Origin of the sequence: Zobellia russellii (assembly GCF_044597075.1) — a bacterium.
GTDB classification, from domain to species: domain Bacteria; phylum Bacteroidota; class Bacteroidia; order Flavobacteriales; family Flavobacteriaceae; genus Zobellia; species Zobellia russellii.
On the sequence record NZ_CP139000.1, the window covers coordinates 2,467,672 to 2,929,044 of the forward strand.

Here is a 461,373-nt window from a genome sequence, read left to right on the forward strand (position 1 = left end):
CTAAACTATTGGAACAGAAGTTTAAATACGTTTGAAGATTATTCTCTAAAAAGCGAAAATTTTGGCAGTGATGTAGTGCTTTCATTACTCCAGACAAAACCAAACGAGTTATGGGTTGGCACTTGGACCAATGGTATTCTCATCTTTGATACGAAAAGTAAAAAGTACGAAGAATTAAACACCCAGAATTCCTTTTTGAAATCCAATATTGTAGTTAACCTCTTAGAGGATAAAAGTGATCGTATTTGGGTTGTACATTATTTTGCGGGTGTACAGGTTTTTAACCCTAAAACAAACGAACATGAAGACATTACCCTGACCTCTGAAGTAGATGGTACGGAAATAAATTCGTTAAACACCATATTTGAAGATAACCAAGGTAATGTTTGGATAGGCACTCTCAACTCCGGCTTGTTTAAACTATCAGAAAACAATGGTACTTGGACAAACACCCATTATCACATTAAAAATTCGTTAAGCAACAATTTTGTCAACTCTATCATACAGGATACCGAAAATACCATTTGGGTAGGTACCCAAGGAGGACTTAACAAATACATACCTGAAAAGGATTCTTTTGAGATAATCAACAAATCAAACGGACTTAAAAATGATGCTATTAAAGAAATTATAGATGATAAGAATAAACATCTGTGGTTAAGTACGGAGGAAGGTATTATTAGATACCATACAGGAACGGGAAAAACAATGGAATATGGGGTAGTTGATGGTCTCCAGGCCAACCAATTTAACCCAAACGCCTCGTTGGTTACCAGTAAAGGAGAATATGTTTTTGGAGGCGTAAACGGGTTTAACATTTTTACGGCCAAGGATGTTGTTAAGCGAAAAGATAAACTCGCCCTATTTATTTCAGACCTTAAAATTTTCAACAAATCAGTTCTACCCAATGATGAATTTGGAGTTTTAGAGAAGGATATTAGCCAAGTAGATTCCCTTACCCTCAGCCATGACCAATCCGTAATAAATATTGATTTTAAGGCGCTTACCATGAGACACCCAGAAAGTGTTGACTACGCCTTTTATCTAGATGGCTTTGAAAAAGATTGGAATTATGTAGGAAACAATCCCAGTGCCACATATACCAACCTCAACCCGGGAGAATATACGTTACGTATGAAATCTACCAATTCTGATGGTGTTTGGGTAGACAATGAATTAAAGCTACATCTGACTATTACCCCACCCTATTGGCAAATGTGGTGGTTCCGATTGTTATTGGTCGTACTGATTCTACTATTGTTATATCTAGCCTATTACCTCAAAGTCCGAAATATCCGGAAAAATCAAAAAGTATTGATTCAAAAAGTAGCGGAACGTACCCAAGAGTTAAGGCTTCAAAAAAACAAACTAGAGGAAGCCGCAAATAGCTTAAAATCTAAGAATAAAGAGATTCAACAATTTACCTTTGCCGTCTCCCATGACCTAAAAAGTCCGCTTAACAATATTAAAGGAATTGCCGGCCTTATGTCCATGTCTATTGAGACTGCAGATTTTGAGACGGTAGAAGAATATCTAAACTTAATAGATATTTCCTGCGATAATATGAGCGCATTGATTTCGGATATTACCAAAATTGCGGAATTGGGTAAAGTCGAAAATAAAAACGAACTGTTGAACACCAATGATATATTGAGTTTATCCAAAGATTTGATCAAAGGAAAACTAGACAAAGAAAAAGTTGAACTTATTATTGCGAACGATCTACCTCAAATTTATGGTGACCACAAAAGGATAACCCAGATTTTTTGCAACTTCCTGGACAACTCTATCAAATATATGGGTGACCAAAAAAATCCAACAATAGCTATAGATTATATTGATAATGGTGACACAAACAGCTTCTTAGTACGTGATAATGGATTAGGAATGAACGAGCATGCCTTACAAAACCTATTTACACCATTTGAACGCTTTCACAAGAATACAGAAGGCACAGGCTTAGGACTCTATATGGTCCAGAAAATTGCGGTCTCGCATGGGGGAACCATAATTGCCGAGTCTGACGGCGTTGGAAAAGGAACCACCTTTAAGTTAACTTTGCCAAAAGCAGAAATAGCAGTACAAAAAGCAAAAGACAACGGTCAGCCACCTATCAAGTCTTAAAAATAACCCAGAAGAATTTTACCCTTATTTATCTAATATTTTCTAAACCCATAGAACACATTCCTCTTCATCAACAATGGACCGTGAATTATGATTCCTTTGAAGATTAGTCAAGTCTACCCCAAAAGAAAAAAGCCCCACCATAATTAGCGAGGCTTTCTAGTATGTTACTTTAAATACTCTTTTGCCTTGGCCAATGCCTCATCAATTCCTTCGGGTTTCTTGCCTCCTGCGGTAGCAAAGAAAGGCTGGCCACCGCCACCACCTTGAATGAATTTTCCCAGTTCCCTAACAATGGTTCCGGCATTCAAATCCTTTGAAGTCACTAGTTCTTTAGAAATGTAACAAGACAATAATGCTTTTCCGTTTTGCTCCGTTCCAAAAAGAAGGAATAGATTATCTTGGTTCTGACCCATTTCAAAAGAAAGGTCTTTTATTCCTGCGGCATCCAAGTCAATCTTCTTGGCCAAATACTGAACCCCGTTCACATCTTCCAGTTCGTTTTTTAAATCGCCTTTTAGGTTTTTTGCTTTATCTTTCAATAAGGCCTCTACCTCTTTTTTCAATTTGGTATTTTCATCTTGTAAGTTTGAGACAGCTTTTACTGGGTCTTGGGCATTGTTCAACAATGACTTTATATCCAAAAGGACCCTATCATTATCAGCATAAAAATCCTTTACGGCATCAGAGGTAATCGCTTCAATTCGGCGTATTCCCGAAGCCACTGCTCCCTCCGACTTAATTTTGAAGTGCCATATTTCACTCGTATTCTTAACATGGGTACCTCCACACAATTCTATAGACTGACCAAAACGCACCGTTCGCACAGCATCACCATACTTCTCTCCAAAAAGGGCCATAGCCCCTTCTTTCAAGGCGTCTTCCATTGGGATGTTTCTTTGCTCCACAAAAGGCAACTGACCATCTATACGTGCATTTACGAAGTTTTCTACCTCGCGTAGTTCCTCCGGTGTTACTTTTGAAAAGTGAGAAAAATCAAACCGTAAATACTTGGAGTGTACAGCAGAACCTTTCTGCTCTACATGCGTGCCCAATATTTCGCGTAAAGCCTGGTGCAATAAGTGCGTAGCCGTATGGTTTGCTTGCGTACGTTCGCGCTGTTTCCTGTCCACTACCGCTTTAAATGTTCCGCTTGTATCTGACGGAAGATTTTTAGTAAAATGGATAATTTCGTTGTTCTCCTTTTTCGTATCCAGAATGTAGACTACATCGCCATTTGGCATCTCCAAATAGCCCTTGTCCCCTACTTGTCCACCTCCTTCAGGATAAAAAGGAGTTAGGTTAAAAACCAATTGATACTGCTCACCGGCCTTTTTGGAAGTTACTTTTCTGTACTTCACCAATTTTACATTGGCCTCGAGCACATCATACCCAACAAACTCCTGCTCCAAATCTCCTGAAAGCACTTCCCAGTCATCCTTAGAAATCTCCGAAGCCGATTTTGAACGGTTCTTTTGCTCTTGCATAGCCACCTCAAAACCTTTTTCATCCAAGCTCAATCCCTTTTCAGAAAGAATCAGTGCAGTTAAATCTATAGGAAATCCGTAGGTATCGTACAGTTCAAAAGCTTTTCTACCATCTACTTCCTTACCCTTTACATTTGCAATTACTTGATCTAGAAGCACCAACCCTTGTTCCAAGGTTTTCAAGAATGAATGTTCTTCCTCCTTTATAACGTTTTCTATCAATTGACGCTGTTCCTTCAACTCGGGAAAAGCTTCCCCCATATTCTCCGTAAGCACACTTACCAAACGGTACATAAAGGGCTCTTTGGTATTCAAAAACGTAAAACCGTAACGCACGGCACGTCTTAAAATACGGCGGATTACATATCCGGCTCCCGTATTACTTGGCAACTGCCCGTCTGCAATGGAAAAAGACACCGCACGTATGTGATCCGCAATTACACGAATAGCAATATCCGTCTCTTCATCTTTTCCATACTTGCTATTGGTTATGGTCTCAATTTCACGAATAATAGGTTTAAAAACATCTGTATCGTAATTGGATTGCACACCTTGAAGCACCATGCACAGACGCTCAAATCCCATTCCCGTATCTACATGTTTTGCCGGCAACGGCTCCAAAGTACCGTCTGCCTTACGGTTGTATTGCATGAAAACCAAGTTCCATATTTCAACTACCTGTGGGTGATCGGCATTTACCAAAGAGGCTCCTGAAACCTTTGCTTTTTCTTCCGCAGAGCGAATATCCACATGAATCTCGGAACAAGGGCCACAGGGTCCCTGATCACCCATTTCCCAAAAATTGTCCTTCTTATTTCCTAGAATAATCCGGTCTTCCGGCACAATGGCTTTCCATAGATCATAAGCTTCGGTATCCAACGCCAAATTATCGGCATCTTTGCTTCCTTCAAAAACCGAAACATACAAACAATCCTTATCGATTTTCAAAACTTCCGTGAGCAGCTCCCATGCCCAAGAAATCGCTTCTTCCTTAAAATAATCGCCAAAACTCCAATTGCCCAACATTTCAAACATAGTATGGTGGTAGGTGTCCTTGCCCACTTCCTCTAGGTCATTATGCTTACCACTTACCCGCAAACACTTTTGGGTATCTACGGCCCTAGGATTCTTGGCAATACTATTCCCTAAAAAGAACTCCTTAAACTGGTTCATACCCGCATTTGTGAACATTAGCGTGGGGTCATCTTTAATGACCATAGGGGCAGATGGAACTATTTTATGCTCTTTTTCTTTATAAAAATTTAAGAATTGAGATCGGATTTCCTTGGAAGTCATAGAGAATTATAAGGTTTTACAAAAATTAACGTTTTAAAGGAAAGTATTTCTATATTTGTTTATCCCAGTAAAACGTCACAAAAATAGGATAAAATAGATTCATGTCTAAGGTAAAGTACTATTACGATCCGGATACACTTTCATATCGCAAGATAGAACCTAAAAAATCTAGGCGCTATCGTAATATTGCCCTGTTTTTTGTAGGGTCATTTCTATTTGGACTCATGTGCTTGGTATTTTTAATGAATACCAACCTGATCAATACTCCAAGGGAACTTTCGCTAGCGCGTGAAGTGAAAAATTACGAGCTTCAATTTGAGCTTTTGAATAGAAAAATGGGCCAGATAGAAGAGGTTTTGGCCAATATAGAAGAGCGCGACAATAATATTTACCGCTTGTACTTTGAGGCTAACCCTATTCCGGAAGAACAGCGAAGAGCCGGTTTTGGAGGTGTTAACCGTTACAAATCTTTGGAAGGCTTTAATAATTCCGAAATGGTAATCGCCACTACAAAACGACTTGACATCATTAAGAAACAGATGTCTATCCAATCCAAATCATTGGATGAAATCACAAAACTTGCCGAAGAAAAAGAAAAATTTCTAATGGCCATTCCGGCAATTCAGCCGGTTACCAACGAAAGTCTAAAGCGTATGGCTTCCGGTTTTGGCTGGCGTTCGGATCCGTTTACAAAAGCACGTAAACTGCATAGGGGAATGGATTTTTCCGCTCCAAAAGGCACTCCTATTTACGCCCCTGGAGATGGTAAGGTCATTCGTGCCGATAACGGTTCATCCGGTTACGGCAAGCATATTCGTATAGACCACGGCTATGGCTACAAGACGCTTTATGGGCATTTGAGCGAGTACAATGTAAAAAAAGGTCAAAAAGTAAAACGTGGAGACCTTATTGGTTTTGTAGGAAATACAGGCCGTTCGGAAGCTCCCCATTTACATTATGAAGTCTGGAAAGATGAAGAACGCATCAACCCCATAAACTTCTACTATGGTAGTTTGACCGCAGAAGAATTTGAGAATATGCTGAAATACGCAGCACAAGAAAATCAATCCTTGGATTAATGCAAATAGAACTTCCAGAAAAGAGGTATTACGGTATTGGCGAAGTCGCCAAGGCCTTTGGTGTAAACACTTCCCTGATTCGTTTTTGGGAGAAAGAATTTGATGCGCTCAAACCCAAAAAGAACGCAAAGGGAAACCGTAAGTTCACCCCACAGGACATAGACAATCTAAAGCTCATTTACCACTTGGTAAAAGAGCGTGGCTTTACCTTGGAAGGCGCTAAAATCCACTTAAAGGAAAACCGTCAAAAAACGCTCAATAACTTTGATATTATTGATAAATTAGAGCGAATTAAGTCCGAATTGACCAAAATTAAAGAGCAGTTGTAACAATTGCACAACTTTGTGGTCTAATATTCCAAATACACTTTTTGCTTACAGCAACACATTAACTATAACCTAATATTTTTAAAATGAAAAAAGGATTAATTGTTCTTATAGTACTAGGAGTCATTGCTTTTGGTCTTTATAATTGGGCCGTAGGCTTTAACAATACCGCAGTAGAACTAGAAGCCAATGCCAAAACAGCTTGGTCTAATGTTGAAAGTGCCTACCAACGTAGAAACGACCTCATAGGAAACTTGGTAAAAACCGTACAGGGCGCCGCAGATTTTGAACGTGGCACTTTAAAAGATGTAATTGAAGCAAGGGCCAAAGCTACCTCAACCTCTATTGATGCCAATAACCTAACACCAGAAAAAATGGCCGCTTTTCAACAAGCACAAAGCGGACTTACAGGTGCACTTAGTAAATTAATGGTAGTTGTAGAACGCTACCCAGAGCTAAAGGCAAACCAAAACTTTCTTGAACTACAAGCACAGTTAGAAGGTACAGAAAACCGTATAAACGTTGAACGAAACAAGTTTAATGAGACCGTAAACCTTTACGACATACACATCTCTAAATTTCCAGGGTCATTCTTGGCGGGCATTTTCGGGTTTGAAGATATGGCTCGGTACAAAGCAGATGCTGGTTCTGAAAACGCACCGGACGTAGAATTCGACTTCAATTAAGATATGTCCAGAGTAGAAGCATTTTTAACCGCAGAGGAAGAGCAAGAAATTGTTGAGGCCATAATAAAAGCCGAAAAAGACACTTCTGGCGAAATCAGGGTGCATATTGAACCCCATACGCGGCTAGACCCAATGGATAGGGCCAAAGAAGTGTTTCTACTCTTAAAAATGGACAATACCAAAGAAGCCAACGGAGTTTTGATATACGTTGCCGTAAACGATAGAAAGTTCTCTATTTACGGAGATAGCGGCATTCATAAGGTGGTACCGGAAAATTTCTGGAATACTACCAAAGATGTCATTCAAGAGCAATTTAAAAAAGGAAACTTTAAGCAAGGTATCATAGATGGTATCTTAAAAGCCGGAAAAGAACTCCAAGCCCATTTTCCTTGGCAGCGCGGCGATAAAAATGAACTCAGCAATGAAGTATCTAAGGGGTAGCCTACTCATCATTTTACTCTGTTGCTATAGTCTGGTCACGGCTCAATTTCAAATTCCGGACACGCCTAAGTTACAGACCACTGTTTACGACTACATAAATCTATTGAGTAGTGGTCAAAAACAGGCTCTAGAGCAGAAATTAATTCGTTATTCGGACAGTACGTCTACACAAATAGTTATTGCCATTATTAGCTCTACGGAAGGAGAGAACATCAATTTTCTTGGGGCTCAATGGGGTGAGAAATGGGGAATTGGCCAAGATAAAAAGGACAATGGTATTTTTATACTTTTGGCCAGGGACGACCGAAGAATAGCCATTAACACAGGATATGGCGTAGAATCTAGGCTTACCGATGCCCTGTCTCGCCGAATTATTGACCAGGCCATTCTACCCAAGTTCAAACAAAACGATTATTACGGAGGCCTAAACGCGGGATCTGATGCCATTTTTCAAGCTCTTAATGGGGAGTTTGAAGAAGAGCGTTCGTTTGACGATGGCGGTGGCTTTCCTTTGGGACAGTTTTTACCATTTATTATTTTCTTCATAATACTTATCATCCTATCCAACCGAAACAAACGAGGTGGTGGTAGAAACGGAGGCAAACGCGGAAGAGGCTTAGACCTTTGGGATATTATCATCTTGAGCAATATGGGTCGTAGTGGTGGCTCCGGCAGCTTTGGAGGCGGCGGTTTTGGAGGAGGTTCCGGCGGTGGCTTTGGTGGCGGTTTCGGAGGTGGTGGCTTCGGAGGCGGTGGTGCTTCAGGCGGATGGTAATCTTTTAGCTCTATCTCGATTCCCAAACTTTACCTGAAGTTGATGATGAAAAGAGGGTAAATAACCGATATAGTTTGGTTTGAATAAACACCTCATCAATTTACAATTCTGAGCTGGAAAAATATTTAGTCTCTATATACAAAATCCCCACAAACCATTTAGACCAACCAAATTGTTTATGGGGATTATATAAGTCTCTAAAGGAGGATAATTAAATGTCTACACCTATTTCTTTCTCATATAAATAGTAATGGGAACACCGTTAAAATCAAAGTTTTCCCGCAATTTATTCTCCAAGAAACGCTTGTAAGGTTCCCGAACATATTGAGGGAGGTTACAAAAGAACGCAAACTGAGGGTAGTTTGTTGGCAACTGTGTAATGTACTTGATTTTTACATACTTATCCTTGTAAGCAGGTGGTGGTGTGCGTTCAATTATAGGCAACAATACGTCATTAAGCTGACGTGTCTTAATTTTCTTGGAACGATTTTTATACACATCTACGGCCGTCTCAATAGCCTTATAAATACGTTGCTTGGTCAATGCCGAAATAAAGATGATCGGCACATCTACAAAAGGTTCCATGGCCTGTTTAATACGCTGGGTATATTCCTTCATGGTATTAGTTTCCTTATCTTCTACCAAGTCCCATTTATTCACTAAGACCACAATACCTTTGTTATTTCGCTGTGCCAACCAGAAAATATTTTCCACCTGACCATCAAAACCACGTGTGGCATCAAACATTAACAAGCAAACATCGCAATGTTCAATAGCACGAACGGAGCGCATTACGGAATAAAATTCCAAATCTTCCTTTACCTTGGCCTTTCTTCTGATACCTGCAGTATCAATTATATTAAAGTCAAAACCAAAACGGTTGTATTTTGTATCGCTACTATCCCTTGTAGTACCGGCAATATCGGTTACAATGTACCTATCTTCACCGATCAAAGCGTTTATGAACGATGATTTACCGGCATTAGGTCTTCCAACAACGGCAAACCTTGGCAACTCACTTTCTTCTTTTTCACTTTCAGGAAGCACTTCTACCAAAGCATCCAACAAATCTCCCGTACCGCTACCGTTAATGCTGGACAGCGTATAATAATCACCTAAACCTAACGCATAGAACTCTACTGCATCTTCCGCACGTTTGGCATTATCTACTTTGTTCACAGCAAGAAATACGGGCTTTTTAACCCTACGGAGCAAATTGGCTACATCTTCATCCATGCCCGTAATACCACTTTCAACATCTACCATAAAAATTATGGCATCGGCCTCATCAATGGCAAGTTCTACCTGCTTATCTATTTCCTGCTCAAAAATATCGTCGCTACCCTGTACGTAGCCACCTGTATCTATTAATGAAAACTCTTTTCCGTTCCAATCACTTTTTCCATAATGACGGTCACGGGTAACGCCACTTACGGCATCAACAATAGCTTCCCTTCTTTGAATCAAACGGTTAAAAAACGTGGATTTCCCTACATTTGGTCTCCCTACAACGGCTACAATAGCACTCATACTTCCTTAAATTTGCTGCAAAAATAGTATTAATCCCGATGGAATCGCAATTCTAAACCACTAATCGTAAGTAAATTAAAAAGAGAATCCCCAAATCTCAAAATGAAATTAGGGGATTCTGTCTTTATAGTCTGTTGAAACCTACTATTTTATCTCGTAAATAGAAACGGTATTTGATACTTCGTTGGTTATTACCAAAAGGTTTTCACCGTTAGGCGAGTCATCGGAAGGAATTACCAAAAGTCCCTCTGGAGCAACGTCTTGTGTATCGAAAATCCACTTTAAAAACTCAGGAGCCGAAGGCTGGCTAATATCGTACACCATAGCACCACCGGTTCTTTCCAAGCCTACGAACAACAATGTAGATTCACCAATTTTAAGAGTAGTAACAGACTCAGGTTCCGCACCCTTGTCATCACTTCTATCATCTGCTTCACCTTCATCATTATTGAACAATGCAGGTGCAATTTCCAAAGTTCTTCTTCCTATATCATCACCACTATCATAAACCATTTGGCCTTGAGGGCTCCAAATCGTGAACGATCGTGCACCGTAAGAATAGATTTTATCAAAATCGCCATCGCCATCTGTATCGCCATTGGCCGTTGTAGTCTTTAATCTACCTAAATTTTCATCAGCTTGAAGTTGCTCTGCATTTGGAAAAACCGTTGCGTCCAATTCCAGGTCCTTTACTCTTTCCTCTTCTGAATAGCCATCGTAATCACGGGAATCTCCTTCGTTAGCAGAAATGATGTAACCTGCACCTCCAATTTTGGCATAAGTGATAGCATCGGGCATATAAAACCCTAGAACCGGCCATGTTTTAAAGTTTCCAACAATATCATCTTTGTTACTTGCATCCAAAGCATTTTCAGGAAGTGAGTGGTCCTTTACACCCAAACCAAAAACATCGGTCAAGGTCATTGTGGTCAGATCCACCACGGCCATACCATTGTTTTCCTGTAAACTAACATAGGCATATTTACTATCATCGGAAACAGCAACATATTCCGGTTCAATATCTTGGGCAACTGTAGCATCGGGACCAAAAACCCTAAAGTCATTGCCTATAGACTGACCGTTGTAGCTCGTAAAAGCCAATGTATTTACCTTACCGTTTTCTACATCTATTACCGAAATAGAGCCTTCCGGATCAACGGTATAATCATCATTTGGCTCCCCTTCGTTAGCGGAAACAATATACTTACCATTAGGACTAAATGTAACCATATCCGGCAATGCACCAACAGGATAGGAATTTGCCAAAGTCATAGTCTCTGTTTCGTATACCTCTATAGTGCCATCTGCCTGTTTGTTGCTGTTCTCTACGGCTATGGCCAAAAGACCACCGTGAACCGCAACGCTATTAGGTGTTCCGCTTAAGGAAATAGAAGATTGTTTAGATGGAATTGTAGGTTCGGAAATATCCCAAACAGAAACCTCGGTCTCTACAGGGTTTACCACGAATAACTTACCGGTTTTGGAATCATACGCACTAATCTCGGCGAAGCCCTCATCACCGGAGCCATTTACGAATCCTCCAATCTTTGTAAAAGTAAGTTCTGATGTGTTTACGATTGGTTCCTCATCCGGGTGACCAACATAGTCTTCTAATTTCTCACAGGAAAAAGCTGTAAGTGCCACTAGGGCAAGTGAAATACTTCTAAAATTTTTCATCTTCAAGTTTGGTTATTAATCGCCAAAGATGAAATTTCAGAATCACTTTAAGGTTAGCTAAAAAACAACCAATGTTTAAAAGAACGCTACCAAATGGTTAAGAAGTTTTAGTTATTGTAACCGAAACGTTTTAGCTGACGGGCATCACTACGCCAATTTTTATTGACTTTTACGTACAACTCCAAATGTACCTGCTTGCCAAAAAACTGCTCAAGGTCTTTACGTGATTCTACCCCTACCCTTTTTAGGGCAGCACCTTTATGACCGATTATAATACCCTTTTGAGAGTCGCGCTCTACCATAATTACCGCGCGCATTCTAATGATATCCTCATCTTCAAAAAACTCTTCGGTCTCTATTTCTACGGAATAAGGAATTTCCTTTTTATAGTACATCAAGATTTTCTCCCTGATATTCTCGTTAACAAAAAACCGCTCGGGCTTATCCGTCAATTGGTCTTTTGGATAATAAGCGGGCGCCTCTGGAAGCAATTCGATTATACGTTCAAAAATATTTTTAATATTGAAGTTGGACAAGGCCGAAATAGGATGCAACTCTACCGTTGGAAGCATTTCTTGCCAGTACTGCACCTGCTCCTCCAACAACTCTTGCGTTGCGGTATCTACCTTATTCAATAAAAGTAAAACGGGAATCTTACTGTTCTTTATTTTCTCAAAGAAAGCTTCGTCCTTTAATGCCTTTTCGCCAATCTCTACCATGTACAGAAGTACATCTGCATCCTCAAAAGCAGATTTTACAAAATTCATCATGGAAGATTGCAGTTCGTAGGCCGGTTTAATAATTCCCGGCGTATCCGAAAGTATCACCTGAAAATCATCGCCATTAACAATACCCAGAATACGGTGCCTTGTGGTCTGCGCCTTGGAGGTAATTATAGATAGTTTCTCGCCTACAAAGGCATTCATTAAAGTAGATTTCCCCACATTGGGATTACCTATAATATTTACAAATCCGGATTTATGATTTCCCATACTTTATCTTTTAACGCATTTGCGGTTTTGATAGATTCCTATCATACATAACAATACTTCCGGCTACGGCCACATTGAGGCTTTTTACCGATTTAAAACGAACCAAATGGTGCGACTTTTCACAAGCTTGATTGGAAAGTCCGTGGTCCTCAGCACCCAGCAAATATACGCATCGTCTTGGGTGTTCAAAAGTTTCCAAGTCTACCGCATTTTCCTTCATTTCCACGCCTACCAGCATAGCACCCTTGGGCAAATTTTCATAGAATGCTTCAAACGTTTCATAATGAAAATAAGGCATGGCCTTCACCGCATGGTGCGTATCACTTGCCTGTTTGGCATATCTATTACCAATCGTGAAGATATAACTGGCCCCTAGATTTTGTGCCGTTCGCCACAACACCCCTAGATTTTCCGGTGTTTTTCCGTTTTGGATACCGATACCAAAAAACTCATGTTCAAAATTATCCGTGCTCACCTTTTAACCTCTGAAAATATTTTCTTGCCTCTTTGTTCACCTTTGGTGCCAGCAAAAGTACGGCAATCATATTGGGTATGACCATTAAAGCGTAGGAAAGATCTATAAGGTTCTTTACCAAATCCAGAGAAGCTACGGCCGCAAATACAATCATAAGTACAAAATACCAGTTATAAAACTTGCCGATTTTTGCATTGGTCAAGAAAGAAAGACATTTTACACCATAGTACGAATACGTAAACAAGGTAGAAAAGGCGAATGCCGTAACAATTATCATGAGCAAAACATCGCCATAACCGAACAGTGTAGTCTCAAATGCCGAAAGGGTCATTACAATTCCGCTTCCATCCTCCAAATAAGCTCCACTTAAAATGATAACAACGGCGGTAAAGGTACACACCAAAATAGTATCTATAAAAGGGCCGAGCATAGCAACCAATCCTTCTTTAATAGGATTATCCGTTTTAGACTGACCATGGTACATAGGCGCACTACCCAAACCTGCCTCATTGGAAAACATAGCCCTACGAACCCCAATAATAACCAGACCCCAGAATCCTCCGGTTACAACGGTCTTAAAATTCCAGGCTTCCGTGATTATCAACTTTAAGGAAGGTATTATCTGCGAAGCGTTCAAAACCATAACCACAACTACCGCTACTAGATAAACTAATACCATAAATGGAACTATGGCCGATGCTACTTTGGCTATCTTGGTGAGCCCTCCAAAAATGACGAACGATGTTACTACAGCCAGAACCACCCCAATACCCAACTGCCAATTAAAATCGCCAAAATTGGCTATGGTTTCATTGGGCTCCACAACGCTCATAAAAGTTTCCGTAAACTGGTTTGCCGTAAAAACACCTAAAAACCCGAATAGACCACAGACCGCAAAAAATAATGCCAATGGCTTTGCTTTTGGTCCCAAACCTTGTGTAATATAATACATGGGACCACCTTGCAATTTACCATCGGAGTCCGTACTACGGAACATAATGGCCAGACTACAGGAATAAAATTTGATACACATACCGATAAGGGCGGTAACCCATATCCAAAACACTACACCCGGACCACCGTCATGAATGGCAATGGCTACCCCGGAAATGTTTCCCAAACCAACTGTTGCAGCAACAGCGGCCGATAGGGCCTGAAAGGAACTTACATCTCCTTCGGACTTATCATTATCATATTTACCTGCCGTTATGGCAATGGCGTGACCAAAGTACCTGTAGGGTAAAAATTTAGAATAGAAGACCAGAAAAAGTCCACCTCCAATAAGTAAAAGAAACATGGGCCACTCCGTAAAGGGTAGCGCTGCAGAAATAAAATCGTTAATTGTATCCATACGTAGGCTTGCTAGTCCCGAAGGTATGGAATTTGGAGATTTTTTAGGGTATGCAAGAAAAGATTCTGCTCTAAGTTTGGTTTTAAGTAAAAAACAGTTGTATATTTGCAGCCCGTTACAAATAGTAGCGCACCCTTATCTCGTCAGCGTAATGACCTGAAGTTGCAAGACAAGTGAGATAAAAACCCATATCGCGGGGTAGAGCAGTAGGTAGCTCGTCGGGCTCATAACCCGAAGGTCGCTGGTTCGAGTCCAGTCCCCGCTACTAAGTAAAAAGGCTTCTGATTTTTCAGAGGCCTTTTTTTATGCCTTGTATTTCTTTTTTTTATTACGCTATGCGAACAAAAAAAACACCACCTACTAAGCGTTTGTAAAGATATATTATACGTATAATAATTTCTTATTTTCCTATATACATTGGCAGTATCCAAGATTTGAGTAAATTACCGTTAAAATAGACGTATAGCAACTAGTTGCTTTATACAATTGTTGTGTACAATATGCCCCAAACCAAATGACCGACAAAGGAAAATTACGGGAATTAGAAAAAAGAATTGACGAGGTATTATATTATGTATGGGACCCAATTGGAGTATCTGACGAACCCTGTGCAAGGGCTGAATATAGTTCCTACACAATGACAATACTCAAATACGTTTTGAAAGAGGACTTAATAAAAATTATTCGTCATTTAACTACGATTGAAACTGATTCTATGGGTTTAACTGCTAACGAAGAGCGTAATGAAATGGTAGCGCAACGATTGCTGGATTACAAATATGCCGCGGAAGAGGGACTAAAATGACTAATCCATATAAAATTCACCTAAATAATTTCTTTGAAACAATAACCGATTTCAAGCACACCACAAATCGACTGAATAAAGTACTTCTTAAAGATGCTGAGAAATATACAGCTGAGGGCGCGAGCTATTTTTCAGGGACATCGTTAGTTATAGGCGACTGGACTGGACCAACCGACAATGGTTGGAAATTAAATTTTCATACTGGCATCCAAAAATCAACATATAAAGAAAATTATTCAACAGAAATCGAAAAAGTACTCTCACGAGAATTTGGATTTGCTTATGCCCAATGTTACGAAGCATTTGAAACACTACTAAAAGACTTTATCAATATAAAAATACAATCTGACCAAAATTTTAAAGATTCTTTACCCACAAATAAAGAGTATAGTAGAGAGTTTTTAAAAGGAGGCAATGATATTTTCAAACTAATAAAAAAAGCAGGAGGAAAAAGACTAAAAGAGTATTCAAAGCAAAACAATAACAACTTTAAATTTAGCGAAACCTTTAAGATATTTTCGGAAATTAGACATGCAATTACACATTCTCAAGGTATTCTTAACTCATCAAAAATCCCCAAAGACAAATACTATCAGGGACTTTTTGAACACTTACTACCTTTGAATAAATTGGAAGAGGAACTGATTAAACTAAAATTTGATTATAAGACCTGTAACCAACTTTTAATTTACTTGTCTGAATTTGGCTACCAAGTATTCAAAATACTTAGTGAAGAGGATAATTATGAATGGAAACTATAAAATACTGCACACAACAAAACCTATAAACAATACGGGCTTCGGGCTTAATCGAAAGGTTTGTGTATTTTTATGAAGTCCGCAAAATCTTTTGGATTTTGCTCTGGACAATAAAAAATAAATCAAAACAAAAAGATTTCGCTATGTGCGTTGTGGAAAGCAAACGCCAGTTTGCACCCGTACTGTTCATAGCTCAACCGTTGTAAACAGTTATGAAGAAACTGGGAATTTTAGTATTTGGACTACTTCTTTTAACCAATTGTGTTGAGGAAAAAGATACTGTAAATAAAAAATTTAACCCATTCCAAAATAATGATGGACTCAAAAGTCAATTCTTCGGCCTAGACACTATTGGATGGAAGGAGGTAGTTGGAAAAAAAGGGACTATAATTTATTACAATCGGGATTACTTTAATGTTGATTCGACCGACAAAATCACATTGGAATTAAGAGAGTACTACGAGCTTTCAGATTTAATAAAAAGTAATATCCGAACTTTGACAGGCGACAGTGAGTTGCTTGAATCTTTAGGTGTTGTATTTTTGGAATTCAAAAAGAATGGACAAAAAATTAACCTAAAAGACAACAATAACATTAGCATACGATTTCCTCTGGAGTTTTCTGGACAAGACAAAATATTTACTGGCAAAATTGACTCTATTGGACAAATCTCATGGTCTGAAACTAAAAGTTTCTTCACTGTTATGTATTATAATCAAGAATACGGTATAGATATGCCTCGTGAAGTCACAATGGATTCTTTACCACATTATCAGCAACTGTGGCGTAAACAAGATAGTATATATCAAGCAAAATACGGAGCGTACGATAGAATTAAAGAATCGGTGGGCAATTCCGTTTCTATAAACAACTTAGGCTGGTTAAACATAGACAGATATGTGGAAAACCCGTCTAAAATGGATTTTGAAATTAACAATCCAAAAGAGATAGATGGTATTATAATTTATTTTGTTTATGAAGATTATAATTCTTTTGCAAGCTTTGTACCTAACAAAAAGGACCATATAACTTTAAAAAGAATTCCAATTGTTCCAAAGACTTCTATTGTTGTAGTGGGTATTAAAGGCGAACAACTTTTCGCAGAGAAATTATCGACAGAAAAGAAGCAACCTATCAAATTGAAATTAAAAAAAATCAGTAGGTCTGAATTAATGAAATTATTTGAAAAATAACTGTTTACAACAAAAGTGACCGTTGCACAAACCATTGACAAGACAAAAAAACAGATTCATATAAGCCTCTTTACGGGGCTTTTTTTATGTCCGAACATAAACGGAATTCTAATTTTGGATGCTTGGTAGAAGCGCTTAGTAAATATTGATACTAGCTCCTAATATATCCGGCTGGGAGATTACCCTTCTACGATGTGCAGACAGGGCATTTGGTTATTTGTGCGGTTTGAAGGTTTACAGGAAACGGTAGTAAGACATCAGTTTCTATATTTTAAAAACGTATCCCTTATTCAAACTTTCAAAATTCTGTATACCCTAAAAGATTGACCCCCTATAAAAGAACTATATTAGCCTATAGTAAAGAATGTCTGCAAATTACATATTCGTAAATTTGCCTGAACTGTTTATAGGTTATACCATCAAGAAACATGCATACCTCCAATAACCATTGTTTTTTTTGCCTCTATAAACTTGCCATAGCACTGCTTTTTGGGCTACAGTTTTTGCACGCTCAAGAAACCCCACCAATCGTTAAATTTTCAGCTTCGGAATACGGAGCGGAAAACCAGAATTGGGACGTAACCCAGAACCTTCAGGGTTATATTTACGTGGCCAACAATGAAGGATTGTTAGAGTATAACGGCTCTAGATGGACTCTATATCCTTCGTTTAACAATACTGCAATTCGCTCATTATCTTCCTATAAGGACAAAGTTTATTCGGGCAGTTATATGGAGTTCGGTTACTGGACCAAAAACAATAAAGGGGCAATGGACTACCACTCTATCTCCGAGTCTATAAAAGAAAAACTCTTTGAAGACGAAATCATATGGAATATTGAGGGACTCGATAAATACGTGATTTTTCAGTCATATGACCGCCTTTATTTCTACGATACCGATTCAAAGCAACTAAACTTTTCTACGGACAAAGAAAACAACTACAGAATATTCAAGGTTGGTCAGAAAATTTACCTTCAGAAATACGACGGAAGAATTTTCAATCTTGAAAACGGAACAGAAAAATTGATTGCGACCATACCGGAAAACCTCAACGTAAAATTTCTACTTAACATGTTCTCCGTAAATAACGGACTAGTAGTATTAACACGTACCAAAGGGCTGTACAAAATAGAAGACCGCACTCTTAAAAAATGGAGCATTCCCGCCGATACCCTGCTTCAAAATGCCCGCGTATTTAGAGGTATTCAGTTAAAGGACAAAAGTTTTATGCTGGGCACCATCTCAAAAGGCATTATTTCAATGTCCGCTGATGGACAAATTACAGGGGTAATCAATCAAAAAAATGGTTTAAGCAATAACACCGTACTCAATTTGTTTGAAGATGCCGACGCCAATGTCTGGGCAGCCTTGGATAATGGCCTAGATTGTATCAACAGGCAGTCTTACATAAGAGAGTACAATGACCGAGATGGCACTTTTGGTACGACTTACGCCTCCATCACCCACAATGAAAAATTATATATCGGCACCAATCAAGGGCTATTCTATAAAAATTTAGGTTCTGATGAAAGTCTGAAATTTATAAAAGGGACAGAAGGCCAAGTTTGGTCTCTTTATTCCGAAAACGACCAGCTGCTATGCGGACACAATAATGGTGTCTTTAGCATTACTGGGAATATGGCATCATTGGTTGCCCATATTGATGGCGTCTGGAACTTTAAGCCCATACCCAACAGGCCCCACAAACTTCTCATTGGTCATTATTCAGGCTTGGCCATATTGGAAAAAGATAAAGGCTCATGGAAACTAGATCACAAAATTGAAGGATTTGAAATTTCATCGCGTTTTGTTGAAATTCTTGATACACATGAAATATGGGTCAATCACGAAACTAAAGGAATCTATCGCTTAATACTGAACAACGACTTATTGTCTTTTGATTCTGTCACCTTGCTTCCTGACGTTGAAAAAAGTAAAGCTTCTGGAATAGTAAAGGTTAATAATGATTTGCTCTACACAAATCAAAACGGAATTTTCAAGCTTCAGCCACACACAAATAAATTTATAAAAGACTCTATTTTAAACCCACTCATTTCAGATGGGGAATACCTATCAGGAAAATTAGTGTTTGATCAAAGAGAACGGCTATGGAGTTTTAAACAGACCCATATTGGCTATACCCAAAAAGGTCCGTTGAACAATATGGTAGACTTCAATTCCATTCCCATTGGAAATAATTGGAGAAAAATGACTCTTAGCTTTGAAAATATCTCCCAAATAGACAACAACAAATACCTAATAGGCAAAACAAATGGGTACTTATTAATAGACCTTGATAAGGTTCCAAACAAGCCCCATCAATTAATGTTAGACAAAGTTAGTGTTACGAAAAGTGAAAAGGAGACCAAGTATGTCTCTATACTTAAAAAAGGCCAATTTTCTTACAAGGAATCAACACTTGATTTTCATTATAGCGTTCCTCAATACGGTAAGTACACCAATGTTAGCTACCAATATAGATTAGAAGGACTGGATGATTCGTGGAGCGAATGGAGTCCAAAACCATCAGTAACCTTTGAAAAATTGCCTTTTGGAGATTATGAATTTAGGGTCCGATCAAAAATAGGAAACCATGCTTCACTTAATACGGTACAATACAATTTTGTTATCGCCCGGCCACTTTACCTCTCCAACTTAGCCCTGTTGGCATACGCCTTGCTCATATTTGGCCTTGGTTTCATAGTCCACAAGTCATATAAGACCTACTATCGTAGACAGAATAAAAAAAATATGCTCGAAAGTCAACGAGAATTGCAGTTGAAGTACATCAAAAGCGAACAGGAAATGACACGACTTACCAATGAAAAACTTAACCAAGAAATAGAAAGCAAGAACAGAGAACTGGCCATTTCCACCATGAGTTTAGTAAAAAGAAACGAATTACTAAGAAGGGTTAAAAAAGAACTTAAAAAAAGTAACGATCTATTTAATAAGACACATCCGGTAATAAAACTAATAGATAAAAATCTGAACAGTTCAAAAGACCGGAAAATTTTTATGGAAGCCTTTAATAGTACGGATAGGGATTTTTTGACAAGGGCAAAAGAACTGCATTCTAACTTATCTTCCAATGACCTAAAGTTCTGTGCTTATTTACGATTAAACCTTTCATCTAAGGAAATAGCACCGCTTCTTAATATTTCCGTTAAAAGTGTAGAAGTACGACGTTCTAGGCTGCGAAAAAAACTCAATTTAAATAGAGAAACGAAGCTTACAGACTATATTTTATCCATTTAAAAGTTAAAACAAACAAAATTTCACCTCTACATTACCCCTACAAATTACCAAACTCCTTTCTTTTAAACCCTTTTTTCTCTTAATTACCCAAACATATAAATCGCCACGAACACCATAAACAGTAGGACTTCTCAAGTGCAATACAAGTTCGTTTTTATATGTATGTTTTTGTAGTGCCGTATTTCGCTTTTCAAAAGGTAAATCTCTATACATTGGTAACAGCAGAACTCAATGTTCTTGTTTACATAAATATATAACTAGCTAAAATTTCAACTTTTAATCTTGAACAAAACCAACATTCTATGATTATCAAACTATTTAATCCCAGAAAAAAGCTACTGTGGCTTTGGCTCAATGTATTTTCTGCTATGGTCCTATATTCGCAAGACCAGCAAAAAATAACTGGGTCAGTTCTTGACCAGAATGGAATTCCCTTAGCGGGGGCTTCCATCGTTGCCAAAGGAACCACCCAGGGCACATCTACCGATTTTGACGGTAATTTCTCTTTGAACGCACCCCAAGAAGCCACTACCCTGATTGCATCCTACATTGGATACGCTACTACGGAAGTACCCATTTCAAAAGGCTCTATAACAATTACATTACAGGAAGATTCCAGCCAACTGGAAGAAGTTATTGTAGTTGGGTACGGTACGCAAAATAAAAGTGACGTTGTCAATGCAGTTGCCGTAACCGATGTTGAAAAAGCCCTATTAACCCCTACTTCTGATGTAAACGAAATGCTTAGAGGTAGAATAGCCGGACTTCAAGTAAATGTAGGAGGCGGAACCCTAAGACCAGGTGGCACTTCCGATATCATCTTTAGAGGACAAGGTTCCATTGAAGGTAGTGTTAGTGCCATTTACGTTGTTGATGGCATCATTAGGGACGGAGGAATTGAAGATATAGACTCAGATGATATTGAGTCCGTTGAATTCTTAAAAGATGCTTCTGCACAGGCCATTTACGGCTCAAGAGGGGCCAATGGTGTTGTTTTAATTACTACTAAGCGAGGTAAAACCGGAAAAGTAAGCGTAAACTATCATGGTTTTGTAAGCTCAAAAACAATAGAGCGTAATTTTGACGTCTACAACGGACAAGAGTTTGCCCAATTAAGAAGGGAAGCCGCCCGATCTAACATTGCTGATGGCTCCTACCCCAATGAAGAGGATATTTTTTCCGAACTAGAATTGGCCTCTATAGCCATTAACGAATTCATTGATTGGGAAGATGAATTGGTAAAGAACGGTTATGTTAACAGTCATGCCGTGAGCGTTAGTGGCGGTTCAGAATTTACAAAGGTTTTTGGTAGTATAAATTACTTTAAGGAAGAAGGTATTATTCCAACTTCAAGTTATACAAGAAAAACGTTACGATTAAACGTCGATCAAAAAATTAGCAACAAGTTTTCAGTGAATTTTGACTTAAACATTTTGAACGATGATACTGAAAGAGCCGCTAACGTGAACGTAATTACTACTTCCCCACTGGGCAGAGCTTATGACGAAGATGGCAACCTCACCCAGTTTCCAAGCGGTGAGGAATTATCTGCCGTAAACCCCATCTGGAACCTACGGGAACAAGACAATGATGAAAAAGGGAACGACTATGTAATCAACGTCACCCCCATTTGGCAAATCACTAAAGACCTACAGTATCAATTAAAGACCAACCTTACCAGAAGAACTTCGGAGAGAGGACAATACCAATCTTCACTAAGTTCCGCTGGCGACGATGTCAATGGTATCGCCCGAATAGACAACCGTTTGACAGAGTCTTACTTAATAGAAAACATATTGACCTATGATAAGGCCTTTAACGAGAACAACAAGCTTAACCTAACCCTGGTTCAATCTTCCCAAGAAAACAAATACAGTAGAACTTTTACCGAGGGGCAAGGTTTTTCAAATGAAAGTTTGGGCTATGACGGTATATCTAACGCCGTGGGGAACGTTACAGTAGAACGTGACAAAAACCAGCAAAGGCTGGCTTCCTTTATGGCCAGGGCCAGATACAACCTTAATAATAAGTATCTGCTCACTGCAACCGCTAGGGCCGATGGAGCTTCGGTAAACTCGCAAGACAACAAATGGAGCTTTAACCCGGCCGCTTCCGCTGCTTGGAAACTGCATAACGAAAACTTTTTAAGGGATGTCAATGCCATTCAAGAGCTAAAATTCAGGGCTAGTTACGGTTCTTTGGTTAATGATCTTGGCCGTGCCTATACCTCCTTATTTACCGCGGATGGCCAAAACTATACTTTTGACAGGGAATCCTTCTCAGGATACTCGCCATCAGTTATTCTCCCTAACACCGATTTGAAATTTGAACGGATAACGACCCTGAACTTGGGGCTTGATTTTTCTTTGTTCAATAGAGTCTTAACAGGTAACGTCGATTATTACGATGCTCGAACAACCGACCTGTTACTTAGGCGGGGAGTACCCTCCATCACAGGTTACCAATACACCTTTTTTAATGCCGGAGAACTACAAAATACCGGTGTAGAATTAAATCTAACGGCCAATATTATCAATACGGATAATTTTAAATGGTCGGTTTCAACCAATTGGTCAAAGAATAAAAACAAGTTGTTGGAACTTTATAATGATGGCAACGGTAACCCCATCACTGAAGATGACACCTATGGGTACTACGTGGGCCAGCCGGTTGGCGTAATTTACCAGTATGAATTTGACGGCATTTGGCAAGAAGGTGAAGATTTTGCCAACGCCCCACAGGCTAACCCAGAGTCGGCGCTTCCACAAGAAAATTTAAGAGCTGGTGACATCAAAATAAAAGATACCAATGGCGTAGATGAAAATGGCGTCGAAACCGGAATACCGGACGGAAAAATAACCCCCGAAGACCGGGTCTTTAAAAGCCCTAACCCCGACTGGTTCGGTTCATTGTCCACTTCCTTAGCGTACAAAGGCTTTGACCTGTTCGTAGATTTCTATGCGGTTGAAGGTACAGCTAAAGTGAATCCTTTTTTATCCGATTTCAATAACGGCGGAACGCTTTCTGGAAAGCTTAATGGTGTTAAAGTAGATTATTATACTCCCGAAAATCCTTCCACATCGTTTCCTAGACCTGATTTTGATAGTACTCCTCTTTATTTAAATGCCTTGGCAGTAAAAGATGCGTCTTACGTGAGATTAAGAACTGTTAGTTTAGGCTACACATTACCTGATGCTATAACCTCAGATCTAAGTTTAGAACAGATTAGATTTTATGTTACTGGAACAAACCTATTTACCGATACTGACTATATAGGCTATAGTCCCGAAGTGAATATTAGAAGTACCTTTTCTAATGCCGACACCGGCTATCCAGATGCAAGAAGTTTCACTTTTGGTGTAAGGGTTAAATTTTAAAAAAATAAAGAATTATGAATACCGAAAAACTATACCTAAAATTAAAGAAGATATTTGCCCTACTAAGCTTTGTCATAATAGCTGTATCGTGTGATGACTATCTAGAGGAGCAACCAAGTACCTTGATTGATTCGGATTACATATACACTACCGAAGATGGTTTAAAATCTGGAGTAGTAAGCCTATACAAGTTCAATAGGGATAGATATGACAACAGTACCGAAGATTTTATGGGCGGCGTGTTAATGTCTTCACGAAGTGATCTTGCCTTTAGTAGAACTGGCTATACCGGATTAATGGGAAGGTATGAAAGAGGTGTTTCCCCCGTAGACCAAGGTGCCAACTTTGTATCTTCTTTATTCTGGAAACACTTTTACAACATTGCCAATAAGGCCACGGAGATTATTAATGCGGCTGAGGGCTTAGAAGATATTGATGAGGAGGTAAGAAACCAAGTTTTGGCCGAGGCCAAGTTTTTTAGGTCAAACTCTTATTTCTATCTATATCGCATGTTCAACAATATCTATGTCACTACCAATACGGTTACAGTAGACAATGCTTTTGACGTTATCAATGACAAGTCATCGAAAGAAGAGATTTTTGCATTGCTGAACAGCGATTTGGATTTCGCCGTAGAGAATTTGGAATGGAACGATACCTTTGGTCGCGTAACAAAGGGTACAGCAAAGCATTTAAAAGCTAAAGTAGCCATGTGGGAAGGTAATTGGGACGAAGCCAAATACCAAGCCGTTTCCCTTATAGAAGAAGGGCCCCATAGCCTCGTGTCTACAACAGAGGAAGTCTTTTCCGGAGATAAAAACCACGCAGAGGCCTTATTCGTAATACAGTCTCAAGACGATTTATTGGGCGGTGGTGACAATACCATGATCAATGCCAACTATGTTACCCAGTATTTTCAGATTTCTGGAATAGAAGCCAATATAGCACAATCAGGCAGAGGATTCTCAAGAATTCTTCCTAACAAATATTTGCTGGACCTTCTTGCCGAAGACCCCAATGATACCCGGGATGATGATACTTACTTTAGGTTAAAATATTATTACACCTCTGGAGATAGCATAAACCAAGAAATAAAAATCTATAAGCCTATTACAGATTTGAACAACCCTAGTGACACCTATACTTCGTATTACCAAAGGCTTCACCCCTCTTGTATAAAATTTGCAGAAGAAGACGACAACCCCAATTCCTACCTTCAAAGAAGCAATATAATGGTATACAGGTTGGCCGAAACCTACTTGATAGCGGCAGAGGCCATAATGCGCTCTAGTGGAGACCCCCTACCCTATATAAACGCGGTAAGAACAAGGGCTGGAGCCGCTCCTTTGAGCACTGTAAATGAGCAGATCATATTGGACGAACGCGCCCGTGAACTTGCTTTTGAAGGAGAAAGATGGTTTACCTTAAAAAGAATGGGGCAAGAGGTCATTAATAGGCAAATCACGAACTATGCAGGTGATGGCGAATACTTTCCCGCTAACTTGGGAGAAAAAGACCCACGCACAAACTGGAAGCCTTACTACATCAATTTTCCCATAGCACAAATCGACCTTGATTTACTAGGCCCCGGTTACCCACAAAACGACGGATATAATTAAACGTTCCCCCAAATAATTATTAATTGAGTTGAGTAATTTGGGCATAGGTCTTAAGGCCTTTGCCCAAATATTAATGTTTAAAATGCAAAGTATGAGATGTGTTGTTCTATTAATGACAATGATTCTAGTGGGTTCGTGTTCAACCACAAAAAAGACCGTGGATTTTTCACAAAACAAAGTAGTGGCCCACAGAGGAGCATGGAAGGCTAAAAATTTACCGGAAAACTCCATAGCTTCCCTAAAGGAAGCCATCCGAATGCAATATGCAGGTACCGAATTTGATGTACGTATGACAGCAAACGATTCTTTGATAATTACCCATGACCCAGATTACGCAAACCTGGAAATTGAAGAAAGCTCCTATGAAGACCTAAGCAAATTTCCATTGAAGAACGGAGAGATATTGCCCACCCTAAGGCAGTACATTTTGACCGGCCTTGAAAACAATACAAAAACCCGCCTTGTGTGTGAGATCAAACCGTCTAAAGATAAGGAAAGGGGGCTTATAATCGCTGAGAAAGTCTATAATATGATAAACGAACTCAACGCACAACATATGGTGGTGTATATAAGCTTTAGTTACGATATTTTAAAGCGATTGGAAGAACTGAATCCTGAAGTACATACACAGTATCTAGACGGTAGCAAATCTCCAGAAATATTGAAGCGTGACGGTATCGATGGGGCCGATTATTACTTATCCGTGTTTAAAAACCATCCCGAATGGATCATAAGTGCCAAAAAGAATAAAATAGCCCTAAATGCTTGGACCGTAAATGAAGAGGAAGACATGGAATGGTTCTTGAAAAACGATTTTGATTTTATCACCACAAATGAACCCGAGCTCTTACTTAAAAAAACAGCACGACCCTAAAAAAAGATATCTTCCCTAACCAACCTAGTTACAATCATTACCTTTTCCCGAAGTTTCTTATCTTGTATACATAACTAAGACCCCATGCAAAAGTCCCTAATTTCAAAACAGCTGATACCTCTTATTTTTACAGGCCTTATTACCCTTGGCAGCTGTAATGACAACAACAAGAAAACCCACGATACCGAGGCGGAAGACGAATCACCAGCAGGCTATGCATTGGTATGGGCCGATGAATTTGATGGTAAGGGCGAACCAAATCCTGCTAACTGGGCCTATGAAATAGGTTTTATCAGAAATAACGAAGCACAGTACTATACTGATAATCCAAAAAACATTCGAGTTGAGGACGGCTTTCTTATTATAGAAGCCCATAAGGAAAAGGTGGAAAACGAGGCATTCGTTTCCGGAGAAGCCGACAACTGGATGAAAAAGGAGGAGTATGGAAAATATACCTCGGCCAGCATAACCACCAAAGACCTGAACGAATGGAAATATGGCAAAGTGAGCGTTAGGGCCAAATTACCCAAGGGCACCGGAACATGGCCGGCCATTTGGATGCTGGGCAAAAACTGGAAAGAGGTAGGTTGGCCCCAATGCGGTGAAATAGACATCATGGAGCACGTTGGCTATCAAAGCGATTCGATTTTCGGTACGGTACACACCGAAGCTTTCAACCACATCAAAAAAACCGAAGTAGGCAAATCTGTTTTTATTGAAAACCCTTATGACGATTTCCATGAGTATTCCATTGAATGGACTCCCGAAAAAATTGTGTTCCTATTAGACGGCACTGCGTACCACGAGTTTGAAAACCTGCAAAAAACGGATGCCGAATGGCCTTTTGACCAGCCTTTCCATTTAAAATTGAACTTGGCAGTTGGTGGTAGTTGGGGAGGATTAAAAGGCATTGATGACAGTATCTTTCCTCAGAAAATGATAGTTGACTATGCTAGGGTATACCAAAAATAGCACGTTACGAGTTAAGTAAATCCATAAAAAGCCTCCCCCGAAACTTTCCACGAAAAGATTCTGCTTATATTATTTATTAAACCCTATCCCATTTTCACTGTCTACTGGTTTAGGCTAAAGAAAATATATGGGGAACGGGGACTTAGTAAATACTATTTTTCTATAATGATATTATTGCTAATTCTAATTATTTAGATTCTCTAAACTTTCTTTCCCCTGTATGATCTACACCTTGCTCACGTTCTAACTGTATCATTTCTTGAGGCCTAAAATTTAAAATTAAAGCTCGCCGTGGGCCTTTGGTGCTATTGCCTTTGCTAAAGTGAAGGGTAAAACCATCATGAAATGTGCACCCTCCTGCTTTTAAGGGAACAGGTTTACCATTTTTAGGCCTTATAGCTATAGATAGCGCCCCACCCTCTTTACTATGAGTATGTTTGAATAAATGATTGTCATATCTAGGAACAAACCACATACATCCATTTTCTTCATATACGTCATCTAATGCAATCCAACAACTTACAGATCTTTTGTCCGGTAAATCTATCCAGTACGCCGCATCTTGGTGCCAAGGTGTTTCTGTATTTGTAAAGGGTGCCTTGTTTATAAGCATGTCAAAATCCAAAGCCATATCGTCGCCTAACAAACTTTTTGCTAATACTAAGGCCCTTTTATAGGCTTGTTTTTCCAAAAGTTGCGGTTCAATACGGCTGGGAAGCATAATTTGTGTGATTTTCTCAATAGACTCGTCCTGTACGGTATGGCCTGACAAATCACTTCGTAAACCGGCAGTAAGCTTCTTATTTTCTAAAAGCTTATCGTACAGTTTTCTTATATCAAAAACTTCGTCAATAGGCAACAGCTCTTCTAAAAAAGTAAATCCATTATTTACAAAATCCTTTTTCAACATAGCAAGGTTAAATTTTATTTAAGGATACTTCTAAGGAATCACCCTCCTGTATTAAGGAACTCTTAAAGATATGTCCGTCATTTCCAACTACTCTAACGCGAATCTTTTTCCCCTCTCTAAGAACTTTAATATGAAAATCAGCCTTAAAAGCTTTTATATGATTTAGTTCCATCTTATCCCATGTACTAGGTAATCTAGGAGTTAATCTAAAACTTTTTAGACCTATAGGTACAATACCGAACATACCTTCAGTAAAAACACGACAATACAAACCGCTCTCCGCTGATAGGTGCGCCATATTTCCCTCTGGAAAGGCCTCCACTACATAAGGCACTCTGTCTCCTAATAAGCGTTTTTCCGAAAACTCTTTCAATTTTTTCAGTGATTGATCAGTAGCCCCTGCAAGAAAAGTTCCTCTGAGTGCGTATAATGTTCCTCTATCCCAAAAGACTTTGGATATTTCTAAGTTTTTCTCGTTTTTCTCTACATGAACTCCATTATCCGTCCATAACTTTTCAAATAGAGCTTCTATAGTTCCTTCTTTTCTGTCAAAAATTTGCACAACCAACGGAAGACAAATCCAATGTCTTAGGTTTTCATGCTCTTTGTAATATTTGTAAGTTTTCAGACCATCAATAGTTTCCCCAAAATAAGATTCAATGTTCTTTCTTAATTTAACCGCAGCCTTTTTATATTCACGGATTTTACTATTAGATTTTCCTAATGAAAGCCCGAGGTCAACGGCTAGATTTAACGCTCCATAATATAAACTAGATGTAGATAAATTAGCATTACCCGTTTCAATCCTTCCTTCCATTTCATCGGACTCTGAAACTACCACGCCATTTTCATTTAGGTTTCTCCTATTATACTCCAAGCACCATTCTATTAAAGGCCACAGCTTTCGAGCACCCTCTTTATCTCCTGATGCCAAGGCAAACTGTGCGGCACCATAGGCTATCATTGCCGCATCACCACGGTCCAAAGTACTGATAGGGGCATCACCTTCCATTTCAAATGAATATCTTATATTTTGATACTCCGGATTAATTTCCTTCGTATACAGGTTGTACATATTCATTGCCGCCCGATTGCCCAAATCATAACCTAGATACGGAAAAAAAGGATTTACGTATTCTGCTTGATCGTTAGCCCAAAAACCAACATAGTAACGCCCACCTCCCGGAGAATGAACCATGCCTAATTTTGATTCGAATATGCTCTCAGAAGCACGAATTTTAGAAAATTCAAATAATGTATTTAAAGTTGAATCTGGTGTTACAAGCTGCAACGAGCTTTTCATTTTATTCAAAAAATTTATACGCTGCTGATAATATTCATCCTTGTGAATAGTCAATTTTGGTTCGTCATTCATCCTTGCGGATACATATACTGAAAATAGATAGGATTCCCCTCCAGCTATACTGATATTCTCTGTGAGATTGCTTGTGCCATTTATTTCATATTCTCCCTTCACCCCTCTTAAGTAACGAGTGTTTTCGGTGTTCCTCCCAACAAAATGCACCGTTGAATCAGTAGTATTAACAAGCTCCCATTGTTCAACGAATAGACGTTGATTCGTTGATGGAAAAAATGTGCGAACCAAAGCTACTCCCTGTTCGGGCTCATGCTCTATTACCAGTGTTCCGTTAATTCTAACATTTCTGACCGCGCCTGGTGTATAAATTTTTTCTTTCAATATTAATGTAGGTAAAATATCATCAGAAAAAGTATGGGATAAATAAGCCCGGTAATGCTTCCAATCCGGGTCATTGGTTTTAATAAATGTCCTTAGTTGAGGAAAAAATACCTGCCTTGAAACCGACAACTGTTTTTCCTTATCTATACTATAGGAAACTATGGCCGATACACGTTTACCAGACATTTCAATATTATCGTCATACGGTATATTTTTTCCCTCGGAAAGATTTAACTTAATCTCATTCTTATTTTCTATTGTCCAATGTTGAGAAAATTGAGCAAACTGAAATTGAACAACGAGCAGAAAAACCAAGGTCACTAAATTATTATTCATCCTAACTATATTATCTATATTGAATTATTTTATTTCCAGTAACATCCAATTATTATTTACCACCCCATCAAGTACATTTTCAATACATAAATTCCAACTAATAAAACCCACAATATTTCCGTCTTCATCAACATGGTCATCACTTGGAGCTAATGGTTGGCCAGTATCCGCATTATAGTTTTCATGGGTTGTTTTGTACTTTTTAATATCGGTCAATAACAAATTGCCCACCGTTTGTGCCAACCAAGCCACCTCATGGTCATATCCATAATTTTTTAATCCTATTGAATAGATATAATTGGCTATAGGCCATACAGGTCCTTGCCAGTTTGAAAAGGGTACAATAATATTCTTGTTGTTATAATCAGGGTCTTGTGCAGAAAGAGTTCTAAAGCCATACTTCGCCTTCATATGATTCTCATTTAACAAATAAGTCTCTATCATTTTGCTCGCGTTGGGTTTTGAAACAATGTTGGCCACCAATGGCAAAAAAGAGGAAAACGTAACCCTTTTATAGAAATCACCTGTTTCTCTATCTACCGTATAAAAAATTGAATCGTCTTCTGACCATAGGATTTTATTAATGGCCATCTTTAGTTCTGCAGCTTTTTGTTCATACAAAATAGCGTCTTCCTTAATCCCTAGCTTTTTTGCTATTGCAGACTGAGCCAAATATTCTTTGTATTGCCATGTGCTTGCATCCGGAGCCAAAAAAGAACGTTTATCTTCTATGAAATAATTAAGCGCCGGGTTATTGTCCGCTCCACTCTGCATGGCTATATCCCAGAAAAACAAACCGGTAACACTATCTCTCTGTGTTTTCTCTCTATACTCCAAAACCCTTTTAATCTGATTATAGTGAGGTTTTACCCATTCAAAGTTATTCAACTTTTTAGAGGCCAGAAAGACTCCTTGAGACAAAAAAGGTTTCATTGCAAACTTCCCAAATATAGGGCGAGGTCCATTTATTGTTGCGCAGCCGGACACATAACCCTCTTCATCAATTCCCTTTATTAAATTCAACGCCCAAAACTTTAGATATTCAGGTTTATCTTTACTAACAAAATAATTACCCATAAAAAACCCATCCCAATCCCACATTTGTTTATAGAATCCGGCCGGTATCAGGTATGGATACTCTAAATAGCCTTCTGCTGGCTGTATGACCTTATTGCTTAAATGCTTGAAATTTTCATTTAAATGCGAATAGATATTCTTCAGTTCTTGCTCGTTAGAAGCAGATAATGCTATAGTTTCTTTTTGGGCTATATGCTTTTCGGGTTTTTCTCCACAACCATTTAATAGTATTCCAAATACACAAAACATTACAAACAATGTGGAAGCATATATTCTCTGTTTGACCAAATCTGCCTTTCTATAGCGTACACTCATATTTATATCAACTTTATTTTAAAATTCTATCAAAACCTATTTATTACAGCTTCTAAATTTTTCACAACTGCAGGATTTTCATCAGCTATATTTTTTGTTTCCGATACGTCATTATCAAGATTATACAACTCAATACTAGTTGAATCAGTCTTAGAATCTTGGATAGTTACCAGTTTATAACTTCCTGAACGAACTGCATGTCTTGAAATACTTGTCTTAAACTCCCAATACAAAAAAGGATGTTGTTTTTGTTGGTCAACATCACCCAACAAAGTAGGCAAATATGATATTCCATCCGTTGACATGGGTATCTCCTGCCCTGACAGTTCACATGCAGTTGGCAAAAAATCCCAAAAAGTTGTTTCCTGCCCCGTTTCTCCCGCCTTGATCTTTCCTGGCCACCGTGCTATAAACGGCACTCTAATGCCACCTTCGTACAAATCTCTTTTCATCCCCCTTAGTTGCCCATTACTGTCAAAAAAATTCAATCGCCAACCGCCCTCTTGGTGCGGTCCATTATCGGAAGTGAAAACAACAAGTGTATTCTCTTCAAGATTATTTTTCTTCAAGAAATTCAATATTTGTCCCACGTAAGTATCCAACCTGGTTATCATTGCTGCTCCAGCTTTTTTTTCTGATGGCCATGGTTCTTTATCGTAAATTCCAAAATCCGGTACTTCCATACCGTGCTCATCAATTAAAAAACTCTCATTGTTCGCATGGGGTATGGTGTAAGCGAGGTATAGAAAAAAGGGGGTATCCGCATCCTTTTTTATAAAATCCAAAGCCTTTTGAGTAAATAAATCATTAGAATACTCTTTCTTTTCTACAGCGGCATTACCAATACCTACAGCGTAATTGGTACTATCTGAAACATAAATCACCTTATTTTGTAAAGGGAACTTTTGGCCATTCTCCATAAGATAGTCCGGATAGTAGTTATGTGCCCTAATCTGATCATAGTATCCAAACGAGTAGTCAAATCCTTGCGCATTAGCATAGCCAGTTGTACCTACATTGCCCAAACCCCATTTCCCTACTACTCCTGTTCGATAACCTGCATTCTTAAGTACCTCGGCTACGGTAAGATCATCATCTTTTATAGGCTTTTCCATAGATTTTATTGTTGTATTACCCATATGCTGACCAGTCATGAGACTATTTCTAGATGGTGCACATACCGTAGCACCTGCATAATGTTGGGTAAAACGTAATCCTTGAGAAGCCATACGATCAATATTTGGTGTTACTATCGTTTCTTGACCGTAACACCCTAGATCTCCGTATCCCAAATCATCTGCAAGAATGAAGATAATATTAGGCTTTGACCCCTCTACTTGGCCATACACACAACTCGTAGTTTTGCTTGAACAAAGACAAACCATAATCACTATGTATACAATAATTATATTTTTCATACTAATTTTTTAAAGGAGCAACCAATTTTTCAAAAGGCAGAAAATCTTTCATTTTATCGGTTTTATATTTTACGTTCAATTGATTCTGAATCTTTCTATAATAGTATTCTATCTTCACGGTATGTTTACCTTTAGATAGCTTTATCTGAAAATCCTCAGCCACCTTACTTAACTCACTTCCTTTAGCAACAAGGTTATCATCTATGAACATATTGCAAAGACCATCATCTGTGGTAAGTCGCAAGGTGTAATTCTCATTCTCTGGAATATATATTTGTCCTTTAAGTCTTACCGCATAAGGATTGTAAAGTCCATAAAATCTAGTATCTATATGCCCATCTCTTTCTACTTTGGCAAAGAGTTCTCCATTTATTTCATCTAGACGATTACTACTCATAAAGCCTGTGACACCTTCTCTAACCACATTCAATCCCGAAAAATCCGGTACACTTTCCCAACCTTCCTTGGGAATGGGACTAAATACTTCATACGAATAGGCTGGCTCTATTTTTTGAAAGTACTCCTGCTGAGGATGCCCCAGTGGTTCTCCTGAGCTAGTAAAGGCCTGCACGGTAAGAACTCCACTTTCTTTAAGTTCAATGGAATCTTTATATGACTTTGCTTCTCGCATTTTAGGCAGATTCCAAGAGTCCGAATAATGCCATTTGAAATCCACTTTCTCCTTTGACTCAAACTTTATTGTGATTTTTTGGGTAAATCGTTGGTCTTCTTCATTTGCCAGACCACTTACTTTTATTTTTACCGGATTAAAAAGACTAGAGTACAACTGATCTGTATTTTCAAGTGTTTTTAAAAAGTTATTGTAATTCGTATCTATATGCCCGTTCCAAAGATGAGCGGCCAATACTGGCACTCTCTTTCTTAAAACAGGAATAACCTTGAAGTGGTTTTGCTCCCAGAAAGAGATCTGTCCTCCCATAATTCCTTCATCACTATCCACCTCAATATCTTCTATAGAATCATTCCAATGCGACCATTTTTTCAGATTCCAATCATATGCTTTTCTAATCGTTGGGGCAAAGTTCATAGCCCCTACCATATACCATGGCACCCATGTAGAGTTGACAATTTTATAACCGTTGTCCAATAAGTTTTGAGGATGATTATACGTAGTATTCCAAACGATAATCATAATATCCTTATCCACCGTAACATGTTTGGACCCCGTACCATGAAAACCTTCCCAAATAATAGTCTTTTTCCCCGTTGCCTTTACCATATGGTTCATTCGGTTTATAAAGTGGCAAAAAAGTTCGTTTGCATCCCCATTGGCCGCTTCCTTTAAGTTGTGTTTTAAGGTATACTCACCGTATTCCGGGACCTTTTTTAAGTTTTCCAAATACACCTCATCACCACCAACATGTATATATGGACTCGTATAAAACACCTCAGCAACTTCATTAATAATTTCGTTCATAGCCGTGTAAGTGGATTCTTTGGCCATATTAACCACATATAACGGTTTTGCCTCGTTAGTTTGCTCATCTACGCTTCCAAAAACTTCGGGATAAGTACTCCACAAAATACCGGAATGACCAGGAACCTCAATTTCAGGAATAACTGTTACTCCCCTATCCTTTGCATATTCCACTAGATCTTTCAGTTCTTCTTTGATATAGAACTCTCGACTACCATCCGAATTTGTTTTATTTACTTTTGAAAATTTTTCCAAAGGAAATGTAAACCGCTTGTTATCCGTTAAATGAAGACTTAGATACTTTATTTTATAAAGCCAAAGCAAATCTATGGTCTCTTTAATAGTTTCTATAGGATGCCAGAACCTAGCGAGATCTAACATTACAGACCTAAAGTCAGAATTGGGACTATCCGTAATAGAAACTCTTGGTATTACACTTCCACCCTCAGAAACCCTAATCAATTGCACCAAACTGGCAATAGCATTGGCTACCGCTTCATAATTTTGCCCTTCAACTTCAATTTTCCGGCCTATCCTAATCGTATGGGTGTTTTCATTTAGCTTCTTGTTAATGCGAAGAAATATCTTACTACTATTATCCGAGCCCGTTCCCAGTTTCAAGTCCGAATCGGAAATATGATTTACATAATTGACTAATATTTCAGCTAGTGGTTTTAATTCAGATTGATCAGCATGAACTAGAATTGGCCCGCTTAATTTAAAATAGCCCTTTGGTTTGGTAACTTCTTTAGGGCTAGGAACCAAATTCAAAATTCCATTATATGAATTTGTTGTTTGAGCTTCTCCAAAAAGAGTCCCAAAGAGCAAAAAGAATAGACTTAAAAAGAATGTGTTTTTCAGTATCATGTTTTATTTTTTGAACAAGTGAGCATACTCTGTTTGTAACCTACGGGCTACATCTATAGTCTTACCCGTAGGGGCAGTAGGGTATATTTGATGAGAACGAGTCCACTTATAATCCATCTTCCTTACTTCTGCGTCAAAGGCCTTAGAATCAAAATCCACACCCATGGTCAAGGATTTTTTTAAGTGATTAACAAATAGCTCCCATCTAGGTTTATAGTACCCACTAAAAAGACCATTCCACTGTTTACCTGCATAATCCCTTAGTCCACCCTCTGGATAAGGCTGCCAAATTGTAATTATGGTTCTCGCATTCCATTCATAGTATGCTTTCTCTTCAGAGGTAGCACCCCAACTTTTGGCATCTTCCAACCATGTTCCTAGTAAGAAGTTTTCATTAGTTCCGGTAATGGCCTCGAGATCATCCAATAACTTAAACAAGTGCAGAGCACTTTTGTTAAGCCTTTGCAGATCATTTTCTTGATAGGACACACTTAAATCATTGATATATTTATGCGTTAGACTAAATAGCAATTCTCTATATACATTGGTAACATCAAAATTATAAGTTTCAACAGCCTGTAGTTCATCTGCTGCATCAAGCAGAAAATTACCAGCCTTGGCCAATTTATAGACATCAAAATCCCATGCAAATGGGTCTTCTTCAGTTATTTTAAAATCTTTTCGTACATGCCTAATATCTTCTTCACTACCTGCCTCAAAAATCATCAATCTTGGGGTAGTGATCAATGGAGACCACATAGTTCTTGTTCTTCCGTAAACCGACTCTTCCAAAAGTTTCCAGGCCTCTTTTATGGATTGATTTTTTGTCCCATAACGGACTGCAGCATAATTCTCAACCCACTGTTTTACATCAACCCTTTCAGGGTTCCAAGCCTTTTCAAAAATAAAATCCTGTACTATGGGGTTATAGCCCAAACCTTCTGGAATTACTCCAATACCCTTAAGATTATTATCTATTTCCGATGTAAAAGCTACTTGAAACTGTCTCTGCATCTCTTCAAGATCACCGCTCATATTTACTTTCTGATCTTCATTACAAATTACATTCCATATCCAAGGTTGCCCAAAAAAGGAATCGGTTTTGTTCCATGTTGGATTTTTTTCTCCATAAAGATCTAGTACCAAGGCCTTGTTTTTTGGAATTCCGTTTAAAAACGCCTCGCCTCTTTCTTTGGTCCAGAATTGTTGTCTGAAAAAAAAGAACCAACCTTGTAGAACCCATGTTGCTTTGGGGTCAGCTTGGGCCATAGAGCTATAGACACTTTCGCTAACTTGTTTTAAGAATTCAGGATCTTTAGAAGGAGGATCTACCTCTATAAAACAATCTGCATCATACAGATGGTCTGTTCCATAAAATTCAGTCTGTTTCTTTATAAATGCTGTTCCTATTTTTTGAAAAAGTTCATCTGTTGGATCCAAGAAATAGGTTCCCTCCACACCGGCCCAGTCTTCAATTTGAAAAATATTGGCATCAGGATATAGTTCTTTTAGTGCCTGAGGAACGTGACCCGTAAATGCCTGAAGTACAGGTTTCATCCCAAGGGAACGCATTCTTTTCAATATTTTTAACTGCAACTGCTTTCGTTGCTCAATCCAATTTTGAGGTAAAGGCCCTCCCATACCATCAATGTTACCCATCCAACCCCATGGAAGGTGAGCAGGTCCTACAAAAAAATCATCAATTTGGCTTTGCCCCATTCCAAGGTCTTTAAAAACTTCTTGCCAAACCGCTTCTTGCCCAATCATGGCCAAAGGCATATTTACACCCTTAAGAGCCATATAATCGATCATATCTTCCCACTTATCCCAATTCCACCATGGCATGGTATAGCCATAAGTGCAATAATTGAATAAATAGCGATAATCAAAGGGAGTCTCTTTTCTAATTTTAGAGGTCAGCCTTGGAAGTCTTTCCGGTAAATTAAGTTGGTTGTAGTTTAACGAAATTTGGGCATTACAGTAATTTTTCAAATACCAGTCAAGACCAGATGCCATTGCCACTGCACTATTTCCAGAAATAATGATTTTACCACTTGTTCCATTTTCTATTTCAAAAATATCTTTGTTTTCAGATGCAGTTATTTCCTTAAAAGCGAAAGATGTGATATGCTTGGGCAAAATGCGACTTAAAATACCATATGCGGCTTGTTCCGCATCTGAATTTCCAACTTGACCATATGTAGTAACAGTAATTAACAGTAATAGTGCACTAACAAATTTTCTCATAAACTATAAAAACTTTAAAGCTATAGGCTTTGTAATAATGGCAATTTGAATACCCACAAACATTAAATCATTACAAAAGGCTCATTGACAGGGCAACATAATATAAGTTGGGGAACCCCCATGCAACAAGCCTTCTCAACTAACTAAACAAAAACACTAATAACTGAATAGAACAGGACCGCCTTGAATGGTCGGTTCCATTTTTACCGTAGGAGCATTCTTAGCAAACCACAATGGGTCTCCAAATACGTTATCAACTATATTCACTCCCTGAATAGCGGCTTCAAAATTGGCCTGATTGAAGTTTTGCATAGTCTCACGTGGATATCCGATTCGTACAGGGTATCCCTTTTCTTTATTTATTCCTATGTCAAAAAAGTCCAATTTGGGAAACCCCGTCCTTCTAATCATTGAAAAGGTGTTTATACTTTGACCAAACTGAGCTATATATCGTTGGGTAATAATTTGTTCCAAAGCATTGGATGGGTTAAAAATCACATCGGACGAAGTCAAATAGGTGTCAATCATAACTGGATCAATTTCTAGTTGTTCCATATGCGCCTTAATACCATCCTGATATGCCTGAGCTGCCGAAATCCCTGTCTCAATACCTTTACTGGCTGCCTCTGCCTTAATGAAGAGCAACTCAGAATAAGTCATAATAAATCTCTTTTGAGCTGTGGTATAGGTTTGGGATAATTGGCTTACCGAATCCAATGCAACCCTTGTATAACCACTAGGGTTCTCTTCATCAAAAGCGGGAGGAACGCCAGTATATGTCTCACTGTCCGAATAACCCGGTGCCGGATCAAGAAACACCTTAATTCTTGGATCTTGAAGATTTCCCAGAGTATTGACAAAACCGGTAACAGCTATAGGTGAGTTAGCGCTATTCTCGATATATTGAGCAAAAGGGTCTGAATAAGAACCAATAGTTGCCTCCCATGTCATACCAAAATTATCCTCGTTTCCTTCTAATAAAGGGTATTTTTGTGCATTCCCGAAAATGGTCTCCAATTTGGGTTTTGCAAAGCCGCTATCCACATCCGAAATTCTTAAAAGAATTCGAACCTGCAAAGAATTAGCGAATTTCTTCCATTTTAATAAATCGCCGCCAGCATAAGCATCACTTTCTCCGTTTAGGGCTACACTAGCTTCACCGGACAAATCAAAGGTCTGATTTGCTTCTTCTAAAAGACCCAATACCGATTTTAAAATTTCCTCTTGTGTATCAAACTTAGGCTTGTTATACCTTTCTTCCTCCGATATTTCACCGAATTGGGCATCTGAAAAGGGAATAGGGCCCCAAAGTTCGGTCATATTACCATATATCCATGCCTTAAGGGTCAACGCCACTGCCTTATAGTTAGGTTGCGGAGATTCTTCTGTATTATCAAGAATCCTTTCGATTAGAGGTATGGTCTGGGTAACCAAATTTTGGTAGACCCAAAAATCATTAATATCCTCTCTTGGATTAGAAGCTACAAAATCAGTAGGGGCCGTTGTATTGGTGTAATACTGTACCCATTTGGCCGCACCTTTATTATTACTATTAATATTGTCTAACAATTCTCGAGCTGCAAGAATCTGGGCTCCCAATAATAAACTTTCGTTACTACCTACTACTTGTGCATTAGGGTTTGTATTTATTTCCTCGAAATCATCGGTACAGGCCTGCAGCAAAACCATTGTAAGACCGACCATCACTATATACTTTATATATTTCATATCGCTATATTTTAATTCTATTAGAAACTAACGGACAAATTCATTCCAAAACTCTTTGTGTTGGGCAAAGACCCCGTTTCAAAACCAGAGCCGTTATTGAGGCTTCCCATATTGGCAGTTTCAGAATCTATACCGTCTAAATTGTTCTTGATCAACCAAAGGTTTCTACCTATTAGGGAAATATTTACATCGGCCAATCCTAACTTTTTAGTAATCTTACTATCTAACCGGTACCCGATAGAAAGTTCTTTTAACTTAATGTTCGTAGCATCTCTCATTAAAGCCGATGTAGGATAATTAAAGTTGGCATAAAGGTCTTGTGTACTAATTGCCGTGGTATTTGGCTGACCAGTTTCTACATCTATTCCATCAAAAATAAAGCCTCCTCCATCATCTGTACTTTCTCTTACAGCTACACCATTAATGTTATCACCAGCACTATCCGGGTTTAATCCGTTCAAAGACATATACTGGTAAGTAGTAGAAATAATCTTTCCTCCATACCTGAAATCAAAAAGGAAATTAAGGTTGAAGTTTTTGTAATTAAAACTATTCCTGATACCTCCTGTCCAATCTAAAGGAGCCGAAACACCAAGGTCTCTAGTCCCTCTCCACTGGTTGTGCATAGGAAAGCCATTTCGGGTAAGCACTTTACCAGTTCCATAAATATTGTTCTCTGCACTATACCCGAAGTTATTGAAATCATCTGCCATATTGGGAACATTGGCCAAAGCATCCTGGGTATCCCTGAAATATTCAAACCCAACAATATGTCCATAGGGCTTACCATTTGTAGCCCGTATTTCTGGGCCGAACCAAGCGGCTATATGTTTAAAATCAACCAAATCTTCGGGAAAACCTGAAACACTACCCCTGTTTCTTGACCAGTTCATGTTCAAGTCCCACCTAAAATCTTTGGTTTCAAGTGGAGTTATATCCAATTTAACCTCTATACCCTTATTGGTAATAGTTCCTGCATTTATAAATGCGAATCTTGCCCCACGTTCCCATGCATTTTCTACTCGAATAAGCTGATTGCTAGATTCATTATTATAGTAAGCTACATCTAGCTTCACCCTAGAATCAAATAAATACAGTTCTCCTCCCACTTCAAAAGATGTTGATTCCTCCGGAATTAAAGTGGTAGCAGGTATTACATTATCTATACCGGCAACAGGTTGTCCATTAAAGGCATTGGAACTACGAGTAACAAACCTATCTAAAGCATAAGGCTGCGTATCATTACCTACTTTTGCCCAGCTTGCCCGTAATTTACCATAACTAAGAATCTTATTCCTAATATTAAGGGCATCAGTAAAAATAAAACTGGTTGAAGCCGAGGGGTAAAAGAATGACCAATTGTCTTTTGGCAAAGTAGAAGACCAATCATTTCTCCCCGTAAATGTTGCAAACCAATAATCATTAAAATTTAATTCTACTGAACTGAAAACACTATTGACTTCCTTTTCAGATTTTGCATTATTAACCGTAGCAGGTTTGGCCGAATTGCCCAAATTATAAATTTCTCGCACTAATAAGCCCCCATCTGTAGATGCGAATTTACTTTTACTCTTTTCATTTCTGGTGGCGGCCCCCATCATGACATTCACATTCAGGTTCTTTAGTACATCATGGTTTAAGTTTAACCTTAGGTCTGCGTTTACTTCTTTATTAAGGTCAAGTCCTTCTTGATAACTACCATTATTGAAAAGATGTTTTGCTACTATTCTTTCATATTCAGTAGTATTGGTATCCTGAAATACATTGGCCTGAATAGATGCCCAATCAGTAACTGCATAATCCAACCCAACGTTAAAACTGAATCTTGTTCGTGTCAAAGGATTGACATTTTCATACAGGTCCCAATAAGGGTTAGGGCCATTTTGATAGAAACTTTTTTTATTGCCAAATTCATCCTTATAATCCCTTAAATCTCTTATATCAATATTAGTAGGAATAAAAAGAGCCTGCCACATTCCCCCGCTCCCAAAACCATAGTTGGTCCTGTTATCACTGTTCATCGTTGACCCTGTTGCTACAAAATTCAGACTAAGCTTCTCTCCCAATCTAAAGGTTGAATTAAAACTTCCGGTAATACGCTCAAGTCCCGTATTGGGAGTGATGCCCTTTATATCTTGGTGCCCCAAGGAAAGCCTTGCATTAGATGATTCAGTTACATGGGTAAGTGAAAGGTTTTGCTGATAGGTGTGCCCCGTCTCAAAGAAATTATCCAGATTTTTTGCGCCATATGGCAACCAAGGCTTAACAACAGCCCCTCCTGTTTGTGGGTCCCATTGAGAAACAGGCTGACCAAGGTATTCCGGACCCCATAACCGAGTTTCAGATTCATTAATTCCAGCACCGTTTCCGTCAACATACGAATATTCGCCATTGTTACCCTGACCATATCGTAATTGAGGATCGGGTAAAATTAATGCAGATTGAAAGGTAGTTGTAGAACTTATGTTCACTCCCCAGCCCTTTTGACCGGATTTACCCTTTTTGGTTGTAATCATAATAACCCCATTGGCTCCTCTTGCCCCATACAACGCAGTAGCACTTGCCCCTTTTAGAATACTGATATTTTCAATATCACTGGGATTAATATCTGATAACGGGTTTCCTAAATCTGATTGCCCGGTTGAAGATGTAAACAAACTTTCTGACAATGACCTATTGCTCAACAACGGTAATCCATCCAGAACATATAAAGGTTGGTTATCTGAAGAAAGAGAGGTTACCCCCCTAATAAGAACTCTGGGAGATCCATCTACCCCATTAGAAGAACCAGAGACCTGAACCCCTGGTGCCTTAGCGGAAAGATTTAAAAGAACATTTGGTTCTCCTGTAGAGTTTATCTCCTCTGCCGATATTGCATCTACTGCATAACCAATAGCTTTTTTTCCTTTTTAATGCCAAGTGCCGTTACCACCACCTCAGACAACTCACTTGTATCGGGTTCCAAAGACACCGAAAGTTCCGTGCTGTTAGACACCGTTTTTTCAAGGTTGCTGTACCCTACATAGGAAAATACCAGAATCTGACCAGGCTTAACTTGTATAGCATACTTTCCATCCAAATCAGTTAATGTACCAGACTGTGTATTTTTAACATACACATTTACATAAGGCATGGGCATATCAAACTCATCTACTACCACACCTGTAACCTCTAATTTATCTGAGGCTTCTTCCTGCGCAAAAATGTTTTGCACAAAAATCAACTGGCAAAATATCAGTGCCAGCAAAAATTGTTTTTTGGTTTGTTTGTTCTTCATACTTGGTCTTATTTAAGTTATCTGTTAGTCATTTATAACCCGTTAATAAATGTTACCCATGTTTATTTATTGATTGAGCTTTTAGACGATCTGAAATTAAAATGAAGAAGTCTTTTGCACTGATAAACAAGTATCAAATACTGATAAAATCGTATCAAACAGCCTTATTACAAGATATTTACACAATCATTTCGTTAAAACTGTAAAAAAAGAAGAAGGAATTGATGTAGACTAACCGTTTCTATATACCCGAATTGAGAATAAAAACTAAATTAATTTGAAGAAAGAAATAATAAACTGTTTGTAAGCCTATTACCAAAACTAGGTTTGATATTAGAGTAGAATACCCTAAGTAAAAAGGTGACCTAATAACTTTAAGAACAAGAGACAATAGTAATCTTTACTTCTTTATTAGGATTGTAAATATTCCTTAGGGCTGCACCCATAGGTTTCCTTGAAACATCTAGAAAAATAACTGGGTTCTTTAAACCCACAAAGAAATGCAACTTCAGAAATTTGCAATTTGTTTTCTTCCAATAGCTGTACCGCAAATTTTAACCGTATAGATTTAATGAAATTATTAGGTGTTAAACCGGTGAGCGCTTTCATTTTTCTAAAAAGCTGAGCCCTACTCACCCCTATTTCAGTTGCCATGCGTTCTAAAGTAAGATTCTGGTCTTGAATATGCTCTTCTATATACTGTTTTAACTTTAACATAAGAGTTTCATCTACTGAGGTAACGGTAACTCTTGATGGCTCCAGTATCTTTTCATTTTGAAAAACCAACCTTAGCTTTTCCCTGCCTTTAATCAGGTTTGCTATAGTAGCCAGAACAATATCTCGGTTAAACGGTTTGGTAAGATATACATCCGCACCAGATTGTAAACCGCTTACTTTTTGAGAATCAAAAGTTTTAGCGGTGAGCAATATTATTGGAATATGACTCGTGTCAAAATTGTTCTTTACTTGTTTACAAAGTTCTAACCCACCCATTTCCGGCATAACCACATCGCTCAAAACTAAATCCGGTATCTCATCTTTAATCAGCTCAAAACCTTCAATACCATTGGTAGCCGTAAATACATTGTAATGTTGCTCTAAAATATCTTTTAGATACATTCGCAACTCGTCATTATCCTCAACAATTGCGACACTATGTTTCTTATCGTTAACAATTGTATTTTCTGTGTCCCTCAGAATTAATGTACTTGGCTTTTCTAACTCCTTATCTTCACTAGATATAGGTTGATTCCCAACTAAAGAAGTACTGTAAATATCCTCATTTTTAGGCAAAACTATAATGAACGAAGTTCCCTTATGCCGCCTACTTTTAATTAAAATTGTACCTGAGTGTAATTCGGTCAGCTGCTTTACCATATAGAGCCCTATTCCTGTTCCAGAATTTATAGTATTATCCTGGTAGAATCGAGTAAAAATTTCCTCAAGGTTACTTTCCCTTATCCCTGTACCGTTGTCCACTACTTTTATGTATATATGGTTTTGCAATTCTTCCAACTTATCAGTTCCGCATATAACCTTATACCTATTCAACTTTTTTGTTTTCTGAGGATTAAAACATCTTAAAGAAATTCTCACCGTTCCCCCTGCAGGAGTTGCTTTAAAAGCATTAGACAAAATATTGTAAACTATCTTTTCAATTTTATCCTGATCATAATACATTGGCAATTTACTGGATGGCAATTTTACCTTGAACCTTATCTTTTGTTGAACGGAATGAAAAGCAAAAGACGCCGTAATAGATTCGATTGTCTGAACTATATCCGCGCGAACTACCTTAAGTTCCAGTTTTCCATATTCATACTTTCTAAAGTCCATTATTTGATCAATCAATCTTTTTAGCCGATCTACATTGTTGTTCAAGACATTAAAGAGTTCCGGTTTTTTACTATAAATTTCCTTGTGTGACATCAAGGTTTTTATAGGATCCATAATCAAAGACAAAGGTGTTCTAAGTTCGTGTGATAAATTGGTAAAAAACACTAGCTTAGATTCATAAAGATCTTGCAAATTTGCCTGTTCTATTTCTTTAATTTTTAATGCGTTGTTCTTATTATGGTTCTTTATCAAAATACGAGTGAAAGAAGCTATAATAGTCAAAGTTAGCAGCACCCAAAATAACATCATATACCAAGTATTATACCATGCCGGGAGTATCTCTAAATCTATAGTAAGTGGAACTTTGTTCCATACCCCATCATTGTTAGTGGCCATAAGTTGAAAGCTATAAATCCCTTTGGGCAAATTACCATAATTGATTGAACGCTTGTTTTTGAGTTCAATCCAATTATCATCAATCCCTACCAACTTGCATTTATAATGATTACTTAATGGATGTAATAAATGTAAAGACGCAAACTCAAAGCCTACTGTGTTCTGTTTTGAAGATAACGTTAGTGACCTCGTATAGGTGACTTCTTTATCTAAAACGTCATTGGCCACACTGTTATCCAACAATTTTCCGTTTACATATATTTTTGTTAAAACTATGTTAGGCTTAAAACTACTTTTTTCAAAATTTGAAGAAGGGTCGTAAATATTTAAACCATTGGCGCCTCCAAAATAGAGTTTCCCCTCGCTATCTTTATGAATAGCATTACCATTAAATTCTAATGATTGTAAACCATCTTTAATTCCAAAGTTCTCAATTCCTCCAGTATTAAAATCGTATGAGAACAAACCATTATTAGTACTTGCCCACAAATGGTTTTGAGTTCTATTGTAAAGCAAACCATAAACGTAGCTATTGGCAAGATTAGATGGGGCATTGATTCTATTTGCAGAAAAAAGAGGGGCTATTTGTTTTTTTTCTAAATCAATTTTACAAACTCCAAAGTTAGTACCGGCGAGAATGGTACCATCAACAATTTCTGTAAGAGAATAGACCCCATAATTTTCAAAATATTCTTTGTAATCTGACGCTACTGTTATCCTTTGAAAATTTAAAGATTTACCTATATACTCGGAAAACAAGTATGGATTATCATAATCATTTAGGTCCAAAAAAGCAACGGTCCCATTTAATGTTCCCATCCATATCCTTTCATTACTGTCCAATAACATTGAGTATACTATTCTCTTATCTAAGATAGTCTCAATGTTGGTATTAGTGATTTTTCTTAGATTTTGCTCGCCAGTATATATATAAAGACCGCTTGAAGTACTGATCCATACATTACCAACTTTATCCTCCAAAATATGATATACTTCTTCTTCGTGAAGTAGAGAAGGTTTCACTTCATTGAAATATGCCTCAATATCTGAGGTTTTCATATTGTCTCCATCTAAAATATAAACCCCTTCTTGCGTTCCTACCCAAATATTGTCATTGGTATCCTCAATAATGGATCGAATTTGTCCCATCCGGCCATTTTCATCCGGATGAACATTTATGGAAAACTCATTTTCATTTACAAAAAGTCCATTACCTCTTGTCCCTATCCAAAGTCTGCCATTTTTATCTTTAAGTATAGAATGCACATTGGATACATCTTCTTTTTTGTTGGAACAAGTTAAGTTTTCAATCAATTGGAATCTGTTGCTTTCTGCAACTAACGTGTTTACCCCAGCATCGCTTCCAACCAATATCATACCGGATTGATCTTCACAAAGAGTTCTAATAAAATCGTTTTTTAAAACATCTTTTTGACCAATCTCAAACCGATAATTTTGCCATTGAGCAGTTCGCTTAACATAAGAGAACACACCATTGCCCTCTGTTCCCAACCAAACAGTTCCTCTAGAGTCTTCCAAAACCACATTTACCCTATTCGTTGGAGGCCAATTGTTATATAATTCTGCAATAGAACTTACAACAATTTCATGATTACCGTCAATTGATTGTACCTGTATATCTATAAAGAAAAAACCCCGTTTAGTAGATAAAAGAATATGCTTACTCTTGGTTACATATACAGAATATATATCAGTAAGCTCTTGATTTTCATAAGACAAGACTAACTTAACCGCTCGGTTTTCATTTTCCAAAAGCGAAAAAATCCCATATTCGGTGTTCACAATAACTCCTTGGGAAGAGTTGACTATATCGGTCACTCTTATTTTTTCTATTTTTCTCCCCTTTATGAATAAAGGAATTTCTCTAGCTTGAAATAAACTGTCCTTTTCTGTGAATAATAACCCGCCTCCGGTTCCAATCAACAACCTATTGCTGGAGAGTTTTAATAATGACGTAATATCATTACTTAACTCTTTATTTGTATTTGATGGAAAGAGCTGTTGAAATACACCTGTCCTCGTGTTCAAAAAATTAACGCCTCTTTTGGTTCCAATTACCAATTCGTGACCATATCTTATAATATCTGTTACCCATGGATTACTTAGCCCTTTATTATCGCTAGATGATGCTGAATAGACTTCTGCATCATATCCCGAATATCTAAACAAGCCATCCATTTTACCTATCCAAATAAAACCTAAACTGTCTTTACAAATGGATGACACCACATTATCCGTAATGCCGTTTTGATCATTTAAAGTTCCTACTTCATAAACAGGATTTTGACCATATGCAAACAAAGTGAAGAATAAAAAAACCGTAGTTAAACCTGTTTTGATCTTGTGCGAGTACTTTGTATATAGAATAAACCTGACCATTAATTTGCCAACAACATTTTTCAATTCCTTTATAAAAACACCAAAGCGCTATAATTCAAATGAAGAAAATCTACCAGAAGATTATGGTGTTGAAATTACGCTTTAAGTTTAATGTAGCAAAAACTGTCTGCAGAAACTATCTAGTTGATGAAATTTGAAAAACTATTTGACAATTTTCATTTAGAGGCATTTTTATTCCCATTTTCAACAAAAAATGAATCCTATTTTATTGGCATTGAACCCAACAAAATTTTTCGGAATACAAAAAACCAGTTATGATAAACTATAAATGTATAGAATCAAAATCGCCTTCTAGTTTTAGAGGAGGAAACAATTGTTTTAAACGGAGTTATTGTTTACTTTAGACTTGAAGAAAATTTAATATTAATACAGTAAACAGTTCGGTAAACGGTTTTAAAGTATATATCTAAAATAGTGCTAAAATTCGGGCAATTTTTCAAACTCATAACCCGAAAGACGCTGGTTCGAGTCCAGTCCCCGCTACTAAGTAAAAAGGCTTCTGATAAATCAGAGGCCTTTTTTTATACCTTGTATTTCTTTTTTTTATTACGCTATGCGAATAAAAAAACACCACCTACTAAGCGTTTATAAAGGTATATTATACGTATAATAATTTCTTATTTTCCTATATACATTGGCAGTATCCAAGATTTGAGTAAATTACCGTAAAAAGAGATGTATAGCAACTAGTTGCTTTATACAATTGTTGTAGGTAAGCTGGCGAAAGAAATAAAACGAAAATTTGAACTATGAAAAAAGATTCTTTTAGTGGACTTTCTTGGATGACAGAAGAAATGAAAAACGAAATAAGTTTACGAGATAAAATTGTTGAAAAAGAAGATATTGAAAGTTTATTTTCTTTAAATGACAATTCTGATTTTTCAATTGCACTTTATGAAATACTCGTAAAAAGAAACAGAAAAAAACCTGATTCACTAAATGAAATTGAACTGAATTTATTTTTATGTATGCATTTGGAAAATGCAGGTCAAGCAGATAGTATTTTGACTTTTTTACAAGAATGGTTTCCTAAACAAAATGAAAATGTCATTAAATCGCTGAATGAAATTGGAGCGACTAAATCATCTGAAATAATAAAAAAAGCGGTTGAATTACTTCCTGAAAATGGTAGTTGGTTTTTTGAAAGTTCCAACGAAGAATCTGAAAGAATAATGAGTGAATTAGATTCTAATTTTTCTAATTATCCAGATGGTCCAATGAGAAATTTATATCGAAAATATGCCGAAAAACATAGGAATGAACTATAAAAACCTACCTATAACACCGTATAAAAATAATTGCGGTTTAGTGCTTAATCAAATGTCGTTACGTGTTTGTAACTTCTGATTTTCCTGCGGAAAATCCTCGCATACAAACCCGCAACTATTCTTATACATAAACGTTCCAAGCAAGCTGAAAACAAATTCCAACATTAACAAAAAATAGTGAAACGTGAGAAAATTAAAACTTCAAATTCAACTCTCAATTGACGGTTTCATTTCTGGTCTAAACGGAGAAATGGACTGGATGATTTGGAATTGGGACGAAGAATTAAAGAACTTTGTCAAAGAAATAACTGAATCGACCGACACCATTGTATTAGGACGAAAACTTGCTGAAGGATTTATTCCACATTGGAAATCCAACAAAGAATTGGAAGGTGCTGAAAAAATTAATAACTTAAAAAAAATAGTTTTTACAAAAACGCTCGAAAATACTGAATGAGAAAATACCCTTTTAGAAAAAGGAGATTTAGTCGAAAAAATAGAAAAATTAAAGTCTTCAACAGGAAATGACATAATTGCCTATGGAGGTGGCGAATTCGTTTCTTCATTAATAAGAGAAAATTTGATTGACGAGTATTATTTTTTTATAAATCCTTCGATTTTAGGGAACGGAATGCCAATATTTAAAAAAGCTAATTATAAAACTGAATTAAAATTGGAAAGTGCTAAAGCCTATGAATGTGGAATAACAGTTTTGATATATAAAAAGTAAAACCTTGCTTACTACAAAATGTATAGCTCCAAAATGAAGATTGCATATATATTATTTGACGAGATAACTCTTTTAGATTTAATAGGATTTTATGACCCTATTAAGAATATAAAAACCAAAGGGTTTATGGAGAATTTACATTGGGATTTGTGTGCTACTAAAAAATCGATAAAAGATAGTTTTGGACTAGAAATTATTGTCGATAAAATCAAACCCGATTTATCCGATTATGATATGATAGTAGTCCCCGGTGGATATGGAACAAGAAAACTTCAATACGATATAGCGTTCATTGATTGGTTAAAAACCGGAGAAAATGTTGATTTTATTGTTTCTATTTGCACAGGTAGCTTATTAATTGGGGCAGCAGGATTCTTGAAAAACAAAACGGCAACGACCAACTTTAATGAATATAAATCATTAGAAAAGTACTGCAAGAGAGTTGCTCAAGCAAGAATTGTAGATGACAATAATACTATAACTGCTGGAGCGGTAGCTTCTTCATTAGACTTGGGCCTATACTTAGTTGAGAAACTTATTGGGAAAGAGAAAACTGAAGAAATACGAAATGGAATGGACTATCATCCAAATAAGTTTGAAATAATTACCGTCGCTAATAAAAGTAACTGTGAAACAGGCCTTTTATAGGTCAAAAAAACGGATTCACATAAGCCTCTTCAACAGGGCTTTTTTTTATGTCCTACCAAAAACGGAACTCTAATTTTGGATGCTTGATAAATATTGATAGTAACTCCTAATATATCTGGCTGGGAGATTATTCTTCTACGATGTGCACACAGGTATTTGGTTTATCAAAATAACATCTTCCATTTTTACAGTAATTTAAGAATCTTAACCGTTAAAGTTACAGTGTCACTTACAGTTCTACGAGTTCTACGCAATCACAAAAAAACAGATAATTATAAATTGTAATGATGTATTAATAGTTCCGAATGCAAAAAAGTAAGATAAGGTTCTGAACAATAACTAATAATCCATAAACCTTTTGTAGGTGCTAGAAGTTTAATCTACCTAGAATACCACATAAAGACCAAAGCAATTCCTATGCACCAAAAAATATTATTACAATTAAATAATTCTATTCTTAAAAAAATGAAACTATCCAACCAATTACTAGCAGCTATTACCCTTCTATTTACAAGTACAATGTTTGCTCAAGAAGCTCCATATTTTAAGCCTGGAGAGGACCCAAAACAGTCTCAGCAAGAGTGGAAATTAATTGATAACATGTCCGATGAATTTGATGAAAAAAAATAGATGAAAAGAAATGGCAATTGGTGGATGACATAATTAACATAGTGTCTTTAGTAAAGACACTATGTTCTCCAAATTCACTTTAAATACAGCGCACGTTAACCGACCATAACCTTTTGCAATTATATCCAGTTAGCCTTCGTTGCATGCCACTTACTTCGTTTTTCACGAACCCCATTTTCGGTTACTTTAGCCTGTTATGGATGCATGAACTTTTTTATTTTTAAATCAGTAAGTATAGGGTTGGCACCTTCACTTTTTGCAACCATTGCCCCTACGGCACAACCAAAATTTATGGCGTCTTGAGGCTTTTCTTTATTAAAGAGCTTGTAAAGAACAGAATGCCAAGAATGAATCGCCAGAACCTACCGTATCAAGTACCTTAATGCGATAACCACTATTGTAGTAAAACGTACCGGAAATATATAAGACGGCACCATAAGCTCCCTTAGTAACACAAATGGTATCTGTATTTGTTTCTTTGGCTATAAACTCTATGGTCTGCTCTAATGAATTGAACTTAGACCCCATAGTAAGAGCTATTTCAAAAAGTTCATCATCATTAAACTTTATAAAATCCGATGCCAGCATTAAATCTTGCAACAATTCTTGCGTATAATATGGGATTCGAAGATTAACGTCAAAAACTTTATAGGGAGCAAGTTTTAATAGTTCAAAAAGTGTGCTTCTTGATATGGCATCTCTACAGACTAAACTACCAAAAACAAAAAAATCGCTATTAGCCACCACTCCTTTTTGGGATTCTTTATGAACAATTTTATCCCATGCTACCGGATAAGCAATATCATAGGATGCTATACCTTTCTCATTTAATACTACATTAACACAACCGGTCTGGTACTCCTCTTGAACAGTTATGTTTTTAGTATTTACCCCAGACTTTTTAAGATAGCTAATAATTTTTTTACCATTACCATCTTTACCAACACTACTGATTACCGCTACGTTAATACCATAGGATTGAAGCCTTAATGACACATTTAAAGGTGCCCCACCTATTTTTGAATGTTTTGGAAAATTGTCAAATAAAACTTCTCCAAAACAAACTGCATTTATTTCCTTTTCCATTTTTAATCTATATTAAAAAAAGCACAGGAACGAATTCCCATGCCTTTTCAACTAACTCAAACAACTCTTTTCTTTCTTATACTATTAATATCCAGCATTTTGTACGTATACCCCACCCGTAAAATCTATTTCGCGTTGAGGTATAGGATAATATTCATCCCTACCAGCGGTAAACTCTGCATTAGCCAAGAAATCCCTCTTGGTTCTTTCTTCAGCTAAATAGGCATTTAAAACTTCGGCAGCTTCTCCCCATCGTACTAGATCAAAAAATCTTGGACCTTCCATTCCAAATTCCAATCGTCTTTCAAACTTCAAGGCTTTCAAGGCAAATTCTTTACTTGGAAAAGCATCATACGTACCTACATTATAGATATCCGTTGCCCCGGCTTCCATAGGTCTTGCCGTACTAGATGCCGCACGGGTCCTAACTTGATTTATTATAGGTAGGGCTTCATCCCATCTATCCAACTGTATTAAAGCTTCGGCCTTGAACAACAGTACATCTGCATAACGTATAAAATCTACATTTTTTGAGGTTCCTACGAACGGACCTTCTTTTACGTAACATGAACAATCCGGAGCTTGTTGCTCTTTCATATTGCCAAAATAACCATATACACCGGGGTCTCTAGCCCAACTAAAATTGTATACCATATCGCCCGCTTCGTTTACCGTATTTCTGTATTTAAAAGGTCTACCCGGTATTCCTACGGTATGATCTAATCTTGGGTCTATTGTTAGGCCGGCGCTAGGTACGGAAGTACCATCATCTTCAACCGTATTAAAGATATCCTCATCATTAAAGGTGTCCAATAGCGGTAGTCCGGAGGCATCCGTTTTAAAGGCGTTTACCATGTTCTGGCTGGCCAAATGAAAACCGCAACAACCATACAGTCCTGTTCCGTGCGGAGAATTCAGTCCGGTTACAAAACTTACCCTACTTACAATTGTACCGTCATTTATAGAGAATTGTGCGGCCCATATTGATTCGGGACCATTATCAAAACCATCTAAAAAATTATTACCATAATCAGGTTCCAAGCTAGCACTAACATCATCGGCATAACTCACAACTTCTTCTAAAAGGGCTGTATTGATGTTCACTACAGCATGATTTTCATCTTGTTCATAGGCCTGGTACAAACGTAGCTTTGCCAAATATGCCGCAGCTGCATTCTTATCTGCCCTACCCACTTGGTCTTGTGACTCAGGTAAGTTATTATAGGCGAAAAGGAAATCCTCAGCTATTTTCTCCCAAAGTTCATTATTAGGCAAATCGTTTGAAACTTGACCTTTTTCCTCTGGTGTCAATTCCTCGGTGATATATGGGATTTTTTTAAAAAGCTGCTTAAGGATAAAGTGCGAATGCGCCCTTAAAAACCGAAGTTCGGCCTGACGTATAGTTTTATCTGCATAGTCGGCATCTGGAATTTCATTAATTACGGATAAAGCAAAGTTAGCCCTAGAAATAGCCCCATAATAGTTAGTCCAAGTTCTTGGCCCCATCCAATCGGTACCATTATCTGCTTGGGTAAGGTTGTACTGTTCATATTTGTCAACAATATCAACATCACCACGACCACCGCCTCCTTTATAGGCATCATCAGAACGTACACTACCGTATACCCACATCTGGGTTAGCGGACCTACCATGTCATCATTGGCTATTCCCGCGTAGGCGGCCACTACCAAAGACTCTGCATTTTCCGCAGTTGCTACGTTTTCGTTAGACAGTACTCCTTCTGGTTCATACTCTAGAAAGTCATCCGAACAAGAGACAAAGAGTAATGAAACCAACATTCCTAATAAATATATATTTTTATGTTTCATGATTTCAATTTTTTAAAAATTTACGTTAAGTCCCAAAGACAATACCGTTGGTACAGGAATCTTGTTCACATCAGTACGTTCAGGGTCTGACCCGATATAATCGTTAGGAGTGAACCAAGCTAGGTTCTCACCTTGAAAATAGATTCTTAACTTGGTCATACCTCCCCATTTTTCAATAATATCCTCGGGCAGGGAATAACCAATCTGTAAATTCCTGATTTTGAAATAAGAGTTATTTCTAAATAAATAATCGGATGTTCTCAAATCGTTGAAAGCCAATGAAGAGGAAGGAATATCCGTATCGGTATTTGTTGGCGTCCAAGAGTTCAATACGCCAAGACCGGCATTTTCACGACCTTGAACAAAGTTGTTCCACAAAATATAGGGATCTTGACCAATCCTTCCGGCCACACCTGAACCAAACACGGAGAAATCAAAATTCTTGTATCCAACATCAAGACGTACACCATATTCTAAATCCGGCAGGGTGTTCCCAATAAAATCCCTATCGTCACTATCAATAGTACCATCTCCATTTAAGTCTTGAAACTTTAACCCTCCTGGGCGCGCACCAACCTGGGTTGGAGAACTATCAACATCTGCTTGACTTTGAAATAATCCATCTGTTTTGTAACCAAAAATGGAGAATTGGGATTGGCCTACTATGGAATTCTCTGCAGTACCTGGGAAAGCGGCCCTAACTTCTTCCGGTAGAGCGGTAATTTCATCCTTGAACGCTCCGAAATTGGTAGAGATTCCAAAAGAAAGGCCACTATCGTAAGCCTTAGCGTAAGCTAGGGAAAGTTCCCAACCTTTGGTTTCCGTAGAAGCACCGTTAAGCACACGCTGTTGTCCTTCACCTATAACAGAAGCAATAGGCGGTGTAGTTAAAATATCGGTAGTTTCTCTGGTAAAGTAATCAAAAGAACCCACTACGGCATTTTTAAAGAGTCCGAAATCTAAACCTACATTAATTTCTTTGGTGGTTTCCCACTTTAGTGCCGGATTGGCCGCCTGAGTAGATACAAACCCAGAAGGAAGTGTTCCGCCATTATTTCCGTTTAGGTCATAAGCAGTACCTACATTATAAAACGTATTGAAGAAAAAAGTATCTCCTGTAGCAGAGAACTGATTGTCTCCATAACGCGCTTCATATATGCCAAAACGGGCCAAATCACCTATATTCTGGTTACCCACTTCACCATAACCCGCTCTTAATTTTAAATTACTGATTAGGTCGTTATCCTTTAGGAATTCTTCTTGGCTAATTCTCCAACCTAGAGTAAATGCAGGAAAAATACCGTATCTGTTATCCGGTCCAAATCTAGAAGAACCATCACGACGTACTGTAACCGAAGCCAAGTACTTATCCCCATAAGAGTAATTTAACTTACCAAACTGCGATAACAAACGGCTACCGCTAGAACTTCCGTTAGAGGTTCTTACTCCTGTTGCCGCTCCTAGTACGAAATAATTCTCTGTTTCAACTGCAAAGCCGTCTGCTGAAGCATATACTTCATCAAAATCGTTTTTCACAGACTCCGTACCTACCAAGAAACCAAAACGGTGGTCTCCCAATTCCAAATTGTAGTTTAACGTATTGGTAAAGACCACACTGGTGAATTTGTTGGTATCAAGAATTAACCTATTGTTGCCCCGAGTAATAAAACCGTTGCTTACCGTTGGCTCAATATCCTTTCTTTTGAAATCATTATAATCCAATCCTACACTGGTTCTGAACGTAAGGTTCTTAAGAAGATCCAATTCTGCATAAACATTACCGAATATAGAAGTACGTTCCGTGTTATCCCATCTGTTCAAATATTGCATCAGTACCGGATTGTTCCTGTCCGAATACCCCGCTCCTAAAGGACCGGCAAAATCTCCGTTTGCATCTCTAAGCGGTAAGGTTGGAGCCAAGGTAATGGCCAAACTAGGGGTAGGTGCGCTACCTACATCTAAAGAAGCCAAAGTTTCATCAGAAGTAGAAAATTGAGTATTTACGCCAACCCTAAGTTTATTGTTGAAAAAGTTAAAATTAGAGTTCAACTTTGCAGAGTACCTTTCGTAGTTGGTATACTTTAATACCCCTGTGTTTTTTAAGTATCCAATGTTCAATAAATGAAAAGACCTGTCATTTCCACCTGAAATACTAAAATCATTATTATATAAATAACCCGTCTTATAAGTTTCATCTTGCCAATCGGTATCACCCGCAGGCACATTTGGGTCACCACCTACAAAGGGTTGAATTGTAACTCCGTTTAAAACAGGATTGTTAAAATCTCCGTTCCAATCAAAATTATAAATTTCTCCGTAACCCCCGTTTGGGTCTGCACCATCATTTACCGAAGCTCTCCATAAGGCCTCACCCCGCTGTTGGGCGTTCAACATATCATAACGCTGTTTTTTCTCGGACAGCACAGATATATTTGAATTCATTGAAATGCTTAACTTCTCCCCATCAGCTGCTTTGGCCCTGTTTTTAGTAGTAACTATTATTACCCCGTTGCCCGCACGTGCACCATAAATTGAGGATGCTGAAGCATCTTTCAATACTTGAACGGACTCAATAGTACTAGGATTTAAACTTGAAAACACCTCTTGACGAACAGTGGGCACCCCGTCAATAACATATAACGGATCGTTATTTCCAAGTGTGGTAACCCCTCTAATGAGAATACGGTTGCCATTGCCTGTTGGGTCTCCCGATTTTTCTATAAAAAGACCTGGTACCCGCCCTTGAAGTGATTGTACGGCACTACCTGAGCTCATACTCTGGCCCTCTACCGGTCCTAAATCTACTACGGTAACTGCACCTGTCAAGTCTGCCTTTCTTTCCGTGGCATAACCGGTAAGGATTACTTCGTCTAGCTGTTGGGCGTCTGCCTGCATAGCCAAATTAATTGTAGACTGGCCGTTAACGGGAATTTCGGCCTTTAAGAAACCTATATAGCTAAATACCAAAGTGGCATCACTAGGAACCTCTTCTAAAGTATAAATACCGTCAAAATCTGTAGTTGTACCAATAGTTGTACCGCTTACGATTACGGACGCCCCGGGCAAGGGCAGTCCATCATCAGCGGACGTAACCGTACCTGTTATCCGGTCCTGGGCCAAAAGGCCAACAGGAGCAAGAGTTAGTAGTAAGAATAAAAGTTTTAGTTTCATAATAGTTGAGTTTTAGTTAAATTTTAATTCATGTATTTCCAAAGCGTCGAGAGTAAAATTGTCTTGGTCCGAGGTTATCGATAAGGTTTCAAAAGGTGCGTGGGGAAAGAATATTTCGGTCATTACCGTTTGCCCATCATCGTAAAAAAGTTCAATGGATGTTTTATCCAAAATGATTTTTCCTGTCCACTCCTTTGAACGGGCCGTTCGTGGGGCCATTGAGTGTCTGTCCGAAAATTTTGGAGAGAAATCGGTTTTTCCCGAATTATCCCGGTTTATAAAATATTTGTTGATTTTAGCGTCGTACCCAAATGTTAAACTGTCCCCCTGTTTGTTAGAAAGGGAAAAAGTGTACTTCGCCTGAACCAGTTCAGAAATAGAAAAATTAATTTCAGTTTTAGATAGACTAATGGTTTCTGTAGTAGTCAAAACCGCTTTTCCGCGTATTGGAATAGCTCTATCCGCTACTTTTTTTGCACGGTAGTTCTCTAGCTCCTTAACCGGTTTGGAAACCAACCTGTAGGTATTAGTTCCTTTAATAAGGCCTAACTCTCTTGCTACTGTATTGGCACTTCTCCATTTTTCAGTAGGCACTTCATTGGCATATAACCAATTTGACATCCAACCTATAAAAAGTTTACCTCCTTCTGCCGTAGTAACATTGGACCACGTGACGCCTGCATAATTATCACGGCCATGGTCAACCCAGAAACTATGTTCCTTGGCAAGCTCCTTTTGAAAAGTATCATCTATTTTAAAAGTCTTTCCATCAAAATCTCCAACAAAATACTGTGTAGCTGAACCACTATTAGGACCACCAGGGTTTATGCTCACTAGCAAAACCCACTTGGTTTCATCTGTTCCTTTAACCGGAAGAGGAAAAAAATCAGGACATTCCCAAACGCCGTTATGGTTTCCTATACCTTCTCCAAATGTAGATAGCAACTCCCATTGTTTTAAATCTTTGGAGGCATAGAACATAATTTCCTGTCCTGCCGCCAAGACCATAGTCCACTGCCTCCGATCCTCGTCCCAATTTACTTTTGGATCTCTAAAGTCCGGTATGTTCGGATTTGCAATGACTGGATTTCCCTTGAATTTAGTATAAGTTAGACCTTCGTTCAGTGAATAGGCTATTGCCTGAGTTTCATCAATAGTTTTCCCCGCCTTTTCAGCTTCCATATCGTGGTAAGTAAACATGGCCACTACCGGGGTTTTACTATCCTCTGAAAAACCGGAAGTATTATCTACATCTACCACTGCGCTTCCGGAAAATATATAACCCAGCTCATCAGGATAAAGTGCAATAGGCTGCTCTTTCCAGCTAATCATATCGGTACTGATGGCGTGACCCCAATGCATAGGCCCCCAGGTGTTCCCATCTGGATAGTGTTGAAAATAGAGATGATAATAGCCATTATAATAGAACATGCCATTGGGGTCGTTCATCCATCCTTTTTTTGGTGAAAAATGAAAATTAGGCCGATACATTTGTTCTTCCATATCCTTTTTTATTGCCAATGCCATTTCTGAGTCTTGCTTAATTTCTTTAGAACTGGAATTAGCTTCTTTACATGAACTTGTACTGCATAGCATGCCCAAAGCCAATAAAAAACCTAATGGGTTCTCTGTAAGCCGGAGTTTTAAAAGTGTTTTCATTTGGTTGTTTTTAGTTTTATTAAAGTCTTACTGAGTTTCTCTAATGACATCCCCTTTGTTTCCGGCATGACCAAGGCAACAAAAAATAACTGTAGCACCATCATAAAAGCGAAGAATGCAAATACCACTGCCGGGCCTATGCTTGCAAATAACATGGGAATCAACGAAGGAATTACAGCTGCTAAAATCCAATGAACCGAGCTACCAAAACTTTGACCATAACCCCGTAAATGATTAGGGAATATTTCCGAGATAAAAACCCATATAACTGTTCCTTGGCCTATGGCATGCGCAGCGATAAATAGAAAAAGAAAAATAGGAACGGCCAGACCGCTCCACCCAAAGAAAAATGCACAGGCTACCAATGAAAGAGATATTATATAACCCACTGAACCTATATACATAAGCTGTTTTCTCCCCATTTGGTCAATAAGAAAAATTCCCAATAGGGTAAATATCATATTGGTAAGACCAATACCTATACTACTCAATAATGCCGTACTAGCGCCCAGACCGGCCTCCTCCAGAATTCTTGGTGCATAGTATAGAAAAGCGTTTATACCGGATAACTGGTTAAAGAACGCTATGCAAAAGGCAAGAACTAATGGAAACCTATATTTCTTGAGAAAGATGGTCTCCCCAGCAACGACATTTTCATTGTCCGTGTCTATTTCTAACATAAGTTGCTCTACATCTACCCCTGGATTAATAGTACCTAGGACTTCCTTGGCCTCATCTACTTTTAATTTTGATATTAACCATCTTGGGCTTTTAGGAATCGTAAGGGCAAAAATGGTATATAAGGCAGCAGGAAGAGCTTCAACACCCACCATCCAACGCCAATCGTTTTCACCTACACCATTTAATAAATAGTTGGAAAAAAATGCAATCAATATCCCAAAGACAATATTGAACTGATATAGTCCAACCAATTTTCCACGGTCCTTGGGCGGAGCTATCTCAGAAATATATGCCGGTGCGGCAATGGTAGAAGTCCCCACTCCTAAACCTCCTATAAAACGAAAGACTGCAAATGTTATAGGATCATTAGATAAAGCAGAACCAATTGCAGAGACCGTATATAAAGCCCCTATCCATATCAATGTTTTTTTTCTCCCTAGGACATTAGTTGGAATACCTCCTAATAAAGCACCTACAACCGTACCCCATAATGCCATTCCTATAACAACTATACCATGAAATGCATCAGTAGATGCCCATAATGTTTGAAGTTTTTTATCGGCTCCGGATATAACAACCGTATCAAAACCAAAAAGAAATCCTGCTAGTGCCGCCGTAATGGACCAAACCCATATTTTTTTCATAATCGTAATTCTCTATTATCACGACTAAAGTATTCTTAAAATATAGCATCATATTTTACTAATGTTGCAATTTGTTATGGTTTCGTTAAGATATGATTAGAAAAAACCTAAATAACTCATAATCTGGATATTATAAATAACTTTAACATTCAAACTAACCAGAAGATTATAATTATGTTACCTAAAGTATAAAATTGATACCTCAGGTTTATATGAAACCTTATTGAACATATGTTGCGTTACAAAAAGGATTTACGAAAAGAGCCAGGTGAAGTTCCAAAATTGTTTTTGAAAGTCGTAGAAAAGTAATTGGGTGATGAAAATCCGGTTGCATATGCAATTTCAGAAATGCTCAAAGTTGTCGTCTCCAGCATAGATTTTGCTTTCTCCAGACGTATTTTGCCAATATAATCACTAATACTTATTCCCATAATAGCTTTGACCTTTCGGTAAAGCTGTACACGTGAAATATTTAAATTTTCGGCTAAATTTTCTACGGAAAAGTCCGAGTTGCCCAAGTTATCATTAATTAAAGTATTCATTTGGTTCACAAAATGCTGTTCTATATTTCCAAACGAATCGGTCTGCTCTATCTTGTGAATATTACTGGTATAATAAAATCTAAGTTTTTCCCTATTATACAGCAAGGATTTAACTGATTGCACTAAAATGGAATAACTAAACGGTTTTGTAAAATAAAGGTCCGCACCGGATTGAAGGCCCTTTAAATATGATTCTTGATCGCCCAGTGCCGTTAATAGCACTGTGGGTATGTGTGATGTACGCAAATCTCTTTTTAGGATATCACAGATTTCAAAACCATTTTTATCCGGTAGATTAACATCGCATATAATAATGTCCGGGATTATCTCCAAGGCTTTTTCTATAGCGTCCGTTCCATCCGATAAATAGATATCATATTCTAACTTAAGTTTATTTTTGAGAAAAATGGAAAGATCCTTGTTATCTTCAATAATCAATATAGAATATTTCTCTTTACCATTTTCAGGAGCTTGTATTAAATAATTATCATCCACAAGATGCTCGGAAGTAAAATCTATAACACTGGTATCTATCAGATCTTGCTCCGTAATAATTTCATCTTCATTAAAATGGGCTTGACCTTTAAATAGGGTTATTATAAATTCTGTACCGTGAATGGACTTTACGTTTATAGAACCTTTATGCATCTCCACAAATTCCTTACTCAGGTGCAAACCTATTCCCGAGCTATTCTTTCTATTGTTGGAACCTTTGAAAAAAGCTTGAAATACTTGGTTCAATTCTTTTTCGGGTATACCCATTCCTGAATCTTTGAACCGGATATAAACTGTATCTTTATTGGACTCGTCTTCAATGCTCACCTCTATCTTTCCATTATCAGGAGTAAACTTAAAAGCGTTGGACAGTAGATTAAAATATACTTTGTCCATTAAATTTCGGTCTATAAACAACTCCAAATCCTCATTATTGGTAATTAATTTAAAGTTGATATTTCTCTTTTTTGCTTCCCGAACAAAATCATTAACAATGTTTCTAGAAAACTTGAACACATTTGTTTTAGACGCTTTTAATGAAAACTTACGGTCTTCTACCTTCCTAAAATCCAAAAGCTGATTAATAAGCCTTAATAGCCGGTTAGAATTATTGTGAACCAGTTCTAACTCGTTCATCATTCTCGCCCCCTTATCTTTAGTCATTTCCCCCAAAGATTCAACAGCACTCATGATTAGGGTAATTGGTGTCTTAAACTCATGCGAAAGGCCCGTAAAAAAATTGAGCCTTGCCTCATTGCTCAGTTTTACTTCTTCTGCAATTTTCTCTATTTGATTTCGCTGAACCGTGATTTTCCTGTTCGTAAGCTCTAGCTGCCTGTTTTTTTTGCGGATGGCAAAAATAGAATATACACTGTAAAGCGCCAAGGCCAGAATGGTGACCAATAGAGCCATTACTATTTTAAGCAAATTGCTTTGTGCGTAATAACGGTCTTCCAAAGTCTTGATCGCCGTTATTTGGTTTTCTATGTTTTTCTGTTGTTCGTTAATTCTATCAAACTGGTTTTTCATAATATCGGCGTTCACCTCATTTATGATAGTAGTAGATAAAATGTTGTTTTTTGGCACCAATTCTTTGTTCAAAATTTTCAGTGCCAACTTTATGGCTTCGTCTCCGCCGGTTGGGTAAAGTACGGTGGCCTTTAAAATGTTGTCCTTTACCGCTTGGATACCACCATTAGGACCAGATAGTCCGTCTACCCCTATGAAATCCATTTGATGTTCCAGTCCCATGTTGCGTGCTATTTCCCAAGCCCCAACAGCCATTCTATCATTATGTGCAAAAACATAATTAACATTGGGATGCCGTTCTAAAAGAGATTTAAACTTTTGTTGTATGGATTCCTTTTCCCAATTACCTTCTATACGGGCAACAATTTTTGCAATGGGATATTGATTTATTGTCTGGTGGAACCCAATACTTCTTTCTTCTGCAGGAGAGGAACCTGACAGTCCTTTTATTTCTATAATTCTAATGGAATCTTTAGTGCTCGAAGCAATAATTTCTTTGGCTGCATTACGGCCTACTTCAATATTATCCGCACCTAAATAGGCCGTGTATTTCTGATTTTCGGTCTTACGGTCTACCACCAAAACAGGTATACCCAGGTCTAAGGCTTTTTCAACAACAGGAGTTATGGGCTTAGATTTTATGGGAGAAACTATTATAATATCCAGACTATCCGCAATAAGACCTTCTAGTTGTTCTATTTGCTTTTGCACTTCATAATTTGCATCACGAATAGCCAGTTCAATATTGGGATGCAAAGAAGTCTGAAGCAACATAGCATTATTCATTGAACGACGCCAATCATCATTAGTCATCGCTTGGGAGAACCCAATACGAATCTTCTTTTCTGAAGTTCGTTCATTACATGAAGAAATTAGCAGTACAATACATGCTGTACATGCTAATAAAACATTCTTTTTGAAAATCATCTATTAAGTTGGCTTTGGGTAAACTTAATGAAAAATATAGATAGTTTTTCCTCAATAAATAAGATTGTAATATTCTAATATCCATGCATATCTCAAATAAGTCTCTATTGACAATTCAAGAACTACTACTTGACAAAGTATTTTATCGGTCATTTCTAAATCCGGCAAAAGCAAACTCCCCTCTCGATACTTTACAGCTGTTTCTGTTCCATTTTCAGACACTCCCCATGTAGCCCAGAATTGGAAATGAGCGAAAAATTTCAAGGTAATTCTTTTCCCCTACCACCAAAAGCCAACAACCTTTCATTTATCTTGAGTGAAGTCTATATAGTTTTTTCGTTAACTTGTACATAGGGCTCCATGTATAGAAATGAAAGAGATTGAAATACAAAATAACTCTAAAACATTATCAGCAACTTTGTTTGATGATAACAACAGTGAAACCGTTTTAATCATTGCGTCGGCTACGGGGGTAAAGCAGGAGTACTATGGTAAATTCGCCAAGTTCTCCGAAGATAATGGAATTACCGTTGTCACCTTTGATTATACTGGCATAGGTCGTTCTCTAAAAAGACCTATCAAAGAACTAAAAACCAACGCTGCAGATTGGGGTAGCAATGATTTGGAGAGCATAATACAATACGTCATAAATAATTACCCAAAATCAAAGAAAGTAATTCTTGGGCATAGCATTGGAGGGCAACTAATTGGGCTGGCTAAATCAGCTAACAAATTGGACAAAATAGTTTTAGTAGCAGCGCAATCCGGTTACTGGAAATACTGGAAAGGAATTGGAAGAATAAAAATGTGGTTCAATTGGCATGTTCTTTTTCCGTTTCTCATAGCTACTTTTGGCTACCTAAATTCCAAGAAAATTAGCGGAATGGAAAATCTTCCAAAAAACGTTGCCAATCAATGGCGAAATTGGGGAAAGAACCAAGATTACATTTTTAGCGATACATCTATCAATGAAACTTTCTATGAAACAGTAGAGACAAATGTAACCGCTTATAGCATAGATGATGATGATTTTGCACCTAAAGAGGCGGTGGATTGGATGACCATGAAATACAAGAATGCAAGAAGAAAATCAGTACATTTAGATCCAAATGATTTTCAAGTCGATAAAATCGGACATATTGGAATATTTAAAGAACGTTTTAAAAATACAATTTGGACCCAACTTTTGAATGAAATAAAATAACAAGGTCTCAACCAAGTATATAAAATCACAGCTCACATTTGCCCCCTGCGTTTCATATACTAATCGTTCTACAACAGTACAAAATCTAACCACAATTGAACAATTCTATTTCTATACCAATGCAACTACCCAACCTCCTATTAACAATCCTTTCCCTATTTATTACCACCACTGCATTTGCTCAAGAAACCCCTTATTTCAAACCCGGAGAGGACCCAAAACAGTCTCAGCAGGAGTGGAAATTAATTGATAACATGTCCGATGAATTTAATGGGAAAAAGATAGATGAAAAGAAATGGCAGATTTCAGGTCAGGGGTGGATAGGCCGCGCTCCGGGATTCTTCCTGGCTGAGAACATTTCCGTAAAAAACGGAAGCCTGCAGATAACCACAACTATGTTACCGGAACCCATAATGAAAAACAATAAAACCTATACCCACGGCGGCGGTTACGTTGGCTCTAGAAATGGCATGACATACGGCTATTACGAATGCGAAATGAAAGCGAACAAAACCTTTATGTCCTCTACATTTTGGTTGATCAATGAAGGAAAAGACCTAAAAGGCTGTGATAAAAGAACAACGGAATTGGACATTCAGGAGTCCGTTGGACAAATAACGAACGATGCCGAATGGATGAAATACTTTGACCAGACCATGAACTCCAATACCCACAGCAGAAATATCCCTGAAGGGTGTGAATACGAGAAAGGATCAAGCAAAGGCAAAGGAGAGTTAGGCGGAAAAGCTTATGAAGATTTCCATGTTTACGGTGTTTGGTGGAAATCCAAGGATGAGATTATATTTTTCTTGGACGGTAAAATGCAATCCAAAGTAACGCCCCCGGCCGATTTTGATATTGAAATGTACTTACGATTGGTTGTTGAAACCTACGATTGGAATCCGGTACCTAAAGACGGTGGCATGACAGGTTCAAAAAAAGACAGAACCACAACGTACAATTGGGTAAGGTCATGGGAATTGGTGGATGACAAAAATTAGTATCATCTTCACTAATCATACTAAAATTGGTTACAAGGCTAGTGTTATAAACACGCCATCAAAACCTAGGTTTAAAACAGGTTATTTCCATCTCACCAAAGGCCCAATATAATTCTTTCCTCTATATTGCAATAAACAATTGCAATATAGAGGAACAAGGCAATAAATGTCACACGATTTACTTATAAAACATATAGAAAAGAATGCCCAACTTTCTAAGGCGGAACAGGAGGTTTTCTGTAGCTTCTTTCATACTAAATCCATAGAAAGAAAAGAGTTTTTATTGCAACAGGGGCAGGTCTGTAAATTTGAAGGTTTTGTAACGGAAGGTTGTTTTAGGGTTTTTACCTTGGATAAAAAAGGGAATGAGAACACCCTTTATTTTGCGGTAAAAGATTGGTGGCTGATGGATATTGATAGTTTTATGAACCAAATTCCATCCGATCTAAACATAGAGGCCATTGAGGACAGTAAAATACTCTTGATCAATAGACAGGACAAACTTGCTCTTTATAATTCTTTGCCCGTTGCAGAGAAAATTTTTAGGGTCATGTTCCAAAAAGGTTTGGTTTCGTGGCAAAGGAGATTGGTACGCAACCATTGTTTGACCGCCAAAGAACGTTATCTCCATTTTATCCAGACCTATCCTGAGATATCATCCAAACTCACGGACAAGCAAATAGCGGGTTATCTTGGTATTAGACATGAATTCTTGAGTAAAATTAAAAAGAGCGTCAAATAATTTTTTTTGAGTTGAACTAGTTCAACTCTTTTGCCAACTTCATTCAAGATATTTGCCTATCTAAAAATGTAAATAGCCATGGAGACCAAAGCTTTATTACCCAAAGGCATAAAAATTCTAGCCTTTCTCGTTCTTTTCAATACGGGTGTTGCCTCTTCTCAAACATCAACAGATATTTCAAACGAAAATGCCCTACAAGCTGTTTTAGCGGCCAAGGAAAAAGCTGAAGCTTTAGAGGTGCCGGTAAATATTGCCGTAGTAGATGCAGGTGCCAACTTAAAAGCCTTTATCCGTATGGACGATTCATTTCTAGGAAGCATAGATGTAGCGATTAAAAAGGCAAAACGTCCCGTTATTTTAATATCAACACCGGAGACCTAGGTAAGCTTACCCAACCCGGGGGTATTATTTATAATATTGAACTTACAAACAACGGACTCGTTTCGTTTCCGGGCGGAATTCCTATTAAAAACGAACAAGGAAAAATTATAGGTGCCATAGGGGTTAGTGGCGGAACCATTGAACAGGACCATGAAATAGCCTCCGTGGGAGCCAACGCCATACTTGAATAATTTAAAAAACAGCATCATGAGCCGCTTAACACTATGTATAACTATCATCGCACTGTCTCTCTCACAACTGTGTATTTCGCAAAATACAAATGACCTCATGCCCTATCTGCAGGATTTCAAAAGTGTATCTGCGAACAATACGGTAACCATTACGAGCTATGAAAAAAACGGTGCTCAGTTTTTTGTATATGCCGGAGGTTTTGGGGGTATAGACATATTTAGCTTGAACAAAGAGGGTAAGCTTAACCCAATAGGCACTCAAGAACTTTATAAAAAAGAAGGTCCGGCTAGAGGCATGGTGGCGGACAACATTAGCGGTACGGACTTTTTATTTGTAGCAAATAAGTTCGGTAATGCCATTGAGACTTTTAAGATTTTAGATGATGGTTCTTTAGAACGACTTAGCCTGACCATGGATACTGACGAAACGCACCTTGGGATTGCCATTACACTGCAGGTAGTTCATATGAATCAAGGATCTTACCTGTTTATTGGTGGCTTGGAAGAAACACCTGGGTTGAGCAGTTTTAAAATCCATAAAGATGGCAAACTCACCCACGTGCAATCTATGAAAGATGATGAAAAAATTCATACAGACGGAATCATAGGGATGTTCACACACAAATTAAAAGAAAAAACGTTTTTATACACTGGCGGGTTTCAAGACAATGGCGTGAGCAGCTTTAGAGTGTATGAAAACGGTTCTTTTAAAAACATAAATAATATTAGCGATAATACTACAGATAGATACTTAACAGGGGCCTATCCAGTAACCGGGGTAAAACTTGGAGACAATCATTATATCATAGTGGGCCACAGGCACCATAAATACTATAAAAGAAATGGCTTTATTAAAAACCCGGACTTTGTATATCATGGTGATGGGGTAAGTGTTTTTAAAGTGAATAAAAAAGGGGCTTTAGAACCTCACTTTGTTTTAAAAGATGATGAAAACACTAAACTGCAAGGGCAAACAAGAATTGAGGTCGTTTCCGTAGATAACAATGAAGCTATTTTGGCCGTAGGAACTCGGGACGATGCCAGTATTCAACTTTGTAAGTTAACCGAAGACGGGACGCTCACGCCTCTAAATTATCTAGAAAATGGTTTTTCTATTTATTATGGTCTGCGGTCGCATCAAATAGATGATGTTAACTTATTAATAGCCGGCTCCAACAGATTTGACCTAAAGAAGATAGCAACGTATAAGGTTGCTCCTAAGGCAGATAGAGGTGATAAAGTCTTAAGGCACATCGTTAACCTGAAATACAAAAAAGAAGCTACCGAAGTAGAACTTAACGAAGCCGTGAATGCCTTCTTGAATCTTAAAAAAGAAATTCCTGAAATCGAGAACATAGAATGGGGTCTTAATGATAGTAAAGAAGGAGCTAGCAAAGGGTTTACCCATGCCTTTACGTTAACGTTCAAAGATGACCATGCTAGGGAAATATATTTATTTCACGAGGCACATATAACCTTTGTAAATAAAATTGGACCTTTAATTGATGATGTTTTGGTTATGGATTACTGGACAAAACCCTAACTACAGGGTGTTTTCAGGATTGTCCTATTTCTAGGGCGGGCACAGTTCCGGTTTTTTAAAAAAGTTGTTCTGCATTTTTGAGTTCGATAGTTTTAAATCGAAAAAATGATTACTTATGCAAACGGAAATTGAATACCCATTTCCATTACGCGTAGCGTTTAAAACGACTAGACTTTTTGATGCAAAATTTAAAGACCCATTTTCACCCCGAAGTAACAACCCTAGAAAATAAAACGGTTTTCACAAGATTGGCCACTAGAAGTATCGCCATAAAAGAGCAAAACATCCTCTTGCTCTATACAGAGAGATATGAAGATTATAGCCTCCCGGGTGGCGGTTTGGATACGGACGAGGACAAAATTGCAGGAATGATGCGTGAGCTTTCAGAAGAAACCGGTGCTACGGACATACAGAACATTCAACCTTTTGGCATCTACGAGGAGTATAGGCCATGGCACAAATCAGGTTTTGATGTTCAACACATGATTTCCTATTGCTACACTTGTGATATTAGTGAAGAACTAGGTACCCCAAACTTGGAGCACTACGAAACCAAAAACGGTATGAAAGCCGTTTGGATCAATATTCACGACGCGATACGTCACAACAAGCAAACCATGGCCTCCAGTGATAAAAAAGGGATGTCCATTGAACGGGAAACTTTCTTGTTAGAACTAATTGCAAATAAAATTCAATAGCCCCCATACAAACATTATATTCGCTTAGAGTTGCCCACCCAGCTTAAATTCAATTCCATCAAAACATAACGCATATCGGTCAACAATTTGAAATCCGTAGCGGTAATTTTACTCAAAATTGCTCGCGTAGACCCTACGGTAGTTTCAAAAATATGACAGCTAACGAAACCGATAAAAAGTTTAAAATAAAACACTTGCCCAAGTTAATCGTAGACACCTACAAAGCTTGGGAAGCGGACGACCCTTTTAGGTTGAGTGCAATTGTGGCTTATTATGCCGTACTGTCCTTACCGGGACTTTTGGTCATTATCATTAATCTTGTGGGTTCGGTTTGGGGTACGGATATTGTTCAAGGTGAATTAACCCAAGAAATTTCCAGTGCTCTTGGGCGTGATGCCGCCGAAGCCATACAGTCTATGATGATCGAAACGCAAAATGAAGACCGGAGTACCATTGCCAGTATTCTAGGAATTGGCACCCTTATTTTTGGTGCCACAGGGGTTTTTTATCACTTGCAGTTATCCCTTAACCAAATATGGCAAGTGCAGCCCAATCCGGATTCCAGTATTCTAAAAATGCTGATTGACAGGGCCAGAAGTTTCGCCTTTATTCTCGCAATCGGCTTTTTATTGTTAATCAGTTTTTTGGTAACCACCGCCATCTCTGCATTGAACGGATATATACGTAGCATTCTCCCGGATGTTATTGTTTACATCGCCTATTTCCTTGATTTTGCCGTTTCTGTGGGTATTATTACCGTTCTTTTTGCCTTAATTTTCCGTTACCTGCCCGATACTAAAATACGGTGGAAAACGGTATGGATCGGTGCGTTGATCACAGCCACATTGTTCGTTCTGGGCAAGTCGCTCTTAGGTTATTATTTTGGTGAAGCAGATCCAGGTTCTACCTATGGTGCAGCAGGAACGATTGTCCTGATTCTTTTATGGGTATCTTACTCTTGCCTCATTCTCTTTTTTGGAGCGGAATTCACATGGGTGTACGCTAAAAGATACGGACACGGAACACCACTAAAATCTTCAGAAAACCTCATAAAATAGTTAGTTCCAAAGCGAAATCCCTCTTATTCACCTTCCCCTTTTCAAGTAGCAATATGGTTATAGTCAATAATTATTTTGATGTGATTAAACCGTTTTACCAGTTATCCCAACCTTTGTTTCAATTAGAAATTTGATTTAAAAAAGAAATATTATGAACATAAAAGATAAAGTGATTATCATAACGGGAGCATCAAGTGGAATAGGCGAAGCAACGGCGCTTAAACTATCTAAAGAAGGTGCAAAAGTTGTACTTACCGCACGCCGTGAGGACCGCCTGAAAGATTTAAAGGAAAAGATTGAAAACAATGGTGGTGAAGCCTTGATTGTAACGGGAGATGTTACCAGCAAATCGGACTACGAGGAGCTCGTTAACAAAACACTGGAAAAATTCAACACCATAGACGCCCTCATCAACAATGCAGGTTTAATGCCTTTATCCTACGTTGAAAAATTAAAGACCGATGAATGGGAAAAGATGGTAGATGTAAATATAAAAGGGGTACTGAACGGTGTGGCTGCCGTACTTCCTACCATGATCGAAAATAAAGGTGGTAACATTATAAATATCTCTTCTAGTGCCGCACATAATTATTTTCCTGGTGGAGCGGTATACTGTGCTACAAAATCTGCGGTAAAAATGTTTTCCGAGGGACTTAGACAAGAATTAGCACCTAAATATGGTATTAACGTAACATCTATAGAACCTGGTGCTGTCTCCACAGAACTTACCGATACTATTACGGACGAGGATATTAAGGAAACGTTCAAAGAGATGCAAAAGATGACCTTTTTGGAAGCGGAAGACATTGCCGAAGCCATTCATTACGCCTTGGTTCAACCGGCCCGAGCTAATATTAACGATGTCTTTATAATGCCCACGGAACAGCAAAAATAAACCGGTACCCTTAAGAAATGTTGAATCTAAAATTTTACCAAAATGGATATACCAAGTGTAAAGAACGAAGAACAATATGAGGCGTTGCGAGACAAAGGATACAGTAAGGAAAAGTCTGCAAGAATAGCAAATTCTCCCAATTCGGGAAAGAAAGGTGGCAAAGCCAAACCGTATGAAGAGTGGACCAAAAAGGAACTCTACGAGCAGGCTAAAAATGTGGATATTGAAGGAAGGTCAAAAATGACCAAGCAGGAGCTCATCCATGCTCTAAGGAACAACTAGGCTGCCCTTCTTCCCCTACTGAACATCATTTCAATTAAAATCAAATAGCGCCATGAAAACTATACACCCAAAAATTATACGTCAGCTTTTTGTGCTATTGCTAATAGTACTCATAGGAGGACTCATTTTTAAAGAAATGGCCCCGTATTTTTCGGGTGTTCTAGGAGCTATAACATTGTATGTTTTACTGAAAAAGCCAATGGCTAAGTTGGTAAATAAAGGCTGGAAGCCAGATTTGGCTGCCGGCCTTTTAATGTTTGCTTCGGTCATAATTATATTAATTCCGGTTTCCGGAGCGGTATTGATGCTGGGCAACAAAGTAAGCCAAGCCGTAAACAACTCGGAAAAGGTTACCAAAGCCGTAAAGGAACAGCTCCAAAATGTGGAGCAATACGTGGGCTATGACCTATCTTCGGAAATTGACGTTTCCGCGGTTTCGGGCTGGTTATCAGATAGCTTACAAGGTTTTGCGGGAAGTACATTTACTTCGGTAATTGCCATAGGTATTATGTATTTCTTCCTTTATTTTATGCTTACCAATAGGAAAGAATTACGCGAGTCACTCTATGAATATATCCCTATCAGCACAAATAATCTAGAAACTATTGGCAGCAAAATAAGACGTATGGTACGCGCCAATGCCCTTGGCATTCCTTTGGTTGCCATTGCCCAAGGTGTGGTTGCTTTGATCGGTTTTCTCATCTTTGGTATTCAGAATCCTTTTTTCTGGGCCGTAATCGTGGCCATTGGGTCTATGATTCCGTTTGTAGGGAATATGCTGGGCACATTGCCCGTATTTATATTGACCCTCTCGGCAGGAGATACTTTTCAGGCTTGGGGAATCTTAATCTACGGTATAGTCATAGTAGGATCTACGGATAATATCATCAGATTATACATTTTAAGAAAATTAGACGATGTACATCCTTTAATTACCTTGGTTGGTGTTCTCATAGGTATTCCCCTTTTTGGGTTTATAGGGCTTATTTTCGGTCCGTTGTTCGTTAGTCTTTTTCTAATTATCGTACAGATCTACAAACAGGAATATGGCAAACAAGATGGGGAGACCATGTAAACTTCACTGCTCTCCCTAATCCCGAAACTAGGTTTTTCGTACCCAAGACCATCGGTATCCAGCATAATGACACCTCTATTCCATTAGCACTAATAATAGCTGCTTTTGGGTCAAGCCACCTTTAATCATTTGATTAATATCGTGTAAGCTTAGATTCCAATAGCGCCAACGCACCGGAAAAAAAACTTTTTCATCAGGTATCCTTTGATGCTAAAAACGGAACAAGCCATTAAACAGAATATAAATTGATTTTTTCGCTTAGGCGGATATCACATAAAAACACAGTTATGAAAATAGGAATTATAGGAAGTGGAAATATAGGAGGAAACTTAGGAAAGCATTGGGCAAGAGCAGGCCATGATGTATTGTTCAGTTCCCGCCACCCGGAAGAATTACAGAATTTGGTAAACGAATCCGGAGATCATGCCAAGGCCGTTAGCGTAAAAGAGGCTTTTGAAGCCAATGCGGATGTATATCTCTTGGCCATGCCCTTTAAAGCAATAGATGATATTGCCAAAACATACGCTTCGGGCTATAGTAACAAACTAATAATTGATGCTACAAATCCTTATCCCGAAAGAGATGGAGAAATGGCGCAAGAGGTTAGAGATGCCAACTATTCAGCATCTGAATACACCGCTATGAAGTTCAGCACGGCAAAAACGGCCAAGGCCTTTAATTCCATTAAAGCGGAACATCTGCGCGACCGGGCCTTTAGAACTACAGATAAACTGACTATTCCATACGCAGCACAGGATATGGAAAGTAGGTATATAACTAAAAAGCTTATTGAGGATATGGGTTTTGACACGCTGTTTGTTGGCAACCTTGCCGACACCCAGATTATGGACCCTGACCAACCTATTTACGGAAAATCCTTAACGCATGATGAACTCAAAGAACTAGTAGATTCAACAAGGGCTTATTAAATGCCTGATTGCAACTATAAACAGAACCTAAAAAGAAAAGAATATGCAAATCATTTATGAATACCACGATGTAAGCGCAAGTGAACGTCTAGAGGCCATGGCCAAAGAAAAACTGGAAAATCTGAGTAAAAAATACGACTTCGTACATAGGGCCGATGTGTTCTTTAAAACGGAAAATAGAAGTGACGAAGAGAATATGTTTTGTGACATCCGTTTGAGCATGCCCGGACCACGAATTTTTGCTTCATCTAACGCCGAGAACTTTGAAGCGGCACTGAGCGAAACCATCCGTGATTTGGAACATCAGCTTAGAAAAGTAAAAGAAAAGTTGTCGGCTCACTAGCCGTCAACTTTTCAATTTATCAATTTAAAAAAAATCATATGAAACCAACATCAATAATCGGCATTGCGTCAGCATTGGCCGGCAGTAGAAAACTAAAACTTGCCCTTGTAGGTATGCAATTTGCCTATTTAGGGTACAAACTCTTGCAGAACAAGGATTCAGGAAAAGGCAAGAAAAAAAGAAAGAAACTAAAAAGATAACCAATTAGGCAATGTGCATTCATTTAAACACTGCGCCACAGAAACAAAATGACTTGGGAAATAACTTTAATGTTTTGTGTATTACTGGTAACGGTAGTACTCTTTGTATTTGAAGTTTTCCCGGTTGACAAAATTGCCTTTCTAATTATAGTTTCACTAACCCTATTGGGTCTGGTGACACCCGAAGAGGCTATCAGCGGTTTTTCAAACAACGCTACTATTGCGGTGCTCGCCTTGATGATATTGGCCATTGCACTAGAAGAAAACGGGGTCATTAACTGGTTGGCTTCGGGTATGGGCCGGATAAAAGGGCTGCCCCTCTTTATAATGGCGCCTATATTCATGTTCGTAACTGCAGGAATTTCGGCATTTATAAGCACCACAGCGGTAGTTATCGTATTCATCAAAATTATAAATCAGCTATCGGAGCGATACAATATCTCTCAAAGCAAGCTACTACTGCCTATTTCCTTTGCTGGAATATTAGGTGGCTCCTGTACCTTAATGGGCACTTCCACCAATTTAATTGTGAATTCCGTTGCAACGGACTTAGGTGCGGAAAAACTGGGGTTCTTTGAGTTCTCAATTTTAGGGTTGATATTTCTGGGAATTTCAATTGTATACCTAACCCTTACCTTGCGCTGGTTACCTTGGGGCAAGGGAAAAAATCTAGATGAAGATTATAACCTGAACAACTACGTAACCAATGTCCACATTAATTCAGATTCCCAACTGGTAGGCAAAACGGTTCAAGAAAGTTTTCTTTTTGAGAATCCGGATATATCCCTGTTGAAACTTACACGAAATAATAGAATTCATAATTCGCCCGGTAAGTATGTGACATTTAAGGCCAACGACGAGCTTTTATTAATGTGCGATTTAGAAAATCTTACCCGCATTAATGAGTCCGAAAACCTTAGCCTTAACCAAGAAAATTATTTTGCTCCAGCGCAGGAATCAGGATCAAACAAAGACCAAATCACGAAGGAAGAAGGAGACTTGGACAAACGCGTATTTGTAGAATTCCTTATGCTTCCCGGAGCCCAGTTTTTAGGAAAAACACTTGGTAAGCTCCGAAGCTTGGTGATGCAGGACATCGTGCCCATTGCTATTAAAAAACGTAAGACGCTTACTAAATTAAACGACAGGCTAGTGCGCAGTAGCATGAACAAGCTTGTACTTAAGGTGGGAGACCGTCTTCTTTTGGAGACCTCAAAAGAAAACCTGGAAAACCTCAGCAGAATGGAGAACGTACTCTTGCTGCAAGAGTTTGAAAATGTACGTTCCAATTCTAAATACAAACGTTATTTTTCGCTGTCCGTTCTACTGCTAGTGATAGGTTTGGCGGCTTCCGGTTTATTATCAATAATGGTAAGCGCCCTTACCGGTGTTTGCATTCTATTGATCACGAAAAATTTGGACCTCACCACGGTCTACAAGAAAGTAAACTGGCAAATATTTTTTCTACTGGCAGGCATGATTCCTTTGGGAATCGCCATGCACAATACTGGCGCCGATGTTTTTATATCGGAAAAGTTGCTCGGTTTTCTATTTGACCAACCGGGTTTTATTGTCATAGGTACATTGTTCTTTACCACTATGATTTTGAGTGCGGTCATTAGCAACAATGCTACGGCAATTATTATGACGCCTATAGCCATTTCAGTAGCACAGGGCATGCAGTTAGACTTTAAGCCCTTTATTTTGGCGGTAATGTTCGCTGCCAATTTTAGCTTTTTTACTCCGGTAGGGTATCAGACCAACACGTTGATCTATAGCCTTGGAAATTACCGGTTTAGTCACTTTTTAGGAATTGGAGGTCTTTTAAGCCTCATCCTAGCAACGGTGGCCACATTTTTATTAACCAATATGTTGTAACACTATTAATATGGAAAGTAAATTCTCAATAGAAGACGCATTAAGTAAATTATGGAACAAATTAGATGGATGGCTAGATGCTATAATTCTAAAGCTCCCAAACTTAGTTATGGCCATTTTAATTATGGTCCTGTTCTATTTCATTGCCCGTGGTATTCGCAAGCTATTACGAAAATTCTTGCTCAATCGCATTAGCCAGCAATCTATTCAAGATATTATTGCACGGTTTGTATTCTTGGCGGTTATCCTGATCGGGTTCTTTGTTGCCCTAGGGGTTCTTGAACTGGATAAGGTACTTACCAGTATTCTTGCTGGAGCAGGGGTGGTAGGTTTGGCCATTGGTCTTGCCCTACAAGGTACTCTGAGTAACACTTTTGGCGGACTTATCCTCTCCTTCATGCCCAAAATAAATATTGATGATTTTATTGAAAGTGACGGTATTAAAGGATTTGTTTCGGAGATAAGCCTGCGCAATGTAGTTGTGCGCCAACCAGATAACAATTACGTGGTCATACCCAACTCCAAGTTCATAGACGGGCCATTTAAAAATTACTCGATTAGTGATCGAAGCCGTATTGTGGTAAACTGTGGCGTAGGGTATGAAAGTAGCCTACAGCAGGTAGAGGATTTGGTCGTAAAAATAATTGGGGAAAACTTCCCTCAGAAAAAAAGCGAAGAGGTAGAATTTTTCTTTACCGAATTTGGTGATAGCTCCATCAACTTCATGGTTCGTTTTTGGATAGATATGAAAGGCGCCAAACAAGAGCATGCTGCTAGACATGAAGCCGTAAAATTAATTAAGTCTCATTTTGACGAGAAAGACATTAACATTCCTTTCCCGATCCGTACTTTGGATTTTGGAAAGAATACCCTAAATATGAACACTATTAAAGGGGAGTCTTAATCTTTTGCCTACTTAAAACCAACCCTATGAAATCAACCGAAATAGCCAATGGAATCCTAAAAGCGATTGCCGCCGTGTGCGGCTTCGTTTTACTTTTGTATATCATTTATGAGCTGCAATCCATAGTTGCGTACCTGATAATTTCTGCTATTGTAGCGTTAATAGGCAGGCCCATTGTTACATTTTTGAGGAAGAATTTAATGATACCCAACATTCTGGCCGTTGCTATGACCATGCTGGTCATAGCAGCCCTATTTGGTGGTATTATTATGTTGATAGTACCCCTGTTGACCGAACAGGGGAAAAACCTATACCTGTTCGATTTTGGTATAATTCAAAATGAGTTTGACAAATTATATGTTATGCTCTCCGAATATTTTGGCACTACCAAGAAAGTGGTAGAAGATTTGGTGGAAGATGCCACCTTAAATAAAACGGCGGTAAACGGATTGGGAAAAGATTTGGTCCCATCCTTTATAAAATCCATCTTACAAGTACTGGACAATATTGGTATTGGCCTGTTCTCCGTTCTGTTCATTTCATTCTTTTTCCTGAAGGATAGCAATATCATCCAACGGTCTATTCTAACCTCTGTACCGGATAGCCATAGAATGAAAACCATGCGCTCTTTGGCAAAAATAAAGAATCTATTGTCCCGCTATTTCGTGGGGCTTTTGTTCCAAATTTTTATTCTCTTCTCCCTCTATGCCATAACCTTAATTTTAGTGGGTGTAGAGAATGCGGTACTCATAGCGTTTATGTGTGCCCTATTCAACATCATTCCGTATTTAGGCCCTATGATCGGTGCGGTAATCATGGTCATGTTTACTATTACGAGTAATCCTGGTGTAGATTTCAGCACTATTATCCTGCCTAAAGTAGGCTATGTTCTACTGGGTGTAACCATTGGCCAACTTATAGACAACTTTTTCTCGCAACCTATCATCTTCAGTAACAGTGTAAAATCCCATCCGTTGGAAATTTTCTTGGTGATATTGGGTGCAGGCCTGTTATTTGGTATCGTGGGTATGATGTTGGCCGTTCCCGGATATACGGTGTTAAAGGTGATTTTAAAGCAATTTGTTTCTAAAAACAAAATAGTTACAGCCCTAACCAAAGGACTGTAACTATTCAGTTTAATTTTAAAGAATTTTCTTTTTTAGAAAACCACACCGGAAGCGACAAGTGCTACAATCAGAACCACTAAAAAAGCTATAATAATAAAAAATCCTTTTTTAGTAATCCCGCTCTTTTGAAATATGTACTCTTGTTTAGGGTCATGGGATTCCTTAACAAACTCGGTTTCTTCGTTTTTAATTTTTTCGTCTTCTACTGTATTGTTCATAATTGTTTTGTTTTATCTGTTTTATCAAATGACTTCACCACTTTATTTAACTCCAAAAAATTGGAGAATAAAAAGTAGATTTATGTCAATATACACTCATTTTTCACTTATTCATGTCCATTTACCAAAACGGTCAATCTAAAAACCGATAGAGCTCAAACCCATTGCTATATAGGGGATATCTTTAACCTCATCCCTTTTCCACACAAAAAATTCAACTAAAAACAGATGACACAGAAGAACCTTTTAAGTCAGTTATTAAAAGCCCCGGAATTGGCGATAGAAAGTCTAAATCTAGTATATGTGGATAATGGCAAAATGCCTATTTCTAGACACCGAAAAGGAAAAGGTTTTGTGTATACCTACAAACAGAAGCCCCTAAAAGACAAGAACGAATTAGAACGCATTACCAGTTTGGTTTTACCACCCGCCTGGGAAGATGTAAAAATCACCCATTTGCAAAACGGACACCTCCAAGCCGTGGGAAAAGACCTTAAGAACAGAAAACAGTATAGATACCATCCTACTTGGGTAAAGATTAGAAACCAGACCAAGTTTTATAAAATGAGCCTCTTTGGCAAAAAGTTACCTGTTATTAGGGAGCAAGTAGAAAAGGACCTTGCACAAAAGCAATGGTCTAAAAGCAAAGTGGTAGCGCTCATTGTAAAGCTCATGGACGAGACCCATATTCGTATTGGAAACGAGCAATACGCCAAACGCAATAAATCTTACGGACTCTCTACCCTAAGAAAGAAACATGTTGAAATCTTTAAGAACAACATAAAATTTGAGTTCGTAGGCAAAAAAGGAAAGAAACATTCGGTTACGGTACGCAACAAAAAACTCATTCGTCTTATAAGTCGATGCGAGGACATTCCCGGCTGGGAACTATTTCAATATTATGATGAAGATGGTGACAAGCAATCCGTAGACAGTTCTATGGTAAACGAGTACCTGCATGAGATAAGTGGTGAGTTTTTTACCGCCAAGGATTTTAGAACATGGGCGGCATCCGTTGTGTTTTTTGATACGCTTTTAGACCTGGGCACCGCAGATACCCAAAAAGAAACCAAACAAAACTTACTAGAAGGTTTTGATGCTGCAGCGGCCGCTTTGGGGAATACCCGCAACGTTTGTCGCAAATATTATGTACACCCGGTTCTAGTTTCCAAATATGAGGATGGCTCCATAGAAAAGTGGTTTGACAAGGCACAGAAAACCAACTCCGAACAGGAACATTTTTCCACTTCGGAAATGGTCATACTAGACCTTTTTGAGCAATACACACCAAAGTTTTAACACTCTCTTTTGTTTTATTTCACATTGAAAAACAAATAGATACCTTTTAAATCCGAATATTTTGGATTGCATCAATAATTGATTTTTTCAGATAAAGACCAACGCATCTATTGCTCTAATTTTACAAATAGAAAGCAAGATGTTATACGGCAAGCATCAATTTTTACAAAGTTGCCGTTCATTAAAATTTGAATAAAGATGAGCACATATACTGAAGAAGTACAAACTAAATTGAACAATATATTAGAGAAGACGTACGATGCGGAAAAAGGCTTTAAAAAAGCTGCGGAGCACGCCAAAAGCACAGATTTAAAAACATTTTTTAAACGTAAGGCCGATGAGCGTTATAATTTTGGACACGATTTAAAGTCGGAAATTGTACGTTACGGACAGGATTTTGAAAAAGGCGGAAGCGCCACAGGAGCAATGCACCGTGGTTGGATGGACGTTAAAGCGTGGTTTAGCGCAGATAATGATGAGTCTATGCTAGAAGAAGCCATTACCGGTGAAAAAGCAGCTGTGGAAGAGTACAAAGCAGTATTGAACGAGGTTTCATTACCTACCACAACAACTACTTTGCTTACTCAGCAAATGAATAAAATCAGTACCGACCTTAACAGCATCAAAAGATTGGAAGACGTACTATAAGGATAGTAAAGACCAAAAATAAAAGGGATGCATTTGTATCCCTTTTTTACATTTTACTAACTATTTATACCATATAATTATGTTCAACAAATTATCTATTCGGGCAGCAAGAGAGCAGATTGAAGATAGATATGACGCCATCTTTGAATTTCCCGATATATACAGACCTAGAGAAATCATAAACGGACTAGAAGAAAGTACCGTTCCTATCATAACCTCAAAACAGCAAAAAACTATTACTACATCCATTTGGGGTATTCTTCCCAAAAAATTTGAAGGAGATTGGGGTGCGTTTCAAAAACACGTGAATACCTTAACCGTACCTATACAATCCTTAAAAGAACGGCCTTGGTTCATTCAATCTGAAGAAACGGAAAGATGCTTGGTTATTGTAACCGGTTTTTACACCACATTTATTGCGGACGGAGAGTTACTCTTCTTTCATATGACCCAAGAATCAGGTGAACCGTTTGCCCTAGCAGCTATTTGCAATGAGCTAGAAGATGGTTTTATGACCTGCGCGTTAATTACGCAACAGGTCAACAAAACTTTTGCCGAAGTTCATAATGCCGGTAACCAGATGCCGCTTATATTACCTGAACATCAACAACAAGATTGGCTAGATTACAAAATTCCCGTTACCGGAATACATACAGAAAAAACATCAGGCTCTCTGACTGCAGAGGCCATTTCAGAAGATTTTTTTGAAAATAATGTGTCCGATGCCTTTAACGAATTATCCGTTTTGGGTGAGTCTGACTTTCTCCCTACTCCCTTACATGATCTACTGTTCCACAATAGTATAGACCTAAGTAATTCCTAACCTCAACCGGGGTCTCCTATTAAGCAATCTCTTTGAATTTCAAATTGTTTAAAGGCAAAATCAAAATTTTTAGTGTCAATGGAAACGGCACACAATCTTCATCTTTGTAGTATAGAAGTCGGATAAGTACGACACTAAAAATTTACTAATCTAAAACCATATATTATGTTACGCTGGACAGTCACTTTTGTAATACTGGCAATTATTGCCGCAATATTTGGATTTGGTGGAATAGCAGCTGGAGCTGCAAGTATAGCCAAAGTCCTATTTTTCATATTCCTAATTCTTTTCGTGATTTCATTATTCACCGGAAAGAAAGCGGTCTAACACATTATTAATCTATAAAACCTAAATACTATGAAACGCACACTATATGTAATGTTATTTGTCTTAATGACCGCATCCTTTACTACACTTACGAGTTGTAGGGAACAAAATAAAGATACGGGAGACAAGATAGAAGACGCAATTGACGATACAGGCGATGCCATTGAAGAAGGCGCCGAGGATGTTGAAGACGGAATTGAAGACGCTGTAGACGACAATTAAGAGAATAGTTTGGTTGGTTGTTAAAGCGGGAGTTTCCATTAGGAAGCTTCCGCTTTTTTGCTACCTATGGTTTTGGATACATGACACACATTTATATATGCTGAATAACAAATATTTTACACCTAACTTTAATCTAGTTTAACTTTTCTATCGTATCTATTCACAATGCTTTATTTTAAAAATAAAACGCATATCTTTCATCTTAGGAAAATACAGCTCTAAATAGCATATGGTACTCTTTGTAAAATACGATTTTAATAAGGCATGTGAGACGCTTTTAAAAGAACATCTTGATGCTTATGATATCTCGTATACACTGGGCAGTCTGGGCGAAGTTCGTATAAAAGGCAACCTACCTGAAGACCAAAAACAATCTCTTACCAATTCCTTAAGAAGGTATGGAATTGAAATTTTGGATGACCAAAAAATAACCCTTGTTGAGCGCATAAAAAATGCAATAGACGATTTTTTAAAGAACAAAGAATTGAGTTCCTTAAAATTTTCTACCTACTTGTCCGACAGTCTCCACTATTCGTATGCACATTTGTCATCTGTATTTTCGGAGAGCACCTATACATCTATTGAAAACTATATTATTTTACGTAAAGTAGATTTGGCAAAGGAACTTATTTGCAATACGGATATGACGCTTACGGAAATTGCTTTTCAGCTAAATTATAGTAGTGTAGCACATTTGTCCGGGCAATTTAAAAAGACAACCGGACTTACCCCGAGTACTTTCCAGAGAATTATGAAGAAGAAAATCAATCATACCGCTAACCCCAACTAATACTTACCTATGAACACTAAATTGCTGAACATTGCACTTGCAGATGATGATGATGATGACAGAATGCTCTTCAGTGAAGCTATAGAAGAAATCAGCATTAAGACCAAATTATCTCTTTTTAATCATGGCCAAGAACTTATGGACTATCTCTCCGCTCCAGGTGTTGTCTTGCCGGACCTTATTTTTCTGGATTTGAACATGCCCATAAAAAATGGCATGGAGTGCTTAAAAGAAATACGACAAAATTCAAATTTAAAGGACCTTTGTATCGCCATTTATTCTACCTCCTCCTCAGAGAAGGATATAGAAGAAACATTTTTAAATGGAGCAAATATTTATCTTAATAAGCCCAATAACTTTGTTAAATTGCAAAGTTCCGTAGAGCGGATTTTACAATTAAATTGGCAGTATCACACGTCTAACCTTAACAAAGACACCTTTCTATTTCGCATATAGACCTTATGGATTTTAAACGAATATATACCTCTTCCAAGACCTACATAGTTTTATTGTTCGTTGCTTTTGTAATTATCCTATTCACGGCAAGCATGGCGTATTACCAGATTATGCGCATGCAAGATCTAGCCGAAAAAGTAGCCCATACGCTGCAAGTAAACAATGCTATTAGCGAGCTATCTGCGCACTCTACACAAGCAGAATCGGAAGAATTCAGGAACCAACTCCAAAGGTCAGAAGGAAATAACACCATTTTTGACGATTATGTAAAAGAGGGAGAAACTATATTAAAGACGCTTAAGGACCTTACGCGTGATAATACCTCACAGCAAATTCGTTTGGCGCCAATGCAAGCATTATTGGATTCTTTACACGAAGAACTCAAAATTCTTGGAGACCACCCTGATCAGGACTCAATCGTTCTTAATGAATCCGAAAACGAAAAGAAAAGCGATATTAATTTTACGCTCTACCGTATTAGGAACATCAGAAACCAGATGCTGGCGGAAGAGCGCCTATCTATCAAAAAGACCAGGGAAGAATACGAATCCAATAAGTACCTTGCCCCGCTTACGTCTCTACTACTTGCTTTTTTTGCCCTTCTTGTCTTTGTACTTGCCTTTTTAAAGATATACAGGAACAAATTAAGAATTCGTAGTTCAGAAAATTTTCTCAGAAGTGTGCTCGCCACTACGGATAACATTGTAAACTATTACGAACCCATTTACGATAGGAATAAGGCGAAAATTATAGACTTTAAGATTGTATTTGCCAATGAATGTAACCGTGATTATCTAGGGCTAGACCCCGATGAAATAACCGGGCAACCTATATCCAATGTATTTCCATTTTTAATGCTGAACGGAGAATTTGAACAATTGGTAAACTGTTTTGAGCAAAAGGAAAAAATAAGTTTTGACCGACAAATTTCCGTAGAAGGCGAAAAATTATGGTTCAAATCGCTCGTAACGCCTTTAGCAGAAGGAATTATGGTAACCGCACGAAATTCTACGGCAGAAGAAAAAGCCAAAGAAGAACAACTATTCCTTAACCAGCGGCTAGAGGACCAAAACCTTAAATTACTGGACAACCGTGCTTTTTTGAACAACATTTTTAAAAGCATTCCGCATACCATTATGAATTTTGAGACTATTAGGGATAAAAAAGGTAATATCTCAGACTTTAAAATTTTATTCATTAACGATAAGATTACACCCATTACGGGAGACCTTCCAGAGGAAATAATCAACAAAAACGTATCCGAAGTTTTTCCTGTAATTTTTGAAACCGAAATTTTCGGTTATTTAAAAGATGTGGTTCAAACAGGCAAACCCAAATCTTACGAAGTTCCTTATGAAGTAGATGGCATGCCCAAATGGTTCAGTGCCCGAGCCGTAAAATTAGGAGACGGTGTTACACTCACTTCTAGGGAAATAACGGAAGAAAAAGAAAGGACCGAACAACTTGTACAGCTCAATACGCAATTAGAGACTCAGAACTCCATTTTTATTGATGCGGAAAACGTAGCTAACATAGGCAGCTATATTTGGTACTTGGATAATGGCGAAGCTACAATTTCCGATAATTTTTATAGGATTTTGGGGTACGAGCCCAATGCGATTAAAATAACTTTTGAAAGCTACCGCAAATTTGTTCATCCAGAAGATCTAGAAGCTTATGACCTCTTAGGTGCCGAAACAGTTGAATTTGGTAAATCAAAAGTAAACGGATACCGCATTATAACTAAACAAGGAGATGTAAAATATATAGAACTTAATGGGCGCGCGCTTATTCGTAATGGCAGAAGAGCTTCCGTGGGCGTTGTAGTAGACGTTACCGAAGAAAAGCAGAATTCCGATCGCGTTATAGAACTCAATCAAGAACTATCCATACAAAACTCTATTCTTACAGATGCGGAACGATTGGCTAAAATTGGAAGTTTCATCTGGTACGTGGGTACGGATATGATTGAACTTTCAGATAATTTTTATCGCATGTTAGGCTTTGAACCCAAAGGATTTGAATCCTCTTTGAAGAAATTTGGTGAATTTGTTCACCCGGAAGATTTAAAGACCTACCAGCAAAGCATTGAAAAATCTACCCATGAGCTGAGCGTTAATGAACACCGCTACCGTATCATTACCAAAACAGGAGAAGTTAAGCACCTCAAAGTAAATGGTCAGTTTATTCAGAAAGACAATAAACAAATCATGTCCGGGGTGGCACAGGATATCTCATTGAGTATTGCGGCGGAGGAAAAATTACGGGCCAGTAATTTGGAACTACAACAAAGTAACGCAGAACTGGAATCTTTTAACCGGGTGGCCAGTCATGATTTACAGGAACCGCTTAGAAAGACCCAAATGTTCATCTCCCGATTGGAGAGTACGGAGACCGAAAACCTATCGGATAAAGGCCGGGTCTATTTTCAAAAGGTTGTTAATGCCGCCTCCCGTATGCAGGCATTGGTATTGAACCTGCTCACTTATTCTAGAATCGATTCCAAACATGAAGATTTTGAGCTCATAGATTTGAATCAGGTACTATTAAAGGTTAAAGAGGACCTCTCTTCAAGCATTGAGAACACGGGTGCTATTATAAAGAGTGAAGACCTCCCTACACTCCGCGGGGTATCTTACCAGCTAGAGCAACTGTTCAACAACTTAATTGGAAACGCATTAAAGTATAAAGTAGCGGATGCAACACCTTCCGTTACCATTCAAGCAGAAAAGGTACATGGCAAGCAAATTCCCGAAGACTTCTTCAAAACGGCCAATACCTATTATAAGATTACTATTATAGATAATGGCATTGGTTTTTCAACGGAGTACTCCGATAAAATATTTGAGGTATTTCAACGCTTACACCAAAAATCAGAATATTCAGGTACAGGTATAGGTTTAGCTATCTGTAAAAAAATTGTAGAAAACCATCACGGTTTCATTTATGCCACTAGTGAACTGGGCAAAGGTTCTGCCTTCATCTTCTATTTACCAGCTTAATTCAACTTTTAGAAAGACCTTCTTAGAGTTATACAATTTTAGCATACAAAGCTAGAACAAACTTTGTTTTGCTCTATTTCACCCCATTTTAAGGACTTTTTAATCGCTTTTTAGCTCAAAACCCACAATTCTATAACACAAAGCGAAAATTGTGTAAGAGAAAATGAGGGCTTCTCCATGATCTTTGTACCAGAACAAATAATTAATCTGGTATCTATGAAAAATCTAATAGAAAAAGTATCTGAGCAGCTGGCAAGAGTCGGTCGTGTAAGACCTATTAATGAGAGTCCTTCTCATAGTATGAATCCAGAAAGCTTTACAGTAGGAATGGCCCAAAGCGGTCAACAACAGAGAAAAGGATAACCACTTGGTTACATCCTTAGCGTAAAGAAATTAACAACCTTAAAAAGAACACTATGACAACTATTAACTTATCATCTGCAGCAATTAAGAATATGTTTCAACAACTACACCAAAATTTTGGTGGGTCATTGGACGTGAATGTTAAAGAACACATTTTAACTTTAGACAACGAATTAGGTAGAGGACATATTAGAGGAATTTCCTTTAAAGGTGGAATTTCTTATTTGGAATTTGATATGGAATTCGCCAAAGACTTCACCATAAGAACAGGTTGTGAAGAAAGCGCACCTATTTGTTTCGCTTATTGCTCCGGAGGTAGAATTGCACACAGCTTTAATGACGAAACTAAAAAGAACGTTTTAGAAAACTTTCAAACAGGTATCCTTACCAATGAGAGCAATGCAAGCAACGTTCTATATTTTCAAAAAGATGTACGGGTAAAAACATCTCTTATAGTAGTAAGAACAGTAGCAAGTAACGAAACCGCTAAAAAGAACGGTTTAAACTACAGGCTACAGGAGCTAATGTTGAAAGGTAAGCCTGCTCAAAATACGATCTACATAGGTTCTTATAACTTAAAAATCGCTGATCAGATTGCTCAGTTAAAAGCTATCAAGCAAGAAGGTATCGTAAGAAGCCTGTTGATAGAAGGATTGGTACATATGATTTTGGCCTTAGAGGTTCAACAACATACAGACGACCTTAAGAACAGAGAAAATCAGACTGGAAGCCTTAACACAAGAGAAATGGAGGCTGTAAAGGATATTTCGGACTTTGTACACAACTATCCTGAAAGACAATTATCTATCTCTGAACTTTGTCGTAAATCAGGTCTTTCTCCTTGTAAATTACAAGAAGGCTTTAAGTTGATGCATGGTACAACGGTTACGGATTACATCCGTGAGGTACGTATCGCAAAAGCCGAAGAACTTATTAAAAACACAGATTTAAATATATCCGAAGTAGTATATAGCATTGGATTTACAAGCCGTAGCTACTTCTCCAAAATATTCAGAAACAAATACAACTGTAGCCCAAAGCAGTATAAAGATAAGCAGAACGTAATGGCAGCTTCTGCATAATATAACTTACAGGAATAGTTTGGTTGTTGATAAGAAACCGGTATAGTTTATACCGGTTTTTTTATACCCCTAAATGAACTTGGAACATGACGGGTTATATATACGATTAAAACGTACGATTTAATCCTTACACTTTCTGGCAATTATTACAGTACATTAAAAAGCCCAAGCAAATGTTTAAACACTTGCTTGGGCTTTTATTTTTAAACCAACACTGTAACTATGCGTTATCTCCTATGGCCTTTTTGTTCAAACGGGTTTCTGCAAGTTTCTCTAAAGTATTGTCCGCGTCATACTCTTCATTAAGCGTCTCCTGTAAGGTTTTGGCAATATCCCTATATCCAAGTTCTTTGGCAAACCTAACCGCCGTTCCGTAACCGGAAATTTCATAATGTTGTACGCGTTGTATTTCCGCAATAAGACCTACATCCATTAACTCATCACCCTGGGCCTTGTCTATAAAATTCTTGGCTTCGTTAATGAGCCCTTTCATTGCTTGGCAGGTTTCACCGCTAGGTGTAATATTCAATTCGCGGCAGATATTTTCAATTCTACTCTTTTGCTCTTTTGTTTCCTCCAAATGATTCTCAAAAGCCTGTTTTAAACGCTTGTCGTTTGCATGTTCCACAATATCGGGCAAAGCTGCCAATAACTGGGTTTCCGCGCTGTAAAGGTCCCTCAATTGATGTTCGAATAAATCGTTCAACGTCTTCATATTCCTTCTCTTTACAAAGTTTAGTACTCCTTATTTTCTTTTTCCTCACTAAAGTAATCTTCATGGGTGCAGAATGTTGACCCAATACAAAAAAAGAATGTTGTAATTCATCAAATCAACTACCCCATTTTAGCCTTTACCTTTTGGAGCAATTAATAAACTTTTCCGGTCAACCTACTCAGCCGTTCTGGTGTAAATTGCATATGTAATCAAAAAAGAAAAAATTATGGAAGTTCAAGAAGCACAAAAAACCGAGATAGGTATAAAAAAATCAAACCGTGAAGCTGTAGTAAAAATGCTTCGCCAATTATTGGCCGATGAGTTTTTACTTTATACAAAAACGCGTAACGCACACTGGAATGTAGAGGGAATTGATTTTCACACTAAGCACGTATTTTTTGAAGAGGAATATGGCAAATTGGAAAAATTTATTGATGAAGTAGCAGAACGTATCCGTATGCTCGGGTTCTATTCCCCAGGTACTCTAAAAGAGTTTTTAGAGCTGTCCCACTTGGAGGAAAACAACCCGGACCAAACCGATAGCGCAAGCTTTATGACGGTCTTGCTAAAAGACCATGACAAGGTCATCAAATTTATTCGAGAAAGTATTGGCGAAAATGCCGAAGCTCATAATGATGAAGGTACTGCAGATTTTATTACCGGTATCTTACAGGCACACGAACAAATGGCTTGGATGTTAAGAGCATCTCTTAAGCAGTTTGATTAATAGTAAGTTTAAAGACAAAAAAAACGGCGATAATATTATCGCCGTTTTTTTTGTCTTTAATTTAATACCCCCTAGATTTCATCAGGGGGTGCAGTAATGAGCAATTTCATACGCTTCCAGAAAAGAATGGCAGTTTTGTTGGAATGCACCGTTAAATCGGCCAGTAGCAACAAGTTTCTTTTGAACTGTTCGTATTCATTTTTGTTCAGGTCATTCTCATCTATGGGATAGTAGACCATGCCCCAATTGGGAAAATTACGTTCCGACACTTCATTTTCCGATAACTGATATACATTGGTATGCCTAGAATCTTTCTTTATATTCTCAAAAAGTGATTGTACCTTTTCCTTCTCACCTTCTAAAATTTGAATAAATCTTCTTTTATAGAATATAAGGCATCCGGTAAGATTGTTCGCACCGTTAAAATTACGGGCCGTCTCCAAAATGGTCTCGATATCTGCGTTCGTAAGTTCTTTTACCGCTTTTGATTCGTAAGTAAGTGTATACATCAATAGAATGGGGATGATTAGCCTGCCCGTGAGTCCCTCACAACACAATATAAATTCTAAATAATTTTATTCTCAAGCTTACCGTTAAGAATACAGCCTTTTTCAGCTTATGTTAAGATAGCAAAAGTAATTAGAATTTACCACTAATCGCTGATAAAACCCCCAAAACGCAGTCGTAACATAAATCCATTCCTCAGAAAAATGCTTAAAAAGGGTAACCAATAGCAAAATTAAAAATAACATTTCCGCTTCCTCCATCTATGAACGGAGTCCGTATGCGCTCGCCTTCCGGTAAGTACGGCACTTGTAAAGGGGAAGCAAAATCAAACCTTATGACAAAACTTTGAATATCTACGCGAAGTCCAAAACCTACCCCAATACCCAATTCTCTTATCCAATCCGAACCAAACTTGCCTTCTGTAGTTAATTGCCGATTAAAAGCTATACTTTCTTCCGATTCTCCTTCGCCGGCTTCGGCCTCATTCGTCAACCATACATTGCCCGCATCTACAAAAAGTGCTCCTTTAAGATAGGACCATATGGGAAACCTGTATTCTAAATTTGCTTCCAACTTAAGATTTCCGGACTGATCAAAGAAGGAACTGGTGCTATCCTCGTCACTACGGAACGTACCGGGCCCTAAAGACCGTATCTGAAATGCCCTAACACTGTAAGGACCTCCCGAATAGAATTGTTTTACAAAAGGTAAGGTAGATGAATTACCATACGGAATTCCCCAACCGGCATACAATCTGCTGACCACCGCGTTTTCCTTTCCCCACTTTAAATAATACCTAAAATCTATATCCGCTTTGGCGTACTGTGCATATTCCAGACCAAACGCCGTGCTCTTTCCTCCGTTCAACAAACTCAAGGTGTTCCCCGCTACATCCAGCGTTGTGGACGCATAGATGGGGCGGTCCTTATTCTCATCTACCAGCTCGTTATAAGTAAACGTATAATTTAGGCCCGCTATAAATTGCTGTTCAAAACTGCTGCTCAAATACGAATTGTTGGCTAGGATTTCCTCGAATTCCTCAGTGGTATCGGTAAGGTTTACGTAGGTTATACTTATGGGGTTTAGCTCATGATACACAAACTTATTGGCATTCCAAGTGTAGCCAAAAGAACCGTTAAAAGAGGTTAGCGTATAAAGTTTGCTCCGTTTAAGAATATCACCGCCCAAACTTATTTTGGTCTTGGGAACGGCATAGTTAAATCTGCTGGGCGAGAAAGGCACCAATCTTGGCAAGAGCAAATTTGCCTTTAATCCTCCGGCTATACTTGTTAAGCCTGCATTATCACCTCCGGACAGTTGTGTTTCATAAGCAAAATTGCCCGTTAAACTAAAGGTTTCTCCCCCATTAAAGACATTCCGGTTGTTATAGGTTACCGCTATTCCCGGACCGGCAAAACCATTGGATTTAGTCACTGCCTGAAGTTCCGTTCTAATGGACCTTTTGGTTAAAGGCGATAAAAATATATCCGCATTAAGCAGTCCTTTGTTATCTACCGATGACGTATCCATTTCGTTAAATCTAATATTCACGAATTTATAACTACCTAAGGCCGCTAGCCGGTTACTGGTAAGGCGCGCCGTTTCGGAATTATATTTTTGACCTTTTTCAAAAAGGATATAAGGCTCCAAACGTTTGGGTTTAAAGAACTCTTCGTCCTGTATAAATTGAATACCGTTTTCCTCCGTTATTTCCGAAACTTGTGGTAGACCGTCATTTTCAATGGAATAATTGGGGTATACTGCAATGGAATCGATGGTATACGGAATAATAGACTTCTCCGGTGTACCCTTTTTCAATCGTAGAAATAAATCGAACTTTCTATTCTCATAGCGATTGGTATCGGCCTCAAAAAAGAGGAAATCGGGATTAAAGTTATAATACCCTCGGTTCTTTAGATGTCCATCAATCCGTTCACGTTCATATTTTAAAAGTTCCAAATCAAAACGTTCTCCTGCCTTTAGTTGGGTGTTGGCCATGGCCTGTTCTATCTCGCTATAAATGGGCAGACTATCCTTATCTATTTTCCACTGCTCCAGGGTATAGGGCTTAGGCAGTTGCGCCGTATAATTCACCGAAGCGTATTTTTTGGTACTGTCTATTTCCGTGGAAACCTTGCTGTAGAAAAAGCCACGGTTATCCAACCTGTTGAGCATAAGCTCTTCAATACGCTGCGTATTTACATCACTGAGGTACACCGGCTCTTCCCCAAATTTTTTGTTCAACCATTTATTTAAAAAACCGGGTTTTTCCCGTTGCGCTTTGTAATGATAATACAGCCCAAGACGCATTCCCAAAACTGTAGAATTGGCCGCTGGCCTAATCAAGGTATTCAACTCTTGCTCAACGAGTTTTAACGCGCGCTTTTCCTCTTCTGAATCCACCGTAATTTCCGCCCCAGTGAACAAGGTTTCGTCTTCGGGTATATATTTACCCACGCTACATCCGTACGGGATTGCCAAGCAAAACAGTATACAAATGCGTAAAAAAGGTATGGTGCTCAATTTCATATTATTGTTCCCCTTTTTGTTCTTCTTTATCGGATTTGGCTTTTTGTTCTTCTTTATCGGATTTGGCTTTCTTTTCCTTCTCTTCAACGTTATCTTTTAAGGGATTGAACAGCTGACTGAACTTATTAAACTCCCTATTAAAAATAACGGCCATTCCGGTTACGATCAACTGACCGTCAATAATATTCTCATACTCACTTTTTCGAAAACCGCGCAAACGGTACCTTCCGTCTTTGGTCAACAAATATTCCAAACTCACATTACCAATTATGGGCGTCTGTTCCTGTCCGGACTGCGCACTCCCCTCCACATCTACCGCGCTACCTGCAGTTACCACCAAGCGGTCATCAAACAATTTTTTCTTTGCGTTTATATTGAGTTGCGTCCGGTCTTGCGGACTGTCCCCTTGATAATCAGTAAAGCTATCCAAGTCAAAATCTACCTCAACCCCTGTACTACCGAACACCTTATCCGAAAATGCATTAAGCTCACCCGACAATACCTTATTAACATTATCCCTAGCAATGGCGGCCGTTCCCCCAGAACTTCCATCACTACCTGAATCAGGATAAAACCGATTGAGTGCCAGCAACGAAAACACTTGTTTGTTCAGTTCCGCCTCTTGACCGTTCAGTTGTTGTACACGCCCATATACGGCACCGCTCAAGGCTCCTTGCTCATCTTCGGGCATATCCAGGCCAAAGGATAGATCGGGCTGCAGCAGTTCTCCGTCAACGTTCAGATAAACCAAAAAAGGCAATACCTCTTGATATTTTGAACTTACACTAACGTCTTCACTTGAGACTACCGAGGACATTAAAGGCTCCGCCGATGTTTCTACGCTATAAACCGCAGTAACATCAAGTTTTGCATCGGTAGGGTCTCCTTGCCACGTAATGGTACTCCCCGGATTTATTTCAAACCTTCGCTTTACCAAATTATAAAGATTGGTCTCATAATGTCCGGATTTCAGCTCGTACCTACCCGAAAGATTAATTCTCCCGTTAGGTTCAATATTCAAGTTAAGCGCCGCATCTCCAGAGACTTCAAGATTATCTCCCGTACGTTCGTCTATAATCACATGAAAATCGGCATCCTCGGCAATTTCTAAAACCGTTCGGACATCCATTCCCTGAAAAAAGGACGGGGTTTCTTCCTGATCGTTACGAGTTAAGATAGCATCCGGATTTTCACGGTTTACAAAGAGTACCACCCCATCCCGTTCCTCAACATCCAATTGCGATTCGGGTACCACATAGGTGATATCTGTAATTTTTCGAATACGTAGTTTACCACTTACTTTGGGCAACTCCAAATCGCCCTCCACCTTTATATCGGCATCCAAACTAGCTACTCCGTAATACAGTTCATTATCCTCTTTTGTGGAGTTTAGTACTCTAAAATTCTCTGCATCCAGCTGTAAATCAAAAGAAGGGTTCAACAGTTCTTCGGTAAGCACGGCACCTTGTATGGTAAAATCGCTTCCATCTGCATCCGCTATCTGAAATGCATCAAAATAAACGCCCTCCGTATCCAATTTCAACTGTTCATCGGCAATCTTAAAAACGGAATTTAATGCGGCCACATTAAAATCAACTTTCGTAAAATCTAGGGTTCCGTCGTATTCCGGAGCGGCAGTGGTTCCCGAGACATTTATTTTTCCTGACAAAGCCCCATGCGAATCTTTAATGGCTCCCTGCGTAAACGCTTCCAAGGTTTGTAGCTCTACTCGGTTTAAATCCAAATCCAGGTTCAGTTGCGCCCCATTCTCCGAAGCCGCGTAGTCTCCAATTAAATCAACGTCTGCACCACCATCTTTTAAGGCAAGGTTAAAATCGTAAGCGGCATTTCCCGTGGAATTTGCCTTTAAGCTTAAATTGCCCAAAGGATTCTCAAGAGCCTCCAAAGCATTGATCTTAAAATCGGCCACTAGCCCCGTTGCGCCAAAAGGGTTCTCAATGATCAAATCTCCTTTTACTAGACCGGAAGCCAAAGTTTCATCCGGATTTAAAAGACTCAGAAAAGTCTGCAACCTAAAATTATCGAACACAATACCTATATGCTCCTTCTCTTGACCGGGCAACTGATCACTAAGCGTTAGAGATTGGTCGTTCCGGGTAAATTTCATGTTATTGAACTGTAATACATCTGGTCCAACACGAATCTGATTGTCCGCTGGAACCGACCATTTTTTCTTGTTCAGAACCAAATTGGACGGATCTATATGAATGTGCGTGGTATCTTTTGAAAGGGTGAGTTGCGAAGAAATATGTGCGACAGCCTCACTATCATCCATGGCAATAAAATCCATGAACAGTTTTTTGTTTTTCAGATTACCTTCAATAAAAGTTCGTTTTATAAGAACCGGTTCCGATACGAGACCGGCAAATCCGGCCGTAAAATCCAAATTGGTCGCATTCCCCGTTACTCTCGCATTTAAACTATCTACGGAACTTCCTTGATAGGCCACGGAAGGCACATGTACGTTTGCGTTCAATTTTCGCGTAGCGGCATCAAAATCGGCATCTATCAAAACCGAATCCAAACGGTCTACATCCCGTAAAAACACCTCGGTAAGGAATGGTGTTGGAGACAGCTTTAAATTCATTTTCAACCGCACGGAATCCCTTACGGCCACGCTGTCCTGTCCGTCTTTAAAATAGTTTTCAAATTGCCGTGTTAACGCATTGTTCAAGCCTTGTGGACTAGCGTTGGATTTTAGACTGGCCACTAAAAAATCACTAGTTACCGAGACGTTGGTATTGGTATTATCTATATACGATTTTAGGTTGACAGGCCCCATTTGATACTGCTCATTGTCATAGACCGCCACGCCGTTTTCTATTTGGGCATCTATGTTGTAAGATTCGGCATTACCCCAGAATTTTCCGTTAAGTTGAAGCCCCGCTTTTATGTTCTCTTTGGTAACTCCTAGCGCATACAAATCGGCCCCAATAACATTAAGGTCTAAATCTAACTGGGAGTTTACCGAGTCCAGAACCACTTGGGTCTTTGCCAAAAGATTCAGGTTTTTGTCTTTAAAAGCAAGGTCTACCGCTCCTTTCCCGTTTTTCATCTCACCTTCCAACTTCAATGCCGAAAAATCGTAATTACTGAAAGTCAATTGAGTAAAATCCGTTTTGAGTTTTGCATCCAGATTATTCATCGTTCCCCCACCGGAAACATCCATGTTAAATGAAACGGCACCCAGTTGCGGGTTGTTCAACAACGTATTCAGTTGTAGGCTATCTACTTTTAGGTTCCCGTTAAACTCCATCTCTTGCCCATCTTGGTAAGCGCCTTTGGCCGCAATAGTACCTTCTGGAATTTGCAGTTGTGCTTGTGCGGTAAGGTCGTTCACTTTTCCACTAGCTTGGGCATCTATAGCAATGGTTTTAGGCAGTGAAATTCCCAATTCTTTTTCCGAAACAAATTTTGCCACATCCTCTTTTACGGTATTGATTGAAATAGTTCTGAAATCAAAATAAAGCGAATCCGGTTGGGTGACGTTTTGCAAGCTTCCTTGTGCAGCAAATTGGGTGGTTTGCCCCCAGTGGAGCTGCATATTTTTTATATCGATTTTTTGTAACGTACCTTCTGCCGAAATTCCACCTTGCAGGGGATGTTCCGCAGCGGAGACCATATAGGCATTATCCGCCAATTCCGGTTGTAGGGTGAATGCATCCTGTACATCCACATCTATATCTTGAAGATTTAAATCTACCCGCGTACCTTCCGGGGCATCCAACACGGTTTCTATAGACGGATATTTTAAAGTCATTTGCCCTGCCAAAGAACTGTTGTTAACTGCAAATTGTAGGTTCTCCAAAGCAGCACTGCCATCATCAATCCGAGCATTAAAGTTCAGTTTTTGCAATGTCATACCGCTCTGTTCGCCAAAAGAAAGTGCGTTTAATTGCATAGCCACTTCTTGCGGACGGTACTTTACCTCTTCCGCTTGAAGTTTAAAATTAGAAAGTGAAATGGCATTAGGGTTGAATTTACCTTTTTCTGGCTGGGCTGTACCCATGGTGTAGGCCATGGAATTTTCCTGAAAATCAATTTCATCTACCTGCACTAAAAATTTAGGCCATTCAAAACCTGTAACTCTATTGGTCGTAACGGTAGAATCTGTCGTTTTTGAGGCTGCCGGAAACTGGAGCGAAATGGCCGAACGCTGCAGCGAAATCCTATCTACTTCTATTTCGTTGGATGCCAGGTTGGCTTTGGGCAGTTCCAGCTCAAAATCCCGAACATCAAGTTTTGCGTTAATGGAATCCGGAACGGAGCTATAGTTGGCTTTTACGTTTTGTAGTTGCAGCAGGTCTACAGCAAAGTATGGCAAAGTGGTTTCCGTAGTATCTTCGGAAACAAAGGGTTTGGTCTGTTTGTAGAAAATATCCGTGTTGGATAATTTAAGTTCATCCAATTCAAATCGCAACTGTTCTAAATCCGTCTCATCTGCATCTAGCACCAATCCACCTAATTTAATGCGACTGTCTATTCCCAAAAATTGGTCATTATAGACCAACTTAAAATCTTTAAAATCAAGTTCCCCAACGGTTATTTGCATGGGTTCACTTTCCGTGGTAACGGTAGTGGTATCTTCCGCGGCAAAAGCATCTATTAAAAAATTGAAATTGAAGTCCTCGGAATCCGGATCTCTTGTGATGTTGGCGTTCAAACCTTCCCAAGTAGCCGACTTCAAATTAAGTTCGTTATTGAAAATTAAAGGTGAGAGGGGCAAGTTCAATTCCAGATTTTTAGAATAGACCAAGGTATCCCCTTTGGTATCTTCCAAATACAATCCTTCTAAAAAAATATTTCCTGAAAAGGTTAAGTATAAGCGATTTATCTTAACTTTTGTATTTGTCTGTTGAGACACGTAGTTGGTAAGCTTACCCACTATAATATCCTGCCCCCACTGGCTTCGGATAAACAGTACCAAACCAAAAAACAATAACGCCAGCACTAAGAACACCCGTCCTAAGCGCCGCAGCCACCTATTTTTTCTTTTCTCCTTTTGCATTAGGAGCAAAGATCAGTAATAAGCACATGACTTGTACGCTTTTAACAATCATAAATTGACTTATTTGCTTTAAATACGAACGATATCTAATACCATCACCTGCAAACGCGAATTTTAGGACTGTTTGACGGGAATCTATTTATTAAGTTTTTTAATGATACGGGCCAGTTTTCTTGGCATTTCCATAGGAATTAAATGCCCTACCCTGCTCAAAGCTACCGTAGAAGGATTACTAAGATTAGGCAACACTTCTTCATAAATGGTATCTGTAGAAATCACAGGGTCGTCATTGGAGAAAATTACGTCTGTGGGAATATTAAGCCCTTTTATCCGATCTGCAATATTATTTTTCATCCCCACGTTCAACCACCATTTCCAAGTAGATTCTTCAATCTGCAATTGGGAATTGACCGCATACAACAATCTCTTTTTACCCATTTTCTTTTGGGTAGCTCCATGTACCGTATTGGCCGCTTCGGCCCTGTCCGGGTGGTTCAACATACGTTTGCGCTCTTGGTCTTCCATGCTTTCTACAGTGGGTGGTGAAGGCGCAATCAACATTAGTTTCTGAGGTAAGTTCGTATTTTTTATCTGTGCGGCATAGAGTATCAATTTGGCGCCCATAGAATGACCGCAAAGAATGTAATCCTTTAGTTTTAACTCATCAATAATCACGTTTATATACTGGGCCATACCATAAATGGAAGGTTCGGCAAGGGGCCTTGTCCCTCCAAAACCCGGCAGATTGAGCATGATACAGGTATACTTTTTTCGTAACCTTTTGGCCAACCATTTCCAACTTCCGGCATCACCTCCAAAATAATGCACAAAGACAATGGTTTTCTTTCCATGGCCTATTTTTTCATACCGCAATCCTGTATATTCTTTCATCTTTCTAATTCGTTCAGGCTCTCTTTATTAATCCTGATATTTTTTAATCTCTTTCTATGTTTTTTAAGCAAAACCTGAAGTTTAGAAGGCAATAGTGGGTCCGCAATCATATAGTTCGCTTCTTCCAACACCTTATCATCCTCTTCTATAAGCATAGCTTGAAAAGTTCCCAAATCCCCACAGGACTGCAAAGTATTGTTTCCATACCAAGTAGATAATGCGGTACAGCGTGAAGACGGTACAAAAGGCACGATCAAATCCGGATTCATAAAGAAATTTACCAATTGTGCTTGTACCAATTGCATTTCTTCAATTCGGGATGCGACCAACGAGCCTCCAAAAGTTAATTCGGACCGCTCTTTTAGAAGTGTTAGATTGGGAATTGCTCCACAGGTTTTGTTAAAGTAGATTTTTACTTTCCGATAAATTTTATAATTCAGCTCCATAATCCTATTCATTTAAGTTCGTAGATTGTTTTTAAAAGGAGAAGGGCCTCCTCTCTTAAATTTACGAAATACTTTTTATCTCTCCGAATAGGACTTGCATTAAGGTCAACCTATTATTGTTTAAAGACCACTTAACCCATCACTTGGAGACAGCATCGGGAAATGAATTACTCACCCCCTCTAGCTGGGTAATCGTTCTTTTCTATATAGTCTATGGCATTTAGAATATCTTTCCAGTTGGGGCGTGCAAAAGGCATAGTCTGAATAGCACTTGCATACAAGGTATTATCCGGTCTTACAAGAAAAACTCCGGGTTCCGAAAACGCATCCGGTTCAGAATCTTTAATTCCTTCTGAAACGAACAACCCCCAATTTCTAGCCTCTTCGATAGATAATCCGTAGGCAATGGGCAGTTCGGGAACATCCCATTCCTCGCCGGCTTTCTTGGCCCGCTCTTCCGTATCACTGCTAATGGCCACTACATGGGCGCCCCTATCCGTAAAGTCCTTCAATTTTTTGGCAAGGTCTTCTAAATAATTTTTGCAAATAGGACAATGCAACCCCCTATAAAAAACAAGAACAGTAAAGGTCTTGCTATTCTGCGTGGCTAAATTCCATCGGGTATCGTTAATTAGAGGGAGCTCTATTTTAGGTACTTCCGTTTTTGGCTTTATCATTTTTTATGTGTTTTAAATTTCTGTATTCTCATCAACTAGGGCAACCCCTAATAGTTCTCACAAATTAACAGGAACCCCAATTTGTAAATAGCCTTAATAACAAAAAATAATGCCGTAAAACATTATCCAATTCGCTTATTACAAAGGCTTTCCCTTTTAATTGCATTGAGCTATCAATTTTATGTATAGGACTATTCCGGCAGAACTAGACCCGGTAATTTTATGGTCTAATTACTACAGTTATGCAAAAACCCAATAAAAGACTTGAAAACCAAACCTGTATCGTAACCGGCTCCAGTGGCGGCATTGGTAAAGCCGTGGCACTGGCAATGGGTGCAGAAGGCGCCAACGTGGTCGTAAATTATAGAAGCTCAAAAGAAGCTGCAGAAGAAGTTGCCAACGAAATCAACAAGAACAAACTAAGTGGCGAAGCCATTGTTGTAAAATGCGATGTAAGCAAAGAGCAAGACGTAAAAGCTATGTTCAAGACTACTATTGAGCATTTTGGTACTGTAGATGTGTGCGTGGCCAATGCCGGTATGCAAATAGACCATCCATTACACGAAATGCCGTTGGAGGCTTGGCAAAAAGTGATAGATGTAAATCTAACGGGACAGTTTTTGTGCGCCAAAGAGGCCATAAACGAATTTTTACGCCGGGGTATGCGCAAGGACGTTTCCAATTCTTTGGGAAAAATCATTCATATGAGTTCGGTTCACGAAGTTATTCCTTGGGCCGGCCATGCCAATTATGCGGCATCTAAAGGCGGACTTTTAATGTTAATGGAAAGCATTTGCCAAGCGTACGCGCCCCATAAAATACGATGCAACAGTATTGCACCGGGAGCAATAAAAACAGATATCAATAAAGACGTTTGGAGCACCAAGGAAGGACGGGAGAATATGCTAAAACTCATCCCATACAAACAGATTGGTGTACCCGAAGATATAGGGAGTGTGGCAAGTTGGTTGGCTTCGGACGAATCTGAATACATAAACGGAACCACCATTTTTGTTGACGGTGGAATGACGTGCTACCCAGGTTTTACTACAAACGGATAGCATACAACTATATATATAATCATTATTTAAAAGAACAGTATGGATTTAAACATAAAAGGAAAAACGGCCTTGATAACAGGAGGCGACTCAGGATTAGGAATTGAAACCGCTAAATTTTTGGCTCGGGAAGGAGTCAACATTGTGCTTTCGGACAAGGACAATGGCAAAGAATTAAAAGATGCGGTCAAACAAGTTGAAAAAGACGCCCAGGATGGTGCTAAAGTCATGGGCATTGCTGCGGATATATCCAAGAATCAAGAAGTATTGGATTTGGCCGATAAAATTGAAACCGAATTTGGTGGTGCCCACATCATTTTTCATTCGGCGGGTGCACGGGGCGCAGCTGGAGATTTCTTGAAATTAACGGATGAAGATTGGATGAATACCATTCAAGTAGACCTGATGGGTGCCGTTCGTGTGGCACGAGCCTTTGTTCCACAAATGCAAAAACTAAAATGGGGACGCATGGTTATGGTAGCCAGTGAAAATGCCTTTCAACCGTATGTAGATGAGAGTCCGTATAATGCCTGCAAGGCCGCAATTATAAATCTCTCCAAGTGTTTATCTCGGTCCTATTCCAAAGAGAACATTCTTTTCAACTGCATTTCTCCGGCCTATATTGAAACGCCTATGACGGATGCCATGATGGAGGAACTGGCCAAGGAAAAAGATATCTCGGTAAAGGAAGCCGTAGAATGGTTCGTAAAGAACAAAAGACCGCACATTGCAATGGAACGGAGAGGAAAACCGGAAGAAGTGGCCGCGGTAGTAGCCTTTTTGTGCTCTGAACATGCCAGTTATGTAAACGGAACCAACGTACGCATAGATGGTGGTGCCGTAGAATCGGCTTTTGGTTGATTAATACCGAATAAAAAAATTAAAGTTTAATCCAAAACATATATCATGGAACGAGAACGCACTACATGGGAAAATGCCTTGAGCGAATTGGTAGCCGAAACACATGCCTGCCAGCGCATGTATGGTACATTAGTACAATCAGATCGGTATCCTACATGGCTCTCCTATTTTAAGAAACGCCATTTTGAAGAAGTAGATTTCGAGAAAATCCTAACGGATGAGTATTATGTGGTAACCGAAAGGAAAATTGCCCGTATGGCCCAAATAGACCATCCTATTTTTGAATCACTGGAGAATCAGTTATTGGAAAAGAATCTTTCGGATAAGGAGATAAATCTATTGATTACTTCCAAGGAAGAGGCGCTAATACTAAAATATCAAAATCTATTGGCGTTTGGTAGCTTACCAAAAACTACTAGTTCATTGCTCCAATCACAGGCCGAAGACTTAAACAGCACCTTGCAAAGTCTGCGAATGGATTACAATACCAAATATAAATCGGGACCTATAAAATCCCAATAATCAAGACTCATGAAGAATATTCTAAAAGCGATATTGGCCGGTTGGGGAGCCAAAAAAATAGGAGGCGGCAAATGCGGTTGCATTGGTAGCATTGTAGTTTTTATTATCCTTTATTGGATTTTAGGCTATGTAATCAACTAAGTAAATTAAATGAGTCAATTTCGGTATTTATTGAATCAATAGCACTTGACAAAGTAATGCATCTTTGTAACTCATAAGTAGGTTGAATAACCGTTTCAATATTGAAATGGGTATTATATAACTCGGAAGGGAGCGTTGGGGAACGCTCCCTTTTTTTATGTCGGATATCCAACCTTTTAGATGGAATTACCTATTAATTTTTTGAATCAAAATTTCAATTTTTAGCATCAAAAAGCGAAATAAAACTCATGCACCTTTGTAACTCATAAGTAGGTTGATAAACTATTTCAATATTGGAATAGAATTTAAAACTTGAAAAGGGAGTGTTGGGGAACACTCCCTTTTTTTTGTTTATCCATTTAGAATTTTCAATCAACGTATACTCCTCTATGCTACCTTTTTTGATTTCCCTAATGTTGTGCAATTTTTATATAAAATCATCAAAAAATTATCTTACAAATCTGCACATACATAACAAACACCTATATAATCACTTGTTAAGCCATTTTTCTCTTCCAGCTCTGTGACCATATGCCATAAAATAAGAATCAAACCCAAAAAATATTTTCCAAGAAAAATCAAAGAACCCACAATCTCTCGCGAGCCCCGAAGACACTGCAACCTTCTGCAATTAAAGGTTTTAAAATTGATTTCCAAAGCATTGCGTAATGGTTAAATAACACGTTTAATTTTGGCTGTACTACCCGAAATCCTATATTTGCGCCTGCAATTAAAACCTCCCCCAAAAGCTCATGAACATCCTACAAAGCCAGATGTAAAACATTGTTAAAATTGTATAGATTTGCTATTCATATGTTATTGTTAAAAGTAGGTACTTGCCATGCTAATGTTTTGAAAGCATTCTATTATATATGCAATCAATGGGTTTAAATGCTAGAGCTACTCGATTACAAACCATAGTCAGAAATTGGGAATGAAAAGCTTTAAAAATTCAGACTGGATTATTCCAATATCTATAGGGGTACATTTGAGTATCATCAATGGTTTGCTGTATTTCCTAACCCCGGAAACGTATACCCATGTCTACTATATTTTACACTATAACATTTCTTGGTTACTTATTACTTATGGACTAAGTTATTATACCCGAAAACGTAAGGAACGTTTTTTTACCAACATTCATAAAGTAATTCAACTTTATTTGATTTATGGTCTTGCCTATTTTGCCTTGTTTGGTATAACGGGTAGAATATATGAATCGTTGGAACAACAACTGTTCATCTACCTTATTATCTGCATGGCATTAACGGCTTATCGTGTTGTTTTCTTCTGGCTACGTAGAAAATATCGCTTATGGGGTGGTAACTCCGTTAAAGTAGTAGTATTGGGGCGCGATAAAAACTTAAAGAAAATAAGAAAGGTATTTGACGACCCTGAGCTAGGATACCGTTATATGGGGTATTTTGATGATAAAAAATCCAATAGCCCAACATTTTTAGGCTCCGTTGAAGATTGCTTTCTTTATATTCTAGAGAATAATATAGATGAAATTTACTGCGTAGCTTCCAAGTTCAACAATAAGGAGTTGCGCAACCTGATAGATTTTGCGGACAACAACCTTATCCGCGTGAAAATTATACCGGACAATAAAGAAATCTATTCTAGGGGTATGTTCATTGAACTCTATGAAACCGTACCCGTATTGAATTTGAGAAGGGTGCCTTTGGATACGTTGTTTGCCCGTGTAGTAAAACGTAGTTTTGACCTTTTCTTTTCATCCTTGGTTATCATAACCATATTATCTTGGCTAGTTCCTTTGATGTACGTGCTCATAAAACTAGAATCGCCCGGAAATCTATATTTTAAACAGAAGCGCCATGGTTTCCAACGAAAAACGTTCTGGTGTTACAAATTCAGGTCTATGCGCCCCTCCAAAGATGCCAATTCCAAAATGGCCACCAAAGGAGATATGCGTGTCACCCTTGTAGGGAGGTTTATCCGAAAAACTAGTATAGATGAATTGCCGCAATTCTTTAATGTGTTTTTAGGCGATATGAGTGTGGTAGGCCCAAGGCCCCATATGGAACTGCACACTTGGGATTACGAGGTGAATGTAGATAAATATCTGGTACGCCATTTTGTAAAACCGGGTATCACGGGACTTGCTCAAATAAAAGGGTATCGTGGCGAGATTGCCGAAAAAACGGATATCCTCAACCGGACCAAATTGGATATTTTCTACGTGGAAAAATGGTCCTTGCAATTAGATATAAAAATTGTTGCCCATACCGTTATAAATGCCATACGAGGAGAAGAAAAAGCATATTGAAATCAACACCTAGCTCATAGTTCTTAGTTCTTAGAACAAAGTCCTTTCCCAGTTAATAAAGACCTATTGCTCATCCCTTACCTTATGGGATTCTGATTTACATCAGCACGTTGCTTATTACCGTTCCCTAGGAAACTTCCCCGCCATATTTTTTGAATCGCACCTAAAATCGTACTTTTCATGAACATTAGGCTTATTCCTTTGACATGAAGCAAAAACTGTTCGACGATTTTGAAAAAGTATCCGCGAAAGCGTGGAAACAAAAGATACAATACGAACTAAAGGGCGCCGATTATAACCAAAACCTGGTTTGGGAATCTCCCGAGGGCATTAAGGTAAAACCCTTTTACCATGCAGATGACCTTCAAAACCCAATTGCCCACACCACAGAAAAACAAACCCCTTGGAAAATAACCCAATCCATCCCGGTCTATGATAGTTCCGTGGCTAATAAAAATGCGCTTAACGCTTTAAAGGGCGGTGCGGAAAGTATCCTTTTCACACTCCCCTCGCCCGCTATAGATTACAAAACACTTTTAGCTCAGATCGGTACGGACCAAAAGATTAATGTTCATTGTGAGTTTAAAAGTATCTCTACCGCAGATAGTATAAAACTAACGGAAACCCAACCTGCGGAAGCAGCGGCCGTCTCGTTTCAAATTGACCCTATTGGGCAGTTAGCCCGTACCGGAAACTGGTTCACGAATATGGCCGAAGACCTGCAACTGACCCACAAGCTATTACAGGCATCCGCTTCAAAAAAACACAAGAACAGTATTAGTATAGATGCTGCGCTGTACCAGAACGCCGGAGGCAATAGGGTTCAACAGCTGGCCTATGCCCTGGCCCACGCCAATGAATATCTTAACTGGTACGGTTCTACTATGGAAACTATTACTTTTAAAGTGGCCGTGGGCAGCAATTATTTTTTTGAGATTGCCAAAATCAGGGCCCTTCGCCGGCTTTGGAAATTACTGGCCACAGAATATGGGATTACCGCCAATTGCCAAATTGAGGCCGTACCTTCCAAAAGGAACAAAACCCTTTATGACTACAATATGAATATGATCCGTACCACTACGGAATGTATGGCAGCTATTTTGGGCGGTGCCAATCGGGTGTGCAATCTTAATTACGACTTCATCTACCACAAAAACAATGCGTTTGCGGAACGAATTGCCAGGAACCAACTCCTTTTGCTCAAAGAAGAAAGTTACTTCAACACCTTGCAAAACCCCGCGGAAGGTGCCTATTATATTGAAAGTATTACGGACCAGCTGGCAGAAAAGGCGCTGCTACTCTTTAAGGATATTGAAGCCAACGGTGGATTTCTAAAACAATTAAAATACCATACCGTCCACAAAAAATTAAAGGAGAGTGCTCAAAAAGAGCAAGAGCGCTTCAACACTTCCCAAGAGATACTGGTAGGCTCCAATGCCTATGTAAACGGAAGCGAACGGATGAAAGACCAACTTGAAGTCCATCCTTTTGGAAAACAACGTCCTGTAAAGACCCTAATAGAACCCATTTTGGAAAAACGCCTTTCCGAAGGTTTGGAAAAAGAGCGATTACAAACCGAAGGCTGGCAAGCAAGATAATCCGTTGGGTAGCATATAAGAGCGATACATGAGAAAAGACATACAACATATTTCCTATAAAAAAACGGCCCCGGATACCACCGCAATCCAACAAGCGGATTTTGAGCATTCTGGATTTTGCGGCCGGAATACCTCCTTTTTTACGCGGACCCTACAGCACCATGTACGTACAACGCCCGTGGACCATTAGACAGTATGCGGGATTTTCCACCGCAGAGGAAAGCAATGCCTTCTACCGAAGAAACTTAAAAGGAGGCCAAAAAGGACTTTCCATTGCTTTTGACCTGGCCACGCACCGCGGGTATGATAGCGACCATGAACGGGTTGTTGGTGATGTGGGCAAAGCAGGGGTTGCTATAGATACGGTAGAGGATATGAAAATTCTCTTTGATGAAATTCCGTTGGATAAAATGTCCGTTTCTATGACCATGAACGGAGCAGTACTCCCCATAATGGCCTTTTATATTGTTGCAGCGGAAGAACAGGGTGTTGCTCCAAAAGCACTCACCGGCACCATTCAGAATGATATTCTTAAGGAATTTATGGTACGGAACACCTATATCTATCCGCCTGCGCCTTCCATGGCTATTATTTCGGATATTTTTAGGTACACCAGTAAACACATGCCCAAATTCAACAGTATCAGCATTTCCGGTTACCATTTGCACGAAGCAGGTGCTACAGCCGAACTGGAACTAGCATACACTTTGGCCGACGGACTGGAATACATTAGAACCGGATTAAAAGCGGGACTTGATATAGATAGCTTTGCTCCTAGGCTTTCTTTCTTTTGGGGCATTGGCATGGACCACTTTACTGAAATTGCCAAATTGCGGGCGGGCAGGATGCTATGGGCCAAACTCGTAAAACAGTTCAACCCCAAGAACAGAAAATCCATGTCTTTGCGTACGCATTGTCAAACCAGTGGTTGGAGCCTTACCGCACAGGACCCGTTCAACAATGTGGCCCGCACCACCATAGAGGGCTTATCCGCTGTTTTGGGCGGTACACAGAGCCTGCACACCAACGCATTGGATGAGGCCATAGCCTTGCCTACGGATTTTTCGGCTCGGATTGCACGCAATACCCAAATTTTTCTAAGGGACGAAACTAAAATCACCAAAACGGTAGACCCTTGGGCGGGCAGTTTTTATGTTGAAAAACTTACGGAAGACCTCACCCATAAAGCGTGGGAGCTCATTCAGGAAATTGAGGAAATGGGCGGGATGACCAAAGCCATTGAAGTCGGAATACCCAAGTTGCGCATAGAGGAAACCGCCGCAAAAAAACAGGCCCGTATAGACAGTGGCAAGGATATTATTGTGGGCGTAAACCAATACCAAACCAATGAAGATGACGGACTTCAGATATTAGAGGTGGATAATAATGCGGTACGGAAAAAACAATTGGAACGCCTAGAGCGCATCAAACAGCAGCGGAACGATGAAAAAGTGGCCACGGCACTCCAGAAACTTACGGATGCCACACACACCAAAATGATAACCGGAGAAAATCATACTACGGACCCATCACAATCGGATGAAAATTTATTAGCTTTAGCTATAGAAGCCGCTAGGCACAGAGCTACTTTAGGAGAAATTAGCAGTGCACTAGAAACGGTATTTGGCAGATACAAAGCAACCATTCAATCTATTTCAGGGGTGTACTCAAAAGAAATACAGGAAGACGAGAGTTTTAAAAAGGCCTGCAGGCTTTCCGATCAGTTTGCGGAACAGGACGGGAGAAGACCCCGTATCCTCATTGCCAAAATGGGACAGGACGGGCACGATCGTGGTGCCAAGGTTATTGCTACGGGCTATGCTGATCTAGGTTTTGATGTAGATATAGGCCCACTTTTCCAAACCCCTGCGGAAGTAGCCAAACAAGCGGTTGAGAACGATGTTCATATTCTAGGCATCTCTTCTTTGGCCGGCGGTCACAAGACCTTGGTTCCCGAAGTTATTGCCGAGCTCAAAAATTACGGCCGTGATGATATTATGGTGGTTGTGGGCGGTGTTATCCCCAAACAGGACTATCCCTATTTATTCGATAAAGGAGCCATTGCGGTTTTCGGGCCGGGAACTAAAATTGCCGAAGCTGCCATACTCATTCTGGACATCTTATTGGACAATTCATAAAAACCACCTTTACTTTTAACAAAATACGGTCAAATAACTACTCCTAATAGTATTTTGATAATCAGCCATGTATAAAAAATCTAACAATTTCACTTAAAATTCGTAGTAAAAATACTACATTTTAACAACCCATTAACACCGTTTTGCCTATAAATTGAACTATATTTAAGATTACTACCAAACCATTAACACCACTTTTTTCTTGAGAACACTACATTTAAAATACCGGAATACACATTAGATTATGGGAAAAAAATTGATATCCATATCCAGCGTGCTATTTTTAATTACCTGCGTAATTATATGGAACCTCTCCGTACAGCGCATTAAGCTTTTTCATAAGAATATTACCCTAGTTGAAGAAATTAAGGCAAAAAACAAGCTTAAAGATGCAGAATCACGCCTCTTTGAACTCTATAGCATCAGCAAGAAAAACGTCATTTTCTTGAGAGACCTTATAGAAATGGACCTTAAAGCGAACGCCCCATTAGAGGTTCCCCAAAAGAAGCTAAGCCAGTTTCTAAAAATAGACCCTAACTACTTTCAGGCGCGCTTTATAGATTTGGAAGGCATGGAAGTCATACGGGTAGAGCATAAAGATTCGGTTGTGGCCTCTACTTCGCAATTTAAAGGTAAGCGGGACTATTTTAAAAAAACCATGGAGCTGAACAAAGGAGAGTTCTATATCTCCAACATGGACCTCAACATTGAAAATGGCAAGGTTGAGGTGCCGCATAGACCCACAGTGCGCTTCTTCACCCCTATCTATATAAACAACGTGCTTAGCGGCATTGTAGGGCTTAACCTGAATGCGAAAAATTGGTTGGACACTTTTAACGACCAAGAGATTACGTTCTTGAATTCCAAAAATGAAGTTTTCCATAGTGCGGATGACGAAAAGCTATATGCACAATCTACCATAGACCTAGACAAAAAAGACCGTCATGGAAACGCTTTTTATTACCATAGGAAAGTAAGCTTGGAAGGAAACCAGACTTGGACACTCTACACCAAACCGGATATCTTATCCATTCAGAACCAAATGGCAGAGTATAAGAAATCTACTTATATCACGGCAGCCATTCTGACCATTGGCATTGTCCTGTTCCTATGCATCATTTATATGCTCTACAAAAAGAATAGCTATATAGATACTCTAAACCAGACCATAAAAAATAGACTTAGCGAACGCGATACGCTTTTAAAGGAGATACACCATAGAGTAAAAAATAATCTACAGGTCATTACCAGTTTGCTCAGTTTGCAATCTAGTTTTATAAAGGACGATAAAATAAAAGGGTTATTCAGGTACAGTCAGTATCGCATCAACTCTATGGCTATTATCCATGAGATGCTTTACCGCTCCAAAGACCTTAGTCGCATTAACTATGGGGATTATGTACACCAATTGGCCTCAAAACTTATAGCATCTATGCGAGGGTCCGAAAAAAAAATAGATCTTAAAATTGAAGCGGAAGAACTACACTTGAACTTGGATACCTCCGTACCGCTGGGCCTTATGATCAATGAAATCATTACCAATTCTTTAAAATACGGATTTAAGAACAAGGACGAAGGCCTAATTTCCATCAAGTTTGAAAAATTAAAATACCCCAATTTCCTGTTGCACATTGGCGATAATGGAACGGGCTTTTCGGATGAAATTGATTTTAGAAATACCAAATCGCTAGGATTGAAATTAATCCATATGCTCACCTTACAATTAAAGGGTACCGTAGAAAAAGACAACACAGAAAGTGGCACACACTATATAATAACCTTTCAAGAAATTGAACAGATATCCTAATACTATGAAACTAAAAGTCCTAATTGTAGAAGATAACCTGATCATACAAATGTTTATTGAGCATATCATTACCAATGTGGGCAGTACCCACGTTAAAACTGCGGATAACGGTACCGATGCATTAGCTGTTGTGGACCATTATATGCCAGATGTAGTCCTGTTGGATATTGGCTTGGGCGGAGACCTCAACGGAATTGAAACCGCTACCATTCTTAAGGAGAAGTATAAAATCCCTTTTGTGTACATCACCGGAAACTCGGATTTTAGCACATTGGAAAGCGCCAAAAAAACCGAACCGCTACACATTCTAAGGAAACCTATAGACGAGCATGAGCTCAACAAGGAATTTGAGATTATATGCCAGAAATTATTGGAATCCAAACTGGAAAACTCCCAATAAGTGCCTGAACACCCCTGACTATCACCTATTTTCTGAAACGGCAAACACTTTAAAAATTAGGCTACTACGGCATTCTACGCCATTTTTTTTCACCGAAGAACAATTATTGAACCCTTGAAGCTTATTTTTCTAGGAAAATAAACTATCTTTGCACCGCTTTTGAAATGGTCGCGTAGCTCAGCTGGATAGAGCATCTGCCTTCTAAGCAGACGGTCCCAGGTTCGAATCCTGGCGCGATCACTTTAAATTAGAAACCACGTCCTTAGGGCGTGGTTCTTTGTTTTATGGAAAGATGCAAGACCACCGGTCTTGTGATCTTGGAATAAAATGAAGAACTAGAGCGATAGCTCGTGGTTTATAATTTGCAACATTGAGCTCCCTAGGAACACCGAAGGTAATCCTGGCGCGATCACTTTAAATTAAAAACCACGTCCTTAGGGCGTGGTTCTTTGTTTTATGGAAAGATGCAAGACCACCAGTCTTGTAATCTTGGAATAAAATGAAGAACTAGAGCGATAGCTCGTGGTTTACAATTTGCAACATTGAGCTCCCTAGGAACACCGAAAGGTAATCCTGGCGCAATCACTCTAAATTAAAAAGGCTTCCAATTTCTTGGAAGCCTTTTTTATGATCTTTTTCGTGTAAACGTAGATTTACATGTATACCTTCATTTGATTACTTTCTAAACGCCTTATTTGCTTTTTCAACAGTTACCCCTACATATAAAAAAAGCGCCCAAAAGGGCGCTTCGTTCGTTACGACATACACGTATTGTATGCGATTTTATCGTGCTATACTGGCTTGGTCTATTTTTTTGCTTTTTCGTTACCGTACATATAACCATACTTTGAACCGTAAGTGGCATCTGCAATCTTAACATCGTTCAACAGGAAGCTCATATTCTTTAATTTTCCTTCTGCTTTTGCTTCCAATGCAAATTCCAAAACTTTCTTTTCGGTTTGGCCGGCTCGTATGAGATAGAGTGTTAGATCGGCATACTTACTGATCAGGAACGTATCGGCAAGGATCATGGCTGGGGCAGTATCTACAATTACATAATCATAGGTGCTTTTTAACTCTTCCAACATGGCTCCCATCTTATCTTTCCCTAATAACTGTATAGGATTAGGTGGTACAGGCCCGGAAGGCAACACCTTTAAGTTTTTGTTTAGGCTGGAATCTTCCAAATAACTGGACAGTTCTGTATTGGAACTTGCCAAATACGTACTTAATCCCTCCGTACTTATAGGTTTGTTTTCATGTCTGTGTAGTTGCGGGTTCCTTAAATCACCTCCTACCATAACCACACTTTTCCCGGACTCCGCAAGTATCAAGGCCAGATTAATGACCGTAAAGGTTTTTCCCTCTCCCTGTGCGGAAGAAGTCACATAAATACAGGAACCTTTTCCAGATGTGCCCTTATCGGGCATTACATAATTAAGATTGGCGCGTAGAATACTAAAAGACTCGGATAGTACAGACCTTTCGTTTACTGAAACTACTGTAGACTCTGCGGCCATTACATGAGGAATTTCGCCCACTACAGTAGTGCCTTTGGCAACGTCTTTTAGTTCCTCCCTCGTATTTATTTTGTTGTTTAAAAACTTATTGGCGGTAATAATTAGAAAGGGAACGAACAGCCCTCCCAACAAGCCAATACCCAAAACCACTTTTTTATTAGGGGAAATAGGAGCGCTTAAACTATACGCCTTATCCACTATTTTTGCTTTGGGCGCCTTTGCCGCTAGTGACAGGGAGTTTTCTTCCCGTTTTTGCAACAAGAACAGATACAGTGCTTCTTTAATATTTTGTTGTCGCTCAATACCTCTAAACTCACGTTCTTGAGAAGGCACTTCGGAAATTTGGGAACCCAGAATACCGGCCTGGCGGCTTAGGTTATCTTTTGTGATCAAAAGATTGGTACGCCTTCTTCGCAAACTTTCACTAATGTTTTCCTTTATTTCTTGTAACTGATTCCCCAGATTTACCACCAACGGGTTGGTTTCAGTAGCTCCCTTTAACAAACGGTTTCGCTCCAATACCAACTGGTTGTATTCATCAACCAGTTCCACCATTCCCGGTTCCTCAAGCCCCAAATTGGCCGGTAATAGATTTAACTTATTGGAACCTACATGCTCAATTATGGCATTGGTCATTTCCAACTGTGTCAACACTTCTTGCCGCTTAACGTTATAATCACTGACGTTCTGGATAATGATTGAAGATTCCGCTTCAATATTCGTAAGCATATTAGAAGTTTTAAACTTCTCTTTTCCCGTTTCTACGGAATCCAATTCCGAATTAATGATACTCAAGCGTTCATCAATAAAGAAAGCCGTATTTCTCGCAATCAGGTTTTTATCTTCAATGGCCTCTTGGTTGTATTCAAAAATCAATTGGTCTAAGATGTCTTCTGATTTTTTCTGAACGTTACCTTCTATATTCAGTTGAATCAAGGTAGAATTTTCATCCATCAAAGCTACCTCCAATTGCCCCCTTAGAGCAGAGGCTACCTGATCTACCAAATAGAACTGTACCTCCACGTTCATATCCAAGTCCAAATCCTCCGTAGCCAAGGTATCCGATACCACGTTGGATTCTACGACAAAATCGGCAAAGCCCATTTCAATAATATCGCCCAATTTGTGCGTTGCCTTGTAATCACTCTCTGCTTGTTCTATGGTTACCGTATTTTCATCTACCTTCTGTATCTCCAACACGTTTTGTTCCGCCAGTATGGTTTTTTGCAACGCCACCTCATCCAAACGTACCAAACGCAATCTGTACGGGGCATCTGTATAGAGTTCTTTTGCCCCAAAACCTTTGGGCTCAAAATATCCAATATTCAGGTCCAACGCCTTTACCGCATTAGTCATTAAACGTTTGGACCGGATAAGGCCCAATTCATTTTCAATACTGCTGGTACCCAGCCCTCCTAACATGCCCAAGTCTACAAAACCACCTGCGTCACCACCGGGAGATTTGCTCTCTTCGTCTTCCAAGATAACCGAAGCTAGTGCTTTGTATACGGGCTGCTTAAGTTTCAAGTACCCTACAGCCAATACCAAGGCCAACAGCACGCTCAATACAAACCACTTCCAAAAACGTAGATACTCTTCTATGATTTCCCTAATCTCAAAAGGCTTTTTTTCTGAAACAAAGCTTTCCTTATCGTCATTATGACTCATATAACTTTCTTTTATAACTAAAAAACAAACTACTCATTAAACATCGCCAACATTCTATAAATCCAAACAATAATCAAATATCGATTATAAAATGCATACACGTATTAAATGATATTTATTTTGAAACACATTTTTCTAAATGTTGCACATAATTTAAAGCAACCTTTTCATCAGTCAAATTACTTGCAGTTAAAAATGCTTGATACGAAATTTCTTTTATCTCTTGTTCAGAAAGACTATTTATTTTGCTGATAATACTTTTCAACTCCTCTACGTCTCCTGCAGTGCACAAAAATCCGTTGACACCATCCTTTATTACCCCATCCATACCTTCGTTTCGAGAAGCAATTGTTATGCATCCGTTTGCCATAGCTTCTAAATACACTAGACCAAACGCCTCAGTTTCACTAATCATTACAAAGACATCTGTATTCATCAAAACACTGTTGACCTCTTCCCTAGGAACTCTACCTCTTAAAAAAACCTTATCATTAACACCCAGTTTTGCAGAAAATTTCTCCAATGATTTCTTTAAATGACCTTCTCCCAAATAATTTAATTTCCACTCAGAATTAATATTTTCCGGTGCCGAGAGAGCATCTAAAATAGCCGCTGGATGCTTTCGTTTAATAAGCGTACCAACAAATGTATAGGTCTTATTTTTTGTAAAAGATTTTTCCCATTTTGAGGGAATAAATTCTCTAGGCACACCTGAATAACAAAAGAAATCCTTGACACCTGAAATATTATGATCAGCAACAAAAGCTTCTTTAATGGGTCTAGACCTGTACCCCACTAAATCTAGATTATTTACATATACCGGCCATTTTTCTGGATAATCACGCTTTAAAACCGGTGAATTTTCATGAACCACTAAACAAGTTGGCACTTTATACTTCTCCTTTAAATATTGCAAAAGAGCGGCTTGGGGAGTAAGCCAATGCGCTACCACAATATCTGGCATAAAATCATTATCCAAAAGGATTTTATCTATCACCTTTTGTTGAGACACATAACTATTCTCAACAAATTTTTTCTTAGGTAATAATTTCATCATGCTTCTTCGAAACACTTTGACCCCATCTACCTCATAATCAATTTCTTTTGGCTTAAAAGTCGGGAAGTTATATCCTACAATGCTCGCTAACAACTTGTTAAAGGACTTAAGAAATAAATAAACAATAGAAGGAAAAACGGTTTGATTATGAACAACCATTACGGAATGCCCCGTTCTAACCCATTCCTTCGTAAAATAATAGACAACGGGCGTTAAATCTTTTGGTAAATCGGAAGCAGGGAAATGAGAAGTTAATACAAGTATTTTCATTTTAAATTCCATATTTTAGGTAGAAACACTCGTAAATGATTCGTGAAATAATGAAAACATGCTATCACTAAACCATTATGTCTTTTTTCGTAAGCAAAGAATTCTTCTGGGTTATTTCCTAAAGGCGAACGAAAAGCTTGCCAGCGCTTTTTAAATGGTTTTTCTGGATTACACCAGGTTGCCAAACTTTCATGGGTATCGCATTGCCCCAATATTCCTGGAGCCACTATATTTTCTATTCCTAGCTTTTTTGCCCTTTTCCCGTAATCAAAATCGCCTAAAGCATGGTGAAAAACAGGGTCATTGGCCCCTACCCTTTCATATACATATTTTGGGATCAAGACAATATTCCCATTAAAATAGGCACAGGAAACTGCTAGGTCTTGAGGCACCACCAATTGTCCATTTTTGGCCCTCCCGCCGTAAGTAATGGTTTTTGCATCTTTTAAAGAAGAGGTGGTCCCTACTATTATGGCCTTATTTGATTTGCTTTCGGAAGTTTGTAGTAAAGTGGTTAAGGCCTGGGCATTTAAAATAGTATCATCATTTAGCCAAACATAAAAATCATATGACTTTACTTGCGCAGCGCTCTCCCAAGCCAAAAGCATTCCCCTATTCCAAAATAGGTCTCCTTTACTAGTAATGATATGTACTAAAGGGTATGATTCCGCTACAGCCTGAGCGGTACCGTCCGTACAGCCATCATCTACTAGATATACGTCTAGGACGTATTCATCAGGTATTTCCTGAGCGAACAAGTTCTGTAACGCTTCAAGGGTTTTGGCTTTACGGTTAAATACCGTAAGTAGAACTGCTATCGTTTTCATTTAACTTTTATTTGACAAGTTTTATAAGATTGTACATCATCTTATTTACCAATAACATGCGTCTTCCACTTTATCCGCATTGGCAGGTTTTTGCTTATCTGTAGGCCTTATCCAATTTTCATTCTTAAAAAAGTCTAAATACAGGTTGCCCGGCAACCCCCACTTCGAAGCGTAATCCGTAGCCTCCCAGCGATTTCCTTTAATACCAAATAACAATTGTAAAGCCCCCCCTATATGAACGGCTTTCTTTCCTTGCCGCTTTACATGAGCCGCCAAAGGAAAACCATAAGCACCCGCGCCAATTAAGCAGATGTCATAATCTCGTTTATCAATTTCATCTTTCATCCATTGTAGGGCCTCAAACCAATCGGTAAACCCATTGCTTTCGCCTCCCAGACTCTGTACCGCCGGTAAGGTCTGCAGCTCAAACTCCGGCAAAACCTCCGGATTATCAAATAAAGACTCTCGTTTTTGATATTGTTCTTCTATCAATTCCGCAAAAGGATGCACTACCAACACCTTTTTCCCTTTTAATGCCCTACTCCACGGTTTTTGAGATGTATAGGGCTCTAGAAGCACCAACTTCACTTTTTCCGCATTACTAATTTCATCCTTATAATAAGATTCCTCAGGTATCCAACTTCCCAATACGTCCACTTCCTTCATATCCTGCTGCATCAGTTCGCAAAACTGCTCTATCTTAGCCTTTGTTGGTGGAAAAAAACCACTCCATTGCTGCATTTGTTGCATGCGGTTTTCTTCCCACCACCACGGTAGCGATTTGTTACGTATATATTTTATCCAATTCTTATCCTCTCCCTTTATCCCCAAATAATTTATCATGACATTCATCTCTGTAGCTCCAAAACGTGCAATCATGGATGGCGTTTCTTTTTGTAACTCATCGTATATTATTTGGGAAGCAACATCAGCATCCTGTTCGCAATCCAATTGAACGATGGAATCCACGCCAAATACCTTACTATATAACTTCCTAAAAGCTTTAAGTCCAAAAATTACTTTCTTGTTCATAATGTGAAATATCAAAAAATAAAATCAAAAATTGAATATCCAAATAAGCTCTGAAGAGGCGGAAAAAACCCACCACGTCTTAACCCGTCAAAACTCATTAAAAAACGCACCCCAAAAAAGAGCACAATGGCCCAAGCATAAAGGGTATTGAGTATTTTCTTATCCAACATAACATAGGGCAGCACAAAAGGCAATAGGTACATTCTGGAAATGTACAGGCGGGAAACCAAGCCTTCAGACGTACTTGCCAACATAACACACGTCACCATTAGCACCAGTAAAACATTGGTATAAAAATTAAATACTTTCTTTCTAGTCGTCCATATCATATACGAACAGATGGCTATCAATACCGCTGCGGTTACATATAATGGGCCCATATTGAACACCGTATCGTCTAGCGCACCTGTAGAATTTTTTTCCAAGCGCTTAAACCCATACGCTAAAAACCCAATGCCACTTACTAATTTCCCTATTAAAGGCAGCAACATAAACCCAACTGCCACACCTGCTATTGCATATAAGAACCGCTTTAAATTTCCGCCTTCCAGTTTATTATGAAGTGGTTTTATCAGAAAAAATATGAAATAAAGAAAACTAAAGGTGTGAATAAAACAGGCGCTTAAGAACAAAAACCATAGATTCTTTTGTTGGGTAACCCTAACAGCAAAAACATACATTACTATACTAAGGGCAAAACATTGTCTGGTGATATTATTCAGGTTACTGATATATTCTGAGAAAAAAATAAGCAATGCCAATGAAGCCACTAGCGTAACCGGATCACTATTAGTTTTTTGCCAGAATATGAATATGGCATAGCTAGTGATTGCAATTGTCAGTACCGTAATACCATTAATAAAACTAAAATAGTCACCCGAGGTTAGGTAAAACCCTATATAATTTAAAAGATTCCATACCGGTTCCTTAAACCCGAACACATAGGAAAAAAACGGCATAGTGCCTGCTTGTTCAAAAAGCCCCCAATAGGCCTCGTTATACCAATCTGACGGCTGCCCCGGTTTCCAGATACGTGTAGATTGTACCAAGCATGCATAGAGTGTTATGAGACCAAATAAAAGGGTGTCCGTTAAGGTATCTTTCTTATTATGGACCAATTTAACAAGTATAAAGGTGAGTATCCCCATAAGAGGATATACCGAAAAAATAATTACCCCAAAAAGAATAACAAACCTTAACAACCTATTGTATTTCTAGCACCCATTAATCCTTAATTACTCTCCCAAATATGGATAGCCGCGCATACGCCAACGTATCTTGGTCAAGTATATAAACAACACGCCCAACTGTTTGCGTTTTTTGTTGGCGTACCACTGAAACTCAAACGGACTGAATTTACCAAGAATATCCTTATCCAAATTTTTAAGGAGATAATCAATCATATCATATTCTCCCTTTCTAATAAAATTCAAGATTTCATGTCTTAACTCATACCGTAAAAATACCGGATAGCTCTTGTTTTTGGATGTAGTGTTTTTCCATTTCTCGTGAACATGATTATATCGATCTACAATATGCGAAATAACTTTGCTCGTGGAGGTTTGAGTAGCCTGACCGGGAACCATACCTACATATACGGTTAACGGAAACCCTACATATACCATGGGTGTTATTAGGGCCAAAGCAAAGAAACAAGCGTAATCTTCATTTCTTTTCATTCCTACAGGAAAACCACCTGACTCCAAAAACTCTGTTTTTCTTGCCACTGCCGCACTGGTATGTAAAAAGACATGAGGGTTTTCAAAAAAATCCCTAACAGCTATAGTATCCGTATATTTTTTAGCAAGTCTTGGTTCAATTTCATCATTATTTCTTACCACACCTCCCGCACAAATCATTCCCGCCTCTGGATTTTGAGTAATAGCGTAGTTTACTTTTTCCAGATAATCAGGTTTCCATTCATCATCCCCATCCAAAAAGGCTATATACTCAAACTTGCTTTCTTTAACTCCCTTATTTCTTGCTGCACTAACCCCTTGGTTTTCTTGAGTTATAATTCTTACTCGTGAATCCTTGGTAAACTGCCTTATAACGTCAACTCCATTATCCGTAGAGCCATCATTAACGATCACAACTTCAAAATCTACAAAACTTTGACCAATAACCGTTTCTAAAGTATTGACAATGGTATGCGCTTTATTATATAATGGAATGACTACAGAAATCATATTAATTCAAGCTAAGTCTTAAAAACTCCTGTCCTTTTGATTTTTCTCTTTCCATCAGTGCATCAACCTCGTGCCAATCTATCTCTTTATCTATGATTTCTTTTAATTTTTGCTCATCTTTCCCCATAACTATCCGCCCACTCAAACCTAGCGGATTTAATAACGATGCAATTCTTTGATTTTCATACGGAGTTATAACGATAAATGGTTTGTGCAATATTAACGAGAACACAACCGCATGAAAGGAACAACATATCATAAATTGACTGTAGTATACATATCTTAACCATTCTCTTGGAGCAACTATTGTGTTTTTAGCATTTTCTAATCGCACGCAAGTACCAGGATTCCTTAAATTTACCAAGTCCACACCTATATGTGTTGTCACGAACTTTACTGCTTGGCGCAATTTTTCATCAAATCTACTTGGCACCAAAATATATGAAGCAATGTATTTCTTTTTCCATTGTTCGTCATCAGATATGATAAATTTTAAATATTCATCTTTTGACAGCAAAAAAGTAGGGTCAGGAACATGATATATTTTTTTATGCTCGCTGAACAAAGATTGTATAAAATTTACCGCTTTGGTCTCCCTCAAACTAACTGAGTTAAACCTTTCAACCAAATCGTGAATTTCTTCATTCAAAAATTCAGGAACATCACACTGCCCCATACTGGCAGCGTATGAAATCTTCTTTATCTCTTTACCTCCAAAATCCAAGTAAAAAGCTCTGTTAATTGTATTTCGAGATGAAACATTCCAAATTTGGTCACTCCCAGCTATATATACATCACATTTTGGTGGATTGTTTTGAATTTCTTTCAAGGTGTAAAAAGTGCTCTCTCCCCTATTCAACAAATCTCCAAAATCCGCTCTTCTACGGAATTTTGCTTCATTATAAATATCCATCCACTTATTCCACATGACCAAAGGACTTTTAGCAATAAAGGAACGTATCGTCAACTTTCCTTCAGTTCTATAATCTATGAATTCAACGTGATGCCCTAAACTTTGTAAATACGTCTGTAATGCATAGGCTTGAAGCATTGCTCCATTATTTAATGCATCTTGAGTGGTCATTATTCCTATTTTCAACATAACTCGTATAATTTAATTTCTTTATAACAAACATCAATTGGCTTACCCAAACTATCCCACAAAATAAATACTAAACCATCCCCGTTTAACAAAGAATTTTTCTCTTGTACACTCAAGATTTCAGTACCATCGACAAAATATTGAAAACTTCCATGGTTAACGTGAATTTGAAAATCATAGTAACGGCCCAATTCCAAACTAATTTTAGCTGAACATATATCATTTACAAAACACCCATTGGAAACAACTTCAAAACTTAATAAGTTATTATCTTTCAAGTTAAATCGATATCTTTTTCCAATATCTTTATAATTGAAAGCGATTTGAAATTCAGAATTTTCTGTTTCCAATTTCGCCTGAAAGGATAAAACATAGGGCTTTTTCAAACTCCGGTTAAATTTTAGATATATCCAATCGTTTTTTCTATTCTCGCTAAAACATTTTATTTCATTTTTATAATATTGAACTTTATCATTTGCGCACTTATTATCAATAAAATATTTTGGATTTTTTCTTTTCATAAAATCTGGAGAAAACAAATCATTCCACATGAAGAAGCCAATGTTCTTTATGTAATTCCAAGTCTCGTCTTTATAGTTGAAAAATCCACCAGTATCTTGAACATCATATAGAATTTTAGTAGGCGTACTCGCAGTCGTTTTTTTACTACAACTAAAATTCTCTCTAATTCTTGAATCATTTTTTTTCTCGAGGAAGGGTTTTATCCTATAACCTATTGAATTTAATACTCTATTCATTTTTTTTCCTAAGTAAGTTGACTATACTATGTATTTTAGCTTTTTCTATTTCTGTAAGTCCAAAAAACCAAATACAAATAACTAAAAGTGTAATTGTAGTCGTTCCCGTGACCAATAGTCTTGTTACTCCCTCCTGTAATAACAAGACTAGTATCAATCCTGAAACTAAAGAAGGTATAACGGCTAAACTTTTAAAGACTACCTTTTCTATGTATTCCTTACGAGAAAGACCTATCAGGTGCTTAGAATAATATAAAACAACGCCAAATGTTCTAACTAATCTTTGCACAATAAAAGTTAGATAAATAAAGTAAGGCGGAAAATCATATTTGAAAAGTATAATTGAAGCCACCAATGGCATTAATAGCAATAGTGATACTGAAATTTGATATTTGGTTATATTTCCTGTTGCAGAAATAGCAGTCGGCAACGTTATGAACAACTGATCAATCAAGGATATTACTAAAATCAAGCGACAAAAGATAACCGTGTATTCCGGAACACTTTTTAACCAAAGTTTAAGAATCAGAGGGGTTTCTATAATTATTGGAATTGCAATTATGGCTAATAAAAAAAAAGAGATTTTACTCCCCACAAACAACGTTTTATGCATTGCATCGCGGTCATTCGCACCCTCACTTTTAACAATTACAGGGTTTAATGCTTTCATCATATTATTTGAAAAAACACTCACCTGTCCATTTATTTGCATTGCGACACCTTGTGCAGCATTTACTACTGTACCAAAAAACATGTTTAAAACTAGACCTTGTCCATAATAGGCAAGCATTGATACGGTTGTTCCCAAAAAACTCCAACCCGCAAAAGAAGTCATTTCTTTCATCAAACTCTTTTCAAAGTACTTTCTAGGCGCTATAACGCATTCTACATATTTTCTATGGCAGTACACTTGCATTATGGTACGACTAATAAAAGGGATTACCGCCATAAGAATACCGTACAGCACCAACTTATCTCCTACATAGTATACAATAATGAGCGCTACGGTTAATTTCAGCAACGATTCCAGGATGCCCACAATGGAGTAATACAACATGTTTTCATGTGCATTTAAGACCGCTTCATAAGGCACACTCATTACCGTAAAGGCCGTACTTAAAATTAAGGAACCATAAATGACCTTAGCAGCGAACACCCGATCAGGAGGAATGTTTAAAATGCCATTAAAAAAGAAGTAGCCCGCCACCAAAAGTATGAACACCAAGCCTATGGCAATCCCAAAATGCAGTACGGAACTAACATTAAAAATGTATTTCTGCTTTTCTTTATCGCCCTTACCCTCGTAAAAGGACATAAACCGTTGGGTAGCGCTAGACATGGCCGCATGTAAAAAGCCCAGCATGGCAATGGCACCTCCTACTAAGTTAAAAATACCAAAATCCGAAGCTCCTAAAGCGTTTAACACCAAACGGGTGGTATAGAGGGAGATAAACATGGTTATCGCCATCTTGGCATATAAAAATCCGGTATTTTTTATAACCCTATGGGCTGTAGACATATATTAGTGTTGTTTCGTATATCTTGTTTATCTCTAAATAAGATGGGAACTATTTTATATTAATTCTGTAGACACCTCCAGACCTAAACAAGGTGTCCTTATTTTTTATCGGTACGCGCTACCAAATGATAGGCAAAGACCCCACCATAATAGAAATAGCGTTTCCACATTCGTTTAGGTTCCTTAACAAAGCGGCCCAACCACTCCAAACCTAAGTTTTGCCATACCTTACCCGGCCGTTGTACCGTACCTGCGTAAAAATCAAAGACGGCACCAATGGAACAAACCACTCCTTTGTCTATGAGCGCCCCGTTCTGGTTCACCCATTTTTCCTGTTTGGGAGCAGTCATACCCACAAACACCACATCTGGATTAAATTGGTTTATGGCATTTAGAATTGCGGTATTGTCCGCTTCCGTAAACTCCGGTTTATAAGGCGGTGAATAGGTACCCACCGTTACCATAGGATATTCTTCTGCAGCGCGCTTTTTAATCTTTTCCAAAACTGCTTCTGACGAACCCATATAAAAGCAGCGCCCTCCCGTTTGCTGCAAATGTTGCAACAGGAACTCATGAATATCCGCTCCCGCAATTTTCTGGATCCGTTCTTTTTTTAACCATTTGGCGGCCCATACGATACCTACACCATCCGGCAGTAAGATATCAGAATCTTTTAAAGCTTTTTGAAAAGCCGCATCTTCATGGGCTATACAATACGAATATTGATTTATGGTGTTCACCATTAACTTAGGGGCAGACCAATCTACCGTTTCTAACTTTCCATTAAAAACAGGATACCCTAATACTTCTAAATTTCCTATTCCCATACGCTTTGGATTAATTGAAAGTTCAACAAGGTTACTTCTGCTTCTTTACATCTGCCGTTCCTTACTATACCGGGGGTTTTGAAAAGATTTGCAAACTTCTTTATGACCTACAAACCTTAGCATTAAAAACGGCTCCGCCGTTGCCTGTCACATAGGACACACACATAGCACTTTACTTTTATTTTACTTCTGTGACCGCTAATCAATTGGGGCTCTATAATACCAATCCCATTTTAACAGCGGCCTATCTTTACTCGATAATCGAGATTTAAAATGCTCCGACACTTGCGTCGAAATCAAAGTTGAATTTCCTTTTAATGCCTCATGGGCTCGCCCTGAGGTCGTTTACCTTTACACTACCTCTTTTAATTTGGCATTGACCACAATACCCATATCTTCCAACACCAAGGAAACCCTGGTTTTACCAATGTGGCGCACAACCGCTATCTGATCTTTTAAAAGACCGCTGCGAATTGTGGTACGATCGCCCGGTTGCAACTGGGAATACATTAACTCTTCTACAGCGTCATTGCTTACCCAATCCTTAAGCACCTCTATTTCTTCATTACGCACAATGGCCGGTTTGCCCAACCAATATAAATAGCGCTCCACCCCATGTACCGAAAAGGCCATAGACCTGTTTTTCTCGGTACTTTTAATAAACACGTACGATTTAATTAAGGGGGTTTCTACTGTTTTCTTGCGATCGCTCCAAAAGCGGACCTCCTTTACAATGGGGCAGTAGACCTGTATATCCATTTTTGTAAGACCCTCGGTTACCTTCTTTTCGTAACCTTGCCTAACTTTCAATACATACCATTGTTCCATATCAATACTTTTTTTCAATACTTGGCAAAAACATTGTTAGGGGGCTGCATAAGTACACAAAATATGTGGGAAAAACCACTTTTCAATATTAAAAAAAGGTATCTAACCGTTTGCCGTTCAATGCGTTTTAAGCTGTGGTTTTTTCATCGAAAAAACAGTTACGTTAATCGATAAAATACACCTCTTACTTGGTCAACTATAACAAAAAACAGATGCAAAACGGGTTAAAATATCCCTACACATAGCACCACTTATTCAAAAAAAATAAAACCGTAAATCGGTTAAATTCAGCAGCAAATCTAACACAAAAAAAGTCCTTAAAAGGGTATGCTACCCACTAAAACCGGAAGCGGATTTTTTACGTTACAATTATGTTAAAATTGATTCCTGTTTATTAAGAAATCACCAAAAAACCAGACACATAACTTCGTTTTTTTACCTGTATCGAAGTATTATTGCCTTATTTTTAATTAACATTTCGTTAACATTTTGAGCTATTGAAAACTGACTCTTTTACTTAGCCTAAATTCCTACAATCCCATGGCAGCCCATACCCACCACGCTTTTAAAGGCTTCCCACGTCCTCCAACCCTAACTCACTGATTGTAACCTTATAAAAAATGAAACGTAATCTCTAAAATCATAGTTTTGAGAAAACAAACTGCCAGAATCCGCTATAAGTAAGCTTAATCTGTTTACCGAAATACGCTATTAGATTTAGAGCCAACCAAACCCACCTTGCCGACTTTTTAGAAGAAAAAAGGCTTCCAATTTCTTGGAAGCCTTTTTATATGCCTATTATTTATGTTAACCGCAGTGGTATAGATTGCAAACGTTTTCCCGTGAGCCTGCGTACAGCATTGGCGATAGCCGCACCTATGGGACCCATTGGAGGTTCGCCCACCGCACCGGGTTTATCCGTGCCCTGAAGCAGCACTACATCTATTTCTTTTGGAGCGTGTTTCATTAGCGCCATTTCATACGGGCCATAGATGGTTGGGGTCAACGAACCATCTACCACTTTCATCTGTTCAAAAAGCACGGCACTCATCCCCATAATCACACAGCCTTCGCACTGCGCTTTTATCTGATCCGGATTTACGGCCAAACCGGGGTCCAACACTACCGTTACTTTGTGAACCTTAATACGGTCATCCGTGACCGAAACCTCAACTACATGCGCACAGGGCGTACCCGCATCTACCGATGCTGCAATACCCATGGCCCTATTATTTTTTACTTCTTCGGTATATCCTGATTTTTCGCCTGCGGTACGTATGACTTCCTTTAAACGTTTTCCGGCAGCATCATCCTGAATATGTGCCAAGCGGAACTCTTCGGCATTCGTTTTTGCCTTAATTGCCATTTCGTCCATAAAGCTTTCAATGGCAAAAGTATTCGCCAACAACCCCAAACTGCGCCACCAACTTGTAGCAAAAGGCAAAGTTACATGCCAATACACCGAACGATGATTGGGCACGCCCGAATACTGTATAAACCCACCTCTGATTGCCCCGATATCCGCACCAATAACGGTGGGGACCATATTGGGTATCAATGCCGAATTATTGCCTACATCACCACTCACAAAATGATGCTCCAAGCCGGTAAGCTTACCAGCATCATTTAAACGGCCTTTTAAAATATGATGGGTGGGCGGGCGGAACATATCATGCTGAAATTCTTCTTCCCGACTAAAAATATATTTTACGGGTTTGCCTACCGCTTTGGACATGACTGCCGCCTGTACCGCATGTGGCGTATGCAACCGTCTGCCAAAACCACCTCCCAAATAAGTAGGGATTACATTTACTTGCTCCTCATCCCAACCCAAACGGCTAGACACTTCCTTACGGGTAATACCAATTACCTGGGTAGAGATCATAATGGTTGCTTTCTCCCCTTCCACCAGAGCCACTACCCCATTGGGTTCTATCTGGGCGTGCGCACCTATGGGACTCCTAAATTCCATCTGCTCTACCGCATCGCCTTCAAGGGCTTCCCCTTCTTTCTGTATTATAGAAGATTTTCCATTACCTACGGTCATCATGGCCACTATGGCCTCTTGTTGTAAATCTTCCGGGACTTCCCAAACCACCTCAATGGCCTGCTTGGCATTTTCCGCTTGGATATAGGTTTCGGCAACGACACCCACAAAATCGTCCTCACTTACAATTTTTATAACGCCGGGCATTTTTTCGGCTTTATCCGTTGTAGCACTTACAAACTTGGCTCCAATTTTTGAAGGTCGCACCACGGCTCCGTAAACCATATTGGGCATTATGGCATCTATCCCGAACATGGGCGCCCCATATACTTTATCCGCCAAATCTACTCTCGCCACGGGTTTTCCCACGAACTTATACGAACTTATATCTTTTAAAACGGGCGCATCCGGGACCGTCCAATCTGTTACACCTTGAGATATTTCCGTAAAGGACAGGCTTTTTCCGTTTCCTGAAACAACACCCTCCTTTACGGAAAGTTCAGAGACCGAAACGCCTAATTGCTTTGCTGCTTCTAGCTTGATCATCTCGCGAAAGGTAGCTGCCAATTCCCGCAGCGGTTGCCACAGGCCGGAAATAGAGGTACTCCCTCCCGTGCTCACGCTATCTATATTACCCGTGGCCGTAGAGGCATGCACCACCTTGATATTTTCCATGGGTATTTCCAATTCATCCGCTGCCATTTGCGCCATACCGGTAAAGGTACCTTGGCCCATTTCTACTTTAGGCGAGTGTAGGGTGATGATATTATCCTTACCCAGTTCAAACCAGAGCATGGGGTTGTCCGTACTGCCCATATAGTCCAGGTCCATTTCATTTACCTTTTCCAACACGGCCCTTCTAATGGGATTCCGCAGTATATAGGTCCCTACGGCTAACACGCCCAAGGTTCCAAAGCCCCCACGGACCAAGAATTTTCGTCTGGATATTTTCTTTTTTGAAGAATCGTTATCTGCCATTACTTCGCGTTTGTGGGTTGGTTCATTGGGATGGTCTCTTGTTGTTTCTCCGCCGCCCTATGAATGGCTTTTCGCATTCTATAGTAGGTTCCGCACCTACACACGTTGATAATGTTATCATCAATTTCCTCGTCCGTTGGATTGGGGATTTTGTTCAGCAAAGCCGCCGTAGCCATCATAAACCCAGGTTGGCAATACCCACACTGGGGCACCACTTCTTCTATCCAGGCCGTTTGTACGGGATGTGGATTTTCCGCATCTCCCAAACCTTCTATGGTAGTGATTTGTTTTCCCTCCGCAAATTTTACGGGATAGGAACAGGAACGTACTGCTTCTCCGTCTACATGTAGGGTACAGGCTCCACAAGCTGCCTTTCCGCAACCGAACTTAGTACCTTTTAAACCCAGCATATCGCGAATTACCCAAAGTAGGGGCGTAAGCTCATCAGCAAGCTCAACGCTACGCGATTCACCATTGACAATCATTGAAATTTTCATGGTCAGTCTATTTTTTTATTGGGATGGAATGGTGTGGCCGTTTGAAAACCACTCTTCTACCGCACTGATAAATTCTTCTTTTGATACCGGTGGAAGTTCACGCAGCTCTCCTTTTACATTCGTGCCCGGCTCCCAGGCCCAAAGTACCAAATCATCTTCCGTTAAATGTTTTCTGATTTCCTCCGGGGAACGACCACCGTTACGCTCTGTATCCATCATGGATTTTGCGATTTCAAACCGATTTAAACCTTGCCACCGCATGGAGTGTGGTGCCAAAGACCAATGCGGTGCTCCCGGAGCCCCGGAATACGGATTGTTTTCAGATTGATGACAGGTAGCACATTTGGTAGCTTTAAAACCTTTATCATTTTCTCCCCTGGCCATATCAAAATGATGGGGGTGACTATCCTCTCCCTGTTTGGGAATATTATCGCTTGGGTGACAATTCAAACACCGTGGGTGTGTTAACACATCCATCATCTTATGAAAAGCCACATCCGATGCCGGTTTGTTTTCATCCTTACTATCCGGTACTGGCTCATAATTGGTTTCCGTTGGTGTATACACCGAAGCCAACACCAAGCCCACCATCAATAGAAAGAGAAGGAATACGTATTTTTTTAAATTCATAGCTGAAGTAGGCCTATTGCCTATAGCTATAAAGTTACTCATTAATTGTAGAAACCCAGAAGTCCTGTGCTATTGCGTTAGCATATCTACCAAAAAGACTACTTTGTTACCGTTACAGAGTCCGTTGCCACGAAAAAACCTTCAATTTCCGGGGCAATGCCATAGTTTACTTGCAGCCCCTTGTTTGTATCCTGTAACTCCTGAATCGCATTTTTAGAGATTCCGGTTTTATAGACATACAGGTTTTTCAGGTCCGTCATATTCTTAAAAACAGCCAGGCTCTTATCCGTAATGTCCGTTTCGTACACTTTTAAAAGTTTGAGTTTTTTTAAGTTCGATAGTTTTTCCATCTCGGTATCGGAAACGGGCGTTTTATCGATTTCCAGCCATTCCAAATTCTGACATTTCGCTATCACATCCATTTCTTGGGCACCTAACGGAAGTCCGCTTAGGTCTAATTCCACAATATTGTTCGCAATGCGTTGCAACGCCAAGATAGGTTTTACATCATACTCAGGCGGCAAATACATATCTATGCTAAGTGCATTGGAATTACTCGCCACGCGTTCTATGGTTAGATAATCGGAGGCTAGATTCTGCAATGTACTATCGGCCACAAAAGGCAGTTTTGCCCATTTGGACATGGGGTCCGGTTCCATCAACCCCTTAACGAGGATGGCCAAAGGTTCACTTTTAGGCAGCTGATCCAAACGCAAGGTATCCGAAGCCCCCAACGCTACCCAACGTTCCAAAATTTCAATTTCACTTGGTATTAAGGGCGTTTTTCCTTCCGGTGGCATGTGTTCCTCATTTTCCACGGGCAAATGCAATCTACTGATCAATTCACTTTTAAGCGGGTCTCCCGGAACTAGGGTATTCCCGCTTTCACCGCCTTTCAACAGTTCAGAAAAATTGGTCAAGAGTAACTCTCCCTTTTTCTTATTGGAGTTATGGCAGGACACACATTTATCGTCTAAAATTGTGGCTACCACATCCGCATAGATTATTGGGTTCTCCGGAAGTTCCTTTTCTTTTTTTGAAGTTTGCAAGGCCAGAAATTCTTCGCCATGCGTAACCATTCCCCCATAATGACCGGTAAGTGCTACCAGAACCACCACAACCACTTGAAGGCCTTTTACATAGATTTTACTGTCCAGACCTTTATTGGCCAAAGCATACCAGAGGGCTGCAATAAGGGCCACGGCCCCACCCATCCATTGGTGCCACAAGAGCAAATCTCCCTTTACCGGGGTTTCCTTCCCCAGAAAGAAACCTAATATAGCGGTTACCAAAGCTGATAATACCCCAATTACCAAAAGTTCATGCGGTACCTTTTTTCCGGTCAAACCCAGAAAAACGGCAATTAGCAAAAGTACGATCGGAAAGTGAAGCACCAAGGGATGCCAACGCCCCAACCACGCTACCAAATTAGGCAACACTATACTGGAATCGAAAACCAAACAAAAAATAAGAAAAACGGATAGGCCTAAAACACTATACTCTACCCAACGGCTTTTTAAAAAATTGGTCATTGGTTATGCTAAAAGGTCATTGATTACATTTCCGGCTACATCGGTCAGTCTAAATCGGCGTCCTTGATATTTATAGGTTAATTGCTCATGATCTATTCCCATGGCATGCATTAACGTGGCGTGGAAATCGTTTACATGTACCGGGTTTTCAATAACATTGTATCCAAACTCATCGGTCTTACCATAATTGAGACCGGGTTTAATTCCTCCACCGGCCATCCAAATGCTAAATGCCCTTGGGTGGTGATCCCTACCAAAGTTTTCCGGATTAAAATTACCCTGACAATAATTCGTCCTACCAAATTCACCGCCCCAAACTACCAAGGTATCCTCTAGCATACCACGTTGTTTTAAATCCTGAACGAGTGCCGCCGATGCTTGATCAACGTCTTTTGCTTGGCCCGCCATAGCATTAGGCAGATTGCCGTGTTGGTCCCAACCTTGATGATACAGTTGGATGAAGCGCACACCATTTTCCGCCAACCTACGGGCCTGCAACGCATTTGCCGCGTATGTTCCGGGCACCTGACAGTCTTCACCGTACAGTTTAACAATAGACTCCGGTTCTTTTGAAATATCCATAACGTCCGGCACCGACATTTGCATACGGTACGCCATTTCATATTGGGCGATACGGGATTCTATTTCATCATCACCCGTTTCTACATGGTGCATTTTGTTCAGCTGGGAAACCTCGTTCAACAAATGCCGTTTGTCCGATCTGGAAAGTCCATCCGGGTCATTCAGGTACAGTACAGGGTCCTTTCCGGACCGCAACAGCACACCTTGATGCTTGGAATCCAAAAAGCCACTGGACCATAGTTTGGAGTACAACCCTTGACTATTTCCTTTTCCACGTGAAGTAAGCACTACAAAAGAAGGCAGGTTCTTGTTCTCACTGCCCAACCCGTAACTCATCCACGAACCCATACTGGGGCGCCCAGAAATCTGACTTCCCGTTTGAAAGAAGGTAATGGCCGGGTCGTGGTTAATGGCCTCCGTATGCATACTGCGCACTACGGTAATATCATCGGCAATTTTAGCAATATGCGGGAAGTAATCACTGATCCATGTTCCACTTTGTCCGTATTGCTTAAAATTGGTAGCCGCGGGCATCAACGGAAATTTATCCTGCCCCGAGGTCATTCCTGTTAACCGTTGTCCGTTTCGAATGGAATCCGGTAAATCCTCGCCCATACGTTTTCGCAACGTAGGCTTATAGTCAAAACTTTCAAATTGAGAAGGTGCGCCCGCTTGAAAAAGATAAATGACCCTTTTGGCCTTTGGAGCAAAATGCGGAATACCCAATGGTTGGGTTACAGGTGGTGCCCCGCCTCCTTTCAACAGATCGGGAATTAATAATGACCCTAGTGCCAACGAACCAATACCCACACTCAATTGTGAAAAAAAATGCCGTCTGTTTACTTTTAACGGATCCTCCTTTTTGTTTTTGTCTTCTTTCATGGCCTATTCTTTTGTAATGGTTTCGTCTAAATTGTAAATAACCTGTGCCGTAAGCATCAACGCCGCTGTTTTCACGGGACTGACCTGCAACTGCTCAAAATCGCCAACGGCAACTAATTTTTCAGCGCTTTCCAAATCATCTTTATATTGCTCCAAAGCATCATGATAATAATTGTTCAATGCCAATAGTTCTTCTTTTCGCGGACTACGTACCAAAATGCGTTTGAAAAGAGTAGCTACTAAATTAGGATTGTCCGGATCGGCTTCTATACTTCTTTGTGCCAACACCCTTGCTGCTTCCAACACCTGTACATCATTCTGGAGCACCAATGCCTGTAGGGGCGTATTTGTTTTTTGCCTACGTACTTCCGAAAAATCTCTCGTAGGCGCATCAAAAATGGTCATATTGGGTGGCGGTAACGTACGCTTCCAAAACGTGTACAACGAACGTCTGTACAAATCCGCTCCTTGATCGGGAACATATTTCGTAAGGATACCACGGTTACCCCCGGCATTGGTTTCTTCCCATAGACCTGCAGGTTGATAGGGCTTTACACTAGGGCCTCCCAACTCTGGATTAAGGAGACCACTTGTGGCAAGAATATAATCCCTGATCATTTCACCACTCATTCTAAAGCGCGGTGCACGGGCCAACAGTTTATTTTCCGGGTCCGCCTTTTTTAGCTCCGGGCGCATTTCCGATTTTTGCTGATATGTGGCCGAAAGCATGATTTTCTTCAGGAGGTATTTGATATCCCAGTTGTGCTCCATAAAATCTACCGCCAACCAGTCCAGTAATTGAGGGTGTGTAGGCAGGCTGCCCTGAACTCCAAAATCCTCGGAAGTCTCTACCAACCCCTTACCGAACAACATGGCCCAAATACGGTTTACATATACTCTTGCCGTGAGCGGATTGTTCTTGTCTACCAACCACTGCGCCAGCCCTAAACGGTTCTTGGGCAAGTCTTCCGAAAAGGCAAAAATGGCCTCGGGTGTTTTTGGCAATACTGAATCTGCAGGTTGATCATACTGACCTCTATCTAAAATATAGGTAGTTCTAGGCGCCGAATCGTTCATGACCATTACATTAATAGTTGGCAGACTATCCATATGGACAAAAGACAATACGTCTTCCGTTTCCTCTTTAGAAATGGTCAGGAAAGGTGGGTCTGCAAAGAATTTTCTTTTTCCCGCCTGAACCGCATCCATTTGAAGCCCCCTTTCTTTGACTTGATTAAAAAAAGCGAACATCTCAAAATAATTGGCTTGGGAAATGGCATCATATTTATGGTCATGGCACTGCGCGCATTCTAGCGTAATCCCTAAAATTCCCTTACCCACGGTATTGGTACGGTCCAAAACGTAGTTGGTACGGTACTCTTCCTGAATTACCCCACCTTCCTGTGTAATGGGATGGTTACGGTTAAAGCCCGTAGCAAGAATTTGTTCTTTAGTAGCATTGGGCAACAAGTCTCCCGCCAACTGCCAAGTTAGAAATTGGTCATACGGCAAATTTTTATTGAACGCATGAATCACCCAATCGCGCCAGGGCCACATGGTACGGTAACTATCATCTTGATACCCGTGGGAATCCGCATAGCGGGCCACATCCAACCAAGACTGCGTCATACGTTCGCCATAGGCCGGAGAACTCAAAAATGTTTCTATAATTTGCTCCACATCGCCATTGGCGGTAAGTTCTTCCAACTGTTCCAATTGAGGTGGGAGACCGGTTAAATCCAAACTTATCCTGCGTATTAGAGTTTCTTTGGCCGCCTTTTCCGAAGGGCTCAATCCCTTTTCCTCCAGCTTCTCCAAAATAAAACCATCAATTTCATTTTGTGCCCATTGTGTATTTTCCGTTTGCGGGGCAGTCGTCTTTTTAGGTGAAATATAGGCCCAATGTTTTTCGAATTTAGCCCCTTGTTGAATCCATTTTTTTATGAGCTTTTTTTCATAGGAATTCAAGTGCAATTTTGAATCTGCCGGTGGCATGATAACATCTTTATCTTCAGAAATGATTGCCTGATAGGCGATACTTTTTCTTAGGTTTTTGGAGACCAAAGCATAATTACCCGGATTTTCGGGAAGTTCGGAAAATGCCCCTTCTTCCAAATCTAAACGCAGACCTGCCTTTCTTTTATTGGCATCCGGACCGTGACAGGTATAGCAATTATCGGAAAGGATAGGTTTGATATGAAAATTGTAATCTACCGTTTCCGGTAATTTCATATCGGCATATTCATCGTTAGCAGAATCGAATATTCCCTTCTTATACAAAAAAAGAAAACCGATCAAACTGGCCAAAACTACCGCAACTATTATCTTATACTTCATTTTTTGGAATGGTACATTACACACTTAATGTTATTCCATAAAACTAGCAGTTCTAGGCTATAGCCACAATTCAATCAGTTGCACTTTTTCGTCATTTATTATCACTTTTTGAATACATCGCCCGTATTTAAGCCATGTCAACAAATACAACAAGGTTTGACTATGAATATGAAACCAAAATACAGATTACGCTGAAAGTGTTCTTAGGGCCAGCCACGCCAATAATCCGCCCCCTAGTTCCAAAGCAGATTCATCAATATTAAAAGTAGGTGTATGCAGACCGGATGTAATATTCTCTTGGGTATTTCCCACCCCTAGCATATAAAAACATGCGGGATTTTGCTGAGTGTAGTATGCAAAATCTTCCGCTGCCATCCATTGGTCCAATTCCTCAACATTTTCCTCCCCTAAATAGTCCTTTGCCTGGATTCTTAGATTTTCGGTCAAGGTGGAGTCATTTTTTAAATGCGGGTACCCATGATTGATTTTCAGTTCGCAACTGCCCCCCATGGCTTCAGCCATTGTAATGACCAATTTCTTCAGCTTTTCCAAAGCTGTTTTCCGCCAATCTTCATCCATAGTCCTAAAAGTACCCTCAATGGAAACTTCATTGGGAATAACGTTGATCGCACCATTGGCGATTACCTTACCGAACGAAAGTACAGACGGAATTTTAGGGTCCGCAACACGACTGACCAATTGCTGAGCGGCAACTATAATGTGAGAGGCGATCAGAACTGGGTCAATAATTTTTTCAGGCATTGCGGCATGACCTCCTTTTCCTTTTACGGTTAAAAAGAGTTCGTCCATACTGGCCATGAACTTTCCGGAGCGAAAACCTACTTTCCCCACGGGAATATCTGGCCGTACGTGCTGCCCTATATGGGGAATACTGCCTAAAACAGTATATGCTTTTTCCTTAATAACGCTTACCGCCCCTCCCGGACTAAGCTCTTCCGCAGGCTGAAAAAGTAATTTTACACTTCCCTGAAAATCACCTTTCAGTTCCATTAAAATTTTAGCACAAAGTAAAAGGGAAGCACTATGGGCATCATGACCGCAGGCATGCATAACGCCATCTGTGGTGGAAGCATAGGCTATAGTATTTTGCTCCTGAATCGGTAGGGCATCAATATCCGCTCTAAGTAGCACCGTTTTTCCTTTTTCACGACCGTTAATGGTAGCCAACAAACCTGTTCTGGCAACCGATTCAATGTCCGTAATACCCAAGGCCAGCAGTTGCTCCTTTAAAAAGGAACATGTATTGTATTCGTGAAAAGAGAGTTCCGGATATTGGTGCAAATGCCTACGGACCTCCACAAACTCCGGAGCGTATTTTGCCGCAAGACTCTTAATTTTTGCACGATTCTCCATAAAAAAGATTTTAAAGCAGATTACCCACTTGAACCGAAATGCTTACTGCTTTGAAAAAAGTAAATCAAAATTAACGGTAACCTCATCCCCTACTACTATCTGGCCAAACATGGCCGTTGGGGGTTCCATACCGTAATCTTGCAGCACCAACTTCTTTTGACCTTTAATTTTAAGTCCTTCCGAGGCCGTTTCCATAGTTACTGAAATCATTACCGTTTTCTCCGCCCCGGCAATGTTTAAAGATCCCACTAAAGTAGATGCACCCTTTACCTCCTTAAGTTTAAAAACAACCTTGGGATGCGCCTCTTTTTTTAAGGCCTCGTGCATTTTTTTGTCCATTGCCGCACCTCTTTCACTTTTAATATCGTCTACGGCAACCTCTAAATCAATTTCTTTGGGTGCAGTACCGTCATAAGTAAGGGTTGCAGATACCGAATTTGCGGCCACTTCCCATTCATGAACGGTAGAAGTCCCGCTTATGGTCAATGTACTGGTGTCCGAAAGCGTATATTCATCCTGTGCCCGACCTACAAAGGTAAAAGCCACTAGAAGTACTAATAGAAATGTATTTTTCATGGTATTTAAATTGGCCAAAACATTAATGGCATTTTATAATCAATTTTCTATTCATCCAAAACGGTCTGCCAGAACTTCTTTTGTTCTTCCTCGGTAGGTTGAACTTTTGGACTTACCAATCTAAAACCTACATAGTTGGAATCTGTAAACCACCAAAAACTCTTTGGAATCTGTGGATCACGCTTCTGCTGTTTTAAACTTGAAGCCGTTCTGGCCGATGAACGTAATTTATCCGCATCATCATCCCAAGAACCACCCCTATACGAGCGTGGGTGTATTACTGTTGGAGTTACCCAAGGATTTTTCTTGTCCATTGTGGCATAGGCATCTGCCTTGTATTCATCCAACGTCCATTCCGCCGCATTCCCATGCATATCATACAAGCCCCAAGGATTTGGTTTTTTGGACCCCACCTTGGCATATTTACTTTCCGAATTCTTGTAGTATACCGCATACTCGTCTATCTGAGCTACATCATCCCCAAAACTATAAGCACTTTGTGTACCTGCCTTTGCAGCGTATTCCCATTCGGCCTCCGTGGGCAATCGGTAAAATTTTCCGGTAACGGCACTTAGCCATTTGCAATATACCAATGCCGAATATGCGGACATGCTTACCGCAGGAAACCCGTCTTTACCCATACCATACGATGGATCCTCATACGGCGGACTGGGACGTGTAATGGCATCAATTTTAATTACACGGTCATCATCCAATTTTACAAAAAGTTCTTTGTTCTGTTTGAAGAAAAGTTCAAACAAGTCCCATGTCAATTCATGCTTCGCCATATAAAAAGCGTCTAGCTCTACCTCCTTTTGAGGACCTTCATCGGCCTTTCTGTTCACTTCCGATTCCGGACTACCCATGGTAAAGGTTCCACTAGGAATCAACACCATATCAAAACTCTTATCGGTTTCGGGAACGGTTTCGGTATAACCGTTAGAAGCCTCTACGGGTACTTTTTCCATTACTTTTTCTTCCGTTTTTTCCACCGCGGTTTCCTGGGTGGCCGTAACGGCTTGTGTAGATTTACAAGATTGTAGGACCGCCCCTATGAGACAGGCAGACAAGGTAATTTTGGTTAACTGAATTTTCATTGGTAAAATGGTTTTGCTAAAAATAGTTTTTTTTATCTACAATGGTCAAGCTCTACCCATTTTAAACCTTACCAACCCCAACCTCTTAACAACAGCTGTACTATTTGTTTAAAAACTAGCAAACACAATGCTCCACACCCCTTGCTATTGCCCTACAACTACCCAAAATAGCCTATATTTGTGCGAACGCTATAAATTATAAAAATGAAAAAACTACTATGCATAGCAGTGACCCTATTTGTTTCGGCAGGGGTTTTCGCACAAAAGGAAAACACAAAAGAATTAGAGAAGTTTACGGAGCTTAAAGTATATGACCGCATCGTGGTAAGCTTGGTAAAAAGTAACGAGAACAAACTTGTTATTACAGGAGACGATAAGGATGAAGTAAACATCTCCAACAAAAATGGACTCCTAAAAATAAAAATGGAGTTCGATAATTTTTTAGATGGGAACGAAGCCAAGGCCACTTTATACTATACAGAAGAGCTTGCCCTATTAGATGCCAACGAAAATGCAAAAATACGTTCGGACGAGACCATTAAAGGCGACCGCGTAGAAATCAAAACCCAAGAAGGTGGTAAAATAGATTTAAAAATAAACATCAAAGACCTCTACACTAAATCTATCTCAGGAGGGGAAGTTACCCTTACCGGTTCTGCGGACAAACAAGAGGTTATGGTGAATACGGGAGGAAAGACGTATAACAAACAACTAGACACCAATGAGACTACCGTAGTAGTCAATGCCGGAGGAAGGGCAGATGTAAAAGCTACCGATAAAGTAACGGCCAAAGTACGTGCCGGCGGTTCTATCTACATCTATGGCAATCCTAAAAGTATTGAAAAGGATAAAGTTTTTGGCGGTAAGATCAAAGAAATGGATTAGGGCTACTGCTCTATATCCACTGCTTCAAAAGCTACGAGTTCATTATCTTGAAATTGCGGGGTTACCTCAATAGGGTTGCAACATACCTCGCAATCTTCCACATAGGTTTGTTTTGAAACCGAGGGGTCCATTAGCATGGAAATTTCTTCCCAACAATAGGGGCATTGAAAAAAGTGTTCGTACATATAGACCTTTTTAAAGTTGCACCTGTTTTTTACTTTTGGACGATCGATAGATGGCATTTACTAAAGCGACCGATTTCCGCGCCTCTGCACCATCCACCATAGGTTTCCGGTTTTCCCTGATAGCGTTTACCATATCCTGAAGAACCACTTTATGATTGTGATGCCCAATGGCCGTAGGGTCTGCCGCGCCGCTTCCCTGTTCTTTTGAAGTTAATTCCGGAGCATCTTCTCCTTTTACATTCCATGCAATGATTTTCCCGCCTTCCATAATAATGCTTCCTTTCTCACCATATACCTCAACGCGTTCCGGGTAGCCTGGAAAAAGGGCCGTACCTGCCGTAATCGTTCCCATGGCCCCATTCTCATAATTTACCAATACCGCACCAACATCTTCCCCTTCTATTTCATGTACTCTAGTTTGTACATTGGCAAAGACCGAAACTGCAGGCCCCATAAGGTTCTGCAATAAATCTACGGTATGAATACCTTGGTTGATAAAAGCGGCGCCACCATCTAATTTCTTGGTTCCTCTCCACTTGCTATTGGCGTAATACGCCTGTGAACGGTACCAGTTGATACTGGCATTGCCCATAAGCAATTTTCCAAGCTTACCGGACTTTATCGCATTTTCTACCTGTTTGTAATCCGTGCTACATCTGTTTTGAAGTACACAGCCCAAAAGTACCTTTCGCTCTTCGCATAGGGCAATCAACCCATCTATTTTTTCAGTAGTTACCTCAAGGGGCTTTTCACTTAGGATATGTTTGCCCGCCTTAGCGGCAGCTTCTATTGCTATACTATGTTTTCCACTTTCATTACAAACACAGACCAAATCTATTTCTGGGTGCTGTACGAAAGTATTAAGGTCACTATAGATGGGCAATCCAAAATCAGCTTTCAGCTGCTCTACCCTATCCGCAGATTTTGTACAAAGCCCTACTATCCGGACGCCTTCCAGCTCCGAAAGACATTTTACATAGGTATGTACGATTGAACCCGTGCCAATAATTCCAACGCCAATATGAGACATATGATAGTTCTATTTTTGTAAAACTATACTACGAAGAAATTATTTGAAAGGCAAAGAATCCGTGCATTTACGGATGCCTTTTCAGTACGGTTTTAGACGATACGATTAAAATTCAACGTTAAGAAGTTGCCCGGTAAGCTGAAGCAATTGAAGTTCCGCAAGCTTGGCATCATACTTGGCCAAGTTCTTATTGGTCTGCGCATTCAAAAGGTTAATTTGCGCCTGCCGGAACTCTATGGACGTAATCCTCCCCAATTGAAACTGCTCTTTTGAACGTTCAAAATTATTTTGGTTGGTAATTACATTCTGTTCCTGAATCTGATAAATGGTCAATCGGTTTTCGTAGCTCGCCAGGGCATTAAGAATATCACGATCCACTTCTAATGTTACTTGCTCTTGCAACAACTCTTGGTTTTCATAGGCAATTTTAGAATTCTGCACCAAGGTAGTTGTTCTTCCGCCATCAAAAAGGTTCCAAGTAAGACTGGCCCCTAGGCCCAATGTAAGACTGGTTCTGTTGCTCCCGGGAATAATTTGGCCCGGCAAAAAGGAATTGGGTGCACTTTGGTTCAAATTCCAACCGTACGAGCCCGTAAGCCCGATAGTAGGAAGGTAACCGGAACGATTCACCTTAATGTCATACGCATTAATAGCCAAATTACGTTCGGCCTGCAGTATGGTTACGTTGTTCTGCTTGGCCTCGCCTATGAGCTCATCCAATTGCAATCTGGGCACAAAACGAACTATGGTATCCACTTGAAAATCCTCGGTCAAGCTTTGATTGACAATAACATTCAAATCCCTTTTAACATTAGCCAATTGTTGTTTGGTGTTCAACAGGTTAATACTATCATTGGTAACATCTACCTGAGCATTTAGAATGTCAAGTTTGGTATTCTGGCCATATTCAAAAGCGTACTCCGCCCGTGTAATACGGTCCGTAGAAATTTCCAAAGCCTGTTTCAGTACATTTTCGTTCTCCGTAAGCCTAGCTACTTCAAAATAAATACTAAACAACTGCAACAAGGTATTCTCTATGGTCTCCCTGGCTTGTAATTCCGTAAGTTGATACTGCTCTTTTAGCCTTTTGTAATTGTAGAGCCTTCCTAAACCATCAAACAACGTATAGTTCAAGTTCAATCCGCCATTGAAGGATTGCGATTCCGCATGGTTTATTTCCAAATCAGGTCTCGGCTCGCCGGAGCTTTCAAATTGTCCCGGATATTCTGTATTGCTATTTAAATCATTGTAATTGGCGCCTGCCGTACCCGTAAGACTCGGTAAATAGCCAGAATTGAGTATACCCTGATTGTTATCGGCAATTTCTACTTGATTACCGGCTACCTTAATTCCAAAGTTGTTTTCCAATGTTAAGCGTACCGCTTCTTCTTTGGATAAACGCTTCTCTTGAGCTGTAACTCCTAGACCGATAAAAAGAAAAATTAAGGGGACTATAACTTGTTTGATCATTCCTATTCTGGTTTCTTAATATTGCTGTTAGGTGAGGCACTATTGCTTACTTCCGAACCTTTCATTACATCATGGGAAGTTCCGTTTAACGGCAGCCTAGGCTGCTCCGCCATATGTGCTTCTTCCTTCTGCTCCTTTATAGCACGTTCTACCTCTTCCTTAGTGATATCATCACCGGTTTTCAACCATTTTGTGGTTACTTTAATACGGTTACTGAACGCTAAGAACAGCGGCAATAATAACAAGGTCAGAACAGTGGCAAAAGCAATACCATAGGCAATGGATATAGCCATGGGCTTTAAAAACTGGGCTTGCCTACTGCGCTCCAACAAAAGCGGAGCTAGACCTGCAATAGTAGTTATCGACGTCAAAAATATAGCCCTAAAACGTGAGCGGCCCGCCTCAAAAATGGCATCGTCAAATTTCATTCCACCACGCAAGTTGCCATTAAACTTACTTATGAGTACCAAACCATCATTCACCATAATGCCTATTAAGGCGATAATACCCAATAACGATAGAATATTGACCGGAAAGTCATGGATCCAATGCCCCCATGCTACTGCGGTTAAACTAAACGGTACCAGCAAAATAAGTAACAACGGCTGACTGAAACTTCTAAACGTGAACGCTATAGTGATGTATATTAACAATAAAACCGATAGACCCACCACGGTTATGGAATCGGACATTTTTTTGGCCTCCCTGTTCTGACCTTCGTACGATGCCGTTACCGTTGGATATCTGGACTGTATTTCCGGCATTACGGTGGTACGGATTTCGTTCATGATATCCGTGGCACTCGTTGTTTTTTCATTTTTAATGTCCGCCGAAACTTGAATTTCCCGTTGTCCTTCCAAGTGGTTTATGGCCACGTCTCCCCTTTCAATGATATAGGTTGCTATTTCCTTTAACGGAACTTTATTTCCGTTTGGAGTGGTGATTCGCATTTCATCCAAATCCGTAATGGAAGAGCGGTTCTCCCTATCATAACGTACCCAAACCTTAATTTCATCTTGCCCTCTTTGAAAACGTTGCGCTTGAGAGCCAAAAAAGCCCGCACGCACCTGATTCATTACCGTACGTAGGTCAAGCCCCAATAAATACGCATTCTCTTTTAGCTCAAGTCTTATTTCCTTAATACCTGCAGGGTCATTATCCGCAACATCTTTTAATAGGGCATTATTTTCCAGCACGGCCTTTAGCTCTTTTTTGGCAGCCTTTAGTTCGGTGATATTATTCCCCAAAAGCGAAACCGATACCGGATTACCGCCAAAGTTTCCTCCTGAGCCATAAATAAGGCTTTCAACCCCTAATACAGGCCCCATTAACTCTTGCAATCTATTGGTTACCATATCCGAACTAATGGCATCCGGACGTTCTTCACCAGGTAAAAGGTTAATATCCAAAGAAGCGGCAGAGGTACCCGGACCAATTCTCTTAATTGTATTTTCAAAAAGGACTTTATCCGTTCCCTTTAAATACTTCTCAGTTAGCTCTTGGTTTACAATTTTAGACTTCTCCTCTATCAAAGAAATAATAGAATCCGTGATTTTTTCATTGGTTCCGTTGGGCATCAATAAATCTACGGAAACCCTGTCACTGGCAACTCTTGGGAAAAAGGCCGTTCTAACGATTCCGCCACCCACAGACCCCAATGTAAGTATCAAGGCCATAACAAAGAAAGCGAACATCAGTACTTTATAGCGCAGACCAAAACGTAAAGCAGGGCTGTAAATCTTATCGCGCATCCAAACCATGAAACGGTCTCCCATTTCATTAATGACCCTTAATTTGGCAAAAGCTCTCCCTATTGCCGTTTTTGGTTTCATTTCTATGACCGTAAGTGCTTTTGAATGGGCCAAATGCGCAGGAAGTATTATTAGCGCCTCTACCAAGGAGACTACCAAGGTGAGGATTACGATTACGGATACCTCACTAAAGAATTCACCTATTCTACCATCTAAAAACAGGAAGATGGAAAAGGCCAATATGGTAGTGATAATTGCCGAAATAATGGGCGGTATTACCTCCATGGTACCATCAATAGCGGCTTGTATTGGACTTTTTCCTTTTTCGTAATGCTGATAAATGTTTTCCGCAATCACGATTCCGTCATCTACCAAAATACCGATTACGATAATCATACCAAAAAGAGATAACACGTTAATGGTAACATCAAAATACCCTGCAAATACGAACATTCCCAAAAAGGAGATAGGTAGACCGAACGCCACCCAAAAAGCCAAACGTGTATTTAAGAACAACGAAAGGAATATGAGTACCAAAATCATACCCACAATGGCATTCTCCGTCAACAACTCCGTACGTTGGTTCAGGGTAATACTACGATCACTGACCACGCTTAACTTTATGTTGTTGTGCTTTTGGTTAAAGTCCTCTATATATTCCTTTACCTTTTCGGCAGAACCCAAAAGGTCTTCTGTGTTGGTACTCGTGATGGAAGCACTAACGGAAAGGTTCCCATCAAAATAAGAAGCATTGGGCGATTCTTCAAAACGGTCACGAATGATGGCCACATCTTTTAACCGCACCGCACTACCCGAAGCATCCGCACGGATAATCATATTAGACAGCTCATCTCCGTAATAAGACCTATTGTTGGCCCTGATCAAATATTCTTCGGAGTCGGTTTTAATATTACCTCCAGTAACCAAAATATTGGCATTGGCCACCGCCTGAGATACTTCATTAAAAGATATATTATAAGCCAATAAACTATTTTCGTTTACGGCTATCTCTATTTCTTCCAATGGATAACCACTCATCTCTATTTGAGAAATGCCATCTATGGTACGCAGCTCGTTCTCTACCTGTCTCCCTACTTGTTTTAAAGTAGCCAATGGAATCTGTTCCCCACTTATGGCAAACGTTATGGTCTCTCTAACGGCTTCTAGTTTGGAGACAATTAAAGGCTCCATTCCGGTAGGAAAAGAGGGCACCCTATCTACGGCATTCTTTACCTCCAAAAGCATGAAATCTATATCGCGCCCTTTTTCGATTTCCACATTAATAACCCCACTGTTCTCCCTTGCGGTGGAGGTAACCCGGTCTACACCTTCAAGACCTTTTAAGTTATCTTCTATCTTAAGAACAATACCCTCTTCTACCTCTTGCGGTGAAGCGCCGGGATAGGTTATGTTTATTGATATATTCTTAGAATCCGAAAGCGGGAAATAGCTAGATTTTAACGAAAGAGCGCCGGCAATACCAAACACCATAAACGCCAGTACAAAGACATCTACGGCAACGTGATACTTTATGAAATAAGAGATTATGTTTCTCATTAGTCTTTGGTTTTTGTGTTACTCTCGTCAAAAACCTTAACTAGCATACCGGCATAAGCTCCTACTACCGGTTTTGAAACAATGGTTAATCCATCAGGTACATTTTTTAGGACCACCTTTCTATCGGAAAAATATACCGGCTTAACATCAACCACATCTAAAATGGTGTCCCGTACCACAAAAATTTGGTCATTTTCAAGTAAAAGCCCCCTGTCTATTTCAATTGCGTTTTCCTCTTGTCTGGCATCTAGATTGGCCTCCAAGTACATTCCTTCCCTAAGATTTTCGTCTTTAACATCTATATAGGCCCTTATGGTCTGTGATGCCAAATCTACACTCCCGTTAATACGGGCAACTTTTCCTGTATACGTTTTAGTTCCATTAAGATTGATAAGCTCTACGCTTTCACCCACTTTTAAAAGATCACTATAGTCCTTGCCAATGGCGACCTCCAACTCATACACGTCTGTATTAATGAATTCTCCCAATTTTTGACCAGATCTTACCAAAGTTCCCTCTGTAACCAAAGCCTCGGTTAGGATACCGCTAAACGGAGCCGAAATTCTATACTTAGAAAGACGTTGCTCCAAATTCTTTACATTATAGTAGTTGGTAAGAATACCACGACCGGAAATAAAATATTTCTCCTTTTCATCTGTCATTTCGGGCAAAGCAGGAGTCGTGTTCCCCATATTAAAATCGCTGAGGTATTTTTGCCATTTAGGGAATATCTCAGGATAATCCAACCTTAAATCCGGCATTATAGAAGTAATTAGATTGTAAAGGTTGCTTTTTGCCGATTGTACACTTGCCGAATATTCCGCAGCATCTATACGGATAATGGTTTCACCGGCCCGGTAGGTCTGTCCCGCTTTAAAAAGCTTGTTCCCTTTTCTAAACACTCCCTGCACCTCTGAGTAGAGTTCTACCCTTTGTTTAGCGCTTAAATTACCATTTGCAGGAATTACTATGGGGATACTTCCGTTTTTAACCGTATCTACAAAGACAGTCTTAATTACTTTTTCAGGTTTTGGTCTAGGGGTTCTTTTACTGTTTACAATTGATACTGCTGCGTAAACCGAAACAATAATCAGCAAAACACCTAGTACGGTCAAGAGGATCTTTCGTGTATTCATAAGTTAGTTGGGCTATATAACCAGATGGTTGGACTACAAAGCTATCTAATAGTTTAAGGGCGCTTTGTTAAATGTATCTTAAATGTATTTTTTTTGAAATACCCGAAAAAAAAGGGACGCATAACTGCGTCCCTTTAACCAAACTAACTAATAAATTATGGAAATCTATTTTCTATTCTTCGTCTTCAAACTTTGTATCGGCCATTCTAGTTCTGCCGTACTCAACATTTTTAAAATCGATTTTATCATCTTCCTTATCATAATCAAAAACCAAGAACTGCTTTTCATCCATTGAATGAAGACTTTTGAAGGAATCAAATTTGTTATTCTGAAGCTGTAACACCTCTAAGCTAGCCAATTGACCAAACTCTTCCGGAAGCTCACCTCCCAATTGGTTATTCGCCAAAACAAGTTCCTTAAGCTTTGTAAGTCCACCTATTTCCGACGGAATACTTCCTTCCAACGTATTTTCAAAAAGACCCAAACTTTCCAATTGGGCCAATCCGCCAACAGATTTAGGTATATTTCCTTTTAAACTATTACTGGACAAGTTTAAAATTTTCAGGTTTTTTATTTCCCCAATACTTTCAGGAATGCTTCCGGTTATAAAGTTGTTGAAAGCCGTTAGCTCCATTAAACTTCTCATTCTACCCAATTCCAAAGGAAGTTCTCCTTTAATACGGTTCATTTCTATCTTCAGCACGCGTAGTCTCGTAAGTTGTGCAATCTCTTTAGGAAGCTCTCCTGTAATGCCGTTAAACGCCAAGTTTAAAGATTCCAGTTTTTCCAAGTCACCAATACTGCTTGGGATAACCCCTTGAAGATTGTTATTAAAAAGATTGATTTCTACAACGTGGTTGTTTCTGACCGTTACACCTTGCCATGTAGAGATTTCTGCATCCAGGTTCCATTTTCTTTGCCATTCATCACCCTTCATTGCGTTGTACAACTCAATGAGCGATTCTTTTTCTTTCTTCGGAACGTCGGCCATAACCGTATGCACCGTAATGCACAAAAGCACTAAGTAACTTAATAGACTTTTCATACGAATACTATTTTTTTTTGGTTGACAGTAAGGTTGGGCGCAATTCAAAGCGAATTACCCTACAAAAATAAGCCTTAATGTGGATGAAAAACAAAAATTATCGTTCAACGGCCCTATAATGTTGTGAAAGCCAGATATTTTGTTGTGAGCACTTTTTTCAAATGGTCATTTACGGCAGCTCACTAGTAATTTTCTAGCTCTAAGGTAATTTCTTCCCACTTGGTCATCATTTGTTCCAACTGCTTTTTCTTCTTTTGATAGCCATCAAAAAAATTGGGAACGGCAATAGTCTTGTCGTAATCCATTAACAATTTATGGTCTATCTCACCTATCTCCTTTTCCAGTCTTGCAATATCCGACTCCACTGAGCTAAGTCGGTTTTTAAGTGATTTTATTTTTTTCTGTTCCTTAAAGTCGGTTGCACTAGATTTTGGCGTGTCGCTTTTTTTTTGAACGTCCTGTTTTTTTTCTATCGCCCTAAAATCTTCAACCTTACGTTGATCCAGATAGTAATCTATATCGCCTAAATACTCTTTAATTTTCTTGTCCTTAAACTCATACACCTTATTGGTCAGCCCTTGTAGAAAATCCCTATCGTGAGAAACAAGAACCAGGGTTCCGTCAAAATTCTGTAAGGCCTGTTTTAAAACGTTCTTAGATTGGATATCCAAATGGTTGGTAGGCTCATCCATTACCAACACGTTAAAAGGCTGCAAAAGCATCTTGGCCAAGGCCAAACGGTTTCGTTCACCACCGGAAAGCACTTTTACGTATTTTTCCACCTCATCTCCCTTAAACAAAAATGAGCCCAGAATATCTCTTACCTTACTTCTATTCTTTTCGTTGGCCGCATCTATCATGGTATCTAATATGGTTTTGTTACCATCTAAGTATTCGGCCTGGTTTTGGGCAAAATATCCAATTTGTACGTTATGCCCCAACTTTAATTTGCCTTCATAGTCCAAATCACCCACCATTATCTTGGCCAATGTAGATTTTCCTTGACCGTTCTGACCCACAAAGGCCGTTTTACTATCGCGCTCCAAAAGTAGATTTATACCAGAAAGTACATCTTTCTCCCCGTAGCTTTTGGAAAGTTCCTCTATTTCCGCAATAACCTTACCCGGAGTTATGGAGACCGGAAAACGGAGGTTCATTACGGCATTATCATCCTGATCTACTTCAATACGCTCCATTTTATCCAATTTCTTGATCAACGACTGTGCCATTGAAGCCTTGGAGCTTTTGGCACGGAACTTCTCGATCAAGCGTTCTGCTTGCTGAATTTCCTTTTCCTGATTCTTTAGGGCGTTCATCTGCTGTTCTTTTATTTCGCCTCTAAGCAGAAGAAACTGGGAATAGGGCTTTCCGTAGTCATAAATACGGCCCAAGGAGATTTCTATGGTACGGTTGGTAACGTTATCCAAAAACATTTTATCGTGAGAAACAATAACAACAGCGCCCGCGTACCCTTTCAAAAATTGCTCCAACCAGATAATAGACTCAATATCCAAGTGGTTGGTGGGCTCATCCAGAAGTAACACATCATTGCTCTGGAGCAAGAGTTTTGCCAATTCTATCCGCATTCTCCATCCGCCGGAAAACGTGTCGGTTTTCTTATCAAAATCCTCTCGTTTAAAACCAAGGCCCAATAGTATTTTTTCGGTTTCGCCTTGGTAATTATACCCACCTAATATTTCATAGCGATGGGTAAGATCGCTCAAGTCTACCATAAGTTGATGATAGATTTCACTCTCATAATCCGTTCGCTCTGCTAGTTGGTGGTTAATTTCATCCAACTTAAGCTCCAATGCCTTTATTTCTTCAAAAGCCTGATAGGACTCTTCCAAAACAGTACGCCCCAAAACAAAATCTATATCCTGACGAAGAAAACCAATCTTAATATTTTTCTCCATGGCGATAGTACCCGAATCAATAGGCATATCTTTGGACAACATTTTTAAAAGTGTTGATTTACCCGCTCCGTTCTTACCGATCAGACCCACACGATCACCACCATTTAAACGAAAGGATATTTCCTCAAAAAGATATTCTCCGCCAAAAGAAACGGAAAGGTTATGGATATTCAACATACTTTAAAAATTCTAGATTCAGACAGGCATCATGCCCATAAGGTGGTTTAATTATTTTTGAAAAAACATTACTATTTGTAATGATAGTTACATTGAAAGAAAAGCCAAAGTTGTACTTTTATTCAAAGTTTTGCAAATGTTAAAAAAAGGAAACAAACTATACAGCATTTTAACAGGAAGTTGTCCCAAATGCCACGAAGAGAGCATGTATGAGGATAAAAACCCGTATCATCTGGGCAAAATCTTTGATATGCACGAACGTTGCTCTACCTGTGGCACCAAGTACAAGATTGAACCTTCTTTCTTTTATGGCGCCATGTATGTAAGTTATGCCGTTGGAATTGCTTTTGCCGTAGCAGCATTTGTCATCAGCTTTTTGTTCATTGGTGCAACTTTGACCACTTCATTTATTGCCATTGTTGCCACCATGATAATTTTCATGCCACTAATTATTAGATTGTCCCGAAACATTTGGATCAATTTCTTTATCCACTTTGATTCTGAAGCAGGCACAAAATTCAGGAAAAAGACTGCTGAAAGTATTTCTGAGTAAAACGTGCAATGTCCAATTCCGGATCTAACTCCTGACCGTCTTCTGCGAACATGTACAGTTGTTTTGCAGCAGACGGGCCCATAAGAACCCCCCTTGAACCAAATCCGTTAAGGATATGCAAGCTTTTAAACTTAGGGTGCCTACCTACCAGCGGTTTTCTATCTACCACGGTCGGTCTTACCCCAGCTACTTGGTCTACTACTTTAAAACCGCACTTAAGCACCGTTCTTAATTTAGCCAATAGTCCTTCTTTGGCACTTTCTGTTGGCAGATTGGTTTTGTCATGGCGTTCGTAATTAGCACCTACCCTATAGATATTATTTCCTTGGGGAATAATGAACACCGAAGACTTTATGGCTTTATCCTCTTTTAGATCGGGAGCTTCAATAAATACGTACTCCCCTTTGGAACCTTGCAAAGGCAAATAATTAAAAAACGGATTTTCCTTTAACCCAAAACCTTCTGCAAACACAATTTTTCGGGCAGAAAGAGCGTCGTATTCTACTCTATCATCGGTATACTGCAAACGGTTGTAATCAAAGGTTTCTTCAATCACTAAGTCTTTCTCTTGAAGGTATTTCTTGTACGAGGAGACTAATTTTTCTGTATCTATTCTTCCTGTATGGCGTACTTCCCCATAACCGAACGGAGCATCTATATGAACATTGGTATTTGCATGAACAGATGTATTCAAAAACCTATCCAATCCTTTTTTATCGGAAGCTTCAAACCACAGGTTTTGTTCTTCAACAGAATGAAACCTTCTGTATACCGGCAGCTCATAATTTAACTTAACTCCTAACTTGCGTTCCAAATGCGCATAAAAAGCCGATGCCGTTTTCATCTGTTCCTCTGCCTGCCACGCCAACGTAAACCGTTTTAGAATAACGGGATTATATAGGCCTCCGGCCACTACCGAAGAGGTCTGGGAACTATCTGCAATTACCTTAAAGGTTTTGTTATTCTTCTCTAGCTGCTCACAGAATGAAATACCTGCTAGGCCAAGCCCTACAATTAAATAATCTATCATACGCCAAAGGTAGAAAATTGGCAATCAAAAAAAGCGCCCCGACAAAAACTGTCAGGGCGCTCAATACTATTTGAATTGGAATATTCTTGGCTCTAGTAAGCCCACATATCTTGCTCTCTATCTCTAATGACCTCTTGGATTCTACCTGCTTCCAACAACTGGAACAGAGCATTATCTGTAATGTAATCATTTACTTTACGGTCACCATGAACATTGTCTTCTCTATAAATTACACCATTAAACCTTCTTGCGTTCAACAACATATCAAAAGAGATAGGTTGCGCAGAGTTTCTTTGGTTAAAGACTTTGGCCTCGTGCAAGATGTTTCGTGCATCTGGATACCATACCCAGAATAACTCAACCTTTGCATCACTTGGATCCATAGAGTCATCGTCTATAAAGTTAACGTCAGGAGCTACCGGGGCAATACCTAACAAACGATACTTTAATTCGCCTTGGCGCTTATCAAAATACCACATTCCTTTTATACGGTATTCCTCAATATCGGCCGCAGTTAGGTTTCTTCTCATCACATACTCAGGAGAAAGTTCTTCACCTGCATTGATCTGTTCGTAACCATAATCAGTAGTATCTACTTTTTGCAACGTACTTTGAAGGTCGCTAAATTTACGCTTATCCGTAAAATAAGAATCTGCATAAACATCTTTTAGCTTACCGTTCTTGATATTTTTCAAAAGAACATCATATAATGATCTTCTATCGTTTCCTATATCAATGGTATCTGTAGGATAATATAAAGGGAAATTTACCCTTTCATCAAGATCAATAACTTCCCAAACCGTCTTAGACCAAAGAATGTCACGATCATCTACATACCCATACTCAAGGGGAGCATCATTGTCCAAAGCTTTTTGAGCTTCGGTCTTAATGCCTATTTCCTCAGGCTTTTTGGCGTTCAAGATGTTCGCCTGGGCCATCATGGAAACTGGCAACAATGTTACTGCACCAATTACTAAAGCATTTTTCCAATTCATGTTTGTAAAATTTTAAATTACCGAGCGATCAAAAGACCGCCCGGTTTTACTAGTTTTTATTAGTTTGTGATCTCCACTACAACCGGAGATACCTTCTTCAATTTATAACTCTTGTTATTTGTAATGTAAGCTTGGATATCAAATATCTGAACAGCATCACCTCTTTTAGCTCTTTTAAGGGCAGATTTGGCGTTAGCGTTCAATTTGCTTCCGTTAACACTTACGGTAGGCTGACCAGGAACTTTGAACTTAAATCCGCTTACAGCAAGGTTCAAGTCAAAATCAAAATCTTCCAACATTGCTCCTATAGTTGCAATTTCCATGTTAGCTCTAGGCATTTTAGCACTACCTGTTTGCTTACTTACAGAACCTGCAGGTCTTGGAATATCCTTAATTCTAAACTCAGATTTTGAAGATACGGTCTGACCATCAGGTAATTTACCAGAAGCTGTAATAGTAACTGTTCTACCTGTTCCAGGATTCATAATATACTTGCTACCGTTAACAGATTTTAAACCTGGAGCAGAAGCATTTACTTTGTTATTAGGTATGCCTGGGATAGATATAGACATTGGGTTAGCAACGCCACGGTAAACAACATTCATCTTATCAGCCGCAATTAAAGCAGCATTAGGCTTGCTAATTGTAGCAAAGCTGTTCTTTACAGGTACAGGAATCTCCTCACCATCTTGCTTAAAATACAATGTACCTTCTACAGTATGATCACCGGCAGAACCTGCTCCGATCAACATCTTAACACCACCAGCCTCTAGTTTATAGTCAGTACCTTCAGAAAGTTTTCTTCCGTCTAACGTTAACTCAGCTTTTACAGGAGTAGAAGAGTTATCAGTTTTACTAATGATAATCTTACCGTCATACTTCTCACCGGAGTAAAAAGCAGATTTACTAGCCTGTAATGATGTTGCAAAATTCTTAAGCGATACTTGGCTTGTTAACTCACCTTCCAACATTCTTTTAAGAGCGTCTTCTTCTGTAGCTTTAACATCTGCCTGAAGAGCAGTAATCTTGGCCAAAGAAGCTACTAAAGGATATCCTTCGTAGTGGTAGTTGATCCAATCTTGCTTAGAACCGTCTCTTTTAGTTTCTTTACCGTTCTCATCTCCAGTCTGGAAGCGAGCGTTTACAGATTCTTTCAAATCTTTTGGTACGATAGCCGATACTTGTGTACGGTAGTCATTAATTCTACTCATGAATTCCTTTCCACCTTCCGATAGATTGTCTCCTTGAAAGAATTTTTGATCCAAGAAATCAGAATTATCCATTCTCGCATAGTCCTTAGCATCTTCTAGACCTTCTGTCATGCCTTGCTTAAGGCCTTCTAGATAGTCATAATACTCCTGTGACATCTGCTTGATTTTCTGTGCATCTTTATAAAGCTTTCCGTATTTCTCAGAATCTTCGGAAGCTTTAGTCTCTAGACCACTCAAGAAAGCTAGGTTACTTTCTGTAGTCTTCGCGTTAGAAGCTTCCATCTTTTCGTTCATAATACCGAAAGCTGCAAGTACTTCTTTACTCATGTTTAACGCCAGCATAGCGATGAAGATCAAATACATAAGATTGATCATCTTCTGACGTGGTGTTGCTTTTCCTCCTGCCATGTTTTTTTAATTAGATTTGATTAATTATTTGATTTGGGGTTAACTAATCTCTAATTAGTTTCTATTCATAGCGGTTAACATACCACCGTATACTCCGTTCAATGAAGAAAGGTTAGTTGCCAAAGATTCCATTTGGTCTTTAAGAGCAGATGCATTCTGTACAACTTCTTCATTAACTGAAGCTTGTTTGCTAGCACTTTCTAATTGTACTTTGTATAAGCTGTTCAACGACTCCATTTGAGCGGCAGCCTGAACCATTTCATCAGAATACTTTCTTGTAGACTCCATAGCGTCAACAGTTGGGGCAATACCCTTAGCTGCACCTTCAAAGTTACGGATGCTAGTTCCAAGGCTTTCCATTAGGTTAGCGTCAACTCCTGCTTCTTTCAATAATTCGTCTAATTTACCAGATAACGAAGCTTCTGCTTCTTTGATTTCTTGAGCTTCGTTGCTTCTTGCAACTCCTGTTGAAGCACCACCGGCCAATTCTGGGTATACTAAAGACCAATCGTATTCATCATCTACTGGTTCAAATGCACTGATCGCAAAAATAAGTGCTTCTGTAATAAGACCTATTGCTAAAAGAAGACCACCTGTTAAAGGTCCGAACTCCCAGTGAAGAATCTTGAACAACGCACCGATAATTACTACAGATGCTCCAAGGCCGTAGGCCATGTTGAATAATTTCTTTGTTGATTTTGACTGTGCCATAATTTAAGGTTTAATTTGAAAATTAATGTTAATAAAAGATTTGGTTTACTGTTTGATTTGTTTATCGTCTTCCTCTATGGCTAGAAGAATCAGATGGTGTATTTGTATTTGTGTATTTGAAAATAACTATAATCCTAATATTACTTTTTTATTGTGTTGAATCTTCTTCTCCCATATAATCCTGTACGGTTCTAAAGCCGATGTAACTACGAGCAGAATCTGCATACTCATAATCTCTGGTGCTTACCTGTAGGAAATAAGCAACATCTTTCCAAGAACCTCCACGAATTACTTTTCTTGCATTTGCCCCATCGCCACCGTTAGGGTTCATTGTAGAAACAAATTCGTAAGAATTAGGGTCATAGCTAGAGTTGGTCCATTCAGACACGTTACCGGCCATGTTGTAAAGATTAAAATCGTTTGGTTCATATGATTTTGCTTCTACAGTGTATAAAGCTGCATCTGCGGCATAATCACCTCTTTGTGGTTTAAAGTTTGCCATAAAGCAACCTGTATCACTAATTACGTAAGGTCCGCCCCATGGGTAAGTTCCTCCTTCAATACCACCTCTGGCAGCATATTCCCATTCAGCTTCAGTAGGTAACCTGAATTGGTTTACAAATTGCTTGCCTTTACTTTTCTGATCATCATTCTTAAACTTGGTTCTCCAGTTACAGAAAGCTCTTGCCTGTGCCCAAGAAACACCAACTACAGGGTATTCACTATAGGCATCGTGCCAGAAATAATCATTATGCATTGGTTCGTTGTACGAATATTCAAAATCACGGATCCAAACGGTAGTGTCAGGATAGATTTCAAGTTCTTCTTGACGGATAAAATCTTTTCTGCTTCCGGTTCTAGAACGAGCTGCAGCTTCAATATCCATCCAGCTATACTTGTACTTCAATTTTGTAACATCAATAGTACGCTGACCGTTATAAGACTCCTCTTCAGGAATATACAAAGAATCCATTACCTCTGTATAATACTCATCTGGATACTCAGAGATATCCCAAATAAGGTCTTGGTCCTTGTTCAAGGCACGGCCTTCAAAACCAGTTTCGCCCATACCGGCATAATTATCCAGCATGTACTTGTCATAAGCAGATAGTTTAGTGGTATCTGCGTCTTTAAACGCATACTCACCAATACCTTCATCCTCAGGCCCTAGACCCAATTCATCTGCCAATACGGCTAAACGTGTTCTGGTAATGGAATCCTGTACCCATTCTACAAACTGGCGATACTCGCTATTCGTAATCTCGGTGTCATCCATATAGAACGATCTGACCGTTACGGTCTTTGTTGGTGCGTTCAGAACTTTAGCCTGGTCCTCTTCGGATTTACCCATGATATAAGAACCTCGTGGAATGAGCTCCATCCCATAAGGTTTCTCAGGATACCACTTCTTTCCTTGGGCCCCGACTAGCTCTCCCTTTGTCTTTGATCCGCAACTGCTGAGCAAAAAAACAAACGCTATAGATGATAACAATAGCTTTTTCATACTTTAGGTTAAATTTCGATTCTGGTTATAAACTGCAAATACTATGATTTAATTCTACACTCTAAAACTGTGATTTCATCAAATTATTGTATCAATGGCAATTATACTATATTTTTTTTCAACTCAATTAAAACCTTTTTTATAGGCCTTGAACCACCGTTCAGGAATGTTTTGGTCGCACGCTTCCAAATAGTCCTTTTTAGTGCATGGTAATAACGCCGATGAATTTGATTTAGTATGCGGCGTTAGTATAGATGGAACCTCTACCCACCACCTATTAGTAAGGTGACTCTTGTGAAAGGTAAGTTCTTCGGTATCTGTAGGAACTATATACTTTGTAAAGTTTTCGCTACTTTCAAAAGGCGATTCGTTTATTCTAAAGTTATAACCCTCGATGAAATACCATATTATCTGGGCCATTAACTGACAGGATTGATTGGTGTTTTCCATTTCATAGACCCCAAAAATACTTACTTTGTCACTAATTCCCGAATATCTGGCTATGGCACAAATCTCTCTTCCCGTAAACCCATTTGGCGAAAAATCATCGGATAATCCTATTTCACTGGCCCTAACGGCACGGGCATCCATACTAATCATATGTGCGTTACGCAGTACAGGTTCTGCCAAGGAAATATCCGAACCCAGCTCTCCCAAACGGTAAGCATCAAAGAAAAGACGCTCCATTAAATCTATTTCTTCCTGTGCATTAAAGTAACTCTGATATCCTATATTGGAGAAATTAAAGAGATTATTGGGCTTATCCGTAATAATCTTACTCATATAGGAATGCGATGAAATAAGCTCATCATCCATACCAAAATCAAACCTGCTATCTACCGCGACCAAGTTTACCAAGTCTACAATACCATCAAAAGACCGGTACGCAGGATAGGTTATATCTTGTGTAGCACCTATTATTATGGGCACTATCTTTTTCTCCAAAAGTGCGGAAAGTGTATTCTTTACAACAAAATAGGTATCCTCAACCGTTGCTCCTTCTTCAATATTGCCCATATCCGCCAATGTTGAGTTCCAATTACCCAACAACAACTTGTACAACTGAATCCGTATAGCGGCAATATCTAGTTTTTCGGTTTTCTTTTCAAAGGCGTTTCTGGACTCCCTAACCCCAATAATAGCGATTGAAACATTTTCTAGGTCCGGAAGACCATCTCTTTTAGTATGTATTCTAGTATGCTTTCCCAGAGATTGGGCAGCAAACAGTTCGCAGTGGGCCATTACTTTGTCTTCTACTGGAACCAGAAAATCAAATGCCATTTATTTTGAAAGATTATATGTGTTTAAATTATAGAGACGCACGTTATGCGTCTCTTTATCTATCTTTACTACAATTGGCCAATAACCAATACCACTATACTCAAACCTATTACTTTTTTGCTTTAGGTTTGGCTTTGGGCTTGGCCTTTGCCTTTGTTTTCTTCTTTGGTGTTTTTTGCTCAATAAGTTTTTGGGCCTCTTCCAATGATATTTTGGTAGCGTCTACCGTTTTGGCCAACTCCACCTTTATTTTACCCTTTATAATATTGTGCCTACCCCACCTTGCTTTCTCTATTCGGATTCCTTCTTCTGTCCAATTTTGGACCACCTTATCTATCTCTTTCTGTTTTTTAGTCTCAATCAATTCAATAAGGTCTGCCTCAGAAAGATTATCAAAATCGTATTTTTTATTAACGTTGATGAACATACCGTCCCACTTAATAAACGGTCCAAATCTACCGGTTCCTTTGGTTACCTCTTTATCTTCATAGTGATAAATAGGGGCATCGGCCTTTTGTTTTTCTTTAATCAACTCTACCGCACGTGCAAAATCTACATCAAAGGCGCTTTCTCCTTTTTCCAACGAAACAAACTTTTTACCAAAACGTACATAAGGACCAAAACGCCCTACGTTTGCCTCTACTTCCTCCCCTTCGTAAACCCCTAATTTTCTAGGAAGTTTAAAAAGCTCCATAGCCTCCTCATAGGTAATGGTGGTTAAGGACTGATCCGGCAAAAGGCTCGCAAACTTTGGCTTTTCCTCATCATCTACGGTACCCATTTGCACCATAGGCCCAAAACGGCCTAAACGTACAGAAACCTGACGCCCTGTTTTTGGGTCCTCTCCCAAAATACGTTCGCCACTGGCACGGTCTGCATTCTCCTGAACATCCAATACATTAGGGTGAAAGTCTTTATAGAAGTCTTTCATAACTTTCTGCCAATCTTCATCACCCTCGGCTATCTCATCAAAATCCTCCTCTACTTTAGCTGTAAAGTTATAATCTAGAATGGTTGCAAAATGACTTACCAAGAAATCGTTTACAATCATACCTATATCCGTAGGAACAAGCTTTCCTTTGTCCGAACCTACCATTTCCGATAGTTTCTTCTCTTGAACGGCACCTGCCTCTAACAATAATTGTACATAGTGTCTTTCCGTGCCTTCTACGGTTCCTTTTTCTACATATCCCCTATTCTGAATGGTAGATATAGTTGGTGCATAGGTTGACGGTCTTCCTATTCCCAGTTCTTCCAATTTCTTAACCAAAGATGCTTCCGTAAAACGGTATGGCGGTCTTGAAAAACGTTCGGTTGCTGTAATGTAATTGTTTTTTAAGGCCTCCCCTACTTTCATAGCAGGAAGCATTCCTTCCTGTTCTTCGGCTACATCCTCTTCATCAAGCCCCTCCATATATACTTTAAGGAAACCATCAAACTTAATTACCTCTCCATTAGCTGTAAATTGCTCTGAATGGGTACTTGCCTGAATTTTTACATTGGTACGTTCCAATTGCGCATCACTCATTTGCGATGCAATGGTACGTTTCCAGATCAACTCATACAATTTAGACTGGTCACGCTCCAATGATGGAGACTGGTTGGTTATATCCGTAGGTCTAATAGCCTCGTGAGCTTCCTGTGCTCCTTTGGATTTTCCTTTAAAGTTACGAACCGTACTATATTTTTCGCCATAATTATCTATAATGGCATCTTTTGCTGCCGATATGGCCTCACCGGAAAGATTAACACTATCCGTTCTCATGTAGGTAATAAGTCCCGCTTCATATAAACGTTGCGCCACTTGCATGGTCCTACCTACTGAAAAATATAGCTTTCTTGAAGCTTCCTGTTGTAATGTTGAAGTTGTAAAAGGTGCCGAAGGCGATTTTTTAGCCGGCTTCTTATCTAGATTACCAACCGAAAAATCCGCTCCTATATTTTCGTTCAAAAATACCTGAGCTTCTTCCTTTGAAGGGAACGTCTTGTTCAATTTTGCCGTGAACACACTACCTTCTAGCGTTTTGAATTCTGCCGATATCCTAAAAGAAGCTTCTGCGGTAAAGGCTTCAATATCTCTTTCTCGCTCAACAATAAGCCGAACCGCTACAGATTGAACCCTACCTGCCGAAAGCCCTGGCTTAATTTTTTTCCATAAAACAGGAGAAAGCTCATAACCCACCAAACGGTCTAAAACCCGTCTTGCCTGTTGGGCATTAACCAAGTTATAGTTTATTTCGCGCGGATTTTCAATCGCTTTTTGAATGGCCGCCTTGGTAATGGAGTTAAAAACTATACGCTTGGTCTTATCCTTATCCAACCCTAAAGTTTCCGCTAAATGCCAAGAAATAGCCTCTCCCTCGCGGTCTTCATCACTCGCTAGCCATATAGTTTCAGCTTTTTTGGCAAGATCACCCAGTTTTTTAACTAGGGCTTTCTTATCCTTATCCACTATATATTTTGGCGCAAAATCATTCTCTACATCTACACCCAGTTCTTTGGAAGGCAAATCGGCAATGTGCCCAAAACTGGACTCTACCTTAAAATCCTTTCCTAAAAACTTTTCTATCGTTTTTGCCTTCGCGGGTGACTCTACTATTACTAAATTCTTAGCCATTCATGGTTTGTTTGATAAAACAAAAGTAATTGATTTTTTTAATTAGCTGTCATACCATATATATAAGGTATAAAAAAACACCCCTATTTTCAGGGGTGTTTTCATTTCTTAAAAATTATTTTACTTTAAGCTGAAGGTACTTAACAACCGTAGGTCATTGTTTAAGTACTTGTATTGATAGAGTACTTTATCGCCTATCATGAGCAAAGAATCTTCCAAAGGAATAACATCATAAGTAACAACATCCTTAAAATGACTTATTAACTTCAAATCATTAACATTGGTCTTATCATATACCTTTAAACCGGAATCACCATCGCAAACAAACAGGTTGCTTCCTTTAAAACCAATACCATAAGGACCGTCCAAAGGATAAAACTTTTCCAACTCTGGACTGGCCAGATTGGACACGTTAACAATATATAGTCCGCTTTCCGTATTCCCACAAGAGTTTTCCCCGCGAAGGGTTACAAAAGCATAATCACCATCTACAACTACCGGGTCACAGGCCGTGCCATGAACAAACTCCGATATAAATTCTGGCTTATCCGGTGATGATATATCATATGTATACATGCCTTGTGTACCACCTATGAACAAAATATCTCCTTGGTTATATATGGTCTCAATAGTTCCATTTACGTATACATCTTCCAAAACCTTAGGGTTATCCAAGTTGGAAATATCAAAAACACTAATGCTTGACCATTCTACCGCATACAGATAATCATCTACAATTTTAAACCGAGCCAATGACCCACCTTGCCCCGTACCACCAGTTCTTGGAGTTATCTCCGACACTGCATCGTTCAAAGCAAAATCTATAGTGGGATCTCCACCAACACCATATTTATCCCTAAGCTCATCTTCCGAAAGGCGTTGCGTCTTTACTTCCCAACCAACTATAGCCTCTTTGGAAGCATCAAAACCCTCATAATCATAAAAATCCGCCTCCGGCCAATCCACATCAAAACCAACGGTACACCAAAATTGCTGATAAATAGCACCTTCTATGCGCTGCACCATTTTAATATCATTGATATCCGATATATCCATAATAACCAAATCCCCGTAGCTATCCGCATACAAACGGTCGTCCTTTATGGAAATATCATAATTACCTTCGAGCTTTATAAATGAAATAGCACTGGGACTTGATGGATTACTGTTATCCAAAACATGAAAGCCTCTATGCACATCGTTAACGAATACATAATCTTGGTATGCATAAATTTTACCGGACTCTATCATTGGAACAGGTTCCGTAACATCTACGGCTTCTTCCTTAAATTCAGAGAGATTCGCAATCAAAGGTGTTGCAACACGGTACTCCTTACCCGCAACATCATCTTTATCATCACTACAGGAAACTAAAGTAACAATAGCAGTTAGCAATATAAAACACAGGTTCTTCTTCATAGTTTGGTCGTTATGTTTATTGAGGCAACCTTTACACCCTATACCTTAATAAGATACACAACAATAGAATCCGTTGCGTATGGGCAGAGAGATTTTTTAAATTTCCCAATTACCTTACCATCCCATACTGATCACACAAACAACTTGGAGCAGACTACGGACCCACAATACGTTGTTTGCATTATTAGCTCTGGCTATAGAATTCAGGAAAACAGAAGAACTACTATCTAGGGAGTTGTAAAATAATATTAAATTTTACTGTCAATTTGTCACAAACCTGTTTTAAGCCCTATATTTGCTGCCCGTTATATTAGAAAGGCAACAATAGATATGGAGAAAATTATAGACGAATCGCTTCAGGGTTCCGCCCTGGCACTTGGCAAGAAAAATTCCAACAGCAAAAAACTTTATATAGAAAGTTATGGTTGCCAGATGAATTTTTCGGACAGTGAAATCGTCGCGTCCATTTTAGCCAATGAAGGCTTTAACACCACCCAAAACCTTACCGAAGCAGATTTAGTATTGGTAAATACCTGCTCCATTCGTGAGAAAGCGGAACTTACTGTTCGTAAGCGTCTGGAAAAGTTTAACGCCATTAAAAGAGACCGCCCCCACATGAAGGTGGGTGTACTTGGTTGTATGGCCGAACGTTTAAAACATCAATTTTTAGAGGAGGAAAAAATAGTGGACATGGTTGTGGGACCGGATGCCTACAAAGACCTACCCAATCTGATACAAGAAATAGAAGAGGGCCGTAATGCCGTAAACGTTATTCTTTCCAAAGACGAAACTTACGGAGATATTTCCCCCGTGCGGTTGAACACCAATGGAGTAACGGCTTACGTATCCATCACCAGAGGTTGCGATAATATGTGCACTTTCTGCGTAGTTCCTTTTACTAGAGGTCGCGAACGTAGCCGCGACCCACAATCTATCATAGACGAAGTAAACGACCTATGGAACAGAGGCTTTAAAGAGATTACCCTTTTAGGCCAAAATGTTGATAGTTACCTATGGTATGGCGGCGGATTAAAAAAAGATTTTAGCAAAGCCTCGGATATGGAAAAGGCCACTGCGGTGAACTTTTCGCAATTGTTGGAAAAAGCGGCATTGGCCCAACCCAAAATGCGTATTCGGTTTTCTACTTCCAATCCACAGGACATGACCTTAGATGTTATCCACACCATGGCCAAATACAAGAACATCTGTAATTCCATTCACCTTCCGGTACAAAGTGGCAGTGATCGCATATTAAAAGAAATGAACCGTTTGCATACCCGCGAGGAGTATTTTGAACTTATTGATAATATTCGCCAAATTATTCCCGATTGTTCCATTTCACAGGATATGATCATTGGTTTCCCAACCGAAACCGAAGATGACCATAAAGACACCTTATCTTTAATGGAGTATGTAAAGTATGATTTTGGTTATATGTTCTCCTATTCCGAAAGACCCGGAACTTTGGCCGAACGAAAAATGGAGGATGACGTTCCCGAAGAAACAAAGAAGCGAAGACTATCTGAAGTTATCGCCCTTCAAAGAGAACACTGCCAAGAGCGCACACAAAGACACTTGGGTAAGGTTCAGGAAATTTTAATTGAAGGCACTTCAAAAAAATCGGACGAGCATTTCATGGGACGCAACTCACAAAATACCGTTGCCGTCTTCCCAAGAGAGCATTATAAAATCGGTGAGTTTGTTATGGTACGAATGGATGACTGTACTTCTGCCACCTTAATCGGTGAAGCCGTAGGATACTCAGACAACAACTAGAAACCAACACCCCCGAAGCACAAAGAACCATGGAAAACGTACAAGCCATAAAACAACGATTTGAGATAATTGGCAATGACCCAAAACTCAACCGTGCTATAGAAAAAGCCATACAAGTAGCCCCTACGGATATTTCTGTCCTTGTAACAGGTGAAAGTGGTGTGGGTAAAGAGGCCATTCCTAAAATAATCCATTCCCTGTCCCATAGAAAACATGCCAAATATATTGCCGTAAACTGTGGAGCTATTCCAGAGGGCACTATAGACAGTGAACTCTTTGGTCATGAAAAGGGTGCTTTTACCGGAGCCACACAAACCCGAAGCGGTTATTTTGAAGTTGCTGATGGCGGAACCATTTTTTTGGATGAAGTAGGAGAATTACCCCTTACCACCCAGGTTAGATTATTAAGGGTTCTTGAAAACGGTGAATTTCTAAAAGTGGGGTCATCCCAAGTACAAAAGACCAATGTGCGCATTGTAGCGGCAACAAACGTAAACATGTTCGATGCCATTAAAAAAGAAAAATTCAGGGAAGACCTTTATTATAGGTTAAGTACAGTAGAAATTAATATTCCACCGTTACGGGAAAGACAGGGAGACATACATTTACTCTTTAGAAAATTTGCTTCGGATTTTGGACAGAAGTACAAGATGCCTACTATTCGTCTAGATGATGATGCAGTAGACCTTTTGTTAAAATACAGATGGCCTGGCAACATTCGTCAATTACGGAACATTGCCGAACAAGTTTCCGTTCTTGAAGAAAGTAGAAGTGTATCTTGGTCTACCTTAAACGGTTACCTTCCAAATTCCAACAATACTAATTTACCTGCCGTCATTGGTCAAAAAAAGGCAGAAAGCGATTTCAGTAATGAAAGGGAGATTCTTTACAAGGTTCTTTTTGACATGAAAAGCGACCTAAACGATTTAAAGAAACTCACCTTGGAGTTAATGAAGAACAATGATGGAGAAAAAGTTCAAGAAGAGAACGAAGGCCTGATCAGAAAAATTTATGGCGACCATGACGAAGCGGTAGAAGAAGAGGAGCGTACGCCATTAGAAGTGTTACACCTTCCCGAACCACGGATAGAAAAGCCCGTTAGCAAACCTACCGTAGAGGACAAGTACCATTTTGCCGAAGAAATTCAAGAAGAAGAAACCTTATCTTTACAGGAAAAGGAAGTAGAACTCATAAAAAAATCCTTGGAACGCAACCGTGGTAAAAGAAAAGCCGCAGCAGCAGAACTAGGAATTTCGGAGCGAACGCTTTACCGTAAAATAAAACAGTACGATTTATAACAGACCTAGAACACCACATTAGTGTTTTATGCCGTAACAACTTTAATATACATAGTACTTTGAAAAAGAATTTATACTTAGCCTTCAGCCTCATCCTGATCCTTTCGCTTAATGGATGTGGTGTTTACAATTTTACAGGAGGTAATGTAGGTACCGCCACTACATTTACGGTACCTAGGTTTCAAAATTACGCTACCCAAAACCCCGGTTCTACTTTTGAACCGGGACTAGAAAGAGATTTTACTTTGGCGCTCCAAGATCGTATTTTAAACCAAACCAGTCTTGACTTGACCTCCTCAAACGGCGATTTGCTGTATGAGGGCGAAATAGTTGAATTCCGCATATCTCCAATGAGTGCAACAGCACAACAAACTGCCGCACAGAACAGGTTGTCCATGGCGGTTAAAGTCCGTTTTTATAATAAAACAAAGGAAGATGCAGATTTTGACCAGCGCTTTTCATTTTTCTATGATTACCCCGCAAACTCACAGCTGTCCGCCGTAAAGACCGAAGCCTTAGAAGTTATTTTTGAACGGATAACCCAAGATATATTCAACGCTTCCTTGGCAGATTGGTAAAAGGTTTTCTAACTTATAGGTCCAAAAAAACAAGAATACGCAGTATTACCCGTAACCCAACACAATGAACGTACAAGATTTTACATACCTTTTACAGCACCCGGACAAAGTGGTATCTCCACTTCAGACCAAACAACTGGAAGAGGTTTTGGAAGATTATCCGTACTTTCAAGCCGCACGTGCATTACAACTAAAGGGGCTAAAAAACCTGAACAGTTTTAAATACAACAATGCACTAAAAATAACCGCCGCATATACTACGGATCGCGATGTTCTTTTTGACTTTATTACTTCCGAGGAATTTTTACAGAATACCATTGCCGATAAAATTTCGGGCAAAGCCACAACACTAGTTGAAACTGAAATTATTTCGGAGGAAATAGAGACCGCCAAAAACGAAAGTAGCCCTGTAGAAATCCCTATTCCGCTAACATCCGCAGATGCCGACAAATTATTGGACCCCAAACTCTTTCAATCCAAAGACCCTAAGATTGATGAAGAAATAGCGGAAGCCAAAAGAAAAGCTTCCGAAAAATTGGAATTGGGAGAACCCCTACCCTTTACCAAAAGGGAAAAATACTCGTTCGCAGAATGGCTTCAGCTTACCACCTTTACATCTGTTAAAAGAGAAGAACAAAATACACCTGCAGAAAAAACCATTGAAGAAGAACCTGAACCTATTGCATTTCCCTTAGAAGAGGAAATCCTTAAAAGGAAAAAGTTTGACCTTATTGACAAGTTCATTGCAGAAAACCCAAAAATAAAACCCAACAAAGACGTTCAAAAGATTGCTATAGAAAGCTCTGTTACGCTTGACAAAAAGGAACTGATGACCGAAACCTTGGCAAAGGTTTACCTAGAGCAAAAAAAGTATAAAAAGGCCATTCAATCTTATAAAATTTTAAGTTTGAAATATCCGGAAAAAAGTGGTTTCTTTGCAGACCGAATTAAAGCGGTAGAAAAATTACAACAAGAAAATAAGTAAGGCATTATGAGTACGTTCACCATTTTTTTAATCCTTATTATTATAGTTTGCTTTTTGCTAATACTAGTCATCATGGTTCAAAACCCTAAAGGTGGCGGGTTGTCATCTTCTTTTGGTGGCGGTGGCAGTCAAATTGTTGGCGGTGTAAAAAAGACAGGAGATTTCTTGGACAAAAGTACTTGGACCTTATCCATTTTACTTGTTGTTCTTATCCTAGCTTCTAACGTTGCCCTTAAAGGCAACTTTAGTGACACAGACTCAAAATTACTGAACGGAGACGGCATTGAGACCGTTGTTCCAGAAACAGTACCGGAAGCTTTACCGGAACAGGCTCCTGAACCAGCAAGTTCTCCTGCCGATAGTTTATAAAATAACTTATATTCATATACAAAAATGCCAGCTTAGTGACAAGCTGGCATTTTTGGTTTAACAATGTGTCAGTTTTCCCGTAATGGCATAATTTCTGCCTAGTACCACCTGAGAATATAATTTTTCAAACTAAAAACTAAAAATATGGCAAAAGTGAACATTAAACCATTGGCGGATAGGGTTCTTATTGAACCTATGGCTGCCGAAACCAAAACAGCATCAGGTATCTACATTCCAGATACTGCCAAAGAAAAACCTCAACAAGGTAAAATAGTTGCCGTTGGACCTGGTACCAAAGACGAGCAAGTAACAGTTAAAGTTGGTGATACTGTTTTATATGGTAAATACGCAGGCACTGAGCTTAAGCTTGAAGGCGTTGATTACCTTATGATGCGTGAAAGTGACGTTTTAGCAATCATATAGTTTCTTTCACATTCCATTAACCACTGGAATTTTCAAGGAAACACATAAGATAAATTCAAAAGACTCTCACTTTGGTGAGAAAAACTAATACTAATATTTATTATGGCAAAAGATATAAAGTTTGACATTGATGCACGCGACGGCCTTAGAAGAGGTGTTGATGCATTGGCAGATGCAGTTAAAGTAACATTAGGTCCTAAAGGTAGAAACGTAATCATCAGCAAATCCTTTGGTGCTCCACAGGTAACCAAGGATGGTGTTACGGTAGCAAAAGAAATTGAGTTGGCAGACCCTCTAGAAAATATGGGGGCCCAGATGGTTAAAGAAGTTGCTTCTAAAACTAATGACCTTGCGGGAGACGGTACTACTACAGCTACAGTTTTGGCCCAAGCTATTGTTAAAGAAGGTTTGAAAAACGTTGCTGCCGGCGCAAACCCAATGGATTTGAAGAGAGGTATTGACAAAGCCGTAGAAGCTATTGTTGAAAACTTGGCCAAGCAATCTAAAAAAGTTGGTGATTCTTCAGAAAAAATAAAGCAAGTAGCTTCTATTTCTGCCAACAATGACGAAACTATTGGTGACTTGATCGCCCAGGCTTTCGGAAAAGTTGGTAAAGAAGGTGTAATTACCGTTGAAGAAGCAAAAGGTACCGACACATACGTAGATGTCGTTGAAGGTATGCAATTTGACAGAGGTTACCTTTCTCCATACTTTGTTACGGATTCAGAAAAAATGGTTTCTGACCTAGAAAACCCTTACATCTTATTATTTGATAAGAAGATTTCTTCTATGAAGGATTTACTTCCTGTATTGGAGCCAGTTGCCCAATCCGGAAAACCTTTATTGATCATTGCAGAAGATGTTGATGGTGAAGCATTGGCTACTTTGGTAGTAAACAAATTAAGAGGTTCTTTAAAAATTGCAGCTGTTAAAGCTCCAGGTTTTGGAGACCGTAGAAAAGCAATGTTAGAAGACATCGCTATCCTAACTGGCGGTACAGTTATTTCTGAAGAAAGAGGTTTCTCTTTGGACAATACTACACTAGACATGTTGGGTACTTGTGAAAAGGTACAGATAGACAAAGACAATACAACTATCGTAAACGGCGGTGGTGTTGCAAAAGATATCAAGACGAGAGTAAACCAGATTAAATCTCAAATTGAGACCACTACATCTGATTACGATAAAGAAAAACTTCAAGAGCGCTTGGCCAAGTTGGCCGGTGGTGTTGCCGTACTTTACGTAGGTGCCGCATCAGAAGTTGAAATGAAAGAAAAGAAAGACCGTGTAGATGACGCCTTACATGCAACAAGAGCTGCTGTAGAAGAAGGTATCGTTGCCGGTGGTGGTGTTGCCTTGGTTAGAGCTAAAGCAGTTCTTTCTAAAGTTGCTACAGAAAATGAGGACGAAGCTACAGGTCTACAGATTGTTGCCCGTGCCATTGAAGCACCGTTAAGAACTATCGTTTCTAACGCAGGTGGTGAAGGTTCAGTTGTAATTGCTAAAATCCTTGAAGGTAAAGGAGATTACGGTTACGATGCTAAATCCGAGAAATATGTTGAAATGACAAAAGCCGGTATTATCGATCCTAAGAAAGTAACTCGTGTTGCATTGGAGAATGCTGCATCTGTTGCCGGTATGATCTTAACTACCGAGTGTGCATTGACCGATATTAAAGAAGATGCTCCTGCTGCACCACCAATGGGTGGAGGCGGAATGCCAGGCATGATGTAGTGGCGAGCCGCCACAGGCAATTTTTAGCTTGTTTGCGGAGGACATATATTTATAATTAAAGCTGCTCTTGAAGTTTCAAGAGCAGCTTTTTTTTATGCACTTATACCAACAAAAAAACCACCTTCTTTATTTACAGAAGGTGGTTTTCATGTCCGAACGGTAAGCGCCTATTCCAGGCCGTAACCTAACTACTTCTTACGAGGAGCAGCTTTCGGAGCAGCCTTTTTACCAGCTTTCGCTGCTAACGGCTTAGCAGATGATTTACCTGCATTTTTTGCTTGTGCCATGATTTTCGTGTGTTAAATAAAACTAATCTAAGGTAAATCAGTTTTTGATCCGTGATATTTTCATTGGGAAAAAATTAACTAAAATTTTTCAGCCAATTTAACCTTGCCTCTATACTTCTAACACCCTACCTACAAGACGTTTAAAAATTAATGGTCAGCACCGTCATCTGAATTATCTTCTCTATATCTACAACAAGGGTGCACACTTTCGTAAGCTTCCTCTGTAGCTTTCAATTCTTTGGTATCGTGGCCTACTGCTACAATAGCAGTTTTTATTTTCATGGGGTCTGTTTTACGCTCGTCCATAATAACCGCCAATTGATGCGTTGGTATATCCCACGAGGCATACTTCACCCCTTTTACATTAAGTGCCGCTTCCTCTATCCGTTCTTTGCACATGGCACATTTTCCATTAACGTCAAAGGTCATTTTTTTATTCTTTTCCTGAGCAAAGGTCACTAGAGTAAATAGGGCCATCGCCATTGATAAAACTGTAGTTTTCATTTGTATATGTATTAATTAGTAGTGTATTAAATTTTAATTCTAAAACCTCCATAAAACATACGCCCCATAATAGGCGCATATATAATAGTAGTATCAAAGTTGGGGCCAAAAGGATCGTCAGCCCCTAAAACCGGATTATCTTGTTGTACTCCGGATAAGTTCTCTCCCCCTACATATATTTCAAACGTATTAGAGAACACTTTTGTTATCTGTGCATTCATATGATTATAGGGCGATGATGTAGTTGACAGTTGATACGCTATTGGATTTGAACTCGTATCCGGCAATCGTTTTTCTCCCACACTATGCAACGTATAATCAAACTTCCACTTAGAACCATTTTCCTTTGCTTTTGTCTCATAACCAACATTGGCAAAGAACATATCTTGAGCCTGTAACGGCTTCTGAAGACTACCGCTTTGATAATCGGTTTTTACGTCATAATTTTTATACGCAACCCGCAGATCTAAACGAGGTAGAGGCTCATAATTCACTTCAACCTGAAAACTCTTTGCCTTACTATCTCCTTCCAGATTATAAAATAAGACTTCTTGTGAACTTTCCCAATCCACCACAACCTGATTTTCAAAATGGGTAATATAATAGTCTACCGAGATATCTCCTTTTCCATTCAGAAAATTAAACCCTTGCAAAAAACTTACCCCATAATTCCATGCATCCTCGGGATCAAGACCGTACACTTCTCCGCTAGAGTTTAAAATCTTTATCTCACGTGCCGAAGCAAAAAGCTGTTGGTTCTCCGCAAAAATATTGGCAGCGCGCTTACCCCTACCAAAAGAACCTCGTAAACTTCCCTTTTCCCAAGGTGTATATCGCATGTGGAATCTTGGGGTAACGAACGTACCCAACCTATTATGGTTGTCTACACGAACACCGGCAGTAAGACTTACCTTTTCCAAATTCTCATAACTATATTCAAAAAAAGCACCTACCGAACGGTCTTCCCTAGAATAATCCGTAGCGGTTACCATTTCATCATAACCGTCATAAGCAAAGGTTAATCCTGTTTTAAACTTGTTGCGTGTATCTCCTATGATAGAGTTGAAAAGCAAATTGGTGTAGATGCTCTCATGGTTAATATCATAAGTTCTAAAACCAAAATACGAATCCTGTTTGTGTAAACTATAAGCCGTTTGAAAACCGAAACTCTGAAATGGCAACTCCGGAAAAACGTAACCCAGTTTTAAAGAAGTATCAAAACGGCGGGTGTTAATTTCACTCCCCCATACTTCGGCTTCATTCTGCAATCCGTTTGCTCCATCCACCCTATCCGTATCAGGGTTAAAATCTACCTCTCCAACTTGCTTTTCATCATTTAAAAACCGGACATTAAAAAAGCTTACCCAACCCTTCTCCGCATCTTGGTACTGCCAGCGGTTCATTACGTTAATTTGGTCTGCCAGGGGAGCATCAAGAAACCCATCTCCATTATCATCTTCTTTTTGAGTTCTTTTATTTCCGTGGATATAAAGTCCAGTGCTCCATTTTTCGGACAACTTTTTATTAAAATGGGTATTCAACTCATACCGCCCGTTCTCATTACCATATCCATTTATAAAAATGGAACTATCTGTTAAAGGTTTAACCAATTCCGTATTTATTTGACCCGAAATACTTTCATAGCCGTTTACCACACTACCCGCACCTTTGGTAATCTGAATACTCTCGATCCAAGTACCTGGGGTAAATGTGAGTCCGTATGCCTGCGAGGCACCGCGCACCATTGGAATATTCTCCTGGGTAATCATTAAATACGGGCTGGTAAGTCCTAACATCTCAATTTGTTTTGTTCCCGTTAACCCATCGGATAGGTTTACATCTATTGCGGGATTGGTCTCAAAACTTTCAGCCAAATTGCAACAGGCCGCCTTTAACAACTCCGCACTATTTACGGTTACCGTATTTTGTGGGCTAAAGTAGGCTTTTTGAATATGGTCCCGTTCCTGTTGCACCACCACTTCTTCCAGCTCATTGGAGGGCTTTAAACCGTGACGTATTGTTTTAGGGGCATTTACCAATAAGGTATCGGACTCATAGCCCACATAACTAATGATCAGCTTATTGTACTCCTTTTTATAAGGAATGGAGAATTTTCCATCTATATCCGTTACTACTCCTATTTGGGAATCCATCCAATATACATTGGCCCCCGCAAGTCCTAACGGATTACTATTGCCTGCTTCCACCACTGTCCCATCTACCTTTTCTTGAGGAAAAGAGAGCCAAGGCAATAACAAGGCAAGCGTTATTATTAATTTATTCATCTATTTAAATTGAATTTTCTATTGTCAATTTGTTTGTTTTATTCGTAGTCCCCTACTGGAACAACCCAATAAAATTAGACCTATAGCCTTAAGAGAACTACCTTACCACATGAGATGCTCCGATTAAACCAACCGAAACCATACTACGCAGTACAGCACAAAAAATTGAAGAAAATCAAATTAAAAAGACAGCATCAAGCAATTGAATATCCTTGATTATTTTGGGAGGATTGTAGTGACTGTACGGAACATGTTTAGCCTCTACTGGCTCAAAAAGAACCCCATAAGAATAAACGAACGCAACCAAAACCATTTGCTGGTCAAGGTTAAAATCGTTAAAAGAAGGTTTTACGTCATTTTGCCCTTCCATAGCGATCAACTCACTATTACAGCATGACATTTTATCTACAGTAGAACCTATATTCTCATCCAAAGACATTGCCATACCGCAATCTTGGGCATCCGAGAAAAATGCAACATCTACAAGACGCCCCATACAATAGTGCTTTTCTACTTTAAAAGAAGTTGTAGAAACCAGTAGCACCAACGCCATGAAGCAAGCAAAATAAGAATGTATCTTTCGGTTCATTAAGGCAAATTTAAGAAATAAACTGCCATTCTTATTTTTAGCCCTAGTCTTTAACTAAAATTTAGAGTTTCCCGCTAATTCATGATTAAATGAATTTAAAACTGACATTTAGGGCAATAAAATAGAATTAGATCGTTGTAGAGGTACTAATTATAACGGATAAAACTTACAGTACATCCGATTCACTAACCGCTTTCAACTTAAAATTTTAGAAATGAAGAAGAATATTAGATCAGTAGTAAAATCTGGATTTGCAATTTTTGCATTAGCCTTTATGGCCTCTAGCTGTAGTAGCGATGAAGGTTCTGTTTTTGACACTCCCACAGATCAGGAACAAGAAAATCCTGACGGATCAAACACAGCCACATTAATAATCAATGAAAATGATAGCTCCAATGACATTTTAGTTGCTGAAGCATCTGGCGAAGTAGGCGCAACTGTTCCTGGACGTATTATTTATACTTCCGTAAACAACCAAAAAAGATTGTACATCACCCAAAACATATCCGGAAGTGGAGATATGCCTTTTAATAACTTTAATATAGAAGGCAAAGACCTCAAAGAAGCTTTAAAAGGTGATGGTTCTGTTGACTTAGATGGAGATACCCAAAAAGCTATTGACTTTACTTTTGAACTTCCGGTTCCTGATATTGACAATGGAGAAATAGTATACAAATTCTGGACTACGACCGGAAAGGGAGATTTTAGGGATGCCACTAAAAGAAAAGCATTGGGCGTAGGTACAATTACCGTTACAGTTGGTAATGGCACAAACGCTGCCGCCGAGGTAAGATCTTTTACAGATGTAAAATTATTTGCACCAGATGAATTTGGCAAGACCGAAACATTTTTTTCCCTTCTGAACGGCACCGAGTACAGAATAGATAGCGGCCCTGAATTTAGAGCGTTTTGGGATTTTGGATATTACTACGGAGCTTCTGGTGATTCTGCAAATGACAAAGCTTCCTTTGCCTCTACTGCAACCTATAATGATGTATTTCCTTTTGACGTTAAAGGTCTTGAAGCTGATGATACCGAGGAAAATGCCGCAACAGAAACCTTAAACCACATGTATTTTGACCTATCATCTACTACTACCGCTGAGTTTGATGCAATTGTCTTAGCGGGTGAACTAAATTTCATAAACGAAACCACCTTTGAATCAAGAACAAATCTTGCTATTGGCGAGGTAATTGAGTTTGTGGACGAATATGGTAAAAAAGGTCTTATTAAAATTACAGATATAAAGGCCGGCTATGGCATTACGGACTACATTGTCTTTGACGTGAAAGTACAACCATAATATATTTTTAAATATTGAAAAAGGGGTGTCGTTAATTCGGCACCCCTTTTTTGTTTACAAAAGCTTATTTTTGCACAAAAAAATTAGCATGTTCATCACTTTACGTACCCAAGCGTCCTCCATACTACATTCTACCGAAACAACCGTAGAAAACAGACTGCAAAACCTTTGCAAGCTTCTTAAAGAAACCGTTCCCCATTATGATTGGGTAGGGTTCTATTTTAAAAACGGCAACAAGGAAGAATTAAAATTAGGCCCTTATGCAGGCGCACCTACCGATCATACAATTATACCTTTTGGTAAGGGTATTTGTGGCCAAGTTGCAGTATCCAATCAAAATTTTGTTGTGCCGGACGTTAAGGCTCAGGACAATTATATTGCCTGCAGTATTACGGTAAAGGCGGAAATTGTAGTTCCACTATTTATTAATGGTGAAAACGTTGGTCAAATAGACATAGATTCCAATACCCCAGATCCATTTACGGAAGAAGACGAACGCTTTTTAGAGTTCATAAATACCGAAGTGGCCAAAATATACATCCCATAACCCATACCTAAAAGCACTTTTTTAATATATCAATGCCGTTTATCGATGCCACCCCGTGTTATTTGACACGAATCAGTTTAAAACTTTAGCTGTTTTGTTGATAACCTCGGCTATTTTTTCTTTCAAAAAAAGTACTTTTGCGTGTCTTTTTAACTTAGTAACAACATCCTATTAAAATGAGCATCAAAAAAGCTTCTTCTGCACTTATTTCCGTATTCCATAAAGATGGACTAGAACCTATCATTAAAAAATTCCAAGAATTAGGAATTACAATCTACTCCACCGGAGGAACCGAGAAGTTCATAAAAGACCTAGGTGTTGATGTTGTGCCCGTAGAGGACGTAACCAGCTACCCTTCTATATTAGGAGGAAGAGTTAAAACTTTACACCCTAAAGTTTTTGGAGGCATCCTTAACAGACAGGACAATGAAAGTGATGTTGCCCAGTTAGAAGAATTTGAAATCCCACAATTGGATATCGTTATCGTAGATCTTTATCCTTTTGAAAAAACCGTAGCCAGCGGTGCACCGGAACAAGATATTATTGAAAAAATCGATATAGGCGGTATTTCTCTTATACGTGCCGCCGCCAAGAACTTCAAAGATGTGCTTTGTGTTTCTTCTATGGAAGATTACGCAGATTTCTTAAACGTTATCACAGAAGGTAACGGAAGTACAAGTCTAGAAGACCGCAAGCGTTTTGCATCAAAAGCGTTCAACGTTTCTTCTCACTATGACACAGCTATTTTCAACTACTTTAATAAAGAACAACAAGAAGCTACGCTTAAAATAAGCGAAGAAAAAGGGCAAATTTTGCGTTATGGGGAAAACCCACACCAAAAAGGGTTCTTCTTTGGTGATTTTGAGGCCATGTTCAACAAACTACACGGCAAAGAATTATCGTACAACAACCTTTTAGATGTTGATGCAGCAGTTAACCTAATGAACGAATTCAAGAACGATGCGCCAACTTTTGCCATATTAAAGCACAACAACGCTTGTGGCCTTGCACAACGCGAGACCATTCACCAAGCCTATGTAGATGCCTTGGCCGGTGATCCCGTTTCTGCTTTTGGAGGTATTTTGATCAGTAATGTTGAAATTGACAAACCTACGGCAGAAGAAATTCACGGTTTGTTCTGCGAGGTAGTTATAGCGCCAAGCTATTCTCAAGAAGCACTTGACATACTAAAAGGCAAAAAGAACCGTATTATTCTTGTTCAGAATGATGTGGCGTTGCCGGATACTTTGGTCAGAACTTGTCTTAACGGATTTTTAGTTCAAGACAAGGACCATAGAACGGATGCCATAGAAGATTTACAGTACGTAACCAACACTAAACCATCGGAACAGGATTTAGAGGATTTAATTTTTGCTTCCAAATTATGTAAGCATACCAAGTCCAACACAATTGTTTTAGCTAAAAACAAACAATTATGCGCTAGCGGAACAGGGCAAACCTCTCGTGTAGACGCTCTAAACCAAGCAATTCACAAGGCTAAATCGTTTAATTTTGACCTTGAAGGAGCCGTAATGGCGAGCGATGCGTTCTTTCCTTTCCCAGATTGTGTAGAGATAGCCAATAAAAGTGGTATATCTAGCGTTATACAGCCGGGCGGGTCTATAAAAGACCAATTGAGTATTGATTACTGTAATGAAAACAACGTATCTATGGTTATGACGGGCACCCGTCATTTCAAGCATTAATTTCATTACTTTTGTCGATGAAACACACCCCTATCAAGCTAGTAACATAACCAAACAAGATTACAAATGGGATTTTTTGATTTCTTGACTGAGGAAATCGCCATCGATTTAGGTACGGCGAACACCCTTATCATTCACATGGACAAGGTAGTTGTGGACAGCCCGTCCATCGTTGCTCGTGACCGTATTTCAGGCAAGATAATTGCCGTAGGTAAAGAGGCGAACATGATGCAGGGCAAGACCCACGAAAACATTAAAACAATACGCCCGTTAAAAGATGGGGTTATTGCAGATTTTGATGCATCGGAAAAGATGATCAATATGTTCATCAAGAATATCCCTGCCTTAAAAAAGAAATGGTTTCCACCTGCACTTCGTATGGTCATCTGTATTCCTTCCGGTATTACCGAAGTGGAAATGCGTGCCGTAAAAGAATCTGCAGAACGTGTAAACGGTAAAGAAGTTTACTTGATCCATGAGCCAATGGCAGCGGCTATAGGTATTGGGCTGGACATTATGCAGCCAAAGGGAAACATGATCGTAGATATAGGGGGCGGTACTACAGAAATTGCCGTTATAGCCCTTGGAGGAATCGTTTGCGATAAATCCGTTAAGATTGCAGGTGATGTTTTCACTAACGATATTATTTATTATATGCGTACGCAGCACAACCTTTATGTGGGTGAGGCTACTGCAGAGAATATAAAAATAGAAATAGGTTCGGCTACCGAAGATTTACAGACACCTCCGGACGAAAAATCGGTACAAGGTCGTGATCTATTGACAGGAAAGCCTAAGCAAGTCCAGATTTCATATCGTGAAATTGCGAAAGCATTGGACAAATCCATTCTACGTGTGGAAGATGCCGTAATGGAGACACTTTCCCAGACTCCACCGGAACTGGCCGCAGATATTTACAACACTGGTATTTATTTAGCAGGGGGTGGTTCTATGTTACGTGGATTGGACAGAAGGCTTTCACAAAAGACAGACCTACCTGTATATATCGCAGAAGACCCGTTACGTGCCGTAGTTAGGGGTACAGGTATAGCACTTAAAAACTTAGAGCGCTACAAGAGTATCCTTATCAAATAAAACCTAAAGATTTCGGGGCGATTTCAAAAGGGTTTAAATTTTATTTCCATTCGGAATTGCTTCGCAGGTTTCACCAAATCCATTAGTGAATGCAACAGATCATCAACTTTATCATACGATATAAGAATTTTCTTCTTTATGTCTTATTGATGATTGTTTCTTTGGGCTTTACGATACAGTCTCACTCGTATCACCAATCCCGCTTTTTCAACTCGTCCAACTGGATTACAGGCAATATCCTAGAAACCTCAAATGATGTTTCTACCTATTTTGGCCTGGATAAGGAAAACGAGAAGCTAATGCAGGAGAACGAGTACCTGCGTAAGCTGCTCTTCAACAAAAAGGAAATAGACTCCACTATCTTAGATTCGGTACAACTAACGTATACTATTACTACGGGTAAGGTCATTAAGAATAGTTTCGCGGACCCCCGCAACTACGTTACCTTAAATAAAGGCAAAAAGGATAGTGTTAAGCCGGATATGGGTGTAATTACCAGCAAAGGTATTTTGGGCATTGTAGAAAACACCTCGAATAATTTTGCCACGGTACAGTCTATTTTAAACGAAAAATCCAACATAAACGCCAAAATAAAGAATACCGACCATTTTGGCTCTTTGGTATGGGATACAAAAAGATATAATGTAGTGCAGTTGGTAGATATACCTAGATTGGTGCCACTTACCATTGGAGATACTATTGTAACCGGGGGAATGAGTAGTATTTTTCCAGAAAACATACCTATTGGAACCATTAGAAAATTTGACCTAAATACTTCTAAGAGTTTTTACAATATAGATGTAGCCCTATTTAATGATATGACCAATATCAAGAACGTCTACATCATAGATAATTCGTACCGCGAGGAAATTTTAGAACTAGAAAAACAAACGGAGACCAATGGTCAGTAACTACTACTTCTTAAACGTCATTCGTTTTATACTGCTAGTACTGGTACAAGTGCTTGTGTTCAATAGGCTCAACTTTTTTGGGTTCATAAACCCTATGGTCTACATTCTGTTTCTTTACTGGTATCCCATAAAAGAAAACAGGGCGGCATTTATAGGTCTTGGCTTTTTACTGGGCATTGCAATAGATTTCTTTTCGGACACGATGGCCATACACGCGGCATCTACAATTACAATAGCCTATATGAGGCCCGCAATTATGCGATTTGTTTTTGGTGTTAATTTTGAATTTCAAAGTTTTAAATTAAGTAACACCACTAGGGTACAACAAATTACGTATTTGGCGTTATTAATTATAGTACATCACTTTGTTTTCTTTACTCTGGAAATTTTTAGTTTGGCTAATTTCCTATTAATTTTGAAAAAAGTATTGGCTACGGGCATCGCAACTCTTATTCTTTGCTTATTATTTGGTTCACTGTTTAGTGTTCGCAAAGAGTAAATAAGCGTAAAAAATTATAAACCTCTTTAATCAAAAATTTCATCTAAGATGAAAAAGCTGTTATTATCATCCATTATCGTAATTATTGGTATTACGTTTCTCGGCAGGCTTTCCTATCTGCAGATATTCAGCTTTTCCCCTGATCAAGTTTTAGAAGACCCCGCAATAAAACGGGTATATGATTATCCTGAGCGCGGTTATATTTACGATAGAAATGGGGAGCTTTTAGTAGGTAACGATCCAGCTTATGATGTCATGGTCATACCTCGTGAGGTTCGTGAGCTAGACACATTGGAACTTTGTGGACTTCTAAAAATAGACAAAGAAAAATTTAAAAAGGAACTACGCAAAGCTACGATTTATTCGCCACGACTTCCTTCAGTTTTTGTTCCTCAACTCTCCAAAGAAGATTACGCAAAACTTCAGGAGAAAATGCGCCATTATGCCGGTTTCTACATCCAAAAACGTTCGCTACGCTATTATGATACTAATAGTGCCGCAAACGTATTGGGTTACATTAGCGAAGTAAACGAACGTGATTTGGCAAAAAACCCCTATTACGTACAGGGTGAACTTACCGGCCGTACAGGTGTAGAAAAAGTATATGAAGATATTTTAAGAGGAAGAAAGGGCGTACAATACATTCAAAAAGATAGGTTCAACAGAGATATTGGACCCTATAAAAATGGAACCTTGGACACCTTACCGGAACAAGGTTTTGAAATAAATATTACTATAGACAAGCATCTTCAAGAGTATGGAGAGCGTCTTATGCACGGAAAATGGGGCGGTATTGTCGCCATTGAACCGTCTTCCGGAGAAATATTATCCATGATTTCAGGGCCTACCTATGACCCATCTCTTTTAGTAGGGAGAAAAAGATCTGCTAATTATAGCAAGCTACACTACGATTCAATCTCCAAACCAACGTTTGACAGATCTATTTCGTTTGAAAAAAGTCCAGGTTCTCCATTCAAGGCCATTAATGCTTTAATTGCATTGCAAGAAGGAGCCATTACACCATCTACTACATTTACTTGTCACCACGGCTTTTTTATCGGTAGAAGTAAAAAGGGCTGTCACTGTGGCGGCGGTGTAAGAACGTTGAACAACGGAATTTACAAATCATGTAACGCTTATTTTGTAGGTGCCTATAAAAAATTATTTGAACAATTCCCATCCAATAGCGACGCTATGGATGCCTGGGAGAAGCATGTTAGAAGTTTTGGACTAGGGTCTTATCTAGGCTCCGACCTTTACACGGGAAGGCCTGGTAGTGTTCCCAGTACCGCCCTATACAATAAATGGTACGGAGAAGGAGACAAAAGATGGTCTGCAACTACCACCTACTCCAATGCCATTGGACAAGGAGAGGTAAACGTTACCCCAATACAGTTGGCCAACATGACCGCTGCCATAGCCAACAGAGGCTTTTTCTATACGCCTCATGTTCTTAAAAAAATAGACGGCAAAGAAATAAGTATCCCAGATTTTGTAGAGCCAAAGCACACTACTATTGATAAGCGACATTTTGAACCTGTAATTCAAGGTATGGCAGACGTTTATCACAAAGGAACGGCACAATACATACAAATACCGGATATTGAAATTGCAGGAAAAACCGGTACCGTAGAGAATTTTATAAAAATAGATAGCGTCAAGACCCAATTAACGGACAACTCGGTTTTTGTGGCCTTTGCCCCAGTAGAAAACCCCAAAATTGCCATAGCCGTATACATTCAAAACGGATACTACGGATCTAGGTACGCCGGGCATATTGCCTCTTTGATGATTGAAAAATACCTTAAAGGCGAAATCACCCGAAAAGACCTGGAAAAAAGAATGCTAGAGCGAACTTTGGAAAGTGAATACGCTAAACCATACAGTGGCAAAGAATTTAAAATAAACGAATACGATTGGAGCAAGCATTCTATAAAGTACCAAGAACAAGCAACCCAATCAGAACAATAGCATATGGCCGGTAAAAGTGTCCTTAAACGTATTGATTGGCTTTCTGTTCTATTTTACGTACTACTTCTGACCATAGGTTGGGTAAACATTTATTCAAGTACTTTTTCGGAAAGTGACTCTTCCATATTTGATTTTGGAACTCTACATGGCAAGCAACTTTTCTTTATCCTTACCAGTTTTGCATCAATTGTAATTCTCCTGGCTCTTGAGGCCAACTTCTATGAACGTTTCTCCAGTGTACTCTATATCATATCAATGGTACTACTACTGGGCTTATTTGTCTTTGGAAAAACCATAGCAGGAGCTACCTCATGGTATGATTTGGGCTTTTTCAACCTTCAGCCATCCGAGCTGGCAAAAGTAGCAACAGCCTTGGCCTTGGCCAAATACTTAAGTGATATACAGACCGATATAAAACGAAATAAAGATCAGCTCTACGCCTTCTTGATTATTTTAATTCCGGCTATATTGATTATACCACAACCCGATCCGGGTAGTGCACTGGTCTTTTTCTCTTTAAGTTTTGTGATTTTCAGGGAAGGCCTACCTATCTACTATCTAGGGATTGCCTTTTTTGCCATCCTTATTTTCGTCACAACCTTAATGTTCGGTACCATTTGGATTACCATAGGCATTGCTTTGATCTTGATACTTTTCTTCCTATTAAAAAAGAAAAAATTTAAAGTTCCAATAATACCCACCGCAGTAGCTGTTGTTGTAACCATTCTATTTTCGCTTTCCGTTGACTTTGTTTTTAACAACGTTTTTGAGCAACGCCACCGCGATCGGTTCAGTCTTTGGTTACGTCTTGAAAAAGACCCCGCCAAACTGGAATACATTAGAAAAACGATTGGCTACAACACGTATCAATCTGAAAAAGCCATTGAATCCGGCGGTTTTTTTGGCAAAGGCTTTTTAGAAGGAACACGAACCAAAGGTGATTTTGTACCTGAACAGCATACAGATTATATTTTTAGTACCGTTGGTGAAGAATGGGGTTTCCTGGGAACCGCAACCGTGGTACTTCTCTTTACTTTCTTATTACTAAGACTTGTTTATCTCTCGGAAAGACAGAAAACCGGTTTTGCCCGAATGTATGGTTATGGGGTAATTTCTATTCTACTCATACATTATTTTATAAATATTGGTATGGTAATAGGCGTACTTCCAACAATTGGTATTCCCCTACCCTTCTTTAGTTATGGTGGATCAGGCCTATTGTTTTTTACGGCCCTCCTATTTATTTTCTTAAAGTTAGATGCCAACCGCCTTAAGGAAGGTATTTAGAATATAGCAACGATAAAGATGAATAGCTCCTGTTAGAATTTAAACTTCCAACTGCCAGTATCTACCGTACTTTCTACTTTATTCTGAAGTTGTTTAGGAAGCCTTTCAAAAAAATCGATGCCTGTTCGTTTTTCTACCTCATCAACAGTAACACTAAATTGTTTTAAAGGTTTCGTGCTCTGCTTTCCTTCCATCAAAAAAGCTAGCACCTTTAGGTTCTCCCCAGCTCCACGAGATATAATTTTGTAATAATATTTAGGCACATCTACATCCTCATCCCCTATCTCTTCCAAGCCTTTTTCCAAAACTCCGGCCGTAACCACAAAAATCTCTCCGTATTGCTTGGCCCACATACGCACTTGCATCTCCAGTTCATTCCATACTCCTGCGTTAAATTCGCGATTTTGAGGACTAATATTACTCGTGTAAAATGTTTCGTTATAGGCCTGCTTGGAGAATCTTCTATCTCCCGCCGGGCACAAATGCCCTCTATCATAACCGGAACCCTTATAATTTCTCCAATCTGCAGATTTTGTTCTTACCTTGGGATCCTCAATAAAATAAGGACGCTTACGGTCATCATGAGTCAAATGTTCTTTCTTTAATGTGTACGCCACCCATTCCGCTTGCTCATAAGGCTCATTGTACGATAGTGTATAATGGCTATGCTCAACCACATCTCCTGTTGTTGAACTAGGCATAAGGGTACCGGCTATGGTGGTTTTTGGTCCATTTTCGGTTTGCTGCGAATAGGTATCCGGTGTATAAAAATTTTCGAATAACCAAAAAGCCCCTATACAAACCAACATTAGAACAGAGTAGATGAGCTTATTCTTTTGAGTCTTATTCATTCTTCAAATGTACTATAAAACAATAGGTGTTGAATGAGTTTAAATGTAAGTAAACGCTAAAAAATTCGACAAATAAGCACATTTCATACAATGCAATGTATTTATTTTGTACTATCTAATTCAATGAACAATTAGTTTAAAAGAAAGGAAAACTATGCTTACATGGAAAGATGTAATCAATTTTAGTGTTAAAGGGAATCCACAGCCGGACAGAAGAGTAGAGAAGACCGAAGCAGAATGGCGTGAACTCCTTACTCCTGAACAATTCAGGATTACCCGAATGAAGGGTACTGAACGGGCACACACTGGTGCACTTTGCAGTGCACATGATGCCGGCAAATACAACTGCATCTGTTGTAACGCACCACTGTTCGATTCTACCATTAAATTCGAATCGGGTACAGGTTGGCCCAGTTTTACTCAGCCTATAAAAGAAAATGCTATTAAATATGAGAAGGATTCCTCATTTGGTATGGTACGCGTAGAGGTCATGTGCAATACTTGCGATGCCCATCTAGGACACATTTTCCCCGACGGGCCCGAACCTAGTGGATTACGCTACTGTATTAATTCAGAATCTATGCAATTACAAAAAGAAAATCTTAAAAATGAGCAATAAAAATTTAGAAATAGCCACACTTGGCGGCGGATGCTTTTGGTGTATAGAAGCTGTCTTGCAAGAACTAAAAGGAGTTGAGAAACTAGTATCCGGTTACACGGGCGGTACCGCTCCCGGAAAACCAACATATAAAGAAGTCTGCTCAGGCCTTACAGGTCACGCAGAGGTGGTTCAGGTTACTTTTGACCCTTCGGTAATTTCATATCAAGATTTACTGATTGTGTTTATGACCAGTCACGACCCTACTTCGCTCAATCGCCAAGGGGGAGATGTTGGAACACAATACCGTTCCGTAATTTATTACCATAACGATACGCAAAAGGAAGTTGCCGAAACCGTAATTAAAGAGTTGGCATCTTATTTTGAAGACCCTATTGTTACAGAGTTGAGTCCTCTATCCGTTTTTCACGATGCCGAAGACTATCATCAAGATTATTACCATAATAACACCACACAGGGTTATTGTAGCGCAGTAATTACACCGAAACTGGCAAAACTAAGACAAATGCATGCCGATAAGTTAAAACAGCCGCTAACTAGCTCGTAACCAATTTAGCGCAGCTAATCTACAGGAAACCGTAATTGGTCTTTCAAATTAAAAAAAATGGGTTTTAAGAGAGTAATTTTACCTCACAATCTTAAAACCCATTTCTATGAAAACCACACAACTTTACTACCGTATAGCCCTTTCTTTATTTTCATTGGCCATCGTATATGCCGTAGCCAACTCCTTTTTTAATTACGAAGCCGTAGTTATGAAATTTGAAGATTTAGGCTACCCTCCTTATTTAATATTTGTATTGGGAACGGCTCAATTACTAGGTCTTTCCGTTCTTATTTTTAATAAAAGCTCTTGGATAAGAGAATGGGCTTATGCCGGCTTTTTCTTAAATCTTGCGTTTGGTATAATAGCACATCTAATGGTAAAAGATGGAAATGGCGCCCCGGCCGTATTCTGTATTATTGCCCTTTACGTGACATTCGTACAAAATAAAAAACTTATTGAGCAGGCTACATCTGCAACTGAAGACACACATACTAAACCTACGCTAAAAACTGTAGCATGATTTGGGCGCTACAGCTTTATTTATTGCGACCTAAAAGACCTGTTAAACAGCAGGTCTTTTTATTTTAGTGCCACCGCAAGTCCTAATCATATTTTACGACTAAACTTATAGACATTATTTACTATGGAAAAGATAGCTTTAGGTGGTGGTTGTCATTGGTGTACGGAAGCGGTATTTCAGTCCTTAAAAGGTGTGAACAAAGTTGAACAAGGTTTTGTATCATCTACGGGGATACATACTAGTTTCTCCGAAGCAGTCGTGGTTCGCTTTAACCCTAGTGTCATTACTTTAAAAGACTTAGTAGAAATACATCTGCACACCCACAAAAGCACATCTAACCATAGCATGCGTTCCAAATATAGGTCTGCTATCTATACGTTTTCTGACCGGCAGTTGCACGAAGCGAATGCAATCTTAAACGAACTGCAAGTAGATTTTAAGGATAGACTCATTACGAACGTACTTCCTTTCGATTCCTTTAAACCCTCTACGGTTGCATTTCAAAATTACTACTACCGCAACCCTGAGAAACCGTTTTGTCAAAATTATATAGACCCAAAAATTAAACTGCTCTTTAAGAAGTTCAGTATACACGCAAAGGCAAATTCAATTGCGAACCTCTAAATAAAAAAGCCCTGACACAAAATGCATCAGGGCTCATTCTATATAAAAATATTTTTTCTATCCTTTTACTGCGGCCAGTTTGCCGTGCTCAATTTTATTGTTCTTTAAATCTTCAAGTACATTTACAGCTTCCTCTACATAAACATCCTTAGCCAAAGCTTTATGCCATCTGTCACGTTTTTCACGTAACACAGAATCTTTGACGAACAACTCTTCTTCATACTTTAAGGAAGCAAAAGTCAACTTAGAATCATATTCATTGATTGCCTTAAAGTAATCTGACTTTTTCTTGTGTTCCTTCTCGTCTGCACGATAAGCATCATAGTTCAAAGAAATCTCCATCTCATCACTTTCGGACTTCAACCATTTAGCGTTTTCCTCAATTAGCTTGATCTGCGGATTATTTGCCATTCTCTTAGTACTGTTGGCAATGGTCTGATCGTAATCTATATACCCTTCCCAAGGCTTGTAATCCGCCGGAGAAATTTTATCCCATTTTAAAGGATTGGCTTGATCTCTCTCACCAAGATCTATATAGCTGTACTTGTCCGGAACCACAACATCACTCTTAACACCTTCCAATTGGGTAGAACCACCGTTAATACGGTAGAACTTCTGGGTGGTTAACTTAATAGCTCCTAGATCTCCGTGATCGTTACTTCTAACTATGTTGTCCAAAGGAATTACGTTCTGTACGGTTCCTTTTCCAAAGGTCTGTTTGCTACCAATAACAATAGCCCTTTTATAGTCTTGCATAGCTGCCGCCAAAATTTCCGAGGCGGAAGCGGATAGTTCGTTTACAAGTATAACAAGTGGGCCGTCCCATTGAATACGCTCATCTTTATCATCATACACATCCTTACCTTTTCCTGAAGAACGCACCTGAACAATTGGGCCATCTTTAATAAAAAGACCGGCCATTTCAACAACGGTCTTTAACGATCCTCCACCGTTATCCCTTAGATCTATGATAAGACCTTCGGCACCTTCTTCTTTTAAACGCTCTACCTCCTTAGCTACATCGGTAGCTGCATTTCTTTCGGTATAATCATCAAAATCTACATAGAATTTAGGTAAATCTATTATTCCAAACTTTTCATCGCTCTTAATAATACTTGCCGATTTGGCGAAAGACTCTTCCAGCTCAACCACATCTCTAGTAAGCTCTACAGTATCCAAAGACCCATCTATCTTACGCACGGTAAGTTCAACTATGGTACCTTTTGGGCCTTTTATCAGTTTAATGGCATCATCCAAACGCATACCTACAATATTGATAGGCTCTTCTCCTTCTTGACCTACTTTTATGATTTGGTCTCCAACTTCCAATCGGGCATCACGCCATACCGGACCACCGGAAATGATATCTACAATCTTAGCACCCTCTGGTTTTTTCTGCAAACGTGCGCCAATACCTTCAAATTTACCGGACATGCTCGTATCAAACTTATCTTTTTCATCCGGAGCAAAATAGTACGTATGCGGGTCAAATTCGTCTACAATAGTGTTTATATATTGAACGAACCAATCCTTACGTTCCAAATCATTTACAAAATCAAAAAATTCATCCAGTGTTTTTTTGGTAGAAACCCTAGCTGCCTTTTCAGCATCTTTAGGTGTCATTGGCTTAGCACTCGCACCTTCTTTTTCCTCAACGACATCTCCTCTTTCAACGCCTTTCATTTTAGAGTCATACGTTCCTAGAGTTGCATATTTAAGTTGTTGCCTCCAACGTTCCTTCAATTCTTTTTTAGAAGTAGCGAAACTCATTTTCTCGTAATCGATATTTATGGTTTCGTTTTTATTGTAATCAAAAGGCTTCTCCAGCACCTCTTTATAGATAACCTTTGCTTCCTCCATACGTTGTACCAATCTATCATACACTAGATTGAAAAATGTGATATCCGTACTTTTGATTTGATCGTCCAATTGAAACTTGTACTGCTCAAACTCTTTGACGTCCTCCTCCAAAAAATATCGTTTGGTCGGATCTAAAACATCAATAAAATCCTCAAAAACACTTACCGAAAAATCGTCATCAATGTTTTTGGGTTCATAATGTCCCTTTTCCAATACATAAGTAATAAGGTCTAAAAGCAGTTTATCTTTATCGTCAGTTTCAAAAGATTTATTGGTAAAACTGCACGAAGCAACAGATATAAGCATTACCAAAAGAGAATAGGCAAGATTCCTTTTCATATAATTTTTTTTCGAAATTTTTAAAATAACCAATCTTGGGGAAGATTGAGATTTTCACACTTAAAAGTAATGAATTCCCTAAGATACTGAAAAAACCATGCCACCTTTAGAGGGGATACACTAATTTTTTGTTAAACGAACTTAGGTCGTTGTGTTCTGTAAACGTATTTTTGCCCTATAAAGTATTCAGCATGAAAAAACCTTTAATCTTAGTAACTAACGATGACGGAATTACAGCTCCAGGTATACGTGCTTTGATTAAGTATATGAAAGAACTGGGCGATGTTGTAGTAGTTGCTCCAAATGGACCGCAATCTGGCCAAGGACACGCAATTACCATAGACAATACGCTGTATGCCAATAAAATTGTGGTAGACAAAAAAAATGGCGCCCCTATTGAATACAGTTGTAGCGGCACACCTGCAGATTGTGTAAAAATGGCACTTCAGGAATTATTGGACCGTAAACCGGATATTTGTGTAAGCGGCATCAACCACGGATCCAACTCGTCTATAAACGTTATATACTCGGGTACCATGAGCGCTGCTATTGAGGCCGGTATAGAGGGCATACCTGCCATAGGTTTTTCTTTATGCGATTACTCGTGGCATGCAGATTTTAAGCAAGCAGGGCATATCATCAAAAAAATAGTTAGCGAATCCTTGGCCAATGGCATTCCAAAAGGCGTAGTACTAAACGTTAATATTCCTAAGGCGCAAAAAGAGGATATCAAAGGAATAAAAGTTTGCAGACAGGCACGTGCCAACTGGAAAGAGAAATTTGACAAACGCACCAGCCCAGGTGGAAAGGATTATTACTGGCTAACCGGTGAGTTTGAATTATTGGACAAAGGCGAAGACACTGATGAATGGGCCTTGGCCAACAATTACGTATCCGTTGTACCTACCCAATTTGACCTTACGGCCCATCATGCAATCCAGCAACTTAATGGTTGGCAATTTGAGTAGTTAAAATTCGTTTCTTAAAGAAATATAACTTTACAGTACCAAACAGGATTGAATGAACTTAAAAATTATGAACGTTAAAAAAGAGCTTGCCATAGGATTTTTAGTAGGTATAATTGCCAATACCATTGGCACTTTACTCTATATCTTGTTATTTTCGGACTTTGGTATTGCCGAAACTTTTGAAGCAGCTATAGAACAAGGTCATATTGGCAGTCTTTTGGCCTTGGGAGCCATCCTTAACCTTATCGCTTTTTTTGGTTTTTTAAGAATCCGTAGAGACAACAGGGCCAAAGGTGTTCTTATTGCTACACTTTTAACCGCATTGGCCATTTTGTACTATAAAATCTTTTAGCCGTAAATTAACGGTAAAGAACATACGAATTTTGCCCTAACCGAGTTCTCCTTTTAAAAGGGCAAGGTATAAACTGTATTAATTTGTAATGAAGTATTATATAATAGCAGGCGAAGCGTCTGGAGACCTCCACGGCTCCAACCTTATGGAAGCCTTAATCACCAAAGACCCAGACGCCAATATTCGCTTTTGGGGAGGTGACCTTATGCAACAGGCAGGAGGAACTTTGGTAAAACATTACAAAGAAATGGCCTTTATGGGCTTTTTGGAAGTCCTTATGAATTTAGGTACAATTGCCAAAGCTATTAAATTCTGTAAGACGGATATTCAACAGTTTCAGCCAGATGTTATTGTTTTTATTGATTACTCCGGCTTTAATCTCCGTATTGCCAAATGGGCCAAAGAACAAGGATTTAGAACAAATTACTATATATCTCCGCAAATATGGGCCTCAAGGGAAGGACGTATAAAAGACATCAAAAGAGATATTGATGCCATGCATGTTATTCTTCCTTTTGAAAAAGAGTTCTATGAAAAGAAACACAATTACCCAGTAAATTTTGTGGGGCATCCACTTATTGATGCCATTGAAAACAGAATTCCGGTTGATGAGCTCCAATTCCGCCAGCAGCATAAATTAGACTCAAAAAAACCGATTATAGCGTTACTTCCGGGTAGTAGAAAGCAAGAAGTACAGAAGATGCTAACGGTAATGTTATCCGTCATCAAAGATTTTTCGGCCTATCAATTTGTAATTGCAGGAGCACCTAGCCTTGACCATGATTTTTACGGGCCCTTTCTAAAAAATCCCAACGTTAGTTTTGTAACCAACAAAACCTATGACCTTTTAAGTATTGCCCATGCAGCCTTGGTTACCAGTGGAACGGCTACATTGGAGACCGCTATTTTTAAGGTGCCCCAAGTGGTTTGTTATAAGGCGAATTGGCTTTCGTACCAGATTGCCAAACGAATTATTACCCTTGAATATATATCTCTTGTGAACCTTATTATGAAAAAAGAGGTGGTAAAAGAGCTTATTCAAAACGATTTGACCACCAAAAACATAAAGGCCGAATTAAATAAAATACTTGATGGACCCGCACGTAAGGCCCAAATTGAAGCCTACAACCAACTTGAAAAAAAATTGGGAGGTAGAGGAGCAAGTGTTAATGCCGCCACCCTTATTATAGAAAATGTTTAATTTTGGCATAAGTCCATTTAGAAACGTATCCATTTACATGCTTCGCAAACTCCTATACATTCTAATTATCTGCCTTGTTGCCAGTTGTGGGGCCTCAAAAAAGAAAACTGCTCAAAACCAACCAAGAAGAGTAACGGTTGCGGCCAAGCCCATGGATGCACCAAAAAGAGAAAAGAAACCTAACAGGAACGTAACGGTAGCCAAGCGTTCAAAAGCTGATGATGTTATAGATTCAGCATTAAAATTTTCAGGGGTTCGTTACAAATTTGGCGGAACGACCAAAAAAGGAATGGACTGTTCCGGATTACTTTATGTTGCCTTTGGCGAAAATGATGTAAAGCTACCACGCACCTCTTACCATATGGCCGAAGAGGGGAAAAATATTCGCGTGCGCGATGTTGAAAAAGGCGATTTACTTTTCTTTAAAACAAGTAAACGCAGCAAACGTATCAACCATGTAGGCATGGTTGTTTCCGTAGAAGGCGATGAAATTAAGTTTGTACATTCTTCCTCCTCTAGAGGTGTCATAGTTTCTTCCTTACACGAAGGATATTGGAACAGTGCCTTTATAAAAGCTACCCGAATTCTGTAAATGAGATTGCTCCGCTTCATACCCATAAAACTGACACTCGTTGTTATTTTGGGTATTGTGGCAGGAAACTATCTAAACCTAGATGTACGCTTTCCCCTATTTGCTTGCATTATTCTACTAGTTCTATTGGGTTTTTTACGTTTCAAGGATAAAAAGAAAGAATCCCTTAGTTTTGGATACTTAGCCATTTTAACCACATTTTGTATTGGTCTATTCGCTGCCGGGTTGTCACAACCAAAAAATCAAACGAACCATTACCTTAATACAGATTTTTCCGGAAACCGTATTTGGCACATTAAAATTTCGGAGGCACTAAAACCCAGCCCCTATTCGGAGAGATATATTGGCAAGGTACAAGCGCTGGACCAAAATTATGCAGAGGGAAAAGTCTTGCTCAGTTTTTCGAACGATTCTATGCTCAAAAAACTTCAGGTTGATGATGAGATTGTACTATTTAGCTCCATAGGTGAAGTAAAAGCGCCATTAAATCCGCATCAATTCAATTATAAGAATTATTTAAAGGATTTGGGTATATTCCATCAATTCAGGCTAACAGGCAGCCAGTTTATTACTCTTGACTCTCCTTCTACCACTATTTACGGCATGGCAGCCAATGCGCGTACCCATATCATTTATCAACTTAAAAAAGCCGATTTCGGCCAAGAGGAACTGAGCATAATTCAGGCATTGCTTCTAGGGCAGCGCAACGACATATCCGAAGAAACCTATACCGATTATAAAAACGCCGGAGCTGTTCATATTTTGGCTGTTTCAGGCTTACACATAGGGATTCTATTATGGATTTTACTATTTTTTCTAAAACCTTTGGAACGCCTGCCTAGAGGCAAAACTTTAAAACTGGTCTTAACCGTGCTTTTGCTTTGGGGCTTTGCCTTCCTTTCTGGTTTATCTGCATCCGTAGTGCGATCCGTTACCATGTTTTCCTTTGTAGCCTATAGCATGTATTTAAACCGTCCGAACAACACCTTTAACATACTGGCTTTATCCATTTTCTTTATTCTATTGGCCATCAACCCAAACCTTCTTTTTCAAGTGGGTTTTCAAATGAGTTATGCTGCCGTTTTGGCTATTGTTTGGCTCTACCCGCTTTTTCAAAAATTGTGGTTTCCAAAGTACAAGCTCGTGAGGAAGATATGGCAGCTCTTGTCCGTTAGTATTGCGGCACAGTTGGGAGTATTGTCCATAAGCCTGTTTTACTTTCATCAATTTCCGGGTCTGTTCTTTATTAGCAACCTACTCATTGTTCCCGCATTGGGAATTATCCTTGGGATGGGAATTTTAGTTATTTTCTTGGCACTAATTGGCCAATTATGGGGTGAACTGGTTATCATCTATAATGCCCTGATTGGCTGGATGAACCAAATTATACACTGGGTTGCCCAACAGGAAGCCTTTATCTTTAAAAATATCTCTTTTGATGGCGTTCAAATGGTATTGGCCTACACCATACTTTTTAGTTGCGTAATTTTACTTACCCGTCCTAACTTTAAAAAAGTGATTGCACTCGCAACGTTTATTGTGGGGTTTCAACTATGGACGATTTATACGGATTACGAAACTGCCCGCAAGAACATTTTATTTATTGGGCATCAAACCAAAAATACGGTAGTAGTACACCAAAACGGGCACCATACAATTGCTGCAACTCGTGACACTCTTAGCGTAGGGAACATGCTAAATGATCATAGTGTAGCGGAACGAACAACTAATACAACTTACTCCACCGTTAAGAACAGTTACAAGTGGGGAAACAAGAACGTTTTAATTATTGATAGTCTAGGTGTTTACCCCACAAGGGAAACCTCCGTAGATTACCTTATTCTTACCCAATCGCCCAAGCTAAATCTCGAAAGGGTCATTTCATCCATACGTCCAAAAAATATAATAGTAGACGGTAGCAACTATACTTCTTATGTAAATAGATGGAAAGAAACCTGCCTAAAACAAAAACTCCCTTTTCACGCTACAGGCGAAAAGGGAGCTTATTATTTTGATTAACGTAATTAAACGTGTTTCTCTATTTCAAAATCTTCCTGTCCTCCTGAAATTCTAGTTTCTCCGTCTTCCGCACCATGGGCCAATCGCTTTAATGGTTTTAACATGGCGATAACCAAAAGCCCAATTAGAGACCAAATAACGGCTATACCTGTAAAGATTTCAAATTCACCCAGTGATTGTGACGCCTGCCCTATTAGACCTGCCACTTTGTTCCCAAGGCCTGTTGCCGCCCAATACAATCCCATGATAATGGAGGCATATTTAAGCGGTGCCAATTTAGTTATGTAGGATAACGATACCGGAGACGCACAAAGCTCACCAATAGTATGAAGTAAATAAGCTAATATCAACCAATACATAGCGGAAGAACCGTTGGCCTCATATTGCAAGGATGCCGCACTCATAAACCCGAAACCAAGGGCCATAACTATTAGACCTACGGCTATTTTAAAAATTGACGAAGACTCTTTGCCGGCCTTACGCCATTTTAACCAAAAGGCACCCACCACAGTAGCCAAAGTGATAATGAAGAATGAATTCACCGACTGAAACACCGATGCTGGAATTTCAAACAGACCAAAGAAATTACGATCCGTTTTTTGCATGGCATATAAGTTCATTAGTCCACCAGCTTGTTCAAAGGCCGCCCAGAATAAAATAATCAATAGAAACGAAATTAAGAGAACCTTTATCCTATCCTTCTCTATACCTGTTAAAGGTCTGTCCAAAATTTCACGATCAGCAGCATTGTTCCTGCTAATTAGGTTACCAACGTGCGTCAAATATTTCTGTCCCCAAATATAAACAGCCTGCCCCATGAACATACCTATAGCGGCCAAACCAAAGCCGTAGTGCCAGTTTATGTTCTCCCCAACATAACCACATAAAATTGGAGCAAGGAAACCACCTATGTTAATACCCATATAAAAAATATAAAAGCCTAAATCGCGTCTTTCGTCCTTAGGCTTGTACAGTCCACCAACCATTGAGGATATGTTGGGTTTAAGGCAGCCCACCCCTAAGATTATAAAAAAGCACCCTAAATAAAACGAAGTCTCGGAATTCATTGCCAAAATAGCATGTCCTAAACACAAAAGTATTCCTCCGAGCATAACGGTCTTCTTTTGCCCTAAGAACCTATCCGCAATCCATCCACCGGGAATTGAAGAAACATACACCAACATGGTATACCACCCATAAAGAGCAAGCGCCTCATCATTACTCCAGCCAAAACCTGCATTGCTAGAAGTAGTCTCCGCTACCAGAAACAAAGTAAAAAGCGCTCTCATCCCATAGTATGAAAACCGCTCCCACATTTCAGTAAAGAATAGAATATATAAACCTACCGGATGCCCGAACAGTTCCTTTTCATGCGGTGCCTTTTCTACTATTGCCATAAATATGTTATTTGTTTAATTGGATTTGTATCAAAACTAGATCAAGATGCGATTAAATTACGCTTTAAAACGTTTCATACCTCTTGAGTCTGTAAACTTCGGTTGTTGGTCTGGGTTTCTAATTTTCAGGGTTCAACAAATTTTCCTGTAAAAAATTAGTCATTTTATTGAATAAGTGCACTCTGGTATTTCCTCCATAAATGCCGTGGTTCTTATCTGGGTAAATGGCCCAATCAAATTGTTTATTGGCCTGCACCAGTGCTTCTATCATGCGCATTGAGTTCTGCACATGTACATTGTCATCACCGGAACCATGAACCAACAGGTAATTCCCTTTTAACATTTCTGGATAGTTCAAAGGAGAGTTTTCATCATAACCGGCCGGATTTTCCTCCGGAGTACGTAAAAAACGTTCTGTGTAAATGGTATCGTAAAAGCGCCATGTAGTTACCGGAGCAACTGCAATGGCCGTTTCAAAAACATCATTCCCTTTTAAAATGCAGTTGGTAGACATATGGCCTCCAAAACTCCATCCCCAAATTCCGGTTCTATTTTCGTCTATATACGGCAACTTGCTCAATTCTTTAGCAGCTGCAATCTGGTCTTCGGTTTCATATTTTACAAGATTTAGATAGGTAGACTTTTTAAAATCCGCACCCTTAAAGCCCGTTCCCCTACCGTCTACACAAGCAACCACATAACCCTGTGATACCAATTGCTGATGCCACAAATCCCTAGCATCCAACCAACGGTTTACCACGCTCTGTGAACCTGGACCACTATATTGGTACATTAACAACGGGTATTTTTTTGCTGGATCAAAATCTTTAGGCTTCACCATATACATATTTAGCTCATTGCCGTTAATGGTAATGGTAGAGAATTCCTTTTCGCTGATTTCGTATCCTTTCAACTTTTCAACTAAAGCATTGTTATTTTTTATTTCCTTTACCTTTTTCCCGCTTAAAGCTTTGTGCAGCATATAAACAGGCGGTGTACTTGCATTGGAATAGGTGTGTATAAAATAAGTGAAATCTGCACTAAAATCGGCATCATTGGAGCCTTCCTGGGCTACCAAAGCCTTTTTGTTCTTTCCGTTGCTTTCAATACTGTATACACCACGGTTAATTGAGCCATTTTCCGTAGATTGGTAATAGACCTTATCCTCATTCTGATCATAACCGTAGTATTGGGTCACCTCCCATGGCCCCTTGGTTATTTGGTTTACAAGATTACCATCCTGATCATGAAGATAGATATGGTTGTAGCCGTCTTTTTCGCTTGTCCAGATAAAACTATCGTCCGCCAGAAACGTAAGGTTATCCGTGATATCTATATACGCTTTGTCCTTTTCCTCTAAAAGTACGATAGCCGCATTATTTTTAGCATCTACGGAATACAATTTTAAATGGTTCTGGTGCCTGTTGAGCACCTGCACACTTAAATAATTAGAGTTGTTCATCCATTTGATACGTGGAATGTAATATGCACCCCCTAAATCTACCGAGGCTGTAGTTTTAGCCTTTATGTCATATAAATGCAAACTTACTTTGGCATTTGCCTCGCCGGCCTTAGGATATTTGAATGTTTCCTGAGAGGGATATAAATCCGTTCCAAAAACATCCATAGAAAATTCGGAGACATCCGTTTCATCAAAACGTAAAAAGGCTATTTTGGTACCATTGCTATTCCAATCAAAAGCCCTGACAAAAGCAAACTCCTCTTCGTAAACCCAATCCGTTACACCATTAATGACTGAATTTTTCTGACCATCTGTTGTAAGCTGTTCCGTAGTTCCGGAAGCCAAATCAAATAAGTAGAGGTTGTTTTTGGCCACGTAGGCCACCTTTGTTCCGTCCGGAGCCAGCTTTGGCTCTTGGATTTTTGTATCTGAAACTTTGGTTAGTTTTTTGGTCTTTAAATCATACACATAAAAGATGCCCAATGTTGAATGTCTATAGATAGATTCTAATTCTGTTGCCAATAACAACTGAGATTCATCATCACTGAATTGGTAGGAGCTAAAACCTTCTATTTCCTGTAAATTGGAAGAATTAACAATGGTTTCTACCTTTTTCTGTGTAGCGTAATCAAACTTATCAATGGTTGTAGTCCCATCTGCACCCCAATTCAACAGGGTATATTGCTTACCGTTTTTCATGGACCTTAAGGCATCCAACCTTTCAATTGAGAACTCGCCTCCGTATACTGCCTCTACTGTAACTTGTTTCTTTTGCGCATAAGAAATCGCCAAAAAGGCGAATACAAAAGAGACACTCAAAACTATTTTTCGCATAGAATGTTATAAAAAAGATTAAATCGCCCAAGTTTAGTGATAATTTTACAAAGAATTAAACTTTAAATCATAAAAATCCCTTGTTTTATCGAGGTTAATCGCAATCATAGGTATAAACCATTATCATTATCTTTACCAACCGAAACCAAATGTTATGACCAAGCCCATAGAGGGATTCTCAAAACTAACCAAAGAGCAAAAGATAGATTGGCTAACGGCCTCTTATACGGCCAATCCAGAAGCAGCAAAAAGCCTACTCAAAAGGTACTGGAACACAGCCGAAGACGTGCAACAACTGCATGACGAGTTTATAGAAAACACAGTCACCAATTACTATCTTCCGTTTGGAATTGCCCCAAATTTTTTAATCAACGATAAACTTTATGCCATTCCCATGGCCATTGAAGAAAGCTCCGTAGTTGCTGCAGCAAGTAAAGCGGCAAAGTTCTGGCTAGAAAAAGGCGGGTTTAAAACCCAAGTTTTGGGTACCGAAAAAATAGGTCAAGTACATTTCATATACCAAGGCAACAAAGAACACCTTACCGCTTTCTTTGCTCATATAAAACCAAAGCTACTTTCCGAAGCCTCCTCCATTACCAAGAACATGGAAAAACGAGGTGGCGGCATAAACAGCATTGAACTGAGGGATAAAACTAATGCCCTGGACAACTATTACCAATTGCATTGCACGTTTGAGACGCTTGATGCTATGGGCGCGAATTTCATAAATTCCTGTCTAGAACAATTTGCTAAAACTTTTAAGGAAGAGGCGAGTTCGTTTTCTCTTTTCACCGAAAAAGAAAAGGCTATTGAAATTGTAATGAGCATCCTTTCCAATTATGTCCCTAATTGCTTGGTTAAAGCCGAGGTAAGCTGCCCAGTTACAGAATTGAAGATTGGAAACAGCGAAGCAGCTCTTCAATTTGCAAAAAAAATGGTACAAGCGGTAAACATAGCCAAAGTAGAACCCCATAGGGCCGTTACCCACAATAAGGGTATTATGAACGGTATAGATGCGGTTGTACTGGCCACAGGAAACGATTTTAGGGCCGTAGAAGCCGGTATCCATGCCTACGCAGCCAAAGATGGTTCTTACACCAGTCTCACCCATGCTTCCATTGAGAATGACACCTTTAAATTTTGGATCGAGATTCCTATGGCTTTAGGGACTATAGGCGGACTCACCAGTTTACATCCTCTTGTAAAATTAGCCATGGAGATATTAGGTAAACCGTCCGCTAAAGAATTAATGCAGATTGTTGCCGTTGCCGGTTTGGCACAAAACTTTGCCGCGGTACGCTCCCTAGTTACTACCGGTATCCAAGAAGGACATATGAAGATGCACCTATTGAATATCTTGAACCAATTGGGAGCCACCGAAGAAGAAAAGAAAGCATTGACCATTTATTTTAAGAAACATCCGGCCACCCACAATGCCGTGGTAGAAGCGTTTGAAAAGCTCAGGAACACCAAATGACAAAAGAGTACTACAGTAACGGAAAACTACTCTTAACGGGAGAATATGCCATATTAGACGGCGCATTAGGTCTTGCTATACCTACTAAATATGGACAAACGCTAAAAGTAACCCCTACCCAAAGCCAACAATTAATTTGGAAAAGTTTGGACAATGAAGGAAAAGTTTGGTTCAAAACTTCGGTTGATATAGGTGAATTAGCAACTGATAAAAAAGAAGTTACAAACGAAACCGTAGAAACGGTACTTTTAAATTTACTAAAAGAGGCAAAAAAATTAAACCCTAACTTCTTATTCAAAACTACAGGGCTAGAAGTTGAAACTAAATTGGATTTCCCAAAGGATTGGGGTTTAGGGTCATCATCAACCCTTATAAATAACATTGCGCAATGGGCAGAGGTAGATGCTTTTCAACTCTTATGGAATGCTTTTTCTGGAAGTGGGTATGATATTGCTTGCGCCCAGAATAACAGTCCTATCCTCTATCAGGTTAAGGAAAAAATTCCAACAATAAAACCTGTTGCTTTCAATCCTAAATTCAAAAAACAACTTTTCTTTGTTCACCTAGACAAAAAACAAAATAGTAGGGAAGGGATTTCCCAATATCGAAAAATGGAGTTTGACCATATCAAACTCACGGAAAGTATTACCCGATTAACCTTAGAAATAACGGAAAGTAAAGATTTGGAAACTTTTGGGAATCTACTGGAACGCCATGAAGCCCTTTTGTCCCGAATATTACAGACCAAGACCATAAAACAACAACTTTTCCCTGACTACTTGGGAACTATAAAAAGTTTAGGCGCTTGGGGCGGCGATTTTATTCTTGTGATTGGCAATAAAGACACTCCAGATTATTTTATAAAAAAGGGCTACCGTACGGTAATTCCCTACGATAAAATGGTACTATAAAAAAAGAGCCTTTCAATATTGAAAGGCTCTTTTTTTTGTATTGTTAGACCACTATCTAGTAGAAAGCAGCTCTTTTGTCCTCAATCTCCGAAGCATCTTTTAATGCGTCGTATACTGCAGTATTAACTCGTGCTTCACGTGAAGTTTTTACGGAAGTAGCGTACATACTATAGTTATCCAGTTTTGGCGCTTCGGTCTTCTTGGTAACCGTTAACTTATAAACTCCGGTGTTACCTTCTATAAGCTCAGAAGTGGCACCTTCTTTCATTGCAAAAGCAGTACCTACAACAGCAGGTTCAGACCCGGCTCCAGGAATTGTTGGAGACTTAACAGTTAACGCAGATGCCGTTGAGGCGCTTACGTTATTATCTTTTGCCAAATCTTCAATTGATTTTCCTTTGTTCGCTGCTATAATTTGTGCCGCTTTACGTTCTTTTCTAAGTTTAGGAAGAACTATTGCAGAGGCATCCTCTACAGACATAAGGCCTTCTTTGTATGCCTTTGTTACTTGAGCAACAGCATAACCACCGGTTAAATCAAAACGTTTGATATCCCCAATATTGGTCTCTTCCTGAAAAGCCCACTGTACAATATTTCTTTGTGCACCAAGACCTGGCAAGTTTTCATCTGTAGCCTTTATCTTGTTTACCGGGCGAACCAAGTATTCATTTTCTTTGGCTAAATCTGAGAATGCCTTGTTGGATTCAATAGACTCCATTTCAAATTTAGTAGCATCCGTAAACAATTTGTTAGTTGTTTCCTCAGAAGGTTCTATCTCACGAGCCAAGGTAGCTATTTGAACAATATCCTCTTTATCATCTATTTTAATAACATGGTAACCAAAATCAGTTTCAACCATACCAATAGTGCCTACTTTATTTCCAAAAGCAAAATCATTAAAAGCAGGTACCATCCTACCCTCTTGGAAATATCCTAAATCACCTCCGTTTGGTGCAGAAGGACCGTCTGAATTATCACGCGCCAACTCTACAAACTTGGCATCTTTCTTTTTAGCCTCTCTTAACAAACGCTTTGCTTCGGCCTCAGCCTCTTCTTTGGTTCTTGTTACTTCAGGATTGGCACGTTGTGCACCTTCGTAAGCAATAAGAATATGGCTTGCCTTTACAGAACCTCCCGGCTTTCTGGCCACCATTTTAGAAACTTTAAAGAAATCGCCATCTCTATAAGGGCCAAACATTTCTCCAACCTGCAAAGTCATTAGCGTATCTGCAAACTTAGCAGGAAGCTGCTTCTTAGATTTGTAAATAGTATCAAATTTCACATCTGAATTACGATCTAAAAATGCTGCTAAATCCGTTGTATTCCTGAAACCTGCTACAGTATCGTTTTTATCCGTTTGAGCATTGTACTCAACTGTATCGTCCATCAATTTTGTAATGGCATCCTTTACTGCAGTCTCATCTGCGGCAGAAGGCTTCTCCTGAAAGTATACAAACTGAATATCCCTAGCTGGTTCTTGTTTGAAATCTTCCTTATGATTATTGATGTAAGTCTGAATCTCACTTTTAGAAACAGAAATAGTACTATCCGGAATAGAAGTGAACGGAATACGTACATACTTAACATCCACCTTATCATTGGCCAGTTTGTAATCTAGTTCACCTTCTTTTAAAGTGGCACCAACTCCGGCCTTGATCAAGTTAAAATACGTTTGCTGTTTTGCGCTTTGAACAATTGCCTGTTCATCTTGCAACCAAAGATTGTACTGCTCCGGATTGTTCAATTTAAGCTCAGCAATAAAATTTCTGAATTTGTTCTGGTCAAAAACACCACTTTCATTCTGGAATTGTGGGCTCTGAGCATATGACGGAATAGTTCCAATGTAGTTTAGAATTTGATCTTGCTCAATATCAACCCCCAAATCCTCGAATTGCTGTCCTAAGATAGCATTACGTACCTCTTGGTCAAACACTTGGTTTACGGTCTGCATTGTAGAAGCGCTGGCAGAACGTCTAGAAGCAATATCTACCTTTTGGCGAAATTCATCTATTGAAATTTCCTCTCCATTAATTTCGGCTATACTAGAGCCTACTTTACCACTAACATCTCCGTTGACAAATACACCGGATATTACAAATGCGAAAAGGGCCAAGCCTATAATCAGTATTAGAACGGTTGTCCGTTTTCTTATATTCTCTAAAATTGCCATTAATTAGGGTTTTGTTTAATCAGTTTGCGAAATTACCATTTTTCCTTCAATTTATAAAGGATTGAAAAACTATTCTTTATCAAGGATTTGTAAGAACACTAAATCAATTTTTGTGTTCGATACTTCAATTATTTTGAACATGAAATTTTCTATTTGGATTTCTGAATTTTGCTCGGGAATTTCACCTGTTTCACTCACAATTAATCCGCCAAGTGTCTCATACTCTTCACTTTTAGGAAGCTCCAATTTATAGACTTCATTTATGTAGTCAACCTCTAACCGCGCCGAAAACTTAAACGTATTATCCTCTAATTGTTCTTCAATTAGATCGGTAGTGTCATGCTCATCTTCAATTTCACCAAAGAGTTCCTCAACAATATCCTCTACGGTCATGATTCCTGAAGTACCTCCGTACTCATCCAGAACCACTGCAATACTCTTTCGTTTTTTGGTCAACACATTAAGAATATCCTGAATAAGCATGGTTTCGGGCACAAACTCAACCGGCAAAAGAATACTCTTTATGGTTTTTGGCTTTTTAAATAGCTCATACGAATGCACATAACCTATAATATTATCTATAGTATCTTTATAGACCAAAATTTTAGAATAGCCTGTTTCCGTAAAAAGTTTTGCCAGGTTTTTTGGTGTCTCATGAAGTTCAACTGCCATGATTTCTGTACGGGGCACCATTACTTCGCGTGCTTTTAAGGCAGCAAATTCCAAGGCGTTCTGGAAAATTTGAATCTCGGAATCTACTTCGTCCTCCTCTTCTACGGTTTCCATCTGCTCCGTTATATAATCCCCAAGTTCTATTTTGCTAAAAGCCAATTGCACATCGTCCCCATCTGTTTTGAAGAACGCTTTTAAAATAGCATCGGACACCCAAATTACAAAATCGGAAATCACCGAAAAGATAATATAAAAAAGGTAGGCCGGTATGGCCAAAAACTTGAGCAAGGTATTGGAGTAAATCTGAAAGAGCACTTTTGGCAAAAACTCCGCGGTAAAGAGGATAACCAACGTAGATATGACCGTTTGGGTTACCAGACTAAAATCTCCCAACACTAAATTGAGAAACTCGCTTTGAGAGGGCACCATACTTTGAAACCACCCCATGAGCAGGTCGCCCATGAACAACCCATAAATAACCAAGGCAATATTATTGCCAATAAGCATAGTTGCAATAAACTTCGATGGCTTTTTGGTTAGGCGCGTTAACACCTTGGCCAAAAGACCTTCCTGCTTTTTTTCTATTTCAATGTGAATCTTATTGGCGGAAATGAACGCTATCTCCATACCTGAAAAAAAGGCCGAAAACAGCAGCGATGAAACAATAATCAAAATGGCAGCTTCCACAGCTTATTGTTGGTTATCTTGTTTGCGTTGTTCAAACTTTTTCCTGTAATTTCTTCTGAACAGAAACATTCCTATTGAAACCGCAGCGAAGAACATAAATAAATAAGTGCCTTCCCTATCCGTATTCCAATCCGCAAAAATTCTATACAACGAGAAAAAGGCTACTGCCAAATATAAATATTCGGTATATCTTAAAATCTTAATCATCCGATTCTTCTTTAATAGTCATTAAGCCATATGTTTTATGGGCGTTGAAGAAACTTAAGTCTTTATTAAAATCCATTCCTTCACCATCCATGATAGTTCCATCTTCGGGATTTGTAAACTTAAAACTCTCTTGGGTAAAAATCCAATTATCATCCTGATCCCAAAACAATTGCGGGGTTTCCAATTTCTTGCCGTCATGGCTTTCTATGACCACATTGCCTTGTAAATCTATTACATTTGTGGCAGAATAAATAATTCCGTAATCGGCTTTAATAATACTCTTCTCCCCAGCTTCATTAAAATAATCTACCAACAAACCTTTTGGAAAGGTACGGTACGGAAATTCCTGATTGTTGTAATCCTCGTTTAAGGGACTTGTTAGAACCGCAATTACACGGGTTGAAGTAGAATCTTCACTCTCAAGCATTTCCTTGGCCTCTGTATACGTGGCCGTAAAATTTTCGGTAATACCCATAGGATACACCAAAGGTGCTTTCTCCTGACCGGACCTTTTGTAGTTATCCTGACAAGAAAAAAAAACTATTGCCATGGTAAGAACCATGGCAATAGTTTTAAGATTATATCCGTAAGATGAAATCATCTTTCTATAAGTTCGGTACTTTTATGCTACCACCAACCCAACAACTGAAAGATACGGTTTTACCGGCCATACCAGAGTTGAATATATCTGTTTTAGAAGGTGCTTTTGCAGCATAACTAGCAGCAGACTGATTAGCCGCTCCTTTTACCGCTGGATCTACACGACCAGCTTGACGGGCCATATCCGCAGCCTTCCAGTAAATAGCTCTTTTCTCAAACGGAGTACTACCACAATCGTTAGCACTTGTTGCGTAAAGGCTAGCTATTAACAAATATGCTTTACCGTTGGCTTTATTAGCATTGATAGCCATTTGAGCATACTTTCTAGCTGTAGACTTGCTACCTTTTCTTTTGTTTATTACCGCTACTTTATAAGCTATATCAGATTTTTTATAAGGATCGGTCTCCAAAGTCATAGCCTTATCAAAATCTGCAAGGGCTCCTTTAGAATCTCCATTTTTCATTTTTAATGTACCACCATATACATAAGCACTAGCAGATGGGTCTAAGGCCAACTGAGCTTCAAACAACTTTTGAAACAAAGGATCATCCGTACATTCTTTGTTGAACATTCTTCCTACCGCTCTTTTTACCCATGTAACATCTCCTTTTTTCTCTTCAAAACTCTTTTCGTATAAAGGAATAAGGTTATCACAATCTGCCAAAGCACCAAGCTTAGAATCTACACTACCGGCAATTTTACCGTAAGATTCCGAATTAGTAGTCGCAATTTTCAAGCTTCTTTTCTCTTTAGAAGTAATAGTTCCCGTAGAATCTTTAGGAAGCAACTTGGTAATTACACCTGTAAGTTTTTTGTTCTCTTCCTCTATTTTATCGTTTACGTTATCGTAAACATCAAAAACCTCTTGCAAGTCTTTTTTACCATCTTTGTGCAAGTCTACCAAACTTGAAAAGTACAAGTACAAGGCTTTTGGATTCTTAAAGTTTTTAGGATCTTTCTCAAAAGCTTCCCCTAACAACTTGTACAACTCATCATCAGAAGCCATTTTGTTATCGTACAAAAACAAAGCTTTATCAATACCTACTACACCTGGAGAGTATTTTGCTGGAAAGTACTTGGCACTGTTATCGTACAAAGCCAACATATCCTTTACGTACCCATCTTTTTCAGCACCAGATGACTTTTCTATTTTATCGGCCAATATTTTCTCGCCGTAAATAAAGTTAGCACGGTTAATATCAGGGCAATTATCATAGACCATTTTCCAAGGAGTATAAGCCGCCTCATAATTTTTCACCTTTGCATGCTCAACATATATAGATAAGTTGGTCATACATTCTTGATTTTGAGCCTGGGCATTACTTACTCCCATAAACCCTAAAAGCATAATCGCCGTGAAGTAAAGTTTTGTTTTCATTTTTAAATTTTTACTTGTTTTTCAAATTACAAATTGCCAGTCAAATTCATGGTTAGTGCCCAGAGTTATTATGGCTCATTTTTTATGTTCTAATTTTTGGAGGGGTAATGTACTAATTTTTCACCAAGAGGTCTAAAGTAAATTTAGAAAATGCCATTTTGAGATTTTTTTTGCGAATTTACCCAATCATTCTCTAATTAACCCAATAAACCCTAACGAAATCTCAAGCATTTCACAATCTTAGTTTATCTTTCTCTTTCTAAACCATTGATCGTTTAAAGACAATCCTAGGTTGACTTTAAAATAACTCTCCTCAATTAGATCTGCTGCGGTAGTTCCTCTTTTTCCATATTCAAAACCTAAGTTAAGATTAGAAAGATTATTACCCAACGGTAAACCCAATCCAAAAGTTATGCCAAAATCATTTATATCTTTATCATTAACATACATTCCGGTCTTCTCAAGACGTACACCAGCCCTGTAAGTAACCCTTTTTAAATAGCTTCCAAAAGAATTTCTTTCCGGAGTATAAAAACCTCCCAATGCAAATGTGCTAGCGTCTTTGTATACTAAATTATCTATCTCCAAAAAGGCGTTGGAAAAATCAGTTAGCTTCTGAAAGCTATATTCCAGCCCCAAAAACCATTGCATATTTTTTCCGTAACCCAAGCCTAATGTAGTTGTGGTAGGTATGGTTACCCCAGTTTCTTTTAAGCCTTGAGAGTACAGATCAACTTCATTTACGAAACTTTCCGAGGACGGGCTTCCAATAAAAGAACCTATTCTCTGCGTATTTCTGGCCGAAAGATTGGCCTGTGTATTTATGCGTACCGATGTATACAAGGTGTGTTCATCATCCATTGCCGGTGTATAGCTAAGAGCATAATTCAAATCTACACCGTTAATCCTAGAAACCCGCTCATCTTTTGAACCCAACAAAACACCTTCCGTGCTTTGCACTTTAAGGGTTTCTATTCTCCCAAAATTATAGTTCAGGGTTACACCAAAACTGAAATCCTTTGCAAATTCATAACCAACGGATACATAAGCCTTATTAACACCGCCTTCACCGGAGTACTGATTTATTTCTTGAGACCCTTCTGCCCCGACCAAATCTTCAAAATTATAACCTACCGAAGAATAAGGCACGATACCAAAACCAACTCCCAAGCCTTTTTTAATACTTAACCCAATAGACAAGTAATCTAAATTGGTAACCGCCGTACTCTGCTGTTCGGTAAAGCTTTTTAAAGTAGTCTGTTTGTACGATAGCCCCGCAGTATAAGTGGTTATACCAAAATCATCCCTTCCTTGAATACCCAATTTACTATATGCGGCAGGGTTTCTAAGGTTAACATGAATACTATCGGCATACATACCTATGCCACCCATCATCTGGTTTTCTACGGTAGAACCGCTTCTTAACTCTCCTAAACCAAAATATGAATATGGGGAAACCGAACCATCTTGAGCGTACATGCCTGTTGTAAAAAGGCAAACTATGGCAAAACCTATTTTTCTGATCATTAGCGTTTGTTGTATTCCAACAGATAATTTAATCCCTTAAGGAGAAATTTGGAGTCCGCAAATATGGTATTTTTTAACCGTTTAGACAAAAATAGCATGTCACCGCCTGTTAAAATAACTGTTAAATCTGCAAAACGAGATTTGTATTGGTCTATTACACCGTCTATTTCTTGGCAAATACCGTTTACTACACCACTGTGAATACTGGTTTCGGTAGAGTTTCCAATGTAATCTATAAATTCTTTTGGCTTCAGTAGCGGCAATTTTGAAGTTTGTTCGTGCAATGCCTTATATCTCATGTGCAACCCAGGGGAAATGGCCCCTCCCAAATACTCTCCGTAATCGTTCACCATGTCATAGGTAACGCATGTACCGGCGTCTATGACCAGACTGTTCCCTTTTGGATTATGATAAAATGCCGCTGTTGCCAGCGCTATACGATCAACACCCAACGATTGTGGAGTGGCGTATGAATTCTTAAAAGGGGTTTTACTGGACGGTGTTAGTTCATGAACTTCGCAAAAAACGGTAAGCACCGACATGACTTTTCGGTCCAAATTTCCAACTGAAGCTATTATTCCACGTTTTATTTTAGGATAATGGTCACAAATTTCCTTTAGTTCCCGAGCTACATTTTCAACCTCGGAATTTTGCCGAAATATAAGGGTATCTCCCTCATACACGGCTAGTTTCACACAAGTATTACCGGCATCTATTACTAAGTTCATAGATACAAAGATCAAAAAATGTTACCTAACATTCATCTTTTTTTCAAAATTTGTTTGCATATCGCAAATTTGAAATTATATTTGCACCCCGCAAACGGGCATGGTGCCTTAGCTCAGTTGGTAGAGCAATGGACTGAAAATCCATGTGTCCCTGGTTCGATTCCTGGAGGCACCACAAAAAATCCTTACTTCGGTAAGGATTTTTTTGTTTTTGGACTTATCTTGCAAAAAACTACTGTTTTGACTGTAATAGATACCAACACCCCTCTAGAGGAACTACAGAATTATCTACTATCCAAAGAGTGGTTAGACCCCTCAGAAAAAATCATTTCCGTAGAAAAGCCCGGAGACGGCAACATGAACGTGGTACTGCGCATCACAACCGATCAACGTTCGTTTATCTTAAAGCAATCACGGCCCTACGTACAGAAATACCAACAGATCAAAGCACCTCTAGATCGTATTTTTGTAGAAAAAAAATTCTATCAAGCGGTTAGAGACAATGCCGTTCATGCCCACGTACCCAATATCATTGGTTTTGATTCTAACGAGCATTTATTACTGCTAGAGGATTTAGGTCATTGCGAGGACATGGTCTACATCTACCAAAAACAGGCTATCTCAAACAGACAGTTAGACCGTCTTATTTTTATTCTAGGGCTCATTCACAGAAAAAAGGTATCCAGTGATTTTCCACAGAACCTAGAAATGCGCCAACTGAACCATCAACATATTTTTGAACTTCCATTTTTAGAGGATAACGGATTTCCATTGGACGATATACAACCTGGACTCCAAGAGCTTTCGCTTCAATACAAGAAAGACAAGAAAATAAAAAAGGTGGTAAAAAAGGTGGGGAAGAAATATCTGTCAGCCGGCACCACCCTTCTTCATGGAGATTATTATCCAGGAAGCTGGATGACCGAATCTGAGAACCTGTACATTATAGACCCGGAATTTGGTTTTGTAGGTTTCCCTGAATTTGATTTAGGTGTCATGGCCGCACATATTATCATGGCTACTGGCAAAAAGGGCTATCTAAAACGTATTCATGCCGCCTATGATGGAGAGGCCGATCTGGAACTAATGTCCCAAGTGGCGGGTATAGAGATTATTAGAAGGCTAATAGGGCTGGCACAATTGCCCCTAGAACGCAATTTAAAAGAAAAAGGCAAACTTCTGAAAAAAGCCCGCAAACTCATTTTGTCTCCATGAAAAGACTTCTATTTTGGACGCTAACGGTCTTATTCATTGGCTGCAAAGAAAAAACATCTCCATTAGAAATCCCCGCTCCAATTGGCCAATCATATACCTTGGACACCCTAGACCTTTCAGAAAAAAATTATTACGATAAAGTTTTAGGTGCTCTGGTTGGATCTGCTATTGGCGATGCCATGGGTGCCTCTACCGAAATGTGGTCCCGAAAAGACATTCAACTTAAATACGGCTACATTACGACCCTCACTCCCGCCGTACGACAACAATCACCAGAAGGCACGTGGGACCATAATTTAATTGCCGGCGCCACAACGGACGATACACGTTGGAAATATGCCATGGTCAAGTACCTATCGCTAAACAAAGAAAGCCTTAGTGCTACTAATTTTGCCAATTTTATAACGGACTATTATGCATCGCTTACAAAGACCATTAGTGACAATGATGCCGTACCGGAAACCGATTTCCTGGATACCCAGATTGAAAAAATAGACTGGATCAAGGAATGGGCACGTGTAAGCATGGCTTATCAAAAAGATACCGAAGCCTACCTAAAAGCTATGAACCGTTTTTACGGTGGTGAAATGTCTTGTGCCGGGCAACTATATACTCCAATGTTCGGGCTTATAAGCAATAATCCTGAAGATGCTTACAATCTTGCCTATGAACATACTTTGTTTGACTTGGGGTATGCCAAGGACATATCCGCTTTGGTTTCAGCAATGACACATATGGCACTCCGGACCACCAATATGGACTCCATAATCAACACCGCCACCTTTATAGACCCGCTAGGCTACCAAGATAGCAGACTTGTAGGCCGTATTTCATATAACATGGCAGATGCTTCCGTAAAAAAAGTCCTGGCCATAAAACAACTTGTATTAGCCGATACCTTAACCGCAAAAGACAGCATTCTCTTTAAAATACCTGAGGGATTTAATGGGCCCCAAAAGGAATGGACCCGCCAAGAACTGGCCTATCAATTTTTGGAGGAAAATGAAAAGGCTATTCCCTTTCACTCTGGAGAAATCTGGCAAATTTTAATTACCGCTTTACAATATGGCGAAGGCGATTTTGAAAAAACCCTTCAATTTATAGTGAACTATGGCCGGGACAATGACACCGTTGCCGCAGTAGCCGGGATGATTCTGGGTGCCAAAGAAGGTTACTCCAACCTACCGGTAACCCTACGTACCCAGGCCCTTAAAGTAAACAAAGAAAATATGGGCATAGACCTTGAGGCCTTGGCGCTTGAAATGGTAGAGAAAAAGCACATTAACTTCCCCAACCCTTAGTTTTTAGTTAACAAAACCCGTTCTTTTTAGTGGTATATTTGTAATTGCACCACAAGCATTACTCTCATGAAGACATGGCTAAGCACTATACTCATTCTTTGGGCTGTTTCGATTTCCTTTTCCCAAAGTAAAATCGATAAAACCCTAAAAAAGCTTAATACAGGATCCATAGACTACATTCACATGGAACAACTTGAAAACGCCACAAACCCCATTTTTATTGATGCTCGAGAGAAGACTGAATACGAAGTAAGCCACTTAAAAGATGCCATTTGGGTGGGATATGATACGTTTCAGTTGGACTCCGTTACTCAACAACTGCAAAATAAAAACAAAGAAATAGTCGTTTACTGTTCCATTGGGGTACGATCGGAAGATATTGGGGAAAAGTTGAAAAAAGCGGGGTATACCAATGTAAAAAATCTATATGGAGGTATTTTTGAATGGAAAAACAAAGGCTATCCGGTTTATGATTCTATTGGAAACCCCACCGAAAATGTCCACGCCTTTAACAAACATTGGGGCAAACTACTAAATGCAGGAGAGAAAGTTTACGACAAATAAAACGTCTAATGGGTTCTAGAAATTACAACACATTACAAACCATTAAAACCTTTCGCATTTGAGTATTATATCGCCCCAAGAAAAACAAAAAGACGCCGCTACGGTAAACTATACCAATATAGCATCAAAAAACCTTCTGCTCATTTTTACGCGAAACCCGCAATTGGGCAAATGTAAAACTAGATTGGCAGCTACGGTCGGAAATGAAACAGCTTTGGACATTTACAAGTTTTTACTGAACCACACGGTAAACATTACCAAAGACTTAAATGCCGCAAAACAAGTTTGGTATTCCGAAGAAATTTGGGCAGATGATATTTGGAGCCCTAGTATATTTGACAAAAGATTGCAGCAAGGCAATGATTTGGGCATTCGTATGGCCAAGGCCTTTCAAGATGGTTTTGCTTCAGGATTTGAACGTATTATCATCATAGGAAGCGATATGTACGACCTTGATCAAAATGATATACAGAATGCTTTTATCCAGTTAAAGAAAAACGATTTTGTAGTTGGGCCTGCCGAAGATGGCGGCTATTACCTTCTAGGAATGAATTCCTTTAAACCAGAGCTTTTCTCCAATAAAGATTGGGGCAAGGAAACCGTTCTAGCCAGCACCTTGGAAAATCTTAAAAACGAAAAATATCATATTTTAGAAGCACGTAACGATGTGGACGTTTATGAAGATATTAAAGACATAAATGCCTTTAAGCCCTATTTAAAACATATTAAAACATGATACAAAAACAATTAAACGAATCTGTTGCTTATTTACAGAGCAAAGGATTTGACAATCCGGAAATTGGTATTGTACTGGGTACCGGCCTTGGTAAATTGGCCGATCAAATAGAAGACCCTATTGAGGCGCATTACAACCATATTCCTTTCTTTCCCCTGGCCACCGTAGAATTTCACTCCGGAAAGCTTATTTATGGTACCCTGGAAGGGAAAAAGGCAGTGGTCATGCAAGGGCGGTTTCACTTGTACGAAGGGTATGATTTTTTAGATATTACCTACCCCATTCGTGTTATGCACCAGCTGGGCATTAAAAAATTGTTTATTTCCAATGCTGCAGGAGCCATCAATCTGGACTATAAAGAAGGCGACTTAATGCTTATTGAGGATCATATTAACCTTCAAGGCGGATCTCCTTTGGCATTTAAAGGTGTTGGGAAGTTTGGTGACCGTTTTACGGACATGTCCGAGCCCTATGACATACCAATGCGCCAAACCCTGACTAAAATCGCGGAGAAAGAAGATATAACACTTCATAAGGGCGTATATGTTTCGGTGGTGGGACCACAACTGGAGACCAAGGCAGAATACCGGATGCTTAAAATTATTGGCGCAGATGCCGTGGGCATGAGTACAGTGCCCGAAGTTATTGTTGCCAACCATTTGAACCTGCCCATTATTGCCGTTTCTGTTATTACGGATGAGTGCAACCCGGACAATCTTAAACCCGCGGACATACAACGTATCCTTAAAACGGCCGAAGCGGCAGAGCCCAAAATGGTAAAGCTATTCAGGGAGCTGATAAAAACCCTATAGACGATACTTCTAGGTTGAAAAAAAAAACCAATAAGCTCCTATATGTAAGTTTTTGCATCTAGGAGCTACTTATTGAGAAACCTTAGAAGCATGCAATTTAAACTAATGGCTAAAATGGCAGTGTTATCAATTTTCTCCTTTGCCGGACTTTTTTCTTTTTTTGGAGGGAGAGAAATGCCTCAACACCATTTTTCCGGTAACGAGCAGAGCAAAACTTTAGACCACTCCACTTGGAACACCCTTTTAAAGAAACATGTAGATCTTACGGGAAATGTAGACTATAAAGCTTTTAAGGCAGACCAAGCCACATTAACCGCTTATCTAGATTATTTGGCGCATTCGGTGCCTTCCGAAAATTGGACCAAAGAAGAGGGGCTGGCTTATTACATCAACCTTTATAATGCCGCTACGGTACAGTTAATTCTGAACAACTACCCTACCAAAAGCATAAAAGACATAAAAGACCCGTGGGGAAAAGAATGGGTGAAAATTGGTGATGAAAGTTATTCTCTTGGCGATATTGAGCATAAAATACTTCGTAAAATGGATGAGCCCAGAATTCACTTTGCCATTAACTGCGCTTCTTTCTCATGTCCAAAATTGCTTAACGAGGCCTATACAGCCCAAAAACTTGAGAACCAACTTCAGCAGGCGTCAAAAGACTTTGTAAACGACCCTACAAGAAATATCATCTCAAAAGAAAAGCTACAGCTTTCCAACATCTTTAAGTGGTACAAAAAAGATTTTACCGAAAACGGGAACCTTATCGACTATATCAAAAACTATAGTTATACAGACATAGACCAAAAAGCCAACATAAAATACCTTACCTACGATTGGAGTTTAAATGAAAAAAAATAGACTTCAAATAAGCATTATTATTCCGGTATTGAACGAAGCTAATGGCATTGTCCAAATGCTCAATCACCTAACCGAAAATAGCTCCCCTAACAACATCAAAGAAATATTGATAGTAGACGGGGGAAGCACGGACCCTACCGTTACCCTCGCAGAGCGTAATGGCGCTAGAGTTATAACCTCCGCAAAAGGAAGGGCCAAACAATTAAATTATGGTGCCAAACACGCTTATGGAGACATACTTTACTTTTTACACGCCGATACGTTCCCTCCAAAGGATTTTGATGTTTCAATACTAAATGCCATAGCGGACGGTTACAAAACGGGTTGTTTTCAAATGAAGTTTGACAGTGACAGTAAATTTTTGAACTTCTTTGCCTGGTTTACCCGTGTTAACCATAAATTATGTAGAGGGGGAGACCAATCTTTATTCATTACAAAATCCCTTTTCACCAATTCGGGTGGGTTTAATGAGGCGTATGTAGTCTATGAGGACAATGAATTTATAGGCCGCTTATACAAAAGTGCATTCTTTAAAGTTTTGCCTCGCCACGTAAAGACGTCAGCAAGAAGATACGAAGAAAGAGGCATGCTCAGGCTACAGTATCATTTTGGAATGATGCATTTAAAAAACTACTTGGGTGCCGGACCAGAGCAACTGTACGACTATTACAAAAGAAAAATTTCGATTTAGCGGATAGGACCTATTTCCCCTAACTCATGATCCAGAAGAATTCCTTCACTTATCCATTTGGCCAAAGCCTGACGGTTCTCAGGATCCAATATACGCCTCTGATCTTTCTTGTTTCTAATGTTCCCCACCTCTATAAAAGTCATTGCCGGGTGTGTCTTCTTTACTAAATACAAAGAAGTCCGGTCTTGAAAAGTTCCCGAATAAGTGCGGTTAGGCTGATATTTTTTATATTTTTTCTGAAAAGTCTTATGGATACTTTCTGCCAATTTCTTACCGTTCTTGCTCTTTTCATGATGGTAGAAAAACACGTCTATATTCTGCCCTACGCTACGGCTGTCTATATGAGTAACTATAAGGCGTTGGTATTTACCCCTATTTTGTCTGTATAGATCGTTTACGATATTTACCCGTTGTTTTAAACGGGCCACCTGGTTCAAAGGAATGGTTTTGTTAGGGTAGGCCACTTCATCATGATCTATTTCCAGAACACGTTCATCCCTGATCCCGTCGTTTTCATCCCTAATAATAATATAGACCGTAGCCCCATGGGACAATAGTTCTTTGGCCAAACGCAATGTTATGTCATACGCATACTCATCTTCAGCAATAGATTTACCACCATAAGTTGCCATTGCTCCAGGGTCCGGCCCACCATGGCCAGAAACCAAATAATAGACTGCTCCCTTCAACTTCTCGGTCTTAGGCAGTACCGTTTCATGGTCTTTACCAAAGATGGCGTAATTTTTACCTTCTATTTTTTTAATTTCCTTGGTCTTTCTTTGAATGGAATCTACAACATCAACCGTATCCAAGTCCGCAGAAGGTATTTTGTAAGTTCTACCCGCATACAAATGAACACTGTCCCTAAGGTTTTCAATATTCATTGAGATAAAATCATCATAATGATCGTATGGGTTTACCCCTTGTTTTCTTAATAAGGAAAGTATACCATCGCCTTTTTCGGCAACAACCGTCTGTATCGTATCCTGAGCGAAAGACGACATTGTAAAACCTGCGGCAACCAGAAATACCGCTACTTTTAAGCGAGAAGAAAAACTATAAACCATTAAATAAACTGTATCAAAAAACCAACATGTATCTATTTCACCAAGAAAGTGGTTCTTTCTCTAAAAATCAAAAACAATGCCTAAAATTATTGGAATGCGGTACAAAATTAAAGAACCAAGGGATAAAACAAGAAGGCTTTAAAGAATTTAGTTAACCATTTCTTCAACAGTACACCTTTTCTTCTCTTTTTAGGTAAGTTGACTTTGACGATAACTTTTAGGGGACTGACCTATGTGCCTTTTGAAATACTTTACAAAATAAGAAGCATCCTCAAACCCCAAACGAAACGCTATTTCATTAATCTGCAATGCAGTAAACCGCACCAGTCTTTTGGCCTCCAATATAGTTCTTTCGGCAATGACTTGAGATGGCGACCTCCCTACTACCGCATTTGTTAAAGTAGCTAATGTTTTGGACGAAATATTTAAAATACGGGCATATTCAACCACTGAAAGTCCCTCTTTAAAATTAGCCTCCACCAATTCCTTAAAATCGAAAAACTGTCGTTCATAAAGACTATTAAGCTGTATGGGATTTTGAGCGTCCTCTTGGTGAAAACGTTCTAGCTGTATCAAAAAAGCCTTCAGCAAAAAACGGATACTGTCTTCGTAACCAAAACGATTTCGCTCCTGCAATTCAGTTTTAATGAGAGAAATATAGGTTGAAGCCAGGGTTACGGTATCGCCCTCAATAGTATAACAAGGCTTCTCCAACATATGGAATATGTTGAATTTAAGAAACATATCTACATCTGTATGCTTAAAAAAACTTTCATTAAAATGAATAAGCCAACCTTGAACTTCTTCATTTTCATCAAATGCATGAACTTGGTCCTTAGTAACAAAGAGCAGGGTATTCTTTTTAATGGCATACCGCTTAAAATCTACCACATGCGTGCCTCCTTCATTAAAAAACCAGATAATCTGATAATAGCTATGTGAATGGGGTATAGCGGCCAAATCGCCACTTCTTTTCCTATACGCATTTAAATCGTACAACTCAAATTGAAGCTTACGCGGATGCATTTTATGCAGATGGTACTGTTCAATTTTTGTTTTCGAACGTTGCATTGATTGGGGTTGGTACTGGTTTACGAATCCTTGGTCGCAAAAGAAACAGAACACTAACGACTACCCCATAATTTTTTGTACCGCGTTAATTCCACTAATAATGGCACCGTCCATATACCCACCGTGAACAAGGGAAGTCTCCGCACCTGAAAACCAAAGTTTTCCGTTCAAATAGCCTTTGGCAAAAACTGGGTTCCCGTAAGACGGACTCATATAAATAGACTTTATAGTCTCGCAAGAAGTATGTCTATCTTTAGACCAATCTTTTTCTTCATAAGTAAGGTAATTCAAAACTTCGGCCCCTAAGTATTTAGATAAGTAGTCTAGAATCCGTTGTTTTCTATTTTCTTCGGAAGTATCTCTTAGCCCTTCATTTACAAAGCCCATTAGGGCAAAATGTGAATTCTCCGCATCATTGTGATCGTACAATTCCGTAACGGCACCCACTTGACCAATAACCATCCCTGAAAAATTCTTGTTTCGCCAAAATGGCTCTTTAAATGTCAACCCCACTTTTATGGCATTGCTCATCCAGGTATGGGTCTTATCCATTACAGCTCCAACCTCAACAGGTAATTCAGGAGAAAAGGAAATACGGGTAGCTATTTTAGGCGGAATGGTAACAATAACCTTCTCTCCATAAAATACTCCTTTGTTGGTTTCTACCCGTACTCCGTCTTCTGTTTCTGAAATGCTTAAAACATTAGTATTGGTCTGTATTTTGTCTAACACAGGTTTAGCTAATGCCTGAATCAAAGCTTGCGAATTTCCCTTAATACGATAGGCTGCTGGGGTGTTCGGGTCATTCTCAAAATAATGTTCGGGTGCCATGGTACTATAGACCAATACGCTCTTCCCTTTATTATATTGATGGTACTTTTCTATACCCAGCTCATTTAAAAGCTCAATTACCGCTTCATGATGTGTCTGGAACCAAGTAGCGCCAAAATCAATCCCGTTTTGGGTTAAAATCCGGCCCCCAATACAATCTCGTGATTCTAACACTCTAAAATCACTTACCCCCTTGCCGAATAATTTATAAGCCGATGTTAGACCTGAGAGCCCTGCCCCTATTATTATATATTTAGAAAAATTCTCTTTCAAACTTACTTCATTAAATGTGTTCCGTGCACCACTGCAGCTCCCGCTCTTAATGCCGCGGAAACCATAGTAACTTCTGCCAACTCTTCTTCCGCAGCACCTGCCGCTATTGCCGCATCTTTGTGTATTTCAAGACAATATGGACATTGCGTTGTCAAAGCTACAGCAATTGCCATTAATTCCTTATACTTTTTTGGTATAGCACCTTCTGCCAGAGCCGCTTGATCAAAAGCCCAAAATGCTTTCATTGCCTTTTCCGATCCTTCCCCTAGAGCTTTTAACTTCTCTAGATTCTTCATGTCGTACATAACTTTATATATTTTAAAATGTTATAAATTGGAACAATTTCAATGTTTTTATTCGGAAAAACAAACTGCTCCAATTCCCAAGCAATGACTAATATTAATTCCTTCCAGACATTACACCACCATCCGTGTCCCAAATAGCACCCGTTACCCACGAAGCCTTATCAGATAGTAAAAAAGAGATGGTATTGGCTACATCTTCCGGTTTTCCGTATCGCCCAATTGGATGAAAACCGTGGAAACCTTGCAAAGCTTCGTGCGCTTCTTCCTGCCCTCCAAAAACACTGTCATAAACAGGAGTTTGAACCACTGCCGGAGAAACGGCATTCACTCGGATCTTAGAATCTGCCAACTCCATGGCTAAATGTTGCGTTAAGGAATGTAGTCCTGCTTTCTGCATAGAATATGCCGTTGAAGGCGTAGCTTTCACTGCCTGCTTAGCCCACATAGAGCCTACATTTACAATAGACCCACCACCTGTGGCTGCCATCTTTCTAGCTACATTCTGTGTAATAAAATAGAACCCTCTGTTCAAATCCATATATGAATCGTAGTCTGCCACAGTATGATCTAAAAATGGTTTTGGCCCAAAAATACCCGAAGCGTTCACTAGGTAATCTAAATTATCCCAACCGCTGATTTCCGCATTCAAACTGTCCAATTCGGTTGCATTGGTAATATCTACCTTATGGGTCGTTAAATCTCCCGTAGCTTCCTCTTTAAAAGCCGCTAGTTTTTCCGGGTTTGTTCCAACAACGTGTACCTCTACGTCATCACTTAACAGCTTTTGTGCCGTTGCTTTCCCAATTCCGCTACTACCTCCAATTATTAATGCTCTTTTCATAGTATCTATTTTTAGATTTTTCTTTGGAACAAAGGTATTTAGGTTCTCTGGCCAAGAACGGCATATTCCGGAGAATCCATGGTAATTTTCGGAAACATATGCCCTAACTTTCCCTATTTAAAATACCTTTATACATATGAGCGGAAACACTTACAAACCTAGGGCACTGGACCATATTGTCTACACTGTACAAGATTTGGATTCGGCAATCACCACCTTGAAAAATAAGCTAGGTATTACCGCTGTTTTTGGAGGATACCATAGTACCCAAGGCACTAAAAATGCCTTGATCAATCTAGACAATGGTACGTATTTAGAACTATTGGCTGCAGATGATAACAACAAAAGTATACCTCCTCCAAGATGGATGGGCGTAGATATGCTTACAAAGGACCAAATTACCCGTTGGGCCATTAAATCCGATCAGCTTGAAAAAGACGCCAGTTCATTAAAAGATTACCATAGCAAAATGGGTCATATAAAAGCCGGAAGTAGGAATACAGCAAACGGGACGTCATTAAAATGGCAACTAATTTTACCCCTTGCTACACCAGAAATTGAATTAATTCCGTTTATGGTAGATTGGAGTCAAACGGAAACACACCCCCATGATGCTTTGCCCAATATGGGGTGTAAATTAATTGAACTGTATGGTACACATCCAAACCCCGACCTACTCAGCAATACGCTCAAAACCTTAAATGTAAATTTACGGATCGAGCCCAATGAAAACATGAGTTTAAAAGCCATTATACAAAGCCCAAAGGGAATAGTAGAAATTTAAAAATGCATATGAAAATCACCTCTTATCTTATTGTTGCATCAGTTTTAATGGGATTCTTTTCGTGCAAGTCCAAGGAAAAAGAAAAAAAAGAAGAATCTGTTGTAAAAACCAGTTACTCCACTGACCCCTCTACCCAAAGGGAAGAACCTGACGAGGCCAAGATTTTAGTGCTAGAAGCAATAATTGCCCATGGGGGCAATGCCTACAACATAGCTCATTATGGCTTTACCTTTCGGAACAAAGAATACACTTTTAAGAATGATGGCAACAAATACACCTATACCGCATCAGTAGGAGACACCATAGACTTTCTTGAAAACGGGAAATTAGTGCGTAGCGTAAACGGCCAGCCGGTGTCACTTTCCCCAAAGGACAATAACAAGTATAAAGAAGCTTTAAATTCAGTGATTTATTTTGCCACCCTTCCCCATAAATTAAATGACAAGGCGGTAAATAAAACCTACAAGGAGGAGATAAAAATTAACGGCGAGGATTACAAAGCCGTTCAGGTAACTTTTGACCAAAAGGGAGGTGGTACTGATTATGAGGATGTCTTTATGTATTGGATCAACAAAAATTCAAAAACAGTAGATTACCTAGCCTACAAATATGCAACGAACGGTGGTGGTGTTAGGTTTAGAAGCGCCTACAATCGTAGAACAGTAGATGGTATCATATTTCAAGACTACATCAACTACAAGGCAGCTGTTGGCACCCCATTAACCGAATTGCCTGTTTTATATGAGAAAGGAAAATTAGAAGAACTTTCAAAAATAGAAACGGAGAACGTTGTAAATTTAGCCCAATAAAACAGAAAACATGGCTGTTCTTGAAGTTATAAAAATGGGCAACCCTTTACTTAGAAAGATGTCCCAAGCGGTGGAGCCAAAAGAAATAACCTCTCCCGATTTTCAAAAATTTTTAGCGGACCTAGTGGAAACCATGCGTGCGGAAAGTGGCGCCGGTATTGCCGCAATCCAGGTTGGAGTTCTCAAAAGGGTCTTTGCTATGGAAATGAAGAAGAACGATCGTTACCCGGACAAAGGTTCTTTTTCACTTACCACAGTAATAAACCCGGAAATCGAACCTCTTTCTTCGGAAGAAGTAGAAGGATGGGAAGGATGCTTGTCCATACCCGGAATACGTGGCAGATTAAAGCGCTACAAGAAAGTAAAATTGAGCGGATACGATTCCAACGGTGAGAAGTTTGAAAGGATTCTTGATGATTTCTCCGCCATAGTAGCCCAACATGAATTGGACCACCTTAACGGCATCTTATTAATTGACCGTATGCCCAACATGAAAACTTTAACCTTTCAAGAAGAGTACGACAAGTATTGGAATGTTTGATCAGAAGTATTGGCCAATCCCAAAAACAAGTCCTCTAGAAGCATCCTTGGTAATACCATACCCATAGTCAATTCTAAAAATGGCATTGAAGATGCGCTTATGCATAAACCTAAGGCCCACTCCTGGATAAATACGGATGTTACGCTTATGGGAAAAATCACTAAAACTACCCCCTGGATTACGCCACGACCCACCATCAACAAAAACATTGCTCTGTAGCACAAACCAATTTTCTTCTATGAGGGTATGACGGTATTCCGTATTAAAAACAATAGCACCGGTTCCCCGGTCTATGGTATTACCAACACCCCGTATGTTTAAATTATTGTCTACCGTAAAGGGCGCAAAAGGCGTATTAACATTACTTGCCAATCCTAAACGGAGCCGGTTGGCCCAATTGCCCTTTTCACCAACACGTTTAAAGTAAACAAAATCGTTAAACCCAATTAAAAACTCGGGCAAACTGGAATCTTCACTCCCTACATATTGAAAATTCAAGGTGCTTCTAAATCCATCTAAAAAATAGAAATAGTACTTTATGTTTTCGTAATTGTAAATGAGTTTAAAAAGATGTTTATCTACCCTTAAAGCCCTGGGTACGCTATTGCTGGTTGCCCCAGACAGGTACTTGTAATCTTCCGTAAAAAGACTTCCCCCAAATTCTATTCGATTTTTAAAATTGAATTCGTGTAAGCCCATTACCTCAAAACCGCGATTGTTATACCTATAATCTGCGGTTGTTCCATCAAAAAAAACGGGTTCCTGAGTTGTAAAATCATTATAACTTAAAGATAAACCAGTAGTTCTACTGAACAGATGTGGAGCCCGAACGGCCACTCCATACGAATTAAAAACATCGTATTGATAAAAGCCCCCAAGGGTTATTCCCCTTCCCAAAAAGTTGAATTCCTGCAGACCTACCCTAAAGGCAAAAGCATCATTGGAGGATGAAAAAAGGTTGGCAAAAGGAATTAACGTAAAATTCTCCTCTACATTGTAAACCACTTTATATTCTGTATTGCCTTCACTTGACGGAGAAACATTATAATAAGCATGGGATATTAACGGAAGCCGTCTTAGTCTGGAAATGTCCTCGTCCAAAAGAAGAGAATCCAACTCCATACCGGACTTTAGGGTAACCAAACTTTTTAAGTATGATGTTTTTGTTCGTTTAGCCCCTTCAACCTGAACACTTACCACTGTTCCTTCTTGCGCCAGAGAGAACCATCCATTTAATACAATTATAAAGAACAGAAGTATTCTTATAGTCATTCTTTTATATAATCAGACTGCTAACGCAATTATATCCTTTCTTAGCTACATCCCAAATCATGGGCAATAGCCGTAGATCAAAACTCTATTTCCGAAAAAAGGTTCACCCAGTTATCTTCACTCACTGCCATTAAAGTAAAAGTATAATCAGCTTCTGCTTTCAAGGCCGGTGGGGTATCATTTGTAATATTCAAAACTACATTGTCCAGGTCATAGTATTGAAAATTGTTTTCGAAGGTATACGTACCGGACAGCAAATTGCCGGCATCATCGGATACCACTTGAAAATAAATTTTGGAGTCCGTATACTTCCCATCCTCCCAAGTAAACAAACGTTTTCCGGTTTCCAGAGAACCTACCTTTATATTTTTAGAAATATACTCTGTTGGCTTGGAAAGTTGTTTTAACCTAATGGGGTTGGACAGAATGTATTTTACCATCTTCTTCAAAGCTGACAATCACCCATCGTTCTTCTGCAACCGCAACTTCAAACTTTTTTAAATAGCCGTTAAAGACATCAAACGCAGGGATTTCCAATCGGTAATATTGGTCATAATCGGTTTTTGAGATAGAAGTATCTTCCGTTTCGTAGTATCTAATGTTAGTAACCCCTACCCGTGGATAAAAGAATACACTTACCAAATCATCATTTTCATTACTGGCGGCGCAGGCAATAACGTTATCAACAACTGGTGTCTTGTTGTTTAGGGCATCCTGCAATGTTACATCTTGATTTTCTAAATCGGATGAGCAACCTACGGCTACCATCACTAGAATAAAAAAAATGACTGAACGCATATCAATATTTTTTATATACCTCTTTAATTATTTCTTGTGCCGGTTTATTCTGCGGTGTAAATCTATTGTCTTTCTCCCCTCCGGATTTCTTGTGGTCTATAAACCACTTCCAAACATATCCTCCGGCAAACCATTCTTCGTTCCAAAATTCCTCAAAGATGGCTTTTTTAGCATTTACTTGGGCCACTAAGTTTACGTCATCTTCATTTTTATCTACCAACCACGGTTTATGGGCGGTGTAATCCATACTTCTATACCCAAATTCCGTAAACAAAACAGGACAATCCACTTTCTCAGAAAGTGTTGCAATATCAGTTTTCCACCTTTTCCACCCTTCTCGCAACGCCTCTACGGACGGTGTTTTTTCTTCCGACAGCGGAAAATACGCATCAATTCCTATATAATCCAAATCTTTCCAAAAAGGAACTCTGGAATATTCGTCCCAGTTGGCCGCATAAGTGAGTTTACCATCATAAACAGCCCTGATCCTACCAATTAGTTCATGCCAATATTCCGGTCTATTGGTTACGAATTTTTCAAGCTCGGTACCAATACAAAAGATTTCAGATTGGGTTTCTTGGGCCATTTTAGCATTGGCCAAGATAAATTTATCATAAGCCACCTCTAGCTTTTTCCAATCTTCTTCGGAATTCATGTGTAAGGTGCCCGTAAATTCGCCACGCCAAATCCATATCTGCGGTTTAACCATGGTCTTGATGCCATTTTTATGAAGCATGTCTATATATTGCTTTGCTCCCTTGTTGGTTTCTCCAAACCACTGGCGTTCCGTATTGAAGACAATTTCTGGAGAGGCCACATCTCTAATAAAGCCAAAAGGCATAATAGCTGCATGGTTGGCATAAACCTCCTTTACATCATCTATATGTTCTTGCAGAACTTGGTTTCTAGAAGCCACAAAGCTAACCCCGTTAATCTTTTTCTTGACTTGACTAGAGCAAGAGAACTGAAGCAGACATAAAAAAAGGAGTCCTAATCTACGCATGTATCGTTATTAAGACCCCTAAAATACAGTATTTATGATTACCTCTTAGAAAATGGCCCTCAAACCTAAATTAAAGGTTTGCCCGAGCCCCGTATTGCTCCCTCTTACGAAGTTTGTATATAAGGCTTCTAGATTAAGCGCATTTGTTAACTGATACTTGGCTCCACCTCCTAAAGCGGTAAAATCTTGAGCAAAATCGTTACCCAAATCCAAACGTTGCGAATGCTGCGCCAGCGCCAAAACTGTAAATTTAGAACTAGGGAAATAACTTAAAAATATGCCCGGTGTAAGGTTCAAGCTATTGTTGGCAAAGCTATCCTCCTTATCACCAAAACTCAGTTCAGAATTCAATTCGCTAAACAACTGCCATTTATTTCCTGGAAAAGTATAGTCATAAAAAAATCGGTTTTGCCAGATATATCCATTTTGATCCAAGAATACACCGTTTTCGGTTTCATTGTCTACCAGGGGAATAAAGAAAGAACTCTGAATGGAAAAATTACTAACAGACCTAAAAGGCACGAATTTTACCGATGGGGCTATTGAAGTTAAACCAGAACGCGCTGTGTTATCCTCTCCATCAAACTTAAAAACATCCAGAGCGCCTCTATCTCCTATTACGTTGGAACGGAATTCAAAAATAGCACCCACATTCCAACGCTTGTTTTCACCAACTCCGGTATACGCCTCTAGAGTAGAAGTAAAAAATGTTTGTCTAGGTTCCTTGCCATCACTAAATGTACTTTTGGTTTGGGTATAGAGGTTATTGAACCATTTTAAGTCTATTTGCCCCTTACCAATCAATTTGGACGGTGTATACTGTTGAATATTACTTTGAACCGTTTGTTCCTGATCGCTTGTTTCTTCTTGCGAAAATCCGATGGCAGTAGCCAAAAGAAGTCCTGAAAGAAAAAGATTTCTTTGTATTGTTTTCATAAGTTTATGTTTAAAATTTAAGGCTGCTTATTATTTTGTTTCGTTCAAGGTCCAGTCATATGGGTAATATGAAACCTTGGTTTTTTCCGGTAGTTGTTCAGACTTATACTTGTTGATAAAGTCTACTAGGCTCTGTCCATTTTGAGTGAAGTCTCCCTTATACCATTCAAAAATCTGAGAAATTTTTACTTTGTTCTTATTTAATTGGATAAACTTAGGATCGTTCAATGCCAATTTGGTCTGCTTTTCAAGTTGTGCCTCTAAAGTACTTGGCTTATACGCTTTGCTAATTATAGGAGGACATCCTAAACCGCCACATACCAATACAAAATGAAAACGTGGTTCTGCAGGGAATTTTGCCCGTAACAATTTGTTCTCAATATCGTTAAGAGTAGTTTTCTTTCCTCCTATTTCATATTTTTTTCCATCAAAAAAACCACCAACGTCCAAGGGCGATTTTAACGGATAGTTATCAACTATTCCTTTAATAACCAATAAATTGTAACCATTGATCCAAAACGCCTGATACTCTTTAGCATTTGCCTCTGCGACCGTGATTTTTTTTGCGGCCTCAAGCAATTCGTTTAAATCCGCGGGGTTTTCCTTAATTGCTTTATAATGAACTCGGCCGTTCGTAACATTAGTTTTGAAAAAGGCATCTGCCTTGCTAAAAAATTCATCAGTACTTTGTCCGAAAATGGCTGATATTGTGGCCAAAGAAAATACCAAAGCCAAGATTGAATATTTCATAATTTGATAGTTTTTGTTGTTATTCTTGTCGCATAGGTCGAGACAATTTTAACATCCATACAAAAAAAATGATTTTTTTAAGAGTTTTGTAAAAAATTAAAAATCAAGGCCCTACAAGTTCGGTTTACCTCCCAAAACCTTACAAACACCTCAAAAATTTAAAACGTTTCTAAATTAGATAAGGCGATTAAGGTGTTACCTTTAAAAACGACAGAACCCGCAACAACCGAATTAAATTATGGAGCATATCGTCATTATTGGTAACGGAATTTCAGGTGTAACCGCTGCAAGGCACATTAGAAAATTATCCAATAAAAAAATTACCATCGTATCGGCCGAGACCGATTATTTCTTTTCTCGTACTGCCCTAATGTATGTATACATGGGACACATGAAGTTTGAACATACGCAACCTTACGAAAATTGGTTCTGGAAGAAAAACCGAATAGAATTGGTAAAAGGTTTTGTTACCAACGTAGACCATGAAAGGAAAACATTGGTATTAGCTGAAGGCAAGGAACTAACTTATGATAAGTTGATTATCGCCACCGGCTCAAAACCTAACAAATTTGGTTGGCCGGGTCAAGATTTAGATGGGGTTCAGGGCTTATACTCAAAACAAGATCTGGACATGATCGAAGCTAACGCCCCAAACAACAAAGTCTGCAATCGTGCGGTTATCGTGGGTGGTGGCCTCATTGGAATAGAACTTGCGGAAATGCTCCGTTCACGTAAAATTCCGGTTACCTTTCTAGTACGCGAAAACAGTTTCTGGAACGGGGTTTTACCCAGCGGCGAATCTCAAATGATAAACGAGCATATTCTAGACCATCATATTGATTTAAAACTGGAGACCAATCTAGTTGAAATTATAGCAGATGAAAATGGAAGGGCCAAAGCCATTACTACGGACAAAGGCGAAACTATAGAATGTAATGTGGTAGGCTTAACAGCTGGTGTTTCCCCTAACATAGATTTCCTAAAGGATTCTGGCATTGAGCTTGGTAGAGGCGTCAAGGTAAACCGTCTTCTGGAAACCAATATAAAAGACATTTATGCCATAGGTGATTGCGCTGAGCAGCATGAAGGCATTGGCAACAGGAGACCTATAGAAGCGGTTTGGTATACCGGCCGTATGATGGGAGAAACCTTAGCCCAGACCATTTGTGGCAACCCAAGATCATATAATCCTGGTCATTGGTTCAACTCCGCCAAATTCCTAGACATAGAATACCAAACCTACGGTTGGGTTTTTAGTGAAAAAATCAAAAAAGAATATGAAAGCCACTTTCATTGGCGCCACGCAAAAGAAAACATCTGCATTACGGTAGCCTACCACAAAGACACCAATAAGTTTTTGGGCATCAACACCTTCGGCATTCGTATGCGGCATGAGATATTTGACCGCTGGCTAACCGAGGAACGGGACGTAGATTATGTGATGCAATACCTTAAGGATGCCAATTTTGACCCAGAATTCTATTCGCACTACGAAGAACAAATTATTTCAAAATACAACTCGGTTATGCACACCAGCTTATCCGTTAAGAAAAAAAGTTGGAAACGAATTTTTAGTAAAGCTTAACCAAATACAAAATGAAAGCAATAAAAAATATAGGACTGGTCATCTTCTTAATAGGACTGGCCACTTTTACGGTCATACCAGTTATAGGTACTTACCAATTAGACCAAAACACGTTTGAAGAAATAATCAAGGAGAAAAACATTAAAAGTGATGCTTTTATCCAAACTATTAACCAAAACGTAGTAGGCAAAGAATTCAATGGTATGTTGAGTCTATCCCCGGCCATTACCACGGCTTTGGAAAACGCCAACGCACAGCACAAAAAAAATAAAGAATACAAAAAAGTAATCTATACCAGTGGCCACGATATGGCCGCCTTGGCCGGGAAGAAATCCGGCACTGGCCTTATCGCCCAAAACAAAGGCCTTATGTGGTTCTTGACCTTTGGCCTTGGCATTATTGGAGCGTTAATGTTCATTCTGCCCAATGTTATTCTATTAGGTAAAAAGGGCATTAAAAACGATGGTGTTTACCATGAAAGCGCTACAAACAGAGGTTGGATTGCTTGGATGGTGTTCATATTCCTGGTTTCCTTTTATTTGGTCTTATACTTTAGTCCTGAATATGCCGTAAACTGGACCTTTTTAGTTGACCCGATAAGCGAAAGTCTTAGTGGCAACCCTGCTGGCCATTGGTTTGTATATGGTTTTATGTATTGTGTAGTAATGACCGTTATGGCCGTACGTATGTACATTAAATACCGTCATAATGTATACCAAATGGTGCGTACAACTTCTGTACTGTTCTTCCAGATAGTGTTTGCTTTCTTAATTCCTGAAATAATGGTACGCTTACAAATGCCATACTATGATTTTAAGAACGCATTTCCTTTGGACTATGATTTCTTTTTTCAGTGGAATTTAAAATCATTACTTAATAGTGGCGGCATAGGATTGTTCATTCTCGTATGGGGTGTTGTCCTTACCTTGGTTATTGTGCCGGTTATGGTTTATTTCTTTGGAAAAAGGTGGTATTGTTCTTGGGTATGTGGTTGTGGAGGTTTGGCCGAAACATTAGGTGACCCTTACCGTCAACACTCAAGCAAATCATTATTCTCTTGGAAAGTAGAACGTTGGTTAATACACGGGGTCCTGTTGTTTGCCGTGGTCATGACAGGCATGACCTTGTATAGTTTCTTTGCCGAATCCGGTACCGTATTGGGCATTAAGACCCAAAGTGTCCAAAATACTTATAGTTTGTTAATTGGTGCTGTCTTTGCAGGCGTTATCGGAACTGGGTTCTATCCTATTTTTGGTAACCGCGTATGGTGTAGGTTTGGTTGCCCATTGGCTGCTTACCTTGGTTTTGTGCAACGTTTTAAATCTCGCTTTAGAATTACTACCAACGGTGGCCAGTGTATTTCCTGTGGTAATTGTTCTACCTATTGTGAGCAGGGCATTGATGTACGTGCGTATGCCCAAAAAGGAGAAAATATTGTACGCTCTAGTTGTGTGGGCTGTGGTATTTGTTCCGCAGTTTGCCCTCGTGGAGTGCTGAAACTGGAGAATGGACCGGAAGAAGGCCGTATCAACCCTACCGAAGTATTATTGGGTAATGATGTTGATTTAATGGAGTTGGTAAACAAAAAATAATAGAAACACCCCTTGTTCCTGTTAGTTTCCCGTTCATAAACCGACTATAATTAAACAATTTTAAAAAATGTTTCCTAAACTATTTCTTATGGCCGCTCTTGTTTTATTTGGACTACAGTCCAAAGGAGATGCGGTATACCATAAAGAATACTATCAAACAGGAAATATTAAAGAAGAAGGTTGGTTAATAAACGGTGAAAAAACGGATTTTTGGAAGTTTTACCACAACAACGGAAAACTAGCGGAGCAAGGGCACTACAAAAACAATAAACGCACATCCTACTGGCATTTTTATGATAGTTATGGCAAACCTCTACAAGAGGGCCACTATACAAACGGAAAAAAATCCAATTGGTGGCTTTTCTATGATTCTATGGGAAAAGTGAACCACAAATGCCAGTTAATTAATGGAAAGAAAAATGGATATTGTCTTAAATACATCAATGAGAAGTTGACCTCGGCCGAAAAATACCAAAACGGTAAAAAAATTAAGGAATGGTTTAGTTTTAGTAGTTTTAGGCGCGAAAACAACTTATCCGACCTTAAATAATGACACGTTGCTATCTGTTCCTCTTGCTTCTAATTACCATTTCGGTTCAGTCTCAAACAGAAATAAACTACCCAAAAGTCCTTTATGGAAATGAACATATTACGGCTAGTTGGGTAAGCCACCCAGATATTAAAGGAGGTGAAGACGCCGCTGTATTGTTTCGCAACACATTTAAGGTTGCCGATTTAGAAGAAGATTTTATCATCAACATCTCAGCAGATAACCATTACTTTCTATATGTAAATGGAGAATTTGTAACTCACGGCCCACAATTAAGCGATATCCAGCATTATAAATATGAGACGCTCAACCTAAAAAACTATTTGCATAGGGGTAAAAATGTTATAGCCGTTAAGGTTATTAATTTTGGAAAAAGAAGGTTTTTGGGCATGCAATCCATTTTCACAAGTTTAGTGGTAAACGGAGTGTCCAACGGGGCAAAAATCATTAGCACAACGGGGTATAATGATGATTGGGTATGTTCCATAGCCCCTTCTTACAAAGCAAATGAAGTAATATGGCGCGGCAATGGGGAAAAGGCTATTGTTGGCGGGTTTTATGCCAACAACCCTACTGATATTATTGACATGAACAAACACCCTACCAACTGGGACACAATAGATTACAACGACTCTGATTGGCAAAAGGTGGAGTTTTTTGAAAATGCCAGTAGCATGGGCGGTTCTATTGCCTATTTATTGGAGCCTCGCAATCTACCCTTACTAACTTGGGATAAAGAAGCTATCGGAAATACTGTAAGAAGTACGGAAAAGGCCTCCTCAAAATTCCCCGTTTCCGGAGAACTGAAAATCTCACCACAACACAAGACAACTTTCCTCATTGACCAAAAATATGTCACGAACGGGTTTCCTGAACTTGTTTTTAGCAAAGGAAAAGATGCACGTATCAAAATAAAATATGCCGAAAACCTTTTTGGTGAAGAAAATGAAAAAGGCGACCGGAACAACATTAAAAACAAAAAGTTGCTAGGCTATTATGACAGCATTGTTTCCAACGGTAAAAATGCACAAAAGTTTATTCCAAATTGGATGCGAACCTTCCGCTTTGTTGAATTTGAAATTGAAACAAAGGACCAGGAACTGGTATTAAATAGTTTTATAAATTATCGTTCACGAGCCAATATAGCTTCCAACGCACGTTTTCATTCAGACAATGAAATGTACAATGCCATTTTTGATATCTGTAAAAGAACGGTAGATATCTGTACACAGGATTATTTCCTAAGTGATGCGTATTACGAGACCATGCAGTATGTAGGGGACACTAAAATTCATGCGTTACTTTGGCAGGCTATGAGTGGTAACCTATCACACACTAGGAACGCTATTGAACAATTTCATCAATCACGGGATTCTGAAGGTAATATTTTGGGCGCCTATCCATTAAGGTCTACCTATATTTATCCCACCTATTCCTTGGTTTGGGTAGATATGGTTGCAGATTATTACAACCTAACTAATGACTCCGCTTTTATTGAAAAATACGAGGCTGGTATCATGAGTACGCTAGCAGGTTTCGAAAAAAATATGAACGGACGAAATCTGGTAAACAAAACCAAGTATCGTTATTTTATAGATTGGTATTCAGGACCAAATGACGGCAAAGGGACTGCTACAAAAAATGATGGAGAAAACTCCGCCGTGGTAACCCTTCATTATGTACACGCGCTACAAAACGCCGCTAAATTGTTTAGAGCCATTGGCAAAAATGATTTCGCAGAAAAATATCAAAACAGAGCAGAAGAAATAAAAAAATCCGTTTACAACCTTTGTTACGATAACCAAAAAAACCTTTTTGCCGAACGCCCAGATAAGACTGTTTACGATCAACATACAAATATCATGGCTATTCTTACGGATGCCGTACCAGCCCGTGAACAGAGAGAACTACTGGAAAAAATTTTGAATAACAAAGAGTTACTACAAGCCACCTATTATTACCGTTTCTATTTATTTCAGGCTATACAAAAGGTTGGTGCTCCAGAATTGTTCCACTTGGCACAGAAACCATGGGAAACTATGGTCAACAATCATATGACTACTACCTTAGAACGTTTTGAAAGCGAAAAAAAACCAACACGATCAGAAGTACATCCATGGAGCGCTTCCCCTGCCTACTTCTATTTCAACTACTTAGCAGGAATAAAATCCTTAAAAAATAACTTTGAAGAAGTAAGGATCGCTCCGGCTTTTGGCGCCCTTGAAACCATAGACGGTTTGCTTCCTACTTCTAGGGGCAACATTACTTTCAACCTGAAAAAATCTAAATCCAAACTTTTGGCGGAAATAACTATTCCAAAGGGCATGAAAGGTGAATTAGTTTGGAACGACAAACATATTCCACTAAAACAGGGAACTAACAAGTACACGCTAAAATAAGCTTCACCAATGCTACAACCAGACATTAAAGTCATTATTCCTGCATATAACGAAGCAGATTCTATAGCTTCGGTGATTGGTGACATCCCAAAATCGGTATCTGAAATAATTGTCGTAAACAATAATTCCACAGATAAAACAGCAGAAAATGCAACTAAGGCGGGAGCTACTGTATTGACCGAGAGCCAAATGGGGTATGGCTACGCTTGTTTGAAGGGTATGGACTATGTTGCCAAACAATCCAAAGCACCTGATATTATCGTATTTGTTGACGGAGATTATTCAGACTATCCAGAAGAACTTGATAAGCTTGTAGCTCCAATTCTGAATAAAGATGTAGATTTTGTAATTGGTGCGCGCGTAAAACGACTAAGAGAAGAAGGCAGCATGACTCCACAGCAAATTTTTGGTAACTGGCTGGCCACTTTTTTAATGAAATTGTTCTTTGGCGCAACATTTACAGACCTAGGTCCGTTTAGGGCTATAGCTTATGATAAGTTATTAGCGCTCAACATGGAAGACAAAACTTACGGGTGGACGGTAGAGATGCAATTAAAGGCTTTAAAGAAAAAGTTGGCATATACCGAAATACCAGTACGTTACAAAAAAAGAATTGGCGTGTCAAAAGTTTCCGGTACCGTAAAAGGTAGTATATTTGCGGGCATAAAAATATTAGGTTGGATTTTTAAATACAGCATAAAATAATATGGGTTTACTTATTGCTTACATTATTATCGCAATCTATAGTGTAGCTCTGCTATTGATATTCTTCTACAGCTTGGCGCAACTTAACCTCTTGGTAAATTACCTAGGGTACAAAAGACGCAACCAAATTGCCCCAAAATTCAATCTTCTTGACCCAAAGGAGATTCCCTATGTTACTATACAGCTACCTGTCTATAACGAGGAGTACGTTATGGAACGGTTGCTAGAGAACATTGCAAAAATAGAATACCCTAAAAGTAAACTTGAAATTCAGGTGCTTGATGATTCTACGGACGATTCTGTAAACGATACCGCAGAACGGGTAAGGACCTTGCAGGAAACAGGTCTTGACATTCAACATATACGCCGCGAAAATCGCCAGGGTTTTAAAGCGGGAGCATTAAAAGAAGGACTGGAAATTGCAAAAGGTGAGTTTATTGCCATTTTTGATGCAGATTTTATGCCATCCGGCGATTGGTTAAAAAAGACAGTTATTTACTTTAAAGACCCGGAAATTGGCGTGGTACAGACACGTTGGGGCCACATTAACCGTGAGTACTCTACCCTAACCCGTATACAGGCCTTTGCCTTGGATGCCCATTTTACTTTGGAACAGGTAGGCCGAAACGCAAAAGGACACTTTATAAACTTTAACGGTACTGCCGGAATATGGCGTAAAGAATGCATTATAGACGCAGGAAACTGGGAAGGGGATACGCTTACCGAAGACCTTGACCTTAGCTACCGTGCCCAATTAAAGAACTGGAAATTCAAATATCTTGAAGATGTTGAGACACCAGCTGAACTTCCTGTAGTTATCAGCGCCGCTCGTTCACAACAATTTAGATGGAACAAAGGGGGTGCAGAAAACTTTAGAAAAACGGTTTTTAACGTAGTTACGGCCAAGAACATTTCGTTCAAGACCAAATTTCATGGGGTAATGCATTTACTGAACAGTTCTATGTTTCTGTGTGTTTTCTTGGTTTCGTTACTGAGTATACCGGCCATGTACATAAAAGCCATATACCCGCAGCTTGATATTGTTTTTACCCTATTGAGTTTCTTTGTACTGAGCACTATTATTCTTTTTGTTTGTTATTGGTTTACCTATAAGAGTATCCAAGGAAGCAGTTTTGACAATTTTGTAGATTATATAAAATTGTTCTTTACTTTCTTTTCTGTAGCATTAGGCTTCTCCTTACACAATTCAATTGCTGTTCTTGAAGGGCATATGGGAAAAAGAAGCGAATTTGTACGTACCCCAAAATTCAACTTGAATAACCTTACGGATTCTTGGAAAGGTAATAAGTACCTTACCAAGAAATTATCTCCAAACATGATTCTTGAAGCTGTTCTAATGGTGTATTTCCTTTTTGGAATGTATAGCGCCATTCCCTTGAACGATTTTGGACTTTTCCCTTTTCATTTTATGCTTTTTATAGGTTTTGGATTTGTTTTCACCAAGTCTTTAACTTCACGTGCATAACGCGAAGAATCTATTCTTGCAAAAGGACCACATGTCATTTAATTTTCTTATTTTTTCGATGATAGGAACAAACCGTTAAATGTCTAACCGACTTACCACATACTGGAAATTACACAAGGTGCCCATAGTATTGGCTCTTTTAAGTGCCATTCTATATTACACCTTCGCTTTTCAGTTAGTGCGAACGGACTTCATTAGACTGCTTACACTTTTTGCCGCTTCCTTTTTTATCTGTTATAAACTCATACAGTTTGAAAAGTGGAACTTTAAATTCCTTCTTGTAGTTGGTATTCTTTTTCGGTTGATTTTCTTAACAACGGAACCTAATCTCTCTCAAGACTACTATCGTTTTATATGGGACGGTCACTTGGTAGGCAATTTTATTAATCCCTACTTAAAAGTTCCCAATGAGTTAATTACCCAAAGTAATTTGGTAATACCCAATGCCCAAACTCTTTATGACAGTATGGGTAGTTTAAGCGCAAAACACTTTAGCAATTACCCCCCGCTAAATCAATTATTATTTGCCATTGCTTCCATTTTGGGCGGCAAAAGTATCATGGGTTCCGTGCTGGTTCTTAAGACCATGATTATCTTATCGGATATTGGTATTTTTTACTTTGGCAGAAAATTGCTAAAACATCTTAACCGCTCTCCTCACCTTATTTTTTGGTATTTTCTTAATCCTTTAGTAATTATTGAACTTACGGGAAATCTTCATTTTGAAGGGGTCATGCTTTTCTTTTTCGTATGGGCCCTGTATTTGTTATCTATTAAAAAATGGGCCTTGGCGGCCATTCCTTATGCCATGTCTATCTGCGTAAAGTTGGTACCGCTATTATTCCTTCCCCTATTCTTAAAACATCTAGGGTTTAAAAAAAGTATTAGTTTCTACACCATAATTGGTGTTACGTGCCTTTTCTTGTTTACTCCCTTTTACGCCTCTGAATTTATAGCCAACTACTCTAAAACCGTAGGTCTATGGTTTTCTAATTTTGAATTCAACGCCGGTTTATACAATGCCATAAAATACATTGCCGTTCAATTTGACGGAAAACCTTGGGAGCTTATAAAAACATACGGTAAAATAACTCCGGTAATTACTATTCTATCTGTATTGTTCTTTACTTTCTTTAGGAACAACCAACAAGTATCCGTACTTATTACTTCAATGTTGGCCGTACTTACCCTGTACTATTTTATGTCCGCCACGGTACATCCTTGGTACATTATTTTCTTGGTAGTTCTTGGGGTTTTCACCCGTTATAAATATGCCGTACTTTGGTCCGCAACGGTAATTCTAAGCTATTACGCCTACTCAAAGGTAGATTTTAAAGAAAACCTTGGTTTAATTGCCGTTGAGTATATTTCCGTATATGCATTTTTGATTTACGAAATTTTTAACTCAAAACAACAATTTGTTATTTTTCGCAAAAATTAACCTCACACCTTTATACTTTCGGCATAATCTTGTACATTTGGGCTTCCATGAAAGGACAAAGACACATATCTAAAACTTTGAGCAACCTTGCTCCAGTTCGCCCGTTTTCTCGTCGCCGTCGCCCGTAAGGGTGTTTCATATTTCATGGAAATAGGTGAGTCCATTTCCGCACAACGACCAACAATTCATTTTTTTTTACAGTTTAAATCCTTTTGGCAATGAAACTAATTATTGCTAACAAGTCACATGTTAAATACGCCCAGATCATTAGCGATACCATTACGGAATCTGCTAAGGTAAGAGGCACAGGCATAGCCAAGCGTACACCAGAATACATTCAGAAACGTTTGGAAAACGGCAATGCCGTTATCGCCCTAGACGGAGACAAGTTTGCTGGCTTCTGTTATATAGAAGTTTGGGGACACGAAAAATTCGTGGCCAACTCAGGCCTAATTGTTCATCCTGATTATAGAAATCAAGGATTGGCCAAAAAAATTAAAAAAAGAATTTTCGAGCTTTCGAGAGAGAAATTTCCGGATGCCAAAATATTTGGTATTACCACGGGCTTGGCCGTAATGAAAATGAATTACGAACTTGGTTACAAACCGGTTACATTTTCTGAACTAACGGACGACCCCGAATTTTGGAAAGGCTGCCAGACCTGCAAGAACTTTGATATTCTTACCCGCACAGAACGTAAAATGTGCCTTTGCACAGGTATGCTGTATGATGCGACCGTCAAAGAAAAAAAGGTGGAAAAAGAACAAGTAAACAGCAAAGCCTTCCAAAGACTTAAAAGCATTAAAGAATCGCTTTTCCTAAAAAAGAAAACAAACGAATAACCATAACAGGCCAATAGATCATCTGATTATGGCCCAGACAATACAGTTTTAAAATGAAAAAATTAGTTTTAGCATACAGCGGCGGATTAGACACTTCCTACTGCGCTAAATACCTATCAAAAGACAAAGGTTTTGACGTACATGCAGTAAGTGTAAATACAGGTGGTTTCTCTAAAGAGGAGATTGCTTCCATAGAAGAAAAAGCACTACAATTGGGGGCCAGTTCCTATACCTCTATTGATGCCGTTCAGACATTTTATGACAAAGTAGTTAAGTACCTCATCTTTGGTAATGTTCTAAAAAATAACACCTACCCTCTTTCTGTAAGTGCGGAACGAATTGTACAGGCAATAGAAATCGTAAACTACGCTAAAAAAATAGGCGCCAATTATATTGCCCACGGTAGCACCGGGGCAGGTAATGACCAAGTTAGGTTTGATATGATTTTCCAAATCGTTGCCCCTGAAATTGAAATAATCACTCCAATTAGGGATAACAAATTAGCCAGGGAGGCCGAAATTGAATACCTAAAACAGAATGGTGTAGATTATCCTTGGGAAAAGGCCAAATATTCTATAAACAGAGGCCTTTGGGGTACTTCCGTGGGTGGTGAAGAAACATTAACATCACAAAGAGCTTTACCGGATAGCGCATACCCAAGCCAATTGCAGGAAAAGGAACCTACTGATGTAAAACTAACCTTTGAAAAAGGAGAATTAGTAGCTATTGATGGTGTTAAGGACGGTCCTGTTGCCAATATAGAAAAGCTGGAGGCTATGGCTTCTAAATATGCTATAGGAAGAGATATTCATGTAGGTGATACCATTATCGGTACAAAAGGCAGGGTTGGTTTTGAAGCTGCGGCTGCATTGATCATAATAAAAGCACACCATTTACTGGAAAAACATACGCTTACCAAATGGCAACAGTTCCAAAAGGAGCAACAAGGTAATTTCTATGGTATGCTATTACACGAAGGAAACTATTTGGATGCGGTAATGAGAAACATAGAAGCTTTCTTGACCGATACCCAAAAAACGGTTTCAGGAGATGTTTTTATCAGCCTATATCCTTTCCAGTTTAGACTCAACGGAATTTCTTCTCAACATGATTTAATGACCGATGCTTTTGGCAGTTATGGCGAAGTAAACAAAGGGTGGTCTGCAGATGATGCCAAAGGTTTTATTAAAATACTTTCCAATTCAGGAAAAATATATAACCACGTAAATCAGAAAAATGATTAAAGTAGGTATTATTGGTGGTTCTGGTTACACGGGCGGGGAACTCATTAGAATTCTTTTGCACCATCCTGAAGCTGAAATAGATTTTGTCTACAGCACCACCCGAGCAGGAAAAAAAATTACCACGGCACATGCCGATTTGTTGGGCACGACCGATATGGAATTTACCGGTACCATCAATCCTAATGTAGCGGTTGTATTTCTATGTTTGGGCCATGGTAATTCTTCCAAATTTTTACAGGAAAACGAGTTTTCAAAAGACACCAAAATAATTGACCTGAGTAACGATTTCAGATTACAGGCCGATGCTGTTTTTGAAGGAAGAAAATTTGTTTACGGACTTCCTGAACTCAAAAAAGAAGAGATAAAAAAGGCTGATTATATTGCCAACCCAGGTTGTTTTGCTACCGCCATACAATTGGGTCTTTTGCCTTTAGCAAAAGCCAACAAATTAGGGCAGGCTGTTCATATCAATGCAGTTACGGGTAGTACCGGTGCGGGTGTAAGCCCATCTGCCACCTCTCATTTTAGCTGGAGAAACAATAATGTGAGCTGGTACAAACCGTTCACCCATCAACATTTAGGCGAAATAAACGAAAGCCTAAAGTCATTGCAAGCGGATTCAGGTGAACTATTTTTTTTGCCTAACCGCGGAAACTTTACCCGTGGCATTCTTGCCACTGCGTATACTGAATATGACGGCACTCTAGAGGAAGCTATTGACCTGTACAAGGATTTTTATGCAGATGCTCAGTTCACGCAAGTAGCCGAAGAACCCATCCATCTAAAACAGATTGTAAACACCAATCAGTGTCATATTCATTTGCATAAGCATGAAAACACATTGCTTATCACTTCGGCTATAGACAATTTGCTCAAAGGTGCCTCAGGCCAAGCGGTTCAGAACATGAACTTAATTTTTGGCTTTGAAGAAGGTACGGGCCTTAACTTAAAAGCCGGCGTTTTTTAACGATTAATAGAAAACTATTTCCGTAATGCGGTTCTACTGAACGGTAACGGAAACAACCAAAAAATTAAAAATGAAAATAGCCATTATAGGAGCAGGAAATTTAGGACTTTCCATTGCAAAGGGAATTTTAAATTCCAACGGTGCTACAACCATGTACCTAACCAAAAGAAACACTGCTGAAATTGAGGAATATGCCAACTATGGCAATGTTACCATTACCTCGGACAACAGAGAAGCGGTTGAAAATTCCGATATTCTTATTTTGGCCGTGCAGCCCGCTCAATTGGAAAATATTTTGGAAAGCACCAAAGACCTGCTTACGGAAAAACACGTGGTCATCTCTACTATAACCGGTTTTAGTATCGCTAAAATGGAAGATATTCTTGGTGAGGACTGCAATATCATAAGAAGTATGCCCAACACGGCTATTTCCGTAGGGCAATCCATGACCTGTATCTGTAGCAATGAAAAGGGCAAAAAGAAGATTGAATTGGCTAAGGCTATTTTCAATCGTATGGGACATTCCATGGAAATTCCTGAAACCCAAATGCAGGCCGCAACGGTAATCTGCGCTAGCGGTATTGCTTTTTGGATGCGTTTGATCCGCGCCACTACCCAAGGTGCCATTCAGTTAGGCTTTGATGCCAAGGAAGCACAGGAACTGGCCATGCATACCTGTAGCGGAGCAGCCAGCCTGTTAATTGAATCCGGAAGTCACCCGGAAGCAGAAATTGACCGGGTTACCACACCCCAAGGTTGCACTATCCAAGGTCTAAATGAAATGGAGCACCAAGGTCTTAGCTCTTCTCTTATCCAGGGGATAGTAGCATCCTATGAAAAAATCAGTAGAATTAAAGAGAACCAGTTGTAAAGGGCGGTCTCTCTAATAAAAGACAAGAAGCTATGATCAGCTCAACAGTAAAAGTTATGAATTTATTTGATGTTTACCCATTATACGATGTAACCCCAGTTTCGGCAAAGGGGATAGTAGTAACCGATGATAAAGGAACGGAATACCTGGATTTCTACGGAGGTCATGCCGTAATCTCTATTGGCCACTCTCATCCACATTACATAAAACGTCTTACGGACCAGCTAAATCAAATAGGGTTTTACAGCAACTCTGTAAAGAACCCTTTGCAAGAGGAACTGGCAACTAAACTAGGGGAGCTTTCGGGCTGTGAAAATTACAATCTGTTTTTATGTAATTCCGGTGCAGAGGCCAATGAAAATGCGCTAAAACTAGCTTCTTTCCATACTGGAAAATCTAGGATTATCGCCTTCACCAACGGTTTTCACGGCCGTACCTCCGCAGCCGTTGCCGCAACGGATAACCCAAAAATAAACGCTCCTATCAATTTACAGCAGAAGGTTACTTTTCTTCCGTTGAACGACTTGGAAGCATTTCAAAATGAAATAGAAAAAGGAGATGTATGTGCGGTAATTATAGAGACCATACAAGGTGTTGGTGGTTTGGATGAACCCACTACGGAATTTTATCAGCAAATTGCCTCACTTACGAAAGCTAACGGATCGGTATTGATTGCCGATGAAGTGCAATGTGGTTTTGGCAGAAGCGGTAAATTCTTCGCTTTTCAGCATCATAACATACAACCGGATATTATTTCGGTGGCGAAAGGTATGGGTAACGGTTTTCCAGTGGGCGGCATTCTAATCCATGAAGACATTAAGGCTTCTTACGGTTTATTGGGCACCACTTTTGGTGGAAATCATTTGGCTTCCGTAGCCACATTGGCCGTTCTGGAAGTTTTGGAAGAAGAAAAACTTATAGAAAACGCGGCGGACTTAGAAGGTTATTTTAAAACCTTGGCCGTAGAAATACCTCAAATTAAAAAAGTAAAAGGTAGAGGTCTTATGTTAGGTCTTGAGTTTGATTTTGAAGTGGCCGATTTAAGGAAGAGGTTAATCCATAACCAACAATTATTTACAGGAGGTGCCAAGGACAAGTATGTTTTAAGAGTCCTTCCTGCCTTGAATATTACCAAAGCGCATTTAGATACTTTTTTCACCGCCTTAAAAGCAGAATTGTAATGAGCTTATTACTGGACATAAAACAACGTAACGCCGTACTTTCTGATATGGCCCAACTTTTGGACAAAGAAAGGACCACGATTTTAGCTGCCAATAAAATTGATATGGACAGCTATACGGGCGACGATATTGCCATGCGCGACCGCCTTAAAGTAGACCAAAGTAAAATAGATGGTATGATTTTGAGCCTGCAGCAACTAACGGCACAAGAGGACCCTCTAGGTGTGGAACGCTTTAGTTTTGAGCACGAGAACGGTATGCAGGTAAGCAATAAGACAGCTCCTTTTGGAACGATTCTCATCATTTATGAATCCAGACCCGATGTTACTATCGAAGCGGCTGGAATCGCATTTAAATCAGGAAACAAGATTTTATTGAAAGGCGGAAAAGAATCGCTTAACAGCAATCTGCTATTGGTAGATTTATGGCATAAGGCGCTAGAAGCTAACGAAGCCGAAGCGGATTGGGTTACTTATCTGCAATTCAACCGGACGGAAACTCAGGCTTTCCTAGAAAAACCTACCCAAAAGGTGGATCTTATTGTACCTAGAGGTGGCGAAAGACTTATTGCTTTTGTAAAACAGCATGCCACTTGCCCTGTTATTGTTAGTGGTCGTGGAAATAATTTTGTTTTTATTGATAAGGAGGCCGATTTAGAGATGGCAATAGATATCATCATCAACGCAAAAACGACCAAAATCTCAGCCTGTAACGCTCTGGACAAGGTTCTTGTTTCATCGGATTTACCACGCAAACAACAGTTCCTTCAGCATTTAATACAGGAATTAAAAAAGAGTGATGTTGAAATTTTGGCCGATGATGCCATATCCGGTATGGAGGGTACAAAAACCATAGAAGACAAGCAAGTTTGGTACGAAGAGTTTCTAGATTACAAGATTGTAATTGGCCAAAGTTCGGATATTGAAGATGCCATTTCAAAAATAAACACTTACGGTGGTGGGCATAGCGCCTCTATCATTACGGCCAATAACGAAACTGCGGATTATTTCATGAGCAATGTAGATACAGCAGCAGTCTACCACAATGCCTCTACCCGCTTTACGGATGGCGGGCAATTTGGACTGGGGGGCGAACTTGCCATTAGTACGGACAAGTTGCACCAAAGAGGCCCTATAGGGTTGCAACACTTGGTGACCAATAAGTGGTATGTAAAAGGAACCGGGCAAACAAGAGGATAAATTTCAACTCCCGCTTGTCTCCCAACGAGATGAAAAAGAATACCTGATGAAAAAAAGGATTTTATTAAAAATAGGCTCTAACACCCTTACCAAGGAAACCAATCAGATTTCCCGAGGAAAAATAGAGGACATAGGTAGACAAATAGCACTGCTTAAGGACGATTATGAGTTTGTCATTGTAAGTTCCGGGGCCATTGCCGCAGCTAAGCAGTTCGTGAAATTGGAGCACAACGGAGAGGAAATAAACGTAAAACAAGCATTGGCCGCTATTGGCCAACCGCATTTAATGCGCATGTTCCAAGAGAGCTTTAGGGAATTAGGAATTTTTGCCGCACAGTGTCTTTTATCGTATTCGGATTTTGAGAACCCAAAATCAAAAGCCAATATCAAGAATACTATAGACATTTTGGTAAGCAATAATTTTATTCCTGTCATTAATGAGAATGACACGGTTGCGGCAGATGAAATTCAGTTTGGCGATAATGATAAACTGGCCGCATTAACGGCTGCCTTGCTTAAAGCGGACCTTTTAATGATTGCCACCAATACGGATGGGATATATACCAAAGCTTCCATAGAAAACGGAAAACCGGACACTATTGCAGAAGTATTGGGTATTGATAGTCTGCAACAAGAAATAAGCTCGCACAAATCATCGCACGGTACCGGAGGAATGCAATCCAAAGTGGAAGCTGCTACCATTGCCCAAAAGGCCGGTATTGAAACTTGGATCGTAAACGGACTTAACGACAACTTTATAACCGATGCTTTTGAGGGGACCGGCAAGCATACCAAAATAAAGACAAAAGACGGTCACTTTTTAGCGGACCATTGATGTAGATAACATCCACAGAAAAAATAGAATAGCAAGAGAAAAGAACACAAATGAAACATTACCTTTCTTTACAAGACATAGATTCGTTGGAAAACTGGGTGAAAGAGGCCCGAGATTTAAAAGAAGCCCCAAGGAAACACAAGAACTTAGGTTCGGATAAAACTATTGGGTTGTTATTCTTCAACAACAGTCTTCGTACTCGCTTGAGCACCCAAAAAGCAGCTATGAACCTTGGAATGGAGGTAATTGCCATGAACTTTGGAAGCGAGGGCTGGGCTTTGGAATACGCTGATGGAACCGTTATGGACCAAGGCACTTCGGAACATATTAAAGAAGCAGCACAAGTTATATCACAGTACTGTGATATTGTTGCCATTAGAGCCTTTGCCGGATTGCAGGACAAAGAAGAAGACGAAGCCGAAAAGGTTTTGAACGGATTTAAAAAATACGCCAGCGTACCCATTGTAAATATGGAAAGTTCAGTAGGCCACCCGTTACAGGCTTTGGCCGATGCCATTACCTTGGCCGAACAAAACACTAAAACAAGACCTAAGGTGGTGCTTTCTTGGGCACCTCACCCAAAGGCATTACCTCATGCCGTAGCCAATTCATTTGTAGAGATGATGCATTTGCAAGATGCCGATTTCGTAATCACACATCCGGAAGGCTACGAATTGAACCCAGAAGTCACCAAAGGAGCAACTATTGAGTACGACCAGAACAAAGCTTGCGAAAATGCCGACTTCATTTACGTAAAAAACTGGAGCAGTTACAACGATTACGGCAAAGTCTTAAACCAAGATAAAAGCTGGACCATGACCCCGGAAAAAGTGGGTAACGCTAAATTTATGCACTGTCTACCGGTACGTAGAAACATAGTAGTTGCGGATGCTGTCCTAGATGGCGACCAATCTTTGGTCATAGAACAGGCCAACAACAGAACTTACGCCGCACAAATTGTATTGAAGAAAATATTGGAACAGTAAACCCATGAAGTTATCTATTATAAAAATAGGCGGTAACGTCATTGAAAACAAAGAAGAACTCTCTAAATTCCTAAAGGCTTTTTCTGAATTGGAAGGTCCAAAAATATTGGTTCATGGCGGTGGAAAACTGGCCACCCAATTGGGAAAAAGATTAGGTATAGAATCCAAACTCATTGGTGGACGCCGTATTACAGATGAAAAAAGCCTTGAGCTGATTACCATGGTCTATGGCGGACTCGTCAATAAAAATATCGTAGCGGAGCTACAATCCTTAAATTGTAATGCCATTGGACTTAGCGGTGCGGACGGAGATACCATTCAAGCTCATAAAAGACCTGTAAAGGACATTGATTATGGTTTTGCCGGAGATGTTGATGGTGTCAACGCAACGGTTGTTACAAAGCTTCTAGAAGCAGGTCTCACTCCCGTTTTCTGTGCGATGACGCATGACGGTAAGGGACAATTGCTGAACACTAACGCAGATACCATAGCTTCCGAGTTGGCCATTGGCATGAGCTCTAATTACGAAACCACACTTTATTACTGTTTTGAGAAAAAGGGTGTCCTTATGGATGTAGCCGATGAAGAATCCATAGTTAAGCATATTGACACCGAATCCTACAAAACTTTACTGGAGCAGAAGATTATTGCAGATGGTATGCTCCCAAAAATGGAGAATTGCTTTCACGCCCTTAAACAAAACGTACATCAAGTACGCATTGGTGATATTGGCATGTTAGACCCTAAATCCACTTTATTCACTACTCTTACCCTATAAAAATGGAACAAGCAGCATTAACGGAAAAAGCAATAGACTTATTAAAGGAACTGATTTCGATTCAATCGTTTTCATCTGAAGAGGATAAAACTGCCGATGCCATTGAAAACTGGTTCAAAGCTTTTGACATTCCTTTTAAACGTCACTTGAACAATGTGTACGCGGTAAACAAACACTATGATGAAAGCAAGCCTACCTTGCTTCTAAATTCGCATCATGACACGGTAAAACCAAATTCGGCTTACACAAGGGACCCTTTCAACCCACATATTGAAGATGGAAAACTTTATGGTTTGGGTAGTAACGATGCCGGTGGTGCTTTGGTTTCCCTTATCGCAACGTTCACCCACTATTATGCGGAGGAAAACCTAAATCATAACATTCTAATGGTAGCTTCCATGGAAGAAGAAAGTTCAGGCCCTAATAGCCTACGTGGACTTCTGCCACACCTACCAAAGATTGATGTTGCCATTGTGGGCGAACCTACTTTGTTGGATTTGGCCATAGCTGAAAAAGGATTGGTTGTTTTTGATGCGGTCATAAAAGGCACCCCTTCGCATGCAGCACACCCCAACGATAACAACTCCATTTACAACACTATTGAAGTATTGGAGTGGTTTAAAAACTATAAGTTCGATAAGGTTTCGGAAGCCCTGGGCCCCGTAAAATTAACGGTTACACAAATTAACGGAGGCTCACAACATAACGTGGTTCCTGCACAGGTAGACTTGGTTATAGATGTGCGTGTAAACGACAAATACACCAACGGAGAAATTGCTGAAATTCTAAAGAAAGAAGCACCTTGTGAATTAAAGGAGCGCTCATTAAAACTGAATTCTTCGGCTATTGATAAAAATCATCCATTAGTGCAGTCGGGAATTGCATTGGGAAGAAAAACCTACGGCTCCCCTACTCTCTCGGACCAAGCCGCATTAACCTGTCAGTCCCTTAAATTAGGGCCTGGGGATAGCACACGATCACATTCGGCGGATGAATACATCTACGTCAAAGAAATAGAAGACGGAATAGATTTGTATATTAATTTATTGAAAGGATTTATAAAATAGCGATTAGTACAAAGTACCGAGTATTGAGATTAATCTCAATACTCGGTACTAACTACTAACTACTCAACACTAAGAAAAATGAAACTCTGGGACAAAGGCTTTAGCACCGATAAAAAAATTGACCATTTCACCGTTGGAAACGACCGTGAGCTTGATTTACACTTGGCGAAATACGACGTCATCGCTTCGCAGGCACATGCCAAAATGCTGGGTAAAATTGGATTGTTGACCAATGAGGAAACTACGGACTTGGTAAAAGAATTGGATGCCATTGCCGAAATCATTGAAAAAGGCGAGTTCGTAATTGACGATTCGTTTGAGGACATGCACTCGAAAATAGAATATGTACTCACTGAAAAATTAGGCGACACCGGTAAAAAAATACACACTGCACGGTCTAGAAACGATCAAGTTTTGGTGGCCATGCACCTATATTTGAAAAACGAACTTTCAGAAATAAAATCAGGCACCAAGGAGCTTTTTGATTTGCTTTTGGAACTTGCCGAAAAGCACAAAGACGTTTTGCTTCCCGGATATACCCACTTACAGATTGCAATGCCATCTTCTTTTGGGCTGTGGTTATCGGCCTACGCAGAAAGTCTTATAGATGATTTATATTTTGTTGAGGCTGCTTATAAGGTAGCTGACCAAAATCCTTTAGGAAGTGCAGCCGGTTACGGAAGCTCTTTCCCTATAGACCGTAGTTTCACTACTAAAGAAATGGGTTTTGAAACTCTAAAATATAACGTTGTTGCTGCTCAAATGGGCCGTGGAAAAGTGGAGAAAGCAACTGCTTTTGGAATGGCAAATATTGCCGCCACCCTATCAAAACTGGCCATGGACATCTGTTTGTATATGAGTCAGAATTTCAACTTCCTGTCTTTTCCAGATGAGTTGACCACCGGTAGTAGTATTATGCCGCACAAGAAAAACCCTGATGTTTTTGAACTAGCACGGGGTAAATGCAACAAGCTACAGAGCATACCCAATCAGCTGACTTTGGTCATCAACAACCTACCAAGCGGGTATCACCGTGATCTGCAATTGGTAAAGGAAATTATTGTTCCCGCCATTCAGGATATGAAGGCATGTATTGAGATTCTTACTTTCAGCCTTAAAGAAATGAAGGTGAACAAGGGCATTTTGGAAGACCCAAAATACGATTATCTGTTCAGCGTGGACACATTGAACGAATTGGTACAAAGCGGGTTACCCTTTAGGGATGCCTACAAAAAAATGGGGCAAGAAATTCAAGAAGGCACCTTTACGCCAAAGAGAGACATTCACCATACGCACGAAGGTAGCTTAGGTAATTTATGTCTGGAGGAGATTAAAGGGAAGATGGACAAGATTTCTTAAATTGCTAGGCATATTATAGAACCAGGCTTCATGAAAACGCAAATACAGTACCTCCATTTTTGTCTCTTTATTTTAATCATGGTGATAGGGCCAAGTATAAATGCCCAAGACACCTACCAAAGAAACACCTCAGCGGATGTACAGGCTTACGTTTTTGGGCTTACTTTAAATGATGCATCCAATAGCATAAAAGGAGAAGCTGAAATTACGGTTGATTTTAAGAATGAAGTGAATCCGTTTGCATTGGACCTCATCGCCAAAGGAGATACCTATGGCATGCATATAACCCATGTTTTTGAAGGAGACACGGAAGCCAACTATAGCTACGAGCGTAACAAAATAAACATAACGCCATCTGCATCCAAAGAAAAAACTAGAACTTATAAAGTGGTCTATGAAGGTATTCCTGAGAGAGGCCTTGTCATTGACACCACTAAATTTGGGCAACGTTCTTTCTTTGGTGACAACTGGCCCAATCTGGCACGGCACTGGCTTCCATCGGTAGACCACCCATCGGATAAAGCTACTATTGAATTTAGGATTATAGCTCCCGACCATTATGATGTAGTGGCCACCGGTGAAAAAATAGAAGAAAGCAATTTGGGCAACGGATTAAAATTGACTACCTACAAAGAACCCGCTCCCGTTGCCATGAAAGTAGTAACCATTGGCGTTACGAAATTTGCAAGCAAACTTTTGGACGAGGTGTATGACATTCCCGTTTCGGCATGGGTCTATCCAGAAAATCGGTTGGACGGATTCTCGGACTATGGTGTTGCTACCAAAGTGCTGAAATATTTTATAGATAATATTGGTCCGTATTCCTACGCCAAATTGGCCAACATGCAGGCCAAAACCCAATGGGGAGGTCTCGAAAATGCCGGCACCATTGCCTATTTTGAAAATTCCGTAACCGGAAAAAACGAAGTGGAAGGACTTATTGCCCACGAAATAGCCCACCAATGGTTTGGTAATTCTGCCAGTGAAAACGATTGGAACCATGTTTGGCTCAGCGAAGGTTTCGCTACCTATTTCGCAATCCTTTATCAAGAAAGTGTCTATGGTAACAACAAGCGAAAAGAGGAATTAGAACTGGACCGTAAGCAAATCATAGAGTATTATCAAAAAAACCCATCACCCATTGTAGACCCTTCCATTACTGACCCACTGAAGGTTTTAAGCACAAACACCTACCAAAAGGGAGGTTGGGTATTGAATATGTTGCGCCATAAGTTAGGCGATGAGATTTTTTGGAAAGGCATTAAGGCCTATTACAAGGCTTTTCAGAATTCCAATGCAATGACTGTTGATTTTCGGAAAATAATGGAACAGGCTTCAGGGGAAGACCTTGAGTCGTTCTTTCAGCAGTGGCTGTTTACAAAGGGTTATCCAGAACTTAAATGGGATTGGAACTACAATAAGAAGAATCTGCAAATCAATCTTACTCAAGTTCAAAAGCACCATATTTTTAAATTTCCCATTGAAATAGGTGTTGTTAAAGACGGGGAAATTGTCATCTACAAAATGGATATGGAAAACGCCAGAAAGAACTTGACCATAAAACTAGACTACCAACCGGATGATGTTGTTCTAGACCCGGAATCTTGGTTGTTGTTTGAAGAGAAAAGCAACTAAATATACCCACCACCACTCTACGCTTTAACTTCCTTCCCTCTTGAACATAATACTAGAGAGGTAGGTTTATCTTACAATAATCTTTTGTTTTTCAGAACTATTTACTGCTCTAAAAATCAATGTTGTAGTCATATTTCCCCTACTCAAATATGTCTCACACTTATAATTTTAACAAACTCACCTTGTAAATTATAGTATTCACAACAAAAATTCTTCGACAGAATACCATTCTTATACTTTTAAATACCAATAAACCAATACCCAACCATTTTTAACCTACTACCCCACATGAAAAGAATTTTCATTCCCCTAATTTCCCTTTGCATATTTTCTTGTAGTACTGATTTGGAAGAAGATACCCTGGATGCAATTGATGAAACTACCAAAACAACATCCGAAAATGAGGAAGAGACCGAAGAAACAACCTCAGAAAACACAAATTCAATTCCTGTTTTTGAAGCAGCCAACTATTCAATAAATGAGCACTCATTAGCTGCCAGTTCTATTGGTTTTGTAACTGCTAGCGATAGTGACCAAGATGAAATAACTTACTCCATAGAGTCTAGTGCCGATCTTGTAATTGATGAAGTTACCGGTGAAATCATAACGGGTCCGCTGCTTAAACTAGACTTTGAAACAAAGGATTCCTACACGTTTATGGTCTCTGCATTTGACGGTAAAACTATAGTTGACAAGAGTTATGACCTAGCAATTAACAATGTAGAGGAAGTTACACTTCTAACGGACGAACAAAAGGAAGTTGTTGCTTACGCCCAACATTTAACCTATTGGAAAGGAGATAGTAACATTCCTCTAGACTTTAACCAAAAATGGGCAAACTCTATGAAATTGCACCTTACCGGAACCATTTCAGAACAATATGAAACTACTACGGAAAGCGTCCTAGAACAGTACAACGCATTATTCTCTTCTGGAGATTTCAACATATCGTTAGTTCAAAATTCCGAAGATGCCAATGCAATTTTATTTTACGGCAGTAAAGAAGAGGTAAAAGGGGTTTGGCCTGATATGTACGATGAAATTAAAGATGGGAATTACCATGGTTTTGCTATGAGCCCGTCCGAAAATTCTGTTTTGGTCTCCACCCGAATATGGATATCAAACCCGGCCGAAGCACTTTTAAAACATGAGCTGGGGCATGCACTAGGTTTTGGACATTCTAATAAATGTGAAGACGAAGGAAGCTTTTTGTGCTCTCAAATTAGTACAGAAAATGATTTCCTAGCTGTAGAAAAAGATATTATTCGTTTCATCTACAGTTCTAAAATTACCGCTGGTCTTACCGAAGAGGAAATAGAAGCAATTCTGGCTGATATTATACTAAATGAGGAATAGTCCATAAGATATAGTCTCCATCATTTTATCTAACCTGTACGCGAATACTACCCCAAACCAACCAGAAATGACTAAAAACCTACTGCCCATTCTGCTATTTTTATTTTTTAGCGCTAGCACAGTTGCCCAATCATTTACCTCAATTTGGAATACCAATAATACAGAAACAGGTTCTTCTGCTAACAACCAAATAACCATACCTACCAACCCCGCATACACTACTTACAATTATGATGTAGATTGGGGAGATGGCTCTACGGATACTGGGGTAACAGGCAATATAACTCATGACTATGCCGCACCAGGCACCTATACAATTGAAATAAGTGGCACTTTCCCATCTATCTATTTTAATGATGACCGGGCTAATGATAAACTAAAAATCATTGAAATATTGGCTTGGGGCGATATTCAATGGCAGACTATGGAAAATGCTTTTTTTGGGTGTGCAAATATGAATTTTGATTTAATCGATTCACCAGATATGACCCAAGTAACTTCATTTAAAAATATGTTTAGAGGAGGAACTTCATTCAATGGAATTGTGAATGATTGGGATATAAGTACGATTACTGATCTTTCTGGAACTTTTGCAAATTGTAACACCTTTAATAGACCTTTAGATTTATGGGATACAAGTAACGTTACAGATATGTCTGAAACTTTTGCTAGTGCAGGTCAATATAATGAGCCATTAGATAATTGGAATACTGGTGCTGTAACTAACATGTCCGCAATGTTTAGTAGTGCTGGTAATTTTAACCAAAATATCAACAATTGGAATGTTGCTCAGGTAACAAACATGTCTGCTATGTTTAGATATACTAATAGGTTCAATTTCCCATTAAATAATTGGATTGTAAGCAACGTAACAGATATGTCGTCCATGTTTGATGGTTCTGCTTTTAACCACCCTATTGGTAATTGGAATGTAGCTAGTGTAACAAATATGTCTGGAATGTTTAGACATGCCGTTTACAATCACCCTTTAGCTAGTTGGGATGTATCTTCTGTTCTAGATTTCTCAGAAATGTTTCAAAGACATAGAACTTTTAATCACCCCTTAAACAATTGGAATGTTACTAATGCTACCAATATGTCTAGCATGTTTGATGGTTGGTATTGGGATCAAGTTTACAACCACCCTTTAGATAATTGGAACGTAAGTAATGTTTCCGATATGAGTTATATGTTTAGAGATAACTCTGGTTTTAACCAAGATATAAGTGGATGGAATGTTAGCAATGTAACTAATATGGCAGGTATGTTTTCGCTAACAGATGTATTTAATCAAGATATAAGTGGGTGGAACGTTAGCAGTGTCACGAACATGTCCACAATGTTTCAACAGGCACAGGTGTTCAATCAACCCCTAAATAATTGGAATATAAGTAATGTAACTAATGTTTCATCAATGTTTGATAGGGCTTCAAGTTTCAATCAACCATTAAATTTATGGAACCTCAGCAATGTTACTAGTTTCCAAAACATGTTTAACCGTGCAAGTTCTTTTAATCAAGATATAACGGGCTGGAATACATCTAGTATTACCGATATGTCTGGTATGTTCACTTCTGCCAATACTTTCAACCAAAACTTGGGTATTTGGGATATTTCTTCTGTGACCAATATGACAAATATGTTGTCAAATAGTGGAATATCGCAGGAAAATTATGATAATACATTAATTGGTTGGGCTGGTCAAACTGTAAATACTGGAGTAAATTTAGGCGCAACAAACCTACAATATTGCGATGCCTTAAGCCAAAGACAAAGTTTAATAGATGATGATGGCTGGACAATCTCCGGAGATGCGGTCAACTGTTCGTATGTACTTTGTACCGATATTACGATGCCGCATGCAAGTGATACAGCTACACCTGCTAATAGCGATATCCGGTGGGATTCTGCACCAAATGCCACAGGGTATAAAGTTACCTTAGAAATTGAACGTGGTGGGGTTCGTAGTTATGCTACTATTGGTGGAAATACCGCTAACAATTATGATGTAGGAAATACCGTAGGTTTAGACTTTACCAATGAATTTATGGCTAATGACACCGTATATGTTACTGTAGTACCTTATAATGGTGAAGGGGATGCCGTAGGATGCCAAGAAATTAGTTTTACTGTAGTTGAAAGTTGGGTTAACAGAACCGATGTTTTTAAAATCACTATTGATACTAGAAATTTAGATACCAGTTCTTCTGCGGCAAATCAATATAGAATAGAACTAAATGATGGCTATCCTGACTATTTAACATACGACTTTAATATTGATTGGGGAGATGGGCAGTATGATAATAATGTTACAAATGATATAACACATTCTTATTTAAACCCTGGAATTTATACAATTGCAATCATTGGAGATTTCCCTGCATTTTACCACAGTTCCAGCAATAGAGATAATAAAAAACTTATTTCAATGGACCAATGGGGAGACCAGGTTTGGGGTTCTATGCAAAGTACGTTCTATTACTGCCAAAATATGGAATACAACGCAACGGATATTCCTAATCTTACACAAGTTGAAAGCATGCAAAATATGTTTGGTGCTTGTTTTTTGTTTAACGGTAACATTAACGATTGGGATGTTAGTAATGTTACTAATATGAGTGGTGTTTTCTTAGCAGCTCAAGCTTTTAATCAACCATTAAATAATTGGGATATAAGTAATGTAACAACTATATCTACAATGTTTCTTGGTGCGGATGCCTTTGACCAACCACTTGACAATTGGAATACCAGTAATGTAACGGATATGTCCAGAACTTTTGAACAGACCGAATTATTCAATCAGAACATTAATAATTGGGATGTTAGTAATGTAACCGATATGTCTAGTATGTTCGAAAGAGCACTGCTTTTTAATCAACCACTAGATAATTGGGATGTCAGTAATGTAACCGATATGTCTAAAATGTTCGATGGTTTTGTATATGACATTCCATTTAATCAGCCTTTAGACAATTGGGACGTTAGTAGCGTAACCAACATGACAATGATGTTTAGGAGAGCAATAGACTTTAATCAAAATATTAATGGTTGGAATGTTACTAACGTAACAAACATGGCTTTAATGTTTAACAATACAGATGCCTTTAATCAACCTTTAAACAATTGGAATGTATCATCTGTAACAGATATGAATTCTATGTTCAACGGAGCAGATAATTTTAATCAAAATATTAATGGTTGGAATGTTACCAATGTAACTAATATGTCCTCCATGTTTAACAATGCTTCAAGTTTTGACCAACCACTAAACAGTTGGGACGTAAATTCCGTGGTAAACATGTCTAGTATGTTTCGTGGTGCATCAGTATTTAACCAACCCTTAGATAGCTGGGATGTAAGTGCAGTAGCAAATATGACTTCTATGTTTGAAGATGCTGTACTATTCAACCAACCTATAAGTACATGGAACGTTAGTTCTGTAACCCTTATGGAATCTATGTTTGAAGATGCCGAAGTTTTTAATCAAGATTTAAATAATTGGAACACTGCAGTAGTAACCAATTTTGAAGCGATGTTTAAAAACGCTCTAGCATTTAATGAACCGCTATCTAATTGGAATACTGGTGAAGCATTAACCATGCAAGAAATGTTTATGGGAGCTTCTACCTTTAACCAAAACATTGACCCTTGGGATGTTTCCTTTGTAACCACTATGGAAGCCATGTTCAATGGAGCAACATCATATAACCAAACCATGAACTCTTGGAACGTAGCTTCTGTAGCTACTATGGAAGATATGTTTAAAGATGCAATAGCCTTTAATGAAAATATTGGTGATTGGAATGTTCGTGGTGTTACTACTATGGAAGAAATGTTCAGCGGCGCAACCATCTTTAACCAAGACCTAAATAACTGGCGTATTTCTGGAGTAGAGAACATGGATTATATGTTCAGAAATGCATCGGCATACAACCAACCTATGGATTTATGGAATCCAGGTTTAGTAACAATGCATGCTATGTTTGATAATGCCATTGCTTTAAACCAAAGTTTGGCAGAATGGGATGTTAGTAATGTTACCAATATGAGTGACATGCTAGACCATACTGCTCTGGTTAGAGAAAACTACGACAACACTTTAATTGCTTGGTCAGAGCAAAACCTAACTCCTGGTATTACACTTGGTGCAGAAGATTTACCTTATTGTGATGCACAGGAAGAAAGACAAGCTATGATCGATAATTTTGGTTGGACATTTAACCAAGATGTTCGCGATTGTCCCATACCAGATTGTACCCTATTAACCTCTCCGCTTAATGGCGATACAGATGTACCGGTAAATACAAATATTACGTGGGAACACGCTTTATACGCAGAAGGATACCGTTTAACAGTAGGCACAAGCTCAGGAGGCAACGATATTGTAAATAATGCCACTATCACCAATGAAACCTCATACGAGTTTGCATCCGATTTCAATACTGGAGATGTAGTCTATGTAACCTTAATTCCTTTTAATACAGAAGGAGATGCTGTTGGTCCATGTACCGAAGAAAGTTTTACTATATCAAGTAATCCGGCAACCATACCAGATTGTACTACTTTAATTGAGCCTTTAGATGGAGTAACTGATGTTGCTGTAACCACAGACCTAAGTTGGAACCCTATTTCCAACGCAGATGGCTATAAAATAACAGTAGGAACCTCAGAAGGGGCAAACGACATTCTAAATTCGGAAGATGTTGGTAATATTACCACTTACGAATTTGCAACAGACTTGCCTGAAGACAGTGATATTTTCGTGACTATTATTCCTTATAACGATGAAGGTGATGCCACAAGTTGTACCGAAGAAAGTTTCCATACGGAAATAATTCCTGTACCACCGGTTTGTACAAATTTAACAACTCCATTGAATGGTGCAACTGACGTACCTATTGATACGCAATTAAGTTGGACAGCGGTATCTAACGCTACTGGATATTTAGTAGTTGTTGGAACTACTTCTGGTGGAATTGAAGTAGTAAACAATATTGACGTTGGTAATTTTACCACTTATGATATTCCTGGAGATTTACAAGAAGCTAGGATGCATTACGTAACTATTATTCCGTATAATGCAGAAGGTGATGCAACAGGTTGTATAGAAGAAACCTTTACTACAGGAGATTCTACGAGTCCTCCGTCATGCACAAGTTTATCTGCGCCAATACATGGAGCAACTGCGGTTGCCCCTGATACCAATTTAACATGGGCCGAAATAACTTCTGCTACGGGGTACAAATTATCCGTAGGTACTTCTTCAGGCAGTTCTGATATTTATTCTGGCGATGTTGGCGATGTTTTAATTCACGATCTTGCTGCTGATTTACCCGAGAGCACAACAATTTATGTAAGTGTTACTCCGTACAATGATAATGGCGACGCCATGAGCTGTACAGAAGAAAGTTTTACTACCGATGGTGTGCCGCTTTGTACAACATTGTTAATGCCTGCAAACGGAGCAACAAATATTGCGGTAGATTCTAATATTGAATGGAACCCTAGTGGCAACACTAATGGCTATAAATTAACGGTAACTGCTAGCAGTAGTACTGCCAATAATTTAACCGATGTTGATATCACCTCAGGTACTACACACACTTTTGCAAATGACTTTGAAAGAGGTGAAACTGTTACTGTCACTATTACGCCATACAACGATACTGGTGATGCTATTGGATGCACCTCGGAGAGCTTTACTATTGTTCCTCCTCCAATACCAACGTGTACTACTTTAATAACACCGACGGCAGGAGCTGTTGATATTGCTCCAAGCACCAATTTAGAATGGAACGCAAGCACAGATGCAGACGGTTATAAACTTACCGTTATCGCAAGTAATAGCACGTTTAACAATATAACAAATGTTGATATAACTTCGGGTACCACATATAATTTCGCTAATGATTTTGAACAAGGAGAAACTGTTACCGTAACCATTGTACCATATAACTCCGTTGGGGATGCTATAGGGTGTACTTCGGAAAGTTTTACAATAAAACCTGTGTCTACTTGCACAGCTCTAAGTTCACCTACAAATGGTTCTATAAATATTGCAGTAGATTCTGATATTACCTGGAATACTGTAACAGATGCTACGGGTTATAAAGTATCTGTAACCGGCAGTAGCAGCACCGCAAACAACCTAACAGATTTTGATACTACAACTACAACCTATGATTTTACCAATAATTTTGAACAAGGTGAAACCGTTACGGTTACCATTACCCCATATAATGAAGTGGGAGATGCTATTGGGTGTACTTCAGAAAGCTTTATTATTGAGGCCGTACCGCCATGCACCTATTTAAACACCCCTACAAATGGCACCATTGATGTAGCTGTTGACACAAATTTGGAATGGCAACCTATTACCGAAGCAAATGGATACAAGTTAACCGTTTTAGCAAGTAGCAGTACGGGTAATAACGTAACCGATTTAGTTTTATCAACCGGAACATCCTATAGTTTTCCAAATGATTTTGAACAAGGCGAAACGGTTACAGTTACCATTGTTCCTTACAATAATGTTGGAGACGCCATTGGATGTACTTCGGAGAGTTTTACTATAAAGACCATACCCATGTGTACCAACTTGGTATCTCCTGTAAATGGAGATATCATACAAACTACAAGCGAAATTAGCTGGAATCCAGTTATAGACGCTGATGGTTATAGATTAACTATTGATGGTAGCAATAGTAACGCAAATGACATTTCCAATTATGACACAACAGATACCACTTATGTTCTTCCAAATGATTTTGATGAAGGGGAAAATGTTACGGTTACCATTACTCCGTACAATGAAGTAGGTGATGCGATGGGGTGTGCCTCGGAAAGTTTTGTAATACGGCCAATACCTTCTTGCACCAATTTAACAGTTCCTCTAAACGATGCAACTGAAGTTTCTATCATGACCGATATTTCATGGAATCCAAGCTCAGATGCCGATGGTTATCGAATTTCAGTAGGTACATATCTAAACGGTACCGATATTGTAAACAATGAAGACGTAGCTTCTTTAACCAGCTATACCTTTGCTGAAAATTTACCTTCCGAAAGTTTAATTTATGTTACCATTACCCCATACAACACTTCCGGAAGCGCTATTGGTTGTACAACAGAAAGTTTTGAAACGGAAATAATAGCTCCGGGATGTACTCAATTGACCAGTCCGTTCAATGGAGAAAATGATGTACCCTTGGAAAGCAGCATTTTATGGAACGCGATAGACAAAACAGATGGTTACCGCTTATCAATTGGAACCACTCCTAGTGGAACTGAAATCCTCAACAATCAAGATTTAGGTAATACTACAACATATACACACACAGAGGAGTTACCTCTTGATACACAAATTTATATAAATATTGTTCCATACAATAGTGCAGGTAACGCAGTACAATGTGAAGAACAGTCCTTTACCACGGTTATACCGGAAGATGACACCAAGTATGGCTTCTCACCGGATGGAGATGGAATTAATGAATATTGGCATATAGATAATATTGAGTACTACCCGGAAAATTCGGTAATGATTTACAACAGATGGGGAGATGCCGTTTTTCAAATAAACAATTACGACAATAACTCCAATGTTTTCCGTGGTGAGGCCAATTTAAAGACCAAAATGGGTGCAGGAAAATTACCGGCAGGAACTTATTTCTTCCACATTCAGATTGAAGGCGAAACTATTCTTAAAAAAACTACAGGGTACGTAGTAATCAAGCGTTAATCCATTGAAACTAAACCAAAAAATTGGCACGCTGGCACTAGGTGTTCTGCTGTCGCTTACCTCATATAGCTCTGTGTTTGGGCAACAAACACCAACATTTACAGAGTACAATTACAATCCGTTTATATTAAATTCCGCTTATGCGGGTTTAACCCAAAACACAGAAATTTCATTAAGCAATTCTGGATTTTTTAACCAGATAGAGGGTAGCCCTAAAAGCTTCTCTTTGAGTGGTCATGGATCTTTGAACCGGAATAAGGTTGGTCTAGGCGCCGGTCTCATAAGAGATCAGATAGGAGTAACTACTTCCACAAATTTCTTTGCATCCTATTCCTATAAAATATTCTTTGACTTTAAAAGTAACAGACCTTATTGGCAACTCTATGATGCAGGGGTATTATCCTTTGGGATTACCGCAGGTCTTCAACAATACCAAGACAACTTAACCCAACTAGGCATAGTAGGCGACCCAAATTTTGCACAGGACATCAATGCTACCATACCAACAATTGGTTTGGGATTTTTATTTAATCACGCTTCGTTTTATGTAGGATTTTCAACGCCAAATATCTTAGGGGATGCGTTGGCTTCAGACGATTCATTAAAATTAAATAGTCCTTATTATGGATATTTTGGGTATCGCTTTTTCAACAATCGTTTTCAAGATTTAATGATAAAGCCCAACGTTCTCATAAAGCATGAGAATGGTGCCGCATTACAGGCGGATTTAAATGTTGCTGTGAGTTTTAGAAACAAATTTGAATTAGGTACGGGATATAGGACCAATAATTCTTTAAACTTTTTAGCAGGCATTTATTTATTTGATAATGTACGGGCCATATATAACTACAATTTGGCTACTAATGATTCTTCGCTAGGGAATACCCACGGAATTATTTTGAGCTATCAATTTGGGGATGGTTATGCATTAGACTAAATTTCAGCTATGTCCATAAAAAAAATAATTATTGGGTCCCTCCTACTTGGTGCAGCTATAATAGTGAGCTCTTTTTACTTGGTTTTTAGGACAAAAACAGAAGATTTATCCAATAAATTTCCCTATAACACAATTATTAATAAAACCTTGATAACCAAACATGAGTGCTATATAACCATACACCAGCATTTTTTAGAAAACCCATATATCTTAAATCTAACTAACACTAGTTTTTACGAAACCAATAAACCCATTTATAAACTGCCCATTGGAACATCATTAAATATTGAAAAAACAAAAGCATTTACAACACCCGTTAGTGGCTCAACACATTCAATTGTAATGGGAAGCGTTTATATTCCCGAACTAAAAGAGACTGTAAAATTTGAATTTTTCTGGGGAGAGAACCCTACTTATGGCCTTTATGACCATGACGATAATTACGATATTTACCCACTTGCTCCATGGCAAGAAAAGGCACTACCCTATAAATATTTTTGGGATGGCCGTAAAGAACCCCACGATTGGGAAGAATGGAACTTGTTATCCAATTAAGCGAGAGTTGCAGAAAAGACAAAACCGATACGAATATCGGTCTTAAGGCTTGCTGCTGTTTACTTAAACAAATAAACTATGATACAAAGATGTAGCTTTCGTACGTTTCAAAAGTTACCTTAATCTTACTTTATGGTTATCAAATTCAACCTATCTCTGGCGATAAATTATTTGATCATACCCAAATTAACCACCTCTTGCTCCGTTAGGTAACGCCAGTGCCCTCTAGGCAAGTCTTTTTTGGTAAGTCCTGCATAAACTACGCGGTCCAATTTTACGATTTCGTACCCTAGAGTCTCAAAAATACGTTGTACAATATTGGTACGGGTACTGAAGATTTCCATACCTATTTGGTTCTTGGGCGCTTTATCTACAAAACTAATATCCTGTACCTTAATTACCTTCTCATCAACAAGTATTCCTTCTTGAATCTTTTTTAAATCGGCACTACGTAAAGGTTTGTTGAGTTCTACATGAAATATCTTTCGCAATCCGTTTTTAGGACTGTTCAAACGTTTGGTCAACTCGCCGTCATTTGTAAAAAGTAAGAGCCCTGTGGTATCCTTACTTAGCTTACCTACAGGCAGAAGCTCCGTTTTGGTAGCTTTGGAAATTAAACCTAGAGCGGTACGCCTACCGTGCTCATTTCGTGCAGCGGTCGTAAAATCTTTGGGTTTATTAAGCAGTACGTATTCTTTTTTAATAGGGTTCAGCAAACGGCCATCAAACTTAACCTCGTCCGTAAGTTTTACTTTATACCCCATTTCAACCACAGGCTTTCCGTTTACGGTTACACTACCCGCTGAAATATAAATATCCGCTTCTCTACGTGAACACACTCCTGAGTTGGCTACATATTTGTTCAAGCGGATAACGTTAGGGTCCGATGGTTTTTTTGGTTCTTGTTCCGTTTTCTTCCGTATTGGTGCATTACCACGCGCATAACTCTTCTTGCGGAAAGTACCACCTTGTCTTCCCGAAGCTCTCTTATCATTGTTGGAATCTGATCTGCCCATATCTAAAATTTATGCAAAGGTAGCTTTAATCTTTGAACTCTACGGTAGATTGACGCTCTCTATTTACGCTAAGCTTCGTAATATCAGGTCTTGAGTAGTGCCCAACCGGGTCAAAATTCTGGCGCTCTTCATAAACCCTGTTAAAATCAAGGTCATGATACAACAAACCTTCCCTATCCAAAACAGGCTCAAGCAACCATTCCCCATCAGGACCTGCAATGCAAGAACCTCCATTGGCCATGACCTCGGGTGCCTTTTTCAATATTTCTTGCAAATGTGGTGTAGTTTCCGGAAAATCGGATTTTTTCATCAATGAGGATACAGATATTACAAAACTGCGTGATTCCCGCGCTATAAAACGGGTTATATCTTTTGTATTAAGATCACTACCTGGCCAAACGGCAATATGTAAATTCTCGCCCTGACCGTAAAGTGCCGTACGTGGTAAAGGCATCCAATTCTCCCAACAATTAAGTCCGCCAACGGTAAATTGTTTAAGCGGGTGTACTTGAAGTCCGTTACCATCTCCGGGCGCCCATGTTAATCGTTCGTCATAAGTGGGTTGTAATTTACGGTGAACGGATTTGATTTCGCCCGTGGCATCAATATAAACCAAAGAGCAATAGAGACTATGGCCTCCCCTGTTTTGGGCTCTTTCAATAATGCCCAAATACACCGCAATCTTATGTTCCTTTGCCAAAAGACACACAGAAGCCAACTCACCTAGTTCAATTTGCACAGAATTTCGTGCATAGTGCGCATGTAATTCTTTATTCACTTTGGTATCCCAAGCCGCTCCATCCGTTAAGGCCAACCAAAAAGGATAACCGGGCAAAAGGGCTTCACCAAAAACTACAAGTTCCGCTTTTTCGTTTGCAGCCTCCCGAAGAGTGGCCTCAATTTTCTTTAGTGTCGCTGCTTTGTCCAACCAAACTGGTGAAATCTGGGCCAGAGCCACTCTCAATCTATTTTCCATTATAAAATTCGATTTAATACTAGGTCTACGTCAATCAAGAGAATACTAAAAACTCCTACTATGATAATAAGCTTAAGGATGTTATGCAGCCAAACATAGTCTTTCTTAGATTTTGATTTTACCAATAAAACCAAGAATAACAATAAAAGTAGCACGCAGGCCATAAAATAGTAATGCATATACCCTACATCAAACTTTAGTATTAACAAAAGTGAAGGAATCAAGGTTAGCAAAATCAATACAGAAATAAGAGTTTTAGAAACCTTACCGCCATACAAAATAGGAATGGTCTTATAGTTCTGGGCCAAATCTCCTTTTATGTTTTCTAGGTCTTTGATCATCTCTCTTGCCAAAATCAATAAAAACAAAAACATGGCATGCACAAAAATTACGTTTTCAAAATTTTTGTAATACACAAAGACGGCAAAAAAAGGGGCTATGGCCAGGGTAGCGGAGACAAAGTTGCCCACAAAAGGCATTTTTTTTAATTTATGTGAGTAAAACCATATCCCGAAAATATAGGCCGAAAAGAAAAATACCGCCTTAAATGATACATAACTTGCCGCTATAACCGCCAAAAAATTAAGGATAAAATAAGTGGTTAACTTAAACTGTTGGCCAACAAACCGATCGATCATACTCTTTCTGGGTTTGTTGATCAAATCTTTCTCCGCATCGTAAAAATTATTGATAATATAACCGCTGGCGACTACCAAGGCCGAAGCTATTACGATAATAAAAAGGTTTAGATCAAAGACAACTTCCCGCACAGGTAGTTGATGTGCCAAAATATAGATAGACGCCAAGTACTGCGCCAAAACAATCATGAGAATATTGTATCCGCGAACAACAGAAAACAGACTGAATACCTTTAATAGTAAAAGCCTATTTTTTCTACTGAGCATGTATTGTGATTTTAGAAGTTGTAAACCACTTCCAAATTGTAGCCCTTCAATGCTTTTTTAGCTTTATCCAAATCTTCGGCAAAACCTAGAATGTAGCCACCACCACCGGAACCACAAAGTTTTAGATAATAGTCATTGGTCTCAATACCTTTTTTCCATAGGTCATGGAACTTTGCCGGTATCATAGGCTTAAAATTATCAAGCACCACGTGAGACAATTGTTTTAGGTTGCCAAAAAGCGATTTTACATTTCCGCTTACAAAATCTTCCACACAAGCATCTGTGTGTTTGATAAACTGGTCTTTAAGCATGTTACGGAAGCCCTCTTGTTTCATTTTCTCCATGAAAATTTGAATCATGGGAGCCGTTTCGCCCGTTGAGCCGCTATCCAACAAAAACACTGCCCCTTTTCCTTCCGGATTTTGGGTAGGTATGCTGGCAGATTCTATATTATCTTGAGAATTGATAAGAATAGGAATACTCAAATAACTGTTCAAAGGATCTAGACCAGAAGATTTTCCGTGGAAAAAAGATTCCATTTTTCCGAAAATTGCCTTTAACCTAAGTAATTTCTCTCTGGTAAGGTTTTCAAGAACCGTAATCTTATCCTGTGCGTATTTATCATAAATAGCAGCAACAAGTGCGCCGCTACTGCCTACACCATATCCTTGCGGAATAGAACTATCAAAATACATACCCCCTTCAACATCAGCTTTTAAAGAAACAAAATCAAAGGAAACTAAATCAGGACTGTTTTTATGGATCATCTCTAAGTAACCTACATATTCACGAAGACTAGCATTAGATTCCTTAGCCGTTTCAGACGGGTTTTCATCCGTCTTTAAAGCTCCCTTAAAAAAATTGTAGGGAATGGAAAGTCCTTTGGAATCTTTAATAATCCCATATTCTCCAAAGAGAAGTATTTTCGAATAAAATAATGGTCCTTTCATTATATAGTTGGTTAGCTACGGTGCAAAAATACAAAATATACTTTTGATGATTCTACAATTCTGCCCCACTACACGATTAACGTTATAATTTTATCTGTTAAAACACATAAACCCCGCCATACTTAGTCCGGTTTAAAGCAAAAACCTTACCCATCTGCAGCCAATTCATGTTATGCACCTACTTAAAGATACGCTATATGTACGTTTTATGATACATAATGGATCAAAACAACATATTGTTCTTGAAGCTTGAACGGCCTAACTTCTATTAAATTATGAAGTTCTTAGTTTATTTTTTGAGCGCCGTTTCCTACAAAGTCGTGAATAAATTGTCCGTTTTGGCAATACGCCGCTAACTCATCCTTAATAAATTGTTGTACTTGTGTTTTCTCATCTTCAGGATAGAGTACATGAACATTGGCCCCGGCATCCAAAGTGAAGCAGACATGGGTTTTAGAATCCTCGCGGAATGCCCATATTTTATTGATAATTTCAAGTGTATTGGGCTTCATGAGGATGAAATAAGGTTGACTTGTCATCATCATAGCATGAAGCGTTAGGGCTTCGCTTTCAACAATAGAAATAAACCCGTTTAAATCACCCTCGGCAAAAACCGTTTCTAGCTTTAAAAGGTTTTCATGGGCCTGATGAAACCGTTGTTCCGCAAAAGGATGCCCGTGCATGAGGTCATGCCCTACCGTACTGCTCACCTGTTTTTGACCTTTGTCTACCAATAAAATGGTATCGCAATAATTTTGAAAAACAGAATGTACTTTATGTGGATATTCAACTCCGTATAAGTTGGAACTCCCCTCAATTTTGGCATGTACGCCCCATTGCACTAAACTACCTTTTATACTCCGCGCGGCACTCCCCGAACCTAATCTTGCCAAAAAAGATGCCTTTTGATTAAAATAATCCTGAGTCATTTCAGGGTTTAAATTGCGTTCTATCTCCATTAGACAAAGTGCCAATGCGCTCATACCTGACGCCGATGAAGCTATACCACTACTATGCGGAAAGGAATTAGAGGTTTCTATCTTAAACTGATACTCCTTTAAAAACGGAAGATACTGATATACCCGCTCAAAAAAAGTACTGATTTTCGGTTTGAAACTTTCCTCTACTTTTCCATCCAAAGCAACATCAAAGAAAAAGCTATTACTTGGCTCGTTTAATCTCTCATAGGTTACCGTTGTTACCGTAGCACATTCGTTTAAAGTAAAACTAATGGAAGGATTAGCTGGAATCTGGTTTTCCTTCTTCCCCCAATATTTTACCAAAGCAATATTACTTGGTGATTTATAGGTGGTTTTTCCGGATAAAACGGACTTTGTATAAGGAGAGGGAATAAATTCTTTCTCGGTCATCGCGAAATATTTTGTGCAAAGATAGTTTTTACCAAGATTGTGATAACCATCAATGGAATAAATCACTATTTTAGGGGTAAACGCTTTATATTTTGAAAAAGAAAGCCCTCTACATTATATGCGCCGTAAGTATTTGTCTTGCTATTGGGTTCCTATCTAGTTTTGCTACCCAAAGCTCCGTAAACGACTGGTTTACCACGCTCAACAAACCTAGCTTTAATCCGCCTAACTGGGTGTTTGCGCCCGTATGGACCGTTCTATACATTATGATGGGCGTAGCCGCCGGTATTGTTTGGGCAAAGGGTCTTTACCATTTATGGGTTCAGACGGCACTTTACCATTTTGGATTTCAATTGCTATTAAATGCAACATGGAGTATTGTTTTCTTTGGCCTTAAAGAACCGCTCTTGGCACTATTGGTAATTATTACTTTGCTTATTGTACTTGCCATTACCATAAAATGGTTTAAAGTGGTAAGCAAACCTGCCGCCTGGCTATTGGTGCCCTATCTGCTTTGGGTATGTTTTGCAACCGTTCTGAACTACAAACTTTGGGAACTGAACTAACTACTATTTCAAGAAGACATTTCAAATAGCTTTACCATGGTGTTATAATTTCGGGTAGTGGCTTCAACCTTTAACTTTCTCTCTACAAAATTGTTGTTCAATTTTGCTTTTCCGTATCCTGTTTTACACCATAAATACACACAATAACACGTTATTGCAAACTCCTCTTGAGCATTGGTTTCTGTACTAAAAGCATCAACAAGTCCTTGCTCCGGCAGATTTTTCAACAAAACAAAATACACTTGTTTCCGGGCAATGGCATCCAAATCCGTATACGGATTACTATTAAAAATATCCTGAAAGTCGCTTCTTGATTTTACCAGAACAGGCACATCAAAACCAAAAGCTTTTTTAATGTTTTCAGCAATTGAAACTTCTAAAATAGCAGTACTTACTTCCTCACTTTCAAAAACCACATTACCACTTTGTATATAGGTTTTTACATTTAAAAAACTCAGCTCAGTTAACATAGACCTCAACGCTGCCATAGGCACTTTCTTCTGCCCGCTTACGTTTATCCCCCTTAACAAAGCAATATAAACACTCATTTAAAAACTATTAGCTACGGCCTGTGCGGCAATATACCCGCCCGTCCAAGCATTTTGAAAATTAAAACCTCCCGTAATAGCATCTACATTAATGACCTCGCCAGCAAAATACATACCGGGCAGCTTTTTACTCTCATACGTCTTGAAATTCACTTCTTTTAAATCGATACCGCCTGCAGTGACAAACTCTTCCTTAAAGGTACTTTTTCCATCAATTTTAAGCTCGCATTCTACAAGTTGATGCGCTAATTTCTCCAATTGATTTTTGGTAACATCGGCCCATTTATCCGTCTCATCAATACCTGAAGCCCGTACCAGATTGGTCCACAACCTACGGGGAACTTCAAGTGCCTTGGTTCTTAAAACGGTTTTTTTGGCCTCTACCTCCTTAATTTCCAAAAACAGTCCCATGAGTCCCTCAAAGTTATAATCCGGAAGCCAATTTACCCGTATCTTGAATTTGTAGTGCATGTCATTCAATAAACGTGCACCCCATGCCGATAGTTTTAAGATTGCCGGTCCGCTTAAACCCCAATGCGTAATAAGAAGTGGCCCATCCGAAGTTAAAATAGGCAGTTTGGATTTTTTGCTTTTTAACCGTGTGGTAACTTTTGAGTTGTACACTTGATTTTGGAATACCTCTACCTGTGCCAATGTACTTACCCCGGGAATACCGGCAATACGCTCGTCTTTGCAGTTAAACGTAAATAGAGAAGGCACCGCAGGCACAATTGTATGGCTCATATTTTCTAGAAGCTTCCACACTTTAGGATTACTTCCCGTGGCCACTACAAGTTTTTCACACTCATAGCTATGTTTAATAGTAGTTATTTTAAACCCCTCTTTATCCTCCCTTTTTTCAATTTTGGAAACCGCGCTGTGTTTTAATATTTTAACACCCAAACGGTTTGTTTCGTTCAAAAAACAATCGATAATGGTCTGGGAAGAATCCGATTCCGGGAACATGCGCCCGTCCGATTCTATTTTAAGGGTTATTCCCCTTTCTTCAAAAAAAGCTATGGTATCTCCGCTACAATAGGTGTGAAAAGGGCCTATAAGTTCTTTTTCTCCCCTAGGATAGTTTTTGGTCAACTCCCTTGGGTCAAACTCTGCATGGGTTACGTTACAACGTCCTCCACCGGAAACCTTTACTTTTCCCAAGACATCCTTGCCCCGTTCTAAAATTGCAATTTTAAGATGTGGTTTTGCCTCCGCAATATGAATAGCCGTATAAAACCCTGCGGCACCTCCGCCAATAACGATAACATCAAACATTAATCAATACGTTCTGGATAATTGGTAATAATACCATCAACGCCAAAGCGTTTCATTTGTAGAATATCCTGTGGCTCGTTTACCGTCCAAGGATAAATCTTAAAACCGGCCTCTTTTATCTTTATGTTATTCTCTGCGGTAAGTTTTTTAAAGCTAGGATTAATAGCTTCAGCATTCAATTCACTGCCAACCTCCAGTGCGTCCAGTGGGTTACCTTCAATTAAAACAGCAATTCTTACTTCTTTATTTACCTTTCGCATATCCCGCAACTCATCCCACTCAAAGCTGGAAATAATAAAATCGTTCAGTTGCCATTTACCCGATTTTACTTCGGCTCCCATCATTCTATTCACATCAACGGCCGTATTCCTTCCTTTTAGTTCAATATTCAATTGGGTCTTTCCTTCCATAACATCCAGAACCTCTTGTAGCGTGGCTATTTTATGCCCGCCCTCTACGGTTAAAGCTTTTAGCTCGTTAAGGGTATACTTTTCTATTTCACCTTTTCCATCGGTTAAGCGCTCTACCGTATCATCATGAAAGACCACAATTTCACCGCTCTTTATTTTAAAAACGTCAATCTCCAACATATCCACACCCATCTCCATGGCTTTCTCAATAGAAGCTATTGTGTTTTCGGTTTCATGGCCCATGGCACCGCGGTGCCCAATAACTAATGGTTTCTTGTTTTCCATACAACTTGATAGAACTAGAGCACAAAAGATAGTCAGAATTGACAACTTATTCATGATATACTATTTTACAGTGAAAATAAAAGATTCCAGAGGATTAATATCTATGCGTACTTGAGCGGAACCGTTTTGCACTTTTAAAATTTTCTCCACCCCGTAAAGTACATCAGTAATGATATGTTCCCCATCTGGCAATTGCCATTCGCGAACAATATTTTCCGGAAGTTTCAATTCAAAACCAAACCAGTCATTGGCATCAAAGTTTGAAATGACAATAAGTTTTTCACTATTGGACCAACGTACATATGAAAGTACGTGATGGTTGTAATATTCCGTATGGTCTTTATTGTAAAAGTGAATGTCTTGATATGCCCCCATTAGCGCACTGCTATTAACGGTAAAAGACAATAAACGCTGATAAAAATCCCGTAACTCAGCCTCTTCTTTGGAGAGCTGGCCACCGTCAAACTTTTTATTGTTCACCCACCTTTGATGGTGCGGCACCCCTATATAGTCAAAAATTGAAGTCCGTGTAGGGCTTCCAAATCCAGCATTTTCCGCAGCAGGCTCGCCTACCTCTTGTCCAAAATAAATCATAACCGGAGCGGTGGTCATAGTGGCCGAAACCACCATTGCAGGTTTTCCTTTGTTGGCATCACCGGCAAAATCTGGAGAAGCAATACGCTGCTCATCATGGTTTTCCAAGAAATGCAACAAGTGGTGTTCAATATCTTGCGTACCGTTCTTTATAACAGGAATGTGATCCGTCCAACCATGGCCTTGCATAATTCCTTTTAGGGAATCGTACATTTCTACCTTATCATAGAGGTAATCCATTTTCCCTCTAAAAATATAATTTCTGTATTCGTGGGGGTTATAGACTTCGGCCATTAAAAAGGCATCCGGATTTTTCATTTTAATATTGGAATTCATATAACTCCAAAACTCCACAGGTACCATTTCGGCCATATCATAACGGAAACCGTCTACGCCCATTTCTATCCAGTATAGCGCAATGTCCTTAAACTTTTTCCAAGAATCCGGAACAGACCTTTCTTCCCAAAACTCAAAATGGGCCTTATAGTCCTTCCCACCAAAATCATCTGGTAAAACATCAAAATCATAATGACCATCCGATCTTACCCCATAATTTATTTTTACGGTCTCGTACCAATCATTAAAGTCCGGTTGCGCCAAACGCGAACCATTGCCCGTCCATTTTGCCGGGTTTTCATAAAACTTATGGTCTACCCCTTCATGGTTTTCCCCGCCCAATGGCAAATACCCATCACGCCATTCTGGTACTTGAAAAGGAGTATTGGGAATATAATAAAAGTTATTGTCCCTATGATATTCTACCGATGTATCGTCTGACGCTCCAAAAGGCTCCTTACCCTCAGGAGTTGAACCGCCTTCATACTTCCGTGCCACATGGTTGGGAACGATGTCAATAATTACCTTTAGACCTTCTTTATGTGTACGGGCGATCAAATTCTTGAACTCTTTCAGCCTATTTTTCGGATTTTTTGCCAAATCGGGATTTACATTGTAATAATCCTTTACGGCATACGGCGATCCTGCCCTTCCTTTTACTACATCCGGATCGTCATTAGAAATTCCATATGCCGTATAATCATTAATTACGGCATGGTGGGGCACTCCTGTATACCATATGTGGGTTACACCCAGGTTTTTAATTTCCTGCAAGGCCTTTTTTGAAAAATCCGAAAACTTCCCTACCCCATTCTCTTCAATGGTTCCCCACGGCTTATTAGTTGTATTGGTATTACCGAACAACCTAGTAAACACATGATATACCACCTTCTTTTTATTCCGCCCCATGCTTCAAACTACTTTCACTTGATTAGGAGTTAGCACAACACGCTCCCCGTTCAAGCGGATGGACATATCTTCCTGACCGTTAAGCAGAAACTCGGTACTACCATTTTTTACGGTTACCTTAAGAATTCTATTTCTAAAGTTGATTTTAAACGAATAGGCCTGCCATTGCTCTGGTATCTTGGGCTCAAAAGAAAGCTTATCGTCTACCACCCTCATTCCTCCAAAGCCTTCTACAATACTCATCCAAGTACCGGCCATAGAGGTAATGTGCAAGCCCTCTTCCACTTCTTTATTATAATCATCCAAATCTAACCTGGAAGTTCTCAAGTAGAATGTGTAGGCCTGCTCCATACGATCTAATTTTGCAGCCTGAATGCTATGTACGCATGGCGATAAAGAGGATTCATGTACCGTAAAAGGCTCATAAAAATCAAAATGCTTTTCCAATTCCTTCTCCGAAAAATGGTCTTCAAAGAAATAAAAGCCCTGGAGAACATCGGCCTGTTTGATATAGGGCGAACGTAAAATGCGGTCCCAACTCCATTTTTGATTGATAGGTCTTTGTGTTTTGGGCAGCTCACTAACCGTAATCAGCTCTTTGTCCAAAAATCCGTCCTGTTGCAAGAAAACACCTTTTTCCTCGGAATACGGAAAATACATATTATCCGCTACCTTTTGCCATTGTCCTACTTCATTGTCCGTAAGTTTGACCTTGCCGATTACCCTTTGGTAATCCTCATTATAACCGTCTTCAACCTGTTGTAACTGCTTTATGGTATAGTCAATACACCATTTGGCCAGATAGTTCGTATACCAGTTATTGTTTACATTATTCTCATATTCGTTGGGTCCCGTAACCCCCAAAATAACATATTTGTTCTTAGCCGAAGAAAAGCTGGCTCGTTGGTGCCAGAAACGGGCAATACCAATAAGTACCTCTAACCCCATTTCCGGGATATAAGAGTAGTCTCCCGTAAAGCGGTAATAGTTATAAATGGCAAAGGCTATAGCCCCGTTACGGTGTATTTCCTCAAAAGTGATTTCCCATTCATTATGACATTCCTCACCGTTCATGGTAACCATTGGATAAAGGGCCGCTCCATTTGAAAAACCTAATTTCTGAGCGTTCTCAATAGCTTTTTCAAGGTGATTGTATCTGTATTTCAATAAACTACGAGCCACATTTTGATCTTTGGTAGCCATATAAAAAGGAATACAATACGCTTCCGTATCCCAATAGGTACTTCCGCCGTACTTTTCTCCCGTAAACCCCTTAGGTCCAATATTTAAACGTGAATCCTTGCCCAAATACGTTTGGTTCAACTGAAAAATATTGAACCGGATGCCTTGTTGCGCTTTTACATCGCCATCTATGGTGATATCGCTCATCTCCCATATTTTGGCCCAGGCTTGCATTTGTCTATCCAACAACGCTTCAAACCCTAAATCAAAACCTTTGAGCAAAGCTTTTTTAGAAGCTTCCCTTAATGCAGATGCATTATGATTACGAGAAACTACATATCCTCCTAACTTATGGAGCGCTAAAGTATCTCCTTGTTTAGCAGTTTGTACATATTCGTGACCAACACGCAATTCGGAAATCTGTTCCGCTGGATGATGTTCTATAGCCTCCCCGTTAAGGAACAACCTGCTTTCCATAAACGTGCAGGTCTCAAAATGGGTTTTCATAGTATGCGCTTCTATAAAAGCCTGCTTGCCTTCCGAAGTCACCGAAGTAGTGTTCCAAAACTTATCGTCCCAATTGGAATCTTCATTGGTAATACCACTATCTAGATAAGGAACAAACTTAATTTCCGCATCGCCATTTTCGGGTGTTATTTCATATTTAATAGCCCCAACCTCGTCTAAATCCAAAGACAGGAAACGTGTTACTTTAACGGAAACCTTATCATCATTAGGCAGAACGGCCGTAAAAACACGACGGTACCAGCCTTCTTTCATATTTAGTTCCCTACTGAAATTATCTACTTTTTTGCAGGTATTTAAATCCAAAGGTTCTCCGTTGATGAAAACCTCTATTCCGATCCAATTAGGTGCGTTCAGAACTTTGGCAAAATACTCTGGATATCCATTTTTCCACCAGCCAACGCGGGTTTTATCCGGATAATAGACCCCAGCTATATAACTCCCTTGAAAAGTATCTCCCGAATACGGCTCTTCAAAATTGGCCCGTTGCCCCATAGCTCCGTTACCAATACTGAAAATACTTTCTGATGATTTGACCAATTCTTTATCAAAACCTTCTTCAATAATTGACCAAGGGTCCGCTTTTATATACTCTTGCATTTCGTTTAAATTTAGGGGTGAAAAAATGGGCTTATGCCTCGGCCGACATTAAGCTTTCCAGAAAATCTAGGCTCATCTCCGTAAAGTCGTTGAAATTATAATTCGCTTCGGAAAGAACCTGGGCGTCTCCAATACCAATACTTACCATATTTGCATTGTTCGCCGCTTGTATACCTGCCACTGCATCCTCAAAAACAAGACATTTTTCCGGTGCAACACCCAACTTACGGGCCGCGATCAAGAATACCTCTGGGTCAGGTTTTGCCTTGGTTACGTCATTGCCGTCTACAATGGCATCAAAATAAGATAAAAGATTTACTTTTTCCAAAATGGGCCGTGCGTTTTTACTTGCCGAGCCAAGGGCAATAGGAATATTCCTTTCCTTTAAAAAATTTAAGATCTTTGGCACATCCGGTAGAACTTCGGACGCATCCATTTTTTCTATGTATTCTAGATAGTCTTTATTCTTTTCAACCATCCAAGTATCAAATTGTTCTTGGGTTGCCGTAATGCCTCCAATATCCAAAAGGATTTCCAAACACCTTTTACGGCTTACGCCTTTAAACAATTCATTCTGCTCTTTTGTAAATTCAAAACCTAATTCATTGGCCAGTTTCTTCCAAGCTAAGTAATGATACTTTGCGGTGTCTACAATTACGCCGTCTAGGTCAAATATAAATGCCGATGTACTCATATAGTTTCAACGTATTAGATTATAATATAGGTAACTCTTAAAAAATTAATCCAGCAGCATTAGACCAACATCTATTTATTTATAGTAGAGCCTCTTTCTAGAAGAGTTGCCTCTATAACTTCTGTTTTATAGACTTCCTCTTCATCAAAACCAATTTCGTTCTCAAGTTTTTCAATTAACATCTCAGCCGCCCTTTCTCCCATTTTCTCTCCGTGTTGGGCAACAGTTGTTAATGTTGGAGAGGAGTAGCGGGACAAAAGTCCGTCCGTAAAGCCAATTACCGAAACATCTTCTGGAATCTTAAGCCCCTTCTTTTGAGCTGCGCCCATAAATAGTACTGCAAAAATTTCATTAACACACAACACCCCATCAAAACTTTCATTTTCAACAAAGTTCTCTATATAGGACTCTTCTATTCCTTTAAAAGGCAAAACTAAGGTTAACTTTTCATCATAGGCTATGTTATGGTCCAGAAGAGCCCTTTTATAACCTTCTGCCCTCTTTTCGCTAACGTTAAAATAACTTTCAGTAGTGACCAGTGCTATTTTCTTCTTTCCTTCGGCCAACATTTTCACAGTCGCATCGTAAGCAATCTGTTCATCGTTCATCACTACTTTATCGCACTTAATTTCATCAATGACACGATCAAAAAGAACCAACGGAAAACCCTGTTCCATTACTTCTTTTAAGTGGCTAAAGTCATTCTTCTGCTGAGTTTCCGCAGAAACGGACATAATAAAGCCGTCTATACTACCATTGGCAAGAAGTTCCATGTTGAACACTTCTTTTTCGTACGACTCATCAGACACACATACAACCACGTTATAGCCATGTTCATTGGCACACTTCTCAATACCTCTAAAAACCGTAGTGAAAAAATGATGTACTATATCTGGAATAACAACACCTATATTCTTTGTCTTTCTGTTTTTAAGGCTTAAGGCTATAGTATTGGGCCTGTAATTATACAATTTTGCAAAGGCCTTTACCTTTTGCTTCGTGTCAGCACTTATCTCATCGCTATCTTTTAGCGCTTTTGAAACCGTGGAGATAGATACCTCTAATTCTTTAGCAATTTGTTTTAAAGTAATCTTTCGTTTCAAATCTTATAACTTTTGGATAGTGAAAATAAACTATAAAATGAGTAAATGAGAACCTTCTCATTTTTTTTAACAACCTCAGGTGTTTAACAGGTAATTTTAGCACTTTTTTAATTAAAAAGAAAAACTGTATATTTGAAATAGATATCAATTCCCCGATTTCAACCTTCACTTATTATTTATTTGATATTTATTCGATATTATAATTATTATAATCGAATTATATAAAAGTTATTAACACGAAACCGTTTTCGTAGTTTTCGCAAGCGCCCGTTCGTGTGTTTTAAGGTCAATTTTATATACATTTAACATTATTTTATAATTAAACTCAACTTAAAACATCTCATTTATGAAGATCATGCTACTAAAAAACCTGGTTATGGTTGCGGCTTTCTTAAGCTTTGGCATAATACAGGCTCAAGATGTATCGGGAACTGTTTCCGACGCTAGTGGTCCGTTGCCGGGAGCAAGTGTTGTTATTAAAGGTACAACTAACGGAGCTCAAACGGACTTTGACGGAAACTATGCCCTGAGTGACGTTCCAGAAGACGCTACTTTAGTTTTCAGTTATATTGGCTTTGCCTCTCAAGAAGTAAAAGTAAATGGCCAATCCACTATTAATGTAACGCTACAAGAAGACGCGCAAGCCCTGGATGAAGTAGTTATTATTGGTTATGGCTCTACCACTGTAAAAGATGCTACAGGCTCTGTTTCTTCCGTAACATCAGAAGATTTTAATAAGGGTGTAATTTCCTCACCTGAACAGTTAATACAGGGTAAGACAGCCGGTGTTCAAATATCACAATCAAGTGGTGAACCAGGAGCCGGGATTTCCTTAAGAATTAGAGGTACTGGTTCAGTAAGAGGAAATAACAGTCCATTATTCGTAATTGATGGAGTTCCTGTTTCTAACGAAAGTGTTTCTGCATCTGGTGCAGATGTTGGAGTTGGAACAAGTGGTTCCAAAAACCCGCTAAACTTCTTAAACCCTAATGATATTGAGAGTATGAGTATCTTAAAAGATGCGTCTGCTACAGCAATTTACGGTTCAAGAGGTGCCAATGGGGTTGTTGTAATTACCACCAAATCAGGTAAAGGCGGTGCTGATGGGCAGTGGAATTTCTCCACAAACCTAAATATAGCTCACGTTGCTGATGAATACGACCTATTGACAGCAGACGAGTTTATAGAGCGTGGAGGAGCTAATTTAGGTGGTTCTACTGACTGGCAAGATTATGTATTTAGAACCTCTGCCTCTGTTGACAACAATTTAGCTTATTCTAAAAATTATGGAAGTGGAAATGTTAGAGCAACTTTTGGATACTCTAAGCAATTTGGTGTTATTGAAAACACGGACCTAGAACGTATTACAGGTAGGATTAATGTAAACCAAAGATTTTTTGAGGACAAATTAACTGTTGGTTTTCAAGGAACGATTTCAAGAATTAATGACAGGGTGCCATTTGTTAGTAGAACTTCCGGTAGTCTTGGTGATTTATTAGCGGCGGCATACTATTCCAATCCAACGCTACCTTCCAACCCTAATGCAAGTGCAGAGCCAGATAGAAATCCTGCCAACCTTTTAGAGTATTATGACGATAACACCAATACGAACAGAGTTCTTGGTAATCTTTCTTTAAACTATGATATTACTGATGAGTTTTCTGCCAAGTTAAATATTGGGATAGACAAATCTGATTCTTCTAGAGGTCAAGTTGCAGGTCCACAAATACTTGCTTTACAAAACGGAGCCGCCAATAATGGTCGTGCCGCTGTAAGCAACTTGGATACAGAAAACCGTTTGATGGAATTTACCGTAAATTATAAAAAAGAGTTTGAGAACTCTAGATTAGATGTTCTTGCAGGTTATTCTTTTCAAGACTTCAACAGAAAAGGACAGAATATTTTAGGGCAAGGTTATGGTAGTTCCGATTTGAACCAAATCATTAAAACTACGGAACAGACGTATGACGACACCAAAAACCTCGCAAATAACTACCAAGCTTACGGTATAGGTGTATTTGCAGATGAACCAGATGCAGGTGATTTATTTAGAATATTGGGTCTTTTTCCAAATCCTAATGTAACCACTCAAGGTTTACCCGGTATTCCTATAGACGCTTTCGCTGTTGATACATTTGACACTACCGATGAGCTTCAGTCTTTCTTCGGAAGAGTAAATTATACTCTTTTTGACAAATACTTGTTTACTGGTACTTTTAGAGCTGATGGATCTTCAAGATTTGGTGACAATAACAAGTATGGTCTTTTCCCTTCAGCTGCCTTTGCATGGAAATTGAACCAAGAAGATTTTATTAACGAAGACACTTTTTCCACTCTTAAACTTAGATTAAGCTGGGGTATAACAGGTAATCAAGATGGTTTAGGCCACGGTAACTATCTTAACAGAACTAGATGGAGAAATGGAATACAGGGCAATGCACTATCCATTTCAGGAGGTTCTCAACTATCCTCTCCCGCTACTTCAGAAATTGCATTTGCCAACCCAGATTTAAAATGGGAAGAAACAACGCAATATTCATTTGGTGTTGATTTTGGTTTTGGCGCAGATCGTTTTACCGGTAACATTGATTTATACCGAAAAGAAACTAGAGATATTCTATTGAACTTACCTGCTGTACAACCTGCAACTTCACCATTTGTATTTCAAAATGTAGACGGCGTTATCCTAAACCAAGGTATTGAACTAGGATTGGATTATGATATTGTACAATCTGAAGATTTTAACTGGAACGCCAATTTCAACATTGCTTATAACCAAAATGAGTTAACGGATTACAATGGTCCTAATATTCAAGCGGGAGATTTATTCGGACAAGGATTAACAGGTACTACATCACAAATCTTAACTGACGGAAAGCCATTGTTTACCTATAACTTAAGAAATGTAGATGAAAACTTTGTGGTAGATACAGACCCAACAATTCTTGATAAGTCCGGACTTCCTAAAATCACGTCTGGATTCTCTACTGGAGCTTCTTACAAAAATTGGGATGCCTCTTTGTTCTTTAGCGGTCAATTTGGTTTCTATGTATACAACAACACGGCCAATGCTCTTTTTGCGTCGCCACAAATTGGTAGCAGAAATAATTTAAAAAGCACTGTTGATGAGGGTGTAATCTTATCCGCAACCAATCCTAGTACCTACTTCTTAGAAAAAGGTGATTTTGTTAGGCTTCAATCTGCATCGGTTTCCTATAACGTTCCTTTAAGCGGCACAGGATATCTTAAAAGTTTGCGTCTAAGTCTTAATGGGCAAAATTTATTTTTGCTAACTGGCTATAGCGGATTAGATCCTGAAGTAAGTACTTCTAACATTCCAGCAAATGGTTTGCCCTCTGCTGCCATTGACTACCTTGCCTATCCAAGGCCAACAACTTACAGTTTAGGCATTAATGTTACTTTCTAAAAAAATTATTATGAAAAAAATAAAAATTTATATAAGCGCAGTACTTCTAATTCCAATGGCGTTTTCGTGTACGGATTTGGAAATAGAACCTACTGATTCACTAATTACCGATGGGTTTGCAGGCGTTGCCGATATAGAAGGAGAGGTATCAAACCTTTCTAACATTGTAGCCGGAGACCGTTTGGTAAATGCAGCCGGACTCTTTTCCCTAAACGAAGTAACCACAGATGAATACTTAGTTCCTACAAGAGGAACGGACTGGGGTGATAACGGTGCTTGGCTATCTCTTCATAAACAAAGCTGGAATGCAGAATTAGGAGACATAGTTGGAACATGGCAGCAACTTAACAGTGTTACTATTAATGCCACTCGTACTATTAGCGATAAAAGTACAGTTACTGCATCTGGAGACATAACCGAGTTAAAGGCACAGGCTAGATTTTATAGAGCTTGGGCAATGAATTGGATTTTGGATATGTGGAGACAGGTACCTTACAGAAATGTAAACTTACCAAATAGTGCCGTTCCAGATGTTTTAACGGGTCAAGTAGCCATAGATAGTATAGTAGCTGATTTAAATATTGCTATTCGTGATCTTCCGGTTGTAACCGCTAGTGATGATATCACCAGTAAATCTTCACCCACTAGAGCGGCAGCTAACTTATTGATGGCAAAACTTCACCTTAACAAGCACGTCTATCTTGATGGTACTCCGCAACCAGAGGATATGCAAGTAGTTATAGATGCAGTAGATGCAATTGCCGCAGATGGTTACACATTAGCCGCCCCAGGAGATTTCTTTGACATTTTCAGACCAAGTAATGATGTTGAAACTATTTGGTGGTCTCCAGGTGATGCCGGACAAAGAATCTGGCATACCTTACATTACAGCCAAAACTTCCCAGGCGCCAATGATGGTGGTGGATGGAACGGTTTTACAACTTTGGCTGAATTTTACGATTTGTTTGAAGGTCCTGCAGAAACAAACTACCCTGGCGACGGACAAGAGGAAAGAAGAGGATTGGTACATGATGCAAGTACTGCAAATGCCGAAAACCTAGGTATTGGAATAGGGTTCTTAATTGGGCAACAATACGAGCAAGATGGTACTCCATTAAACGCAAGAGATAACGTAGACGGTGTTCCCCTAGTATTTACAAGAGAAGTTGAACAAGCGGAATATACTTCTCCAGCCGACAATGCTCTATTGGAAACGTCTGGTATTAGAATGACCAAATACCACCCTAATGAAGAAGGAGGAGATAGAAGAACCCATATTGTAAGATATAGATATGCCGATGCCTATTTAATGAAAGCAGAAGCAATGTTTCGAATGGGCAATGATCCTTTAACCCTAATTAATGATTTAAGAACTGTGAGGGGTGCTTCTAGCTTAACTACAATTCAAGAAGCAGATTTATTAGCCGAAAGGGGTAGAGAATTGTATCAAGAACAATCAAGAAGACAAGACCTCATAAGGTTTGATCAATACCTAAGAGCATGGAACCTTAAGGATGCGGGTGATTCGCATTTGGAAATATTTCCAATTCCACAAGCTGATATACTTGCAAATCCAAACTTGGTTCAGAACCCAGGTTACTAAATTCTTTAATATTTAAGTGTTTAAAAGGCCGCCTCCGGGCGGTCTTTTTACATCTAGGCAAATAAAGTAAATCTATTTCTCGCCGTAGATTAAATAGATTCTAACTAGTAGATGTAAATCCTATAATTTATTTGCTTTCTACAGGAATTGCTATCTTGCATAGTATATAAAAGAACCCATTTTGTTAACAAGTACTGCAATTAAATTTAGAATAATCACGCTTTTAAAATATCGATGAATAAATCCATTCTATTAATTTTCGCATCTCTATTTTCATTAATAAGCTGCAAAAAAAAAGAAGGCAATTTATTTGAAAATCCTTCTTCGGAACAAACTGGGATTCTATTTGCCAATGAGCTTACAGAAACCGATGATCTGAATATTTTGGAATATCTCTATTTCTATAATGGAGGCGGTGTTGCTGTAGGAGATATAAATAACGATAGCCTTCCTGACATTTTCTTTTCGGGCAATCAAGTAAAGAACAAACTATACTTAAACCGCGGTGATCTTAAATTTGAGGATATAACGGAAAAATCCGGAATAGCAGGAAATAGTGATTGGAATACAGGTGCTGTTATGGGCGATGTAAATGGTGATGGATTATTGGACATATATATTTGTGCCGTTGCGGGTATTCAAGGCCTTAACGGTTATAACGAACTCTTTATTAACAATGGCATCTCTAGTTCAGGGGAGATAAGCTTTACCGAAAGAGCTGCGGAATACGGACTTGATTTTGACACCTACAGTTCTTCAGCGGCATTCTTAGATTATGACCTAGACGGAGACCTAGACATATATTTGTTGAACCATGCCGTACATACCCCTGAATCCTATGGCCGATCGGAGTTAAGGTTAGAAAGAAACTATCAGACTGGCGATAAACTTCTTAGAAACGATGGAACCAAATTTACTGATGTCAGTGAAGAATCCGGAATTTTTGGCGGCGCAAATGGATATGGCCTTGGTATTGCCATCTCTGATTTTAATCAAGATGGATGGCCGGATATCTATGTGGGAAATGATTTTCATGAAGACGATTATTATTACTTGAATAATGGGAATGGGACTTTTACTGAGAGCCTAAAAAAATATTTTGGACATACCTCTAGGTTTTCTATGGGTAATGATATTGCAGACATCAATCATGATGGCATGCCAGATATCCTTTCATTAGATATGCTACCCGAAGACGAGAAAGTTCTTAAATCTTCTCAAGGTGATGTTGAACCACAAATAATGAAACTCCAAACTGCAGATTATGGTTATCATTATCAATTCAGCCGCAACATGCTGCATTTAAATAGAGGTAATCAGTTTTCAGAAATTGGTTTACAATCAGGAATTGCAGCTACGGATTGGAGTTGGAGCGCACTATTTGCAGATTATAATCAGGATGGGGAACAAGATGTTTTTGTTTCCACAGGTATTCCAAAGCGCCCTAACGACCTAGACTACATAAATTTTGTGTCCTCTGAGCAGATAAGGAATAAAATAACCAACACTAAATTAGTTGATCGCCAAGCCTTAAATAAAATGCCTTCAGGCAAAACACATAACTATATTTTTAAAGGTGGCCCCAAATTAAATTTTGTTGATAAATCTGGAGACTGGATTACAAAGGACAGCTTGGTTTCCGGTGCTACCGCTGCCGCAGATTTTGACAATGACGGAGATATAGATTTGGTAATTAATAATGTTAATGGGCCCGCTTCGCTTTACATTAACAAAACCGACCAAAAAGCGAATTACTTAAAATTAAATTTACGCTTTTCAGGAAAAAACCCTTACGCCATTGGCACCAAAGTATACTCATACCACAACGGCATATTACAATTTAGAGAGCTCTATACGGTAAGAGGGTTTCAATCTTCTTCGGAACCAATTATTCACTTTGGTTATGGAAATTATAAAAAAATAGATTCCCTCAAAATTGTTTGGCCTGACAGGACATATCAAATTATAAAAGACATAGCGGTTAACCAAACCCTTACTATAACTCCTCAAGACCCCAAACCTTTTGATTACAAATCACTAAAACCTAAACGCCAAAATTTATTTGAAAGGGTAAGTGGCAATCTAGGTATTAATTTTAAGCACAAAGAAGACAACTACTCTGATTTTAATAGACAAAAACTTATTCCTTATCAAATTTCAGATCGTGGTCCTGCAACCGCTATTGGTGACTTAAATGGAGATAATCAAATTGATATATTTTTTGGCGGCTCAAAATATATTCCTCCTAGAATTTTTATAGGATTAGATTCTGTTTTCGCTGAAAAAGTTATTCCTTCAATAACCAAAGACTCAATAAAAGAAGATGTGGTTGCCGTAATAGCAGACTTTGACAATGACTCCAAAAATGACTTGTTTGTGGGGTCTGGCGGTGCTGACTTTTTTGACAAATTAAAGCCTTTGTTAGATACATATTACAGCAATAAAGACTCTGTATTTGAAACAAATTCATTACCTGAATATTTTGAAAACGCATCAGTTTTAAGGCCGAACGATATAGATGGAGATGGAGATTTGGATTTATTTGTAGGTAACCAAGTTGTAACTAACGATTTTGGGAAAAGCCCATCTTCCTATATTTTAATCAATAATAATGGTGAATTTTCAATTCAAGAAAATGAAGGATTAAAGGACGTTGGAATGGTTACCGATGCCATTTGGGACGATGTTGATAATGATGGTTTAAAAGATTTAATTGTGGTAGGTGAATGGATGGCTCCAACTTTCTTTAAGAACCAAAATGGAACTCTAAAAAGCATTTCTCTCCTAAACGAGGACTTAAATGGTCTTTGGCAAAAGATTTTGCCCTTTGATATTGACCACGATGGAGATACCGATTATCTCTTAGGTAATTGGGGAACCAACAGCAAATTTAAAGCATCCCCCAATCATCCGATGCGATTATATTATGGAGATTTTGACGAAAACGGTCAAACGGAAACGATTACCGCTTTAGAAAAGAACGGAAAGTACTTTCCACTTGAAGGCCTAGCCAATCTTTCATCTCAAATTGTTAGCCTTCGAAAAAAATTTACTAATTATTCCAGTTTTGCCGGCCGTACCGTTGAAGAAATTTTTGACAAAGAAACTCTCCGTAAATCCACAATTGTAGAAGTAAACGAACTCCAATCTGGTTATTTAAAAAACACAGATGGCAATTTTTCGTTTGTCCCATTTAAAGAAGAACTGCAAACCTCTCCTCTATTTTCATTTTTAAAATATGATTTTGACAAAAATGGTACCGAGGAAGTATTGGTTGCAGGCAATTATTTTGGAGTTAAGCCATACCATGGTAGATTTGATTCTTTTCCCGGAGCTATAGTTCAAAATGAAAACGAGATACTATTAGGGAATGAAATTGGCCTTGACTTTGCTCAAAAATCAATTAGACATATGAATATTATTGATTTAAAAAATCAAGCTTACCTTTTGGTTACGGTAAATAATGATAGTGTTCAAGTATATAAATTAAACAACTAAAAGCCCTTATTTATATGCTAAGAAAATTTCTATTGGGCGCTGGGCTTATTTTACTAACAGCCTTGGTTTGGTTTCTTTTTCTAAAACCAGAAGACTATCTGGCTACTCTAAAAATAAAGGCCAATCCCGGAACAATTAATCAAACTATAAAATTATGGGAAAGCACTTTAGAAGATTCCCGTATTATTGACCAACGTCAATTAAATACTTTTGAACACCAAATTACAATCAATGACTCTAGTTTTAATTACAAGTGGACCATTGAAAAAATAGACGACTCCCTATCCTTGACACAAGCTCATATAACGATTGTAAACCACTCCCTAACAAGCAAATTACTAATGCTTTTTACAGATACTGATTTTGAAAAACGGTCAAAAAAAATAATTTTTCAATTTCATGAAAAAATCCAAGAACACCTTGATAATTTTAAAGTAACTATTAAAGGTAAAGAGGTGTTATCAAATACTTTTTGCGCCTACATACCTTTAGAAAGCACCCAGTTTGAAAAGGCTTCAAAAATGATGTCTAACTATCGCTTATTGGATAGGTTTGCTCTAAATCCAAATGTCCAAACCGATGGCCTCCCTTTCATTGAGGTTACCAAATGGAATATAGAAAAAGATAGTATTACATATAATTTTTGTTATCCCATCAAGAAAACAGACTCATTACCAGAACATAAAATTATTAAATACAAGGAGTTTAAGGGCGGCAATTCATTAAAAGCAATTTATAACGGCAATTATATTACATCTGACAGGGCTTGGTACAGCCTATTGAACGAAGCTGAAAAATTAGGTATTAAAACTACTGGAACTCCTGTTGAAGTATTTTTTACCAACCCTAATATGGGGTCCAATGAACTTGAATGGGTGGCTGAAATATATTTACCCATAGTTGACAATAATTAATAATGAAGATAGAAGTGGAATTATAGTAACACTACCATATACAACAGTAAAGAGGCCCTACATCATAAGGGCCTCTTTATGTTATAACTAAAATCCACCATTTATGTCTCCAAATTTTAACACAATCAGATTATGGATATAATCCAAATAAAAGGAAATATTCCATAAATTAGCTATTCCACTTTTATAAGGATAGCTATGCAAATTTTTCGTCCACAACTTACCCCTTATACATTCTCACAAACCATTGATTCGGCTTCAATTGGGTATAAAAAAACTATAAAGACCCATAATATATGTATCTAAACTGCCATACATATTATAGTCTTAGGTACGGTACCATCAAAACTGACGAACTTCTAAGTTTAACCGCCCAAAACGGCTGTAAGACTTTAGCATTAACGGATATTAACAATACTTCCGCCTGTCTTGATTTTGTTCGTTTAGCCCCTAAATATGGTATAAGACCTATCCTAGGAGTTGATTTTAGAAATGGTGCCAGTCAGCAATTTATCCTCCTTGCAAAAAACAATGAAGGTTATAAAAACATCAACTCTTATCTGTCTTCTTTTTTACACCAACCTGGTCTAGCCATACCTGAAAGACCTATTGAAATTGAAAACAGCTATATAATCTATCCTTTTGAAAAGGCAAGAAATTATAAGCTAAAGCAAAATGAGTATTTAGGAATTTCCTTAAAACAATTAAATGGCTTAAAGTTTTCAAAACAGAGCATTAACAAAGACCGTTTGGTGCTACTCCATACCGTGTCTTTTCAAAGTAAAAGGGGATTTAATACCCACCGTCTATTAAGGGCCATTGACAATAATACTTTATTGAGCAAGTTGCCTGTACATGAACAAGGCCAAGAGACAGATCAATTTTTATCCGAAGATAAAATCAAACTTATTCACATTGATTTTCCGGAGATACTAGAAAACACATTACGATTACTAAATAATTGTAACATTAAATTTGATTTCTCCGAAACCAAACCAAAGAACCAGCGTGCATACTCTAACAATGAGGAGTTGGATTTTCGATTCCTTCAAAAATTAGCCCACCAAGGTATTCCATATCGTTATAAAAATGCAGCTCCGCAGATTTATACCCGTATAGACAAAGAATTGGCCATCATTAAAGAAAAAGGATTTGTCTCCTATTTTCTGATCAATTGGAAAATCTTAAAATACGCACGCAGCAAAGGGTATTTCTATGTGGGCCGTGGTAGTGGGGCCAATAGTATTATAGCATACCTTTTACGCATAACCGATGTAGACCCAATAGAGCTTGACCTTTATTTTGAACGCTTTATAAATATACACCGTACAAATCCACCTGATTTTGACATTGATTTCTCTTGGTCCGATAGGGATGATATTACTCAATTTATGTTCAAACAATTTAAGAACACTTCTCTTATAACCGTTTATAACACCTTTAAATTCAAGGCGTCCGTACGTGAACTGGGAAAAGTTTTTGGGTTACCAAAGTCCGAAATAGATATACTTACCAAAGGAAAATTCAATTTTAACCAACTGGATAATTTATCTCAACTGGTTTTAAAATACAGTCAATATATACAAGGCTTCCCAAACTACTTAGGTATTCATGCCGGAGGCGTTTTAATTTCCGAAGAACCCATTCATAGTTATTGCGCCACATTTATGCCTCCCAAAGGTTTTCCCACTGCACAAATAGACATGGTAGCGGCAGAAGATATTAGATTATTTAAGTTTGATATTTTGAGTCAGCGTGGCCTGGGAAAAATAAAAGATGCCGTTGAAATTGTAAGAAAGAACCATCCCCTCCAAAAGCCCATAGATATTCATAATATTAAACGGTTTAAAGAGGACAAGCGCATTAAATACCTTTTAAAAAACGCCAAGGCCATAGGATGCTTTTATGTAGAATCTCCCGCCATGCGAATGCTTTTAAAAAAGCTGCAGGTAGATGATTATTTGGGCTTGGTGGCTGCTAGTTCCGTTATTAGGCCCGGTGTGGCAAAATCGGGAATGATGCGTGAATACATTTTACGTTACCGATATCCTGAACGAAGAAAAGATGCTCATCCTGTGCTATTGAATATCATGCCCGAAACTTTTGGGGTCATGGTCTATCAAGAAGATGTTATTAAAGTAGCACACTATTTTGGAAAACTAAAACTTCATGAAGCAGATACACTACGCCGTGGCATGTCCGGTAAATTCCGGTCGCGTGATGAATTCTTAAAAGTAAAACAACAATTTTTTGATAACTGTAAAGCCGATGGTAAAGCTGATGCTGTTACAAGTGATATATGGCGCCAAATTGAAAGCTTTGCCGGGTATGCTTTTGCAAAAGGACATTCTGCTTCATATGCCGTAGAAAGTTACCAGAGCCTGTTCTTAAAAGCGTACTACCCCCTAGAATATATGGTGGCAACGCTCAACAATGGCGGCGGATTCTATAGCCGTGAACTTTACGTTCATGAAGCAAAAATGCACGGAGGTATCGTCCAAGCTCCATGCATCAACCAAAGTGAGTATCTGACCACTATTATGGAGAATACCATCTATCTTGGTTTTAGCTTTCTAAGAAGTTTGGAAACCCAAACTATTGAGAAAATATGCACAAACAGAGCCCGCTATGGCCCTTTCAAAAGCTTGGACAATTTTATTGACAGAGTTCCTGTTTCAGTAGAGCAAATTGCCATACTTATTAAAATTAATGCATTCCGTTTTACCGGAAAAAACAAAAGAGAACTTCTCTGGGCCGCCTATTTACAAACGAGCAAAGCCCCAAAGGAAGAGCATGTTCCTACCCTTTTTCAACCTAAAAAAATATCCTACAAAACCCCTGAGCTAAAAAGTTCAGAATTAGAAAATGCATTTGATGAATATGAGCTGTTGGGATTTCCTTTATGCAACCCTTTCGATTTGCTGGCAAATCCTAAAGAAAACACCTTAAAAGCAAACCAATTACTTCATTATAAAAATCGGGTAGTTACAATTGAAGGTTATTTAGTAGCTACAAAAAACACTTCAACTTCAAACGGAAAATCAATGCATTTTGGAACTTTTCTAGATAGGAACGGTGATTTTATAGATACCGTTCACTTTCCTCCCATAGCCGCCAAATTCCCTTTTAGGGGAAAAGGTATTTATTCTATAACCGGTAAAATAACCGAAGAATTTGAATGTGTTACTATTGAGGTTATCAGCATGTACCTCCAAGCAATCATTGAAGACCCCAGATATTCCGAAAACCCTAAAACCAGTACCGTATAATGCCAGAGGAAAGAGCTATAGTACATATGGATCTTGATACATTCTTTGTATCGTGCGAACGCTTGTTGGACAGTCGCCTGAATAAAAAACCTATTTTAATAGGTGGTGTTTCTGACCGAGGCGTAGTAGCTTCATGCAGTTATGAAGCGCGGAAGTTTGGCATACATTCGGCCATGCCTATGCGTATGGCCAAGCAATTATGTCCGGAAGCTATAGTTTTAAGGGGCAATGCAGCCACCTACAGTAAATTTTCCAATTTGGTTACAGATGTGATCAAGGACAGCGTTCCCCTTTATGAAAAAAGCTCGGTAGACGAATTCTATATAGATTTAACGGGAATGGACAGATTCTTTGGGTGCCACCAAATAGCTATTGAACTTAGGGAAAAAATCATGAACGAGACAGGGCTACCCATCTCCTTTGGATTATCTATAAACAAGACCGTTTCCAAAATTGCAACGGGAGAAGCCAAACCCAACAACCAGATTAGAATTTTTAAAGGCACCGAAAAGCCTTTTTTGGCCCCATTATCCGTTAGAAAAATACCCATGGTTGGTGAAGTTACCTATAAATCATTATGTGACTTGGGAATCAAAAAAATAGTAACCGTTCAGGAAATGCCAATGCAATTAATGCATAAGGTATTGGGGAAAAACGGGTTGTCTATTTGGAAAAAAGCCAACGGTATAGACAACAGTCCCGTGATTCAATACCACGAGCGAAAGTCCATTTCTACGGAACGAACCTTTGACAAGGATACAACGGACATTAAAAAACTTAAAAGTATTATTATTGCAATGGCCGAAAATCTAGCTTACCAATTACGGAGAGGTCATAAATTAACCGCCTGTGTTACCTTTAAAATCAGGTATTCGGATTTTCAGACCTATACACAACAACAGCGAATACCATATAGTTCTTTGGACAGCAGCATCTTGCCCGTAGTCTTAAACCTCTTTGAGAAACTGTACAATAGGCGTCTGCTAGTACGGTTAATCGGGGTTAGGTTTAGTCATTTGGTAGAAGGAGGACATCAAATTAATCTGTTCGAAGACAATGAAAAGCAAATACGTCTAAGCTTGGCCATAGACAAAATGCGTGAACGGTACGGAGACCGTTCCGTTATTAGTGCCGCTGGTATGGAAGCTAAAAGTATTAGCCGATGGAACCCGTTTTCAGGAGAACCACCTCCCCTTTTACCCAACAGAAGAAGGTAATAGTGTATCCTGAAAAGAAAAAGCCTTGCACAGATGTAATCCGTACAAGGCCTTAAATTATATAAGCCATTCTTTATTTTGCAAAATAGACATACAGTGCCACTACGATAAAACAGATTGCAATACCCACCTGCTTCACATATTTGTAAGGCTCAATAGAGACTTGTTTGGTATACTCCAATTCAAATGGTTTTTCGTTAGGATATATTTTACCTATTACCAACATAATAGCCGCATTCAACACGAACAAAATGGCCATAACGTGAATAAAGTGTGGATAAGCTTCCGCTTTTACCAGTGCCAATGCATCAACATTTGTTATACCGGCCGCAGCGGCCTCTTCCAATGCCCCATCAACAAACATGGGCTGTAAATAAAATTGACTGAAACAGTACAATACAACACCGGCAATAATACCGATTTTTGCTGCTATGGCAGGAACCCTTTTTGTAAGATACCCCACCACGATTATCGTAAATATTGGAATCGTATAAATACCGTTCAACTCTTGCAAGTAGGCAAAGAGACTACCTGCATTAGATATTAACGGCGCAATAAGCATGGCACCTACTGCCAAAACAACACCAAAAATCTTACCGTATTTTACTACCGTTTGTTCTGTAGCTTCCGGATTAATATGCTGCTTGTACACATCAAGCCCAAAAAGGGTTACAGAGCTGTTTAATACACTGTTAAACGAACTCAAAATAGCCCCAAAAAGTACTGCTACGAAAAAACCTACCAGATACTTTGGCAATACTGCATTTACCAATGCCGGATAAGCTTGATCTGGCATTTCCAGTCCACCTTGAAAATAGTGGAAAGCAATAATACCGGGAAGCACCACGATTAACGGTCCTAAAATTTTAATAAAAGAAGCTAACAATAACCCCTTTTGACCTTCGGCCAAGTTTTTCGCTCCCAAAGCTCTTTGAATAATTTGTTGGTTTGTACCCCAGTAGAACAAGTTAATAAGCATCATACCCGTAAACAGAGTTGAAAATGGTACACTGTTGGTTACTTCTCCTGTTGAATCAAACTTCTCAGGGTTTGCTTGATAAAGGACATCCAAACCTTCAAATACACTTCCATCACCAATAGCCATCAATCCAAATACAGGAATCAAAAGACCTCCAATCAGAAGTCCTACTGCATTTATCGTATCGGAAACGGCAACTGCCTTTAGACCACCAAAAACAGCATAAATAGACCCGATGATACCAATACCCCAAATACTTAGGTTCAAAGCTGTACCATCCGAGACACCTAACATCGTAGGTAAATCAAACATAGTACTGATTGCAAGCGCTCCAGAATATAAAATAGTTGGCAATAACACCACAACATACCCCGTAAGAAACAAGATAGACGTTAGTGTTTTTGTAGTTACATCATACCTATCTTTAAGGAATTGGGGAACCGTAGTAATACCCCCTTTTAAATACCTTGGCAATAAGAAAATAGCAGTAACCACCATAGCAATAGCCGCTAAAGTCTCCCAGGCCATAACCACAATTCCTTCGGTATAAGCCTGTCCGTTAAGACCTACAATTTGTTCTGTAGAAAGGTTGGTCAATAACAATGACCCCGCAATAACTCCAGCCGTTAAACTCCTTCCTCCTAAAAAGTAACCGTCCGAAGAATTTTCATCGGTTGTACGTGTTGCAAAATAAGATATTATGGCCACCAAAGCGGTAAAGCCTATAAAGGACAAAATTCCGATCATTATAAATTGGTTTGATATTTCGGTTAAATATATTGGATTATTTACGAAAAACTTAAAGATTAACGGACAATAAATACGAAATCACATTTGACACAAAAAAAGGATGAAATTTCACGGGACTGTAATTTTCTATACCTCTGGGCATTGATTATCTTGCAGACGATTTTGACTATGAAAAAAGTACTATTTTTAATTTGGGTTGGGACGCTGTCCTTTTTAATGATTTCCTGCTCAGAAAAAAAGCAAGAACCCACAACTTTATTTCAAAAATTAGAAGCCACTCACCAATAACAAATCGCTATAAATCAACCGAATGTAAAGTTTCATTTAATTGAAATTTACTTACGAAAACGATAGAGTTCAATAATTTTCAAAAAAGCCTTAACCAACTATTGCAGAAGCACCCACAATTCATGATATTGCAGTAGATGATACCATACAACACTCCTTTTAACATGAACGGCAAAACATTTTTTTTTAGATTTTTTTTGATATTTGCTTTTCTAATACATATTTCATGTAATTCAGAAAAGGAGAAAAAAACTCTCGAGACTCCAAAGAAAGAAACCCTGTTTAGTCTAATACCGGGAGAGGAAACAGGTATTGATTTTATCAACGCCGTAGAGAACCAGAAGAATTTCAACATATTCAAATACCGTAATTTCTACAACGGGGGCGGAGTAGCTATCGGAGATATCAATAATGATGGATTGGCAGACATTTACCTTTCTGCCAATATGGGGCCTAACAAACTTTACCTGAACAAAGGCGATTTTAAGTTTGAGGATATTTCTGAAAAAGCCGGTGTTACTGGCAACAAACCGTGGTCTACAGGAGTGGTCATGGCAGATATTAATGCAGACGGTTTACTGGACATTTACGTAAGTAATGCCGGGAACATGGAAGGCAACAACCATGATAACGACCTTTACATCAATAATGGAGACCTTACTTTTACGGAAAAAGCAAAAGAATTCAATCTTGCGGAAACCGGTTTCTCCACACATGCCTCTTTTTTTGATTATGACAAAGACGGAGACCTAGATGCCTACATCTTAAATAACAGCAACATACCCGTTAGCAGTTTGGGCTACGCAGAACAACGGAGCGTTCGGGCTCAAGACTGGGAGGGTGTTCCACACATTTTTAGAGGTGTTGGCGACATGCTTTTACGAAATGATAATGGAAAATTCACGGATGTAAGTGAAGATGCCGGCATTTATGGTAGCTTAATTGGATTTGGTCTTGGTGTTATGGTAAGTGATATTAACGGAGACCTTTGGCCGGACATCTATGTTTCTAACGATTTTTATGAGCGCGATTACCTTTACATCAATCAAAAGGATGGCACTTTTAAAGAAGAAATAAAAGAATGGACCTCTCACCTATCGCTGTCGGCAATGGGCATAGACATGGCCGATATTAACAATGATGGTCATGCGGATATTTTTATTACAGATATGCTTCCGGAAGGTGACCAGCGGGTTAAATCGGTTATGGAATTTGAAGGTTATAATGTCTTTAAACTAAAGCAGAGCAAAGATTTTTATCAGCAGTACATTCAAAATACACTACAACTGAACAATGGTAACGGTTCGTTTTCGGAAATAGCCTATCATAGCGGCGTAGCAAAAACAGATTGGAGTTGGGCCGGATTATTATTTGATATGGACAATGATGGTCTGCGCGATATATTTATCACCAATGGCGTAAACCATGACCTTACCGATCTTGATTTTATAGATTTCTTTGCCAATGAAATCATACAAAAAATGGCCCTTACCGGTAAAAAAGAATCTATAGATTCCATTATAAACAAAATGCCAGTTGCTCCACAGCACAACTATGCCTATCGCAATAATGGTGATATTACATTTAACGATGCAGGGGTAGAATGGGGATTTGAGCTACCTAGCTTATCCAACGGTGCGGCATATGGAGATTTAGATAACGACGGTGATCTTGACTTAGTCGTCAACAATGTAAACATGCAATCGTTCGTATATAAAAACAATACTAGTGAAACCACGGATAATCATTACATCAAGCTAAAGTTTGAGGGGCAAGGTCAGAATCCCTTTGCAGTAGGTGCCAGTATAAAAATGTACTACAAAGACCAAATTGTCTTTCAGGAATTGATTCCTTCACGTGGCTTTCAATCTTCAGTAGATTATGTAATGGATATTGGTCTTGGCGAGACCAGTACGGTAGATTCTCTTCGTGTTATTTGGCCCGATGATTATACGCAGAAGCTGAAAAACATTTCTGCTGATCAGCTTTTAACATTAAAACGATCGGATGCCACAGAAAAATATGTTCCACAAAAACCATCGAACAAAAAGACACTACTCACCGAAATAAACGAAACAAAGTTAGAATCACACAAAGAAGATTCGTATCAAGATTTTGATTACGAAGGGCTTATTTCCAAACTTATATCTCAAGAAGGCCCTGCATTAGCAATAGGCGATGTAAATGGAGATGGTAACGAAGATATCTTTATAGGAGGCGCAGAGGGCCAATCCGGCATAGTATACACCCATTCCGGAAACGGGAAGCTCTCAAAAAAACCGCTGAACTTAGATATTGATTTTGACGATACGGCCGCTGCATTTTTTGATGCCGATGGAGATGGCGACCAAGATTTGGTCATAGGCACAGGTGGTAATCGTATTAATAAGGAAAATTCATATAAGCCTAGGTTATACCTAAATGACGGAAGAGGGAATTTCAGCAAAAGTACGGAAGACCTACCTTCGGCCTTTAAGAACATTTCGGTTATTTCGCCACAGGATTTTGATAATGATGGTGATATTGACCTTTTTGTTGGCTCCAGAAGTGTGGTGGGCACTTATGGTGTTGATCCGGACCATCTGTTTTTAGAGAACCAAGGTGAAGGAAAATTCATTGATGCCACCGAAAGGCTAGCATACGACCTTAAAGATGCCGGTATGATTACGGATGCCGTATGGGCAGATATAGATGGCGACGACAAGAAAGATTTGCTCACCGTATCCGATTGGGGCAGACCTAACATTTATAAGAATTCCGGAAGACGGCTTAGTCGGCTTTCTACATCGCTTGACAGCTTATACGGTTGGTGGAATACGGTAGAAGCCGTAGATCTTGACAAAGATGGCGACATGGACTTAATATTGGGTAACCAAGGTACAAACGTGCCCTACGAAGCCGATAAAGAGCACCCCATGAAACTATGGATTAACGACTATGACAACAATGGCACATTAGAACAGATTACTACCCGAGGTTTTGACGGAAAGGATTATCCCATCCACCAGAAAAAAGAATTAACCGGACAAATCGTGTCCTTGAAAAAGCAAAGTTTAAAAGCTTCCGAATACGCCAAGAAAACCATAGGGGAACTTTTTCCAAAAGAGATTTTTGATCGTAGCATCGTTAAAGAAGCGAACACTATGGAATCCGTAATTGCAATTAACGAAGGTGGTGGCAAATTCACTATTAAAAAATTGCCATCGCGTGTTCAACTATCATGCGTTTGCGGTATTACTTGTACCGATATTGATAAGGACGGAGATTTAGACCTTATCATGGCCGGGAACAACTTTGAGTTCAAGCCACAATATTCCCGTTTGGATGCCAGCTACGGTAATGTGCTTTTAGGCGATGGAAACCTGAACTTTAAATGGCAAGATTATAACACCAGCGGTTTTTTTATTAAGGAAGAGGTAAAGCATCTGAAACAATTTAAAGACAAAAGCGGAAAAACCTTTCTTATTGCTGCCATAAACGATAGTGCACCTAAAATTTATGCTTTAGACTAAATGTCATTTTCAAATATTTCAAACAAGCTGGAAAACTGAGCTTAGTACGTTTTAAACCAACCTTATCTCGATTCTTTTGCGGGCGCCTTGATTAAAGGTGAAAATAATGTAATTTTAAGCGCTAGAATCGGGTTAGACCTTAGTCAAAAATCCGTAAGAGATTTGAATATCCTTAATTTAGGAGCAGAAAAGTACCTCTTGGTTACCATAAATAATGACAGCCCCCAAATCTATAGGCTGAAAAGAAAACAAAAGACAAATGAATAAGATTTTTATCGTACTGCTTTCGCTTGTTTTTGCGATTTCGTGTAAAGCCCCGCAAAAAGAAGAATCTATTACTATTAGCCCAGAAGATCTTAACGCTTCAATAGACCAGGTAACGGAGATTATGATTCATGATATATTCTCCCCTCCTGTAGCCAGTAGAATTTTCGCCTATCCTAACGTTGCCGCTTATGAGATTATGGCTATGGCTAATGACGAATACAGACCGCTGGCAGGACAACTAAACGGACTTGCGCCAATTCCTGCTCCTGACACTACGCAAACTGTAAACTATGACCTTGCTGCAATCGTTGCGCATATGGAACTAAGCAAAAGGCTGATATTTTCAGAAGACCGGATGGAAGCTTTACGCAATAGTCTTTATACGATATGGCAAGGCAAGAACCCAGTTCTGTTCAATAGTTCCAAAGAGTATGGCCTACAGGTAGCGGACCATATAGCCCAATGGATGAGCAAAGACAATTATGCACAAACGCGAACCATGCCCAAATTTACGGTAGATGCAGACGATGAAACAAGATGGCAGCCTACTCCTCCTGCTTACATGGACGGTATTGAACCCCACTGGAATAAAATAAGACCATTTGCAATAGACTCCGCAGCACAATTCAAACCAATTCCTCCACCGGCATTTTCCCTTGAGGAAGATTCTCCTTTTTATAAAGAGCTCAAAGAAGTATATGATATAAGTAATAAAATTACAGAAGAAGGTGATGCTTCCGAAGAAATTCAAATTGCTCAATTTTGGGATTGCAACCCTTATGTTTCCGTTACACGGGGTCACCTTATGTTCGCAACCAAGAAAATAACTCCGGGAGCACACTGGATGGGTATAGCAAAAATTGCAGCGCGCAAAACCAACAGTGACTTCCATCAAGCCTTATACGCGTATACCAAGGCCTCAGTAGCAATGGCAGATGCGTTTATAAGCTGTTGGGACGAAAAGTACAGAAGTAACCTTATTCGCCCTGAAACCCTGATAAACCAACATATAGATGACAGTTGGAAACCGGTATTGCAGACCCCACCATTTCCTGAGTATACGAGTGGACATAGCGTTGTTTCCGGAGCGGCTTCAGTAGCCCTAACGGATGTTTTTGGCGAAAATTTTGCTTTTGATGACGATACAGAAGTACCTTATGGCCTTCCAATCCGTAGTTTTACATCCTTTGAGCAAGCCGCCAATGAAGCCGCAATCAGTAGAATGTACGGAGGTATTCATTACCGAGCTGCGGTTGAAGTGGGTGTTAAACAAGGCAGGGACTTGGGCAAGTTCGTAGTTGAAAAACTCAAAATGAAAAACAACAACACAACGGCCCAAAACTGAGCCTAACTTTTTTATAATTAAGCTCTGCTATTGAGAGCACAGCTCTCTATAAATTTAAGGACACCCGCTTAATCATCCTGCACAAATAGCACGGAAACAAGTTAGAGTGGAAAGCTGAAATTTTCATGCCTATACAAGACCAAAAAGAGGAATAGAGTGTACCTTTGCTTCCTAAAAACACGTTGCAATGAAAGTAATGGCAAAACACTTTTCACTCCAAGTCATGGCTCTTTTTCTTTTTTATAGCTGTTCCAATCACGGTCAGTTAGCTTATGTATCAAAGTTACCAAGTAGTCTAAAGGAAAATTCCGGGATAGCTACGTACACAAATGATGCAGCATGGTTCATTGAGGACAGCGGCAATGATGATGTCATTACCAAAGTGGATTTTAAAGGAGAAATCCTAAAGGAGTTTAAGGTGAAAAATGCCAAAAACCATGATTGGGAAGACCTTACGGAAGACAAAAAAGGCAACTTATATATAGGTGACTTTGGCAATAACGCTAGTGACCGTAAAGATTTGGTAATCTATAAACTCCCCAACCCCGAATATGAAACCGGAGACCATATTACCGCTGAGCAAATAGTCTTTAAATACCCCGAGCAAAAACGTTTTCCTCCTAAAAAAAAAGAGCGTTATTATGATGCTGAAGCTTTCTTTCACTATAACAACTACCTTTATATTTTTACAAAAAATAGGGCTAATCCGTTTAACGGAGAATCACTAATATATAGAGTTCCCGATACCAAAGGAGATTATGATGCCGAATACTTGGGCAGGATAAAAACATGTGATGACTGGGATACTTGTAAAGTTACTTCTGCCGATATTTCTCCCGATGGAAAAACTGTAGTCCTTTTAGGAGCAGGAAAGCTTTGGACCTTATCTGAATTTGATTTGGAAAATTTACCCGAAAGCACCTTAAAAGAAACGGACCTCATGGTACGTACCCAACTAGAATCTGTGAGTTTTGTAGATAATACCACCCTTTTACTTTCTGATGAAGAGACAAAAAAAGAGGGCGGAAATCTATATAAGTATACGCTTAAATAAACGCCTGCCCCTGCTATTCATTTTGCGCTAGAAACCAAAACCTACACCAAAGGAGAAGCGCAAGCCATCATCACTATTGAAAAGTGCCATGCGCGCTGTGACAATATCGGCTCCATTGAGAAAAAATCCGCCTCCGTATGAGGTATGCCATTCTTTGGAATTTTCCATGGGCAACCACACCCTTCCATAATCAAAGCCACCATAAAACCCCATGGCCAATGGTAGAAGTTGTGTCTTTATTTTCCTAAGACTATATCTGATATCCGTATTTTGATAGTAAGATTTTTTACCGGTAAACCGTTGGTTTCTAAATCCTCTTAATCCATCAATACCCCCAATACTGGCCGCTTGATAAAATTCATAATCGTCGCCTATATTAAAATGTGCCTTCCATTTTGTAGCTAAAACCAATCTACCACTAGGTATTAATTTATAATCAAAAGCAAGACTGGGAATAACATAACCAAAAGCATTTCCGTTATCAGTACTTCTTTTATATCCTGCTGTAAGCGATGTAGACATTCCCATAGTTGGAAAAGCAGCATTATCCGTATTGGCATACGAATACTCCGCATCAACGCCTACAAATTTATTACCGGTCTCCTCACCGTTAGCCTGATAGTAGGTGTTGATAAATCTATCATCACTCTCTTCTACCTCTATGGATTCGTAAGATACGCCAGTTTTAAACTTAGCCCCGTATTGACCTCGCCATACCAAGGCCGGAGCAAATTTAAGTGTCTGTAAACGCACTCGGTTATAATCCATTCCTAAATCGTCATCAAAATTCTCGGTACTATTACCAAAATCGAAAAAATTGATAGCAAAGTTCGGACTGGTAAAACGAGCTCCCAAGTGTAAATTCCAATTTTCAAAAACATGGGCAAACTCACCACTGTACCCTAGTTCAAAACCACTGGTCGCAAAGTAAAAGGAAGCATCTACCTTATGTTGTTGGGTAAAAGGGTTCTGCCTGAAACCGTTGTACGTATAGGTATCACTAATTCCTATTTTAACGCCATCATCAGGGTTATAACCAATAGTAGGTATAATTTGATTTACAGAATTCCTAATTTGCAGTGGCAAGTAGTTATTGGTGTTATAATCATCCGTAAGTTTTAATTTGGCGCCGCTCAATTCCTCTATGGTGTTCTTCTTTGTTTTATAATCGTAAACGGCTATGTTACCGCCTTGGCCTACCCTATAAATATCATTGTTCTGGCCACCCACCAAACGTATCTTAATAGCACTTCTTTCATCTCCGTTTACCTCAAATATATCATCATCATCCAGCCCATAAACCCAAACCTCTTTGGTGCTATTTTTATTGAAAACCTTGGAGAAAAACAACTTGTCCTTTTCACCTTTTATATTCCTATAGACTTTTACCTCTGTTTCTTTATCATTCAAGACGTTCACCTCAAACCAATCATCCTTATCGGTTCCTACCACTACCGCATATTTGTTAAGAACGCCATAATAGGTCTGCGCAGTTTCTTCAATTTTAGCGGATCGCGCCAATAAGATTCTTTTAATTTCTGCTACCGTTTCATCCCTCACCTCCTTAGGAAAGTGGGCAAACGCTTTATCAATGACTTCTTCGGTAAGGTTCTCCCGAATGAACTTAGCCTGTTCTTGCCATTGCTCTGGGGTTGTTTCGGTCAAAAGCGCCATATCCAAAACATAGGTTTTTGGCGAAGAGTTAAAACCTTTTACGTTTCTTATTTCTTCATTAAAACCTTCCATTAAATGTAAAGCCGGAATTATTCTTGTGGCCAGATTCATAAAAAAACCATCACCATGTTTAGAATACACCATATCACGGTCCCTAGGCACTGGTTTATAAAGAACCTTATCATTTTTCTTATCCTTAAATTCTGCCCAACGCCATTGATCTACATGACGGTCCCAATCGCCCATAACCATATCAAAAAGTCGCGCTCTTAAATACATTTCAGAGTCTACGGCATATTTCTCATCGTCCCGTAAATCTTCCAGCATGCTATTGGTACTCTTTAGTTCATTGGCGTACCCAAAGCTCTTTAAATTTCCATGACCGTCACCGGCATGTTCCTCTATCATATATAGCTCATTTCCAAAGGATTCATTAAAATCCTTAAGAGCGGGTTGCTTTGGCACATAATAAAGTACCGGGTTTGTATGGTATAGTCCCACGGCATCGGATAGCTCTGCCGTAGTAAAAGGCCCATAAGGGTGAGATCCTGTGTAAAAGTCAAGAAGGAAATTTTCTGTATAGGTATTTTCAAAATCACCCATTACATATTGTTCCTGAAAGGCCATGGCCTGCAAATACAGTTCCGCATCCTTACGAAGGGCCCGCATTACAAATTCCTTACCATCCTTATCCCTTAATCGCAATGATTTTGATTGATGTCCTCCTCCTTTATGAACGGGAACAAGACCTCCCATAAGAGTATCCAAATTTACCGTTGGGGCTTCAACTTTTGTGGCATAGTATTTACGGTACCGGTCTCCCCATAGAAACTTGAAGAAACCACTTCTATCTATTTCATCCTCGGAATAAACCGAAGCTTTTACCGTAGCCGGAAATTTCTCATCATACTTACCTTTAAATAACTTTCTGTCCGGTGGTAAGACTTGTGAAGTGAATAAAAATTCCTCGTCCTTATTATCATCTACTCCAAAGTATCTAACTTGAGAAGAACCGTCCGTATAAACCTCCAAGGTAGCATAACCCCTTTGCCCCGTAGAAAATTTGCTGCCGTTCAAGAGACGGGTAGTTCCCGTTTTGGCCCCGGAACCGCTCACTATTTGAGGAGTATTCTCCTCCACAATATATTGCAACGTATGTTCGTGTCCCGAAGCCAAAATAACTTTTTCCGAGTATTGGGCCAAGGTCAACAACCGCTTCCTGAGTTCTGTATACCGTTTGTTACTCATATCTTCTATAGATGCCCCTGTAGTTCTTCTTAAAAGATTTACAAAACTTCCTAGAATAGGCAAAGGACCAACTTTTCCTTTGGGATACAAATGCGCCTTTGTGGAATATTGACCTCCGTGCGGACCGTAGCTAAACATAGGATGGTGCATAGCAATTATAGTGGTGTTCTGCCGGTTGTCTTTAATTTCGTCTTCGAGTTCCAGCCAAAACGCATCGCGCGTTTTAATATCGCATTTATCATTAATATCAGGGCGCTTGTCCCAATTGGTCAAGTACCACTCCGTATCTATTGCAATTACGGTAATGTTATCCGTTACCTCTATGGTTTCTATAGGACAACCATCTTCGGGAAAAAAAACATCTTTACTGTCCAGTTGTTCCTGAATGTAATCTTGTTCTCGTTCCAAACCTACCAAACCTTCCGTATACCAATCATGGTTGCCCGGTATAAAAATAGGGGCTCCCTTAAAATTATCCAGAGTCTTTAATTGCGCATCCAAATCGTTCTTGGCCTTAATGTACGCTGCGGTAGAATCTTTAGGATTTGGAAGTCCTGCAGGGTAAATATTATCCCCTAAAAATAGTGCTGTACTATTTTTGTCCGCATCATCTAACTTGCTCTTGAAAATTTTAAGTGCATCGTTCATACCGTTCATAGGAGATAGTCCGGCGTCTCCAATAAGGTAAAACGTATGGGCTACTGTTTTGGTGGTAAAAACATCCTCTTTTCCTTCCTCATTAGCATACTTGGTCTTGGAGGTCGCACATCCCACGAACAATACCACCAATGCTATTAAAGCAAAATGTTTGCCCAATAGAATACTATTCATTCTCAATATTTTGTAATTTGGAACCATAAATATTTTTTTATGCCGGATTTACTATCAAAAACCGAAGAATTTGCAATCAACCTATTAGTCAAAGATTTAGATACCAACTATTTGTATCATAATCTTAGGCATACCCAACGAGTTGTCAAAAGTACTAAAGAATTGCTTGATTTCTATAACTTAAACACTGTTGATAGTGACGCAATAACACTAGCCGCATGGCTTCATGACACAGGCTACACCCGTGGTGTTGAAAATCACGAAGAAAGCAGCTGCGAAATAGCTAAAGAATTTCTTGCAAGCCAAGATTGTAGTGCACAAACCATTGAAACGGTCTGCAATCTTATTATGGCTACAAAAAGAGGCTATGAGCCGCAGAATCTAATGGAAGAAATCATAAGGGACGCAGATGCATCCCATCTGGCACAATCCAGCTATGGGGAAACCTGTGAAATGCTGCGGCAAGAATTACAATTATTGGGTCTTGCAGAGCATTCACCAAAGGAATGGCGTAGAGCCAATATTAAGATGTTCCAGACAGAGCATCGTTTTTATACGGACTACGCACTTAAGAATTGGCAAGAAGGCAAGGACGATAACCTTAGAAAATTAGTAAAGCGCGATAAGAAACAAAAAAAGACCCTAAAGAAAGAGGAACTTAAAGTAAAACTAAAGAACCAAAGTCCGGAAAGGGGCATACAGACCATGTTTCGTGTTACTATGCGCAACCACCTAAAGTTGAGTGATATTGCAGATACAAAGGCGAACATTTTGTTATCCGTAAATGCAATTATCATCTCATTAATGCTTTCCAATCTTATACCAAAATTAGACAACCCCTCTAACGATTATTTAGTCATTCCTGCAGGTATTTTTGTGCTATTCAGTGTTATTTCCATGATTATGTCCGTTATGGCAACGCGACCCAATGTTACTAGTGGTGAGTTTTCTAAAGAAGATGTACAACAGAAGAAAGTAAATTTATTGTTCTTTGGAAATTTTCATAAAATGAAACTTGAGGATTATGAATGGGCCATACAGGAGTTGATTAAAGACCAAAAATATGTTTACGACTCCCTAACCAAAGATCTTTACTTTTTGGGAGTTGTATTGGATAGAAAGTATAAACTATTACGTTGGACCTATACCATCTTTATGATAGGAATGACCCTATCCGTAATCGCATTTTTTGTAGCGTTGAAATTCTACGGTCCCGAAAGAATAATTGAGTTACCTACCTAAGCCTTTAATTCGTTCATAAGGTCTTCATAGGTATACGTCTTTTCCTCATTGTTTTGCTTGGTCTTGTAGAGAATGTCTGCCCTAATGGCTTTCAATCCGCTAACACCTTGTAGACCTTCTAGCTCAACAATTTCTACTTTTCCGGTAAAATACCCTTTGGAGCGGAGAAATGTGATGTATCTTAGATACTCTAGCTCATCTTTTTTCTGCGAATAGACAATGACCATTTTTCCCGCTTGGGTCAAACGTTCATTGGTTCCTTTTATATAGGATTTATCTATACGCTTTTTGATAATCTCGTAACGCGCGTTATATGTGCCATCTACATCAAAACGTTTCTCATCCATTCTAAAACGTATAGAAAGTGAGGTACTGTACACCAATATAAGCGATGCCACGTCCAAAGGCACCGGAAGTTTAGGCTTTAGGGCGTAATGCGCATTCTCCATTTCGCACATGACCTGTAACTGCCATAAACGAAGGTTATTGAGATAAAGCATATCAAAATCGCGATCACCTACGATTTCTTCGCCTATATACATGTTGTGCTCAACACCATCTGTTTTATACCTTTCAAAATAGTGAGGAAACATGGCTTGGGCATTCTTCTGCTTTTTATCCATTAACCCAGCCAACTTCATATTGATCTGTGTAACGCTCTCATCATAGTTACGTCTGTGATCGTAGTAAGACTCCGTACCCATATCAACCGACGATTCATAGAAAAGAATCAGGTTCTTCAAGTTCTCATCAGTTTTTTTTAAATGAGAGAAAACAGGATTTATCTCTTCGGTTACAAAATTAAAGATGGCCTGTTCACTATTGGTGTGGAGGCTATCCTTAATACTGTCCGTATGATTATTTACCCTAAACATCAACTCCTCATAAATAGGCAGCTTTGTTTTCTGCCAAGCCTCTTCAAGGACCTTACCAATAGTAGACAACTGAATCATAAGGTCCCGTTGTATAGCTATGTTTCTAGCTTGGGAAGAATTTTTTATATCCACCTGCCCATATAAAGGGTACACATCCTTAAAAACAATCTCCCTGAACGTTGGGTTTCTTCCTTCGGTAGAATCTTTTACAAAGCGTTTAGCTTCTTCCTCAAAACGCCAGTATACGGAATCGTGTACCGATGTACATTCATTTTGGATCACGGCATCGATCAGGTTGCTCTCCTCAATTTTAGAACGCAATACCGCAGATACGATAAAAGGCATTATATCCTCTAACTTATTAGCATTAACACTATTAAGGGCATTAACTTCATAAGCTACAAGCTCTAAAATTCCTAAAAGGTTTCCATTTTGCCCAATAGGTGCCAAAATAGCACTTTTGATACCTTGCTCCTTTAATCCCTTAAAAAGAGACATTTCGTCAGCAGTTTCATAATACCTATCTACGTCCGAAATGGCAAAATAACTATTCTCCTCCAGTAATTTGCGGTAGGACTTTTGGCACAAGGTACTGGCACAGGCTACTGAATCCCTTTCCCTTAAGAGGAAACTTTCCATACCACTGGCATACACCCTCTCAAAACGATTGTCTTTGGCATTGTACTCTACAAAACCAGCTTTCATGTTGGGCGTATTGAAGAAAGACCTAAAGGTTTCCTGCAGATTATCCATGAAATTCTTGCTGTTTCGCTTGTCATTAGCAATCAGGCTAGATTTTATTTCAGAGATAGAATGCTCCGCCGTAACATCAAACATATTGGAGATAACAAAACCTTTTGAAACAAAACTATGTGGCGGTATTTTCTCTTTCCACAAGTCTATATTATCAAAATTGTCCAACAACTCATCCACATCTTTCTGAGTGAGTTCCTTTGCCTTGTCCGTTGGCAAAATCTCCATAAAATCTGCATTGTACAGAATTCTATAGTGGCGCATTACACCGTTTTTATCCGGTATATCGTAAAAAAACGGTCTTTTAAAATCAAAATTGAACCCGTAATGAAAATTAAGGATTACGGTACATGCCACAATATACATTTGGTGTTCGGGCAAATTCCGCATTTGAGGCAAGAAGTCATCACCTCCGGCATCTTTTAATATTTTCTTAAACCGCTTAGAGGAATTAAAAATGATATTGTCATAGGGCAAAGAAGCCGCCTTTATTTCGTTGTTGGTAAGAACTTCCGAAAAGATATCCTGTAAAATTATATTAATGACATCCTTGTGTTTTTCAAGCAAAGCAACGTCATTAAACCCTGCGCGTAATTCCGGGTAGGGTTTGGCCGCATCTATAATGCGCTGTGCCATTTTCGCAGCCGTAATGTTATCGCTTTTGGCCATAACATCATACTGCCGCAAAAGCTTATCAAAGCTAATGAGCTGTATAATTGGCAAATCTATTTTACTATCTTCGTTCATCACGGTTCTTATAAGTCGCAAATACCTCCTTAAAGTTACAAAAGAAAATAATGTTTTGTTAAAACAAACTTTATGCCTTTCGTCGCTTTTTTTAGATATTTATGCAAATTTACAATATGTCGTCCAATACCCGGTTATCCAGAGCATACCAAAATGCCAAAATGGTACCTTTTGACGATGAATCGAAGTTTATCCTCTTTAGCGACTGCCACAGAGGTGACAATAGTTTTGCAGACGACTTTGCCAACAACCGAAACATTTACTTTCACGCACTAAATTTCTATTTTAAGGAAGGTTTTGATTATTGTGAAATAGGCGATGGTGACGAGCTCTGGGAGAACCGTTTTTTTGAATCTATATTTGAGGCCCATAAGAATGTATACGGACTATTGAGAAAATTTCATTTAGGCCGTAGACTACACATGATTTGGGGAAACCATGACATGGTCTACAAAGACCCACAGTATGTCAAAACACATCTAAGCAGTTATTTTGAACCCATAGACGGGGAATCCAAAGAGCTTTTTGAGGGCATTACATACCACGAAGGCATTATACTCCAGCACAAGGACACCCAACAAGAAATCTTTTTGACCCATGGTCACCAAGCAGATTGGTGGAACTATACTTTTTGGCGATGGAGCCGTTTTTTGGTGCGAGTTCTTTGGAAACCGCTACAGGTTTGGGGTATTGCAGACCCCACAAGCCCGGCCAAAAATTACAAGGAGCTCATTAAAATAGAGCGCCGTATTAAAAGGTGGATTTTAAAAAATAACTTGTTGATTACTATTGTTGGGCACACCCATAGACCACGCTTTCCGGAGCCTGGTGATATTCCGTTTTTTAATGATGGTAGTTGCGTTCACCCACGCAGTATTACGGGTATTGAAATAGAAAACGGCAGCATTTCACTGATCAAATGGCAGATATCAACCACAGATGATGGTACACTCCGTGTTGTACGGGTCTTATTGGAGGGGCCACAAAAGTTGACGGACTACCAGAAAGCAAAAGGTTAGAAGAATACGTATCTTTACCGCCACCATTAACTAATATTAAATTACATGTTTAAAAGAACACTATCCATTGCCCTTATTGCATTAGTACTTACTTCTTGCTGGAAAGATAAAAGCCCGGAAGACCTTATTCGTCTAAAAGATAAATTCAAGTCTCAGGTAAATGCTTTTGAGAACAAGAAAGAAACGGCCAATAAGAACGTGAACAAAGGCCTAGAATCGCTCAATGCATTAAAGAGTGCACTGGAAGACACAAAGAACGAAGACAAGGAATTTGCAAAGGTATATGGCGATTGGGAAAAGGTAGACCGCCGCGTACAAAATCTTAACAAAGAATACGAAGATTTAAAAGAGAAGGCCTCTAATCTTTTTACTGCAATGGAAAAACAGACCAACAGCCTAAGTGATGAGACCAGCAAAAAAACGCTTTTAGGAGCCATTAAAAAAGCAAAGACCAAATACAACGGTACTTTAGCCAATACTTCAAAAGCCATTGACAAACTAAAACTTTTACATGGCGATGCCGTAGAGGTCGTAAAAGCCCTAGAAGTGGCAGCAGCCCTAAATTCTTTTGACAATATAAACGACCAAATGAAAAGTATAGAGGGCCGTGTAGATGGTATTATGCAAGAACTGAACGTGGCCGTTGTGGAAAGCAAAAAACTGTACGAAAAGAAAATTACCGAATTAGGGGAATAAGTACCTTGCATGTATTACTCTTTTTTGACGGAAAGCTTCAAAGTGCCCCATTATCTTGAAAACTGTGCATAAAACTTAATTTCATTATTTTAGCGCTAGCCCCAATAAAAAGCAGTAGTATGAAACGGTCCCCTCTTCTTCTTTTAACTCTTTTTATGTGGATGCTGGGCACATCTGTTTTTGCCCAGCACATAAAATTCAAGACCCTTAGTACTAACGACGGACTCTCTAACAACTCCATTACAGATATTGTTAGTGACCATGATGGGATATTGTGGATTGCAACCTGGGACGGTCTTAATAGCTATAACGGTAATACGTTTACGGCTTACAAACACGACTTAAAAACGCCCAAGTCAATAGCCGGAAACAATATAGAAAGGTTAAAAAAAGACCGCGAGGGCCATATTTGGATACTCACCAAAGAGAAAAAGCTAAGTAGGTACATTAGTGACGGACAGTTTCAAAATTTTGTTTTTGATGATGCACCCAAATACATAACGCTTACTAAAAATGGTAATATTGGAATAAAAACCAGTAAGTCCAGCTATACATTTACGGAAGGGAAATTTGTTAAATCCGAATTTGTTGAGGAGAAGCAAGAAGACAAAGGCATACTTAAGGGCATCTTGCTCAGCAAATATCCAAATTCAATTATAAACGATGTTCTCAAGGACCGATCCGGAAATATCTGGTACGCCACAAGAAAAAACGGTGTTTATATTATTCCAAACAATGCAAGTAATAGAGATAACGAGCAAATAGACCATTATTTCCATGACCTTTATGACCCTTATAGCTTTAAAAGTAATGAGGTAGAAAAAATATATGAAGATGGTTTTGGTAACATTTGGTTAGGACATAAAGATGGCGGACTAAGCATGGCCTATACAGGCTCCGAACAGATTACGACCATAACGCCCCATCCCTACGAATTCCCGCACCTACCTAACGAAACTATACGTGCCATTACAACAGATTTTAAAAGTCGTATTTGGTTGGGGTACTATACAAAAGGCGTATTCTATTATGATCAAACAAAAAAATGTTTTGTAAAGTTCAAGATCAAAGAGGTGGCAAAAAATTCGGATTGGGAACGCATCCGTTCACTGTACACTGATAAATCGGGAGAAATCTGGATTGGCACCTATGCCGGCATTATCCGGATAAAAAACGGAAGTTATTCACTTTACCAATCAAAAAATATCCCGGAGCTGCCCAATGATAGAAACTACTCCTTTCAAGAAGACAATGCCAACAATATATGGGTAGCCTGCTGGGGCGGAGCGGCCAAATTCAACTTAAAAACAAATCAATTTGAATCATTTAAAGGACAAGAAGCCCTAAGTTCTTACCATATTAGAAATATAGCATACGCAGATAACGAACTTCTGATAAGTACTGAGAACGAAGGTCTACTTCTATTGGACATCCCTTCAGGAACATTAAAAGACATTACGATTAATGACGGTATTTTGGGCAATAGCGTCTATTCCTCTTTTAAGGACAAGCAGTCCGGATATTACTGGATTGCCAGTTTGGGTGGCATAAGTATATATGACAAGAAAGACCGCCTAATTCATAATATTACCGAAAAAGAAGGATTGCCAAGTCACATGGTTTATGGTATGCTTTTAGATAGCGACAAAATCTGGATAAGCACCACCAAAGGGATAGCTGCCGTTGACCGAAATGACTTTTCTGTAACGTCTTTAAATATGGACGAAGGCTGGCAAGGCAGGGAATTCTCCGAAGGCGCCTATTACCAAGATCGAAAAGGCTCTATATTCTTTGCCGGAATAAATGGCCTAAACCACTTTTCTCCAACAACTATCAATATTACCAAAGAGCTCCCCAAGCTTAAAGTGCATATTGACAATAGCAATGATTTTTCCCAAGGCATAACAAAAAACTATACCGAAAATTCTTTAGAAGTATCCATAGAGCCCATTGTTTTTACTAAAGACCCCAATAACCAAATACTTTACAAATTGGTGGGATATGACAATGAGTTTAAATCCTTCTTGGATTCCCCTATTCAATACACGGATTTGCCCGATGGAGAATACATTTTTGAAGTAAAAAATTCTTTGTCCCAAGACCTTGCTTTTAAAAGTATACCTATTGTAATCCGAAAACCATTTTACAAAACTCCTTGGTTCTATATTTTGCTGTTGGCCACTACTCTTTTAGCATTTACGGGTTGGGTATTGGTACGAAACCGAAACATTGCAAAAAACCAGAAAAAACTGGAGCTTAAAATTGAAGAACGAACGCAAACCATAAACCGCCAAAAGGAACGATTAGTTAAAGTAAACGAAACCTTAGATGAGAAGAACAAGGAAATAAACCGCCAAAGAGAGGAACTTTTAAATTCCTATCATCAGCTTAAAAATGAAGATTTTGAAATTGAAAAATTTAAGACCTTCGTCCTGTCCGAATTTAAGGAGCCGGTGTCCAAGATTATAGAGAACTCAAAACAACTTGAGCAAAATGAAGGCGTAAAACAGAGTATAAACAACGAATCCAATAGGTTGATTACATTGCTTTCAGAATGGGATTACCTTACCAATTCCAAAGATATTGGCGAACTTAAAAAATCCGCAACCAAAATAAAGCAATCCATAAAAATCTTAGTTGACGGACTTTCTGCGCACGCCAAAAAATCAAAAATAAACTTAGATTACTCCTTAAACATAGAAGACCAATGGGTTGAGTTGGACTCTCTACGCTTTAAACTATTTTTTAAATATCTGTTTAATGACATCTTAAAATACATTTCCAAGAACAGCTTTTTAAAGGTAATTGTACGAACGGTAGATACGTCATTAGAACTTGTTATTGAATCCAATAGCAAAGTCCTTATTGATAATTTTTTCAGCATACAGCATTATAGTCCTTACTATAGAGCTGCTAACACCCTATTAACGGCCATGGAAGGGACTCTGACCGTAAAAAACGAAGAAACCCTGACCATTGCTGCACTGTTGCCTATAAAAGTAGTGGACACCAATCAAAAAACGGAAGAGGTATTATGGAAACACTTAGACCTGAACCAAAAACTACCATCTGACAAAAACAATATCCTTATATTCTGTAACGACAACGATTACCTACCTGCCTTTCAGCTGTTTGACAACCCTGAAAACAATTTAGTATTTGAACGTACCTCAGCAGCAATTTCCTCCGCTATTAAGCATGTGAACATTCACTGCTTGGTGCTGTACAATATTACCATTGACGAGCAGTTGGTGCAGCTGTTTCATCTTACCAAGAACAACGGAAAACAAATGGCGCTTCCTACCCTTTACATATCCGAAGATATTGACCATGCCTTACGTATACAGACCACTGAGCTTGGTGTAGATGCCTTTATACAGTTACCTGTTAGCAAATCTTTTATCCAAAGTAAGCTCACAAAACTACTATCCGTTAGAAAAGAATTTGCCAATCACAGTGCCAAACACTTGTTTTTAGAAACACCTTTTACAGAGGACCAAACTTTATCCGTTAATGAAAAATTAGTAAAAAAGGCACTGAAGCTTATAAATGAAAACCTTCACGACCCATCCTTCAACGTTCAGAAGTTGAAAGAAATGCTTTTCGTATCCAAAATAAAATGCTACCGCGCCTTTAAAGAAGTACTGCAACAATCCCCTTCCGACGTAATTATAAAACTCAGATTGCAAAAAGCGGAATATCTCCTCCAAAACCGCTCATTGAACATTTCTGAAATAAGTACGGAGTGCGGTTTTAACGACCCAAAGTATTTTAGCCGTCTATTTAAGAAGAATTTTGACTATAGTCCAAAAGGGTATAGGGCAAAAATGGCTCAACCTTAGTGTTAACCGCATATTATCACAAGGTTACGTTAGGATTACTGTAACCAAAGTGCACCAAAAAGAAACCATACAACCCCATTTTTGAGTCATAAGTACACCTTTATGATTCTTTTTTCATCTGGTAAAGAAACGTCTCCACCTACTTTTGGTAGATAACCAATTTTAAAATTCTACCTAAATGAAAAAAGTGTACTTATCTCTGCTAATAACATTAGGATGTCTTTCCTTTTCTTATTCGCAGGTAACAGTAAAGGGAACGGTAGTTTCCGAAACGGACGGAATGCCCATTCCTTCCGCATCAATTATTGTAAAAGGAAATTCCCAAGTGGGTACTTCCACTGATTTTGATGGCAATTTTACATTGAATCTTTCCGAAGAAAACGGAACGTTAGTAATCTCCTCTTTGGGTTTTGCCACTCAAGAAATACCATATTCCGGAGATGAAACCTTAAACATCGCTATGACCGAAGAGGCCAGTTTTTTAGATGAAGTAGTACTTATAGGCTACGGCTCATCCAGAAAAGGCGATTTAACCACGGCCATTGCCACAGTAAACAACGTGGAGACAATTGCTTCCCGGCCTGTATCCAACGTTACAGAGTTTTTACAGGGTAATGTTGCCGGTGTAACCGTATTGTCTCAAGGAGGAGATCCTACCGCTAGTGGCAACGTTGTTATTAGGGGGCTGGGAACTTTCGCCAATGAAAGTCCGCTTACCGTAGTTGATGGTGTTCCTTACTACGGGCCTGCTATAAACCCTAACGATATAGCATCCGTTTCCGTTCTTAAAGATGCTGCTTCGGCTGCTATTTATGGAGCTCAAGCCGCATCCGGTGTTATCGTTATTCAAACTAAAAAAGGAAAGTCCGGCAAACCTCGTGTAACCGTAGATTATTACGGTGGTATACAAGAAGCTACAAACTTACCTACTCCGTTAACGGCGCAACAGCAATCTCAGGTTTACAATACCGCAGCGGACAACGCCGGAACCCCAAGACAATCTGCTCACGACCCAGAACAAAACCCTTATGGGCAAGTAAACCGTACCAATTGGGTAGACGCTATTTTTAGACCTGCAGGCATCAACAATGCAAATGTTAACATAAGTGGCGCAGGCGATAGCATGAACTACCTAACTTCATTTGGATACACCAAAAGAGACGGTCTTTTAGAAGGAACAAGTTCAGAGCGCTATAACTTTAGAGTGAAGTCAGATTTTGACCTTTCCGATAAAATCAAAATAGGCGAAAACGTATATTTCTCAAAAACCGAAGCCGTAGGAACCAATACGGACAACCCATATTCAGGAACCATAATAAACGCCATTTACATGCCTTCTGCCTCTCCTACCCGTTATGAAAATGGTAGTTTTGCAGGTGTTGCCCCAGAGAACCTTTCCCAATTTGCAGGGGCGTACGGAGATGTGTATAACCCTTTAGCCTTGTTGTTAAGACCAACTACTACAGCTCCTACAAACTTTTTAAATGCCAATGTCTTTTTACAATATGATATTGTAGACGGTCTAACTTTTAAGACTACTTACTCCTATAGTTACACAGATTCCGAATACAAAAGATTTCAGCCCAAAGTACCGGAACTAGGTCGCTCCAACCCTAACAACTATCTTGAGCAAAGTAACGCTACAACCAACCGTTGGGTATGGGACAACCAGTTAAGCTATAAGAAATCATTTGGCGATCACAACCTTGATGTTACCGCTATCTATTCCTCACAGCATACCGACTTTGAAAAACTTACCAGTAAGGGTGAAGGATTTAGCAACGAACAAGCCTTCAACCAATACTTATCCAACGCTTCCATTATACGAAACCCCTCCAGTCAAGTTTATGAAGATGCACTAACATCTGCCATTGGTAGGGTTATGTACAATTTCAAAAACCGGTACTTTATTTCAGGAAGCATCAGAAGGGACCAAACGTCTCGTCTAGCCGCAAACAACCAAGCGGACAATTTTCCATCTGCCACCGTAGGCTGGAGGTTATCGGACGAATCGTTCTTTAATGTTGAAGCTATTAACGATTTAAAATTTAGGGCTTCATGGGGGCAGATAGGAAATATTAATTCTGTAGGCTACTACTCTTTTGATGTTCCGTTGAATACAACCGTAGTAACCATTGGCGAAGATGCCTCTTTTGATGACAAAGGTGCATTTGTGGGCAAGCAATCTAACCCCGATTTAAATTGGGAAGTATCGGAATCTGTTAACTTTGGTCTGGACGCCGCACTTTTCAACAACACGTTAAGCCTTACTTTTGATTATTTTGAAAAAAGCACCAAAGGAATGATTCTTCCTGGTCTTGAAGACCTTAACCAAGGTACGAGCGCTGCAGATGTTAACGGAGGAGAAGTTAAAAACAATGGTTTTGAAATATCCGCAAGTTACTCTAACAAAATAGGAGAGCTAGATTTCACGGTTAATGCCAATACCAGTGTGCTGGACAATGAGTTGGTAAACCTAGACGGTTATAATAAAAGTGGTATAGATTTTATTGCCCATACGGACAATGTTAGAGGGGTTCTTAGACCTTATCGTTCAGAAGTAGGTAGAGCTTTATACTCTGTTTATGTAGTACCTCAACTGGGAGTTTTCCAAAATCAGGCAGAAATTGATGCCCATGTAAAAGATGGCAATTTAATTCAGCCTAACGCGCAGCCTGGGGATTTTAAATTTGCGGATAGCAATGATGATGGAAAAATAGACGATAATGATAAGATTTTCTATGATAGTTACCAGCCAGATTTCACCTATAACTTTGGCTTGAACCTAAATTTCAAGAATTTTGACCTAGGCATGTTGTTCCAAGGGGTTTCTGGTGTTGAAGTGTTTAACGGCTACAAATTTTCCACCTATAACGCATCACTTACCGGATATAACTTAGACAACAGGGTACTAGACGCATGGTCATCTTCAAATACCGGAGCAACAACCCCAAGGTTATCTACAAAAGATGACAACCAGAACTTTGGACTAGCTTCTAGCTGGTACCTTGAAGACGCATCGTACTTAAGAATGAAAAACGTAACCCTTGGGTACACGATCAATGACCGCATTATGAATTCCGTATTGCCTGGTTCATCATTACGTTTTTACATTTCTGCGGAAAACTTATTCACGATTACGGATTACACAGGAATTGACCCTGAGGTTGGTGGCAAAGGATTGGATATTGCCAGATACCCTCTTTCCCGAACAATTACGGCAGGATTGTCTTTATCGCTTTAACAACAAAACATTTAGAAAAATGAAATTCAATAGAATAAAAATAATGAGCTTGGCAATAGGCTTTGCCGGTCTTAACCTAATTACGTGCTCGGACGATTTTACCGAAGTTGACCCTTTGGGAAGCACCTCGTATGCCAACTTTTGGGCCACTGAACAAGATGCTGCAGAAGCGGTTAACAGTATGTACGAATTCATGACGGACCAAGAAATGTTCTCAAGAGGATTCTTCTGGTACATTAATGCTTCGGACGATATGATTACCGGTCGTATTAAAGCTTCCGCCGATAATATCAAGGATTTTAACATTACCGGTGGTGAAGGAGGTTACACCTCTACCTGTTACCCCAAAAGTTACAAGGTAATCCGTCGCGCCAATGATATTATCTTGAACATCCCCAATATGGACATCAGCGAAACGTTAAAAAACCAATATTTGGGAGAAGCCTATTTTATGCGCGCTTTTAGCTATTTCTGGGTAGCCCATACCTATGGAGACAACGGCAACAATGGTGGAGTTCCTATTGTTACGGAAGAAAACATGAACGATGAACCCGGTAGTTATTCCAGACCGGCAAGTGTGGTTGAAAATTACAAACAGATAGAGGCAGATCTAATGAAAGCTTCAGAACTGTTACCGTTGTTCACAGACTATTCATCCGAGAATTATGGCCGCCCGCATAAAGATGCCGCATTGGCGTATATGGCCAAAACCAATCTTTATTGGGCACAATATGACGCTGCTAGATATGCTGAAGTTGTAAAATATGCAGATGCGGTTACCAACAGTGGTTCGGGAAGGGCATTGATCAATACGGGCAATCCATCTCAAGATTACCGTGAACTGCACAGTAACCTGAACAATTGGACCAGCGAATATATTTGGTCCGTTAACTCCGGAGTAGACAAGGGCAGTATCCTAACAGGTGTTATGTTGGAGAACAAAGGCTGGGGCAAATACAATGGCTGGGGCTATTACACTCCTTCCGAAGGACTTTATAACGAGTTTGAAGATGGCGATGCCAGAAAAGCGGTTACCGTTCTAAATTTTGGTGATGAATTTACTTTTTTCGGTGAAACCAGAAGGTACCAATCAGAAAACTCCTTATCCGGTTTTCAGTTCAATAAGTACATGTACGAATTCCAGTTTGAAAATCCCATAGGTACTTATTTGAACAGCAATGGAGATGACCCTTCAACTATTTATAATGTTCCTTTAATGCGCTACGCGGAAGTGTTGCTTATGAAGGCCGAAGCACTTATCATGGATGGTAAAAATGGAGATGCCCCATTAAATATGGTTCGGGAAAGAGCAGGTCTTCCAGCCATTACAAACGCTACCATAGAAGATTTAAAACACGAAAGAAGGGTTGAACTTGCCGGCGAATTTGCTAACAGGCATTTTGACTTAGTTCGTTGGGGCGATGCCGCAGAAGTATATGCGCAACCCATCTACGGCCGTATTTACAAAGACCGTTCCAACCCAGACTCACCATATACCTCAGAAATTGTATGGCCTGCAAGAAATTTTGATGCTTCGTACATGAATGTTTGGCCCATACCTAGTACCGTAATTGAATCATCCGGAATCCCCCAAAACAAAGGATGGTAGTAATTAGTTCGTTAGTTTAGTTTTTTTTACGAAAGAGTGTCTCTTAACGGGGCACTCTTTTCTTAATTTTAAAGTATGTATAGATTTAAAACAAAGTATTCTCTCCTATTGGCGCTTTTTTGCATTACCTTTCTTAATGCACAACACAGCAGAAAAACCCTAATTCATTCGCACAACGACTATCTACAGAACGTACCGTTTTGGAAAGCATATTCAAACGGTCTTGATATTCTTGAGGCTGATATTTTCCTTAAAAACGGACAACTGAACGTAACCCATACCGAAGCAGAAATTATAAAGGGCAAAACTTTACGGACGCTTTATCTTGACCCTTTAAAATACGCCATTGAGAACAACATTGGCAACCCCACAAACCTTAACTTAATGTTGGATATTAAATCCGATGCCAAGCCTACTTTAAAAAAGATACTGGCCGAACTTAAAAAATATCCCGAAATCATATCAAGACCTGATATAAAGATTGTGATTTCTGGTCATAGGCCTAATCCCAACACCTATGACTCCTACCCCAACTATGTGTATTTTGACCATCAAAAATTAGAAAGCGACCTTGATACGGGTGATTGGAAAAAAGTAGCTTTTATAAGTGTTGATTTCAAAAATTACTCGGAATGGAATGGCAAGGGCAGGCTTACGCAAGAAGATTACAAATCAGTATCCAAAGCTATAAAAAAGGCCCACAACCTCAACAAACCGTTTCGTTTTTGGGGCACACCAGATTCAAAAACTGCGTGGAAAGCCTTTTCGGATTTAGGAGTGGATATCATAAATACGGATATGCCCTATAAATGCCCCACATATTTGAACTCCCTTGAAAAACGCACCTATAAAAACACGGTCAAATCGGAAGTCTACCATCCTTCTTTTATAACGGACCAAAAAAATACGCCCATTAAAAATGTTATCCTCCTTATTGGAGATGGCAACGGTCTAAGCCAGATTTCTTCTGCTGTTTTGGCCAATGGGGGAGAGCTTACACTTTCACAGTTAAAGAGTATTGGGTTTATAAAAACACAATCTTCCGATGATTTTACTACGGATTCAGCCGCAGCGGGCACAGCCTTGGCCACAGGTGTCAAAACTTACAATAGGGCTATTGGGCTTGACCCGGAAAGGAAACCCGTTGAAAACATGCCGGAATATTTCTCTAAATATAATTTTGTGTCCGGTATCATAACAACCGACCATGTTACAGGAGCAACCCCTGCTTCTTTCTATGCCCATCAAAAAGACCGCTCAGATACAGAATTAATAGCCAGTGACCTTTTAAAAAGCGACTTGTCCCTTTTTGTGGGAGGCGGAGCCAAGGATTTTAAATTCGATTGGAAAAAGACTGAATTCAATATCCTGAACAACATTGATGAAATAGGGAAGGACCAATCCGAAAAAATAGGTCATTTTCTTTCCGAAAAAGGAGTACCCGGAGTTTTGGAAGGTCGTGGTAATGCACTAGCCATAGCCACCAAAAATGGTATTGAATTTTTGAACTCTAAGGACAAACCGTTTTTTTTAATGGTTGAAGCCGCCCAAATAGACAGCAACGGGCACTATAACAATGTAGGTGGTATCGTTACCGAAGGAATTGACTTTGACAGGGCCATTACCGAAGCCATTAAGTTTGCGGATACTTCCGGCAATACCTTGGTAATCATTACGGCAGACCATGAAACTTCTGGTTTTAGTATTCCCCAAGGCAACCTAGAGGAAGGTATCATTGAGGGCACTTTTACTACCTATGACCATACGGCCACTATGGTTCCTGTTTTTGCCTATGGCCCCGGCTCACAATTGTTTCAAGGAACGTATGAAAACAACCATTTGTTTGAAAAGATCAAAAGAGCGCTTAACTTAGAGGATAACTAAAAGTAACCGACCTATGAAAAGATTTAAAGCACTCGATGTATTCCGGGGATTGACCGTATGCCTGATGATTATTGTTAATACCCCTGGCGACTGGAGCTCTACCTTTTCACCTCTGTTACATGCCAAGTGGCACGGCTTTACCCCTACCGATTTGGTTTTTCCCTCATTTTTATTTGCCGTAGGTAACGCCTTTGCTTTTGTAAAGACCAAATGGGGAGAAAAGCCTTTCTCCGAAGTATTCAAAAAAATTGCAAAGCGCACTTTACTCATATTTTTGCTCGGGTATACCATGTATTGGATTCCCTTTTTCTCTTGGACCGAAACAGGAGAACTAACCCCTATTCCTTTTAGCGAAACTAGAATTCTAGGTGTGCTGCAGCGTATAGCCCTCTGTTACTTCATTGGTGCCGTGATGATATACTTTTTAACCAATAGGCAGCTGATTATAGCTTCAGTTTTGTTATTACTAAGCTACTGGGGGCTGTTGGCCGCATTTGGCGACTATACCCTTGAAGGAAACTTTGCCAGAACCGTAGACCGTCTTATACTAGGCGACAGCCATCTATATATGGGCAATGGTATACCGTTTGATCCAGAAGGACTTTTAAGCACCCTGCCTTCCATTGGTAACGTCTTGGCAGGCTATCTTATAGGCAAGTATATTATTGATGGCGGGATGAATTACGAGAAGCTGGCAAAAATGCTATTGATGGGTGCCGGTCTATTGGTGGTTGCTTATCTATGGGATTTAGGTTTCCCGGTAAACAAAAAATTATGGACAAGCTCTTTTGTAACACTTACCGTGGGTCTAGACATTGTAGTGTTATCCGTACTTATCTATACCATAGACTTTGTAAAAAAGCCCGTTAACTACAATTTCTTTGAAGTATTTGGGAAGAACCCCCTTTTCATTTATCTACTTTCGGAATATGTAGCCATTGGCGCCCTCTTTATCCGGGTTAATGGTGAACAATCTCTTTATAGCTATGTGTACGAAAAAGGTTTTAGTTGGATTGGTCCTTACTTTGGTTCTCTGGCCTTTGCTCTGGTTTTTATGCTCTTTTGTTGGAGTATAGGCTTTTGGTTGAACAAGAAGAAAATTTACATTAAGGTCTAGTTGCCGCTTATTTACCAAGCTTGTAAAATAATATTTGTATTACATAAAAACAGGATATAAAAAAACCCCGCAATTGCGGGGTTTCCTATATAAAGTTGAAATCGTTTTTCTTAGTTGATTCCTACAGTCCATCCAGCAGCCCAATCAGGCTCACCAGCTTTATTACCTGCACCACTTGCATCTCCTTCTGTGTAGAAGTCTGTGTTAGTACCAGCATAGTTACTAGCACTGAACTCAGCAGCAGGGCTAGCAAATTCAATAGTTGTAATTGAAAGTGCATCCGAATCAATTCTAGCGTTAGCTTCAGTATCCGTATCTTTTACGTTGATACCTAAATCAACACCTTCTGTATAGAAGTTCTCTACAGTAAAGCTACCACCACCTTCTTTGAAGAAAAGGGCACCTTCACTTACAGGACCTACAACTGTAATATTTTTCAATGTAGTAGTTGTTACAGGAGTAGCGTCTCCGTCATCACCGTTGTTAGAACCTTCAATACCAGCTTTGGCACCATCCTTAATGTACCAGTTTGTACCGTTACCTGTCCATCCATCGGCAAAATCTATTGAATCGTCACCACTTCCTATAGAAACAAGGTTAACACCATCAACAGCTCCACCAAAGAACTCGATACCGTCATCTCCACCCATGTAAGACTGAACGTTTTCAAAAGTAGTTCCAGAACCCACACCGAATAAAGAAACACCGTTAAACTCTTTATCGTTAGAGAAAGTAGCACCGGTATACTCAACTCTCAAGTATGTAATGCTACCTGAATTATCTTCAGCGTTTGCACCACCGTAGGTAAGGTCACCTACCTCTGTAGTAACGTCAACACCTTTGTTGGTTGGAGCGTCACCGGCAATAACCAAACCACCCCAGTCACCTTGGGCAGGATTTTCAGCACCGGATGTCATAACAACAGGAGCAGTAGCTGTACCGTTAATGTTAATAGTAGCACCTCTTTCAACACCTATGAAGGCAGCAGTACCACCTGTTGCAGTAATAGTAGTTCCTGCAGGAATTGTAAGCGAACCACCTTCTTTAACAACGAATCCGCTAGTTAAAAGATACTCTACATTAGCGTCTAACTCAACATCACCGGAAATTTCACCGGCAAGGTTCAACTGAGAAGCAGCAGCGCTATTGCTCAATCCTATAGTCCAACCAGCAGCCCAGTCAGGAGCAGCAGCACCGTTACCAGCACCTGTAGCCACACCTTCTACGTAGAAGTCAGCATTAGTACCTGCGTAATTAGTAGCAGCAAACTCAGCTGGAGTATCAGCAAATTGAATGTTAGAAATCATTAGATCATCAGCATCAATTCTAGCATTGGCTTCAGTATCCGTATCTTTTACGTTGATACCCAAATCAGCACCACTAACAAAGAAGTTTTCAACAGTAAAGTTACCACCACCTTCTTTGAAGAAAAGGGCTCCTTCACTTACAGGACCTACAACAGTAATATTTTTCAATGTAGTAGTTGTTACAGGAGTAGCGTTACCATCATCGCCGTTGTTAGAACCTTCAATACCAGCTTTAGCACCTTCGGCAATATACCAGTTTGTACCGTTACCTGTCCAACCATCGGCAAAATCTATTGAATCGTCACCACTTCCTATGGAAACAAGGTTAACACCTTCAACAGCTCCACCAAAGAACTCGATACCGTCATCTCCACCCATGTAAGACTGAACGTTCTCGAATTTAGTACCAGAACCCACACCGAATAAAGAAACACCGTTAAACTCCTTATCGTTAGAGAAAGTAGCACCGGTATACTCAACTCTCAAGTATGTAATACTACCAGAGTTATCCGCAGCGTTTGCACCACCGTAAGTAAGGTCACCTACCTCTGTAGTAACGTCAACACCTTTGTTGGTTGGAGCGTCACCGGCAATAACCAAACCACCCCAGTCTCCTTGGGCAGGACTAGCAGAACCTGAAGTAAGCACTACAGGAGCAGCAGCTGTACCGTTAATGTTTATTTTTGCACCTCTTTCAACACCAATAAAAGCGGCTGTACCACCTGCGGCTTTAATAGTAGTACCTGCAGGGATAGTTAATGTAGCTCCAGACTTAACTATGTAAGCACCTGTAAGGTTATAGGCCGTAGCTGCATCTAATTCTGTATCTTCGGTAATATCGCCTTCTAAGTCTTCAGAAGTTCCAGTTGTAGAACAAGGCTCACAAGAACCTCCACAATCAATATCAGTTTCGTCACCGTTCTTTATACCATCACTACAAGTGGGGTCGTTTGTCGGCAAATTGTCATCATCGCTACAAGAAACCACCAAGGTCATTGCAGCTAGACTTAGCATTAAAGAGAAAATTGTTTTTTTCATTTTCTGAAAATTTAAATAGTTAGGTAATTTATTATGGTTAAAACTCGTATTTAGAAGCTGAATGTTAACGTAAGGGATAGATCAGACCCTCTCTTATAAGACAAATCGGTTACAGGACCATCTTCCAAAAATCCAGGAACTGCCGGGTTTACGGTATCCAAGTCTCCTTCTGCGTTCTCAGTAACTCTTTCAATAAGTGGGTTCAATAAGTTTTTAGCGCTAATTCCAATTTTAAAGTGTTCGTTCAATTGCATGGACGAAATGAAATCCAACGTTACAAACCCTTTATCCATCAAATGTCCACGTCCTGTACTACCAAGAGCATAAAGTCTTTCTGAAAAATAGTTAGCGGCTATAGTGGCGTTAAGGTCTTTGTTGTTCTTAAGTTCTTTGTAGAAACTAACATCTCCGTTTACAATAATATCCGATGCACCTTGTAGCGGCGCTTCCGTATTGGTAAAAGCAGCTGCCAAACTGGTTTCGCTGGCCACTTTTTCAGATTGTAATTTCTGGTTGGTGTTCAAGTAAGATATGTTACCCCCAAGACTTAATCTTTCTTCAAGAAAATCATCGGCAATCTCAATCTCGTTTTCAAATAGGTTTACCCTAGCTTCGAATTCTAGACCAAAAGCAGTAGCGCTATCCCCAGTGTTGGCATAACTTAAATCGTTAGCAGCAGAAACCACAAGGAAAGTGTTGATAGGATTCTCTATATACTTGGCAAATACTCCAAAAGAAAGAATCTCGCTTGAAGTAGGGAAAAGCTCCCATCTTAAATCAAAATTGTAATTGGTAGAGTTCTGTAAATCCGGGTTACCGTAAGAATCCTGCGTAATATCTTCCTGGAACAAGAAAGGAGCTCTTTCTTTAAACTGTGGTAAAGTATAGGTCTTACTTGCTGCAAACCTTAAGTTCTGCTTCTCGTTCAACTCATACTTGAATGCTAAAGAAGGTAGAAACTCAAACGTATCTAATTTACTTGAATCCTCACCAAAAGTTGTATTCCAGTCTATCTCCTGAGTTATTTGTTCTCCTCTTAAACCTGCAAACAAAGTAAGTTTAGGATTGAACTTGTATTCCAAAGTAACGAAAGCCGCATTAATCTGCTGTTCCCCTCCAAAGGTCTGTGGGTTTAACGACCCAGGGATAGAAGCGCCACCTCTAAACGTTCCTATTTGATAAAGACCTGCACTTAATGGGTTTTGATCAAAATATTGATCAATTTGTCTAATATCTACCTCCGGCTGGTCATTTGGTCTTAAAAAACGATAGTTGAACTGTGTTGCGTCAAAATCTACCGACTTAAACCTACCGTTATAACCAACAGTTAATTTTCCATCAAAACCTTCGTCTTCATTTTCTTTAAACTTGTAAGTAGCCGAAAGGTTAGCTGCAATTTCCTGCTCATCCAACTCTTGGAAAAAGCGGTGGTTTTCAGAAGCGGCCGAAACCAATGCAAATGATTTAGGACCATCAGGATTGTTGTTCCGTACCGGTAAAACCGTGTTTTGGCGTCTGTCCGGAACTAAGTTTTTTACGTAGTTATAGGCTCCTCCCCAATTCACATCAATATTCTCTGAAAGATTATGCTCTCCCAATAACTGATGTACATATAAAGTGGTTCTTTCAAAAGTGGCACGTTGAATAAATCCACCACCTTCCGGTGCATCATCTTCCCTATCCAAGATTCCGAAAAACTCTTGTTGCTTTTGGCTAGAGTTGTTCAATACCAATAGATTGTACTTAATGTTATTGGCATTATTAATTCTATACCCTACGTTACCCATTAATGTAGTGGCCGTAGAATAATCAAAAGTAGTAAAGTCAAAAGCAGAGTTAGGAAGACCGTTACCAACGTTTGGCTGACCGTTGTTGATACCTTCGTTATAACTATGCTTGTTACTAAAAGACGCTACCCCAAAAATGCTCAACCTAGATTCTTCGCCTATAGTATAGGAGTCACCTCCTTTAAGTGAAAAGCTTGAATTAACCGGAGTACCCACAGCTTCCCTGTCCCAACTGGTATCAAAAGTATCGGAAAACGGATTGTTTGGAATATCCGCGTTATAGAATCCTGAAAAATCAGGACCATCGTTCAAATAAAATTGATCAACACCCAAGGCTTCAGTGTTACCACCAACAGAGGCACTAACATCAAAAAAACCATCACCGTTGTAATTTCTGGAAACAATATTAACGTTTGCTCCACCAAAATCTCCGTAATTGGCTGCATTGTATGTCTTATCTATTCCAATAGATTCTATAATGCTTGAAGTAAAAACACCTAGATCGATGTTCTTTTTTGAAGTGTTGTTAGAAGGTAACGGAAGCCCGTTCAATGTTGTAATATTGAACCTATCTCCCAAACCTCTTACGTAAACGTTTCCGGAACCTTCTTCTTTAGAAATTCCCGTTACTTTAGTAACTGCAGTGGCCGCATCGCTAACACCTTTACGCGCTAATTCCTGGGCACCAATAGAAGTTTCTAGGGTAATCGCTTTTTTCTGGTCAAGTAAAAGTGCCATTTCAGAATCCTTTCTGGAAACCGTGGTTACCACAACTTCACTCAATTCAAATCCGCCCCCAGCACTCATCGGCACATTTATTGTTGTTACTTTTCCAGCTTCAACCACTACATCTGGAATGTCTACAGTTTCATATCCTAAATAACTATAAGATACAACGTAAGTTCCCGGCTCAAGACCTGCTATTTCATAAAGTCCATCAAAATCTGAAGTTGTACCTGTAGTAGTTCCTTTTATCACTACATTAGCGAATGGCAAGGGATCGTCATTCATCTCTTTATCAGTAAGTTTACCGATAATACTCCCAGTGTCTTGGGCGCTTAATTGAATTGAAAAAAGGCAAAGGGCAATAAAGTATATTAGTCTCATTATCTAGTTTTATAACGCCGCAAATAACGCCACGTGAAGTAAAAGTCGAGTTACGTGTATGTTAAACCTTTATTGCAATAAGGTTAGGTTTATGTTACTATATTAAATCAACGTTAAGAGACTTTGGTATGTCGGTATTATATTTACTTTTGACGAATTAACCATCTTTACAGACCTTATGAAAAAGAAAGACATTAAGATATTACTTGTTGATGATGAGCCGGATATACTAGAAATAGTAGGTTATAATCTTACTGCAGAAGGCTATCAGGTCTTTACCGCCAAGAACGGAGTGGAAGGTGTGGCCATGGCAAAGAAAAAACAACCGCATTTAATTATCTTAGATGTAATGATGCCAGAAATGGACGGTATTGAGGCATGCGAAACCATTCGCGCCACTGCCGGACTGGAGAATTCCATCATTACTTTTCTTACCGCCCGTGGCGAAGACTATTCCCAAGTAGCAGGTTTTGATGCCGGTGCGGATGACTATATTACCAAACCAATTAGACCAAAAGTTCTAGTAAGTAAGGTTAAAGCACTTTTAAGAAGGTTAAAGGAAGAAGCGGCCCCACAAGATGATATTGTAACCGTAGGTAACATTATTATAAATAGAGAGGAATACAAAATAATCAACGACGGCGAAGAGATTGTTCTTCCTAGAAAAGAGTTTGAACTTTTGGCCCTACTCACTTCCAAACCTAGTAAAGTTTTCAAAAGAGAAGTTATTCTTGACAGGGTCTGGGGTAACGAGGTTGTTGTTGGTGGGCGTACCATAGACGTTCACATTAGAAAACTTAGAGAAAAAATTGGCGAGGAGCATTTTAAGACCGTAAAAGGGGTTGGCTACAAGTTTGTTCTTTAATTAAGTCTGTCCATTAATTAAGTTATACGTCTTTTTTGTAGTAATTTTGGGCGGTGACTCGTTCCATGATTATACATACCCGTTTTTTGGCACAAACAAAACCGTTTTCTTATGTCCGCTAAGCTAAGAAGGTCATATCGCTTTGCGCTAAGGTCTTCTTTTATGATTTCCGTGGCATTTGTTTCGCTTTTGGCATTGTTCCTACATCTTTTCAATGCTTTTAATTGGACGGCAATCATTATTTCTGCCCTACTACTATTCCCTATTGCCTTCATTGTTTTACAGATACGAATAGAAAGGTTCATTTATCGTCGTATTAAAAAGATTTATGATGATGTTGCCATGTTAGAATCATCATCTATTAGCACAGGCCCCATTACGACCGATATGAAAACCCTAACTGAAGAGATAGGGAAGTTTGCCCAAGACAAGCGTGTAGAAATAGACACCTTAAAAATTAGGGAGGAATACAGAAAAGATTTCCTTGGCAACGTATCGCACGAGCTTAAAACCCCTCTTTTTACCGTTCAAGGTTATATAGAAACCCTCTTGGATGGTGCCATTAACGACAAAAATGTACGCCGTAAATATCTGCAAAGAGCCAATAAAGGCGTAGACCGGCTCATCTATATTGTTAAGGATTTAGACCTCATTACCAAATTAGAGGTGGGAGACCTTAATCTTAAAAGAGAACCGTTTGATATTATTGAACTTATACAGAATGTCTTTGACCTCTTAGAAATGAAATCTGCAAAGAAGAAAATCACACTCACTTTTGATATGGAGTATGATGAACCCATAATGGTCTTTGCGGACAAAGAAAAAATACAACAGGTAGTAACCAACTTTTTGGTTAATTCAATTAAATACGGCCATACCAATGGCACTACCGAGGTAAGTGTTGAAAACCTCATCAAAAACAAAGTAATCGTTAGGGTAACCGATAATGGCGAAGGTATTCCCAAACAACATATACCGCGTCTATTTGAACGTTTTTACCGCGTAGACAAAAGCGGTAGCCGTACTGAAGGTGGGTCAGGTCTTGGTCTTGCCATAGTAAAACATATTGTAGAGGCACACGGAGAAAAGATATATGTAGAAAGTGAAATAGACGTAGGTTCGGAATTTTCATTTACTTTGGAAAAAGCAAAAACTGATACCGAGACTAAAGTCTTACCTAAAATTTAATTTTACACTATTGGGAAGCAAGAACAAACTTAAGCGGTTTAAAGAGAACGAAACCTTTTCAAATGTAATCCAACCTAACCGGGAAGCGGTAAAGCAAGGGTTCGAAAAAAGAGGAAAGTGGAATGATTTTTTTGGAAATGACAACCCAATTGTACTAGAATTAGGGTGCGGCAAAGGAGAATATACCGTAGGTCTGGCCAAACAAGACCCTAGTAAAAATTTCATTGGTATAGATATTAAGGGGGCTCGCCTTTGGAGAGGTGCAAAAACCGCTCTGGAGGACAATCTTAAGAATGTAGCTTTTTTAAGGACACAGATAGAACTTATAGACGAACTTTTTGCCCAAGACGAGGTTTCCGAAATCTGGATAACTTTTCCCGATCCCCAAATAAAATACAAGCGAACAAAACATAGAATGACCAACGAGGCTTTCTTGGGCAAATACAAGAAAATTTTACGCCCAGATGGCCTTATGCACCTAAAAACCGATAGCGAGTTTATGCACGGTTATACCTTAGGACTACTACATGGTCTAGGATTGGAAGTGAACTACGCCAACCACGATGTGTACAAAAATGAGGGCAGTCCAAGAGAAGTATTGGAACTTCAGACTTTCTACGAAAAACAGTATCTTGAAAAAGGTAAGCCCATTACCTATATTCAATTCAAGGTACATTAAGCATGCAGCATCTTTTGATTCTTTTTTTTGCTACTTTTTCGGCAGCTTTTATGGCCACGGTACCTCCTGGTCTTTTGAACATGAATGCCGCAAAGGTTAGTGTAGAAAAGGGTAAACTGAACGGAATTATTTTTAGCTTGGGAGTAGCTGTAATGGTTATTCTACAAGCAACTATAGCAGTTTACATCTCAAAATTCCTTCATAAAAACCCTGAAGTTGTAGATATACTTCTCAAAATTGCGGTAGTGGTTTTTACCTTTTTTATGGTATACTTTTTTGTAGCCGCCAAGAGAAATAAAGTACAGAAAATAAAAGCGGTAAAGGTTAGTAAAAAGAATAGTTTTTTTAAGGGCGTACTTTTAGCAGCGTTAAATCTATTGACCATACCCTATTATAGCGGACTTAATATTATGTGGAATGCTTCCGGTTGGATCAAGTTTCAAGTTTGGGATATTCTTGTATTTATTCTAGCGGCAGGTTCGGGCACTTTTACAGTGCTTTATATGTATACCGTTTACTTCAATAAGCTTGAGCACAAATCAAATCGATTTTCTCAGAACAGCAATTATATTCTTAGTGCTCTTATGTTGGTTCTATTGATTATAACCATTCTAAGAATTATATTTCGCTAATGAATCCTGACAACAAAAATTTTTTCCAAAAAGTATATGAAGTGGCCCGGCTCATTCCAGAAGGTCGTGTAACCTCATATGGTGCCATTGCCAAATATTTAGGTGCCGCCCGTAGTGCCCGTATGGTAGGTTGGGCCATGAACGGAGCCGGCAGTATGCCAGATGTACCCGCCCATAGAGTGGTAAACAAAATTGGACTACTTACAGGAAAACACCATTTTGACGGCACTAACCTTATGCAGCAGCTCTTAGAAAATGAAGGAATTACCGTAGTTGACAATCAAATCATCAACTTTGAAAAGCATTTTTGGGATCCTTTTAAAGAGCTAGGTTAAAGTTCTTACTTTAATCAAAAGTGAGCGTAAAAACAGTTTGGCCCCGGGAAATTACTTGAATGGTTCCCTTATGCAAGCGCATAATCTGTTTAGACAAACTTAACCCTATACCGGTTCCCGTATTTTTAGTTGTGAAAAAAGGAACGAAGATTTCCTCTATTAGGTCTTCAGGAATTCCCGGGCCATTGTCTCGCACCTGCACAAACTTCTTCCCTTTTCTATTGATACCGGCTATAAAGTCAATTTTCCCGTTTTGCTGATTGCCAATGGACTGCTGTGCATTTTTGCCCAAATTCACCAATACCTGAGTAATCTGCTTTACATCAATATAAAGTTCCAAATCTTGCGGGTCTATGGCAATTGAAATTTCAATAGGGTCTACTCCGGACTTATTACCCAATAAGAGCTTTACCTTCTCCAAAAAGTTTTGCGCACGTATCAATTCCCTATCAGGTTCCGGTACACTTAAAAATTTACGGTAAGAGTGCACAAAATTCATCAAGTCGCTTCCTTGCCCCTTTATAACTTCAAGCCCCTTAACTGTGCTCTGTAAATGTTGCTCTTGCAATTCCTCTATGGCCAATAAATTTTCTCCCTTTTTATAATATTTTAATATCGATTCCGAAATTGAGGTTATGGGGGTAATGGTATTCATAATTTCGTGCGTAAGCACCCGTATTAACTTCACCCAAGAGTCCGTTTCCTTCTCGTCCAGTTCTTTACGTATATCTTGGACCACCACCAATAGCAAAGGCTCGCCATCAAGGTTCATTGCTGTAGCTTTTACGGCCAGTTCCTTCTTTTCACGTTCATTGGTCAACTGATGAATACTACTTTCAAACGGATTTAGATCTTGAAACTTGGCGTACAATTTTTCGTCTATTTGCTTTAATTGTTTCACATGGTTCAAGGGGTGATAGTTCAGCAATTTTTCAATTGTAGGATTTGCATAAAGAATATGCCCTTTGGGGTTGACAGTCATAATCCCAATATCTGCCTGTTTTAAAATTTCTTGATAAAACTGTTCCTGGGCCTGCTTTTTAAGGTGAATATCTTGCACCATAGCGTTGAGCATATTAAGGCTATGGTTCAGTTCTTTTAGTGATTTACTGCTTAGCTTTTCTGGAAACCGAAGAGTAAAATCCTCATTCTTTATGGCATCAAAAAAATATGCTATTTTTCGGTTGGTCTGGTTTACATAGTAAATAAGCGAATAGATCTGCACTACAAGCAAGCATAGGGCAAAACCTACCAAAATGTACTTTTCTCCAAAAAACAAAAATCCTACTGCCAATGCGGTCAAGGACAAGAGAACCGTACGGAGAATTAATTGCAGATAAATGTGTTTACTTACCATTTGCTAAATGTGCTTATTTCCCTATTTTCTTTAATTTGTTGTACAAGGTTTGCCTAGAAATCCCTAATTGTTCTGCGGCCGCACTGTAGTTACCGTCATTTTGTTCCAAAGCACTGTTGATCATTAAGAGTTCCATTTCCTCCAAGGTATTGGGACCGTTTAAATTTGTGGCAACCGTAGATTTATTGCTCAGTAAAAAATCTTCGGGTTTTAGTATGTTCCCTTCCGATAGGATTACGGCTCTTTCAATAGTATGCAAAAGCTCCCTTATATTTCCTGGCCAAGCATACCCAATTAATTTATCTTGCGCCGCTTGATTGATACGAAGTCCAGGTTTACCATATTTAGAAGTAAATTTTTTCAAATAGAAATCAGCCAGGACCAAAATATCCTGATCCCGTTCCCTAAGTGCCGGCACCTCTACTCTAATGGTATTTATTCTGTAGAGCAAATCCTCCCTAAAGAGACCGTCCGCTACCATTTTATCCAAATCTTCGTTCGTAGCACATATCAACCTAATATCCACCGGAATAGCTTTATTGGAACCCACCCGAACAATGGTCCTGTTCTGAATGGCGGATAACAGTTTAGCTTGCGCCTGCAATGAAAGGTTTCCTATTTCATCCAAAAAAAGAGTACCTCCATTTGCCGCTTCAAACTTACCCGCCCTATCCTCTTTGGCATCGGTAAAAGAACCTTTAGTGTGGCCAAAAAGTTCGCTTTCAAAAAGGTTTTCTGAAATGGAGCCCATATCCACGGAAATAAAAACTTCGTTATTTCGGCTAGATAGCTTGTGAAGTTCCCTAGCAATCAACTCCTTTCCTGTACCATTTTCTCCTGTAACCAGAACATTTACATCGGTTTTAGCAACTTTAGACACCAATTTTAGCACTGCGTTCAAGGCTTTTGAATTGCCAATGATGTAATTCTTATTTTGATTGATAACCTGCTTTAAATGGCTTTCCTTCTGTTTTAGCTCCTTAACCTCCTTCTTGGACTTTCTAAGTTCATAGGCTGATTTTACGGTAGCCAATAACTTATCATTGTTCCAAGGTTTTAAAATAAAATCAGAGGCACCTTCTTTCAAAGCCTTTACGGCCAAATCTACCGCACCATAAGCAGTCATCATAACAACCGAAGTCTGTGGGGCTTTTTTCTGTAACTCTCTTAACCAATACAGCCCCTCATTTCCTGTATTCACCCCAGCCGAAAAATTCATGTCCAACAGCACCATATCTATTTCATTAAGATTAGGGAAGGACGTTATCTGGTTAGGATTTGAAATGGTTTGTATAGAGCTGTACTCAAATTGCAACAAAATTTCAAGAGCGCTAAGAACGCTCTTGTTATCATCAACAATCAAAATTTTTGCATCTACCATAGTAATCTTGTTCTACCGTAAACTAAACGGTACCTAGTAAAACTACAATTTCAATATTAAAACTTTTTGACAGTGTCTAAAAATTTGACACTTGCTGTACACATATTTTACAAACCAAAACATCAACAACAAAATACAAATTTACATTATGTTGATTTTCAGTTATTTACGATATTGGCACGGGAATCGTATTAAGTTTGGCACACTTGATATATTATGAGCATTATTTTTAAATACTTAATTTGGATTTTGTTACTAATCTCCGCCAAACTAGCCGGCCAAGATTCGTGGACCTTAGATGCCTGCGTGGCCTATGCTTTGGAAAACAACCTGCAATTGAAAGATTATTCTTTTAACACCAATTCCAATGAGGAGACCTATAGACAGTCTATTCGTAACCTTTTGCCCACGGTTACGGGTTCCGGAAACTATGTAATCAATTTTGGACGTAGTACCGATCCCTTTACCAATGATGTGGTTACTACAGATTTTTTCTCCAACCGTTACACGCTAGAAGGTTCTGTTGACCTTTTCAGGGGATTTCAGAAAATGAATAACATAAAGGCTACCAAACTTCTGTATAAAGCTACTCAAGAAGAAAATCTACAGCAACGTTACTTACTGGCTTTTAGAGTAATGCAGGCTTTTTACGATATTAGATTTTTTAAAGGATTAGTAGCCATATCAAAAGAACAGATGACGGTATCCCAATCCAATTACGATCTGGTTGCCAAACAAATAGAATTAGGACTCAAAGCCGGAGCCGACCTGTACGAGGCCGAATCGTTATTACTTACGGACAAACTGAACCTTACACAAAGTAAAAACCAATTGGCCGCGGCTAAGCTTCAACTGATACAAGAAATGAATCTAGAAGGAACCAGTGAAATAGAGGTACAAGACGGTCTAAACCATACCATGGAGCCCGAAAATTCACCTAATGTACAATCGGACAGTATATATGCCGAAGCAAAAGAATTTATGCCCATGCTCAAGGCCCAAGAGTTACGGGTAAAAGCTGCCAAAAAACAACTGGCCATAGAAAGAGGTTCCTTATACCCGTCACTATCTTTATTCTCAGGAATTTCCACCGGATATTTCGAGACCACAAGAGATTCCCTTGGTGTTACCGTTCCTTTTAGAGACCAGTTCCGAGATAATACATCGCAGTTTATAGGGGTAAGTTTAAGCGTACCAATCAGTAATGGATGGGCTGCTCGTTCCCGTATCAAACAACAGAAAATTGAAAAATTACGGGCCGAAAACAATTTAAAGGTACAGGAACAACTCGTCTACCAGACCATTCAACAATTGGTACAGGAATTTCAATCCCTAGAGGTTGAGCGCGAGCAGAGCGCACAAAAAGTACAAGCGCAGGAACTGGCTTTTACCATTGCACAAAAGCGGTATGAAAAAGGCCTTATTAATGCCTTGGAATTATTTACTGCCAAAAACTTGTTTGCCAGTGCCCAAAATGAAAACCTGCAGGTAAGGCTCAGGTCGGAAATCAATCAAAGCACTTTGGAGTTTTACCGAGGCCTACCGGTTTTTGATATTGAATAAAGAATAAATAAAGACTAGCTAAAAACGACAATTATATAGCACAATGGATATACAACTAGAAAAGAAAAAAGGATTACGCCCCAAACATTACGGCTACATTGCACTGGCAATACTACTGCTTTTTGTGGGTTATCAACTGCTTTTCGCCAGCTCCGTCTCTACTTTTCGGACTGATAAGGAAAAACTCTCCATAGCCTCAATAACCAATGGTAAGTTTGATGATTACATTACCATTAGCGGCAATGTGGCTCCAATTGCCACCATTTACATGGATGCCTATGAAGGGGGCCGGGTTAGTGAAAAGCTAATTGAAGAGGGCGCTATCGTCAAGAAAGGGGATATAATCCTAAAACTGGATAATATTAACCTGTACGAGCAAATACTACAAAGCGAAAGTGGGCTGGCCTTGAAGCAAAACGATTTACGCTCTACGAAGTTGACTTTTGACTCAAGACAAGTTGAAGGTCGAAGGTCTTTGGCTACCGCAGCCACGGAATTACAACGATTAAAACGAAATTTTGAACAAAACAAAGCCCTGTTCGCCGAGGAACTCATATCCAAGGAAGCCTATCTTACCGCAAAAGAAAACTACGAACTTTCTCAAAAACAGTACGATATCATAAAAGTACAGACCGAAAACGATGACCAGGTTAGAAAAACCTCCTTGCCCGTTCTGGAAGCGGACCTTAACCGAATGCAGAAAACACTGGGTATGGTCTATCAGCGGCTAGACCACTTGAACGTACGTGCACCGGCAGACGGTCAACTAGGTTTTCTTGATGCAGAAATAGGCCAAAATATTACTCAAGGACAACGAATTGGACAGGTAAACGTACTTACGGATTATAAAATTGAGGCGAATATAGATGAACACTATATTGACCGGGTAAAAAGAGACTTAGTGGCAGTTTTGGAACGCAACGGCAAGCAATTTCCGCTGCGGGTACGAAAGGTATATCCCGAGGTACGCAACGGTAGGTTTAAAGTAGACTTGGTCTTTACGGAAGAGAAACCTGAAACCATCCGTACCGGACAGAGCTACAATATTAAATTGCAATTGGGAGAATCTAGTGACGCCTTGTTATTACCTAAAGGAAGCTTTTTCCAAAGTACTGGCGGGCAGTGGCTATTCGTAGTTTCCCCAGATGGTGGAGAAGCCAGAAAACGCGATATTAAAATAGGAAAACAGAATTCAAAATATTACGAAGTCATTGAAGGCCTCCAAGCCGGTGAGAAAGTGATAACCAGTAACTATGACTCTTTTGGCGAAGCCGAAAAAATAGTTTTAAAATAGCAATTAACTGTCACTTTACACACAAAGCATCATCTTTATAACAACAAAAATCAAACTAAAAAATGATACAGATAAAAAATCTTAAAAAGAGTTTCAAGACCGAAGAGGTAGAAACCTTGGCCCTGAATAACGTAAACCTTAAAGTTGAAGAAGGCGAATTCGTTGCCATTATGGGGCCCTCCGGCTGCGGAAAATCTACATTACTTAATATTATAGGCATGCTAGACAGCCCAAATGAAGGCTCCTATGAATTTGCCGGTCATGAGGTAAGTCGCCTTAAGGAACGCCAACGCACAGAATTAAGAAAAGGAAATTTAGGCTTTGTATTCCAAAGCTTTAACCTTATTGATGAGCTAACCGTTTATGAAAACGTAGAACTGCCCTTAATTTATCTAAAGATGGGTAAAGCGGAACGAAAACAAAAAGTACGCGAGGTTTTGGAGCGTATGAAAATTGCCCACAGGGAGAAGCACTTTCCACAACAACTTTCCGGTGGTCAACAGCAACGTGTGGCCATTTCAAGAGCGGTAGTAACCAACCCAAAATTGATTCTTGCCGATGAGCCTACTGGAAACTTGGATTCCAAAAACGGTATAGAAGTCATGAACCTATTAACGGAACTTAATCAAGAAGGAACCACTATTGTAATGGTAACACATTCCGATAGAGATTCGCATTACGCTCATAGAGTTGTAAATCTATTTGACGGTCAAATTGTTACCGAAAGCCAGAACAGGGCTATTGGTGCCATTATGTAAAGGAGTTTATTCATCAATCAAAGTAATTCAAAAGGTCCCCTAATCAAGGACAACCAATTGTAAAGACGAAAATCATGTTCAAAACATACCTTAAAATAGCATGGAGAAGCCTTAAGAAACAACCATTTTTCACTTCGTTGAACATATTTGGTCTTGCCATTGGTATGGCCGGTGCACTGCTCATTTCGTTGTACATTTATGAGGAATTGAGCTATGATAAAATGTTTCCTGATGCCGAACGGATCCATCGTGTAAACAATAATATAAAATTTGGTGGGGACGAGCGTCAATTCGCCGTTACACCTGCCCCTATGGCTGAAGCCCTCAAATCCGACTTTTCTGAAATTGAGGTAGTAACACGCTTTAGAACCCGTGGTAGCGCCCTTGTGCGCAAGGCCGATGACTTGGCAAACGTAAAGGAAGAACATACCACCCATGTAGACCCCTCTTTTTTTGAAATGTTCGGCATAGAGCTATTGGCGGGTGATGTAAATACAGCTTTAAAAGACCCGAATACCTTGGTCTTGACCAGAACGGCCGCCGAAAAGCACTTTCCTATCACCAATGCGGTGGGGCAAAATATAGTGCTTAACAATGAGGAAAACTATACCGTTGTTGGGGTTATCGAAGATTTTCCGCAAAATTCCTTTTTGAAAGGGTACACCGTTTTTGAGGCGATGGCCGGATATGAAGATGCCGTAGCGGGCAATTGGGGCAGTAACAATTACCAAACCTTCATTAAGTTGATTCCCACGGTTAACGCAGACGATATTCAAGAACAGTTGCGCGGCTTTTTGGGCAAATATGTTATTCCTGGTGTTCAACAATTTATGCCGGGCATAACGGAAGCGCAATTTAAGGCGGCCGGCAATCATTTAATCTTTAGCACCATTCCTTTGACCGATATCCATTTAAAATCCCATAGGGTGGCGGAAATGAGTGCTAACAACGACATACAGAGCATATATATCCTTTCTTTTATAGCTGTTTTTCTTTTGGTCTTGGCCAGTGTCAATTTTATGAACCTCTCTACCGCCCATTCACTGAAAAGGGCAAAGGAGGTCGGGGTTAGAAAGACCTTGGGATCCAATAAAAGAGACCTGGTACGCCAGTTTTTGGTAGAATCGGGATTGGTATCTTTTTTGGCTTTGGGCTTAGCCTTGGTTTTGACCCTTGTAGCCTTGCCTTATTTTAATACCCTTGCCGATAAAAATATTTCAATACCTTTTCAAAATCCCGTTTTTTGGTTGATTTTGTTGGCTTCCGTTGTTGTCTTAGGATTGTTTTCAGGAAGTTACCCTGCTTTTTTTATGTCGCGATTTATGCCTGCAACGGTATTGAAAGGAGGTAACGGAAATAGTGTTGAGGGCGGTAAAATTAGAAATTCCCTCGTCGTATTTCAATTCGCCATTTCGGTTTTTTTGATTGTTAGTACCTTGGCGGTATATCAACAATTAAAGTATATACAAGGCAAAGATTTGGGCTTCTCAAAAGACCAGGTCTTGATTGTAAATGACGTGTATACGGCAGGAGACAAGGTATCGTCGCTCAAAGAACAAGTGAAACAATTGAGTTTTGTTGAAAATGCTACGTTGAGCAGTTATTTTCCTACTCCCTCGTCCCGTAGTGATACCACTTTTCTTCCTGATTCGGGTGAAACAAGTGTGGAATCTTCCATTAATATGCAAACTTGGGACGTTGATTACGATTATGTTTCCACTATGGATTTTGAATTCGTGGCAGGCCGAGATTTTGATAGGTCCTATGGTAATGACTCTACGTCCATCATTTTAAACGAAACGGCTACAAGAATAATGAATTTGAGTCCGCAAGAGGCTATAGGCAAGCGCTATACACCAGATTTTGATTCTGATACTCCAACGTATTATACCATTGTTGGGGTATTAAAGGATTTCCATATAGCTTCACTAAAAGAAGATATCGATGCTTTAAGCTTGCACTTGGGAGATGAGGCTTATGCCATGGCAGTAAAAATTAAGCCTGGCGATTTTGCCAATGCAATTGCTCAAATTGAAGGGGTCTGGAATACTATCGTACCCGGTGAGCCATTTGATTATTATTTTATGGAAGATGCCTTTAATGATACTTATGCCAGTGAACAAAGGTTAGGCAATATCTTTATCATATTTACGGTACTCTCCCTTTTAATTGCCTGCCTGGGACTCTTTGGCCTTGCAGCCTTCAATGCTCAAAAACGCACCAAGGAAATAGGGGTTCGCAAGGTTTTGGGCGCCAGTGTTGGGCAGGTTGCTTATGCCTTAACTATAGACTTTTTAAAATTGGTCGGACTTGCTATACTGGTGGCCCTGCCGTTAGGCTGGTATGCTATGAACAGATGGTTGGAAGATTTTTCCTATCGCATAAATATTCCATGGTGGATATTTGGTCTGGCGGCATTTTTGGCCGTTCTCATATCCGTAATCACTGTAAGCTATCAAAGTATTAAGGCAGCCCTAGCAAACCCCGTAAAAAGTTTGCATGCCGAGTAAAAACATCCATCAAACAAAAAAAAGAAAACCATGTTAAAGAATTATATAAAAATAGCTTGGAGAAACCTACTGAAGAACAAACAGCAGACCATCATAAATTTGCTAGGGCTCACTTTAGGTACCGTGAGCTGTCTTACTATTCTATTGTATGTCTTTGCTCAGTTTGGATATGACCAACACCACAATGAAGCGGATACAATTTACCGTGTAGAGACGATAATAGAGCGCAATGGGCAAGAAAACTATGAAAGTTCAACCTCATCTCCTCCTATAGCTTTTGCCCTTAAAGAAGATTTTGCCGAGGTAGAGGAAGCAACGCGCGTTGTTCTTACCGATGTTTTTTATAGCACTTTAATTCGTGCTTCAGAAAGCAAGGATGCCTATTACGAGCCACGGGTTTATATGGCCGATTCCACTTTTTTTAAAGTTTTTGATTTTGAATTTATTGAGGGCAATAAGCTTACCTCGCTAAACGAACCCAATGCGGTAGTACTTTCTTCCTATTTAAAACACAAACTGTTCGGAAACCAAAATGCTTTGGGCAAGACCATAGTTTGGGGCACCGGAGAAGATACCCTCATCTTGACCGTTAAGGGCGTTTTTGATGAAAAAGCGAATAAATCTCATCTTAATCCCAACTACGTGGTAAGTATGAGCACCCCGGGCATGGGAACTTTTGTACAAACTTTTGAGAGTTTTGCTACCAATAATTTTGTGCATAGCTATGTAAAATTATCTGCTAACGGTAATATTGCCCAATTTCAAGCTAAAATGCCCGGATTTATTAAAGATAGGGCCACCAAGGACCTTGCTGATGCAGGAATGAGTAGTAAGGCCTTGGAATTAAAAAAGGTTACGGATATTCATTTACGTTCCAATGGCCGTAAAAACCAATTAGACAAGGTTTCGAGCATTACATACCTGTATTTTCTTTTGAGCCTTGCATTTTTTATTCAACTGGTAGCCTGCATAAACTTTATTAATCTCAGCACGGCAAGAGCAAGCAGACGCGCCCGCGAAATAGGGGTACGAAAAGTAGTTGGTGCAGGAAAAAATGCCCTAATGCGGCAATTTTTGGGCGAATCGTTACTCTTATCACTTTTCGCCATACTGATCAGTATACCTATCGTAATTTTGTTACTGCCATTGGTAAATGAGCTTACCCAGGAATCCCTTACCTATTTGAATCTTTATCAATGGAAGTTAATATCGGTTCTTTTGGCGCTGGGAATAGGTACAGGTTTGGCTGCCGGCATCTATCCTGCTATTATTCTATCCTCAATAAAACCCGTAAATGCCCTCAAGGGGGGCACTATAATGCAATCCGGAAACGGTACTCTAAGAAAAGCGTTGGTCGTATTCCAATTTGTGGTTTCCATTGGCTTGGTAGCTACAGTAATTATCATTTCCCAACAATTTAGGTTTACTCAGGAAAAAGACCTTGGCTATACGAAAGATAATTTAATTGCCCTACGGATAGGCACGGATGACGCGTCTAGTAAATTTGAGTCCTTAAAATCTGCATTTTTGAATATTCCCGGAGTAACTGATGTATCTAGTGGAAATTATGCTCCCTCTGAAATTATATTGGCCGATAATGGATGTTATCTTCCCGGAGGAAACAGCGAGAACAGAACAGTTGTAAATCGTAACGGCGTAAGCGACGGATATTTTAGAACCATGGGGATTCCCTTTTTAGAGGGACGCGATTTTACGGAGGCGGATACCGTAGACCAAATTATTGTGAACGAGGCCACCTTAAGGGCTTTCAATATTAAACAAGAAAATGCCTTAAGCTCAACACTCATGCAGGGTTCCGGAGAGGATACTTTTGAAATGCGAATTATTGGTGTTGTGGCAGACTACCATTTTGCATCCCTAAGGGAAGAAATTGAGCCCTTGTTTCTTCATAAGGAAACGGCACCAAATTGGTTATTTCTAAAAACAAAGACCAATAATTATAGTGAACTACTGACCCAACTAGAAGGCCAGTGGAAATCTACCGTAAGTAACGTTCCTTTTGATTATAGGTTTGTGGACAAAGAGGTAGAAAGACTCTATGATGAGGAAAAGCGGCTTGGCTTTATCTCCGTAGCTTTTACCGTGCTGGCTATCTTCATAAGCTGTTTAGGACTTTTTGGGCTTATTTCTTACGTTACGGAACAGAAGAAAAAAGAAATCGGTATTCGTAAGGTACTTGGTGCAAGCGTACGATCGGTAGTGCAACTATTAACTCGCGATTTTGTAACGCTAGTATTGATCGCATTTCTAATTGCCTCGCCTATTGCCTACTATTTTATGTCTAGATGGCTAGAGGGTTTTACGTATAGAATTGAAATTGAATGGTGGGTATTTTTGGTCAGCGGCGGTTTCGCCCTCATAATAACATTGTTGACCGTGGGCATGCAAAGCCTAAAATCTGCTGTAGCCAATCCGGTAAAGAGCTTACGAACGGAATAAGCAAAAACATCAATCCAATCAAAAAACAACAATCATGTTCAAAAACTATTTAAAAATCGCCTGGCGAAACCTTTTAAAGAACAAAGGCTATTCCGCTATCAACATTGGCGGGTTGGCATTAGGAATGGCCGTTACCCTAATTATAGGTCTCTGGGTACACGATGAACTCTCGCATAACAACTATTTCAGCAAAAAAGACCGTATTGCACAGGTTTTTCAATCCCAGACCTTTAACGGAAACACAGATAGCGGCCCGGCCATACCTCGCCCATTGGAAATGGGCCTTAGAAATGGCTACATGGACAATTTTAAACATCTGGTCATGGCTTCCTGGAACAACTCCGTCTATCTCAATTATAAGGACAAAAGCCTTTCCAAAACAGGAAATTTTATGCAAGAGGACGCCCCGGAACTTCTTGGTCTTACTATTCTTAAAGGCGAAAAGAACGGATTACGGAAAATTAACTCCATTATGCTTTCCGAGTCCGTAGCACAAGCCCTCTTTGGAGAAGAAAACCCTATCGGTAAAGTGGTGAGGGCCAATAGTCAGTATGATATGGAAGTTACTGCAGTGTTCGAAGACATACCCATGAACAATTCATTTAATGATTTGGAGTATATCATGCCATGGGAAAAGTACCTGACTATTTTTGAATGGATTCAAAATGCAGAGGACCAATGGGGAAACAACTCGTTTCAGATGTTTGTTCAGCTTGCGGACAACACCAGTATGGAACAGGTTTCCGCCACCATAAAGGACGTTAAAAAGAACCTTAACGAAGATACCGCAGAGTTCAACCCACAGCTATTCTTGCTACCCATGAAAGATTGGTATCTAAGGAGCAGTTTTGAGAATGGAAAACAAGTAGGCGGGCGCATTAAATACGTATGGTTATTTGGCATTATTGGTGGCTTTGTACTGCTTTTGGCCTGTATTAACTTTATGAACTTGAGCACGGCCCGTTCCGAAAAAAGAGCCAAAGAAGTAGGCATTAGAAAATCAATAGGCTCACAACGCAACCAATTGATTTATCAGTTTTTGAGCGAATCATTTTTAGTAGTTTTATTCGCATTTTGTTTGGCCATACTGATCGTGCTTCTTTCTTTGGACGGATTTAACAATCTGGCAAAAAAAGAAATAGCCTTCCCTTGGAAAGACGGTCTGTTTTGGGCAATTTCATTCGCTTTTATCCTATTCACCTCTTTATTGGCAGGTAGCTATCCGGCACTCTATCTATCCTCTTTTAAACCGGTAGATGTTCTAAAAGGAACGATGACAACTGGTAAATACGCAGGGCTGCCCCGTAAAATATTGGTAATACTACAGTTTACCGTATCCGTAGCATTTATCATAGGTACCGTTATCGTAATGCAGCAGATTAATTACGCAAAGGACCGCCCCGTTGGTTATGACAAAGAAGGTTTGGTACAGATACCAACAATGAGTCAAGATTTTGAAGGCAAATATAATTTAATACGAAGTGAATTTTTAACATCCGGTGCGGTAATGGAGATGTCTTCTTCAAGCGCTCCAACTACCCAAATATGGTCTAACCGAGGCGGCTTTAATTGGGAAGGAAAACCCGAAGGCTTCCAAGAGGATATAGCATGGACGGATGTTAGCCCTGAATATGCCAAATCCTTAAACCTGAAGATTCTTGAAGGAAGGGACTTTTCAAGGGAATTCGCCACAGATTCAAATGCGGTGCTTATTAATGAAACGGCCGTAAAGTATATGGGGCTTACGGATCCTGTTGGGAAATTTATAAAAGACGATGATGTTGAAGACCCCTTTCCTCCCCTAAAAATAATTGGCGTGGTACAGGATATGATTGCGCAGTCTCCTTACGAACCCGTAAAACAAGGTATTTATGCCTATGACAAACATGGTAATGCCAGCTTTTACAATTTACGGTTAAATCCTGACAATAGCGCTAATGAAAACATTTCTACTATTGAAAATGTATTTAAGTCCCATTTTCCGGATATCCCTTTTCAATATGATTTTGTAGATTCTGAATATGGCGAGAAATTCGCCGCAGAAGAGCGTATTGGAACACTTTCGGCCATCTTTACAGCGCTGGCCATTTTAATTAGCTGTTTAGGACTGTTCGGACTCACATCCTTTGTAGCGGAACAGCGTAAAAAAGAAATAGGGGTACGAAAAGTTTTGGGAGCTTCGGTTTTCAACGTTTGGAACATGTTATCCAAAGACTTTCTAAAACTAGTGACCATTTCTTGTTTCATTGCCGTTCCAATCTCATACTATATTATGAACGGCTGGCTACAAGACTACCCCTACAGGGTAATACTTGAATGGTGGATTTTTCTCTTGGCCATAGTAGGTGCTCTTGCCATAACCATTCTCACGGTAAGCTTTCAAGCCATAAAAGCGGCCAATTCAAATCCGGTCAAAAGTCTAAGAATGGAATAAATAGGAGATACCAATAAAAGAACGAACACATGTTACTTCAACTAAACCATATTTTTAAATGGGTTCAACAAGGTGGGCAAAGAGTCTTCTTGCTGAAAGACATCAATCTACAAGTAGAAGAAGGAGAGTTTATTTCCATCATGGGGCCCTCTGGGTCTGGAAAATCCACTTTACTGAACGTCATAGGAATGTTAGATGACTTTAATGAAGGTGAATATAATTTTCTTGATAAATCCGTACATCAACTTAAAGAAAAGCATAGAGCCAACTTGTATAAAGAATATATTGGTTTTGTATTTCAGTCTTATCATTTAATTAATGAATTAACCGTCTACGAAAATCTGGAAATGCCTTTATTATATAAAAAACACTCCAGTTCTGAACGTAAGGCCATGGTAGCCGATATGTTGGACCGTTTTAATATTGTAGGCAAAAAGGACCTGTTTCCCTCACAATTAAGTGGCGGCCAGCAGCAAGTGGTGGGCGTGGCAAGGGCATTAATATCAAATCCAAAACTTATTCTTGCCGATGAACCCACAGGTAACTTGAATTCTCAGCAAGGAGAAGAAATTATGCAACTTTTTAAACAGCTTAATGATGAAGGGGTAACCATTATTCAAGTAACACATTCAGAAAAAAATGCCGCTTATGGTAAGCGCATCATTAATTTATTGGATGGGAGGATGGTGTAAGCCCGTTTATCAAAAAAAAATCAGCCTAAGTTGAGGCCCAGTTTTATAGAATATTGTGCGAAACTAAACCTCCATAACCAATACCTATCTGCCCATATTACATTTCAATGCAAACGCTTTAGTTTCTTGCCCTTATGCCGTATCTTTGTTCTTTAGAATGATTTTATATAATGAAGATTGATAAAAAAGCAGTTTTAAAGGCACTAGAGAACATTACCGTACCCGGTGAGGGACAGAATATGGTAGAAAGCGGTGCGGTTAAAAATATACAGATTTTTGGCGACGAGGTTGAAGTTGATATAACCATTGGCAATCCCAGTCTACAGGCCAGAAAAAAGACCGAAGTAGAAATCTTAAAAATCATACACCGAGAGGTATATGAGAAAGCAAAGATAAAAGTCAACATAAAGGTAGATGCTCCGGCAAAACCCAAGACCAATGAAATTAAGGGCAAGCCATTGCCTGGCATTCAAAATATTATTGCGGTAGCTTCCGGAAAAGGTGGTGTAGGTAAATCTACAGTTACTGCAAACTTGGCGGTAACCCTTGCAAAAATGGGTTTTAAAGTTGGTGTTTTAGATGCGGATATCTACGGACCATCCATGCCTATCATGTTTGACGTTCCCTTGGAAAAACCATTAGCGGTCAACGTTGGTGGAAAATCAAAAATGAAACCGGTTGAGAATTATGGCGTAAAGCTATTATCTATCGGGTTCTTTACCCAGCCCAACCAAGCGGTTATTTGGCGTGGTCCCATGGCTGCAAAAGCCTTGAACCAAATGATTTTTGATGCGCATTGGGGTGAACTGGATTTTATGCTGATTGACCTTCCACCGGGAACAGGAGACATTCACCTAAGCATTATGCAAGCCATGCCCGTAACTGGGGCCGTGGTGGTAAGTACACCTCAGAACGTTGCCTTGGCGGACGCTAGAAAAGGGGTGGCCATGTTCCAACAGGAGTCCATAAATGTTCCCGTATTGGGAATAGTGGAAAATATGGCTTATTTTACACCTGACGAGCTTCCTGACAATAAGTACTATATTTTTGGTAAGGAAGGAGCAAAAAATCTGTCTGAAGATTTAAACGTACCTTTCTTAGGAGAAATTCCATTGGTTCAGAGCATTCGCGAAGCGGGTGACGTTGGTAGACCAGCGGCCTTGCAAACGGCCACACCGGTTGAAGAAGCTTTTGAAGAGGTTACAAAAAATGTAGTACAAGAGGTTGTAGGGAGAAACAAAAGTCTTCCCCCTACCGAGGCAATTAAGATAACAACCATGGCAGGCTGTTCTGCCGTTAAGAAAAAATAATATGACATCCGAAAATATGACATCCGAAGAATTAAAACAGAATGTTGAAAAAGCCCTAGAAGAGATTCGTCCTTTTCTACAGAGCGATGGAGGTGATATTTCCTTAATCTCTATTGATAACGAAAATTCTGTAAAGGTAAGGTTAGAGGGCGCATGTGTTGGATGTAGCGTTAATCAAATGACCCTAAAAAGCGGTGTGGAAATGACCATAAAAAAGTACGCTCCACAAATTGAAGAGGTCATAAATATTGTAGCCTAAATGCTGATTTTAGTCATATTCTTACAGACGTTTTAACTCTAATATTGTCTGACCTTTAATGTAAAACTCAATGATCAAAACAGACTTATTGATTATTGGAGCTGGCCCAACAGGGCTTTTTGCCGTTTTTGAGGCAGGCCTATTACAGCTCAAGTGCCATTTAATTGATGCACTACCACAAGCCGGGGGCCAATGTTCCGAAATCTATCCCAAAAAACCCATTTATGACATTCCTGGTTTCCCCGAGGTATTAGCGGGCGACTTGGTGAACAATTTAATGGAACAAATAAAACCTTTTGAACCTGGTTTTACTTTAGGCGAAAGAGCACAGACCATAGAAAAATTAGAGGACGGTACTTTTATTGTAACGACCAATAAAGGAACCAAACACCACGCTCCTATTGTAGCCATTGCTGGAGGCTTGGGTAGTTTTGAACCTCGCAAGCCACTTCTTGAAAACCTCCAGAAGTACGAGGACAATGGCGTTGCCTATATCATTAAGGATCCTGAGGTCTACCGAAATAAGAAAGTGGTAATTGCAGGAGGAGGAGATTCCGCTCTGGATTGGAGTATATTTTTAGCCGATGTAGCCTCAGAAGTCACTTTGGTACACCGTAGAAACGAGTTTAGAGGTGCATTAGATTCCGTAGAGAAAGTGCAACACCTCAAGAACCAAGGTAAAATAAACCTAATCACCCCTGCTGAAATCGTTGCTCTTAAAGGCGAGGAAACCCTAGAGGCCGTTTCCATTAGAAAAACAACAAATCCTAATGAGGATGTTACCTTAGAAGTTGATAATTTTGTGCCGCTTTTTGGTCTTTCTCCCAAATTGGGACCCATTGCAGATTGGGGCCTTGATATTGAAAAAAATGCCATAAAAGTAGATACGTTCGATTATCAGACTAACGTACCGGGAATATATGCCATAGGCGATGTTAACACCTATCCAGGGAAATTAAAATTGATTCTCTGTGGTTTTCATGAAGCAACATTAATGTGCCAAAGTGCGTACCAGCGTATTTACCCGGATAAAAAATATGTAATGAAATATACGACCGTAGGCGGCGTAACAGGTTTTGACGGAAGTAAAAAAGAGGCGCCAAAGGCGGTTGTAAAATCCATTGATTAGTAAAAGTTTATAATTCAAGAATATTAATGTCCGACATAAAAATAAAAATAACCGACCGTGATGGTGTAACCCATGAGGTAGACGCCCCAACCGATATGAACATGAACCTTATGGAGGTCGTACGTTCGTACGAATTGGCCCCTGAAGGAACTATTGGAATCTGCGGTGGTATGGCCATGTGCGCTTCTTGCCAATGCTATGTAGAATCCGATCATGAACTTCCTGAAAAGTCCGATGATGAAGATGCCATGTTGGCCGAAGCTTTTGACGTTAAGGATAACAGCCGTTTGGGATGCCAAATTCATATGACCCCAGATTTAGACGGTCTAGAAGTTGAACTGGCTCCTGAAAGTTAGATTCTTGCCTGGTAGGTAAACAAGTTGTAGTACCTACCTTCTTTTGAAATTAGCTCGTCATGCGTGCCTTCTTCGGCAATTCTACCGTTTTCTATCACTAATATCTGATTCGCTTTTCGAATGGTACTTAACCTGTGCGCTATTACAAAAGTGGTACGCCCTTCCGTTAAAGCTGCTAAACTCTTTTGAATCAAGGCTTCGCTTTCTGTATCCAAATTAGATGTAGCCTCATCTAGAATTAAAATTTTAGGGTCGGCCAAAACGGCCCTTGCAATCGCAATACGTTGGCGTTGCCCCCCGGAAAGCTTAACGCCGCGCTCCCCTATCAAAGTGTCCAGTCCATCTTCAAACCTATCTGTAAACTCATTTACATAAGCAGCTTCAACCGCCTGTTGCAATTGCTCTTCAGAAGCATTTGGTCTAGGAAACAGAATATTCTCCCGTATGGTTCCCTCAAACAGAAAATCGTCTTGTAAAACCACCCCTAAATGTTGTCTAAAACTATTTAGGTTTACTTTAGAGACGTCCTTGCCGTCTATAGTAATCCTTCCCGACTGAGGGTTTAAAAAAGTAGCTGCCAATCCTGCAATGGTAGATTTTCCCGAACCAGAACTCCCTACTAAAGCGACTACGTTTCCGGATTTCACTTCAAAGTTAATGTTGTGCAACACCTCCTTATCTTCCTCATAAGCAAACGAAACATCATCAAAAACAATATCCCCTTTAATCTCATCTAGAACAATCGTTCGGTTTTCTTCATCTGACTCAGGGGTCATATTCATAAGTTCTTCCGTACGGTCCAATCCAGCCAGTGCTTCGGTCAACTGACTACCAATATTGCTCATTTGAACAATAGGAGCTATCATCAACCCTAACAAAAATGTAAAGGTTAAAAATTCACCAATAGTAAGCTCATCCATCATTATTTTATAACCTCCTATACCCATAATACCCGTAGTGGCAATCCCCAAAAGAAAGGTTGAAGAACTGGTCATGAAAGCAGTGGCGGTCAAACTCTTTTTTACATTTTGAAAAAGACGGTCTACTCCCTTTTCAAAAATTTTATTTTCTTGCTCTTCCGCATTAAAACCCTTGATTACGCGAACGCCACCCAAGGTCTCCGTAAGTCTACCCGTGACCTCGGCATTTATTTTTCCTCTATTTCTAAAAATGGGTCTTATAATCTTAAAAGCCTTTAATGCTATAATAGCAAATATGGCAAGCGGCACCAAGGTGAACACCGTCATCGTCCAACTGATCCGCAATAACAATATAAGTGAGACTACAGCTGTAATGGTTCCGCCAACAAGTTGGACCAACCCAGTACCGATAAGATTACGGACCCCTTCCACATCGCTCATAATACGGGAAACCAAAGCTCCGGATTTTGCATTATCAAAAAAGCTTATAGGTAACGAGAGCACCTTTTTCTGCACTTGAGCCCTAAGCTCAGAAATTAGAAACTGTGCCTGTACGCTTAAGATTTTAGTTAATAAAAATGAGGTTACCGCTTGTACCAAGATTGCTAAGGCAACGGCACCAACAAGCAATTTTAAAAAATCCAGGTCTTTATTGGGTATAATGTCGTCCATTAAATATTTAAGGGACATAGGTGCAACAAAACTTGCTGCTTTGCTTATTACAATAAGCACAAGACCTATAAACACAAGATTTCGTCTGGGCCAGATAATGGTCTTAAATGCGGTAAGGATACTAACTTTCTTTTCGGCCATGGAAGATGTTTTGAAGAGGGCAAAGTTACGGTAAAAACAGTGACTTTGCTTTTTAAGAAAGTTATCTAAATCATAAAGCTAAACCACTAGCGAATATTGAGAATACACAGCGCAATCTAGAAAATTTAATCTTCCGCTTCCTTTGTAACGATCAAGGTAGCTTTAGAACCTTCGGAGAGCAACCATTTATTCGCGTAGATAAGCTCTCCCTTATCATCATAAACGTTGATTTGTGCGGTGTTAGGAGGAGAAGAACCCACGTTAAGGGCCTCAAAATCTATACGGTTAAAACCTTCTTTTAAATCAACATTCACGCCTTTAAAAGAGCCGGTCAAAAGAATATTAGGGTCGGCCACATCACCGTTAACATATATTTTTACACGATCGCCATCTACAAATTCGTGATCACGACAAACGATACCCACAAACTTCCCGTTGTTTTTTACATCGCCCAAATACATATCTGCAAAGTGCTGTTTAGAACCTTCCTTGGGTTGTCTTGGCCCTACTTTTGGGTCTATTTTCATACCTGCCCCGGCCTGAACCAGTTCGCGGTCATCGATCATCTTTACAGGGTTGCGTTTTGCAATATCAAAATCTACCTGAGGCTGGTCATCCACCACGGATGGTATTTTTAACGAAGTGCCTTGATCAGGCTTGGCGTTATCATCAATCTTATTGGCGGCATCAATCTTAAGGTCTTTCTTTTGAGGAATATCCGTCTGGGCCACCCCCGTAAGGGAAAACAGCAGTGCAGCCAATACCAGTACCGAATATTTTTTGATCATTGTATAAAAAATGCAAGATAAAGATAACAAATACCCTGCCATAGGGGCTTAAGGCAATGTTAAAACGATAAATTACTAAAAATCGTATCGGCAATCAATCTATGTCCTGTTTTATTAGGATGTATAGGGTCTTTGCCATAACACTCCTTTTGACTTGCAAAGAGCGGTTTCCTAATATTTATCTCGGCATTGGCGTAAGGATGCTGCATTTCTAAAATGATATCGGTAAACTTTTCAAGCACTTCCGCATCATATTTAGGATAGGGATTTTTATAACTATAGGACATTGCATTTTCATTTTTTTCACTGGACTTGGCCAAGGGTGGTGGAGTGAGTAAAATGGTCTTGATATCCCTTTGACGCATTTTTTCAAGAAAAGAATAAACGCCTATTTTAAAGCTTCTGAACAGTTCATCGGAAGGTTTTCCGTAAATACCGTCATTAATACCATAGCAGAAAAGGGCCACATCAATAGAGTTTTTGTCCAAAATCTCATCCAATCGTTCAAAAAGGTATGGCCTAGGGCCGGGATGATCCTGTTCTGTAAGTCCGCTTACGGTTTCACTACTCTTCCCAAAGTTGATAAACGTAATATTGAGTTCCGGTTTTTCTAGATTGAATTTTTCCTGAAGCATTTCAACATAACCATGCCCGCCCGCGTACGTAATGCTATCGCCAAAACAACCCACAACCTGGTTTTTCTTTAATTGAAATTTGGAGTTATCAAAGCACCCCATTAGGCTAGTACCTACAACTGCCAGTGCCGTTCTATTAATGAACTGTCTTCTTTTCATCATCGTGCAATGATTCAATAATTTATATAAAAATATCAAGAATGAGCACACCTATGAGCCCCATAACGCCCACTGTGGTTTCCATTACCGTCCATGTTTTTAAGGTGTCCTTAACCGATAGATTAAAATACTCCTTATAAAGCCAAAACCCGCTATCATTAACATGGGACAACATTAGACTTCCCGAGCCAATTGCTAAAACCATTAGCTCTGGACTAACATCTGTATTGGCGATTAACGGCAAAACAATACCCGCCGCTGTAAGACCGGCCACCGTTGCAGAGCCTACACAGACCCGAATGACCGTTGCTATAAGCCATGCCAAGATAAGTGGAGAAATAGTAGAACCTTTTAGCATTTCACCTATATAATCACTCACCCCACTATCTATAAGTACTTGTTTTAACGCTCCCGCACCCGCTATAATCAAAAGTACCATGGTAATACCAGAAACGGCACTGGAAACGGAATCCATTACATCTTTCATTTTTTTACCCCTAGCCAGTCCCAAGGTATAAATGGCCACCAGAACAGATAAAAGCATTGCCATTACGGGATTACCCAAAATATCAGTTGCTTTTCTAACAGCATTCCCTTCGGGCAACAACAAGGTCATTACAGAAGCGAAACCGATAAGAATTACAGGAAGCAGTGCCGTAAGAATACTGGTAGCCGTACTTGGCATTTCATCATCCGTTAAAACTTTTGGATTTAAAAATTCCTTAAGGGGAGTTGCCTTTACATTTTTAATAGCGCGTGACAATAGTGGCCCTGCAACGATAATAGCAGGTATGGCCACTAGAATACCATACAATAAGGTTTTCCCGATATCAGCATTAAAAATAACCGCTATACCCGTAGGCGCCGGATGCGGAGGAAGGTACCCGTGTGTTACGGAAAGAGATGCCAACATGGGCAAACCCACATAAATTAAAGGAAGCCTGGTAGCTGCGGCCACCGTAAAGACCAAGGGTATTAAAATAACAAAACCCACCGTATAGAACATGGGAATACCCACGATAAAACCCGTAAGCACTACGGCCCATTGAATGTGTTTCTTTCCAAATTTTTCTACCAACTGGGTAGTAATACGTTGTGCCGCCCCACTGTCTGCCACCAACTTACCCAACATAGCACCTAGACCCAAAATTAGAATTAAGTATCCAAGCGTATTCCCAATACCGGATTGTATGGATTTGGTTACCGTTTCAAAATCCATTCCTTCTGCTACCCCAACCAACAGGGAAACGATAATAAAGGCGATAAAGGCATTGAGTTTAAAACGGGCTATTAAAATGAAGAGAATGAAAATTCCGGCAATAACAATGGCAAGTGGCATGGGCTAGATTGGTATTAAGCCCTCTAAGATACTAAATTAGATAACAAATGAAACTCGAAAAAACACACTTAAGCCCTTCTTTTTAAGTTGATGGATCCTAAGGTTTATGAATAGTTTTCCGAAAGGGTTTTTAATACATTAACCGCCTTTTCACCAAGCTCGTGGTCTACAAAAATATGGTCATGATAGTAAGCCGCAACAACGTTACAACTGATGTTATTTTTTGCCAGTTCCGAAGAAAATAGCGCGGTAAGCCCTACTCCTTCTAATGATGAGTGGATTTCCAAAGTTATCCAAGAAGCGATGTACTCATACGGAAGTTGTAAAGCATCGGCTTTTTGCTTGGCTATAATTACCGTAACACCCTCTTCTTCTTTAAATTCGCAAATTGTATCCGCTCTTGAGATGTAATCCACATTGGGCAAAGTTACAAATACGTATTCACCCTCATTTAACTTGGGGGTCATACCTTTTATCATTTCCGCTAAGTTTTTTTCTCCTGCCATTTATTTCAATTTATAACAATTGTGCTATTTCCAGCCAACAACCAGATACTAAAACTACATTGGTTTAAATTTCTATACAAACATATAGATGCTTAACTAATTGGTGATCTCAATACGATAAAGTCTAAAAAAAAGAGAGAACCCATAGAATTCTCTCTTTTAATAGTACCGGAACAAGCCCTATTAACCTTCTAAATACCCAAACTTACCATTATTAAAATCATGAAAAGCTTGCATTAACTCTTCTTTGGTATTCATAACAAAAGGGCCATGAGCGGCAATTGGTTCGTTTAGAGGCTCACCACTCAACACCAACACCAAAGTGTCTTCAGATGCTTCCACCGTAAAATCTTCACCATCATTAGCCATAAGTACCAAATGATCTGTAGGAGCATGTTCTTTACCGTTCACTGTAATACTTCCCTCAATCACCAACACAACCGTATTGTAATTTTCGGGAAAGGAGAAGTCCGCTTTAGCTCCGCTTTTTAAATGGGCATTTAACATATGAATTGGTGTAAAAGTAGACGCAGCTCCTTTTGTGTCTTTGTACACACCAGCTATTACCTCTATTTTACCCGCACCGTCCGGAAGTATATAGTTACCCAAGTCTTCCTTTTTTAATGCCTGATATTTGGGTGCGCTCATTTTATCTTTTTGGGGCAAGTTTACCCAAAGTTGTACCATTTGAAAATCGCCCCCTTTTTTTGCCCATTCCTCCTCATGATATTCTTTATGTAATACTCCGCTTGCAGCGGTCATCCATTGCACATCACCTTCACCAATTACGCCACCACCTCCGCTACTGTCATGGTGGGCTACCCTACCTTTATAGGCAATGGTAACAGTTTCAAAACCTCTATGTGGATGAACGTCCACCCCTCTAGGATTATCCGTTGCCGAAAAGTGAAATTTTGAATTATAATCCATCATTATAAACGGATTCATACGCTGCATATCCAATCTAAATCCGCTAGGGATAAAGTTATGTACCCTAAAACCATCCCCAACAAAATGTGGGTCCCTTGGTTTTGCCACTAATTCTACTGTTCTTGTTTTCATGTCTTTAAGATTTTATACCACAAAAGTATTGCGATAGGCCAACCTGTGCATTGATGTATGATAAGAACCTATTTTCTGAAATTTTTATCCGCAAGACTTTTTCTTACCCTGCTTAGGCTTTCTGGCGTAATACCCAAATATGATGCTACCATGGTTTGGGGCACACGCAGAAGAATATCCGGGTACATATTTACAAATTGCAAGTATCTTTCCTCTGCAGACGAACTTAAAAGTCCGTTTACTCTTTTTTGTAAGTGTCTAATATGGTTGTGCAACAACCGGGTATTGAAATCTGTAAAAGACGGTATTTTTTCCGATAAATCCTTAATGAACCTCTCGTCTATCAATACTACCTTACTCTCTTCCAACGCTTGAATATAATAAACCGAAGGTGAATTAAAATAGCTGCTCTCGCGGTCCGTAACAAACCAATTTTCCGGAGCAAAAGCTATAACGTGCTCTTTACCCTTAGCATCTATAGAATACTGTCTTAGCAGGCCCTTTTCCACGAAAAAAGTATGGGTACAACGTTCTTCCCTGCGCAATAAAAAGGTATCTTTTTTTATGGTTTTGGTTGTACAATTATCAAGAATTGCCAAAACCTCGTTCTCATGAACATTAAGATTTGTAGTTAAAAAAGTCCTTAAGGTAGTGCTGTTCATTTTCCATATTCAATTCTAGTCCTAAAACTAAACAAATACGAACAGATTATGACAATCTCATTAATCCAAACTACTCAGAAATATTTAAGGGTATTGTGAATTTAAAGTCGCTGCCTTTTCCAAAAGTACTTTCCGCCCAAATTTCACCTCCCAATTTTTCTACGAACTCTTTACAAAGAACAAGACCAAAACCAGACCCTTTTTCATTTGCCGTTCCCACACAAGCCATATTAGTGTTAATCCCGAACAATTTTTGACATGTATCCTCGCTCATTCCTACACCATTATCGGAAACCGTGATTTCTACATAGGTCTCACTGGATTTAGATGATACGTTGATATGCCCGCCAGGTTTAGTAAACTTAATTGCGTTTGAAACAAGGTTACGCACTACGGTCCTTATGATTTTATGATCAGAATTAACGGAAATAACACCTTCTTGATCATAATTAAGGGTAATACCCTTTGTGGATGCAATGACACTGGATAATTCCAGAGTTTCCTCTATTATCTGATTAATGCAAGTTCTTTCAATTCTGAAATCTATCTGTCCCGTTTGGGATTTGGCCCAATTCAAAAGGTTATCCAACAGGTTGAGACTGTTTTTGGTAGTTCTATCAATGAGGGTTAAATATTCTTTAGATTGAGCAACATCATTTTCTTGCACGGAATCATTCAATAAATCCGATAGCAGACTTATATTGTTAAATGGACTTCTTAAATCATGAGCAATGATAGATAAGAGTTTGTCCTTAGTAGCCGCTATCTCCCTTAATTGGGCCTCACTTTCATGCAACTGCTTTTCAGCCTTTTTCATTCCAGTAACATCACGAACTACGCAAATAAGGAATTTATCACCTCTTTCGTCAATATACCGAGATTTTCTTGTAGATATAATCTTTGTTTCCGCACCCCTCACCGTTATACTCTCTTCACTGATATTCTCAATACCATCATTCAAAACCTGCCTATCTACCTTTAAAAAATAATCTCTCTCTTCTGGTCTAACATCTTCGGCAAGTGTTTTACCGATTATTTCTTCACGAGACATATCCATCATCTTACAGAAAGCATCGTTCACTAATATCAATCTACTTTGACTGTCTTTGACGAACACAGAATCTCCCATATGGTCTAGGACAGTTTGGGTATATTTTGCCTCTGTATTCAAATCAATATTGCGATTTAGGGGTTCACTCATTTCTCCGTTTAAAATTATAAAATTAATCAAGGAAGCAGCTACCAACACTACCAAGAGTATAGCTTTAGGCCTATCTCATAACTTCTACGGGGGGAAGTAGAAATCTGTTAATCAATGATTAACAGCCCCTAAATTTAACATTTTTTTTAGAAAATTGTTATTGAAAGTAAATGTTTTAAAACTGCAGCATTACTCTTAACATGACATATAGATGAATACAACATGCCGCAACCCTGTTATTCATTAGACCAGACCAGCATATACCTATACTTGCTCATTGCTAAAAATAATTACAGAACATGTCTCAAAAAAAGGTTTTCTAGCTCTTCCTCTGGAGCTAAACAAAGTCCTGGGTGAGGTTTTGAACTTTGTATAATGGTACTTCTAGAAGCTGTAAGCCAGCGAAATCTTGATGGTAAATCCAATTTACCTATAGCACCTCCTTTAGGCTCACCTTCACAAACCAATTCCCAAGCGGCCAAATACGACTCTAAAGCTTCGGGGTCTATCTCACTTGCAAACGCCCGGATACGTTGGCGGTCAATAACAAATTTCATTTTAAGAAACTTCTTTCGTTTTGAAAACACGATAGCTCCTATATTAATAAATTCCTCCCGCTCTACCTTTGGCACTAGCCTTATGATGGCATACTCGTATGTAACCCTATCTTGCATCTTCCGCCTCTTTTACTAACACATCTAACTTTCCCAATCTTGTGTTCAAAAATTTCATGTAGGCATCACGCTTCTCAAGAGGTGTTAACGGATCAGATTCACTAGACAGCCAATCTTCAGGTATTTTAGAAACAATTTCCGTAATGACTTCTTCACTTATTCTTTTCTTAATGATACCCGAAGCTTGGGGCAATTGAGTGGCGCGTTCTAAAAGCACATGGTCTTTAATGGCGGGAAAGGTCCGCTCCAGATGCGTTTGCCAAGTTTCCCAATTATGGTGAAAATAAAAACTGGAACCGTGATCGATCAGCCATAATTCTTTATGCCAATTCAGCAAGTTGGTATTTTTAGCCGTACGATCTATATTACTAATCATACTATCTAGAAGTACAACTTTAGAAGCGGTTAAAGGGTCTGCAACAGAAACTAAGGGGTCATAAACAATAGCTCCGGACAGAAAGTGTAACCCAAGATTTAAGCCTACGCTAAATTTGAGCAAATCTTGAATTTCCTCATCAGGTTCGGTCTTACTAAAGCTATCGTCTAAGTTCATAAAAACAACTTCCGGCACCTTAAGTTGCATGGCACGGGCAAGTTCTGCGCCAATAAGTTCAGCAATTAAAGCTTTTTTTCCTTGACCGGCCCCTCTAAACTTTAAGACATAAAGAAACTCATCGTCTGCTTTAACTATACCAGGTAGCGAGCCACCTTCCCTCAAGGGTTTTATATACTGTACTACGTCTACAGTTCTAATTTCAATTGCATTCATATGCGCTAAGGTAATGAAAGTTGTGTTTTACGATTGAGCTACGTTATAGTTATTACGGCAAACAAAAGAAGCCTCACAAAATGAGGCTTCTTTATTAATTTAATTTGAGGTTTTTTACTTTTTAAGCTTACTCAAAAAACTTCTCATTTTAGGGATGATTTTATCCGCATCTTCTTCCAAAGCAAAATGACCGGTATCGTAAATGTTATAATCAATATTTTTCACATCTTTTTTAAAGGCAATCGCCCCACTCTCTGGAAAAAAGGCGTCGTTCTTTCCCCAAACAATTAAAAGTGGCGGTTGGTTCTCCCTTAAATATTCCTGCCATTTTGGGTATAGCTTTACATTATTTTGATAATCATAAAACAAATCTAATTGAACGGCATGAGCGTTAGGTCTGGACATTCTCAAATAATCTAAATGCCAAGTATCCGGGTTAACCTTTTCGGGATTACGTGTACCATGTGTATATTGCCACTTAAGCCCTTCTAATGAAAAAGAATGTAATAATGCTTTTTCAGACTGCTCGTTTCTATTTGCCCAGAATGCTTTAGTATCTTTCCACGCTGCTCCCAAACCCTCTTCATACGCATTACCGTTCTGATTTATAATTGCTGTAACGCGCTCTGGATGGGCCGTAGCAATCCTAAAACCAATTGGAGCGCCATAATCTTGAATCATTAACGCATAGGAAGTAATTTCCTTTTTTTCCAAAAAAGCATCTATTGTAGCGGCAATGTTATCAAAAGTATATTCAAATGCACTAGCAGCTGGAAAATCGCTATTTCCAAAACCGGGATAATCTGGGGCTACTAAGTGATATTCATCAGATAATTGATCTAGTACTTTTCTATATTGGTGCGAGGACGTGGGAAAACCATGCAGCAAAACTATAGTCTCATTTTCTGGGTTACCTGCTTCTCGGTATGCTATGTTAATTCCGTTAACTTCTAAAGTTCGATACTTAATTGTTGTCATATTTTCTTTGCTTTTAAATATTAGATTCGATTTTTCTACATCTGGCATTGTTTTCCCGGACATAAATAGTGGCACAATAGCCAAAGCGTAAAGAATTAAGTTTTTCACAGTTTTAGTATTTATTACCGAATGTTCGGTAAAATTTATTAGTAAATTTTTTTATTCGTTTAGGTACCTAAATTCAATATCCTTTAAAGTTTGTTCAAATATCTCTAAATCATTCAACCCTTTAGTAACTACAAGACTACCTTGAATTTCCAATAAGGTCTGTACGGCATACTTTTTCGCTTTTTCATCGGTCAAGCCCAAATCCTGACCTAAATTTTTAAAGGCATCAATCCAATGCAACATGCCTTTCCCTATTTGCTCACCAAATAATTCCAGTCCAGAACCTAAAGAAAATGCCCTTAAGATGCATGCATCCTTTCCATTGGTATAAACACCCCTAATACTATCCAAACCGTTAACCAATCGTTGTGCGGGAGATACACTATCATCCCGTAAAGCCTTGAATACTTTTTCTTCTGCCCGTTCCCCTAAATAATCCATAACAGCAATAGCCATACCCTGCTTTCCATCCGGAAAACGATGATACAAACTAGCTTTTTTAAGTCCTGTTTTCTGGGCTAATTCAGAAAGACTAGCCCCGTCATAACCTTTTGACCTAAAAACACCTACTAGGCTTTCAATAATTTGTTTATCCAGTACTTTCTGTGGTCTCATGGGGCAAATATACATATTATCTGTATTTTACCAAACGTTCGGTAATTTTTTTTTTTTTGCCTTAACCATTAATATACTTTTTTACCTGTCCTATATGGTTATTTGGATTTCAGGTATAAAAAAAGCTGAGAATATATTCTCAGCTTTTCATTTTTAATCTTGTACTCGAGGTGGGAATCGAACCCACACTCCAAAGGAACTGGATTTTGAATCCAGCGCGTCTACCAGTTCCGCCACTCGAGCATTAAAATCGGACTGCAAAAGTAAAAATTTTTTTCTACCCCACACAAAAAAATAACAACATTTATGCTTTAGCAAGACAAATAAATTTCTAAATTTGCACCTCGCTAACAAAACGACTTGTCAATAAACTAATTCACAATACGTTACCCATGGCTTACCAAGTTCCCGAACCTAAGATTTTCGCATGTACCCAAAGTACTGAGTTAGCAAAAAAAATAGCCAAGTTTTATGGGGCCGAATTAGGCAACGTAATCTTCTCTAGATATAGTGATGGTGAATTCCAACCTTCTTTTGAAGAGTCCGTTAGAGGCACCCGTATTTTCATTATCGGTTCAACAAACCCTAGTTCGGAACACCTAATGGAAATGTTATTAATGCTAGATGCCGCCAAGCGTGCCTCTGCTAGACACATAACCGCTGTAATGCCTTACTTTGGTTGGGCAAGACAAGACAGAAAAGATAAGCCAAGAGTGCCTATTGCGGCAAAGCTAATCGCCAAAATGCTTGAAGCAGCAGGTGCTACACGAATTATTACAATGGATTTGCATGCCGATCAAATTCAAGGTTTTTTTGAAAAACCTGTTGACCATTTGTTCGCATCCACTATGTTCTTACCATACCTTAAAAGCTTAAACCTGGAAAACCTGACCATAGCTTCACCAGATATGGGGGGCTCCAAAAGAGCTTATGCGTATTCCAAAGCATTGTCTAGTGATGTAGTAATCTGCTACAAACAACGGGCAAAGGCTAATGTAATATCGCACATGGAGCTTATTGGCGACGTAAAGGGAAAGAACGTGGTCTTAGTAGATGATATGGTAGATACCGCCGGAACATTGACCAAGGCTGCCGATTTAATGATGGAAAGAGGTGCACTAAGTGTTAGGGCCATTACAACTCACGCCCTATTATCCGGTGATGCCTATGAAAAGATAGAAAAATCCCAACTATCGGAACTGATTGTTACAGATTCTATTCCGGCAAGACGGGACTCGGATAAAGTAAAAGTATTGAGCTGTGCAGAGCTGTTTGCAGATGTTATGCATAGGGTTCACCACAATACTTCAATTGCATCAAAATTTTTAATGTAGCTCAAACAAAGGGCTACCCAATTTAGAGTATTAATTTTTTAAACCATATAATGAAGTCAATTAAAATTAAAGGATCAGAAAGAGAAAGCGTGGGCAAGAAGGCAACGAAGGCCCTACGTAATGCTGGACAGGTTCCTTGCGTAGTATACGGAGGGGAAAAACCATTGCACTTTTCAGCAGATGAGTTAGCGTTCAGAGATTTAGTCTACACCCCAGCCGCGCATACCGTAAAGGTTGACTTAGGCGATGTTAAGGTAAAAGCGATTATGCAAGACATTCAGTTTCACCCAGTGACTGATAAAATTTTGCATATCGATTTCTATCAACTTTTTGATGATAAGGAAGTTACCATGAACATTCCTGTTCGTTTAGTAGGTAATGCTCCTGGTGTTAGAGCTGGTGGTCGTCTACTTTTTAGAAAGAGAAAACTTGCCATTAAAGCACTTCCGGACAACTTGCCAGATTATTTTGATATTGATATATCTAAATTGAAAATTGGTGAAAACATTACCGTTGAATCTTTATTGAAAGATGAATTTACTATCCTACACCCAGAAACAACTGTGGTGGTTCAAGTTAAAACGCAACGTACAGCAGTGGCCGTTGATGACGACGAAGAAATTGAAGGAGAAGAAGGAGAAGCTACTGAAGCAGCAGCTACTGAAGGTGGTGAAAGCCAAGAATAAATTTCAATTGAAGTTTTATAAAAAGCGCCCTAATTTAGGGCGCTTTTGTATTTTTACACCTTAAGGTTGCCGCTTGGCATCTACTTTAGAACATAATCATGTACAAGAACCATTTATTATGTTTTATCAATTTCTAAAATCAATTTTCAACAAGAGCAAAAGTGTTCTAGAAGAAACCGATACCATGAAAAAATACCTCATCATTGGCCTAGGGAATATAGGTAGTGAGTATACAGAAACCAGACACAACATTGGCTTCAAAATATTGGATGCCCTAGCAAATGATGCCAGTTTTTCATTTGAAACCGCAAAATTGGGAGATATAGGTCTTTTCAAAATTAAAGGACGTAGTGTGCTTTGCCTGAAACCATCTACCTATATGAACCTTAGCGGTAAGGCCCTAAAATATTGGATGGACAAAGAAAACATTCCTTTGGAAAACGTATTGGTAATCACTGATGACATTAACTTGGAATTTGGCACTATACGCCTAAAGACCAAGGGTAGTAATGGCGGCCATAACGGTCTTAAGGACATACAGAATGTACTACAGACCACAAACTACAACCGACTAAGATTTGGCGTAGGGGCAGATTTTGGAAAAGGAAGGCAAGTTGAATATGTTTTGGGTGAATGGACCGAAACTGAAAAGAATGCGTTAACAGAGCGCTATGAAAAGACTACAGAGCTCATAAAATCCTTTGTTCTTGCTGGTGTTGCCCGCACCATGAACCAATTTAACGGGTCTTAAATTCCGAAACCGAACTGGCGGAACTATTTCCTTCTTCATCGGTTGTAACAACTTTCCAGAAATAGACTTCTCCAGAGGTTACTTCTACCTTTAATTCACTAACTCCGGCATCCGTACTTTTTAATAAGTTGGTGGGTGGGTTTTGGGTAGAAAAATAAATAGCGTACGCTTCTATATCATCATCCAAATCCTTGCCTGACCACTTTAAACTTACCTCATTATTAACATCTTTAAATGCAGTGGACCCTTGTACCGGAAATGTCAATTCTGCAGGAAAAGGCACGTGACTAATTTCTGAGCCAGGATTATAGAACAACCAAGAATCACTACTTGTTGCCGTTGTAGTTTCAGAATTTTTTGAAATTACCACCCAAGAAAAAGGGGTGCCCTTTGCCAATGAAAGAGTTTCTATGGTATTAGATGTATTTTTTGATTGAACGGTACCTGTATTGAGATTCGTAACCTGTAGCTCATAATCTTCCGTATGGTCTGCCGCTCTCCAATTAAAGCGAACAATACTACTGGCATCGCCATCACTTTGAACGGGTGTGCACTCTGAATTTTTAGCAGGGGCAATTAAATCCACTTTTTCAGGCGCCTTCGGCGAGTCTTTTTTACAACTCGAAAAGAGTACTAATCCCAACAGTATAAAAGTTAGTATCCTCATCGTTTTATCACTTTAACCGATTCACTAATTGTTTCTCCCTTGATTTTCACAATATAAATTCCGGAATGCAATACCGAAAAATCCAAGTCTACTCCCCCACCTCTTGGTTTACTCTGTTCACTTTTCACCAAACTACCTCCAATAGTAAAGATATCTATTCTTACTTTTTCCGTAGATGCCCCTAATAAAACGCGTGTGCTTTCATTAAACGGGTTTGGGAATGCAATAGGTTTACTCCCCACAAAAAATTGGTCTTCAAAAATACCTTGACACGAAATACCCGTTGATACCCGCAGTACATTACCCCCTGATTTCAAATCTAGTGTAATCTCGGATTTATCAGTCAGTAGCGTTTCACCATTTAATTCAATAGTATACAGGTCCGCTCCTTCCATAGATAACAACAACTGCTTTCCATCTAAAGAAACAGAGGATGTTACCCCCAAAGGCTCTGGTTGGGATACGGTTACCTGAGCACAAAAAGGTTCATAATCAAATCCGGCACCTGAAGCGTTTACACACAACGTGTATACCCCCGAGTTTAAATTTGAAAGCGAGAACGAGTCCGTAAACATATCGGTTACATCTACACTGTTACCAGATATAGTTACCGTATAATCCATAGACGTTTTAGCCTCTATAGAAATGACCCCATCATCATTATTTCTACAGGACTCACTTTCTACCGTAATCTCAAAATTATCGGAAGCAAACCTATGCACCTCACAACCAGAGGAGTCCACCTCCGCCCCTTCGGGCGTATTAAGGCATAAATCGTCTCCATCATCAAAAACACCATCATTATCTGCATCCGGTCTAAATTCGCCTTCTACACAAATATCCAGAGAGAACTCGTTTATCATACCTCCATCCCTAGAGGCATTATCCACTACCGTTAAGGTCCATTCACCCAATACGGACTCCCCTTTAAAAGAACTTAGCGAACCTAATGGTTTTACCGTACCCTTAATTGCCGTTGTAGCTGTAGCTCCACAAGAGAAACTAGAAGCACTATCATCAAAAATTGCATCTACATTCCTTAGATTGCCGCATGAACTAGAAATTAACGGAACCACTGTATTAGATGGAGATGTTAGTGTTACGACCAAATCCTCAAGGTACTCGTGATCAATATTCAATCTTACATTTATATCATCTACCTTTAAATCTTCAAAAAAGGCAATTTTTGAAATTACCGTGGTTCTTTCCGTAGCACTTATTTCCAAAGGAAGGTCTCGCGCAGGCTTATTGGCACAATCTACTTGTATGGTAGTGAACTTACGAACTGTACTGTAAGGTCCTTCGCCACATACGTTTAAAGGCTTTACTCGCCAGTAGTATTCTTCCTGATTATTAAGTTCCGTAGGCACGTAACTATTTGTAGTAACCGTGACCAATTCTATCAGGTTGGCAAAAGCGGCATCGGTTGCAATATGCACCTCGTATGAAGTATAAGAAGCATCCTCCTCCCACTGTAGCAACTCTGTTGTTGCGGCATCTACTAAATTATTGGCAGGAGCCGTAATCGCTACTGCAGGAAAATCCGTGTCGTATATCTTTAAGTCTAGGATAATTTCTTTTGTTACGCTAGCAGAGACAGCTGTGATAGTCAATGAATACGAGCCTTCAGGAACATTTTCGGTATTTTCGATTAACATATCTACTCGGGTTCCGTCTACTGAAACGGTATCCGGCATAAAAGTAACCCCTAAATTATCTGGCCCATCCGTTACCTCAAAAGTAACTTCTTCATCAAAACCCAAATAGGTTTCATAGTCAAAAGGAATCACAAGGTCATCAAAATGACAAGCTTCATACTCCAATCCTGAAAAGTTCATCACAAACTGCGATGCCTCAATGGTAAAATCAGTAGCATTCACAGCATAATACACATTGTCCGAAGCTTTGACCATAACCCGGGCCTTATCCGTAGCAATACCCGGAACTACCACTTTATGAGACCCATCGTTAACCACACCTGATGCCAAGGAAACCGTAAAAGTTACACCGCCATCAGTAGAAAGCACAAGGTCTACATTTTTAGTAGCAACCGGCAACTTATCCGTTCCGGCAACGTCCCAATCTATCTGTAACACTTCACCCGCCACATAAGTTTCGGCAGATGCTTGCGAGGTAACCTGAAAAGGCCCCGCACTGTTTACAACGGCAAGATTCATTAATTTGGAGACCACCTGACCCCCACCTGGTGCATTATCCCTAACCGTAAAAGCAAAATTCATCTCTCGCTCAACGTCCGATACCGTTTCCCAAGCAGAACCTCTCGTAGGGAAGGTCTGCACCAAATTACCACGAACTACTTGTGACAACATTGGAAAGTATCTTACAGGTGCCAAACTTGGAAGTCTAGACCTGAAATTTGCACCGCTTGCATTATTTGGACCAAAAGAGGCCTGAGTAACCACGCCGTTGTCTATTTGTTCCCATGTATAGGTCAGCACATCTCCTACATTAGGATCTGTGGCGCTGCCCTCCAATATAAAAGCAGTGGATTTTGGGATTACGTAATCTTCCAAATCCGCAACAACGGGAGGATTGTTGGAAATACCCGTAACCTCCCCACAGGTTTTTGTCTTTAGATTATCTATAATTTGCTTAATACTAACGTAATGAAAATAATCGTCTCCGCTGGCCGCTACGTCATCTACATCCGCTATACCTGCGTAGCCCATAATGGTAGACCCACTACCCGGCTCTACTTGAACCAAGGTTCCTTCAAATTCATGTGACCAAGTGTGGTTTGCCCCTAACTGGTGTCCCATCTCATGGGCCACAAAATCCAAATCAAACTTATCTCCTTTAGGCACTCGGCTGGATGAATATGCACTACCCTTTCTATTGGTCACACAAATAGCCCCAATAAAACCGGCGTTACCCCCATTTTCACCTTTATGAAACACATGCCCAATATCATAGTTTGTTTCTCCTATCTCACTGGTCATTACCGCCTGGCCCTGATCGCCCAACAAGCTTAATGTACCCGTATACGGGTCTGTAGCCGCATTGGTATAAATTATCTTGTCCGTTTCTGCTACAAGCTCCAAACGCACTGCTAAATCCGTTTCAAAAACCTCATTTACCCTTGTTATAGTGGCATTGATACCTGCTAGTGCATCAACCACTGTACCACCATGATATTCCGTATATTCCGCAGTTGCCGAAACGGCCAACCTGTATTTTCTAAGTACACGGTCATCAAGAGGTTTGGCCGTTAAGCTGGCACCGGCGGACAAAACCTTTTCTTGGGTACTACAAACAAAATCTTCATCATCTGCACTTTTAGCACTCCCGGAATACACCATATAGGTATCTCCCTCTACCTTCTCAATAAAACTGTTCTCTCTTTTTTCCGAAGAAATAATCATGGCCTGCACTTCCTTTTGAGAAATACTGAACCGTATACGGTTTTCCCTATTATTTACATCATAACCAGAAAATGATTTTATTTCTGGGTATTTTTTTGAAAGTTCTTCGGACAAAACGGGCGTTTCACGAACACTATACGCTACCATTTCTCCGTTAGAATTTGGAAAATGAACAATTTTTGAAACGCTCTTTGATGTTGTAGAGCGCTGCAAATCCTGCTTAAAAAGTTTCTCTTGTAAGGAAAAAACTTTTGCGTTCTGTATGTTCAACCCCTGCGAAAATCTCTTGTAGGAAGATTTTTTCATCGAAGAGCTTTCCCAATATTCGCTCTGTGCCGAGGCGGAAAAGGAAAGAAATGCTATGGTAATTGAGAAAACAAGACGTAATTTTGTAACCATCAAGGGGGTTTAGAACAAAATCAAATATAAGTCTTTTTATTATTTTTAACAGGTGGTAACAGTCCAAAGCATTTTCAAAAACGATAAACGGCATTCGACTGCCATTACCATAGGCACTTTTGACGGTGTTCATATTGGTCACAGAAAAATACTGGAGCGTTTGATAAATAATGCCGCTGCACTAAACCTTAAATCTACCGTATTGACCTTTTTCCCGCATCCGCGGATGGTTTTGCAAAAGGATGCAAACATAAAATTGCTCAATACCATTGAAGAAAAAACCAAAATATTAGAGGAGCTAGGATTGGACCAATTGATCATTCATCCTTTTACGCAAGAATTTTCCCGTCTCTCCGCCACTGAATTCGTTCGGGACAACTTGGTGAACCAACTGCAGATCAAAAAAATTATTATTGGTTACGACCATCGCTTCGGCAGAAACCGAAATGCCAATATTACCGATCTTAAAGCTTTTGGTAGCACCTTTAATTTTGAGGTAGAAGAAATATCGGCACAAGAAATAGATGAAGTATCCGTAAGTTCAACCAAAATACGTAAAGCGCTCCAAGAAGGCGATATTACCACGGCAAACAGCTACCTAAGCTACAACTATATGCTTACGGGCACGATACAAAAAGGAAAAGGCCTTGGCAGACAACTTGGTTTTCCTACCGCCAACCTCCACATTGCGGAATCGTATAAATTGATACCCAAAAATGGGGTCTACGTGGTTAAAAGTCAGCTTTTAAACAAAACCGTTTACGGGATGATGAACATTGGTTACAACCCTACCGTTGCTGGCAAAGAGAAAACTATTGAGATTAACTTTTTTGATTTTGACCAAGATCTTTACGGTCAAAAACTACAGATAGACATTCTACACCGTATACGCGACGAGCACAAGTTTGAATCTGTAGAAGCCCTAAAGACTCAACTGGAAAAGGACAAACAAACCTCGCTCTCCCTAATCTTAGAATAAATGCTGAATCGTTTTCTCTTTTCGAAAATCGATAACTCGCAACTGATTATATTCCGTATTTTTTTCGGACTACTTGTTTCCCTAGAATGTTACGGCGCCATTTTAACGGGTTGGATCAGAAGAACGTTAATAGAACCAAAGTTTACCTTTAATTTCATTGGTTTTGATTGGCTCCAACCTTTACCGGGGTTTGGCATGTACTACTATTTCTTTGTTATGGGTACACTGGGCGTACTTATTGCCCTAGGCTACAAATACCGATTTGCCATTATTTCCTTTACCCTTATGTGGACGGGTGTTTACCTGATGCAAAAGACATCGTACAACAATCATTACTATCTTCTGGTACTTATTTCGCTCATCATGTGTTTTCTACCGGCGCACCAAAGTCACTCATTGGATGTAAAGCGAAACCCAAACTTAAAAAGCGACAGTATGTTCGCTTATGTAAAGTGGATTGTGATTTTTCAGCTACTTATTGTCTACACCTACGCTTCTATTGCCAAACTATATGGCGATTGGTTAGATTTTGGAATTGTTCGCATTCTAATGCTCAACAAAGCCAGCTACCCTATTATTGGAGGCCTGTTGCAAGAGCCGTTTATTCATAAAATTATTGGGGTCTTGGGTATTTTTTTCGATTTATTGATTGTTCCCGCCCTACTTTGGAAGCCCACTCGAAAAATTGCTTTTTTCGCTTCTATATTTTTTCACCTGTTCAATTCCATTGTTTTTCAAATTGGCATATTTCCCTATTTGGCACTGGCCTTTACCGTGTTCTTTTTTGAACCCGAGACTATACGGAATATCTTTTTTAAGAAGAAAAAACCTTACCTGCTTCAAAAGGTAGAAGTGCCATCCTACAGAAAACCACTACTTGTTATAGGAGGCATTTATTTTCTAATACAAATTACGCTCCCCGTAAGACATCATTTTATAAAAGACGATGTTTTATGGACAGAGGAAGGGCACAGATTAAGTTGGCGTATGATGCTCCGAAGCCGCACAGGAACCGTAAAATTCTTGGTAGTCAATCCAAAAACCGGGGAACAGACCGTAATCAAAACAAAAGATTACCTCTCCAAAAAGCAACAGAAGAGAATTGCGGGCTACCCAGATTTTATATGGCAGTTTGCCCAAAGGTTAAAAAAGGAATATGCCAAAAAAGGAGAACATATAGAGGTGTACGCACAAAACTCTAAAGTTAGCGTAAACGGAAAACCTTACCGCCCGTTTATAGACCCTAAAGTAGATTTAGCCAACACCAAGTGGAACTACTTTTGGCATAATGAATGGATTTTTCCATCACCTACCTACGAAAAAAAACCTTAGAATTTTTTAGCCCGCTTGCAAAGTTGTAACGGCATGCCCCATGGGTCACGTAGCATTACAAGATGTAGATCTTCACGCTTAACTTCCTCAACAAGAGTAGCTCCTTCAGCAACAAGTCTTTGTTTATCTGCTTCGGCATCATCAGAAACAAAAGCCACATGAAATGTTGCGGGGTGGCGCTCCTCAAAGTTACTTAGCGGTTCTTCCGGCTTTTGGTACAACTCTAGCATCACCCTCCCAGTAGAATCGGCCAAAAAGGTCATAAAAGGAGGCTTTTCCTGTCCAACAACAACAGTTAACCCTAAATGCGTCACAAACCAGTCTACTCTTTTGTGTATATCCGTAATGTTCAGTGCAAAATGTTCAAAAACCATAAAATAATAAGATTATAACGGCCGTAAATGTATTGGTTTTTAATCATTAGTTTAAATTTGCAGACTAAATTTAAGAGCAATGTTACAGCTACAGGTCGTTAGAGACAAAAAAGACGACATCATAAACGCATTAAAAAAGCGCAATATAGATGCCGCACCATTGATTAATGAAGTGTTGGAGTTGGATGAAAAAAGACGTGCAACACAAACTTCCTTGGACAACACCCTAGCGGAAAGCAATAAACTTTCTAAAGAAATAGGCATGCTCTTTAAGACTGGAAAAGCCCAAGAAGCCAACGTTCTCAAAGAGAAAACAGTGACCTTAAAGGAAGATTCCAAAAGGTTGGGCGAAGAGCTTAATACTATTTCCGAAAATTTACAGAGCGTTCTTTATAAAATACCTAACGTTCCCCATGAATCAGTTCCTGCAGGTAATTCAGATGAGGACAACGAAGAGATTTTTAGAGAAGGAGACATACCTACTTTAAATACCGATGCTCTACCCCATTGGGAATTGGCAAAGAAATATGATATCATAGATTTTGAATTGGGCGTAAAAATTACAGGTGCCGGTTTTCCCGTATACAAAGGAAGAGGTGCCAGATTGCAACGTGCCCTAATCTCTTATTTTTTAGATAAAAATACAGAAGCAGGTTACACTGAAATGCAAGTACCGCACTTGGTTAACGAAGCATCCGGTTTTGGAACTGGGCAATTACCTGACAAAGAAGGGCAAATGTACCATGTAGGAGAGGACGACCTTTACCTTATTCCAACTGCCGAAGTACCGGTTACCAATCTTTTTCGTGACGAGATAGTTACCGAAAGCGATTTCCCTATCCGCTATACGGCTTACACACCCTGTTTTAGGAGAGAGGCAGGAAGCTACGGCGCACATGTTCGTGGTCTTAACCGTCTTCACCAGTTTGATAAAGTGGAAATTGTTCGGGTGGAAAACCCCGCTAATTCGTACCAAGCCTTGGATGGCATGGTAGAACATGTAAAAAATATCCTTAGAGAACTAAAATTACCATACCGCATTCTAAGACTTTGCGGCGGTGACCTAGGTTTTACGGCAGCCCTTACTTTTGATTTTGAGGTGTTTTCCACGGCGCAGGACCGTTGGTTAGAAATTAGCTCTGTGTCCAATTTTGAAGCCTACCAGGCCAACCGACTAAAACTACGGTACAAAGACGAAAACGGAAAAAGCCAGTTTGCCCATACATTAAACGGAAGCTCTTTGGCCTTACCTCGCGTTTTAGCTGGGATTTTGGAAAATTATCAAACTGAAGATGGTATTCAGATACCCGAGGTATTGGTGCCTTATTGTGGGTTTGACCGTATAGATTAATTTTAAGTACAAGAAATAAAATCGGCCAGAACAATTATCCGTTCTGGCCGATTTTCATTTAACACAATTTACAACTCTCCTTCTCCTACTTCTTCTCCCGAAGCATATACCACATAATTCTTATTGGTAGTATTGAATGTTACCCTAATTGGTTTTTCATTTCTAACCAAATCTAAATAATCACTATACCTATCTATAGGCTGATACCCTACCCCGGTTTTTATACTCTCGTTATACGTATTCCCGGAAAGGTTTCCCTCTCTAAAAATTAGATATAACCTATATCCGTCCGCACAATACAAATTAATTCTACCGGAATTCTCTCCATTAGGATAAAGGAACGCCGCGTAACGATCACAATTTTTTACAAATGTTGCCATAACTCTATATGTATTTAAATGAAGCAAATAACAATTTGATTATAAATGTATTACACAATAACAAAGGTCAAATATGGTATTGTACGAACAGTCTGTAATCTTGTATAAATTGAAACAAATACGATTTAAAGCCTATTTACTCCCAAATTATAGTCCCCTTAACAGATTCTTTTCCCAAGCTGCCTTAAATTTGTTAAATTTCATATATGAAGGCTCTCCATACTATCGCCATTCTTCTTATTACCTTCTCTACTGTGGCCCAAGATGATTTCTTGGCCAAACAGTATTTTAATGATGGTGATTATGAAAAGGCCGTGGTGTACTATAAAAAACTAACGGATAAAAATCCTAGTAGAACAGATTATACAGAAGCTCTTATAGCCACCTACCAACAATTGGAACGTTATACGGATGCCGAAAACTTTTTACTGGAAAAATTAAAAAATGCCCGGGCATACCCTACACTATTTATTGAAATGGGGTATAATTACAGATTACAGAACCAACCGGAAAAGGCCAAGGCATACTACGAGAAAGCAATCGCTAAAATAGATGACAATCCTAATTATGGATATGGTATTGGCTACCGCTTTCAAAAATACGCTTTGTTAGACGAAGCCCTTAAGGCCTACACCAGGGCTATGGAACTCAACCCCCAGCTGGACTATAATTATCAAATGGCTCGTATTTACGGAGAACAGGGCAATATTGAGAAAATGTACGTATCCTACTTAAACCTCATTAGCGAGGGCAAAACATCAAAATCTAACGTGCTTCGTAATATTGACGATTTTATAACTGCGGATGCTGAAAACGAGAACAACCTTATCCTTAAAAAAACGCTATTGCAGAATGCACAAAAGAATCCGGATATTCTTTGGAACGAGCTTTTGAGCTGGCTCTTTGTACAACAAAAGCAGTATGGTAGTGCCTTTCGTCAGGAAAAGGCTATTTACAAACGCTTGGAAGGTTCTAATATGCAACGCCTCAATGCCCTTGGGAATTTAGCTCTTGAGGATTCCGAAACCGAGACCGCTCAAGAAATCTTTCAATACATTGCGGATAATAGTGCTGACGAGGTCACTAAACTTAACGCACAACTGAACCTTATAGACATTCAACTTTTAGAGCCCACAAAAAAAAGTTTAGAAGCGGTAAAAAAGCAATTTAATGAGCTCATAAACATTCATGGTTACAAGGCCCAGACTTTACAATTACAGGTTGCCTACGCCAACTTTTTGACCTTTAAACAAGAAACTCCAGAACAAGCCATCAAAATTCTAAAACAAAGTTTAGAGCTTCCGTTAAACGCCCGTGGAAAAGCTTTCGTAAAACTGGCATTGGGAGACATTTTGGTATATGATAAAAAATTTAATGAAGCGCTCATCTATTTTTCACAAATACAGCAAAATCTAAAAAATGATGTGCTGGGGCAAAATGCACGGTTTAAAGTGGCCCAGACCAGTTTTTACAAAGGCGATTTTGATTGGGCCCTCACCCAGTTAAAAGTGCTCAGAAGCTCAACATCGCAGCTTATAGCCAATGATGCCATGCAGCTGAGTTTATTAATTTCGGATAACTCACTGGAAGATTCAACCCAAACCGCTCTTAAAAAATATGCCCGGGCAGACCTTTTGGCCTACCAGAATAAAACTAAAGAGGCCATTACGGAACTTAATGACATTCTTGAAAACCATAAAGGCGAAAAAATTGAGGACGAGGCCCTTCTAAAACAAGGTGAACTTTTAGAAAGCACCAAAGCCTACGAAGCTGCCGAATACAACTACCAAAAAATAACTGAATTCTACGCCAATGGTATTCTAGCGGACGACGCGCATTTTGCACTGGCAGAACTCTATAGAAATAAACTAAATCAACCTGAAAAAGCTAAGTCGCATTACGAGAAAATTATTTATAATTATCAAGACAGTTATTATTTTCCGCAGGCGAGAAAGAATTTTAGAATGTTGCGGGGCGATGCCGTGAATTAAGATAAAAGCCACCACTATGTACATATACAATGTAACAACAAATATAGAAGAATCAGTTCATGACGAATGGCTCATTTGGATGCGTGAAGTCCATATTCCGGAAGTATTGGCTACGGGCAAGTTCCTGAACGCCAAAATGAGCAAAATTCTGATAGAAGAGGATATGGGCGGGGTTAGTTATTCGGTTCAGTTTACAACGCTGAGCAGAGAAGTACTGGAGAGGTATTATTCTGAGGACGCTCCCAGATTGCGCGAAGATGCACACAAAAAATTTCCAAATAAATTCGTTTCGTTCAGAACCGAAATGGAGGTGGTAAGTGAACATTAGTAACATGCAATACCTTTTTACTTACGGTACACTTCAAGACCTGAACGTACAAGAACAGGTTTTTGGCCGTACCTTAAAAGGAGAGCAGGATGTTTTAGAAGCGTTTAGAATTTCCCCTGACAAAATAATGGGTAGATACCTCGTTGCCGAAAAAACGAACAGCAGGGAAGACCAAATTAAGGGCATTGTTTATAAGCTTAAGCAAAGCGAGTTAACTATGGCCGACCTCTATGAGGGAGAGGCATACAAAAAAATTGAAGTCGGCTTAAAATCGGGCAAAATAGCTTGGGTTTATGTAAAGGCTTAAAAAGAAAATATGGGCAAGAAAAAGAAGAAGCAGTACGAACAGACACATACAAAATCATGGAAAGAAGACAGTCCGGTCAAAGCTAAAAAGCACTTAGGGCAACACTTTCTAAAAGATGAGGAAATAGCCCAAAAAATCGCGGAGACCCTTTCTTTGGACGGGTATAGGAATGTAGTTGAAATAGGGCCTGGAACGGGTGTACTTACCAAATACCTGTTGCTGCAAGACATAAATCTAGTAGCAATGGATCTGGATGCCGATTCTATTGTCTATCTCAACCATAGTTTCCCCTTGGAACACCCCAAGGCAATGGCAGGAAAAAGTACGCTTCAGGTAATTGAAGCCGATTTTCTAAAGTATGACCTTACCGAGATTTTTGGTGATGAGCAATTTGCCATAACCGGAAACTTCCCCTATAACATATCTACACAAATTGTTTTTAAAATGCTGGAAATGAAAGCACAGGTACCTGAATTTTCCGGTATGTTCCAAAAGGAAGTGGCCAAACGTATTTGTGAAGGAGAAGGCAATAAAACCTATGGTATTCTATCCGTACTGGTACAGGCCTATTATGATGCCGAATATTTGTTCACGGTTTCGCCCCAAGTTTTTGACCCTCCGCCTAAAGTACAATCCGGGGTACTCCGTTTAGTGCGTAAAAAGAATTTCACATTAGATTGTGATGAAAAATTATTCTTTAGAGTGGTTAAGGCCGCATTCAACCAACGTAGAAAAACCATAAGGAACAGTTTAAAAGTATTTGACCTTTCACCGGAACTTAGGGGAGATATTATTTTTGATCAACGTCCCGAGCAACTTAGCGTGGCGGATTTTGTTGCACTTACAAAAAAAATAGCCCTGGATCTAGACTAGGTATTTTTGGTCTGTATATGCTTTATTTTCCCATAATTATAATCTTGACAAATTTATAGGGTGATTTTTATCTATAAAGCGTGCTAAGAAATCGTAAAGAGCACAGTGCTTTAAGCCTTTTTCTTTAGCTTTGCCGCAGTTTCTTCATAAATGCTTTATATGATAAGATAGGATGACGCCATTTAAACTCACAGATGAACTTCTAGCTGAAATCGAGCAGCTAATTGAATCCCGAGGAGATACCAGCTTGGTAAACCTAATGGAGGAAATACATTATGCCGATATTGCCGAAATCATCAATGAGTTAAACGAAGATGAAGCCACCTATCTGATCAAACTTCTTGAGAGCGATAAAACTTCCGATGTCCTAACAGAATTGGACGAAGATGTACGGGAGTCCATCTTGAACAATCTTTCCGCAAAAGAAATTGCAGAAGAGCTGGATGAGTTGGATACGGATGATGCCGCGGATATTATTGGAGAACTTCCCAATGAGATTATCCAAGAAGTTATTTCCGAATTGGAAGACCGGGAACACGCCAAGGATATTGTAGACCTTTTACGTTATGATGAAAACTCTGCCGGCGGGCTTATGGCCAAAGAGCTTGTAAAAGTACGTGAGAGCTGGGATGTACTCAAATGTGTAAAAGAAATGCGCGCCCAGGCCGAGAACGTTACCCGTGTCCACTCTATTTACGTAGTAGACGATACGGACAAACTAAAAGGACGCCTATCTTTAAAAGATTTACTTACTACCTCTACACGCACGCACATTAGTGAAGTGTATATTCCAAAAGTTGATTCGGTAAACGTTAACGAAAAACCTGAGGAAGTAGCAAAAATCATGTCAAAATATGACTTGGAAGCCATTCCCGTAGTTGACGAAATAGGAAGATTGGTAGGCCGTATTACTATTGATGATATTGTAGACGTTATTCGTGAAGAGGCCGAGAAGGATTACCAAATGGCTGCCGGTATATCTCAAGACGTAGAGGCAGATGATAGCATTTGGGACCTTACCCGAGCACGACTACCTTGGCTATTTTTAGGCCTAGTGGGCGGTATTGGCGCAGCGGGTATCATGGGCGGTTTTGAAGAAATGATCAGCAAACATGCCGTATTGTTCTTTTTTACCCCGTTAATTGCGGCAATGGCCGGTAATGTTGGGGTACAATCCAGCGCCATAGTTGTACAAGGTCTGGCTAACGATGATTTAAAGGGCAGCGTTGGGAATCGCCTTATAAAGGAGTTGCTTTTAGCACTCCTGAACGGTACTATCCTTGCTACCATTTTATTACTTTTTACCTGGTTATGGAAGGGTGATTTCCTCACCTCCCTATCCATTTGCCTCTCTTTAATTGCCGTTATCCTAGTGGCGGGTTTCATTGGCACCTTCATCCCATTGTTTTTGCATAAAAGAGGCATTGACCCTGCCATTGCCACAGGACCGTTTATTACGACCAGTAATGACATTTTTGGTATCCTCATTTATTTCTCCATTGCAAAATTGGTGTTAGGCATCTAGACCAAAGCATGTATTTCATTACCTTTGTTCGCTATTCAGTGGAGAAGACCATTTAATTATCATCCATCTGGGTAAAAAGAATACCGCCTCAGGTAGACCAAACATCTTTTCAATATATGAGCCGTTCCATATGGAAACAACAGGGTTTGTATGATCAATTTGAAAAGACACAAAACGCCAGAACACTATGGAAGGAAAAATGAAGATTTTACATGTGGATGTCAACCATCCGCTCTTAATAGAACAGTTTAATGAACTAGGTTTTCAGAACGATGAAGACTACACTTCTTCTAAAGCAGAAATTGAAGCTAAAATTCATGAATATGACGGACTCATCATTCGCAGTAGATTTAGTATTGACAGTGAATTTCTGAACAAAGCGTCCAAACTTCAATTTATTGGAAGACTGGGTGCGGGACTGGAGAACATTGATGTACGCCATGCCGAAGCCAATGGTATATTCTTGGCAGCGGCGCCTGAAGGCAACAGAAATGCTGTAGGGGAACATACGCTGGGAATGCTTCTGTCTCTTTTTAATAAACTACAAAAAGCAGATAAAGAAGTTCGCTCCGGAAAATGGGACCGCGAAGGCAACCGTGGCATAGAACTAGATGGCAGAACTGTTGGTATTATTGGGTATGGCAACATGGGCAAGGCATTCGCAAAAAAACTGCGCGGTTTTGATGTAGAAGTTATTTGTTACGACATACAAGGTGGTGTAGGCGATGAAAATGCTCGCCAAGTAGGTATTATGGAACTGCACCAACGTACAGACGTATTAAGCCTACACGTACCTCAAACGGAACTTACCATTGGCATGATCAATACTGAGTTTATAGAAAAATTCCACAAACCGTTTTGGTTACTGAATACGGCAAGAGGTAAAGCTGTGGTTAGTGAAGATTTGGTTTCAGGCCTTAAATCAGGTAAAGTTTTGGGTGCCGGCCTAGATGTATTGGAGTACGAAAAGGCCTCTTTTGAAAATATGTTCACGACCCACGCCAATGGCACAGCAGACCTTAGTCAGATGCCAGAAGCGTTTCAATATCTTATTCAGGCAGAAAACGTATTGCTCACACCTCATGTAGCCGGATGGACCGTAGAAAGTCTAGAAAAACTGGCACAGACCGTAGTAGATAAGGTAAAAGCAAAATTTTGCTAACTTAGAAGACCATAATCCAAATTGCATGTACGTTCCCCCCGATCGGATTATGGAGCGTATAGTTTGTTCATCCAAAATCAAAAAACAATGCAATTAGGTAACTTTTCGGTAAGCCTGAATGTCAAGGACATTCAGGTTTCAAAGCAATTCTATGAAACTTTGGGCTTCTCTGTTTTTGCCGGAGATATTGCTCAAAATTGGCTAATCATGAAAAATGGTGATGCCACTATTGGTCTATTTCAAGGCATGATCGAGAAAAACATCCTTACTTTTAATCCCGGCTGGAATTCCAACGCAGAACCCTTGGATTCCTTTACCGATGTTCGGGAACTTCAAGCAAAGTTTAAGGCCCAAGGTTTACAATTAGATGTTGAGGCAGATGAAAGTTCTTCCGGACCGGCTTCCTGTATGCTAAAAGACCCGGACGGAAATCCTATTTTAATAGACCAACACGTTTGATCATGAATTATAAAGCAGATTCACCTGAAGCTTATATTGCACAGCTTCCTGCAGAACGCCAAGAAGTCATATCCAAATTGAGAAAAACAATTTTGGACCATCTTCCTACTGGATTTGAGGAACAAATGAGCTATGGAATGCTTGGTTACGTAGTACCGCACTCCCTTTATCCAGACGGTTACCATTGCAATCCCAAACTTCCACTTCCCTTTATAAACTTAGCTTCTCAAAAGAATTTTGTAGCATTATACCATTCGGGAATTTATGCTAATCCAGAACTTTATGATTGGTTTGTAGCGGAGTATCCAAAACATTGCAAACGCAAACTGGACATGGGTAAAAGCTGTATTCGGTTTAAATCTATGACAGACATACCTTATGAACTCATTGCTGAACTCAGTACAAAAATGAGCGTAGACGATTGGATCGCATTGTATGAAAAAAACACGAAAACCAAGAAGTAACTATATTGACCACCATCTACCATTAGCAATCATTTCGTAAATATAGAACGGATTCATATGAAAAACAGAGTTATAGGTTTAGGAGGCTTCTTTTTCAAAACAAAAGACCCTGACGGGATAAAGACATGGTATAAAGAACATTTAGGACTTAATACGGACCAATATGGTTGTACGTTTTGGTGGAAAGATAAAGAGGGGAACGACTGTTCTACCCAATGGAGCCCTATGAACGAGGATACCAACTATTTTGAACCAAGCAAGAAACAGTTCATGATGAATTTTAGGGTTGAAAATTTGGTTGAGCTGCTTAAGGTTTTAAAAGAGGAAGGGGTTACCGTAGTGGGCGAAATAGAGGAATACGAATACGGTAAGTTCGGGTGGATTTTAGACCCCGAAGGCAACAAACTAGAATTGTGGGAGCCTATTGACAAGGCTTTTTTATAATCGAAAAAACGACTTACATTTAAGAACAGAATAACCAAAACAACCAACACGATGTCCGACGAAAAAAAAGAATTTGGAAAAGACTTTGCAGAAGATGCCAAAAAAGCCGCAAACGAATTTCAAGAAGAAGTAAAGAAGACCTTTGACCCTAACAGTCCCGATAATGGTAAAATTGTGGCCATTGTGGCACATATTACAGTAGTAGGGTGGATTGTGGCACTCATAATGAACTCGCAGAACAGAACAGAATTTGGGAGTTTCTACATTAGACAGACCCTTGGCATATGGCTGCTGACCATTGTTCTAAGCATTATCCCCATTGTAGGTTGTTTTGCCGCTGTGATCGGACTGGTATTGATCGTTATGAGTCTTATAAATGCGGCCAGCAATAAAATGGATCGCACAGTTGTCGTAGGTGAGTATTTTCAAGATTGGTTTAAAAGTCTATAATTTTCAACTTTGCTATGGAAGAAATGCAGCTAAGGGCCATGCTCCCCGAAGATTGGCCTTCCGTTTCTAAAATTTACGTTGATGGCATGGCAACCGGATACGCCACCTTTGAACAACAAACTCCCACATATGAAGCATGGGATAAAGCGCACCTTGGCCATTGTAGGATTGTAGCTGTTGAAAAGGAAAAGTGTTTGGGTTGGGCGGCACTTTCGGCGGTATCTAGCCGCTGTGTTTATGGAGGTGTTGGCGAAGTCAGCATTTACATCTCTGAAGAGGCACGGGGAAAAGGCATAGGTTCAAAACTTATGCAAGCCCTAATCATGCAAAGCGAAGAAAACGGGCTATGGACACTTCAATCCGGTATATTTCCCGAAAACAAAGGAAGCATCAAACTTCATGAAAAAATGGGTTTTAGGTATATAGGAAAACGTGAACGTATTGGCAAAAGAGACGGTCTCTGGAAAGACAACCTATTGTTTGAAAGAAGAAGCACTGTAGTGGGCGTAGATTAACTTAAAACAGCCCCCTAAACGTTTTGTTGCGCCTCCATAAACTTACGCTCCAGTTCCGCCTGAAACTCCTCCATTACAGGTTTTACCGTACTCTCGGGCAAATCTGCGATCTTAATGTACATTAACCCATCTATGGCGTTGTTAAACAATGGATCTACATTAAACGCGACTACTTTTGCATTTTGCTTTATGTACTTTTTAATGAGAACGGGCAACCTAAGATTTCCTGGTTCTACCTCATCGATCAATTTATCAAACTTATTTAGATCGGCTTGAGTCTCATCAAAAACAAACTCCTTATCCGCATCCTTCAACTTTACCTTAAATTCTTTTTTGGGTCGTACATACTGGGCTACATAGGGATCCCAATAGTTACTCTTCATAAACTCGATCATTAACGATTTAGAAAAGTTGGAAAATTGGTTACTAATACTCACACCACCAATTAAATATTTATGTTCCGGATGGCGCAGCGTAGTATGCACAATACCCTTCCAGAGCAAGAACAACGGCATAGGTTTTAATTGATATTCCTTTACGATGTAGGCCCTTCCCATTTCTATGGACTTGCTCATCATACCAAAAAGTTCAGGCTCAAACCGAAACAAATCTTGAAGATAAAACCCATCTATGCCATACTTGGCAAAGATTTCAGAACCAAGCCCCATACGGTACGCTCCGGCAATTACCTTTGCCTCGTTATCCCACAAAAACATATGGTGATAGTACGCATCAAACTCATCAATATCTATAGAATTGTTGGTGCCCTCGCCAATTTCACGAAAAGTAATCTCTCTTTGACGACCAATTTCTTGAAGCGTAAACGGAATTTCATCCGCAGGTGCCAAAAACACCTCATAGTTCTTGCTTTGCACCATTCGCCTATCATTCTCAACAAGCTTTTCGATCTCGGCCTCTATAACCTCTCCTCTAACGGGCTGGGCTATTTTTCTAGGCTGTTTGGGTAACTTTAGAGATGTGGGTATTTGATCTATTAACCTCTCCTTTTCATAAGCATTGGCCAATATGTATGTTTTTCTCCGCAACAACTCGGAATACTCTTCCAACGTTTCCTGTTCTTTCTGAGTTGCCACGGAAATAGGTTGACCAATACGTACTTTAATAGGTCTGTTTCTTTGCGAAAATACTTCAGAAGGCAACTTTGCGGTACGGAACACCCCACCAATCTTTGCCAGGCGATAAAACAATTTACTATTCTTGGCGTGAAAATAAATGGGAACAACAGGTACCTCTGCTTTTCTAATAAGTTTAATAGCCGTTTCTTCCCAAGGTTTATCTACCGCTATTTTACCCTCTTTGCGAGTAGATACCTCTCCTGCAGGAAATATCCCAACGGGGTGACCTTGCCTTAGATGCAACATGGCATTCTTAAATCCCGAAATACTGCTCTTGGCCTCTTTACGGTCTTCAAACGGATTTACCGGAAAAATGTACTGTGCCAAGGGTTTAAAACGCTGTAACAGGAAGTTGGCCATTACCTTATAATCTGACCTATGGCCCAGCATCAGCTTTAATAAGACTATACCATCTATCCCTCCTAAAGGGTGGTTGCTTACCGTAATGAAAGGTCCTTCTTTTGGCAAACGTTTTAAGTCTTCCTCGGGTATTTCATAATCAATTTCATACTCTTCAAGAACGGCATCCAAGAATTCCGAGCCCTCTAGATGGCTCATCTTATCATACCTCCTGTTCATGTTAGAAATCATCGTGACCTTAAGCAGTATCCAAGCCGAAAACGTACCAAAAACCCCGTATTTATCAAGTTTGGTAGCTTTGGCCACTTCTTTTGCGGTCACTAAACCCATAGTTCTTTTATCAATTAGGTGACCGCTAAGATAGGAAAAACACTAGAGGAGACTCCCTTTTTAACAAATTTAGACTTACACGATCAATATTACTTTACCACCAACTGTAGTGTCTCCTTACCCCGTTGCTCTAAAAGAACTTCGTGTCCGTTTTGCAAAGACTCAATAGCCTTTTCATCAAAATGTCTTATGGTATAGAGAGATACGCCTTCATGGTGCACGACCTTGAACCTGCTCTTAAGCAAGTTTAAAAGATCCTCTAAACGTCCAAAACGATTATCGACACAAACAGAAAAACTAATTGCGGAATTCTGTATCAGATCTACCTTCATCTTGTGATCATGGAACAGCTTAAAAAGTTCACTTATACTATCTTCTACAATGAAAGAAAAATCCAATGAGGAAAGCTTCATAAGAACTTGATTTTTCTTCACGATAAAACAAGGTACTTTTGGCTCTATGCCAACTCCTTTACCTACAGTGGTACCAGAATCTTTTGGATTTAGAAATGATTTTACGTGAAGTGGAATCTCTTTTTGTTGTAGAGGCTGTAACGTTTTTGGGTGTATTACGGAAGCTCCGTAGAAAGCAAGCTCAATGGCCTCACGATAAGATATGTTGTTCAACAGTTGGGTTTCGGAAAAATACCTTGGATCGGCATTAAGTACACCGGGTACATCTTTCCAAATAGTAACCGAATCCGCATTTAAGCAATAGGCCAATATAGCCGCGGTATAATCCGAACCTTCCCTACCCAAAGTAGTTGTAAAGTTATTGTCATCACTACCTAAAAAACCTTGGGTAATGTTCAATTTGGATTTATCTATACCTTTGGTAATGCGGTCTTGGGTCTTCTCCCAGTTTACGGAAACATCACGATAACTGTCATTGGTTTTTATAAAATCTCGAATATCTACCCAGTTGCTTTTTATCCCTACATCATTCAAATAGGCATTGAGGATAGTTGTTGAAATTAATTCGCCATAACCCACGACTTGGTCGTACACAAAATTATAATTGGGCGATTTGTTCCAAGCCAAAAAACCTTGCACCTCATCAAACAAACCTTTGACCAAAGTAAATACCTCATGGCTATTGTTTGAAAAAAGGTCTCTAAGAATAGCATCATGATATGCTATTGTTTCTTGAAAAGCAGCCGTTAAAGCGGACTTATCATTAAAATAGGCATTTACCGTTGCTTCCATAGCATTGGTAGTTTTGCCCATGGCGGATACAACAACCATAGTATTTTCATGGCCTGTTTGCCTTAGTACATTCACCACGTTTTTTACTCCATCAGCATCTTTTACCGATGCACCGCCAAACTTAAATACTCGCATATGTTTTACTATTTATCTTAAATTTTTTATGTCAGGTAGACCATAAGTCGCAAGAAAATATTACGTCCATTTGAGCCGGTACCCAAAATTCTTCATTTGCTCTAAATCTATACCAATAAAATCAATACTTACCAATCTATTTGCTATATACACTTTGAAGTGTATGTTCTTTTACTACATCCATTATTCCCGTATGGACTTTAAAAGTTTGCTTAAAATCATCCAAATGTCTCGCCGTATTTTCCAGAATTATAACGTTTATTTTAGTTGATGGATAAAAATAACAAGCTGAAACAAACCCTGGTGCGTATCCCAAAGCTCCAATCTCAATGTTTTCATTGCCGTCTTTGAAGAGTAATCCATAACCGTATTCAATCGTTCCAAAAATTGGATGAACTCTTGAAGCGTATCTAGTTGACATTAGTTTCAGTGTTTGTTTCGTCACCAATTGTCCCGAGTATAGTAATTCATTCCATTTTTTTAAATCTATCGCATTGGAAATAAAACCACCAGCAGCGACATAATTGTCAAAACTGTCAGTTGAAAAATTCATAGTTCCCTTCTCATCTTCCTCATAGCCCTTTGCCAAAAAATCATATTCTTTATTCTTAGGGTGAAATGTATAATCAAAACCGTATTCTAAAAATAGATCAGAAGAATTTTCTTCAAAAGTATTACCCGTTATTTTTTGAAGAATTCTAGCAAGTAATTCATAACCTAACTGAGAATATTTAAATTGCGAACCTTCTTTAAATTCTAACGGTTTTTCAACATCCGAAATCCCATGAGTATGGGTTAATAAATGGTGAATTGTCACCTTTTCAGACCAAGGTTGCTCAACACTCTCTAAGTATTTATTGATTTTATCATCTAAGTTGAGATTTCCTTTTTCAAATTCCCGTAAGATTAAAACAGCAGTAATTTGTTTACTAATCGAACCAATGACGAATTGATTTTTTAATTCCATTGGAATTCTTTCTTCAAGGTCCGAATACCCTATCGCTTTAGTATAAATATTAACTAAACCAGAAGAAATCGACACCACTCCATTGAACTCACTTTTATTAATATTTGAATCCACATTTGCAATCAAATCAGTATAAGGTTCATCTTTATCTTGTCCATTTAATAAAAATAGATTCAAACAATTAAAAGCTAAAATTAGTAAACCGATTTTCATTCAGTATCCTTTTTCAAAATAATGCCTAATTTAGGATTAAAGCTCCTCTAGAATAGATGTACCTCGGGAACCATCTCCAGAGGTCCACTGCCAACTTTCATGTAGCTTTATTTTTCCTTCTTTGTTTATTTCTGGCTTAGACAAGCATGTGCCTGTCATTAATGCTCCATCTGTATTTACTTGATGGTAGCGCATGTCTATATTTCCGTTTTCATCTACCAAACCTATGAGATGGCCTTTTACAATCTTACCTCCTGCATACTCAGAAGTGAGAATGTTGCCTGTCTGCCGATACTCAAAAATAGTCTCTTGTGTAGTTTCCCCGTTATCGGAATTCTGCACCGGGCGGAATCTTTTACCATCGTAGTTCATTACAATAGACCTTATTGGAGTTCCAAAAATGTTTTAATGCCGTTTTCGTCTAATTGCACCACGTCCCAGTCGCGCATTACCCTTGCCCCATTTTTTTCATAGAAAGCAATGGCCGGCTCATTCCAGTCCAATACTTCCCAACAGATTCTTCGCACACCCAAGTCGTTCCCATAATTGACCACTTCTTTTAAAAGGGCACTTCCCAGGCCACTACCACGCATCTTTTCCGTAACAATGAGGTCTTCTAGGTGAATTACCGGTCCTTTCCAAGTAGAGTATCTTGGATAGACCAAAGCCATACCCACAATCCCTTCTTGGGTCTCACCAACAAAACAGTGAAAAAGTTTTTTTTCACCAAAACCATCGTTTTTCAAATCCTCTACGGTTACCTCAACAGCATTGGATTCCTTTTCAAAAACAGCTAGTTCTTTAATTAATGTCAGTACTTGCGGCATATCACCCTCTTGGGCTTCACGAATTATATAGCTCATAATTGTTATAAATAAAACACGAAGTTATAAATTTAAACATTCAAATCTAAACCAATGGAACATAGTTTCACAAAATAGCCGATATTTGTGGTCAAATAAACAGCCTAAACATGCACCACAAAAAAAACCAAACGCTCGGAGAGTTTATTATTGAAAATCAAGATTCGTTTAAATACTCATCTGGAGAGCTTTCAAAGTTAATCAATGCCATTCGTTTGGCGGCAAAGGTGGTTAACCACGAAGTAAACAAAGCCGGTCTAGTAGATATTCTTGGAAAAGCCGGTGAGACTAATATTCAAGGGGAAGACCAACAGAAGTTAGATGTCTTTGCCAATGAAAAATTCATAAATACCTTAGCTAACAGGGAAATTGTTTGTGGAATAGCTTCTGAGGAAGAGGATGATTTTATAGCCATTAACAGTAACGACGAGGATAACCAAAACAAATATGTAGTACTGATAGACCCTTTGGACGGATCGTCTAACGTAGACGTAAATGTTTCCGTAGGTACTATATTTTCTATCTACCGAAGAGTTACCCCAGTAGGCACACCCGTTACCATTGAGGATTTTCTACAACCCGGAAATCAGCAAGTAGCTGCAGGGTATGTGGTGTACGGAACTTCAACCATGCTTGTTTACACTACGGGAGATGGCGTAAACGGATTTACATTGAATCCCGCTATTGGCACCTTCTATCTATCACACCCTAACATGCAATTTCCTGAAAACGGAACTATCTATTCCGTAAACGAAGGTAAATACGTGCATTTTCACCAAGGGGTAAAAGATTATATTAAATATTGCCAGGCCGAAGAAGGAGACAGACCTTATACCTCAAGGTATATTGGCTCTTTGGTCTCCGATTTTCATAGAAATATGATTAAAGGCGGTATCTACATGTATCCTAAAAGTAGTGTAACCCAAGAGGGCAAACTGCGTCTTTTATACGAATGTAATCCTATGGCATTTTTAGCCGAACAGGCCAACGGACTGGCAACTGGTGGTAAAACCCGCATCTTGGATATTGTTCCTACAGAATTGCACCAACGTGTGCCTTTCTTCTGCGGAAGTAGAAAAATGGTAGAAAAACTACAAGAATTTCTAGACAAATACCATTGATCACACCAAATACCCAAAAGCATCCTAAGAATAAAAAAGCCCGGAAAATAAATAGTTTCCGGGCTTTTTTTATGCTTTACCTTAGTGTTTCAAAAGGTATAAATAATCATCAAAATCTATTCTTCCGCTAAAAATAGCAACAGACTTCTCAATTACCTTATCGGCCTGCTCTCCTGAAAAACCAAGTCCGATAGCGTACTTTTTTAATAATACCATTTCCTCATCATCTATGTGATGGTCAGAAAAGATAATACGGAAAAGATCATAAAGACGCTCCAATCTGTTTTCTGAAGTATGTGGTGGATCAATAGGATATTTATTCTCCTTTTTCATCACCTCTTTATACTCGGATTCAGTTATATCGAACTTTGCCGCAAAACGGTCCAACATACTTTTTTCTTCCGAGCTTATTTCTCCGTCTACACTAGCCAAAGTTGCAATAGCCGCAAAATGCGCTAAGTTTCTTCTGTGCTCACCACTAGTATATAAATCTGCGATTGCCATATGTATCAATTTTATTGGCAGCAAATATAATTTTTTTAGAGGTCATTCCCTTCCTCCCATATGATTATTTTGAACCCATCTTTTGGCATTACACCACATCTTAATGTATACGGATGGCATTTCAGAATATTACGTAACTTTCAATGAACATGAAAAAACCGCTTCTTGAATTCACCGATAAAGGTATTTATTGCAGTGCCGCCAAGGTTTATCTAGACCCGTGGAAACCTGTAGATAAAGCCATAATCTCTCACGGTCATGCAGACCATAGCAGATGGGGGCACAAGCAATATATTACACATCATAGAAATGTACCTATAATCAGCCACCGTCTAGGGAAAATTAATGTTTCCGGTAGGGAATGGGGAGAATCCTTTACTATTAATAATGTAAAATTCAGCCTTCATCCTGCTGGCCATATTATTGGTTCATCACAAATTAGAGTAGAGCATAAAGGTGAGGTTTGGGTGTTTACGGGAGATTACAAAACCGAAAGCGACGGTATCTCTACCCCCTACGAACCCATTAAATGCGACACCTTCATTACGGAATGCACCTTTGGCCTACCCGCTTTTAAATGGACTCCCCAGCAAGAGGTTTTTGAAAATATCAACCAGTGGTGGACGGATAACCAGGCTGAGGGGAAAACCTCAATTCTATTTGGTTATAGCTTAGGAAAAGCTCAAAGGCTACTCAAATATCTGAATACGGATATCGGCAAAATATACACCCATGGAGCCATTGAGAACATGACCCAAGTGCTTCGCCCATTAGTGGATTTTCCTGAAACGACCTTAATTACTAAGGAAACTAAAAAAGAGGAACTTCTTGGAAATATTGTTCTAGCTCCGCCCAGTGCACATGGTAGCACTTGGATCCGTAAAATGGTTCCATACGTTACCGCTTCCGCAAGTGGTTGGATGACTTTTAGAGGTGCCCGCCGCAGAAGGGCCATTGACAAAGGTTTTGTTCTGAGCGACCATTGCGACTGGCAGGGGCTCCTATCCAGCATTGAGGCAACGGGAGCGGAAAAAATCATTTGCACCCACGGGTATACCGAAATCTTTTCAAGATACCTGCGCGAACAGGGTTATGACGCCCGTACGGAAGAAACCCAATACGGTGATGAGGAAGACAACGCTACCCCAGAAGAGACCACAGCCCTTGAAACCCAGACCTCATGAAGCAAGAACAAACTACATCGGAAATTGATAATGCTACGGTTTTTGAATCGAAGGAACTTGGTATGCGTGGTTTTGCCGCATTGATAAAAACCTTGGACAGCACCAATAAGACCAATGTTAAGGTCCAGGCCTTGACGGATTATTTTTTGGCAGCGAGCAACAAGGATAAAGTATGGACGATTGCCATTTTATCGCATCGTCGCCCACCTCGTCCCGTAAACACCACCCTATTACGGGAATGGGCTTCCGAACTGGCCAACATTCCACTTTGGTTGTTTGAGGAAAGCTATCACATTGTGGGCGATTTGGCCGAAACCATCGCTCTCATTGTTCCATCCAGCAAAACATCCACAGAAAAAACATTGACCCAATTTTTGGAGGAGATGATTGCATTAAAAAAGAAATCGGATGATGACAAAAAAACCTACCTCTTTGAAAACTGGAAAGTACTTGATTATTATGAGCGTTTTGTTTTTACCAAATTGATTACTGGAGGGTTTCGCATTGGTGTAAGCCAGAAATTAATGACCAGGGCATTGGCAAAGGCCACTGAAATAGATGAAGATATTTTGGCCTATAAACTTATGGGGAACTGGGACCCGAACACAATTACCTTTCAAGAGCTTATCTTAGAAGAAAACGAAAGCGATTATCTGTCTAAACCCTACCCTTTTTATCTTGCATATGCTATTGAGGGTGAGCCGGAAGATTTGGGTGATGTTAGCTTGTGGTCCGCAGAACATAAATGGGATGGCATACGTTCGCAGGTAATTCTCAGAAATGACGAGCTGTTTGTTTGGAGCCGTGGTGAAGAATTGGTGACCGATAAATATCCTGAGTTCAACCAATTTGAAACAACGATTCCCAACGGCACGGTAATAGACGGGGAAATCCTACCCTATATTGATGGACAAATAGGCACTTTCAACGATTTGCAGACACGCATTGGACGCAAGACCGTTTCAAAGGCCTTACTTAAAAAGGTACCCGTTATCCTAAAGGCCTATGATGTTCTGGAATGGGAGGGAAAGGATATCAGAAACAAACCCTTTGCTGAGCGCAGAGCCATTTTAGAAAAATTATACCAAAAGACGGATAATACAGATATACCGTTTCACCTTTCCGAAACAATGCATTTTAGCTCTTGGGAGGAAGTCGCCAAGGAGAGGGAACGCTCCCGGGAAATGTTCAGCGAAGGACTCATGCTTAAACGTAAGGACTCCCCTTATTTAGTGGGAAGAAAAAAAGGGGATTGGTGGAAATGGAAAGTAGACCCGTTGACCATTGATGCCGTCCTAACCTATGCCATGCGAGGACATGGTAGACGCAGTAATCTGTTTACCGATTATACCTTTGCTCTATGGAACGAAAATGACGAAGGTGAAAAGGAACTGGTTACTTTTGCCAAAGCTTATTCAGGATTGACCGATGCCGAATTTAGAAAAGTTGATGCTTGGATCAAGAAAAACACCTTGGAACGGTTTGGACCCGTACGCTCGGTTACCCCTCATCACGTGTTTGAAATTGCATTTGAGGGCATAGCTTTATCCAAGAGGCACAAAAGCGGTGTGGCCACTAGATTTCCAAGGATATTGAGATGGCGCAAAGACAAAAATATTCACGAAGCCAATTCCTTAGACGATTTAAAGTCGATGATTCCGAACGTAGTGAAGGAATCTCTCGGCAAGTAAACCTCTAATTAGGTATAATCACTAACTTACTTAATCAGAATCGAATAATTTAACTGAGAGCTTTACTTACGGAACAAATGTATGACCAAAGGATATTGTTACATATTGACCAATAAAAACAAAACTGTCCTGTATGTAGGCGCTACAAACGATTTAAAACGGAGAATACTCGAACATAAAACTGGCAAATACAAGAATGCCTTTAGTAAGAGATACAATTGCACGCTACTTGTATATTTTGAAGAATTCGAAAACATAAATGACGCTTTTGCAAGAGAAAAACAATTAAAGGCCGGTAATAGAAAACGAAAAATGGACTTAATAAATAACGAAAATCCGGAATGGATTGACCTTTCCATACATTAAACAGATTGCTTCGCGCTGCTCGCAATGACTACAAGAGAAGAACTTTATCAAGTCGCACAAAATTGGTTCGACCAAAAAAACTGGAAGCCTTTCAAGTTTCAAAAAGATACTTGGAAAGCTTTCCTACAAGGTAAAAACGGACTGTTAAACGCTCCAACGGGCAGTGGTAAAACTTATGCACTTTGGTTTCCCATTGTCTTAAATTACATCAAGAAAAATCCGCAGTACAAGACCAAACACAAAAAAGGCTTGAAAGCCATTTGGATTACCCCTTTACGGGCACTTTCACAAGAAATCAGGCAATCGGCAGAGCGGGTCACCTCAGATTTAGAAACCCAGATGACCGTAGGCATAAGAACCGGCGATACTACGGCCAAAGAACGGGCAGGACAGAAAAAACAAATGCCCGATCTATTGATTACAACGCCTGAAAGTCTTCAGCTTTTATTGGCTACAAAAGGCTACAATAAGATTTTTAAAGACTGTTCTGCAATCGTGGTTGATGAATGGCATGAACTGTTGGGCACCAAGCGGGGTGTTCAAATGGAACTGGCCCTATCTCGTTTGAAAACCATATCTAAAGACCTTCGTATTTGGGGAATCTCAGCAACAATTGGCAACCTGGACCAAGCTCGGGAAGTACTATTAGGCCCACAAACGGAAGCCTTGGAAAATTCCGTCATGATAAGGGCAAATATCAAAAAGAAAATCAAGGTAAGGAGCATCATTCCCAAAAAGATGGAAACCTTCCCGTGGCGTGGGCACCTAGGACTCCATTTACTGGAAGATGTTGTTCCTATTATCAACAATAGTAAAACCACCCTGTTATTTACCAATACCCGTAGCCAGTGTGAAATATGGTTCCAGAAAATCTTGGAAAAACACCCTGAATATGCGGGGGAGATAGCCATGCACCACGGAAGCATCAACAAAGAAACAAGACTTTGGGTAGAACAGGCCATCAGAAAAGAGAGCCTTAAAGCTGTGGTCTGTACCTCTAGTTTGGACTTGGGTGTGGATTTCGCTCCCGTGGAAACCGTCATACAAATTGGCGGACCAAAGGGCGTAGCCCGTTTTTTACAACGTGCGGGCCGTAGTGGCCACCGCCCCGGAAAGGAAAGTGTCATTCATTTTTTACCTACCCACGCCATGGAACTTATTGAAGCATCCGCATTACAAGTGGCCGTCAAGGATAATGCCGTGGAAGACCGCCTGCCCTACCTCAACAGTTTTGATGTACTCCTTCAGTATTTGACCACTTTGGCCATCTCGGACGGGTTTTATCCCAATGATATTTTTCCTGAAATAAGACGAACTTTTTGCTACCAAGGTATCACCGAAGACCAATGGCAATGGCTATTGAATTTTTTGGTGATGGGCAGCCAAAGCCTAAGCAGTTATGACGAATATAAAAAAGTGGAGGTTGAAGCAGATGGTAAGTTTAAGGTGAATAACCGTGGTATCGCCATGCGCCATCGTTTTCAAATCGGGACAATTGTTGGTGATGCCACTATCACCGTCAAATACCAAACTGGAGGTTATATTGGCTCTATTGAAGAGTATTTTATTTCTAAATTGACACGAGGGGATGTCTTTACATTTGCAGGAAGAAATTTGGAATTCATCCGAATTAAAGGCATGCAGGCGCATGTACGTAACTCCACTAAAAAGACCAATAAGGTTCCTAGTTGGATGGGAGGGCGACTTAGTTTTTCGGCACAGATGTCAGAATTGCTTCGTCAAGAACTATACAAAGCTGCTGCCAATGAGTTGCAAGGTCCGGAATTAAAATCGCTTAAACCTATTTTCGACAAACAGCGGGAAGAAAGTATCGTTCCCACACCTGCGGAATTTTTAATAGAAACCTTTAAGACCAGAGACGGGTACCACCACATATTCTACCCTTTTGAAGGCAGGGCCGTTCATGAGGCTATGAGTAGTTTGCTGTCTTACCGAATTAGTCTGTTGCAACCTATAACGGTCTCCTTGGCATTCAATGATTATGGTTTTGAAATGTTGAGCGATAAGCCCATAGACATTCAAGCGGTTTTGGACAATGATTTGTTCACTACGGATTATATGTTATCCGATTTACAGAAGAGCCTCAACTCCAACGAAATGGCGCGCCGCAAATTTCGCGATATCGCCGTAATTAGCGGTATGGTCTTTACCGGGTATCCTAATAAGGGTATTAAAATGAAGCACCTGCAAAGCAATTCCCAGTTATTATTTGATGTTTTTAAGGATTATGAAGCGGACAATCTACTTTTTCAACAGGCATTCACTGAAACTTTTGAGCATCAATTGGAAGAAGGGCGTTTACGAATGGCCCTTACGCGAATTGAACATCAAACTATTGTCTGGAAGGAATGTTCAAGAGCCACTCCCTTTTCGTTTCCGATTATAACGGACAGACTGCGAGAAAAACTGAGTTCGGAAAAATTGGCCGATCGTATTAAGCGCATGACCAAGATTCTAATGAAAAAATAAGAGCAAAAAAAACCTGCTAATCCTTAGGACTTAGCAGGCAGATTATCTTCAACAAAATAAGCTTATGTTGTGCTCAATCTTATATCATTTCTTTTTGTAAGTCGCTTTATAAACATAAGTGCCATTTTCATCCTGGTCTACAGTTGAAATAGTAAGCTGATCTCCTGAAATTGTATAATCAGCAGTTTCTCCATCAAAGCCATCTTCAGCAGTAAACAATTTACCTGCCTCAATTATTTCCCACTTTCCAGAGAAATTATCATTATCATCTACCACACATTCATTTTCATTATCTTCAGCAGGATCGTAATCTATATATTCAAAAATTCCATCAGATTTAAAAATTACAGTCTCTTCCAAATCACAATTATCCAGTTCAAAGGGGTCGTCATTTTCCGATTCTGAAACAAGCTGCCAAGAGCCTATCAATGCATCTTCTGGGCTTTCTGAACTATCGTCATCACTACATGAAGAAAATAAACCAAGGGTAATTGCACTGAGTAAAATAAAACTTCTTTTCATAAGTAAAGGTTTGGGGTTTTTGTTATTTGATTTTTAACAAAACGGGTCATTCATCCTTTTAGTATCTTTGTTCGTTATGGCCCCATCTTTGGAAATAAAAAAACACCATTTTACCATGCACCCTTCAGGTGCACTTTTTTGGGAGGAAAAATCAACGCTTCTCATAAGTGATGTGCATTTAGGAAAGGTTTCTCATTTTAGAAAATTTGGTGCCGCGGTTCCAAAATATGCGGTACATAAAAATTATATTTTGATGGATGAACTCATCAAAACCTACCAACCTTTCAATGTATGCTTTATGGGAGACCTGTTTCATTCGCACATCAATAAAGAATGGGCACTATTTGAGAATTGGGTGGCAAAAACCCCATCAAAAATCACATTGATTGCCGGCAACCATGACATCATAGCTCCTGAAAGATTTGAAGCATTGGAAATAGACCAATTTGACGAATTAATCGTAGAAGACTTCCTACTTACCCACCACCCTGACGAAAGAGAAGGTTTGTTCAATTTTTGCGGACACATACATCCTGCTATAAAACTGAAGGGTTTTGGGCGTCAACACCTGAGACTCCCCTGTTTTTTCAAAACAAAAAATCAAATGATTTTGCCCGCTTTTGGCGCATTTACGGGAACGTATGTTCTGGAACCTCAAGAAAGTGACCAGATATTCGTAATTGCCGACGACGAGGTCATTAGGGTATAACGTTTATATTGCCTGCCCGTATTAAAAAAGTCCTTTTTAAATGGGATACGATACACTTAAACAGGTTGAGCAGATTACATTTGTCCAAAGCAGAAAAACATGGCCAAAACATACTCCATCCTCAATTTATTTTCGGTAATTGTAGTGATTTTAGTCAATTATGTTTCTCAAGCATTTCGGTTGAATGGAACTACGATAGGAGAAATCAGTGCCAAATATGATAATCTCTTTACTCCTGCGGGATATGCTTTTTCCATTTGGGGGATTATCTTTTTAAGTCTTATCGGCTATTCTATTTTTCAGGTGAAGCGGGCTTTTTTCAGCAAAAAAGAAAGTGACTTTATTAATCAAACGGAATATTGGTTCTTTATCGCCAACATGCTCAATGCGGCATGGGTGCTGGCCTTTGTATTCGATTATACTGGACTATCGGTTTTGATAATGCTTGGAATTCTATTTTCTCTCATTAAAATTATTCTGAATACGAATATGGAAAGATGGGATGCCCCTATTGAAATTATTACTTTCACTTGGTGGCCTATCTGTATCTACAGCGGATGGATTGCGGTAGCAACTATTGCTAATATTTCCGCTTATCTAACGAAATTGGGTTGGAGCGGAGGTTCATTTTCAGAAAAAGTATGGACACTCATACTTCTGGGTATTGCCACGGCGATAAATCTGACCATCACTTGGAAACGGAACATGCGCGAATTTGCACTTGTCGCCGTTTGGGCTTTTATCGCAATATTTGTTAGACACCAAGAAAACTACCAACTGATTGCCTATTCTGCACTTTTTGCATCCGTAATTCTGTTTGTTTCTTCAATGATACATGCCATCAAAAACAAAGACACCAGCCCAGCTCATAAACTCAAGGAACGGCTTAACAATAATTAAGCGCTTAAACCATGGATTTAATATCGTTAGACCATGATGGATACGTAAATATGGTCTTTTTTATTTGATCAGCGGTCATACCTTGGTTAATCGCCATAGCAAATAGATTTATAGTCTCACCAACTTCAGGGCCAATAAGGTGAGCACCAACAATTTCCTGAGTACGCTGATTCAGAAGAATTTTATACGCATATACTGGAGCATTAACACGTTTGGCATTGAACCAATCCGGCACCGACTCAAAATTTACAATCACATTTTTATACCTTCCCTTTGCCTCCTCTTCGGAATAGCCTACAGAAGCTAAATTTGGTAACGTGTACACCACAGAAGGAGTAACCGGTACATCAAACTCATTCTTGTTACCTTCAATAATATTATCTGCTACTATACTTCCTTCTATTCCAGAAAGTGGTGTTAACGGCAAACCTTTATCCGCAACATCTCCACAAGCATATACATTTTCGTTGGTTTTGCTCTGTAGATATGCGTTTGTTTCAATCCCGTTATCGCTAAAGGCTACATTACCATTTTCTAGTTTCAGCTTGGCAATGGCAGGAATACGACCGGCCGTATTAAAAACAGAACGCGTTTTTAATATCTCTGATTTTCCTTTTTTATCGTAAGCGATTTTGTAGTTTTTAGAACCCTTTTTTACGCCTGTAATTTTAGCTCCAAAAATAAATTGGATGCCTAGGTCTTTTGAATAGGAGGTCAATTCTTTTACCAAATCCGCATCAAACGGCTTAAGTGGCCTTTTGCCCGAATCTATTACGGTTACCTTAGCGCCCGCTCTAGCAGCAATATGGGCAAACTCCATACCCACATACCCCGCTCCGATAAAGGTAATGTTCTTAGGAAGCTTCTTTTGACCCAAAAAGTCATCACTTGCCTTTAAATGTTTACTCCCATTAAAATTCAGTTTTCTAGGCTCATACCCTGTTGCAATAACAATCTTGTCCGCTTTTATGGTTTTTCCCTCAACGGATAAAGTCTGTTCATCCAGAAACTCGGGCGATTGATGATATAAGGTGATACCTCTACCCTTTAAATCCTCTTCTGTAGCCTTGGGTACCGGAGAAGTGAAATTTTCTTTAAACTTCATCAACTTTTTCCAGCTCAGATCAGGAATGCTTTTAATTCCCTTACCTAGAAGTTGATTGCTGGTCTCTAATACCTCAGTGGCACCCAACAACACTTTTTTTGGGTCACAGCCCCGGTTGGCACAGGTTCCGCCATATTCGCGCTTATCGGCCATGGCTACACTAAGGCCTGCATCAACACATTTTTTTGCAACCACCTTACCGGCAGTTCCACTTCCTATCACAAATACATCATATTTTTGTTCCTTCATCTGAATCCATTTTTGGCACAACCGTAACCAAACGGCAATCCTTAAATTAGTCAAACAAGTTCCCTTTTTTACCTAAAACCTATTGATGCTACCGCTACAATTGTGAACGCTATACCACGAGGCTCATTAAATTATAGCAATACAACACAAAAAACCGATTAATAGGGTACAAAAACATGAGACGAGTTCGCTACCTTTACACTCACTAAAATGAAAAGGCCTGTTCATTATCAGGTCAAGGTATTATCATCTTGAACGGACCGGTACCATAAAATCCGTTTAAGTTCTTAAAAAACTAACGGTTGACGCAATCTTCTATTCAACAACTGTTTTCTCAGTCTCCGCAAACGCAGAAACTGCAGGACACTATCGCCCAAAAATTCACGGAAAACGCAAAAAATACAGAGTCTATTATTCTAAAAGGCCTTTCCGGCTCTGCGCTGTCATTTACTTTTTCCGATGTGTTTCAAAAAACAAACAGACCCTTTCTGCTCATATTCAATGACAAAGAAGAAGCTGCCTATTACCTGAACGATTTAGAACAGATCATAGGCGATAAAGATGTACTCTTTTATCCTGGAAGTTACCGCAGGCCTTATCAAATAGAAGAAACCGATAATGCCAACGTGCTCTTGCGTGCAGAGGTTCTCAACCGCATCAACTCCAGAAAAAAGCCGGCCATAATCGTCACCTATCCTGATGCTCTTTTTGAAAAAGTTGTCACCCGCCGGGAACTGGAAAAAAATACGCTTAAAGTAAAATTAAATGACACCTTATCACTGGATTTCCTTAACGAGGTGCTTTTTGAGTACAAGTTTAAAAGGGTGGACTTTGTTACGGAACCTGGAGAATTTTCGGTGCGCGGTGGAATCGTAGATGTTTTTTCGTTTTCCAATGATGAGCCATACCGTATAGAATTCTTTGGTGATGAAGTGGATAGCATTCGTACGTTTGATGTGGACACACAACTCTCAACGAGCAAAGTGAAAAAGATAAACGTTATTCCTAACGTAGCCAGTAAATTTCTAGAGGAGAAAAGACAAAATTTTCTTGAGTACGTTTCTTCGGATACCATAATATTCGCTAAAAACACCGATTATATTTTTGACCGTTTGGATGATTTCTTTGGAAAGGCCATAGAAGCTTTTTCTAAACTATCGCAAGACATCAAGCATTTAGAGCCCGAAGCGCTTTTTATGAATTCGGAAAATTTTAAATCACAGTTGAAAGGGTTTGGGCTTATGACCACCGAAGCTTCTACAACCCCCGAATTAATTAGTGGTGCTTTAACCGTTCAATTCAACACCCACCCGCAACCTTCTTTCAACAAGAAATTCGACTTGTTGATTGAAAATCTTAATGCTTATAAAGCACGTGGGTACACCAACTATATTTTTTGCGCCAGTGACCAACAGGCCAAACGTTTTCAGGCCATTTTTGAAGAGGTAAATGAGCAGGTACATTACCAAACCGTTGTAACGCCTATCTTTCAAGGTTTTATTGATGATGACCAAAAACTGGTGTGTTATACGGATCATCAGATTTTTGAACGTTACCATAAATTCAACCTTAAAAACGGGTATGCAAAGAAGCAGGCCATTACCCTAAAAGAGCTGAACAAACTTGAAATTGGGGATTATGTAACCCATATAGATCACGGGATAGGGAAATTTGGTGGACTTCAAAAAATTGATGTAGAAGGCAAAAAGCAGGAAGCCATAAAACTAGTGTACGGCGAGCGCGATATTCTGTATGTGAGTATTCATTCGCTTCATAAAATATCCAAATTCAATGGGAAGGACGGAGCCGTTCCTAAAATTTACAAATTAGGGTCTGCAGCTTGGAAAAAACTCAAGCAAAAGACAAAAACCCGCGTCAAGAAAATTGCTTTTGACCTTATTAAAATTTATGCCAAAAGACGCTTGGAAAAAGGTTTTCAATATGACCCTGACAGCTATTTACAAACAGAATTAGAAGCCTCCTTTATTTACGAAGACACCCCGGACCAAAGCAAGGCTACTGAAGATTTTAAAAGAGACATGGAAAGTGAGCGACCCATGGACCGCCTTATTTGCGGTGATGTTGGGTTTGGAAAAACCGAAGTGGCTATCCGTGCGGCCTTTAAAGCGGTAGACAATGGCAAGCAGGTTGCCGTGCTCGTACCTACTACTATATTGGCATTTCAGCACCATCGTACTTTTGCGGAACGTCTTAAGGAGATGCCCGTAAACGTAGATTACCTGAATCGCTTTAGAACGACAAAAGAACGTAGGGAAACTTTGGAAAAGCTGGAAGCAGGACAAGTAGATATTATCATTGGCACGCACCAATTGGTGAATAAAAACGTGAAATTCAAAGACCTAGGGCTCCTTATCGTTGATGAGGAACAAAAATTCGGGGTTGCGGTCAAAGACAAATTAAAGTCCATTAAAGAAAATGTAGATGTACTAACGTTAACGGCCACTCCTATTCCTAGGACGCTACAATTTAGCTTAATGGCCGCTCGTGATCTTTCGGTCATAAAAACACCCCCGCCCAACCGTTACCCGATTGAAAGTAGGGTCATTCGTTTTGGGGAAGAAGTTATACGGGATGCCGTTCGGTACGAGATAGAACGCGGCGGGCAAATATTTTTCATCCATAACCGCATTGAAAATATCAAAGAAGTAGCAGGTATGATCCAGCGGCTTGTGCCCGATGCCAAAGTAGGCATTGGTCATGGCCAGATGGACGGAAAAAAATTGGAAGCCCTCATGCTCTCCTTTATGAATGGCGAGTTTGATGTACTGGTATCCACCACCATTATAGAAAGTGGCTTGGACGTTACCAATGCCAATACCATTTTCATTAACAACGCTAACAATTTTGGACTGAGCGATCTGCACCAAATGCGCGGCCGTGTGGGGCGTAGCAATAAAAAGGCATTTTGCTATTTTATCACTCCTCCTTATGAATCCATGACCGCAGAAGCCAGAAAACGTATTGAGGCACTGGCCCAGTTTACGGAGTTGGGCAGCGGCTTTAATATTGCCATGAAAGACCTTGAAATTAGGGGTGCCGGCGATCTATTAGGCGGTGAACAAAGTGGGTTTATCAATGAAATTGGATTTGAAACCTATCAAAAAATATTGGGTGAAGCCATAGACGAACTCAAGGAAAACGAATTTAAAGACCTGTATGAAGAGGTAGAAGGTCATAAGGAGAAAGTTTTTGTAAAAGAAACCCAGCTAGATTCTGATTTCCAATTGCTTTTCCCTGATGATTATATCAACAATATTACCGAAAGACTTACTCTTTACACAGATCTGAACGAGATTACGGACGAAGAGAACCTACAAAAATTCGAGGCCCAGTTAATAGACCGTTTTGGAGAGCTTCCTACCGAAGCCGAAGATTTACTGAATTCCGTACGCATCAAATGGATTGCCAATAGCATTGGTATTGAAAAAGTAGTGATGAAGAAGGGAAAACTAATCGGTTACTTTATTTCGGACCAGCAGTCGCATTTTTACCAAAGTCCGGTTTTCACCAGAGTCTTACAATTTGTGCAAAGTCATCCGCAACACTGTAAAATAAAGGAAAAGCAGACCAGAAACGGACTTAGGCTCTTATTGGTCTTTGAGCGAATAACATCCGTAGAAAAAGCATTGAAGGCCATGGCTCCGTTTGATGAAATCGTTGAGCCGGTTTCATAAAATGTTTTAATTAAACTATATTAGTTAGGGCTAAAACTATAGAGTTTTGGCCCTAATTCTTTTGTTTACCAAACAACTTATATGACCATGAAACCAAAAATCTGCTTTAGCCTAGCGGCAACTCTCTTGTTGTGCTTTAACCTCAGTGCCCAACCTAGCAAAGAACTCGTAAACGTGATTGTGACACCGGACCATACGGATTGGACCTACAACGTTGGTGAACGGGCCGAGTTTTCAATCACAGTCTTAAGAAACAACGTACCTCTAAAAAACATCACCATAAATTACACTGTTGAAACCGACCCAGGTTATCGCTCCGTAAAAATATGGAATCAAGGAGAGCTCAAGTTGAAAAATGGTGTTGCAAAAGTAAAATCGAATAAATTCAATGAACCTGGATTTCTGCGCTGTACGGCCAAAGTAATGGTAGATGGCAAAGAATATAGTTCGTACGCCACTGCCGGCTTTTCTCCAGAAAAAATAAAGGCCACGACCACATTACCTTCAGATTTTGAAGCCTTTTGGAACAAGGGTAAGGAAGAACTAGCCAAGATTCCTATGAATGCTGTTCTTACATTAATGCCAGAACGATGCACGGACAAAGTGAACGTGTACCACGTACGATTGGACAATATAAAAGGTAAGATTTACGGTATTCTTTGCACTCCCAAAAAAGAAGGAAAGTACCCTGCTATTTTGCATGTTCCGGGAGCAGGTATTCGACCCTATTATGGTGAGGTAGACGAAGCAGCCCTAGGTTTTGTCACCTTTACCATTGGTATTCATGGTATACCCGTAAACCTTGACACTCAAGTGTATGATGACTTACGAGCCGGAGCTTTAAGTAACTACAACACCATGAATTTAGACGATAAAGAAAATACGTATTACCATAGGGTTTACCTTGGCTGTATACGCGCTGTAGATTTTCTGGAAAGTGTATCCAATTTTAATGGCGAGGATATTGCCGTTACCGGAGGAAGCCAAGGAGGTGCCTTGTCTATAGTAACTGCAGGACTTGATGACCGTATTGACTATCTGGCTGCATTCTACCCAGCATTAAGCGACCTTACCGGATTTTTACATGGCCGTGCCGGTGGATGGCCACAGCTATTTGTTGATGACTTTACGAACAAATCAGAAAAAATTGAAGTTTCAAAGTACTACGACGTTGCCAATTTTTCACGTTTCGTAAAAGCAGAAGGTTGGTATAGTTGGGGCTACAATGACAATGTTTGTCCGCCCGCTTCTACCTATTCGGCATACAATCTTATTCCGGCCAAGAAAGAACTTCACGTTTTTCAGGAAACCCGTCACTGGACATTTCCGGAACAACATGAACTCAAAAACAAATGGTTGTTTTCAAAGTTAAGAGACTAGTCAAAATTCTTGCAATTGCCTATCTTTAAGCACACAGAAAAAACACTACTATGAAAATAAGGTTTCTACTAGTTCTCTTCATTTTTACGGGAGCTTTGGCGTCACATGCCCAAAATGCCGATTCACTTTACTTTAGACAGCATTATGACTTAAAGGAATACCGCATTCCTATGCGTGACGGAGCTGAGCTTTTTACGGCGGTCTATACCCCTAAGGATAAATCCAAGGACTATCCTATTTTACTCAACCGCACATGCTATAATGCCAGTCAGTATTCAAACTTCAACTACAGTAGTTACCCTTCTAGATATTTAATTGAGGACGGTTATATTTTAGCTTTTCAAGATGTTAGAGGAAGATATATGTCCGATGGTGAGTTTGACAACATGCGCCCTAATATCCCGGGAAACAATCGTAGGAACAAAAAAGATATTGATGAAAGTTCTGACACTTACGACACCATTGATTGGATGATAAAGAAAATAAAGGGCAATAATGGCCGTGTTGGTATGTATGGTATTTCATATCCGGGACACTATACTGCTGCTGGAATGATAGATGCACACCCCGCTCTCAAAGCATCTTCTCCCCAAGCCCCAATTGCCGATTTTTTCTTTGATGATTTTCACCATCAAGGAGCTTATTTAGAAAGTTACACCGCCGCATTTGCCGTGTTCGGATATCAAAAAGACAGCCTTACCAGAGACCCTTGGTACATGGATAAATTAATGCGTCTGTATGGCAACCCAGCTGCTGATGCCTATGATTTTTATCTGAAATTAGGACCTCTTAAGAACATCACAAAAAACTATCATCACGACAACTTTTTCTGGAACCAGATTGTTGAACACCCCAATTATGATGAATTCTGGCAAAAAAGAAATATCCTTCCTCACCTAAAGGATATTGATCATGCAGTAATGACCGTTGGAGGATGGTTTGATGCTGAAGACCTTTACGGACCTTTAAACATCTACAAAACCGTTGAAGCCACTAGTCCAAAAGCCAAGAACAGCATTGTAATGGGCCCCTGGGATCATGGTGGATGGGCTAGAGAAAAAGGCAAAACCGTACACAACCACATTTATTTTGGTGATAGCATTTCTTCCTTTTATCTAAAAAATATTGAACGAAAGTTCTTTGCACATCATTTAAAAGAAGATGGTCCGGACACCCTTCCGGAAGCCTATATGTTTGATACTGGAGCTAAAAAATGGGAGACTTTTGATACTTGGCCACCAAAAGAAATTGAGCCTATTAGTCTCTATTTTGGTGAAAACGGACAGCTAAGCATCAATGAACCAATTGATAAAAAGGCGGTTTTTGAATACACTAGCGATCCAAAAAAGCCAGTTCCATACACATCACAAATAGAAGGGTTGACATTCACTCCAAGAAGATATATGTCCGATGATCAGAGACAAGCTTCAAGAAGACCGGACGTACTAACTTTTGAGACGGATGTTCTTGAAGATGACCGGGTTTTGGCAGGTGAAATTATGGCTAAGCTTAAAGTAGCCATGACCGGTACGGATGCCGATTTTATAGTAAAACTGATAGATGTTTATCCTAACGACCATGAAAATTACGAACACAATCCGGATAACATTATCATGGGTGGCTACCAGCAACTGGTACGTGCAGAAGTTTTTAGAGGGAGATTCAGGAATAGCTTTGAGCATCCAGAACCATTTATACCTGGTGAGCCAAGTGACGTTAACTTTAGATTGCAGGATATACTGCACACGTTTAAAAAAGGGCATCGTATAATGATTCAGATTCATAGTACTTGGTTTCCTTATATAGACCGTAATCCTCAGAAATACGTTGACAATATTTATAAAGCCAATGAAGATGATTTTATTAAGTCTACTATTAAAGTATTTGGCTCCTCGTCAGTAGAAGTAGGCGGTACGCAGGATTGTTGCGCACCTGAACCGTTTCGTACTGCGAACGAAAATCCAATAAAAGACTAGGGTATCGCTCCAAAACTGATACTTTTGTGGTATCATTTTTGGAGCATTTATATCATGAAAAAAATTCTAGTCGTATTTACGCTGCTTTTTGCGTTTTTTGCACAGGCACAACATAGCATTTCCGGAACTTTTACACCTGCCAGCAAATACAAGTATTTATTGGCTTATAAGCTAAAACCGGGCTCACAGTCCTTTATTGCAAATACGTCTATTAAAGATGGTAAGTTCACATTGCAAATACCTGAAAACGCCAGTCCGGGCATGTACCGCTTGGTTTATGCGGTTCCTCAAGACGAGTTTTATTTTGATGTCATTTACAATGGCCAAGAAAATATAGAACTAGCTTTTGATGAAAACCAGGGCGTTTCCTTCATTTCTTCAAAAGAAAATAAAATCATGGACTCCTACTTCCGAGCAATTGGCTCATTAGTAGAAGAGTTGGTAGATTTTTATGTGGAAGGAAAATCCGATAAGAAAGAATTCAAGGAATGCACGGAGCAACTAACTGCCACCCAAGAAGCCTATGAAGAGCAGGCCAAAAATCTAATGGTAGAGCACTTTATTAAAGCCAATAAACCTTACGTTCCCTCTCAGTTTGAAACCGTTCAGGAATATATAGCCCATAAAAAAGAGCATTATTTTGATTACCTAAAAGTAGACAACAAAATTCTACAAGCTTCTGATTTTTTAACCGATAAACTCAAAAACTACGTATTTACGGCCTTACCTGCAAAACAATTGTCTGCCGCAGAAACGGAAAAAGCAATCCAGGCCAATATTAAAAAAGTGAACACCCAATTGGCCCCAGTTGCTGATGCCTATAAGTTTGATGTATTCTATAACATATGGAAAATGAGTTCCAATGGTGGGCTACACGAAACTACGGATTTTGTTTACAACAACTATTTAGAGTCTCTTATCCCCGCTTGCAGTGACCCCAATAAAGCTCAGACCCTAGCTGCTCAGCACCGCTTGCGAATTGGCGCGAAAGCACCGGAATTGGAATGGACCACGGGCAATGTCCAAAAGAAATTAAGCACTATTGAAGGAACAGAAAAGTATCTACTGGTTTTCTGGAGCAGCACCTGCTCGCACTGTTTAAAAGAGCTTCCCCAACTTCATAAAGAACTAAAACAGTACAAAACCATAAAGGTTATTGCCGTAGGTTTGGAAGACGATACTACTACATGGACACCTGAATCTGCCAAACTACCAAATTTTGAACATGTCATTGCCCTAGGCAGATGGGAAAGCAAATATGCAAGACTGTATGACATAAGCCATACTCCCACATATTTCTTGTTGGATTCTGATAAGCGCATTATTGCTAAACCAGAGAGCGATAAAGATGTAGTAGAACTACTAAAAAAATAACCCTTTTAAAGGGTTTTTAAGTCTTTTATGGTCTTGAAAGCTACATCTACCTGCTTGTCATCTACTAGGATAGTAAATTCGTTTGTTGTGGATATTACTTCATATAGTACTATTCCCTCCCAAGCTAAGCGCTGAAAGATAAAGTAATAAATTCCAGGAACGGATACGTTCTCAGCAGGAAGCTTTACTGTTATAGATGACAGGTTCTTGGCCTTTTGAGTACACTTTTCATTCTTAAAAAGCTCCTCTACCGTACCATCCAGACTATTACTTACTACAATATTCAGTTCATTTACACCACGCGAAGACGTGTAAAATACATCTTTGTTCTTATTTACCTCTTCTAACAGTTGGGTCTGGTTCTCAAGAATGGACTCAGAGACCAAAAATGTAAAATCGGTGAGCGAAGAACGCACCGTAATCTCACCAATATTTTTTAAAACCTTTATGATTTTGTGGGTTGCCCTAAACTCTAAATCATCCGATAAACGTTTTAAGGCCATAACAATCGCTCCGTTGCGAATGTCTTTTCCTAACTCATTTTCAATTTCGGGTTTTACAATCCTTGAAAGTGACGTTAAATTTATGATGCCCTGTGCCAACGCACTTTGCAAGAAAGGCTTCTTTTTAATGTACTGTTCCACTACGGAAGAAATCGTTTTCATGGGTTCACAAGTATTGGTTGCTGAGCAAAAATAACATATTGTTATAAATAAAACAAATTGTGTTGTAATCTTCTTTCTTAAAATTTTTGCAACCCCAGTTTTTGCCCTAAAAATGGGAAGTATCCCATGGTTTTAGATTTTGGAAAAACATTAAAAATGGTAAAAAGCACTTTCCAAATGTTCAATTTTAAAGATTTTACTGTTCTTTAAAATGGTAATTACATCAAAACGAACTTCTACATCTAGGTCATTTTCAACAATGTAGTTATCCGCAGCGGCAACAAGCAGCTTTATTTTTTTAGGGGTTATCGTTTCCGCTATTGGTATAATTTGGTCGTTACTACGGGCACGCACCTCAACTATGGCCAATACATTTTCCTTTTGGGCTATTATATCAATTTCCGCTTTTAAATAACAATAATTTTTATAGAGGATATCATATCCGTTCTCAAGCAGAAAGTCGGCAGCCAATTTCTCCCCTTCTTTGCCAAATTCATTATGTTTTCCCATAAAACCACCTGTAAATCTTAATAAAACGTGTCATTCGTCGAAAAGTCGCGTAAAACAACATCAAAAATTGGATTGCGCTCGTAAATGAAACAACAGTACATCGAAAATACCAGAAAAGACATACTATCCAAAATCTTTGTGCGTTAAGAACTAGCCCCAAACACATGAAACGGTTCTTTAAAGCCTACGAAAATTATGGAATATTTTGTTAACTGTAATACGGCGCCATTGGCACCGTATACAACTCCCTTAGACAGAAATAGGGCGGCTCATCTGTACAGAAGACTCGGTTTTAGTGCCTCTACAGAGACCATTGACCAAGCCGTTGGTTCTACAGCAGAGACCATAGTAAACTCCCTAATGAACCAAGCGCAAAGCGCAGCACTTATTCCAGCTCCCGAATGGGCAGATTGGAACGGTAGTAACTATCCAGAAGACGACACCCAAAGAAATCAGTTAAAACGAACCCAGGAAACAGATTTTAGTTTGGCCTATGCCAAAGACTTACTGAACAACAACCTGCGTGATCGTATGAGCTTCTTTTGGAGCAACCATTTTGTTACCGAGTTGGATATTTATGAATGCACCCCTTATCTATATTACTACGTAAACTGTTTGCAACGTAATGCCCTTGGCAATTTTAAAACGTTCGTGAGTGAAATTGGGCTTACGGATGCCATGCTCTATTATTTAGATGGAGTTTACAACAACGGCTACAACCCCAATGAAAACTATGCCCGTGAACTTTATGAGCTTTTTACCCTTGGAGAAGGAAACAATTATACCGAAGAAGATATTATAGAAACCGCACGCGCCCTCTCCGGTTACGTAGAACGTGGTGAATTGGGTTGTGAAAAGGTAACTTTTGATGCGGAACGCCATGATGCCGACAGCAAAACGATTTTTGGACAGGCGGGCAATTGGGGATACGACGATGTTATTGATATCCTATTTGAACAACGGCCTAATGAAATAGCGGAATTTATATGCAGAAAATTATACGAGTTTTTCGTGCACCCGGACTCACAGGACAGTGCAGGTAACGCCCAGACTATAATTTCCGGCATGGCAACAACATTTATTGCCAATGATTTTGAAATTGCTCCGGTACTTTCCCAATTATTCAAAAGTCAACACTTCTTTGACGATGAAGCTATCGGGGTAATTATTAAAAGTCCTTTTGATTTTTATTTCAACTTACTAAAAGAAAGTAGTTTTAATTATGATGATACGGTTCTAGCCAGTCTTATAAACTATAGCGGACTCCTTAGTCAGCGTATGTTTGACCCCTTTGATGTGGCCGGTTGGCAACGAAACCGTTCTTGGATCAACACCAATTTTATGATTGGCCGGTGGTTGACCATAGAAACTATTTTGGAAGACTTTTTTAATGCCGATGATGAGCAGTTCAGAGCCTTGGGGCTCTCCATATCCGGTAATGACGGACTCACCAGTAACAACCCTGATATTGTAGCCAGACCAATTATAGATTTTGTTCTTCCAAAAGGCCTGTTGAACGAATCTGAATACGAAAAGGCATACACTATTTTTAGAAGTGACATCCAACCGCAATATTATGAGGGAGGAAGCACACCAACTTGGACTTTGGCCACGGCAATGGAAGGACCAAGCCAAGTATATCTACTCTTACAATATTTAGCCAGACAACCTGAATTTCAACTAAAGTAAACCTACTACTATGTGCGACAATCATCATAATCATCCCCATAAAGGCATAGAACACGACGGTCATGACCAAGAACATAAAACTTGGAGCAGACGTTCATTTTTACAAGCATTGGGCATTGCCGGTTCAGGTTCAATGATGCTGGGCAGTAACTTGCTTACCGCTTCTGCGCCATCACCGTTAACATCGGCCATAGCAAATGCGGAAACCGATAAAATTTTAATCTTGATTAGGCTTTCCGGTGGTAACGACGGCCTTAGCACGGTTATTCCAATTGAACAATTTGATTCGTACGCCAACGCAAGGCCAAATATCTATATTCCAGAAAGTAAGGTTTTAAAACTTACAGATGAATTTGGTGTCCCTTCCTATATGAAATCTTTAGAACCCATGTGGGGAAAAGGTCAGTTTAAGGCGGTTCATGGTGTAGGCTACGAAGGCCAGAGTCTATCTCATTTTACGGGATCCGATGTTTTTGCAAATACCGATTTAACCTCAACAGGTTTTAGCGGACTAAATACAGGTTGGATGGGAAGGCATTTTGAGGAATGCTTCCCAGATTATCTAATTTCTCCCCCACCCGCTCCGGCGGCCATCCAAATTGGTCAGTTTGGCAGTTTGGTTTTTCAAGGAGACGAAACCAACTATGCGTTTGTTACTTCAAATGTGGAACAACTAGAAGAGATCGCAGAATCTGGTGTTCGCTACGGTCTTGAGCAGGAACTATTTAACGACTGTATGTATGGAGACCAATTGAAATTTTTGAGAGGTGTTGCCAATACCACATATGAATATTCAGGTGTAATACATGACGCTTGGTCACGAGGCCAAAACCAAGTGGAATATCAGAAAAACAGCTTTGCTAGGCAGTTGGCCCTTTTAGCTAGATTGATAAAAGGAAATTTAGGTACAAAGGTCTATATGATTTCCATGGGTGGTTTTGACACACACGGTAATCAACCTTTAGCCCACGAACGCCTAATGAGCACCCTATCTATTGCCATTGACAATTTTTATGAAGATTTGGCTTATACGGAACAGGATGATAACGTTCTTAGTATGACCTTCTCCGAGTTTGGAAGGCGTATTTTTGAAAATGGCTCCAATGGTACCGACCATGGCAAGGCCGCACCAACACTTTTCTTTGGTCCCGGTCTACAGGGCAGTGCCTTTGTTGGCGAGCACCCTACGCTAGACAATCCGGATGGAAGAGGTAACTTGGAATACACTATGGATTTTAGAGACCTATATGCCACGGTTTTGGCAGAATGGCTCTGTGTGCCTATACCGTTAGTAGAACAACATTTATTGGGGCATACCTATGCTCCGGTAAATCTAGGATTTAATTGTAGCGGCACGGATTTTCCGGACATTGTATATAGCGATGGGGAACCAACCATACCAACATCTCCGGATGGTGGATTAACGGACAAACCGGTAATTCCTAATAGGGAAGAATTAAATGCCATAGTCCATAAACCGTTCTATCCTTCGGAAAACACGCCGCATATCTACCTAGAAATGCCCGTTACGGCACATGTAGACATCCAGCTTTTTAATATTATTGGACAAAAAGTAGGAACCATTAGCAACGCTATTATGTCCGAGGGAGTAAATGAGATAAACATTAAAGAAAACATTCCCGGGCATTTGGCCGCAGGCAAATATATTTACCGCATTCAAGTGCAGCAACATAAAATGAGTAAATCGGTTATGGTAGCATAACCATTACCAAATTCAGCTTATAAAAAAAACCTTCGCTATGAATTTCCCATTCGCGAAGGTTTCTTATATCCAATGTATTTTTATCAAGTAAGCTTAGATTTATTCTTGGTCTTGAAAGATAGTTCTTTTGAGATGCGGGAAGCTTTGTTTTTGTACAGACGGGTTACGTCCTCAGTATCCACTTCACTTTTTATCGATTCAATACTCTTTTTAATTTTTTCTAGGTTCTTTAAATTCTGGGGGTTAATTGTACTCATAGTTAATAGTTTAGGTTAATGCTTATTAATAAAACCAAATAGAACGGAAATTAGTATACATCTTCGGCAAACCGCACAGCTACATCACTCCTGCCTAAAATCATTGTTTTTAACCTCACTATTTTCATTCCACATTCCACTTGTGTAATGCAGTGCAAAATCAGTACTTTTGCACCCTAATTCATAATCAATGGCCCAGAAGCTAACACAACCAGAGAGATATACAATTACAGCCGCTTTGCCTTATACAAATGGCCCAATACATATTGGTCATTTGGCAGGTGTTTATGTGCCCGCAGATATTTATGCACGTTACTTACGTTTAAACGGAAACGATGTTGCCTTTGTTTGCGGTAGTGACGAGCACGGTGTAGCTATCTCTATGAAAGCGAAAAAAGAAGGTATTACACCAAAAGAGGTCATTGACAAGTATGATGGTATCATCCGTAAATCGTTTGAAGATTTTGGGGTTACTTTTGATAATTATTCGCGTACCTCTAGGGAAATTCATCATAAAACAGCCTCCGACTTTTTTGTAAAGCTATACGAGCAAGAAGGTTTTATTGAAGAAACCACCGCTCAACTTTATGATGAAGAGGCAAAACAGTTTTTGGCAGACCGCTTTGTAGTGGGCACTTGCCCTAAGTGTGGGCATGAAGAAGCTTATGGAGACCAATGTGAAAATTGCGGTTCTACTTTGAATGCAACCGATCTTATCAATCCAAAATCTACCATTACCGGTACCGTACCTACCACCAAAGAAACCAAACACTGGTTCTTACCGTTGGACCGTTATGAAGACTTCTTGAAAGAGTGGATATTGGAAGGCCATAAATCCGATTGGAAACCCAATGTATACGGACAATGTAAAAGTTGGATAGATGACGGATTAAAACCACGTGCTGTAACCAGAGATTTGGATTGGGGCATTCCCGTACCTGTTGAAGGTGGTGAGGGCAAAGTGCTTTACGTTTGGTTTGATGCGCCCATAGGCTACATTTCCTCTACTAAAGAATGGGCAGAACGAGAAGGTAAAGACTGGGAGCCATACTGGAAAGATGAAAACACCAAACTGGTTCATTTTATAGGAAAGGACAATATCGTTTTTCACTGTATTATATTCCCTGCTATTCTAAAAGCCCACGGCGGTTATATTTTACCTGAAAATGTTCCTGCCAACGAATTCCTGAATTTAGAAGGTAACAAACTTTCTACTTCCAAGAACTGGGCGGTATGGTTGCATGAATATTTAGAGGAATTCCCTGATATGCAGGATGTACTTCGGTATACTTTGACCGCGAATGCTCCCGAAACCAAGGATAACGATTTTACATGGAAAGATTTCCAAGCCAGGAACAACAATGAGTTGGTTGCCATTTTTGGAAACTTTATTAACCGTGTAGTGGTCTTGACCAATAAATATTATGAAGGCATTGTTCCATCACCTTCCGGATTTACGGATGTAGACAAAGAAACTTTAGAACAGCTTCAAAAATACCCTGAAATTATTTCCAGTTCAATTGAGCGGTACCGTTTTAGGGAAGCCGGCCAAGAATTGATGAACCTGGCACGCCTAGGAAATAAGTACCTGGCGGATGAAGAACCGTGGAAAGTAATTAAGCAAGATGAGGAGCGTGTAAAAACGATTATGTTCGTAGCACTTCAGATTGCCACGGGCCTATCCGTATTAAGTGAACCATTTTTACCCTTTACTTCAGAAAAACTTAAAAATATATTAGCCGTTAATTCAGAGGAAGCCGTTTCTTCCTGGGCAGAAGTTTCAACCAAAGAAACATTACTCCCTGCCGACCATAAAATAAATAAAGCCGAGCTACTTTTTAGAAAAATAGAAGATAGCGAAATACAAGCTCAGTTAGACAAACTGGAAGCTACTAAAAAAGCAAACGAAAACGCGAACAAAGAACTTATGCCACAAAAAGACACCATTACTTTTGACGACTTTACAAAATTAGACATGCGCGTTGGCACCATTGTAGAGGCAGAAAAAATGCCAAAAGCCAAAAAGTTGTTGGTATTAAAAGTAGATACCGGTTTAGATACCAGAACTATTGTTTCCGGTATTGCGGAGAGTTTTACGCCAGAAGAAATTGTTGGTAAAAAAGTAACCGTTCTCATCAACTTGGCACCACGTGCATTGCGCGGTGTTGAAAGTGAAGGTATGATTCTTATGACCGAAAACGAAGAGGGCAAATTGGTTTTTGTAAACCCAGATGAAGAGGGTGTTGGTAATGGGGAAGGAATAAGTTAGAACTTTTTCCACTCTTGATTTTACATTGCACTAACTATTTAAACATTGGTTACTAAGGGCCTATGCAACTCATTTCCTATATATCCAAGCACACTCAACTCCCGCAAAAGAGTATTGAGAATACTGTAGAACTTCTTAATGAAGACTGTACCGTACCTTTTATTTCTAGATATAGAAAAGAAAAAACGGGCAATCTAGACGAGGTTGAGATTGGAAATATAGTGCAGTTCAAAACCCAATTTGAAGCACTTGAAAAGCGAAAAACCGCTATTCTAAAGGCCATTGAGGAACAAAGTGGGCTAACGGACGAACTCCGGTATAAGATTGAACAGACCGATGACCTTGTTTCCCTAGAAGACCTCTACCTCCCTTTTAAGAAAAAGCGAAAGACCAAAGCTGAAACCGCTCGTAGAAACGGACTAGAGCCTTTGGCGAAAATCATAATGGCCCAAAACCATGGTGATATAGAATCGGCTGCGGATCAATACACCAATAGTGAAGTTGCCAATGCAGATGAAGCTTTGGAAGGAGCCAGACACATTATTTCGGAATGGATCAATGAACGCATATCTGTTCGTAATCTGGTAAGAAATCAGTTAGAGCGTAGCGCCCTGATTGTCACAAAGGTTATCTCAACCAAAAAGGATGACGAAAAAGCCCAGAAATTCCGTGATTATTTTGATTGGAGCGAAGCTTTAAAACGATGTCCATCGCATCGCTTATTGGCTATTTTGCGTGCCGAAAACGAAGGCTTTATACGTATTAAAATTGAAATTGATTCGGATCAAATGCTCAGACGTATTGAAGACCGGGTTATAAAATCCAACAATTCGTGTACGCCTCAAATTGAAATGGCCGTTGCTGACGCGTACAAACGCCTACTCTACCCTTCTTTATCAAACGAGATACTTAAAAATGCAAAGGAGAAAGCAGATGACGGTGCCATTAGCGTATTTTCTAAAAACCTAAAACAATTGTTATTAGGGGCTCCTTTGGGAGAAAAACGGATTTTAGCAATAGACCCTGGTTTTAGAACCGGTTGCAAAGTGGTTTGTTTGAGTGCTCAAGGCGATTTAGAACATAATGAGACTATCTATCCGCATGCCCCTCAAAACAAAAGCACAGAAGCTATAAAAAAAATAAGTTCGCTCTGTGACGCCTATAAAATTGAAGCCATTGCAATTGGTAACGGAACCGCTTCCCGTGAAACGGAACAACTGGTGAAGCGCATCCATTTTAAAAACCCGATTGAAGTCTTCGTGGTTAGTGAAGCTGGTGCATCTATTTATTCGGCCTCAAAAATTGCGCGAGAAGAATTCCCAAATTACGATGTTACCGTTAGAGGTTCCGTATCCATAGGAAGACGACTGGCAGATCCATTGGCAGAACTTGTGAAAATAGATGCAAAATCTATTGGTGTGGGCCAGTATCAACATGATGTGGACCAAGGTAAATTACAAACTTCTCTGGATAGTGTGGTGGAGAGTTGCGTAAATTCGGTTGGTGTAAATATTAATACCGCTAGTGTTCCTCTTCTTAGTTATGTATCCGGTATTGGACCAAAATTGGCCGAAAACATTGTAAACTATAGAAACGAAAACGGAGCTTTTAAAAGTAGAACGGAAATTAAAAAAGTACCTCGCTTAGGAGGTAAGGCTTTTGAACAAGGAGCTGCTTTTCTCAGGATAAAAGATGCCAAAAATCCTTTGGACGATTCTGCCGTACACCCGGAAAGTTATAGTATTGTTACCAAAATAGCTAAGGATAAAGGTATTCCTGTTACCCAATTGATAGGAAACAGCAGCGTTTTGCAAAGTATAAAGCTAGAGTCCTATTGTACTGAAACCATAGGTTTACCCACACTAAAGGATATTGTAGACGAGCTTGAAAAACCAGGACTTGACCGTCGGGAGAAAGCTAGGGTCTTTACCTTTGACCAAAACATAAAGTCCATTACGGATTTAAGGGAAGGTCAATTGTTACCGGGTATTGTCAATAACATTACCAATTTTGGCTGTTTTGTAGATATAGGCATAAAAGAAAGTGGACTCATTCACGTATCCAACCTAGCGGATACCTTTGTTAAGGATGTTAACGAACATGTTAGCCTACAACAACAAATCATTGTTAAAGTGCTACAGGTTGATGTTCCGCGCAAGCGTATTCAACTTAAATTACATAAAAAGTAGGGACGTTCTAAAAGACAAGTAGCACATTTTTACGTAGCATAAGGCTTGTTTCTTTTATGAGCTAATTTCTTTATGGCATGTGCCAGCCTGCCGTTTGCAGGGTATCTTCTATGTTTTGTAATGTTATTAAAAACAAGGGCTGTAACAAAGAGAATTACCGTACCCATTAAAACAGGTGAAACTACATAAAAATAACCCAAGGATTTAATTTTTGCAGTACCTATGACAGCAATTAGAGCCGTGGCACCACCTGGCGGATGCAAAGTTTTAGTTACCTGCATAACTACAATAGAGGTAGCAACGGCCAATGGTGCAGTTAACCAAATTACATCTGGCAAAAGCTTGTACACCGTAACACCAATGAATGCAGATAACAATTGCCCTCCAATAAAATTACGAGGCTGCGCCAACGGACTTTCAATAGCTCCGTAAATCAATACGCTAGAGGCACCAAAAGAACCGATCAAGAGTACATTTTCTAGTTTAGGCAGGTAAAAAGACTGCAAAAGGGCAATAAGACCAATACCCATAAACGCACCAAGAAAAGACCAAAATTGCTCTTTAAAATCTACTAAGGTTTCTTTATAGATTACATATTTTGAAATACGTGCCCTGCGGTTAATTTTTCTACTTAGTTCACTTCCTGTTTTCATTGCAAATGCTTCTTTTTACAATTCAATTTCTTTTCAATTCCACTAAGAACCGGCAAAGATATAGGAACGAAAAACACAAACAAAAATAAAACTCTATTTATCCTATCTTTTTTATAGGGTTAAATTCAAAAGACAACTATTCAGAAATAATACACTTAATCTCAACACATTAAAATTTGATGTTTTTTGAACTTGGAGTATGAATTTTAACTTTTCAATCTTATTTAGATTTATTTAAAATAGTTACATTTGCCCATATTTAGAATTTAAGCGGGTGTCAAAGAAAAAGAAATCGTCTAAGAAGAAAGACAAAAAAAAGGCAAAACCAGAGTTGCTTCAACAACGTCTGGAGAAGGTTCTATCTTGCGACACTAAACTTAAAAGCAAGTGCTGTAAAAAGTACAAAAAGAACGAAAGCAAAAGATGTGGCAAATGTCCGTGCTTTGACCTTCTTAAAAAAGTAGCGTAACCAACCGTCCACCTTCCATTTTATCAACTATCCATTTTCTAGTTCCTGAAAAGCTTATAGCTATATTTGTGGTATGCTAAAAATAGCGCACCATCCTATTTACAGACATTCCTTACCAGAAGGGCACCGTTTTCCAATGCTTAAATATGAATTGCTTCCCAAGCAACTGCTACACGAAGGTACCTGCACACCAGAGAACTTTTTTGAACCGGAAATACCCAATGACAAATACATTGTAGCCGTTCACGACCCTGAATATTTCTATGATTTACTCAACATTAAAATTCCACCTAGACAGGCAAGAAAAATTGGGTTTCCTCTTACGGAAGATTTGGTAGAGCGTGAACGCATCATTGCAGACGGCACAATGAAAGGTTGTTTATATGCCTTAGAAAACGGTATAGCGATGAACATTGCGGGCGGAACCCACCATGCCTATTCCGATCACGGTGAAGCTTTTTGTATGCTGAATGACCAGGCTATTGGGGCAAGATATCTACAGCAGGAAAAATTGGCAAAAAAAATACTCATTATTGATTTGGACGTACACCAAGGTAACGGTACTGCCGAGATTTTTCAGAACGACACCTCGGTTTTTACGTTTTCTATGCACGGAGAAAGCAATTATCCTTTCAAAAAAGAAAATTCGGATTTAGATATCGCCTTACCCAAAAACACGAATGATAATGATTATCTGTTAATCTTAAAGGAAAACTTACCCAAACTTATTTCTAAAGAAAGACCTGATTTTATTTTTTATCTCTGCGGTGTAGATGTTATAGGCTCGGACAAATTGGGAACATTGGCCCTAAGTATGGAAGGATGCAAAAAACGGGATTCTCTAGTATTGGAAATTTGCCATCATTTGCAAATACCCGTACAATGCAGCATGGGTGGTGGTTATTCCCCGGACATCAAAACTATTGTAGAGGCTCACGCCAATACTTTTCGCCTAGCTCAGGAAATCTATTTTTAAAGTTTAGGCTCAATTATTTATGATTCCCGGCAATACTCTTACTATCCATTTATTTTGTAAATTAACTGAAAGTAACCTCTAAATACAGCCAAACCGCACAATCCTATCATTTTTTCATTTTCAAAGGCTGAAACTTTAAAGAATACGTCTAGTTTTGCAATTATTATGAAAAAGACCTTAGCCTTATTCCTTACCATCTTTACGATGGGTTCCTATGCCCAGGACTCAATTGTTCCTGTACCTGAAAAACGGTGGGATATGTTCAAGTATGATTTTGTAAACATGTTTAAAGGCGTGGGTTACTCCTACTCCAGACCTTTTCACTGGAAAGGGCAACAATGGGCGCAATTTGGCGGTGTAGTAGCAGGTACAGGTGCCGTTTACCTTTTGGATGATGACACTTCTCAATTTATACAAAGACAAAAAGAAAGCGTACCCCATATTATTAGGGAATACGGGGAACTTTACGGAAGCCCCGAGAACAATTACCTGGCAACCTCCGGGGTTTATTTAGCTGGATTGATAACAAAAAACGAAAAATTACGTCGTACCGGAGTACTCTTAATATCATCGGCCACCTCGGCCGGTTTTTTACAGCAAGTATTAAAATCTGCGGTAGGACGGGCGCGGCCGGTAGCCGAAAAGGGAAAGGACACTTTTGACCCCTTCAACTCGAACAGAAACTATCATTCTTTCCCCTCAGGACACGCCTTATTGGCCTTTACAAACGCGTATGCGATTGGAAAGCAATTTAAAAGTCCGTGGGTAAAAGCAGGTATTTATACACTAGGAGCCGTACCAGGCATTTCTAGAATTTGGGATGGCCAACATTGGCTAAGCGATTTTGTATTTGCTGTAGCAATCAGTGTAGCCACGGTAGAATCTATAGACCGTTACCTAGATAGAAAATACAACGAAAAATACAATGACCAGGCCAAGAAAATGAGCTGGAACCTTAATTTTGGCCCCGGAACTTTAGGAGTGGTTCTTCAGTTTTAAAATATTAAATACGTACTAAGAACCAAGACCGTTATGGCCGCCCCTACAACGAAGGCGTATTTCCAAGGTTCAACACTTACAGCATCGGTAGTCATTGGTTTGTAATCCGTTTCCCTTGGATAAAGTTTACCAATTACCAGCATAATTATAATGTTCAAGACGAACAAAATGGCCATGACATGTAAAAAGTGCGGATAAGCTTCCGCTTGTATCACACTCAACGCTTTGGCATCGGTTATTCCGTTCTGTGCTGCTTCCGCTAATGCGCTATCCACATAATAAGGCTTAATAACAAACTGGCTTATAGAATACAAAACAACGCCTGAAATCACCCCTATTTTAGCCGCTATGGCCGGAACCCGTTTGGTAAAGAAACCTATTACGATGACCGTTAAAATAGGAATGCTATAACAACCGTTCGCTTCTTGCAACCAGGCGAAAAGTCCTTGAGGCGCATTGGCAATCAATGGCGCTACGCACATACCCAAAATACCCAGAACAAGACCAAATGTTTTACCAGCTTTTACGGTTTGTATCTCTGTGGCATCTTTCTTAAAATATTGACGATACAAATCAAACCCGAACAAGGTGGCACTACTGTTCAAAAGGCTATTGAAGGAGCTGAGAATTGCACCAAATAGCACTGCGGCAAAGAGACCAGTAAATGCAGCGGGAAGGACCGTAGCAACCAGTTTTGGATAGGCTTGGTCCGGATTATCAAGATTCCCCTCAAAAATATGCCATGCGATAATACCTGGAAGAACCACAATTATGGGTATTAAAAACTTTACTAAAGCAGCAAGTATAACCCCTTTTTGACCTTCCTTTAAATTTTTAGCCCCAAAAACACGTTGCAAAATTACTTGGTTGGTGCCCCAATAAAACATCTGCACGAGCATCATTCCCGTAAAAATGGTCCCAAAAGGAATGGAAGCATCCACATCTCCCTTTACATTAAATTTTTCAGGGTGACTTTTCCAAAGCATACTCAATCCCTCAGAAATACTTCCATCGCCAATAGCCATTAATCCAAAAACAGGAATGAGAAGACCACCTATCAAAAGCCCTATAGAGTTGATAAGGTCAGAAACCGCAACCGCTTTTAATCCTCCGAAAATTGCATATATAATACCGATGATACCAATACTCCAAACACAAATCCACAAGGTAACCGTACTTGAAAGTCCAAGAAGACTAGGCAAATCGAACATTGTACTAAACGCCAACGAACCTGAATACAATACCGAGGGAATTACTACAATAACGTAACCTGATAAAAATAAAGCCGTGAGAATAGCTTTTGTACCGTGATCGAACCTATCCTCAACAAATTGTGGAATAGTGGTTATACCGCCCCTCATGTACCTGGGAAGCAGGAACACAGCTGTTATAATCATAGCAATTGCCGCCAAAGTCTCCCATGCCATCACCAATACACCTTCGGTAAACGCTTGTCCATTAAGCCCTACAATCTGTTCTGCGGAAAGATTGGTCAAAAGCAAAGAACCGGCAATAGTAATTGCCCCTAAGCTTCTACCTGCCAAAAAGTACCCATCGGCAGATTTTTCATTAGTGCTTCTTGTAGCGTACCAAGCAATGAACGCTACTAAGAGTGTAAAACCTACAAAAGATACAATTGAGAGCATGAATTTGAAATTTTAAATTGATATGAAACAAAAGTTACAAGGGTACTAGTTATCAATTTTCTTTAGTACGCGACACGGATTACCTACGGCCACAACATTATCCGGAATATTCTTTACAACCACACTTCCAGAACCTATAACACTATTATTACCAATAGTAACCCCAGGATTAACGATTACTCCGCCACCAATCCAAACATTGTCTCCAATATGAATTGGTTTTGCATATTCTATACCAGAATTTCGGGCTTCAAATTCCAAGGGATGCGTAGCGGTAAGTAACCTTACCCCCGGTGCAATCATTACATTTTTACCTATGTAAACCGGCGCGGCGTCTAAAATAATACAATCAAAGTTAGCGTAAGAATTTTCTCCCCAGTAAATATTGAACCCGTAATCACAAGTAAAACGGTTTTCTATGTAGAAATTCTTGCCCGTTTCGGCAAATAGTTCTTTGAAAAAATGCTTGCGCTGCCGCTCCTTATCCATTGGTATGGCCTCAATTTCACGCATTAGTCTACGTGCATTCAACCTGCCTTTTACCAACTCCTTATCATGTGGATTATAGGGTTGACCAGCGATCATTTTTTCCTTTTCGGTCATTTGAATTCAATTATATTTTCTCGGTCCTGATGATTCCGCAAGCTGGAACTTGAACTTCAAGTACTCCTTTCGAAAATACTACATTATCTTCCCTAATCAAATTTCCTTGGCAATCATAAATTTTGCAACGGTAAGCGCCCGAATCTTTTGTGCTCCGGATGACAATATGGTCCGCTATTTGACCATTTAAAATATCCATACTCTTATATTCTTCATTAAACTCTACAACCCACGCGTCATAAACTCCTATAATTGCATGCCCATCTTTAGACACACGCTTTGTTGGGTAGTTGGCGAGAGGTTTTGAGGGAAGGAAATTACCGTTCATGAGAACATCGGCATTTTCATTCCAATACTTTGTATAAAAACCAATCATGTTTACATACTCTTTTGGTGTTTCACTCAGCATAATAGAGAGCTGAGGCACACCAAAAAGTGTATTAATTACTTGTAATGCGGCAATTTCCAAGGGTTCGTCTGCATGCCATGTAACCATATCCGAATGAACGGCGGTATTACCGGCCAGCATACGTATATCCGCTATTCGCAGTCGGTTCATGGTAGCATCTCCAGGGCAATCAAAAGCACGGAACATGTTTCCATATTTACGCATTGCAGGTCCGGTGTATTTTTGTCTAAACTCAATAAAAATTTCAGGGTTTATAGCTGTCAACGCCTCCTTTACATCGGTCAACAGGCGATCTACAGCATCATTTATTGAAGTATAGTCTGCATCCGGTCCTAGTTGGGTAGGCGTGTCCTTATAAAATCTGAAGTCATCTATAAAATCTAGTTTAAAACCATCTAGATTCCAGTTTTTGGCCGCGCTTGAATAGATATCTATTAAATACTGTCTTACATCTGGATAGCGTGGATCAAAAACTGGTGCCCATCTATGGTCTTCCGTCAAGAATTTGCCTTTAAAGCGTTTAAACGCTTTTGACTTTTCCCCGCAAAAAGGAACAGAGTACCAAAGGGCTACCTTCATACCTGTTTTATGCACATTCCTGACAAATTCTGCCATTTCGGGAATGCGGTCCGGTTGCCAATCCCCGGTAAAATCATAGCCTCTATTCGAATCGAACGTTTGCCATCCATCATCTATAATAATGGCCTCATAACCTAAATCTTTGGCAAGTTTGCACTCCTTAAGTAGTAGGTCTACTTCAAGATTCTGATGAAATTGGTACCAAGTGGAGTACAATGGTTTCTTTGCAATATCGGGAACATAGGCAGGTTTCAACTCGTCAAACGTCTCCCACCATGAGGAAACCGCTTTTAAACTTTCAGAGAAATGCTGATTCTGATTATCCAATCGCAATTGCACCTGAAAGTTTTTTATGGGGTAATGTTGCTCCGTAAAAAAGGTGATATGACAGTAAAAACAATTGTCCTCTTCCCTTAAACGCGCATTCATCTCCAATTTGTTGATTGCATTGGAACAAGCAAAGGTTAAGATATTCTCGTCACTGTTACCAAAAAGTGAAATGACAGGAGAGTCAATAGAAATTCTAGACTCCATATTATCCAGCTCCCAGTCTGCCTGAATACGCTTGTTAAAATCAGTTGTTGGCTTCCATACCCCTTTTACATTAATTGCTGGAACCTTCCACTGCAGGGTTATTGGTTCAGGAATTCGCTCCTCGTTACTTGATACTTCAAAATTGTAAATGACCGTACCGTCTTGATCGTATATTTTTTCTAGAGTGGTTTGAAAATTATCATCCGCTCCAATAGTATCTATCTTGGGGCCGTCGGTCATTAGAGTCGTGTTTGAAGTCATCTATTTATATATTGTAATAAAAAATTAGTGCTTAATTAAATTCTACCAACTCTAAAGTCGTGTAGGAAAACGTAAAATAATTTCAATTATTGTGCTATGATATTCTATGCTACTAATCAAATATACAGTGTATTGTAAAAACTGCAAAAATAATTTGAGCGTATCAGCTCATTAATGCCAATTTTAAATACGTTTAACCAATAAAAAATGAAAAAAGTTTACCTAATTCTAATGAAAATTGTCTCAATCAATAAATTTTCATAACGTAAAAACCTTTGAAAGATACATATAATCTATTTATAAAATAAGATATTTCTTTCAATTAACGTGGTCTATGGAATTTCCCGCAGTTTTATATCCTTCTGAAAATCAAAACAAAATACCCTCTTACTAATTCTTACTTTAATTCTTGAACAACAAAATTACCAATGGCTTTTCCTTGTTGTACACCAAGCTCAATTGCAGGCCTATAATGAATTCCACCATACAATCGGCTTATTGCTGCCTCTTCGGCTGCCTGCCAAAATGATTGAAAACTTCTTGGCGGAAGACCGTATGGCACTTCTGTAGCATCTACAAAAGCATAATCCTCACCAAACAACTGTGTAAGCGCAGTTGCCGCTGCACTAGATGCCACACTATGACCCGAAGTATGTTCAGGAAAAGCTGGTGTCTGTAAAATAGGTTCCCAATCTTGATCTATATAATTATTGATATAAGTTTCCGGCCTAGTTAAACTGCTCTTGTACTTTTGATCCCAACAACTTATAAAAGCATCTGCAATGGTCACCCCAACTAAAGACATGGTTTCTGCAGACTCAACAACATCTGCCTTTTGCTCTTCTAAAACTTGTGCGGCAATATGCATCCAATGCCCACCAGGGGATATTTGTTGCTGAAAATACATTACGTGCCCCTTAGTATGCGATATATTTGGATTACAATCCCAAAACTTGGCAACCTCTAGTTGCTTGTCATCTAGTTGATTGACCGTACTATATACTTCCATGGCCTCTTTATAAAATTTAGAGTCCTTTTCTACATCAAAGGACGTGGGCAACCCTGGATCAAACTGACCAGCAGATTGCAAAACAAAGGGCCTTATGGTATTCCAATGTGGCTCTATAGCCTCCATATAATCGGGCGGAGTAGGTCGCCATCGGCCGGCATCATCACTTACAGAGTATCTAGGGAGCGCCGTGCGACGCAAGTACCCATCTTTTGCTGCCCAGGCCAATATTTCCGCTGCCAATTGTTCCCCAAAAGACACCGAGTTTTCATAGACCGCTTCATCAATACCAATTTCTCTAACCTCCTTGAGCAGCTCACTTTTAATCGCCTCTACCTTGTCCAAATCAAACACCAAAGATTTACCTACGTTTAAAAATGAAACCGCAGACACCAAAGGATAATAATACTGCTTACTTGGCTCAGGCTCAGATAATTTTTCCAAATCATTAAGCTTAGATGCCAAAGACTTTTTTGAAGGTTCCATAAACCGAATTCCTTCATATGCGGCAACATTGGAATATGCGTATATCCTACTTGCTACTGGAGGTGTAAAAATATCGGCAACTATAACATCTGTAAGCTGGCGGTTATATTTTGACAACCCTCCTTCAAAATAAGTATCCAAATCTTCTTGATTGTGCTTGGTACCACATGACACCAGCAACACAATACATATGATGACACCACTACTTAATTTCTTCATTTAAATACACCGTTTTTGTATTTCCGTTTGAATCTATAACTTTTATTTCTTGAATGTTTTCATTTACGGGCATACTTCTACTTTTCTGCGATAAATACCCTGAACCAAAATAAAACTCTTTCCTATATTTCTTACCGTTCTTTAGCCTTATTTCGGCAAACGCAACATTGTCTTCTATTCTTACCCATTTTCTATTAGGAACATTAACTTGGAAAACTTTTAACCTTGTATCGTTATTAGCTACCAATATATTCTGAACCCCATCACCTCTTTTAATTGAAACCAAGCCACTTCCATCCAAGTCGTTTAAAAATCCGCTTTCTTGTACAGAGACATTTTCAAAAGTACCTTGACCATTTCCTTTTAACAATGCACCTATAAAGGCGTCATACCTACCTGTAGCGGCTTCCGTAGCATACGAATTACCAGTCATGAGTACATCCAAATTTCCATCTCCGTCAAAATCATCAACAGCAATCCCCTCAACAGGTGCCGTTTGCACCTCCAATGGAAGTTGGCTCAAACTAAATCTGCCATCTCCCATATTCTCAAGATAACTGCTGGCGAAAGTATGACTCTTTACTACGTAAGACTCTTCTAACTCTTCGGGCAGAAATGATTTCTCAAAACTAGTTTCCGCATAAGACCTATAGGTCTTAAACCTACTTCTCATAGCGTTGACTTGACCAATAATCTCATCACGCGAGTGGGCCAAATGATTTTCACCATCAATATAGTAACACATTATAGGGTCTATACGGCCATCCTTATCATAATCATTGGCATAAATACAAAGCGGTTCCCCGGAAGAGACCTTATATTTACTATTGAGTCCTAAATTGCCCAAAATATAATCCGTATCTCCGTCTTGATCAAAATCGCCACCGTTGATGCTATTCCACCAGCCTTCGGTTTTTGCCAATCCGGTTGATTCTTTTTGCATGACCAATTTGCCCTTTTCATTATGAAAAATAGTGATAGGCATAAATTCACCAACCACTAAAAGATCCGTCCAGCCATCATTATCATAATCTGTCCATATACCAGCTGTAACCATGGTGAGTTCTTCCCAGCCAACTATCTCATTGCCAATATCTACAAACTTAAAACTCCCATCTTCTGATGACTGATTTTCAAGCAAATAACTACGCGATGGCATTGGGTATTTGCCAGGGTCCAATCTGCCTCCAACGAACAAATCCAAATCCCCATCCTTATCAAAGTCACTTGCAACAACACATGAACCACTTGCATTAATTTTAGGCAGTGCATCAGAGAGCACAAAGCCTCCTTTACCATCGTTCATGTAAAGCCTATCTTGATATACCTCGTCACCCATTTCTGCACTTACACCCCCACTTACTAGATATATATCTTTGTAACCATCCCCATTAGCATCAAATAACAAAACACCCATATCTTCAAGGTTGGCATCAAAACCCTCTTTTGACACGAAATCTCCATCGTTATTTTGCAAAAACAGCTCTCCTGGTTGACCTTTTGCCCCACCTACATAAAAGTCCTCCAAACCATCTCCATTAACATCTGCAACAGCAATGCCCGGTCCGTTTCGTGAGTGCATGTGCGGTAAAATTGGCTGTAATTTAAAATCAACAAAATCATCTTCATGATGCGTAAAGTCAATACTCAGACTATCCGTTACATCAGAGAACAATTGCTTTTCAACTTTCTTTTTTAGGGGACTATCTTTAGAAGCCTTAGACTGCCATAACGTTAAAAGCGTATCAACAACCTGATTATTCACAACCTGATACGTACCATTAGGCCACCATACTTCAACACTGCTTATTTTTTTAGCTTTTCCCAGTCCAAAATGTACGGTAGGGTCTACACTAGATTCATACCCCCTACTTAAGTAATGTTGGTAATACTGTTCCGAATCTTCTGTTGTTACTTTTAGTTTTGCGCCTATTCCTTGAAGATTGCCTTGATGACCCTCCAGTTTAACACGTAAATAATGATTTATCTCTTTAGAGTTACCCTCATTTTCATACACGAAAGCTGGTTGATCCATATTATTTACCAATAGGTCAAGATCACCATCATTATCCAAATCAGCATAAGCTGCACCATGGGAACAACTGGCCTTATCTATGCCCCAAGCAGCGGATACCTTTTCAAACGTCATATCCCCATTATTCCGGTAAGCATAGTTTGGTAAATCTGCCATAGGCAGTTCACTAATTGACTTTAATTTTAAGTCTATTTTTGCGTCCACATCACCTAAAGGTGTATCGTATGCTTTTTGATAATGGATATAATCCAAGTCTCCCAAATCTCTTAAAAAACCGTTAGTAACATATAAGTCTTTACGACCATCATTGTCGTAATCGGCCAAAAGTGGGCTCCAGCTCCAATCTGTGCTACTAATTCCCGCCATAAAACCAATTTCACTAAACCTATCCATACCTTGATTTAACTGAAGGGTATTACGACTATATTGGGCATTGTAACCTGCATTCAGCATAATTTGAAACCGATCGTAACCCGTTGAGGAAATAATCATTTTTTGCCTTAAATTATCTTCGGGACGCATATCCAGCACCATAATATCGGGTTCACCATTGTTATCTACATCTGCTACATCATTACCCATTCCGGCATAAGAAGTATGCTTGATCTGTTCGGTAATTGCATCTTTGAACGTACCGTCTTTTTGATTGATATAGAGAATATCATTCCCAATAAAATCATTGGAGATATAAATATCCGGCCAGTCGTCTCCATTTATATCAGAAACCCCAACACCAAGTCCATACCCTTCAACTAAAATTCCGGCGTCTGCAGAAACATCTTCAAACTTGCCATTACCCAAATTCCTATACAAACGGTCATTACTTACGGATTGACCATCAAGCTCTCGCGGTTTACTCACATTTACATTATATTCATAAGCTGCGGGATTTACCAGCAAATACATGTCTAAATCATTGTCTCTATCATAGTCAAAAAAAGCAGCATGCATGCTTTGACGCGTATCAGCTAGGCCGTATTCCTCAGCCTTTTCGGTAAATGTCATATCGCCATTATTAATGAAAAGCATATTGGCCCTTTCCGATACCGTAGCACTTCCAGAAACACAGACATAGATATCTAAAAATCCATCTTGATTAATATCAACCATACTCACTCCCGTACCCCAACGCGTGTTAAGCAGCCCTGCTTTTTCCGTAATATCCTCAAATTGCATGTTTCCTTTATTTAGGTATAACCTACCAGAAACCATATTACCGCTAAAATACACATCGGTAAGGCCATCATTATCTATATCACCCACTGCCACACCGGCACCGGTATATACATTCATATATTCAAACACATTTACACTGTCATTTTCAGCAATCGTATTCTGAAAATCTATTCCCGTTTGAGAGGCATCCAGCAAACGAAAACGATGCGATTTATTCTCACCACAACTTATAAAAAGAAGAATGAGACCTAACGTCAACAAACTGGGTTTCAAATTCTTCATAGGTCGTTTAAAATTTCGGCTTCAGTACCGTCCAAACTTTTAATCTTAACTGAAACTGCTGAATTGGGAATGCTCAAAATGCGACTTCCACTAGAAAGGTAGCCTTCTCCATAGTGAAATTCAATTTTTTGTTTTTGACCATTTTTAAAGGTCAATAAAGCTGAAGTTTCTCCCGGCCTTGGCTGATATACTTTATTTTTTACAGGTCTATAAAAGCTTTTTAAACTATCATTATTTACTCCGGCTACAGTTATTTCTTTACCAGGAGCAGCTAGACCAACCAAGCTTTTTCCATCTCCATCAACCAAAAAACCACTTTTTGACACATTGGCTTTGCTAAAACCTCCTTTGCCATTACCCATCAACAACCAACCAATTGAAGCATCATACCTGCCCGAGAATACCTCGCCACTGTAAAAATTACCAACAGCAAGTATATCAAGATTTTGATCATTATTGTAATCTCCAACCCTTACCCCGTACATAGGTGCAATTTGAGCTATCCTTGGCAACTGCGAAAGCTTGAACTTTCCGTTACCTAAATTCTCTAGATAAGAGTTCGCAAATGTTTCGCTTCGTACCACATAGGCATTTTCTATTTCCTCCTCTAAAAAAGATTCTTCAAAAGTAGCATTGGCATAGTCCGTAAAGGTTCTAAAACGCGAACGCATGGCATTGATCTGACTAATTAAATCGTTTCTGGAGTGTGCCACGTAATTCTTTCCATCAACAAAATGACACATAACGGGATCTATTTGTCCGTTCTTATCATAATCACTTGCATAGATACACAAAGGTTCCTTAGAACTAGCTCTGAACTTGCTATTAAGACCAAGGTTGCCCAATATATAATCTGTATCTCCATCATTATCAAAATCACCCGAAGTTATACTGTTCCACCAACCATTGGTATGCGCAAGACCCGTTTCTTCTGTTACCTCAGACAATATTCCTTTGTTGTTCCGAAAAAAGCGTAGGGCCATAAATTCTCCTACAACAATTAAATCTTCCCAATCATCATTATTAAAATCTGTCCACAGGGCCGAAGTTACCATGCCCAAATCCTTGAGTACCGAACTGACAGACTGCGAATCCTTACTGAATTTTATACCACTGGCATTACTACTGTTTTTTAAGAGGAAGCTTTCAGGAGCTAACGGATATTCTCCCGGCCTTACCCTACCCCCAACAAAAAGGTCTAAATCTCCATCTTTATCATAATCGGACGCGGTAACAACAGATCCACTAACAGGCATATTTGGTAATGATTTATATAACCTAAAATTGCCTTGTCCATCATTCTCATAGAACCGGTCTTGATACCTCTTGTCTCCTATAGGAAAAGAGGAGCCTCCACTCACCACATATAAATCTTGATCACCATCATTGTCAGCATCAAAAAACAGAGCACCCATATCCTCATTATCTGTTTCACCAAACTCCTTCGTATCAAAAGAACCGTCTTGCCTTTGAAGCATTAATGCTCCTGCTTGACCCGTAGCACCACCCACGTACATATCTTCTAGCCCATCACCATTAACATCACCCACGGCAAGTCCAGGCCCGTTTTTTGAATGCATGTGGGGTAAAAGTGCCTGAACCTTAAAATCTACAAATTCGTTCTCTACATGTAACCGATCAAGACCTATACTATCTGCTGATTGAAACAATGTTTTAGGTGTAGAAATTTTTGAAATATGCTTTGCTTCATTTGCATTTTCATAGACCAATACCAACTCTTGATTAGTAGTTATACCTTCAAGCTTTTGAACTTTACCATTAGGCCAAACTACTTTAACACTATCTAATACCTTAGACTGCCCAACCCCAAAATGTAAAGCCTGTTCTACGGTAGACAAATAACCGCGATAAGGAGTAAAGTATTTTTTCTGTACACTATCTGCATAAAAAATTTCGACTTGACTTCCCAAGGCTTGTTGGTTCTTTTGAGATCCCTTAAACTTAAATCTAATGTATCTGTTTTCCTCTGATGAAATAGTGTTTTCATACAAACCTGCCGGGTCATCAATATTGTTCATGACCAAGTCCAAATCACCATCGTTATCAAAATCCGCATAGGCCATCCCATTGGAATACGTGGCTTTATCAAAACCAACTTTTAGAGATGTATCTTGAAAAGTTAGGTCTCCTAGGTTCTTAAAAAAGTAATTATTCTCCTTTATACCTGGCAACTTATTGAGCTCCTCAATACGTTTTTTACGATTGGCCTCTTCCGTACCCATAGTAAGCACTCTATCTCCGTAGACCATAAAATCAAGATTAGTGATATCTTGACGGTATCCGTTAGTAATACATAGGTCATTAAGCCCATCCTGATCAAAATCTGCGAACAAAGCGCTCCAACTCCATTCCGTAGCATCTATTCCCGCCAATTGCCCTACTTCACTAAAAGAACCATTACCGTTATTCAGTTGCAAAGTATTTCTTATATACTGTGGTTGATAGCCGTAATCTTGTCTGGTCCTAAATTGATCGTAATTATTACCCATCATAGTAAGTTTCCATCGTTTGTTATCCGGCGGAAGCATATCTAACACTACAACATCCATATTTCCATCATTATCAATATCGGCAATATCATTACCCATACCATTAAATGTAAGGTGCTTAAAATAGGTAGCTATTTCATTTTTAAACGTTCCATCTTTTTGATTAACATAAAGCAAATCATCCGTTAGAAAGTCATTGGAGACATATATATCTGGCCAACCGTCTGAATTAATATCGCACACCTCTACACCTAAACCATAACCTTCTATGGAAATTCCGGAATCTAACGAATCATCGGTAAAAACAGGATTACCGGGAATTACTTCCCCACTATCATTCCTGTAAAGCCTATCCACGGAGGGCACTTTATCTGCATTATCCTTAGGTTTTGCCGTGTTCCTGTTGAAATCTACAAGTGCATTGTTCAAAAGATACATATCCAAATCACCGTCACGGTCATAATCAAAAAAAACCGACTGCACAGAATAGCTGGCATCTGCCAACCCCCATTTCTCTGCTTCCTGGGTAAAAGATAACTTCCCATCTTTTACACCATTGTTTACAAATAGCAAATTGGTCTTATCCTTGTCTTTAGCTCCTCTTGGACCTGCCCTACAAACATAGATATCAGGATAGCCGTCTTGGTTGATATCAACTATTGCTACCCCATTTGACCAGTGTGTAGAACCTACATTGGCCGTTTCTGTAATATCCTCAAACATAAAATCCCCTAGATTACGATACAGACGGTTACTTACCATATTTCCCGTAAAATAGATATCCTGTAGACCATCTAAATCAAAGTCGGCTACGGCAACACCAGCCCCGTTATACATGTATTCAAAATCAAGTATGGTAAGGGAATCCGTTAATGTCAAGGCATTCTGAAAACCAAGTCCCGATACGGAAGGGTCTATTTCCCGAAAAAGCGTTCGGTTCTTTTGAGTACATGATACAAACAGCAATACCACGCACGAAAAGAGAATACAATAGAACCGTCCTATTTTATACGTAGTGAACATGAGAAAAATTAAAAACGTCCATGAAAAGAAAGGAATCCAATCTAGAGAGTATTCAAAATTGGATTCCTTTTCAGTAAAATTACTATACTTTTTAGGGAAACCCTAAAAAGAAAATTTTTAATATCCTGGGTTCTGAATCAACAAGCCCTTAGACCTGTCAATCTCCGTAAGTGGAAAAGGAAATACGTTGTACTTATCATCCCAAGCCGCTCCAAAAACCTCAGCACCAATTCCCCATCTGGTAATATCAAAATACCTGTGAGGCTCCAATGCAAGTTCTACTCTTCTTTCCTGCATTAACGCATCCATTGGATCTTGTGAACGATCAACAGGACCTAAACCTGCTCTTTCACGAATATCATCTATCTCGTCAAATGCAATTCCAACATCACCACCTCCTCTGATTAAAGCTTCGGCGTAAAGTAATTTGGCTTCTGCAAACCTGAACCAACGTTCATTGTTAAAATCTACTTGTCCGTTAGCAGAAGAATTGCCCACTACAGCATTTAAAGTTCCTCTATATTTTTTTAGTGTATATCCTGTTGAAGACCAAGCTGGATCGTATTCCAATTCATAACGTGTTCCATCAAAAGAGTAATACATATCTCCCTCTTGGTAAACTGTAACACCTAATCTTTCATCTCCAGCTTCATAGGCGTCAACTAAATCCTGAGTTGGCACCCACTGACCTTGCTTTCCACCTGGAGCACCTCCGGCCGCATCCCAGTAATTTCCGCGTGCAGTTCCTTGAGAAGCTTTAAAATCTTCTGAATGCGTATCATCAAAAACCCAAAGGTTATCATCCGAAAACGGTCCACCATACTGAATCTCAAAAATAGACTCTGAATTATTTTCATTGGTATAAGCAAACAATTGCTCATAATCTGGAACCAAAACATAGGGTCCTGAATTTACAACTTCTTCCAATGCAGTAATTGCAGTAGGCCAATCTTCTTTCCAAACATTTACTTTTCCTATATAGGCTTTAGCAGTCCATAAGGTTACCCTACCAGTATTGGAACCGTCCCACTCCGCAGGAAGGCCAGCTTCAGCTTCAGCTAAATCAGCCAATATTGCAGCATACAATTCTTCTTGAGTTGCATTTGGCCTAGCCTGATCATTAATACCAGTTCTAATTTCTAGAGCCAAAGGAGGAGTACCGAACATTTTCATAGCCTGAAAATGAAACCAAGCCCTTAAAAATTTGGCTTCTGCATTAATTATAGTTTTATCCTCTTCCGTCAAGTCATTCTCACCATCTAAGTTTTCAATAACTATGTTAGCTCTGTATATGCCTTCATAGATTTGAGTATACACAGCTCCAAATGGCACATCATTAGAACGAAGTAAGAGGTTATCTATATCCCTAGAAGATGTTCCGTTAACTTCATCTGCGGCCACGTCATCCGTTATAGCCAAAGAAATCTTCCAAAATTCCCCTCGTTCACCTAATGTTTCTGTACTTGTACCCCAAAAATCTTGAATAGATGAGTATGAGGCAAAAACAGCTCCATCAAAATCCGTTCTAGTTTTATAGAACTGATTTGTGGTTACACGATCCAGAGGCTCGAGTTCTAGTTGATCACCACAGGAGAAAGCTCCCAATAGCGATACAAACGCGAAAAATACAATTATTTTTTTCATAATATTTTTAGTTTTTTAGGCTTAATTGAACGTTACGGATAGTCCTAATTGAAAGATTCTAGGCAAAGGTGACGCTCCACCATCTTGACCTGTTGCCAATGTGAACTCACCTTTTTGGAAACTTTGGGTTCTCCCTACCTCTGGGTCATAGCCAGAATACTTCGTAAACGTTGCCAAGTTCTGTGCACCAACATATATTCTAAAATTTGAAATCATATCATTGGTCCAAGAAGTTAAGAGGTCTTGAGGAAGGTTGTACCCTATTTGAGCGTTCTGGATTCTCAAGTATCCCGCATCTTCTATCCAACGATCAGAGTATCTATTGTTCCCATTAGGGTCGTTCAATGTTAATCTTGGATTAGAACTGGAAGTAGCCGTTCCCTCTCCTGTCCAACGATCTAAAACCTGCGTACTAAAGTTGTTTCCAGAACTTAGATCTTCTAATGCTATCCTTGCTGAATTATATACCTGTTTGTTACCCACACCTCTAAAGTTAATTGAAAAATCAAATCCTTTATAAGCTGCATTAAAGTTTGCACCATAATAAAACCCAGGAAAAGGACTTCCCAATTCAGTTCTATCTTCTGCGTTCACTATTCCATCTCCATTTACATCTACAAAACGAATGTCTCCAGGTGATGGTGTACCATTTGCATCTGGGACAGCAGCAGCCACTTCAGCATCATTTTGATAAAGACCATCTGTCTTATAGCCATAAAAATGACCAAGACTTGCACCTTCTATAGTCCGGTGCGTGCTAGCCCCACCAATTCCAGTAACTATTTGGGTAACTTCTCCTAAATCTGTGACCTCATTTTTATTGGTCGTAAAATTACCTCCAATGGAGTAGGTGAAATCACCTATTTCTCCAGCATAATTCATTGAAAACTCAATACCTGAGTTTTTTATTGAACCAATGTTTGCATCCGGAGCTAAGAAAAATCCAGATACATAAGGTAATGGCAAGCCAATGAGAACTCCATCATTCTCTTTGTTGTAATAATCTAAACTACCTGTTAGCTTATAATTAAATAAACTAAAATCAAGACCAATATCAAACTGAGTACTAGTTTCCCAGAATAAATCTTGGTTAGCAAAAAGAGTTGGCGCAGGAGCAACAACCGTTCCCTGATCATCGCCAATAACATATCTTATATTACTATCAACAGAGCTTAAGTAAGGGAAGTTGGTAGGTGAAGCCTGGTTACCGGACTGCCCCCAACCTGCACGGATTTTTAAATCATCAAAAGCTCCCTCCTTCGGAAAGAAAGACTCATCTGAAATTCTCCAACCCAAGGATACAGAAGGAAATACATCTGTTCTATTATCTGGAGAAAATCTTGAAGTTGCATCACGACGAACATTAAAGGTTGCCAAATACTTTCCTTTGTAATTATAGGTAAGTCTACCTAACCACCCTTGCAAAGTCCAAAGATCTGCCTCATTGGCCGCTCCTACAGTTCCTACTGCACCAGTTGATGCAAAGTTTTCGTTAAACAAACTCCTACCTTGAACCCTAAGCTTATCAAATCTAAACTTTGTTTGTTCAAAACCGAACAATGCCCCTATGTTATGATCACCAAAAGACTTGTCATATTGTAAAGTTGCCGATGATGTTAACGTTAATTCAATAGGTCTGGACGAAACCAAAAGTGAAGATCCTGTTGAATTATTAAGAACAGCGTCCGAAGTAAAGTAATCTCCAACACCTACATTATAATCAATACCTAAGGAAGGCCTGAATTTCAAACCTTCTAAAATTTGCAACTCTCCATAGAAACTAGCTAATACCTTACGTGTTTGTAACGTTGTTCTAGTATATCTATCATCAGTATTAAAAAGATAGTTACTAGCAGTTATTCCGTTACCTCTAGTTTCAGGGGTAGAGTCATTATACCCAAAAGCTCCATCACCAAAAGGCTGGTAATATGGCGCATTCAATGACGAACGGAAACCGGCGTAAATACCTTGCTCACTCTGTACCTGTCTATCTGTTTGACTTAATAGAATAGACTCTCCAAATTTCAAATACTTACCGACATTGATTTCTGAATTGGCTTTTAAGGAATATCTCTTGAATCCTTGACCTAACTCTATACCGTCTTGATCTAACAATCCACCTGAAATAAAATATTTGGCCTTTTCATTTCCACCACTAACACTTACGTTATGATTTTGAATGAAGCCCGTTTTGAAAATTAAATCTTGCCAGTCAACATATGGACTTCCAGAAAACTCAGAAAGATCTCTTCCCAACTCCCCCTGAATATCAATAAACTGCTCTACATCAAGAACATCTATTCTATCTCTCGTTGTAGCCGTTGAAACATACCCGTTATAAGTTACCCTAGCGTCTCCACTTTTTCCCCTCTTAGTGGTAACGATAATAACACCGTTTGCAGCTCTTGAACCATAAATTGCAGTTGAAGCCGCATCCTTAAGGACATCTATGGATTCAATGTCATTTGCATTTAGACCAGCCAACGGGTTAGAATCAGTAGTAGAAGAAGTGTTTACCGTAATATTGGTCGTCTGCACAATAGGAATACCATCAATAACCCAAAGAGGGTCAGTATTTCCAGCTGTTCCCACACCCCTAATCAACACGCTGATAGGTGCTCCAGGATCCCCGCTACGGTTTGTAATATTAACACCAGAGATTGTACCTGCCAAAGCTTGGTCCGGACTTGTAATTGGTTTGGAAACGATATCAGCAGAACTAATTGAGCCAACAGCACCTGTTAAATCTGCTTTACGTTGCGTACCGTATCCAACAACAACAACCTCGCTGAGCGCTTGAGCATCCTCAGACATAGTAACGTTAATTGTTGTCCGACCATCAATGGCCACTTCTTGTTTGGAATATCCCACATAGGAAAATACCAAAGTAGAACTACCTTCTGGCACTTCTATAGAATAATTTCCATCAAAATCGGAAACACTCCCAACAGTAGTGCCTTTCACCAAGACATTTACGCCAGGTAAAACGCCTTGGTCGTCAGAAGTAGTACCTGAAATTGTAGTTTGCGCGCATACAGATGCCACGCCAAAGAAAAATAAAGTAACGAGCACAAAAACATGTGATCGAACCCTATTTAACCTCTTAAAGTTCTGGTTCATAATGAGTAATTTAAGTTAGTAATTGAGTTAGTATTTTATAATTTGCCTAACCTAACATGTTGAGTTATGTTAAAAAAGACAGAAAGAACTGTTGCATATATTTCAGCACAAATGCAATTCAACGTTGTTTTTGACCAAGTTACCCCCTTTTTTTTGAAAAAACCAAAATTTTAAAGGAGACAGCTCCAAAATCATTAACAAAATTAACTGAATCTATGCTACACTATGCTACAGATCAAAAATAAGTATTTTTTTAATACGAAAAACAATTTTTAAACCTCAAGAATAAGAATTAACTAATTGAGAAGGAAAAAAGTGTGAATTTTTAAATTTGAGAAGTATATTTTTCTATTATCCTCAGGGTCATCCAACCGTATTACAAGGAATTACGCTTGAACAGTTTTGAAGTAACTATAACCTGAGAAGTAACATTGTTTTTTACGTGCTGAGCCGCTAAAGTTGCCATATCCTTAAAATCTGTGGAGATGGTAGTGATGCCGTCAAAGACAATTTCCTTGATTATATGATCATTGTGGGACAACACCCCAACATCTTTACCTACTGACAATCCCTTAGTATGACAATCTTTAAGTAATTCCCAAAGAGACGCATCGTTTATGAAAAAATAGGTTGTTTCCTTTTCGACGGAACCTTCAATGTAATCCTCTACAACAACGCCATTCAACCCATAATCGGCAATAAATCTATGGAATGCGATTAGTATACCTCTTGGATAATCTCTATTTTCCGCATAGAAAAGAACTATTTTCTTGAACTTTTTAATTTCCGGAAGCAGTTCTACCAATTTATCAAAAGTAGTTCCTTCAAACTCTTGCGAAATATAAGAATACTCTTCTGGCATGGGTAAATACCGGTCAACAATCAATAATTTCTGAGGCTCAATAGTTTCAAGAAGTGGTCTAATGGCTTTATCGGGAATTGGAGCCACCACGTACATTCCATACTTCCCCCGAATATTATTAAAGATGGTTTCAAAAATAGAAACATTGTTATGATGAAAGAAGACATCTATCTGATAGCGGTTTCCTAACTCCTTTCTAAAAGTATTGTAAAAATCTTCCTGAAAACGCTGAAAGGAGAATAAAAGCAAGGCTATTCTAAGCGTTACTTTAGTTTCATCACTTATTATAAAATAACCTTTGAGCTTTTTGGACTCTACTAATCCTCTCTCTTTTAACTCTTCATATGCCTTAACGATGGTTTTTCTAGCGTAGCCAACATCAGATACCATTTTGTTTATGGAAGGTAACTTATCGCCAACAGAAATTTCACCAGAATCCAAAGCTTCGATAACGCCATGTACCAATTGCTCATGCTTGGTTAAACTATTTACTTCTTTTAGTCGATGGATTATCTGGAGTAAAGACATTAGATCCTATTAAAACAATTATGAAATTTGTAAGTATAATAATACAAATTTATTATAATAAACTTCTATATCGGTCATTTTAAGACAACAAAAGCTAAAAATTTTCATGAAAGCAAACTTAACTTCATATTTATGCTAAATATATAAATCTCAAAAGATTTAATTGCCTAAGATAAACACAACAAGTTTAAAAAATACAGACCTATCTAATTTTTCCACTTTAAAGTCTCCATAATTCCCCTAATATCATTTTGAAGATAAGCAGCCGCAGGGTATATGGAATCATAATTGGGCCTTGTATAAAAATATAGCGCACCGGTCATAAAATTCTTAGTGCTATCCGTTACATAAAACTGAGCTTGTGAAGCCGCATTTCCGCTAACCTCATAGAACATACCATATACGTTGTTCTTCTCATTAACGAAAGGCTGCTCTAAAATACCATCTGCTTTTACGGAATGTTCGTAACTCAACTTTTGAGCATCAGAAAGCAATTTTTCTACATTGTCATCAACCTTTTTGTAATTGATATAGATTTCGCCCTTCATTTCAGGGTAATCTAAAACTAAAGAAGTCTCCGTATTACTTTTAATTTTCGCATTTGTGTTATAACTGAACATAAAATGCTCTGTTTGCAACTCTCCCTGCTGGGGAGCATCATACTCCAAACGCAACTGAGCTTTGGGCTTGGGCAAAACCTCCTCCTTACATCCAATGACCAATGCGAGCAATATTAAAAGAAATAAACGATATCTATACATTTTGGGGCAACGTTATTTTTATTTGTTTTAACCTCTTTTTATCTGAGCTCTCTACTACAAATTGATAATCGTTAAACGAGATTACCTCTCCTCTCTTAGGAAAACTTCCGGCTATCTCAAGAACAAAACCGGCAATGGTCTCAGACTCTCCTTTTTGTTCTTCAAATTCGGTTTCATTCTCAATTTTGGCTACTCTATAAAAATCCTTCAAGGCAGTTTTACCATCAAAAACGAAATTAAAATCGTCCAATTTTGAAAACACAAGGTCTTCATCATCAAACTCATCACTTATATCGCCTACAATTTCTTCTATAATATCCTCTAGAGTTACAATCCCAGAAGTCCCCCCATATTCATCCACAACTACGGCCAAATGGTTCTTCTTCTCCTGAAACTCTAATAACAGATCATCTAGTTTTTTGTTTTCCGGAACAAAATAAGGTTCACGAATAAGCGTCATCCAATTAAAGGTTTTCCTATCTATATAAGGTAGTAAATCCTTAACGTAGAGCACACCAAGAACATTGTCCATATTTTCCGAAAAAACCGGAATCCTAGAATAGCCATGGGTCTTTATTTCGGACAGTATCTCTAAAAACTTCATATCCTCGCTAACCGCAAAAATATCTATTCTGGGGCGCATGACCTGCTTTGTGTCCGTATTCCCAAAAGTAACTATACCCTGCAATATCTTCTGCTCTTCCTTGGTAGTATCACCTTCTGCCGTTAACTCCAAGGCCTGCGAGAGATGGTCTACACTTAAGTTGGATTTTTGTTTGCCCAATTTGTTATACATAAAAATTGTACCCGCCCTCATCGGGAGGCTAAGCGGACTGAACAAAAAGTCTAGAATATTTAGAGGATAAGACATTAAATGGGCAAATGCTATTCTGTTACGGTTCGCGTAGACTTTGGGTAATATTTCTCCGAACATTAATATTAAAAAAGTAGCGACCACTACTTCCAAAACAAACCGGACCCATTCTAATTCCACATTCGCAAAAAGGGAGTTACCAATAGTACTGAAGAGCAATACAACACCAATATTAATGGCATTGTTTGCAATAAGAATAGTGGCCAAAAGCTTCTTGGGCCTATCCAAGAGTTTAACTATTATATTCCCACGAACACTTTTCTTTTCTGAAATCTCATTGACATCTGTAGGTGAAAGACCAAAAAATGCAACCTCTGCACCAGAAATGAGGGCAGAAGACATTAGCAATACAACTAGAATTGTAATTTCAAATGCAAAAGCACCTGTAAAAGTGACAAAATAAGGTACTAAACTAAGGGGGTCAGGGTCCAACAGTCAGAAATTTAGTAATAAAAGGCGGTTAGTGAATATAACTGCGCACCACACCCTTGCTCTAGATATAAATCGGCATTAGGTGATTTTATAAAATTACAATGGTCTGTATGCGCTTGCTTCATATTTTAATTGCATCTATAGAGGCTACTACTAAAAATACATCTTTTTTCTTAGAAAGGAAGGTCATCTTCCTGCTCTGGCCGAACTAAAGGCGCGGCTTTAGGACTACTTGCTGTATTTGAAACGGAGTTTTGCTGCGGTTGTTGCCCACCTCCTTGCTGATTTGACATACTCTCTTTCTTGGTAGTAAGAAACGTAAAATCCTGTACATGCACTTCGGTACTATAACGTGTGTTGCCGTCTTCTCCTTGCCATTGGCGGTTTTTTAAACGCCCTTCTACATAGACCTTATCTCCTTTACTTAAATACTTTTCACATATTTCAGCGGCTTTATTACGCACCACTACGTTGTGCCAATCCGTATTGGTAACACGTTCTCCCGTTTGCTTGTTCGTGTAGGTTTCGTTAGTAGCAATAGGAAAGCGGCCAATACATCCTCCACCTTCAAAATAATGCATTTTTACTTCATCGCCCAAATGGCCAATTAACATTACCTTATTTAATGTACCGCTCATAATCTACTTTTTTTGCAAGTTTGAATCTACAAATATACTTGTTTTTTAACCTCCACTATCAAGTGTTACTGTTACGATTTTTATAATTTACGGATAAAGTTGAAGAAAATAAAAAAACACTAAAGGTTCCTTTTAGTAATAGAGCTTACAATTTCTTTAAAAAGTCGGCTATTAATACTGGAACCGGGTATTTTTGTACCGCTGTCATTGAAACACCTTCCTTTAAATCACTTTTGACCTGTACAATCCAGAACGTTGTGTATAAATGTTGATGGGAAAGTTTGTGTACAATAGGGCTGGCATTGAACTTATCTATGGAAGCAATACTGATTTCATCGTCCAAACCCTTTACATTTTCCAAAAACTCTGCATCTAAAAGCTCTTTTTCCGATTCAATAAGTGGAAATTGCCAAAGATTTTGCCAAATTCCCTTGCCTTTTCGCTGCTCTAGAATGGTCTTTTCATCTTGCGACATGAAAACAACATAGTTAAAATAACGGTTGCGAACCTTGGTCTTTTTAAGCTTTACTGGAAGTTGATCTACTTTGTTCTTTTGAAGTGCAACACAACTTTCATTTAAAGGACATACGCTACAATTGGGATTTTTAGGAGAGCACTGTATGGCACCAAACTCCATGATTCCTTGGTTATAATCACGAATATTACCCGTATCCATAACCTCTCTGGCCAACTTTTTGAAATATTTAACACCTTCCGTGCTATTGATAGGCAAATCAACACCAAAATACCGAGCCAATACCCTGTAAACATTACCATCTACCACTGGTTCGGGCCTATCAAAACAAATAGACGAAATGGCACTTGCAGTATAATCTCCCACACCTCTTAAGGACAATAACTCCTTATAGGTATCAGGAAAATTACCCCCATATTCATTAACTACCATCTTAGCCGTAGCATGCAGGTTTCTTGCTCTGGAATAGTATCCCAAACCCTGCCAAAGCTTTAAAACTTCTTCTTCCGAAGCATTGGCCAAGTCCTGAACTTTGGGGTAATTGCTAATGAACTTAAGGTAGTACGGAGTACCTTGAACCACCCGTGTTTGCTGCAACATAATCTCCGAAAGCCATATTTTATACGGATCACGGGTACCACGCCAAGGAAGGGTTCTTTTATTTTCTTCGTACCAAGTAAGGATTTTATCTGAAAAGGTCATTTTTACCGCTAGTTCATGCCAAAATTAACGGATTATAAACGGATATACATTACCCAGAACAGCCATAAATTGAAAAGTGATGGTGAACTACTTAAAATTAACCCTTTAGCACAAAAGATTAATTTTAATTTATATATTTGCATCCCAAAAAAATTATACTGAAAATTTAACACGAAAGATGACGAAAGCAGAAATTGTATCGAAAATCTCAGACAAGCTGGGAATTGAAAAAGGAGACGTACAGGCTACAGTTGAGAGTTTTATGGAAGAGGTGAAATCTTCTTTGGAAAGTGGTGATAATGTGTACCTTCGCGGTTTTGGTAGTTTTATTATTAAAACTAGAGCCGAAAAAACTGGAAGAAATATTAGCAAGAACACTACAATTAAAATACCGGCACACAATATTCCTGCATTCAAACCTGCAAAGGTTTTTGTAGAAGGTGTCAAAAGCAACGTACAAGTAAAATAAATATACTAACTTAAAGTAGAATTTTATGCCGAGTGGTAAGAAGAGAAAGAGACATAAGGTAGCTACCCACAAACGCAAGAAGCGTAGGAGAGCTAACAGACACAAGAAAAAATAGTTGCTAGGGGTTGAAATTTTCAACCCCTTCGCTTGTTTTTTCACCCCATACGTTCATTGACATAGAGATTGCAGAAAATCTCGGCGAATTCCAGTAATTCGTTTTAATAATTGTTTAATCTATTTGCCTACTTATTAATTAAGTAATGGCAAATACAAATACATTCAGGTGAATAGAGAATTAATCGTACGATCTAGTTCTGATGCCGTCGATTTTGCACTCCTAAAAGATGGAAAGCTCACTGAATTGCATAAAGAAGAAGACAACAACGATTTTTCCGTTGGTGATATTTTCTTGGCAAAGGTACGTAAACCGGTAACCGGTCTAAACGCCGCCTTTGTAAACGTTGGTTATGAAAAAGATGCTTTTCTGCACTATCATGACCTTGGCCCACAACTGGCCACTATGCTTAAATTCATAAAAGGCGTGAGTACCAATAAAATTACGGATTACTCACTAGCCAACTTTCCATTTGAAAAAGACATTGACAAGAATGGCGTAATTACAGACGTCATCAAAGCCAACCAGTCATTATTGGTTCAAATCGTTAAAGAACCTATTTCTACCAAAGGACCTAGAATTAGCTCCGAACTTTCCATTGCGGGGCGTTATTTGGTAATGGTACCTTTTTCCGATCGTGTTTCCGTATCTCAAAAAATAGGAAGCAGTGAAGAAAAAGAAAGGTTAAAAATACTGGTAAGAAGTATTAAACCTAAAGGATTCGGCGTCATTATAAGAACAGTGGCCGAAGGCAAAAAAGTAGCGGAACTAGACAAAGACCTAGAAAATTTGTTGGCCAAATGGTCAACAATGTGTAAAAAATTGTACAAGGCCCACACGCCTTCAAAAGTATTGGTCGAGCTCAACAGGGCATCTTCTATCCTTAGGGATATTTTTAATGATTCCTTTACCGGAATTCATGTAGATGATGAAACCCTTCATGATCAGATCAAAGATTATGTGCTAGAAATTGCACCTGGAAAGGAATCTATAGTTAAACTGTATAATTCATCCGTTCCTATTTTTGAAAAATACGGAATAGAGCGACAGATAAAAACTTCTTTTGGCCGTACCGCCAGCATGAGCAAAGGTGCGTACCTTATTATTGAACACACCGAAGCACTTCACGTTGTAGACGTGAACAGCGGTAACCGTTCCAACAAGGCCAAAAACCAAGAAGATACCGCTTTAGAGGTAAACCTTCTGGCAGCTTCTGAAATAGCCAGACAATTGCGCTTGAGAGATATGGGAGGCATTATCGTTGTTGATTTTATTGACATGGTAAAAGCACCGCACAGGAAAAAACTTTTTGACCATCTTCGCGATGAAATGAAAGATGACCGTGCCAAGCACAAAATATTACCTCCTAGTAAGTTTGGACTTATACAGATTACAAGACAACGGGTACGGCCCGAAATGAACATCAAGACCACCGAGGAAAATCCGAATGGTAATGGGAAAGAAATAGAAGCCCCAATAGTCTTGATAGACAAAATTAATGCCGACCTTGAAAAGTTGTTGAAAGGCCCTAAAAAAGATAACGGAATTACACTTAACATTCATCCGTTTATCGCGGCCTATATTACTAAAGGCTTTCCTTCCATGCGTTCTAAATGGTTCTTAGAACACAAAAAATGGATTAAAATTCAACCTAGGGATGCGTATACGTATCTTGAATACCGTTTTAAAGATAAAGACGGTAAAACAATATATTAAAAGTTTTTAAAGCGACCTTCGGCAACGATGGTCGCTTTTTTTATGCCTTATATTTAAATTCAAAGTTAGCTTCCTTACTACTTCAAATTGTATTTTTGTTTCTAAATACATTGGCAAAACCAGAATTTCTATATGCATGAACAACGCGCCTATTCCATTGAAGAAGCCAAAAGAAAACTAGAAGGGTATTGCGCCTATCAAGACCGCTGCCACAAAGAGGTGGTTACGAAACTCAAGCAAATGCGAATGATTCCTGAGGCCATAGATCAAATTATAGTTCATTTGATCCATGAGAATTTCTTGAACGAAGAACGTTTTGCCCAAAGTTTTGCCCGAGGTAAGTTTTCCATGAAAAAATGGGGCAGAAATCGCATTGTAAGCGAGCTGAAGCAACGCAATATCTCTAAATACAATATTACCACAGCGCTAAAAGAAATAGACGACGAAGCCTATCTAAAAACGCTGGACAGCTTAGCCTTAAAAAGACTGGAGCAGATTACCGAACAAAACCCCTTAAAACGAAAGAAGAAATTAGCGGACTATCTTTTATATAGGGGATGGGAAAGCCATTTAGTCTACGAAAAACTAAAAGAGCTTGTTCCCTAAACTATATTCTTTTATAAAAAGTTAAAAACAGCCCCTATGTTAACCATAAATTGGTTGTGAAGCTTATCGGCAGGTTCCAAATCCTCAATTTTATATTTGGCAATAGGAAAACCTAATTCCGTATAAATTCCCAAACCGTCCGAGAAAAAGTAACGCGCACCCAAATGAAAACCAAAATTCTTAAGACCTAAATCCAATCCCGGATAAACATCTACCTCATCACTAAGTCCCACTATATTTCCTAAATGCGCACTAAAACGGGCCTTTGTATCAAAACGTTCCCAAGTACTGGCAGAAACACTCTCATCAATACCCAAAAGGTAGGTTGCCGTTGCACCAATAGATATATTCTCACCTAATCCAAAATCATAAGAAGTCATAATTCCTGTGCCGTGTCCCTGAAAATTGGCCCCAACCTGGAACTTTTGATCATCCCTACCCTCATAGGCCTGAGCCGATAGAAAAGTAGTTGTAAGAAGTAAGCAAACTGATAGAGTGTAAAATTTCATTTAAAGTGTGTTTTTATGAAAAATGGATGCTCGAAAAAATTAATTGGACACTCTTTTAGAGGTTCGCTCTATGGCCTTTTGGTTTTTTCGGTCTATCCATTTCTGACCTTGTATTTTTCGCATTAAGATGTCAAAATTACGCATTATGAAAACATTATAAAGCCCCTCGGCAAAATTTATGGGGTTCTTTGGCCAAGACCTTAGACTCATTGAAAATCCCGGAGTTTTGTATTTCATATAATGCCAATAGCCTTCGGGCATATATAGCACCTCACCATGGTTCAATTCCGTTTTATAACCGTTGGCCTTTTGCAAGGCGGGCCACTTATTAAAGTCCGGATTATCAAAATCTATGCTTTCATGGGTGATAAGCGAATTGGGCACCTTGTACAAATATTTAGTCTCTGAAGGCGCAAACAAGATACACTCCTTTTTCCCTTCGAAATGAAAATGGAAAATATTGGACATATCTATATCATAATGCATAAAGGTGTAGGAGTCCATCCCCCCAAAAAAGAGCATGGGCAACTTTTTCTTTAAGGTCAATCCAAAATCGGGAAACTCGTAATCCTTTTGAAGCTGAGGCACTTCCTTTAGTACATTCCAAAGAAAGATTCGGTATTTGGTAGGTTTGGCCTTTAGCAAATCAATGTATTCGGACATCTTCATTTGCGCATGCGGCTCATTAAAACCATCTTCATGGTTTACCGGGCGATCATCATAAAGAGGAACAGTTTTATCTCCTGCAACCTCCCGAATATAATCAAGGTTCCATTTTTTAAAAGCCGGCCAATTTTCTATGGCGCGTTCTATCACCACAGGTTTCTGCGGTTTAAAATACTGTTCTAAAAAATCTTCCTTAGAGATTGTTGATACCCTTGGAATAGCCGCTAATTTCAATGGAATTAAGGTTATGTATAGTTGGCAAATTTAATTAACCTTATGGAAATATTTTCTTAAAATTAACCTAATCTACCACTTTACTCTTTGCCTTAGCCTCTTCATTACGCTCAATGGTATGGCCCGGTCGGCTCCATTTAGGCTTTTCACCAAGAGGTTGCAACTTAGATTCCGAAGCCTCCACAGTTTTGGGTTGCGAAACTTTGGTAAACGGCTTTTGAGGATTTAATCCCAATAATTTGAACATTTCCATATCCTCGTTTACGTCAGGATTTGGAGTGGTCAATAACTTGTCTCCCGCAAAAATGGAATTGGCACCAGCAAAAAAGCACATAGCCTGTCCTTCCCTACTCATTTCTGTACGCCCAGCAGATAAACGCACTTGAGTCTCCGGCATCACAATACGTGTAGTAGCAACCATACGGATCATATCCCAAATAGAAACGGGCTCCATATCTTCCATTGGCGTACCTTCTACAGCTACTAATGAATTGATAGGCACAGATTCCGGTTGTGGGTTTAGACTAGCCAAGGCCACCAACATTCCGGCACGGTCTTCAACTGCCTCTCCCATACCTATGATACCACCGCTACAAACTGTTACATTGCTCTTGCGCACGTTATCTATAGTTTCTAGACGATCCTCAAACGCGCGGGTAGAAATAACATCTTTATAATAATCTTCCGAAGTATCCAAATTGTGATTGTAGGCGTATAGACCTGCTTCTGCCAAACGGTGTGCCTGGTTTTCGGTTAACATACCCAAAGTACAGCAAACCTCCATATCTAGCTTGTTTATGGTACGTACCATTTCCAACACTTGATCAAACTCAGGGCCATCTTTTACGTTACGCCATGCAGCTCCCATACAAACACGAGAACTTCCGGAAGCTTTTGCCCTTAAAGCTTGAGCCTTTACGTGCGAAACTTTCATAAGATCGTTCCCTTCAATATCTGTGTGGTATCTTGCCGCTTGTGGGCAATACCCACAGTCTTCCGGGCAACCGCCCGTTTTTATAGAAAGTAAAGTAGACACCTGAACCGTATTGGGATCATGATGTTTTCTATGGATGGTAGCCGCATCATACAGCAGCTCCATTAAAGGTTTATTGTAAATATCAAGAATCTCTTCTTTCGTCCAGTTATGTCTAGTTTCGCTCATAGTCTTTTTGAAATCTGGCTTCAAAAATAACCTTTCTAAATTTAGAATACCAAATAAGGCCAAATAATCATGCTTATAGAAATGAAAAAAGCCCGCTGAAATAACTCAACGGGCCCTTATTCTAAAGATTGAAAACCGATTTATTCCTTTTCTTTTTTCTCATCCGAATTAACAGGATTTACCTCTTTGGCCTCACTTTCATCGGTTACATCCTTGCCTTTTAAATACTCCGGTAATTGCATTCCGGCCATATTGAACATTTCTTGCAATGGCGGAACCGACTTATACATTCCTGATATAAAGTTTGCCGTTGAGCCTTTTCCATCTGCTGTCTTGGCACCCGAATCCCACACGGTTACTTTATCAATTTTAATGTTTTTGATAGCTTCTGCTTGGGTTTTTACTAATTCAGGAAGCTTATCGGCCACCAATAACAATACCGCATCTTTAGGATTGTTGCCTGCAGCTTTTACAATTTCGTCAAGACCTTGTGCTTGCTTCGTTAAGATTTCGAACAGACCTTTTGCTTCTGCCTGTGCCTTGAACAAAATAGCATCTGCCTCACCTTTTGCTTTTCTACGGATCATCTCAGCTTCCGCTTCGGCATCAATCTCAACTTTCTTTTTATCTATTTCCGCAGGAACTACAATATCTGCCATTTGAGAACTACGTACCCTTTCCGCTCTTGCAATTTCTGCATCTTTTTCAGCCGCATAAGACTCTTCCAAAGCTTTTGCTGCCTGTACTTTTTCCGCTGCAATAGCTGTTCTTTCCGCTTCCGCTTCTCTCTGACGACGTAACGAATCCGAATTTGCTACATTGATTTTTGCAATATTTTCCCCTTCTACAGCCTGCGCGTTGGCAGCTGCCACCTGTGTACGTTGATCCTGTACCGCATTGGCCTCACCAATAGAACCATCTCTGTTTTTCTCAGCAACGGATTTTCTTGCCGCGTTAATAGCGTGTGCCGCGGCTTCCTTACCCAAAGCTTCTATATAGCCCGACTCATCTACAATATCCGTAATATTTACGTTGATAAGTTTGAGACCCACTTTCTTTAATTCCGATTCTACACTCTGTGAGATATTAGTCAAAAATTTATCTCGATCCGAATTGATTTCCTCAATATCCATTGAAGCCACTACCAAACGTAATTGACCAAAAATAATCTCTTTTGCCAAATCCTGAACCTCTTGCATACCCTGCCCCAAAAGACGTTCGGCGGCATTTTGCATAATTCCCGGTTCCGTTGAAATACCAATGGTAAAACGAGAAGGGACATTCACCCTAATATTCTGCTTACTTAACGCGTTTACAAGATTAACCTCAATGGAAATAGGCGTTAAATCCAAATATTCATAATCCTGGATCACGGGCCAAATAAAGGCGGCACCACCATGAATACATTTTGCCGAACTACCGGCACCTACTTTACCATACACCACAAGGATACGATCAGAAGGACAACGTTTGTACCTTCTAATGAACGATATGATAATGATAAAAAAGAAGAGAATGGCAAAGCCAATGGCGAGCAACGAGGCGCTTCCCGCTAACTGTAAGGGTATTAATAACATTTGGTTATTTATTTAGGGGTTCAACAATTAAAATTCCGTTTGCGGTAACTTCTTTTACGATAACTACATTGCCTTGCACAAGGTCTTCATTAGCATTGGTCAATGCTTCGAGTTCGCGCAGTGTTCCCTGCACATTTATACTTACTTTACCAATGCTCTTACGATTGGCTCCAATAGTTAAATACACCTCACCAATTTGGTTAAGGGCATTCTTAAGTTTGAGAGTACCGCTGCTTTGCAGTTTACCCAAATAGTAGAATAAAGATGCCATGGCCAACATCATTAGCAGACCGCAAATCAACGATATAAGAACCGTAATGCCTTTGGACATTCCCGCATCCAAGCAAGCGATACCGGACCACCCAAAAAGGGTAAAAAAACCAACAAGGTTTTTAAAGGATAAAAATTGAAATTCAATTCCGGTGTCCGCATCAATATCGGCATCTACATCGCCATCTACATCATCTACCTCCCCACCAATAAAAGTTAATAATAGAAGAATAATGAGAATTACGGAGGCCACTAAGGCCGTTACCCAATAGATTTTCTCAAATAAAGTCATCATTTCGAACCCTAGTTCCATAAGCTAAAAGTTAGGTTGGCGATTAAAGATAAGAATAATCTTACCTTAAACTAATTCGAAAGCGGACTATACGTTACGAGACAATAGAATAGAAACTGCATTACCCCCAAAACCTACCGCATTTACCAAAACTTTACTAAGTTTTTTTGGTGTAGACGAATAGGTAACGAAAGGTACTTTTACCACCTGTTGGTGCTGCAACATCAAGACCGCCAATTCTATGCTTAACGCTCCCGAAGCTCCAAAAGTATGCCCTACTTTCCATTTATTTGTAGTCAGAAAAGGCAACTTGTTACAAAATACTTTCTCAATGGCCTTATACTCAGATATATCTCCCTTAATTGTTCCTGGCGCATGCATTACAATGGCATCTACCTCATTTGGATTTATTTCTCCCAAAGCCATTTTCATGGAACTCTGAAAACACTCCGCATCCGTAGAGATTGAAATATTATGGCGCAAAGGCTCTGTGGCATACCCTACACCCTCAATTACGGCCAAGGTTTTAGAGGAAACTCCATTTTCCAAACAGATAACGGAGGCACCCTCTCCAAGAACCATCATGTTCCTTTCCTTATCAAAGTCCAAGGCACGGTTCGGGAACTCATTCCCCTTATTGGTATCCGTATCCTTTTTGTATTGGGAATATATTTTTAGTGCCTTCATTTGGGCAATGGTAAAAGGCGTTAACGGGGCTTCGCTGCCACCTACCAAAAATTTGTTTGCCATACCGCTCCTTAGCCATGCCACACCGTTTAAAACAGCATGAAGTGCCGTAGAACAGGTTATGGAATGAGAAATTTCCGGACCTTGGGTCTTAAGGTCATGCGCAATCCACGAGGAGATATTCCCTAAGGTTGTAGTTGGTGAAGTGAGCGTTGCCGTTTTGTTGTTCGCCAAAAACTCTTGATGGTATTTTTCAAAAAGTGCCGTTGCCCCTCTTGAGGACCCTATGTTGATACCAAAGTCATCTCCCGCTTTCCATCCGGCTGTGGCAATGGCCTCTCTTGAGGCATACAAGGCGAAAAGAACGGAATCATCAAGGCTTTTATATTTATTGTCCGAATTTCTGAGTGCCTCTATCGCTTGCTTAGACTCATTGGACAAAGCGGCTATCCATTCTAACTCCTCTCCAAATTCATTTTGAATAAAAAAATGGTTGTCTTTAGAGTAGTTCGCCCAAGTTTCGCTGGAAGTTTTCCCTAATGGGGAAATTGAGCCTATGGCGGTAATGGATATTGGTTCTTTCAAGCGGCAAGTTTAAATACTGTTCAATAAATCTTCTATGGTAGTATATATTTTTTGCAACTGCGCATCCGTAATCACATAGGGAGCAGAAATATAAATGGTACTACCAAGGGGCCGCAAAAATACACCATTATCCATAAAATGTTTGAACATTTGGTCACGTAAATTCCCGTAGCGTTCCATTTTTACATTAAGGTCCAAGGCGTAAATAATACCGCATTGGCGGGTACGGGCTACTTTTGGGTGCTTTCTAATTTTAAAGTCGAACACCCGATGTGATGCGATTATGCTTTGAATTCTACCTTGGATTTCCTTTGATTGCAACAGTTCCAGTCCGGCCAAAGCCGCAGTGCACGCCAATGGATTACCTGTATAGGTATGACCATGGAATAAACCTTTAGCCAATTCATCGCTATAAAAGGCATCATAAACCTCTTGGGTACAACTCGTAATTGCCATAGGAATCAAGCCCGCAGTCAAGGCCTTGGACATGCAAATTACATCAGGTTTGGTTTCAATATACTCCGAAGCAAAGGGTTTTCCGGTTTTTCCGAAGCCCGTCATTACCTCATCGGCAATGGTGAGCACTTTATGCTGTTTTAGAAGGCGCAATATACGATCTAGATTTTCGGCTTTGTGCATTTTCATCGCCGCGGCACCTTGTACCAAAGGCTCGTAAATGAAGCCTGCAATATCGTTTTGTTTTAACCTCGTTTCCAACTGAAGCAAGATTTCCTCAATATTTTCATCCGTAGGAACGGCAATTCGCTCTACATCGATAAAAAATTCTTCAAAAGGACCATTATAAACCGAAAGCCCAGAAACAGACATGGCACCGAACGTATCTCCATGAAAACCTTCTTCAAAAGCAAGCATGGTCTTGCGCTTTCTCCCTTGATTAAAATGGAACTGTAAGGCCATTTTAATGCCTATTTCTGTAGCCGTGGAACCATTATCGGAAAAGAAGAGTTTTTGTTGGTTTTTGGGCAAAACCTTTATCAGCTCTTCGGATAGTTTTACCGCAGGTTCATGGGTAAATCCGCTAAACACCACCTGATCCAACTTTTGCATTTGGGCATGCACCTTGTTGGTAATATACTCATTGCAATGGCCATAGGCACTGGTGTACCATGAGGCTATGCCATCTATATATTCCTTTCCATTCTCATCGTACAAAACAGCACCTTTTGCCCTAACTATTCCTAACATGTTAGAATGCAGTTTATGCTGCGTTAATGGGTGCCACAGGTGTTTTTTATCTCTAGCGGATAGCGTTTCGGTTACTAGAGTTTCTGATGTATTTGCCTTCTTCATGATGCAAAGATGAGGAATTAAAACTTTTTTTTTGAAGTATTTTGTTGATCTTTAGCCCAACAAAATCTATAAAAACATGAAGTTTTTTGATACCGGATTTTTACACCCGACCAATACCAAAAACCTATACTTGCTATCGTTTTTAATAATTGTTCTCTACACGATATCCCTTTTTCACAATCTACACCTTGCTCCTCTATACACAGAAGAACCGCGTCGCGCCCTTGTAGCCCTAGAGATGCTACTGAACAACAATTTTGTAGTTACTACCATTTTGAACCAAACTTTTTATGACCATCCCCCACTTTGGAACATTGTATTAGCGGGTAGCATTAAACTTTTTGGCTACAATACCTTCGCCCTTAGATTTCCTTCTGCTTTTTCATTTTTACTTACCGGTATTCTCTCTTTTTATATGGGAAAGAAATATGTTAATGCCAAATTTGGCATTTTAGCCGCTTTCTATTACTTGGTATGTGCAGATATCTATTTTTATTTTTCCGTTACTGCAGAGATTGACATCTTTTATTCCCTCCTAGTGGTTCTAAGTATTTTTAGCATTTTTCACTTTTATCAACAACGGCGGTTTTTCCTTATGTTCGGTTGTGCCTATTTTTTTATTACACTTGCTTTTTTAACCAAGGGGTTTGCTTCCTTTGCTTTCATTACAATTACACTGGGCATTTATTTACTTTATAAAAAAGATTTAAAAAGACTTTTCTCCTGGCCTCACATTTTCAGTTTTTTATTATCGGCAGCGGCGGTCTATGCTTACTTCTACATCTACGGAAGCTATGAAGATTTGGACAGGTACGTATCGGAAATGTGGGGACTAACACAGCAGCGCACCTTACTAAGCGACAAATTTGACGGGGTAATCAAACACCTTTTCTTTCTTCCTTTAAACTTTTTAGCGGTTATATTTCCAGCAACTTTATTTCTTTTGTTCATTTGGAAAAAAGAGCAAATACGCAACATTAAAGCAAAGCCCTATTTGTTGTTCCTAACCCTTATTTTTCTTGGTAATTTTCTGGTATACTGGGTGTCGCCGGGAGCTAGAATGCGTTATACCTATATGTTCTTCCCTATGGTCATAACAGTGCTTACCTATCCTTTGTTTCTTCAACTTAAAGAAACTAACTGGAAACATAAAACGTACCATATCTTCTTTAAAGTTCTGATGATCATTACCTGTATTGCATGCTTGGCTATTCCGTTCATTGGTTATTTTTCAATTATACCACATCTAAAGTATACCGTGCCAATTTTTGGGCTAGTTGTAGCAGCAATATTTCTTTTTCACCATAAGACTATAGGTTATACCAAACACCTTTTTGTTATTGCTTTTATTGTAATGTGTAGACTGGTCTTTGACCATGTTGCCTTACCTCTAAAGGCATTGACCTCCTCCAGTGCACCGCACCAGACCTATGCAAAAGACATTCATAAAATTATTGGTGACGAAGCTCCGCTCTATGTTTTTACCCAAGAAGATTTGCGCACCCATATTCAGACACCTTTTAAACTTTACGCGACCGCAGCATACTTAGAAATGTCCCGTAAGGTCATTGTAACAAAAACCGACCAATGCGAACTGCCCGGTTACTATATATTTAACCAGCAAAATTTAGAAGACCGTACACCACTATACAAATTTACAATCAGCGAAGTGGATATGGCCCTAGTGCGAATAGACTGAAAAGAGACTAAAGAGACTTTAGTGCAGACCTGAATTTATCTGCATATTTCTTAACAACGGCCTTATCAAAACTAGCCTCTTCATCTATACGACCAATGGCAGAAACACCGGTTTTGTGCAGAATAATATTTTCGGTTTCAGGATTAGAGGCTCCGCTAAAAAGTATGGACACATCGTACCCTTTTTGCTGCAACCAACCCACCGTTAAAAGCGTGTGGTTAATGCTCCCTAAATAATGCCTGGATACCACCACAACATGATAGGTGGGCATAATTATATCCAAGACCGTATCATTCTCGCTAAGGGGCACTAAAATTCCTCCGGCACCTTCAATAACAAGAGAATTATCCGTTTGGGGTTCAACAATTTCTAGTCGGTCTATCTTTACACCGTCCCTTTCTGCGGCAGCATGCGGACTCATTGGTGTTTTTAACTCGTAGCTACTTTTATGAATAACGGTCCGTTCATTGGAAATCAAGGACTTAACCTTATCACTATCCGTATTATCCAAATCTCCGGCTTGTACAGGTTTCCAATAATCGGCCTCTAGGGCTTCCGCTATAATTGCCGAAGCTATAGTTTTTCCTACTTCAGTTGAAATTCCTGTTACAAAAATCTGCTGCATGCTATTGAGGTTTTGTTATCATGTTACAATGTAGGCATTTGTATTTTTTTTCCTCAAAAAATGGAAAAAGTTTATATAAAATTCCTTTTCTGTTATAATACACCTCTGATTTTTGCATTTTACAGTTAGGACACACAATCAAATTACCATTATCATCTATGGCATAGGCCCTGATTTCATTATAAATTTCTACAGCCTTTTCCCTATCTTCCGTGTAGACCTGTACTTTAACCCCGCCAATTGCATTACTGATCATTGGGTCTGAATTAAGTGTATATTCATCTTTCAAGAAAACAGATATTCCCTCAGATTCCAATTTTCCCTTTAGAATCTGAACATCCGCCGGATATTCAAAAGAAGCTATGGTATAAAATTTCTCTTTCATACTACACCGTATCCATTACCGTTTTGAGTAAATTATCTATCTCCTTTTCGGAATTAAAACTATGAAGACAAATTCGCAAACGTTCCTGACCTGCAGGCACAGTGGGTGAAAGAATAGGCCTGATATCAAATCCTTTTTCTTGAATTGCCTTGGCCATGTCGCGCACCTTATCGTTGCCTAGCACCAAACAACAATGAATGGCAGAATTACTGGAAATAAAATGCCCCTGCAATCCTGAGCTAACCAATTTACGGTTGAAATAAGATATGTTATGTTTCAATTTCTCCACCTCAACACATTGATTCTTAAGATAGCCGTAAGCCGATAAAACCGAAGCGACCGAATGCGGTGAAAGCCCTGTGGTATAAATAAAACTCCGAGCAAAATTCACCAAGTACGTTTTTAGCGAAGCACTCCCCAAAATAGCGGCCCCATGGCAACCCAAACCTTTACCGAAAGTTACAATTTGGGCAAAAGCTTCTTTTTGCAAATTCAATTCATCGAGCAAACCTTCACCTTGCTTCCCAAAGACCCCAACGGCATGGGCCTCATCAACAACGAGCCTACAGTTGTATGTGCCACATATTTTGGCAAACCCAACTAGATCGGGCGTATCTCCATCCATAGAAAAAACAGATTCCGTTACCACATAAATTTCTATATCTGGGTGATTACGACTTCGCTCTGCTTTACACCTTGCTTCTAAATCGGCAAGACTGTTATGTTTAAACTTGTAACTTTTGGCATTGCCCATTCGCAATCCATCACGAATACTGGCATGAATATATTCATCATACAGAACAACATCTCCTCTCTGGGGCACGGAACTAAAAAAGCCAAGATTGGCATCATAACCGGAATTAAAGACCAGCGCAGCTTCCGATTCGTGAAATGCGGCCAACTGCATTTCCAGTTCTGCGTATAGCGGGTGATTCCCGCTTATTAATCTAGAACCGGTAGCCCCATTTACTACGCCTGCCGTTTGTTTCAGGATATTTTGGGCAACATGGTACAGCTCGGGTTTTTGAGCAAGGCCCAAATAATCATTTGAAGAAAAGTCTACCCATTTTGCATTTGGCACCGGCAAATTGCGCATGGCGTTCTGCCGGGCCCTATCCTCAAGTTTTTGTATTAGTTTATGGGGCAGGTTTACCATACCCCAAATGTAAGCTGTTTAATTAAAACATACATATTTGATCAATACAGGATACCCTCGTTAAAATACTTCATTTCCAATCCTAGCTTTTGCGAGAAAAAAGTATGTTCTCCAAAATAAAGCCTTTCTTCGGATGAAAACAAAAGCTTATCATCTTCTCCGTAAATGGACAGTAGAAGGGAATCCCCTTTTTTATTAAGACTATAGTATGCCAAATTTTTATCGTTATACCCCTGTTTCAAATATACCGTTCCGCTCACAAGTCGGCCTTTATCGAAAACGGCTCTCGCCAACTCTTTACCATCCACATCATATTTTACAATGTCTCCATTCAGCTGTCCTTGCCACAATTTAAAACTGTATTTTATCTTCTCTTCCTTAGGAAAATACTTCTTACAGCTCACTATGCCGTCCTTTGAATAGGACTTGACCAATAGGCCTTCTTTAGTTTTTATATTTTCTTTAAGCAGTTGTCCGCCTTTATAGGTTTGAATGGTATTTTTATAACTGGAAACTGATGTCCTCACACCATCCATAGGAATTCCGTCTTTATACAGCATTTCCCCAATTTGCTCTCCATCCTGATCATAATATGTAGCTTTTCCATTTAATTTATCATTCTGGTAAATTTCTTTTGACAGCAAACCACCTTTATATGTAAAGGTTTTAAAAACGCCTTCTTTTTTGTCGTTCTTGAAGGTTCCTTCTGCGAGTAGGTTTTTACTATAATCCAACTTTTTGTAATCCCCAGATTTCTTGCCCTCTTTAATCTGAAACAATTCCCTTGAAATTGGATCGTAATACTCACCGCTCCAAGGTTTTTGATTCTTGAATTTTACTTCGGCAATTAATTTACCGTCCCTATCATAAAAAGACGCACAGCAATTAACATCCATGTTTTCAACCAGTACCGGATTAATATTACCATACTTAGCATCATTTCCGTAATCATATTTTTTAAAGGCGATTTGTTCTCCATCTTTGATTACCTCATATTCTTGAACCGCATCCGAATCTCCAAAAAATTTATATCGCGTTCCTTCCTTTTTTATATAATCAAAAGAACCCAAAACCTCTTCTGTTTTACTGTAGAAAGTCCCGGTTGACTCCACATACTTTTTATATAAAGTTTCGCTCTGTTTCTTGCCGTTACTATAAAACTTTATTTCCTTGGTTTTATAATACCCTTCTCCATCATATTCTTCTATTCTCTTAAAAACAGCAGAAGAATCTTCATTGATTTTTCTTTTTCTCCAGTAGGTTTTACGAATTAGCCCTCCGTTTTCATATTCTTCTATTCCGCTTACGGAGCCATCATTATAATCGTAGGTATAACGCTTGCCCTCCAAAGGTTTTGGATATGAATTACTGTTTTCTAGCGCTAGCTCTCCCAACTTGTTCCCCTCCTTGTCATAATAGATTTCTATTTCGTTGGTTTTCTCAATTTGAACAATATCGGTCTTATAGAAAAAGATAATTTCCTTGATCAATTCTCCGTTTTCATAGGTTCTTTGTCCCAATGAATTAATTTCCGTACCGTTCATGGGCTTATAGTTTTCATACTCCATCTTTGCCAGCTCGGAACCATCTTCTGTATAACTTACCTGAAGTATCTTTTGCCCATCTTTAAATTTATTTATTGCTTTTACCTGACCGTTCAAATAGTAATCTGCGTCCTCACTTATTTTACCATTGGTGTAAGTTGTTTTTCTAGCAATTTTATACTCATTTTTATAATTGTCCTTGTAGTTTCCGTAAGCAAAATTTATTAATGTTCCGTTGTTGGGGATAATGCCATAAGCATCCATTTTATAGTTTATCCTACCCATCTCCTCTCCTTCCGGAGTATAATAAATATGGGCCAAATCCGGCTCCTTCTGAAAAAACGATCGGAGTTTTCCGTTGGGGTAGTAAAAAGTCTGTCCCAATACCGTACCTCTACTGTAATAGTTAATGTTTTTAACTCGCATGGGGCCATACATATAAGTTACCTCTTCTCCTTTGATATTGCCGTTGGCGGAAGTTGTTTTTTCCCCAATATATGTACCTCCTTCTCCATAATATTTTGAACTAAGCTCGTATATATCTTTGGTGCCAATACGCTCAAACCGTATGCCGTCTATATCATCTTGATAGACGATTTCCTTTATGGTATCACCCGCCTTTTCCATATAGTACATGCGGTCTCCATAACTTGTATTCCTTTTTCCCGATATAAATTGACCTTTGCTATATTTTGCCTTTAACTTATTCCCTTTTAAATAGGTTATAAAATCTCCTTCTAGGTAACCTTGCTCATAATCCCCTTCTTGATAAACAGAGCCATCTTCATTATACCATGTTACCTTACCTTGCCAAATGTCCTTTTCTGCGGATAGCGAAAACCCTTCCATTTGTCTCTTCCCGGACAGGTAAAAATCCTGCATATGAAACAACTCACCATTTTTCGTAACCGGAATTCTAAAGAACGAAGCACTATCTTTCACCGTAACCGGTTTCCAACTTTTATTATAGTAGATAGTGTCATTTTGGGCATATACAACACTTATTGAAGCTATTACTAAGATGAACCAAGTGTAACTTTTTAAAGAATGAATCATAATGAGGTTTTTATTGACAACAAAGGTAAGACCAAGCATTTCTTAAGAACACCCCTTTTTCGGGGGTTTTATCTAAATGGAAAGATTATAGAATATCGTCCTGAACAATAACTAGGGTTATTTAAAATTTATTGTGAATGGCCTACACATACTGAAAAAAGTAATACCCCTCTCCTATGTATGCATTTGGTTGGTCACACAGGGACTAATCTTATATACTAAATTGAAATGTAGAGAATACACTCTTTAAATGGTATATTAGTGACATTAAATTTACATTAATGAAATTCTACCTTACGTCCCTATTGCTTACTACCATTAGTATACTTTTTGCCCAAACCAATAGCTATGAAATTTCTTTTGAAAACGCCATTCACCATGAAGCGGTTATCAAAGGAAGCTTTCCAGAGTTAAAAACGGATACGATCTCTTTTAGAATGAGCCGTACGTCACCTGGCCGCTATGCGTTACATGAATTTGCCAAGAACGTATATAATTTTAAGGCTACGGACAGTAAAGGAAAAACTTTGGAAGTTCTGCGCCCAGACCCCTACCAATGGCAAGTAATAGGACATGACGATCTTATTAACATAAGCTATACGCTCTTTGCTAACCGAGGTGACGGAACTTATTCACAGGTGGACGAAACCCACGCACACCTGAACATACCTGCAACGTTCATGTATGCTCCTGCGCTTAATGAGAGAAAAATTAAAGTGGATTTCAAAGTTCGAAAGGATTTAGGCTGGAAAGTCGCCACCCAACTTCCTTTGGTTTCCGGCACAACCTATTCTGCCCCCAACCTCTATTATTTTATGGATAGCCCTACGGAAATCAGTAACCATTACGTACGTGAGTTTGAGGTAGAGGATAATGGAAAGAAACAAAAAATACGCTTTGTACTGCATCATAATGGCACCGATGAAGAATTGGATGCCTATTTTGAGAACGTAAAGAAAATCGTTTTGGCGGAGAGAGATGTTTATGGAGAACTACCCGAATTCGATTATGGCACCTATACCTTTTTGGCCTGTTACATTCCTAATGCATCTGGTGATGGTATGGAGCACCGTAATTCAACTATACTCACCAGCACACGTAGTTTAGCAGAAGGAGGTATGAGTGGTAACATAGGTACCGTATCTCATGAGTTTTTCCATGCATGGAACGTAGAGCGCATACGCCCCAAATCATTGGAACCTTTTAATTTTGAAGAAACCAACATGAGCGGAGCGTTGTGGTTTGCCGAGGGTTTTACAAGTTACTACACCAACCTTATACTTTGTAGGGCCGGGATTATTTCACCCACAAAATATGTAGAGGGTATTAGCGGTACTTTTAATTATGTTTGGAACTCACCTGCACGCCAATTTTTTAATCCTATAGAAATGAGCTACCAAGCTCCGTTTGTAGATGCAGCCACTTCCGTAGATCCTGTTAACCGGGAAAATACTTTTATCTCCTATTACTCTTACGGGAGTATTCTAGGACTAGCGCTTGATCTATCCCTGAGAGAAGAAAAACTAAACCTAGACGATTTTATGAAACACGTCTGGATGCAATATGGTAAAAGCGAGCAACCCTATACCGTTGAAAACCTGCAAAAATCCTTAGCAGAATATGCAGGGAATGATATTGCCCAAAATTTCTTTGGCAAATACATTTATAAAAGCGAAATGCCGGATTACAACTCTCTTTTAAACTCCGTTGGTGTTGCACTCAAACAAAATCCGGAAGAACCTTATTTTGGGGCATCGGTTTCTTTAAATGGCGACGGACACGGTCAGATACAATCCAATCCCAAAATGGGCACTCCAGCATATAAATCCGGATTGAACAAAGGAGATATTATAACTCATATAAATGATGCCGGATTCCCGGACGGGCAACAGTTTAGCGCTTATATAGCAGGGCTAAAGGTTGGGGATACCCTAAACATTAAATTTACAAGCCAAGGATTCACAAAACAGACCAAACTTATTCTGGAAAGAAATCCGGATTACCATCTGCAACTAATGGAAAAAGAAAATATAAAACCTTCAAAAAAACAGTTGCGCAATAGACAAGAATGGCTAAAAGTAAATTAAAAGTGATTACCACTACGGTTACAACAGATAGTGAACTAAAGCAAATTCTAGCGCTTCAAAAGAAAAACCTGCCCTCTACACTTTCTCCCAAGGAAAAGGCCCTAAAAGGTTTTGTAACCGTAGAACATACTTTTGAAGTTTTAAAAGCAATGAATGATGTATGTCCGCATATTATAGCCAAATCAGGTGATTTAGTTGTTGGTTATGCCCTTTGTATGCATCCAAAGTTTGCAGATGAAATACAGGTTTTAAAACCTATGTTTACCCAAATAGAATCTGTTATTCCCAAACCAGAGAATTATATGGTTATGGGACAAATCTGCATTGATAAGGCATTTCGCAAGCAAGGTATATTCAGAAAATCATACGAAACCATGCAAACCGAAACAAGAGAAAATTTTAATTCTATCATCACTGAAGTAGATGCCACAAATACCCGTTCCTTAAGTGCACATTATGCAATTGGTTTTAATGAATTACAAACTTATGAGTCCGCTGGGCAAAAATGGGAGATAGTTTTACTTCAATAAACTCTAAAAGTAAAGCAGCAGGCTATCTTCAAAATTAAACGATGACAGTTTTACTATTAACGTCTTCCTGACCGAAAAAAGTCAAGACTAGCGTATTTGCATAAGAAGCCAAAGGGTAAATCCTTGAACTTCTATTCTATGCCTTATTTAAAATATATATCCTCAAGAAAATCAATCAATTTCTATCCATTTTTGGTTATTGGCTTGGGTAGCATCCAGTAAACTTATCTGTAATTTTTGGGCCAGTACTTTACCTTGTTCTATAGCATCTTTTTTACTTTCTAAAAGCGAGATATTAAAATGTTTATTTCTGTTGTACCATAAATTAACCTCGAACTGAGCTTTTGAATTTTTAAAAACAGAAATGTACTCCAAGTTTTGAAAGTCCTGCCATTTCCCCTTCTTAAAAGGACCTACTCTGTAAACGGACTTATAGCGATAATTGTCAAAGTCAAAATAATAATCCCTTGTTACGGATGACCCTAGTCCTCCCATAAATGTAATTACGGCTGCCTCCAAAGCATTTACAGCACCTCTAACCTCTCTGGATTCACCGTACAAATCAATAGTGACCAAAAAACGATAGAAAAAATAAATAGCAGCGGTGAAAAACACAGATGCCAGTACCAGTTGCCAAAATGGACGGTTACCCCCTGAAATAATTACGTTGCTCTTAGCCATCTTTATAAAAACGAAAAAGCCATACGGTTAAGTATGGCTTTTTAATATTTATTGCACAGTGCAAATCTCTAATCGGCCAATACAATTACCCGATTATCACTCATTTCAACAGTTCCACTAGAAATGGGAAGTATTACCTTTCCGCTAGCGTCTTTTGAAAATTTAGAAGCATGTGCCTCATCTATCGTTATGTTTCCGTCCACACGAACATTACCTTCTTGAAGTAAAGAAACTATAGCCGCGTGACCGTTCAAAATTTGAAACTCGCCATTTACTCCTGGTACAGTTACCGATGTTACTTCGCCCGAAAATAAAGTGGCTTCTGGTGATACAATTTCTAAATACATCCTTTTTAGTATTGAGTAGTTAGTATTTAGCAATTAGTTCTGCACACACAGTACTAATTACTATGTACTGCTCCTAATTAAGCTTCGGCCAACATTTTCTCACCTGCTTCTATTGCCTCTTCAATGGTTCCTTTAAGGTTAAAGGCAGATTCAGGAAGGTGATCTAACTCTCCGTCCATAATCATGTTAAATCCTTTTATGGTCTCTTTAATATCAACCAACACCCCTTTAAGACCAGTAAACTGCTCTGCTACGTGAAAAGGCTGTGAAAGGAAACGTTGTACACGTCTTGCACGACCTACTGCCAACTTATCTTCTTCGGAAAGTTCTTCCATACCAAGAATAGCAATAATATCCTGTAACTCTTTGTAACGTTGTAACAACTCTTTTACACGTTGTGCACAGTTATAATGATCGTTACCTAAAATCTCGGCAGTTAGGATACGAGAAGTAGAATCCAATGGATCCACCGCAGGGTAAATACCTAGCTCCGCAATTTTACGAGAAAGTACTGTTGTTGCATCCAAGTGAGCAAAGGTTGTTGCAGGAGCCGGATCCGTTAAATCATCCGCAGGAACGTATACCGCCTGTACAGATGTAATAGAACCTCTTTTAGTTGATGTAATACGCTCTTGCATAGCACCCATCTCTGTTGCCAAAGTTGGTTGGTAACCTACCGCAGAAGGCATACGACCTAGAAGAGCCGATACCTCGGAACCCGCTTGCGTAAAACGGAATATATTATCTACGAAGAAAAGTACATCTTTACCTTGACCTTCTCCAGCACCGTCACGGAAGTACTCAGCAATTGTCAATCCTGACAATGCCACACGAGCACGTGCTCCTGGTGGTTCGTTCATCTGACCAAAAACGAAAGTTGCTTTTGAATCTTTCATAGCGGCTTTATCAACCTTTGCAAGATCCCATCCGCCTTCTTCCATAGAATGCATGAAATCATCACCATACTTGATAATACCAGATTCCAACATCTCACGAAGTAAATCGTTTCCTTCACGAGTACGTTCTCCAACACCGGCAAATACAGAAAGACCACCATGGCCTTTAGCGATATTGTTAATTAACTCCTGAATCAATACGGTTTTACCAACACCTGCACCACCGAACAATCCAATTTTACCACCCTTTGCATAAGGCTCAATAAGGTCAATTACCTTAATACCGGTAAAAAGAACTTCGGTAGAAGTAGAAAGGTCTTCAAATTTAGGAGCGTCTCTGTGAATAGGCAAACCATCTTTACCTGCTTTAGGCAAATCGCCCAAACCATCAATAGCATCACCAATTACATTAAAAAGGCGACCATACACATCATCACCAACCGGCATTTGTATTGCGCTACCTGTCGAAAGCACATCTGTTCCTCTACTTAGACCATCAGTAGAATCCATAGAAATTGTTCTCACAGTATTTTCACCAACGTGAGACTGTACTTCTAAAACAAGTTTAGAACCATCTTTACCAGCGATTTCAAGAGAATCGTAAATTTTTGGAAGGGCATCTCCTGATTGGAATTCCACATCGACTACTGGCCCAATAATCTGGGAAACTTTACCTGTAACTTTTGACATTACTTTATTAGTTTATGAATTCAAATTACTTACTGTATTGAAAAACACCTTAATACAGCTATGTTTTTCAGGCTGCAAAGGTATGTTTTTCAACTTGAATTGAAAACTACTTTTTATTCTTTTTTCACCATAAAAAAAGGCACCATCAAATGGTGCCTTGTAAAACGTAAGAAAATCTATACCTATTGCAATGCCGGCGAATAGTTCGTTGCAAAATTTCCAATGTTGAACAAAGACCCGGAAGCCTCAAAATTAGATTGATATGTAGCATCTATTGCTTTCATAAATTCATTTGCAATAAGTGCATACCCCCTAGCTGTCAAATGCACTCCATCAAGAGAAAAACCTCCCCCTGTTACTAAATTGGCAGTTAAAGTAAAGTCACCGTCCCTAACACCGCCCTGGGCCAAATCCTGCAATAATTGGTTGGCATCTACAAACGCCAAGCCAGCTGCAGAAGCGGCAGATGTAATTGTAGCATTAAACTGATCGGTAGCAATTTTAATTTCATCTTGTTCCTCTGGTGTTAAGACCCATTTATCGGCTAAAGGTAACGTTATACCCTCTACAGAAAACTGACCGGCTACCGCTGCAGGAAGACTTGCTGCAGAAAGTGCGGCAAAAGATTCTTCATTAACGGTTCCGATAACTTTACTACTAGGTAGCACCAATAAATCGTTTTCCGTTGCAGGTCTGGTTTGACCATAGGTTGTTCCCAACAGACTAGCTACCAACGGAGCCGCTTCCTGAGGCAGCCCTAGTTGTGTAACAAATACCGGAAATGCAGGGTTTGCATTAAAAGCACCTGTAATTTGGGCTGAAATGTCTACAAGTGCCTCATCCTTAATAACGACCGCATTGTCTAACGTATCCGAAAAAACAACAACTCTCTCGGTCTCTCCCAAAGCCGTATACACTTGATTCAATGCACCGTAAACCGTATTAAGAGTTGGCACCTGAGCAGCAAAATCATTTTCTTCAGGATCAATAGGATTATGAGGAACAGTTGTAAAATGCGGAATTGAAGTTACATATGGAATATTTGCCACAACCCCTTTTGCACCACCCGAAGTTAAGGTAGTTACGAGCGTATTAATTGCGAGGTCAAAAGTAGGTTGATCCGTAATAGGATTTGTTCCATCACCTCCTGAAAGCGCATATCCAAGTACATCATTATTTCCAATCCACAATGTAAAAAATGTAGGTGATTGGGCCATGGCCAGTTCTAAAACCCTAGCATCTGGTGTAGCACCCGTCATTCTAACAAAATAAGGATTGGCCAATTGAGCCGATAAATTGGCTATATTTCCATAACCTGGCGCCAATAGATGAAAACTCTTTGCTCCTGGAACACCCATATTATTGAACGGGCCTGATGGATTGTTCAAAACAATATCCGTTGTTGGGGCCACCTCACCAACTACATCGGACAAATCAACAGGGCCTGCCCCTCCGAAAACCAATCTAGGATTAAAGCCTTCTATTTGCGAACCGCCGGCCAATAGCCCCCCAATATTATCATTCATTAGTGGTTGAGAAAAAGAACCACCTCCTGCCAGCGCAAACTTAGTTGACAGCAGATTCGGAAAAGAGTTGGCTTGTCCCGCTTGAAAAAGTGCATTATCCGTAAAACCTGCGGTTAACGAATTCCCCAAAGAAACATAGGTTGAAAAATCTGCAGAGCCCGCATTTAATTCGGCAAGTGCCTCCGCCATTACTTCTGGCTCAAGGTCAACATCTTCAGGGTCATTACAGGCCGTAAAGGCTAAGATACCTAAAGAAAAGTATATATATTTTAAGTTTTTCATTTCAACTTGAGATTAAAAATTAATTGTTAATTGTCCAAGATAAGTAGTACATAGAGCCAATATAACCGGTACCGAATGCCGTGTAATATTCCTTACCAGTCAGGTTTGTACCTCCCAATTTAAATGAAGATTTGATACTTGGAACTTCATAATTGATTTGTGCATCAACTACATGAAATTCTGGAATAACGCCGTTACCAAAAGTAGCTTCCCAGAAATAATCATCGCTAAACCTGTACGATACGTTAAATCCAAAGTTTTTAAATAACTGCTCATTTCCAAAAGATGCCTTGAACTTATGCTCTGGCGTGTTGAAATTCAGCATAACATCTGGATTGGCATCACGATCAAAATCTAATTTTGTGAATGTATAGCTACCTCCTAAATTATAGTCGCCAAATACTTTCATATTAAGGCCTAAAGACGCACCATAAGAACTAACGTCTGCATCAGTATTAGTATACGTGCTATACGCTTGATAATCTCCGTTAGCTATCGCACCTACAGAAAGGCCACCATCACCAACTACTCCATAGTAAGGAGAAATTACAACTTCTTGTGAAATAAAGTCTTTGTATGTATTGTAGTAGGTACTAAAATCTATCACAAGTTTATCTACCTTACCCCTATAACCAATTTCAAAAGATGTTACTCTTTCCGGTTTAACTAAATCCGGATTTGCAATTTCCAGCACGGAAGGATCTCCTGTTGCCCCTAAAGCGGCCACAGATGCAGCAGAATAGGAATTATTATAAGCCACAGCACCGGTTTGGGTTACCGTTGATGGTTGTTGAAACTGAAATTGGCCAGTAGCACTTACATCAAAATCTCTTGAATATTGCTCCAAGTTATCCGGTGCAGACCCAACTAGAATTGCCCTACCGGCATCCAAACCAATAAAAAGATCTTGTGTAGTAGGGTTTCTAAATCCGGTTTGAGCAGAAGCCCTAATATTATGGTCTCTGTTTAACGTATAACCCGCAGATAGTCTTGGCGAAAAGAAACCATCAAAAAACTCAGACTTATCATAACGAATAGACCCGGTTAACTTCAAGCTTTTTTCTCCTGCCAAAGGCAAGGTCTTTTGGATTTGAGAATAAATTCCAAATTCAGAATAGTCAATTGGCCCGTCTTCTTCCGAATCCGTATAAATGGTACCTAAGGAATTTAGACTATACTCCCTAAATGAACCACCAACTTGAATTTCTGCCCAATCAATCAAATGACTAAAGTTATAATTACCATCTGCATGATAATACTTAGATTGATCGTAAAATTGAGATCCCTTGCTTAGGTCCGGGTCTTTAATCACTTTATTAAAAGCAGCCTCAAATTCGGGCGTACCAGGAAGATACCTTCCGGATTCTGCTTGTGCCCTACCGGCAGCGTGAGCCTGTTCGTCTGTGGCGCCGGCCAATGTTGCCTGAACATAAGCTCCCGTATACTCTCCAAACCAAGTATTATTATCTTTCCAAGTTTGGTTAATATTGATTCCGGTAAATACCATATCATAAGAATCACCTGCTTTATCACCAACCACATAACCCCTTACAAAAAAGTTATCGTTTCTAACCTCAAGCTTATGCTGCTCTTGAAAGAATCCGTCAATATTGTATCTATTGGTACCCTGGTAAATTGTTGTACCTGTACCCACCTTACCTACGTAGGAAATCTCCAAACTTTTGCCTTCGATTGGCCTGTAATACATGCCCCAATCCGCCTTTATACTTTCAGCGTTGTATTGGGTAAGGTCACTTTCATGATAACCTGTTCTACTTACGATTTCAGAAGGAACCAGAGCGTTAGCTCCTGCAGGCAATACACCTAAACCTTCCAAAGTAAGGGCTACATCCTTAATGTTCGTAGAAACCTCATCCCCATAAACATTAACACCGTCATAATTCAAATTATCCCTAGTTCCCCCGGGAGTATTCTTGTCATCTATATTATTAGCCGCCCAGTCAGTTCCCTTTAAATATCCGAAATTGACTTTTCCTGCAAATTTTTCACTAAACTTATATGCAGCTCTAATGCCAAAATCCGTGTACGAATTGTCACCTGCAGCTTTTTGGGATGTTATACCTCGTTTAATAGACACACTTATACCCTCGTAATCAAAAGGGTTCTTACTACGCATGAACAAGATTCCGTTAAAAGCGTTTGCACCATATAGTGCAGATGATGCACCCGGTAACAATTCAACACTTAAAACATCTGGTTCAACTAAACCTACCAAGTTACCAATTGGAAAGTTCAATGCAGGTGTTGAGTTATCCATACCATCAACCAACTGCATAAAACGCGTATTTGCAAAAGATGCAAAACCTCTAGTATTGATTGATTTAAAGGTTAAACTATTTGTGTTTACATCAACCCCTTTTAAATTTTCAAGACCACCATAAAAATCTGCGGCAGTACCGTTCTTTATTTCCGAAACACCTATTCGCTCTACCGTAACCGGTGACTCAAAAATACGCTCGGGTGTTCTTGAAGCAGATATAACCACTTCATCCAAAAATGTTTGGGACTCATTAATTACAATGGTCAAGGTTTGATTGTTAGAGGTGACTTCCTCCGTAGTATCGGAATATCCGATACTGGTAATTCTTAACTGAAAAGGGGGTACTTCAGAAGTTTGCAAATTGAAATTACCGTCAAAATCCGTTGTGGTACCAATCGCTTTTCCTTCGATAACGATATTGGCCCCTGGTACGGGCTGACTGTTCTGATCTACCACTTTCCCGTTTACCGTTGTTTGCGAAAATCCAAAGCTAGACGCCAACAGCAAGGCTAAAAATAGTATTGCTCTCATGTTAAGTTTAAGTTAAAAACGTTAGTAACCCGAAGTTACATTTTTTTTTTGACCAATAATCATAAAATGAAAAAAATTATGCATGCATAGTATATTTTTCCTAAAAAAGACCCCTAAAAATTATAAATTCACCAAAACAAAACAGGTCCCGACATATGTCGGGACCTGTTAAAAACTTATACTTATCTTAAAATACTATTCCACCGTAACGGATTTTGCCAAATTTCTAGGCTGATCTACATTACAACCGCGCATTACCGCTATATGATAGGATAAAAGCTGTAATGGTATAGTTGTTAGCAATGGCGTAAGACTTTCTAAAGTCTCAGGAACCTCAACCACATGATCGGCCAACTCCTTAACTTGGGTATCGCCCTCTGTTACAATAGCGATAATCTTACCTTTTCTCGACTTTATTTCTTGAATATTACTTACTACCTTTTCATAATGCCCTTTTTTGGTTGCAATAACAAAGACTGGCATTTGCTCATCTATTAATGCAATTGGACCGTGTTTCATTTCCGCAGCAGGATATCCTTCTGCATGAATATAACTGATCTCCTTAAGCTTTAAAGCGCCTTCCAAAGCTACCGGAAAATTGTACCCTCTACCCAAATACAGACAATTGGTAGAATCTTTATATACTTCCGATATGATTTCTATTAAAGCGTTGCTTTCTAAAACCTTCTCCACTTTTGCGGGAATAGTTTCTAGCTCCGTCAAAAATTCATGGAACCTAGATTGGGAGAAAACTCCCTTTTCTTTGGCCAACTTTAATGCAATTAACGTAAGAACGGTTATTTGAGTAGTAAATGCCTTAGTTGACGCCACCCCAATTTCTGGACCGGCATGCGTATACGCACCAGAATCCGTTTCTCGTGCTATAGAAGAACCAACCACGTTACAAACTCCAAATACATAAGCTCCTTTTTCCTTAGCCAGTTTTATTGCCGCCAAGGTGTCTGCCGTTTCACCAGATTGAGAAATAGCAATTAATACATCTTTATCTGTAATTACCGGATTCCTATATCTAAATTCCGAAGCATATTCTACTTCTACAGGTATTCTCGCTAAATCTTCAAATATATATTCCGCTACCAACCCAGCATGCCATGATGTACCACATGCCACAATGATTATGCGGTTGGCGTTCATGAACTTTTCAATATTCTCATCAATCCCAGCCATCTTTATGAGGCCTTGGGCAGCACGTAACCTACCTCTATAAGTGTCTAAAATAGCTCTTGGTTGCTCATATATCTCTTTGAGCATAAAATGATCATACCCTCCTTTTTCAATTTCCTCAATATTCATTTTGAGCTCTAGGATATTAGGATATGCTACCGCATCATTCTTTATCTTACGAAGTTTAATTTCCTTACCTAAACGAACAATGGCCATCTCTTCATCCTGAAGATACACTGCATTATTGGTAAATTCTATAAAAGGGGAAGCATCCGACGCAATAAAAAACTCGTTATCGCCAATACCTATTGCCAACGGGCTACCTAATTTGGCAACCACTATTTCGTCCGGTTTCTTTTTGTCGAATACGGCTATGGCATAGGCACCCACAACTTCATTCAAAGCAATCTGCACTGCTTGACCTAACTTTACGCCTTCGGTCTTTTGAACCTCCTCTATAAGGTTTACCAAAACCTCGGTATCCGTATCGGATTCAAAAGTGTAGCCTCTTTTAATAAGCTCTTTTTTTATGGACTCATAGTTTTCGATAATTCCGTTGTGGATAATTACCAAATCACCTGAATTTGAACAATGCGGGTGAGAGTTTACATCATTTGGCACACCGTGGGTTGCCCAACGTGTATGACCAATACCCAGTTTCCCTTCTAAAGAAATAGAACCTTCTGCCTTCTTCTTTAAATCTTCAACTTTACCCTTGGTCTTTGCTAAACTTATTTTTTCGCCATCATAAATTGCAACACCGGCACTATCGTACCCTCTATATTCAAGACGTTGTAAACCTTTTACGACAATCGGATAGGCATCTCTATACCCTATATAACCTACTATTCCACACATACTGTATATGTTAATTTAAGTTGGGGAAAATAAATATTCATCACAAATGTACTAGAAGCTAGCCAAATCCCCTTAAAACACACTTATAAAACGAAAAATATCGTTAATTGGTATAAGTAAGGCCAATCTGAACACCTGCTAGTATAAAACTTACATTAATAAAAATTAGAGTAGTTGTTTTGTATAAACTTAGTTGGTTTCGGTATAGAAAATTTCAAGCTTGAGTTTCTTATCATCTTCCGCCCCATCAGCACTACCATAAAGGACAGTACCTAAAGGTGAAACTGTATTGGCTATGGGCAATTGCTGTTCTTCTCCATTCTCCAGCATAGCATTCCCCACAGTATTAAGAAACAAATTGGGCGTAGTGGTAAGACCCAAAGTTACATTATCTTCATTATTAACGATAAGGCTATTGATATACGTTGTTATGTTAACACTGTATTTCACACCTCTACCATCGCTATCAGTTTCAATTATTCCTCCATACTCGGTAGACCTACCATCCGCATCACCTGATGATAGCGGTAATATGGTATTCGTTTCCGAATTGTATAGATAAAGCCGTTGTGGCTCAGTACCTAAATTATCATTGGCAACATAAAATACAAGATTGGCATTGTTGATAATCCAATTATTTGATTTTATCTCGTTAAGTGCTTCTCTACTATTTGCTTCATCAAACAATTTAACTTCAGCAAATGCACCTGCCCCTCCTTTTAAATAGATTTTAGATGCATTTTCACCTGTATCCAAGTTATCCGTTATCTCAGAAGGATAGGCTTCATTAATAAATGTATTTACGGCATTACCATCTGTACCCAAAAATTGACCTTGCGAATTAAACGAATCCCTTACAAAACTTAACACTACATCTTTTTGCCCAGCTTGCTCAGTAACTGCACCGGCAGAATCTGCAGTATCATAGTTATATGTAATAGTGATGTTCGCCGATTTTATATCGAACAAAAACATGACATCATTACCTCCCGATGAGAGAGAAAAATGCAATCCGCGCAAAAACTCTTTAAAATTTGCTTGACTTTCAAGTTCTGTAGAACCCTCCTTATCCAAAATATTCTCCTGAAAAAAGTCTTTGTCCAAAGCTACTCGAATTCCAGGTGCCAAATAGTTGAATTGGGTAGACTCATCAACATCTTCAGTAGAAACATCATCTCTTTTAGGCACAGGTATCTGATCTCTGCTAATTACAATTTCTTCAGAACTTGCCTCGCTATCATACAATACCTCATCAACAAAAGTGGGCGCAAATTCCTGACTTGAATAGTATTCTTGGGCCTCTTGAAAATTGGCTGAAGGATCAAGATCACGTAAAAAATAAGTGGACCGCTGTACTTTTAAATTAAAGGATGGATTGTCTCCTTCACGATATAAACGACCATCAACATAAATACTATCCAAATCAAAAGTCTTGGCGAACTGATCCCTTACAAAATTTGCGTCATCCGTATCATCCGTACTATCAAGAGGGTTAGACCCTTTTGTTTTCTCCTGATTATCCAAAAGTCCTCCGCCATCAGTATCACTATTGGGGTCTAACGGATCCTTATCCAGTTCATCTATAACGCCATCCAAATCAGCATCACCTGAAGGATTTGTCAAAAACGGGATGTACAAATAAACAGACTCTACAGTTTCATTTTCTTGAATCTGTGCCGGCACACTAGTGTTTTCAGTATCTTCCAGTTCCTGACTATATGTGCCAAAAGTAGGCGAACCACTAGGCAACAAGACCTGAGTGGTTACCTGTGCTTCGGTTTTACCATAAAGTGGATCATCATAAATGCCCAATTGATAAATTGGCAATCTATTCGTAGATACGGCCTTCACCTTTTTATTATAGGAAAAGACATCAAAGACGGCCTTATTATTTTTGAACGGCTCTCCACCAACTACGCCAGAACCAATGGTTGTCAAGTCTTCTTCACAAGACGTAAAGATGGTAACCAATACTATTACTGCAAGAGCAGGGAGCTTTAATCTGTTCAAAAAAATCATTCGGGCTATTTTAAAACTTCAGTGTTATAAAAATTGGCATACGCTTCCTCAAATTCTTGTAAGGAAACATACGGCAACACAGGTTTTTCAAGGTTGGATATGTGACTTTGTAAATCTTCCGGAATTTCTTCCGCTGCTAAAATAACCGCATCAGAATGATCTACGGCTATCTTTAACAAATTATTATAGGTAGGAGTTTTAAGTGCTTCAATACTATCTTCTGAAATACCATCAAAAGCCACCTTCTTTATCATTTCAGAATCCAGTTCGCCCTCAAAAGACTTACCGTAAACAGAGGTTACGATTTTACTGGTATCGAACAAGGGTTCGTCCGCATAGTATTTCTTCAGGTACAATGGCAATAAAGACGCCATCCAACCATGAACATGTATAATATCTGGAGACCAGTTCAATTTCTTAACGGTCTCAACAACACCTTTAGCAAAAAATATGGCTCTCTGGTCATTGTCCGGAAATAAATTCCCATCAGCATCCGCAAACGTAGCCTTACGCTTAAAGTACTCGTCATTGTCTATGAAATACACCTGAATTCGCTCACGAGGTATAGAAGCCACCTTAATGATTAGCGGCATATCCATGTCGTTAATAACTAAATTCATACCGGACAAACGTATAACTTCATGAAGCTGATGTCTACGCTCGTTGATATTGCCATACCTGGGCATAAAAATCCGAATTTGGCCACCATTGCTGTTAACCATCCTAGGAGTTTCATAAGACATTAGGGAAACTTCGTTCTGCGGAAGATAGGGCACTAACTCCGAGGATACGAACAATATCTTTTTACCATTCATATATGCAATGTTTTTGTGTGTATTTGGTGCAACGTGGCTGCAAAATTACAAAAATTCTACAGATTAGCCGTAATTATAGTAAGTTTGCTCGCTTTTAAACCAAACCTATGCTGGTATTCAAAACTAAAAAAGAACTCTTAGACCACATTTTAAACCGGCCTAAAACGAACACTTTAGGACTCGTACCCACTATGGGCGCACTCCATACGGGGCATGCCTCTCTAGTTCAAAAAGCGGTTAATGAAAATAACACCGTTGTGGTAAGCATATTTGTCAATCCCACTCAGTTTGACAATAAAGAAGATTTGGCCAAATATCCCCATACTTTTGACGCCGATTTAGACCTCTTATCGAAAATTTCGGAAGATATTTTAGTCTTTTCACCTTCTGCAAGTGAAGTCTACGACAACCAAATAGAAGCCAAAAAATATAATTTTGAAGGTTTGGACACCGTAATGGAAGGTGCATTTAGAGATGATCATTTTAATGGAGTAGGTACTATTGTTGAAGCGCTACTTTTACTTGTAAAACCGGACAAGGCTTACTTTGGCGAAAAAGACTTTCAACAGCTACAAATCATAAGAAAACTTGTAAAACAAAAAGAAATTCCGGTTGAGGTTATAGGTTGCCCAATTGTTAGGGAAGCCCACGGTCTTGCCATGAGCTCCAGGAATGAAAGGTTATCGCCCCAATTACGACAAAAAGCTGCATTCATCTACAGAACGTTATTAACTGCCAAAGAAAAATTTGGCACGAAAAGTGCAGATTATGTAAAGGATTGGGTTAAAGGACAATTTAACGAACAGTTAGATTTAGAGTTAGAATATTTTGAAATAACAGATACGGAAACTTTAGGCCCGATCACAACAAAAAAAGAAAACCTAAAATATAGGGCGTTTATTGCCGTTTATGCCGAGGGCGTTAGACTAATAGATAATATTGCCTTATAATTAATTACCTTTGTCAGATGCAAATAGAAGTTGTAAAATCCAAGATTCACCGTGTAAAAGTCACTGGCGCCGATTTAAATTATATTGGCAGCATTACTATTGATGAAGATTTAATGGATGCAGCCAATATCATTAGAGGCGAAAAAGTACAAATTGTAAACAATAATAACGGTGAAAGGTTAGAAACCTATGCCATTCCAGGACCAAGAAATAGTGGGGAAATTACACTAAACGGTGCCGCGGCAAGAAAAGTTGCAGTAGGTGATATTTTAATTCTTATTACCTATGGTAGAATGGATATTGAAGAAGCTAAGAAGTTTAACCCCGCATTGGTTTTTCCTGATGAGGGCACAAATTTGTTGAAGTAAACTTGAACGAAAAACTTAAAAATATACTAAAAACTGTACTCCCAATAGCCTTGGGAGTTTTTTTAGTTTGGTACTCTTACTACAAGACCTCACCGGAAGACAGGACACAAATTTTATTTTACGTAAAAGAAGCCGACCTTTTTTGGGTAAGCATATCCATTATACTTGGCATTCTTGGCCATATTTCACGGGCCGTACGCTGGAACTATTTGTTAGAACCGTTAGGATACAAGCCTAAGATTATAAATAATGTGTTTATTATTTTAATGGCCTATTTTGCCAATCTGGGTATTCCCAGAACAGGTGAAATTCTTAGGGCTACCGCCTTAACAACCTATGAAGACGTTCCTTTTGAAAAAGGATTTGGCACTATTGTAACGGAGCGGGTTATTGATGTAATCATGCTTCTTTTCCTTATTGGTCTTACATTAATTTTACAGACCGATAGTATCTTGGGCTTTTTGCAGGACAGGGGTTTTAACTTAAAAAGCTTATTGCTTTTAATGGGTGCAGGTGTCATTGGACTCATATTTTTCTTTTTCTTCATTAAAAAATCTACGCATACACTGGCCGTGAAAATCAAAGGATTCGTAAAAGGGCTCATGGAGGGCGTTTTTAGCATCTTTAAAATGAAAAGAAAATGGGCGTTTGTGATACACACCCTCTTTATTTGGGGTTGTTATATTGCTATGCTTTGGGTCATAAAATTTACCGTGCCGGAAACCATTCACCTATCTCTTAGTGAACTTATGGTTGCCTTTGTAGCAGGGTCTTTTGCAATGACTGCTACCAATGGCGGCATAGGCCTCTATCCTATTGCAGTAAGCAGTGCTTTGGCCATTTTTGGCATTAGCGCAGTTTCCGGTGATGCCTTTGGGTGGATTATGTGGATTGCACAAACTCTCATGATCGTTGTTTTTGGGGCAATATCTTTTCTGGTATTACCGTTATTCAACAGAAACCGATAAGGTTTTGTTGTACCCAAAAACTGAACCATGTTACGCAAACTCACTTTTTTTGCATGCCTGCTATGCGTTAGTCTGAACGCACAAGTCACACAGGAAATTTTTGAATCGTTTAAACTGCAAGAGCGGCGCGATGTAAAATACTATTTTCCAGAAGACTATGATGAAGAAAAAAAGTACCCCTTAATCGTTGTTCTAGACGGCGAATACCTG

The 461,373-nt window shown here is 39.2% G+C and carries 361 protein-coding genes, 4 tRNA genes and 2 pseudogenes (2 of these 367 cut by a window edge); 197 read left to right on the forward strand and 170 right to left on the reverse strand.

What is annotated here, in order from left to right:
* Positions 1-2,124 carry the 3' portion of a two-component regulator propeller domain-containing protein gene (locus SJY45_RS10050; protein ID WP_400070446.1) on the forward strand. 1,140 nt of this gene lie to the left of the window's left edge, so the window shows 2,124 of its 3,264 coding nt (coding positions 1,141-3,264); the start codon falls outside the window, past its left edge; it ends in the stop codon at positions 2,122-2,124.
* A 167-nt stretch (positions 2,125-2,291) separates the two neighbouring features.
* Here the strand turns inward: SJY45_RS10050 and alaS are convergent, their stop codons facing one another.
* Complete coding sequence (alaS, locus tag SJY45_RS10055) at positions 2,292-4,907, reverse strand: alanine--tRNA ligase (RefSeq protein WP_400070448.1); 2,616 nt, start codon at positions 4,905-4,907, stop codon at positions 2,292-2,294.
* Between the two features lie 101 nt (positions 4,908-5,008).
* Here alaS and SJY45_RS10060 point away from each other — a divergent pair, with 101 nt between their 5' ends.
* The 5 genes from SJY45_RS10060 (at position 5,009) to SJY45_RS10080 (ending at position 8,214) form a co-directional block, all read left to right on the forward strand.
* Positions 5,009-5,986 (forward strand): M23 family metallopeptidase, encoded by a 978-nt coding sequence (locus SJY45_RS10060; RefSeq protein ID WP_215438132.1) that lies wholly within the window; start codon positions 5,009-5,011, stop codon positions 5,984-5,986.
* Positions 5,986-6,315 (forward strand): MerR family transcriptional regulator, encoded by a 330-nt coding sequence (locus tag SJY45_RS10065; RefSeq protein ID WP_400070450.1) that lies wholly within the window; start codon positions 5,986-5,988, stop codon positions 6,313-6,315. The genes SJY45_RS10060 and SJY45_RS10065 overlap by 1 nt, the downstream gene beginning before the upstream one ends.
* Positions 6,316-6,398: 83 nt before the next feature.
* A complete protein-coding gene (locus SJY45_RS10070) occupies positions 6,399-6,998 on the forward strand; it encodes a LemA family protein (RefSeq protein WP_215438130.1) in 600 nt (199 codons plus the stop codon).
* Positions 6,999-7,001: 3 nt separating this feature from the next.
* Positions 7,002-7,439 carry a TPM domain-containing protein gene (locus SJY45_RS10075; protein WP_400070452.1) on the forward strand — a complete coding sequence of 146 codons (438 nt, stop codon included), beginning with the start codon at positions 7,002-7,004 and terminating at the stop codon, positions 7,437-7,439.
* Positions 7,420-8,214 (forward strand): TPM domain-containing protein, encoded by a 795-nt coding sequence (locus tag SJY45_RS10080; protein WP_400070454.1) that lies wholly within the window; start codon positions 7,420-7,422, stop codon positions 8,212-8,214. The genes SJY45_RS10075 and SJY45_RS10080 overlap by 20 nt, the downstream gene beginning before the upstream one ends.
* A 225-nt stretch (positions 8,215-8,439) precedes the next feature.
* On the opposite strand, the gene der is transcribed toward SJY45_RS10080, so the two are convergent.
* The 5 genes from der to SJY45_RS10105 all read right to left on the reverse strand — a co-directional run bounded on the left by der (position 8,440) and on the right by SJY45_RS10105 (position 14,239).
* On the reverse strand, positions 8,440-9,744 hold the full coding sequence (gene der / locus SJY45_RS10085) for a ribosome biogenesis GTPase Der (RefSeq protein WP_215438127.1): 1,305 nt from the start codon (positions 9,742-9,744) through the stop codon (positions 8,440-8,442).
* Between the two features lie 144 nt (positions 9,745-9,888).
* Positions 9,889-11,421: a choice-of-anchor I family protein gene (locus tag SJY45_RS10090; RefSeq protein WP_400070456.1), complete on the reverse strand. Its 1,533-nt coding sequence runs from the start codon at positions 11,419-11,421 to the stop codon at positions 9,889-9,891.
* Positions 11,422-11,528: 107 nt separating this feature from the next.
* The gene (gene era / locus SJY45_RS10095) at positions 11,529-12,413 is read right to left on the reverse strand and encodes a GTPase Era (protein WP_289042288.1); all 885 of its coding nucleotides are present in this window, start codon (positions 12,411-12,413) and stop codon (positions 11,529-11,531) included.
* Between the two features lie 10 nt (positions 12,414-12,423).
* On the reverse strand, positions 12,424-12,888 hold the full coding sequence (locus SJY45_RS10100; protein WP_400070459.1) for an RNA methyltransferase: 465 nt from the start codon (positions 12,886-12,888) through the stop codon (positions 12,424-12,426).
* Positions 12,875-14,239: a sodium:alanine symporter family protein gene (locus SJY45_RS10105; RefSeq protein WP_215438123.1), complete on the reverse strand. Its 1,365-nt coding sequence runs from the start codon at positions 14,237-14,239 to the stop codon at positions 12,875-12,877. The genes SJY45_RS10100 and SJY45_RS10105 overlap by 14 nt, the downstream gene beginning before the upstream one ends.
* Before the next feature lie 192 nt (positions 14,240-14,431).
* On the opposite strand from SJY45_RS10105, the gene SJY45_RS10110 reads away from it, so the two are divergent.
* The 9 genes from SJY45_RS10110 to SJY45_RS10150 all read left to right on the forward strand — a co-directional run bounded on the left by SJY45_RS10110 (position 14,432) and on the right by SJY45_RS10150 (position 27,097).
* Positions 14,432-14,504, forward strand: a tRNA-Met gene (locus tag SJY45_RS10110).
* A 249-nt stretch (positions 14,505-14,753) separates the two neighbouring features.
* Positions 14,754-15,044 (forward strand): hypothetical protein, encoded by a 291-nt coding sequence (locus SJY45_RS10115; protein WP_400070461.1) that lies wholly within the window; start codon positions 14,754-14,756, stop codon positions 15,042-15,044.
* Positions 15,041-15,805, forward strand: coding sequence for a hypothetical protein (locus tag SJY45_RS10120; RefSeq protein ID WP_400070463.1), 765 nt, complete (start codon positions 15,041-15,043; stop codon positions 15,803-15,805). Before SJY45_RS10115 ends, SJY45_RS10120 begins: the two co-directional genes overlap by 4 nt.
* A 209-nt stretch (positions 15,806-16,014) precedes the next feature.
* Positions 16,015-16,995, forward strand: coding sequence for a hypothetical protein (locus SJY45_RS10125; RefSeq protein WP_400070465.1), 981 nt, complete (start codon positions 16,015-16,017; stop codon positions 16,993-16,995).
* Positions 16,996-17,423: 428 nt separating this feature from the next.
* Positions 17,424-20,255, forward strand: coding sequence for a triple tyrosine motif-containing protein (locus tag SJY45_RS10130; RefSeq protein WP_400070467.1), 2,832 nt, complete (start codon positions 17,424-17,426; stop codon positions 20,253-20,255).
* Positions 20,256-20,557: 302 nt separating this feature from the next.
* Positions 20,558-23,632 carry a SusC/RagA family TonB-linked outer membrane protein gene (locus SJY45_RS10135; RefSeq protein ID WP_400070469.1) on the forward strand — a complete coding sequence of 1,025 codons (3,075 nt, stop codon included), beginning with the start codon at positions 20,558-20,560 and terminating at the stop codon, positions 23,630-23,632.
* A 14-nt stretch (positions 23,633-23,646) separates the two neighbouring features.
* Positions 23,647-25,251 carry a RagB/SusD family nutrient uptake outer membrane protein gene (locus SJY45_RS10140; protein ID WP_400070471.1) on the forward strand — a complete coding sequence of 535 codons (1,605 nt, stop codon included), beginning with the start codon at positions 23,647-23,649 and terminating at the stop codon, positions 25,249-25,251.
* Between the two features lie 91 nt (positions 25,252-25,342).
* Entirely contained in the window at positions 25,343-26,125 is a 783-nt protein-coding gene (locus SJY45_RS10145; RefSeq protein ID WP_400070473.1) for a glycerophosphodiester phosphodiesterase, read from the forward strand.
* Between the two features lie 84 nt (positions 26,126-26,209).
* Positions 26,210-27,097 (forward strand): family 16 glycosylhydrolase, encoded by an 888-nt coding sequence (locus tag SJY45_RS10150; protein WP_400070475.1) that lies wholly within the window; start codon positions 26,210-26,212, stop codon positions 27,095-27,097.
* Between the two features lie 187 nt (positions 27,098-27,284).
* Here the strand turns inward: SJY45_RS10150 and SJY45_RS10155 are convergent, their stop codons facing one another.
* From SJY45_RS10155 to SJY45_RS10200, 10 genes are all read right to left on the reverse strand, one after another.
* Positions 27,285-28,007 carry a phytanoyl-CoA dioxygenase family protein gene (locus SJY45_RS10155; protein WP_400070477.1) on the reverse strand — a complete coding sequence of 241 codons (723 nt, stop codon included), beginning with the start codon at positions 28,005-28,007 and terminating at the stop codon, positions 27,285-27,287.
* Positions 28,008-28,014: 7 nt separating this feature from the next.
* Entirely contained in the window at positions 28,015-30,042 is a 2,028-nt protein-coding gene (locus SJY45_RS10160; protein WP_400070479.1) for a six-hairpin glycosidase-like protein, read from the reverse strand.
* Between the two features lie 24 nt (positions 30,043-30,066).
* On the reverse strand, positions 30,067-31,434 hold the full coding sequence (locus tag SJY45_RS10165) for an MGH1-like glycoside hydrolase domain-containing protein (protein WP_400070480.1): 1,368 nt from the start codon (positions 31,432-31,434) through the stop codon (positions 30,067-30,069).
* Positions 31,435-31,463: 29 nt separating this feature from the next.
* The gene (locus SJY45_RS10170; RefSeq protein WP_400070481.1) at positions 31,464-32,852 is read right to left on the reverse strand and encodes an arylsulfatase; all 1,389 of its coding nucleotides are present in this window, start codon (positions 32,850-32,852) and stop codon (positions 31,464-31,466) included.
* Between the two features lies 1 nt (position 32,853).
* A complete protein-coding gene (locus tag SJY45_RS10175) occupies positions 32,854-35,157 on the reverse strand; it encodes a family 20 glycosylhydrolase (RefSeq protein ID WP_400070483.1) in 2,304 nt (767 codons plus the stop codon).
* A 3-nt stretch (positions 35,158-35,160) separates the two neighbouring features.
* Complete coding sequence (locus SJY45_RS10180; RefSeq protein ID WP_400070485.1) at positions 35,161-37,404, reverse strand: alpha-N-acetylglucosaminidase; 2,244 nt, start codon at positions 37,402-37,404, stop codon at positions 35,161-35,163.
* Between the two features lie 156 nt (positions 37,405-37,560).
* Positions 37,561-39,132: a SusD/RagB family nutrient-binding outer membrane lipoprotein gene (locus SJY45_RS10185; RefSeq protein ID WP_400070487.1), complete on the reverse strand. Its 1,572-nt coding sequence runs from the start codon at positions 39,130-39,132 to the stop codon at positions 37,561-37,563.
* A gap of 20 nt (positions 39,133-39,152) precedes the next feature.
* Positions 39,153-42,026 (reverse strand): SusC/RagA family TonB-linked outer membrane protein, encoded by a 2,874-nt coding sequence (locus SJY45_RS10190; protein ID WP_400074340.1) that lies wholly within the window; start codon positions 42,024-42,026, stop codon positions 39,153-39,155.
* A complete protein-coding gene (locus SJY45_RS10195) occupies positions 42,011-42,409 on the reverse strand; it encodes a carboxypeptidase-like regulatory domain-containing protein (protein WP_400070489.1) in 399 nt (132 codons plus the stop codon). The genes SJY45_RS10190 and SJY45_RS10195 overlap by 16 nt, the downstream gene beginning before the upstream one ends.
* Positions 42,410-42,820: 411 nt before the next feature.
* Positions 42,821-46,963 carry a two-component regulator propeller domain-containing protein gene (locus SJY45_RS10200; RefSeq protein WP_400070491.1) on the reverse strand — a complete coding sequence of 1,381 codons (4,143 nt, stop codon included), beginning with the start codon at positions 46,961-46,963 and terminating at the stop codon, positions 42,821-42,823.
* A gap of 1 nt (position 46,964) precedes the next feature.
* On the opposite strand from SJY45_RS10200, the gene SJY45_RS10205 reads away from it, so the two are divergent.
* The 5 genes and pseudogenes from SJY45_RS10205 to SJY45_RS10225 all read left to right on the forward strand — a co-directional run bounded on the left by SJY45_RS10205 (position 46,965) and on the right by SJY45_RS10225 (position 50,338).
* Positions 46,965-47,147 carry a hypothetical protein gene (locus tag SJY45_RS10205; protein ID WP_215913916.1) on the forward strand — a complete coding sequence of 61 codons (183 nt, stop codon included), beginning with the start codon at positions 46,965-46,967 and terminating at the stop codon, positions 47,145-47,147.
* A 664-nt stretch (positions 47,148-47,811) separates the two neighbouring features.
* Positions 47,812-48,330 (forward strand): hypothetical protein, encoded by a 519-nt coding sequence (locus tag SJY45_RS10210; protein ID WP_400070493.1) that lies wholly within the window; start codon positions 47,812-47,814, stop codon positions 48,328-48,330.
* A 184-nt stretch (positions 48,331-48,514) separates the two neighbouring features.
* A pseudogene (locus tag SJY45_RS10215) lies at positions 48,515-49,060 on the forward strand (dihydrofolate reductase family protein).
* Positions 49,061-49,093: 33 nt separating this feature from the next.
* Positions 49,094-49,708 (forward strand): DJ-1/PfpI family protein, encoded by a 615-nt coding sequence (locus tag SJY45_RS10220; protein WP_400070495.1) that lies wholly within the window; start codon positions 49,094-49,096, stop codon positions 49,706-49,708.
* Between the two features lie 465 nt (positions 49,709-50,173).
* Complete coding sequence (locus SJY45_RS10225) at positions 50,174-50,338, forward strand: hypothetical protein (RefSeq protein ID WP_400070497.1); 165 nt, start codon at positions 50,174-50,176, stop codon at positions 50,336-50,338.
* A gap of 315 nt (positions 50,339-50,653) precedes the next feature.
* Here SJY45_RS10225 and SJY45_RS10230 read toward each other — a convergent pair whose 3' ends face one another.
* The 6 genes from SJY45_RS10230 to SJY45_RS10255 all read right to left on the reverse strand — a co-directional run bounded on the left by SJY45_RS10230 (position 50,654) and on the right by SJY45_RS10255 (position 62,402).
* Complete coding sequence (locus tag SJY45_RS10230; RefSeq protein WP_400070499.1) at positions 50,654-51,424, reverse strand: PfkB family carbohydrate kinase; 771 nt, start codon at positions 51,422-51,424, stop codon at positions 50,654-50,656.
* 84 nt (positions 51,425-51,508) lie between these two features.
* On the reverse strand, positions 51,509-53,254 hold the full coding sequence (locus SJY45_RS10235) for a RagB/SusD family nutrient uptake outer membrane protein (protein WP_400070501.1): 1,746 nt from the start codon (positions 53,252-53,254) through the stop codon (positions 51,509-51,511).
* A 12-nt stretch (positions 53,255-53,266) separates the two neighbouring features.
* Positions 53,267-56,425, reverse strand: a complete 3,159-nt coding sequence (locus SJY45_RS10240) for a SusC/RagA family TonB-linked outer membrane protein (RefSeq protein WP_400070503.1) — start codon at positions 56,423-56,425, stop codon at positions 53,267-53,269.
* A 12-nt stretch (positions 56,426-56,437) separates the two neighbouring features.
* A complete protein-coding gene (locus SJY45_RS10245; protein ID WP_400070505.1) occupies positions 56,438-58,084 on the reverse strand; it encodes a glycoside hydrolase family 32 protein in 1,647 nt (548 codons plus the stop codon).
* Positions 58,081-59,409 carry a sugar porter family MFS transporter gene (locus SJY45_RS10250; RefSeq protein WP_400070507.1) on the reverse strand — a complete coding sequence of 443 codons (1,329 nt, stop codon included), beginning with the start codon at positions 59,407-59,409 and terminating at the stop codon, positions 58,081-58,083. Before SJY45_RS10250 ends, SJY45_RS10245 begins: the two co-directional genes overlap by 4 nt.
* Before the next feature lie 239 nt (positions 59,410-59,648).
* Positions 59,649-62,402, reverse strand: coding sequence for a substrate-binding domain-containing protein (locus tag SJY45_RS10255; protein ID WP_400070509.1), 2,754 nt, complete (start codon positions 62,400-62,402; stop codon positions 59,649-59,651).
* A 370-nt stretch (positions 62,403-62,772) separates the two neighbouring features.
* Between SJY45_RS10255 and SJY45_RS10260 the strand changes: the two genes are divergently transcribed.
* From SJY45_RS10260 to SJY45_RS10335, 16 genes and pseudogenes are all read left to right on the forward strand, one after another.
* Positions 62,773-63,606, forward strand: coding sequence for an alpha/beta fold hydrolase (locus SJY45_RS10260; RefSeq protein ID WP_400070511.1), 834 nt, complete (start codon positions 62,773-62,775; stop codon positions 63,604-63,606).
* A 95-nt stretch (positions 63,607-63,701) separates the two neighbouring features.
* The gene (locus SJY45_RS10265) at positions 63,702-64,607 is read left to right on the forward strand and encodes a family 16 glycosylhydrolase (RefSeq protein ID WP_400070513.1); all 906 of its coding nucleotides are present in this window, start codon (positions 63,702-63,704) and stop codon (positions 64,605-64,607) included.
* Positions 64,608-64,773: 166 nt separating this feature from the next.
* On the forward strand, positions 64,774-65,349 hold the full coding sequence (locus tag SJY45_RS10270) for a Crp/Fnr family transcriptional regulator (protein ID WP_303404302.1): 576 nt from the start codon (positions 64,774-64,776) through the stop codon (positions 65,347-65,349).
* Between the two features lie 78 nt (positions 65,350-65,427).
* Positions 65,428-65,921, forward strand: a pseudogene (locus tag SJY45_RS10275) (GlcG/HbpS family heme-binding protein).
* A 97-nt stretch (positions 65,922-66,018) separates the two neighbouring features.
* Positions 66,019-67,464 carry a Dabb family protein gene (locus tag SJY45_RS10280; RefSeq protein WP_400070515.1) on the forward strand — a complete coding sequence of 482 codons (1,446 nt, stop codon included), beginning with the start codon at positions 66,019-66,021 and terminating at the stop codon, positions 67,462-67,464.
* 179 nt (positions 67,465-67,643) lie between these two features.
* On the forward strand, positions 67,644-68,162 hold the full coding sequence (locus SJY45_RS10285) for an NUDIX hydrolase (protein ID WP_400070517.1): 519 nt from the start codon (positions 67,644-67,646) through the stop codon (positions 68,160-68,162).
* A 152-nt stretch (positions 68,163-68,314) separates the two neighbouring features.
* Positions 68,315-69,220: a YihY/virulence factor BrkB family protein gene (locus tag SJY45_RS10290; protein ID WP_215438030.1), complete on the forward strand. Its 906-nt coding sequence runs from the start codon at positions 68,315-68,317 to the stop codon at positions 69,218-69,220.
* Positions 69,221-69,371: 151 nt separating this feature from the next.
* Positions 69,372-70,115 (forward strand): SDR family oxidoreductase, encoded by a 744-nt coding sequence (locus tag SJY45_RS10295; protein WP_215438029.1) that lies wholly within the window; start codon positions 69,372-69,374, stop codon positions 70,113-70,115.
* A 42-nt stretch (positions 70,116-70,157) separates the two neighbouring features.
* Positions 70,158-70,397, forward strand: coding sequence for a Rho termination factor N-terminal domain-containing protein (locus tag SJY45_RS10300; RefSeq protein ID WP_215438028.1), 240 nt, complete (start codon positions 70,158-70,160; stop codon positions 70,395-70,397).
* A 52-nt stretch (positions 70,398-70,449) separates the two neighbouring features.
* Entirely contained in the window at positions 70,450-71,472 is a 1,023-nt protein-coding gene (locus tag SJY45_RS10305; RefSeq protein ID WP_215438027.1) for an AI-2E family transporter, read from the forward strand.
* A gap of 287 nt (positions 71,473-71,759) precedes the next feature.
* Positions 71,760-72,401, forward strand: coding sequence for an NAD(P)-binding domain-containing protein (locus tag SJY45_RS10310; RefSeq protein WP_215438026.1), 642 nt, complete (start codon positions 71,760-71,762; stop codon positions 72,399-72,401).
* A 43-nt stretch (positions 72,402-72,444) separates the two neighbouring features.
* Positions 72,445-72,744, forward strand: a complete 300-nt coding sequence (hpf, locus tag SJY45_RS10315) for a ribosome hibernation-promoting factor, HPF/YfiA family (protein WP_215438025.1) — start codon at positions 72,445-72,447, stop codon at positions 72,742-72,744.
* Positions 72,745-72,782: 38 nt separating this feature from the next.
* Entirely contained in the window at positions 72,783-72,944 is a 162-nt protein-coding gene (locus tag SJY45_RS10320) for a hypothetical protein (protein WP_215438024.1), read from the forward strand.
* Between the two features lie 48 nt (positions 72,945-72,992).
* Positions 72,993-74,822 carry an SLC13 family permease gene (locus SJY45_RS10325; RefSeq protein ID WP_215438023.1) on the forward strand — a complete coding sequence of 610 codons (1,830 nt, stop codon included), beginning with the start codon at positions 72,993-72,995 and terminating at the stop codon, positions 74,820-74,822.
* Positions 74,823-74,832: 10 nt separating this feature from the next.
* Positions 74,833-75,726, forward strand: coding sequence for a mechanosensitive ion channel family protein (locus SJY45_RS10330; RefSeq protein WP_215438022.1), 894 nt, complete (start codon positions 74,833-74,835; stop codon positions 75,724-75,726).
* A gap of 26 nt (positions 75,727-75,752) precedes the next feature.
* The gene (locus SJY45_RS10335) at positions 75,753-76,853 is read left to right on the forward strand and encodes an AI-2E family transporter (RefSeq protein WP_215438021.1); all 1,101 of its coding nucleotides are present in this window, start codon (positions 75,753-75,755) and stop codon (positions 76,851-76,853) included.
* A gap of 32 nt (positions 76,854-76,885) precedes the next feature.
* Here SJY45_RS10335 and SJY45_RS10340 read toward each other — a convergent pair whose 3' ends face one another.
* A complete protein-coding gene (locus tag SJY45_RS10340) occupies positions 76,886-77,071 on the reverse strand; it encodes a hypothetical protein (RefSeq protein ID WP_215438020.1) in 186 nt (61 codons plus the stop codon).
* 228 nt (positions 77,072-77,299) lie between these two features.
* Here SJY45_RS10340 and SJY45_RS10345 point away from each other — a divergent pair, with 228 nt between their 5' ends.
* The 10 genes from SJY45_RS10345 (at position 77,300) to SJY45_RS10390 (ending at position 86,083) form a co-directional block, all read left to right on the forward strand.
* Positions 77,300-78,370: a DNA topoisomerase IB gene (locus tag SJY45_RS10345; protein ID WP_400070523.1), complete on the forward strand. Its 1,071-nt coding sequence runs from the start codon at positions 77,300-77,302 to the stop codon at positions 78,368-78,370.
* Between the two features lie 198 nt (positions 78,371-78,568).
* Positions 78,569-79,018: a PA2169 family four-helix-bundle protein gene (locus SJY45_RS10350; RefSeq protein WP_289036948.1), complete on the forward strand. Its 450-nt coding sequence runs from the start codon at positions 78,569-78,571 to the stop codon at positions 79,016-79,018.
* A gap of 79 nt (positions 79,019-79,097) precedes the next feature.
* Entirely contained in the window at positions 79,098-79,841 is a 744-nt protein-coding gene (locus tag SJY45_RS10355) for an SOS response-associated peptidase family protein (RefSeq protein WP_400070525.1), read from the forward strand.
* A 165-nt stretch (positions 79,842-80,006) separates the two neighbouring features.
* Positions 80,007-80,168, forward strand: coding sequence for a DUF1328 family protein (locus SJY45_RS10360; protein ID WP_215438016.1), 162 nt, complete (start codon positions 80,007-80,009; stop codon positions 80,166-80,168).
* A 30-nt stretch (positions 80,169-80,198) separates the two neighbouring features.
* Positions 80,199-80,390 carry a hypothetical protein gene (locus SJY45_RS10365; RefSeq protein WP_215438015.1) on the forward strand — a complete coding sequence of 64 codons (192 nt, stop codon included), beginning with the start codon at positions 80,199-80,201 and terminating at the stop codon, positions 80,388-80,390.
* A gap of 229 nt (positions 80,391-80,619) precedes the next feature.
* Positions 80,620-81,180 (forward strand): AraC family transcriptional regulator, encoded by a 561-nt coding sequence (locus SJY45_RS10370; protein ID WP_215913894.1) that lies wholly within the window; start codon positions 80,620-80,622, stop codon positions 81,178-81,180.
* A 9-nt stretch (positions 81,181-81,189) separates the two neighbouring features.
* Positions 81,190-81,636, forward strand: a complete 447-nt coding sequence (locus tag SJY45_RS10375) for a response regulator (protein WP_215438013.1) — start codon at positions 81,190-81,192, stop codon at positions 81,634-81,636.
* A gap of 5 nt (positions 81,637-81,641) precedes the next feature.
* Entirely contained in the window at positions 81,642-84,638 is a 2,997-nt protein-coding gene (locus tag SJY45_RS10380) for a PAS domain-containing protein (protein WP_400070528.1), read from the forward strand.
* Between the two features lie 216 nt (positions 84,639-84,854).
* A complete protein-coding gene (locus SJY45_RS10385; RefSeq protein ID WP_215438012.1) occupies positions 84,855-85,001 on the forward strand; it encodes a hypothetical protein in 147 nt (48 codons plus the stop codon).
* Between the two features lie 53 nt (positions 85,002-85,054).
* Entirely contained in the window at positions 85,055-86,083 is a 1,029-nt protein-coding gene (locus SJY45_RS10390; protein ID WP_400070531.1) for a helix-turn-helix domain-containing protein, read from the forward strand.
* Positions 86,084-86,303: 220 nt separating this feature from the next.
* Here the strand turns inward: SJY45_RS10390 and SJY45_RS10395 are convergent, their stop codons facing one another.
* On the reverse strand, positions 86,304-86,798 hold the full coding sequence (locus SJY45_RS10395) for a ferritin-like domain-containing protein (protein ID WP_289036957.1): 495 nt from the start codon (positions 86,796-86,798) through the stop codon (positions 86,304-86,306).
* 226 nt (positions 86,799-87,024) lie between these two features.
* Here SJY45_RS10395 and SJY45_RS10400 point away from each other — a divergent pair, with 226 nt between their 5' ends.
* Positions 87,025-87,525, forward strand: coding sequence for a Dps family protein (locus SJY45_RS10400; protein WP_215438009.1), 501 nt, complete (start codon positions 87,025-87,027; stop codon positions 87,523-87,525).
* 71 nt (positions 87,526-87,596) lie between these two features.
* Here the strand turns inward: SJY45_RS10400 and SJY45_RS10405 are convergent, their stop codons facing one another.
* From SJY45_RS10405 to SJY45_RS10430, 6 genes are all read right to left on the reverse strand, one after another.
* Positions 87,597-88,034, reverse strand: a complete 438-nt coding sequence (locus SJY45_RS10405) for a BLUF domain-containing protein (RefSeq protein ID WP_400070533.1) — start codon at positions 88,032-88,034, stop codon at positions 87,597-87,599.
* A 205-nt stretch (positions 88,035-88,239) separates the two neighbouring features.
* A complete protein-coding gene (locus tag SJY45_RS10410) occupies positions 88,240-90,561 on the reverse strand; it encodes a BamA/TamA family outer membrane protein (protein WP_400070535.1) in 2,322 nt (773 codons plus the stop codon).
* A gap of 1 nt (position 90,562) precedes the next feature.
* Positions 90,563-95,590 carry a translocation/assembly module TamB domain-containing protein gene (locus SJY45_RS10415; RefSeq protein ID WP_400070537.1) on the reverse strand — a complete coding sequence of 1,676 codons (5,028 nt, stop codon included), beginning with the start codon at positions 95,588-95,590 and terminating at the stop codon, positions 90,563-90,565.
* A gap of 135 nt (positions 95,591-95,725) precedes the next feature.
* Positions 95,726-96,481, reverse strand: a complete 756-nt coding sequence (locus SJY45_RS10420) for an alpha/beta fold hydrolase (protein WP_400070539.1) — start codon at positions 96,479-96,481, stop codon at positions 95,726-95,728.
* Complete coding sequence (locus tag SJY45_RS10425; RefSeq protein ID WP_400070541.1) at positions 96,478-96,927, reverse strand: hypothetical protein; 450 nt, start codon at positions 96,925-96,927, stop codon at positions 96,478-96,480. Before SJY45_RS10425 ends, SJY45_RS10420 begins: the two co-directional genes overlap by 4 nt.
* A gap of 167 nt (positions 96,928-97,094) precedes the next feature.
* Positions 97,095-97,604 carry a peroxiredoxin-like family protein gene (locus tag SJY45_RS10430; protein WP_400070543.1) on the reverse strand — a complete coding sequence of 170 codons (510 nt, stop codon included), beginning with the start codon at positions 97,602-97,604 and terminating at the stop codon, positions 97,095-97,097.
* A gap of 242 nt (positions 97,605-97,846) precedes the next feature.
* Here SJY45_RS10430 and SJY45_RS10435 point away from each other — a divergent pair, with 242 nt between their 5' ends.
* The 10 genes from SJY45_RS10435 to SJY45_RS10480 all read left to right on the forward strand — a co-directional run bounded on the left by SJY45_RS10435 (position 97,847) and on the right by SJY45_RS10480 (position 108,659).
* Entirely contained in the window at positions 97,847-98,665 is an 819-nt protein-coding gene (locus tag SJY45_RS10435) for an SDR family oxidoreductase (RefSeq protein ID WP_215438002.1), read from the forward strand.
* 39 nt (positions 98,666-98,704) lie between these two features.
* Positions 98,705-99,523, forward strand: coding sequence for an SDR family NAD(P)-dependent oxidoreductase (locus SJY45_RS10440; protein WP_215438001.1), 819 nt, complete (start codon positions 98,705-98,707; stop codon positions 99,521-99,523).
* A 45-nt stretch (positions 99,524-99,568) separates the two neighbouring features.
* Positions 99,569-100,045 carry a hypothetical protein gene (locus SJY45_RS10445; protein WP_400070545.1) on the forward strand — a complete coding sequence of 159 codons (477 nt, stop codon included), beginning with the start codon at positions 99,569-99,571 and terminating at the stop codon, positions 100,043-100,045.
* Between the two features lie 9 nt (positions 100,046-100,054).
* The gene (locus SJY45_RS10450; protein WP_256439093.1) at positions 100,055-100,186 is read left to right on the forward strand and encodes a hypothetical protein; all 132 of its coding nucleotides are present in this window, start codon (positions 100,055-100,057) and stop codon (positions 100,184-100,186) included.
* A gap of 934 nt (positions 100,187-101,120) precedes the next feature.
* A complete protein-coding gene (locus SJY45_RS10455) occupies positions 101,121-102,476 on the forward strand; it encodes an exopolysaccharide biosynthesis polyprenyl glycosylphosphotransferase (RefSeq protein WP_400070547.1) in 1,356 nt (451 codons plus the stop codon).
* Between the two features lie 206 nt (positions 102,477-102,682).
* On the forward strand, positions 102,683-104,074 hold the full coding sequence (locus SJY45_RS10460; RefSeq protein WP_400070549.1) for a methylmalonyl-CoA mutase subunit beta: 1,392 nt from the start codon (positions 102,683-102,685) through the stop codon (positions 104,072-104,074).
* Positions 104,075-104,235: 161 nt separating this feature from the next.
* Complete coding sequence (gene scpA / locus SJY45_RS10465) at positions 104,236-106,212, forward strand: methylmalonyl-CoA mutase (protein ID WP_400074342.1); 1,977 nt, start codon at positions 104,236-104,238, stop codon at positions 106,210-106,212.
* Positions 106,213-106,456: 244 nt separating this feature from the next.
* Entirely contained in the window at positions 106,457-108,019 is a 1,563-nt protein-coding gene (locus SJY45_RS10470) for a sensor histidine kinase (RefSeq protein ID WP_400070551.1), read from the forward strand.
* A 4-nt stretch (positions 108,020-108,023) separates the two neighbouring features.
* Complete coding sequence (locus tag SJY45_RS10475; RefSeq protein WP_215437984.1) at positions 108,024-108,419, forward strand: response regulator; 396 nt, start codon at positions 108,024-108,026, stop codon at positions 108,417-108,419.
* 166 nt (positions 108,420-108,585) lie between these two features.
* Positions 108,586-108,659 (forward strand) — tRNA-Arg (locus SJY45_RS10480).
* A gap of 566 nt (positions 108,660-109,225) precedes the next feature.
* Here SJY45_RS10480 and SJY45_RS10485 read toward each other — a convergent pair.
* The 20 genes from SJY45_RS10485 to SJY45_RS10580 form a co-directional block, all read right to left on the reverse strand.
* Positions 109,226-111,607, reverse strand: coding sequence for a GumC family protein (locus SJY45_RS10485; RefSeq protein WP_400070554.1), 2,382 nt, complete (start codon positions 111,605-111,607; stop codon positions 109,226-109,228).
* Between the two features lie 115 nt (positions 111,608-111,722).
* Positions 111,723-112,934 carry a glycosyltransferase gene (locus SJY45_RS10490; RefSeq protein ID WP_400070556.1) on the reverse strand — a complete coding sequence of 404 codons (1,212 nt, stop codon included), beginning with the start codon at positions 112,932-112,934 and terminating at the stop codon, positions 111,723-111,725.
* Positions 112,931-113,761 carry a glycosyltransferase family 2 protein gene (locus SJY45_RS10495; protein WP_400070558.1) on the reverse strand — a complete coding sequence of 277 codons (831 nt, stop codon included), beginning with the start codon at positions 113,759-113,761 and terminating at the stop codon, positions 112,931-112,933. The genes SJY45_RS10490 and SJY45_RS10495 overlap by 4 nt, the downstream gene beginning before the upstream one ends.
* Positions 113,762-113,806: 45 nt before the next feature.
* Positions 113,807-114,793 carry a hypothetical protein gene (locus tag SJY45_RS10500; RefSeq protein WP_400070560.1) on the reverse strand — a complete coding sequence of 329 codons (987 nt, stop codon included), beginning with the start codon at positions 114,791-114,793 and terminating at the stop codon, positions 113,807-113,809.
* 11 nt (positions 114,794-114,804) lie between these two features.
* Entirely contained in the window at positions 114,805-115,941 is a 1,137-nt protein-coding gene (locus SJY45_RS10505) for a hypothetical protein (RefSeq protein WP_400070562.1), read from the reverse strand.
* A gap of 87 nt (positions 115,942-116,028) precedes the next feature.
* Positions 116,029-116,982: a glycosyltransferase family 2 protein gene (locus SJY45_RS10510; RefSeq protein ID WP_400070564.1), complete on the reverse strand. Its 954-nt coding sequence runs from the start codon at positions 116,980-116,982 to the stop codon at positions 116,029-116,031.
* Between the two features lies 1 nt (position 116,983).
* Positions 116,984-118,084 (reverse strand): polysaccharide pyruvyl transferase family protein, encoded by a 1,101-nt coding sequence (locus SJY45_RS10515; protein ID WP_400070565.1) that lies wholly within the window; start codon positions 118,082-118,084, stop codon positions 116,984-116,986.
* Positions 118,078-118,842, reverse strand: coding sequence for a hypothetical protein (locus tag SJY45_RS10520; RefSeq protein ID WP_215913871.1), 765 nt, complete (start codon positions 118,840-118,842; stop codon positions 118,078-118,080). Before SJY45_RS10520 ends, SJY45_RS10515 begins: the two co-directional genes overlap by 7 nt.
* Positions 118,835-120,361, reverse strand: coding sequence for a hypothetical protein (locus SJY45_RS10525; RefSeq protein WP_215913870.1), 1,527 nt, complete (start codon positions 120,359-120,361; stop codon positions 118,835-118,837). Before SJY45_RS10525 ends, SJY45_RS10520 begins: the two co-directional genes overlap by 8 nt.
* 98 nt (positions 120,362-120,459) lie before the next feature.
* Complete coding sequence (locus tag SJY45_RS10530; protein WP_400070567.1) at positions 120,460-121,188, reverse strand: WecB/TagA/CpsF family glycosyltransferase; 729 nt, start codon at positions 121,186-121,188, stop codon at positions 120,460-120,462.
* Positions 121,189-121,539: 351 nt separating this feature from the next.
* Positions 121,540-122,016 carry a UpxY family transcription antiterminator gene (locus SJY45_RS10535; RefSeq protein ID WP_400070569.1) on the reverse strand — a complete coding sequence of 159 codons (477 nt, stop codon included), beginning with the start codon at positions 122,014-122,016 and terminating at the stop codon, positions 121,540-121,542.
* Positions 122,017-122,818: 802 nt separating this feature from the next.
* Positions 122,819-124,981, reverse strand: a complete 2,163-nt coding sequence (locus SJY45_RS10540; RefSeq protein ID WP_400070571.1) for a molybdopterin cofactor-binding domain-containing protein — start codon at positions 124,979-124,981, stop codon at positions 122,819-122,821.
* Positions 124,981-125,478, reverse strand: coding sequence for a (2Fe-2S)-binding protein (locus tag SJY45_RS10545; RefSeq protein ID WP_400070573.1), 498 nt, complete (start codon positions 125,476-125,478; stop codon positions 124,981-124,983). The genes SJY45_RS10540 and SJY45_RS10545 overlap by 1 nt, the downstream gene beginning before the upstream one ends.
* A gap of 15 nt (positions 125,479-125,493) precedes the next feature.
* The gene (locus SJY45_RS10550) at positions 125,494-126,150 is read right to left on the reverse strand and encodes a hypothetical protein (protein ID WP_400070575.1); all 657 of its coding nucleotides are present in this window, start codon (positions 126,148-126,150) and stop codon (positions 125,494-125,496) included.
* 56 nt (positions 126,151-126,206) lie between these two features.
* Complete coding sequence (locus SJY45_RS10555) at positions 126,207-127,640, reverse strand: c-type cytochrome domain-containing protein (protein WP_400070577.1); 1,434 nt, start codon at positions 127,638-127,640, stop codon at positions 126,207-126,209.
* Between the two features lie 3 nt (positions 127,641-127,643).
* Positions 127,644-129,104, reverse strand: a complete 1,461-nt coding sequence (locus SJY45_RS10560; RefSeq protein ID WP_215437978.1) for a DUF1501 domain-containing protein — start codon at positions 129,102-129,104, stop codon at positions 127,644-127,646.
* A gap of 3 nt (positions 129,105-129,107) precedes the next feature.
* Complete coding sequence (locus tag SJY45_RS10565) at positions 129,108-131,441, reverse strand: PSD1 and planctomycete cytochrome C domain-containing protein (RefSeq protein ID WP_215437977.1); 2,334 nt, start codon at positions 131,439-131,441, stop codon at positions 129,108-129,110.
* A gap of 186 nt (positions 131,442-131,627) precedes the next feature.
* On the reverse strand, positions 131,628-132,815 hold the full coding sequence (locus tag SJY45_RS10570) for a M20 family metallopeptidase (RefSeq protein WP_400070579.1): 1,188 nt from the start codon (positions 132,813-132,815) through the stop codon (positions 131,628-131,630).
* Between the two features lie 42 nt (positions 132,816-132,857).
* Positions 132,858-133,391 (reverse strand): YceI family protein, encoded by a 534-nt coding sequence (locus SJY45_RS10575; protein WP_400070581.1) that lies wholly within the window; start codon positions 133,389-133,391, stop codon positions 132,858-132,860.
* Positions 133,392-133,438: 47 nt separating this feature from the next.
* Positions 133,439-134,488: a formylglycine-generating enzyme family protein gene (locus SJY45_RS10580; protein ID WP_400070583.1), complete on the reverse strand. Its 1,050-nt coding sequence runs from the start codon at positions 134,486-134,488 to the stop codon at positions 133,439-133,441.
* Positions 134,489-134,692: 204 nt separating this feature from the next.
* Between SJY45_RS10580 and SJY45_RS10585 the strand changes: the two genes are divergently transcribed.
* The gene (locus SJY45_RS10585) at positions 134,693-135,373 is read left to right on the forward strand and encodes a head GIN domain-containing protein (RefSeq protein WP_215437974.1); all 681 of its coding nucleotides are present in this window, start codon (positions 134,693-134,695) and stop codon (positions 135,371-135,373) included.
* A gap of 2 nt (positions 135,374-135,375) precedes the next feature.
* On the opposite strand, the gene SJY45_RS10590 is transcribed toward SJY45_RS10585, so the two are convergent.
* From SJY45_RS10590 to SJY45_RS10620, 7 genes are all read right to left on the reverse strand, one after another.
* The gene (locus SJY45_RS10590; RefSeq protein WP_215437972.1) at positions 135,376-135,558 is read right to left on the reverse strand and encodes a CPXCG motif-containing cysteine-rich protein; all 183 of its coding nucleotides are present in this window, start codon (positions 135,556-135,558) and stop codon (positions 135,376-135,378) included.
* Positions 135,559-135,568: 10 nt separating this feature from the next.
* On the reverse strand, positions 135,569-136,588 hold the full coding sequence (locus tag SJY45_RS10595) for a Gfo/Idh/MocA family protein (RefSeq protein WP_400070586.1): 1,020 nt from the start codon (positions 136,586-136,588) through the stop codon (positions 135,569-135,571).
* Positions 136,589-136,693: 105 nt separating this feature from the next.
* Positions 136,694-138,058, reverse strand: coding sequence for a TolC family protein (locus SJY45_RS10600; RefSeq protein WP_400070588.1), 1,365 nt, complete (start codon positions 138,056-138,058; stop codon positions 136,694-136,696).
* A gap of 2 nt (positions 138,059-138,060) precedes the next feature.
* On the reverse strand, positions 138,061-141,366 hold the full coding sequence (locus tag SJY45_RS10605) for an efflux RND transporter permease subunit (protein ID WP_400070590.1): 3,306 nt from the start codon (positions 141,364-141,366) through the stop codon (positions 138,061-138,063).
* Positions 141,366-142,502: an efflux RND transporter periplasmic adaptor subunit gene (locus SJY45_RS10610; RefSeq protein WP_303404350.1), complete on the reverse strand. Its 1,137-nt coding sequence runs from the start codon at positions 142,500-142,502 to the stop codon at positions 141,366-141,368. The genes SJY45_RS10605 and SJY45_RS10610 overlap by 1 nt, the downstream gene beginning before the upstream one ends.
* 172 nt (positions 142,503-142,674) lie before the next feature.
* Positions 142,675-143,547: a hypothetical protein gene (locus SJY45_RS10615; RefSeq protein WP_215913857.1), complete on the reverse strand. Its 873-nt coding sequence runs from the start codon at positions 143,545-143,547 to the stop codon at positions 142,675-142,677.
* Positions 143,548-143,729: 182 nt separating this feature from the next.
* A complete protein-coding gene (locus tag SJY45_RS10620; RefSeq protein ID WP_215437963.1) occupies positions 143,730-145,640 on the reverse strand; it encodes an ABC-F family ATP-binding cassette domain-containing protein in 1,911 nt (636 codons plus the stop codon).
* A 136-nt stretch (positions 145,641-145,776) separates the two neighbouring features.
* On the opposite strand from SJY45_RS10620, the gene SJY45_RS10625 reads away from it, so the two are divergent.
* The gene (locus tag SJY45_RS10625) at positions 145,777-146,193 is read left to right on the forward strand and encodes a DUF983 domain-containing protein (RefSeq protein ID WP_215437960.1); all 417 of its coding nucleotides are present in this window, start codon (positions 145,777-145,779) and stop codon (positions 146,191-146,193) included.
* On the opposite strand, the gene SJY45_RS10630 is transcribed toward SJY45_RS10625, so the two are convergent.
* The 8 genes from SJY45_RS10630 to SJY45_RS10665 form a co-directional block, all read right to left on the reverse strand.
* A complete protein-coding gene (locus SJY45_RS10630; protein ID WP_400070593.1) occupies positions 146,159-147,223 on the reverse strand; it encodes an NAD(P)/FAD-dependent oxidoreductase in 1,065 nt (354 codons plus the stop codon). The genes SJY45_RS10625 and SJY45_RS10630 overlap by 35 nt on opposite strands.
* A gap of 92 nt (positions 147,224-147,315) precedes the next feature.
* Positions 147,316-148,218 carry a gliding motility protein GldN gene (gene gldN, locus SJY45_RS10635; RefSeq protein ID WP_215437954.1) on the reverse strand — a complete coding sequence of 301 codons (903 nt, stop codon included), beginning with the start codon at positions 148,216-148,218 and terminating at the stop codon, positions 147,316-147,318.
* Between the two features lie 59 nt (positions 148,219-148,277).
* Positions 148,278-149,837, reverse strand: coding sequence for a gliding motility protein GldM (gene gldM, locus SJY45_RS10640; protein WP_215437951.1), 1,560 nt, complete (start codon positions 149,835-149,837; stop codon positions 148,278-148,280).
* A gap of 54 nt (positions 149,838-149,891) precedes the next feature.
* On the reverse strand, positions 149,892-150,548 hold the full coding sequence (gldL, locus tag SJY45_RS10645; RefSeq protein WP_215437948.1) for a gliding motility protein GldL: 657 nt from the start codon (positions 150,546-150,548) through the stop codon (positions 149,892-149,894).
* A 148-nt stretch (positions 150,549-150,696) separates the two neighbouring features.
* Complete coding sequence (gldK, locus tag SJY45_RS10650; RefSeq protein ID WP_215437945.1) at positions 150,697-152,052, reverse strand: gliding motility lipoprotein GldK; 1,356 nt, start codon at positions 152,050-152,052, stop codon at positions 150,697-150,699.
* Between the two features lie 123 nt (positions 152,053-152,175).
* On the reverse strand, positions 152,176-153,333 hold the full coding sequence (locus SJY45_RS10655) for a formimidoylglutamase (RefSeq protein ID WP_215437942.1): 1,158 nt from the start codon (positions 153,331-153,333) through the stop codon (positions 152,176-152,178).
* Between the two features lie 109 nt (positions 153,334-153,442).
* Complete coding sequence (topA, locus tag SJY45_RS10660; RefSeq protein WP_289060940.1) at positions 153,443-155,950, reverse strand: type I DNA topoisomerase; 2,508 nt, start codon at positions 155,948-155,950, stop codon at positions 153,443-153,445.
* A 120-nt stretch (positions 155,951-156,070) separates the two neighbouring features.
* Positions 156,071-157,369, reverse strand: coding sequence for an LVIVD repeat-containing protein (locus SJY45_RS10665; RefSeq protein ID WP_400070596.1), 1,299 nt, complete (start codon positions 157,367-157,369; stop codon positions 156,071-156,073).
* 330 nt (positions 157,370-157,699) lie between these two features.
* Here SJY45_RS10665 and miaB point away from each other — a divergent pair, with 330 nt between their 5' ends.
* The 7 genes from miaB to groL all read left to right on the forward strand — a co-directional run bounded on the left by miaB (position 157,700) and on the right by groL (position 164,532).
* Positions 157,700-159,145: a tRNA (N6-isopentenyl adenosine(37)-C2)-methylthiotransferase MiaB gene (gene miaB, locus SJY45_RS10670; protein ID WP_215913850.1), complete on the forward strand. Its 1,446-nt coding sequence runs from the start codon at positions 157,700-157,702 to the stop codon at positions 159,143-159,145.
* A gap of 29 nt (positions 159,146-159,174) precedes the next feature.
* Entirely contained in the window at positions 159,175-160,443 is a 1,269-nt protein-coding gene (locus SJY45_RS10675) for a sigma 54-interacting transcriptional regulator (RefSeq protein WP_215437930.1), read from the forward strand.
* A gap of 59 nt (positions 160,444-160,502) precedes the next feature.
* Positions 160,503-161,021 carry an LptE family protein gene (locus SJY45_RS10680; protein ID WP_215913849.1) on the forward strand — a complete coding sequence of 173 codons (519 nt, stop codon included), beginning with the start codon at positions 160,503-160,505 and terminating at the stop codon, positions 161,019-161,021.
* A gap of 64 nt (positions 161,022-161,085) precedes the next feature.
* On the forward strand, positions 161,086-162,006 hold the full coding sequence (locus SJY45_RS10685; RefSeq protein WP_215437923.1) for a hypothetical protein: 921 nt from the start codon (positions 161,086-161,088) through the stop codon (positions 162,004-162,006).
* A gap of 6 nt (positions 162,007-162,012) precedes the next feature.
* Complete coding sequence (secG, locus tag SJY45_RS10690; RefSeq protein WP_215437920.1) at positions 162,013-162,375, forward strand: preprotein translocase subunit SecG; 363 nt, start codon at positions 162,013-162,015, stop codon at positions 162,373-162,375.
* 144 nt (positions 162,376-162,519) lie between these two features.
* Positions 162,520-162,798, forward strand: coding sequence for a co-chaperone GroES (groES, locus tag SJY45_RS10695; RefSeq protein ID WP_194525858.1), 279 nt, complete (start codon positions 162,520-162,522; stop codon positions 162,796-162,798).
* Positions 162,799-162,900: 102 nt separating this feature from the next.
* Complete coding sequence (groL, locus tag SJY45_RS10700; protein ID WP_215437917.1) at positions 162,901-164,532, forward strand: chaperonin GroEL; 1,632 nt, start codon at positions 162,901-162,903, stop codon at positions 164,530-164,532.
* Positions 164,533-164,966: 434 nt separating this feature from the next.
* Here groL and SJY45_RS10705 read toward each other — a convergent pair whose 3' ends face one another.
* The 3 genes from SJY45_RS10705 to SJY45_RS10715 form a co-directional block, all read right to left on the reverse strand.
* On the reverse strand, positions 164,967-165,323 hold the full coding sequence (locus tag SJY45_RS10705) for a heavy-metal-associated domain-containing protein (protein ID WP_303404359.1): 357 nt from the start codon (positions 165,321-165,323) through the stop codon (positions 164,967-164,969).
* 26 nt (positions 165,324-165,349) lie between these two features.
* Positions 165,350-167,608 (reverse strand): TonB-dependent receptor domain-containing protein, encoded by a 2,259-nt coding sequence (locus SJY45_RS10710; protein ID WP_400070601.1) that lies wholly within the window; start codon positions 167,606-167,608, stop codon positions 165,350-165,352.
* 175 nt (positions 167,609-167,783) lie between these two features.
* On the reverse strand, positions 167,784-168,197 hold the full coding sequence (locus tag SJY45_RS10715) for an HYC_CC_PP family protein (RefSeq protein WP_400070603.1): 414 nt from the start codon (positions 168,195-168,197) through the stop codon (positions 167,784-167,786).
* A 214-nt stretch (positions 168,198-168,411) separates the two neighbouring features.
* On the opposite strand from SJY45_RS10715, the gene SJY45_RS10720 reads away from it, so the two are divergent.
* The 8 genes from SJY45_RS10720 (at position 168,412) to rodA (ending at position 177,516) form a co-directional block, all read left to right on the forward strand.
* Positions 168,412-169,500 (forward strand): hypothetical protein, encoded by a 1,089-nt coding sequence (locus SJY45_RS10720; protein ID WP_400070605.1) that lies wholly within the window; start codon positions 168,412-168,414, stop codon positions 169,498-169,500.
* 88 nt (positions 169,501-169,588) lie between these two features.
* Positions 169,589-170,047, forward strand: a complete 459-nt coding sequence (locus SJY45_RS10725; RefSeq protein WP_400070607.1) for a GAF domain-containing protein — start codon at positions 169,589-169,591, stop codon at positions 170,045-170,047.
* A gap of 176 nt (positions 170,048-170,223) precedes the next feature.
* The gene (gene purH / locus SJY45_RS10730) at positions 170,224-171,753 is read left to right on the forward strand and encodes a bifunctional phosphoribosylaminoimidazolecarboxamide formyltransferase/IMP cyclohydrolase (RefSeq protein ID WP_303404363.1); all 1,530 of its coding nucleotides are present in this window, start codon (positions 170,224-170,226) and stop codon (positions 171,751-171,753) included.
* 66 nt (positions 171,754-171,819) lie between these two features.
* Complete coding sequence (locus SJY45_RS10735; RefSeq protein ID WP_013992538.1) at positions 171,820-172,848, forward strand: rod shape-determining protein; 1,029 nt, start codon at positions 171,820-171,822, stop codon at positions 172,846-172,848.
* A gap of 89 nt (positions 172,849-172,937) precedes the next feature.
* Positions 172,938-173,759, forward strand: coding sequence for a rod shape-determining protein MreC (mreC, locus tag SJY45_RS10740; protein WP_215437902.1), 822 nt, complete (start codon positions 172,938-172,940; stop codon positions 173,757-173,759).
* Positions 173,749-174,258 carry a rod shape-determining protein MreD gene (locus tag SJY45_RS10745; RefSeq protein ID WP_400070610.1) on the forward strand — a complete coding sequence of 170 codons (510 nt, stop codon included), beginning with the start codon at positions 173,749-173,751 and terminating at the stop codon, positions 174,256-174,258. Before mreC ends, SJY45_RS10745 begins: the two co-directional genes overlap by 11 nt.
* Positions 174,259-174,306: 48 nt before the next feature.
* The gene (locus SJY45_RS10750; RefSeq protein ID WP_215437898.1) at positions 174,307-176,229 is read left to right on the forward strand and encodes a penicillin-binding protein 2; all 1,923 of its coding nucleotides are present in this window, start codon (positions 174,307-174,309) and stop codon (positions 176,227-176,229) included.
* Between the two features lie 3 nt (positions 176,230-176,232).
* The gene (rodA, locus tag SJY45_RS10755) at positions 176,233-177,516 is read left to right on the forward strand and encodes a rod shape-determining protein RodA (RefSeq protein ID WP_400070612.1); all 1,284 of its coding nucleotides are present in this window, start codon (positions 176,233-176,235) and stop codon (positions 177,514-177,516) included.
* Between the two features lie 32 nt (positions 177,517-177,548).
* Here the strand turns inward: rodA and SJY45_RS10760 are convergent, their stop codons facing one another.
* Positions 177,549-178,367, reverse strand: a complete 819-nt coding sequence (locus SJY45_RS10760; protein WP_400070614.1) for a DNA/RNA non-specific endonuclease — start codon at positions 178,365-178,367, stop codon at positions 177,549-177,551.
* A gap of 154 nt (positions 178,368-178,521) precedes the next feature.
* Here SJY45_RS10760 and msrB point away from each other — a divergent pair, with 154 nt between their 5' ends.
* The 4 genes from msrB (at position 178,522) to SJY45_RS10780 (ending at position 180,677) form a co-directional block, all read left to right on the forward strand.
* Complete coding sequence (gene msrB, locus SJY45_RS10765) at positions 178,522-178,986, forward strand: peptide-methionine (R)-S-oxide reductase MsrB (protein ID WP_400070616.1); 465 nt, start codon at positions 178,522-178,524, stop codon at positions 178,984-178,986.
* Positions 178,976-179,533: a peptide-methionine (S)-S-oxide reductase MsrA gene (gene msrA / locus SJY45_RS10770; RefSeq protein ID WP_400070618.1), complete on the forward strand. Its 558-nt coding sequence runs from the start codon at positions 178,976-178,978 to the stop codon at positions 179,531-179,533. Before msrB ends, msrA begins: the two co-directional genes overlap by 11 nt.
* Before the next feature lie 106 nt (positions 179,534-179,639).
* Positions 179,640-180,053: a DoxX family protein gene (locus SJY45_RS10775; protein ID WP_400070620.1), complete on the forward strand. Its 414-nt coding sequence runs from the start codon at positions 179,640-179,642 to the stop codon at positions 180,051-180,053.
* A gap of 123 nt (positions 180,054-180,176) precedes the next feature.
* Positions 180,177-180,677, forward strand: coding sequence for a peptide-methionine (S)-S-oxide reductase (locus SJY45_RS10780; protein ID WP_400070622.1), 501 nt, complete (start codon positions 180,177-180,179; stop codon positions 180,675-180,677).
* A 57-nt stretch (positions 180,678-180,734) separates the two neighbouring features.
* On the opposite strand, the gene SJY45_RS10785 is transcribed toward SJY45_RS10780, so the two are convergent.
* Positions 180,735-182,876, reverse strand: coding sequence for a carboxy terminal-processing peptidase (locus tag SJY45_RS10785; protein ID WP_215437879.1), 2,142 nt, complete (start codon positions 182,874-182,876; stop codon positions 180,735-180,737).
* A 191-nt stretch (positions 182,877-183,067) separates the two neighbouring features.
* On the opposite strand from SJY45_RS10785, the gene surE reads away from it, so the two are divergent.
* From surE to SJY45_RS10810, 5 genes are all read left to right on the forward strand, one after another.
* Positions 183,068-183,844, forward strand: a complete 777-nt coding sequence (gene surE, locus SJY45_RS10790; protein ID WP_215913833.1) for a 5'/3'-nucleotidase SurE — start codon at positions 183,068-183,070, stop codon at positions 183,842-183,844.
* Positions 183,845-183,911: 67 nt separating this feature from the next.
* Entirely contained in the window at positions 183,912-184,196 is a 285-nt protein-coding gene (locus SJY45_RS10795; protein WP_215914040.1) for a hypothetical protein, read from the forward strand.
* Positions 184,197-184,284: 88 nt separating this feature from the next.
* Positions 184,285-185,397: a lipid-A-disaccharide synthase gene (lpxB, locus tag SJY45_RS10800; RefSeq protein WP_400070624.1), complete on the forward strand. Its 1,113-nt coding sequence runs from the start codon at positions 184,285-184,287 to the stop codon at positions 185,395-185,397.
* A 37-nt stretch (positions 185,398-185,434) separates the two neighbouring features.
* Positions 185,435-185,989: a C40 family peptidase gene (locus SJY45_RS10805; RefSeq protein ID WP_400070626.1), complete on the forward strand. Its 555-nt coding sequence runs from the start codon at positions 185,435-185,437 to the stop codon at positions 185,987-185,989.
* Positions 185,990-188,008 (forward strand): ComEC/Rec2 family competence protein, encoded by a 2,019-nt coding sequence (locus SJY45_RS10810; RefSeq protein WP_400070628.1) that lies wholly within the window; start codon positions 185,990-185,992, stop codon positions 188,006-188,008.
* A gap of 5 nt (positions 188,009-188,013) precedes the next feature.
* Here SJY45_RS10810 and SJY45_RS10815 read toward each other — a convergent pair whose 3' ends face one another.
* Both SJY45_RS10815 and SJY45_RS10820 read right to left on the reverse strand, forming a co-directional pair.
* Complete coding sequence (locus SJY45_RS10815) at positions 188,014-189,405, reverse strand: peptide MFS transporter (protein WP_400070630.1); 1,392 nt, start codon at positions 189,403-189,405, stop codon at positions 188,014-188,016.
* Between the two features lie 118 nt (positions 189,406-189,523).
* Positions 189,524-191,701, reverse strand: a complete 2,178-nt coding sequence (locus SJY45_RS10820) for a S9 family peptidase (protein WP_400070632.1) — start codon at positions 191,699-191,701, stop codon at positions 189,524-189,526.
* 112 nt (positions 191,702-191,813) lie between these two features.
* Here SJY45_RS10820 and SJY45_RS10825 point away from each other — a divergent pair, with 112 nt between their 5' ends.
* Positions 191,814-193,178 (forward strand): hydroxymethylglutaryl-CoA reductase, degradative, encoded by a 1,365-nt coding sequence (locus tag SJY45_RS10825; protein WP_400074345.1) that lies wholly within the window; start codon positions 191,814-191,816, stop codon positions 193,176-193,178.
* A complete protein-coding gene (locus SJY45_RS10830; RefSeq protein WP_400070634.1) occupies positions 193,175-194,089 on the forward strand; it encodes a GYDIA family GHMP kinase in 915 nt (304 codons plus the stop codon). Before SJY45_RS10825 ends, SJY45_RS10830 begins: the two co-directional genes overlap by 4 nt.
* Before the next feature lie 55 nt (positions 194,090-194,144).
* Here SJY45_RS10830 and SJY45_RS10835 read toward each other — a convergent pair whose 3' ends face one another.
* From SJY45_RS10835 to SJY45_RS10865, 7 genes are all read right to left on the reverse strand, one after another.
* Complete coding sequence (locus tag SJY45_RS10835; RefSeq protein ID WP_400070636.1) at positions 194,145-196,259, reverse strand: peptidylprolyl isomerase; 2,115 nt, start codon at positions 196,257-196,259, stop codon at positions 194,145-194,147.
* Between the two features lie 69 nt (positions 196,260-196,328).
* Positions 196,329-197,558 (reverse strand): CNNM domain-containing protein, encoded by a 1,230-nt coding sequence (locus SJY45_RS10840; RefSeq protein WP_252735838.1) that lies wholly within the window; start codon positions 197,556-197,558, stop codon positions 196,329-196,331.
* Between the two features lie 63 nt (positions 197,559-197,621).
* A complete protein-coding gene (locus SJY45_RS10845; RefSeq protein ID WP_400070638.1) occupies positions 197,622-197,825 on the reverse strand; it encodes a hypothetical protein in 204 nt (67 codons plus the stop codon).
* Complete coding sequence (gene lptC, locus SJY45_RS10850; protein WP_303404375.1) at positions 197,818-198,426, reverse strand: LPS export ABC transporter periplasmic protein LptC; 609 nt, start codon at positions 198,424-198,426, stop codon at positions 197,818-197,820. Before lptC ends, SJY45_RS10845 begins: the two co-directional genes overlap by 8 nt.
* Before the next feature lie 4 nt (positions 198,427-198,430).
* Entirely contained in the window at positions 198,431-199,804 is a 1,374-nt protein-coding gene (locus tag SJY45_RS10855) for a hypothetical protein (RefSeq protein WP_246560284.1), read from the reverse strand.
* A 240-nt stretch (positions 199,805-200,044) separates the two neighbouring features.
* Positions 200,045-201,331 carry a hypothetical protein gene (locus tag SJY45_RS10860; RefSeq protein WP_400070641.1) on the reverse strand — a complete coding sequence of 429 codons (1,287 nt, stop codon included), beginning with the start codon at positions 201,329-201,331 and terminating at the stop codon, positions 200,045-200,047.
* Positions 201,331-202,059: a type III pantothenate kinase gene (locus SJY45_RS10865; protein ID WP_215437846.1), complete on the reverse strand. Its 729-nt coding sequence runs from the start codon at positions 202,057-202,059 to the stop codon at positions 201,331-201,333. Before SJY45_RS10865 ends, SJY45_RS10860 begins: the two co-directional genes overlap by 1 nt.
* 102 nt (positions 202,060-202,161) lie before the next feature.
* Here SJY45_RS10865 and SJY45_RS10870 point away from each other — a divergent pair.
* From SJY45_RS10870 to SJY45_RS10905, 8 genes are all read left to right on the forward strand, one after another.
* A tRNA-Phe gene (locus SJY45_RS10870) sits at positions 202,162-202,234 on the forward strand.
* Between the two features lie 65 nt (positions 202,235-202,299).
* Positions 202,300-203,274 carry a phosphotransferase gene (locus tag SJY45_RS10875; protein ID WP_400070643.1) on the forward strand — a complete coding sequence of 325 codons (975 nt, stop codon included), beginning with the start codon at positions 202,300-202,302 and terminating at the stop codon, positions 203,272-203,274.
* The gene (locus SJY45_RS10880) at positions 203,271-204,575 is read left to right on the forward strand and encodes an ADP-ribosylglycohydrolase family protein (RefSeq protein ID WP_400070645.1); all 1,305 of its coding nucleotides are present in this window, start codon (positions 203,271-203,273) and stop codon (positions 204,573-204,575) included. Before SJY45_RS10875 ends, SJY45_RS10880 begins: the two co-directional genes overlap by 4 nt.
* A 66-nt stretch (positions 204,576-204,641) precedes the next feature.
* The gene (locus SJY45_RS10885; protein ID WP_400070647.1) at positions 204,642-205,139 is read left to right on the forward strand and encodes a rhodanese-like domain-containing protein; all 498 of its coding nucleotides are present in this window, start codon (positions 204,642-204,644) and stop codon (positions 205,137-205,139) included.
* Positions 205,140-205,197: 58 nt separating this feature from the next.
* Positions 205,198-205,875 carry a TIGR04282 family arsenosugar biosynthesis glycosyltransferase gene (locus SJY45_RS10890; RefSeq protein WP_400070649.1) on the forward strand — a complete coding sequence of 226 codons (678 nt, stop codon included), beginning with the start codon at positions 205,198-205,200 and terminating at the stop codon, positions 205,873-205,875.
* A complete protein-coding gene (locus tag SJY45_RS10895; RefSeq protein WP_215913819.1) occupies positions 205,872-206,687 on the forward strand; it encodes a purine-nucleoside phosphorylase in 816 nt (271 codons plus the stop codon). The genes SJY45_RS10890 and SJY45_RS10895 overlap by 4 nt, the downstream gene beginning before the upstream one ends.
* A gap of 90 nt (positions 206,688-206,777) precedes the next feature.
* Positions 206,778-207,548, forward strand: a complete 771-nt coding sequence (locus tag SJY45_RS10900; protein WP_400070651.1) for a DUF547 domain-containing protein — start codon at positions 206,778-206,780, stop codon at positions 207,546-207,548.
* Positions 207,535-208,239 (forward strand): TIGR04283 family arsenosugar biosynthesis glycosyltransferase, encoded by a 705-nt coding sequence (locus SJY45_RS10905; protein WP_289037123.1) that lies wholly within the window; start codon positions 207,535-207,537, stop codon positions 208,237-208,239. Before SJY45_RS10900 ends, SJY45_RS10905 begins: the two co-directional genes overlap by 14 nt.
* On the opposite strand, the gene SJY45_RS10910 is transcribed toward SJY45_RS10905, so the two are convergent.
* The 5 genes from SJY45_RS10910 to SJY45_RS10930 all read right to left on the reverse strand — a co-directional run bounded on the left by SJY45_RS10910 (position 208,236) and on the right by SJY45_RS10930 (position 212,627).
* On the reverse strand, positions 208,236-209,306 hold the full coding sequence (locus tag SJY45_RS10910; protein ID WP_215913816.1) for an N-acetylmuramoyl-L-alanine amidase: 1,071 nt from the start codon (positions 209,304-209,306) through the stop codon (positions 208,236-208,238). The two genes, SJY45_RS10905 and SJY45_RS10910, sit on opposite strands and share 4 nt — an antisense overlap.
* A gap of 189 nt (positions 209,307-209,495) precedes the next feature.
* The gene (locus tag SJY45_RS10915; protein ID WP_400070654.1) at positions 209,496-210,377 is read right to left on the reverse strand and encodes a helix-turn-helix domain-containing protein; all 882 of its coding nucleotides are present in this window, start codon (positions 210,375-210,377) and stop codon (positions 209,496-209,498) included.
* 60 nt (positions 210,378-210,437) lie between these two features.
* The gene (locus SJY45_RS10920; protein ID WP_400070656.1) at positions 210,438-211,481 is read right to left on the reverse strand and encodes a flavin monoamine oxidase family protein; all 1,044 of its coding nucleotides are present in this window, start codon (positions 211,479-211,481) and stop codon (positions 210,438-210,440) included.
* 2 nt (positions 211,482-211,483) lie between these two features.
* Positions 211,484-211,786, reverse strand: a complete 303-nt coding sequence (locus SJY45_RS10925; protein WP_400070658.1) for a carboxymuconolactone decarboxylase family protein — start codon at positions 211,784-211,786, stop codon at positions 211,484-211,486.
* A gap of 94 nt (positions 211,787-211,880) precedes the next feature.
* Positions 211,881-212,627 (reverse strand): SDR family NAD(P)-dependent oxidoreductase, encoded by a 747-nt coding sequence (locus SJY45_RS10930; protein ID WP_400070659.1) that lies wholly within the window; start codon positions 212,625-212,627, stop codon positions 211,881-211,883.
* Positions 212,628-212,763: 136 nt separating this feature from the next.
* On the opposite strand from SJY45_RS10930, the gene SJY45_RS10935 reads away from it, so the two are divergent.
* Genes SJY45_RS10935 through def form a run of 3 tightly spaced genes read left to right on the forward strand, consistent with a single transcriptional unit; the run spans position 212,764 to position 214,761 of the window.
* Positions 212,764-213,411: a VOC family protein gene (locus SJY45_RS10935; protein WP_400070661.1), complete on the forward strand. Its 648-nt coding sequence runs from the start codon at positions 212,764-212,766 to the stop codon at positions 213,409-213,411.
* A gap of 8 nt (positions 213,412-213,419) precedes the next feature.
* On the forward strand, positions 213,420-214,220 hold the full coding sequence (locus tag SJY45_RS10940) for a DUF6503 family protein (protein ID WP_400070663.1): 801 nt from the start codon (positions 213,420-213,422) through the stop codon (positions 214,218-214,220).
* Between the two features lie 10 nt (positions 214,221-214,230).
* Complete coding sequence (gene def / locus SJY45_RS10945; protein WP_400070665.1) at positions 214,231-214,761, forward strand: peptide deformylase; 531 nt, start codon at positions 214,231-214,233, stop codon at positions 214,759-214,761.
* Here the strand turns inward: def and SJY45_RS10950 are convergent, their stop codons facing one another.
* The 6 genes from SJY45_RS10950 to SJY45_RS10975 all read right to left on the reverse strand — a co-directional run bounded on the left by SJY45_RS10950 (position 214,762) and on the right by SJY45_RS10975 (position 219,520).
* Positions 214,762-216,033 (reverse strand): POTRA domain-containing protein, encoded by a 1,272-nt coding sequence (locus tag SJY45_RS10950; RefSeq protein WP_400070667.1) that lies wholly within the window; start codon positions 216,031-216,033, stop codon positions 214,762-214,764.
* A gap of 77 nt (positions 216,034-216,110) precedes the next feature.
* Positions 216,111-216,473, reverse strand: a complete 363-nt coding sequence (locus SJY45_RS10955) for a hypothetical protein (RefSeq protein WP_400070669.1) — start codon at positions 216,471-216,473, stop codon at positions 216,111-216,113.
* Positions 216,442-216,831: a hypothetical protein gene (locus SJY45_RS10960; protein WP_400070671.1), complete on the reverse strand. Its 390-nt coding sequence runs from the start codon at positions 216,829-216,831 to the stop codon at positions 216,442-216,444. Before SJY45_RS10960 ends, SJY45_RS10955 begins: the two co-directional genes overlap by 32 nt.
* A 1-nt stretch (position 216,832) precedes the next feature.
* On the reverse strand, positions 216,833-217,834 hold the full coding sequence (locus SJY45_RS10965) for a glycoside hydrolase family 113 (protein WP_400070673.1): 1,002 nt from the start codon (positions 217,832-217,834) through the stop codon (positions 216,833-216,835).
* Positions 217,835-217,879: 45 nt separating this feature from the next.
* Positions 217,880-218,770: a hypothetical protein gene (locus SJY45_RS10970; protein WP_400070675.1), complete on the reverse strand. Its 891-nt coding sequence runs from the start codon at positions 218,768-218,770 to the stop codon at positions 217,880-217,882.
* 30 nt (positions 218,771-218,800) lie between these two features.
* Positions 218,801-219,520: a DUF547 domain-containing protein gene (locus SJY45_RS10975; protein ID WP_400070677.1), complete on the reverse strand. Its 720-nt coding sequence runs from the start codon at positions 219,518-219,520 to the stop codon at positions 218,801-218,803.
* 238 nt (positions 219,521-219,758) lie between these two features.
* Between SJY45_RS10975 and SJY45_RS10980 the strand changes: the two genes are divergently transcribed.
* From SJY45_RS10980 to SJY45_RS11090, 23 genes are all read left to right on the forward strand, one after another.
* The gene (locus SJY45_RS10980; RefSeq protein ID WP_400070679.1) at positions 219,759-221,105 is read left to right on the forward strand and encodes an NAD(P)/FAD-dependent oxidoreductase; all 1,347 of its coding nucleotides are present in this window, start codon (positions 219,759-219,761) and stop codon (positions 221,103-221,105) included.
* A gap of 11 nt (positions 221,106-221,116) precedes the next feature.
* Positions 221,117-222,697, forward strand: coding sequence for a 4Fe-4S binding protein (locus SJY45_RS10985; protein ID WP_400070681.1), 1,581 nt, complete (start codon positions 221,117-221,119; stop codon positions 222,695-222,697).
* 67 nt (positions 222,698-222,764) lie between these two features.
* Positions 222,765-223,247 carry a toxin-antitoxin system YwqK family antitoxin gene (locus SJY45_RS10990; protein WP_400070683.1) on the forward strand — a complete coding sequence of 161 codons (483 nt, stop codon included), beginning with the start codon at positions 222,765-222,767 and terminating at the stop codon, positions 223,245-223,247.
* The gene (locus tag SJY45_RS10995; protein WP_400070685.1) at positions 223,247-225,646 is read left to right on the forward strand and encodes an alpha-L-rhamnosidase C-terminal domain-containing protein; all 2,400 of its coding nucleotides are present in this window, start codon (positions 223,247-223,249) and stop codon (positions 225,644-225,646) included. The genes SJY45_RS10990 and SJY45_RS10995 overlap by 1 nt, the downstream gene beginning before the upstream one ends.
* Positions 225,647-225,655: 9 nt before the next feature.
* Positions 225,656-226,351, forward strand: coding sequence for a glycosyltransferase family 2 protein (locus SJY45_RS11000; protein ID WP_400070687.1), 696 nt, complete (start codon positions 225,656-225,658; stop codon positions 226,349-226,351).
* 1 nt (position 226,352) lies between these two features.
* Positions 226,353-227,837, forward strand: coding sequence for a glycosyltransferase (locus SJY45_RS11005; protein ID WP_400070689.1), 1,485 nt, complete (start codon positions 226,353-226,355; stop codon positions 227,835-227,837).
* Positions 227,838-227,916: 79 nt separating this feature from the next.
* Positions 227,917-229,278, forward strand: a complete 1,362-nt coding sequence (locus SJY45_RS11010; protein WP_400070691.1) for a mannosyltransferase — start codon at positions 227,917-227,919, stop codon at positions 229,276-229,278.
* A gap of 218 nt (positions 229,279-229,496) precedes the next feature.
* Positions 229,497-230,120, forward strand: a complete 624-nt coding sequence (locus tag SJY45_RS11015) for a GNAT family N-acetyltransferase (protein ID WP_215437785.1) — start codon at positions 229,497-229,499, stop codon at positions 230,118-230,120.
* A 53-nt stretch (positions 230,121-230,173) separates the two neighbouring features.
* On the forward strand, positions 230,174-231,364 hold the full coding sequence (gene argG / locus SJY45_RS11020) for an argininosuccinate synthase (RefSeq protein WP_400070694.1): 1,191 nt from the start codon (positions 230,174-230,176) through the stop codon (positions 231,362-231,364).
* Positions 231,357-232,331, forward strand: coding sequence for an N-acetyl-gamma-glutamyl-phosphate reductase (gene argC / locus SJY45_RS11025; protein ID WP_400070696.1), 975 nt, complete (start codon positions 231,357-231,359; stop codon positions 232,329-232,331). Before argG ends, argC begins: the two co-directional genes overlap by 8 nt.
* A 70-nt stretch (positions 232,332-232,401) precedes the next feature.
* Positions 232,402-233,202: a pyrroline-5-carboxylate reductase gene (proC, locus tag SJY45_RS11030; RefSeq protein WP_215437779.1), complete on the forward strand. Its 801-nt coding sequence runs from the start codon at positions 232,402-232,404 to the stop codon at positions 233,200-233,202.
* Positions 233,203-233,258: 56 nt separating this feature from the next.
* The gene (locus SJY45_RS11035) at positions 233,259-234,383 is read left to right on the forward strand and encodes an aspartate aminotransferase family protein (protein ID WP_400070698.1); all 1,125 of its coding nucleotides are present in this window, start codon (positions 233,259-233,261) and stop codon (positions 234,381-234,383) included.
* Positions 234,383-235,582, forward strand: coding sequence for a glutamate-5-semialdehyde dehydrogenase (locus tag SJY45_RS11040; protein WP_400070700.1), 1,200 nt, complete (start codon positions 234,383-234,385; stop codon positions 235,580-235,582). The genes SJY45_RS11035 and SJY45_RS11040 overlap by 1 nt, the downstream gene beginning before the upstream one ends.
* Positions 235,583-235,628: 46 nt before the next feature.
* On the forward strand, positions 235,629-236,417 hold the full coding sequence (gene proB / locus SJY45_RS11045; protein WP_400070702.1) for a glutamate 5-kinase: 789 nt from the start codon (positions 235,629-235,631) through the stop codon (positions 236,415-236,417).
* A 50-nt stretch (positions 236,418-236,467) separates the two neighbouring features.
* Entirely contained in the window at positions 236,468-237,403 is a 936-nt protein-coding gene (locus tag SJY45_RS11050; protein WP_400070704.1) for an acetylornithine carbamoyltransferase, read from the forward strand.
* 4 nt (positions 237,404-237,407) lie between these two features.
* Positions 237,408-238,181 (forward strand): acetylglutamate kinase, encoded by a 774-nt coding sequence (gene argB / locus SJY45_RS11055; RefSeq protein ID WP_400070706.1) that lies wholly within the window; start codon positions 237,408-237,410, stop codon positions 238,179-238,181.
* A gap of 2 nt (positions 238,182-238,183) precedes the next feature.
* The gene (locus SJY45_RS11060) at positions 238,184-239,248 is read left to right on the forward strand and encodes a M20 family metallo-hydrolase (RefSeq protein ID WP_400070707.1); all 1,065 of its coding nucleotides are present in this window, start codon (positions 238,184-238,186) and stop codon (positions 239,246-239,248) included.
* Positions 239,249-239,326: 78 nt separating this feature from the next.
* A complete protein-coding gene (argH, locus tag SJY45_RS11065; protein ID WP_400070709.1) occupies positions 239,327-240,607 on the forward strand; it encodes an argininosuccinate lyase in 1,281 nt (426 codons plus the stop codon).
* Positions 240,608-240,637: 30 nt separating this feature from the next.
* Entirely contained in the window at positions 240,638-242,242 is a 1,605-nt protein-coding gene (locus SJY45_RS11070; protein WP_400070711.1) for a M1 family metallopeptidase, read from the forward strand.
* 288 nt (positions 242,243-242,530) lie between these two features.
* The gene (locus SJY45_RS11075) at positions 242,531-243,598 is read left to right on the forward strand and encodes a hypothetical protein (protein WP_400070713.1); all 1,068 of its coding nucleotides are present in this window, start codon (positions 242,531-242,533) and stop codon (positions 243,596-243,598) included.
* Positions 243,599-243,665: 67 nt separating this feature from the next.
* A complete protein-coding gene (locus SJY45_RS11080; RefSeq protein WP_400070715.1) occupies positions 243,666-251,339 on the forward strand; it encodes a BspA family leucine-rich repeat surface protein in 7,674 nt (2,557 codons plus the stop codon).
* Between the two features lie 4 nt (positions 251,340-251,343).
* Entirely contained in the window at positions 251,344-252,276 is a 933-nt protein-coding gene (locus tag SJY45_RS11085) for a PorP/SprF family type IX secretion system membrane protein (RefSeq protein WP_303404408.1), read from the forward strand.
* Positions 252,277-252,285: 9 nt separating this feature from the next.
* Positions 252,286-252,831: a hypothetical protein gene (locus SJY45_RS11090; RefSeq protein ID WP_303404409.1), complete on the forward strand. Its 546-nt coding sequence runs from the start codon at positions 252,286-252,288 to the stop codon at positions 252,829-252,831.
* Positions 252,832-252,998: 167 nt separating this feature from the next.
* Here the strand turns inward: SJY45_RS11090 and SJY45_RS11095 are convergent, their stop codons facing one another.
* From SJY45_RS11095 to SJY45_RS11115, 5 genes are all read right to left on the reverse strand, one after another.
* Positions 252,999-253,847, reverse strand: a complete 849-nt coding sequence (locus tag SJY45_RS11095) for a pseudouridine synthase (protein ID WP_215437745.1) — start codon at positions 253,845-253,847, stop codon at positions 252,999-253,001.
* A 25-nt stretch (positions 253,848-253,872) separates the two neighbouring features.
* Entirely contained in the window at positions 253,873-254,823 is a 951-nt protein-coding gene (locus SJY45_RS11100) for a carbon-nitrogen hydrolase family protein (protein ID WP_400070718.1), read from the reverse strand.
* A complete protein-coding gene (locus SJY45_RS11105) occupies positions 254,823-255,728 on the reverse strand; it encodes a geranylgeranylglycerol-phosphate geranylgeranyltransferase (RefSeq protein ID WP_400070720.1) in 906 nt (301 codons plus the stop codon). Before SJY45_RS11105 ends, SJY45_RS11100 begins: the two co-directional genes overlap by 1 nt.
* An 11-nt stretch (positions 255,729-255,739) precedes the next feature.
* Positions 255,740-256,678, reverse strand: a complete 939-nt coding sequence (locus tag SJY45_RS11110; RefSeq protein WP_215437736.1) for a mevalonate kinase — start codon at positions 256,676-256,678, stop codon at positions 255,740-255,742.
* A 284-nt stretch (positions 256,679-256,962) separates the two neighbouring features.
* Positions 256,963-258,048 (reverse strand): diphosphomevalonate/mevalonate 3,5-bisphosphate decarboxylase family protein, encoded by a 1,086-nt coding sequence (locus SJY45_RS11115; protein ID WP_289060836.1) that lies wholly within the window; start codon positions 258,046-258,048, stop codon positions 256,963-256,965.
* Between the two features lie 92 nt (positions 258,049-258,140).
* Here SJY45_RS11115 and SJY45_RS11120 point away from each other — a divergent pair, with 92 nt between their 5' ends.
* Complete coding sequence (locus SJY45_RS11120) at positions 258,141-258,614, forward strand: TspO/MBR family protein (RefSeq protein WP_400070722.1); 474 nt, start codon at positions 258,141-258,143, stop codon at positions 258,612-258,614.
* Positions 258,615-258,622: 8 nt separating this feature from the next.
* On the opposite strand, the gene SJY45_RS11125 is transcribed toward SJY45_RS11120, so the two are convergent.
* The 7 genes from SJY45_RS11125 to SJY45_RS11155 all read right to left on the reverse strand — a co-directional run bounded on the left by SJY45_RS11125 (position 258,623) and on the right by SJY45_RS11155 (position 267,075).
* Complete coding sequence (locus SJY45_RS11125) at positions 258,623-259,162, reverse strand: DUF1697 domain-containing protein (protein ID WP_400070724.1); 540 nt, start codon at positions 259,160-259,162, stop codon at positions 258,623-258,625.
* Positions 259,163-260,437: an NAD(P)/FAD-dependent oxidoreductase gene (locus tag SJY45_RS11130; RefSeq protein ID WP_400070726.1), complete on the reverse strand. Its 1,275-nt coding sequence runs from the start codon at positions 260,435-260,437 to the stop codon at positions 259,163-259,165.
* Positions 260,437-261,132, reverse strand: a complete 696-nt coding sequence (locus SJY45_RS11135) for a glycerophosphodiester phosphodiesterase (RefSeq protein WP_400070728.1) — start codon at positions 261,130-261,132, stop codon at positions 260,437-260,439. Before SJY45_RS11135 ends, SJY45_RS11130 begins: the two co-directional genes overlap by 1 nt.
* Positions 261,133-261,192: 60 nt before the next feature.
* Positions 261,193-262,971 (reverse strand): alpha-amylase family protein, encoded by a 1,779-nt coding sequence (locus tag SJY45_RS11140; protein ID WP_400070730.1) that lies wholly within the window; start codon positions 262,969-262,971, stop codon positions 261,193-261,195.
* A gap of 3 nt (positions 262,972-262,974) precedes the next feature.
* Positions 262,975-265,278 (reverse strand): glycoside hydrolase family 65 protein, encoded by a 2,304-nt coding sequence (locus SJY45_RS11145; protein ID WP_400070732.1) that lies wholly within the window; start codon positions 265,276-265,278, stop codon positions 262,975-262,977.
* Positions 265,279-265,309: 31 nt separating this feature from the next.
* Positions 265,310-265,972 (reverse strand): beta-phosphoglucomutase, encoded by a 663-nt coding sequence (gene pgmB / locus SJY45_RS11150; protein WP_400070734.1) that lies wholly within the window; start codon positions 265,970-265,972, stop codon positions 265,310-265,312.
* 71 nt (positions 265,973-266,043) lie between these two features.
* Entirely contained in the window at positions 266,044-267,075 is a 1,032-nt protein-coding gene (locus SJY45_RS11155) for a LacI family DNA-binding transcriptional regulator (RefSeq protein ID WP_215913777.1), read from the reverse strand.
* Positions 267,076-267,421: 346 nt separating this feature from the next.
* On the opposite strand from SJY45_RS11155, the gene SJY45_RS11160 reads away from it, so the two are divergent.
* From SJY45_RS11160 to dinB, 6 genes are all read left to right on the forward strand, one after another.
* Positions 267,422-270,502 carry a SusC/RagA family TonB-linked outer membrane protein gene (locus SJY45_RS11160; RefSeq protein WP_400070736.1) on the forward strand — a complete coding sequence of 1,027 codons (3,081 nt, stop codon included), beginning with the start codon at positions 267,422-267,424 and terminating at the stop codon, positions 270,500-270,502.
* 10 nt (positions 270,503-270,512) lie between these two features.
* On the forward strand, positions 270,513-272,105 hold the full coding sequence (locus tag SJY45_RS11165) for a RagB/SusD family nutrient uptake outer membrane protein (RefSeq protein WP_289037196.1): 1,593 nt from the start codon (positions 270,513-270,515) through the stop codon (positions 272,103-272,105).
* 234 nt (positions 272,106-272,339) lie between these two features.
* Positions 272,340-275,603, forward strand: coding sequence for a VCBS repeat-containing protein (locus SJY45_RS11170; protein ID WP_400070739.1), 3,264 nt, complete (start codon positions 272,340-272,342; stop codon positions 275,601-275,603).
* Between the two features lie 14 nt (positions 275,604-275,617).
* Entirely contained in the window at positions 275,618-276,517 is a 900-nt protein-coding gene (locus SJY45_RS11175) for a GyrI-like domain-containing protein (protein ID WP_400070741.1), read from the forward strand.
* A gap of 296 nt (positions 276,518-276,813) precedes the next feature.
* Positions 276,814-279,786, forward strand: a complete 2,973-nt coding sequence (locus SJY45_RS11180) for a DNA polymerase III subunit alpha (RefSeq protein WP_400070743.1) — start codon at positions 276,814-276,816, stop codon at positions 279,784-279,786.
* Positions 279,786-281,003 (forward strand): DNA polymerase IV, encoded by a 1,218-nt coding sequence (gene dinB / locus SJY45_RS11185; RefSeq protein WP_400070745.1) that lies wholly within the window; start codon positions 279,786-279,788, stop codon positions 281,001-281,003. Before SJY45_RS11180 ends, dinB begins: the two co-directional genes overlap by 1 nt.
* Positions 281,004-281,076: 73 nt before the next feature.
* Here dinB and SJY45_RS11190 read toward each other — a convergent pair whose 3' ends face one another.
* Positions 281,077-282,729 carry a solute:sodium symporter family transporter gene (locus SJY45_RS11190; RefSeq protein ID WP_400070747.1) on the reverse strand — a complete coding sequence of 551 codons (1,653 nt, stop codon included), beginning with the start codon at positions 282,727-282,729 and terminating at the stop codon, positions 281,077-281,079.
* Between the two features lie 455 nt (positions 282,730-283,184).
* On the opposite strand from SJY45_RS11190, the gene SJY45_RS11195 reads away from it, so the two are divergent.
* The 3 genes from SJY45_RS11195 (at position 283,185) to SJY45_RS11205 (ending at position 289,198) form a co-directional block, all read left to right on the forward strand.
* Positions 283,185-286,532 (forward strand): VCBS repeat-containing protein, encoded by a 3,348-nt coding sequence (locus SJY45_RS11195; protein WP_400070749.1) that lies wholly within the window; start codon positions 283,185-283,187, stop codon positions 286,530-286,532.
* A gap of 259 nt (positions 286,533-286,791) precedes the next feature.
* The gene (locus SJY45_RS11200) at positions 286,792-288,144 is read left to right on the forward strand and encodes a vanadium-dependent haloperoxidase (protein WP_400070751.1); all 1,353 of its coding nucleotides are present in this window, start codon (positions 286,792-286,794) and stop codon (positions 288,142-288,144) included.
* Between the two features lie 187 nt (positions 288,145-288,331).
* Positions 288,332-289,198, forward strand: coding sequence for a hypothetical protein (locus SJY45_RS11205; RefSeq protein ID WP_400070752.1), 867 nt, complete (start codon positions 288,332-288,334; stop codon positions 289,196-289,198).
* Positions 289,199-289,225: 27 nt separating this feature from the next.
* On the opposite strand, the gene SJY45_RS11210 is transcribed toward SJY45_RS11205, so the two are convergent.
* Positions 289,226-292,951, reverse strand: a complete 3,726-nt coding sequence (locus SJY45_RS11210; protein ID WP_400070754.1) for a metallophosphoesterase — start codon at positions 292,949-292,951, stop codon at positions 289,226-289,228.
* A gap of 39 nt (positions 292,952-292,990) precedes the next feature.
* On the opposite strand from SJY45_RS11210, the gene SJY45_RS11215 reads away from it, so the two are divergent.
* Positions 292,991-294,193, forward strand: a complete 1,203-nt coding sequence (locus tag SJY45_RS11215) for a Pycsar system effector family protein (protein ID WP_215913767.1) — start codon at positions 292,991-292,993, stop codon at positions 294,191-294,193.
* Here the strand turns inward: SJY45_RS11215 and SJY45_RS11220 are convergent.
* Positions 294,190-296,568 carry a GAF domain-containing protein gene (locus tag SJY45_RS11220; protein WP_215437676.1) on the reverse strand — a complete coding sequence of 793 codons (2,379 nt, stop codon included), beginning with the start codon at positions 296,566-296,568 and terminating at the stop codon, positions 294,190-294,192. The genes SJY45_RS11215 and SJY45_RS11220 overlap by 4 nt on opposite strands.
* A 116-nt stretch (positions 296,569-296,684) precedes the next feature.
* Here SJY45_RS11220 and SJY45_RS11225 point away from each other — a divergent pair, with 116 nt between their 5' ends.
* The 7 genes from SJY45_RS11225 (at position 296,685) to SJY45_RS11255 (ending at position 309,979) form a co-directional block, all read left to right on the forward strand.
* Entirely contained in the window at positions 296,685-297,587 is a 903-nt protein-coding gene (locus SJY45_RS11225; RefSeq protein ID WP_215437673.1) for a serine/threonine protein phosphatase, read from the forward strand.
* 45 nt (positions 297,588-297,632) lie between these two features.
* On the forward strand, positions 297,633-298,283 hold the full coding sequence (locus SJY45_RS11230) for a hypothetical protein (protein ID WP_400070757.1): 651 nt from the start codon (positions 297,633-297,635) through the stop codon (positions 298,281-298,283).
* A gap of 119 nt (positions 298,284-298,402) precedes the next feature.
* Positions 298,403-302,125, forward strand: coding sequence for a two-component regulator propeller domain-containing protein (locus tag SJY45_RS11235; protein ID WP_400070759.1), 3,723 nt, complete (start codon positions 298,403-298,405; stop codon positions 302,123-302,125).
* A gap of 178 nt (positions 302,126-302,303) precedes the next feature.
* Positions 302,304-305,369, forward strand: coding sequence for a SusC/RagA family TonB-linked outer membrane protein (locus SJY45_RS11240; protein WP_400070761.1), 3,066 nt, complete (start codon positions 302,304-302,306; stop codon positions 305,367-305,369).
* A 19-nt stretch (positions 305,370-305,388) separates the two neighbouring features.
* Positions 305,389-306,978, forward strand: a complete 1,590-nt coding sequence (locus SJY45_RS11245; protein WP_400070763.1) for a RagB/SusD family nutrient uptake outer membrane protein — start codon at positions 305,389-305,391, stop codon at positions 306,976-306,978.
* A 75-nt stretch (positions 306,979-307,053) separates the two neighbouring features.
* Entirely contained in the window at positions 307,054-308,862 is a 1,809-nt protein-coding gene (locus SJY45_RS11250; protein ID WP_400070765.1) for an alkaline phosphatase, read from the forward strand.
* Positions 308,863-308,875: 13 nt separating this feature from the next.
* The gene (locus SJY45_RS11255) at positions 308,876-309,979 is read left to right on the forward strand and encodes an acyltransferase family protein (RefSeq protein ID WP_400070767.1); all 1,104 of its coding nucleotides are present in this window, start codon (positions 308,876-308,878) and stop codon (positions 309,977-309,979) included.
* Positions 309,980-310,089: 110 nt separating this feature from the next.
* On the opposite strand, the gene SJY45_RS11260 is transcribed toward SJY45_RS11255, so the two are convergent.
* Positions 310,090-312,324 (reverse strand): hypothetical protein, encoded by a 2,235-nt coding sequence (locus tag SJY45_RS11260; RefSeq protein WP_400070769.1) that lies wholly within the window; start codon positions 312,322-312,324, stop codon positions 310,090-310,092.
* A gap of 50 nt (positions 312,325-312,374) precedes the next feature.
* Entirely contained in the window at positions 312,375-315,218 is a 2,844-nt protein-coding gene (locus SJY45_RS11265; RefSeq protein ID WP_400070771.1) for a TonB-dependent receptor domain-containing protein, read from the reverse strand.
* A gap of 178 nt (positions 315,219-315,396) precedes the next feature.
* Between SJY45_RS11265 and SJY45_RS11270 the strand changes: the two genes are divergently transcribed.
* From SJY45_RS11270 to SJY45_RS11290, 5 genes are all read left to right on the forward strand, one after another.
* The gene (locus tag SJY45_RS11270) at positions 315,397-316,083 is read left to right on the forward strand and encodes a response regulator transcription factor (RefSeq protein ID WP_215437653.1); all 687 of its coding nucleotides are present in this window, start codon (positions 315,397-315,399) and stop codon (positions 316,081-316,083) included.
* Positions 316,084-316,194: 111 nt separating this feature from the next.
* Complete coding sequence (locus SJY45_RS11275) at positions 316,195-317,271, forward strand: cell wall metabolism sensor histidine kinase WalK (RefSeq protein WP_215437651.1); 1,077 nt, start codon at positions 316,195-316,197, stop codon at positions 317,269-317,271.
* 10 nt (positions 317,272-317,281) lie between these two features.
* The gene (gene trmB, locus SJY45_RS11280) at positions 317,282-317,950 is read left to right on the forward strand and encodes a tRNA (guanosine(46)-N7)-methyltransferase TrmB (RefSeq protein ID WP_303404438.1); all 669 of its coding nucleotides are present in this window, start codon (positions 317,282-317,284) and stop codon (positions 317,948-317,950) included.
* Positions 317,951-317,952: 2 nt separating this feature from the next.
* Positions 317,953-318,582: a LysE family transporter gene (locus tag SJY45_RS11285; RefSeq protein WP_400070774.1), complete on the forward strand. Its 630-nt coding sequence runs from the start codon at positions 317,953-317,955 to the stop codon at positions 318,580-318,582.
* On the forward strand, positions 318,582-318,917 hold the full coding sequence (locus SJY45_RS11290) for an MGMT family protein (RefSeq protein WP_215437643.1): 336 nt from the start codon (positions 318,582-318,584) through the stop codon (positions 318,915-318,917). Before SJY45_RS11285 ends, SJY45_RS11290 begins: the two co-directional genes overlap by 1 nt.
* 10 nt (positions 318,918-318,927) lie before the next feature.
* Here SJY45_RS11290 and SJY45_RS11295 read toward each other — a convergent pair whose 3' ends face one another.
* Positions 318,928-320,274, reverse strand: coding sequence for a sensor histidine kinase (locus SJY45_RS11295; protein WP_400070776.1), 1,347 nt, complete (start codon positions 320,272-320,274; stop codon positions 318,928-318,930).
* Between the two features lie 13 nt (positions 320,275-320,287).
* Positions 320,288-321,655, reverse strand: coding sequence for a sigma-54 dependent transcriptional regulator (locus SJY45_RS11300; RefSeq protein WP_215913753.1), 1,368 nt, complete (start codon positions 321,653-321,655; stop codon positions 320,288-320,290).
* Between the two features lie 249 nt (positions 321,656-321,904).
* Here SJY45_RS11300 and SJY45_RS11305 point away from each other — a divergent pair, with 249 nt between their 5' ends.
* From SJY45_RS11305 to SJY45_RS11355, 11 genes are all read left to right on the forward strand, one after another.
* Entirely contained in the window at positions 321,905-323,218 is a 1,314-nt protein-coding gene (locus SJY45_RS11305) for a TolC family protein (RefSeq protein WP_400070778.1), read from the forward strand.
* A 43-nt stretch (positions 323,219-323,261) separates the two neighbouring features.
* The gene (locus SJY45_RS11310) at positions 323,262-324,512 is read left to right on the forward strand and encodes an efflux RND transporter periplasmic adaptor subunit (RefSeq protein ID WP_400070780.1); all 1,251 of its coding nucleotides are present in this window, start codon (positions 323,262-323,264) and stop codon (positions 324,510-324,512) included.
* 62 nt (positions 324,513-324,574) lie between these two features.
* Entirely contained in the window at positions 324,575-325,270 is a 696-nt protein-coding gene (locus SJY45_RS11315) for an ABC transporter ATP-binding protein (protein WP_215437628.1), read from the forward strand.
* 74 nt (positions 325,271-325,344) lie between these two features.
* Positions 325,345-327,780 (forward strand): ABC transporter permease, encoded by a 2,436-nt coding sequence (locus tag SJY45_RS11320; RefSeq protein ID WP_400070782.1) that lies wholly within the window; start codon positions 325,345-325,347, stop codon positions 327,778-327,780.
* Between the two features lie 30 nt (positions 327,781-327,810).
* Positions 327,811-330,240 (forward strand): FtsX-like permease family protein, encoded by a 2,430-nt coding sequence (locus SJY45_RS11325; protein WP_400070784.1) that lies wholly within the window; start codon positions 327,811-327,813, stop codon positions 330,238-330,240.
* Between the two features lie 34 nt (positions 330,241-330,274).
* Entirely contained in the window at positions 330,275-332,674 is a 2,400-nt protein-coding gene (locus tag SJY45_RS11330) for an ABC transporter permease (RefSeq protein ID WP_400070786.1), read from the forward strand.
* Between the two features lie 29 nt (positions 332,675-332,703).
* Complete coding sequence (locus SJY45_RS11335) at positions 332,704-333,366, forward strand: ABC transporter ATP-binding protein (RefSeq protein WP_400070788.1); 663 nt, start codon at positions 332,704-332,706, stop codon at positions 333,364-333,366.
* A gap of 170 nt (positions 333,367-333,536) precedes the next feature.
* Entirely contained in the window at positions 333,537-334,676 is a 1,140-nt protein-coding gene (locus SJY45_RS11340; protein WP_215437613.1) for an Mrp/NBP35 family ATP-binding protein, read from the forward strand.
* Positions 334,677-334,692: 16 nt separating this feature from the next.
* Positions 334,693-334,935 carry a NifU family protein gene (locus tag SJY45_RS11345; RefSeq protein ID WP_215438211.1) on the forward strand — a complete coding sequence of 81 codons (243 nt, stop codon included), beginning with the start codon at positions 334,693-334,695 and terminating at the stop codon, positions 334,933-334,935.
* Positions 334,936-335,005: 70 nt separating this feature from the next.
* The gene (locus SJY45_RS11350; RefSeq protein WP_215437610.1) at positions 335,006-336,064 is read left to right on the forward strand and encodes an NAD(P)/FAD-dependent oxidoreductase; all 1,059 of its coding nucleotides are present in this window, start codon (positions 335,006-335,008) and stop codon (positions 336,062-336,064) included.
* A gap of 26 nt (positions 336,065-336,090) precedes the next feature.
* On the forward strand, positions 336,091-336,420 hold the full coding sequence (locus SJY45_RS11355) for a 2Fe-2S iron-sulfur cluster-binding protein (RefSeq protein ID WP_215437608.1): 330 nt from the start codon (positions 336,091-336,093) through the stop codon (positions 336,418-336,420).
* Here SJY45_RS11355 and SJY45_RS11360 read toward each other — a convergent pair.
* The 13 genes from SJY45_RS11360 to SJY45_RS11420 all read right to left on the reverse strand — a co-directional run bounded on the left by SJY45_RS11360 (position 336,417) and on the right by SJY45_RS11420 (position 347,892).
* Positions 336,417-338,153 (reverse strand): ABC transporter ATP-binding protein, encoded by a 1,737-nt coding sequence (locus SJY45_RS11360; protein WP_215913744.1) that lies wholly within the window; start codon positions 338,151-338,153, stop codon positions 336,417-336,419. The genes SJY45_RS11355 and SJY45_RS11360 overlap by 4 nt on opposite strands.
* Positions 338,154-338,278: 125 nt before the next feature.
* Positions 338,279-338,941 carry a hypothetical protein gene (locus SJY45_RS11365; RefSeq protein WP_400070791.1) on the reverse strand — a complete coding sequence of 221 codons (663 nt, stop codon included), beginning with the start codon at positions 338,939-338,941 and terminating at the stop codon, positions 338,279-338,281.
* 59 nt (positions 338,942-339,000) lie between these two features.
* Positions 339,001-339,738 carry a GDSL-type esterase/lipase family protein gene (locus tag SJY45_RS11370; protein ID WP_289037244.1) on the reverse strand — a complete coding sequence of 246 codons (738 nt, stop codon included), beginning with the start codon at positions 339,736-339,738 and terminating at the stop codon, positions 339,001-339,003.
* 19 nt (positions 339,739-339,757) lie between these two features.
* A complete protein-coding gene (locus SJY45_RS11375) occupies positions 339,758-341,074 on the reverse strand; it encodes a gluconate:H+ symporter (RefSeq protein WP_400070793.1) in 1,317 nt (438 codons plus the stop codon).
* Positions 341,075-341,178: 104 nt separating this feature from the next.
* On the reverse strand, positions 341,179-341,580 hold the full coding sequence (locus SJY45_RS11380) for an ACT domain-containing protein (RefSeq protein WP_400070795.1): 402 nt from the start codon (positions 341,578-341,580) through the stop codon (positions 341,179-341,181).
* Between the two features lie 183 nt (positions 341,581-341,763).
* A complete protein-coding gene (locus SJY45_RS11385; RefSeq protein WP_400070797.1) occupies positions 341,764-342,642 on the reverse strand; it encodes a pirin family protein in 879 nt (292 codons plus the stop codon).
* A 68-nt stretch (positions 342,643-342,710) separates the two neighbouring features.
* Positions 342,711-343,304 (reverse strand): Crp/Fnr family transcriptional regulator, encoded by a 594-nt coding sequence (locus tag SJY45_RS11390; RefSeq protein WP_400070799.1) that lies wholly within the window; start codon positions 343,302-343,304, stop codon positions 342,711-342,713.
* A gap of 70 nt (positions 343,305-343,374) precedes the next feature.
* A complete protein-coding gene (locus tag SJY45_RS11395) occupies positions 343,375-344,505 on the reverse strand; it encodes an ATP-binding protein (protein WP_400070801.1) in 1,131 nt (376 codons plus the stop codon).
* Between the two features lie 290 nt (positions 344,506-344,795).
* Positions 344,796-345,179 (reverse strand): DUF3037 domain-containing protein, encoded by a 384-nt coding sequence (locus SJY45_RS11400; RefSeq protein ID WP_215437585.1) that lies wholly within the window; start codon positions 345,177-345,179, stop codon positions 344,796-344,798.
* Positions 345,169-345,948: a HipA family kinase gene (locus tag SJY45_RS11405; protein WP_400070803.1), complete on the reverse strand. Its 780-nt coding sequence runs from the start codon at positions 345,946-345,948 to the stop codon at positions 345,169-345,171. The genes SJY45_RS11400 and SJY45_RS11405 overlap by 11 nt, the downstream gene beginning before the upstream one ends.
* Positions 345,949-346,062: 114 nt before the next feature.
* The gene (locus SJY45_RS11410; protein ID WP_400070805.1) at positions 346,063-346,926 is read right to left on the reverse strand and encodes an alpha/beta fold hydrolase; all 864 of its coding nucleotides are present in this window, start codon (positions 346,924-346,926) and stop codon (positions 346,063-346,065) included.
* A 159-nt stretch (positions 346,927-347,085) separates the two neighbouring features.
* Positions 347,086-347,649, reverse strand: a complete 564-nt coding sequence (locus tag SJY45_RS11415) for a TetR/AcrR family transcriptional regulator (RefSeq protein WP_289037254.1) — start codon at positions 347,647-347,649, stop codon at positions 347,086-347,088.
* Positions 347,650-347,811: 162 nt separating this feature from the next.
* Positions 347,812-347,892, reverse strand: a tRNA-Leu gene (locus SJY45_RS11420).
* A 149-nt stretch (positions 347,893-348,041) separates the two neighbouring features.
* Here SJY45_RS11420 and SJY45_RS11425 point away from each other — a divergent pair.
* From SJY45_RS11425 to pth, 3 genes are all read left to right on the forward strand, one after another.
* Positions 348,042-348,983: a ribose-phosphate pyrophosphokinase gene (locus SJY45_RS11425; RefSeq protein WP_215437574.1), complete on the forward strand. Its 942-nt coding sequence runs from the start codon at positions 348,042-348,044 to the stop codon at positions 348,981-348,983.
* Between the two features lie 50 nt (positions 348,984-349,033).
* Positions 349,034-349,669 carry a 50S ribosomal protein L25/general stress protein Ctc gene (locus SJY45_RS11430; protein ID WP_215437571.1) on the forward strand — a complete coding sequence of 212 codons (636 nt, stop codon included), beginning with the start codon at positions 349,034-349,036 and terminating at the stop codon, positions 349,667-349,669.
* Between the two features lie 118 nt (positions 349,670-349,787).
* Positions 349,788-350,420 (forward strand): aminoacyl-tRNA hydrolase, encoded by a 633-nt coding sequence (gene pth / locus SJY45_RS11435; RefSeq protein WP_252735791.1) that lies wholly within the window; start codon positions 349,788-349,790, stop codon positions 350,418-350,420.
* Here pth and SJY45_RS11440 read toward each other — a convergent pair.
* Both SJY45_RS11440 and SJY45_RS11445 read right to left on the reverse strand, forming a co-directional pair.
* Positions 350,407-351,006, reverse strand: a complete 600-nt coding sequence (locus SJY45_RS11440) for a hypothetical protein (protein ID WP_400070808.1) — start codon at positions 351,004-351,006, stop codon at positions 350,407-350,409. The two genes, pth and SJY45_RS11440, sit on opposite strands and share 14 nt — an antisense overlap.
* 77 nt (positions 351,007-351,083) lie before the next feature.
* The gene (locus SJY45_RS11445; protein WP_400070810.1) at positions 351,084-354,869 is read right to left on the reverse strand and encodes a reprolysin-like metallopeptidase; all 3,786 of its coding nucleotides are present in this window, start codon (positions 354,867-354,869) and stop codon (positions 351,084-351,086) included.
* Positions 354,870-354,921: 52 nt separating this feature from the next.
* Here SJY45_RS11445 and SJY45_RS11450 point away from each other — a divergent pair, with 52 nt between their 5' ends.
* Both SJY45_RS11450 and SJY45_RS11455 read left to right on the forward strand, forming a co-directional pair.
* A complete protein-coding gene (locus SJY45_RS11450; protein WP_215913730.1) occupies positions 354,922-355,848 on the forward strand; it encodes a bifunctional riboflavin kinase/FAD synthetase in 927 nt (308 codons plus the stop codon).
* Positions 355,849-357,180, forward strand: coding sequence for an HTTM domain-containing protein (locus tag SJY45_RS11455; protein ID WP_400070812.1), 1,332 nt, complete (start codon positions 355,849-355,851; stop codon positions 357,178-357,180). It abuts the gene before it with no gap.
* Here SJY45_RS11455 and SJY45_RS11460 read toward each other — a convergent pair.
* Positions 357,177-357,554 (reverse strand): VOC family protein, encoded by a 378-nt coding sequence (locus SJY45_RS11460; protein ID WP_215913728.1) that lies wholly within the window; start codon positions 357,552-357,554, stop codon positions 357,177-357,179. The two genes, SJY45_RS11455 and SJY45_RS11460, sit on opposite strands and share 4 nt — an antisense overlap.
* Before the next feature lie 79 nt (positions 357,555-357,633).
* Between SJY45_RS11460 and serS the strand changes: the two genes are divergently transcribed.
* A complete protein-coding gene (gene serS, locus SJY45_RS11465) occupies positions 357,634-358,905 on the forward strand; it encodes a serine--tRNA ligase (protein ID WP_400070814.1) in 1,272 nt (423 codons plus the stop codon).
* A 68-nt stretch (positions 358,906-358,973) separates the two neighbouring features.
* Here serS and SJY45_RS11470 read toward each other — a convergent pair whose 3' ends face one another.
* On the reverse strand, positions 358,974-359,285 hold the full coding sequence (locus SJY45_RS11470; protein ID WP_303404462.1) for a hypothetical protein: 312 nt from the start codon (positions 359,283-359,285) through the stop codon (positions 358,974-358,976).
* 206 nt (positions 359,286-359,491) lie between these two features.
* Here SJY45_RS11470 and SJY45_RS11475 point away from each other — a divergent pair, with 206 nt between their 5' ends.
* The 11 genes from SJY45_RS11475 (at position 359,492) to SJY45_RS11525 (ending at position 367,803) form a co-directional block, all read left to right on the forward strand.
* The gene (locus tag SJY45_RS11475; RefSeq protein ID WP_400070817.1) at positions 359,492-361,276 is read left to right on the forward strand and encodes a tetratricopeptide repeat protein; all 1,785 of its coding nucleotides are present in this window, start codon (positions 359,492-359,494) and stop codon (positions 361,274-361,276) included.
* A gap of 16 nt (positions 361,277-361,292) precedes the next feature.
* Positions 361,293-361,604, forward strand: a complete 312-nt coding sequence (locus tag SJY45_RS11480; RefSeq protein ID WP_289060724.1) for a DUF4286 family protein — start codon at positions 361,293-361,295, stop codon at positions 361,602-361,604.
* A gap of 4 nt (positions 361,605-361,608) precedes the next feature.
* Complete coding sequence (locus SJY45_RS11485; RefSeq protein ID WP_400070819.1) at positions 361,609-361,911, forward strand: gamma-glutamylcyclotransferase family protein; 303 nt, start codon at positions 361,609-361,611, stop codon at positions 361,909-361,911.
* Positions 361,912-361,920: 9 nt separating this feature from the next.
* Complete coding sequence (rsmA, locus tag SJY45_RS11490) at positions 361,921-362,784, forward strand: 16S rRNA (adenine(1518)-N(6)/adenine(1519)-N(6))-dimethyltransferase RsmA (protein ID WP_289037275.1); 864 nt, start codon at positions 361,921-361,923, stop codon at positions 362,782-362,784.
* 172 nt (positions 362,785-362,956) lie between these two features.
* The gene (gene mgtE, locus SJY45_RS11495) at positions 362,957-364,309 is read left to right on the forward strand and encodes a magnesium transporter (protein WP_215437540.1); all 1,353 of its coding nucleotides are present in this window, start codon (positions 362,957-362,959) and stop codon (positions 364,307-364,309) included.
* 199 nt (positions 364,310-364,508) lie between these two features.
* Positions 364,509-365,471 (forward strand): 2-hydroxyacid dehydrogenase, encoded by a 963-nt coding sequence (locus SJY45_RS11500; protein WP_303404805.1) that lies wholly within the window; start codon positions 364,509-364,511, stop codon positions 365,469-365,471.
* 87 nt (positions 365,472-365,558) lie between these two features.
* Entirely contained in the window at positions 365,559-365,930 is a 372-nt protein-coding gene (locus SJY45_RS11505) for a VOC family protein (protein ID WP_400070822.1), read from the forward strand.
* A 2-nt stretch (positions 365,931-365,932) separates the two neighbouring features.
* Positions 365,933-366,394 carry a DUF1801 domain-containing protein gene (locus SJY45_RS11510; protein WP_400070824.1) on the forward strand — a complete coding sequence of 154 codons (462 nt, stop codon included), beginning with the start codon at positions 365,933-365,935 and terminating at the stop codon, positions 366,392-366,394.
* Between the two features lie 57 nt (positions 366,395-366,451).
* A complete protein-coding gene (locus tag SJY45_RS11515; RefSeq protein WP_400070826.1) occupies positions 366,452-366,838 on the forward strand; it encodes a VOC family protein in 387 nt (128 codons plus the stop codon).
* Positions 366,839-366,889: 51 nt separating this feature from the next.
* Positions 366,890-367,288, forward strand: a complete 399-nt coding sequence (locus tag SJY45_RS11520; protein WP_400070828.1) for a YtxH domain-containing protein — start codon at positions 366,890-366,892, stop codon at positions 367,286-367,288.
* Positions 367,289-367,302: 14 nt separating this feature from the next.
* Entirely contained in the window at positions 367,303-367,803 is a 501-nt protein-coding gene (locus SJY45_RS11525; RefSeq protein WP_400070830.1) for a GNAT family N-acetyltransferase, read from the forward strand.
* Between the two features lie 14 nt (positions 367,804-367,817).
* Here the strand turns inward: SJY45_RS11525 and SJY45_RS11530 are convergent, their stop codons facing one another.
* The 5 genes from SJY45_RS11530 to SJY45_RS11550 all read right to left on the reverse strand — a co-directional run bounded on the left by SJY45_RS11530 (position 367,818) and on the right by SJY45_RS11550 (position 373,012).
* Positions 367,818-369,629, reverse strand: coding sequence for a GNAT family N-acyltransferase (locus SJY45_RS11530; protein ID WP_400070832.1), 1,812 nt, complete (start codon positions 369,627-369,629; stop codon positions 367,818-367,820).
* Positions 369,630-369,718: 89 nt separating this feature from the next.
* Positions 369,719-370,969 carry an aspartate kinase gene (locus tag SJY45_RS11535; RefSeq protein ID WP_400070834.1) on the reverse strand — a complete coding sequence of 417 codons (1,251 nt, stop codon included), beginning with the start codon at positions 370,967-370,969 and terminating at the stop codon, positions 369,719-369,721.
* Between the two features lie 136 nt (positions 370,970-371,105).
* Positions 371,106-372,149 (reverse strand): serine hydrolase domain-containing protein, encoded by a 1,044-nt coding sequence (locus tag SJY45_RS11540; RefSeq protein WP_400070836.1) that lies wholly within the window; start codon positions 372,147-372,149, stop codon positions 371,106-371,108.
* Positions 372,150-372,185: 36 nt separating this feature from the next.
* A complete protein-coding gene (locus tag SJY45_RS11545) occupies positions 372,186-372,521 on the reverse strand; it encodes a n-acetylglutamate synthase (protein ID WP_215437520.1) in 336 nt (111 codons plus the stop codon).
* A gap of 11 nt (positions 372,522-372,532) precedes the next feature.
* Positions 372,533-373,012 (reverse strand): GNAT family N-acetyltransferase, encoded by a 480-nt coding sequence (locus SJY45_RS11550; protein ID WP_400070838.1) that lies wholly within the window; start codon positions 373,010-373,012, stop codon positions 372,533-372,535.
* 110 nt (positions 373,013-373,122) lie between these two features.
* Between SJY45_RS11550 and fbp the strand changes: the two genes are divergently transcribed.
* Positions 373,123-374,133, forward strand: a complete 1,011-nt coding sequence (gene fbp / locus SJY45_RS11555; RefSeq protein ID WP_289037288.1) for a class 1 fructose-bisphosphatase — start codon at positions 373,123-373,125, stop codon at positions 374,131-374,133.
* A gap of 81 nt (positions 374,134-374,214) precedes the next feature.
* Here the strand turns inward: fbp and SJY45_RS11560 are convergent, their stop codons facing one another.
* Positions 374,215-374,637 carry a TerB family tellurite resistance protein gene (locus SJY45_RS11560; RefSeq protein WP_215437513.1) on the reverse strand — a complete coding sequence of 141 codons (423 nt, stop codon included), beginning with the start codon at positions 374,635-374,637 and terminating at the stop codon, positions 374,215-374,217.
* Positions 374,638-374,786: 149 nt separating this feature from the next.
* Between SJY45_RS11560 and SJY45_RS11565 the strand changes: the two genes are divergently transcribed.
* From SJY45_RS11565 to SJY45_RS11580, 4 genes are all read left to right on the forward strand, one after another.
* Complete coding sequence (locus SJY45_RS11565) at positions 374,787-375,821, forward strand: ligase-associated DNA damage response exonuclease (protein ID WP_400070841.1); 1,035 nt, start codon at positions 374,787-374,789, stop codon at positions 375,819-375,821.
* A 62-nt stretch (positions 375,822-375,883) separates the two neighbouring features.
* The gene (locus SJY45_RS11570) at positions 375,884-377,512 is read left to right on the forward strand and encodes an ATP-dependent DNA ligase (protein ID WP_400074348.1); all 1,629 of its coding nucleotides are present in this window, start codon (positions 375,884-375,886) and stop codon (positions 377,510-377,512) included.
* Positions 377,513-377,593: 81 nt separating this feature from the next.
* Positions 377,594-377,878 (forward strand): GIY-YIG nuclease family protein, encoded by a 285-nt coding sequence (locus tag SJY45_RS11575; protein WP_289060702.1) that lies wholly within the window; start codon positions 377,594-377,596, stop codon positions 377,876-377,878.
* Positions 377,879-377,902: 24 nt separating this feature from the next.
* Complete coding sequence (locus tag SJY45_RS11580; RefSeq protein WP_400070843.1) at positions 377,903-380,368, forward strand: ligase-associated DNA damage response DEXH box helicase; 2,466 nt, start codon at positions 377,903-377,905, stop codon at positions 380,366-380,368.
* Between the two features lie 84 nt (positions 380,369-380,452).
* On the opposite strand, the gene SJY45_RS11585 is transcribed toward SJY45_RS11580, so the two are convergent.
* Positions 380,453-380,890: a lipocalin family protein gene (locus SJY45_RS11585; RefSeq protein WP_400070845.1), complete on the reverse strand. Its 438-nt coding sequence runs from the start codon at positions 380,888-380,890 to the stop codon at positions 380,453-380,455.
* 76 nt (positions 380,891-380,966) lie between these two features.
* Between SJY45_RS11585 and pdeM the strand changes: the two genes are divergently transcribed.
* Positions 380,967-381,599 (forward strand): ligase-associated DNA damage response endonuclease PdeM, encoded by a 633-nt coding sequence (pdeM, locus tag SJY45_RS11590; RefSeq protein WP_400070847.1) that lies wholly within the window; start codon positions 380,967-380,969, stop codon positions 381,597-381,599.
* A gap of 99 nt (positions 381,600-381,698) precedes the next feature.
* The gene (locus SJY45_RS11595) at positions 381,699-382,499 is read left to right on the forward strand and encodes a tryptophan-rich sensory protein (protein WP_400070849.1); all 801 of its coding nucleotides are present in this window, start codon (positions 381,699-381,701) and stop codon (positions 382,497-382,499) included.
* Between the two features lie 4 nt (positions 382,500-382,503).
* On the opposite strand, the gene SJY45_RS11600 is transcribed toward SJY45_RS11595, so the two are convergent.
* The gene (locus tag SJY45_RS11600; protein WP_400070851.1) at positions 382,504-383,853 is read right to left on the reverse strand and encodes a dihydrolipoyl dehydrogenase family protein; all 1,350 of its coding nucleotides are present in this window, start codon (positions 383,851-383,853) and stop codon (positions 382,504-382,506) included.
* Between the two features lie 302 nt (positions 383,854-384,155).
* On the opposite strand from SJY45_RS11600, the gene mfd reads away from it, so the two are divergent.
* The 4 genes from mfd (at position 384,156) to SJY45_RS11620 (ending at position 392,278) form a co-directional block, all read left to right on the forward strand.
* Complete coding sequence (mfd, locus tag SJY45_RS11605) at positions 384,156-387,548, forward strand: transcription-repair coupling factor (RefSeq protein WP_400070853.1); 3,393 nt, start codon at positions 384,156-384,158, stop codon at positions 387,546-387,548.
* Positions 387,549-387,629: 81 nt separating this feature from the next.
* Positions 387,630-388,928, forward strand: coding sequence for an acetylxylan esterase (locus SJY45_RS11610; RefSeq protein WP_400070855.1), 1,299 nt, complete (start codon positions 387,630-387,632; stop codon positions 388,926-388,928).
* 50 nt (positions 388,929-388,978) lie between these two features.
* The gene (locus tag SJY45_RS11615; protein ID WP_400070857.1) at positions 388,979-390,904 is read left to right on the forward strand and encodes a CocE/NonD family hydrolase; all 1,926 of its coding nucleotides are present in this window, start codon (positions 388,979-388,981) and stop codon (positions 390,902-390,904) included.
* A 54-nt stretch (positions 390,905-390,958) separates the two neighbouring features.
* Positions 390,959-392,278: a TlpA family protein disulfide reductase gene (locus SJY45_RS11620; RefSeq protein WP_400070859.1), complete on the forward strand. Its 1,320-nt coding sequence runs from the start codon at positions 390,959-390,961 to the stop codon at positions 392,276-392,278.
* Between the two features lie 5 nt (positions 392,279-392,283).
* Here SJY45_RS11620 and SJY45_RS11625 read toward each other — a convergent pair whose 3' ends face one another.
* Together SJY45_RS11625 and SJY45_RS11630 are read right to left on the reverse strand one after the other, a co-directional pair.
* The gene (locus SJY45_RS11625) at positions 392,284-392,943 is read right to left on the reverse strand and encodes an aspartate kinase (RefSeq protein ID WP_215437488.1); all 660 of its coding nucleotides are present in this window, start codon (positions 392,941-392,943) and stop codon (positions 392,284-392,286) included.
* Between the two features lie 150 nt (positions 392,944-393,093).
* Positions 393,094-393,453, reverse strand: coding sequence for a YraN family protein (locus tag SJY45_RS11630; RefSeq protein ID WP_400070861.1), 360 nt, complete (start codon positions 393,451-393,453; stop codon positions 393,094-393,096).
* A 195-nt stretch (positions 393,454-393,648) separates the two neighbouring features.
* Between SJY45_RS11630 and SJY45_RS11635 the strand changes: the two genes are divergently transcribed.
* Together SJY45_RS11635 and SJY45_RS11640 are read left to right on the forward strand one after the other, a co-directional pair.
* A complete protein-coding gene (locus tag SJY45_RS11635; protein ID WP_400070863.1) occupies positions 393,649-395,142 on the forward strand; it encodes a DUF1800 family protein in 1,494 nt (497 codons plus the stop codon).
* 10 nt (positions 395,143-395,152) lie between these two features.
* Positions 395,153-396,865 carry a DUF1501 domain-containing protein gene (locus tag SJY45_RS11640; RefSeq protein WP_400070865.1) on the forward strand — a complete coding sequence of 571 codons (1,713 nt, stop codon included), beginning with the start codon at positions 395,153-395,155 and terminating at the stop codon, positions 396,863-396,865.
* Positions 396,866-396,948: 83 nt separating this feature from the next.
* Here SJY45_RS11640 and SJY45_RS11645 read toward each other — a convergent pair whose 3' ends face one another.
* Positions 396,949-397,122 (reverse strand): hypothetical protein, encoded by a 174-nt coding sequence (locus SJY45_RS11645; RefSeq protein WP_400070867.1) that lies wholly within the window; start codon positions 397,120-397,122, stop codon positions 396,949-396,951.
* Positions 397,123-397,312: 190 nt separating this feature from the next.
* On the opposite strand from SJY45_RS11645, the gene metG reads away from it, so the two are divergent.
* Together metG and SJY45_RS11655 are read left to right on the forward strand one after the other, a co-directional pair.
* Positions 397,313-399,391 (forward strand): methionine--tRNA ligase, encoded by a 2,079-nt coding sequence (gene metG / locus SJY45_RS11650; protein ID WP_400070869.1) that lies wholly within the window; start codon positions 397,313-397,315, stop codon positions 399,389-399,391.
* A 62-nt stretch (positions 399,392-399,453) separates the two neighbouring features.
* On the forward strand, positions 399,454-401,580 hold the full coding sequence (locus SJY45_RS11655) for a Tex family protein (protein WP_400070871.1): 2,127 nt from the start codon (positions 399,454-399,456) through the stop codon (positions 401,578-401,580).
* Positions 401,581-401,609: 29 nt separating this feature from the next.
* Here SJY45_RS11655 and SJY45_RS11660 read toward each other — a convergent pair whose 3' ends face one another.
* Entirely contained in the window at positions 401,610-402,233 is a 624-nt protein-coding gene (locus SJY45_RS11660; protein WP_215437468.1) for an HPP family protein, read from the reverse strand.
* A 542-nt stretch (positions 402,234-402,775) separates the two neighbouring features.
* On the opposite strand from SJY45_RS11660, the gene SJY45_RS11665 reads away from it, so the two are divergent.
* Both SJY45_RS11665 and SJY45_RS11670 read left to right on the forward strand, forming a co-directional pair.
* Positions 402,776-403,678, forward strand: coding sequence for a histone deacetylase (locus SJY45_RS11665; protein ID WP_215437466.1), 903 nt, complete (start codon positions 402,776-402,778; stop codon positions 403,676-403,678).
* 165 nt (positions 403,679-403,843) lie between these two features.
* Entirely contained in the window at positions 403,844-404,677 is an 834-nt protein-coding gene (locus SJY45_RS11670) for a phosphatase PAP2 family protein (RefSeq protein WP_289037323.1), read from the forward strand.
* Here SJY45_RS11670 and SJY45_RS11675 read toward each other — a convergent pair.
* From SJY45_RS11675 to mutY, 13 genes are all read right to left on the reverse strand, one after another.
* On the reverse strand, positions 404,674-406,323 hold the full coding sequence (locus tag SJY45_RS11675; protein WP_400070874.1) for a solute:sodium symporter family transporter: 1,650 nt from the start codon (positions 406,321-406,323) through the stop codon (positions 404,674-404,676). The two genes, SJY45_RS11670 and SJY45_RS11675, sit on opposite strands and share 4 nt — an antisense overlap.
* Positions 406,324-406,368: 45 nt before the next feature.
* A complete protein-coding gene (locus SJY45_RS11680; protein WP_215437459.1) occupies positions 406,369-406,926 on the reverse strand; it encodes a sugar O-acetyltransferase in 558 nt (185 codons plus the stop codon).
* A 10-nt stretch (positions 406,927-406,936) separates the two neighbouring features.
* The gene (locus SJY45_RS11685) at positions 406,937-408,688 is read right to left on the reverse strand and encodes a glycoside hydrolase family 36 protein (protein ID WP_400070877.1); all 1,752 of its coding nucleotides are present in this window, start codon (positions 408,686-408,688) and stop codon (positions 406,937-406,939) included.
* Positions 408,689-409,106: 418 nt separating this feature from the next.
* On the reverse strand, positions 409,107-410,423 hold the full coding sequence (locus SJY45_RS11690; RefSeq protein WP_400070879.1) for a vanadium-dependent haloperoxidase: 1,317 nt from the start codon (positions 410,421-410,423) through the stop codon (positions 409,107-409,109).
* Positions 410,407-413,916 (reverse strand): VCBS repeat-containing protein, encoded by a 3,510-nt coding sequence (locus tag SJY45_RS11695; RefSeq protein ID WP_400070881.1) that lies wholly within the window; start codon positions 413,914-413,916, stop codon positions 410,407-410,409. Before SJY45_RS11695 ends, SJY45_RS11690 begins: the two co-directional genes overlap by 17 nt.
* Positions 413,913-417,449: a VCBS repeat-containing protein gene (locus SJY45_RS11700; RefSeq protein WP_400070883.1), complete on the reverse strand. Its 3,537-nt coding sequence runs from the start codon at positions 417,447-417,449 to the stop codon at positions 413,913-413,915. Before SJY45_RS11700 ends, SJY45_RS11695 begins: the two co-directional genes overlap by 4 nt.
* Positions 417,450-417,566: 117 nt before the next feature.
* Entirely contained in the window at positions 417,567-419,093 is a 1,527-nt protein-coding gene (locus SJY45_RS11705) for a RagB/SusD family nutrient uptake outer membrane protein (protein ID WP_400070885.1), read from the reverse strand.
* 21 nt (positions 419,094-419,114) lie between these two features.
* Positions 419,115-422,213 carry a TonB-dependent receptor gene (locus SJY45_RS11710; RefSeq protein WP_289060666.1) on the reverse strand — a complete coding sequence of 1,033 codons (3,099 nt, stop codon included), beginning with the start codon at positions 422,211-422,213 and terminating at the stop codon, positions 419,115-419,117.
* Positions 422,214-422,589: 376 nt separating this feature from the next.
* Positions 422,590-423,603, reverse strand: a complete 1,014-nt coding sequence (locus tag SJY45_RS11715; protein ID WP_215437440.1) for a GntR family transcriptional regulator — start codon at positions 423,601-423,603, stop codon at positions 422,590-422,592.
* A 206-nt stretch (positions 423,604-423,809) separates the two neighbouring features.
* Complete coding sequence (gldD, locus tag SJY45_RS11720) at positions 423,810-424,364, reverse strand: gliding motility lipoprotein GldD (protein ID WP_215437438.1); 555 nt, start codon at positions 424,362-424,364, stop codon at positions 423,810-423,812.
* Positions 424,357-425,670, reverse strand: a complete 1,314-nt coding sequence (locus SJY45_RS11725) for a gliding motility-associated protein GldE (RefSeq protein ID WP_215437435.1) — start codon at positions 425,668-425,670, stop codon at positions 424,357-424,359. Before SJY45_RS11725 ends, gldD begins: the two co-directional genes overlap by 8 nt.
* A 173-nt stretch (positions 425,671-425,843) precedes the next feature.
* On the reverse strand, positions 425,844-426,308 hold the full coding sequence (locus SJY45_RS11730; RefSeq protein WP_215437433.1) for a single-stranded DNA-binding protein: 465 nt from the start codon (positions 426,306-426,308) through the stop codon (positions 425,844-425,846).
* A gap of 145 nt (positions 426,309-426,453) precedes the next feature.
* The gene (mutY, locus tag SJY45_RS11735; protein WP_400070889.1) at positions 426,454-427,485 is read right to left on the reverse strand and encodes an A/G-specific adenine glycosylase; all 1,032 of its coding nucleotides are present in this window, start codon (positions 427,483-427,485) and stop codon (positions 426,454-426,456) included.
* A gap of 178 nt (positions 427,486-427,663) precedes the next feature.
* Between mutY and SJY45_RS11740 the strand changes: the two genes are divergently transcribed.
* The 3 genes from SJY45_RS11740 (at position 427,664) to SJY45_RS11750 (ending at position 430,391) form a co-directional block, all read left to right on the forward strand.
* Complete coding sequence (locus SJY45_RS11740) at positions 427,664-427,954, forward strand: HU family DNA-binding protein (RefSeq protein WP_038236075.1); 291 nt, start codon at positions 427,664-427,666, stop codon at positions 427,952-427,954.
* 283 nt (positions 427,955-428,237) lie between these two features.
* On the forward strand, positions 428,238-429,785 hold the full coding sequence (locus SJY45_RS11745; RefSeq protein WP_215437429.1) for a ribonuclease E/G: 1,548 nt from the start codon (positions 428,238-428,240) through the stop codon (positions 429,783-429,785).
* Between the two features lie 132 nt (positions 429,786-429,917).
* Positions 429,918-430,391 carry a regulatory protein RecX gene (locus tag SJY45_RS11750; protein ID WP_215437427.1) on the forward strand — a complete coding sequence of 158 codons (474 nt, stop codon included), beginning with the start codon at positions 429,918-429,920 and terminating at the stop codon, positions 430,389-430,391.
* Between the two features lie 11 nt (positions 430,392-430,402).
* On the opposite strand, the gene SJY45_RS11755 is transcribed toward SJY45_RS11750, so the two are convergent.
* The 7 genes from SJY45_RS11755 to bioA form a co-directional block, all read right to left on the reverse strand.
* A complete protein-coding gene (locus SJY45_RS11755; protein WP_400070892.1) occupies positions 430,403-430,900 on the reverse strand; it encodes a DUF6646 family protein in 498 nt (165 codons plus the stop codon).
* Between the two features lie 39 nt (positions 430,901-430,939).
* Positions 430,940-431,800, reverse strand: a complete 861-nt coding sequence (locus SJY45_RS11760; RefSeq protein WP_215913685.1) for a cupin-like domain-containing protein — start codon at positions 431,798-431,800, stop codon at positions 430,940-430,942.
* Between the two features lie 67 nt (positions 431,801-431,867).
* Complete coding sequence (gene bioB / locus SJY45_RS11765) at positions 431,868-432,962, reverse strand: biotin synthase BioB (protein ID WP_289037358.1); 1,095 nt, start codon at positions 432,960-432,962, stop codon at positions 431,868-431,870.
* Between the two features lie 140 nt (positions 432,963-433,102).
* Positions 433,103-434,539, reverse strand: coding sequence for a flotillin family protein (locus SJY45_RS11770; protein WP_400070894.1), 1,437 nt, complete (start codon positions 434,537-434,539; stop codon positions 433,103-433,105).
* A gap of 4 nt (positions 434,540-434,543) precedes the next feature.
* On the reverse strand, positions 434,544-435,122 hold the full coding sequence (locus SJY45_RS11775) for a hypothetical protein (RefSeq protein ID WP_400070896.1): 579 nt from the start codon (positions 435,120-435,122) through the stop codon (positions 434,544-434,546).
* 66 nt (positions 435,123-435,188) lie between these two features.
* On the reverse strand, positions 435,189-436,373 hold the full coding sequence (locus SJY45_RS11780; RefSeq protein ID WP_400070898.1) for a beta-ketoacyl synthase N-terminal-like domain-containing protein: 1,185 nt from the start codon (positions 436,371-436,373) through the stop codon (positions 435,189-435,191).
* A gap of 9 nt (positions 436,374-436,382) precedes the next feature.
* A complete protein-coding gene (gene bioA / locus SJY45_RS11785) occupies positions 436,383-437,684 on the reverse strand; it encodes an adenosylmethionine--8-amino-7-oxononanoate transaminase (protein WP_400070900.1) in 1,302 nt (433 codons plus the stop codon).
* Between the two features lie 76 nt (positions 437,685-437,760).
* Between bioA and SJY45_RS11790 the strand changes: the two genes are divergently transcribed.
* Positions 437,761-439,383 carry a glycosyltransferase family 39 protein gene (locus tag SJY45_RS11790; RefSeq protein WP_400070902.1) on the forward strand — a complete coding sequence of 541 codons (1,623 nt, stop codon included), beginning with the start codon at positions 437,761-437,763 and terminating at the stop codon, positions 439,381-439,383.
* Between the two features lie 7 nt (positions 439,384-439,390).
* Here SJY45_RS11790 and bioD read toward each other — a convergent pair whose 3' ends face one another.
* Genes bioD through SJY45_RS11810 form a run of 4 tightly spaced genes read right to left on the reverse strand, consistent with a single transcriptional unit; the run spans position 439,391 to position 444,149 of the window.
* On the reverse strand, positions 439,391-440,008 hold the full coding sequence (bioD, locus tag SJY45_RS11795) for a dethiobiotin synthase (protein WP_215437411.1): 618 nt from the start codon (positions 440,006-440,008) through the stop codon (positions 439,391-439,393).
* Between the two features lies 1 nt (position 440,009).
* Complete coding sequence (locus SJY45_RS11800) at positions 440,010-440,393, reverse strand: DUF2007 domain-containing protein (RefSeq protein WP_215437408.1); 384 nt, start codon at positions 440,391-440,393, stop codon at positions 440,010-440,012.
* A 1-nt stretch (position 440,394) separates the two neighbouring features.
* The gene (locus SJY45_RS11805) at positions 440,395-441,549 is read right to left on the reverse strand and encodes an aminotransferase class I/II-fold pyridoxal phosphate-dependent enzyme (protein ID WP_400070905.1); all 1,155 of its coding nucleotides are present in this window, start codon (positions 441,547-441,549) and stop codon (positions 440,395-440,397) included.
* A gap of 41 nt (positions 441,550-441,590) precedes the next feature.
* The gene (locus SJY45_RS11810) at positions 441,591-444,149 is read right to left on the reverse strand and encodes a toxin-antitoxin system YwqK family antitoxin (protein ID WP_400070907.1); all 2,559 of its coding nucleotides are present in this window, start codon (positions 444,147-444,149) and stop codon (positions 441,591-441,593) included.
* A gap of 281 nt (positions 444,150-444,430) precedes the next feature.
* On the opposite strand from SJY45_RS11810, the gene SJY45_RS11815 reads away from it, so the two are divergent.
* Together SJY45_RS11815 and SJY45_RS11820 are read left to right on the forward strand one after the other, a co-directional pair.
* On the forward strand, positions 444,431-446,236 hold the full coding sequence (locus SJY45_RS11815; RefSeq protein ID WP_400070909.1) for a M61 family metallopeptidase: 1,806 nt from the start codon (positions 444,431-444,433) through the stop codon (positions 446,234-446,236).
* Positions 446,218-446,766, forward strand: a complete 549-nt coding sequence (locus SJY45_RS11820; RefSeq protein WP_400070911.1) for a GNAT family N-acetyltransferase — start codon at positions 446,218-446,220, stop codon at positions 446,764-446,766. Before SJY45_RS11815 ends, SJY45_RS11820 begins: the two co-directional genes overlap by 19 nt.
* Positions 446,767-446,937: 171 nt before the next feature.
* On the opposite strand, the gene SJY45_RS11825 is transcribed toward SJY45_RS11820, so the two are convergent.
* The 8 genes from SJY45_RS11825 to SJY45_RS11860 all read right to left on the reverse strand — a co-directional run bounded on the left by SJY45_RS11825 (position 446,938) and on the right by SJY45_RS11860 (position 458,877).
* Positions 446,938-447,447 (reverse strand): hypothetical protein, encoded by a 510-nt coding sequence (locus SJY45_RS11825; RefSeq protein WP_400070912.1) that lies wholly within the window; start codon positions 447,445-447,447, stop codon positions 446,938-446,940.
* Between the two features lie 68 nt (positions 447,448-447,515).
* Positions 447,516-447,794 carry a F0F1 ATP synthase subunit epsilon gene (locus SJY45_RS11830; RefSeq protein ID WP_155601322.1) on the reverse strand — a complete coding sequence of 93 codons (279 nt, stop codon included), beginning with the start codon at positions 447,792-447,794 and terminating at the stop codon, positions 447,516-447,518.
* A 77-nt stretch (positions 447,795-447,871) separates the two neighbouring features.
* The gene (gene atpD / locus SJY45_RS11835) at positions 447,872-449,380 is read right to left on the reverse strand and encodes a F0F1 ATP synthase subunit beta (RefSeq protein ID WP_215437392.1); all 1,509 of its coding nucleotides are present in this window, start codon (positions 449,378-449,380) and stop codon (positions 447,872-447,874) included.
* A gap of 182 nt (positions 449,381-449,562) precedes the next feature.
* Entirely contained in the window at positions 449,563-451,188 is a 1,626-nt protein-coding gene (locus SJY45_RS11840; RefSeq protein WP_400070914.1) for a G-D-S-L family lipolytic protein, read from the reverse strand.
* A gap of 19 nt (positions 451,189-451,207) precedes the next feature.
* Positions 451,208-454,000: a TonB-dependent receptor gene (locus SJY45_RS11845; RefSeq protein ID WP_400070916.1), complete on the reverse strand. Its 2,793-nt coding sequence runs from the start codon at positions 453,998-454,000 to the stop codon at positions 451,208-451,210.
* A gap of 195 nt (positions 454,001-454,195) precedes the next feature.
* A complete protein-coding gene (glmS, locus tag SJY45_RS11850; RefSeq protein WP_215913671.1) occupies positions 454,196-456,043 on the reverse strand; it encodes a glutamine--fructose-6-phosphate transaminase (isomerizing) in 1,848 nt (615 codons plus the stop codon).
* A 189-nt stretch (positions 456,044-456,232) separates the two neighbouring features.
* Complete coding sequence (locus tag SJY45_RS11855) at positions 456,233-458,062, reverse strand: DUF4270 domain-containing protein (protein WP_400070918.1); 1,830 nt, start codon at positions 458,060-458,062, stop codon at positions 456,233-456,235.
* Between the two features lie 5 nt (positions 458,063-458,067).
* Positions 458,068-458,877 (reverse strand): glycogen/starch synthase, encoded by an 810-nt coding sequence (locus SJY45_RS11860; protein WP_215437382.1) that lies wholly within the window; start codon positions 458,875-458,877, stop codon positions 458,068-458,070.
* A 107-nt stretch (positions 458,878-458,984) separates the two neighbouring features.
* Here SJY45_RS11860 and panC point away from each other — a divergent pair, with 107 nt between their 5' ends.
* The 4 genes in view from panC to SJY45_RS11880 are tightly spaced (at most 27 nt apart) and all read left to right on the forward strand, a layout consistent with a single transcriptional unit that may run on beyond the window.
* Entirely contained in the window at positions 458,985-459,827 is an 843-nt protein-coding gene (panC, locus tag SJY45_RS11865) for a pantoate--beta-alanine ligase (protein ID WP_400070920.1), read from the forward strand.
* A gap of 17 nt (positions 459,828-459,844) precedes the next feature.
* Positions 459,845-460,195 (forward strand): aspartate 1-decarboxylase, encoded by a 351-nt coding sequence (panD, locus tag SJY45_RS11870; protein WP_215437378.1) that lies wholly within the window; start codon positions 459,845-459,847, stop codon positions 460,193-460,195.
* A 2-nt stretch (positions 460,196-460,197) separates the two neighbouring features.
* Positions 460,198-461,163, forward strand: a complete 966-nt coding sequence (locus tag SJY45_RS11875; RefSeq protein ID WP_400070922.1) for a lysylphosphatidylglycerol synthase transmembrane domain-containing protein — start codon at positions 460,198-460,200, stop codon at positions 461,161-461,163.
* A 27-nt stretch (positions 461,164-461,190) separates the two neighbouring features.
* Positions 461,191-461,373, forward strand: the beginning of a protein-coding gene (locus SJY45_RS11880) for an alpha/beta hydrolase (RefSeq protein WP_215437373.1). It continues 960 nt past the right edge of the window; 183 of the gene's 1,143 nt are visible here — the first part of the coding sequence; it begins with the start codon at positions 461,191-461,193; its stop codon lies beyond the right edge, outside the window.

Excerpts from the sequence above, each read along its gene's own strand:
- alaS (WP_400070448.1), bottom strand. The coding sequence starts at position 4,907 with ATGACTTCCAAGGAAATCCGATCTCAATTCTTAAATTTTTATAAAGAA.
- SJY45_RS10060 (WP_215438132.1), top strand. The coding sequence starts at position 5,009 with ATGTCTAAGGTAAAGTACTATTACGATCCGGATACACTTTCATATCGC.
- SJY45_RS10065 (WP_400070450.1), top strand. The coding sequence starts at position 5,986 with ATGCAAATAGAACTTCCAGAAAAGAGGTATTACGGTATTGGCGAAGTC.
- SJY45_RS10070 (WP_215438130.1), top strand. The coding sequence starts at position 6,399 with ATGAAAAAAGGATTAATTGTTCTTATAGTACTAGGAGTCATTGCTTTT.
- SJY45_RS10075 (WP_400070452.1), top strand. The coding sequence starts at position 7,002 with ATGTCCAGAGTAGAAGCATTTTTAACCGCAGAGGAAGAGCAAGAAATT.
- SJY45_RS10080 (WP_400070454.1), top strand. The coding sequence starts at position 7,420 with ATGAAGTATCTAAGGGGTAGCCTACTCATCATTTTACTCTGTTGCTAT.
- der (WP_215438127.1), bottom strand. The coding sequence starts at position 9,744 with ATGAGTGCTATTGTAGCCGTTGTAGGGAGACCAAATGTAGGGAAATCC.
- SJY45_RS10090 (WP_400070456.1), bottom strand. The coding sequence starts at position 11,421 with ATGAAAAATTTTAGAAGTATTTCACTTGCCCTAGTGGCACTTACAGCT.
- era (WP_289042288.1), bottom strand. The coding sequence starts at position 12,413 with ATGGGAAATCATAAATCCGGATTTGTAAATATTATAGGTAATCCCAAT.
- SJY45_RS10105 (WP_215438123.1), bottom strand. The coding sequence starts at position 14,239 with ATGGATACAATTAACGATTTTATTTCTGCAGCGCTACCCTTTACGGAG.
- SJY45_RS10115 (WP_400070461.1), top strand. The coding sequence starts at position 14,754 with ATGACCGACAAAGGAAAATTACGGGAATTAGAAAAAAGAATTGACGAG.
- SJY45_RS10120 (WP_400070463.1), top strand. The coding sequence starts at position 15,041 with ATGACTAATCCATATAAAATTCACCTAAATAATTTCTTTGAAACAATA.
- SJY45_RS10125 (WP_400070465.1), top strand. The coding sequence starts at position 16,015 with ATGAAGAAACTGGGAATTTTAGTATTTGGACTACTTCTTTTAACCAAT.
- SJY45_RS10130 (WP_400070467.1), top strand. The coding sequence starts at position 17,424 with ATGCATACCTCCAATAACCATTGTTTTTTTTGCCTCTATAAACTTGCC.
- SJY45_RS10135 (WP_400070469.1), top strand. The coding sequence starts at position 20,558 with ATGATTATCAAACTATTTAATCCCAGAAAAAAGCTACTGTGGCTTTGG.
- SJY45_RS10140 (WP_400070471.1), top strand. The coding sequence starts at position 23,647 with ATGAATACCGAAAAACTATACCTAAAATTAAAGAAGATATTTGCCCTA.
- SJY45_RS10145 (WP_400070473.1), top strand. The coding sequence starts at position 25,343 with ATGAGATGTGTTGTTCTATTAATGACAATGATTCTAGTGGGTTCGTGT.
- SJY45_RS10150 (WP_400070475.1), top strand. The coding sequence starts at position 26,210 with ATGCAAAAGTCCCTAATTTCAAAACAGCTGATACCTCTTATTTTTACA.
- SJY45_RS10155 (WP_400070477.1), bottom strand. The coding sequence starts at position 28,007 with ATGTTGAAAAAGGATTTTGTAAATAATGGATTTACTTTTTTAGAAGAG.
- SJY45_RS10160 (WP_400070479.1), bottom strand. The coding sequence starts at position 30,042 with ATGAATAATAATTTAGTGACCTTGGTTTTTCTGCTCGTTGTTCAATTT.
- SJY45_RS10165 (WP_400070480.1), bottom strand. The coding sequence starts at position 31,434 with ATGAGTGTACGCTATAGAAAGGCAGATTTGGTCAAACAGAGAATATAT.
- SJY45_RS10170 (WP_400070481.1), bottom strand. The coding sequence starts at position 32,852 with ATGAAAAATATAATTATTGTATACATAGTGATTATGGTTTGTCTTTGT.
- SJY45_RS10175 (WP_400070483.1), bottom strand. The coding sequence starts at position 35,157 with ATGATACTGAAAAACACATTCTTTTTAAGTCTATTCTTTTTGCTCTTT.
- SJY45_RS10180 (WP_400070485.1), bottom strand. The coding sequence starts at position 37,404 with ATGAGAAAATTTGTTAGTGCACTATTACTGTTAATTACTGTTACTACA.
- SJY45_RS10185 (WP_400070487.1), bottom strand. The coding sequence starts at position 39,132 with ATGAAATATATAAAGTATATAGTGATGGTCGGTCTTACAATGGTTTTG.
- SJY45_RS10195 (WP_400070489.1), bottom strand. The coding sequence starts at position 42,409 with ATGAAGAACAAACAAACCAAAAAACAATTTTTGCTGGCACTGATATTT.
- SJY45_RS10210 (WP_400070493.1), top strand. The coding sequence starts at position 47,812 with ATGAAAAAAGATTCTTTTAGTGGACTTTCTTGGATGACAGAAGAAATG.
- SJY45_RS10220 (WP_400070495.1), top strand. The coding sequence starts at position 49,094 with ATGAAGATTGCATATATATTATTTGACGAGATAACTCTTTTAGATTTA.
- SJY45_RS10225 (WP_400070497.1), top strand. The coding sequence starts at position 50,174 with ATGAAACTATCCAACCAATTACTAGCAGCTATTACCCTTCTATTTACA.
- SJY45_RS10230 (WP_400070499.1), bottom strand. The coding sequence starts at position 51,424 with ATGGAAAAGGAAATAAATGCAGTTTGTTTTGGAGAAGTTTTATTTGAC.
- SJY45_RS10235 (WP_400070501.1), bottom strand. The coding sequence starts at position 53,254 with ATGAAACATAAAAATATATATTTATTAGGAATGTTGGTTTCATTACTC.
- SJY45_RS10240 (WP_400070503.1), bottom strand. The coding sequence starts at position 56,425 with ATGAAACTAAAACTTTTATTCTTACTACTAACTCTTGCTCCTGTTGGC.
- SJY45_RS10245 (WP_400070505.1), bottom strand. The coding sequence starts at position 58,084 with ATGAAAACACTTTTAAAACTCCGGCTTACAGAGAACCCATTAGGTTTT.
- SJY45_RS10250 (WP_400070507.1), bottom strand. The coding sequence starts at position 59,409 with ATGAAAAAAATATGGGTTTGGTCCATTACGGCGGCACTAGCAGGATTT.
- SJY45_RS10255 (WP_400070509.1), bottom strand. The coding sequence starts at position 62,402 with ATGATTTTCAAAAAGAATGTTTTATTAGCATGTACAGCATGTATTGTA.
- SJY45_RS10260 (WP_400070511.1), top strand. The coding sequence starts at position 62,773 with ATGAAAGAGATTGAAATACAAAATAACTCTAAAACATTATCAGCAACT.
- SJY45_RS10270 (WP_303404302.1), top strand. The coding sequence starts at position 64,774 with ATGTCACACGATTTACTTATAAAACATATAGAAAAGAATGCCCAACTT.
- SJY45_RS10280 (WP_400070515.1), top strand. The coding sequence starts at position 66,019 with ATGCCCTATCTGCAGGATTTCAAAAGTGTATCTGCGAACAATACGGTA.
- SJY45_RS10285 (WP_400070517.1), top strand. The coding sequence starts at position 67,644 with ATGCAAAATTTAAAGACCCATTTTCACCCCGAAGTAACAACCCTAGAA.
- SJY45_RS10290 (WP_215438030.1), top strand. The coding sequence starts at position 68,315 with ATGACAGCTAACGAAACCGATAAAAAGTTTAAAATAAAACACTTGCCC.
- SJY45_RS10295 (WP_215438029.1), top strand. The coding sequence starts at position 69,372 with ATGAACATAAAAGATAAAGTGATTATCATAACGGGAGCATCAAGTGGA.
- SJY45_RS10300 (WP_215438028.1), top strand. The coding sequence starts at position 70,158 with ATGGATATACCAAGTGTAAAGAACGAAGAACAATATGAGGCGTTGCGA.
- SJY45_RS10305 (WP_215438027.1), top strand. The coding sequence starts at position 70,450 with ATGAAAACTATACACCCAAAAATTATACGTCAGCTTTTTGTGCTATTG.
- SJY45_RS10310 (WP_215438026.1), top strand. The coding sequence starts at position 71,760 with ATGAAAATAGGAATTATAGGAAGTGGAAATATAGGAGGAAACTTAGGA.
- hpf (WP_215438025.1), top strand. The coding sequence starts at position 72,445 with ATGCAAATCATTTATGAATACCACGATGTAAGCGCAAGTGAACGTCTA.
- SJY45_RS10320 (WP_215438024.1), top strand. The coding sequence starts at position 72,783 with ATGAAACCAACATCAATAATCGGCATTGCGTCAGCATTGGCCGGCAGT.
- SJY45_RS10325 (WP_215438023.1), top strand. The coding sequence starts at position 72,993 with ATGACTTGGGAAATAACTTTAATGTTTTGTGTATTACTGGTAACGGTA.
- SJY45_RS10330 (WP_215438022.1), top strand. The coding sequence starts at position 74,833 with ATGGAAAGTAAATTCTCAATAGAAGACGCATTAAGTAAATTATGGAAC.
- SJY45_RS10335 (WP_215438021.1), top strand. The coding sequence starts at position 75,753 with ATGAAATCAACCGAAATAGCCAATGGAATCCTAAAAGCGATTGCCGCC.
- SJY45_RS10340 (WP_215438020.1), bottom strand. The coding sequence starts at position 77,071 with ATGAACAATACAGTAGAAGACGAAAAAATTAAAAACGAAGAAACCGAG.
- SJY45_RS10345 (WP_400070523.1), top strand. The coding sequence starts at position 77,300 with ATGACACAGAAGAACCTTTTAAGTCAGTTATTAAAAGCCCCGGAATTG.
- SJY45_RS10350 (WP_289036948.1), top strand. The coding sequence starts at position 78,569 with ATGAGCACATATACTGAAGAAGTACAAACTAAATTGAACAATATATTA.
- SJY45_RS10355 (WP_400070525.1), top strand. The coding sequence starts at position 79,098 with ATGTTCAACAAATTATCTATTCGGGCAGCAAGAGAGCAGATTGAAGAT.
- SJY45_RS10360 (WP_215438016.1), top strand. The coding sequence starts at position 80,007 with ATGTTACGCTGGACAGTCACTTTTGTAATACTGGCAATTATTGCCGCA.
- SJY45_RS10365 (WP_215438015.1), top strand. The coding sequence starts at position 80,199 with ATGAAACGCACACTATATGTAATGTTATTTGTCTTAATGACCGCATCC.
- SJY45_RS10370 (WP_215913894.1), top strand. The coding sequence starts at position 80,620 with ATGGTACTCTTTGTAAAATACGATTTTAATAAGGCATGTGAGACGCTT.
- SJY45_RS10375 (WP_215438013.1), top strand. The coding sequence starts at position 81,190 with ATGAACACTAAATTGCTGAACATTGCACTTGCAGATGATGATGATGAT.
- SJY45_RS10380 (WP_400070528.1), top strand. The coding sequence starts at position 81,642 with ATGGATTTTAAACGAATATATACCTCTTCCAAGACCTACATAGTTTTA.
- SJY45_RS10385 (WP_215438012.1), top strand. The coding sequence starts at position 84,855 with ATGAAAAATCTAATAGAAAAAGTATCTGAGCAGCTGGCAAGAGTCGGT.
- SJY45_RS10390 (WP_400070531.1), top strand. The coding sequence starts at position 85,055 with ATGACAACTATTAACTTATCATCTGCAGCAATTAAGAATATGTTTCAA.
- SJY45_RS10395 (WP_289036957.1), bottom strand. The coding sequence starts at position 86,798 with ATGAAGACGTTGAACGATTTATTCGAACATCAATTGAGGGACCTTTAC.
- SJY45_RS10400 (WP_215438009.1), top strand. The coding sequence starts at position 87,025 with ATGGAAGTTCAAGAAGCACAAAAAACCGAGATAGGTATAAAAAAATCA.
- SJY45_RS10405 (WP_400070533.1), bottom strand. The coding sequence starts at position 88,034 with ATGTATACACTTACTTACGAATCAAAAGCGGTAAAAGAACTTACGAAC.
- SJY45_RS10410 (WP_400070535.1), bottom strand. The coding sequence starts at position 90,561 with ATGAAATTGAGCACCATACCTTTTTTACGCATTTGTATACTGTTTTGC.
- SJY45_RS10415 (WP_400070537.1), bottom strand. The coding sequence starts at position 95,590 with ATGCAAAAGGAGAAAAGAAAAAATAGGTGGCTGCGGCGCTTAGGACGG.
- SJY45_RS10420 (WP_400070539.1), bottom strand. The coding sequence starts at position 96,481 with ATGAAAGAATATACAGGATTGCGGTATGAAAAAATAGGCCATGGAAAG.
- SJY45_RS10425 (WP_400070541.1), bottom strand. The coding sequence starts at position 96,927 with ATGGAGCTGAATTATAAAATTTATCGGAAAGTAAAAATCTACTTTAAC.
- SJY45_RS10430 (WP_400070543.1), bottom strand. The coding sequence starts at position 97,604 with ATGATAAAGCCAAAAACGGAAGTACCTAAAATAGAGCTCCCTCTAATT.
- SJY45_RS10435 (WP_215438002.1), top strand. The coding sequence starts at position 97,847 with ATGCAAAAACCCAATAAAAGACTTGAAAACCAAACCTGTATCGTAACC.
- SJY45_RS10440 (WP_215438001.1), top strand. The coding sequence starts at position 98,705 with ATGGATTTAAACATAAAAGGAAAAACGGCCTTGATAACAGGAGGCGAC.
- SJY45_RS10445 (WP_400070545.1), top strand. The coding sequence starts at position 99,569 with ATGGAACGAGAACGCACTACATGGGAAAATGCCTTGAGCGAATTGGTA.
- SJY45_RS10450 (WP_256439093.1), top strand. The coding sequence starts at position 100,055 with ATGAAGAATATTCTAAAAGCGATATTGGCCGGTTGGGGAGCCAAAAAA.
- SJY45_RS10455 (WP_400070547.1), top strand. The coding sequence starts at position 101,121 with ATGAAAAGCTTTAAAAATTCAGACTGGATTATTCCAATATCTATAGGG.
- SJY45_RS10460 (WP_400070549.1), top strand. The coding sequence starts at position 102,683 with ATGAAGCAAAAACTGTTCGACGATTTTGAAAAAGTATCCGCGAAAGCG.
- scpA (WP_400074342.1), top strand. The coding sequence starts at position 104,236 with ATGTACGTACAACGCCCGTGGACCATTAGACAGTATGCGGGATTTTCC.
- SJY45_RS10470 (WP_400070551.1), top strand. The coding sequence starts at position 106,457 with ATGGGAAAAAAATTGATATCCATATCCAGCGTGCTATTTTTAATTACC.
- SJY45_RS10475 (WP_215437984.1), top strand. The coding sequence starts at position 108,024 with ATGAAACTAAAAGTCCTAATTGTAGAAGATAACCTGATCATACAAATG.
- SJY45_RS10485 (WP_400070554.1), bottom strand. The coding sequence starts at position 111,607 with ATGAGTCATAATGACGATAAGGAAAGCTTTGTTTCAGAAAAAAAGCCT.
- SJY45_RS10490 (WP_400070556.1), bottom strand. The coding sequence starts at position 112,934 with ATGAAAATACTTGTATTAACTTCTCATTTCCCTGCTTCCGATTTACCA.
- SJY45_RS10495 (WP_400070558.1), bottom strand. The coding sequence starts at position 113,761 with ATGAAAACGATAGCAGTTCTACTTACGGTATTTAACCGTAAAGCCAAA.
- SJY45_RS10500 (WP_400070560.1), bottom strand. The coding sequence starts at position 114,793 with ATGAACAAGAAAGTAATTTTTGGACTTAAAGCTTTTAGGAAGTTATAT.
- SJY45_RS10505 (WP_400070562.1), bottom strand. The coding sequence starts at position 115,941 with ATGGGGATACTCACCTTTATACTTGTTAAATTGGTCCATAATAAGAAA.
- SJY45_RS10510 (WP_400070564.1), bottom strand. The coding sequence starts at position 116,982 with ATGATTTCTGTAGTCATTCCATTATATAATAAAGCGCATACCATTGTC.
- SJY45_RS10515 (WP_400070565.1), bottom strand. The coding sequence starts at position 118,084 with ATGTTGAAAATAGGAATAATGACCACTCAAGATGCATTAAATAATGGA.
- SJY45_RS10520 (WP_215913871.1), bottom strand. The coding sequence starts at position 118,842 with ATGAATAGAGTATTAAATTCAATAGGTTATAGGATAAAACCCTTCCTC.
- SJY45_RS10525 (WP_215913870.1), bottom strand. The coding sequence starts at position 120,361 with ATGTCTACAGCCCATAGGGTTATAAAAAATACCGGATTTTTATATGCC.
- SJY45_RS10530 (WP_400070567.1), bottom strand. The coding sequence starts at position 121,188 with ATGGGAATAGGAAATTTAGAAGTATTAGGGTATCCTGTTTTTAATGGA.
- SJY45_RS10535 (WP_400070569.1), bottom strand. The coding sequence starts at position 122,016 with ATGGAACAATGGTATGTATTGAAAGTTAGGCAAGGTTACGAAAAGAAG.
- SJY45_RS10540 (WP_400070571.1), bottom strand. The coding sequence starts at position 124,981 with ATGGCAGATAACGATTCTTCAAAAAAGAAAATATCCAGACGAAAATTC.
- SJY45_RS10545 (WP_400070573.1), bottom strand. The coding sequence starts at position 125,478 with ATGAAAATTTCAATGATTGTCAATGGTGAATCGCGTAGCGTTGAGCTT.
- SJY45_RS10550 (WP_400070575.1), bottom strand. The coding sequence starts at position 126,150 with ATGAGTAACTTTATAGCTATAGGCAATAGGCCTACTTCAGCTATGAAT.
- SJY45_RS10555 (WP_400070577.1), bottom strand. The coding sequence starts at position 127,640 with ATGACCAATTTTTTAAAAAGCCGTTGGGTAGAGTATAGTGTTTTAGGC.
- SJY45_RS10560 (WP_215437978.1), bottom strand. The coding sequence starts at position 129,104 with ATGAAAGAAGACAAAAACAAAAAGGAGGATCCGTTAAAAGTAAACAGA.
- SJY45_RS10565 (WP_215437977.1), bottom strand. The coding sequence starts at position 131,441 with ATGAAGTATAAGATAATAGTTGCGGTAGTTTTGGCCAGTTTGATCGGT.
- SJY45_RS10570 (WP_400070579.1), bottom strand. The coding sequence starts at position 132,815 with ATGGAGAATCGTGCAAAAATTAAGAGTCTTGCGGCAAAATACGCTCCG.
- SJY45_RS10575 (WP_400070581.1), bottom strand. The coding sequence starts at position 133,391 with ATGAAAAATACATTTCTATTAGTACTTCTAGTGGCTTTTACCTTTGTA.
- SJY45_RS10580 (WP_400070583.1), bottom strand. The coding sequence starts at position 134,488 with ATGAAAATTCAGTTAACCAAAATTACCTTGTCTGCCTGTCTCATAGGG.
- SJY45_RS10585 (WP_215437974.1), top strand. The coding sequence starts at position 134,693 with ATGAAAAAACTACTATGCATAGCAGTGACCCTATTTGTTTCGGCAGGG.
- SJY45_RS10590 (WP_215437972.1), bottom strand. The coding sequence starts at position 135,558 with ATGTACGAACACTTTTTTCAATGCCCCTATTGTTGGGAAGAAATTTCC.
- SJY45_RS10595 (WP_400070586.1), bottom strand. The coding sequence starts at position 136,588 with ATGTCTCATATTGGCGTTGGAATTATTGGCACGGGTTCAATCGTACAT.
- SJY45_RS10600 (WP_400070588.1), bottom strand. The coding sequence starts at position 138,058 with ATGATCAAACAAGTTATAGTCCCCTTAATTTTTCTTTTTATCGGTCTA.
- SJY45_RS10605 (WP_400070590.1), bottom strand. The coding sequence starts at position 141,366 with ATGAGAAACATAATCTCTTATTTCATAAAGTATCACGTTGCCGTAGAT.
- SJY45_RS10610 (WP_303404350.1), bottom strand. The coding sequence starts at position 142,502 with ATGAATACACGAAAGATCCTCTTGACCGTACTAGGTGTTTTGCTGATT.
- SJY45_RS10615 (WP_215913857.1), bottom strand. The coding sequence starts at position 143,547 with ATGAAAAGTCTATTAAGTTACTTAGTGCTTTTGTGCATTACGGTGCAT.
- SJY45_RS10620 (WP_215437963.1), bottom strand. The coding sequence starts at position 145,640 with ATGTTGAATATCCATAACCTTTCCGTTTCTTTTGGCGGAGAATATCTT.
- SJY45_RS10625 (WP_215437960.1), top strand. The coding sequence starts at position 145,777 with ATGTTAAAAAAAGGAAACAAACTATACAGCATTTTAACAGGAAGTTGT.
- SJY45_RS10630 (WP_400070593.1), bottom strand. The coding sequence starts at position 147,223 with ATGATAGATTATTTAATTGTAGGGCTTGGCCTAGCAGGTATTTCATTC.
- gldN (WP_215437954.1), bottom strand. The coding sequence starts at position 148,218 with ATGAATTGGAAAAATGCTTTAGTAATTGGTGCAGTAACATTGTTGCCA.
- gldM (WP_215437951.1), bottom strand. The coding sequence starts at position 149,837 with ATGGCAGGAGGAAAAGCAACACCACGTCAGAAGATGATCAATCTTATG.
- gldL (WP_215437948.1), bottom strand. The coding sequence starts at position 150,548 with ATGGCACAGTCAAAATCAACAAAGAAATTATTCAACATGGCCTACGGC.
- gldK (WP_215437945.1), bottom strand. The coding sequence starts at position 152,052 with ATGAAAAAGCTATTGTTATCATCTATAGCGTTTGTTTTTTTGCTCAGC.
- SJY45_RS10655 (WP_215437942.1), bottom strand. The coding sequence starts at position 153,333 with ATGGCATTTGATTTTCTGGTTCCAGTAGAAGACAAAGTAATGGCCCAC.
- topA (WP_289060940.1), bottom strand. The coding sequence starts at position 155,950 with ATGGCTAAGAATTTAGTAATAGTAGAGTCACCCGCGAAGGCAAAAACG.
- SJY45_RS10665 (WP_400070596.1), bottom strand. The coding sequence starts at position 157,369 with ATGAAGAAGAACCTGTGTTTTATATTGCTAACTGCTATTGTTACTTTA.
- miaB (WP_215913850.1), top strand. The coding sequence starts at position 157,700 with ATGGAGAAAATTATAGACGAATCGCTTCAGGGTTCCGCCCTGGCACTT.
- SJY45_RS10675 (WP_215437930.1), top strand. The coding sequence starts at position 159,175 with ATGGAAAACGTACAAGCCATAAAACAACGATTTGAGATAATTGGCAAT.
- SJY45_RS10685 (WP_215437923.1), top strand. The coding sequence starts at position 161,086 with ATGAACGTACAAGATTTTACATACCTTTTACAGCACCCGGACAAAGTG.
- secG (WP_215437920.1), top strand. The coding sequence starts at position 162,013 with ATGAGTACGTTCACCATTTTTTTAATCCTTATTATTATAGTTTGCTTT.
- groES (WP_194525858.1), top strand. The coding sequence starts at position 162,520 with ATGGCAAAAGTGAACATTAAACCATTGGCGGATAGGGTTCTTATTGAA.
- groL (WP_215437917.1), top strand. The coding sequence starts at position 162,901 with ATGGCAAAAGATATAAAGTTTGACATTGATGCACGCGACGGCCTTAGA.
- SJY45_RS10705 (WP_303404359.1), bottom strand. The coding sequence starts at position 165,323 with ATGAAAACTACAGTTTTATCAATGGCGATGGCCCTATTTACTCTAGTG.
- SJY45_RS10710 (WP_400070601.1), bottom strand. The coding sequence starts at position 167,608 with ATGAATAAATTAATAATAACGCTTGCCTTGTTATTGCCTTGGCTCTCT.
- SJY45_RS10715 (WP_400070603.1), bottom strand. The coding sequence starts at position 168,197 with ATGAACCGAAAGATACATTCTTATTTTGCTTGCTTCATGGCGTTGGTG.
- SJY45_RS10720 (WP_400070605.1), top strand. The coding sequence starts at position 168,412 with ATGAAGAAGAATATTAGATCAGTAGTAAAATCTGGATTTGCAATTTTT.
- SJY45_RS10725 (WP_400070607.1), top strand. The coding sequence starts at position 169,589 with ATGTTCATCACTTTACGTACCCAAGCGTCCTCCATACTACATTCTACC.
- purH (WP_303404363.1), top strand. The coding sequence starts at position 170,224 with ATGAGCATCAAAAAAGCTTCTTCTGCACTTATTTCCGTATTCCATAAA.
- SJY45_RS10735 (WP_013992538.1), top strand. The coding sequence starts at position 171,820 with ATGGGATTTTTTGATTTCTTGACTGAGGAAATCGCCATCGATTTAGGT.
- mreC (WP_215437902.1), top strand. The coding sequence starts at position 172,938 with ATGCAACAGATCATCAACTTTATCATACGATATAAGAATTTTCTTCTT.
- SJY45_RS10745 (WP_400070610.1), top strand. The coding sequence starts at position 173,749 with ATGGTCAGTAACTACTACTTCTTAAACGTCATTCGTTTTATACTGCTA.
- SJY45_RS10750 (WP_215437898.1), top strand. The coding sequence starts at position 174,307 with ATGAAAAAGCTGTTATTATCATCCATTATCGTAATTATTGGTATTACG.
- rodA (WP_400070612.1), top strand. The coding sequence starts at position 176,233 with ATGGCCGGTAAAAGTGTCCTTAAACGTATTGATTGGCTTTCTGTTCTA.
- SJY45_RS10760 (WP_400070614.1), bottom strand. The coding sequence starts at position 178,367 with ATGAATAAGACTCAAAAGAATAAGCTCATCTACTCTGTTCTAATGTTG.
- msrB (WP_400070616.1), top strand. The coding sequence starts at position 178,522 with ATGCTTACATGGAAAGATGTAATCAATTTTAGTGTTAAAGGGAATCCA.
- msrA (WP_400070618.1), top strand. The coding sequence starts at position 178,976 with ATGAGCAATAAAAATTTAGAAATAGCCACACTTGGCGGCGGATGCTTT.
- SJY45_RS10775 (WP_400070620.1), top strand. The coding sequence starts at position 179,640 with ATGAAAACCACACAACTTTACTACCGTATAGCCCTTTCTTTATTTTCA.
- SJY45_RS10780 (WP_400070622.1), top strand. The coding sequence starts at position 180,177 with ATGGAAAAGATAGCTTTAGGTGGTGGTTGTCATTGGTGTACGGAAGCG.
- SJY45_RS10785 (WP_215437879.1), bottom strand. The coding sequence starts at position 182,876 with ATGAAAAGGAATCTTGCCTATTCTCTTTTGGTAATGCTTATATCTGTT.
- surE (WP_215913833.1), top strand. The coding sequence starts at position 183,068 with ATGAAAAAACCTTTAATCTTAGTAACTAACGATGACGGAATTACAGCT.
- SJY45_RS10795 (WP_215914040.1), top strand. The coding sequence starts at position 183,912 with ATGAACGTTAAAAAAGAGCTTGCCATAGGATTTTTAGTAGGTATAATT.
- lpxB (WP_400070624.1), top strand. The coding sequence starts at position 184,285 with ATGAAGTATTATATAATAGCAGGCGAAGCGTCTGGAGACCTCCACGGC.
- SJY45_RS10805 (WP_400070626.1), top strand. The coding sequence starts at position 185,435 with ATGCTTCGCAAACTCCTATACATTCTAATTATCTGCCTTGTTGCCAGT.
- SJY45_RS10810 (WP_400070628.1), top strand. The coding sequence starts at position 185,990 with ATGAGATTGCTCCGCTTCATACCCATAAAACTGACACTCGTTGTTATT.
- SJY45_RS10815 (WP_400070630.1), bottom strand. The coding sequence starts at position 189,405 with ATGGCAATAGTAGAAAAGGCACCGCATGAAAAGGAACTGTTCGGGCAT.
- SJY45_RS10820 (WP_400070632.1), bottom strand. The coding sequence starts at position 191,701 with ATGCGAAAAATAGTTTTGAGTGTCTCTTTTGTATTCGCCTTTTTGGCG.
- SJY45_RS10830 (WP_400070634.1), top strand. The coding sequence starts at position 193,175 with ATGACAAAAGAGTACTACAGTAACGGAAAACTACTCTTAACGGGAGAA.
- SJY45_RS10835 (WP_400070636.1), bottom strand. The coding sequence starts at position 196,259 with ATGGCAATTTTAGAGAATATAAGAAAACGGACAACCGTTCTAATACTG.
- SJY45_RS10840 (WP_252735838.1), bottom strand. The coding sequence starts at position 197,558 with ATGGAGATAGCGTTCATTTCCGCCAATAAGATTCACATTGAAATAGAA.
- SJY45_RS10845 (WP_400070638.1), bottom strand. The coding sequence starts at position 197,825 with ATGATTAAGATTTTAAGATATACCGAATATTTATATTTGGCAGTAGCC.
- lptC (WP_303404375.1), bottom strand. The coding sequence starts at position 198,426 with ATGATTTCATCTTACGGATATAATCTTAAAACTATTGCCATGGTTCTT.
- SJY45_RS10855 (WP_246560284.1), bottom strand. The coding sequence starts at position 199,804 with ATGAAAACAAAACTTTACTTCACGGCGATTATGCTTTTAGGGTTTATG.
- SJY45_RS10860 (WP_400070641.1), bottom strand. The coding sequence starts at position 201,331 with ATGATCAGAAAAATAGGTTTTGCCATAGTTTGCCTTTTTACAACAGGC.
- SJY45_RS10865 (WP_215437846.1), bottom strand. The coding sequence starts at position 202,059 with ATGAACTTAGTAATAGATGCCGGTAATACTTGTGTGAAACTAGCCGTG.
- SJY45_RS10880 (WP_400070645.1), top strand. The coding sequence starts at position 203,271 with ATGAAAAGACTTCTATTTTGGACGCTAACGGTCTTATTCATTGGCTGC.
- SJY45_RS10885 (WP_400070647.1), top strand. The coding sequence starts at position 204,642 with ATGAAGACATGGCTAAGCACTATACTCATTCTTTGGGCTGTTTCGATT.
- SJY45_RS10895 (WP_215913819.1), top strand. The coding sequence starts at position 205,872 with ATGATACAAAAACAATTAAACGAATCTGTTGCTTATTTACAGAGCAAA.
- SJY45_RS10900 (WP_400070651.1), top strand. The coding sequence starts at position 206,778 with ATGCAATTTAAACTAATGGCTAAAATGGCAGTGTTATCAATTTTCTCC.
- SJY45_RS10905 (WP_289037123.1), top strand. The coding sequence starts at position 207,535 with ATGAAAAAAAATAGACTTCAAATAAGCATTATTATTCCGGTATTGAAC.
- SJY45_RS10910 (WP_215913816.1), bottom strand. The coding sequence starts at position 209,306 with ATGGTTTATAGTTTTTCTTCTCGCTTAAAAGTAGCGGTATTTCTGGTT.
- SJY45_RS10915 (WP_400070654.1), bottom strand. The coding sequence starts at position 210,377 with ATGCAACGTTCGAAAACAAAAATTGAACAGTACCATCTGCATAAAATG.
- SJY45_RS10925 (WP_400070658.1), bottom strand. The coding sequence starts at position 211,786 with ATGTACGACATGAAGAATCTAGAGAAGTTAAAAGCTCTAGGGGAAGGA.
- SJY45_RS10930 (WP_400070659.1), bottom strand. The coding sequence starts at position 212,627 with ATGAAAAGAGCATTAATAATTGGAGGTAGTAGCGGAATTGGGAAAGCA.
- SJY45_RS10935 (WP_400070661.1), top strand. The coding sequence starts at position 212,764 with ATGAGCGGAAACACTTACAAACCTAGGGCACTGGACCATATTGTCTAC.
- SJY45_RS10940 (WP_400070663.1), top strand. The coding sequence starts at position 213,420 with ATGAAAATCACCTCTTATCTTATTGTTGCATCAGTTTTAATGGGATTC.
- def (WP_400070665.1), top strand. The coding sequence starts at position 214,231 with ATGGCTGTTCTTGAAGTTATAAAAATGGGCAACCCTTTACTTAGAAAG.
- SJY45_RS10950 (WP_400070667.1), bottom strand. The coding sequence starts at position 216,033 with ATGACTATAAGAATACTTCTGTTCTTTATAATTGTATTAAATGGATGG.
- SJY45_RS10955 (WP_400070669.1), bottom strand. The coding sequence starts at position 216,473 with ATGGTAAAATACATTCTGTCCAACCCCATTAGGTTAAAACAACTTTCC.
- SJY45_RS10960 (WP_400070671.1), bottom strand. The coding sequence starts at position 216,831 with ATGCGTTCAGTCATTTTTTTTATTCTAGTGATGGTAGCCGTAGGTTGC.
- SJY45_RS10965 (WP_400070673.1), bottom strand. The coding sequence starts at position 217,834 with ATGCGTAGATTAGGACTCCTTTTTTTATGTCTGCTTCAGTTCTCTTGC.
- SJY45_RS10970 (WP_400070675.1), bottom strand. The coding sequence starts at position 218,770 with ATGAAAACAATACAAAGAAATCTTTTTCTTTCAGGACTTCTTTTGGCT.
- SJY45_RS10975 (WP_400070677.1), bottom strand. The coding sequence starts at position 219,520 with ATGAAATATTCAATCTTGGCTTTGGTATTTTCTTTGGCCACAATATCA.
- SJY45_RS10980 (WP_400070679.1), top strand. The coding sequence starts at position 219,759 with ATGGAGCATATCGTCATTATTGGTAACGGAATTTCAGGTGTAACCGCT.
- SJY45_RS10985 (WP_400070681.1), top strand. The coding sequence starts at position 221,117 with ATGAAAGCAATAAAAAATATAGGACTGGTCATCTTCTTAATAGGACTG.
- SJY45_RS10990 (WP_400070683.1), top strand. The coding sequence starts at position 222,765 with ATGTTTCCTAAACTATTTCTTATGGCCGCTCTTGTTTTATTTGGACTA.
- SJY45_RS10995 (WP_400070685.1), top strand. The coding sequence starts at position 223,247 with ATGACACGTTGCTATCTGTTCCTCTTGCTTCTAATTACCATTTCGGTT.
- SJY45_RS11000 (WP_400070687.1), top strand. The coding sequence starts at position 225,656 with ATGCTACAACCAGACATTAAAGTCATTATTCCTGCATATAACGAAGCA.
- SJY45_RS11005 (WP_400070689.1), top strand. The coding sequence starts at position 226,353 with ATGGGTTTACTTATTGCTTACATTATTATCGCAATCTATAGTGTAGCT.
- SJY45_RS11010 (WP_400070691.1), top strand. The coding sequence starts at position 227,917 with ATGTCTAACCGACTTACCACATACTGGAAATTACACAAGGTGCCCATA.
- SJY45_RS11015 (WP_215437785.1), top strand. The coding sequence starts at position 229,497 with ATGAAACTAATTATTGCTAACAAGTCACATGTTAAATACGCCCAGATC.
- argG (WP_400070694.1), top strand. The coding sequence starts at position 230,174 with ATGAAAAAATTAGTTTTAGCATACAGCGGCGGATTAGACACTTCCTAC.
- argC (WP_400070696.1), top strand. The coding sequence starts at position 231,357 with ATGATTAAAGTAGGTATTATTGGTGGTTCTGGTTACACGGGCGGGGAA.
- proC (WP_215437779.1), top strand. The coding sequence starts at position 232,402 with ATGAAAATAGCCATTATAGGAGCAGGAAATTTAGGACTTTCCATTGCA.
- SJY45_RS11035 (WP_400070698.1), top strand. The coding sequence starts at position 233,259 with ATGAATTTATTTGATGTTTACCCATTATACGATGTAACCCCAGTTTCG.
- SJY45_RS11040 (WP_400070700.1), top strand. The coding sequence starts at position 234,383 with ATGAGCTTATTACTGGACATAAAACAACGTAACGCCGTACTTTCTGAT.
- proB (WP_400070702.1), top strand. The coding sequence starts at position 235,629 with ATGAAAAAAAGGATTTTATTAAAAATAGGCTCTAACACCCTTACCAAG.
- SJY45_RS11050 (WP_400070704.1), top strand. The coding sequence starts at position 236,468 with ATGAAACATTACCTTTCTTTACAAGACATAGATTCGTTGGAAAACTGG.
- argB (WP_400070706.1), top strand. The coding sequence starts at position 237,408 with ATGAAGTTATCTATTATAAAAATAGGCGGTAACGTCATTGAAAACAAA.
- SJY45_RS11060 (WP_400070707.1), top strand. The coding sequence starts at position 238,184 with ATGGAACAAGCAGCATTAACGGAAAAAGCAATAGACTTATTAAAGGAA.
- argH (WP_400070709.1), top strand. The coding sequence starts at position 239,327 with ATGAAACTCTGGGACAAAGGCTTTAGCACCGATAAAAAAATTGACCAT.
- SJY45_RS11070 (WP_400070711.1), top strand. The coding sequence starts at position 240,638 with ATGAAAACGCAAATACAGTACCTCCATTTTTGTCTCTTTATTTTAATC.
- SJY45_RS11075 (WP_400070713.1), top strand. The coding sequence starts at position 242,531 with ATGAAAAGAATTTTCATTCCCCTAATTTCCCTTTGCATATTTTCTTGT.
- SJY45_RS11080 (WP_400070715.1), top strand. The coding sequence starts at position 243,666 with ATGACTAAAAACCTACTGCCCATTCTGCTATTTTTATTTTTTAGCGCT.
- SJY45_RS11090 (WP_303404409.1), top strand. The coding sequence starts at position 252,286 with ATGTCCATAAAAAAAATAATTATTGGGTCCCTCCTACTTGGTGCAGCT.
- SJY45_RS11095 (WP_215437745.1), bottom strand. The coding sequence starts at position 253,847 with ATGGGCAGATCAGATTCCAACAATGATAAGAGAGCTTCGGGAAGACAA.
- SJY45_RS11100 (WP_400070718.1), bottom strand. The coding sequence starts at position 254,823 with ATGGAAAATAGATTGAGAGTGGCTCTGGCCCAGATTTCACCAGTTTGG.
- SJY45_RS11105 (WP_400070720.1), bottom strand. The coding sequence starts at position 255,728 with ATGCTCAGTAGAAAAAATAGGCTTTTACTATTAAAGGTATTCAGTCTG.
- SJY45_RS11110 (WP_215437736.1), bottom strand. The coding sequence starts at position 256,678 with ATGAAAGGACCATTATTTTATTCGAAAATACTTCTCTTTGGAGAATAT.
- SJY45_RS11115 (WP_289060836.1), bottom strand. The coding sequence starts at position 258,048 with ATGACCGAGAAAGAATTTATTCCCTCTCCTTATACAAAGTCCGTTTTA.
- SJY45_RS11125 (WP_400070724.1), bottom strand. The coding sequence starts at position 259,162 with ATGAGTGTTTATATTGCTTTGTTAAGGGGGATAAACGTAAGCGGGCAG.
- SJY45_RS11130 (WP_400070726.1), bottom strand. The coding sequence starts at position 260,437 with ATGTTTGATGTTATCGTTATTGGCGGAGGTGCCGCAGGGTTTTATACG.
- SJY45_RS11135 (WP_400070728.1), bottom strand. The coding sequence starts at position 261,132 with ATGGAAAACAAGAAACCATTAGTTATTGGGCACCGCGGTGCCATGGGC.
- SJY45_RS11140 (WP_400070730.1), bottom strand. The coding sequence starts at position 262,971 with ATGGGGCGGAATAAAAAGAAGGTGGTATATCATGTGTTTACTAGGTTG.
- SJY45_RS11145 (WP_400070732.1), bottom strand. The coding sequence starts at position 265,278 with ATGCAAGAGTATATAAAAGCGGACCCTTGGTCAATTATTGAAGAAGGT.
- pgmB (WP_400070734.1), bottom strand. The coding sequence starts at position 265,972 with ATGAGTACATCGGCATTTATATTTGACCTAGACGGCGTAATTGTAGAC.
- SJY45_RS11160 (WP_400070736.1), top strand. The coding sequence starts at position 267,422 with ATGAAGATCATGCTACTAAAAAACCTGGTTATGGTTGCGGCTTTCTTA.
- SJY45_RS11165 (WP_289037196.1), top strand. The coding sequence starts at position 270,513 with ATGAAAAAAATAAAAATTTATATAAGCGCAGTACTTCTAATTCCAATG.
- SJY45_RS11170 (WP_400070739.1), top strand. The coding sequence starts at position 272,340 with ATGAATAAATCCATTCTATTAATTTTCGCATCTCTATTTTCATTAATA.
- SJY45_RS11175 (WP_400070741.1), top strand. The coding sequence starts at position 275,618 with ATGCTAAGAAAATTTCTATTGGGCGCTGGGCTTATTTTACTAACAGCC.
- SJY45_RS11180 (WP_400070743.1), top strand. The coding sequence starts at position 276,814 with ATGTATCTAAACTGCCATACATATTATAGTCTTAGGTACGGTACCATC.
- dinB (WP_400070745.1), top strand. The coding sequence starts at position 279,786 with ATGCCAGAGGAAAGAGCTATAGTACATATGGATCTTGATACATTCTTT.
- SJY45_RS11190 (WP_400070747.1), bottom strand. The coding sequence starts at position 282,729 with ATGATCGGAATTTTGTCCTTTATAGGCTTTACCGCTTTGGTGGCCATA.
- SJY45_RS11195 (WP_400070749.1), top strand. The coding sequence starts at position 283,185 with ATGAACGGCAAAACATTTTTTTTTAGATTTTTTTTGATATTTGCTTTT.
- SJY45_RS11200 (WP_400070751.1), top strand. The coding sequence starts at position 286,792 with ATGAATAAGATTTTTATCGTACTGCTTTCGCTTGTTTTTGCGATTTCG.
- SJY45_RS11205 (WP_400070752.1), top strand. The coding sequence starts at position 288,332 with ATGAAAGTAATGGCAAAACACTTTTCACTCCAAGTCATGGCTCTTTTT.
- SJY45_RS11210 (WP_400070754.1), bottom strand. The coding sequence starts at position 292,951 with ATGAATAGTATTCTATTGGGCAAACATTTTGCTTTAATAGCATTGGTG.
- SJY45_RS11215 (WP_215913767.1), top strand. The coding sequence starts at position 292,991 with ATGCCGGATTTACTATCAAAAACCGAAGAATTTGCAATCAACCTATTA.
- SJY45_RS11220 (WP_215437676.1), bottom strand. The coding sequence starts at position 296,568 with ATGAACGAAGATAGTAAAATAGATTTGCCAATTATACAGCTCATTAGC.
- SJY45_RS11225 (WP_215437673.1), top strand. The coding sequence starts at position 296,685 with ATGTCGTCCAATACCCGGTTATCCAGAGCATACCAAAATGCCAAAATG.
- SJY45_RS11230 (WP_400070757.1), top strand. The coding sequence starts at position 297,633 with ATGTTTAAAAGAACACTATCCATTGCCCTTATTGCATTAGTACTTACT.
- SJY45_RS11235 (WP_400070759.1), top strand. The coding sequence starts at position 298,403 with ATGAAACGGTCCCCTCTTCTTCTTTTAACTCTTTTTATGTGGATGCTG.
- SJY45_RS11240 (WP_400070761.1), top strand. The coding sequence starts at position 302,304 with ATGAAAAAAGTGTACTTATCTCTGCTAATAACATTAGGATGTCTTTCC.
- SJY45_RS11245 (WP_400070763.1), top strand. The coding sequence starts at position 305,389 with ATGAAATTCAATAGAATAAAAATAATGAGCTTGGCAATAGGCTTTGCC.
- SJY45_RS11250 (WP_400070765.1), top strand. The coding sequence starts at position 307,054 with ATGTATAGATTTAAAACAAAGTATTCTCTCCTATTGGCGCTTTTTTGC.
- SJY45_RS11255 (WP_400070767.1), top strand. The coding sequence starts at position 308,876 with ATGAAAAGATTTAAAGCACTCGATGTATTCCGGGGATTGACCGTATGC.
- SJY45_RS11260 (WP_400070769.1), bottom strand. The coding sequence starts at position 312,324 with ATGAAAAAAACAATTTTCTCTTTAATGCTAAGTCTAGCTGCAATGACC.
- SJY45_RS11265 (WP_400070771.1), bottom strand. The coding sequence starts at position 315,218 with ATGAGACTAATATACTTTATTGCCCTTTGCCTTTTTTCAATTCAATTA.
- SJY45_RS11270 (WP_215437653.1), top strand. The coding sequence starts at position 315,397 with ATGAAAAAGAAAGACATTAAGATATTACTTGTTGATGATGAGCCGGAT.
- SJY45_RS11275 (WP_215437651.1), top strand. The coding sequence starts at position 316,195 with ATGTCCGCTAAGCTAAGAAGGTCATATCGCTTTGCGCTAAGGTCTTCT.
- SJY45_RS11285 (WP_400070774.1), top strand. The coding sequence starts at position 317,953 with ATGCAGCATCTTTTGATTCTTTTTTTTGCTACTTTTTCGGCAGCTTTT.
- SJY45_RS11290 (WP_215437643.1), top strand. The coding sequence starts at position 318,582 with ATGAATCCTGACAACAAAAATTTTTTCCAAAAAGTATATGAAGTGGCC.
- SJY45_RS11295 (WP_400070776.1), bottom strand. The coding sequence starts at position 320,274 with ATGGTAAGTAAACACATTTATCTGCAATTAATTCTCCGTACGGTTCTC.
- SJY45_RS11300 (WP_215913753.1), bottom strand. The coding sequence starts at position 321,655 with ATGGTAGATGCAAAAATTTTGATTGTTGATGATAACAAGAGCGTTCTT.
- SJY45_RS11310 (WP_400070780.1), top strand. The coding sequence starts at position 323,262 with ATGGATATACAACTAGAAAAGAAAAAAGGATTACGCCCCAAACATTAC.
- SJY45_RS11315 (WP_215437628.1), top strand. The coding sequence starts at position 324,575 with ATGATACAGATAAAAAATCTTAAAAAGAGTTTCAAGACCGAAGAGGTA.
- SJY45_RS11320 (WP_400070782.1), top strand. The coding sequence starts at position 325,345 with ATGTTCAAAACATACCTTAAAATAGCATGGAGAAGCCTTAAGAAACAA.
- SJY45_RS11325 (WP_400070784.1), top strand. The coding sequence starts at position 327,811 with ATGTTAAAGAATTATATAAAAATAGCTTGGAGAAACCTACTGAAGAAC.
- SJY45_RS11330 (WP_400070786.1), top strand. The coding sequence starts at position 330,275 with ATGTTCAAAAACTATTTAAAAATCGCCTGGCGAAACCTTTTAAAGAAC.
- SJY45_RS11335 (WP_400070788.1), top strand. The coding sequence starts at position 332,704 with ATGTTACTTCAACTAAACCATATTTTTAAATGGGTTCAACAAGGTGGG.
- SJY45_RS11340 (WP_215437613.1), top strand. The coding sequence starts at position 333,537 with ATGAAGATTGATAAAAAAGCAGTTTTAAAGGCACTAGAGAACATTACC.
- SJY45_RS11345 (WP_215438211.1), top strand. The coding sequence starts at position 334,693 with ATGACATCCGAAGAATTAAAACAGAATGTTGAAAAAGCCCTAGAAGAG.
- SJY45_RS11350 (WP_215437610.1), top strand. The coding sequence starts at position 335,006 with ATGATCAAAACAGACTTATTGATTATTGGAGCTGGCCCAACAGGGCTT.
- SJY45_RS11355 (WP_215437608.1), top strand. The coding sequence starts at position 336,091 with ATGTCCGACATAAAAATAAAAATAACCGACCGTGATGGTGTAACCCAT.
- SJY45_RS11360 (WP_215913744.1), bottom strand. The coding sequence starts at position 338,153 with ATGGCCGAAAAGAAAGTTAGTATCCTTACCGCATTTAAGACCATTATC.
- SJY45_RS11365 (WP_400070791.1), bottom strand. The coding sequence starts at position 338,941 with ATGATCAAAAAATATTCGGTACTGGTATTGGCTGCACTGCTGTTTTCC.
- SJY45_RS11370 (WP_289037244.1), bottom strand. The coding sequence starts at position 339,738 with ATGATGAAAAGAAGACAGTTCATTAATAGAACGGCACTGGCAGTTGTA.
- SJY45_RS11375 (WP_400070793.1), bottom strand. The coding sequence starts at position 341,074 with ATGCCACTTGCCATTGTTATTGCCGGAATTTTCATTCTCTTCATTTTA.
- SJY45_RS11380 (WP_400070795.1), bottom strand. The coding sequence starts at position 341,580 with ATGGCAGGAGAAAAAAACTTAGCGGAAATGATAAAAGGTATGACCCCC.
- SJY45_RS11385 (WP_400070797.1), bottom strand. The coding sequence starts at position 342,642 with ATGAAAACAAGAACAGTAGAATTAGTGGCAAAACCAAGGGACCCACAT.
- SJY45_RS11390 (WP_400070799.1), bottom strand. The coding sequence starts at position 343,304 with ATGAACAGCACTACCTTAAGGACTTTTTTAACTACAAATCTTAATGTT.
- SJY45_RS11395 (WP_400070801.1), bottom strand. The coding sequence starts at position 344,505 with ATGAGTGAACCCCTAAATCGCAATATTGATTTGAATACAGAGGCAAAA.
- SJY45_RS11400 (WP_215437585.1), bottom strand. The coding sequence starts at position 345,179 with ATGCAAGATAGGGTTACATACGAGTATGCCATCATAAGGCTAGTGCCA.
- SJY45_RS11405 (WP_400070803.1), bottom strand. The coding sequence starts at position 345,948 with ATGAATGCAATTGAAATTAGAACTGTAGACGTAGTACAGTATATAAAA.
- SJY45_RS11410 (WP_400070805.1), bottom strand. The coding sequence starts at position 346,926 with ATGACAACAATTAAGTATCGAACTTTAGAAGTTAACGGAATTAACATA.
- SJY45_RS11415 (WP_289037254.1), bottom strand. The coding sequence starts at position 347,649 with ATGAGACCACAGAAAGTACTGGATAAACAAATTATTGAAAGCCTAGTA.
- SJY45_RS11425 (WP_215437574.1), top strand. The coding sequence starts at position 348,042 with ATGGCTTACCAAGTTCCCGAACCTAAGATTTTCGCATGTACCCAAAGT.
- SJY45_RS11430 (WP_215437571.1), top strand. The coding sequence starts at position 349,034 with ATGAAGTCAATTAAAATTAAAGGATCAGAAAGAGAAAGCGTGGGCAAG.
- pth (WP_252735791.1), top strand. The coding sequence starts at position 349,788 with ATGTTTTATCAATTTCTAAAATCAATTTTCAACAAGAGCAAAAGTGTT.
- SJY45_RS11445 (WP_400070810.1), bottom strand. The coding sequence starts at position 354,869 with ATGGTTACAAAATTACGTCTTGTTTTCTCAATTACCATAGCATTTCTT.
- SJY45_RS11455 (WP_400070812.1), top strand. The coding sequence starts at position 355,849 with ATGCTGAATCGTTTTCTCTTTTCGAAAATCGATAACTCGCAACTGATT.
- SJY45_RS11460 (WP_215913728.1), bottom strand. The coding sequence starts at position 357,554 with ATGGTTTTTGAACATTTTGCACTGAACATTACGGATATACACAAAAGA.
- serS (WP_400070814.1), top strand. The coding sequence starts at position 357,634 with ATGTTACAGCTACAGGTCGTTAGAGACAAAAAAGACGACATCATAAAC.
- SJY45_RS11470 (WP_303404462.1), bottom strand. The coding sequence starts at position 359,285 with ATGGCAACATTTGTAAAAAATTGTGATCGTTACGCGGCGTTCCTTTAT.
- SJY45_RS11475 (WP_400070817.1), top strand. The coding sequence starts at position 359,492 with ATGAAGGCTCTCCATACTATCGCCATTCTTCTTATTACCTTCTCTACT.
- SJY45_RS11480 (WP_289060724.1), top strand. The coding sequence starts at position 361,293 with ATGTACATATACAATGTAACAACAAATATAGAAGAATCAGTTCATGAC.
- SJY45_RS11485 (WP_400070819.1), top strand. The coding sequence starts at position 361,609 with ATGCAATACCTTTTTACTTACGGTACACTTCAAGACCTGAACGTACAA.
- rsmA (WP_289037275.1), top strand. The coding sequence starts at position 361,921 with ATGGGCAAGAAAAAGAAGAAGCAGTACGAACAGACACATACAAAATCA.
- mgtE (WP_215437540.1), top strand. The coding sequence starts at position 362,957 with ATGACGCCATTTAAACTCACAGATGAACTTCTAGCTGAAATCGAGCAG.
- SJY45_RS11500 (WP_303404805.1), top strand. The coding sequence starts at position 364,509 with ATGAAGATTTTACATGTGGATGTCAACCATCCGCTCTTAATAGAACAG.
- SJY45_RS11505 (WP_400070822.1), top strand. The coding sequence starts at position 365,559 with ATGCAATTAGGTAACTTTTCGGTAAGCCTGAATGTCAAGGACATTCAG.
- SJY45_RS11510 (WP_400070824.1), top strand. The coding sequence starts at position 365,933 with ATGAATTATAAAGCAGATTCACCTGAAGCTTATATTGCACAGCTTCCT.
- SJY45_RS11515 (WP_400070826.1), top strand. The coding sequence starts at position 366,452 with ATGAAAAACAGAGTTATAGGTTTAGGAGGCTTCTTTTTCAAAACAAAA.
- SJY45_RS11520 (WP_400070828.1), top strand. The coding sequence starts at position 366,890 with ATGTCCGACGAAAAAAAAGAATTTGGAAAAGACTTTGCAGAAGATGCC.
- SJY45_RS11525 (WP_400070830.1), top strand. The coding sequence starts at position 367,303 with ATGGAAGAAATGCAGCTAAGGGCCATGCTCCCCGAAGATTGGCCTTCC.
- SJY45_RS11530 (WP_400070832.1), bottom strand. The coding sequence starts at position 369,629 with ATGGGTTTAGTGACCGCAAAAGAAGTGGCCAAAGCTACCAAACTTGAT.
- SJY45_RS11535 (WP_400070834.1), bottom strand. The coding sequence starts at position 370,969 with ATGCGAGTATTTAAGTTTGGCGGTGCATCGGTAAAAGATGCTGATGGA.
- SJY45_RS11540 (WP_400070836.1), bottom strand. The coding sequence starts at position 372,149 with ATGAAAATCGGTTTACTAATTTTAGCTTTTAATTGTTTGAATCTATTT.
- SJY45_RS11545 (WP_215437520.1), bottom strand. The coding sequence starts at position 372,521 with ATGAACTACGATGGTAAAAGATTCCGCCCGGTGCAGAATTCCGATAAC.
- SJY45_RS11550 (WP_400070838.1), bottom strand. The coding sequence starts at position 373,012 with ATGAGCTATATAATTCGTGAAGCCCAAGAGGGTGATATGCCGCAAGTA.
- fbp (WP_289037288.1), top strand. The coding sequence starts at position 373,123 with ATGCACCACAAAAAAAACCAAACGCTCGGAGAGTTTATTATTGAAAAT.
- SJY45_RS11560 (WP_215437513.1), bottom strand. The coding sequence starts at position 374,637 with ATGGCAATCGCAGATTTATATACTAGTGGTGAGCACAGAAGAAACTTA.
- SJY45_RS11565 (WP_400070841.1), top strand. The coding sequence starts at position 374,787 with ATGAAAAAACCGCTTCTTGAATTCACCGATAAAGGTATTTATTGCAGT.
- SJY45_RS11570 (WP_400074348.1), top strand. The coding sequence starts at position 375,884 with ATGCGTGGTTTTGCCGCATTGATAAAAACCTTGGACAGCACCAATAAG.
- SJY45_RS11575 (WP_289060702.1), top strand. The coding sequence starts at position 377,594 with ATGACCAAAGGATATTGTTACATATTGACCAATAAAAACAAAACTGTC.
- SJY45_RS11580 (WP_400070843.1), top strand. The coding sequence starts at position 377,903 with ATGACTACAAGAGAAGAACTTTATCAAGTCGCACAAAATTGGTTCGAC.
- SJY45_RS11585 (WP_400070845.1), bottom strand. The coding sequence starts at position 380,890 with ATGAAAAGAAGTTTTATTTTACTCAGTGCAATTACCCTTGGTTTATTT.
- pdeM (WP_400070847.1), top strand. The coding sequence starts at position 380,967 with ATGGCCCCATCTTTGGAAATAAAAAAACACCATTTTACCATGCACCCT.
- SJY45_RS11595 (WP_400070849.1), top strand. The coding sequence starts at position 381,699 with ATGGCCAAAACATACTCCATCCTCAATTTATTTTCGGTAATTGTAGTG.
- SJY45_RS11600 (WP_400070851.1), bottom strand. The coding sequence starts at position 383,853 with ATGAAGGAACAAAAATATGATGTATTTGTGATAGGAAGTGGAACTGCC.
- SJY45_RS11610 (WP_400070855.1), top strand. The coding sequence starts at position 387,630 with ATGACCATGAAACCAAAAATCTGCTTTAGCCTAGCGGCAACTCTCTTG.
- SJY45_RS11615 (WP_400070857.1), top strand. The coding sequence starts at position 388,979 with ATGAAAATAAGGTTTCTACTAGTTCTCTTCATTTTTACGGGAGCTTTG.
- SJY45_RS11620 (WP_400070859.1), top strand. The coding sequence starts at position 390,959 with ATGAAAAAAATTCTAGTCGTATTTACGCTGCTTTTTGCGTTTTTTGCA.
- SJY45_RS11625 (WP_215437488.1), bottom strand. The coding sequence starts at position 392,943 with ATGAAAACGATTTCTTCCGTAGTGGAACAGTACATTAAAAAGAAGCCT.
- SJY45_RS11630 (WP_400070861.1), bottom strand. The coding sequence starts at position 393,453 with ATGGGAAAACATAATGAATTTGGCAAAGAAGGGGAGAAATTGGCTGCC.
- SJY45_RS11635 (WP_400070863.1), top strand. The coding sequence starts at position 393,649 with ATGGAATATTTTGTTAACTGTAATACGGCGCCATTGGCACCGTATACA.
- SJY45_RS11640 (WP_400070865.1), top strand. The coding sequence starts at position 395,153 with ATGTGCGACAATCATCATAATCATCCCCATAAAGGCATAGAACACGAC.
- SJY45_RS11645 (WP_400070867.1), bottom strand. The coding sequence starts at position 397,122 with ATGAGTACAATTAACCCCCAGAATTTAAAGAACCTAGAAAAAATTAAA.
- metG (WP_400070869.1), top strand. The coding sequence starts at position 397,313 with ATGGCCCAGAAGCTAACACAACCAGAGAGATATACAATTACAGCCGCT.
- SJY45_RS11655 (WP_400070871.1), top strand. The coding sequence starts at position 399,454 with ATGCAACTCATTTCCTATATATCCAAGCACACTCAACTCCCGCAAAAG.
- SJY45_RS11660 (WP_215437468.1), bottom strand. The coding sequence starts at position 402,233 with ATGAAAACAGGAAGTGAACTAAGTAGAAAAATTAACCGCAGGGCACGT.
- SJY45_RS11665 (WP_215437466.1), top strand. The coding sequence starts at position 402,776 with ATGCTAAAAATAGCGCACCATCCTATTTACAGACATTCCTTACCAGAA.
- SJY45_RS11670 (WP_289037323.1), top strand. The coding sequence starts at position 403,844 with ATGAAAAAGACCTTAGCCTTATTCCTTACCATCTTTACGATGGGTTCC.
- SJY45_RS11675 (WP_400070874.1), bottom strand. The coding sequence starts at position 406,323 with ATGCTCTCAATTGTATCTTTTGTAGGTTTTACACTCTTAGTAGCGTTC.
- SJY45_RS11680 (WP_215437459.1), bottom strand. The coding sequence starts at position 406,926 with ATGACCGAAAAGGAAAAAATGATCGCTGGTCAACCCTATAATCCACAT.
- SJY45_RS11685 (WP_400070877.1), bottom strand. The coding sequence starts at position 408,688 with ATGACCGACGGCCCCAAGATAGATACTATTGGAGCGGATGATAATTTT.
- SJY45_RS11690 (WP_400070879.1), bottom strand. The coding sequence starts at position 410,423 with ATGAAGAAATTAAGTAGTGGTGTCATCATATGTATTGTGTTGCTGGTG.
- SJY45_RS11695 (WP_400070881.1), bottom strand. The coding sequence starts at position 413,916 with ATGAAGAATTTGAAACCCAGTTTGTTGACGTTAGGTCTCATTCTTCTT.
- SJY45_RS11700 (WP_400070883.1), bottom strand. The coding sequence starts at position 417,449 with ATGTTCACTACGTATAAAATAGGACGGTTCTATTGTATTCTCTTTTCG.
- SJY45_RS11705 (WP_400070885.1), bottom strand. The coding sequence starts at position 419,093 with ATGAAAAAAATAATTGTATTTTTCGCGTTTGTATCGCTATTGGGAGCT.
- SJY45_RS11710 (WP_289060666.1), bottom strand. The coding sequence starts at position 422,213 with ATGAACCAGAACTTTAAGAGGTTAAATAGGGTTCGATCACATGTTTTT.
- SJY45_RS11715 (WP_215437440.1), bottom strand. The coding sequence starts at position 423,603 with ATGTCTTTACTCCAGATAATCCATCGACTAAAAGAAGTAAATAGTTTA.
- gldD (WP_215437438.1), bottom strand. The coding sequence starts at position 424,364 with ATGTATAGATATCGTTTATTTCTTTTAATATTGCTCGCATTGGTCATT.
- SJY45_RS11730 (WP_215437433.1), bottom strand. The coding sequence starts at position 426,308 with ATGAGCGGTACATTAAATAAGGTAATGTTAATTGGCCATTTGGGCGAT.
- mutY (WP_400070889.1), bottom strand. The coding sequence starts at position 427,485 with ATGACCTTTTCAGATAAAATCCTTACTTGGTACGAAGAAAATAAAAGA.
- SJY45_RS11740 (WP_038236075.1), top strand. The coding sequence starts at position 427,664 with ATGACGAAAGCAGAAATTGTATCGAAAATCTCAGACAAGCTGGGAATT.
- SJY45_RS11750 (WP_215437427.1), top strand. The coding sequence starts at position 429,918 with ATGCATGAACAACGCGCCTATTCCATTGAAGAAGCCAAAAGAAAACTA.
- SJY45_RS11755 (WP_400070892.1), bottom strand. The coding sequence starts at position 430,900 with ATGAAATTTTACACTCTATCAGTTTGCTTACTTCTTACAACTACTTTT.
- bioB (WP_289037358.1), bottom strand. The coding sequence starts at position 432,962 with ATGAGCGAAACTAGACATAACTGGACGAAAGAAGAGATTCTTGATATT.
- SJY45_RS11770 (WP_400070894.1), bottom strand. The coding sequence starts at position 434,539 with ATGTTATTAATACCCTTACAGTTAGCGGGAAGCGCCTCGTTGCTCGCC.
- SJY45_RS11775 (WP_400070896.1), bottom strand. The coding sequence starts at position 435,122 with ATGGAACTAGGGTTCGAAATGATGACTTTATTTGAGAAAATCTATTGG.
- bioA (WP_400070900.1), bottom strand. The coding sequence starts at position 437,684 with ATGAAGAAGGCAAATACATCAGAAACTCTAGTAACCGAAACGCTATCC.
- SJY45_RS11790 (WP_400070902.1), top strand. The coding sequence starts at position 437,761 with ATGAAGTTTTTTGATACCGGATTTTTACACCCGACCAATACCAAAAAC.
- bioD (WP_215437411.1), bottom strand. The coding sequence starts at position 440,008 with ATGCAGCAGATTTTTGTAACAGGAATTTCAACTGAAGTAGGAAAAACT.
- SJY45_RS11800 (WP_215437408.1), bottom strand. The coding sequence starts at position 440,393 with ATGAAAGAGAAATTTTATACCATAGCTTCTTTTGAATATCCGGCGGAT.
- SJY45_RS11805 (WP_400070905.1), bottom strand. The coding sequence starts at position 441,549 with ATGGTAAACCTGCCCCATAAACTAATACAAAAACTTGAGGATAGGGCC.
- SJY45_RS11810 (WP_400070907.1), bottom strand. The coding sequence starts at position 444,149 with ATGATTCATTCTTTAAAAAGTTACACTTGGTTCATCTTAGTAATAGCT.
- SJY45_RS11815 (WP_400070909.1), top strand. The coding sequence starts at position 444,431 with ATGAAATTCTACCTTACGTCCCTATTGCTTACTACCATTAGTATACTT.
- SJY45_RS11820 (WP_400070911.1), top strand. The coding sequence starts at position 446,218 with ATGGCTAAAAGTAAATTAAAAGTGATTACCACTACGGTTACAACAGAT.
- SJY45_RS11825 (WP_400070912.1), bottom strand. The coding sequence starts at position 447,447 with ATGGCTAAGAGCAACGTAATTATTTCAGGGGGTAACCGTCCATTTTGG.
- SJY45_RS11830 (WP_155601322.1), bottom strand. The coding sequence starts at position 447,794 with ATGTATTTAGAAATTGTATCACCAGAAGCCACTTTATTTTCGGGCGAA.
- atpD (WP_215437392.1), bottom strand. The coding sequence starts at position 449,380 with ATGTCAAAAGTTACAGGTAAAGTTTCCCAGATTATTGGGCCAGTAGTC.
- SJY45_RS11840 (WP_400070914.1), bottom strand. The coding sequence starts at position 451,188 with ATGAAAAACTTAAAATATATATACTTTTCTTTAGGTATCTTAGCCTTT.
- SJY45_RS11845 (WP_400070916.1), bottom strand. The coding sequence starts at position 454,000 with ATGAGAGCAATACTATTTTTAGCCTTGCTGTTGGCGTCTAGCTTTGGA.
- glmS (WP_215913671.1), bottom strand. The coding sequence starts at position 456,043 with ATGTGTGGAATAGTAGGTTATATAGGGTATAGAGATGCCTATCCGATT.
- SJY45_RS11855 (WP_400070918.1), bottom strand. The coding sequence starts at position 458,062 with ATGATTTTTTTGAACAGATTAAAGCTCCCTGCTCTTGCAGTAATAGTA.
- SJY45_RS11860 (WP_215437382.1), bottom strand. The coding sequence starts at position 458,877 with ATGAATGGTAAAAAGATATTGTTCGTATCCTCGGAGTTAGTGCCCTAT.
- panC (WP_400070920.1), top strand. The coding sequence starts at position 458,985 with ATGCTGGTATTCAAAACTAAAAAAGAACTCTTAGACCACATTTTAAAC.
- panD (WP_215437378.1), top strand. The coding sequence starts at position 459,845 with ATGCAAATAGAAGTTGTAAAATCCAAGATTCACCGTGTAAAAGTCACT.